This is a genomic window from Arthrobacter arabinosi (genome assembly GCF_054511115.1).
In genome coordinates, this window is sequence record NZ_JBTNDF010000001.1 from 1 (window position 1) to 455018 (window position 455018).

Below are 455018 nucleotides of genomic sequence, written 5' to 3' on the forward strand. Positions count from 1 at the left end.
GGGCTCCGGTGGTGGGGGTGTAGTAGATGTTGCCGCCGGTGAAGGGCTGGTAGCAGCCGCCGCCGTAGAGTCCGCAGGTCACTGGACCCGTCGCCGAACCCATTCCCGACGTCTTCGACGCAGCAGCCGCAAAAATTGGCGCAAGTGCAGAGGAAGACTCGCTGGTGTTCGACGCAAATGCTTGGAGGCTGACAATTGTCCCCGGCCACTGGTTCCAGTCCCCTACGACCGGACCCTTATCCGTGTACTGCCAGAGAGCGTAGGACGCCCACCCGGCAGCAAGGGCTCCTGGTCCGTTGTTGCTGTAGCTGGCAATATGGAGCGGATGATCGCTGAACGCTGTAGAACTGCCGGTGCAGGTGTTCCACCAGTCCGTGGTGGAGTAAATCATTGGGAGGCGGCCCGTGAGGGACTGCATAGTGTTTGAGAAGTCCCGCACCCAGTTGACCATCTGGCTGGGGCTCATGTTGTAGCAGCTATTCCCGAGGGATGAGTAAGGGTTGTACTCGATGTCGAGAAGCGGTGGAAGCGTGGCGCCATCAGCGCTCCATCCGCCCCCGTTGGCGACGAAGAACCGGGCTTGTTCTGCACCGCTTGTCGTGTTGGGTGTCGCGAAGTGGTACGCACCACGAAGCATGCCCTGACCGCCAGCGCCCGAGTACTGCCTGCTAAAGAACTCGTTCTTGTAGTAAGTGCCCTCGGTCGCTTTCACGTAGGCGAACCGCGATCCGTAGGACCACGCACCCGACCAGTTGACGTTCTCACCCTGGTGACTGCTCACGTCGATTCCTAGGGTGCCAGTCGGCTTCCAAAAATTGGTCGCCATCGAAGAGGGGGTAGATGCTTGCTGACTGACGGTCTCGGGCGCAACCGCTGCAGAGTTCACGCTCGGTGCTGAGGCGTCATTTACCTGAGCTGCTGCCTCGTCGATTGTCTTGCCCTCGTCGAGCAGATTCAGGAGTTCAGTCTCCTCCTCCGTCGGCACCTGCGGGTTGTCATGCTCGCGGATGCGTGAGAGGCCCTGCCCGAGGCTTGCTCCTAGTCGTCCCGCCATCTCGGCCTGGCTCGTCGGGCTCGCGACAAGCTGCGCGTAGGGAACGACCTCGCCGCTCGTATTTGCAGGCTCAGGCGAATCTGTCGCGACCGGTCCGGGTCTATCAACGGCAGGGATTTCCCGGGCCGCTGGGGACTTCGTTGACGGCGACGTACTTGGGGAGGGTCCAACCGTGCCGCTGGGAACTGGTTGGATGGAAGGCCGCGGCTCCGCTTCGTCCCGCTCGGGGACTGTTGCCGTCGCCGTCGCGGGCGGTGCTTGGGGTGCGACGAGACCTACGGCGGGAACCGCATTGCCGAGGAGTCCGAAGGACAGCAGAGCCGCGCAGAGGAGCCGGGCGGGGGAGGGCAGGGTCACGGGTTTCTCCAGCAGAATCCGGGCGTCAGCCAGGCGGATGAATTCCTCGGAGACTAACCGCTCTGTTACCAACGTGACCAACGTTTCGGAAGTGAAACCGGAATCTTAGGCAAAAGCTGCGCTTCCGCCCGTATCCGCCTTGGCGTGTCGTTCTTGCGCAGCTGTGACAGCTGTGATTGTCGTCTCGTCCGGACCCGTTGTGCACAAACCCCGCCCGCTCTTCTCGGGCACGCTCCTCTTCAGTAGGGTGAGGACCGCGGAAGCAATTCCGGGCCCGATCGGCACGTCGCTGCCGGCGTGCGGATACATGGGGGACATCAATGGATGCTGTTCGCTTGGTCGAGGACGAGGTGCGGGAACTCATCCGCAGACGCGGCCTCGATCCCGCCCGTCAGGTCGGCGAGGTGCAACTCCTGGTCCACGACGCCGTCGCCGACTACGAGGAGCGCTCGGTGCTCGGAGTCCTTCCGCCGCTCGGACGGCTGGACGCCGCACGCAAGCAGATCTACGACGCCGTCGCCGGATTCGGTGCACTGCAGCCCCTGCTCGATGATCCGACCGTCGAGGAGGTCTGGATCAACGCCCCGTCGGAGATCTACGTCGCCCGGGACGGGGAGTCGGAGCTCACGGCACTCTCGCTGACCGACCAGCAGGTACGGGACCTGGTGGAGAAGATGCTGAAGTCCTCCGGACGGCGCCTCGACCTGTCCTCCCCGTTCGTCGATGCGTCCCTGCCCGACGGTTCCAGGCTGCACGTCGTGATCCCGGATGTGACTCGCAACCACTGGTCCGTGAACATCAGGAAGTTCATCGCGCGTGCCTCGAGGCTCGAGCACCTCGTGGAGCTGGGCACGTTGTCCCCCCAGTCCGCACGGTTCCTCGGGGTGGCCGTCGCGAGCGGCCTGAACATCCTGGTGTCCGGAGCCACCCAGGCCGGCAAGACGACCATGCTCAACTGCCTGGGAGCATCCATCGGCCCGCGGGAGAGGGTCATCACCGTCGAGGAGATCTTCGAACTGCAGTTGCCCCTGCGCGACGTCGTCGGTCTGCAGTGCCGCCAGCCCAACCTCGAGGGCCACGGGGAGATACCCCTGCGGCGCCTCGTCAAGGAGGCCCTCCGCATGCGGCCGGACCGGCTGATCGTGGGCGAGGTGCGCGAGGCCGAGAGCCTCGACATGCTCATCGCCCTCAATAGTGGACTCCCCGGGATGTGCACCGTCCACGCCAACAGTGCGCACGACGCCGTCACGAAGATCTGTACCCTCCCGCTCCTGGCGGGCGAGAACATCTCCAGCAGCTTCGTGGTGCCGACCGTCGCCTCCTGCATCGACCTCGTGGTCCACTGCGCACGACTACCCGGCGGCCGGCGTCGGGTCACGGAGATCCTGGCGCTGGGACGGCGCGTGGAGAACGGGGTCATCGAATCCTCCCCGGTCTTCACGCGGATCGACGGAAGCCTCGAGGTGACGGCCAGTGGCATGCCCGCCGAGGAGAAGTTCGCCGCCGCCGGCGTGGACGTCTCATCCCTCCTGGGCGGGCGGGCGTGACGACCGCGGCGGGGGTCGGCCTCGGCGTGGGCCTGTTCCTGATCTGGTGGTCGTGCTGGGAGCGGCCCGTGAGGGAACGCCCCGTCCACGCACGGCGGCGACCCTTCGACGACCTGCTCCTGCGTGCGGGAGTGGAGCGGGTCTCGGCCCGGGGACTGCTCGCATCCTGCGGGGCAACCGGGCTGGTCGTGCTGCTCATCGGGTTCGTGCTGACCGGTTCGGCGCCCATCGCGCTGTGTTTCGCACTGTTCGGCGGGTTCATGCCGTTCTCGATCGTGAAGTGGCGCGCAGCCAGGCGCACCGCCTCGCTCCGCGAGCTGTGGCCCGACGTCGTGGACCATCTCCGGTCGGCGATCCGTGCCGGGCTGTCGTTGCCCGAGGCCCTGATCCAGCTGGGCGACAAGGGACCCCTCGAGCTGAGGGCCGCCTTCCGGGCCTTCGGGGCAGACTATCGGGCGGGCGGACGGTTCGACGACTCCCTCGACCGGCTCAAGGAACGGCTGGCGGACCCCGTCGCGGATCGCATCGTCGAGGCGCTCCGCATGACGCGGGAGGTGGGCGGATCGGACCTCGGCCGCCTTCTGGGCACACTGTCCGAGTTCCTGCGCGACGCCGCCCGTACACGCAGCGAACTGGAGGCGCGGCAGTCCTGGACGATCAACGCGGCACGCCTGGCCGTCGCGGCACCCTGGTTCGTCCTCATGCTCCTGTCCACGCGTCCGGAGGCAGTGCGCGCCTACAATACGGCGGGCGGCGCGGTGGTCCTGCTGGGCGGGCTCGTCGTGTCCGTCGTCTGCTACCGCGTCATGCTCCGCATCGGCGCCCTGCCCGAGGACGAGCGGGTGCTCCGGTGACGCCGACGGTCGCCCTGGCGATGCTGTGCGGTCTCCTGCTCGGCATGGGCCTGTGGCTGGTCCTCGTCCGGCTCCCGGTGATGCGCGCGATCACGCTGACGCAGCGCATCGCGCCCCAATTGCGTGCCGTGGACGTGCGGTCCAGGCTGCTGGCGGACTCGCCGGGCAACGTGACGCCCTTCGGGCCGCTCGAACGCATCGTCCGGCCCCTGCTCGCCGACGCCGTGGCGTGGTCGCACCGTTTCAACCCGGCGGCCGCCACACTCACCCGCAGGCTCGCCCAGGCCGGGCGGGCGCAGACCGCCGCAGACTTCCGGGCCCAGCAGCTGCTCTGGGCCGCCGGCGGACTCGCCGCATCGACGCTGGTCGCGGTGCTCCTGGCGGCGTCGGGCTCGGTCAACGTGCCGCTCGCGGTCGTGATCATCCTCGTCTGCGCCGTCACCGGCTTCGTCGGCCGCGACTACATGCTCTCGACCGAGATCAGGAGGCGGGAGGCGCGCATGCTCGCCGAGTTCCCGAGCCTCGCGGAGCTCATGGCCCTCGCCGTCTCGGCGGGGGAGAGCACCACGGGCGCGCTCGAGCGCATCTGCAGGACGGCGGCGGGGGAGCTCGCCGGCGAATTCGCCCTCGTGCTCGCCGCGACACGCGCCGGCACGCCGCTCGTGGAGGCACTCCAGGAGTTCTCGCACCGGACACGCCTGGCCCCGCTCGCGCGCTTCGTCGACGGCATCACGGTCGCGGTGCAGCGCGGCACGCCCCTCGCGGACGTCCTGCGCGCCCAGGCGCAGGATGTCCGCGACCTCGCGAAGCGCGAGCTGATGGAGTCCGCCGGCAAGAAGGAGATCGCCATGATGGTGCCGCTGGTGTTCGGCGTCCTGCCGCTGACCGTCCTCTTCGCCGTCTACCCGGGCATCGCCCTGATCAATCTCGGCTTCTGATCCTGCACCCACTACGACGAAGGGAAACACCATGAACATCCCGACCCGCTCCTCGCACCTCATTCAGCTGTTCCTGAACGCCGCGGCGGTCCTGCTGGCCCGGTCCGGCGACCGGGAACGGGGTGATGTCCCCGGCTGGGTGATGATCACGCTGATGTCCGCGGTTCTCGTCGCGGCCCTGCTGGCCATCGCGGGCCCGGCCCTCGAAGGCCTGTTCAACCAGGCGATCGATCAGGTGTCCCGCTAGGTCATGGCCTACGCGGAGCCGGATGCCCGTACCCGCGGCGCACGTCACGAGGATCGGGAGCATGGTGCGGCGGTCGTCGACTTCGCCCTGGTCGGAGGCCTGCTGACGGTCATCTTCATCGCGGTCATCCAGCTGGCCCTCGTCCTCCACGTGCGGAACACGCTCATCGACGCCGCCGCCTCCGGAGCCCGGTACGGCACGCTGGCGGATCGCTCCCCGCAGGACGCCGTAGGACGCGCCGAGGAGCTGATCCGTGGGTCGCTCGCCGACTCCTACGGATCGGACATCTCCGTCGGCGAGAGCACGGTCGGCGGCGTGAGGACCCTCGAGGTGATCGTGCGCGCTCCGCTGCCGGTCATCGGGCTGGTCGGACCCGCAGGGGTCATGGAGGTGCGGGGCCATGCGGCGCTTCCGTCCTGAGGTGACCCCCGAACCGTCCGGCGGCCGTGCCGGCACAGGAGCCGGCGTCCGTCCGGGCCTCCGGCTCCGCCGCGTCCGGGAGGAGCACGGCAGCGCCGTCGTCGAGTTCGTGTTCCTGGGGGTGCTGCTGCTCGTGCCGGTCGTCTACCTCGTCCTGACGGTAGGGCGGCTCCAGGGCGGCTCCTTCGCCGTCGTCGGGGCGGCCGACCAAGCGGCGAAGGTCTACGTGGATGCCACCACGCCGCAGGACGCCGACGCGAGGGCACGCGAGGCCGCCGGCCTCGCGCTGGCCGACTTCGGCTTCAGCCCGGAGGAGGCCGCAGTGGACATCACCTGCAGCGAGGACTGCCTCGGGCCGGGGACGAGCGTGACCGTCGTCGTCCGCCTCGACGTCCCACTCCCGCTGATCCCCGCCATCGCGGGAACCCACCCGTCGGCCGCCACTGTCGGCGCCACGTCGACGCAGATCGTCGAGCGCTTCGGATGAGGCGCGCCGTCCACAGCGCAGGCAGAGCAGGCAGCGCAGGCAGAACAGGCAGCGCAGGCACGCCGGCCGACCGCGCCGAGGAGGGGCAGATCGGTGTCCTGGTCATCGGGTACCTCCTCATCTGCCTCCTGGTCGTGACGGTCGTCCTCGCCGTGTCCGCCGTCTACATCGAGCACAAGAAGCTGCTGTCGGTCGCAGACGGCGCAGCGCTGGCGGCGGCCGACAACTACAGCATCGACGTCGGAGGAGGCGGAGGGAGCCCGACGACGCCCCTTCCGGCCCTGCAGAGCCGCGGTGTGGAGGAGTCGGTGGCAGGCTACCTCGCCGCCACGGGCGCCGCGACCCGCTTCGAGCGGCTGTCCATCGATCCGTCCACCGGCGCGGACGACGGGCGGACCGCGCGGGTCGTCATCACCGCCGTCGTCCGCCCGCCCATCGTCAACTTCCTGGTGCCTGCCGGCATCCCGATCGTCGCCCGGGCGGACGCCCGCGCGGAGCTGGTCCGGTAGGCGGGCGGGAGAGCCCATGACGTAGGCTGGAAGGACCATGGCAACCACTGATTTTCCCGCAGAGATCCGCGCCCTCCGCGCCAAGTACCAGTCCATCGAGCAGGTTTCCGATGTCGAGGGAATACGCAAGGACATCGACGAACTGAGCGAGGAAGCGGGAGCCCCGGACCTCTGGGACGATCCCGCCGCGGCCCAGAAGGTCACCTCGAAGCTGTCGCACCGGCAGTCCGCCCTCGAGCGGCTCCAGACCCTCGAGAGCCGGATCGACGACCTCGAAGTCCTCGTGGGGCTCGCGCAGGACGAGAGCGACGAGGACACCCTCGCCGAAGCCGAGCGGGAGCTCGTCTCGCTCGGCAAGTCCCTCGACACCCTCGAGATCGTCACGCTGCTGGCCGGCGAGTGGGACGAGCGTGAGGCCGTCGTCACCATCCGTTCCGGTGCCGGAGGCGTGGACGCCGCCGACTTCGCCGAGATGCTGCTGCGCATGTACCTCCGATGGGCCGAACGCCACGGCTACCCCACGCAGGTCCTCGACACCTCCTACGCGGAGGAGGCGGGGCTGAAATCCGCGACGTTCGAGGTCAAGGCTCCCTACGCCTTCGGCACGCTGTCGGTGGAGGCCGGGACGCACCGGCTCGTCCGCATCAGCCCCTTCGACAACCAGGGCCGCCGCCAGACCTCGTTCGCCGCGGTCGAGGTCATCCCCCTGATCGAGGGAACGGACGTCATCGAGGTCCCGGACAACGAGATCCGCGTCGACGTCTTCCGGTCCTCGGGCCCGGGCGGGCAGTCGGTCAACACGACGGACTCGGCGGTGCGCCTGACGCACCTGCCCACCGGGGTCGTGGTCTCCATGCAGAACGAGAAGTCGCAGATCCAGAACCGGGCCGCGGCCATGCGCGTGCTCCAGTCCCGGCTCCTGCTGCTGAAGAAGGAGCAGGAGGACGCCGAGAAGAAGGCATTCGCGGGTGACGTCAAGGCATCCTGGGGCGACCAGATGCGCTCCTACGTGCTCAACCCGTACCAGATGGTCAAGGATCTGCGGACCAACCACGAGGTCGGCAACACGTCGTCGGTGTTCGACGGCGAGATCGACGACTTCATCGACGCCGGCATCCGCTGGCGCACCAACAACCGCAACGACGCCACCTAGGGCTACGCGTCTTCCGGCGCAAACCACTTGTTTTCCGATCAGGCTCTTGCCCGCGACACGCCGCAGAGGTAGAGGACGTCCCCCGACGAGTCGTTATAGTCGAGGAGCCGGCGCCCCCTTCCCCCAGCCAATGCCCGTGCCCGGCGATCCACGGGTGCAGAGTGATCATGATCAGATTCGACAGCGTCACGAAGACCTACGACACCACGTCGCAGCCCGCCCTCGATGCCGTCTCCCTCGACATCGACCGCGGTGAGTTCGTCTTCCTCGTCGGCGCATCCGGCTCCGGTAAGTCGACCTTCATCCGCCTGGTCCTCAGGGAGGACCGGGCCTCCAGGGGTGCCGTCTACGTGGCCGGCCAGAACGTCGCGAACATCCCCAGCTGGCGAGTGCCCCGCCTGCGCCGGGGGATCGGCGTCGTCTTCCAGGACTTCCGCCTCCTCCCCAACAAGACCGTCTTCGCGAACGTCGCCTTCGCGATGCAGGTGATCGGCAAGAGCCGTGCCGTCATCCGCGACACCGTGCCCGATGTCCTCGCGACGGTGGGCCTCGAGGGCAAGGACCACCGCATGCCGCACGAACTCTCCGGCGGCGAGCAGCAGCGCGTCGCGATCGCGCGCGCGGTCGTCAACCGCCCCGGCATCCTGCTGGCCGACGAGCCCACCGGCAACCTCGACCCGACGACCTCCATGGGCATCATGAAGATCCTCGACACGATCAACCAGAACGGCACGACGGTCGTCATGGCCACGCACGACGACGACATCGTGAACACGATGCGCAAGCGTGTCGTCGAACTCCGTAGCGGGTCGCTCGTGCGCGACGACGCCCGCGGCATCTACGTCGGCCGGCCCGAAGCCATGGCCGGATGAGGATCGCGTTCATCCTGTCCGAGATCGGCTCGGGAATCCGCCGCAACCTCTCGATGGTCACGTCGGTCATCCTGGTGACCTTCATCTCGCTGACCTTCGTGGGCGCCGCCGGCCTGTTCCAGCTGCAGATCAACCAGATGAAGGGCTACTGGTACGACCGCGTCCAGGTCACGATCTACCTCTGCGTGGACAACTCCTCCGAGACCAGCTGCGCCACCGGACCCGTGACCGATGACCAGCGCGCGGCGATCGAGGCGAAGCTCGAGTCCGAGCAGTTCGCGCCCTACGTGGATACTGTCACCCACGAGTCGCAGGAGGAGGCGCTCGTCCACTTCCGCGACCAGTTCGCGAACTCGCCCATCGTCGACTCCGTGTCCGCGGACCAGCTGCCGGAATCCTTCCGCGTCGGCCTCGTCGACGCCGAGAAGTACGAGGTCATCAGCGAGGCCTTCTCCTCCGAGCCGGGCGTGGACGCGGTGAGCGACCAGCGGGACTTCCTCGAAGCGATCTTCCGCTACATGAACTGGGCGTCCGTCGTCGCGCTCGCGATCGCCGGCATCATGACGTTCTGCGCGATCCTGCTGATCGCGACGACCATCCGCCTCTCGGCCTTCAGCCGGCGCCGGGAGACCGGCATCATGCGCCTCGTCGGCGCGTCCAAGGCCGTCATCCAGCTCCCGTTCGTCCTCGAAGGGGTGATCGCCGCGGTCATCGGGGCGATCCTCGCGTCGGCGACGCTCTGGGGTGCGTCGCGCCTCCTGATCGACGGCTGGCTCGTGAACACCTTCCCCCAGACGGCGTTCATCTCCTCCCAGCAGGTCCTGCTCCTGGCCCCGGCGCTGATCCTGCTCGGCGCCGTCCTCGCAGGGATCTCCTCCCTGCTCACCCTCCGCCGATACGTGAAGGTCTGACGATGATGACGCCCAGCCCCAGCGGACACCAGCGCTCGTCAGGACCATGGTGGGTACGGCAGGATCGGCCGGCCCGCCTCGTCTGCGGCACCGCGGCGACGGCGATCGCGCTGGTCGCGGTGCTCGCCCTCGGCTTCAGTACGCCGGTGGCCGCGGACGAGCTCGAGGACCGCAGGAGCGCACTGGAGAACGAGGTCGCCGAGGTCCAGCAGTCGATGGAATACCTCGACGAGGACATCGCCGAGACCATCGGTGCGCTCAGGACGTACCAGGGCCGGCTCCCCGCAGCACAGCAGTCCCTCGCGGAGGCGCAGGGCCGGGTCGAGACCGCGACGGACGAGGTCGGCGCCCTCGCCGTGCGCGTCGACATCGCGCAGGAGACGAAGACGAAGATCACCGAGGAGCTGCGCGCCGACCGGCAGGAGATGGACGAGACACGCGAGGTCATCGGCCAGATCGCCACCGAGGCGTACAAGAACGGCGGCGTCCCCACCAACGTGTCGCTGCTCCTGGGCGCCGACGGCGTCGAGGACTTCACCCGGTCCATGGACATGGTGGACCACGCGCTGCGCAGCCAGAACGCGGCGATGGAACGACTCTCCGAGCAGAACGCGACGAACGCGAACAGCCAGGCGCGCCTCACCGCGGTCGAGGCCGAGATCACCCGGCTGAAGGAGAAGGCGGATGCCGCCCTCGCCGCCGAGCAGTCCGCGCGCGACGCCGCCGCAGGGGAGAAGGCCAAGGTGGACGAACTCGTGGCCGACACCTCGGCGCTGTCCGCGAAGCTCCAGGAACAGAAACCCGTCATTGAGGCCAGGCTGGCCGGCGTCGAGAAGGCGCAGCAGCAGGTGAACGCGGACATCGCGGAGCGCCAGCGCCTCCAGATCGAGGAGGCGCGCAAGGCGGAGGAGGCCCGGCAGAAGGCCGAGCAGGCCCGCCGGAAGGCGGAACAGGAACGCGTCCGCGCCGAAGCGGAGGCGGCGGCCGCCGCCGAGGAGGCCCGTCGGAGAGCCGACGCCGAAGCCGCTGCAGCCGCCGAGACGGCCCGCCGCGCCGCGGAGGCTGCCGCCGCGAACAAGCCGGCGCCCGCGCCGGTGCAACCACGGGCCGTCGCCCCGGTAGTGCCCGTCGTCCCCGTGGTGCCCGTCGTTCCCGTCGTCCCCGACCCTCCGGTCGCCGCGCCGTCGAGCCCGAGCGGCTTCAACCTGCAGTCCCCGGTCGGCGCCCCGATCTCGTCCGGCTTCGGCTGGCGGCCGACGCCGGTGGGAACCATCGACTTCAACGGCACCGGCGGCTACGTCCACACGGGCGTCGACTACGGGGTGGCCTGCGGGACGCCGCTCTACGCGCCGGCCGCCGGGGAGGTCTGGTACGCGGACTCGGACGCCCTGCTCGGCGCCGGCAACCGGATCGTCCTCAACCACGGGGTGATCGGAGGCGACGCACTCGCGACCAACTTCTACCACCTCACGAGTTCCGTGGTCTCGGTCGGGCAGCGGGTCAGCGCGGGTCAGCTGATCGGCTACGCGGGCTCCACGGGCAACTCCAAGGGCTGCCACCTGCACTTCGAGACGATGCTGAACGGGGAGCTCGTGGACCCGCTGGGTCTGCTCGGGTCGTAGGATGGAAGGCACTGTCCACCCGCGGGCCGCCGTCCGCGACAGTGTCGCTGGAAGGAGAACAGCCGTGCCGAAGGAAAGTGGCCGGAAAGTGGTGGCCACGAATCGGAAGGCCTTCCACGACTACGCCGTGCTCGACACCTACGAGGCAGGCCTCGCCCTGATGGGCACCGAGGTCAAGTCCCTGCGGGCCGGACGCGCATCCCTGGTGGACGGCTACGCGGTCTTCTACAACGACGAGCTCTGGCTCGAAGGCATCCACATCTCCGAGTACTCGCAGGGCAGCTGGACCAATCACGCGGCACGTCGCCGGAGGAAGCTCCTGCTGCACCGGGAGGAACTCACGAAGATCTCGCAGAAGATCCGTGAGTCCGGCTTCACCCTCGTCCCCCTGCAGCTCTATTTCCTGAACGGCAGGGCCAAGGTGGAGATCGCCGTCGCCCGCGGCAAGCGGGACTACGACAAGCGCCAGACCCTGCGGGAGAAGCAGGACAACCGGGAGGCGCTGCGCGCCATGCGAGAGAAGAACCTCGGGGCATGAGCGACATCTTCTGGGAGACCCAGGAGGACGAAGGCCCAGAGCCGTCGGAGTTGAGGTACAGGCGGCCCTGGTGGGTGACGGTCGGCGCCCTCGTGGACCTGATCCTGCTGCTCGTCGTGGTGCCGGTCGGGATCCTGTCGCTGATCCCGTTCGTCTTCCTCGTCTACGTCTTCTTCGCGCAGCTCCTCGTCTGGGTCTCGCCCGTCCTGCTGGTGCTGAACGGGGCCATCTTCTGGTGGGGATTCCGCCGGAAGCAGGCGGCGACCACGGCACTGGCCGCCCTCGGCATCGCGTTCGTCACCCTCGCCTTCGTGGTCGTGCGCCTCTGGCAGTCTCCCGTCGTCATCCTCGGCGTCCCGCTGGGGCAGTAGCCCGGACCTCCCTCCGGCGACGTCCTGCCGGAGGGAGGGCCGGTACGGTACAGTGGAGGAACTGGACGGCCCTGGGCCGGACAGGGCAGGAACCGTTTGATAACTGAACATGGGGATGACAGGTTTCGACGATGTTAGTCGCGACAGGGGAAGCGGGCCGAGGATACAGGGTTATCTCGTAAACGCTCCTTGTAAAACAATAAGTGCCGAACAAAAGCGCACTGACTTCGCTCTCGCTGCCTAAGCAGCCTAGCTAGTCCGTCAGCCCGGGTTTGCTCTCGCCCCGGATACTGGCGTCATTTAGAGGGCCACTGCTCCCGGTCCTCGTTGTAGGGACCGGGGGGACTCTTATACAACTGGGCTTGGCAGCCACTCGTTCGCACGATGGCTGAAGCCGAGAAAAACCGACGCGAACTGCGCCCGGAGAAGCCCTGACTACACTGCATCGGACGCGGGTTCAATTCCCGCCATCTCCACCACTGATGAAGCGCTCCGCCGGTACCCGGCGGGGCGCTTCGTCGTCTCCTGCTGCCGAAGCCTTGTCGCCGCTGTCCGGGGCGCCTACCCTGTGAGCAGGGTCGTCGAGTCCGAGGGGTCATCATGAGGCGCATCGCCGCGTACCTGCTCGCCGTGCTCACCTGCATGTTCCTCCTGGCGGGCACCGTCGTCGCAGCTCCGGCGGCCCAGGCGGTGACGGCGATCGACGCGAAGTACGCTCAACTCGGCGGTGCGTCCGGACGCCTCGGCGCCCCGACGTCCCCGGAGACCTGCGGGCTGCGGGGGGCGGCTGCTACCGGAGCTTCCAGGCCGGTTCCATCCACTGGTCCCCGGCCACCGGAGCCCAGCCGACCTGGGGCGGCATCCGTACAGCCTGGGCCCGGACCGGTTGGGAGAACGGCAAGCTCGGCTATCCCACCGGATCCGAGGTGTGCGGGCTGAAGAACGGCGGGTGCTACCAGAGCTTCCAGGGCGGTTCGGTCCACTGGTCCCCGGCCACCGGCGGACGGGCGACGTGGGGCGCGATCCGTGGGGCGTGGGCGCGCTCGGGGTTCGAGAACGGACGGCTCGGTTACCCGACCACGAACGAGGTCTGCGGGCTGCGCGGCGGCGGCTGCTACCAGAACTACCAGGGCGGCTCGATCATCTGGTCGCCGACGACCGGCGCGAGGATCTCCGTCGGCGCGATCCGCGCGGCCTGGGCCTCCACCAACTTCGAGAACGGTGCCCTCGGCTACCCGGTGACCGACGAATCGTGCACCGGTGGTGCGTGCACGCAGACCTACCAGCGCGGGGTCATCTCCTGGTCCCCGGGAGGCGGAGCGCGGATCGCCCGGCACATCGACGTCGCATCGTCGTCGGTGGTCGTCGTCAACAAGCGCCGGCCGCTGAACCCGGCACGCTACGTCCCCGCGCCGCTCGTGGGCGTCGAGGGACCCCTGCTCCGCAGTGACGCCGCCCAGCAGTTCTCGCGGCTGCTCGCCGCAGCCCGGGCCAGTGGGGTCGGGATGGTCCCTGTCAGCGGCTACCGCTCCTACGACACGCAGGCCTCCCTCTACGCCTCCTACGTCAACCAGTACGGGCAGGCGACGGCGGACCTCATCTCCGCCCGTCCGGGCTACAGCGAACACCAGACGGGCCTCGCCGTCGACATCGGCAACAGCAACGGCGCGTGCGGACTGCAGGAATGCTTCGCGGGTACGCCGGCGGGGGCATGGGCGGCACAGAACGCGTGGCGGTACGGATTCATCATCCGCTACCCGCAGGGCCAGACCCCGGTCACCGGGTACTCGTACGAGCCCTGGCACCTGCGCTACGTCGGCACCACCATCTCCTCCGAGATGCGCGCCCATGGGCTGCCGACGCTCGAGCACTACATGTCCATCCCCGCGGCGCCGTCCTACTGATCGGTCACTCACGGGCGCGGCACCGGGAGCGCGATCTACACTGGGCCCATGAGCTGGACTGACAGGCCGCCGTCGTGGCTCCCTCCACTGCCGCCGCCCCGACGGGGCCGGGGCCTGATCGTGCTCGGCTGGATCCTCGTGGGAGGCACATTCGTGTACATCTTCGTCATGAGCTACGTCGGCGGGACCCACACGCTCTACACCCTGCTCCCGCTCCTGCTCGGCCTCCTGTCCCTGATCGTCGGCCTCCTGCGGCGGGACACCCGCACCCGGTAGTCGTCTTGCCCGGCGGCTTATTTACACGCTAAAAATAAGCAATGACCTCCCAACCCCTCCACCTCTCGCGCGGGGGCACCAGCGTGGTGCTCGATCCGCATCCCCACGGCATGCCGACCATCGCCTACTGGGGTCCGGACCTCGGCGAGGTGGGCCCCGAGGAGCTACGCGCGCTCACCGCCGCGCACCAGCCCCAGCGCGTGTCTGGCGGGATCGACGTCCCGGCCCTCCTGACCCTCCTCCCGCTCGAATCCACGGGGTGGCAGGGGACGCCGGGACTGACCGGCGACCGCGCCGGCGCCCAGCTCTACCCGCGGTTCACGGTGACGTCCATGGAGCGGCAGCCCGACGGCGCGCTCGTCGAGGCGCGTGACGACGACGCCGGGCTCTCCGTGCGCGCCCGGCTGGGTCTCACGGCGTCGGGCCTCTTCACGCAGCGCCTGGAACTCACGAACACGGGCGACGACGACTACGAGGTGCGCGCACTCAATCTCTTCTTCCCGCTGCACCACACGGCGGCCGAGATCCTCGACACCACCGGACGGCACCTCCGCGAACGGTCCCCGCAGCGCCACGACCTGACCACCGGCACCTACACGCGCACGAGCAGGCGCGGCAGGCCGGGCGCCGACGCCACGGTCCTCCTGGCGGCGGGCAGCCGCGGCTTCGGGTTCGAACAGGGCCTCGTCCAGGGCCTCCACCTGGCGTGGAGCGGCAACCAGCAGGTACTGGCCGAGAAGACCCCTGCGGGCTCCGTGTTCCTCGCCGCCGGCGAGGTGCTCTCACCCCGCGAGGTGGTCCTGGCGCCCGGGGAGAGCTACACGACCCCGCCCGCCGTCGGATCCTGGGGGCACGGCCTGAACGAGCTGTCCGGCCGGTTCCACGAGGACCTCCGGGCCCGGTCCTCCCACCCGCAGCGGGCCCGTCCGGTCACGCTCAACACGTGGGAGGCCGTCTACTTCGCGCTGGACCTCCCGCGCCTGCTCGCCCTCGCCGACCGCGCGGCGTCCCTCGGCGTCGAACGGTTCGTGCTCGACGACGGCTGGTTCCGGGGCCGGCGCGACGACACCTCCAGCCTCGGTGACTGGTTCGTGGACGAGACGGTGTGGCCGGACGGGCTGGCGCCGATCATCGACCACGTGCGGAACCTGGGCATGGAATTCGGGCTCTGGTTCGAACCCGAGATGGTCAACACCGACTCGGACCTGGCGCGCGCCCATCCGGAGTGGATCCTGCAGGCGGAAGGCCGCCTGCCCCTGCCCGGCCGCCAGCAGCAGGTGCTGAACCTGGGGAATCCCGACGCCTACGCGTACATCCTCGAACGCCTCGACGACATCCTGTCGAGCAATGACATCGCCTACGTCAAGTGGGACCACAACAGGGACCTGCTCGAGGCCGCGGACGCACGGACGGGCCAGGCCGCCGTCCACCGGCACGTCGAGGCGCTGTACCGGCTGCTCGACGAGCTCCGCCGCCGCCACCCCGGCCTCGAGATCGAGAGCTGCGCCTCGGGCGGCGCGCGGGTGGACCTCGGGATCCTCGCGCGGACGGACCGCATCTGGACGAGCGACTGCATCGACCCGATCGAACGGCTCGTGAACCAGAAGTACACGGGGCTCGTCGTCCCACCGGAACTCATGGGCATGCACATCGGAGGTCCCGTCTCGCATTCGACCGGGCGGGCCCACACGCTGCCGTTCCGGGCCGCCACCGCGATCTTCGGCCACTTCGGCATCGAGTGGGACATCTCCCACCTCACCGAGGGGGAGTACGCGGTCCTCGCCCGCTACGTCGGGCTGCACCGGTCCTGGCGGGACGACCTGCACCGCGGGACCGTGGTGCACGCCGATTCCCCCGATCCGGCGATGGACCTGCGGGGCATCGTGTCCCGGGACCGGCGCCGCGCCCTCTTCGGCTACTCGCTCACCGCGTCGAGTGCGAGCTACCCGCCGGGCCCCCTGACCTTCCCCGGCCTGGACCCCGACGCGCTGTACGAGGTGCGGCCGGCCGTCCCGGAGGAGGGGCACCCCGGGAACGGGCAGTCGCCTCTGGCCTGGCTGCAGCGGGCCCTCGACGGCGCGCCCCTGCGGCTGTCCGGCCGGGCCCTCGCGCAGGCCGGCCTCCAGGCGCCGGTGCTGCTGCCCGAGCAGAGCCTGCTGATCGAGTTCCGCGCTGCTACCCCATGACCGGTCCGAGCCCGCAGGTCGTCTTCGTCACCGGCGCCAGCCGTGGCGTGGGCAAGGGTATCGCCCGGGCGTTCGGCGAGGCGGGAGCCATCGTGTACGTCGGCGGTCGGACGACAGTCGAAGGCACAGCGCCTTCGCGGCTGCCGGGAACCATCCTCGAGACTGCGCGCCTCATCACCGAGGCGGGCGGCACCGGGATCCCCCTCGGACTCGACGTGAACGACGACGGCCGGCTGGAGGCCGCGATCGCCCGGATCGACTCCGAGCAGGGCCGCCTCGATGTGCTGGTCAACAGCGCCTGGGGCGGCTACGAACGGTTCACGGACGGCAGCGATGTCACTCCGGGCCCGTTCTGGCAGCAGCGCCTGTCCCTCTGGGATTCGATGCACCGAACAGGGCTGCGCGCGCACTATGTGGCGTCGTCGTTCGCTGCGCCGCTCCTGGTCAGAACCGGCAAGGGGCTGATCCTCACCCTCTCGTCCTTCGCCGGCCGGGTCTTCGTGCCGCCCGTGCCCTACGGGGTGGCGCACGCCGCCATCGACCGCCTGGCGGCGGACATGGCCGTGGACCTCGAACCGCACGGCGTCGCGTCCGTGTCCCTCTATCCGGGACTGGTCCTCACCGAGAGCGTGCTCGCGAACATCGAGTACTTCGAGCACGAGAGGAATCGCGAGACGCCCCTCTTCGTCGGACGGACCGTCGTTGCACTTGCAGCCGACCCGGACGTGCTGCGTCTCACGGGCCTGCCGCTGGTGGCCGCGGAAGTGGCCCGCGCCTACGGGGTGAAGGACGAGCACGGACAGCAACCGTACTCGAACCGGGCGGCCATCACCGGGGAGCCCACCCCGGCCTTCCCCGATCCCTTCGCAGAGCCCGCCTGAGGCCGCTACGGCTCGAACGTGAGCGTCTGCTGATAAAGGGCCAGCAGCGCCGCGGTGCCGCCGTCGTGCATGGCGCGGCGTTGCCGCTGGGCGCCGGTGCCGCGGTGCGCGACGGTCTCGATGCCCGCCTTCACCCAGTCAGTGTCGCCCTCGGCCTCCAGCGCGGGGCCGATGTACTCGAGGAAGGCTGCGAGGTGCTGTCCCGCAGGCACCGGCTCCCCGGTCGCGAGGTCCACGAGGTGGCGCCCGATCCCGTCGCGGGCTCCCTGCCAGAGGGCGGCGTCCAGCAGCTCCGGGTCCGGGACGAGCGGGGCGGTGTCCGCCTCGGCCGCCTCGAGCTCGGTGACGACGAGCGCACGCGTCAGGGCGCCGAGGAGCACCGAGTCCTGGGCCTCGAGCTGGACGTCGCACGCCCTGAGCTCGAGCGTGGGGTAGTGGTCGGAGAGCCGTGCGACCCAGGTGAGGACGCCGCGGTCGAGGATCGCGCCCGTGGCGCCGAGGCGCGTGATCCTGCGCTCGTAGTCGGCGGCGTCGGCGAAGTACGGGGCCACGCCCTGCACCGCCCAGCGGCGGTAGTGGATGACCCGCCAGCTGTCGAATCCGCTGTCCCGGCCCAGCCAGTACGGGGAGTTCACGCTGAGGGCAGCCAGCAGGGGGATCCACGGCCGGATCCGGTTGAGGGCCTGCACGCCCCGTTCCTGGTCGGGGATGCCCACGTGCACGTGCAGGCCGTTGACGAACTGGTCGCCGACGATTCCGGGTGCACTGGCACGGAGGTCCTCGTAGCGCTGTTTGTCGGTGAGTTCCGGATAGGACTGGGGGATCCAGGGTGCCGTGCCCGTCGCCGCGCCGATGCTCCCCGTGCGGGCCGCCGCATCCGCGAACCTCCTCCTGAAGTTCAGCAGCGACTCCTCCGCCTCCGTCAGCGTGGAGCACACCGGGGTGGCCGTCTCGATCTGGCAGGAGAGCAGTTCGCGCTGGATCTCGTCGGATCCGACCTCGGGATGCGCTTCGAGCAGGTCCTCGACCTCGGCCGCCCGAGGGGTGGGCAGACCCGACGTCGGGTCGAGGAGCAGGTACTCCTCCTCCAGTCCGAGAGTGGTCATCAAGGCTCTCCGTTCAGCTGGCATGGCACAGGCGTTACAGGTCCCGACCAGTGTAGGGGGACGTCAGGCCGCACGCAGGCGCGCCCGCCACGCATGCGTGTAGTAGGGCAGCCGGAGGGAGGCATCCGGGGCGAAGGCGAGGTAGTCGGTGAGGTACCACGTCAGATTCGCCTCCACGCGCGCCCGGAGCGCCGGGGCGGCCCGCTGGTAGTAGCTGCGGGACCGGGCGAGGTCGAGGACGCCGGGGACGTCCAGCTCCTGGGTCCAGTGCACCACGAGGTCCTCGGGCGCCTCGAAGTCCGGCCCGAACGCGGGACGGTAGGAGGGCGAGAACACGTCTCCGGCGTGCATGATCCGGGACAGGCGGTGCACCCACGGCGCCGAGACGTCGAGCTGGTTCCACAGGAGGGCGAGGCGGCCCCCCGGGGTCAGGACCCGGGCGGCCTCCCTGACCGTCGCGCCGTGATCGCACCAGTGCCACGCCTGTGCCAGGGTGAGCAGGTCCACGGAGGCGTCGGGGAGGTGGCAGTGCTCGGCCGTGCCCCGGACGACGGGCACACCGGGCAGCCGGTTCGCGAGGACGGCCAGCATGTCCCCGGAGGGGTCCACCGCCGTCACAGCGAGCCCGCGCCCGACGAGCAGTCCTGTGAAGAGCCCGGTTCCGGCGCCGACGTCGGCGGCGCGGCGGGCCTCCGCGGGGACGATCCAGTCGGCGACGGCGTCGGGGTAGCCCGGGCGTACGCGATCGTAGCGCCCGGCTCCGGTCAGGTACGCGCCGGCCAGGTCCCTGCGGCGCGCCGCCCCGAGGGACGGACCGCCCTTCACCATGGACTGCCTGCCGGGCCGCGCGTGCTGCTAGAGCAGGTCATCCACATCGGGGTTGAGGGTCCGCAGGACCTCGCTGTGCAGGGTGCCGTTGGTCGCGAGGGCGTTGCCGCCGTGAGGTCCGTCCTCGCCGTCGAGGGAGGTGAACCGACCCCCGGCCTCGGTGACGATCGGCACGAGCGCCGCCATGTCGTACAGGTTCAGGTCCGGTTCGCACGCGATGTCCACGGCTCCCTCCGCCACGAGGCAGTAGGACCAGAAGTCTCCGTACGCCCGCGTGCGCCACACCCGGTCCGCGAGGTTCACGAATTCGGCGAGCGTGCCGCGCTCGCGCCAGCCGCCCAGGCTGGAGTAGGAGAGCGATGCGTCCTCGAGGCGGGAGACGTTGGAGACCCGGAGGCGCTGGGCTGCGGCCAGGGACTTCCCGGTGTAGGCACCGGTACCCTGGGCCGCCCACCAGCGTTTGCCCAGCGCGGGGGCGCTGACCAGACCGACGACGGGCTTGCCGTCGTCGATGAGCGAGATGAGCGTGGCCCACACCGGGACGCCGCGCACGAAGTTCTTGGTGCCGTCGATCGGGTCGATCACCCAGCGGCGCGAGCCGGAGCCCGTGCTCCCGAACTCCTCGCCGAGGACGGCGTCCCGGGGCCTGGCCCGGGAGAGCTGACCGCGGATGGCCTCCTCGGCGCTCTTGTCGGCGTCCGTCACCGGGGTCAGGTCCGGCTTGGTCTCCACCCGCAGATCGAGGGCCTTGAAGCGCGACATGGTCTGGTCGTCCACCGAGTCCGCCATGATGTGCGCGAGACGGAGGTCGTCGTTGTAGCCCTGCGTGAAACTCATACCGTTCAACCTATCGTCTCGGCGGGCGCATCCTGCGCCGGGCGGCCCGGCACAGCAGAAAGCCACCGCGGGCTTGCGCCGCACGGTGGCTTTCGGACCCTTACCGCCAGGCGGTGTGGGGGAAGCTAGAGAACGGTGATGTTCTCGGCCTGGGGACCCTTGGGGCCCTGGGTGGTCTCGAAGTTGACCTTCTGGTTCTCTTCGAGGGAACGGTAGCCGTTCGAGTTGATCGCGGAGAAGTGGGCGAACACGTCAGCGCCGCCGTCCTCGGGAGCGATGAAGCCGAAGCCCTTTTCGGCGTTGAACCATTTCACTGTGCCAGTAGCCATTGTGATTTCCTAACCCTGAGAGCGTCCCGACGTTCGGGGGCTCATCGTGCAGTTCGTTACCCGCTTATCAAAAAAGCTGTCGAACTCCGGGTGGAGGGTCAAGGCTTAGAGATGTAATGCGCAAACAACAACAGGATCAACCCTACCAGTGATGGGCCCGATCACTGGTGTCCGAGTTCCTTGGCGTCGTGTGAGCTGCCTCGCGCGTCGGCGATACCGGCGCCGAGCAGGCGCCGCAGGGAGGCGAGCCGGACGGGCCCGGACTCGCCCGCCAGCCCCTCGGCCACGTAGCTGTCCAGTCCGCACCCGACGGCGTCACCGTCGTGCCGGCAGCCCCGCTCGCAGCGCTCGGTCCCGGGCTCGAGGTCGGGGAAGGCGTTGAGGATGCGGTCGGGCTCCACGTGAGCGAGCCCGAAGGACCGGATGCCGGGCGTGTCGATGATCCAGGTGCCGGGCGCGGCGTCGGCGGCCTTCAGCGCGAGCGCGGACGACGACGTGTGCCGTCCCCTGCCCGTCACCGCGTTCACGCCGCCCGTGGCGCGCGTGGAACCCGTCAGGGCGTTGACCATGGTGGACTTGCCGACGCCGGAATGCCCGAGCAGCACGCTCACCTGGCCGTCGAGCTCCTCCCTCAGGGCGTCGACCGCAGCGGAGTACAGGCGCGCGGAGTCGCCGTCGTCGGAGGTGGCCTCGATGCCCACGGCCTCGTCCGTCCGGCTGACGATGACGCGCAGATCCAGGTGCTCGTAGTTGGCGAGCAGGGGTGCGGGGTCGCGCAGGTCGGCCTTGGTGATGCACAGGAGGGGCTCGATGCCGGCGTCGTACGCGGCGACGAGCGCGCGGTCGATGAAGCCCGTCCTCGGTTCGGGATTGGCGGCCGCCACGACGATCACGAGCTGGTCGGCGTTGGCGACGACCACGCGCTCCACAGGGTCGGTGTCGTCGGCGCTCCTGCGCAGGACAGTCGTCCGCTCCTCGATCCGTACGAGGCGCGCGAGGGAGTCGGGGCCGCCCGAGAGATCGCCGACGAGGGCCACGAGGTCGCCGGCGACGACGGCGCTGCGGCGCAGTTCGCGGGCCCGCGCGGCGACGACGGTCCGTTCGTCGGGCGTGTCCTCGTCGACCACCGTGGTGTAGCGCCCGCGGTCGACCGTGACGACGCGCCCCGTCACGGCGTCGTCGTACGCGGGGCGGTTCTTGGTCCGCGGGCGCGTCCCCTTCTTGTTCGGGCGGATGCGCACATCGGACTCGTCCCAGGACCGCGATCCGCGGCGGTTGCCGGCCTCGCTCACGCCCGGGCTCCGGAGGGGGTGGAGGACGGCCGGTCCGCGCTCCGTGCGAGGGCCGCCCACAGGTCGGGGAACTCGGGCATCGTCTTGGCCGTGGTGGCGATGTTCTCGACCTCGACGCCGTCCACGGCGAGGCCGATGATCGCACCCGCGGTCGCCATCCGGTGGTCCTCGTACGTGCTGAACAGGCCCCCGTGGAGGGGGGCGGGCCGGATGACGAGGCCGTCGGCCGTCTCCTCCGCGTCCCCGCCGAGGCCGTTGATCTCGGCGACGAGTGCCGCGAGCCGGTCCGTCTCGTGGCCGCGGAGGTGGGCGATGCCGGTGAGGGTCGACGGCGTGGTCGCCAGGGCGCAGAGCGCAGCGACCGTGGGGGCGAGCTCGGAGGTGTCGGCGAAGGTCCCGCCGGCGATCGACGCCCCGCCGGTGACGGTGAGCACCCCGCCGTCGAGGCTCGCGGTGGCGCCCATCAGTGGCAGGATGCGCCGCCAGGCGTCGCCGACCTGCGTGGTGCCCTCGGGCCAGTTCCGCACGCGGACGGTGCCGCCCGTCACGACGGCGGCGGCGAGGAAGGGACCGGCGTTGGAGAGATCGGGTTCGACGGCGACGTCGAACGCGGCGATCGGGCCGGGGGAGACGCGCCAGTGGTCGGGGACGGAGTCGTCGACGGCGACACCCAGGGCGCGCAGGGCCGCGACGGTCATGCGGATGTGGTCGAGGCTGGGCACGGGTCTGCCGACATGCTCGAGGTGCAGGCCGTCGGCGAAGCGCGCACCGACGAGCAGGAGCGCGGACACGAACTGCGAGGACGCGGAGGCGTCGATGACCAGGTGTCCACCGCGCACGCGGCCCTCACCCTGCACGGAGAAGGGCAGGGACCCGGCCCCGTCGTCGTCGACCGCGATGCCGAGGCCGCGCAGGGCGTCGATGATGCTGCCCATGGGGCGTCGCCGGGCGTGCGGATCGCCGTCGAAGGTGGTGGTGCCGCGGACCAGGCCCGCGAGCGGGGGGACGAAGCGCATGACGGTGCCCGCGAGACCGCAGTCCACCGTTCGGGATCCCTGCCCGCCGGAGGGCAGCGGCGTCACCAGGAGGTCAGGGCCGAAGTCGCCGTCGCCGGGGACCTCCTCGATGAGGGCGCCGAGCGACCGCAGGGCCGCGACCATGAGGGCGGAGTCACGGGAGTGCAGGGGCCGGCGCAGGCGCGACGGGCCGTCGGCGAGGGCGGCGAGCACCAGATAACGGTTGGTGAGGGACTTGGAGCCGGGAACCGAGAGGGCGGCGTCCACGGGACGGGTCAGGCGGGGCGCCCTCCATGCGGTCCGGGGCGCCCCGCCTGATGACACTGCCACGGAGCTTAGGAACCGACGACGTCGGACGCGGTCCTGCGGACGGCCTTGTCTGCCTTCAGCAGCTGCTTCCGGGCGTCCTTGCTGAGGCCCGCGGCGCTCTTCTTCGCACCTGTCGCGAAGTGCTCGGCGCGCCAGGCGATGCCGGGGCGTCCGTTGGTGTCGACGGCTGCGAGCAGGACGGCGCCGATGAGGGAGAGGTTCTTGAGCAGCTGCGAGCGGCGGGCCTTCTTGCCCTCGGGGCTCGAGGCGTCCGCGGACCGGTAGTCGACGAGCGCGTTCACGGTGGTGGTGACGGTCAGCAGGAGTGCCGCCAGCCGGGAGAACCGGCCGATGCCCAGCAGGAGGGCGGCGCCGACCTGGGTGGCGCCGAGGACCTGGCCCACGAGCTTCTCGTTGCCGGTGATGGCGCTGGCCGAGGGGACGACCTTCGCGACGCCCGTGAGGACGGGCTTGAGCTGCGGGGCGGTGGCGCCCGCCGTGCGGAGTCGGTCGATGCCGCTCACGACGAAGCTGCTGGCGATCAGGGGTCGGGCTACTACGCGGACAAGGGTCATGACTGCCTCCTGGTTGCCGGCGGGGTCGCCGGACGTCGGGTTCTCGAGTACGAAGCACGCTGGCTCTAGTTTTGCATGCCGGACCACCGGGGACGATCCGCGCGCGGGCCGGGGTGTGAGGTTGCGGCTGCGGAGGAGGAAACAGCACAGGAATAAGAGGGTGCGCGGAGGGGTTGGAACAGGGGTGACGGACAGCGGAACGGTAGAGGGGATGCGCAGATGACAGGTGCACGGATTGCGACGGTCGAAAGACCGGACTTCCAGTTGTCGACGTCGATCCCGGGCCCCGGCGGCACGGGGCCGCGGCGGCAGGGGCGCGTAGACTTTGGCTCGATGGATACCACAGCCCCCGCAGGCAGCAGCCCGGCAGAAGATGCACAGTTGGACGTGTCGACGGAGTCGGAAGCCGATCGCAAGGCGCGCTTCGAGCGCGATGCCATGCAGTATGTCGACCAGCTCTATTCGGCCGCGATGCGCATGGCACGCAACCCCAGCGATGCGGAGGACCTGGTGCAGGAGGCCTACACCAAGGCGTTCTCGGCCTTCCACCAGTACAAGCCGGGCACCAACCTGAAGGCGTGGCTGTACCGCATCCTGACGAACACCTACATCAACCTGTATCGGAAGAGGCAGCGCGAGCCCCTGCAGTCGCACTCGGACACCATCGAGGACTGGCAGCTCGCCAAGGCCGCCGAGCACACCTCCCTGGGGCTGCGCTCGGCCGAGGTCGAGGCGCTCGACCATCTGCCCGACTCGGACGTCAAGGACGCCCTGCAGGCGATCCCCGAGGAATTCAGGCTTGCCGTGTACTTCTCGGATGTCGAGGGCTTCGCGTACAAGGAGATTTCGGAAATCATGAACACGCCCATCGGGACCGTCATGTCCCGGTTGCACCGCGGCCGCAAGCTGCTCCGCGAACACCTCGCGGAGTATGCGCGCGACCGCGGGCTGGGCGTCAGCACTGGAGCTGGCGCGAAGTCCAAGGTCGCAGCGGGCGCGGAGGGCAAGGAACAGGAGATGGAAAAATGAGCGATTGCGGGAACATGGGCGGCTGCCCTGATGCCAGGATCGAACGGCTGTACGAGTACCTGGACGGTGCGCTGTCCCACCAGGACCTCGTGGAGATCAAGGACCACCTCAACGACTGCCCGCAGTGCGCGGAGGAGCACGATCTCGAGTGCGTCATCCGGTCCGTCGTGAAGCGGTCCTGCACGGAGGTCGCGCCGTCGACCCTCAAGGCGAGCATCCTGGACCGGATCAGCCACCTCAAGACCGTGGACCACTGACACCGCCGGCAAGGACCCAGCCGGATACACGAAGAACCTCCGGTCCCTTCAGGGACCGGAGGTTCTTCGTCTGCATCCCCGGGGGATGCTCCTTACGCCTGGACTCAGGTGTTGGGGCGCTTACCGTGGTTCGCGCCTCCACGCTTCCGGTCGCGACGCTTGCGTGCTCGCTTGCTCATGGCTGCCTCCTTCTTCTTTCAGGCACTGCAGTCGTGCAGAACTGCATCCCAGTCTCCCACACGCGCCGGGCGGCACCTAAACAACCCGCCGCCTAGGATTGGGGGACCATCCGTCACCGAAGGAGCTCATGCATGCGCGCCGTCTATGCCGCAACCCAGTCCGCGGACGCACCCCTCGCCGGCCTCACCGTCGGTGACCTGGACGTGCCCGCCGCACCCGAGGGCTTCGTCCGGGTGAAGGTGGTGGCCTCCTGCCTGAACCACCACGACCTGTGGTCGCTGAAGGGCGTCGGACTGCCCGGGGAGCGGCTGCCGATGGTCCTCGGGTGCGACGCCGCGGGGATCGACGACGACGGCAACGAGGTGATCGTGCACGGCGTCCTCTCCTCGGACGGATGGGGTGGTGACGAGACCCTCGATCCCAGGCGGTCCCTGCTCTCGGAGCGCCACCCCGGCACGATGGCCGATTACGTCTGGGTTCCCGAGCGCAACCTCGTGCCGAAGCCGGCGGAGCTGTCCTTCGAGGAAGCGGCCTGCCTGCCCACGGCGTGGCTGACCGCGTACCGCATGCTGTTCACGGTCTCGCCCGCGGCGCCCGGTTCCACGGTGCTCGTCCAGGGCGCGGGAGGAGGCGTCGCCTCGGCCGTCATCGCGCTCGCCTCGGCCGCGGGCTACCGGGTGTGGGCGACGAGCCGCAGCGGACAGAAGCGGCAGCGGGCCCTCGAGCTGGGCGCCGAGCAGGCATTCGACGCCGGTGCTCGCCTGCCGGAGCGCGTCGACGCCGTCTTCGACTCCGTGGGCGAGGCGACGTGGGCCCACTCCCTGAAGTCCCTCGTGCCGGGCGGCACCGTGGTCACGTGCGGCGCGACGAGCGGGCCGGCCCCTTCGGCGGACCTCAACCGGGTGTTCTTCCTGCAGCTGCGCGTGCTGGGCTCCACCATGGGAACCCGGGACGAACTGGTCCGCCTGACGCGATTCCTGGTCGCCACGGGTGTGCGGCCGGTCATCGACGCCGTCCTCCCCCTGGAGGACGCCGCCGAGGGGTTCGGGCGGATGCTCGACGGCGACGTGTTCGGGAAGATCGTCTTCCGGCACTGAGCGCCCCACGACGACCTCGGGACGACGAAGGACCCCTCCGCACGGAGGGGTCCTTCGTCGTCGTGCAGCCCGTGCCGGCTGGAGCTACTCGGACACGCCTGCCGCCAGGATCGCCGCGCGCTGCTCGCGCCGGAGCGACTGCTCCGCCGGATCGGGCACCGGTGCCGCTGCCAGCAGGCGGCGGGTGTACGGATCGCGCGGGTACTTCAGGATCTGCTCGGTGCTGCCCTGCTCCACGAGCACGCCCTTGTTCAGCACCGCGATGTGGCTCGCGAGGAGCTCGACGACGGCGAGGTCGTGGCTGACGAACAGGCAGGCGAAGCCCCGTTCCCGCTGGAGTTCCTGCAGCAGGTCGAGGACCTTGGCCTGCACGGAGACGTCCAGGGCCGAGGTCGGCTCGTCGGCGACGAGGAGGTCGGGCTGGAGCGACAGCGCACGGGCGATCCCCACGCGCTGGCGCTGGCCCCCCGAGAGCTCGTGCGGGTACCGGTTGCGGAAGGCGACCGGCAGCTGCACGTCCTCCAGCAGCGATGCGACGCGCCTGTCCAGGTCCGCGCGGCCCAGCTTCTCGTGCAGGAACAGCGGCTCGCCGATGCTCTCGCCGATCGACAGGCGCGGGTTGAGGGACGCCGCGGGGTCCTGGAACACGATCGCGAAGCGCTTGCGCAGCGGCATGAGCTGGCGGGCGCTGAGCTCCGTGATGTCGGTGCCGCCGATCCTCACCCTGCCCCCGGATGTCCTGATCAGCCCGGTGACGGCGCGGGCGATCGTCGACTTGCCCGAGCCCGACTCCCCGACCAGGCCCAGGACCTCGCCCGGGTTGATGGTGAGAGAGACACCCGAGACCGCCTTGAAAGGCGGCTGGCGGAAGCGCCCCGGGTACTCGATGTCGACGTCCGTCAGTTCGAGCGCGGGCACGACGCCGGAGGCGGCGTGCGTTTCCTGCGCACGCACGGCGGCTGCGGCGTACTCCTCGTGGATGCTCAGGTGCCCGTCGACCACTTCGACGTCGGTGAGGACGCCGCCGACCTTCGAGCCCAGGTGCGGCACGGACCCCAGGAGCTGCCGGGTGTAGGCCTCGGCCGGTGCCGCGAACAGCTGCGCCGTCGGCGCCGCCTCGACGATCCGGCCGCGTTCCATCACGACGACGTGGTCCGCGAGGTCGGCGACCACTCCCATGTCGTGGGTGATGAGGAGCACGGCACTGTTGAGCCGCTTGTTGAGCTTGCGCAGCAGGTCCAGGACCTCGGCCTGCACGGTGACGTCGAGCGCTGTCGTCGGCTCGTCGGCGATGAGGAGCATGGGATCGTTGGCCAGCGCGATGGCGATCATGGCGCGCTGCCGCTGGCCCCCCGAGAACTGGTGCGGGAAGTTGTCGTAGCGGCGCTCCGGCTCCGGGATCTCCACCATGCGGAGGAGCTCGACGGCTCGCTTCTTCGCCTGCGCGGGGGAGAGTTCGGTGTGCTGCTCGACGGCTTCGCGGATCTGCTCGCCGACGGTCAGCACCGGGTTCAGGGCGGTCATGGGCTCCTGGAAGATCATGGCGATCTCGTTGCCGCGCACGCGCCGGAGCGTGCCCTGCGAGGCGCCGATGAGTTCCTTGCCCAGCATCTTCGCGCTGCCGTGCGAGCGCCCGTTGCGGGGGAGCAGCCCGAGCAGGGCCATCGAGGACATGCTCTTGCCGGAGCCGGATTCTCCGACGATCGCGAGGATCTCGCCGGGGTGGATCTCGTAGGAGACGTCTTCGGCTGCCATGACCCACTCGTTGTCGACGCTGAAGTCGACACCGAGGCCCCGGACCGCGAGGATCGGTCCGTTGGCGGGGGGTGCTTGCTCGTCCGAGATGGTGACGGTGCTGGAACTCATTACTGCTTCACCCTTGTCTGCTTGGGATCGAACGCGTCGCGCAGGCCGTCACCGATGAAGTTGACGGCGAGGGCGATGCCGATGATGAAGGCGCCGGGCCACAGGAACAGCCACGGCCGGACCGTGAGGGCGGAGCGGTTGTCGTTGATGGCCTTGCCGAGGGAGGTGTCCGGCGCCGTGACGCCGAGGCCGAGGTAGCTCAGGGCGGTCTCGAGGAGGATGGCCCCGGAGATGGCGAGGGTCGTCGAGACGATGATCACGCCGACGGTGTTCGGCAGGATGTGGCGGAAGATGATGCGTGCCGAGCTCGCCCCGACCGACTTCGCCGACTCGACGAACTCCTTCTCGCGCAGGGAGAGGAACTCGCCGCGGACCAGGCGTGCCAGGCCGGTCCAGGTGACGAGGCCGAGGAACACCGCGAAGGGGATGATGCCGTGCTTGGCGACGATGCCCGCGACCGCGGCCGCGATGACGACGGTGGGGATGGTGATGACGACGTCGGTGATGCGCATGAGGAATGCCTCGGTCCAGCCGCGGAAGTAGCCGGCCACGGCGCCTACCGTGGTACCGATGACCATGGCCACGATCCCGACGATGAACGCGATGATCAGCGAGGTCTGGATGCCGCGCATGGTCAGTGCGAAGTAGTCGCGGCCCAGCACGTCCTGGCCGAACGGGTGCTCGCCGAGGCTGAACGGCCACAGGGTCAGGGTGGGCTTGCCCTCGTTGAACCGGTCCGCGAGGACGTCGTAGTCCTTGTTCCACCAGCCGGGGATGCCTGCGAAACCGATCGAGGTGAACGCGAGGAGGAAGATCAGCACGAGCAGCGCGATGCCCGCCAGTGCTCCCTTGTGCCGGAAGAAGCGTTCCCGGATGAGGCGTCCCTGGCTCTTCGCCTCGGTCGTGCGGATGCGGTCCGTCTGCTCCCGGGTGGGGATGGCCGTGGCGATGTCCGTGTCCTGGCTCTGCAGGGTCAGCTCGGACAATTCGACCGACGGGCGGGAATCGTCCCGCGGGTTCTGGTGATTGCTCATGATCGGGTCCTAGCTCAGGGTGATGCGCGGGTCGAGGAACGCGTAGGCGATGTCGGCGAGCATGTTGAACAGCACGGCGGCGGTGCCGACGACGAGGAAGAAGGCCATGACCGGCCCGGGATCCACGTGGCCGATGCCGTCCACGAACATCTTGCCCATGCCGTTCCAGCCGAAGACCTGCTCCGTGATGACGGCGCCGCCGAGGACGCCCGCGAAGTCGAACGCCATGAGCGTGGTGATCGGGATCATCGCGTTGCGGAACGCGTGCTTGACGAGGACGGTCCGCTCGCTGAGGCCCTTGGCCCGCGCGGTGCGGATGTAGTCCTGGTTCATGACGTCGAGCTGGCTGGCCCTCGTGTACCGGGTGTACGTGGCGAAGGAGATGAGCGTCAGCGCGATGGTCGGCAGGATCAGGTGCAGCGCGTAGTCGAGGTTGATCTCCCAGAACGTGCCCTCCAGGTTGGCCGACTGCGAGCCGGTGGTGGGGATGGGCCGCCCGCCCGCCTTCGCCGAGAGTGTCGGGTAGGCCTGGAGGAGGCGGTCGAGGACGATCAGGAGGCTCACCGACACAGCGACCACGGCCCCGATCTTCGCGGCCTGGGCGCGGAACGGCCCGCCGACCACGCCGGCGACGACGTAGGCGAGCACCGCGGTGACGGCCACGAGCGCCAGCACGATGAACCAGTTCGGATCATCGAGCAGGAGGAGGGAGGCGAGGTAACCGAGGAAGCCGACGCCGGCGGCAGCGAGGGCCGCGTGCAGGACACGCCGACGGCGGAAGCCTGCGAGGAGGGCCGTCCACAGGACGGCGACGCCCGCGGCGGAGACCAGCATGCCGACGACGCCGAGGCCCGGGCTGACGAACCAGCCGGTGACGAGGAGGAGGAAGAGCGCGACGGCGGTGGTCGTGGCAGCGATGCCGAAGGTGATCAGGCGCCGCCGGCGGTCACCGCCGACGACGATCGCCCAGATGACGCCGGCGATCACCCCTATCAGGGCGATCGTGAGGTAGGAGAACCGAGGATCCGCCAGCCAGGTGTTGAGGTCGATCGCCAGGTACTGCTTGAGCAGGGTGGAGAGCCAGAACAGGGGCAGCGAGAACAGCAGGAACGAGATGAAGGTGACCGAGTAGTCGAAGGTGCTGTACTGGCGGATCGCCGTCACGATCCCGACGATCACGCCGAGCACGAGGGCGAGGACCGTCGCCACGACGACGAGGCGCAGCGTCGAACCCATCGCGTTCTCGAGCTGCGGGAGGACGGCCGCGCCGGAGCGGTCCAGGCCGAGCGTGCAGCTCACGCCGCCGGGGACGAGGCAGTGGCCGACGTCCTGCAGCCAGAGGAAGTAGCGGGGGATGGGTGGGACATCCAGGTTCATCGCCGCCGTGCGGGCGGCGATGGTTGCGGCCTTCTCGGGGCCGCTGGTCTCACCGAGGTCCTCGAAGGGATCGCCCGACGAGATGGTGAGGAAGTACATCAGCGTAGTGGCTGCGAGCATGATGAAGAACGAGATGACCGTTCGTTTGGCGATGAAGTAGAACACGTGGGGCTCCTTGGAGACGGTGCAGACTGAAGCAGTGCCCGGCACAGGGACGGGCAGGCCCGCGGGCCTGCCCGTCCTCATGCGTCAGCTGGAAGCCTGCAATCAGTTCTGCTTCGTCCAGCTGTAGGCGTTCCAGGTGATACCGGTCTGCGTCGGGTTCATCTCGACGCCCTGGAGCTTCGAGGAGGACCCGATGATGTCGGCGTTCGCGTAGAGCACCACGTTGTACTGCGTCTCGGCGAGGCGCTGCTCGAGCTCGGTCTTCAGGGGCACGACCTTCTCCTCGTCGGTGCTCGTGACGATCTCGCTCCAGAGGCGATCGACCTCCTCGTCGGCGTAGCCGCCGAAGTTCTGCTCGCCTCCCGAGACGTAGATCGACTCACCGGAGGCGACCAGGCCCGATCCGGCCCAGCCGAAGAGCACCGCGTCCCAGGCTCCGGGCTCGGAGAGCTTGGAGGACCATTCGGGCTCGGGCTGGGGGATGACCTCGAAGCCGGCCTTGTCGCACGAGTCCTTGATGAGTGCCACCATGTCGGCGCGCAGCTGGCTGGTGGACGCGTACATCAGCGAGACCTTGACGGGCTCGGTCTTGCCGGCGTCGGCGAGGAGTTCCTTGGCGCCGTCGATGTCCGCGGTGCCGTCACCCTGCGCGGCGGGAGCACCGTCGAGCACGGTGTCGTAGTCGGGCTGCCCGGGCTGGTACTCGCGCAGGTTCATGACCGTCCCCTCGGGGTCGATGGGGGTCACGAACTTGTCGACCATGTCGGCACGGGGCGTGCAGGCGTTGAAGGCCTGACGGACCAAGACGTCCTCGAAGACGGCGCCGGGGCGCTGGTCGAGGTCGATGTGCGAGAAGGTCAGCGACGTCCCGGTGTCGACCGTGACGGTCTCGCCGATCTGCTCGAGGGCAGCCTTGGTGTCGACGGTCGGGCTGGAGGGGTCGATGACGTCGACGTCGCCGTTCTCGAGGGCCTGGACGGCCTCCTCGTCGACGATGGTCTTGAAGACGAGCGTGTCGGTCTTGCCCGCGCGCTCCTCGCCCCAGTACTTGTCGTTCTTCACGAGCGTCAGGGTGCCGTTGGTCGCGTTGTCCAGCTTGTACGGGCCGGAGGAGGGCAGGATCGCCGTGTCCGGAAGGGTCGGCAGGTCCACTTCGTAGTCCCAGCCGGTGTTCCAGAACTCGGCCACGGGCTTGAGCGCCGCGGTATCGGTGGCCTTGATGGCGTCGACCAGCTCGGCGCCGTCGCCTTCCGGCGACAGTCCGCCCTGCTCGGCCGCGATGTGCGCGGGCATGAAGACGCCCGGGGTGAGGAGGGCTTCCCAGTCGGCGTAGGGCTCCGTGAAGACGACCTCGAACTCCTTGTCGCCGGGCTCGCCCTCGATCATGTCCATCAGGGCGAAGCCGTTCGTGGAGGCCGCCTGGAAGAGATCGGACTCGGCGCCCGTCTCGGGATCCTTCTCGCCGCTCGGGTGCGTGCCCGACAGGGCGGCCCAGGCCAGCAGGACGTCGTCGTAGTCGATCGGCACGCCGTCGGACCACACGGCATCCTCGTCGATGGTGTATTTGACCGTGAGCGGGTCGTCGCTGACCTTCTCGTACGAGCCGAAGTCGGGGTTCGCCTCGAGCTTGCCCGCGGCCGTGAAGGCGGCGAATCCACCCGAGGTCAGGTTGTCCACATACGTGTTGTAGACGGAGTTCGTGGCGGCCGTGTTGCCGTTGTACCCGGTGGGAGCCTGGCTGATCGCGATATTGATCGTCGAGGCCAGGTTCTCCTCGGCGCTCTCGGAGGCCGGGGTCCCGGCCGTACCGCCCGCTGATCCACAGGCGCTCAGCATGAGCGTCCCGATGGACAGTGCGGCGAGCGTCATTGTGCGCTTATTACGCATTCGATAGTCCTTACTGTGCTTGGCGCGAGGGACGCAGACAGGTCCCACAGGATGGATTGCAGCCGTGACGGCAATCACATCCGGTCAGCATAGCCAAGGATCGTTGCCTCCGGACACTCAGTGAAGCACTGATAACCCATTCGTTACTTCGCCGAAACATAAGGCTGCTGAAGACTGAAAAAGACCCCGTGGACAGCGTGTCCCGGGGCCTTCCAGTTCGCGTGTGCCTTACTCTGGCGCGGGCACTTCCAGCCACTGGAACCAGCCGCGGTGCAGCACCAGCCACGCCATCAGGCCGTACCCGGCCTGGCCCGGCGTCCCGCCGTTCGCGGCGAGGTCGTGGCGCCACTGCTCGTGGGCGAGCAGTGGGGTGAAGGTGTCGACGAAGACGTGCTTGCGGCGCGTGGTGACGTCGCCGAAGGCCGCGGAGAGGTCGGCGAGGCGCCGGTTGCGCTCGGCGTCGAGGCCCGGGGGAGGGCCGACCACCAGCACCTTGACGCTCATCTGCGACGCTCCGTCGAGGATGTTCGCGAGGTTCAGGCGGCTCCTCGCCGTGGACAGTTCGAGGTCGAGGTCGCGGTCGGACAGGCCGATCACGAGGCGGTTGTCGAAGCCGTCGGCGAAGCGGCGTCCCACTTCCTGCAGCCAGCGGTTCGCCAGCGCCTCCGTCCCCTCCCCTGGGGCGGCCAGGCTGTAGGCCTCGACGGACGCGTTGTCGGGCCTGGTCCGCGCCATCACGCGACCGAGCCAGCCGAGCGCCCTCGGATCACCGAGCCCTGCGAGGAGTTCGTCGCCCACTGCTGCTAGCCGGATTCTGCGTTGTTCCACTGGTTCCTCGGTGTGCTCGTCGGATGGGGCGGGGCTGCCGGGCACGCCGGTGGGAGGCCCTTAAAGACATCGGGTGGGGCCTGGACCCCACCTGACATCATACTGATGGCTTACTGTTCCCGGCCGAAGGCCTTCCGGATCAGGAGCTCCTGCTCCTTCGCGTGGTTCTTGGCGGAACCGGTCGCCGTGGAGGCCGACGCGGGGCGGGACGCGAGCCGGAGGGGCCGGTCGAGTTCCTGCGGGAGGTTGAGCCCGATGAAGGGCCACGGCCCCTGGTTGGCCGGCTCGTCCTGCGCCCAGACGATCTCCGCACCGGGGTAGGTGTCCAGGGCGGCCCTGATCTCCTCGAGCGGCAGCGGGTAGAGCTGCTCCACGCGCACGATGGCGGTCCTGCCGTCGTCGAGCTTCTGGCGCGAGGCCAGCAGGTCGTAGTAGAGCCGGCCGGACACGAGGATCACCCGCTCGACGTCCCTCCCGGGCGTCTCGAGCGTGTCGGGGATGACGGGCTGGAAGCTGCCCTGAGTGAAGTCCTCCACCGAGCTCGCCGCCGCCTTGAGGCGGAGGAGCTGCTTGGGGGTGAAGATGACCAGCGGCTTCCTCGGACGCGTGTACGCGTGCCGACGCAGCAGGTGGAAGTGGGAGGCCGCGTTGCTCGGGTTGGCGACGACCATGTTCTCCTCGGCGCACATCTGCAGGAAGCGTTCGATGCGCGCGGACGAGTGGTCGGGGCCCTGGCCCTCGTAGCCGTGGGGCAGCATGAGGACCAGCGACGACCGCTGTCCCCACTTCTGCTCCGCCGAACTGATGAACTCGTCGATGATGGTCTGCGCGCCGTTGACGAAGTCGCCGAACTGCGCTTCCCAGATGACGAGGGCGTCGGGACGCTCCACCGAGTAGCCGTACTCGAAGCCCATGGCCGCATATTCGCTCAGCAGGGAGTCGTAGACCCAGAACTTGGCCTGGCCCTCGCTGAGGTCGTCGAGCGGCAGCCACTCGTGCCCCGTCGCGCGGTCGTGGAAGACGGCGTGCCGCTGCACGAACGTGCCGCGCCGGGAGTCCTGGCCGGCGAGCCGGACGGGGACGCCCTCCATGAGGAGCGATCCGAAGGCCGCGATCTCGCCGAAGCCCCAGTCGATCCCGCCTTCGCGGGACATCTGCTCCCGCTTCTCGAGCAGCGCCTTGAGCTTCGGGTGGACCGTGAAGCTGTCCGGGATCGCCGTGTGGGCGGCCCCGATGTGCGCCAGGGTCTCCGTGCTGATCGCGGTCCGCGGCGCAGCGGCGGCGTCGCTGTCGGACTGCTGCGCATAGGGCCGCTCGAGGTCCGAGACCGCCCGGGGATCCTTGGCGACGACGGGGATCGGCGAGGTCTGGGCCGCGTGGGTCTCGGCGAAGACGCGCTCGAGGCGCTCCTGGTAGTCGCGCAGCGCCTGCTCGGCTTCCTCCTGCGTGATGTCGCCGCGGCCGATCAGCGCCTCGGTGTACAGCTTCCTCACCGACCGCTTGGCCTCGATCAGGTTGTACATCATGGGCTGCGTCATCGACGGATCGTCGCCCTCGTTGTGGCCGCGACGGCGGTAGCAGACCATGTCGATGACGACGTCCTTGTTGAACCGCTGGCGGAACTGGTACGCCATCTGGGCCACGCGGACCACGGCCTCGGGGTCGTCGCCGTTCACGTGGAACACGGGTGCCTGGACCATCTTCGCGACGTCCGTGGAGTACACGGAGGAGCGCGACGACGTCGGGCTCGTGGTGAAGCCGACCTGGTTGTTCACGATCACGTGGATGGTGCCGCCCGTGCGGTAGCCGCGCAGCTGCGAGAGGTTCAGGGTCTCCGCCACGACGCCCTGGCCCGCGAAGGCAGCATCGCCGTGGATGAGGATCGGCAGGACGGGGAAGGTCTCGCCCTGGTCGAGGAGGTCCTGCTTGGCGCGGACGATGCCCTCCAGCACGGGGTCGACGGCCTCGAGGTGGGACGGGTTCGCGGCGAGGTAGACCTTCGTCTCGTTGCCGGCGTCGGACGTGAACGTCCCCTCGGTGCCGAGGTGGTACTTGACGTCGCCGGACCCCTGGACGGAACGCGGATCCTGCGTGCCCTCGAATTCACGGAAGACCTGGGCGTAGGTCTTGCCGGCGATGTTGGTGAGGACGTTGAGGCGGCCGCGGTGCGCCATGCCGATCGCGACCTCGTCGAGGCCGTCGTCGGCCGCACCGGAGATGACGGCGTCGAGCAGCGGGATCAGCGATTCGCCGCCCTCGAGGGAGAAGCGTTTCTGGCCGACGAACTTCGTCTGCAGGAACGTCTCGAAGGCCTCCGCGGAGTTCAGCTTGTGCAGGATGCGCAGCTGCTCCTCGCGGCTGGGCTTGGAGTACGGGTGCTCCAGCTCGTCCTGGAACCACTGGCGCTCACCCGGGTCCTGCAGGTGCATGTACTCGATGCCCGTGGTGCGGCAGTAGGCGTCGCGGAGGACGCCGAGCATGTCGCGGAACTTCAGTGACGGCTGGCCGCCGAAGCCGCCCGTGGGCCACTCGCGGTCCAGGTCCCACAGGGTCAGGCCGTGGGTGCGGATGTCGAGGTCCGCGTGCTTGCGCTGCACGTACTCGAGGGGGTTGGTGTCCGCCATGAGGTGCCCTCGCACGCGGTACGCGTGGATGAGCTGCTGGATCCGGGCGACCTTGTTGATCTGGTCCATCGGGTCGACCTGGATGTCCGCACTCCAGCGCACGGGCTCGTACGGGATGCGCAGCGACTCGAAGATCTCGTCGTAGAAGTTCTGCTCGCCCAGCAGCAGCTGGTGGATGATGCGAAGGAACTCGCCGCTGCCCGCGCCCTGGATCACGCGGTGGTCGTAGGTCGAGGTCAGCGTGATGGTCTTGCTGATGGCGTGCTTGGCGAGCGTCTTCTCGCTGGAGCCCTGGAACTCGGCCGGGTACTCGAGGGCGCCCGCACCGATGATGCAGGCCTGTCCCCTGGACAGCCGCGGCACGGAGTGCACGGTGCCGATGCCGCCGGGGTTGGTCAGGGACACCGTGGTGCCGGCGTAGTCGTCCGCGCCGAGCTTGCCGGCGCGGGCCTTCTTCACGAGGTCCTCGTAGGCGTGCCAGAACTCCGAGAAGTTCATGGTCTCGGCCTTCTTGATGTTCGGCACCACGAGCGAGCGCGTGCCGTCCGGCTTCGGCATGTCGATCGCCAGGCCGAAGTTCACGTGGGCGGGCTGCACGGCGGAGGGCTTGCCGTCGATGACGTCGTAGTAGACGTTCTGTGAGGGGAACTGGGCGAGCGCCCGGATGATCGCGTACCCGATCAGGTGGGTGAAGGACACCTTGCCGCCGCGGGCGCGGGCGAGGTTGCTGTTGATGACGACGCGGTTGTCGATGAGCAGTTTCGCGGGGATGGCGCGGACGCTCGTCGCGGTGGGGACGCTGAGGCTGGCCTCCATGTTCGTGGAGATCGCCTTCGCCGGGCCGCGCAGCACGCTGACCTTGTTCTCGTCCATCTCGGCGCTGCGGTCCGAGGCGGGAAGCTGGGCGGGGATGGGCTTCGCTGCGGGCTTGTCCTCGCGCGAGGACTCCGGCTTCTTCGCCGGCTCGTTGGCGACGGGGGGCCTGCCGCTCTGCTGGGTGCTTGCAGGGGACTCCCCGGAGGCCTTCGGTGCGGCGGCCTCGGTCCGCACGGCCGGCACGTCCGGCGTCCGGGGACTCGTCGCCGCCGGGGCGACCGACGGAGGGCTGGCGGGCGCGGGAGCGGCGGGCTTCGCGGCAGGGGGAGTCGCGGCCGGAGCGTCGGAGGTCCGGCCGGCGCCATTGCCGGACGTGCCCTCGGCGTCGAACGAGTCGAAGAGGTCCCACCACTTGCGGTCGACCGAGTGACGGTCCTTCTGGAACTGCTCGTAGAGCTCGTCAACAAGCCACTCGTTCCCGCCGAATTCATCAGGTAGACGGTGGCTGGTCTGTTCTGGCACTTGGTATACGCCTCTTCCGTAAATTGCCCTGAGCGCGGTGCGGTCGGCAAGATCGGCGCTAAGCCGTGTCTGGACCCTGTCCAAGTGTAGTGACACGACGAAGGAACAATCCAATCAGACGGGCCGGGACCCACTAGACTCCTTGCGGCTGTCTATCAAGGGAGAACCATGCGCTTCATCAACCCGCCCACCACCGACCTCACCTACTCGGACGTGTTCCTCGTGCCCTCCGCGTCCGAGGTCATCTCCCGTTTCGACGTCGACCTGTCCTCGGAGGACGGCACGGGCACCACGATCCCGCTCGTCGTCGCCAACATGACGGCCGTGACGGGGCGGCGCATGGTCGAGACCGTCGCGCGGCGCGGGGGCATCGGGGTCCTGCCCCAGGACGTCCCCGCCGAGGTCATCGCCGAGGTCACCTCGTGGGTGAAGGAGCGCCACCCCGTCTTCGAGACGCCGCTGCGGCTGCATCCCGGCAACACCGTGGTGGACGCGCTGCACCTCATGCACAAGCGGGCGCACGGGGCGGTCCTCGTCACCGACGACGCCGGCGTCTGCGTCGGCGTGGTCGACGCCGACGACTGCGAGGAGGTGGACCGCTTCGCGTCGCTGGAGTCGGTGATGCGCCCCGCACCCGCCGCCTTCGAGGCGTCCATGTTCGACGCCGATCCCGCGGCAGCGCTCCAGAAGGCCTTCGAGGACCTCGACGGCTCCCGCATCTCCCTCGCGCCCGTGGTGCGCGACGGCGCACTGCAGGGCGTCATCACCCGGACGGGGGCGCTCCGCTCCACCATCTACGAGCCCGCCGTGGACACCGCGGGCAGGCTGCGCGTCGCGGCCGCCGTGGGCATCAACGGCGACGTCGAGGCGAAGGCGGGGGCACTGCTCGACGCCGGCGTCGACGTCCTCGTCGTCGACACGGCCCACGGCCACCAGCGGAAGATGCTCGACGCACTCGCCGTCGTGCGCGGCCTGGACCCGACGGTGCCGATCGTGGCGGGGAACGTGGTCAGCGCCGAGGGCGTGCGCGACCTCGTCGCCGCCGGGGCGTCGATCGTCAAGGTGGGCGTGGGCCCCGGCGCCATGTGCACCACGCGCATGATGACGGCCGTCGGCCGCCCGCAGTTCTCCGCCGTCCACGAGTGCGCCCAGGCGGCCGCGGAGCTCGGCGCCCACGTGTGGGCCGACGGCGGCGTCCGGTACCCGCGCGACGTCGCCCTCGCCCTCGCCGCCGGTGCCAGCCAGGTCATGATCGGCTCCTGGTTCGCCGGGACGTACGAGAGCCCGGGCGACCTCCAGACGGACAGCAGCGGACGCCGGTACAAGGAGAGCTTCGGCATGGCCTCCGCCCGCGCCGTGCAGAACCGGACCCGGCGCGACGACGTCTACGCCCGCGCCCGCAAGGGCCTGTTCGAGGAGGGGATCTCCACCTCGAAGATGTACCTCGACCCGGCACGCCCCGGCGTCGAGGACCTGATCGACATGATCACCGCGGGTGTCCGCAGCTCGATGACCTACGCCGGCGCGGCGTCGCTGGCCGAGTTCCGCGACCGCGCGGTGGTCGGCGTGCAGTCCGCCGCGGGCTACGAGGAGGGCCGCCCGCTCCCGCAGAGCTGGTAGGGGTGGCGCCGGCTCGGGCAGGCCGTGCCCGGGCTGCCATTGCGCTGAGAGCGAAGAGGCCGGGAGCGCCGCGCCGATTCCATCTGGCGGACGCGGGTCCAGCCCGTAAACTGGGAGCCTTATGGACAGTCCTTCCAGGGGCCGGCTCGACGCCGGCGCACCCTCTCCTCTCGCCCATCCCGTACCCGGACCCGTTGCCGCAGGACCCGCCGACGCAGGTTCCGGCGAGGGCGGCGCGCCGCCCCTCCCGTCGGACGCCGCGGACCCCCTCAAACGCGGACCGCTGCGCCCCCGACCTGCGCTGATCGGGGAGTGGACGTAGCGGTGGAATGGATCTACCTGGCCGCCGGCCTGCTCCTCATCCTCGGCACGGGCTTCTTCGTGGCCGTGGAATTCGCCCTCGTGGCCCTCGACCAGACCTATGTCCAGCGTGCGGTGGACGAGGGGGACACGAAGGCCGTGCCCCTGCTGCGCTGCCTCAAGTCCCTCTCGACCCAGCTCTCCAGCTGCCAGTTGGGCATCACGCTGACCACGCTGCTGACCGGGTATGTCATGGAACCCTCGGTCGGCAAGCTCCTCGAGACGCCGCTTGCCGCGCTCGGTCTCTCGGAGGCCCTGGTCGCCTCCGCATCGCTGATCATCGCCATGGCCTTCGCGACCCTGCTGTCCATGCTCATCGGCGAGCTGGTCCCCAAGAACCTCTCCATCTCGCTGCCCTTCAGGGTGGGCAGGGCGCTGGCCCGCCCCCAACTGATGTTCACCGCCGTCTTCAAGCCCGCCATCCTCGTGCTGAACGGGTTCTCCAACCGGGTCCTCAACATCTTCGGGCTCGAGGCGAAGGAGGAGATCTCCGGCGCGCGGACGCCGTCGGAACTCTCCTCGCTCGTGCGTCGATCCGCCGAGATGGGCACGCTGGACCAGGGCACCGCGAACTTCCTGGCCCGCACCTTCAGCTTCTCCGAGCGGACGGCGGCCGACGTCATGACCCCGCGCATCCGCATGGAGGTGATCGACTCGGACCAGACCGTGGCCGACGTCGTCGAGGCCGCGCGTCGCACCGGCTTCTCGCGGTTCCCCCTGATCGGCGACTCCGCGGACGACATCCGCGGCGTGGTCCACGTCAAGAAGGCCGTCGCGGTCCCGCGCCACAAGCGCGCCGACCTGCCGGCGGGCACGATCATGACCGACGTCCTGCGCGTCCCCGAGACGGTGCACCTCGACTCCCTCCTCAGCGAACTGCGTGAGGCGAACCTCCAGCTCGCCGTCGTGCTCGACGAATACGGGGGCACCGCCGGCGTCGCCACGCTCGAGGATCTCGTCGAGGAGATCGTCGGCGAGGTCGCGGACGAGCACGACAAGCTGAAACTGGGCGTGCTGCAGAGCGCCGCGGGGGACTGGTACTTCTCCGGTCTCATGCGGCCCGACGAGGTCACCCTGCAGATCCCCGGCCTCGTGGTGCCGGACGAGGCCGGCTACGAGACCGTCGCCGGGTTCGTCCTGGCCGAGCTCGGCCGGGTCGCAGCTCCCGGGGACACCGTCGAGGTCGCCGCCGGTACCCTGACCGTCGAACGCATGGACGGACGGCGCATCGACCGGCTCCAGTTCCGTCCCGCACCCGCACCCGCACCCGCACCCGAGCGCGGTGACGAGAGCGCCGTCGTGCCCGAGCACCAGCCCGTGCCCCGGGGTTCCTCGGGCGCCGAATCGACCACCGGTCACGCCTTCGCCGGCAGCACCGCCTACCGGAAGGACTCCCGATGAGCGACTGGGCGGGAATCGTCTGGCTGATCGTCCTCCTGGCCGGCAACGCCTTCTTCGTCGGCGCGGAATTCGCGATCATGTCCGCGCGCCGCAGCCAGATCGAGCCCCTGGCCGAGACGGGGTCCAAGCGCGCGAAGACCACCATCTGGGCCATGGAGCACGTGTCGCTGATGCTCGCCTGCGCGCAGCTCGGCATCACGGTCTGCTCGCTCCTGATCCTGCAGGTCGCGGAGCCGGCCATCCACCACCTGCTCGTGGTGCCGCTGGAAGCGGTCGGCATCCCCGAGGGCCTCGCAGGCGGCGTCGCGTTCGCCATCGCGCTGCTCCTGGTGACGTTCCTGCACGTGACCTTCGGCGAGATGGTGCCGAAGAACATCTCGGTGTCCGTCGCGGACAAGGCCGCGCTGCTCCTGGCGCCGCCGCTCGTGATGATCGCGCGAGTCGTCCACCCGGTGATCTCGTCGCTGAACTGGGCCGCGAACCACATCCTCCGCGCGCTCCGCGTGGAGCCGAAGGACGAGGTGTCCTCGACCTTCACGCTGGAGGAGGTGCAGTCCATCGTCGAGGAGTCGACGAAGAGCGGGCTCGTGGACGACGAGTCGGGCCTCATCACCGGTGCGCTGGAATTCTCCGGGCAGACGGCCGAGACCACGATGGTGCCCCTGAGCGAACTCGTGACCGTCCGCACCGACGCCACGCCGGAGGACTTCGAGCGCGCCGTCGGCCGCACCGGGTTCTCCCGGTTCGTCATGGTGGACGAGCGCGGCAACCTCACCGGCTACATGCACCTGAAGGACATCATGTCGATGCCGCAGGCCATGTACCGGCGGCCCATCACCGAGAACAAGGTCCGCACGCTCGCCAACCTGTCGCTCCACGACGAGATCGAGGACGCCCTGACCGTGATGCAGCGCACCGGTTCCCACCTGGCCCGCGTCCTCGGGCCGGACGGTTCCACGCGCGGCGTGCTCTTCCTCGAGGACGTGATCGAGCAGCTCATCGGAGAGATCCGCGACGCCACGCAGAACCAGGGCGCGCGGAGGTCGGGCGAGGGCATCGGCGGGCCCGACGCTCCCGTGGCCTCCTGACCGGCCCCGAGGAAATGCGAATGGTTCGCGTCTGGGCTATGCTCGAAGCGCTAACCTGAACAATTCTCAATAGTCACATCGAGGTCCCCTGATGCCCGTCTCCCGCCGTCTCGTGTTCCCAGCCCTGATAGCCGTCTCGGCGCTCGGCCTCGCCGCCTGCGGAGACGGCGGGTCCGACGCCGCGACCGGCCAGGCGGGTTCCTCCGGCGATGCCGCGATCACGGTCGTCACCGCTACCAGCGTGTACGGGGACATCGCTGCCGCGGTGGGCGGCGACGACGTCCGAGTCACCCCGATCGTGGACAGCCTGAGCCAGGACCCGCACTCGTACGAGCCGACGGTGCAGGACAAGCTGTCCGTCTCGGAGGCGGACCTCGTGATCGAGAACGGCGGAGGATACGACGCCTTCCTCGGGCGCCTCGCGGACGAGGCCGGCGTCGGGACGGTGCTCAACGTGGTTGAGCTCTCCGGTCTCGAGGAGCCCGACGGCGCCGGGGACGAGCACGCCGGTGAGGAGGAGCATGCCGATGAGGAGGAGCACGGCCACGGGTCCTTCAACGAGCACGTCTGGTACGACCTGACTGCCATGACGACGCTCGCGCAGGCGGTCGCGGACGAGCTCGCCCGGCTGGACGCGCCCAACGCCGATGCGTACCGCCAGCGCGCGGACGCCTTCGCAGAGGAGCTCCGCCCCGTCCAGGACCGGCTGGACGCACTGGCGTCGGAGCACGGGCCCGACGGCGTGGAGGTCGCGGTGACCGAGCCCGTCCCCGCGTATCTCCTGGAGGCTGCCGGCCTCGGGGACGCGACACCGGAGGGCTTCGTCGACGCGATCGAGGAGGAGTCCGACGTCCCCGTGGCGGCGCTCGACGAGATGAAGAGGCTCGTCGCGGGTGGCAGCCTCGCTTTCCTTGCCTACAATGGCCAGACCGAAGGAGCGCAGACCGAGGCCGTCCGATCCGTCGCCGAGGAGGCAGGCCTGCCCGTCGTCGAGTTCACCGAGACCCTGCCCGACGGCGAGGACTACGTGAGCTGGATGGCGGCGAACACGGACAGCATCGAAGTCGCCCTCCGGTCCTGACCGGCGCACCACCCCTGCATCCTGCCCCACCTCCCGCATCACGACGAACTGGAAGCCGCTCCGCATGACCTCGACAGTGCCCCGCGCGGCGTCCGCCCCCTCCGGGGGAACGGATGCCGGGCCGGTGATCAGCCTGCGCGGCGCGACGCTGTCCTTCGGCAGCCGGACCCTGTGGGAGGGGCTGGACCTCGACATCACGCCCGGCGAGTTCTTCGCCGTCCTCGGGCCCAACGGCTCGGGCAAGACGAGCTTCCTGAAGGTCCTGCTGGGACTGCAGCCGCTCGACTCCGGCACCGCGACCATCGCCGGCGGGCCCATCACCCGCGGCAGCCGGGCGCTCGGGTACATCCCGCAGCAGAAGTCCTTCCCGCCCGAGACCCCGCTGAGGGCCCGCGACCTCGTGGGTCTCGGGGTGGACGGGCACCGCTGGGGTCTCCGCTTCAGGGACCGCGGCTACCGCCGGCACGTGGACGGGCTCCTGCACGACGTCGGGGCCACCTCCTACGCGGACGCGCCCGTCGGCCTCCTCTCGGGGGGCGAGCAGCAGCGCCTCCGGGCCGCGCAGGCGCTCGCCACGGACCCGGCCGTCCTCCTGTGCGACGAGCCCCTGCTCTCGCTGGACCTGAACCATCAGCAGGCCGTGAGTTCGCTCATCAACCGGCAGTGCCACGAGAGGAACAGCGCCGTGGTCTTCGTGACCCACGAGATCAATCCCGTGATCGACTACGTGGACCGCGTGCTGTACCTCGCGGACGGCAGGTTCAGGGTGGGAAGCCCCGCCGAGGTCATGACGAGCGACGTGCTCTCCGATCTCTACGGCAGCCCCGTCGACGTGCTGCACAGCAACGGCAGGATCATCGTCGTCGGAGCGCCCGACGGCGCGGGCCACCATCACGAGGGGTCGTAGGCCGTGGACCTCCGCGACATCGTCGACGCCGTCTTCACGTTCGACAACTACGCCCAGCTGCTGCCCCTGGTCCGGAACTCGCTGATCGCCGGAGCGGTGCTCGGCCTGCTCGGCGGGCTCATCGGCACGTTCGTCGTGATGCGCGATCTCGCCTTCGCGGTCCACGGCATCGCCGAGCTGTCCTTCGCGGGCGCGGCGTTCGCGCTGCTCGTCGGAGCGAACGTGGTGGCCGGCTCGCTCGTCGGCTCCGTCCTCGCCGCGCTCGTCCTCGGGCTCATGGGCATCCGGGCACGCGACCGCAACTCGATCATCGGGGTCGTCATGCCCTTCGGCCTCGGCCTCGGCATCCTGTTCCTCGCCCTCTACGAAGGACGGGCCGCCAACAAGTTCGGGCTCCTGACCGGGCAGATCGTCTCGGTCGACGACGTCCAGCTGAACCTGCTCGTGGGGTGCGCCGTCGTCGTCATGCTCGCCCTCGCCGCGATCTGGCGCCCGCTGACGTTCGCGAGCGCCGATCCGGATCTCGCGGAGGCCCGGGGGGTCCCGGTGCGGGGACTGTCGATCCTGTTCATGGTGCTGCTCGGGATCTCCGTGGCGCTGTCCATCCAGGTGGTCGGGGCCCTGCTCGTCCTGGCCCTGCTGATCACGCCCGCGGCGGCCGCGCTGAAGGTCTCGTCGGCACCCGGCGTCGTCGTGCTGCTCAGCGTGGTGTTCGCGTGCACCTCGGTGGTGGGCGGGATCCTGCTCGCGCTCGGGGGGCGCATCCCGATCAGCCCGTACGTGACGACGATCTCCTTCGCCATCTACCTCGCGTGCCGCCTGATCGGATCACGCCGGTCCGCGCGCCGCACGGGCGGGGGGATCGGTTCGGGGCGAGCCGCGGGCGTCCCTGCCTAGGGGGACGCCGGGGTCCGGCTGTCGCTGCCGTGACCCGGCAGGCGGACGGCGTCCCCGATCGCCTGTTCCATGCTGCGCAGGAAGCGGGTGACCGTCTCGGTCTCCTCGCTCGTGAGGCTCTCGACGGCGGCCAGGACGCCGCGCTTCTCGATGTCGAAGGCGGACCGGAACTCCTCCGTGGCCCGGTCCCCGGGTTCGAGGATCACCGCGCGGCGGTCGACGGGGTGGCGGCGGCGCCGGATGAAGCCGGCCTTCTCGAGCCGGTCGATGACGAGGGTGGTCGATGCGCTCGAGATCCCGAGGGCGAGCGCCAGGTCCTTGGGGCTGGCCCCATCGCCCGTCTGCCACACACCGAGGAGGTAGCGCAGGGCCCCGAGGTCCGTCTCGTTCACGCTGAGCCACTGGCCGAGCCGGCGGCGGACGCCGGTCTCCACGGTCCGGTAGGCCCGGAGCGCGTTCAGGACGTCGACGCCGCTGGCCGCCTGCCGGGCGCTGCCCTCGCCGGCCGGGGGGTACCAGTATCCCGCTCCCTGTCGCGCCTCAGAATGGTCCATGCCTTTATCCTAGATCATCTAGTAGTCAATCTACCTAGGTAATCGTCTGTCCGGCCCGCGGCAGGGCCGGCGCCTCACGGGCAGGGGCGTCCGCTCCCGCCTCCGGGAGATCGAGTCCCGCCATCGCCTGCCCGAGGTCGCCGAGGAAGCGGTGGATGGTGGCGCTGTCCTCCGGTGACAGGGCTGCGGCGATCCGCATCATCCGCTCGTGCATCGTCCCCATGGTCGACCGCACCTCGTGCTCCGCTGTCGGGGTCGGCCAGACCTCGACGGCCCGCCCGTCCGTGGCGCTCCGGCGTCGTTCGGCGTGGCCGCTCTTCTCGAGGCGGTCGATGAGAACCGTCGTGGCAGCCGACGAGATCCCGAGCTCCCTCGCGAGTTCCGCGGCACTGAGCGGGCGTCCGGCCTGGCCGGCGCGCAGCATGAGGCGCAGCGCAGCCATGTCGGTCCTGCCGAGGTGCATGGACTCCCTGCTCTGGCCGCGCATGGACGTCTCGGCATTGCGGTAGCTGCGCAGGGCGTCGACGAGCTCGTGGACGGCAGCGGAGCCGGCCGTGCCAGGTACCGGTACGGCGGGGGCGGAACTGTCGGAGGACATCACCCGGCCAGCCTAGTCGGCCGGACCGACATCACCGGCGGACCGGCGGGCGTTGCGCAGGAAGGATGCCTGTGCGGGGTCGGGCGCGGGCTCAGGACCGAGCCCGCAGCGCCGTGCATTCCGGGCACAGGCCCTGGATCTCGACCGTGTGGGCGGCGTCCGTGAATCCGTGCTCCGCCGCGATGCGGACGGCCCACTGCTCGACGGCCGGTGCCTCGATCTCCACGGCCCGCCCGCAGTTCCTGCAGAGCAGGTGGTGGTGGTGGTGGTCCACGGCGCATCGCCGGTAGACCGCTTCGTTGTCCCCGTTGCGCAGGACGTCCACGAGGCCGTCGTCGGCCATCGACTGGAGGATGCGGTAGGCAGTGGCGAGCGAGACCGACTCGCCGCGCTCATGGAGCACGCGGTGGAGTTCCTGCGTGCTCACGAAGTCGTCCAGCGCGTCGAGGGCGGCGCTCACGGCACGTCGCTGCCGCGTCACGCGCTGCTCGGACCCCCTGCGGGGGGGTGCGGCCGTGCCCGGCCTCGTTCCTGCCTCGGAGGTCGTCTCAGGGGTCATGTCCTGCCCTTCCCGCGGGCTCGCGTGCCCGGGATCAGGGTCAAGATTATCAGCGCGGGCCGGGGTAGTCTGAGTCGATGCTGCTGACCAAGTACTCCCATTCGTGCGTGAGGCTCGAGCAGGACGGGTCGGTCCTGGTGGTCGATCCCGGGACGTTCTCCGAGGTGGAGGAGGCCCTCGCGGGGGCCGGTGCCGTCCTCGTGACGCACGAGCACCCCGACCACATCGCCGTCGACCGCGTCGTCGCGGTCCTCGCGGCGGACCCCTCGGTGGAGGTCTGGGCCCCGCAGGCCGTCGTCGACTCCGTGCGGGAGGGCCTGGGGGACGCCGCCGGGGAGCGGATCCATCCCGTGACCGGGGGCGAGGAGTTCCTCGCGGCCGGGTTCAGGGTGCGGACCTTCGGCGGACAGCACGCCCTGATCCACCCCCTGATCCCCGTGATCGCCAACGTGGGCTACCTCATCGACGAATCCGTCTATCATCCGGGTGACTCGCTGATCGTGCCGGACGGGATCGGCGTCGAGACGCTCCTGGTCCCGGTGCACGCACCGTGGTCGAAACTGGCCGAGGTCGTCGACTTCGTCCTGTCCGTACGCGCCCCCCGCGCGTTCCAGATCCACGACGCGCTCCTCAACGAGGCGGGCCTGGGCCTGGTGGAGGGCCACATCACGCGCCTGGGTGCGCGCTACGGCACCTCCTTCCAGCACCTCGGGGTCCGCGGGAGCGCCGACGTCTGAGCCTGCGCGGACGGCGGCGGGTTCCTTGGTGGGAGGTCCCCGGTGTGGTGGACTGGCCTGCATCAGGACCGGCCGCGGTGAGCCCGCGGCGCGGTCACCGTTCCGACAGGAGATCTCGATGAAGACTCTGATGGATGTGCAGGAGCTGCGGGACCGGATGACCTCCGGTCGGCAGACCATCCTGCTGGATGTGCGCTGGTCCCTGGGCGACCCCCACGGCCACCAGCACTACCGCAAGGCACACATCCCCGGCGCCGTGTACGTGGACCTGGAGACGCAGCTGTGCGCTCCCGGGGGCCCCGGGCTCGGACGCCATCCGCTCCCCGACCCGGAAGCCCTCCAGGAGGCGGCACGCCAGTGGGGGCTCAACGACGGCGACGCCGTCGTCGCGTACGACGACTCGGGGAACCTCGCGGCGGCACGCCTCTGGTGGCTCCTGCGCGACGCCGGCGTCGCGTCGGTCAGCCTCCTCGACGGCGGCCTGGCGGCCTGGCGCGCGGCAGGGTACGACGTCGAGGGCGGGGAGGAGCAGCACTGCGTGGGCAGCGTCCGCCTCTCCTCGGGACACATGCCCGTCGTGTCGATCCCCGACCTGCTCGACCCGGCCCAGGACGACGTCGTCCTCGACGCGCGCGCCGCCGAACGCTTCCGTGGCGAGCACGAGCCGGTCGATCCGAAGGCCGGCCACATCCCCGGCGCCGTCAGCGCACCCACCGTCGACAACCTCGGCGACGACGGCCGCTTCCGGTCCGCGGACGAGCTCCGCCACCGCTTCCACGCCCTGGGTGCCGGCCGCGGACGCATCGCGGTCTACTGCGGCTCCGGCATCACCGCGGCCCACGAGATCGCAGCGCTGGACATCGCCGGTATCGATGCCGCGCTGTTCCCGGGCTCGTGGTCCCAGTGGTCGACGACGGAGGGACTGCCGGTCGCGACAGGTGCCTGAGGGCTGCCGTGCGGCGGTGGCCCTGCCGCACGGCGGCGCGGTAGCGTCGAGGCATGACCCCAGGACGACCCGCACCGCCGCCCCTGCGCGGCGGGATCCCGCTGCCTCCCGGCCGGGCACGTGGTGTCCCGGCAGCGACTCCAGGAGGACCGATGACCACTCTCTTCACCAGGATCATCAACGGCGAGATCCCCGGGCGGTTCGTGTGGCAGGACGACGACGTCGTCGCCTTCCTCACGATCGCCCCGATCACCCCCGGGCACACGCTCGTGGTGCCGCGTCAGGAGATCCCGCACTGGTTGGAGGCCGACCCGGAGACCCTGGCCCGCGTCATGGCGGTCGCCCAGACCATCGGGAAGGCGCAGGAGGCGGCATTCGGCGCGAAGCGGGTGGGAGTCCTGCTCGAGGGCTACGAGGTGCCCCACCTGCACGTACACGTCTGGCCGACGCAGTCGCCGGCTGACTTCGACGTCACACGGGTGGACCACGCGCCGGACCCCGCCGCCATGGACCGCAGCGCCGAGGCGCTGCGCAGTGCGCTGCGCGACGCCGGGCACTCCGGCTCCGTCCCCGCCTGACCGGGCCACAGGACGCTACCGCGAACCGGCCCCCGCTGGTAGGTTGCCGGTGCATGGAGGCGATCGAGAGCATGCTGACAGGCGGCCACCCCCATTCGATGGGGCGCACCGTGGAGGTCGTGGAGCTGGTCGTTGCCGACCGGTCGAGGCTGCAGGAACTGTTCGGATGCTACGGCAGCGAGGATCCGGTGGTGCGGTTGCGCACCTCGAGTGCCCTCAAGCGCGTCGAGGCGGAGCGGCACGAATGGCTGGTGCCGTTCGCCGACCGGCTCATCGACGACGTCGGCCCCCTCGACCAGCCCTCGGCGCAGTGGACGCTGGCAAAGCTGCTCCTGCGCCTGACCCCCGACCTGACGGCGGGACAGCGCGGCCGCGCGACCGCGATCCTCAAGCGCAACCTGGAGCAGCAGCACGACTGGATCGTGCTGATCAACACCATGGAGACGCTCTTCGCGTGGTCCGACGGCGACCCCGCCCTGCGCGCCTGGCTGGACCCCCAGCTCGACCGCCTGGCCCGTGACCGGCGGGTGTCGGTCGCGAAGCGGGCGCGGAGCATCTCCGCCCGGACCGGGGCCGACAGCACCCGGCCCGGTTCGCCGCCGTCGGGCGCCGCCGGCCGGGTCGGAGCTATCGCGTCCCGGCGAGGGCCTCGTTGAGGGCCGTCCTGACGCGCTTCTCGGAGACCGAGTAGGCGGTGCCGAGGTCCTGCGCGAACAGGCTCACCCGCAGCTCCTCGATCATCCAGCGGACCCGCGCCAGAGCTGCGGGGCTGTGCCGTCCGGCGGCGAGAGACGCGACGGCGTCGTCGTACTCGTCTTCGAGCCGCTGGATCACCGCGGTGCCGAGGCCGTCGCGCTGCACGTTGGTCGGCAGCTTCTCGAGCCGCACCTCGATGGCGCGCAGATAGCGGGGGAGGTGCGCCAGCTGGGCGTAGCCGGTGGCAGCGACGAACCCCGGGTGGACGAGGTGCTCCAGCTGGCTCCGGATGTCGTTCAGGGCCGTGATCAGTGCGAGGCTCGTGGTCCCCTTGAGCTGTTTCTGGATCCGCCGGCTGCTGGAGAGCACCTTCTCCACCGTCGCCGTGACGATGAAGACCGTGTCGATGAGCTCCGCGCGGACCTCCTCGTAGAGCCGGTCGAACGCCTCCCCGGTCCAGGGCAGCTGCTCCGGGACGAGCTTGTCGATCGCCGCGAGCGAGCAGTCGCGGATCAGTTCCGCCACGCTGCCGTGCGGATTCTGGCTGAACGTGAGTTTCTCCGTGTTGCTGAGGTGCTCCAGCACGTACTTCGCCGGGCTCGGGATGCGCAGGAACAGGAGCCGGATGATCCCGGCCCGCATCGCCGTCGACTGCTCGCCCGCGGTGGGGAACACCCGCAGGCCCACGGAGGTGCCTTCGTCGACGACGGCGGGGAAGCCGGTGACACGGTGGCCGGCGACCGTGCGGGACACCTCGCGCTCGATGTCTCCGAAGACCCAGGTGCTCTCGCCCGTCCGCTCGGCGACCGCGGGCGCCTCCGCCACGGCGATGGCTCCCCGGGACAGGGAAGTGCCCTGCACGGAGGACTGCCCGTCCGCCGCAGGGGCGTCCGCTGGCTGCGCCCGGCCGGAGCCGCGGCCTGACGGTGCCGTCCCCGTGCTGTTCCGGCCGGCGGGCCCCGCGGACGCCTTCCCGCGGCCCCCGCGCCCCGGTCCGCCTGCCGGCCTTGTGCTGCCCGGCGTCGCGCCGAGGGACTCCGCGATGGCGCGGCTCACCGCCGGCGCCAGGGACTCCGTGAGGGCCTCGAGGTCGCGGGACTCGTCGAGCACGTGCCCGCCGGCGTCGACGATCCGGAACATCATGAGCAGGTGCGGCGGCACGGCCGACCAGTTCCACGACCCCGGCGGGATGACATGTCCGCGCAGCCGGCGCAGCGCCAGTTCGAGGGACGTCTCGAGGTCGTCCCGGGCAGGATCGAAGTCCGCCGCGAGGGCGGCCATCACGGTCCGGGCGACGTCGGGCGCGGGCACGAAGTTCTTCCGCACCTGCTTCGGCAGGGACTTGATGAGCGCGGTGACGAGTTCCACGCGCTGGCCGGGGATCTGCCAGCGGAACGGCTTCGGGTCCAGCTGGTTGAGGAACAGGACCGGGATGGTCACGGTGACGCCGTCGTGCGCGCCGGGTGTGAGGGGCGAGAACTCGTAGGCGAGCGGCAGCTCGAAGCCCGCCTGGTGCCAGGTGCTCGGGAACGCTGTTTCGTCGAGCTCCGCCGCGTCCTCGCTGAGGAGCTGCTCCGGGTCGAAGTCGAGCAGGTCCGGGTGTTCGTGGCGTGCCTTCTTCCACCAGGAGTCGAAGTGCCGCTCGGAGACGACGTCGGCACCGATCCGCTGGTCGTAGAACTCGAACAGGGTCTCGTCGTCCACGCGCAGGTCGCGCCGTCGCAGGCGGTTCTCGAGCTCCTCCACCTCGGCGAGGCGGGCCTGGTTGCGGCTGAAGAAGGTGTGGTGGGTCTTCCAGTCGCCCTCCACGAGGGCGTGCCGGATGAACAGTTCGCGGGCGACCTCCCGGTCGATCCGCCCGTAGTTGATGCAGCGCTGCGGGACGATGGGCACCCCGTAGAGCGTCACCTTCTCGTAGGCCATGACCGAGCCCATCTTCCGGGACCAGTGCGGTTCGCTGTAGGTGCGCTTCACGAGGTGCGGCGCCACCTGCTCGGCCCACAGGGGGTCGATGCGCGCAACGACGCGCGCCCACAGTCGGGAGGTCTCGACGAGTTCGGCGGCCATGACCCAGTCGGGCGACTTCTTGAACAGCGCCGATCCCGGGAACACGGCGAAGCGGGTCCCGCGGGCACCGGAGTACTCGCGCTTGCGCTGGTCGTAGAGGCCGATGTTGCCGAGCAGGCCGGAGAGCAGGCTGATGTGGATCTGCTCGTGCAGGCCCACGGGGTCCACTGGGCCGGCATGCAGGGTGATGCCGAGCGGCTTGGCGAGCTGGCGCAGCTGCTGGAAGAGGTCCTGCCACTCCCGCACACGCAGGTAGTTGATGAACTCCGTGCGGCACAGCTTCCGGAACTGCGTGGACGAGAGCTCGTCCTGCTTCTCCTGCAGGTACCGCCACAGGTTGAGGTAGGCCGTGAAGTCCGAGTTCTCGTCCACGAAGCGCTTGTGCTTCTCGGCCGCCTGCTGCTGCCTGGCCGGCTGGTCCGCGGACGGCCGCTCCCGCGGGTCCTGGATGGTCAGGGCCGCGGCGAGGACCATGACCTCCTTCACGGATCCGCGCGGCCCGGCCTCGACGATCATGCGTCCGAGGCGGGGATCGACGGGGAGCTGGGCGAGCTTCCGGCCGACGGCGGACAGGCCGCCGTCGTCCTTCAGCGCACCGAGCTCGCGGAGTAGGGCGACGCCGTCGTTGATCGCCTTGGTCTCGGGAGGCTCGACGAACGGGAACTCAGCGATGTCCTTGGGACTGCGGGTCACGCCCATCGCGGCCATCTGCAGGATGACGGCGGCGAGGCTGGTCCGCAGGATCTCCGGCTCGGTGAACGGCCGCCGCGAGGCGTAGTCCTCCTCCGAGTAGAGGCGGATGGCGATGCCGTCGGACACACGCCCGCTGCGGCCCGAGCGCTGGTTCGCGGAGGCCTGGGAGACGCGTTCGATCGGCAACCGCTGCACCTTGGTGCGGTGCGAGTAGCGCGAGATACGTGCCGTGCCGGTGTCGACGACGTACTTGATGCCGGGCACGGTGAGGGAGGTCTCCGCGACGTTCGTCGCGAGGATGATCCGGCGGTTGCTGCCGGTGGGGCGGAAGACGCGGTGCTGCTCCTCGAGGGAGAGCCGCGCGAACAGGGGGAGGACCTCCGTGCCGCGCAGGCGCGTGGTGAACTGGATGCGGGCACGGAGGGCGTCGGCGGCGTCGCGGATCTCGCGCTCGCCGGAGAAGAACACGAGGATGTCGCCGGGAGCCTCGAGGGAGAGTTCGTCCACCGCGTCGCAGACGGCGTCGAGCGGATCGCGTTCCTCCTCGAGTTCGCTGTCCGCGTCGCCGTCGCCGTCGTCGAGCCCGCCCGGCGGCTGGTCGAGGGGCCGGTAGCGGATCTCGACGGGATACGTGCGGCCCGAGACCTCGATGATCGGGGCCGGGGAGGTGTTCGCCACGGCGGCATCGGCCGCGAAGTGCGCGGCGAAGCGTTCGGGGTCGATGGTGGCCGACGTGATGATGACCTTGAGATCCGGCCGCTCGGGCAGGATCCGCTTGAGATAGCCGAGGATGAAGTCGATGTTCAGGCTGCGCTCGTGGGCCTCGTCGATGATGATCGTGCTGTACTTGCGCAGCATCCTGTCGTGCTGGATCTCGGCGAGGAGGATGCCGTCCGTCATCAGCTTGATCTTCGTCCTGCGGCCCACCGACCCGGTGAAGCGGACCTGGTAGCCCACCTCCTCGCCGAGCGGGACCTGCAGCTCCTCGGCGATGCGCTCGGCGACGGTGCGTGCCGCGAGGCGCCGCGGCTGGGTGTGGCCGATCAGCCCGTGCTCCGCCAGGCCGAGTTCGAGGCACATCTTCGGGATCTGCGTCGTCTTCCCGGACCCGGTCTCGCCGGCGATGATGGTGACCTGGTTTGCCGCGATGGCGGCCATGATGTCTGCCCGGCGTTCCGAGACGGGAAGGTCCGCGGGGTAGGAGATAGTCAGTGGCATAGTTGCCTGCCAGTCTAGTTCCTCGTCTCGGGCTGCAGGCGGGGTGTTCACCGAGGGCTGGGGTCCGGCGCTCCCTCGCGGACTGCACTATCCTGCCCGGCTCCGGCGCCGGTCGCGCGGCGCAGCCGGTCGGCGACGACGGCGGCTCGCTCCCGCATGACGGTCGGTTCGAGGACCTCGAAGTCGATGTCCCAGCTCGCCAGGTAGGCCAGCGGGAAGTCGAGGGAGTCGAAGCCGGCCCTCAGCAGCGTGTGCTGCTCGCCGTCGGCCTCGAGGGAGCCGGTGCTGGGCGGGACGCGCGCCTCCAGTTCCCGGAGGGGCGCGTGGAACCGGATCACGGCGTCGTAGGAATAGGGCGAGCGCGTGATGGACTCCTGCACGTAGGCCGCGAGGTCCTGCGCGGGCAGCGGCCGGGGCAGGAAGCGGTCCCGCTCCACGGGCACGCTCCGGCACCGGTCCACGCGGAACGTCCGCCAGTCCTCCCGCGAGCGGTCGAAGGCCACCAGGTACCACCGCCTGCCGGTGTCCACGAGCCGGTACGGTTCGACGACGCGCCGGGAGGACTCGCCGTCGTGCCGGTCGTAGCGGAACGCGACGCTGCGGCGCTCGGTGATGGCCGCCGACAGGGCGGTCAGGATCTCCGGGTTCACGGGTGTGCTCACGGCCGCCATGCGCGTCACCGCGGAGCGCATCCCCGCGAACCGGGGCCGCAGCCGGGGCGGGAGGACCTGTTCGAGCTTGGTCAGTGCGCGGACCGAGGCTTCCCCCACGCCGGAGACGGGGCTGGCCGTGACGGCGGTCAGGCCGAGCGCGACGGCGAGCGCTTCGTCGTCGTCGAGGAGGAGGGGCGGGAGCTGGGCGCCGGCCCCGAGCTGGTACCCGCCGGCGACCCCGGGGGAGGCGTTGATGGGGTAGCCGAGGGTGCGCAGCTTGCCGATGTCGCGCCGGACCGTCCGCTCGGTGACCGCCATGCGCTGCGCGAGGGCGGGGCCGGTCCACTCGCGCCGGAGCTGGAGGAGCGAGAGGAGCTGCAGCAGGCGCGCCGAGGTCTCGATCATGGGTCAACGGTACGGCGGAATGCGGACAAGAACTGTCCTTATCAGTTCCGTGGGCGCGGGGGGAACGCAGGATGGACGGCAGCCGGAATGCTCCGCTCGAAACCACCGAGATCGGTGGTGCGAGGACGCCGTCCCGCCGGTCGGTGTCCTGTTGTCCGACCAGCGGGAGGCCATCGCATCGGTGGCGGCCCTCTTGATGAGCCCTGACGGTGCTGCACCGATCGATCAGCTGCGGAATCGGATCGAGGCCCCAGTGTCCGGCGGCGTTCCACGGCAGGCTGTTCCTGGCCCGACGCCCCGCGCAGGGCATCGTGGCGGAGCGCCGTATCACCCTCGGGCGCGTCCCCTCACGAGCCAGGCCGCCCACGTGATCAGCGCAGCCACGCCGATGACGACGAGGGGCAGGCTGGACCCGGCATCGCCCACCAGCAGGGCGAGGACGGCCACCGGCTGCGCCACGGCCTGGATCCTGAGGAGGGATACGGCGAGCCGGCGGAGCGCCGCGGAGCTGATCCATCCGCGCAGTGGCAGGTGAAGGAGCAGGACGTAGAGGGTGAACACGGCGTGCAGCCCGGCCACGAACACGGGAAGCCACAGGGACCCGGCCGGTACGTTCACGGCGTAGGCGACCACGAGCAGCAGCAGGGACAGCGCGACCACGCCGACCGACGGCAGGATCGCCGCGCCCGCGGCCACCACGACGGGCAGGATGATCCATGCCGACTCGTCCCAGACGATGCTGCCGAGGAGGACGGCGAGCACGGCGGTCCCGCAGCGCACCATCCACAGGGGGACGAGGCCGCTCCGGCCCGGGACGGCGGGCGTGCCGGCGGAGCGGGCAGCCTGCGCGGGCCGCGCGTTCCGCCGCGCCCTCATGGCGCACTCCGGCCGGACCCCTGGCCCGCCCGCCGTACTCCCCGGTGCGCCAGGAGCCGGAACCCGGTGTCGAGGTCCGGCCCGTAGGGCGCGCCGAGGGTGGCGGGCGATGCGGGTGCGGGTCGGGCGACGAGCGGGGCTGTGAGCCCTGGGCTCGCGGTCGCGCCTGCAACCACGGGGATCCCGTCGTCCTGCAAGCCCTCGAGCAGCAGGCGGCGTCGCAGGAGCGTGAGTCGCACGGCCCCCGCCTGCGCCGTCGTCGACTCCGTGCGGTCCAGCGGCGGCATGCAGTCGACGCCGGCGGCCACGTGCCCCCGGGCGTGCCAGAGACGCAGCAGGCGTGCCGGCTCCGCGTCCAGGAAAGCGGAGAACACGACGACGACGGAGCCCTGTGGCGGCACGGGGTCCCTCCGGCGTCGCCGGCGCGGCACCACGTCCGTGCCCGCAAGCCGGACCCGGATCTGCTCGAGGTGGCGCGCTCCGGCCGCCGAGCGCAGGGCGCGCCGCGTGCCGGACAGGTCGTCGAGGCCCACGCGGTCACCGACGGCGAGATAGGACGCCGCGACCGTCGCGGCCGCCGTCCTTGCGACGTGCAGCGATCCGGCCGCCAGGCGCGGAGGGGCCACGGCGAACCAGTCGGCCGTCGAGGGCAGCAGGTCGTGTGCCTGGTCGACCACGAGGAAGACCGAGGCCTCGGCGTCCGCGAACGTGCGTCGCACCATGATCCTGTCCTGGTCCGCCGACCGCCGGGCCGTCGCACGCCAGTCGATCCTCCGGAGCGGATCGCCTGCCTGCAGGGGAGCGATCGAACGCAGCTCACCGCCGTCACCCGGCCGTCCCGAGCGGTGCGTCCCCGCGAGGCCCACGAGCCGACGGGAAACCGGTCGCGCGAGCGGGGGACCGATCGGCGGGAGGATGCCCACCCGCACCGGCGGCGCAGGCACGAACGCGGACAGCCGGGTGAGGTCGGACGTGAAGCTCCTGGCACCGTAGGCGAGGATGTCGCGTTCACCCGAGAGCGGCGCGTCCACCAGCAGCGGACACTGCTCGCCGGCCACCAGGACGACGGCGTCCGGGGGGAACCCGGGGGCCGCCAGGATCGTGGCGACCAGACGCTCCGGGGTGCCCGTCTCCCGCGGGGTGAGCAGCACGCGCAGACGCGGGCCGCGCGCGCCGGGACGATCCGGGGTGATGTGCACGGGACACGCGTCGGTAGGCACCGCACCTGCCCGCCCCGCGAGGGCGAGGAAGGCGAACGGGGCTGCGAGGGCCGCGGTGTCCGGGCGGCCGGAGACGAGTCCGGCCACGGCGCACACCAGCAGGAGGATGACGGCGAGCGCCCAGACGGGGGACCGGGTGGCCCCGGCGTTGCTAGCCACGGGGCACGGTCGGTGGGGTGGGTACCTCGGCCAGCACCTCCCGCACCACCCTCTCCGTCGCCACGCCGTGCGCCCAGGACGACGGCGTCAGCGTCAGCCTGTGCGCGAGGACGGCCTCGGCGCCGTCCTTGACGTCCTCGGGCAGGACGAACGTGCGGCCGTCGAGGACCGCGAGCGCCCGGCCCAGCAGGACCAGCGCCTGCGACCCGCGGGGTGAGGCGCCCACCTCGACCGCCGGATGGTGGCGCGTCGCCCCGGTGAGCCGGACCGCGTAGTCGATGACGTCGTCGTCCACGCCCACCGACTCGACGGCGCCCTGCAGGCCCAGCAGCCCCTCCGCCGTGGTCACGTTCGCGACCCGCGTCTCGTCCTGCCGCCGCGCGAGGCGTCGGGCGATGATGTCCTGCTCACCGCCGGGGCCCGGATAACCGAAGCGGAGGCGGACCAGGAAGCGGTCGAGCTGCGCCTCGGGCAGCGGGTAGGTGCCCTCGAACTCGATGGGGTTGGAGGTGGCGAACACGTGGAAGGGCCGCCGCAGCGGCAGGGTGGTCCCCTCGGCGGAGACCTGCGCCTCCGCCATGGCTTCGAGGAGGGCGGACTGGGTCTTCGGGGACGTCCGGTTGATCTCGTCGGCAAGGAACAGGCCGGCGAAGATCGGGCCGGGCCTGAACTCGAACTCCCGGGTGGCCGGATTGAAGACGGACGAGCCGGTGACGTCCGAGGGCAACAGGTCCGGCGTGAACTGCAGGCGCCGGAAGTCGAGGCCCAGAGCCTGGGCGAGGGTCTTGGCCGCGAGGGTCTTCCCGAGGCCGGGCAGGTCCTCGAACAGGACGTGGCCTCCCGCGAGCACGGCCGCGAGGGCCAGGCGCAGGGCTCCCTCGGCGCCGACGACGACGCTCCCCACGCGGGCGAGGACCTCGCGTCCCAGGCGGGCGGCGACGTTCGGGTCCGGGACCGTGCTGTCCGGGCGGTCGGTCCGGACACCGCCGGGTTCCGCGGTGGCCGCCGGTGGTCGGGAGTCGGGGGCGGTCATGGGGCCTCCAGGTGGTGGGTCGATGTCGGCTCGGGCCCGGGCGCGAGGACGATGCGCTCCAGCTCTGCCGCGAGGGCGGTCAGGTCTCGGTGGCTCAGCTCCGGGGGTCGGGTGCCGGTGAGGAAAGCCTCGAGTCCGCTGCTCCGGGGGGCACCGGGCCGTGCCGCCGCCACCGCCAGAGCGAGCGCGTGCACCTCGAGGACCGCGCGCATCCCGGGGTCCGCCGACGCGAGGGAGAACTCGAGTGCCTGCAGGTCGGCGAGGCCGCGCTCCGGCTCGGGAGGGCGGGGGAGGACGATCCGCGGGACGTCGACACCCTCGAGGACGCCGTTCGCGATGCCCGCGGCGCAGGCGGCGCCGATCAGGACGACGGCGTGGCGGGCATCGAGGCCGAAGAACCACGCGGCGCCGACCGCGAGGGCGACGAGGGCGGACGTGACGGCCCACGCCGACCGCTTCACGGCGGGAGCCGCCGCTGGGCAGGCGCTGATGCGAGGGACCGCGCCAGCTCATCGACGCATGCCGCCGCCGCTCGGCGATCGGTGGGACCCAGGGGGTTGGGCGGGCCGTTCCGGCCGGACCGCCCGAAGCGGGCTCGCTGGTACAGGTGGTTCAGGGTGGTCAGTGGGCGGGGAGGAAGATCGAGGACGGTCGCAACGGTGGAAGCGAATTCCGACGTCGTCTGCGCGGCGGTGCGGCCGATGCCCACCTCGGTGCAGGCGCGCTCCAGTTCGAGCCAGCACCGGATGATCGCGTCCGGTGTGTCCGCGCCGCCACCCGCGAGGGCGGCCCGCGACTCCTTCGCCCAGTGCGGCAGGGCGGCGGGCACCCGGGCCTCGGTGCCGGCGTAGTGCGGGTCCGCCTGCTCCGGGGGCACCCCGTCGGGTCCCTGTCGGATGCGGAAGCGCAGCAGGAACCGCGTGAGGAGGGCGAGGGCCAGCATGAGGAGTACCAGGGCGACCGCTGCCAGGGTGCCGCCGTCGACGACGATGCGCTCGCCGTCGGGCAGTGGGGTTGCCGGCACCGACTCGGCCGGCGCGGGCGATTCCGTCCGCCGGCTGGGGGCTTCGGGCGCGTCCATGACGGGGGTGGCGGAGAAGTCGCCGATGAACGCGGCGGCGAGGACGACGAGGAGGAGGACGATCAGGGTCAGGACGGCGGACGCCTGGCGTTCGTGCTGCGGTCCGGCCGTCGTTCCCACGTCTCCCCCGGCGGTAGGTGCTCGTGCGGACCCCGAGGGCCGCGTTCCGTGGAGCCTACCAAAACAGAACCGCCGCCGGCCTGATGGCCGACGGCGGTGTATGTGCCCTCGATAGGATTCGAACCTACGACCTTCTGCTCCGGAGGCAGACGCTCTATCCCCTGAGCTACGAAGGCAGATACGGGAACTCCCGTACCCGTGAGGGACTTATTGAGCTTAGCAGGTGGCGCATCCGGGGGAAAACGCCGGGCGGGGGAGTGCTGAGGGCCACGGGCTCCGTGCTGACACGCTCCGCCCGACCGTGCCGCCACACCGCACGTCCACCCCTGCTCGGGGAGCATGATGGGCTGGAGTCCGCGTTCCATCGATCCTCTTGTTATTTCTATTGATCAACGATAGATTGCTGGTGTGGATCAGGTGGAGGAGGAGACATGGGAAAGCTGAGGGTTGCCGCGTTGCGCGTCGTCCTGGCAATGATGTTCGCAGGGTCGGTCGTCATCCAGATGATCATGCTGTACCTCCTGACCCTGGACGCGAGTACTGCGGATCCGGACTTCGCGATGATCCGCACGCCGATGGTGGTCCTGACCGTCCTGGCTATCCTGGCGGGCCAGGTCGCGGTGGTCTGTGTGTGGGGGCTGCTGACGATGGCGCGGCGGGGGACGGTGTTCTCGACCGAGGCTTTCCGTCTGGTCCATCTGGTGATCGGTGCCTTCGCGGCAGCCTCCCTGTTGACCTTCGGGCTCGGCGTCGCCCTCGCGCCCGGGGAAGCGGTACCTCCCGGAGTCGTTCTGTTGATCGGTGGGGTCGCGGTCATGCTGGCGGCCGTCGCACTGATCGTGCTGGTGCTGAAGGCCCTGCTGGAGCAGGCGGTGGCACGCGATGTCGAAGCGCGTACCCTGCGCACCGAGCTCGACGAGGTGATCTGATGCCGATCGTCGTTCGCATAGACGTGGAGCTCGCCCGGCGGAAGATGAGCGTGGGGGAGTTCGCGGATCGGATAGGTCTGACACCGGCGAACGTCGCCGTCCTGAAGAACGGGCGAGCCAAGGCCGTCCGTTTCAGCACTCTCGAAGCGATGTGCAGGGTGCTGGACTGCCAGCCCGGGGACCTTCTGGAATGGGTCGACGAGGTGGACGGGAACGACCTCCCGGAGTCGGTCCCACGCGCGGACACCAGGACGGAGGAGCGCCCGTGAGGAAACTGGTGCCTGCACTGCTGGTGACGATCGGAGTAGCACTCATGATCATGCAGATCCTGGCAGAGAGTGAACCAGGAGCCCTCCCTGCGGCACTCATCGGGCTTGGCCTGGGTGCGCACGTCATCATGCGCTCAAGGCAGCGGAAGAACCGGGATCAGGTGCGGTGAATCAGCGGAACCCCGCCTCACCGTTCGGTTCCTGGAGTCCGCTCCGCCTCACCTGGTATCAATAGGTGAGTGCACGGCTACCAGGAGGTTCGATGTCGCGGGAACTTGTGTGGACCGGATTCATGACGCTCGACGGCGTCGTCGATTCCCCCGGCGGAACGGTCGAGGGTCACCGCAGCGGTGGCTGGGTGCTCAGCACGGAATTCGTTCCGGAGGCGTTCGCTCTCAAGGACGAGGAACTCGGCGAAACGACGGCGCTGATGTTCGGGCGTCGCAGCTACGAAGCATTCGCGCCGATCTGGCCCGGTTCGGAAGACCATGCCGGGTACAGGGATCTTCCCAAGTACGTCGTGTCGAGCACTCTCGGCCGGGAATCGGTCGTCGAGGGTTGGGGAGCGATCGAGATTCTGCGCACCCTCGACGATGTCGCTGCGCTCAAGCAACGCGACGGGGGTGCGATCTTCATCCATGGCAGTGCGGAACTGGCGCGCCGCCTCGCCGACGCGGACCTTATCGATCGGTACAACCTCCTCGTCTTCCCGGTGCTCCTCGGCGCGGGCAAGAGCCTGTTCAGTGACGCGGACCGGGATCAGCAGAAGCTCGGCCTCAGGGAGTCCACCGCGTATTCCAACGGCGTCGTGAAGGCGGTCTACGACGTCCTGCATTGAGCGCCCCTGGGGGATACGACGAAACACGTGGGGTGTGACCTTCGACGGCGGTGACGAATTCGGAGGACCAGGAGGTGGTCGGCGACTCACAGAGCCGTGGAATCGAGTAGGTCGAGCACGAAAGCGGCGGCCCGCGCGCGTTCCCGGACAACAGTTCCCGAGCCTGGGGCGGGCTGGCCGAAGAGTACCTCGAGCGGCGCCGCGGAGAAGCCGAAGAACACCAGCATCAGGAGTGCATGGGTGCGGCGGAGGGCTTCGAGGGAGACCTGGCATCCTTCGTCGATGAGCCCCTGATGATAGGCGGGCAGGCACACAGCGTCGAGGCGGGACAGCTCGGACGCCGGACGCTCCCCGGTCTGGATCTCCCCGATCAGGAGTTGGGTGAGGTCGAAGGTCAGCGGCGCCTCGCACCAGAACCCGAAGTCGATCAGGACCAGCGTCGTCCGGTCCCCGTTCGGCCGGAGCAGATTGCGGGGGCACGCATCGCCGTGTGCGGTGCCCAGCGGGGCTCCGTCGAGTTCCTCCACGAGGCTCGGCAACGCTTCGGTCGCCTCCTGCAGGCGAAGTCTCAGATCCGGTCCGAATGCCCGCGCCACCAGGGGATGGGCCCACAGCTCCTCGGCACGGAGCGTCGGCAGTACCTGGTGTTCCAGCCGGTTGCGGCTGTAGTTACGCACCACGTCGGTGGCGCCGAGGGTGCGGAGCGGTGAGACAGTCCGGCTCGCGGCCAGCCTGCCGAGCAGGTAGGCGGCGCGCACGAAGGTCTCCACTCCCCATCGGCTCGCGTCGTGCTCGACGAACTGAAGCCACAGGCCGGCCGAGAGATCGTCGATGTCGATCACCGAGTACGCGCGGGGCATCGAAAGACCATCGGGGAGTCGGTCCTGGAGGTCGGACCTGTAGACAGAGGGCTCACTGCGCCAGGGAAGACCGGCCGCGGCCTGCTCCCGGAGCGGCTCGGGAACGTACTGGAACTGGGGTGAGCGCGTCCAGGACTGGACCACCTTGACGAAGAAGGCGTACGGGGTCACGCCTCCTGCGTGTCTCGCCATGCCGTGGACCCGATAGCGCCCGGCGGTGGTGAGGGCGTCGAGGTCGTACTCGGCTACTTCTGCGTGGCACCTCACCAACTCGACGCCACTGATGCCGAGATCTTCTTCGACCATCGCCACAAGTGCGTCGTCGCTGACATCCGCCGCCGCGAGGATCGCCCGATCGACGACCGCGCCTTGCTCCGGTTCACCATCCATTCGAAGCACTCCTATGACCACCGACCATCACTGGAGACCGACACCAGTGGAATGGATAGGGCCAGTGGTGTCAAGGGGTGCAGCGGACGGCCCTCGGAGGGGTCCCCGACCCCGGGTCGACCGGGACGGTCGTGGGCCTGTACGGAACGCCGTGCCGCGGTGTACTACTGGCGCCATGAAGAGTCATCATGTGAGCCGGGTTGTCCAGGCGCCGCCGGAGACCGTCTACGATTTCGCGTCGGACCCCGGCAACCTGCCCAGGTGGGCGGCCGGTCTTGCGCAGGCCGAAGTCGTCCAGGAGGGCGGGGTGCTGTTCGTCGAGTCCCCGATGGGGCGGGTCCGGGTCCGGTTCGTGGAACGGAACCGGTTCGGGGTGCTCGATCACGACGTCACTTTGGCTTCCGGGACGGTCGTCACGAACCCGGTGCGCGTGCTCCCCCATCCGGACGGCGCCGAAGTGGTCTTCACCATTCGCCAGCTCGACCTCAGCGATGAGGAATTCGCCCGTGACATACGGATGGTGGGCGAGGATCTCGACCGTCTTGCGGTGCTGCTGGGCAACCGGACCAGCGACCGCTGAGCAGTCCTTCTGCGTGCACACCGCTCCGCTGAACCTCCGGCGCCCCGCGGGGTCAGAGGCCCCTGCCGGAGGGGGAGGCGAGGATCTTCACGGCCGTCTCGTTCCGGTGGATGAGCGTGTCGAAACCCTCCTCCACGAGTCCGTCCAACCCGATCCGGCCGGTGATGAAGGGAGCCAGGTCGATCTTCCCCGACTCGACGAGTTCGATGGTCGCCGGGTGGGAATTGACGTAGGCGATGGTCCCGCGCAGGTCGATCTCCTTCATCACCAGTTTGTGCATGTCGAAGTCCGACCGCTCGCCCCAGATAGAGACCACGACCAGCACCCCGGTGGGCCGGAGCGCGTCCATCAGGGTATCGAGGACCACCTGCACGCTGGTGCATTCGAACGCCACGTCAGCACCCCGCCCTCCCGTCAGCCTGCGGACTTCGGCAGCGACATCCGTCGCGCGGGGATCCAGGGCATGATCGGCCACTCCGGACTCCAGGGCCTTCTGGCGCCGCAGTGGGCTGAGCTCGGACACCACCACGGTGACGCCCGACGCCTTCAGCACCGCCGCGGTCAGCAGGCCGATCGGTCCTGCCCCGCCCACCAGGGCCACGTCCCCGGTTTTCGCCCCGGAGCGATTCACAGCGTGGTAACCCACGGACAGGGGCTCGATCAGCGCGGCCTGATCCAGGGGCACCGACTCGGCGATGGGGTGCACCCATCGTCGCTGCACGGCGATCTTCTCGCCCAGGCCGCCGCCCCGCCCGGCCAGGCCGATGAAGTTCATGTTCCCGGACAGGTGGTAGTCCGTGCTGTCCGGCCCGGTATCGACGTCGTCGGCGATGATGTACGGCTCGACGACGACGTGCTGGCCGACCCGGAGGTCGTCGACGCCGTCTCCCACCGCATAGACGACGCCGGAGAACTCGTGGCCCAGCGTGATGGGCAGCGTCTCGCCCGAGATCGGGTGAGGGGTGTCGGGGGTCGGGCAGAAGATCGGGCCTTCGAGGTACTCATGCAGGTCGGTGCCGCAGATCCCGCACCAGGCCACGTCGACGCCTACCGTCCCGGGCCCCACTTCGGGCTCGGGTACCTCATCCACACGGATGTCCCCTCGTCCGTAATAGCGTGCTGCTCTCATGGTTCCTCCACACCTCGTTCGCGCGTAGGGGGCCCACGCCCGTACCTCATGGTAGATCTCCTCGGCGTGTTCGTCCCTCGCGCTTTCCCGGTCCTGGTGCATCCGGAACGTCTCCGCAACCCACCACGGGCGTTCACCCGGAACGCGCGATTGACGGGCGACGGCGACCAGGCCTAGCGTCGGGTCGTCGACCGATCGATCGATGGGTCGAGACCGGGGAGGCCCTGATGTCCCATGCTGCGACCGGCAACGCGGTTCCCCAGGGCCGGGATGGCAGGCCCGGCCCTGGTGGGCCCCCCGCCGTCGAGGGGTCTGCGCCGCATCGCCAGGGGACGCGCCCTGATCCTGAGGGGTGTGGACCCCACCATCGGGCAGGGCCGCGTCACCGGGCTGCTCGGACCGTCGGGCAGCGGCAGACCTCGTGAGTCGCGATGTCCATGCCCTGTACCGGGTCCACAGCCGGCCCGGTCCGACCAGTCAGGAGCTCCCATGACCACTCCTTCTCCCCGTAGCAACGCTGGCCGGATGTGGGCAGCGGCGTCGGGAGATCACTCCCGTCAGGCACTCACCTGCGCCGCGGCTGCTGCCCAGGTGCTCCTGCCCACGTTCTACGGTCCACGGTTCCGCGGTGAGGACGCACCACCCGATGTGATCCAGCCGGCCCCCTACGCCTTCACCGTCTGGTTCCCCATCTTCGCCTCGTCCATCGCCTACGCAGTCCACCAGGGGCGCGGTCCCGCCCGTACCCGGGAGGTGTGGCGTGCGGCGGGTTGGCCCCTCGCCGGGGCCTTCGCAGCGACCGGCATCTGGGCGCCGCTGGTACGCTCCGGTCGGTTCTCGAGCGCGCAGGCGGCGCTGGCCGCGATCGCCGTGCTGGCAGAGACGGGACGACGTCGCATCGCCCGCGCCGAGACGAAGGGCGGGTTGAGCGCTGCCGAAGTGGCGGCGGCCGCTCCCGCAGCAGGCATGCTGGCCGCCTGGGGGCAGGCAGCGTGCGGCGTGAACCTGGCCTCCATGCTCGTCGCCAAGGGCCTCGTTCCCGCCGGACCGGCGGCCACCGCCGTCGGCGTGTCCCTCCTCGCGGCGCTCGGCGCCCTGGGGGCTGGAGTGGTGACCGGTCCGGAGCGGGCCAGCGCCTCGTCCCGGTTCTACGCCGGAACGCTCCTCTGGGCGTTCGTCGGGGTGGTGATCGGGCAACGCCGGCGGTCGACGTCCGTCACCGGAACAGCCGGCGGTGCCGCCCTCGCCATGGTGGTCCTCGGAACCCGGAAGCGGTAACCGCCGGCCCGCCGACCATGGCCGCCTGTCGAGCGATGGGGTCAGCGACGCATCAGTGCTGCAGTCAGCGGCAATCCCACCCGTGCCGGCGCCGACCGGCCCAGGACGGCACCGACCCGATTGGCGGTGCCCGAGACGACGACGGGAGGGGTGCGCCGGGCATCGAGTGCCCGCATCGCGGTCCGGACGACCTGCTCGGGGCTCTGATACCGGCCGACCTTCGGATCCTCCGATCCCACGACGTCGAAGAACTCCGTCCTCGCGCCGGGACACAGGGCGGTGACCCGCAGACCCGTGCCGCGGGTCTCCCACGCGACCGCGGCGGTGAAGCTACGTACATAGGCCTTCGTCGCCCCGTACACCGCCATCGAGGGGATCGGCTGGAAACCGGCAGTACTGGCGACGTTGACCAGGGCGCCCCTTCCCTCGTCCAGGAGGTCCGGCAGGTACAACCGTCAGGGCGGTGAGCGCACCGACGTTGAGCCGTACCTCCTCGTCGGTCCGGGCGGGATCGGCCTCGGCGAGGACCCCGTGCGTCGCGAACCCGGCATTGTTCACGAGGGTAGCCACCCGGACGCCCTCCGTGTCGGTGAAGGACTTCACCCGTCCCCACGACGCGGGCTCGCTCAGGTCGGCACCGAGAACCCGTGCGGTGATGCCGTGCCGTGCCTCCAGGTCCCGTGCCAGCGCCTCCAGCCGATCCAGGCGCCGGGCGACCAGCACCAGGTCGGCGCCGCGTGCGGCAAGCACGCGAGCGAACTCGGTGCCGAGGCCGGAGCTTGCGCCCGTGACCAGAGCGGATGTGCCGGCGAACCGGACAGTCATGGGTGGCCTCCTGGGCGGCAGAGAATCGGGTGTTGCCTCGAACAACGACGGGCAGCGACAACAGTGCCGTCGACCCCCGGCGCATCCTGACGCGCATGATCCGTTCCGGGTGGTTCCCGTAGGCAGAGCCGCACGAGGGCTGTCGTGTACGAGCGTTACGGCCGGCCGGGCCTCAGTTGATGATGGCGCCGCGCTCGTCCGAGCCGAGTACCGCCAGGCGGTCCCGCCATGCCTCCAGGGCCTCAGGGGTCAGCCGCGCCCACTCGGTGACTTCGGCGACGATCCGCAGCGGGGCACGACTCCGATAGGACCGGGTGGGATTGCCGGGGAACTTCCTGTCCGTCACGTTCGGGTCGTCCTCGAACGTCCCGGTCGGCTCGACGACGTAGACGTGCGGCTCGCCGTCGCCGGGCGCGAGTTCGGCTGCAAGGCCTGCGCCGTCGGGAACGGCCGTGAAGTAGACATGGTTCATCACGATCTCGGGACGGTAGTTCGACCGGAAGCCCGCGGTGAGGAGATCACCCACCCGGAGCCCGGCTTTCGTGCCGTGGAAGAACGGCCCGTCGTCCGGCGTCCGGATCGTGCTCACGCGTCCGGCTTCGGTTCCATGAGCTGGATGAGGTTGCCGCACGTGTCGTCGAAGATCGCCACGACGGCTGCGCCGATGTCGAGCGGCGGCTGGGTGAAGACCACGCCCAGGCCGGTCAGCCGTGCGTACTCGGCCTCGACGTCACCGACCGCGAACTGGGCCAGCGGGATGCCGTCGTGGGCCAGGGCGTCCCGGTACGGTTTCACCGCCGGATGGCTGGACGGCTCCAGGAGCAGTTCGGGTCCGTCCGGGGCTTCCGGGGACACCACGGTGAGCCAGGAATGCACGCCGAGAGGGATGTCCTGGCGCTTCACGAAACCGAGCACATCGGTGTAGAAGGCAAGTGCCTTCCGCTGGTCGTCGACGAACAGACTCGTCAGGGCTATCCTCATCGCTCTCTCCTCCTCCTGACCGCCAACCGTGTGGCCCAGAGTATGCCCCTGCGTGGGCGCGGAACAGGCCTGAAGTCACCTCACCGACGGCTCAGTAGCCCAGGAAGGCGTCCGTCGTGACGCGCGGGACGCCGGCCGCGCGGAGCTCCCTTCGGAGCCGGCCGATGAACGAGGGGGAACCCGAGATGAAGACCTTCCGCCGGGGAAGGTCCGGCACCGCCGCGAGGAGGCCGTCCGCCGTCGGTTCCGCCCCTGCATGGGTCCATGCCCCGGGAAGCGCCGCGGCGGCCGCGGGTGCCGGCATGAACAGGAGGACGCGCGTGCCGAGCCCGGCCAGTTCGTCGCGGAAAGCGATCTCCTGCTCGCTCCGGACCATGTAGGCGAGGACGACGTCGCGCTCCTCGCCGCGCTCGGCGAGGTCGCGGAGCTGGCTGATGAACGGTGTCACGCCGATGCCGCCCGCGACCAGCAGCAGGGGAGCCGCAGGATCACGGGGGAGCTGGAAGTCGCCCCCGACGAGCGTCCCGGTGATGCGTGCGTCGTCCGGGAGGTCGAGGAGCGCGGTCTTGAAGGAACTGCCGGGCTCCGCGGTCCGCAGGCCGAACGTCACGGCATCGCTGCGCTGCGGCGCGGACGTGATGCTGAAGACCCGGCGCCTTCCGCGGCTGTCGACCCCGCGGTGCGGCACGTCCAGCTCCATGTACTGGCCCGCCCGGAAGCGGACCGGCCGCTCGGGCTCGAAGACCAGCTCCGCGCTGGTGGGAGTCAGCTGCCGCTGCCCGGCGAAGGAGAGCCGGACCGCGCGGCGCTGGCCCATCGCGAAGGCGACGGCGTTGCCGAGGACGAGGGCGAACTCCGGCCCGAGGAAGACCGGCCCGATGGAGGGCTGGAGGGCGACGACGACGCCCACGACGGCGGCGACGAGCCACTGCTGCCACCGCAGCGGCGGAAGGGTCAGCGGCTCGGTCAGCATGAAGCCCACCAGGAACAGGACGGGGTACGAGGTGAGGACGAGCTGGAGTCCGGCCGCAGGCATCATGCCGTCCTGCACCAGGCCGTAGAGGAGGATGCCGACGGTCACCACGAGGAACACGGCCGCCATGGAGAGCTTCCGCGTCCGGTAGAGCAGGAGCGCGCCGCCCAGCACGACGACGGGCAGCATGTAGGCGTTCGCGACCCACCACCCGGCAACCCCCACCCCGAGCAGCGTGGCGACGACCGCGCCCGCCGCCGCCGGGTTGAAGACATGCCGTCCACGCACGGCCAGGAGGAACTTCGAGGCTCCGGCCGCCACACCGGCGGCGAGGATGCCCCCGAGCCCGGCACCGGTGGACGAGGGGAACATGATCAGGAACAGGATCAGCCCGGTGATGAGCGAGGACTCGCCGTGCGGCCGCAACCGGAGGATCAGCGCCATGAGCCGGGTACCGACGACGGTGCCGCCCACGGCGGCCAGCAGGGTCCCGCCGAGCTCGCCGGGTGTGAACGCGAGGAGGCCGGCCAGCGAGAGGATGAGGGCCTCGGCGGCCAGGACCAGGAGCAGCGTGAGCGTCAGCCGGTACATGGTCATACGGCCCAGGAGGCCGTCGAGTGCTGCGGTCATGAGAAGAGGGCTCCTGCGAGGGGTGCGGAACAGCGGGCTCGTCCGTCCGAATACATCAGGACGTAGTCGAACGCGAACGTCCCCGCGAGGTCCGCGGGATCGGTGAGGAACAGGGCCGTGCAGAGGCCGTCGGCCGTCATGGCGTCAGCGGCGAGGGCCCAGGTCGCGACGACGGTGTCCACGCTCCGGCCGGTCCGCGCGTCCAGCACGTGGTGCAGGCCGTCACCCCACGCGCGGCGGTTCGAGGCGGACGCGCAGAGTGCGCCGGTCCCCAGGCCGACCGTCCCGATCGCCGACGAGCGGTCGTAGGGGTGCTCGAGCGCCACGGTGATGGTGCCGGACGCGGAGCGCCGCATGTCGCCGCTGGCGTCGACGATCACGTCCTCGTGACCCTCGGCGAGCAGGTACTCCAGCATGAGGTCGACGAGCTGGCCCTTGCCGGCAGCGCCGACGTCGAGGGTCGCGGGCTCATGCAGCGTGATGCCGTCATCCGTCCACACCAGGGTGTCGTCCCAGGCCCGGGCCGCTGCGGGCACCGTCGGGACGAAGGAGTAGTCGGCGTCGTAGCCCAGCGCGGCCAGAGGGTCGCCCACGAGCGGCGAGACGCTCCCGTCCGTGAGGTCGTAGAGCGAGCGCAGCAGGCGGCCGAGCCCGGCGCCGTGGGGCGGGAGGGGCAATGAACCGCCCGCTGCGGCGAGGGCCGCGACCCCCGAGTCCGCGCGGAACCGCGAGTAGGTCGTGTCGTACTCCTCGGCGATGCGCAGCAGTTCGGCCCGCTGGGCATGCTGCAGCGGGTCACCGGTGTCCACGCGCCAGCCGGTGCCGATCGCCTCGAAGCTGAAGGAGTCCGCCATGACGGCCCGCCTACAACTGGGCTTCGCTCTTGATCTTGCCCAGGGCGTCGTTGAACCCGCCGCTCGTCAGGGACGAACCGGCGACCTTGTCCACGCTGAGTTCGTCCAGCTTCTTGCCGACGACGACGTCCGAGATCCCGCCCGCGAAGCGGCCCTGGTACTGGGTGGTGGTGGGATTCGTGGGCATCGGCTCCACCTCGACGGCGGTGACGACGTCGGCCTCGACCGTGAGGGTCACGCCCACCTCCTCCTGCCCGGCGGGGGACTGGTAGGTGCCCGTCTCGGTGTAGGTGCCGTCCTCGTAGGCCTGCTCGCCGGCAGCGGATCCGCCCGCGGCGGGCGTCGGGGCGGGGGGCGCGGGTGCCCCGGCAGAAGCGTCGGACGCCGGCCGTTCCGATGCGGCCGTTCCGGCGGCAGGTTCGCCGGCATCCGCACCTGCACACCCGGCGGTACCGAGGATCGACACGACGGCGAGCGCGGTGAGGAGCCTCGTGTGGCGGGCGGAACCGGGTGCGCCGGCCGCCGCGTGTGCAGTGGTTCGGGTCGGGCCTGTTCTGGTCACTGGGTGCTCCTGTCGGGGTGCCGCGGCGAGACGGGGCGGGCGTCCGAACCGTCCGGATCCTTGAGCCTGAAACTAACATCTATGGTCGTGCCGAGGATCTACTCCCTCATTCGTTTCCGCGGCGGGACCGGACGGCTCACCCCTTCGGTTCGACGGCCACTTGACCCTCGTCACGAAAATCCGGGCGGCCCGGGCCGCGCGGCTATGCTGGATCAGTGACTCCCGAAGAACTCTCTGCCGCAATCTCCGCATGCCTGAAGGCCGCCGTCGAGGCCGGCGACTTCGCGATCGACCTCCCCTCGGAGGTGCGCGTCGAGCGACCGAAGAACCGGGAGCACGGTGACTGGGCCACGAACATCGCCCTGCAGCTCGGCAAGAAGGCGGGCATGAACCCGCGGGACTTCGCCCAGCTCCTCAGCGAGCGCCTCGCGGGCATCGACGGTGTGAAGAGCGTGGAGATCGCCGGGCCCGGCTTCCTCAACATCACGCTCGACGCCGGAGCGGCCGGAGAACTCGCCCGCACCATCGTGGAGTCGGGCCGCGCCTACGGGGGCAGCGATGCGCTCGCAGGCCAGAAGATCAACCTCGAATTCGTCTCGGCGAACCCCACAGGTCCCATCCACATCGGCGGAACCCGGTGGGCGGCGGTGGGCGACGCACTGGCGCGTGTGCTCCAGTCGCAGGGTGCATCCGTGGTGCGGGAGTACTACTTCAACGACCACGGCGCGCAGATCGACCGGTTCGCTCGCTCCCTCTTCGCGAGCGCCTCCGGGCAGGCCGCTCCGGAGGACGGCTATGGCGGTCAGTACATCGAGGACATCGCCCAGCGCGTCGTCTCCGCGGAGCCGGACATCCTGTCGCTCGATGAGGCCAATGCGGTCGAACGCTTCCGCGTTGTCGGCGTGGACTTCATGTTCACCGACATCAAGAAGTCGCTCCACGACTTCGGGGTCGACTTCGACGTCTACTTCCACGAGCACTCGCTGTTCGAGAACGACTTCGTCGGGGGCCTCCTCGAGCAGCTGAAGGGCTCCGGCAACCTCTTCTACGAGGATGGCGCCTGGTGGCTGAAGTCGACCGACTTCGGCGACGACCGCGACCGCGTGGTCATCAAGTCGGACGGATCGCCCGCCTACATCGCGGGTGACATCGGCTATTTCGTCAACAAGCGCAGGCGCGGCTTCGACCTCAACATCATCATGCTGGGCGCGGACCATCACGGGTACGTCGCTCGCCTGAAGGCTGCCGCCGCCGCCCTCGGCGACGACCCCGACACCGTCGAGGTCCTCATCGGCCAGATGGTGAACCTCATGCAGAACGGCGCGCCCGTCCGGATGTCCAAGCGTGCTGGCACGGTCGTGACCCTCGAGGACCTCGTCGACGCCGTGGGTGTCGACGCCGCCCGGTACACCCTGGCCCGGTTCTCCGCCGACTCCAACATCGACATCGACCTCGACCTGCTCACGCGGCGCACGAACGAGAACCCCGTGTTCTACGTGCAGTACGCGCACGCCCGGACCCACGCCGTCGCCCGCAACGCCGTCTCGGCCGGAGTGGACACCGGCTCCTTCGACGCGGCCTCTCTCAGCCACCCCACGGAGGGCGAGCTGCTCGCCGCCCTCGGCCGGTTCCCCGGCGTCGTCGCGCAGGCCGCGACCTTCCGGGAACCGCACCGCGTCGCCCGCCACCTCGAGGTCATCGCCGGGACGTACCACCGCTGGTACGACGCCTGCCGCATCGCGCCGCTCGGCGATGCACCCGTCGAGGACGTCCACCGCTCACGCCTCTGGCTGAACAACGCCACGCAGCAGGTCCTGGCCAACGGCCTCGACCTCCTCGGCGTCTCCGCACCGGAGAGGATGTGACCGGCATGGCCGCGCCGGACCAGGCGTCCCCGCTCGCGCCCGACTGGCTCTCGCTCCCCGCGGACCAGGCCCGACTAAACGCGAAGCTGTGGGCCGAGGACGTGGAGCGCGGCGCGGACGGCGTCCTGCGCGTCGACGGTGTCTCCGTCACCGAGCTCGCCGCTGAGTACGGCACCCCGCTGTTCGTCGTGTCCGAGCGGGACTTCCGCGCCCGGGCCGCCACCTTCCGCGACGCCTTCGACGACGCCTTCCGCGACCTGTGCGGGGGAGTGGACGTGTTCTACGCGGGCAAGTCCTTCCTGTGCACCGAGGTGGCCCACTGGGTGCGCGAGGAGGGGCTGGGCCTCGACACCTGCTCCGGCGGCGAGCTCGCCGTCGCCCTCCGCGCGGGCATGCCGGGCCACCGGCTCGGACTGCACGGGAACAACAAGTCGGCCGCGGAGATCACGCGCGCCATCGATGCCGACCTCGGCCGGATCGTCGTCGACAGCCTGCAGGAGGTCGCCCTCGTGGGCGACCTCGCCGTGCAGCGCGGCCGCCGCGCCAATGTCATGATCCGCCTGACGCCGGGCGTCCACGCCTCCACCCACGAGTTCATCGCCACGGCGCACGAGGACCAGAAGTTCGGCCTCTCGCTGACCACCGAGCAGGGACCGGGACAGGTCGGGGACGGCGGACAGCACGACGACGGCGCCTCCTCGCCCGCCGCGCGCGCCGTCGCCGACGCCCTCGCCCACCCGGGCATCAACCTCCTCGGCGTGCACTGCCACATCGGCTCGCAGATCTTCGAGCCCGAGGGCTTCGAACTGGCGGCGCAGCGGCTGCTCGGATTCCTCGCCGGGGTCCGGGACCGGCACGGCGTCGAACTCGCCGAACTCGACCTCGGCGGCGGCTACGGCATCGCCTACACCGAGGCGGACGAACCTCGACCGGCGGCCGAGATCGCGCGCGCCATGGCGTCCGTCGTCGGCACGACCTGCCGGGAGCTGGGACTGGAGGTCCCGCGGATCTCGATCGAACCGGGACGCGCCATCGTCGGTCCCACGACCTTCACGCTCTACACCGCCGGGACCACGAAGACCGTGCGCGTGGACGCCGCGGCCAACGGCTCCGAGGTCCTCTCCGATGCCTCCGTTACGCACCCGCGGCGCTATGTGTCGGTGGACGGCGGAATGAGCGACAACGCCCGCCCGGTGCTCTACGGCGCGGATTACTCGGCCGTCCTGGCGTCCCGGACGCCCGTCGCGGACCCGATCCTCTCCCGCGTGGTTGGAAAACACTGCGAGAGCGGTGACATCGTGGTGCGGGACGTCTACCTCCCCGAGGACACCGGAGCCGGTGATCTCCTCGCCGTCCCGGGCACCGGAGCCTACTGCTGGGTGCTCTCGAGCAACTACAACTACCTGACGCGCCCGCCCGTCGTGGCGGTCGCGGACGGCCGTGCCCGGCTGATCGTGCGCGGCGAGACCGAGGAGGACCTGTTCCGGAGGGACGTCCAGCGCGAACCGGCCCCGCACGACCCCGCCTTGCCCGCCCCGGAACCAGGAGCCCCACGGACCGCATGAACACGCCAGCCACACCTTCCCGCCAGCCCCTCCGCGTCGCCCTCCTCGGCTGCGGCAACGTCGGCTCCCAGGTCGCCCGCATCCTGCTCGAGGACGCGGAGAACCTCGGTCGCCGTGCCGGGGCGCCGCTCGAGCTCATCGGTGTCGCCGTCCGCACCCTCGACGCCGAGCGCGAGGTCGACCTGCCCGCCGGGCTCCTGACGCTCGACGCCGGGACGCTCGTCGAGGACGCCGACATCGTGATCGAGCTCATGGGCGGCATCGAACCCGCCAAGTCCCTGATCCTCCGCGCGATCGAGCACGGCGCGACCGTGGTCAGCGGCAACAAGGCACTCCTGGCACAGGACGGCCCCGAGCTCTACGAGCAGGCCGACGCCGCCGGCGTCCAGCTGTCCTACGAGGCCGCCGTCGCCGGGGCGGTCCCCATCCTGCGTCCCATCCGCGACAGCCTCTCCGGGGACCGCATCACCCGCGTGCTCGGCATCGTCAACGGCACCACCAACTACATCCTCGACCAGATGGACACCACGGGCGCCTCCTTCGCCGATGCCCTGAAGGCCGCCCAGGACCTCGGCTACGCGGAAGCCGACCCGACGGCCGACGTCGAGGGCCATGACGCCGCCGCGAAGGCCGCGATCCTCGCCTCCCTGTCCTTCCACACGCGCTTCGCCCTCGAGAACGTGTACTGCGAGGGCATCACCGCGGTCACGGCCGACGACATCGCGGCTGCGGCGGAGGACGGCTACGTCATCAAGCTGCTGGCCATCGCGGAGATCCTCACCGACGACGCCGGCGCGGCCGGGGTCGGCGTCCGCGTCCATCCCACGCTCCTGCCGCGCTCCCACCCGCTGGCCGCCGTCCGGGGGGCCTTCAACGCCGTGTTCGTCCAGGCGGAGAACGCCGGGGAACTCATGTTCTACGGTCAGGGCGCCGGTGGCACCCCCACCGCGTCGGCCGTGCTGGGCGACGTCGTCAGCGCCGCGCGGCGCATGGTGCTCGGCGGCCCGGGCCGCACCGAGACGACGACCGGCCACGTCCCGCCGCTCGGCATCGACACGGTCCGCACGAGCTACTGCATCGGGCTCCAGGTCGCCGACCAGCCCGGCGTCCTCGCGCGGATCGCGCAGATCTTCGCCGAGAACGGTGTGTCCATCGAGACCATGCGCCAGCGTATCCACCAGGGCGGGCCCGACGGCGGCACCACCGCCGAGCTGCGCATCGTCACCCACCGCGCGCCCGAGGCGTTCCTCGCCGCGACCGTCGCGCAGGTCGCCGCGCTCGACGTCATCACCGCCGTCTCATCCGTGCTCCGAGTAGAGGGAATCTAAGTGGCCCACCAGTGGCGCGGAGTCATCCGCGAATACGCCGAACGCCTGCCTGTCACCGACGCCACCGAGGTCATCACCCTCGGCGAGGGCGGTACGCCCCTCGTGCACGCCCGGCACCTCAGCGAGCTGACGGGGTCCGCCGTCTACCTCAAGGTCGAGGGCATGAACCCCACAGGGTCCTTCAAGGACCGCGGCATGACCATGGCGATGACCGCCGCGGTCGCCGCCGGGGCGAAGGCCGTGGTCTGCGCGTCGACGGGCAACACCTCCGCCTCGGCCGCCGCCTACGCCACGCAGGCCGGCATCACGTGCGCCGTGCTCGTCCCGGACGGCAAGATCTCGATGGGCAAGCTGAGCCAGGCGATCGCGCACGGTGCGCAGCTGCTGCAGGTCAACGGCAACTTCGACAACTGTCTCGACGTGGCCCGCAAGCTCGCGGAGGCGTACCCCGTGTTCCTCGTGAACTCGGTGAACCCGGCGCGCCTCGAGGGCCAGAAGACCGCGGCCTTCGAGGTCGTCGACACCCTCGGCGACGCCCCGGACTACCACCTGATGCCGGTCGGCAACGCCGGCAACATCAGCGCGTACTGGAAGGGCTACAAGGAGTACGCGGCGCCCTACGACTCCATGCACCACGGGGAGCTCCCGGCCGTCGCGACCCGCACCCCCATCATGTGGGGTTTCCAGGCGGAGGGCGCCTCGCCGCTCGTCAAGGGGCACCCGGTCACCGAGCCGGACACCATCGCGACAGCCATCCGCATCGGCAACCCGGCGTCGTGGGACTTCGCGATCGCCGCGCGCGACGAGTCCGGCGGGCTCATCGAGGCCGTGACCGACGAGGAGATCCTCGACGCCCACCGCTGGCTGTCCTCCCGTGAGGGCGTCTTCGTGGAGCCCGCATCCGCGGCGGGTGTCGCAGGCCTGCTGAAGAAGCACGCCGAGGGACTCGTCCCGACGGGCAAGACGATCGTCATCACCGTCACGGGCCACGGACTCAAGGACCCCCAGTGGGCGCTCCGTACAGCGGACGGCGCCGACGTCGAACCCACCAAGGTGGAGTTCGACGTCGTGAGCGTGGCCGCCGCGCTGGGACTCGAGGACTGACGTGTCGGGCCTGCACACCGCACTCCTGCCGGAGGACCTGCTCGAGCTCCCGGCCGTCGACGTCGACCAGGACGTCGAGGTCCGGGTGCCCGCCACGAGCGCCAACCTGGGACCGGGCTTCGATTCCCTGGGGCTGGCCCTCTCGCTCCACGACACCGTGCGGGTCCGCACCACGACGTCGGGCACGACGACGGTGCGTCCCACGGGGGAGGGTGCCGGCGACCTGCCGCTCGACGAGCGCCATCTGGTGGCACGCTCCCTCATCAGCACCCTGCACCGCGCGGGACGCCGTGCGCCGGGGCTCGAACTCGACACCGTGAACGTGATCCCGCACGGCAGGGGGCTGGGCTCCTCCGCGTCCGCGATCGTCGCCGGAGTGCTCGCGGGCAATGCGCTGCTGCCGGCGGCCGAGCGCATGGACGCCGCACACCTGCTGCAGTGGGCGGCCTCGATCGAGGGACACCCGGACAACGTGGCCCCCGCCCTCATGGGTGCCCTCGCCATCTCCTGGGAGAGCGGCCGCGTGTTCCACAGCACGCGCGTCGAGGTGCACCCCGACGTGATCCCCGTCCTCGCCGTCCCCGACCTCGCGCTGTCCACGGAGAGCGCCCGGGCACTGCTGCCCGCGTCGGTGCCCCACGCCGGTGCCGCCGCCAACGCGGGGCGGGCAGCGCTCGTCGTGCACGCGCTCGGCACCGATCCGTCCCTGCTGTTCCCCGCCACCCAGGATTCGATCCACCAGGACTACCGCGCGCCGGCCATGCTGCCGAGCGCCACCCTGATGCGGGCACTGCGCGCCGCCGGATTCGCCAGCACCATCTCCGGGGCCGGTCCCAGCGTGCTGACCCTCGCCGCGGGAGAGGCCGATGCCGACGCCGCCGAGGACGCGCTCCGCCGCCTGATCGACGCGGGCGACACGCCGGGGGCCTGGCGTGTCCTCCGGCTGGCAGTAGAGCGGGAAGGTGCTAAAATGAGAGGGCACCAGGGGTAGCGAGGCGTTCACGCCGACCTACTGTGCTTCTCAAGAAGTACCGTGTGTTTCTGTTGAGCCGGCCGTCTTCTCTGGACCGCCGCAACACTGCAGGTCCCATCAGCAGCAGCACATCCTGAAGGTGTAGCCTCCGACCCCATCCCCGAGCGTACGGACACACCGTCCCGCGCGAGGACGGTCTCAGGCTCCCAGCACCACCAGGCCTGCCGGGTAACATCCGGTTCGGCTGATCCCCCGCCCGCTTCATATGCGGCACGGGGCAAACCACCGCGGACCACTGATCATGTGGCCGCCCGACGAGGGGGAAGGATCCTTCGTGACTGAAACCACCGACCTGTTACCAGGTGTGGCCACCCAAGACGCTGAAGCAACCGGCGCAACAACTTCCAAGAGCAGCGGTCTCGCAGGCCTGAAGCTCGCGCAACTGCAGGCGCTTGCCGGCCAGCTCGGCATCACCGGTGGATCGAGGATGCGCAAGAGCGACCTCGTGTCCGCGATCTCCGATCACCAGCGCGGGTCCGCGGTGGCCGATCGCCAGAAGGCTCCCAGTGTCCGCACCGAGCGCAGCGCCGACGCCGAGCGGCCCGCCGCAGCGGCCACCCAGGCCGTCGTCGAGGAGGACCGCGCCCAGGACGCGCCGGCCGCCCCGGCCGAGCGCCAGCCCCGCACCCGCAACCGCAACCGCCGGGCAGGCAGTGACGGCGTCGTCTCCGTCCCGGCAGCCGAGACCGCTCCTGCCGAGCAGGCCGAGGCACCGTCCCGCGACGGCGCGGAGGACAGCCAGGCCGCCGAGCAGCAGGACCGCGGGGACCGCGAGAACGGCGGCCGCAACCAGCGCAACCGCCGCAACCGCCGCGGCGAGGACCGCTCCGACGCCCAGAACGGTTCGCAGGGCGAGTCCCAGAACGGTTCGCAGGGCGAGTCCCCGAACGCCGGACAGGGCGAAAACCAGGCCGACGCCCAGTCCGGGCAGCAGGGCGACACCCGCGGCGAGCGACGCAGCCGCTCCCGCAACGGTCGCGACGACGACCGCGCGGGCAACGGCTCCAACCAGTCGAACGGCCAGTCCAACGGCCAGTCGGCCAATCAGTCGAACGGCCAGTCGGGCAACGGCTTCAGCAACCAGTCCGGCGGCCAGTCGGGCAATGACGGCCAGAACGACACCGGCCGCAACGGCAACGAGCGCAGCGACAACCGCGGCAACGGCGCCAACGACGACGAGGGTCGCGGACGCAACCGCCGCAACCGCGCGAACCGCAACGGGAGCAACGGTCCCGAGGACCGCTCCAGCCGCTTCCGTGACCGCAACGAGCGCAACGACCGCCGTCGGGGCCGGAACCAGAACCCCGAGGTCGACGACGTCGAGGTCACCGAGGATGACGTCCTCCTGCCCGTGGCGGGCATCCTCGACGTCCTCGAGAACTACGCCTTCGTGCGCACCTCCGGCTACCTGCCCGGCCCGAACGACGTCTACGTCTCGCTCGCCCAGGTCAAGAAGCACAACCTGCGCAAGGGCGACGCCGTCGTCGGCGCCATCCGCGCTCCCCGCGAGGGCGAGACGCAGGCCGCCGCCCGCCAGAAGTTCAACGCCCTGGTCCGCGTCACCTCGATCAACGGCAAGCCCGCCGAGGAGCTCAAGGACCGCGTCGAGTTCGCGAAGCTCGTGCCGCTCTACCCCTCGGACCGCCTGCGCCTCGAGACGGACCCGAAGAAGATCGGCCCCCGCGTGATCGACCTCGTGGCCCCGATCGGCAAGGGCCAGCGTGGCCTGATCGTCTCGCCGCCGAAGGCCGGCAAGACCCTCATCCTGCAGGCGATCGCGAACGCCATCACGATCAACAATCCTGAGGTCCACCTCATGATGGTCCTGGTGGACGAGCGTCCCGAAGAAGTCACGGACATGCAGCGCACGGTCAAGGGCGAGGTCATCGCCTCGACGTTCGACCGCCCCGCCGACGACCACACCACGGTCGCCGAACTCTCCATCGAGCGTGCCAAGCGCCTCGTGGAGATGGGCATGGACGTCGTCGTGCTCCTCGACTCCATGACCCGACTGGGCCGCGCGTACAACCTGGCCGCTCCGGCGTCGGGCCGTATCCTCTCCGGTGGCGTCGACTCGGCGGCGCTGTACCCGCCGAAGCGCTTCTTCGGTGCCGCACGGAACATCGAGAACGGCGGCTCGCTCACCATCCTGGCGACCGCCCTCGTGGAGACCGGGTCCAAGATGGACGAGGTCATCTTCGAGGAGTTCAAGGGCACCGGCAACATGGAACTCCGCCTCTCGCGGAACCTCGCCGACAAGCGCATCTTCCCCGCCGTCGACGTCAACGCCTCCGGCACGCGTCGCGAGGAGAACCTGCTCTCGCCCGACGAGGTCAAGATCATGTGGAAGCTGCGCCGCGTGCTGTCGGGTCTCGAGACCCAGCAGGCCCTGGAGCTGCTCACCAACAAGATCCGGGAGACGCAGTCCAACGTCGAGTTCCTGATGCAGGTCCAGAAGACCACGCTGGGCTCCAAGGACTCCGACTAGCGACGGACAGCCGTCCGGGATGAGCGGGCCGATTTCCGGCCGGCACGTCCCGGACGGCTGTGTCCGTTAACCGGCATCCTGCGTCGGGCCGGCGGAGATGACCGGGCGGAGCCCCGCATCGTGGTCGTTTCCGCCGTCCCGGCCTTCGTAGACTGGCTGCACAAGCCGAAAGAGGTACATCCGATGTTTGAGTCCATCCAGGGACTGCTCGACGAACACTCCGAGCTGCAGGACCAGCTCGCCGACCCGGCCGTCCACACGGACCAGGCGCTTGCCCGCAGGCTCGGCCGCCGGTACGCGGAGCTGGGGCGCATCGTCGACGCCCACCACCGGTGGAGCGCGCTCGAGGACGACCTCGAGGCGGCCCGAGGGATGGCTTCCGAGGATCCCGAGTTCGCGGCCGAGGTGCCCGTCCTCGAGGAGCAGCTCGCCACCGCGCAGGAGAAGCTGCGCCGGCTCCTGATCCCGCGCGACCCGAACGACAGCCGCAACGTCATCATCGAGGTCAAGGGCGGCGAGGGCGGCGACGAGGCGGCCCTGTTCGCCGGCGACCTGCTGCGCATGTACACCCGCTACGCGGAGTCCCGCGGCTGGAAGACGGAGCTCATCTCCGCCAACGAATCCGACCTCGGCGGCTACAAGGACGTGCAGATGGCCATCAAGGGGTCCTCGAACGATCCCGCCGAAGGTGTCTACGCACGGCTCAAGTTCGAGGGCGGGGTGCACCGCGTCCAGCGGGTGCCCGTCACCGAGTCGCAGGGCCGCATCCACACGTCGGCCGCCGGCGTGCTCGTGCTCCCCGAGGTCGACGAGCCCGAAGAGGTCGAGATCAGCCAGAACGACCTCAAGATCGACGTGTACCGCTCCTCGGGGCCCGGCGGGCAGTCCGTCAACACGACCGACTCCGCCGTCCGCATCACGCACCTGCCCACGGGCATCGTCGTCGCCATGCAGAACGAGAAGTCCCAGCTGCAGAACCGCGAGGCCGCGATGCGCGTGCTCCGCTCCCGCATCCTCGCCCACGAGCAGGAGAAGATCGACGCGGCGAACTCGGACATCCGGAAGTCGCAGATCCGTACGATGGACCGCTCCGAGCGGATCCGCACGTACAACTACCCGGAGAACCGGGTCGCCGACCACCGGACCGGCTACAAGGCCTACAACCTCGACGCCGTCATGAACGGCGACCTCGAGCCGGTGGTGCAGTCCGCCATCGAGATGGACGAGCAGGCCCGCCTGGACGCCATCGGCGCGGACGAGTAGCCGTGGAGGAAGCCCTGCGGGCCGCCGAACGGCAGCTCCGGGCGGCGGGTGTCCCCAGCCCGCGGGTCGACGCCGAGCTGCTGGCAGCGCACCTGCTCGGGGTCTCCCGCGGCCGGGTACGCGCGCTGGCGCTGACCGGGGCCGCCGTCCCCGAGGGATTCGAGGCCCTCGTCGACGAGCGCGCCCGGCGCGTGCCGCTCCAGCACCTGACCGGCGTGGCGTACTTCCGTCGCATCGAACTGGCGGTGGGCCCCGGCGTCTTCGTGCCGCGGCCCGAGACCGAGACGGTCGCGCAGCTCGTCATCGACCGCGCCGAGGGGCTCGTCGCACCGAGGATCGTGGACCTCGGCACCGGGTCGGGGGCGATCGCCGCGGCCGTCGCGGACGAGGTGCCCGGGGCCGAGGTGCATGCCGTCGAGCTCAGCGACCTCGCGCTGGCCTGGGCGGAGCCCAACCTCGCGCGCTTCGGCGTGCACCTCGTGCAGGGCGACCTCGCCACGGCGCTCCCGGAGCAGGACGGAACCTTCGACATCGTGGTCTCCAACCCGCCCTACATCCCCGCCGGCGCCGTCCCCAACGAACCCGAGGTCGCGGAGCACGACCCGCGGATGGCGCTCTACGGCGGGGGAGCGGACGGCATGGTGCTGCCCCGGGCCGCCGCCGGCTCGGCGGCCCGCCTCCTGCGGCCCGGCGGGTACTTCGTCATGGAGCACGCGGAGGTGCAGGCACCGTGGGTCGCCGCCTTCCTCGAGCAGACCGGCGACTGGACCGCGGTCACCACGCACCAGGATCTCGGCGGCCGCGACCGTGCCACGAGCGCCGTGCTGACCGGCCGTACCACCGACACCCCCCGAGAGGCACACCGATGACGGATCACACCCCACCCGGCGGGTCCGCTACCGCCCCGCAGCTCGCCACGGTCGCCGTCGCCGCGGTCACCTACGACCGGCACGAGGAGCTGGCACAGCTCCTGCGCTCCCTCGCCGCACAGACCACACCGATCCGCACCGTGGCCCTCGTGGACTCGGGGACCAAGCCCGCGACCGACGTCGTCGACGCCGCCACAGCGGCCGGAGGCGCCATCCACTACCTCCGCTCCGAGGCCAACCTGGGCGGGGCCGGCGGCTTCGCCTTCGCCATCCTCGCGGCCATCGCCAGCGGGGCCGAATGGATCTGGCTCATGGACGACGACGGCCACCCCGAGGACGAGCGGTGCCTCGCCGGGCTGCTGGAGGCCGCGCACGAGCACGGACTCGACATCGTGAGCCCGCTCGTCGCCGCGACCTCGGATCCGTCGCGGCTGTCCTTCAACTTCCGCATCAACGGGCTGCTGACGAACGACCGCGCGACCCTCGAACCCATGGGCTACCTGCCCGGTATGGTGCACTTCTTCAACGGCGCGCTGATCCGCGCGGACGTGTTCTCGAAGATCGGCCTGCCGGACATGAAGTACTTCATCCGCGGTGACGAGGTGGACTTCCTGGCGCGCGTGCGGAAGGCCGGCCTGACGTACGGGACGCTCGCGACCGTCGCCGTCCGGCATCCGGCCACCTGGTCGGAGATGAAGCCGATCTTCGGCGGCTTCATCACCCCGGTCATCCCCGACGGCGACTTCAAGCGGTTCTCCTACTTCCGCAACCGTGCGTACAACGCGCGCAAGTACCGCAACCTGCGGTGGTTCGGAGCGGACATCGTCGGCTTCCCCTACTACTTCATCACGCAGCGCGACCTCCGGGGCCTGCGGGCCTGGTTCGCCGCCTACTCCGCGGGGCTCCGCGGCACGGGCTTCGGCCCGCCGCCGTCTCCCTGACGGGCCGGCGCTCCGACCCGATGTGCGCCGCCACCGGTAGCAGTGGAAGGATGATCGGGTGACAACGAGCTACGACTGTTCCGATCCCACCCAGCGAAGCGAAGGGCTGGCGGCCGCCCAGCGCGCGGTCTCCCTCAAGCAGTGCGTCGTCCTGCCGACCGACACCGTCTACGGCATCGGCGCGGACGCCTTCTCGCCGCAGGCCGTGGCCACCCTGCTCGCCTCCAAGGGGCGCGGGCGGAACATGCCGCCGCCCGTCCTCATCCCGCGGATCCAGACCCTCGACGGACTGGCAACCGACGTCCACCCTGACGCCCGCCGCCTGGCCGAGGCGTTCTGGCCCGGTGGCCTGACCCTCATCTGCCACGCCCAGCCGTCTCTCACCTGGGACCTCGGCGACACCCTCGGCACCGTGGCGCTCCGCATGCCCGACGACGACGTCGCCCTCGGGTTGCTGACGCTCACGGGCCCGCTCGCGGTGTCCTCCGCGAACAGGACGGGACGGCCGGCCGCGACGACGGCGGCGGAGGCCGCCGAGCAGCTCGCCGAGTCCGTGGCCGTCTACCTCGACGCCGGGCCCCGGGCCGACGCCGGAGGCACAGGGTCCACCATCGTGGACACGACGGGGGAGACGCTGCGCGTCGTACGGCAGGGCACCCTGACCCTCGAGACGCTCCGCGAGGTGGTGCCCGACCTCGTGGACATCGACGGCGGGACACAGGACGCCGCAGAAGCAGACGCCGCGCAGTAGGTCCCCGGTCCCCGTCAGGCGCCGTCGGACCCCGGTGCGGCGCCGCCCGCCCCGGCGAGGACCTCGCGGACCCTGGCCGCCGGTGCAAGGCCGTGCTCGACGGCCCAGCCGGGCACCTGGTCCTGGCCGAACCACATGAGCTCCACGCGGCGTACATGGCCGTCGAGGCGCCCGCGCACCAGCGAGGACAGCAGGTAGCCGCTCCGAACGGCGGCCCGGCAGAGCGGGGCCGGCAGGGTCCGCGGGTGTCCGCCCGCGGCTTCGAGGACGGTGCGCGCCGTGAGTCCTTCCCAGGGCTGCAGCACCCGCCCCGGAAGGGACCCGGCGTGGGTGCCGAGGGCCAGCACCAGTTCGGCGAGCGTATCCACCGATGTGACGGGCGATCGTGCGTCGCCCGGCGAGGCCACGGACGCGAGCGGCGAGCGGGCGAGACGCGCCAGCGCCGCCGTCGTCGGACGTCCCTCGCCCTGCACCGACGTCGCCCGCACCGTCACGACGGACAGGGACGGCTCCCGCGCCGCCGCCAGGGCCAGGGCCTGCTCGCCGAGCGCCTTGCTCCGCGAATAGGCCGAGAACGGACGCACCGCCCCGGTCTCGTCGAGCAGCGGCGTCCGGCCCTGCACGGCCGCGCTGCTGAGCTGGACGAGGCGCCGCGCTCCGGCCGCGGCCGCGGCACGCGCGACGACGGCGGGCAGCAGGGCGTTCGCGCCGAGCAGGTCCTCGCTGTCCGTGGCGGACGGCGTGGCGAGTCCGGCCGCGTTCACGACGACGTCGTACCCGGCGAGCCCGGCCTCCAGTGCCGCGGTGTCCGCGGCGTCCGCGGCGTCGAGGAGTGCCTCCGGTGTGTCCGCTGCGGTCACGAGCCGGGGTGCGGGCAGGGCCTGGGCGTCGATAGCCGCCGCATGGAGCACCCGCAGGACCGCGGAGCCGACGAAGCCGGAGCCGCCGAGGACCAGCCAGCTCATCGGGACCCGCCCGTCCGCCCGACGGGATCGCGCAGGGGCGGCTCGGGCTGCCAGTCGGGGTCGTGGAGGATCACGCGGGCGGCCCTCCACCCCCGCCACACCTGCGACGCACCGGAGACCGACCGCTCGACGGCGACGAGGCGGACGAGTTCCTTCCCGGCGGACAGCAGCGTGCCGAGGCCGAAACCCAGGCGGTGGTAGCGGCCGTGCGCCTGCAGGTACCGAGCCAGGTGCCCGCGGTTGCGCATGCCGCAGAACCGCGACAGGTCGCTCGATTCGTTGAGGTGCCGGACACCGAGGTCCATCTGCCGTTGCGCGCGCGTCTTGCGGAGGACGAAGGCGTCGACGTACGCCACGGGGTAGCGCTGCGAGACGAGCCACCCGTACGTGAGATCGTCCCCGTTGAGGAAGAACCGGGCGTCGGGCAGGCCGATCTCGCGGACGACGCCGGCCGAGACCAGCATGCCCTCGAAGCAGGCGACATTGGTGTGGAAGACCGGAGAGGTCGCGAAGACGTCGCCCCGGACCGGGAGATGGACGCCGGTGAACTCGTCGAGGATGTGCTGCCAGAAGAACGGCCGGCCCGCGGCGTCGTACCGGCGACCGTGGATGCACGAGTACCGGGTCATCCAGGGCGCGAAGGAAGCGAGGGCGTCGGGGAGGACGACGACGTCGTCGTCCATCAGCCACAGCCAGTCCGCCCCTTCGTCGAGCGCGCGCGCGACGCCGGCCGCGAAACCGCCCGAGCCCCCCATGTTCCGCGGCGGGCGCTCCACGAGGACGGGCATGGGGAGGTGGATGTCGGCGAGGACGTCGGCGGTGGCGTCGGTACTGGCATTGTCGACGACGACGACGCCCGCCGGTGCAGGGTCGAGGGTCGCGATCGAGTCGAGGAGCCCCCGCAGGAGCGCTGCCCGGTTGAACGTCGTGATCACGAGGAATACGCGGGGCGAGCCGGCGTCGGGGACGTGCAACCTGGTCCTTCCGGGCCGCGCCAACGCAGTGCGCAACAGGCCTGGCACAGGCGGGGCAGTTAGTATTCTGGGGTAGGAGCAGTCTATTACACCGTGTTCCAGCCCCGGCGGAACGCGTCCCGGCACCACGGGTGCGGACCTCCCCGGGCGCAGCACGTCCGGTGCGCGGTGGACGCCTACACGACACCGTTAGGAATCATGGGACTCAACGAAGGCCGGGCCTCCGCCCGGACACGCGGCTCGACGGCCGTGGCCTCCTCCGGCGACAAGCCGGCGATCTGGCTGTGGTCGCAGTACCTGCTCGACGCCGTGGCCTGGATCGTGGCCATCCTCCTCGCGCTGATCCTCCGCTACGAGCTCCTCGTCAAGGAGATCAACGTCCCCGGCATCGCCGCGTTCTGCGCGGTGGCCGTCATCGCCCAGCTGGCCGTGGGGCTCAGCTTCGCGCTGTACCGGGGAAGGTACAGCTTCGGGAGCTTCCATGAGGCGAGGCTGCTCGTCATCGTCGCGGTACTCGTCGCCGTCATCCTCGTGCTCGTCAGCGTCGCGTTCTTCACCGTCATCGAGGTCCCGCGCAGCATCGGGATCATCGCCTTCCCCTTCGCCTGCATGTTCCTGGCCGCGACCCGTTACCTCAAGCGCATGTACGTGGAGAGCAAGGCGAAGCCCGGCGAGGACGCGCAGCGCACGCTGATCTACGGGGCGGGGTTCCTCGGCAACTCGCTCGTGGGCCGCATGATGCAGGACCCGGGATCGCCCTATTTCCCCGTGGGGCTGATCGACGACGATCCGGCCAAGAAGCACCTGCGGCTCTCCACCGTGCCGGTCCTCGGGCGGATCGACGACCTGCGGGACGTCGCGACGAGGACACAGGCCTCCGTCCTGGTCATGGCGTTCTCGGAGATCGAGGCAGCACAGGTGCGCCGCGTCTCCGACCTCGTGGCGGGTCTCGGCATCAAGGTGCTCGTCCTCCCGCCGCTGCGGGACATGCTGGGTGCGTCCGGAGCGGGGATGGCGGACTTCCGCGAGGTCGCCGTCGAGGACCTCATCGGGCGTCGCCCCGTGGACATCCACCCCGACGAGGTCGCCGGGTACGTCACCGGCCGACGCGTCCTGGTCACCGGGGCCGGCGGGTCCATCGGCTCGGAACTGTGCCGCCAGCTCGCGACCTTCGCCCCGGCGGAGCTCATCATGCTCGACCGCGACGAGACGGGCCTCCAGTCCACGCAGATCTCCCTCACAGGTCGCGGCCTGCTCACCGGACGCGACACCGTCCTCGCCGACATCCGCGACGCCGATGCGGTCCTGGACATCTTCGAGGACCGCAAGCCGGAGGTCGTCTTCCACGCGGCCGCCCTCAAGCACGTGTCGCTGCTCGAGCAGTACCCGGAGGAGGCCTGGAAGACCAACGTCCAGGGTTCACTGAACGTCCTCCGGGCCTCCGCGGCCGTCGGCGTCACCAACTTCGTCAACATCTCCACGGACAAGGCGGCGGACCCGACGAGCGTCCTCGGCCACTCCAAGCGCGTCGCCGAGAAGCTCACCTCCTGGCACGCGGAGCGCACGGGCCAGCGGTACGTGTCGGTGCGCTTCGGCAATGTGATCGGCAGCCGCGGCTCCATGCTCCCGCTGTTCACCGAGCAGATCCGCAACGGCGGTCCGATCACCGTGACCGACCCCGAGGTGACGCGCTTCTTCATGACCATCCCGGAGGCCTGCCAGCTCGTCGTCCAGGCGGGAGCGATCGGCAGGGGAGGGGAGGTCCTCATCCTCGACATGGGCGAGGCCGTGAAGATCCTCGACGTCGCCCAGCGCATGATCGCGATGTCCGGCAAGGACATCGACATCGTCTTCACGGGCCTGAGGCCCGGCGAGAAGATGCACGAGGACCTGATCGGGGTCGGCGAGAACGACTCCCGTCCCCTCCACCCGAAGATCTCGCACACCTCGGTGGCACCGCTGGATCCCGGACGGCTGAGCCTCCGGCGCTGGAAGAACGAGGGCGGCTTCGGGCAGGCACAGCTCGGCGCCCTCACGGGAGGGTCCGTGGACCGGACGGACACCGCGGACCAGGCGCACACCGGGGACGCGGCGCACGCCGCGCCGTCGACCGCGAGTACTGCAGGGCCGACGTCGTGACCGCGCAGCTGGTGGCCGTGGGGCTCCTCGCACTGGGCCTGTCCCTCGCGCTGCCCGTCGTCGTGAAGCCGCTGCTGAAGCGGTGGGGCGTGGTCGACATCCCCAACAGCCGCTCATCCCACACCACGGTCGTGATCCGGGGGATGGGGATGGCGGTCGCCGCGGCGATCCTCGTCGCTCTCGGCACCTCCCTGGCGCTCGGCCTCGTCGCCGTCGACCGCTCCCTCATCGCCGTGGTCATCGGCATGGTGGGCGCCGCCGCGACCCTCGGCTGGATCGAGGACTTCCGCGGGCTGTCCATCAGGGTCCGGGCCTCGGCCCAGCTGCTGATCGGCGTGATCGGCACGGCCGTCCTCGCGACGACGATCGAGGACAGCAGCTACTGGTGGGTGCCCGTCGGGGCGGTCGCCGTGGCGACGTACATCAACGCCGCCAACTTCATGGACGGCATCAACGGGATCTCGGGCATGCACGGGGTGGTCGTCGGCCTGTTCTACTCGTGGGCCGGCGTCCTCGGCGACCAGTGGTGGCTCACGGTCGCCGGGCTCGTGGTCGCAGCCGCGTTCGCGGGCTTCCTGCCCTGGAACCTCGGCCGGGGCTTCGTGTTCCTGGGCGATGTCGGCAGTTACCTGCTCGGGGCATCGATCGCGGCCATGGCCGTCACCGGGCTGCTCGCCGGCGTCTACCTCGAGTACCTCCTCTCGCCGGTGCTCATCTACCTGGCGGACACGTTCACCACGTTCCTGCGCCGGGCCCGGCGCGGGGAGCGGCTCTACGCCGCGCACCGCCAGCACGTGTACCAGCGGCTCACCGACACGGGGCTCACCCATGTCCAGGTGGCACTGTTCGTCAGCGTCCTCTCGGCGCTCACCGGGGCCGCCGGCTTCGTGCTCGCGACCGCCCCCGCACCGCTCGCGGTGTCCGCCTCGCTGTTCGCCGCGGCGGTCGTCGCGCTGTACCTCTACTCACCGCGGATCTTCCGCGCTCTCGCCCGCCGCCGTGTGGCCGCCGACGCCTGACCCGGGGCGCCGTCCCCGCCGTGGGGTAGAATTTCAGGCGCCGGGCGCGGTGACCTGAGGTCCCGCCTGTCCGGCTCCCGTCCCCCCGACGCCGTCGAGCGGGGACCAGCAGGGCGCCGCCCGGCGCAGCCGACAGAGCGGACAGCACGTGCCACGACCGGAGCAGCCGGCCACAGGAGCCGACGACCCGACGCTCCCGCCGGCGTCGGAACCCACGGCGGGCCCCTGGCTGCGCATCCTCGCCCGCAGTGCCGCCGGGGGAGCGGCCACGGCGGTCCTGCTCGCAGGCGTCGCGGTGTCCGTGGCGTCGCCCGCCGCCGCCCTGAGCGTCCTGTTCGGTGCCGCCCTCGTCATGGTGTTCTTCGGCATCAGCCTGCTGATCGGCCACTTCACCGGCCGGACCAACCCCTCCGGCGCCCTCGGACTCTTCGCCGTCACCTACGCGATCAAGGTCGTCGGGTTCGCCGCCGTCCTGTTCCTGCTCGGCACCCCGGGCTGGCTCGACCGGACCTGGTTCTTCTGGGGCGCCCTTGCCACCGTGATCGTGTGGCAGGTCGCCGAGGTGATCGCGTTCTCGCGCATCCGCACCCCCCTCTACGACGACGAGCCCGTCGTCGGCGCAACCGACCCCGCGGTCCGCCGCCCGGAAGGCCCCTGACATGGCCGGCATCCCCCCACGCCCCGACGGCCCGTCCGGCGAGCCCCCGGCACCGGGCGAGGCACGCTATTCGAACGGCGGTTACAACGCCGGGATCGCGGTCTTCAGCTACATCGTTGGCGGGATCGCAGTGTGGAGTTTGATAGGCTGGGGGCTGGATAATCTCCTCGACACCCACTGGTTGGTGCTGGCGGGAGCGTTCGTAGGTGCAGCAGGGGGTTTCTATCTCTCCCACATGCACAACCTCACCCGGAACCACACACCGAGTCCGCAGCGCGGATCCCGGTCGACGTCCGGTGCCGAGGATGAACCCGAGTGAATCCCCATAACTTCATGAGTCGGACCAGTCACGCTGCGGCCGAACAGATCTTGCCCAACGATGGACACAGCAGAGAGGAAACGCGTTGATCGCGCTTGCGCTCCCGGCCGCAACTACCGAAGAGGGATTCGTAGCCCCGACGATCGAGGACACCCACTACCGGGACATCCTCCCCTGGGGTGACCCCTACGGCGTCTGGTTCGACCCCGGCTTCGGCAAGCAGATGCTCATGGTCATCCTGTCCGTGATCCTCATCGCCGCCTTCTTCCTGGTGGCGTCCCGACGCCGGCAGCTCGTCCCCGGCAAGGTGCAGTTCCTCGGCGAGTCCGCCTACGGCTTCGTCCGCAACTCCATCGGCAAGGACATCATCGGTGGCCGGGACTTCATCAAGTACGTCCCCTGGCTCTTCACCGCCTTCTTCTTCGTGCTGGTGAACAACATCTTCGGGGCCATCCCGTTCCTGCAGCTTCCCAGCTTCTCGCACCCCGGCAGCGCCTACGCCATCGCGGCGATCTTCTACCTCCTGTGGGTCGGCATCGGCATCCAGAAGCACGGCCTGCGCTACTTCAAGCTGGCCGTCGTCCCCTCGGGCGTTCCCTGGTACATCCTGCCGATCGTCGTGCCGATCGAGATCATCTCGAACTTCATCGTCCGTCCGGTCACCCACTCGCTGCGACTCTTCGCGACGATGCTCGCCGGTCACCTGATCGTGACCCTCGCCGGATCCGCCATCGAGTACATGGTCATGACCGGCAACATCCTCCTGCAGGGCACCAGCGTGCTCGTCCTCGTCGGAGCCGTCGCCATGTACATGCTCGAGGCCCTGATCATGATCCTCCAGGCCTACGTCTTCACGCTGCTCGCCGCGATCTACATCGAAGGCGCACTGCACGCCGACGCCCACTGATTCACACACGTCTTCCCCGTCGGGGATGATCCCAAACAACCTGTCGCACCAAGGCGGCATCTTGAAAGGAACACAATGGAAGTACAGGGTAGCCTCAACCTCGTTGGATACGGTCTCTCCGCAATCGGCGGTGGTATCGGTGTCGGTCTCGTCTTCGCGGCCTACATCAATGGCGTAGCTCGCCAGCCTGAGGCACAGCGTGTCCTCCAGCCCATCGCCTTCCTCGGCCTGGCGCTGACCGAAGCCCTCGCGATCCTGGGCCTCGTCTTCGCCTTCGTCATCGGCGCCTGACAAGGCCGCCCTGACCGACCGAAGACAAGCTGAAGAAAGACGGGTGAAAAATGCTTAACGCAGCGATTATGGCGGCGGAGGAGGGCTCGAGCCCGCTCGCACCGAACTGGTGGGAGTTCCTCGTGACCCTCGTCGGGTTCGCCGTGCTGATGTTCATCGTCATCAAGTACGTCATGCCGGCATTCGAGAAGACGTTCGAAGAACGAACGGCAGCCATCGAGGGTGGCATCGCGAAGGCGGAAGCCGCCCAGGCGGAAGCCAACGCGGCGCTGGAGGAGTACAAGCAGCAGCTCGTGGATGCCCGCACGGAGGCCAACCGCATCCGTGAGGAAGCACGCGCCGAAGGCGCGCAGATCCTCGCGGACCTGAAGGAGAAGGCAGCCGCCGAGTCGGCGCGCATCTCCGAGCAGGCCCACGTGCAGATCGAGGCAGAGCGCCAGGCCGCCGTGGTCTCGCTCCGCGCGGAGGTCGGCACGCTCGCGACCGATCTCGCGAGCCGGATCGTCGGGGAGTCCCTCGCCGACGACGCCCGCTCGTCCCGCGTCATCGACCGGTTCCTCGCGGACCTCGAGACGTCCTCACAGAGCGCAGGTGCGGCGAAGTAATGGCAGGAGTATCGAGCCAGTCCCTGGCAACGGTCCGTGAAGGGCTGGAGTCCCGCCTGCAGGGCGCATCCCTGGGCCTCGCGGAGGAGCTGTTCGGTGTGCTGTCGATCCTCGACGGCAACGCCGGCCTGCGCCGTGCACTCACGGACCCGTCCCGGACCGGGCGGGACAAGGCGGTGCTGGTGGACCAGCTCATCGCCGGCCATGTCTCGTCCGATGCCGCCGCCGTGATCAGGGACCTCGTCACCGAGCGGTGGGCGAACGCCCGCGACATCGGGGACGCCCTGGAGACCCTCGCGGCGACCGTGGTCATCGCGGTGGCCGAGCAGGGCAGCGGCGTGGAGGGCCTGGACCGGCTCGAGAACGAGCTGTACTCCTTCACCCAGGTGGTCGCCTCGAACCACGCCCTGCAGAGGGCGCTCTCGGACGCGCAGGCCACCCCCGAGTCGAAGGTCGTCCTCGGCCTGAAGCTCGTGCCCCAGGCCGGACCCGCGGGCAGGCTCCTCATCAGCCAGGCCGTGCGTTCCCCGCGCGGCCTGAAGCCCGCCACCCTCGTCGAACGGTTCCTCGAACTGGTCGCAGCACGCCAGCAGCGCTGGATTGCCAACGTCAGCGTCACCCGTCCGCTGACGGCAAGCCAGCACGAGCGGCTGGAGTCCGGCCTGAACGCGATGTACGGCCGCGAGCTCAAGGTCAACGTCAAGGTAGACCCGGCACTGATCGGCGGAGTCCGCGTCAGTATCGGAGACGAGATGGTCGATTCGACCGTCGTCACGCGGCTGTCCGAACTGCGCCGCAAGCTGGCGGGATAGGGCGCTCGCGCCCCACCCGGCCCGCGCCACACCCACTGAATCACACACCGGTCGCCACGCATCCCATGGTGATCACAACACAGGAGAGCAGGGACTGAGATGGCCGAATTGACCATCAACGCCGAAGACGTCCGTAGTGCGTTGAACGACTTTGCGGCGTCCTACGAGCCCGGAAATGCGGAGCGCGTCGAAGTCGGCCGCGTGAGCACCGCCAGCGACGGCATTGCCCGTGTCGAGGGTCTTCCCTCCGTCATGGCCAATGAGCTGCTGCGGTTCGAGGACGGCACGCTCGGACTCGCCCAGAACCTCGACACCCGCGAAATCGGTGTCGTCGTGCTCGGTGACTACAACGGCATCGAAGAAGGCCAGGAAGTGCACCGCACGGGCGAGATCCTCTCGGTTCCCGTCGGTGACGCCTTCCTCGGCCGCGTCGTCGACCCCCTGGGCCAGCCGATCGACGACCTCGGCGAGATCGTCGCCGAAGGGCGCCGTGCACTCGAGACCCAGGCTCCTGGCGTCACGCAGCGCAAGTCGGTGCACGAGCCCATGCAGACCGGCCTCAAGGCCATCGACGCCATGATCCCGATCGGCCGTGGACAGCGCCAGCTGATCATCGGCGACCGCCAGACCGGCAAGACCGCGATCGCCGTGGACACGATCATCAACCAGAAGGCCAACTGGGCTTCCGGTGACGTGGACAAGCAGGTCCGCTGCATCTACGTCGCGATCGGCCAGAAGGCGTCGACCATCGCCGCCGTCCGCCAGACCCTCGAGGACAAGGGCGCCCTGGAGTACACGACGATCGTCGCGTCTCCCGCCTCCGACCCCGCAGGCTTCAAGTACCTCGCCCCCTACGCCGGTTCCGCCATCGGGCAGCACTGGATGTACGGCGGCAAGCACGTCCTCATCGTGTTCGACGATCTGTCGAAGCAGGCCGAGGCCTACCGTGCGGTCTCGCTCCTCCTGCGGCGCCCGCCGGGACGCGAGGCCTACCCGGGCGACGTCTTCTACCTGCACTCCCGTCTGCTGGAGCGTTGCGCGAAGCTCTCCGACGAGCTCGGCGCCGGGTCCATGACGGGCCTCCCGCTCGTCGAGACGAAGGCGAACGACGTCTCGGCGTACATCCCGACCAACGTCATCTCCATCACCGACGGCCAGATCTTCCTGCAGTCGGACCTCTTCAACGCCAACCAGCGCCCCGCGGTGGACGTCGGCGTGTCGGTGTCCCGCGTGGGCGGTGCCGCGCAGGTGAAGTCGATGAAGAAGGTCTCGGGCACGTTGAAGCTCGATCTCGCCCAGTACCGCGACATGCAGGCGTTCGCCATGTTCGCCTCGGACCTGGATGCGGCGTCCCGCCAGCAGCTGACCCGCGGTGCGCGCCTGATGGAACTGCTCAAGCAGGGCCAGTACTCGCCGATGCCGGTCGAGCAGCAGGTCGTGTCCATCTGGGCCGGTACCAACGGCTACCTCGACGACGTCCCGGTGGAGGACATCAACCGCTTCGAGACGGAGTTCCTGGAGCACCTCGGACACAAGTCGCAGGTCCTCACCACGCTGGCCCAGACGGGCAAGCTGGAGGATTCGACGGCCGAGGAGCTGCAGTCGCAGATCATCGGATTCAAGCAGGGCTTCTTCGGCGCCGGGGCGGACGGCTTCGGTGCAGGTCACGAGGAGTTCCAGGCGATCGACGCGGATTCGGTCGAGCAGGAAAAGATCGTTCGACAGAAGCGCTAGAGGATCTGCACGGCGGGAGGGGCGCAGCCCCTCCCGCCGTCAGGACCCTGGCCTGATCGCTTCCCGTAGCGGGGGCGAAGGAAAGGACAAGAATGGGAGCCCAGATCCGGGTCTACCGCCAGAAGATCGCCTCGACCACGTCGACGCGGAAGATCTTCAAGGCGATGGAGCTGATCGCGACTTCTCGCATCGGCAAGGCACGTTCGCGTGTCGCTGCGGCCCTGCCGTACGCCAACGCGATCACCCGCGCCGTTTCGGCCGTATCGTCGCAGTCTGAAATCGACCACCCGCTGACCACGGAGCACGGCGAGGTCCGTCGCGCCGCCGTCCTGGTGATGACCTCGGACCGCGGTCTCGCCGGGTCGTACTCGGCCAGCGCGCTCAAGCAGGCGGAGGGCCTCTTTGAGACGCTCCGCTCGGAGGGCAAGGAGATCCACGCCTTCCTGCTCGGCCGGAAGGCCCAGGTGTACTTCGACTTCCGCGGCCGCGACTACGAGAAGGTCTGGACGGGTTCCACCGACGCCCCCGAGTTCGACACGGCCCGCGAGGTCGGCAGGGAGCTCCTCGCCGCGTTCCTGAAGGACTACGAGGACGGCGGCGTGGACGAGATCCACGTCGTGTACACGAAGTTCCGTTCCATGGTCGTGCAGGAACCGGCGGTCATGCGGCTGCTCCCGCTCGAGGTCGTGGAGGAGGAAGTGCCGCAGGACGGTGACCTCCTGCCCCTGTACGAGTACGAGCCGGAGCCCGAGCAGGTCCTGGACGCCCTCCTGCCGCGGTACATCGAGTCGCGCATCTTCGCCGCCATGCTGCAGGCGGCAGCCAGCGAGCTCGCCGCACGCCAGCGGGCCATGAAGTCCGCGGGCGACAACGCGACGGAGCTGATCAAGAAGTATACGCGCCTGCGCAACACCGCCCGTCAGGCCGAGATCACGCAGGAGCTCTCGGAGATCGTGGCCGGCGCGGACGCGCTGAACGCCTCCTGACGCACCTCCCCATCCGGGCCCTCGAGGCGCCGGGTGCACAGCTAGACTTAGTTCCACGCCATCTACGTAAATGAAGTGAGAGAGATGACTGCCCAGACTGTTGAACACGGTACGGACTCAGTTGCCCCCGGCGCCACCGGCCGTATTGCACGTGTCATCGGCCCGGTTGTCGACGTCGAGTTCCCGGCCGACGCAATCCCCGCAATGTACAACGCCCTCACCACCGAGGTCACCCTCAACGGTGAGACCCGACTGATCACCTTCGAGGTCTCGCAGCACCTGGGCGACAACCTCGTCCGCGCCATCTCGCTGCAGGCCACCGACGGCCTCGTCCGCGGGACCGTGGTGCAGGACACCGGAACGGCGATCTCCGTACCCGTCGGCGACGGCGTCAAGGGCCACATCTTCAACGTCCTGGGCCAGCCGCTCGACGTCGACGAGTCCGCGCTGGAGATCACCGAGCGCTGGCCGATCCACCGCAAGCCCCCGGCCTTCGCCTCCCTCGAGGGCTCGACGGAGATGCTCGAGACCGGCATCAAGGTCATCGACCTCCTGACCCCCTACATCAAGGGTGGCAAGATCGGCCTGTTCGGTGGCGCCGGTGTCGGCAAGACCGTCCTCATCCAGGAGATGATCACGCGTGTCGCCCGGAACTTCGGTGGCACCTCGGTGTTCGCCGGCGTCGGCGAGCGTACGCGCGAGGGCAACGACCTCTGGGTCGAGATGGAGGAGGCGGGCGTCCTCAAGGACACCGCCCTCGTGTTCGGCCAGATGGACGAGCCGCCGGGAACGCGTCTCCGCGTGGCCCTCTCGGCCCTGACCATGGCCGAGTACTTCCGCGACGTGCAGAACCAGGACGTGCTGCTCTTCATCGACAACATCTTCCGGTTCACCCAGGCGGGCTCCGAGGTGTCGACCCTGCTGGGCCGCATGCCCTCCGCCGTGGGCTACCAGCCGAACCTCGCCGACGAGATGGGCCTCCTCCAGGAGCGCATCACGTCGACCAAGGGCCACTCGATCACGTCGATGCAGGCGATCTACGTGCCCGCCGACGACTACACCGACCCGGCCCCGGCGACCACGTTCGCGCACCTCGATGCGACCACCGAGCTCTCCCGCGAGATCGCGTCCCGTGGCCTCTACCCGGCCGTGGACCCGCTCGCCTCGACCTCGCGCATCCTGGACCCCCAGTACATCGGCCACGACCACTACAACACGGCCGTCCGCGTGAAGCAGATCCTCCAGAAGAACAAGGAACTGCAGGACATCATCGCGATCCTCGGCATCGACGAGCTCAGCGAGGAGGACAAGGTGATCGTGGCGCGTGCACGCCGCATCCAGCAGTTCCTCTCGCAGAACACCTACACCGCCAAGCAGTTCACCGGCGTCGAGGGTTCGACGGTCTCCATCAGGGACACCATCGAGGGCTTCTCGGCGATCTGCAACGGCGACCTCGACCACATCGCGGAGCAGGCGTTCTTCAACGTCGGCGGCCTCGACGACGTCGAGCGCCAGTGGGCCAAGATCCAAGAGCAGACCGGGAAGTAACGCCCATGGCATCACAGGGCGAACTCGAGGTCGAAGTTGTCGCGGCCGACCACTTCGTGTGGTCGGGCGCGGCACGCAAGGTCAACGCACGCACGGCGAACGGCCAGATCGGCATCCTTCCCGGCCATACCCCGATCCTCGCGATCCTCGAGGCGGGCGAGCTCTCCGTGGAGCCGGTCAGCGGCGAACGCCTCGTGGTCGGCGTGGACGGAGGCTTCTTCTCGGTCGACTCCAACCGCGTCGTGATCGTGGCGGACAACGCCAGGGTCGGCGGTTCGGTGAATCCGGAATCCGCCTAGGCCTCCCATGGAGGCACTGGGTGTGACGTTCATCTGCCTTGCGGTCGTCTTCGGCCTGCTCGTGCTCGTGATCGGAGCATTCCTCCTCCGCCGGTACCAGCTGAACCGTGCCCTCGGCACGTTCGACGCCTCCATCTGCCTCCCTCCCCAGGGATGGCGGGTGGGGGTTTGTCGTTATACGGAGAATCACCTGGAATGGCTCAGCCTCCTGTCGCTGAGCCCGATCCCGAAGTTCCGCTTCCTGCGCAGCTCCCTCGAGGTCGAGGGGTGGCGCGCGCCCACGGAAGCGGAGCGGGTGCGCATCCAGCCCGGCGCGATCATCGTCCATCTCGCGTACGAGGGCGAACCGTTCGACCTCGCCATGCGCTTCGACGTCTACGCCGGCCTCTCCTCCTGGATCGAGGCCGGTCCGGTCATCGGGATCGGGACCTGGCGCTGACGCCCTTCCGGCGACCCTGCCCGCGCGGACTCACTCCTCGATCGGCCTGATCCACACCCCGTTGCGCAGCACGCCCTTGAGCCGGAGGTCGGGTGACACCACGATGGCGTCGGCGCGCAATCCGCCGTGCAGGCTGCCCACCTCGTCGGAGAGTCCGAGCACGGCCGCCGGGACGGTGGTGGCCGCCCGCACGGCGTCGACGACGTCGACCCCTGCCCCGACGGTGCACCGGACGACGTCCAGCAGGCTGCCGGCCCCACCGGCCAGGGCTCCCGTGGCCGTGAGGACGGCCGCGCCGTCGACGACGGTGATGGCGTTGCAGCCCAGGCGGAAGGTACCGGACGCGCGCCCGGCCGCCGCAGTGGAGTCGCTCACCAGGCAGATGTTCTCGGAGCCGGCGATCGTGAAGGCCATGCGCACCGTCTCCGGGTGGAGGTGCACGTCGTCCGCGACGAGTTCGACGGCGATCTCGCCGGCGCGCGCCCGCTGCAGCAGCAGGGGGACCGGGCCGGGTGTGCGGTGGTGGATCACGGGCATCGCGTTGAACAGGTGCGTCGCCGTCGGGCGTCCGCTGAAGCCCTCGAAGCCGGTCGAGGCCAGTTCCTCGGCGATGAGGTCCAGCGCGTCCGAGGTCTCCTCCGTGGAGCTGTTCGTGTGCCCGATGGAGGGGATGACCCCGTGCGTGACGAGCTCGTAGACGAGGACGTCGCTGCCGGGCAGTTCGGGTGCGAACGTCATGGAGGCGAGATGCCCCCGGCCGGCGGTGACGAGGCGCGAGACGTCCTCCTGCGTGGGCAGGATCAGGAACTCGGGGTCGTGGGCGCCGCAGCGCTCCTTCGACAGGAACGGGCCCTCCGCATGGATGCCGGCGATCAGCCCGGAGTCCGCAGCAGCGGCGAGCCGGGTGAAGGCGTCCTCGAGCTCGGCCAGGGGCGCCGCGCACGTGCTCGCGAGGACCGTCGTGGACCCGCTGCGATGCAGGTGGGCCACGGCCAGGGCGATGTCGGCGTCCGAACCGGAGGTGAAGTCGCCTCCGCCCGCGCCGTGGCAGTGCAGGTCGATGAGTCCCGGGAGGATGAAGTAGCCCTCCGGCAGTTCTTCGACGGGTGTGCCGCCGCGCGACGTCCCGGCCTCGGTGATACGTGAGCCCTCCCACCGCAGGACGCCGTCGTCGATGATCCCCGCATCGGTCACCATGCGTCCGGACAGGGCAGCGGGCGTTCTGCTGGAGAGAGCCATGGTCCGAGTGTAGGGGCCCGGGGTCGGCGTCCCTAGAAGAGGCGGGACGCGCTGTCGTCGACTCCGCGCATGGCGTCGTAGTCCAGCGTGAGGCAGTCGATGCCGCGGTCCGCGGCCAGGACCCGCGCCTGCGGCTTGATCTGCTGGGCGGCGAACACCCCGCGCACGGGGGACATGAGCGGATCGCGGTTCAGCAGTTCGAGGTAGCGGGTGAGCTGCTCGACGCCGTCGATGTCGCCGCGGCGCTTCAGCTCGATCGCCACCGTGCGGCCCAGGGCGTCGCGGGCGAGGATGTCCACGGGACCGATGGCCGTCATGTACTCGCGCCGGATCAGGGTGGACCCGGCACCGAGCAGTTCGATCTGCTCGGCGAGGAGGCGCTGGAGATCGGCCTCCACGCCGTCCTTCACGAGGCCCGGGTCGACGCCGAGGTCATGGGAGGAGTCGTGCAGGTGCTCGCGGATGGCGATGACGAGCCGATCGTCGCTCTTGGCGTGCTGCACGGTCCACACCTCGGTGATGCCCTCCGCGCGGTCGGCGTCGTCGGGCGCGCTCACCCGCAGTGTCGCGGGCGGGCTCATCCAGTTGAGGGGCTTGTACGAACCGCCGTCGGAGTGCACGAGCACCGAGCCGTCCGACTTCACCATGAGGAGCCGGGTCGCGAGGGGGAGATGCGCCCGGAGGCGGCCGATGTAGTCGACGGAGCAGCGGGCTATGACAAGACGCACGGGTACGACTCTACCGGGCGCGGTACCTCCAGCAGGATTCGCAGTGCTCGACGGCGGGCGGACGGGCACGTCCATCCGCCCGGCCGGATGGCAGACTGGAACGGTGCCCCGATCCAACCGACCCAGCCGTCCCGGTGGTGGCGCGCGGAGCAAGTGGACCCCGCCGCCGGACCTGGACCTCGAGCGTGCCCGGGCCGGCATCCCCGCCCGGGAGAGCGCGCCCGACGGTGAATGGTCCGTGCGCCGCATCACGGAGCGGAACGCCGCCAAGACCTACACCTGCCCGGGCTGCAACTCGTTCATCCTGCCGGGCATCGCCCACCTCGTCGTCTGGCGGGAGGACTCGCTGTTCGGTCCCGAACGGGCTCTCGCAGAGCGACGCCACTGGCACGTGCGGTGCTGGCAGTCGCGCAGCTTCCGTTACTGAGCCGGTCCGTCGCCGACCGGCCCATCCGCGAGGACCGCGCCGCGGGCCGGCCCGGCCGACCTAGACTGGGGGCATGGCGAGCGACACCACCGACTACACCTTCACGACGAGCGACGAGCCGGTCGATATCCGTGCATCCACCGTCCTCCCGGCCGATCGGCAGGACATCGAGCTCCACACCGCCGACGGGCTGACGCTGGTGGGGGAGTTCGCCGCTCCGGCCGGCGGGCGCACCCCGAAGGCAACCCTCGTGACGCTCCACCCGCTGCCCACGCACGGCGGCTTCATGGACTCGCACGTGTACAGGAAGGCGTCCTTCCGCCTGCCTGCCCTCGCGGACATCGCCGTCCTCCGCTTCAACACGCGCGGCACGTGCTCGCCGCGCGGGTGCAGCGACGGCGCGTTCGATGGCGGCGACGCCGAACGCCTGGACCTGCAGGCGGCCGTCGACTGGGTCGTCGCAAAGGGCCTGCACCATATCTGGCTCGTGGGCTGGTCCTTCGGCACCGAGCTGTGCCTGAAGTACGGCGCAGAGGACCCCGTCGCGGAGCTCGTCGAGGGGGCCATCCTGCTGTCGCCGCCGCTGCACCGCGCGGACGACGCCGATCTCGACGCGTGGGCGGCCAGCGGACTGCCCCTGAGGGTGCTGGTGCCGGAGTTCGACGACTACCTGGTGCCCGATGCCGCTGCCACGCGGTTCTCCCGCGTGCCGCAGGCCGACGTCACGGGGATCGACGGGGCGAAGCACCTCTGGGTGGGGGAGAAGTACGCGGCGCGCGCCCTCAACGAGATCGTGGGCGTCGTGAGCCCCGACGTGGAGCTCCCGCTCCCGACGCAGTGGACGGGCCCGGCCGCCGTCGCACCGTCCGCCCTGGCGACCCGCTGACCGCACGTCACCGGAGCCGTCCGCCGGGCTAGTGGCGGTCCTGGCGGGCGATGAAGACCTCCTTGAGCAGCAGCATCACGGCGGCCGCCGTCGGGATGGCGATGAGCGCACCGAGGACGCCGAGGAGGCTGCCACCGGCGATCACCGCGATCACCGCGACCGAGCCGGGCACCGCGACGGCGCGCTGCATGACCCGCGGGGAGATGAAGTACGCCTCGAACTGCAGGTAGGCCACGTACGGGACCGCGAACAGCAGGGCCGTGTGCCAGCCCACCGTGAGGGCGACCAGGGAGACGACGGCGGCCGCGATCGTCCCGCCGATCAGCGGGATGAAGGCGAGGAGCATGACGACGAACGTCAGCAGCACGGAGAACGGCACGTCGACGATCGTCATCACGATGAACGCGAAGGTGCCGTTGAGCAGCGCGACACACGCCTGTCCGATGACGTAGAGGCCGACACTGCGCGTGATCTCCTCGGAGAGCGCCTCGACGCGGGGCCTGCGCGAGCGGGGAGCCAGCCGGTACGCCCACTTCTTCATGCCCGGCATGGATGCGAGGAAGTAGAGGGCGAGGACCAGGATCACCAGCGCGCCGAACAGTCCGTTGACGATCACCGTGCCGACCCCGAGGACACCGCCGAAGATCCCTCCGACGGCCTCGCTGTTCGTGAGGAACTTGTCGATCTCGGAGCTGACGCGCTCACGGACCTGGAACTGCTGGTCCACGCTCGTGAAGAACTCGGAGTTGAGGAAGCTGTCCGCGTAGCCGGGCGCGCGGTCGATGATCTGTGAGGTCTGGCTGACGATGGTCGGGATGAGCAGCGCGAAGAATCCCACCACGGCTCCCACGAGGATCAGGAGGGAGACCGCGATGCCGGCGGGCCTCGGGACGTACTTCGTCTCCAGCCAGCGGACGATCGGGTCCAGGCCGAGCGCGATGAAGAGGGCCGCCCCGATCCAGACGAGGAGCTGGCCGACGTTGGTGATGATGAAGAAGGCGAGCAGCGCGAGCCCGACGCCGACGCTCATCATGAAGCCGAAGTGGATGGGGTGCGAGCGCATGCTCGGGGAGTCGTTGCCGCCGAACTTCAGGCGCTCGTCCGTCAGCGAGACCTCATGGTCCACCACGACCTCGACCGGCTCCACGTCCGGCGGGAATTCGAAGCGCGGGCGGGGCTGGGCGGCCGGCAACGAGCGTCGGGCGAGGGTGAAGAGGGAACGCAGTGCCGACAGCGGCCCCGCGGCCCGGCCCGCGACGGGTTGTCCGACCGGCTGCGCCTGATCGTGGGAATGCCCTGCTCCGTTGCCGTTCGAGACCGGCCGTGGGAGCGGCTGGTCGAGCGGGACGTCCTGGGGGTCTGTCAACGAAGAGCTCTGCTTTCACGTGAACGGCGTCCCGACCGCGGGAGGTCGGACTAGCGAAACCCTAACAGTCGGGCCGTGGTGCGCCGGGTTCTTGACGAACGGCGGCCGGGGTGTGCCCTGCCGGCTGGAGCCGGAGCGGGCCGACGATTGTCGTTACCATTGGAGAACTATTCCTGCGTCGGCCCTCACCGGCATGCGCCGCCGCGCCGGACCGTCGGAGCGGGATCACAGCGGAATGAGAGCGGAAGGGGCCACGTGGTCCGCCGTCACGGACAACGATAGGCAGCCAGTGCGCGTGAAGACAGCAGTACCGATCATCGTGGCAGGACTCCTGCTGATGCTCCTCGGCATCGGCCAGCGGACCGTCTGGGCTCCCGCCGAGACCGTCACCGCAGGCGTCGCCCAGGACGCCCAGGCCGGACCCGTCACGGTGGTCGAGCCCGGCGCGCGGGGGGATGCCGGCGGCCCGGTCGAGGTGACGGTCGAGGCCGACGGCCCCTTCACCCTCGCTGTCGGGCGTGCGTCCGACGTCGAGGCCTGGGTGGGTGACGCCGCGCACCTGAGCGTCACGGGCCTCGGCGAGGAGACCCTGGACTCCGCCTTCTCGGAGGGCGAGGACTCGGTGCCCGACCCGCGGGGCAGCGACCTGTGGATCGCGGAGGAACCCGGCGACGGATCCCTGACCTACCGGTGGAGCGAGCCCACCGAGGGTGACTGGTCCATCCTGCTCGCGGCCGACGGCGAAGCGCCCGCCCCCACCCGTGTGTCCGTCACCACGCCCAACGACCAGTCCACCCCCTTCGCCCTGCCGCTCATCATCGGCGGCGCGCTCGTCGTCGCGCTCGGCATCGCACTGCTTCTGATCAGTCCCCGCCGTCCCGGCACCGGGCGCCGCCCCGAACCCGTCGAGGGGACGCGCGCCTACGCGCGACGGCACGCCCCGACCGGAGCGCAGGGCTCGACCGCTGCGCCCGGGACAGCGTCCCGCATCGCCGCGCCGGGCGCGGTCCTGCTCGTCGTGGGCCTCGTCGGCCTCGTGGGGTCGGCATCGGTCCTCGGCGCCGCCCCCGGACGGGCGGCGACGACGTCCCCGACGCCCACGCCGTCGTCCAGCGCCTCCTCACTTCCCGCGAAGGGCGCACCGTCCGCGGGCAGCGAGGCCAGCGGGCCGCCCGTCGTCCTCGACAGCCAGCTCGAACGCATCCTCGCCTCCGTCGCGTCCACGGTGGCCGACGCCGATGCCGCCTCCGACCCCACGCTCCTCGCGCCCCGCGCGGACGGTGCCGCACTGGACCTCCGCACGGGTGCCTACGCGGTGCGTGCCAAGGACACGAAGACCGAGGCGCCCGCGCCCGTCGCCGCGTCGCCGCTCCTGCTCGACATGGTCCCCACCGGGACCGTGTGGCCCCGGACGGTCGTCGCCCTGACCCAGGGCGCCGACAACCCGGTGCCGCAGGCACTCCTGCTGGTCCAGGAGACGCCGCGCGAGAACTACCGGCTGAGCTCTGCCGTGCAGATGCTGCCGGGCAGCACGTTCCCGTCGCCGCCGGCCCCGGGCGCCACCGGCCCCGTGCCGCTCGACGACGCCGGCTCCCTCGCCGCCGCACCGCAGGCCGCCGTCGCCTCCATCGCCGACTTCCTCACGAAGCCCTCCGGCGCGAACGCGGGGACGTTCGAGGAGAACTCCTTCGCCGAGGCGATCACCGGGTTCCAATCCGGCGTCGTCGCGGATCCGGGCAACAAGGCCGCGAAGATCACGTTCACCCACACGGCCCAGGAGGACCAGACGCAGGCACTCCTGACCGGCGACGGCGGGGGGATGGTCTTCGGCTACTTGACCCACACCTACTCCAGCGTGCCGAAGTCCCGCGGTGACACGATCGACCTCAAGGGCACCGTGTACCAGTCGCTGACCGGGAAAGCGGCGAGCGGGAAGGGCATCGACGTCAACTACGGCGAGGCCGTGATGATGTACGTACCGCCTGCGGCCAGCGAGGATAAGATCCGGGTGATCGGCGCCGCCCAGCAGCTGCTGTCGGCCACCCTCCGCTGACCCGCGGCCCCAGGCTTGACCAGTAGCAGTCACAGAAAGGCAGAGCATTGTCGACACCAGCACAGCGGGGCGGAACCCCGTCGCCGAGCATGAACCTGCGGGGAGCGGTGGACCTCTCTGCCCTCAAGGCACGCGCGGATGCGGCCGCGCGTCCCGCCGCGGCTCGCCAGCCCGCGGCGGGACCGAGCCCGTACATCGTCGAGGTGACGGAGCAGACGTTCCCGCAGCTCGTGCAGCTCTCGGCGCAGGTGCCCGTGGTCGTCAACCTCCGCGCCACCTACAGCGACCAGTCCACGCAGGTCACCGCCGTGCTCGAGGCCGCCGCCGTCGAGCTCGACGGGCGGATGCTGCTCGCCAACGTCGACCTCCAGGCGCAGCCGCAGATCGCGCAGGCCTTCCAGGCCCAGGGCGCGCCGACCGTCGTCGCCGTGGTGAAGGGCCAGCCCGTCCCCCTCTTCGAGGGCGTGCTTCCCGATCCCCAGATCCGCGCCTACCTCGACGAGCTGATGAAGGTCGCCGAGGCCAACGGTGTGACAGGGACGCTGAACGACGGTTCCCAGCCCGGCCCGGCCGGCGCGGAGGAACCGCCCCTGCCGCCCCTGCACCAGGAGGCGTTCGACGCCATCGAGCGCGGCGACTACGGCGCCGCAGCGGCCGCGTACCGCCGTGCGCTGGCCGAGCAGCCCGCCGACGCCGACGCGAAGGCCGGACTCGCGCAGGTGGAACTCATGGAGCGCGTCCAGGACCTCGACGCCGCCGAGGTCCGCCGCCGCGGGGCCGACGAGCCCGACGACGTGGAGGCCCAGCTGGCCGTCGCCGACCTCGACCTCACGGGCGGCCACGTCGAGGACGCGTTCAGCCGCATCATCGCCTTCATCGGGCGCACCGCCGGCGAGGACAGGGAGACCGCGCGCAAGCGCCTGCTGGAACTGTTCGACGTCGTCGGCACCACGGACCCGCGCGTCACCAAGGCACGCGGCGCGCTGGCCCGCGCCCTGTTCTAGGCGTTCCGCTCCCCACCCCTGAAGGACCCCATGACTCCCACAGCTGTCCCCTCCGGCGCGCCCGGCCTGTTCGACCCGATGACGCTCCGCTCCCTCGAACTGCCGCACCGCGGCTGGGTCGCGGCGATGTGCCAGTACTCCTGCGACCCCGTCGCGGCCCCCGGCGTGCCGACCGACTGGCACCTCGTGCATCTCGGGCAGTTCGCGCTCGGCGGGGCGGCCCTCATCATCACCGAGGCTGCGGCCATCAGCCACGAGGGCATGATCAGTCCTCGCGACGCCGGCATCTACACGCGGGAGCAGGCCGAGGCGTGGCGCCGGATCAACGACTTCATCCACGAGTACAGCGCCGTGGGCACGAAGACGGCGGTGCAGCTCGCCCATGCGGGCCGCAAGGCGTCGACGTACTGGCCGTTCAGCGGCAAGCGCGGCTCGGTCCCCGAGGCGGACGGCGGGTGGCAGACCCTCGGTCCCACCGAGGAGGCGTTCGGAGAGTACGCCGCACCGCGGGCGATGACCGAGGACGACATCCGGCAGGTCATCCGCGACTTCGGCGCCTCCGCCGCGCTCGCCGTCGAGGCCGGATTCGACACCCTGGAGATCCACGCCGCGCACGGGTACCTGCTGCACCAGTTCCTCTCGCCCCTGGTCAACACGCGGACCGACGGGTGGGGCGGCTCGGAGGAGGCCAGGTTCCGGCTCACGCTCGCGGTCGTCCGCGAGATCCGCCGGGTCATCCCGGAGGGCATGCCGCTCCTGCTGCGCATCTCGGCGTCGGACTGGACGGAGGGCGGGCTCGACGGCGACACCTCCGCGCGCCTCGCCAAGCGCGCCGCCGAGGAAGGCGTCGACTTCGTCGACGTGTCCTCGGGCGGAGCGGTCCCGGCCGCGACCATCCCGGTGGGGCCCGGCTACCAGGTGGTGCTCGCCGAGGAGGTGCGGTCCTCCGGTGTGCCGACCGGAGCCGTCGGCCTCATCAGCGACGTCCGGCAGGCGGAGGAGATCATCCGCGAAGAGCGGGCCGACGTCGTGCTCATCGCGCGTGCCGCCCTGCGCGACCCGCACTGGTGGATGCGCGCTGCCCACGAGCTGGGCCACGAGCTGGTGCCCGCCCCGCAGTACGAGCGCGCCGGGTCCTACTGACGGGTGCTTCCCTCCGTTCGGTTTTTCCTCCTTTCGGATGACGATCGGCGGAACGGCGCATTGCTAGCGTGATCCCATGAGTTCTCCCGCGCCGTCCGCCGACAGCCACCCCGCGGCGGAGGCCGGCAGTGCAGCCTTGAGCATCCGCGGCCTGGCCAAGCGCTTCGGCGACAAGATCGCCGTGAACGGCGTCAGTCTCGAGGTGCCGCAGGGCTCCTTCTACGGGCTGGTCGGGCCGAACGGTGCCGGCAAGACCACGACGCTCTCGATGGCCACGGGGCTGCTCCGCCCCGACTACGGGCAGGTGCTCGTCCACGGCGTCGACGTGTGGGCCCGGCCGCTCGAAGCCAAGAAGCTCATGGGGATCCTGCCCGACGGCGTCCGGCTGTTCGACCGGCTGACGGGTGAGCAACTCGTCACCTATGCCGGCCTGCTCCGGGGCATGGACCGTGAGACCGTCGCCGATCGGACCCGCGACCTGCTGCGGGCGTTCGACCTCGCGAACGACGCCGGCACGCTCGTGGTCGACTACTCCGCGGGCATGACGAAGAAGATCGCCCTCGCATCCGCCCTCATCCACGCACCCCGGCTGCTCGTCCTCGACGAGCCGTTCGAATCCGTCGACCCGGTCTCGGCGGCGAACATCCGCGACATCCTGGCCGGCTACGTGGAGTCCGGGGGCTCGGTCATCGTCTCCAGCCATGTCATGGACCTCGTGCAGCGCATGTGCGACCACGTCGCCGTCATCGCCGCCGGCACCGTGCTCGCCGCGGGGACGGTCGACGAGGTCCGCGGGAACGCGACGTTGGAGGAGCGCTTCGTGGAGCTCGTCGGCGGACGCAGCACGTCGGAGGGCCTGTCGTGGTTGCGGACCTCCTGAGGCTGAAGCTCCTCCTCCTCCGCAATTCGTTCAGGCGGAGCACCGCGCAGCTCGTCGGCGTGATCCTCGGCGGCCTGTACGGGCTCGGCGTCCTCGGGACGGTCGTCGTCGGGCTCGTGCTCCTCGGCACAGCGGACCTCGAGCTCATCCGGACCATCCTCGTGATCGGTGGGTCCGCCGTCGTGCTCGGCTGGATCGTGATCCCGATCGCCGCGACCGGGATCGACATGACGCTCGACCCCGGCCGGTTCGTCACCTTCGCCATCCCGCACCGGCAACTCCTCGCGGGGCTCGTGCTCGGCGGCCTCGTCGGTATCCCCGGCGTCGTGACCCTCGTCGCCACCCTGGCGCAGGTGCTCACCTGGATCCGGTACCCAGCCGCTGCGCTGACCGCGCTGGTCTGCGGACTGGTGGCCGTCCTGCTGTGCGTGGTCGCGTCACGCCTCGCGACGACGGCGGTCTCCTCGATGACCGGCTCGCGCAGGTTCAAGGACATCAACGGCATCGTCGCCTTCATCCCGCTGATCTTCCTCGGGCCGATCATCGCGGCCGTGACGGCCGGATTCCAGAACTCTCCCGGCTTCGCCCCCTCGCTCGCCGACGTCCTCGCCTGGACGCCGCTGGGTGCGCTCTGGGCCGCTCCCGCCGACGTCGTCGCCGGCACCGCGGGCCTCGCGGTGCTCCGCTTCCTGATCGGCCTCGGGACGCTCGTGCTGTTCCTCGTGCTGTGGAGCCGCAGCCTCAGCCATGCCCTGGTCACCCCTCCGTACAACGCCGTGACCAAGCGTGCCGGAGGGAACCTCGGCTGGCTCGGACGCTTCCCCGCCACACCGGCGGGTGCTGTGGCAGCCCGGGCCCTGACCTACTGGCAGCGCGACCCCCGCTACTTCGCCAGCCTCGTGGCGATCCCGTTCATCGCGGTGGTGCTGTTCTTCTCGAGCGGTGGGGGGAGCGCCGCTCTCGCGTTCCTCGGTCCCATCACAGCGTTCATGCTGGCGTGGTCCATCTCGGCCGACATCTCCTACGACAACACGGCGTTCAGCCTGCACCTCTCGACCGGCGTCAGTGGACGTGACGACCGCCTCGGCCGGGCGCTCGCGCTGCTGGTGTTCGCCCTGCCGTCAACCCTGGTGTTCGGGGTCCTTCCGCTGCTGATCACGGGACGGGTCGAGGACCTGCCCGTGGTCCTCGGCCTCTCGGTCGGCCTCCTGCTCACCGGGACGGGCCTGTCCAGCGTCGTGTCCGCGCGGTACACGTACAACGTGCCGCTGCCCGGTGAGAGCGCCTTCAAGACCCCGCCCGGGACGAACTTCATCATGTTCGCCGTGCAGATCATCGGCTGGCTGGTCATGCTCCTGCTGGTCCTGCCCGAGATCGCCCTGACGATCGCCTACTTCGCGACCGGGAACGCGCTCTTCGGCTGGCTGACCCTGCTGGTCGGGGTGATCCTCGGAGCAGTGCTCCTGGTCGTCGGCATCAGGGTGGGCGGCCGCTGGTACGACCGCAGGGCACCCGAACTCCTCCTGGCGGTCTCGGCGAACCGCTGAGCATGTGGCTGCCTGCCGGCTGGCTTCTGAGCCGGCGGTCCTCTCGCCGCTGCCATGCGGAGCTTAGGCCCAACGGATCGGCCTGACAAGAGTGGCCCGACTCGCGTAGTCGGGGTGCACAATTCGCCTGTGCACAACCTTCAGGACGCTCAATGCTTCGGGCTATGCTGAGGCCCATTCCGGCAGGGTCGGCGAAGTGATGGGGGAGTGGCGTGTTTCCTGTGCGTGCAGAGGGCCATCGACCAGCGGCATCCATTCGTGGACGAGCAGCGCCCTTCCTTGCCGGGGCCGTCGCAGCGCTGGTGCTCCTGACCGGATGCCAGGGCGATGCGGACGCCTCACCCACCCCGGTCTCCGGACGGCCGTCGTCGTCGGCAGCGCCCACCACAGCCGAAGCGTCCACCCCACCGTCAGCCTCTGCCGCGCCTGGACCATCTCCGGCGTCATCGGCCGGTCCGGCCACCAACATCCCGGTGCCCGTGAAGCCGGCGCTGGCGGACGAGAACTCGGCCGAAGGGCTCGAGGCCTTCACGGAGTACTGGCTGGAACTGTTCTCCTACGGCTACGAGACGAATGACTGGGCCCCGTTCGAGGAAGTGACAGATCCCGGCTGTCGCACCTGCACTCAGACACAGCAGGTCGTACAAGATTTTTACGCGCGCGGTGGATGGATGAGCGGAGGCCGCTTCAAACTCCTTGATTTTGGAACTGAATTTCTTACTAATACCTCCGGATCAATTCAAAGCATGGTTAATTATCAGCAGAATGATTTGACTTACTTCGAATCTGACGGAAGCCAGTCGAGGGGCGAAGCTCCCGATGCATCCGTCAACGTAACATTCAGTGTCTACGAAGACGGCTCGTGGTTACTGCTCGACTTTGGAAAGCCTGAAGGTACCTGATGCGTCCTTCGCTAAGTATTGGATCTCTCCTATTGTTGATATTGACTGCCACGGTACCGGTACCTCCCGCATCTGCGCAGAACGGAGCGCCGGGTGCTTTTGTTGATGACAATGAATTCGGGGCTGTGAACTCCGGCACATACCAGCGGCCAGCAATTCCACTTCGTAAGGGCGGAAAAACCGAGGTGCTTCCGGCACAACCTGCCGCTCTTCCCGTCGAGGACGGCATCGACTACACCTATGTCCGGGCCTGCACCGCCGGCGCCGGCAGCGCTTTGAACCCGGCGACCTGCCCTCGCATCGACGCCCAGTGCGATACCCAGGAGGACGGGACCCTCGTCAACTGGATCGAGGTGAACAACAACGTCCAGCCGCCGACGCGCACACCGACCGGCAGGTCCTCGTGCATGTACCCCGGTGAGCCGCCCGCGCCGCCGGTCGCCGGCGCAGAGGCTCCCGAGGAGGCGCCGATCGTCATCACCCTCGAGGAGTTCCAGAAGCAGCCCGTCCTCGCAGCGACCATCGTGTCGCAGCCGTCGAACTTCGGCCTCAGGAACGCGCACTCGAACATCTACGCGCAAGCTCAGGAGCAGGAGTTCACCTTCGAGTTCCGGGACGCCTCGATCGTGCTGAAAGCCCGCCCGGTGTCCTTCCAGTGGAACTACGGGGACGGGACGAGTGCGACGACAACCACTCCGGGGGGCCCGGTGGACGGGCCCGCCTTCGATACTGAGACGGCGACGAGTCATCAGTACGCCCGGACCGGCGAATTCCAACTGACGCTGACCACGTTCTTCGCCGGGGACTACTCGGTGGACGGCGGCCCTTTCCAGCCCGTCGCCGGTGAGGCTGCGGTCGCCTCGGAGCCCCACCTGATGAGCATCTGGCGCACGAAAGGTCACAACGTGAGCGAGAACTGCATCGAGAACCCCCGGGGAATCGGCTGCGAGCCGCCCACGCGCTAGTCGGCCGCGAGTGCCGGCCTCGCCGGCACGGCGCATCAGAAGGGTGGAGGCTCCGGGTCGCAGGCGTAGGAACGCCCTGCGGGAGACGTGGCGACCAGCGTCCCTGGAGTGGGCTGGTCGTAGTGCCACAGGCCTTCGCTCTTGAGCATGTGGTGCTTGCGGCAGAGGTGGGCCAGGTTGTCGTGATCCGTGGGCCCGCCGCGAGCCCAGGGAGTGGTGTGGTCGAGTTCGCACCGGGCGGCGGGGATGCTGCAGCCGGGGTGTCGGCAGGTGCGGTCGCGGACCCTCAACCACTTCTTGAGGTCGGCGGGGACGGCATAGGTATCACGTCCCACACTGAGGACGGCCCCGGTCTCCGGGTGGGTGAGGAGTCGCGTGAACGAGGGGGCGTGCGCGGCGAGCCGACGGGCGATGTCCGAGGGGATGGGCCCGTAGCCCTCGAGATCCGCGGGCGCGTCGTCGACACCGAGCAGGGTCAGGACCGGGACCGTCACGTTGATGTGCGCCCGGATGCGGTAAGCGTGTCCCGCCGCCGAGTGGTCGTCGGGTTCGTGGGCACAGCCCGAGCGCGCCGGACCGTCGAGGAGGAGATCGGTGAGGACGTCCGTGCGCAGCTGTGGCAGGGTCCGGGATTCGGCCGGGATCTGGAGGGCACGGGACGTCTGCGTCAGTCTGGCGTCGATCGCGGCGGCATCGGTGGCGGGCAGATGGACGTGGAGCCAGGCCATGGCATCGTCGGCCGCTTCGACGTCGACGCGGCGCCCCTGGACCGCCGTGCGGGCACGCTTCTCCAGGGCCTCGGGGTGGAGCTCGGTGCGCAGGCGGCGAGCCCGATAGCTCAGTCGGGGAACGGTGGTGTCCGCCGCGATGGGCAGGAGCGCGTCCTCGAGGCGGGCGGCGACATGGTGGGGGAGGCCGGTGCATTCGTGCAGGAGGGTCGTGGCATGTGACCAGGAGATCGTGCCGTCGCGGAGGGCAGTGAGGGTCCGGGGATGATAGTTGACCAGTAACGCCGAGTACTGGACGAGGCGGTGCGCGCTCCGTTCCGAGATGCGCAGCAGGCACGCGATCTCCGTGGCCGTCGTGGTGTCAGCCAGATTGGTGCGGTGGGGGCCGGGCCGGCCCGGCCAGAAATGATCCATCATCCGGGTCTCGAGGACTTTCCTCAATTCCTCGGTGCTCGCGGCGAGCTCGGCGTCGATCCGGGCCTTCTCGGCGCTCAGGGAAGTGATCCGATCGGATATCCGATCGAGTTCCATCGCATGTTCGGCCGACGTCCTCATGAATGTATTCTCCCGCCTGCCACCGACATTATGAGATCGCCGTCGCGGTCTCGAACAGTGAATTGTCGAATCCCGTGGACTGGGTCCGGGAAAGAATGCAGGCAGGATTTCCGCCCCAGGGCCCCCAGGCCCCGGAGGCCCTGACGATAGACTGGGGCCATGACTATGCCTGCTGATCCCTTTGCAAACGATCCCCTCGATCCCGGCACCGGCGGCTCGACGGCGACCATGGAACGAGAAGAGGTCCGCCAGGAGGTGGAGCCCGGCGACGCCGAGCGCTTCGCGCACTACGTGCGCAAGGAGAAGATCATGGAGTCCGCCTTCACCGGCGAGCCCGTGATCGCCCTCTGCGGCAAGGTGTGGACCCCCGGACGCGACCCCGAGAAGTTCCCCGTCTGCCCGGAATGCAAGGAGATCTACAACGGTCTCCGCCCCGGCAACGACAAGCCGAAGGACTGACCGCACCCGCCCGGTCTGCACGCAGAACCGGCGGCGGACCGCGCCCCGACCCGAACCCAAGGTGACATGAGCAAGACTGCGGACACATCCACCGGCGGCGCGATGTCGCCCCAGCTGCGCCCCCTGACCATCGGCATCCTGGCGATCATCACCTGCGCCGCCTTCGAAGCGATGGCCGTGGTGACCGCCATGCCGTCGGTGGCCCGCGAGCTCTCGGGGGAGTCGAGCTACGGCCTGGCCTTCTCGATGTACCTGACCGCGTCCCTGCTGGGCACCGTCGTCGCCGGCTCGTGGTGCGACCGCAGAGGGCCCCGACCTGCCCTCGCCGTCGGACTGGGTCTCATGGTCCTCGGACTGCTCGCGGCGGGTGCCGCACCCGAGTTCTGGCTCGTGACGGTGGGCCGCGCCATCTCGGGGCTGGGCGGCGGATTCATGATCGTCGCGGTCTACGTGGTGATCGGGCGATCGTTCCCCGAGAAGGCACGGCCGGTGGTCTTCGGGTGGCTGGCGGCCGCCTGGGTCCTGCCCGCGCTGATCGGCCCGGTGGTGGCGGGATTCGTGACCGAGCACCTCGGCTGGCGCTGGGTGTTCCTCGGCGTCGTGCCGATCGTGCTCGCAGCAGTCATCATCGTCTGGCCGAAGACGAGGGACCTGGGGCCGGTCGAGGCGCCCGACGCCGGATCGGCGAGGGCCCGCACCCTTCGCGGCCTCGCGCTGGCCTCCGGTGTCCTTGCCGCGCAGTGGTCCATCGTCCATCTCGCCGACACCGAGGACCCCAGCCGGGCCACGGTCGCCGCGCTGATGAGCCTCGCAGCGGGCGGCGTCGTCATCGCCCTCCTCGTGCTCCCGGCGCTGCTGCCGAAGGGCACCCTGGTCCTCGGACGCGGACTGCCGAGCATCATCGCCACCCGCGGGTTCGTCAACGTCGCGTTCTTCGGGACCGAGGCCTTCATCCCGCTCATGCTCGTCAGCTCCCGCGAGATCAGCCCGGGGACGGCCGGCCTGACGCTGAGTGCCGGGGCACTCGGCTGGAGCGCGGGGTCCTTCGTGCAGGCGCGCGTGACGTTCGGCCGCCAATGGCTCCTGGTCGCCGGCTCCTCCATCCTGTCGCTGGCCCTCGGCGGTTTCGCCCTGGCCACCGCGGTCGAGGCCCCGCTCTGGGTGCTTGCCGTGGTGTGGTGCCTCTCGGGCTTCGCCATGGGCATGACGCTCTCCAGCACCTCCGTCCTGGTGCTGAAGCTCTCGGCGCGGAACGAGCAGGGGCGCAACTCGGCTGCCCTGCAGATCTCCGACCAGCTGGGCGGGGTGGTCGGGACGGCGGGCGCGGGTGCCCTGTTCGCCCTCCTGCACGACGACGCCGATCCGGGCCACGTCCCGACCTTCGTTGCGATCTGGCTGGCTCTCTGGGTGTTCACGGCAGCAGGTATAGTTTCGGGTCTGAGAGGGGCCCGGTCACCCGGTGACGGCCCCGGTCTCGCCCCCAGCAAGTCAATGGAAGGTACTGTCCCGGCGTGAGTAGTGACACCCTGTTCGGTGCCGGCGCAGCCCTGCCCCCCGCATACCCGGAACGCGCCGCCTGGGGGACCGCTCCCAAGCTGCGTCAGTGGCAGAGCGAAGCGCTGGCGAAGTATTTCCAGGATTCCCCGAGCGATTTCCTCGCCGTCGCCACGCCCGGCGCCGGCAAGACGACCTTCGCACTCCGCGTCGCGACCGAGCTCGTCGAGCGGGGCATCGTCAACCGGGTCACCGTCGTCGCCCCCACCGATCACCTGAAGCGCCAGTGGGCCGACGCCGCGGCGCGGGTCGGCCTCGCGATCGACCCCAACTTCAAGAACGCCGACGGCCGCCACGGCGGGGCCTTCATCGGCGTCGCCGTGACCTACGCGCAGGTCGCGAGCAAGCCGATGCTGCATCGCGCCAAGACGGAGGCAGCCCGGACCCTCGTCATCCTCGACGAGATCCACCACGGCGGCGACGCCCTCTCCTGGGGCGACGGCATCCGCGAGGCGTTCGAGCCCGCCACCCGGCGCCTCGCCCTCACCGGGACCCCTTTCCGCTCGGACACCGCGGCCATCCCGTTCGTCGAATACGTGGAGGACCGCGACGGCATCCGCCGCTCCCGCGCCGACTACACGTACGGCTACGGGCAGGCCCTCAAGGACCACGTGGTCCGGCCCGTCATGTTCATGGCCTACTCGGGCCAGATGCGCTGGCGCACGAGCGCGGGCGAGGAGATGGCCGCGTCCCTCGGCGAGGCAGCGGTCACGAAGGACATCACCGCCCAGGCCTGGCGGACCGCCCTGAACCCCGCGGGCGAATGGATCCCCGCCGTCCTCGCCGCCGCCGACAAGCGGCTCACCGAGGTGCGGCGCACCGTGCACGACGCCGGTGGGCTCGTGATCGCGACGGACCACGACGACGCCCGTGCCTACGCCGGGCAGCTCAAGCGGATCACGGGGGAGTCCCCGACCGTCATCCTCTCCGACGACGCCAAGGCGTCCTCGAAGATCGAGGCGTTCTCCGAGGGCGACAAGCGCTGGATGGTGGCGGTCCGCATGGTGTCCGAAGGCGTGGACGTGCCGCGTCTCGCGGTCGGCGTCTACGCGACGTCCACGGCGACACCGTTGTTCTTCGCCCAGGCCGTGGGCCGGTACGTCCGGGCCCGACGGCGCGGGGAGACGGCGTCGATCTTCCTGCCCTCGGTCCCGAACCTCATGGCGCTGGCCAACCAGCTGGAACTCGAACGCGACCACGCCCTCGACCGGCCCGAGAAGGACGACGAGGGGTTCGGCCTCGAGGACGCCCTCATGGAGGCGGCGAACCGTGAGGAGAAGGCGTCGGACTCCCTCACGAAGCAGAAGTTCGAGGCGCTCGAGTCGCAGGCGTCCTTCGACCGCGTCCTCTTCGACGGCGGCGAGTTCGGTACCGGTGGCGAGATGGGCAGCGAGGACGAGCAGGATTTCCTCGGCATCCCCGGCCTGCTCGACGCCGACCAGGTGGGCCAGCTCCTGCGGCAGCGCCAGCAGGAGCAGCAGTCACGCCGGAAGTCCCGGCCCGTCGCGGCGGCCGCCGAGCCGCTCGTGGTGGATCACCGCCAGCTCACCGAACTGCGCGGGCAGCTCGCCAAGAACGTCTCGGCGTGGGCCGCCCGCACGGGAATGCCGCACGGCCAGGTCCACACCGAGCTGCGGCGCCAGTGCGGGGGACCGGCGGTGGCGCAGGCCAACGAGGACCAGCTCCAGCGCCGCCTGCAGAAGCTGCAGGACTGGTTCATCGGGAAGAAGTAGGCGGAACCCTTCCCCGGCCCGGCTACCGGACCAGCTCGGCGCCCGCAGCCTCCAGCTCGTCGAGCGCGGCCTCGGACCTGTCCTCGTGCACGCCCCGCGTCAGTTCGGCCAGCACGGTGACGGAGTACCCGGCCTGGAGCGCGTCCAGCGCCGTCGCCCGGACGCAGTAGTCGGTCGCCAGGCCGACGACGACGACGTCGTCCACGTCGTGGTCCCGCAGCCAGTCGTCCAGCGTCAGCGGGTCCTCATCGCCGCTGTCCACGGCCGCGCCGCCGAGCTTCTGGTCGCCGGTCGGCACCTCGTCGTCGGGTGCCTTGACGCCCTCGAACCCCGAGTACGCGGCCTCGAACTGGCCCTTCCGGAACACGGCGTCGATGCTCTCCGTGTCGAGGTCCGGGTGGAAGTCGGAGCCCCTGGTGTCCGCGACGCAGTGGACGGGCCAGGAATCGACGAAGTCGGGCGTCTCCGAGAAGTGGCTCCCCGGGTCGATGTGCCAGTCCTGCGTGGCGACGACGTAGTCGTACCGGGCGGCCTGCTCGTCGATGTGGTCGCTGATGTCGGCGGCGACCTGCGCGCCACCGTCCACGGCGAGCGAGCCGCCCTCACAGAAGTCGTTCTGGACGTCCACGATGATCAGTGCGCGCGTCATGATGCTGCCTCCTCGTAGTCGGTGGGGATGACGGGTTCGCCGCGCTGGAGCCGCCGGACGGCCCCCGGGAGTTCGGCGATGGAGAGCGTGTGCCGCTCGGCGGCACGGGTGACGGCCTGCGGTCCGGTCCAGCCGGGCAGGACGACGCCGTCACCGACGAACTGCTCGACGAGCGGTCGGTCGTTGCCGTCGTCGGCCGGGGTGATGCCGATGCCCACGATCTCGGCCTGCGCCCTGCCGTGCTCGTCGAGGCGGCGCAGTGCGCGCTTGTGCCCGCCGACCGAGGCCTTGTTCTTCGCCGCCTTCGCGACGGACACGAACGTGCCGCTGTCGTCCTGCCGGCTCACCAGTTTGTACACCATGCCCGCCGTCGGAGCCCCGGAGCCGGTGACGAGGGACGTGCCCACGCCGTAGGAGTCGACGGGCGCGGACGCGAGCAGCCCGATCGCGAACTCGTCGAGGTCGGAGGTGACGACGATCTTGGTGTTGTGGTTGCCGAGGTCGTCGAGGAGTTCGCGCACCCAGCGCGCCTGGGCCACGAGGTCGCCGGAATCCAGCCGCACCGCACCCAGCTCCGGACCCGCCACCTCGACGGCCGTGCGCACGCCCTGCTCGACGTCGTACGTGTCCACCAGGAGCGAGGTGCCGCGCCCGAGGGCGGCGACCTGCGCCTCGAAGGCCTCACGCTCGGAGTCGTGCAGGAGCGTGAAGGAGTGGGCGGCCGTGCCGACCGTGGGGACGCCGTACCGGCGGCCGGCCTCGAGGTTGGACGTGCTGGCGAAGCCGCCGATGATCGCCGCGCGGGCGGCGGCGACGGCGGCTTCCTCGTGGGTGCGGCGGGAGCCCATCTCGATGCAGGGGCGCCCGGCCGCGGCGCCCGTCATCCGCGAGGCCGCCGAGGCGATGGCGCTGTCGTGGTTCAGGATGGACAGGATGAGCGTCTCGAGGATGCAGGCCTCCGCGAACGTGGACTCCACCGTCAGGATGGGGGAGTTGGGGAAGTAGGCCTCGCCCTCCGCGTAGCCCGAGATGGACCCGGTGAACCGGAAGTCCGCCAGCCAGGCCAGGGTGGCGTCGTCGACGATCCGGTGGTCGCCGAGGAATCCGAGCTGGACGTCGTCGAACCGGAAGGTGGCCAGTTCCTCCAGCAGCCGCCCGGTGCCCGCCACGACGCCGTACCGGCGGCCGGCGGGGAGGCGCCGCGCGAAGACCTCGAACACCGAGCGGCGATGCGCCGCACCGGAGTGCAGCGACGCCTGCAGCATCGTGAGTTCGTACTGGTCGGTGAAGAGGGCACTGTTCTGTGCGGCCACCGCCGGCTGTGCGGGACCGGCAGCGGCCGGCGGGTTCGAGGTCAGGGCATCGGTCACCCTGAAAACGATAGCCGCGCGTCCGCCGAGAGAGTACCCGGCCACGCGGCGGGGTGAGCCGTCCTAGAATGACGATCATGACAGTAGGCTTTGCAACCGGTACCGACACCCAGGAGAAGGTGGGGACGGCCGAGAGGACCGACCTCGACCAGCCCTGGGTCGTGGTGGTGTGGAACGACCCCGTGAACCTCATGAGCTATGTGAGCTACGTCTTCCAGACCTACTTCGGCTACAGCGAGGCCAAGGCGCGCACGCTCATGCTCGAGGTGCACGAGCAGGGCCGTTCCGCCGTCGTCTCCGGCACCCGCGAGAAGGTGGAGCAGGACACCGTCGCCCTCCACTCCTACGGGCTGTGGGCCACCTTCGAAAAAGCCGGAAGCGAGTAAGCGGACCCCATGGCGAAACCCTTCAAATCCACGCGTCGGGGCATCACCGGAGCGTTGGAGCCCGGTGAGGCGCGCCTCCTGGGCGCCCTGCTCGACGACGTCGTCTCCATGCTCGAGCCCGAGACGGCGCCCAGCGAGGATCCGCTCGCAGCACTCATCGGCATGTCGGGCGCCGACGCCGACGCCACGGCCCCCGACGACTCCGCCGTCCGGCGCCTCCTCCCCGACGCGGTGCGGGGCGACGACGACGAAGCGCTCGCCTTCCGCCGCCTGACGGAGCGCTCCCTGCGGGAGCAGAAGATCGGCGCCCTGCGCAGCAGCGCCCTGCTCATCGAGTCCAGCCCCATGACGCTCACCGGCGAGCAGGCGCGGCTGCTCGCCCAGGCGCTCAACGACGTCCGGCTGGTGCTCGCCGACCGGCTCGCCATCGAGACGGAGGAGGACGCCGAACGGCTCCACGAGATCGCCGACTCGAAGGACGTCGACGACGTCGACTCGTACCTCGCCCTCGTCTACAACTTCATCACCTGGCTCCAGGAATCCCTCGTGCAGGCGATGCTGAAAGCGGCGAAGCTGGAGCGCTGACCCGCGGCACCTCCGAACCGGCAGCGTGCGGCCCCACCGGGGGCCTGTGACCAAACCCACGGATCGGCGAATAGTTTTCGACGGCGGCACATCCTATTGTCGAAGGATCATGAGCCCAGAGCGAGCGAACACGGACCGCAGCGAAGCGCCCATCGGTATCTTCGACTCCGGCGTCGGCGGACTGACGGTCGCCCGAGCGGTCATCGACCAGTTGCCCCACGAGTCCGTCATGTACGTCGGCGACACCGCGAACGGCCCCTACGGCCCCCTGCCGATCGCCCGCGTCCGGGCGCACGCGCTCGGCGTCATGGACGAGCTCGTCGACTCGGGCGTCAAGCTCCTCGTCATCGCCTGCAACTCGGCGTCGGCGGCTGTCCTCCGTGACGCCCGCGAGCGCTACACGGCGCGCTACGGCATCCCCGTCATCGAGGTCATCCAGCCCGCGGTGCGGCGCGCCGTCGCCGCGACCCGCTCGGGCCGGATCGGCGTCATCGGGACGGCGGCGACCGTCGGCTCGCGCGCCTACGACGACACCTTCGCGGCCGCCCCGCATCTCGAGGTCACCTCCGTGGCATGCCCCGCGTTCGTCGAGTTCGTGGAGGCCGGCGTCACCGGCGGCGAGGCCCTCCTGCGGACGGCCGAGGGGTACCTCCAGCCGCTCAAGGCCGCCGGTGTGGACACGCTCGTCCTCGGCTGCACCCACTACCCGCTGCTGACCGGCGTCATCTCCTATGTGATGGGCGACTCCGTCACCCTGGTCTCCAGCGCGGAGGAGACGGCCAAGGACGTCTACCGCGCCCTCGTCTCGCACGGGCTCGAGCGCGAGACCACGGCACCGGGGGAGCACCGCTTCCTCGCGACCGGCGACGCCGCCGGCTTCGAGGTCCTCGCCCGCCGCTTCCTGGGGCCCGAGGTGCTCAGCGTGCAGCACGTGGACCGCGTGGCCGCACAGTACCCCACGGGCAGCCTCGCGCGGATCACGCCCGAGATGATCGCGGCCGCGGGGTTCCCGCCGGCATGAAGCTCACCATCGTCGGGTGCAGCGGCTCCTTCCCCGGTCCCCAGTCCCCGGCCTCCTGCTACCTGCTCAGTGCGGAGTGGGGCGGCCGCTCCTGGCGGATCCTCCTCGATCTCGGCAACGGCTCGCTCGGTGCGCTGCAACGGCACATGGACCTGCGGGAGATCGACGCCGTCTTCCTCTCCCACCTGCACCCCGACCACTGCATGGACCTGTGCGGCCTGCACGTCGCCGTCCACTGGGATCCGTCCGGCTGGGGCCTGCCCCGCATCCCTGTCTGGGGGCCGGCTGCGACGGCGGACAGGATGGCGAGCGCCTACGGGCTCGAGCTCGACCCGGGCATGCACGAGGACTTCGACTTCCAGTCCTGGACCGACCGCGCGCCGGTGACCGTGGGCCCCTTCACGATCACCCCGTACCGTGTCCTCCATCCCATCGAGGAGGCGTACGCCCTCCGGGTGGAGGTCGCCGAGGCCGATGCCGAGGGCGTCGACCGCACCCGCGTGATCACCTACTCCGGTGACACGGACGCGTGCGACGGGCTCGTGGACGCCGCCCGCGACGCCGACATCTTCCTGTGCGAGGCGGCGTTCCACGAGGGCCGCGACGACGCCATCACCGGGGTGCACCTCACGGGGAAGCGGGCCGGCGACGTCGCCACCCGGGCGTCGGCCAAGCGACTGCTCCTGACCCACCTCCCGGTGTGGAACGATGCGAGCGTCGCCGTGAAGGAGGCCCGCGAGAGCTACGACGGGCACCTCGCCGTCGCCGTCGCCGGCGTCTCCTACACGGTCTGAGGCGCGGGTAGGACCGCCCGCGGGCCTGCGCCACCCGGTCCTGCCAGCGTTCTCCCATCAGCTCCCGTCTAGACTGGAAGCCATGACCCCCGCGAATCCGACGCCTGTCCCTGCCCCCACGAGCGCCGCTCCCGTCCTCCGCGCGGACGGCCGGGCACCTGACCAGCTGCGCACCATCAGCATCACGCGCGGCTGGTCGAAGCAGGCCGAGGGGTCGGCCCTGATCGAGTTCGGCAACACACGCGTGCTGTGCACGGCCTCGCTCACGAGCGGTGTGCCGCGGTGGCTGAAGGGGGAGGGCAAGGGCTGGGTGACCGCCGAGTACGCCATGCTTCCCCGCGCCACCAACACCCGTTCCGACCGCGAGTCCGTCAAGGGGAAGATCGGCGGCAGGACGCACGAGATCTCGCGGCTGATCGGCCGGTCGCTGCGCTCGATCATCGACACCAGGGCGCTCGGTGAGAACACCATCGTCCTCGACTGCGACGTCCTGCAGGCCGACGGCGGGACGCGCACCGCCGCGATCACGGGCGCGTACGTGGCGCTCGCCGACGCCATCCGGTACGCCAAGGACACGAAGCTCATCCCCGCCTCCGCCTCCCCGCTCACGGACACCGTGGCCGCCGTGAGCGTCGGCATCATCGACGGCGTCCCGATGCTCGACCTGCCGTACGTCGAGGACGTGCGCGCCGAGACGGACATGAACGTCGTCGTCACCGGGTCGGGCACCTTCGTCGAGGTCCAGGGCACCGCGGAGGGTGCGCCCTTCGACCGCGCGGAGCTCGACGCCCTCCTCGACCTCGCCCTGGTGGGCACCGCACAGCTCGCACAGATCCAGATCGACACCCTCCGGGATTCCCGGGATGCCTGAGCAGCCCGGACCCCGGCTCGTCCTGGCCACCCGGAACCCGGGCAAGCTGCGCGAACTGAGGGAGCTGCTGCGCGGGCAGGTGCCCGGGCTCGACGTCGACACGCAGGTGATCGACGCCGCCTCCGCCGGCGCCCCGGACGTCGTCGAGAGCGGAGTCACCTTCGAGGAGAACGCGCGGCTGAAGGCCGAGCAGACCGCCCGGGCCACCGGCCTGATCGCCGTCGCGGACGATTCGGGCCTGGCCGTGGACGTCCTCGGTGGCGCCCCGGGCATCTTCTCGGCCCGGTGGGCGGGCCGGCACGGCGACGACGCCGCCAACCTCGAGCTCCTCCTGGCGCAGCTCGCCGACATCCCGCAGGAGCGTCGCGGGGCGGCGTTCGTGTGCGCGGCGGCCCTCGCCCACCCGGACGACGCACCGGCCGGGCGCACCGAGCGCGGCGAACTCCGGGGATCGCTCCTGGCGGCCCCGCGCGGTGACGGCGGCTTCGGCTACGACCCCATCCTCGTCCCCGCAGGCCTCGACAGGACGTGCGCGGAGCTCGCGCCGGAGGAGAAGAACGCGATCAGTCACCGCGGCATCGCCTTCAGGGCACTCCTGCCGCACCTCGTCGAGGCGCTGCGGTAGCGGTCCGCCGCAGCACGACCAGCCCGCAGCACCGGCCCGCAGCACCAGCCAGCACCACCAGCCAGCACCACCAGCCAGCACCGCACGCCGGCCGTCCCGCCGGGCGGACCATGAGAGGGACGGATACACCGTGAGCATCACCCAGACAGTCCGGACGATCCACGTCGCAGCGACGACCACGACGTCGGACGGCTCGGCCCTCGGCGCCGTCACGGACTGGGCGGTGAACCTGATGGAGACCATCGGTGCGCCCGGTGCGGGCCTGGCCATCGCCCTCGAGAACCTCTTCCCGCCGCTGCCCAGCGAAGTGATCCTGCCCCTGGCGGGCTTCACCGCCAGTCGCGGCAACTTCTCCCTCTTCGAGGCCATCCTCTGGACCACCATCGGCTCGGTCGTCGGCGCCTACGCGCTGTACGCCCTCGGCGCCTGGCTGGGCCGGGACCGCATGCGGCGGCTCGTGTCCAGGGTGCCGCTCATCGACCTCGAGGACGTCGACCGCGTGGAGGCATGGTTCGACCGGCACGGGTACCGGGCCGTCTTCTTCGGCCGCATGATCCCGCTCTTCCGGAGCCTCGTGTCCATCCCGGCGGGCATCGAGCGCATGCCGATCGGCAAGTTCCTCCTGCTCACCACCGCGGGGAGCCTCATCTGGAACTCGATCTTCGTCCTGGCCGGGTTCTACCTGGGGGAGAACTGGCACATCGTCGAGCAGTACGCGAACACGTTCCAGAAGATCGTGATCCTCGCCGTCGTCCTCTTCGCGATCTACTTCGTCGTCTCCAAGGTGCGCAAGTACCGCGCGAAGAGACGGATCCAGTGACCAGCGGGCCCGGGTCCGCCGCGGACCCCCTGGTCCGCGTCTGGCCGCTGTTCGGGCTCGTCCTCACGACGCCCCGGCTCGTCCTCACCCCGGTGCGCGACGAGCACCTGCCCGAGCTGATCGACGCCGTCCTCGCCGGCATCCACGACCCCGCCGAGATGCCGTTCAGCGTGCCGTGGACGGACGCGCCACGGGAGGTCCTCATCATGGAGACCGCGAAGCACCAATGGCGGCTCCGCGCCGGTGTCTCGGTGGACTCCTGGACCATCAACTTCGCCGTGCTGCACCAGGGACGCGTGATCGGCGTCCAGGACCTGACGGCAGGCTCCTTCCCGCTGCTGCGGCGCGTCGGATCGGGCTCGTGGCTGACCCGGTCCGCCCACGGGCAGGGGCTCGGCACCGAGATGCGGGCGGCCGTGCTGCAGTTCGCGTTCGACCATCTCGGCGCGACGTCGGCGGTGTCCGAGGCCGCCGCGTGGAACGGCGCCTCGCTCGGCGTCTCGGCGCGGCTTGGCTACGCCCCGAACGGGACCTCCCTCGTGGAGGCCCGCCCCGGGGAGGTCGACGTGCAGCAGAACCTCCTGCTGGCCCGGGAGGACTTCGCCCGGCCCGACTGGGTGGCCGGCGTCCAGGGCGTGGAGGCGGTCCGGGACCTGCTCATTCCGGGACCACGGCACTGACCCTGCGTTCCTCCGCCAGCAGGCGGGTGAGGTCCGACGACGCGTCGAACAGCAACCCATGGATGCCCCGGTCCATCGCCGCGGCGATGTTCGCGGGCGAGTCGTCGATGAAGGTCACCAGGCCCGGATCGGCCCGGAGGTCGGCGAGGACGCGGTCGAAGATCGCGGGGGACGGCTTGACGAGCCGCAGCGACGAACTGAAGAAGCTGTGCTCGAAGAGTCTCGTCCAGGGGGCGCCCGCGAAGTGGGCGACCATGGGGGCCGGCATGTTGGACAGGAGCGCCAGGCGTTCGCCCCGCGCCTCCAGGTCCTCGAGGACGTCGAGTGTCTCGAGGTTCAGGTGCGACCACTGGTTCGCGTCCAGGACGTCGTACCAGGCGGCGCGGACGGGACCGACCCGCCTGCCGCCCACGAGCGACCAGTACTCGTCCGGGGTGAGCGCGCCGGCGTCGTAGGCGAACCGGTGGCGCCAGTAACCGGACCCCGGCGCCCGCAGGCCGTCGACGCCGACCGCCTCCGCGAGAAGGTCCCAGTCCTCCGGTGTGGGAGGCGTGGAGATCACGTTCCCGTAGTCGAAGAGGTACCACCGTCGCGGGCTGTCAGTGCGGGCCATGGTCCAGCATAGGAACAGCCCCCGCGAAAAGGAGCCGGTCGCGCCGTGAACATCGGGTGAACGGCGGGCACGGGGCCGGCGGTAAACTGGGGACCGTGGGAATCGCGTTCACGGCCATCGACTTCGAGACGGCCAATGGCTTCCGCGGCTCCCCGTGCGCCGTCGGCCTGACCAAGGTCCGCGACGGCCGGGTCGTCGAGGAGGCCTCCTGGCTCATGCGGCCACCCGTCGGCCACGACCACTTCGACTCCCGCAACATCGCCATCCACGGCATCACCTCCTCCATGGTCGAGCACGCCCCGCGGTTCGGCGAGCTGTTCCCCGAGATCGGCGGCTTCATCGGCTCCGACGTGCTGGTCGCGCACAATGCCGCGTTCGATCTCGGCGTCATCCGCTCGGCGCTCGAGGTGTCCGCGCTGGCCGGTCCGGCATGGGACTACGCCTGCACCGTGGTGCTCTCCCGCAGGAGCTATGCCCTGCCCTCCTACTCCCTGCCGTTCGTGGCGGAGGCGGCGGGGGTGCCCCTGCTCAACCACCACGACGCCGTCGAGGACGCCCGCGCGTGCGCCGGCATCATGATCGACATCGCCCGCCGGCACGACGCGCCGACCGTCGAGGACGTGCTCGGGCGCCACAACCTCCCGCTCTCGCGCGCCGAGTCCTATGCGCCCGGCGTCGACGAACTGTCGAAGGCGACGCGCACGGCCCTCGAACGCGGCACCTCGCCCACGGGCTGGTCCGGCTGGCCGGAGGAGGGGGAGAACCCCCACGCGAACGCCCAGGCGGATCCGCGGCACCCCCTCTACGGGCAGACCGTCGTCTTCACCGGCAACCTCGGCATCCCGCGGCCCCAGGCGAAGGAGCGCGCCGCACGGCTCGGGGCGCAGCCGGCGAGCTCCGTCACCCGGCGCACCACGGTCCTCGTGGTGGGGGACGGCTTCGTGGCCTCCGACCTCCGCAACGGCCGCGTCACCGGGAAGGCACGGCGCGTGCTCGAACTGCACGAGCGCGGCCAGGAGATCGAGGTGCTCTCCGAAGCCGAGTTCCTGCAGATGACCGGCGGACGGTGGCCGGCAGGAGGCCAGTGACCGCGTCCCGCGTCTCCCGGTTCAGAGACGGAGTTCGATGCCGGTCAGTCGGGCCGACAGGTCAATGAGCCGGGCGGCGGCGTTACGCTCCCGCGCCTGCCGTTCCGCCGGGACCACGACGGGCGGCCCCGTCAGCTGGAACCAGCCGCCCGGGCCGCAGTAGGCACCGTTCGGGACGTCGGGGTCGACCGCGGCACGCACGAGCGGCCAGGCGCCGTCGTCCTTGCCCTGCGCCACCGGGTCCATGACGCGCTGCCTCCACCGGGGCGCAGCCCGGTGCGCCGCGACGCCGTGACGCTCCGGGGTGAGCATGCCGAGGGCCAGGCCCGGGTGGGCCACGACGCTGGTCGCGTGGCTCCCGGTGGCGTCGAGGCGCCGGGCGAGCTCGAACCCGAACGCCATGACCGCGAGCTTCGACGTCGCATACGCGCGGGCGCTGCTGTAGGACGACGGCTGCAGGGACGACGGCGTGAGCCGCGCCCAGCGGTGGCTGATGCTGCCGAGATGCACGATCCTCGTGCCCGCCGCGGACAGCGACGGGAGCAGCAGGGCGATCAGCGCGTAATGGCCCAGGTGGTTGGTGCCGAACTGGAGTTCGAACCCGTCCGCCGTCGTCTGCCGCCGCCTGGACCCGACCACCCCGGCGTTCGCGAGCAGGCCGCTCAGCGGAGGCCCGGCCGCGATCGTCCCGGCGGCGGCGCGGACCGAGGCGAGGTCCGCCAGGTCGAGGGGCTGGAAGGAGACCTCCGCGTCGGGGTACCGGCCGCGGATGGCAGCCATGGCCCGTGCGGCCCTGTCGGCGCTCCGCGACGCCAGGACCACGTGGGCGCCCGCCCCGGCCAGCTGCTCACAGGCGAAGTAGCCCAGGCCGGCATTGCCTCCCGTGACGAGGACGCGGCGGCCGGCGAGCGGAGGGAGTTCGGCAGGGTTCCACATGGAGCAAGCCTAGATCGCCGGGCCGTCCCGGGGGGCCCCGGCAGGAACGGGGCGGCCGGGTCAGGAGCCGGTGGTCGCCTTCAGGAGGGACCGGGCCATGGACCGGACGACATCCGCGGTCCCGGGGGCGGTCAGGTACGCGGCGGGAAGCGCGGCCGTGCCGTGCAGCGCCCCCATGATGCCGCCGGCGAGCGAGGCCGCGACCACGGGCGAGGCGTCGGGCCGGCCGGCGCCGGCGGCGTGCGCCAGGGCGGCGGCGAGCTGCTCGCGGGGCGACGGGGCGGCCGCGCCCTCGCGGACCGCCTGGAGGGCCGCCTCCAGGGTCGCCGCGGCCGTCGTCGCGCCCGTCCCGTCGACGGCGGGCCGGACCGCCGTGTCCTCGACGACGGCGCGTGCCGGATCCCTGCCTGCGTCCGCGGCGAGGTGCCGCTCCTCGCCGCGCCCGGACGCGACGGCCTCCTCGAGGGTCAGGCCGTCGACGGCGAGGGACCGGATGATCCCGCTGTACAGGGCCGCGGTGGCCCGGGCCACCGCGGATCCGTGCGTGAGGGCCGCGCCGTCGACGGTCAGGCGCTCGACCATGCTGGCCGGGATACGGGGGACGAGGCCGAAGGGAGCAGAGCGCATGAGCGCACCCGCCCCCTCCGCGACCGGGTTCAGGGGGCGTCCGCGCGTCCCCATGTCGCCGGTGAGGAGGGCTCGGACGGTGTCGGCGTCGGGCTCGTGCACCGGGAGGAGGTCCTCCTGCCGGTCGAGCCACCGTGCGGGCGGAGCCGGCGCCCGGGGCGGCAGGTGCTCCCCCTGGCTGCCGAGCCACCGCAGGTAGGCGAGCCACAGGCAGGCGGTCTCGTCGGCGGCGACGCCGTCGTTCGCCCACTCCAGCGCGTCGGTCAGGCCGTCGACGGTGTAGAGGGTCAGCTGGGTGGCGTCCGTGACGGCCAGGTCCGTCGGGTCCTCCAGCGCAAGCAGCGGATCGTCGCCCGCCACGGACAGGACGCCGTAGGCATCACCGGCCATCGTGCCGAGGAGGCAGCCCAGCACCCGGTCCGCGTAGTCCGCGGCGTCCGCGCCGGGATCCGTAGGGCTGCCGGTGTCCACGGTGTTGTTCGTCATCACCCGTCCAGTCTAGGGAGGCGGGGCGCGCCGCGGGACCGGAGGGCTCCCAGCCGCCGCGCAGGCTAGCATGGAAGGCTTGCCGGCGGCCCGGGCTCCGGGCGCGCCAGACCAGCCCCACCGAAGGATCGAGCCTCCATGACGCACCCGACGACGGCGACCGGAGCGGCGGACTCCACCGCCCCAGCAGCGACCGACTTTCCGCATGCCGGACGGGCCCCCGGACCGGGCGCACGGTCGGTCGCGGAGGGCGTCGGATCGTTCCTCGTCGTCCTCGCGGGGCTGGGGGCGACGATGCTGGCCACCGAGGCGGCACTGCAGCCCTCGCTCGTCGTCGGGTTCGCCGTCGTCGCCGCCATGATCGCCTTCGGGGTCGTCTCCGGCGGCCATTTCAATCCGGCCGTCACGCTCGGTTCGGCGGTGGCGGGCCGGACCGCCTGGACGTCGGCGGCACCCTACGTGGTGGCCCAGGTACTGGGCGCCGTCGCGGCGTCGGGACTCCTGTGGCTGGTCCTCAGTGCCAACCCCCAGCTCAGTGACATCCGCGGGTTCTTCAGTTCCGCGGCCAACGGCTTCGACGAGCACTCACCCGCGCAGTTCCCGCTTTCCGGCGTGTTCCTGCTCGAGGTCATCGCCACGGCACTCCTCGTCGCCGTGTTCCTCGGGGCAGGCTCGGCGCGGGCGCGTCGCGATCTGGCGCCGTTCGCGGTGGGACTGACCTACGCCGGCCTGCTCTCCTTCCTCCTGCCCGTCACCAACGGGGCCCTCAACCCGGTGCGCGCGACCGCGGCCGCGGTCTTCGCCGAATCCTGGGCCCTCCAGCAGCTCTGGCTGTTCTGGGCCGCGCCGATCGTCGGTGCCCTCATCGCGGGGCTCGTCTTCCGCAGCGTCGACACCTGGGCGCCGACCCACCGCTCCCGCCGCAGCAGCACGGGTGCCATGGGCGCGAAGGACGCGACGCCGGTGGCGGCCGCCGAGGACAGGGAGGGCGCCGCGTCCTTCTTCGACACCCCCGCGACCGACGGACCCGACAGCGGTTCACCCGAGATCCGTCCACGGGAGACCGGCCGGCCCGCGGACTGGGCCGCCCACGAGCCGTCGGCCCACGACGGCGATGCCGGCTCCCCGGCGGCCAGGCCCTGAGTCCGGTCCCGGGCCCGCTGCGCGCGGACCCGCTGAATGTCGGCGAGCGGCGGTAGCGTGAAAATCATGAAGATCCTCCATACGTCCGACTGGCATCTCGGCCGGTCGTTCCACGGCACCGGGACCCTCGACGCGCAGCGCATCTTCGTGGACAACCTCGAGAAGACGGTGCGCGAGGAGGGCGTCGACGTCGTCCTGGTCGCGGGGGACGTCTACGACCGCGCCCTGCCCGCCGTGGACGTCGTCGCACTCTTCGACGAGGCGCTGGACCGGCTGACGGTCGCCGGCGCCCAGGTGGTCATCAGCAGCGGCAACCACGACTCCGCGACCCGCCTCGGCTTCGGCGGACGCATCCTCGCCCGCGGAGGCGTCCACCTGCGCACGCGCATCGAGGACATCGCCGTCCCCGTCGTCCGCCCGCTCGACGGGGACGCCGACCTCGCGATCTACGGTGTGCCCTACCTCGAGCCGCGCGTCGTGGCGGAGAGCCTCGAGGCGGAGGCTCCCACGCACACCGCGGTGACCGCCGCGGCGCTGCGCCTCATCCGCGAGGACCTGGCGCAGCGTACGTCCCGCCGCACGGTCTCCATCGTCCTAGCCCACACGTTCGCCGCGGGAGGGACAGGCTCGGACAGCGAACGCGACCTCGCCATCGGCGGCCTGGGGTCCGTGCCGCTCTCGCTCTTCGACGGCTTCGACTACAGCGCCCTGGGACACCTCCACGGCCGGCAGAAGCTCTCCGACACCGTGCGCTACTCGGGATCACCCCTCGCGTACTCCTTCTCCGAAGCCAACCAGGCCAAGGGCGCCTGGCTCCTCGAGGTGACAGCCGACGGGATCGGCCAGATCCGGGCCGTGGAGTGGCCCGCACCCCGCGACCTCGCCGTCCTCAGCGGACGCATCGAGGACCTGCTGGAGCGGGACGACCTCGCCTGGGCCGCGCAGGCCTACTGCCACATCACGCTCACCGACCCCGAACGGCCGGGGCGGGCCATGGAGCGCCTGCGGACCCGTTTCCCGGACACGCTCGTCCTCGCCTTCGCCCCGGAGGGCGGAGAGCAGGACGACACACGCACCTACAGCCAGCGCCTCGCCGAGGCCCGGGACGACGCCGAGATCTGCTGCGGCTTCCTCGAACACGTACGGGGCCGGAAGGCCTCGCCCGAGGAACAGGCCCTCGTCCGCTCGACCGCCGACGCCGCGCTGAGCCTCGCCCACGAACGGTAGGCCACCCATGAGACTGCACCACCTCGAGATCCAGGCCTTCGGGCCCTTCGCCGACCGGCAGGGTGTGGACTTCGACGCCCTCTCCAGCCAGGGCCTGTTCCTGCTCAACGGACCCACCGGGGCCGGCAAGTCGAGCGTGCTCGACGCCGTGTGCTTCGCGCTGTACGGTTCCGTCCCGGGCGCGCGCCAGGCGGCGAAACGGCTCCGCAGCGACCACGCCGCCGAGTCCGTGGCCCCGGAGGTCTCCCTCGAGTTCTCCGTGGCCGACCGCCGCTTCAGGGTGGTCCGCTCACCGGCCTGGGACAGGCCGTCGCGTCGGGGGAGCGGCACCACCACCGAGCAGGCGCGGACCCTGCTCAGCGAGCGGATCGGGACCGACTGGGTCCAGAAGTCGGCGCGCAACGACGAAGCCGGGCTCGAGCTGCAGACCCTGCTCGGGATGGACAAGGAGCAGTTCACGAAGGTGGTGATGCTGCCGCAGGGCGAATTCGCCGCCTTCCTGAGGGCCGACGCGAAATCGCGCCGAGACCTGCTGCAGCGACTGTTCTCGACCACACGCTTCGAGGACCTCGAGAGGCTGTTCGCCGAGGAGGGCCAGCGGACCGCCCGCCGCCTGGCGGAGCAGGAGGGCCGGCAGCGACACCTGTTCCTGCGCGCCATCGACGAGGCGGAACGCCACGATCTCGCGCCGGCGGACGCCGGCGCCGATCCCGAGGCCCCGGAGGCGTGGGCCGCGTCCCTGCAGGCGCTGTCCCTGGCACTGTCCGAGCGCCGCGCCGCGGCGGCCCTCGAAGCCACCGACCTCGCCGAGCGGAGTGCGCTCGCGGACGGCTCGCTGGCGGCGCTCAGGCAGCGACGCCACCGCTTCGGCGTGCTCGCGCAGCTCCGTGCCCAACGCCAGGAGCACCAGGGCCGGGCGGAGGAGATCGCCGGCATGGTGGCGCTCGCAGCACGCCATGACGAGGCACGGGGCCTCGCCGCCCATCTCCGGCTCGACGACGAAGCGGGCCTGCTCGTCGAGCGGGTGCACGCCCGGCACGAGGACGCGCTCGACCGGCTCCGGCGCAACGCCACCGCGGGCGGGTACCTCGACGACCCGGACGAGGGCCCTCCTGCCGCCCTCCCGCGCGACGCCCTGACGCGGGCGTGCACGGCGTCCGCCTCCGAGCTGGCCGTCCTGCGGGCAGCGCTGCCGGATGAACAGCGGCTCCGCGACGTCCGGGCCGCGCTGAAGTCGCTCGAGGGGACGGTCCGCGGTCTCGACGAACGGCTGGACGGCGCCGACCAGGGCATCGCCCGGCTGCAGCGCCGGCGCGCCGACGACGCCGAGAGCCTCGTGCCCCTGCGGGAGGCCGCCAACGGACTCTCCCACCTGCGCACCGACCTCGCCGCCGCGGTGGCGGCCGAGGAGACGGTGGAGCTGTACGGCGCCGCGACGAAGCGCCGGGCGAGCGCGGACGCAGACCACGCGCTGGCCTCGGAACGGTTCCTGGAGCTCAAGGAGGAGTGGCTGGCCAAACTGCAGCTCCGGCTCGAGCAGGCGGCCCAGGAGCTCGCCGAGCGGCTGGAGGACGGCCACGCCTGCCCGGTGTGCGGGAGCACCGAGCACCCGGCGCCGGTACCCCCGCCGGAGGGCGAACGCATCACCCTCGACGAGGAGCAGGCGGCGCGCCGCCGGCAGGCCGAGGCGGAGGCGGCGCTGCACGCGGCGCGCGAGACGCGGGACCGTGCGCGCCTCGAGGTGGCCCAGCTTGCAGCCCGCGGCGGCGACGCGGCACCCGAGGACGCCGCCGCAGCGACACGGGCCGCGCGGGAGACGCTGCAGCGCGCCGAGGCCGCCGACGCCGAGTGCACCGCCGTCGAGGAACGGATACGGCGTGCGGTCGAGGACGAGGAGACGACGGGCAGGGAGCGGGATGCACTGCGCGCGGAGCGTGCCGCCGCCGAGACCCGCCGTTCGTCCCTGACGGACCAGGACGCCGAGCTGTCCGGCCGGCTCGCCGGGCTGCAGGCCGACGCGCCCTCGCTGGCCGCTCGGATCGACGCCGTCCAGCGCGCCCACGACGACCTCGACCGGGTCCGGGACACCCTGGAGGCGCTGGACCGGGCGACGACCAGCCGGCAGGAGAACGCGCAGCACCTGCAGGACGCACTGCGCGGGACGCCGTTCGCCACGGCGGAGGAGGCGCGCGCAGCGCTCCTGCCGGAGGACCGCTCCGCGCACCTCGCGGCGACGGTGAAGGAGTACGAACTGCGCGGGCACCGCCTGGACGCGGCGTGGGACGAGGACGGCATCCGGGAGACCCTCCGCGAGGAGCAGGAAGGGATCGTCCCGCCGACCGACGACGACGAACGTCTCGCCGCCGCCTCGGCCGACGACCTCAGGGGGAGGGCGCACCGGGCGGGCATCAGCGCCGAGGTGCTCGGGCACTCCGTCACGCAGCTGGAGACCTACGCCCGCCAGCTCGAGGACCTGGAGAGGGACATCGTCCCGCTGCGCGAGGAGGCCCGGCTGGCCGCGTCCGTCGCCGAGACGGCGCGCGGTGGCGGGGAGAACCTCTACAAGATGTCCCTGGCCACGTACGTGCTCGCCTCGCGTCTCGAACAGGTGGCCGCAGCAGCAACCGAGCGGTTGCTGCAGATGTCGGACGGGCGGTACCAGCTCGTCCACAGCGACGCCACGGCCGGCAACCGGCGGTCCGGTCTCGGCCTCAACGTGATCGACGGCTGGACCGGGAACCGCCGCGACACGTCGACGCTCTCGGGCGGGGAGTCCTTCATGGCGTCCCTCGCGCTCGCGCTCGGACTGGCCGACGTGGTGCAGCAGGAAGCCGGCGGCCTGGACATCGAGACCCTGTTCGTCGACGAGGGTTTCGGCTCCCTCGACGACCAGGCACTCGAGCAGGTCATGGATGCGCTCGAAGGGCTGCGGAGCGGTGGGCGCGTGGTGGGCCTGGTCAGCCACGTGCCGGAGCTGAAGCAGCGGGTGAGCGCGCAACTGCAGGTCGTGAAGGGCCGGCAGGGCTCGATCCTCCGCTGCGTGGAGCAGCCCGCGAGCGTGTAAAATAGGGCCGTTACCGGGTCGGGCGCATCGGGAGGAGGGACGATGCGCGTTCGATGCACCCCGGAAAGCGCATGTACAAGACTCCCTCACCGGCCACGCCGGCGTCCCCGCCGTCGCACGGCGGCCCTCCCACCCCGACCCCGGCGGATCCGAAGCGATCCCGCCTCGGCAGGTTCGGTGTCCTCCCGCAACTCGCAGGCACCTCCTTCCTGATCCTCGGCCTCTTCGCCAGGCTGCCCCTGGCGATGCTCACCGTCGGGGCCCTGACCCTCGTCACCACCGCGAGCGACTCCTATGCCGCCGGCGGCTTCGCAGCGGGTGCCGTGGGCCTCGGCTCGGCGCTCGGGGCACCCCTGCTCGGTCACCTCGCGGACAAGCGCGGGCAGCGGATCGTGCTGCTCGTCTCGGCGCTGCTCAACACCGTGGCGATCGCCGCCCTCCTGGTCGTGACGCTGACCGCCGCGACCTTCGACGGGGGGCCGCTGGCGCTGGTCCTCGCGACGGCCTTCGCGGTCGGGTTCACGTGTCCCCAGATCGGTCCGCTCGCCAGGGTCCGCTGGATGGCCATGACACGGCAGAGCCCCCGATCAGCCCTCGATACCGCGCTCTCGTACGAGGGGACCGCCGACGAGCTGACCTTCGTCCTCGGACCGGCCCTCGTCGGCCTGCTCGCGAGCCTGATCGCCCCCTGGCTCCCGCTCGCGCTGGCCGCCGCGCTCACCATCACCCTCGTCAGCGCGTTCGCCGTGCACCGGACCGTGGTCCATAGCGATCGCGGGTCCTCCGACGCCCGTGCCGCCGCCGTCGGAAGCGCTGGTTCCGAGGAGGACGGAACCCACCGCTCCGACGGCGACCCCACCCGGTTCGGCCTCGTCCTGTTGCCGGTAGCCGGCATGGTGGCGGTGGGCACGTTCTTCGGGTCCACCCAGACGTTCCTGACCGCCTTCTCCGGCCAGTTCGGCGCCGCAGAGTCGTCGGGCCTGCTCTACGCGGTCATGGGGCTCACCTCGGCGGTCGCGGCACTGTCCGTCGCCTACTGGCCCCAGCGCTTCCGCCACACCGGCCGGTGGATGGCGTCCGCTGCCGCCATGACGCTCGCCGCTGCCGCCCTGGCCCTGCCCGCCTCGATCGGCGCCATGCTCATCGCACTGCTGTTCCTCGGACTCTTCGTCGGTCCCACGATGGTCACCATCTTCTCGATCGGCTCCGCCGTCGCGCCGCCCCACCGCCTCGGCACGGTCATGACGCTCCTCGCCAGCGGCATCGTCGCCGGCACCGCGGTCGGGTCGGGGGTCGCCGGGACGCTCGCCGAGGCCGGGGGAGCATCCGCCGCCGTCGTCGTCCCGGCCGCAGCCGCCGCCGTCCTGCTCGTCCTGGGGGCCGTCTCCGCCGTCGCGCTGCAGAAGGTCCGCCGCGCCTGACCGGCCCCCGAGTGATCAGTAGGCTGACAATCCCTCCGCAGCACGCCTAGGATCGAAGGACACCCGAAATCCAGGAGGACGCATGAGTACCGAAGGCACCGAGCGCGACGACGCCACCGATTCACAGGGCGCCGGCCCCGAGGGCACCATCCCGGCGAGCGCCGACGGCGTGGCCGCCGGCTCCACGGACGAGCCGAGCAACTTCGAGCCCGAGGAAGACGCGGGCGAGGGGCGCTAGCCCGCCTCCCTGGGCGGCGTGCCGCGGGTCAGCTGATGCTGGGGGCGTGGGTGGGCGGATCGGGGATGTGGACGTTCCCCGTGAAGACGCCGCCGGTGATGATGTCGCCGTCGTCCGCGCCGGGACGGTCGCGCGGCGGCGCGCCGGCTGCGGATGCGCCGGGCGCGGGGACCTGCGCACTCATCAGGACCTCCACGTGGCTGCGGAGCTGCAGGGCGACGTCGTGGGCGTGGGGTCGGAGCGAGGGGTCCCTGGCGGTCATCCGCCGCAGGAGCGCGCTCCAGTCGGGGCCGACGGAGTCGGGGACATGCGGGTCGCGCAGGAGCCGGGCGAGCGCGGCCTCGACCACCGGGCCGGGGAACGCCTTCTCGCCGGTCAGGCACTCGAGGAGGACGAGGCCCAGCGAGTAGATGTCGCTCCGCTCGTCCAGGGAGCCGCCCTTCGCCTGCTCGGGGCTCAGGTAGTTCGCCGTGCCGATCGTCGCTCCGACGGCGGTCGCGGAGGTGACCTCGACCATGCGGGCGATGCCGAAGTCCGTCAGTTTCGGGTACAGGCGCGTCCCGTTGTCGCCGCTGCGGAACATGAGGATGTTGGCGGGCTTCACGTCCCGGTGGATGACGCCTTCCGCGTGGATGTACGCCAGGGCGTCGGCGAGGTCGGCCCCGAGTTGCGCGACGTCGTCGGCGGCCAGGGCGCCCCGCTTGAGCAGGTGCCGGAGATCCTCGCCGTCCACGAGCTCCATGACGAGGAAGCCGGCGGTGCGACCCTCCTGGTCCTCATGCATGCCTGCGTCATGGAGGGTCACGAGGCCGGGGTGGTTGAGGGTGGAGAGCAGCATCGTCTCCGTGTGCTGGCGACGGTAGTCGTCGTCGTCGGAGGTGGTGGGGTTGAAGATCTTCACGGCGACGTCGCGCCCGAGGTTGCGGTCGACCGCGCGGTAGACCGATGCCGAGCCGCCGACCCCCAGCAGGTCCGTGGTCTGGTATCGGTCCCCGAGGAGAACAGTCATGCGTGTACTCCCGCTGCTGATGATGGTGGTCGATCGCCGGCGCGCCCCTAAGGGTACTGATCAGTTGTCAGTATAACGCGGAGGATCGGCCGGTCGGCGGCACCGCCACACCTGTTATGGAACCTTGATCGGCAGGGGGTCAGGCCAGGAAGGCGACGGCGGCGTCCTTGAAGAGCCGGGACGTGATGGCGTTGGAGTGGGTCCTGCCCGGCAGGGATGCGACGCGGGCATCGGGGGCCCAGTCGTGGAGGTCGGCGATGCCCTCGGCGTACTCGTCCTGGTCGCCGGCGACCAGGAGCAGGGGCATCTTCGGGACCGCGGACCGCGGGTCGAACGGCTCCGTCTTGATGGCGGAGACCATTGCGAGCAGCGAGGGGAGGTCGTTGTGCGGTCCGGCCTGGGCCATGCGCAGGAGGTCGGCCGTCGTCGGGTCCTCGGAGGGGGCCCCGCCGGCGAGGAAGCGTTCCGCCCCCGCGAGGTCGAAGGTCGCGAGCGGATCGGCCGTGCCCGGCCCCCCGAGCACCATCCTGCGCACCAGTTCGGGCTGGGTGGCGCCGAACTCCCATGCGAGGCGCGACCCGAGGGAGTAGGCGACGACGTCGACGCCGGACCCCGGCACGTCGCTGCGCAGGGGGGTGACCCGCTCGTCGAAGAGCGCCTGCAGGATGTCCGCGCGCATGCGGCTCGGCGCGTAGGACCCGGCGTCCTCCGGTGCGGCACTGTCGCCGTGCGCGGGGAGGTCCACCATGATGACGCTGCGGCCGGCGTCGTTGAGGAAGCGGACCCAGCCCGTGTCCACCCAGTTCTGGCGGGACGACGAGCCGAAGCCGTGGAGCAGCAGGACAGGCGGCAGATCCTGGGGCGCGGCCGCATCGCTGCGGGTGATCGACAGTCGGGGGTCGACGCCTTCGACGGCGTGAACGGCGTGGTGGTCCATGCCTCCCATCGTACGTGCGGCGGCGGCGGGTGCCCCGACGGAGGTGGGCGGGCCGCCTGTGGAATCCACCCGGAAGGAGTTATAGTCTTTCTGACCCTAACTTTGGGAGTCAGCACCGGACGGAGGCCGGCGATGTACAGCTCGGCCAACGTCTCGGAACGCCTGTCGCAGGCGCCGTCGCTCGCCATCTCGACCGTCATCTTCGCGCTCCGCACCGACCCCGGGTCGGGCCGGTCGGAGATCTGGCTGCCGCTCGTGCGCCGCATCCGGCAGCCCCACCTCGGCAAGTGGGCGTTGCCCGGCGGGCCGCTCGGCGCCCGCGAGTCGCTGCAGGACGCGGCGTCGCGGAACCTGCGGGACACGACAGCCCTCGATCCCACCTACCTCGAGCAGCTCTACGCCTTCGGCGGGCTGGACCGCTCCGCGACGCAGCGACTCGTGTCCATCGTCTACTGGGCCCTCGTCCGCCCGGACCAGGCGGACCTGGCCCGCGACTCGGAGAACGTGCGCTGGTTCCGCGCCTCCGACGCCGTGGGACTCGCCTTCGACCACGACGAGATCGTCGCCTACGCCCTCGAACGGCTGCGCGGCAAGATCACCTACGGATCCGTGGCCTACCACTTCCTCGGTGAACGTTTCACCCTCGCGCAGCTGCGGGGCGTCTACGAGGCGGTGCTCGGCAGGCACCTGGACCCGGCCAACTTCCGGCGCCAGCTCCGCTCCGCGAAGGACATCGCCGCGACGGACGAGGTCCTCCACGGCGGACGGAACCGGCCGCCGCGCCTCTACCGCTACACGGGACCGCACTCCGGCACGTCCGGGGCCGATACGTCCCCACCGCCCCCGTAGCCCCCCGCCCTCCAAGTCCGACACCCGCATCCGACACCCGTATCCGCAAGCCACCCCGACCTGCCGACCGCCGCGCCGGCCCACCCCAGGGAGAAGCCCATGTCCGTCACCACCGCCATCCAGCTGATCACCCGCAGCGAGGCCGGCGCCTCCGCGACCACCGGGACGTGCTCGCCCGACCTCGCGCAGGAGCCGTGGGCGTTCGATGCCCTTCCCCTGCCCGACTACGGGCCCGGTGCGTCCATGCACGATCGGGCGCCGTCATCGACCCCCCGCCAGGGGGAGCTGCCCGAGGAGTACAGGACGGCGTCCGCGGAGGAACTCGACCGGCGCATCCGTGCCGCCAGGGAGACCCTCGGCGAGTCCGTCGTCGTCCTCGGCCACTTCTACCAGCGCGACGAGGTGGTGCAGTACGCCGACTTCGTGGGCGACAGCTACCAGCTCGCCCGCGCCGCCACGGAACGCACGGCGGCGGAGGCGATCATCTTCTGCGGCGTGCACTTCATGGCCGAGACGGCGGACATGCTCTCGACGCCGGAGCAGGCCGTCATCCTCCCCAACCTGGCCGCGGGCTGCTCGATGGCGGACATGGCGGACCTCGACTCCGTCTCCGAGTGCTGGGACCAGCTCACCGCGCTCTTCGGGTCCGAACCCGACGCCGACGGGAGGCAGCCCGTCATCCCCGTGACGTACATGAACTCCTCGGCCGCCCTCAAGGGATTCTGCGGGGAGAACGGCGGGATCGTCTGCACGTCGTCGAACGCCGCCGCCGTGCTGGAGTGGGCGTTCGAGCGGGGCCGGCGGGTCCTGTTCTTCCCCGACCAGCACCTCGGCCGGAACACCGCCAAGGCCCTGGGGGTACCGCTCGAGCAGATGCCGATGTGGAACCCGCGCCGGCCCTGGGGCGGCACGGACGAGCAGACCCTCCGCGACTCCCGGGTGATCCTCTGGCACGGCTTCTGCTCCGTGCACCGGCGCTTCACCGTGGCGCAGATCGAGAAGGCCCGCACCGATTTCCCGGATGTGCGCGTGATCGTGCACCCCGAATGCCCCATGGCCGTGGTCGACGCCGCCGACGAGGCCGGATCCACCGACTACATCCGCAAGGCGATCGACGCCGCCGCCCCCGGCAGCACCTTCGCCATCGGCACGGAGATCAACATGGTGAACCGGCTCGCCGCCCAGTACCCGCAGCACACCATCTTCTGCCTCGACCCGGTCATCTGCCCGTGCTCCACGATGTACCGGATCCACCCCGGCTACCTGGCCTGGGTGCTCGAGGGACTCGTGCAGGGCCGGGTGCTCAACCGCATCACGGTGCCCCACGCCGTCGCCGGCCCCGCCCGGATTGCGCTCGACCGGATGCTCGCGGTCCGGCCATGACCGCGGGGACGACGCGGGGCCCGGGCGGCACGCCCACCCGCGTGCAGCGCGTGGTGATCGTCGGCTCGGGCGTCGCCGGCCTGCAGACCGCCCTCGTGCTGCGCAGGCTCGCGCCCCGCTGCTCCGTGGTCCTCGCCTCCAAGACGGCGCTCGCCGAGAGCAACACCCGGTACGCGCAGGGCGGTATCGCCGCCGTCGTGCCGGGTGCTGCCACGGAGACGCCGGACACCGTCGCCGACCACATCGCCGACACGCAGGCAGCAGGGGCGGGACTGGCCGATCCCGAGGCCGTCGCCGTGCTCTGCGAGGGGGCGGCGGACGGGATCGCCGCCCTGCAGGCCGCGGGGGTCGTCTTCGACGCCTCGCCGACCGAGCCGACCGCGCCCGCCCGGGGCCGGGAGGCCGCCCACTCCGCCGCGAGGATCCTGCACCTCGGCGGTGACGCCACCGGGGCGGGACTCGTCGCGGCGCTCACCGCCGCAGTGCGCCGCGACCCCAGCATCGAGGTCCTCGAGGACACCCTCGTGACGCGCGTGCTGCTCGAGGACGTGAACGGCGACGACGACGGCGGGCCTTCCTGCCCTCCCGGTGCCCGGCGCGCGGCCGGCGTCGAGGTGCTCCACCGCGGGGCCGCGCGGATCATCGGCGCGGACGCCGTCGTCCTCGCGACCGGCGGCGCGGGCCAGCTCTTCGAAGCCACGACCAATCCCGGGATCGCCACGGGCGACGGCATCGCCCTGGCCTGGCGCGCAGGAGCCGCGGTGGCGGACCTCGAGTTCTTCCAGTTCCACCCCACCTCCCTCGACGCCCCCGGCAATCCGCTGATCTCGGAGGCGGTCCGGGGCGAGGGCGCCCGTCTGGTCGACGCCGACGGACACCCGTTCATGGCCGACCACCACCCGGACGGGGACCTGGCGCCACGCGACGTCGTCTCCCGCAGCATCGCCCGGCACCTCCTCCGCGCACGGTCCGGCAGCCGCGAGGAAAGCCGGGGTGCCCGGGTGTACCTTGACGCGACGGGCCTCGGCCGCGAGTTCCTGGCCCGGCGCTTCCCCACCCTCACGGCCCTGACCGCACGGTACGGCTACGACTGGTCCTCCACGCCCGTGCCCGTGGTACCGGCGGCCCACTACTGGATGGGCGGCGTCCGGACGGACACCTCGGGGCGGACGACCGTTCCGGGTCTCTTCGCCGTCGGGGAGGTCGCCCGGACCGGTGTGCACGGCGCCAACCGGCTCGCCTCCAACAGCCTGCTCGAGGGAGTGGTCTTCGGTGCCCGGTGCGCCGCAGCGCTCGCCGACGGCGGGGGGAGGGCGCCGTCCTTCGACGTCGGGCACCTGGACCTCGAGGCGGAGGAGACGGCCACGCAGTCCTTCACCCGCCGTGACCTGCAGGCCGTCATGTCCGACCACGCGGGAGTGCTGCGCACCGGCGCCGGACTCGAGCTCGCCCGCAAGCACCTCGCATCCTACCGATCTGACGGCGATCCCGAACTCGCGAACCTGCTGCTGTGCGCACGGCTGCTCGTGCATGCGGCCTCCCGCCGCACCGGGTCCTGCGGCGCCCACCACCGCTCGGACCAGCCCGATGCCACGCCGCAGGACCCCGCCCCGAGCCGCTCCTACGCACGAGCCACCGAAGGATCACGCCCATGACCGAGACCGCAACCACCGCCGCGCGTCCCGCCACCGCAATGCAGCCGGCCGTCGAGCCGGCAGCCGTCGGGCCGGTCCGTCCACCGCAGCACCTGATCGACGCCGTCGTCGCCGCCGCGCTCACCGAGGACGCCCCGTGGGGGGACCTCACCTGCCAGGCCCTGATCGGCCCGGACCAGGAGGCGACGGCGACCATCACGGCCCGCGAGCCAGGCGTCCTCTGCGGGACGGCCGCCGTCGAGGCGGCGATGCGCCTCACCGACCCGCGCATCCGTGTGGTGTTCCCGCTGGCCGACGGGACGGCCTTCGCGGCGGGCGACACCCTTGCCGAGATCTCCGGGCCGGCCGCCGGCATCCTCACCGCCGAACGCACGGCCCTCAACATCGCGCAGCGGCTCAGCGGGATCGCGACCCTGACGCGCGCCTTCGTGGACGCCGCGGCGGGCACGCGCGCGCGGATCGTCGACACCCGCAAGACGACCCCCGGGCTCCGCGTCCTGGAGCGCTGGGCCGTCCGCTGCGGGGGCGGCTCGAACCACCGCGCCGGCCTGTCCGATGCCGTGATGGTCAAGGACAACCACCTGTCGCTCCTCGCCGTCGACGGGCCGGACGCCCTCACCGGCGCCCTCCGGGCCGCGCGGTCGAGGCTCCCGCACACCGTGCACATCGAGGTCGAGGTGGACCGGCTGGACCAGATCGCTCCCGTCCTCGCCGCCGGCGTGGACACCATCATGCTGGACAACTTCGCGCTCGGGGACCTCGCGGAGGGCGTGCGGCGCATCGGCGGCCGTGCGCTCGTGGAGGCCAGCGGCAACGTCCGCCTCGACACGGTGGCGGCGATCGCTGCCACCGGCGTCGACATCATCTCCGCAGGAGCGCTCACGCACAGCGTCCGGTCCCTCGACCTCGGCCTGGATTTCGCCGCGCAGGGGTCCGCGGCCCCCCACCCCGGCGGGCAGCCGTGATCTACCTCGACGCTGCCGCTACCGCGCCGGCCCGGCGGGAGGTCCTCGAGGAGATGTGGCCCCTGCTGACCGCGACCTTCGGCAACCCGTCCAGCCACCACACGTACGGGGAGGCCGCGGCGTCGGACCTCGCCCGGGCCCGGTCCCGCATCGCCGCGGTGCTCGGCTGCCGTCCGGGGGAGATCATCTTCACGTCGGGAGGCACGGAGGCGGACAACCTGGCGCTCAAGGGCATGGCGCTCGCCGCCCCCCGCGGCCGGCACATCGTCACCAGCGCGATCGAGCACCCCGCGGTCCTGGAGGCCCTGTCCTACCTGCGGGAATTCCACGGCTTCCGCATCACGGTGCTGCCCGTGTCCGGCAGCGGCCGCGTCGACCCCCGCGACCTCGCCGCCGTGCTGGAGGACGGGACGACGCTGTGCTCCGTCATGTACGCGAACAACGAGGTGGGGACCGTCCAGGACATCCCCGCCCTCGCGGACACGTGCCGGCGCGCGGGCGTGCCCTTCCACACCGACGCCGTGCAGGCGGCGGGATGGCTTCCGCTGGACGTCGGCCGCCTCGGTGTCACCGCACTCAGCATCTCGGGTCACAAGCTCGGCACGCCGAAGGGGATCGGCCTGCTGTACCTCCGCTCCGGCACGCCGTGCGAACCCGTCCTCCACGGCGGCGGCCAGGAACGCGGTCGTCGGTCGGGCACGGAGAACGTGGCCGGCGCGGTCGGGCTCGCCCGCGCCCTGGACGGCGCGCAGGCGGCCCTGCCCGGTGCCGCGCATCTCTCCGCGGCGTCCCGCGACACCCTGATCTCCGCCGTCCTGAACGGCGTGCCCGGGGCACTGCTCACGGGCGACGCCGGGCACCGGCTGCCGAACCTCGCCTCCTTCTGCTTCCCCGGGGTGAGCGGGGAGGCGATCCTCCTGGAGCTCGAGCGGCGCGGCGTCGTCTGCTCGAGCGGGTCCGCGTGCGCGGCCGGCTCCTCCGAACCGTCCGCGGTCCTGCTGGCGCTCGGCCTGGACGACGCCACGGCGCTGAGCGCCGTGCGGCTCTCGTGGACGCAGGACACCCCGGCGGCGGATCTCGACGAGGCGGCCCGCGCCGTCGTCGCGTCGGTGGCCGCCGTCCGGTCCCTCGGCGCGGCACACGCCGCCAGCCGCGCCGGAGCCTAGACTGGCGGCACCGAGCCACGCCCAGGGAGGACGCCATGGAGCACCGACCGTCCGGAGCGCCCGGCAGGCAGCGCCTGCCCCGCGCCCTCGCCGCTGCCGTCCTCACCCTCGCGCTGCTCACCGCCTGCACGGGCGCGGGGGACGGCGGCGCCACGCCGTCGCCGGCCGGCCCTGCCCTGACCGCGACCGCCGAGCCTGCCGAGCCGGCATCGGCACCCCTGCGGGAGGCACGCGACGGATGGAAGGTCTTCACGGATCCGGGACGCCTGCTGAGCTTCGAACTGCCGGAGGAGTGGGTGGTTCAGTTGCTCGACCCCGAGCCGGGGGTCTATGCCGCCGACTCGCTGCACTACGCCGTCCGCACGCCGGAGGGCGTGATGGCCGCCGAACTGCACACCGGCATCCAGGCGCCCGAGGCACCCTGCCCGGAATGGGAGCGGACGCCGTACTACGTGATCGGCAGCGAACCGCTCGACCTCACCGGCGAGCCGTCGGCGGGCGACGTGGGACCCCGTTTCGTGGTGCGGCTCATCACGGGCTTCCGCTTCTTCGCCGCCTACGGCATCACCGACCGGGTGGGCAGTGAGGACGGCCTGGCCTGTTCGCTGTCCAACACCATCGAGGGCGGCGAGGCCCTCGGGCGGGTCAGCTTCGGCGACCTCGAGGTGCTCGCCCCCAAGGCGCCCGCGAACACCGGACCGCAGACGGTCTCCTTCGGCACGATCGGCGAAGCGGAGGCCTTCTACGACACCCCGGAATTCGCGACCATCCGCGAGATGATCCGTTCCCTCCGGGTCACCCCGGGCACCACCGGCTGACGGTGACGGGCAGGACCGTCAGCCGACGGGCTGCAGGGCCGCGAAGTCCACACCCGTGAGTTCGGCACTGCGGTTCCAGAGCCGCACCGCGACGTCGCGGTCCAGGACGCGGGGCACGGGGGCGACGAGGCGGGGCGCGCCCCGGGTCTCGCCCGGCCCGGACGGTCCGTAGTAGTCGCCGCCTCGGACGTCGGGAGCGGTGGCGGCATAGAGGGAGGGCAGGGCGCCGGCGGCGTCGGACTGGCTCATCAGTCCGATGAAGCCGGAGAAGACGTCGAGCACGGGTGTCCTCATGCCGGCGGTCAGGTTCGTGTTGGCCAGGCCCGGATGCGCGGCCACCGAGGTGAGGTCCCACCCGGCGGCGCGTGCACGCCGGTCGAGCTCGACCATGAAGTACAGGTTGGCGATCTTGCTCTGCCCGTACGCGGCCCACCGGCGGTAGCGGCGCTCCGACTGCAGGTCGTCGAAGTCGATGCGTCCCCGCTTGTGGGCGAGGCTCGACAGCGTGACCACGCGGGAGGACCCGGCCTCGCGCAGGTTCTCCAGCAGCAGGCCCGTCAGGGCGAAGTGGCCGAGGTGGTTGGTGCCGAACTGCAGCTCGAAGCCGTCGGCCGTCGTCGACTTCGGCGTCGCCATCACCCCGGCGTTGTTGACGAGGATGTGCACGGGACCGCCGAGGCCGGCCGCGAACTCGCGGATGGACTGCCGGCTGGCGAGGTCGAGGAGACGCAGCTCCACCGTCGTGCTGCCGGTGATCGAGCGGACCCGCTGTTCGGCGTCGCGCCCCCGCTGCTCGCTGCGGCACGCGAGGACCACCTCGGCGCCCTTCCGCGCGAGCCCCACGGCGGTCTGGAGGCCCAGCCCGCTGTTGGCCCCGGTGACGACGGCCCGCTTGCCCGTGAGATCGCCGATCGCGTCCGCTGTGAAGTCGTTCATCCTGGTCCTTGCCGCTCGTTCGTCCCGGCCGGACCGGGAGATCCCCGTCCGGCACAGACGGTCTCCGTCTCTCGCTCCAGCATAGGGTCGGGGGCGAGCTCCGCGCCTCACAGGTCCGCGGGACCGGACGTCAGGAGCCGAGCCCGGCGTTGATCTTGTCCGTGAGCGCCTTCAGCTGGTCCATCTCCGCGGGGTCGAGGACGGGCGCGAGGACCTCCCGGATGCGGTGCACATGGATCGACCCGATGCGCCGCTGCAAGGCCCTGCCCTCCTCGGTCAGCGCGAGCTCGATGCCGCGATGATCGGTCTCGGCCGGCCGCCGTCGCACGAGGTTCCGGGCCTCGAGCCGATCCACCATGCGGCTGAGGCTCGGCTGGCTGATCAGCAGGTGGTGGTTGAGTTCGTTGAGCCGCGTCCACCCCGTGGGGCAGCGGCTGAGGTTGAACAGGACGTCGTACTCGCGGATGGCGAGGTCCTTGAACACGGGATCCTGGCGGATGCGCCGCATCACGGCGACCTGCGCGCGGAACAGGGACTCCCAGGTCTCCGAGGCCTGGCGGACGGAGGCCGTCGGCCCATCGCCCACGGCACCCGCCGGGTCGTCGGCGGGATCCGGGTCGGGTTCGGCGGCGGGTTCGGCGGCGGGTTCGGCGGCGGTGGGCGATGCGTCAGCCATGGCGGTTCCGGCCTCCTGCCGGCAGCGCCGGCAACTAGATACGTACGCATACAGTATACGGGGTCGGGTCCGTGCCTGTCCGGTCAGGCCGCGGCCTCCCGACGCAGGACCCGCTGCTCGCGGCGCCCCTCGACGAGCCGGTACAGGACCGGGACGAGGACGAGGGTGAGCGCCGTGGAGGAGACGAGCCCGCCGATGACCACCACGGCGAGGGGCTGGGAGATGAACCCGCCCTTGCCCGTCACGCCGAGCGCCAACGGGGTCAGGGCGAAGATGGTGGCCAGGGCCGTCATGAGGATCGGTCGCAGGCGCTGGCGGGCACCCTCGCGGATCGCATCGGCGACCGGCAGCCCCGGCCGCCCGTCGCGGGGGAGGCGGTACTGGTTGATGAGGTCGATGAGCACGATCGCGTTCGTGACCACGATCCCCACCAGCATGAGCATGCCGATCAGGGAGGGCAGCCCGAGCGGGATCCCGGTGATCAGCAGCATGGCGATCGCACCCGTGGCCGCGAACGGTATGGAGACGAGCAGGATCAGGGGCTGGAGGAGGCTCTTGAAGGTCGCCACCATGATCACGTACACGATGGCGACGGCGGCCCACAGCGCGAGGAACAGCTGGTCGAACGATTCCGCCTGCTGGCTGGAGGCACCGCCGACGGTGGCGGTGGCCCCGGGCGGCAGGTCGATGCCGGCGAGGCGTTCGTTCACCGCCCCGGTCAGGCTGCCGAGGTCGTTCCCGGACGGCGTGATCGAGACCCGGGCCGTGCGCTCGCCGTTGGAGCTCGTGACGGACAGCGGCACCTGGACCTCCTCGACCGACGCGATGTCGGTCAGGGGGACGGGTCCGCCCGGCGTGGGGATCCGCAGGGTCCGGAGCTGGTCGAGGCTCGTGATCGTCGTCCCCTCGCCGATCAGCACGGGGAAGTCGTCGGCGTCGAACCGCACCGAGCCGGCGGGGACCGGGCTGATGCTGCCGCCGAGGAGGCCCGCGATCTGGCCCTCGCTCAGGCCCGCTTCCACCGCGGACGTGCGGTCGACGTCGATCTGGACCTGGGGCTGCGCCGCCGCGAGGTTGCTCGTGATCTCGCCCGCGCCCTCCACACCCTGCATCCCCTCGACCACGGCGGCGTCCGCGGTCTCGAGATCCGCGGTGACCGGCGCGGTGATGTCGATGTCGATGGTGCTGGAGGTGCCGAAGCCGCCCTGCTGGCTGGACAGGGAGAAGGTCCCGGCGTCCTCCAGGCCCTCGAGGTCTCCGCGCACCGACGCCTGGAGGGCTTCCTGGTCCGCGTCCTGGTCGGTGATCACGGTGAACGTGGCCACCGAGGCGCCGCCGGAGAACTGGGCGGCGAACGCGCCCTCGGCGTTGCCGACGGTCAGCTGCACGTCGCGGATCCCCGGGGTGTCCATGAGGATCGCCTCCGTCCGCGCCGCGGTGTCGGCCGTGGTGGCGAGGCTGGTCCCCGGGGCGAGGCTCTGCGTGATGGAGAAGCTGTTCTGGCCCGAGGAGCCGAGCAGGTTGGTCGGGAGGAACGGGACCATGGCGGCCGTGGCGCCCAGGACGATCACCCCGCTGACGAGCGTGATGACGGGGTGGCGCTGGGTGCCGGAGAGGATCGGGAGGTAGCCGCGCTGCAGGAGGGACGGCCGGTCGGACGGCTCCCTCCGGGAGGCGGCGCTCGCGCCGGGACCGGCGGACAGGACGGGAACGGCGACTGCCGCCGGGGCTGCGGCGTGGCGGGGATCGCGGGACGCCGCCGGGGTGCGCTTCAGGAACCAGTAGGCGAGCACCGGGATGATCGTCAGGGACACGGCGAGGGAGGCCAGCAGGGCGATGCCGGTCGTGATCGCGAAGGGGCGGAAGAGTTCGCCGGCGAGGCCGCCGACGAACCCGATGGGCGCGAACACGGCCACGGTGGTGAGGGTCGAGGCCGTGATGGCCCCGGCCACCTCGCGGACCGCGGTCAGGATGGCCTCCCGCTTCTCCTCCCCGTACCCGAGGTGCCGCTTGATGTTCTCGATGACGACGATGGAGTCGTCCACCACGCGCCCGACGGCGATCGTCAGGGCGCCCAGGGTGAGCAGGTTGAGGGAGTACCCCGCGGCGTACAGCCCGATGAAGGTGATGAGCAGCGACAGGGGGATCGAGATCGCCGTGACCAGGGTCGAGCGGACCGAGAGCAGGAAGACGAGGATGATCAGCACGGCGAAGCCGAGGCCCAGCAGCCCCTCCGTGGTGAGGTCGTCGATGCTGCGTTCGATGAACGGAGCCTGGTCGAAGACCACCGTGATGTCCGCGGCGTTGCCCAGCTCGGTCTCGAGCTCGGGGACGAGGGCCACGATCTCCTGGGAGATCTCCACGGTGTCGCCGTCGGGCACCTTCGTCACCGTCAGCGCGAGCGTCTCGATCCCGTTGGTGCGCGCGACGGAGGTGGGCTCGTCGTCGGCGAGGCCGACGTCGGCGAGCTCCCCGATCGTGCTGACCGGGCCGGGCGACGGGCCGTCCGAGGAGGAGGGAAGCACGGGCAGCGCCTGGATGTCCTCGAGCGACCCGATGCGGCTGCCCGCCTGGATGGTCAGCGACCGCGGATCGTCCTCCAGGGTCCCGACGGGGAACAGCGCGCCGTTGTCCTCGAGCGTGCTGCTGATGTCCCCGACCGTCAGGCCGGCGGCGGCGAGGGCGCCCTCACGCGGCAGGATCGCGACGTGCTGCGTGGTCCCGCCGGAGATGTCGGCGGTCCGGACGCCGTCGATCTTCTGCAGGCGGGGAACGGTCAGCCGGGCGAGGTCGCCGTTCAGTTCGCTGAGCGACTCGTCGGAGGACACGGCCATGAACACGATCGGCAGGTCGCTGATGCTGCCCGCGAGGGCCTGGGGCTCGACGTCGTCGGGCAGGGTCGGGCGCACCGTCGAGATCGCGCGGTCCACCTGCGCCCGGGCGCGGTCCAGGTTCGTCCCGTACACGAAGACGAGGCTCACGGTCGAGACGCCGGAGCGGGAGGTGGACGACGACGACTCCAGTCCCTCCACGCCGCTCAGTGCCGCTTCCAGCGGCGCGCTGACCTGCTGGTCGAGGTATTCCGGGGACGCCCCGGGCAGCGTGGAGAGCACCGTGATCTGCGGGAACTCGAGGGACGGGATGAGTTCCTGCTTCAGGGAGCCGAGGGTGATGACGCCGAAGACCGACGCGAAGAGGGTGATGAGCGCGATCAGCGCCCTGTTCCCGAGGGAGAGGTGGGCCAGACGGAACAATGGATCTGCCTTCGATGCTGACGGTCGACCGGCCGGCTGGCTCCGTCGGGGTTACTTGAGCTTGAGCACCCGGTCGGTCAGCGACTGCACCTCGGCGGCCAGGGACTCGTTCTCGTTGAGCTTGACGCCGTACCCGGGCAGCATCTCCTTGAGCTTCGGCTCCCAGTCGGACATCTTGCCCGGGAAGCACCGCCTGAGCAGCTCCACCATGATCGGCGCCGCGGTGGATGCTCCGGGAGAAGCGCCGAGCAGCGCCCCGACGGAACCGTCCGAGGACGTGATGACCTCGGTCCCGAACTGCAGGACGCCGCCCTTCCCGGGGGACTTCTTGATGACCTGTACACGCTGGCCCGCGGAGATCAGTTCCCAGCTGCCGCCCTGGGCCAGGGGGAGGAAGTCCGTGAGGGCGTCGTTCTTCGCGTCCCGGTTCTTGAGGACCTCCGTGATGAGGTACTTCGTCAGGGACATGTTGTCCTTGGCGACGGCGAGCATCGGCACGAGGTTCGACGGGCGGATCGACGTCGGCAGGTCGAGGTAGGAGCCGCGCTTCAGGAACTTGGTGGAGAAGCCCGCATACGGGCCGAACAGCAGCGAGCGCTCGCCCTGGACGTAGCGGGTGTCCAGGTGCGGGACGGACATCGGCGGGGCGCCGACGGACGCCTGGCCGTAGACCTTGGCGTTGTGACGGCCCACGAGGTCCGGATCGGTGCAGCGCAGGAACTGGCCCGAGACCGGGAAGCCCGCGAACCCGCGGCCCTCGGGGATGCCGGTGCGCTGCAGCAGGTGGAGCGCTCCGCCGCCGGCGCCGATGAAGACGAACCTCGTGGTGACGGTGCTCTTCTCCCCGGTGGCCTTGTTCTTCACCGTGACGTCCCACCGGCCGTCGCTCGCCCGGGCGACGTCGAGGACGTCGAAGCCGTAGTGCAGGTCGACGCCGGTCCCCTCGAGGTAGGCGGTGAGCTGACGGGTGAGCGCGCCGAAGTCGACGTCGGTGCCGCCCTCCACGCGGGACGCGGCGACGGGCTGGGTGGGGTTGCGGCCCTCCATCACGAGAGGGGTCCACCCGGCGATGGTGTCGTGGTCCTCGCTGTGCTCCATGGTGCTGAACAGCGGCTGCGGGCTGAGCGCGTCGTAGCGCCGGCGCAGGTACTCCGCGTTGGCCTGGCCCCAGACGAAGCTCATGTGCGGCACGGGGTTGATGAACGTGCGGGGGTCGCCGATGTGCCCCTCGGACACCATGTGCGACCAGAACTGCCGCGACACCTGGAACTGCTCGTTGATGGCGACGGCCTTCGCCGGGTCGACGGACCCGTCCTTGCCGGCGGGCGAGTAGTTCAGCTCGCACAGGGCCGAGTGGCCGGTACCTGCGTTGTTCCACGGGTCGGAGCTCTCGAGACCGGCGACGTCGAGCCGTTCGAAGAGGGAGATGTCCCACTCGGGCTGCAGCTGCCGGAGGAAGGCACCGAGGGTGGCGCTCATGATCCCGCCACCGATCAGGACGACGTCGGTGGTCTTGGCGGGCGTGCCCTGATGGATTGTGGTCAACGGAGTCTCCAGTCGCGAGGTCACTAGCAGACAAAGCGTAGCGTCTGCGGGTGACCGAACTTAAATCGCCCGGACGCCGTGGCGCCCGCAGCGACGGTGCAGCGCGCGGCTCAGCCGGACGGCGTCGGTCGGGGCTCGACGCCGGCCAGGTCGATGCGGTTGAAGACCTCGTTCAGGACGGGGCTCACGGGGTAGCTGGTGACGCGTGCGCTCATCGCCAGCGCGGAGATCGGGAAGGCCAGAGGGACGGCCGGGATCCTCGCGGAGATCTGGGAGCTGATGTCGGCGTACGCCGCGGTGCGGTCCTCGCCGGCCGGCAGCCCCCGCGCCCGGTTGATCTTGCTGAACAGCTGCGGGTCCTCGTACGCGAACTCCTCCGAGTACATACCGAAGAGCGCACCCACGAAGTTGTCGGGATCCTGGTAGCTGCCGCTCCACCCGAGCAGGTGGAACGCCCGGTCCCCGGACTGCTGGACCGCCTCGACGTAGCCGCCACCCCATTCGACGGGCACCGGCTTGATGTTGAAGCCGGCCTCGGTCAGCTGCCGGCTCAGCTCGGCGTAGGCCTTCTCGGGGGACGGCAGGTAGGCACGGGAGACGTTGCGCGGGTAGTAGAAGGGCAGCTCGCGGCCGTCGTACCCGGAGCGCTCCAGCAGGTCCTGGGCGAGGTCGGCGTCGTAGCCGTAGTCCTCGACGGTGTCGTTGCTCACGCCGAGCTTCTCGGGGATGAACTGGCGCGCCGGCTTGGTCCCGTTCAGGAAGCGGCCGTCGATGAGCGCGTCCTTGTCGATGGCGTGGGCGACGGCCTCGCGGAACAGGAGGTCGTCCACCCCGGGGAAGCCCTGGTTCAGGCCGAGGTAGAGCACGGAGTAGGGGTCGCGCTGCAGGAACTGGAGCCCGTTCCGGGCGAGGTCGACGGCGCTGTCCACGGAGACGAAGTCGTAGCCGTCGATCCGGCCCGAGGTCAGGGCGCGTGCCCGGGAGTCGGGGTTGGAGATCGTCGTGAACACCACACGCTCCACCTCGCCGCGTTCACCCCAGTACCCGTCGAAGAAGGAGAGCTCGACGTCCCCGTCCGCCCAGGAGTCGAAGCGGAAGGGACCGGTCCCGACGGGCGCCTGGCCGTAGCGCGAGATGGCGGTGCCGTCCCGCGACTCGGCCAGCTCGTCCGCTGCCCCGGCCTCGAGCGCTGCGGGGGAGGACATGCCGAAGGCGGGGGAGGCGAGGGCGGGGATCAGCCCCGTGATCCGTGAGGTGAGCCGGAGGTCCACGGTGGTGGGCGAGGTCGCCGTGCAGTCCTTGTAGAGGCTCACCGCGGGGTCGTCGGAGTAGCCCTTGAACACTGTCTCGAAGGGCAGCCTGCTCGTCCCGGTCCGCGCGCTCTCGGGGAGCGTGTACCAGCGGTCGAAGTTGGTGCACACGGCCGCGGCGTCGAACGGCTCGCCGTCCTGGAAGACGACGTCGTCCCGCAGCGTGAATTCGTAGGATCGCCCGTCGTCGGTCTCCCGCCAAGATTCGGCCAGCAGCGGCGTCGGTTCGGACGTCAGCGGGTCGACGCCGACGAGTCCTTCCAGGACCTGCTGGCTGACGCGGTAGGACTCGGTGTCGTTCGCGAGCGCCGGGTCGAGGGTCCGCGGGTGCGCGGCCGTCCCGAAGGTGAAGGTGGCGGCATCCGTGGCCGGAGGCGCCGTCGTCGGGGCGGGCGCCGGCGGGGGGACCTGGCCGCCGGTGCAGGAGACGAGGGGGGCCGCGGAGACGAGGACGGCCACCACCGCCAGACGTGCCGCGCCGTGGGTCGCCCGTCCGTGGCGGGCGGGGCGCGCGGCAGGGTTCTTCACAGGCGTTGATCTCCGAAGGGCAGGGGTACCGGTCCGTCGTGGTCCGGTGGCTGGAAAGCCCCAGTGTAGGCGATGGTCCTGTCCCTGCCGCCCAGCACCCGCGGTGGCCCGGACACAGGGACGGACCCCCTCACCCTGCGGGTGGGAGGGTCCGTCCGTGATCCCCGGACCACGTTAGAGGAGTGGGCCGGGGAGGTCGGGGGTCCTCAGCCGGCGGGGGGCGTGAGGACGGTGTCGACCAGGTAGACGACGGCGTTCGCGGTCTGGACGCCGCCGCAGATCACGTTGGCACCGTTGACCTGGAGCTCCTGGCCGGAACCGGTGACCTCGACTTCCGCACCCTGGACAGTGGTCTGCATGGTGCCTTCGAGCTCGGACGGCTGGATCTTGCCCGGGACGACGTGGTAGGTCAGGATGTCGCTGAGGCCCTTGGTGTCGGTCTTGAGGCCTTCGACGGTCGCGGCCGGCAGTGCCTTGAAGGCGTCGTCGACCGGCGCGAAGACCGTGAACTCGCCGCCGTTGAGGGTGTCGACGAGGTCGACGTCCGGGTTGATCCCGCCGGAGACGGCAGCGGTCAGCTGGGTCAGGATGGGGTTGTTGCCGGCCGCGGTGGCGACGGGGTCGAGGGCCATGCCGGCCACGGACCCGGCGCCGTCGGGAACCTTCTCGGCGTAGCCGGCACAGCCGGGGCCGACCAGGTTGGCTGCGGGATCCATCGTGGCGTCGGCGGACGCCGAGGGGCTCATGCCGGCTTCCATCGAGGGGGACTCGCTGGCCATGCCGGTCTCCTCGGCCATGCTGGTCTCGTCGGCCATGCTGCTCGGGGCGGCCTCGGACGACGTGTCGGTGCCGCCGCCGCAGGCCGCGAGACCGAACATCGAGACTGCCGCGATCCCGAGGATGGACAGGTTCCGGCGCTTGATGATTTCCATGGGATTTCCTCCGTAGCTTTCGACCCGGTGGATGCCCGGGTCACTGACTGTCGTGTGAAACACATCGTGTCGATGTCTCGGAGGTACTTCGGGCGTGCCCGAGAGGCGGATGGGTGGGATGTGGAAAGAGGATTCGTCCGGCGGCGATCCGGCGACCGGCGCGTGACCTGCGGCGATGGAGCACGGACCAGTCAGGGCACAGGAAAGCCCCGCCGGGGGCTGCCCGGCGGGGCTCCGAGGACCGGTCCGGAACCGGCGTGCATCGCCGGTGCTGATGGTGCTGCCGGTGCGCAAGAGGGGACTTGAACCCCCACGTCCGAAGACACTGGAACCTAAATCCAGCGCGTCTGCCAATTCCGCCACTCGCGCTCGGGATGCCGTCCATGCGGGGGCATGCCCTGTCCTTCACTGTAGTGCCACCCGGCCGCGGCCCAGGGTGGCGAAGGACTTCCTACCGGTCGATCCCGAGGTCGCGGCGCAGCTTCGCGACGTGGCCGGTGGCGCGCACGTTGTACTGGGCCACTGCGACGTTCCCCTCGGCGTCGACGACCACGGTGGAGCGGATGAGGCCCTCGTAGGTCTTCCCGTAGTTCTTCTTCTCGCCCCAGGCGCCGTAGGCCTCCGCGACCGCGTGGTCCTCGTCCGAGAGGAGGGGGAAGGCGAGCGACTCCTGCTCCGAGAAGGCGGCCAGTTTCCGCACCGGGTCCGGGGAGATGCCCAGCACCCGGTAGCCGGCGGCCCCGAGCGAGGCGAGGCTGTCGCGGAAGTCGCAGGCCTCGGTGGTGCACCCCGGGGTGGCGGCGGCGGGATAGAAGTACACCACCACGCTGCTGCCCGTCAGCGAGGACAGGGTCACGTCCTCCCCGGAGGCATCCGTGAGCGTGAAATCGGGGGCACGATCGCCCGGGGCCAGTCGTTGCGCCATGGATACTCCTGACAGGATGGTTGGACGGCGGCAGTGGGGGACCCGTCACGTGACAGGGGCCCCGCCGGCCCGGGTGGAGAGATGGACGGTCCGGCCTAGCTATCATAGGTGGAAGGTCCGACGCCGACGGCGGCCGACGGTCCGCCGAGCGAGAGGAAGTGCACGGTTCTATGCCCGATCTGGAGCAATGGCCCACCGGCCGACTGCTGACGACAGCGGCGCGTCTGGTCGAGCACGCATGGAACGAGCGCCTCGTGGACATCGGCGTGACCCACGCCGGCCTGATCGCCCTCGGCGTCCTCGCGGACCAGGGTGCCATGACGCAGGCCAGCCTCGCCCAGATCGTGCGGGTGCAGGCGCAGACGATGGGCAAGACCCTCGCCCGGCTCGAGTCCAAGGGCCACGTGACGCGCGTGCGGAACGACCTGGACCGGCGCTCGCACATGGTCTCGATCTCGCCCGCCGGCCGCCAGGTCCTCGAGGCGTCCGAGGACATCGAACGAACCCTCGTCCCCGGGGGAGGGCTCGTCTCCGAGGAACTGCGGAACCACCTGCAGGCCGTCATCCGGCAGCTCGGCGCGCCGCGCTGGAACTACACGGCGGCAGGAGCGGTCGACGGCGTCGCCGCCGATGCGACCGACGCCGCCGGGCCCGCCGCGACCGTGCCCAGCTGACCCGAGTCGCTCCGTCGGTCGGCGCTCGGACCAGGGCGTCAGGCCCGCGCTGAGATCTGCTGCACCGCCCAGCCGTTGCCGTCAGGATCGCTGAAGAACACGAAGCCCACGTTGTCGAGCGCCGGCCCGCCCTGCCGCGCCGCATCCGGGTCACCGCCCATCACCTGGATGTCGCCGACGTCGACGCCGCGCTCCACCAGCTGCGCGTGCGCCCGGACCAGGTCCGGGACGACCAGCTGGAGTCCCTGGAGGGAGCCCGGAGTCATCCGGGGCACGACCCCCTCGCCGATCACGATCGAGCACCCGGAGCCTGGCGGCGTGAGCTGGACGAGCCGGTTCCCAGGGCTCAGGGTGGTGTCGTGGTCGACGACGAAGCCCAGTGCGTCCGAATAGAAGTCCTTGGCGCGGTCGATGTCGGCGACCGGCACGATCACGACCTCCAGTGTCCAGTTCATGGACAACCCCCTCTTCACCCGAGTGGAGCGATCCTGCAGTGGTCCTGCAGTGATTTCGCTGTGATCCTCCCAGCACGGACCGGTCGCCGCAACAGGACGACGCGGGTGGAAGGACGATGACGGGGGCCTGCCGATGACGCGCTCCACCGTGCTTTACATCCACGCGGCGGAAATGGGAAGACCCCGGCCGATTCCCCCCTGTCGGTCCGGCCCGTTTGCGTACTAAGCTTGCTGATGTTTTGTTGGGAGTCGTGAGTGTCCAGCGCCCATCGGAGAACAGCATGCAGAGAACCGTCGAAGACCAGCCGACCGCCCTGGTCCGCCCGGGGCGCCCCACCGGCGCGGCTGCGAGGGGCCGACCGGCAGGCCGCGCCGCCCAGGAGGGGCCCCTCAAGGCGGCCCTGCAGGACGATATCGCCCTGCGCCACCTGGACATCGCCGAATCGGTGGCGCGGTCCTTCGCGATGAGCGGCCCCGAGGCGCCGGACATCCGCCAGGTCGCCTACCTGGGACTGATCAAGGCCGTGCAGCGCTTCGATCCGGCGCTCGGTGTCCCGTTCGCCTCCTTCGCTGTCCCGACGATCAGCGGTGAGATCAAGCGCTACCTGCGTGATTCCTGCTGGGTGGTCCGGCCGCCGCGGGATGTGCAGGATCTCCGCACGGAGATCGCCCGGACGGCTCCCGCCATGGCGCAGCGGCTCGGACGCGAGGCCACCGCCCGGGAGCTCGCCCTCGAACTCGGCCGGCCGGAGGCGAAGGTCCTCGAGGCGCAGGTGTCCTCGACGAGCCTCCGGCCGGTCTCGCTGGACGCGCCCCTGGACGGGCGGACGTGGGCCGAGACCCTGGCGGGCGACTCCGGCGGGACGGACCGCAGCGACGACATGATCTCCCTGCGCGGAGCCGTCAACGAACTGGGCAGCGGCGAGAAGGAACTGCTCTACCGCCGGTACTTCATGGAGCAGACCCAGCAGGGCATCGGCGACGAGCTCGGCATGTCCCAGATGCAGGTCTCGCGGGCACTGGCGCGCATCCTCGTGAAGCTGCAGAAGCGCCTCCTCGGTGCCGCCGCCGAGGCCGGGCAGTCCGCGCGGTCGAGTATCGCCTAGGAAAAGATCTCCTAGGAAAAGATCGCCTAGGCGAGTTCCCCTAGGAGATGCCGTGGTCGGCCGCCGCGGCCAGCACCTGATCGACCGTCACGGCCATCAGGGCCGGGTCCGGGGTCGGGGAGAACGTCTCGCCGACCCTCAGCGATTCGTCGGTGAGGACCGTGTGGGGACCGGGAGGGGGCCCCCACTCGGACGCCGGCGCCGGCCCGAACAGCACCACGGAGGGCCGCGCGTAGGCCGAGGCGAGATGGGCGGCCCCCGTGTCGGCCGAGATCACGAGGGACGCTCCCGCGACGAGGCCCGCGAAGGCGTCGAGCGGCAGGGACCCCGCGGCGACCGATTCCGCCGGCAGGCCGGCGGCGTCGGCGACAGCGAGCGCACGCGGGCGCTCCTTCGCGCTGCCGGTGAACACGACCCGGTGCCCGGCGGCGGCGAGGACCCGCGCCACCGCGGCGAACCGTTCCACCGGCCAGAGCCGGCTTCCGTACGCGGCGCCCACATGCACGACGACGGCGCCCGGGGCGGGGTTCCCGACGTCGGGCACGCGCAGCCGGCAGTCCAGCGGATCGGCGGGGACGCCGTGCCAGGTCATGAGCGACGCCCACCGCTCCCGCTCGAGGATGCCGTCGCGCCACGGGGGACCGTCCCAGCCGGGCGAGCGGTGTCCCATCCGGCGTCGTGCGCCGATCTCCTGGAGGCGGCCCCTGCTCTCCCCGCCGCTCCCGTGGAGGTTCACGGCGAGGTCGATCCGCCCGTGCTCGATGGGCAGCGGGTCGTCGAGGCCGTGGGTGGGCAGCAGGTCGTCGACGGCGTCGGTGAGCGGGATGATCGGCCGCAGCCATTCCTGCGCGGCGTAGAGGATGCGGTACTCCGGGAAGGCACGCCGCAGGCCCTTCAGGGCGGGCACCGCCACGAGCAGGTCGCCGAGCTTCAGGGCCCGCAGCGCCAGGATCTCGGGGCGCCCATCCGGTGCCGGCGTCGACGCCGGGACGGACCGCGACGTCTGCCCGGACGGTCGAGCGGACGTGCCTGCGGTGCTGGTGCCCTCGGGTGTCATGCGGACAATCCTGCCAGAGGATCCCTGCCCGCCCTGCAGGGCCCCGGAGAAGAAGTTCGGCGGAAAGTGTTTAGTACTGCTCCTTCCCGGGCACTAAGCCTGTATGCATACATCGGCCGGACCCACGCGGACAGCTCCCCGGGCTGTCCTGTTCGACCGCGACGGGACGATCGTCGTGGACGTCCCCTACAACGGTGACCCCACGCTCGTGCAGCCCATGCCCGGGGCCCGCGGGGTCCTCGACGGCCTGCGCTCCCGCGGTATCCCCGTGGGCGTGGTGACCAACCAGTCGGGGATCGCCCGGGGCCTCGTCACCCGCGAGCAGGTCGACGCCGTCAACGCCCGCGTCGAGGAACTGCTCGGGCCGTTCGACGTCTGGGAGCTCTGCCCCCACGGGGCCGACGACGCCTGCGGGTGCCGGAAGCCCGCCCCGGGGATGGTCCTCGCGGCCAGCGCCCGGCTGGGCCTGGAGCCCGCGGAGGTCGCCGTGATCGGGGACATCGGCGCCGACATGGGGGCCGCGGCCGCAGCCGGTGCCCGCGCCGTCCTCGTCCCCACCGACATCACGCTCGAGGACGAGATCCGCTCGGCGCCCGCCGTCGCCCGTGACCTCGCCGAGGCCGTCGACCTGCTGTGGACGGTCGCCCCGTGAGGCGCCGGGTCCTCGTCGCCCGCCTCGACAGCGCGGGCGACGTCCTCCTCGCCGGCCCGGCCGTCCGGGCCATCGCCGCGGGGGACCACGGGGACTCCCCGAACGACGTCGTCATGCTCTGCGGGCCGCAGGGCGCCGCCGCGGCCCGGCTGCTGCCGGGCGTCGTCGACGTCGTGGTCTGGTCCGCTCCCTGGATCGTGGACCCCGCCCCCCGGCCCACGCCCGAACTGATGGCCGAACTGCACGACTCCGTCGAGGCGGTCGCCGTGGACGAGGCCGTGCTCCTGACCTCCTTCCACCAGTCGCCCCTGCCGCTCGCCCTGCAGCTCCGGCTCGCCGGCGTCCAACGGATCGCCGGCGCGTCCGTCGACTACGCCGGATCGCTCCTCGACGTGCGGCTCAAGCCCGGCGAGGACTTCCCGGAGGACCAGCCGGAAGCGGAACGTGCGCTCGGCATCGCGGAGGCGGCGGGATACGCCCTGCCCCCCGGCGACGACGGCCGGCTGCAGGTCGCGGGCCTCACCGATGCCTCGGACCTCGTGGGCCACGGACCGTACGTCGTCGTCCACCCCGGTGCCTCCGTGCCCGCCCGCGCCTGGCCGCCCCTGCACCATGCGGCGGCCGTCGAGCTCCTCACCGCCTCCGGTTTCCGGGTGGTCGTCACGGGCGGCCCGGACGAGACCGATCTGACGTCCACCGTCGCGGGACCCGAGGCGCTGGACCTCGGCGGCCGGACCGACCTCGCCACGCTGGGATCCGTCCTGGCCGGGGCGTCCGCCGTCATCACCGGCAACACGGGCCCGGCGCACCTGGCGGCCGCGGTCGGCACCCCCGTCGTCTGCCTGTTCTCCCCCGTGGTCCCGGCGGTGCGGTGGGCTCCCTATCGCGTGCCCGTGGAACTGCTCGGGGACCAGGACGCGGCCTGCGCGCTCAGCCGTGCCCGTATCTGCCCCGTCCAGGGGCACCCCTGCCTGTCCGGCGTCTCCCCGGAGGACGTCGTGGATGCCGTCCGCCGGCTCAGCTCCGGGATATCGTCGCTCGGCTCACGCCGCAGCATCGGCCGCACCGAGGGCCGCCGACCAACGAGGGGGCACCGATGAGGATCCTGCTGTGGCACGTCCACGGAGGGTGGACCGACGCGTTCGTGAGGGGAGAGCACACGTACGTGCTGCCGACCACGCCGGACGGCGGGGCCTGGGGCCTGGGACGGGCGGGCCGCGACTGGCCGGACTCCGTCGTCGAGGCCGCACCCTCGGCGCTCGCCGATGCCGGCATCGACGTCGTCGTCCTGCAGCGGGTAGAGGAGATCGCCGAGTGCGAACGGCTCCTGGGGCGCACCCCGGGCCGTGACCTCCCGGCAGTCTTCCTCGAGCACAACACGCCCCGCCGGGACGTCGTCGGCACGGTCCACCCGCTGGCGGGCCAGACGGACATCCCGATCGTCCACGTCACCCACTTCAACGCCCTCTTCTGGGACAACGGCGGTGCGAGCACCACGGTGATCGAGCACGGGATCGTGGACCCCGGCTACCTCTACACCGGCGAACTCGAGCAGCTGGCCGCCGTCATCAACGAGCCCGTGCGCCGCGGGCGCATCACCGGCACGGACCTCCTGCCCCGCTTCGCAGGCGTCGCACCGCTGGAGGTCTTCGGGATGGGGACCGACGGGCTCGCCGACGCCCTCGACCTGGCGCCGGGGGAACTGCGCATCGGCGGTGACCTGCCCATGGCCCAGCTGCACGCACGGCTCGGTCGGTCCCGGGCCTACGTCCACCCGCTGCGCTGGACCTCCCTCGGGCTCTCGCTCCTCGAAGCAATGCACGTCGGGCTCCCGGTGCTCGCCCTCGCGACCACGGAGGCGGCGCGCGCGGTGCCTCCCGAGGCCGGGGCCATCTCGACGAGCGTCGACGACCTCCTCCGCATGGCGGCACACCTCATCGCCGACCCCGACGACGCCCGCGCCCGGGGACTCGCCGCACGGGACGCCGCACTCGCACGATACGGGCTCGCCCGGTTCCTGGCCGACTGGGACGACGTCCTGGAACAGGAACCGACGCGGCACCGTGTCCTGGCGGTAACAGAAAGGAAGGCCCGATGAGGATCTCGATGGTGTCGGAGCACGCCAGTCCGCTCGCCGCCCTGGGGGGTGTCGACGCCGGAGGGCAGAACGTCCACGTCGCCGAGCTGTCCCTCGCCCTGGCCCGCCGGGGACACGAGGTGACGGTCTACACGCGGCGTGACGACCCGGCCCTGCCGGACCGGGTCCGCACCGACCCGCGCCTGGAGGTCGTGCACATCACCGCAGGCCCGGTGCGGAACGTCCCGAAGGACCTGCTGCTGCCGCACATGGGGGAGCTGGCCGAGGGCATCGTGGAGGACTGGGGGCAGGAACCCCCGGACATCGTGCACGGCCACTTCTGGATGTCGGGGCTCGCCGCGCTCGACGCCGCCGGGCGCTCGCGCGCCGCGGGCCGGCCCGTCCAGGTCGTCCAGACCTTCCACGCCCTCGGCACCGTCAAGCGCCGCCACCAGGGAGCCGAGGACACGAGCCCGTCCGAGCGGCTCATGCTCGAGGCGATGGTGGGCCGCAGCGCCGACCGCATCGTGGCGACGTGCTCGGACGAGGTGTTCGAGCTCAAGGCCATGGGCGTCCCGGGCAGCCGCGTGTCGATCGCCCCCTGCGGCGTCGACGTCGAGCTGTTCACGCCGCACGGACCCGTGGAGGACCGCGCACGCGCCCATCGCATCGTGAGCGTGGGACGCCTCGTCCCGCGGAAGGGCATGGACCTCGTCATCCGAGCCCTGCGCGAGCTCGCCGACCTCGGCCGCGCCGACGTCGAACTCCTCATCGTGGGCGGCGCCGCCAGCTCGACCGGGCTCGAGGACGACCCCGAGGCGCAGCGCCTCCGCGCGCTCGCCGCCGACCTCGGTGTCGCCGACCGGGTGGTCCTGCGTGGCCAGGTGTCCCGCGCGGAGATGCCCGCCGTGCTCCGCAGTGCCGACGCCGTGGTCTGCGCCCCCTGGTACGAGCCCTTCGGGATCGTCCCGCTCGAGGCGATGGCGTGCGGCGTCCCCGTGATCGCCGCGGCCGTCGGCGGCCTCGTGGACACCGTCGTGGACGGCACGACCGGACTGCACGTGCCGCCGCAGGACCCGGCGGCCATCGCCGCGGCCGTCGCCGACATCCTCGGCGATCCGGACTGGGCCCGGGAACTCGGCGACGAAGGGTACCGCCGGGTGAAGGCCCGCTACTCGTGGAGCCGCATCGCGGCCGACACGGAGAAGGCCTACCAGGCGGCCCTCGCCGCAGCAGCACCCGCAGGACCGGCCACCGCGCGGCGGAGCGCCGCGCGCCGACTCGAAAGCACAGGAGGCAGGGCACTGTGACCACGCATCTCACGGACATCCAGGCCGACAGCCAGGCCGGCATCCGGCCCGACGTCATGACCGACACCGTGCAGGAGGACTCGCGACGACTCGTCCTGGACCACCTCCGGGCCGTCACGCCGGCCCTCGAATCCCTCGCCCGCAACGCCGGCACCCTAGCCGGCTGGGGCGTGGAGATGGCGGACCGCCTCCTGGCAGGCCAGCGGCTCCTCGCGGCCGGCAACGGCGGTTCCGCCGCCGAGGCCCAGCACCTCACGGCCGAGCTCGTCGGCCGGTTCGACGGCGAACGCGAACCGTTCTCCGCGATCTCGCTCCACGCGGAGAGCTCGGCGGTCACGGCGATCGCCAACGACTACGGGTTCGACCGCATGTTCGCCCGCCAGGTCAGCGCGCACGGCCGGCCCGGGGACATCCTCGTGCTCCTCAGCACCAGCGGCAGGAGCCCCAATCTCCTGCACGCCGTCGACGCCGCCCGCGCGGCCGGTGTCACCACGTGGGCGCTCACCGGTGCCGGGCCCAACCCGCTGACCGACTGCGTGGACGACTTCGTCGCGGTCGACGCGCAGTCCGCCAACGCGCAGGAGGGCCACCTGATCGCCCTGCACGCGATGTGCCGGGCGTTCGACGCCGAGGTGCACCGCCGACGCCAGGAGCAGCGATGAGGATCGTGGTGGTCGGGGACGTCCTGCTCGACACGGACCTCTCCGGCGGCGCCGGACGGCTGTCGCCCGACGCGCCCGTGCCCGTCGTCGACGTCGACACCGTGCTGCGCCGCGCCGGGGGAGCGGGCCTCGTGGCCCGCATGCTGCACACCGACGGGCACGACGCCGTCCTCGTCACCGTCCTCGCGGAGGACGAGGCTTCCGCGCTCCTGCAGGCCGAACTCGACGGCGTGACCGTCGTGGCCGGCCCCTCCGGTGCACCGACGCCCGTCAAGACCAGGGTCCGTGCCTCCGGCCAGCCGGTCGTGCGGTTCGACGAGGGCTGCGCGACACCCCCCGTGCCCGGGGCCACCGACGCGATGCTGGCCGCCCTCGAGGGGGCCGACGCGATCATCGCGGCGGACTACGGCCGCGGCCTGCTCGCCAACGAGCAGCTGCGCGCACGCCTCGAGGCGCTCGCCGCGACGGTCCCCGTGGTCTGGGACCCCCACCCCTCCGGTGCACGGCCCGTCCCCGGCGTCGCCGCGGTCACCCCGAACCTCGGGGAGGCCCTGCGCTTCACCGGGACCGGGGGCTCGGGGACGCAGGCGGCCGCGGCGGCCGCCGACGTCCTGCTCGCGGACTGGCGGAGCAGGTCCGTCATCGTCACCATGGGCGACCACGGGGCCCTCGTCGCCGCGGCGGGCCTCCTGCCCCAGGTGGTGCCCGCACCCCGGATCAGCGCCACCGACCCCTGCGGTGCCGGCGACCGCTTCGCCTCGGCGCTCGCCCTCGGACTCGCCCGGGGCGCGACGATCGACGCCGCCGCTCAGCAGGCCACCGAGGCCGCCGCGCACTTCCTCGCCACCGGCGGGGTCGGCGCGATGGGCCGGCAGCGCGAGGACGCGCCGCAGCAGCTGCCCGTCGACGGGCTCGACGCCCTCGCCGTCGCCCGGCGGACGCGGGAGGCCGGCGGGACCGTCGTCGCGACCGGCGGGTGCTTCGACCTCCTCCACGCCGGACACGCCCGGACCCTCGCGGCGGCACGCCGGCTCGGCGACTGCCTGATCGTCTGCCTCAACTCGGACGAGTCGGTGCGCGGACTCAAGGGGGAGCACCGGCCCATCATCAGGCAGGAGGACCGTGCGGAACTGCTCTCGGCCCTCGGGTGCGTGGACGCCGTCCTGATCTTCTCCGAGTCCACGCCGGAGAACGCCATCTCCCGCCTGCAGCCCGACATCTGGGTCAAGGGCGGAGACTACGCGGCGGAGGACCTCCCCGAAGCCGCGCTCGTGAGCAGCTGGGGCGGACGGACCGTCACCGTCCCCTACATCCCCGCCCGCTCCACCACGAAACTGGCAGCCGCGCTCGCCCGCGTCGGCTGACCCCCCCGGCCCGTCCGGCCGGCCCCGAGCACGCTACGAAAGGAACACGATGACCGAGAACACGACGACCACCCCCGGCAACGGCTTCAACCCGGGACGCGTCCTGGTGACCGGCGGAGGCTCAGGCCTCGGCGCGGCGATCGTCCAGGGCGTCCTCGCCGCCGGCGGCACCCCCGTGGTGCTGGACCGCGACATCAGCCGCGTCACCGGCGTCAAGGCCTTCGAGGTCGACGTCGCCGACCGCGACGCCGTCGAGACCGCGGTCCGCGAGGCCGCGGAGATGATGGACGGGCTCGACGCCGTCGTCACCGCCGCCGGGATCGACCGGTGCGGCGCGCTCGACACCGTGCCCGCCGACGAGTGGGAGAAGGTGATCGGCGTGAACCTGATGGGCACGGCGTCCACCGCCCGCGCCGCCCTCCCGTACCTGAAGAAGACCCACGGCCGCGTGGTCACCATCGCCTCCACGCTCGGCATCAAGGCCGTCGGCGACGCGACGGCCTACTGCGCCTCGAAGTTCGGGGTCATGGGCTTCTCGCAGGCCCTCGCCGCGGAGACCGCCGGGCAGATCGGCGTCACGACGATCATCCCCGGCGGCATGAAGACGCGCTTCTTCGACGACCGCGACGAGCAGTACAAGCCGCAGGACGACTCACGCCTGAACGATCCCGAGCGGGTCGCCGAGGCGATCCTCTTCGCGCTCTCGCAGCCCAGGAGCTGCGAGATCCGCGAGATGGTCATCGCCCACGCAGAAGAAGGCTCGTGGCCCTGAGTTCCGCCACGTCCGCGTAGACGGCGCCGGGCTGGACGGCCGCGACGAGCGAGTCATCGTGCTCGCAGCGTTCTGCCGTCCAGCCCACCTGGGTGACGTCCACGCCGCAGACCGGGCAGTGCGTCACCCAGGAGAAGTGCACGCGGTGGAGGGTGCGGCCCACGGCCCCCGCGTTGATGACGTTGCCGATCCAGTAGACGCCGACCGTGGGTGTCCCGACGGCCTGCGCGAGGTGCCGGGGACCGCTGTCGTTGCCGACCAGGACGGCGCTGCGGTCGAGCACGCCGGCCAGTTCGCCCAGCGACAGCCCGCCCGCGAGCGACCGGACGTCCGCCGTCGGGTCCTGGGCCAGCGCCAGGCGGACGATCTCCTCGGCCGCCGGTACGTCCGTCGCGTCCCCGACCACCACCACCTCGCAGCCGTCGGCCGCGGCCCGCACCGCCACCTTGGCGAACGACGACGCCGGCCATCGGCGGCGCGGGTCCGTGGCGCCGGGGTGCAGGGCGACGACGGCGCCGTCCCCGGTCAGCCGCGCCGCGCGGTCCACCTCGTCCGGGACGACCGTCACCCGCGGTTCCAGGTCCACGGGCACCGCCCCGGCCAGGCCGGCGACCTCCAGGGCACGGAACACCTCGTGCTGGTAGTACACGTACGGGACGGTGCGTTCCAGCGCCACGGCGTCGGGAGTGCGGGTGCCGACCGTGTGGCGGGCACCCAGCCGCAGGAGGAACGGGTTCGAGTTGCGGCCGCCGCCGTGCAGCTGGACGGCGAGGTCGAAGGACCCCGTGATCCCGGCGAAGAAGGCGTCCACGGCTCCCGGGACCTCCTCCCCGGGGCGCACGCCGGGGGAGACGGGCAGTTCCAGGACCTCCGACACCGGGCCCGGCCGGTCGTTCAGCAGCGCCGCGTGGCCGGGCATGCCGAGCAGCGTGATGCCGGCGTCGGGATAGCAGGCGGCGAGGGCGGCGATCGCCGGCATCGCGAACATGAGGTCCCCGAGGCCGCCACCGCGCAGGACCGCGATCCGCCGGACGTCCCGGAACGGCTCGAGCACGGGGCCAACCGATCGCGCCGTGTCCTGCCGCCCGCCGAAGTCCGCCGTCGTCGTCCCGTCCCGCATGGATGTCCTCTCCGTCCGCCTGCCGCTGCCCGTGGGTGCGCTGTCCACTTCTTTCGCGAGGATCGCGAGGGCCACCGCTCCTTCTCCTGCCACCATATGCTAAGCGTGCTGATGACCGCGTGGGCGGGAAATCGGCCCGCCGCCTGTGTGAACGTGCCGGAGGGGGGTACGGGATGAGTAGATCAGCCGGAACGGCATTCGACAGCGAGGAGCACCATGTCCATCAACACCCAGGCACCCGCCCTGCTCCAGGTGCGTGACGACGAGTCCATCACCATCCTCGATCCCCGGGACGGCCGGACCGTCGGCACGCTGCCCTGCGCGACGCGGGAGCAGATCTCCCTGGCCGTCACCCTCGCCCGGACCGTGCAGCCCGAGTGGGCGGCCACGAGCCCCGCCGACCGCGGCGCAGCCCTCCGGCGCGCGGCCGCGGCGCTGCGCGACGGCGCCCGTGAACTGGCCGAGCTCAACACCCGGGAGACGGGCAAGCCCCCCGCGGATGCGCTGGGCGGCATCGAGGCGGCCGTGTCCACGCTCGAGCAGTACGCGGAGCTCGGCCCCGTCCACCGTGGTCTCAGCCTGCGCGGCGCCGTCACCGCCACCGACTACACGGTCGCCGAACCGCGCGGCGTCGCGGCGCTCCTGACGCCCTGGAACGATCCCGTTGCGGTGGCCGCCGGCCTGATCGGGGCGGCGCTCGTCACGGGCAACACGGTCATCCACAAACCCAGTGAACGCTGCCCCCACGTAGGCGCGCTCCTGGGGCGCCTGCTGCAGCCGGCCTTCCCGGACGGCGTGCTCACCACCCTGACGGGCGGCGCCGCAGTGGGGCAGCAACTCACCGCGGAGGCGGACGTCGACGTCCTCGCGCATGTGGGCTCCAGCGCCACGGGCGCGCGGATCGCCCGCGCCGCGGTCCTCACCGGCGCCCACGTGATCCGCGAGAACGGCGGCAACGACCCCCTGATCGTCGACGCCGACGTCGACCCGGTGTGGGCGGCCGGGCAGGCGGCGCTCGGGGCCTTCGCGAACGCCGGGCAGATCTGCACCTCCGTGGAGCGCATCTACGTGTGCAGGCCCATCGCCGAACCGTTCCTCGCGGCGTTGACGGAGGAGGCCCGCGGCAGGAACGCGAGCGGGTCCTTCCCGCCGCTCGTGGACCGCCGCATGCGCGACGCCGTCGCCGGCCAGGTCGCCGAGGCCCTCGAGCAGGGCGCGGTGTGCCTCGAGGGCGGTGCCGTCCCCGAGGGCGCCGGTGCCCAGTACCCGGCCACTGTCCTCACGGACTGCACGGAGGCCATGGGCGTCATGACGGAGGAGACCTTCGGCCCCGTGGCGCCCGTGACCGTCGTCGACAGCTTCGACGACGCCCTCCGCCTCGCCGCCGCCGGGCCCTACGGGCTCGCCGCGTCCGTCCTGACCGGGAGCATCGCCCATGCCCAGCGGGCCATCGCCGGGCTCGCCGTCGGGACCGTCAAGGTCAACGCCGTGTTCGGAGGCGCCCCGGGCGGTTCCGCCCAGCCCCGCGGCATCAGCGGTGCGGGCTTCGGCTACGGTCCCGAACTGCTCGACGAATTCGCCCTCGTGAAGGTCGTGCACCTCAGCGCACCCCCGCGGGAGGCCTGATGGACGACGCCGTACAGCATCACCCCGGTGACATCGCACCGGAGGACCGGGACGCTCCCGGGGACCTCGCGGAGGTCCGGGGCCTCGCGGCCTGGGTGCCCGCCGCCATCGCGGACCGCGCGCCGTCCGTCACGGTGGTCGGGGACGCGATGCTCGACGGCTGGTGGAGCGGCACCATCGAGCGGTTCTGCCGGGAGGCACCCGCGCCGGTCGTCGACGTCACGCACCGCGAGTACGCGGCGGGCGGCGCGGCGAACACGGCCGTGAACCTCGCAGCGCTCGGTGCCCGGGTGAGGATGTGCGCGCTGATCGGGGACGACGACGCCGGCCGCCGCCTGCGCGCCATCCTCGAGGATGCCGGCGTGGACACCACGGACCTCGTCCAGGACCCCCGTGTCGGCACCACCACCAAGTACCGCATCCTCGCCGGCGACCAGGTCATGCTGCGCCTCGACGACACGCACGACGCCCTCCCCGCCGCCTCGACCGCCGCGCTGGCGGCGCGGGTCCCCGCGGCCGTCGCGGGCGCGGACGCCGTCATCGTCTGCGACTACGGCTCCGGGGCACTGCACGGGGACGTCCGCGCCGCCCTCGCTCGCCGGACCACCCTCGATCCCGGCGCGGTCGTCGTGGTCGACGCGCACGACACCGCGGCGTGGTCCGCGCTGCGCCCCGACATCGTCACGCCGAACGCCCAGGAGACCGCCCAGGTCCTCGGCACGCGCCTCGACCCGCGGACGGACCGGGCCGCCGTCGTGGCTGAACACCGCGGCGACCTGCTCGCGGCGACCAACGCCGTGAACGTCGTCGTGACGCTGGACCGCGACGGCACGGTCCTGCTCGGCCAGGACGGCGAGGAGCACCGCACCTACGCCAGGCCCGCCACGGAGAAGCAGGCCTCCGGCGCGGGGGACACGTTCGTCGCGAGTCTCACCGCCGCGCGCGCCGCCGGCCTCCCGCTCACCACGAGCCTGGACCTCGCCCAGGCCGCCGCCGACGTCGTCGTCCACCGCCCGGGCACCTCCGTGTGCACGACGGCGGACCTCACGAGCCACCTGCAGCAGTTCGCCGACACGGCCCTGCCCACCGCCGAGCTGCTGCGCAAGGTGGAGGCCGACCGCGCCGCGGGCAGGCGGATCGTCCTCACGAACGGGTGCTTCGACGTGCTGCACCGTGGCCACACGCGCTACCTCGACCAGGCGAAGCAACTCGGGGACGTCCTCGTGGTCGCCCTGAACGACGACGCCGGCGTGCGCCGGCTCAAGGGCCCCGACCGTCCGATCAACGCCATCGCCGACCGCGCGGGCATCATCGCGTCGCTCAGCTGCGTCGACTACGTGACCGTCTTCTCCACCGACACCCTGGTGCCGCTCATCGAGCAGCTGAAGCCCGATATCTACGCCAAGGGCGGCGACTACACCGCGCAGATGCTGGAGGAGACACCCGCCGTGGAGGCCTGCGGCGGCCGCGTCAGCATCCTCGACTACGTCCCGGAGCGCTCCACGGCGGAGGTCGTCCGCCGGATCCGGGCCACCCCCCTGCCGGGGGAGCTACCGTGACACGGCGCTGGTCGGGCGAGTGGGGTCTGGAGCCCTCCGCCGGGGAGCCCGAGCTCGACGTGCTGATTCCCACGGCCGGCCGTCCCGCGGAACTCGCCGTGACGCTGGCCGGCCTCGCCGCCCAGGACGGCGCCTTCCGCGTCACCGTCAGCGACCAGACGGACGGCGAGGCGGCGTCGTTCGAGCAGCCCGCCGTCCGTGCGATGGTGCGCGTCCTCGAGGCGCAGGGCCGGCCGGTCCGGCTCGGACGGCACGTGCCGCGTCGGGGACTCGCCGAGCACCGGAACCACCTGCTGGGACTGGCCGCGGCGCCGCTCGTTCTCTTCCTGGACGACGACGTCTGGCTCGAACCAGGAACGCTGGACCGCATGAGCCGCGCCCTGCGGGTCGCCGGCTGCGGCTTCGTGGGCTCCGCCGTGCAGGGCCTGTCCTACCTCGACGACCACCGGCCCGACGAACGGAGCGAACTCGCCCTCTGGCCCGACGACGCGGTGCGGCCCGAACGCATCCGCTCCGGCGCGGAGGGCTTCGCACGCTGGCCCCTGCACAACGCGGCCAACCTCGCCCACGCCGCCGCGGACCTCGCGATCCCGCCGGGCGGATGGCGCCTCTACCGCGTGGCCTGGGTGGGCGGCTGCGTCCTGTTCGATCGGGCAGCCCTGGTGGATTGCGGCGGATTCGACTTCTGGGACCAGCTGCCGCCCGGGCATGCGGGGGAGGACGTCGCCGCCCAGTGGCGCGTGATGGAGCGCTACGGCGGAGCGGGCATCATCCCCTCCGGAGCCGTCCACCTCGAGGCGCCCACCACGGTGCCCGACCGCGGCACAGACGCTGCCCGGGAGATCCTGGGCCAGTGACGGTGCCGCCCTACCGGCAGCACCAGCAACCGAATCGAAGCGAAGGAGCACCACATGGCAGATCCCAGCCCGATCGACATCCAGAAGGCCCTCGGCGGCATGGACTACCCGGCGTCGAAGGACGACCTCGTCCGCCACGCGAAGGACAAGGGCGCCGACGACGCGGTGCTCCGCACGCTGGAGAACCTCCCGGACCGCGAGTTCGACTCGCCGACCGACGTGAACAAGGAAGCATCCGCGTAGAACGGACCCGGCGGCGGTGTCCCCGCGGGGGCACCGCCGCCGGTCGCGCCTGCCGCGGGGCCGCTTCCCGGGGCTAACTCCGAGCCGTTTCCCGCGACGACCCGGAGGCCGCCGCCGGTGCGCCGTCGTTCGCCGGTGCGCCGGCGATGTTGACCATCCAGGTGATCCCGAAGCGGTCGACACACATGCCGAAGCTGTCGCCCCAGGGCGACGGCGCGAGGGGGAGCACCTCGCTGCCGCTGCCCGCGAGGGCGTCCCAGTACCCGCGGATCTCGGGCTCGTCGTCGCCGCTGATCGAGAGCGAATGCCCGGCCGGGGCCGTGTACTCCATGCTGTTCGGGGTATCGGCCGCCATGATCACCTGGCCCGACGGCGTCGTCAGCATCGAGTGCATGATCTTGTCCTGCTCGGCCGGGTCCTCGCTCATGCCGAACTCCCCGAAGGTGCTGCGCTCCAGGTCCCCGCCGAACACGGACTGGTAGAAGTCCATGGCCTCCTTCGCGGTGTCCTTGAAGCTGAGGTACGTGTTGATCGTCGCTGCCATGGAATCGCCTCTCGTCGGGTGGCTCGTCGGCCACGCCCTGGTGCCGGACGGAGTGATTATCGTCCTCGGGAGCGGCACTGGGAAGGGCCCGGCGGTTCTCAGGACGCCGGGGGCTCCGGACGCCGGCCGATCGCGCCGGCGACCTTCTCCTCCAGGGAGCTGACCGTGGCGGCAGGCAGCACGATCAGGCCGTCGAGCTCACGGCGGGCGCGCCGGTACGCGGTCTGGCGCTCCGCCGCCGTGGCGGCGTCGTCGACGGCCACGGTCACGAGCCGCCGCGCCGTCTCCAGCCGCTGCCGTTCCTCCCTGCTGAACCCGCTCGCGCGGACCCGCCGGGCCTCGGTCTCGGCGATCTGGAAGGCGACGTCGTAGGAGGTGACCGCCGACCGGTAGGCTGCCAGCTCCTCGGGCGTGATCGACGTCGAGTCCTCCGGCCGCAGCGCGTCGGCCTCCCGTTTGGCCCGCAGGAACGCCACCGTCAGGGGCTCGCGGACGTCGGTCATCATGGGGTAGTCGATGAGTTTCGCGGCGTCGAGCTCGTAGGCCAGCCACCGGCGGTCGACCTCCGCGTGCATGCGCTGCACGTGCTCACGCTGGGTCCTCGTCGGGGAGCGCTGCGCCTCGGGCGGCGCGGGGGCCGGCGCGGAGACGGCTGCCGGATGCTTCAGGCGGTACAGCTCCATCTTCCGCTGGTGCCGCCGCTCCGACGCTTCGGAGAGGGACTTGCCCCAGATGGCGAACACTCCCGAGAGCGGGAAGACGAGCCACCAGTAGCTCCCGGCGAAGGACAGGATATCGTTCACGCGTCCATCGTAGGCCCGGCCGCCGCCGCCCTACGAGGAGCCGGGGGCGGACCCGGAGCCGCGCGTAGACGTACGAAACCCCGCCCCCCAGGCGGCGAGACCTGAAGGACGGGGCTTCGATGTGCACCCCCCGGGACTTGAACCCGGAACCCATTGATTAAGAGTCAATTGCTCTGCCAATTGAGCTAGAGGTGCGTGGCGTCTTCCCGGTGTTCTCGTGCCCTCCGGGTCATCCGCAACAGCATGAAACTCTACCAGCAGTTCGGCCGAAACATGAAACCGGCGCTCCGACCCGCATGCCTCCCTGCCCGTCGTCACCCGGATCCCCTGTCGATCCGCAGGATCCTCGCCCCGCCGGTCTCGTTGGTGGCCACGAGCAGCGAGCCGTCGGCGCCGGCCGCAACGTCGCGCAGGCGCCCGAACTGCCTGTCGAACCGGCTGGCGGGTTCTCCCGCCGTGCCCCCTCGGAGCGGGACCTGCCAGAGCCGCTGCCCCCGCAGGCCGCCGATGTACGCGACATCGTCGAGGATCGCCATGCCGCTCGGCGACGACGCCGCCGTGGACGGCCAGACCACCTGGGCGTCGGTGTACCGGGGATCGCCCGGGGCGCCCGTGACCTCCGGCCACCCGTAGTTCCCGCCGGGCACCACGAGGTTCAGTTCGTCGTCGACCTCCGGGCCGAACTCCGAGGCCCAGAGCCGGCCGGCGGAGTCCCATGCGAGCCCCTGTACGTTCCGGTGGCCGAGGGTGTACACCGGCGAGCCCGGCGTCGGGTTGTCCGCGGGGATGCCGCCGGCGGCCGTGACGCGGAGGATCTTCCCGCCGAGGCTCGCCGGGTCCTGCGCCCGCTCACGGACCCCGGCATCGCCGGTACCGATGTAGAGGTGCCCGTCGGGGCCGACGGCGATCCGCCCGCCGTTGTGGATCTCGGCCTTCGGGATCCCGTCCAGCACCGGCTCCGGGGCGCCGAGCCGCCCGTCGGCCCACGGCAGGCGCACCACGCGGTTGTCGGTGGCCGACGTGTAGTAGGCATACAGGACATCGGGCTCCGCCGGCCCGGTACCCCGTCCCGTCCCGCCGACGGCGAGTCCGAGCAGGCCTCCCTCACCGCCGGCGGACGCAGCCTCCGGGATGCTGCCGATCACCTCGGTGCCGGTGCCGCTGATCCGCAGGATCTCGCCGGTCTCCCGCTCGGAGACGAGGAGGGTGCCGTCGCCCAGCACCACCACGGACCAGGGCAGGCCGAGCCCGGTGGCGGCGTCCCCGGCGTGGGCGAGGCGAGGGAGCGCGGCGGGAGGACCGTCCGGGGAGGCGCCGGATGCGGGGGATGCGGGACCCGCGGACGCGCCGGGCGTGGCGGACGCCCCGGCGTACAGGGGATCCGGTTCGGTGTCCGCGGTGGAGCAGCCGGCCAGCAGGAGCACGGCTGCCGCAGGGAGGGCCCGGGCGAGGAGGCGGGCGGGTCGCCGTCGGGCGGCTGACATGGTCCGACCCTAGGGCGGGCCGCCGGTGGTGTCCACCCCTGCGGTTCGCACGGGCAGGGGGAGCCGGCGGGACGGCGCCGCGCCGATCCCCCTAAGCTGGCGCCATGACGATCCCCGCCGCCGCAGAGCACCCGACCGTCCGCACGCTGAGCGTCCCCTCCGCCGACCTGCGCGACGCCCTGACCGGCGTCTCCGCCGGCGTCGACATCGTGCTGTGGGACTTCCGGGCGCCGCCCGAGGGCTGCGACCCGGCGGCGCTGGACGCCGTCGTCCTGCCGTACACGGGGCGCGCGCACCTCGACGGCGCGCTCGACGCCGCGCCGAACCTCGTGCTCGTCCAGACGCAGTCCACCGGCTACGACGGCGTGGCCGAGCTCGTCGGCCCGGACGTGGCCATCGCCACCGCCGCGGGCGTCCACGCGGCCGCCACCGCCGAACTCGCCGTCGGCCTCGCCCTCGCGTCGCTGCGGGGGATCGACGACGCCGTGCGGCAGCAGGCCGAGGGTCGGTGGCACAGCGCGCGGTACCCGGGCCTCGCGGACCGGCGGGTCCTGCTGGTGGGCGTCGGCGGGATCGGGGAGGAGATCCGACGGCGGCTGGCCACCTTCGAGGCGGAGGTGACCCGCGTGGGCAGCACGGCGCGCGACGACGCCGTCGGCCATGTCCACGGCAGCGACGAGCTCGTCCGGCTCGCACCGGAGCACGACGTCGTCATCGTCATCACGCCCCTCACGGAGGCCACGCGGGGGCTGGTCGGGGCGGAGGTGCTCGCGGCGCTGCCCGACGGCGCGCTGGTCGTCAACGTCGCGCGGGGCGCGGTGGTCGACACCGCGGCGCTCACCCGGGAGGTGGTGGCGGGCCGGCTCCGGGCGGCCCTCGACGTCGTCGATCCGGAGCCGCTGCCCGCGGGGCACCCGCTGTGGAGCGCACCCGGTGCGATCATCACGCCCCACGTGGGCGGCAACACCGACGCGTTCCCGCCCCGCATCCTCGCCCTGCTCCGCCGGCAGGTCGAGCAGCTGGGCCGCGGCGGGGAACCCGTCAATCTCGCGCGGCGCGGGCCATGGGCCTGAGGCTCCCCGTCCGGGGGCAGGGAGCGGCTCAGGCCATCCCGATGAAGGCGTCCATGAACGACGTGAAGTCCGTCACGTCCTCCTCCTGGTCCAGGTGCAGTGCCGTGCCGGGGCCGATGTCGAGGACGGGGGACGCGGCGACACCGAACCGGAAGATCCGCCCGGTGCTGGTGCCCACTTCGAAGGTCCGGTCCTCGTCCCACTGCAGTGCGTGGGCGAGGTTGGTCATGTTGACCTCGACGGGCACCCCGGCCCCCGTGATGCCGGCCAGGTCCACCGGGGCGATCATCAGCTCGGCCGGCTTCCACCGGTAGCCCACCACGTAGGCCGTCCGGGCGTCGGGCGCGGCCGCCTGCGCCGCGAACACGAGGTTGTAGTCGCCGTAGTTCGGGATCTGCGAGTCGAAGACCCGGCGCAGGGCGTTCTTCAGGCCCTGCCCGCCGTCGAGCGGTCGGCTGGGGGAGGGGGGCTCATCGGGGGTCATATCACGGCCGTTGCGGTAGGAGGCAGGAGGACTCGGCCCCTGGCGGGACTGCTCGCGGTGCGCCTGGCGGGCTGTCGAGCGGCCCGCGAAGTCCACACTGTACCGGAGCGTGCACGCCTCGTACGAGGGGACGCGCGCGGGCCGGGCCTGCCCGCCGTCGGGCCCGCCGGAGGCTGTAACAGGCCGGTCACATGGCGAAACGTGCGCGCGGCGCGGGCCTAGACTCTCCCTCATGAGCGCGGACACCACCCCAGACATCAAGCCGAGAAGCCGCATCGTCACGGACGGCATCCACGCGGCGCCGGCGCGTGGCATGTTCCGTGCCGTGGGCATGGGCGACGACGACTTCGCCAAGCCGCAGATCGGCGTCGCGAGCTCGTGGAACGAGATCACGCCGTGCAACCTCTCCCTGAACCGGCTGGCGCAGGGAGCGAAGGAGGGCGTCCACGCCGGCGGCGGGTTCCCCATGCAGTTCGGCACCATCTCCGTCTCCGACGGCATCTCCATGGGCCACGAGGGGATGCATTTCTCCCTCGTCTCGCGGGAGGTCATCGCGGACTCCGTCGAGACCGTCATGGAGGCCGAGCGCATCGACGGCTCGGTGCTCCTCGCGGGCTGCGACAAGTCCCTGCCGGGCATGCTCATGGCTGCCGCCCGCCTCGACCTCGCCTCCGTCTTCCTGTACGCCGGCACGATCATGCCCGGGTTCGCGAAGCTCGAGGACGGCACGGAGAAGGAGGTCACCCTGATCGACGCGTTCGAGGCCGTCGGGGCCTGCGCGGCCGGCAAGATGAGCCTGAAGGACCTCGACAGCATCGAACGCGCCATCTGCCCGGGCGAAGGCGCCTGCGGCGGCATGTACACCGCGAACACCATGGCCTGCATCGGCGAGGCCCTCGGCATGTCCCTGCCCGGCTCGGCCGCCCCGCCGTCCGCCGACCGTCGCCGCGACATGTTCGCCCGCAAGTCCGGCGAGGCCGTCGTCAACCTCCTGCGCCTCGGCATCACGGCCCGGGACATCATGACCAAGAAGGCGTTCGAGAACGCCATCGCGGTCACCATGGCGTTCGGCGGTTCCACCAACGCCGTGCTCCACCTGCTCGCGATCGCCCGTGAGGCGGAGGTGGAGCTGACCCTCGACGACTTCACGCGCATCGGCGAGCGGATCCCGCACCTCGGCGACCTGAAGCCGTTCGGCCGCTACGTCATGTTCGACGTCGACAAGGTGGGCGGTGTCCCCGTGATCATGAAGGCGCTGCTCGACGCCGGCCTCATCCACGGCGACTGCCTCACCGTCACCGGCAGGACCGTCGCCGAGAACCTCGCGGAGATCGACCCGCCGGACCTCGACGGCAAGATCCTGCGCGCGCTCGACAATCCGCTGCACAAGACCGGCGGCATCACGATCCTGCACGGTTCCCTCGCCCCCGGGGGCGCCGTCGTGAAGAGCGCCGGCTTCGACGCCGACGTCTTCGAGGGCACCGCGCGCGTCTTCGAACGCGAGCAGGGCGCCCTCGACGCGCTCGACGCCGGCGGGATCCACGCCGGGGACGTCGTCGTCATCCGCTACGAGGGCCCGAAGGGCGGCCCCGGCATGCGCGAGATGCTCGCCATCACGGGCGCCATCAAGGGGGCCGGGCTCGGCAAGGACGTGCTCCTCCTGACCGACGGACGCTTCTCCGGCGGCACCACGGGCCTGTGCATCGGGCACGTGGCGCCGGAGGCGGTCGACGGCGGCCCCATCGCCTTCGTGCGCGACGGCGACCGCATCCGGGTCGACATCGCCGCGAAGAGCTTCGACCTCCTCGTCGACGAGGCCGAGCTCGAGGAACGGCGGGTGGGCTGGGAGCCGCTCCCCGCCCGCTACACCAAGGGCGTCCTGGCGAAGTACGCCAAGCTCGTCCACTCGGCCTCCGAAGGGGCCTACTGCGGTTGAGGGCCGCCGGGTCCGGCCCGCCGGGCGAGAGGCCCTCTCCCGGCGGGCCCGGGCCCGCGATGTTAATGTCCACTAACTGGACGGTTTGTCCATCATGTGAGACTGGAAGGGGTCCGGTTGACACCCTTTCGCGGGGGCGGGGAAACTACAGGTATGCATCCCGAACCCGTAGTCGTCATCCTTACCCAGCGCGTGGCCTGAAGCCCGTCCGGTAGACGACTGCAGTCACGCGCAACCCCTCGCAGAGCCCGACAAGGCCGAGGGGTTTTTTTGTTGACACAACCCGTCAGCACAAGAGAGTGCGCGGAAGCCCGCAGTCACAGTTGCACCCGTGCAGCGAACGTTCCGAAGGAAGTCTGAGATGTCCAAGGGATCGCCCATCAGCCCAGCGCTGCTGGCAGCAAGGCCAGCACCTCCCCCAGCACCCGCGCGGGACTCCGCGCCCGTCGCCGCGGCGAGCCCCGTCCGCGGCCCCAACCGGGTCGTCGCCCCCACCGGGATGCTCGGATCGGCGGCGATCGTCCGGTCCCTGGAGGAACTCGGCGTCGACGACGTCTTCGGCCTCCCCGGCGGTGCCATCCTCCCCACCTACGACCCCCTCCTGGCCTCCACGAAGCTCCGGCACGTCCTCGTCCGGCACGAGCAGGGAGCGGGACACGCGGCGCAGGGCTACGCCATGGTCACCGGCCGCCCCGGCGTGTGCATCGTGACCTCGGGACCCGGGGCCACGAACCTCGTGACAGCCATCGCCGACGCGCACATGGACTCCGTGCCCATGGTCGCCATCACCGGGCAGGTCTCGAGCGCCTTCATCGGCTCGGACGCCTTCCAGGAGGCGGACATCGTCGGCATCACCATGCCGATCACCAAGCACTCCTACCTCGTCACCGACGCGCAGGACATCCCCCGCGTGCTCGCCGAGGCGTTCCACATCGCGACGACCGGACGCCCGGGCCCCGTGCTCGTGGACATCTCCAAGGACGCGCAGCAGGCGCCCATGACCTTCTCCTGGCCGCCCCGGATCGACATCCCCGGCTACCGGCCCGTGGTGCGTGGCCACGCCAAGCAGGTCCGGGAGGCCGCGCGGCTGATCAGCGGCTCGCAGCGCCCCGTGTTCTACGTGGGCGGCGGCGTGGTCAAGGGACATGCCTCCCAGGAACTGCGTGAACTCGCCGAACTCGTCGGCGCCCCCGTGGTCACCACCCTCATGGCCCGCGGCGTGTTCCCCGACTCCCACCAGCAGCACGTCGGCATGCCGGGCATGCACGGCTCCGTCTCGGCCGTGACCGCGCTCCAGCAGTCGGACCTGCTGATCACGCTCGGCGCGCGCTTCGACGACCGCGTGACCGGCGTGCTCGCCAGCTTCGCCCCGAACGCGAAGGTCATCCACGCGGACATCGACCCGGCCGAGATCTCCAAGAACCGCGCCGCCGACGTCCCGATCGTCGGCTCGGTGAAGGAGATCATCCCCGAACTCACCGCCGCCGTCCGTGAATCGTTCGCAGCGCAGGAACGCCCTGACATCTCCGCCTGGTGGAGGACCATCGACCACCTGCGCGAGACCTACCCGGTGGGCTTCACCCAGCCCGACGACGGCCTGTCGGCCCCGCAGCAGGTCATCAAGCGCATCGGCGAGCTCACGGGCCCCGAGGGTGTGTTCGTCTCCGGCGTGGGCCAGCACCAGATGTGGGCCGCGCAGTTCATCCAGTACGAGCGCCCGCACGCCTGGCTCAACTCCGGCGGCCTCGGCACCATGGGCTACTCCGTCCCCGCCGCGATGGGCGCCAAGGTCGGCAACCCGGACCGCGTGGTCTGGGCCATCGACGGCGACGGCTGCTTCCAGATGACCAACCAGGAACTGGCCACCTGCGTCATCAACAACATCCCCATCAAGGTCGCCGTCATCAACAACTCCTCGCTCGGCATGGTCCGCCAGTGGCAGACCCTCTTCTACGAGGGCCGTTACTCCAACACGGACCTCAACACGGGCCATGACACCGTCCGCGTCCCCGACTTCGTGAAGCTCGCGGACGCCTACGGGTGCGTGGGCCTGCGCTGCGAGCGGGACGAGGACATCGACGCCACCATCCAGCAGGCCCTGGCCATCAACGACCGCCCCGTCGTCATCGACTTCGTGGTTAGCCGCGACTCCATGGTCTGGCCGATGGTGCCCTCGGGCGTCAGCAACGACCTCATCCAGATCGCCCGCAACATGACCCCGACCTGGGAACAGGAGGACTGACCATGGCACGCCATACCCTGTCCGTGCTCGTCGAGGACGTCCCCGGCGTCCTGACCCGCGTCGCCAGCCTGTTCGCACGGCGCGCGTTCAACATCAACTCGCTCGCCGTCGGACCGACGGAGGTGCCGGGCATGTCCCGCATCACCGTCGTGGTGGAGGCCGAGGGTGACCTCCTCGAGCAGGTCACCAAGCAGCTGAACAAGCTCATCAACGTCATCAAGATCGTCGAGCTCACCACCGACCAGTCGGTGCAGCGCGACCACGTCCTGATCAAGGTCAGGGCCGACGCCGCCACGCGCCTCCAGGTGACCCAGGCGGCCGACCTGTTCCGCGCGTCCGTGGTCGACGTCGCGATCGACTCACTGATCATCGAGGCGACCGGCACGGCCGAGAAGCTCTCGGCGCTCCTGTCCGTCCTCGAGCCGTTCGGCATCCGCGAGATCGTGCAGTCGGGCACACTGGCGATCGGCCGCGGCGCGAAGTCGATGAGCGACCGCGCGCTGCGCAGCGCCTGACCCCCGCAGTCCCCAGACCTTTCCAGCAGCACCCACCCAAGGAGAAAACACCCGTGACCGAGATGTTCTACGACGACGACGCCGATCTGTCCATCATCCAGGGACGCACCGTGGCCGTCATCGGCTACGGCAGCCAGGGCCACGCCCACGCCCTCAGCCTGCGCGATTCCGGCGTCGACGTGCGCGTCGGCCTGAAGGAGGGTTCGGCGTCGCGCGCCAAGGCCGAGGCGGAGGGGCTCCGCGTCCTCTCCGTGGCCGAGGCCACCGCCGAAGCCGACCTCATCATGGTGCTCACCCCGGACCAGGTGCAGCGCCACGTGTACAAGGACGAGATCGCACCCAACCTGCAGGCCGGCGACGCGCTGTTCTTCGGGCACGGCTTCAACATCCGCTACGGCTACATCCAGCCTCCGGCCGACGTCGACGTCGCCCTCGTGGCGCCCAAGGGCCCCGGGCACATCGTCCGCCGCGAGTTCGAGGCCGGGCGCGGTGTCCCCGACCTCATCGCCGTCGAGCAGGACGCGTCCGGCAAGGCCCGTGACCTGGCCCTGTCCTACGCGAAGGCCATCGGCGGCACCCGTGCGGGCGTCATCGAGACCACCTTCACCGAGGAGACCGAGACGGACCTCTTCGGCGAGCAGGCCGTGCTGTGCGGCGGCGCCTCCCAGCTCATCCAGTACGGGTTCGAGACGCTGACCGAGGCCGGCTACAAGCCGGAGGTCGCCTACTTCGAGGTGCTCCACGAGCTGAAGCTCATCGTCGACCTCATGGTCGAGGGCGGCATCGCCAAGCAGCGCTGGAGCGTCTCCGACACCGCCGAGTACGGCGACTACGTCTCCGGCCCCCGGGTGATCACGCCCGAGGTGAAGGAGAACATGAAGGCCGTCCTCGCGGACATCCAGAACGGCGCCTTCGCCAAGCGGTTCATCGACGACCAGGACGCCGGGGCACCGGAGTTCACCGCACTCCGCAAGAAGGGCGAGGACCACCCGATCGAGAGCACGGGCCGCGAGCTGCGCAAGCTCTTCTCGTGGATCAAGACGAACGACGACTACACCGAGGGTTCCGTAGCGCGCTAGCGCTGGCACCACCGGTCCCGGCAGGGCGCTCCCACATGTGCCCGACGCTCGACGACGAGCACATGAGCGGAGCGCCCTGCCGGACGTGTGTCCGGCCCCGCCCGTCCCCCTGATCCGCCCGCCTACAGCCCCGAAGGAACCCCCGTGACCACCAAGCCCGTCGTCCTCCTCGCCGAAGAACTTTCGCCCGCCACCGTCGAGGCGCTGGGCCCCGACTTCGAGATCCGCAGCACCGACGGCGCGGACCGCCCGCAGCTGCTCGGCGCACTCGCCGACGTCGAGGCCGTGCTCGTGCGCTCGGCGACGCAGATGGACGCGGAGGCCATCCGGGCGGCACCGAAGCTGAAGGTCATCGCCCGGGCGGGCGTGGGCCTCGACAACGTGGACATCAAGGCCGCGACGCAGGCCGGCGTCATGGTCGTGAACGCCCCGATGTCGAACATCATCTCCGCCGCCGAGCTGACCGTCGGCCACATCCTCAGCCTCGCCCGGAACATCCCGCAGGCCAGCGCGGCGCTCAAGGCGGGGGAGTGGAAGCGCTCGAAGTACTCCGGCACGGAACTGTACGAGAAGAACATCGGGATCATCGGCCTCGGGCGGATCGGCGCCCTCGTCGCGGCCCGCCTGCAGGGCTTCGGTACGCAGATCCTCGCCTACGACCCCTACGTGACCTCGGCCCGCGCCGCCCAGCTCGGGGTACGCCTCGTGACCCTCGAGGAGCTGCTCCGCGAGTCGGACTTCGTCACCATCCACATGCCCAAGACCCCCGAGACCGTCGGGATGCTCGGCGCCGAGGCCTTCGCGCTCATGAAGGACACCGCCTACGTGGTCAACGTGGCGCGGGGCGGGCTGGTCGACGAGGAGGCCCTCCACACCGCGCTGGAGCAGGGGCAGATCGCCGGCGCCGGCGTGGACGTCTTCGTCCGGGAGCCCAGCACCGACCTCCCGTTCTTCGCGCACGACAGCGTCGTGGTGACCCCCCACCTCGGGGCGTCCACGGAGGAGGCCCAGGAGAAGGCGGGCATCTCCGTGGCGAAGTCGGTGCGGCTCGCCCTGGCCGGGGAGCTCGTGCCCGATGCCGTCAACGTCGCCGGCGGCGTGATCGACCCGGCCGTGCGCCCGGGCATCCCGCTCATGGAGAAGCTCGGCCGGATCTTCACGGCCCTCACGCATGCCTCCCTGACGCAGATCGACATCGTCGTGGCGGGCGAGATCGCGTCCCTCGACGTCAAGGCCCTGGAACTGGCCGCGCTCAAGGGCGTCTTCACCGACGTCGTCTCCGAGCAGGTGTCCTACGTCAACGCGCCCGTCCTCGCCGAGCAGCGCGGCATCACCTCGCGCCTGATCACGACGTCCGAGTCCGAGGAGTACCGCAACGTGCTCACCCTGCGCGGGGCGCTCTCCGACGGCAGCCAGATCTCCGTGGCCGGCACGCTCACCGGGCCCAAGCAGGTGGAGAAGCTCGTCGGCGTCAACGGCTACGACCTCGAGATCCCCATCAGCGAGCACCTCCTCGTGCTCCTCTACGCCGACCGCCCCGGCGTGATCGGTGCGCTCGGCCGCCTCCTCGGCGAGCGGGACATCAACATCGCCGGCATGCAGGTGGCCCGGAGCAAGGAGAGCGGCCAGGCGCTCTCCCTCCTCACCGTGGACAGCGCTGTGCCGCAGGACGTCCTGGACGCCATCCGCGTGGAGATCGGCGCCTCCGTGGCGCGTGAAGTGGACCTGCAGGACTGAGCGCCCGCCCGATCGAGAGGGAACCCGTGCCCAGCCATCACCTCCCGGCGACCGAGGCGACCGCCACGCAGGTCCTGTCGCGGGACACCCTGCCCGTCCTGCGGATCGAACCCGGCGACCGCGTCGTCGTCGAGTCCCTCGACGCATCCGGCCACCTCGAACGGCAGGCCACGCCGGGCGCGGTGACGTCCTACCGGTTCCCGGACCGGCGCGGCCACGCGCTCACCGGGCCCATCGACGTCGCGGGGACCGTGCCCGGCGACGTGCTCGCCGTGCGCTTCGACGCGCTGGAGCCCGCGGACTGGGGCTGGACGGTAGCGGGCCGGAGGGACGACGCCTTCGCGCGGAGCCTCAGCCTCGGCGGGACGGAGCCCGCGTGGCTGCTGTGGGACCTCGACCGGGAGACCGGCACGGGCACCAACCAGTACGGTCACGTCGTCCGCCTGGCCCCGTTCCTCGGCGTCGTGGGGCTGCCGCCGGCCGAGCCGGGCGAGCACTCGACCACCCCGCCGCGCGCGGCAGGCGGCGGCAACATCGACTGCCGGGAGCTCACCGCCGGGTCCACGCTGTTCCTGCCCGTGACGGTCCCCGGTGCCCTCCTGCACCTCGGCGACGGACACGCGGCGCAGGGCGACGGCGAGGTGGGCGGCACCGCCATCGAGTGCGGCATGACGACGACGGTCACCGTCGACGTCCTCCGCGACGCCCCGGTGCCGGGCATCCACGCGGTGACGCCGACAGCGCGCGTCACGTTCGGCTTCGACGCCGACCTCAACCGGGCGACCGCGGAGGCTCTCGGCGCCATGCTCACCTGGTTGCAGCAGCTCCACGGGCTCGAACGGAAAGCGGCGCTGGCGCTGGCCAGCTCCGTCGTCGACCTCCGGGTGACGCAGATCGCCAACCAGACGTGGGGCGTCCACGCCGTCCTCGGGCTCGACGCCGTCGGCACCGCCTGACGTCCCGGCTGCGGCCCCGCCGGCGCTGCACGCTTGGGCAAATGCGGGCCGCGCGGGGTAATTTCATAGGGTGACTCCCGCAGCCGACGAGAAGCCCTCGTTCTACATCACCACGGCCATCTCCTACCCCAACGGCGTGCCGCACATCGGCCACGCCTACGAGACGATCGCCGTCGACGCCATGGCACGCTTCAAGCGCCTCGACGGCTACGACGTCATGTACCTGACGGGCACCGACGAGCACGGGCTCAAGATGCAGCAGGCGGCGGACCGCGAGGGCATCCCGGTCCGCGAGCTCGCCACCCGCAACGCGCTGGCGTTCCGGGACATGAACGACGTCGTCGGCACCTCCTACGACCGCTTCATCCGCACCACGGACGAGGACCACTACGCCGCCGCCGCCGAGATCTGGAAGCGGATGGAGGCCAACGGCGACATCTACCTCGACAAGTACGCGGGCTGGTACTCGGTCCGCGACGAGTCGTTCTGGGGCGAGGACGAGACCGAGCTCCGCGAGGACGGGGTGCGGTACGCGAAGGAGACCGACACCGAGGTCACCTGGACGGAGGAGGAGAGCTACTTCTTCCGGCTCTCGGCCTACCAGCAGAAGCTGCTGGACCTGTACGAGGCGCAGCCCGGGTTCGGCGCGCCCCAGTCCCGCTTCAACGAGGTCATCTCCTTCGTGCGCCGCGGCCTCGAGGACCTGTCCATCAGCCGCACCACGTTCGACTGGGGAGTGCCCGTCCCCGGCAACCCGGACCACGTCATGTACGTCTGGGTGGACGCTCTCACCAACTACCTGACCGGCGTCGGCTTCCCCGACACCGCGTCGGAGCGCTTCCGGAAATTCTGGCCCGCGGACGTCCACGTGATCGGCAAGGACATCTCCCGCTTCCACGCCATCTACTGGCCCGCGTTCCTCCTCTCCGCGGGGCTCGAGGTCCCGAAGCGCATCATGGTGCACGGGTTCCTCCACAACAAGGGCGTCAAGATGTCGAAGTCGCTCGGCAACACGGTGGCGCCCGCCGACTGGGTGGACCAGTACGGACTGGACCAGGTGCGCTTCTTCCTCCTCCGGGAGGTCCCGTTCGGGGCCGACGGCTCGTACAGCCACGAGGCCGTGGTGGGGCGCATGAACGCGGACCTCGCCAACAACTTCGGGAACCTCGCGCAGCGGTCGCTGTCCATGGTCGCCAAGAACTGCGGCGGCGCCGTGCCCCGGCCCGGGGAGTTCACCCCCGCCGACACGGAGATCCTCGAGCAGGCCCACGCCCTGCTCGCGACGAGCCGCGCCGCCTACGGGAAGCAGGAGTTCTCCCGCGCGTTGGAGGCCGTCTGGGCAGTCCTGGGCGAGACGAACGCGTACTTCGCGGACCAGCAGCCGTGGGTCCTGCGGAAGACCGACCCGGAACGCATGGCCACCGTGCTGTACGTGACGCTGGAGGTGCTCCGCGTGGTCGCCATCCTCACCCAGCCGGTCATGCCGACCAGCGCGGGGCGCATCCTCACGGCCCTCGGACAGGGGGAGGCGAGCGACGACGCCCGGCGGCTCTTCAGCGCCCTCGGCGAGCGGATCACACCGGGCACGGACCTCCCCGCGCCCACGCCCGTGTTCCCCAAGTACGAGGAGCCGGCGGCCTGACCGGCCGTCCGCCGGGGCTGCCGCAGCAGCGCCCGGGGCGCTACTGGAGGAGGAAGCGGGACGGTGCGGTCTCCGTCATGACGCGGGCCACGGTGTCCTGCTGCGCCTTCGACGCCGCCAGCAGGCGCTCGAGCGCGGTGCGGTCGAAGCCGGGGCGCCCGGCGCCGGCGGTCGCCTGCGGCGGCAGGGCGAGGAGCGTCGCCCACAGGGCCTCCTTGCCCCGGAGGAGCGACTGGAGTGCCTCGAGTTCCAGTTGCGCCCCGGCCGTCGCCTTGCGGCGCAGGGGGTTCAGCGGGTCGAACTCGGCAACGACGGACGCGACGTGCGCGAAGCCCATCTTGATACGGCTCGGGCGGTGTCCCAGGGTCTTGATGAGCTTCTTGAGATAGGTACGCTCCTCGCCGATCTCCTTGCGCAGCCGGAGGAACTCGGCCTCGTGCGGGGTGTTCGACCACGACAGCCGCGCCGCGCTGAAGAGGCGGACCCCATTGGTGGCGCCGGCCAGGTGGAGGTCGAGGTAGGGCAGGAGCGTGTCGAGGTCCAGCCGGGTCCCCGGGATGCCGTTCGTGGCGCGCGTCATGGGCGTTCCTTCCATCGGATGATCAGCACCTCACCCTACGGCAGCGGAATCGAGGAGCGGAAGCGTGATGACGACGGCCGTCCCGACACCGAGGACGGACTCGATCGTGATCCTGCCGTGGTGGGCCTCGACGGTCTTCTTCGCCAGGGACAGCCCGACACCGGCTCCGGGCAGGACCAGATGGGCGTTCGCTCCCCGGTGGAACGAGTCGAAGAGGCGCGGCACGTCATCGGCGGGGATGCCGATGCCGGTGTCCCGTACGACGACGGCGACGCGCCCGTGGTCCGGTTCGTAGGTCAGCCCGATCGACACCGTGCCGTCCTCCTGCGTGAACTTGACCGCGTTGGACAGCACGATCGCCAGGGCCGCCGAGAGCTGCCCTCGGTCACCGGGGACCGTCACCGGATGATCCGGCAGGCTGCACTCGAGGGCGATGCGGCCCGCGGCGGCCTGCAGGACGGTTCGGCCCGAGAGCTCGGACACGAGGTGTACGAGGTCCACGGGCCCGTACTCGGAGGCCCCGGAGTCGTGGGAGGAGAGCGCGGAGATGTCCTCGATCAGCCGGCTCAGCTTGGCCGTGTTGCGTTCGACCGCCTGCAGCATGGTGCTCGCCTCCGCCGGCAGCTCGCCGCCGACGCCGTCGAGGATCATCTCGAGATACCCGGCGATCGAGGCGAGCGGGGTGCGCAGCTCGTGGTTCACGGTGCCGACGAAGTCCATCTTGGCCTGGTTGAGCGTCTGCAGCTCCCGGACCGCCTGCTGCTGGCGGGAGATGAGCTGGGCCTGGATCAGCCCGTGGGCGAGATTCCCCAGGACGTGCTGGGTCAGGGCGCCGGCCACGCCGGACCAGGCCTGGGGCCGGTCCTCGCTCATGATCCACAGGAGTCCGAAGGGAGTGTCTCCCTCGCCGAGGGCCGCGACGACGCCGTGGACGGTGCGTCCGGCGTCGCTCTCCCGCAACCACCCGGGGGCGGGCACGTCCCCGGTGTCGGACGCAGCCCCGGGGCCGGCGCTGAAGCCGGCGGTGGTGCTGTCCTCCCACAGGGTGAGGGCGAGGGGGAGCGCGGCCTCCTGGTGCTCGCGCCGGGGTACGGGCAGGGGCCTCCGCGTGCCCTCCGCGGAGTCGGTCCAGCTGCTGCCGCGCGCGGCGACCCGCTCGTCGTCGAAGACCTGCAGCGCCACGTGGTGGGCGCCGAGGGCGGGCCCGACGCCGGAGAGGAAGGAGTCGACCATCACGGCGGGGTCGTTCGTGGCTCGGATCCGGGCGGAGATGCCCCGCATGTCCTCGCGCAGCACGGCGGCCGACGCACGCTGTGTCCGGCGGCGCCGACGCCGCGCGATCGCTGCGTCGGCGCGATGTACCAGTTCGGCGGGGTTCACGGGCTGGAAGACGACGTCGGAGGCGTGCCGCCCGAGGGCCTCCGGCACTTCTCCCGTCCAGCCCTCGGGGAGCAGGAGGATCACGGGCAGGCTCGCGAGCTCCGGGTGACGGGTGAGGATGCCCCCGAGCGAGTCGGCGGAGGCGAGGGCCGTGGGCAGGTCCACGAGCAGGATGTCCGGGCTCCCGCTGAGGACGGCGTCGAGAACCGACCCTCCGGGGAGGACCGCCTCGACGCGGTACCCGCCCTCCTCGAGCGGCCGGCGCGCGGCCGCGGAGCCCTCGGCGCACACGGAGGCGACGACGGCGAGCGCCCCGCCGTTCCCTGCTGCTGCGTCCTGCCCCACGGTGTCCTCTCCGATCACGACTGCGATGCTCCCAATATAGGTGGCGGGGGAGGAGTCGGAGAGGACGGCGCGACGGGCGTCAGTCGGTTGCCAGCCCGGCGACCGGTGACAGCCGGGCCGCCCGGCGTGCCGGCAGCACGGAGGCCAGCAGGCCAGCTCCGACCGCCACCGCGAGGACCGCCGCGATCTGCCCGACCGGCACCGCGAGGCTGACGGGGGCCAGCCCGCCCAGGGCGGACTGCGCGCCGAGCCAACCGTAGAGGACGCCCAGACCGGTCCCGAGCAGCGCCGCGACACCGGCCATGAGCACGGCCTCGACGGCGAGCATCCCGCGCAGCTGGGCCCGGGTGAGGCCTAGGGCCCGCAGCAGTGAGTTCTCCCGGCGTCGCTCCAGCACGGACAGCGAGAGCGTGTTGGCGACGCCGATCAGCGCGATGAGCACGGCGACGGCCAGCAGCGCCGTCACGATCAGGAGCAGGACGTCGATGACCTGGTTGTACGCCACCCGTTCCAGCGCCGCGCCCGTCACCTGGTATTCGGACACGCCCGTCGCCTCGACGATCCGCGCCTGGATGTCCGTCACCGACTCCGCATCGGCGGCGTCGTCGAGCCTGAGCCAGTACGTCCTGCCCAGATGGTCCTCGAGGGTGGCCCCCGGGACCGGGTCCGCCGCGGCGTCCCCCGTCGTGCCCAGGTAATCGGACGGGGCTCCGTCCGGGGTACCACCGAGGCGTTCCGCCGTGCGGGTGCTGATCAGCGGCTGGAAGTAGACGGCGTCGACGGCCCTGACGGGGAGCGTCGCGGGGCCGTCGCCCCCCTCGAGGGTCACGTCGGTCTGCGTCCACGTCTGCGGGGCGAGGACCACCCCGTCGGTGAGGGCGGCGCCCTCACCGCGCAGGACGCCGCCGAGTTCTGCGGGGTCCACGGCGTAGACCACCTGCGCGCCGTCCCGCGCGCTCGTGAGCATCACGGGCGTGAGCTCGACGGCGGTCCGCACCCCGTCCACCTCCAGCAGCGTCGGGCCGTCGACGCGGGGCGGTTCGTCTCCCGGTGCGGGGGTCGCCGTCGCGGTGCCGGGGACCGCGACCGCGAGGTCGACGGCATAGTTCTCGTCCAGCTCCCGTTCCAGGGACGCCCGGGAGCTCTGGGCTCCGGCCATCATCATGGTGACGAGGGTGACGCCGATCATCAGGGCCGCCGAGGATGCCGTCGTGCGGGCGGGGTTGCGCACCGCGTTCAGCGACGCGAGGGTGCCGGGCACGCCCAGCGGGCGGGCGATCCTGCCGACGGCGGCGACACTGCGGGGCACGAAGAAGGGGGCGAGGAGCATGACGCCGAGGAAGGAGGCGGCGCCGCCCGCGACGGCCGGGACGAGGGCGACGGACACAGCGCCCAGCAGGAGCATGCTCGCGCCCCCGAGGACCGCCACGAGGCCCGCGACCAGGCGGACGCGCCCGCTGCCGCTCCCGAGGGCCGGCGGTTCCACCGGCCGGAGCGCAGCGAGGGGAGCCACGCGCGTGGCGGCGCGCGCCGGGACGAGCGCGGCCAGGAGGGTCATCAGCACGCCCACGGCGATACCGGTCACGACGGCCGACACCGGCACGGCGAGGACCGCGAAGGAGCCGTACTCGGTCTGCCGGGCCAGGGCGACGAGTACGCCCATGACCCCCGCGGCCAGCAGCACGCCGAGCACCGAGGACGCAGCGCCCACGATCGCGGCCTCCGCGAGGACCGAGGCGCGGACCTGGCGCCGCTCGGCGCCGATACAGCGCAGGAGGGCGAGTTCGCGGGTGCGCTGGGCCACCAGGACCGAGAACGTGTTCGAGATGACGAGCCCGGCCACGAGGACCGCCACGGCGGCGAAGGCGAGCAGGACCCCGGTGAGCACATCGCTGCCGTTCGAGAATTCGGCGACCTCCGCGACGGTCTGCTCCGCCGCCGTCCGGACCACCAGCGGGCCATGGTCGTCCGCGGGCAGGGCTTCGACAGCCATGGAGGCAGCGACGCGCACCCCGGCGGGATCGGCCCCGGGCGTCAGGGCGAGCTGCACGGTGCGGAACAGGGTCTGGCCGTCGCTCAGCTCCCGCACCACCGTGGGGGAGGCGAGGACCTGCACCGCGCCGGACAGTGACGGGTCGGTGCTCGGCAGGGTGAGGCCGGTGACGGTCAGCGCATTGCCGGGCGAGGTGGCGGGAGCGCCGGTGTCGAGTGCCACGGTGTCGCCCGGCACGACGTCGAGACGGGCCGCGGAGTCCTCGTCCAGTGCAACGTGGCCGGGTGCCGACGGGTAGGATCCCGAGGTCACGATCGCGGTCTCGAGCCGCGAGGGGGCCGTGGTGGTCAGGACGGCGAGCGAGTCCTGGGAGCCCGTGGTCAGCTGACCATAGGCGCGTTCGAGTCCGTGGACCGCGTCCACGCCGGGGAGGGCGGCGAGGTCCGCTGCCACCCCGGTGGGGACGGAGCCGCCGTCCTGCGCGGCCACCACGAGGTCGGCCCGGGCGTAGGAGGCTCCGATGCTCTCCTGGAGGCTGGCCTTCGTGGTCGCGCCCACCATGAGGGTCGCGGAGAGGAACGCGACGCCGAGCATCACGGCGAGGCCGACGGCGAGGAAGCGCCGGGCATGGACCCGGACCTGGGCGAGGGCTACCTGCAGCATGTCAGGCCCCCAGCGCCGTGAGCGCACCGAGGATCGCGTCGGGTGTGGACTGCTGGAGTTCGCCCATCAGCGCACCGTCCTTCATGAGGACCACGCGGTCGGCGTAGGACGCCGCGACGGGGTCGTGCGTGACCATGATGATGCTCTGGCCCATCTCGCTGCAGCTCCGGCGGAGCAGGGACAGCACCTCGGCCCCCGTCGCCGAGTCGAGGTTGCCGGTGGGTTCGTCACCGAAGATGACATCGGGCCGGGTCAGCAGGGCGCGGGCGACGGCGACCCGCTGCTGCTGGCCGCCGGAGAGCTCGTGCGGGCGGTGGGAGAGCCGGTCACCCAGGCCCAGCGAGGACGAGATCTGCTGGAGCCAGGCGGTGTCCACGGTGCCGCCGGCCAGCGCGACGGGCAGCGTGATGTTCTGCTCGGCGGTGAGGGTCGGGACGAGGTTGAAGGCCTGGAAGACGAAGCCGACGCGTTCGCGGCGGAGGCGCGTCAGGGCGGCGTCGGGGAGCCCGGTGATCTCGGTGCCGCCGATCCAGAGCCGGCCGGTGTCGATGCTGTCCAGGCCGGCCAGGCAGTGCATGAGGGTGGACTTGCCGGAACCGGACGGTCCCATGATGGCGGTGAAGCGTTCCGGCTCGAAGTCGAGCGTGACGTCGCGGAGGGCGTGGACAGCGGTCTCACCCCGGCCGTAGCTCTTGGACACGGCGCGCGCGGCGACGGCGCCGGAGGGGGGCGCCGAGGAGCCCGGGATCGCCCCGGGAAGATTCGTGGATATCGTCATGCTTCCACGCTAGGGACGCCCGCCGTCCGGCGGATCGGCGCCGGGTCGGGGATGACAGGGCCGGAGTCTCCTCCCGTGGGATGAGCCGCACGCCCGCGGTCTCCACCCGGGGGCCCCGGCCGCTCCGCGCCGGTCGTGCGGACCTGCCGGTCACGGCCGGACGATGCCCGTCTCGTAGGCCATGACGACGGCCTGCACGCGGTCCCGTGCCTCGAGCTTGGCGAGGATGTGACCCACGTGCGTCTTCACCGTCGCCTCCGAGAGGTGGAGTTTCGCGGCGATCTCCGGATTCGACAGGCCCTGCGCGATGAGCCCGAACACCTCGCGCTCGCGGACGGTGAGGCGCGCCACGGCCTCCGCGTGGGCGTGCTGCTCGGGGGAGGGCTGCCGCAGCAGCGGCGCCACGTGGTCGAGCAGGCGGCGCGTCGTCGAGGGTGCGATCACGGCGTCCCCGCGGTGCACCGTCCGGATCGCCTCGAGCAGTTCCTCGGGCGGCGCGTCCTTCAGCAGGAACCCGCTGGCCCCGGCGTGGATCGCCGCCAGGGCGTACTCGTCGAGGTCGAACGTGGTCAGCACCACGATGCGGGGGCCGGCCGCGGCACCCCCGGTGGCCCCACCGGCCGACGGGGTGCGGTCGGCGAGGATCCGCCGGGTGGCCTCGATGCCGTCCATACCCGGCATCCGGACGTCCATCATGACGACGTCGGCGCGCGTGGTCGCGAGCGCCCTCACCGCGGTCTCGCCGTTCGCTGCCTCGCTCACCACCCGCAGGTCGGGCTGGGAGTTGATGAGCATGGCGAACCCGCTACGGACGAGGTGCTGGTCGTCGACGATCGCCACGCGGATGGGCTCGGCGGCGTCGGCTGTCCCTGCTGCGAGGTGGTCGCCGGCAGCGGTCCCGGTGATGCTGTCCATGCTCTGTGTGTTCTCCTCTGATCGACGTGCTGGGTGGTGCCGGACTCCGGCCCGGAGCGCATCAGGTCTGCGTGTAGGGGATGAAGGCTTCCACCCGGTAGCCGCCACCGGTGCGGGGAGCAGCAGCGAAGGAGCCGTCGTAGAGCCGCACGCGCTCCGTCATCCCCAGGATCCCCTGGCCCGCACCCGCGGTGGCGGGATCCGCCGCGGCGCCCCGGCCGTCGTCGTCGACCGTGATGCTGAGCCCCCGGGGACCGTGGTCGAGCACCACGTCCGCTGTGGTGGCCACCCCGGCGTGGCGGAGCACGTTGGTGAGCGCCTCCTGGACCACACGGTAGGCGGTCAGCTCCGCGCCGGGCGGCAGGTCGCCGCGCGGCACACCCATGCGGCGGCACGCGACGCGGATCCCGGACCGGCGTACCGACCGGATGAGGGAGTCGACGTCGTTCAGCGTCGGCAGTGGGCGGGTGGATGCACTCTCGTCCCCGCGCAGCACCCCGAGCAGCCGCCGCATCTCGCGGAGAGAGCCCCGCCCGGTGTCGGCGATGGTCCCGAGGGTCTGGACGGCGACCTCCGGAGACTGCGCACTGGCGTACCGGGCGCCGTCGGCCTGCGTGATGATCACGGACAGGGAATGGGCCACGATGTCGTGCATCTCGCGGGCGATGTGGCTGCGTTCGTCCGCCGCCGCGAGGTCCCGTTCCTGCTGCCGCTCCACCTCGAGCCGGCGCGTCCTGTCCTCGAGGGCCTGGTAGGTCAGGCGACGTGAGCGCGAGAGATCACCCAGCGTCCAGGCGAGCAGGACGAGCGATTCCACGAGGAACAGCAGGATCAGGAACAGCGGCACGGTGGTGAGGACCGGCTGGCCCCGGCCGAGCCCGATCAGGTCGGCATACCGCACCAGCCCGATCGACGTGCCGGCGACGGCCAGTGCCAGCCCCCCGAGGCTCGCCCACCGGGGACCGTGGGCGGCGAGGGTGAAGAGCGTGATGAGGATGATGAACTGGGCCGGCACCGGCTCGATCCCCGTGACAAGCTGGACCACGGAGACGCCGGCGACGAGCCCCGCCGAGAGGACGATGCGCGAGCGGCGCCACACCAGCGGGACGGTCAGCGCAGCGGACACGACGACGGTCAGCGTGTACCCCTCGATGCTGTCGGCGGCGAAGGGCAGGACGAACACGAAGAGGATCGCCAGTACCAGGCCGGCATCGACGGTTCGCGGATGCGTGCGGACCCAGCGCGCCAGCCGCAGGTGGATGTCCATGGGGTCCCACTCTAGGCGGGACGCTCGGCGGCACACATCAGACCCAGGGTGGAGTCGTCTCACCCTGCGGACGGATTGTTGCCGCCCGGAGCGCTTTCCTACGCTGGGACCATGACTGACGCAACCCGCCGTATCGACCTCGCCGTCATCCCCGGAGACGGGATCGGGCCCGAAGTGACCGCCGAGGCGGTGAAGGTGCTGCGCGCGGCCGTCGGCGACGACGTCGAGCTCGCCCTCACCGAGTACCCGCTCGGCGCCGAGCACTGGCTCGCCACGGGGGAGACGCTGCCGGACGCGACCCTCGACCGGCTCCGGAGCCATGACGCCATCCTCTTCGGGGCGGTGGGTGCCGCTCCGGGCGACACCCGCATCCCCTCGGGGCTGATCGAGCGCGAACTCCTGCTGAAGCTCCGGTTCTCGCTGGACCACTACGTGAACCTCCGCCCCTCCCGGCTGTTCGCCGGGGTGCCCGGTCCCCTGGCGGACCCCGGGGCGATCGACTTCGTCGTCGTCCGCGAGGGGACCGAGGGCCCCTACACCGGCAACGGCGGGACGCTGCGCGGCGGCACGCCGCACGAGGTGGCCACCGAGGTGTCCCTGAACACGGCGCACGGAGTCGAGCGCGTGGTGCGGGACGCGTTCCGGCGGGCCGCAGCGCGCCGGAGGAAACTCACCCTCGTGCACAAGCACAACGTCCTCGTCTACGCCGGCCACCTGTGGAAGCGCACCGTGGAGGCCGTCGCCGCCGAGTTCCCGGACGTGGCCCACGACTACCTGCACGTCGACGCCGCCATGATCTTCCTCGTGACCGATCCGGCGCGCTTCGACGTGATCGTCACCGACAACCTGTTCGGGGACATCGTGACCGACCTCGCGGCGGCCGTGACCGGTGGCATCGGGCTCGCGGCGTCGGCGAACCTCAACATGGACCGCACCGCCCCGTCCATGTTCGAACCCGTGCACGGCTCGGCGCCGGACATCGCGGGCCGGCAGCTCGCCGACCCGACGGCGGCGATCCTCTCCGCGGCGCTCCTCCTGCAGCACCTCGGCCTCGCAGACCACGCGGTGCGGATCGAGCGGGCCGTCGAGGAGGACATCGCCGCACGCTCGGGTGCGCGGAGCACCTCGGCGATCGGCGATGCTATTGCCGCAGCCGTGTCCTAAGGTGGTTACACATCATTAACCCAGTGCCGGAGCACTGACCACCGACGGACGACGGCGGCCGAGCCGCGCGTGCAGTCCGTTCCAGCGCGGAGGAACCATGACAGCCACCGATACCCATTTCGCCCAGCACCTGTCGACGCAGCGGGCGTCGGCCGAGCAGCGGGAGGCGGTACTGGCGAACCCCGGCTTCGGCAACTTCTTCACCGACCACACGGCGATCGTCGACTTCAGCGTCGACGCGTCGGGTGTCGGCGGCTGGCACGACGCCCGCGTGGAGCCCTACGGGCCGATCGCCCTCGATCCCGCGGCCGCCGTCCTGCACTACGGCCAGGAGATCTTCGAGGGCATGAAGGCCTACCGCCACGCGGACGGATCGGTCTGGACCTTCCGCGCCGACGCCAACGCGGCGCGCCTGAACCGCTCCGCGATCCGGCTCGCCCTGCCCCAGCTGCCCGAGGAACTCTTCCTCGAATCCCTGCGCCAGCTCGTCTCGGTGGACCAGGAGTGGATCCCGTCCGGTGACGGCGAGAGCCTCTATCTCCGGCCCTTCATGATCGCCACCGAGGCGTTCCTCGGCGTCCGGCCGGCCCGCGAGGTGTCCTACCGCGTGATCGCCTCGCCCGCCGGGAACTACTTCGGCGGCGAGGTGAAGCCCGTGGACATCTGGGTGTCCCGGAACTACGCACGCGCCGGGCGCGGGGGCACCGGAGCGGCGAAGGCCGGTGGCAACTACGCCTCCTCGCTCGCGGCCCAGCTCGAGGCGGAGGCGCACGGCTGCAAGCAGGTGCTCTTCCTCGACCAGTTCAACGACAACGCGGTCGAGGAACTGGGCGGCATGAACGTGTTCTTCGTGTTCCGCGACGGCTCGATCGTGACCCCCGCCCTCTCCGGCACCATCCTCGAGGGCGTCACCCGCTCCTCGATCATCCAGCTCGGCCGGGACCGGGGACTGGACGTGAGCGAGCGCAAGATCACGCTGGACGAATGGCGCGACGGCGTCTCGAGCGGCGAGATCGCCGAGGTGTTCGCCTGCGGTACGGCCGCGGTCATCACGCCCATCGGCCGCCTGCGCGACGGTGACGAGTTCATCGGCGCCGAGGGAGCTCCCGCCGGCGAGGTCACCATGTCCATCCGCAGCCAGCTGCTCGGCATCCAGACCGGGGTCGTCGAGGACACCCACGGCTGGCTCACGCGCCTGGTCTGATCCTCGGATCCGTTCCTCGGACACCGACGACGGCGCCCGTCCTCCCCGCGCGGGACGGGCGGGCGCCGCCGTCGTTCCGGGGCCTCACGCGCAGCGGCGCGATCGGGTCTTCGGGGGAGTCAGAGCGACGGCGCCTGCGCGGGCTCCGCGGCGTCGCTGCCCTCGCTCGTCCGGAGGTACCGCGTGGAGGCGAGCAGTGCCGTCGACTCGTTCGCGGGCAGCGGGCGGCTGAAGTAGTAACCCTGACCGCTGGCGCAGCCCATGGAGCGCAGCTGGTCGGCCTGTTCCCGGGTCTCGATGCCCTCGAAGACGGCTTCTAGGCCGGCCGCACGGATGAGCTGCAGGATGGCGGCGACGAAGTCGAGCTGACCGGGCCTCGTGTTCAGCTCGACGAGGAGCGAGCGGTCCACCTTGACCATGCTGACGGGCAGTTCCCGCAGGTAGCTGATGGAGGAGTAGCCCGTGCCGAAGTCGTCGATCTCGATCCCGACGCCGAGCTGCTGCAGGCTCAGCAGCGAGTACATCTCGACCTCCCCGCGCGTCACGATCGCGGTTTCGGTGATCTCCACCACGAGGCTGTGGGCCGGGACCCCGAGCTCCCGGAGCAGCATCCTGACGTGGTCGACGAGATCCAGCTGCTTGAGTTCGACGGCGGAGAGGTTGACCCGCAGCTGGAAGTCGTCGTCGAGCGCGAGCTCCCTGCGCCAGACGGCGAGCTGCCGCAGCGATGAGGACATCACCCACCGGTCGAGGTCGTGGATGACGCCGATCTCCTCGGCGAGGGGGATGAACGTGTCCGGCGGGATCAGCCCGCGGAGGGGGTGCTGCCACCGCACCAGGACCTCGACGCCGAGGATGCGGTTGGTCGCGAGCTCGACGACGGGCTGGTAGTGCAGGACGAGCTGGTCGGAGCTGATGGCGTCCCGTAGCTCGGTGGCCATCTGGCTGCGGAGTTGCCGCGAGTAGAGCATCACGGGTTCGAAGACCTTGATGATGTTGCGGCCCTCACGCTTCGCCGCGTACATCGCTGTGTCGGCGTCGAGGAGGAGATCGTCCGCCGTCTGGTCGGCGGTTCCCAGGCGCACGCCGATGCTCGCCCGTGAATGGATGTACAGGGAGTCGAGATGCATCTGCTGCCCGAGCGCGTCCAGTGCGCGGCGGGCCACCTGCATGGCGATCTCCATGGTGGCCCCGGGGAGCAGGATGGCGAACTCGTCCCCGCCGAGCCGTGCCACCAGGTCGCTCTCGCGGACCACGCCGAGAAGCCGGTTCGCGACTTCCCGCAGCACACGGTCTCCCGCGTCGTGTCCGAAACGGTCGTTGACGTTCTTGAAGCTGTCGAGGTCGAGGAGCAGGAGGGCCGGCGGCTCGGCGCCGTGGGTCGCCACCTGGCTGAGCGCCTCCTCGATGCCATCCATGAGGGCCACACGGTTCGCGAGACCGGTGAGGGCGTCGGACATCGCCATCTTCATCATGTCGAGGTGCGCCTGGCGGAGCATCGCCGTCCGGCTCTCGACACGCTTCTCGAACTGCTCGTAGACCTGCTCGAGTTCTTCGGCCAGCAGGTTCACGCCGGTGATCACGGCGTCGACCTCGTCCCGGGCGCTCGAGGGTTCGATCCGGCTGCTCAGTTCTCCGCGCGACAGCCGGACGATGCTCTCGACGAGCATCGCCAGGCGGGGGTCCTTGTTCTCAGCGCTCATCGCTCCCAGAGTACATTCCGCTGGGCGGCGAATCCGGGGAGGTGCGTGTTCTGGCGGCGCGTTGTGGCCGCTGCCGCAGGACGGCGCTCGTGGAACCCCAGCCGGGGTGGGAGTAATGGGGGAAAACGCCCGACCCGGCCGGGGCATGGCTCTGACATTACGCCCGGAGGCCGACGTCCGTTCGGGTTGATTCGGGCAAGATTCCCCTTGACATCAGCAAGACGGGCGACGTGCGCGGTTCACCCCTGGATGGACTCGATCAACGCGCGGGCGCTGGATGCGCGGTCTTCAGCGCCGGACTGCAGGAACAGGTCCTCACTGGCTTCGAAGTTGGAAACGGCTTCGCGTTCCATGCCTCTCGGAGACGATGCCTGCCCCATGAGGAAGTGTGCCTGTGCGGCCATATGCGTGGCGAGCAGACTCTTCTTCTCGATCACCTCGGCCAGTTGGCCGGCAGCGGCCTCGAACTGCCCCGTGAGGACCAGCCACTGGGCCCGGGTCAGGCGGAGCTCCAGCCGGTCCCGCTCGGTCCCGCCCACGATCGAACTCGCTAGTTCTGCGCGTTCGATACATTCAAGGGTTTCGGGTTCGACGACTCCGGCGGCCAGGCGGAACTGCGCAGATCCTCTGTTGAAGCGCGCCCACAGGTCGAGATCGTTCGAGGGCGACAGTGTTTTCGCGGCTAGACCGTGGTAGTTGACCCCCTCGGAGATGTGTTTGAGGAGGAACGCCACGTTGCCGATGGCCCAGTAGCCCAAGCCCACCGTCTGCGTAGGTGGCTCTGTGGACAGCAGTTGCGCCAGGACCAGGCATTCCTTCCAGGCCTCCTCCAGTTGGTCGCTGTCTGCCAGTGAGGCGATCAAAGCGTTCTGTGCTTCCATCCGAATGCCTTTTTGGCCGGGTTCTTCATCCGCGAAGTCCACTGCCGCACGAGCGGATGCGACGGCGAGAGCGAGATTCCCTGTGCCTTGCAAGGCGAAAGACCTCAGTGTCGCCACCCTGGCGCTCAGGGCATTGGATTGCCTCGTCAAAGCGTGGGTCTCCAGCCGCTCAGCGATGTCAGTGGAGTCCTGCATTCGTCCTTGCTTTCGCAGGGCTTCGGAGACGAGGAATGTGGCGTTCCACCAACCTGCATCGTCTGCGGAGCCGGCAGCGACGCCCGCCGCACGCTCAGCCAACTCCTGCGCCTTCACGTAGTCGCGCTGGTTCCACGCGTCCCTTGCCTGCAGTTCGATCATGAGTTGCTCGCTACGGGAGTCCGGCAGTGCCATGATTGCCTTCCGTTGTTCGAATGACCTGTTCGCTTCCTTCACAGTATTGGTTCCGGCAACGCGTAAGGCATCAAGAACAAAAGTGGCAAAAAAAAAGAGCCAGAGGTGTTACCAAAGTGACTGGAGTGGCTTACGCTGTTTACCGGGCCACTTGTGGTATTGAGTTGCGCTCGCCCACCCTGTCCCCAAGCTCGAAGGATGTCCATTATGAAGCGCCTTGTATCCGCCGTCATGCTGTCCGTTTTTGTCGTCTCAGGAACGGCAGCAGTGGCTAACGCTGCTCCGGCGAAGACCGGGGAAGTCGCTCCCGTCTCTTCCCTCGACCGCGTCAACGGCTGGCCCTACTAAACCTTTCGGCGTGCTCTACGGTTCCGTTAGCAACCTGGAGCTGCGAAAGCTTATTTGAACCAGAACTGATACCGCGGGCACCCTCTCTCTGGGGAGGGAGTGCCCGCGGTATCTCCGCATGACCCCCGGCTGGGCCGCCGACCGCCGGGACGCCCCGTCACGAGGGCTCGCGCTAGGCTTGCGGCATGCGAATTGCACGCTTTGTCGTAAATGATGACCCAATGTTCGGCGTTGTGGAAGGGACCGAGGGCAGCGAGGAAGTCGCCGTCATCCAGGGCGACCCCTTCTACGCCGGCATCCAGCTGACCGGTGCCCGCCACGCCCTGGCGGACGTCCGCCTCCTCGCGCCCGTCATTCCCCGCAGCAAGGTGGTCGGCGTGGGCCGGAACTATGCGGATCACATCCGGGAGATGGGGAGCGAGACGCCGGCCGCGCCGCTCATGTTCCTCAAGCCGAACACATCCGTCGTCGGTCCGGGCGATCCGGTCATGCTGCCGTCCTTCTCGGACGAGATCTCCTACGAAGCAGAACTCGCCGTGGTCATCGGCCGCATCTGCAAGGACGTCCCGCTGGAGCGCGTGGACGACGTCGTCTTCGGCTACACCTGCGCCAACGACCTGACGGCGCGCGATATCCAGCGTACCGACGACCAGTGGGCGCGCGCCAAGGGCTTCGACACGTCCTGCCCGATCGGGCCCTGGATCGAGACGGACCTCGACCCGGAGAACCTCACCATCCGGGGGAGCCTCGACGGCGAACTCCGCCAGGACGGTTCCACGAGCGACATGATCTGGGGTGTCCGCGAGCTCGTGGCCTACGTCTCGCAGGCCTTCACCCTCCTGCCCGGGGACATCATCCTGACGGGGACGCCCGCCGGGGTCGGCACGATCACCGACGGCCAGCGGTACGACGTCGACATCGAGGGCATCGGACGCCTGTCCAACCCGGGCCGCCGCTGACGGCCTGTGCGCCGTCGGGCCTCGCATCCGGGGTCCGACGGCGCACAGGCGCCGCTCCCGGTCCCACCTAGAATGGGACCACCATGACTACTGCCGCTGAGTACCCCACCGTCACCGATGCCACGCCCGTCCGGGTCCGATTCTGCCCGTCGCCGACCGGGACGCCCCACGTCGGGCTGATCAGGACCGCGCTGTTCAACTGGGCGTACGCCCGCCACACGGGCGGCAAGCTGATCTTCCGCATCGAGGACACCGACGCCGCGCGCGACAGCGAGGAGAGCTACCAGCAGCTGCTGGAGGCGATGACCTGGCTCGGCATCGACTGGGACGAGGGCGTCGAGGTGGGCGGCCCGCACGCTCCCTACCGCCAGTCGGAGCGCGGCGAGCTGTACCAGGACGTCATCCACCGCCTCGTCGAAGCCGGCCACCTCTACGAGTCCTTCTCGACGCCCGAGGAGGTCGAGGAGCGCCACCGTGCCGCGGGGCGCGACGTCAAGCTCGGCTACGACAACCACGACCGCACCCTGACCGGGGAGCAGAAGGACGCCTTCCGCGCCGCCGGCCGCCCCGCGGTCCTGCGCCTGCGGATGCCCGACGACGACATCACCTTCACGGACCTCGTGCGCGGGGAGATCACGTTCCGCGCCGGCAGCGTGCCCGACTTCGCCGTCGTCCGGGCCAACGGCGCGCCCCTCTACACGCTCGTGAACCCCGTGGACGATGCCCTGATGGGCATCACGCACGTCCTGCGCGGCGAGGACCTGCTGTCCTCCACACCCCGCCAGGTGGCGCTGTACCGGGCGCTGATCGACATCGGGGTCGCCCAGCACCTGCCGCTGTTCGGACACCTGCCCTATGTCATGGGCCAGGGCAACAAGAAACTGTCCAAGCGGGATCCCGAGTCCAACCTGTTCCTGCACCGCGAGCGCGGGTTTATCCGCGAGGGGCTCCTCAACTACCTGTCACTGCTCGGCTGGAGCCTGTCGGCGGACCAGGACATCTTCTCGGTCGATCAGCTCGTCGAGGAGTTCGACGTCCACGACGTCCTCGCCAACCCCGCCCGGTTCGACCTCAAGAAGGCCGAGGCGATCAACGGCACGCACGTCCGGCTGCTGGATGCGGGTGAGTTCCGTTCCCGCCTCCTGCCGTACCTCGCCGCCGCCGGCCTCATCGGCGCGGACCCCACCGAGCAGGAGCTGCGCATCGTCGCCGAGGCCGCCCCGCTCATCCAGGAGCGCATCACCCTGCTCGGCGAGGCTCCCGAGATGCTGGGGTTCCTGTTCAAGGCCGACGACGCCGTGGACATCGCGGACGACGCCCGGAAGGGACTGCCGGAGAACCTCGGCGAGGTGCTCGACGCCACCCTGGCCGCCCTCGAGGGCTGCCCGGCGTGGGACGCCGAATCACTGCAGGCCGCGCTGCGCGGTGCTCTGGTGGACACGCTCGGCCTGAAGCCGCGGCTCGCCTTCGGTCCGGTGCGGACCGCGATCTCCGGCCGCAGGATCTCCCCGCCACTGTTCGAGTCGATGGTCATCCTCGGCCGGGAGTCCTCGATCGCCCGCGTCCGCGCGCTGCGCGCGTCGGCGGCGTGATGGCGGCCGGCCGGGGCGCCGCCGTGCCGGTCTCGGCCGGCCCCGACGCCGGGGGCTTCCCGGGCGTCGAGGGCGTGCTGTTCGACATCGACGACACCCTCGTGGACCTCGAAGGGGCCATGGGGCACACGCTCCAGGCCATCCCCGATCCTGCCCTGAACCACCTCAGCGACGACGACTGGGCGCGCTACAAGGCGCTGTACACGACCGACCCGCAGCGGCATTACGACCGCTTCCTCGCCGGGGACGTCACCTTCGAGGAGCAGCGGGTGCACAGGGTCAGGCATGCGCGCGCCGCCTTCACCCCCGAGCCCTTCGCGGGGCACGTGGCGGAGGCGTGGGTGCGCGCGTACGAGCGGACCCTGCCCCTGCACTTCAGGGCGTACGACGACGTCGTGCCCGTCCTGGACGAGCTGGACGCGCGTGGCATCCCATACGGAGCAGTCAGCAACAACGTGCACGACTACCAGCGGGCGAAACTGGACCATGCCGGACTGCAGCGCATCGCGACGCTCGTCGGCATCGACACCGTGGGCGTGGCCAAACCGGAACCGGCGATCTACCACGAGGGGGCCCGGCTGCTCGGAACCGCCCCTGCGCGAACGCTCTACGTCGGGGACAACCGGCTGGTCGACGCCGTCGGAGCCCAGGCGGCCGGGCTGATCGGGGTCTGGCTGGACCGTGCGGGCGCGGGCCGGGACGCAGGCACCGACGGCGGGTCGGCGGCCGACGCCGGATGCACGGTGGAGGTCCCGCGGATCGTGGGCCTGACGCCCGTTTTGCAGTTCCTGCCCTCCGTCCGGTAAAGTTGTTTCTCGGCGCGGAGCGGTTACGCGAGCGGAACCCAGCACGATCGGGTCTTCGAGAAGTGCCATTGGGGTATGGTGTAATTGGCAACACACTGGTTTCTGGTACCAACATTCTAGGTTCGAGTCCTGGTACCCCAGCGCGGTTCGGCCCTTCGGGGCGGGATGGCACAAGCACGGTGCAACACATAGTAGGATGGAAAGTACTGGCCCCATCGTATAGCGGCCTAGTACGCTGCCCTCTCACGGCGGTAACGCGGGTTCGAATCCCGCTGGGGTCACATCAGCCCGCAAGGGCACGGTCCGTCAGGACACCGGGAAGTCCCGGACATCACCACGATGTCCGGGACTTCTTGGTATCCGGGGCATCCCTTCATGGGGACGATCCCGAATTTGGGAAGAGGGCGCGAACCTCCCGGCCGCAGGGGAGGGGACTGGCATGATGGATCCATGAGCGCACCCCCCTTGGCCGGCGAAGCCCGCGGGCTCTCCCCGCTGCTCCGCGAAGTGCGCGGAGCACTCGAGAGTCTCGCGTTCCCGCTGGAACTCCCCGGATCGGTCGAGGCACGGCAATCAGCAGTGGCTGCACGCGCGCAGCTCAACGACTACATCCTTCCCCGGCTGGCCAGCCTCGACGCGCCGCTCGTCGCCGTCGTCGGCGGTTCCACAGGGGCCGGGAAGTCCACCCTCGTCAACGCCCTCGTGGGGCAGCCCGTCTCCATCACCGGTGCCGTACGCCCCACCACCCGGCAGCCGCTCCTCCTCCACCACCCCGCCGACGGAGCCTGGTTCGACGACGCACGCGTCCTGCCCACGCTCAGCCGGGTCCGCCTCGCAGCCGACGGCGGTGGAACAGTCGTGTCCGAGGGACCGGACGGCGATGAGGCAGGCTCACCTACCAGCGGCGCGCCTGCGCTGCTCCACCAGGCGGCGGGAGCGGACACCCTGCTCCTGCGCCCGATGCCGACGCTGCCTCCCGGGCTCGCGCTGCTCGATGCCCCTGACGTCGACTCGATCGCGGACGAGAACCGCCGGCTCGCCGGCCAGCTGCTCGCAGCGGCCGACCTGTGGATCTTCGTGACCACGGCCAATCGCTACGCGGACGCCGTCCCGTGGCGCCTGCTCGCGGAGGCGGGACGGCGGGACGTCCTCGTGGCCGTCGTCCTGGACCGCGTGCCCGCCGGGGTCGAGGAGGAGATCCGGAGCGACCTGCTGACGCTGCTGTCGGCCGAGAACCTCGGACACGCCCCGATCTTCGTGGTACCGGAGACGACGCTCGGTCCGTCCCGCATGCTGCCCGCGGACGCCGTCGAACCGATCACCCGCTGGCTGCAGGCACTGGCCGCCGACGCCGACGGGCGGCGGGACATCGCGCGCCGGACGGTGAGCGGCGCGATGCGTGCCCTCGCAGGTCGCATCGACGCCATCGCCGAAGCCGCCGGCCAGGAGCAGTCCGTCGCCGACGCACTGCTCGCAGGAGTGGAGGTCGCCTACGGGGACGCCCTGACTGAGGTCCTCGCCGCGACGGAGGACGGCCTGCTGCTGCGCGGGGAGGTCCTCGCCCGCTGGCAGGACTTCGTCGGCACCGGGGAATTCATGCGCGGCCTCGAGACGAAGATCGGGTGGGCCCGCGACCGGGTCAGCGCGTTCTTCACGGGACGACCGGCTCCCGCGGCGACCGTGGCCGACGCCATCGGCAGCGGGCTGCAGACGGTGATCGTGGAGCAGGCGGCCCGAGCGGACGAGTCGACGCGCCGCCGCTGGCGCGCCGACCACGCCGGCCGGGTCCTGCTGGAGGGCGTCCCGCCCTGGGACGGCACCGCCCTCTCGGCGGAGGTGGCCCGTGAGATCCGGGAGTGGCAGCAGGACATCCTGCTGCTCGTCCAGGCCGAGGGCGCGGACAAGCGGTTCACGGCACGCATGCTCTCCTTCGGTGTCAACGGGATCGCCGTGGCACTGATGGTGGTGGTCTTCGCGTCGACCGGAGGACTCACGGGCGGCGAGATCGGCATCGCCGGGGCGTCGGCGGTCGCCGGGCAGAAGCTCCTGGAGGCGGTCTTCGGCGACGACGCCGTCCGCCGCCTGGCCGCCACGGCCCGGAAGAACCTGTACCAGCGCGTCGACGCGCTGTTCGGCCGCGAACGCGAACCGTATCTCCGGCGCCTCGAGCCCCTCGCGCTGCAGACCCCGGCCGAGGCGCTCACGGTCCTGGCGAGTCGCCTCCGCACCGCGCTGCCGGCCCAGCCCTCCGCGGCGGGGGAGGACGTATGAGCCGTCCCGGGGAGGAGACCCGGACTCGGGCGGCCACGCTGACCGAGGTGCTCACGCACCTGCGGGAGGCGTACGAGCTGGGCGAGGACCGGCTCCCCGAGGAGGAGCTCGACCGGTTGCACCGGATGCTGGAGCGCGCAGGCCGGCGCCGCGCGCTCTCGGCGGACCACACCGTGGTCGGCGTCTTCGGGCCGACCGGCAGCGGCAAGTCCTCGCTCGTGAACGCGCTGAGCGGAACCGTGGCGGCACGGGTCGCCGCGCGGCGCCCGACGACGTCGGAACCGCTCGCCCTGGTCTGGGGGCCCAGCGGCAGCGACGAGCTGCTCGACTGGCTGGAGGTCCGGCAGCGGGTCGCCCTGCCGCAGGGTGCCCCGCTCGTCGGGGGAGGCCCGCTCCCGGCGCCGCTCGTGCTCGAGACGGTCCCATCCGGAGGACCGAGCACCGACGCCGCGCCGGCCGGGCGCGCGCTTTCCGGCCCGCCGGGTCAGCCCCCCGGCGACGGGCAGGACCACCGGGCCGGGCGGGGCGCTCACAGCGCCGGCTCCGGGGGCTCCGCCGACGACGCCGCGGCCGGTCCGGTGGTTGCGGCGACCCGAGCGGCCTCCGACCGCCGGGGGATGCTCCGCCGGTTCTTCAGCGGGCGGCGGAAGGGCGTGACACCGGCTGCCGCACACGAGGCGGCGAGGACGGCGCCGCCCCTGGCGCCCGATACCGCCGGCCTGATCCTGCTGGACCTTCCCGACTTCGATTCCACGGCAGCGGCGCACCGAGAGACCGTCGAGCGCCTCGCCGGCCAGGTCGACGTCCTGCTCTGGGTGGTCGATCCCCAGAAGTACGCCGACGCAGCGCTCCACCACGGCTTCCTCCGCGAGCTCGCGACCCACGAGGCGGTGACGCTCGTCGCGCTCAGCCAGGCCGACCGCCTCGACCCGCAGGACCTCGACGCCGTGCTGTCCTCCCTCGCCGGGATCCTGGCGGGCGAGGGACTGGCGGGGGTCGACGTCGTCCCGGTGTCCGCCCGGACGGGCCAGGGGGTCGGCGACCTCGCCGCAGCCATCCGGGAGCTCGCCGAGGGCCGTGCCGCGTCCACGCGCAGGGTCGCCGCTGACGCCGAGCGGGCGGCCGCTGAGCTGCGTCCCTTCGCCGCGGAGCGGACCGGCGCGCCGACGGCCGCCGCGCGGGCAGCCCTGGCCGGCGAACTCGGCTCCGCCGCGGGCGTGCCCGTGGTGGTGGACGCCGTCCGGAGCGCCTACCGGCGCGATGCGCACGCGGCGACGGGCTGGCCCGTGACCCGCTGGCTCGCCGGGCTCCGCCCGGACCCGCTGCGCCGGTTGAACCTGCGCCAGCAGGATCTCGTCCCGGAGCTGCGGCGGTCCTCGCTCCCCGTCGGGAACCCGGCCCAGCAGGCGCGGGTGGACCACGCCCTGCGGGTCTTCGGGGACGCCGCCACGGGCGGTCTCTCCGAGCCGTGGCGCACATCTGTCCGTGATGCCGCCCGGGAGACCTCCACGGAGCTCACGGACGCCCTCGACGCCGCCGTCACCGGTACCGACCTCGAGACCGGTCGGAGGAGGTGGTGGGGCATCTTCGGTGTCCTCCAGTGGGTCGCCTTCGCGGCCCTCGTGGCCGGACTCGGCTGGCTCGGCCTGCTGGCCGGCCTCGCGTTCCTGCAGCTGCCCGCCCTCGACGTACCCCGGGTGGAGGGCTTCCCGCTGCCCACCCTGCTGATCCTCGGCGGGCTCGCGGCCGGCATCCTGCTCGGCGTCGTCGCGGCGCTCCTGGCCCGATGGGGGGCCGCCAGGCGCGCCGGCCGGGTGCGCCGGAAGCTGCTGGACGCGTGCGCGCGGGTGGCGGACGACGTCGTCCTGCAGCCCGTGGCGGACGAGGTGGAGCGCAGCAACGCCTTCAGCGCCGCCGTGCGCGCGGCGTCCCGGCACGGCTGACGCACTCACCGGCGAGGGGCCGGGCTATCGGGTGAGCCGCTTCGAGGCCGCGAAGAAGGCGACCTTCCCGATCAGCAGCAGCGCGCCGAGGTTCGCCAGCATCTGGACGGCCAGGACCGCCCGGGCCAGATCGGTGCGCGGCGTGATGTCGCCGAAACCCACGGTGGCGAACGTGGTGGTCGTGAAGTAGAGGGCGTCGATCCGGCTGAGCGGCTCACTGAAGGACGCCGGGTCAGCCTCCGACATGGAGATGTAGAGCAGCGCGAAGAGGCACAGCAGGATCAGGATCATCTCGACGACGGCCTCTGCTGCCCGGATCTGGGGGATCTCGGCCGCCATGATCCGCTGCAGTTCGAGGGCCATGGCTGCGAGGAAGACGAGCACGACGACGACCAGTCGGATCCACGCGGCGAGAGGATTCTCCTGGTTGAACCCTCCGACGGGAATCACGGAATACAGGCCGAGGACGATCGTGCAATAGGCGGCGAGCCGCACGATCGACAGGAGGAGGGCGCGACGGCGGCGCGCTCTGTCGAGTTCACGGAAGAACGCTGGGCTGCCTTGCCCGATGCTTTTCGCATCCATGCTTCATGGTAGCGCCGGCCTGCCTGATCCCTCCCGAACGGGCGCCCGAACCCGCCCCGGATCGGCGCCTTCAGGACCTTCGGCCCTTTGCCGTCCCCCGGCCTTTCACGACACTTGGAGTACCCAAGCCGCGCCGGTCCGTCTGTCCTCGCGGCGCTTTAAGCAATTCTGACAGGAGTGGACAGGTGGAATTCTGGGAGAACATATGGAACGTTATCTGGTTATCCTTCTCGATCATGGTGTTCTTCGCCTATTTGATCGTGCTGTTCCAGGTAATCGTCGATCTCTTCCGCGATCGTGAACTATCGGGCGGCTGGAAGGTGCTCTGGGCGATCGGTTTGATCTTCATCCCGCTGATCACCGCCGTGGTCTACCTCCTGGCGCGCGGACGCGGGATGGCGGATCGCGAACTGGCCAGCCGCCAGGCGGCGCAGGAGTCCATGGACAACTACGTCCGGAGCGTGGCCGCGCCGACGTCGGCCGAGGAGATCGCCAAGGCGAAGGAACTGCTCGACGCCGGCACCATCTCGGAGCCCGAGTTCGTCAAGCTGAAGGACCGCGCACTGTCGTCGGTCGGCTGAGCGCACCTGCGATCCCGTCCCGGGCACCAGCCGGGGACGGGATCGCCCGTGTCGGGGGACGGGGGCCCCTGGAACGGCAGGGCTCAGGACGGACGGGCCGGGGTCCTGGCGATCGGGCTGTGACCCGAGCAGACCCACTCCACCGAGCCCGAGCGGATGCGCTCGGCCAGGACCTCGACGCTCCGCGCGGCGAGGGGCCGGTCGTCGATGAGGGGCGCATAGAAGTCCCGGACACTCCCGTCCGCGGCCACCCGTGCCGCGTCGCCCGTGAAGAGGACGCCGCGCCACTGGTACGCATAGTGGCCCGGGGTGTGACCGGGGGTGGGGAAGTACTCGAGCCCCGGGAAGATCTCGCCGGAGCCGGTCAGTTCCCGCGCGCCGTCCGGCAGCCGGACGCGGGCGATCCGCCGCAGGACCCGCCGGAACACGGTCTTCGGCCGGAGCCGACCGCGCAGGACGTCCGCGTCAGCGGAGCCGATCCACACGGTCGCGCCGAGGGCTTCCTGAAGCCGCTGCGCCACCTGGGCGTGGTCGACGTCGTAGTGGGTCAGGAGGATGTCGGTGATCGGACCGGTGGCCGCCCCGTTGTCCCGCAGCTCCGTGATGACGCCGTCGAACCCCGACGCCATTCCGGGGTCGACCACGGCGGCGCGACCCGCACCGACCACCACGAAGCCGTGCGAGCCCTTCTGCTGCTCGAGCTGGTGGCAGTCCTGGGCGATGAGTCGCATGGGTATCCTTCGACAGGGTCGGCGCGGGTGTCCGCTCGGCGTGGTCGAACACTACCAACGGCGGCGAGTCCCCGCTCACGCCTGGAGGCGCAGCACCTTCTCCACGGTTCGGATAGTGCGGGTCGTCGAGTGCGCCGCGTGCCGAGCACGGGCGAGCAGCTTCGCGAGGGGGACGTCGGTCGAACTCCCCTTCGGCGGGAACCACGCGACCGCCGTGCCCCCGGCGAGGGGAACGGGCTCCTCGCCGAGGCCGCGTGCCTCGTCGACGAACGCCGCGCGTTCGGTGGGGCCCGAGAACAGCGTGACGTACGTGTGGGTGTCGGGAGCGTCCGACGCCGGCACCGACGCCGCGATCGCGGCGAGGTCGGCCCGCTCGACGATGATCACCCGTGCCGGATAGCCGTATCGGGCGCGCAGTGCCTCCTCCACGAGGTCCGCGAGGTGCCCGGCGTCGAGCAATGACGAGCAGGTGACGTTGCCGCTGGCGAGGACCGTCGCGACATCGTCCACCGGGAGGCCGGCGAGCAGCCCGCGGAGGTCGGCCATGCGGATGGTGACCCCGCCGACGTTGACGCCGCGCAGGAAGATCGCATACCGGTGCGGGGCGGGCGCGTCGTCGCCCATGTCAGTCCGCCGCCTTCGCCACCGCGAGCGTCAGCTGTCGCGCAGCATCCGAGACGACCTCCGCATGGATCCGCCCGGGCTGGCGGGTGAGGCGCTCCATCGGGCCGGAGATCGACACGGCGGCGATCACGCGGCCCGACGGGCCGCGGACGGGGGCCGAGACCGACGCGACGCCGTTCTCCCGCTCACCGAGGCTCTGCGCCCAGCCGCGGCGGCGCACCCCGGCCAGGACGGTCGGCGTGAAGCGTGCCTCCTGCAGGCCCTTGAGCAGGCGGTCGTGGTCCTCCCACGCCAGGAGGCACTGGGCGGCGGAGCCCGCCTTCATGGACAGCTGGGTCCCGACCGGGATCGTGTCACGCAGGCCCACAGGACGCTCGGCGGACGCCACACACACGCGCCACTCGCCCTGCCGCCGGAAGAGTTGGGCGCTCTCGCCCGTGGCGTCCCGCAGGCCGAGGAGCACGGGTCCGGCCGCAGCGATCAGGCGGTCCTCGCCGGCCGCCGAGGCCAGTTCCACGAGCCGGCTCCCGAGGACGAAGCGGCCCTGCATGTCCCGGCCGACCAGGCGGTGGTGCGCGAGGGCGAGGGCCAGCCGGTGGACGGTGGGCCGGGCCAGTCCCGTGGAGGCGACGAGCTGTGCGAGGGTGGTGGGCCCGGCCTCGAGGGCGTCGAGCACGAGGGCGGCCTTGTCGATCACTCCGACACCGCTAGAATTGTCCATAGGATGATACTGCCGTCTCATAATCTGAGACGCAAGCTGTTTGACTGGCACTCGCCGCCGGGCGCTGGTTGAGTTGACGCACGATGAGTTCCGGCCGCTGCCCTCCACCCGGGGCCTGAACGCCGGAGCGGAAAAGGACGATCGGCATGGGCAAGACACTGGCAGAGAAGGTCTGGGACGCACACGTGGTGCGCAAGGGCGACGTCGTCGGGGCGGAAGCGCAGCCGGACCTCCTGTACATCGACCTCCACCTCGTCCACGAGGTCACCTCGCCGCAGGCCTTCGAGGGCCTCCGCCTCGCCGGCCGTCCCCTGCGCCGGCCGGACCTGACGATCGCCACCGAGGACCACAACACGCCGACGCTGGACATCGACAAGCCCATCGCCGACCTCACCAGCCGCACCCAGATCGAGACCCTGCGCGCGAACTGCAGGGAGTTCGGCGTGCGGCTCCACTCGCTGGGCGACGCCGAACAGGGCATCGTGCACGTCGTCGGGCCGCAGCTCGGCCTCACCCAGCCCGGACTGACCGTCGTCTGCGGCGATTCGCACACCTCCACGCACGGCGCCTTCGGGGCGCTCGCCATGGGGATCGGCACGTCCGAGGTGGAGCACGTGATGGCCACGCAGACGCTGTCGCTCAAGCCGTTCAGGACCATGGGCATCACCGTGGAGGGGACGCTGAAGCCGGGCGTCACCTCGAAGGACATCATCCTCGCCGTGATCGCCAAGATCGGCACCGGCGGCGGGCAGGGCTACGTGCTCGAGTACCGTGGCTCCGCGATCCGGGCGCTGTCCATGGAGGCGCGCATGACCATCTGCAACATGTCCATCGAAGCGGGCGCGCGCGCGGGCATGGTCGCCCCCGACGAGACGACGTTCGCCTACCTGGAAGGCCGCCCGCATGCCCCGCAGGGCGCGGACTGGGACGCCGCGGTCGCCGAGTGGCGTGAACTGCGCACCGACGACGACGCCGTGTTCGACGCCGAGGTCTTCCTCGACGCGAACGAGCTGGAGCCCTTCGTGACCTGGGGGACCAACCCCGGCCAGGGCGTCTCGCTCTCGCAGGCCGTGCCGTCGCCCGACGACTTCGCCGACGAGAACGACAAGGTCGCCTGCAGCCGGGCGCTGGACTACATGGCCCTGCAGCCGGGTACGCCCATGAAGGACATCCGCGTGGACACCGTGTTCCTCGGCTCCTGCACCAACAGCCGCATCGAGGACCTCCGCATCGCCGCCGACATCATCAAGGGGCGGCGGAAGGACCCGGCCGTGCGGATGATGGTGGTCCCCGGATCGGCCCGCGTGCGCCTGCAGGCAGAGGCCGAGGGCCTTGACCGCGTCTTCAAGGATTTCGGCGCTGAATGGCGGTTCGCCGGCTGCTCCATGTGCCTCGGCATGAACCCGGACCAGCTGGCGCCGGGGGAGCGCTGCGCGTCGACGTCGAACCGGAACTTCGAGGGCCGCCAGGGCAAGGGCGGCCGGACCCACCTGGTGTCGCCCGTCGTCGCCGCCGCCACCGCGGTGCGCGGCACGCTCAGTTCGCCGTCGGACCTGGGACCGCTTCCCGGCACGGGCGCGCACGCCGCGCCCTCCGCCGAGCCCACCGTCACCGCTGCCTAGGAGCCCCCCATGGAGAAGATCACCACGCACACCGGCATCGGCGTCCCGCTGCGCCAGAGCAACATCGACACCGACCAGATCATCCCGGCCGTCTACCTCAAGCGGATCACGCGGACGGGGTTCGAGGACGCGCTCTTCGCCGGCTGGCGGAAGGACGAGGACTTCATCCTCAACCGCGAGCCCTACGCCCGGGGCTCCGTCCTGGTCGCCGGGCCCGATTTCGGCACCGGATCCTCGCGGGAGCACGCGGTCTGGGCGCTGAAGGACTACGGCTTCCGAGCCGTCCTGTCGTCCCGGTTCGCGGACATCTTCCGCGGCAACTCCGGCAAGCAGGGGCTCGTGGCAGCGCAGGTGGCGCAGGACGACATCGAGCTCATCTGGAAGGTCCTGGAGAACGAGCCGGGCGCGACGGTCACGGTGGACCTCGAGGCGCGCATGGTGCACTGCGGCTCGGTCAGTGCGCCCTTCCAGCTCGACGACTACACGCGGTGGCGCCTGCTGGAGGGACTGGACGACATCGGTCTCACGCTCCGGCAGGAGCAGCACATCACGGACTTCGAGGCCCGGCGGCCCTCCCACAAGCCGACCACCCTGCCCGTCCGGACCTGACGCCGCGCACGGGAGGCTGCGCCCGGCTGTTGCGTATCTCACGCTGCGCGCCCGGAACCGGGAGGAATGGTGGCGCGTCCCCGGGGGTTCCTGTAGAGGACCAGGGAGTGCACCCAGTACCCTTGTTCTTTGTCTGCCCGATGGTGCTTCTATGCTTGGAGCGTGCATTCTCGGGTTCGCGGGGGGTTCAACGTATGAGGGAAACAGGTATTCATGGGTAGCGTTCTGACCATCCGAGGCGGCATTCCGCTGACGGGCAAGGTCCTCGTCCGCGGGGCAAAGAATCTGGTGCCGAAGGCGATGGTCGCCTCGCTGCTGGGCAACTCGCCGTCCGTCCTCCGCAACGTCCCCGAGATCAAGGACGTCGACGTCGTCACCAGCCTGCTGCAGCTGCACGGCGTGACGGTCACGAAGGACCCCATCACGGGTGACCTCACGATGGACCCGGTCGACGCGAAGGTGGCGATGTCCAAGGACATCGACGCGCACGCCGGGGACTCGCGTATCCCCATCCTCTTCTGCGGCCCACTGATGCACAGCATCGGCGAGGCCTTCATCCCCGACCTCGGTGGGTGCAAGATCGGTGACCGGCCGATCGACTACCACATGGAGGTCCTCCGCAACTTCGGCGCCGTCGTCGACAAGCGCCCGGGCGGCATCTCCATCTCCGCGCCCAAGGGCCTGCACGGTGCCAAGCTCACCCTGCCGTACCCCAGCGTCGGGGCCACGGAGCAGGTTCTCCTCACCGCGGTCCGCGCCGAGGGCATCACCGAACTCTCCGGTGCCGCCGTCGAGCCAGAGATCATGGACCTCATCGCCGTCCTGCAGAAGATGGGCGCGATCATCACCGTGCAGACGGACCGCGTCATCCGCATCGAGGGCGTCCGTGAACTGACCGGCTACAACCACAAGGCCATCTCCGACCGCAACGAGACGGCCTCGTGGGCGTCCGCCGCCCTCGTCACCCAGGGCGACATCTACGTGGAGGGCGCCCGTCAGCTCGACCTCACGGCCTTCCTCAACACGTACCGCAAGGTCGGCGGCGCCTTCGACGTCGACGACGACGGCATCCGCTTCTACCACCCGGGCGGTCCGCTGAAGCCGCTCGTGCTCGAGACGGACGTGCACCCCGGCTTCATGACCGACTGGCAGCAGCCGCTCGTCGTCGCCCTCACGCAGGCCAGCGGGGTCTCGATCGTGCACGAGACCGTGTACGAGAACCGGTTCGGGTTCACCGAGGCCCTCCTGCGCATGGGGGCGAGCATCCAGGTGCACCGCGAGTGCCTCGGCAGCGTCCCGTGCCGTTTCGGGCAGCGGAACTTCCTCCACTCCGCGGTGATCTCCGGGCCCACCCAGCTGCACGGCACCGACATCGACATCCCCGACCTGCGTGGCGGTTTCAGCCACCTCATCGCCGCCCTCGCAGCCGACGGCGTGTCCCGCGTCACCGGGATCGAACTCATCAACCGTGGCTACGAGCGCTTCCAGGACAAGCTCGAGGGCCTCGGCGCGGACTTCGATGTCACGGAGGACGCCCCGGCTGTCGCCGTGGCACTCGCGTAGGCGGCGCGGCGGATGGGGGAGTCACGGGGCTCACGCGCCATGTTCCTGTTCCTCGCCTCCTGGGTGAGGCCGGTCATGAATGTGCTGATGGACAAGGAGTGGCGCGGGCAGGAGAAGCTGCCGCGCGGCACGGGGATGATCGTGTGCCCGAACCACGTCACCGAGATCGACCCCGTGGTCATCTCTCATTTCCTCTACAACCAGGGCGTCATGCCCCACTTCATGGCGAAGGCGTCGCTGTTCAAGGTGCCCGTGATCGGATACATCCTGCGTACCAGCAAGCAGGTGCCGGTCGAGCGGAGCTCCGCGGGGGCGAACCGCTCCCTGGAGGCCGCCCGCGAGGCACTCACCGACAACGGGGCCATCATCATCTATCCCGAAGGCACGCTCACGAGGGACCCGGACATGTGGCCGATGAAGGGTCGGACGGGAGCCGCCCGCCTGGCCCTCCAGACCGGTGCGCCGGTGGTCCCCATCGCGCACTGGGGGGCCCAGGAGGTTTTCCCCCGCTACGCGAAGCGGTTCCACCTGTTCCCGCGCAAGCGTTCCCGGGTCCTCGTGGGCGACCCCGTGGATCTCTCCGAGTTCCGGGACCTGCCGCTGACGCGCACGACCCTGGACGCGGCGACGGACCGCATCATCGACGCCGTGACCGAGCTCGTGGCGGAGCTGCGCGGCGAGCAGCCGCCGGCTGAGCGCTGGGACCCGTCGGAGAAGCAGCAGAAGCTGACCGGCCGCGACTTCGAGGGCGGTTCCGCAGGCGACGACGAGCCCGGACAGGGCGGACCAGTGCCGGGGGAGACCCGATGACAGCCGACGTGCGCGGAGAACGGCCCGCGAAGATCGCCGTCCTCGGCTCGGGCAGCTGGGGGACCACGTTCGCGAAGGTCGTCGCCGACGCCTCCCCGGACACCCCCGTCATGCTGTGGTCCCGCCGCCCCGAAGTGGCCGCCGAGATCACCGCGGGCCACCGCAACTCGCGCTACCTCGGCCAGACCGTGCTCCCGGGGAACATCACCGCCGCCGAGGACGTCGCGGCGGTCCTCTCCGGCAGCGACCTCGTCGTCCTCGCCGTGCCCGCCCAGACGCTGCGAGCCCAGCTACCGGCGTGGCACCCGCTCATCGCCCCCCATGCCGTCGTCGTCTCCCTCATGAAGGGCCTCGAGGTCGGCACCGACGCCAGGATGAGCGAGGTGATCGCCGAGGAGCTCGGGCTGCCCGCGGAGCGGATCGCCGTGCTCTCGGGCCCGAACCTGGCAATGGAGATCGCCCGCGAGGAGCCGACGGCGTCCGTCGTCGCGTGTCCCGACCACGACACCGCCGCCTGGATCGCTGCGGCCTGCACGGCCTCCTACTTCCGCCCGTACACCTCCACGGACGTGATCGGCGTGGAGATCGGCGGCATCGTCAAGAACGTGATCGCCCTCGCCGTCGGCATCTGCGAGGGACGGCGCATGGGCGACAACACCAAGGCCTCCGTCATCACACGCGGCCTCGCCGAGACGACCCGCCTCGCCGTCGCCCTGGGCGGGCGACGGGAGACGATGGCCGGTCTCGCCGGGATGGGGGACCTCATCGCCACGTGCTCGTCGGCGCTGTCCCGGAACCACACCGCGGGGCATCTGCTGGGGCAGGGACTGAGCCTGGACGAGGTGACGTCGAGGATGAACCAGACCGCCGAGGGCATCAAGTCCGCGCAGGCCGTCCTGGACTCCGCCCTGCACCACGGCGTGGACATGCCCATCACCGAGAGCGTGGTGGCCGTCCTCCAGGGCCGGCTGTCCGTCGACGACCTCGGGCCGCGCCTGCTGGCCCGCAACCTCAAGCCGGAAGGCGATCACGCCCAGTGACCACCGTGACCACCGACACCCCCGGGACGCCGGCCCGCTCCGGGAAGCCCCGCGTCCTCGTGCTCTTCGGCGGCCGCTCCAGTGAGCACGCCGTCAGCTGTGTCACCGCCGCCGGCGTCCTCGACGCGATCGACCGCACCCGCTACGACGTCGTGCCCGTCGGCATCACCCGCTCCGGCCAGTGGTCGCTGGTCTCCGCCGACCCGTCCGCGTGGTCCCTGCGCTCCGACGTGCTGCCCGAGGTGACGGCGACCGAGCATGCCGTGGTCATGGGCTCCGCGGTCGACGGCCGCGACGGGCAGGAGCTGCTCATCGCCGCGCCCGGCTCCGTGCCCGAGAGCCTCGGGGGCGTCGACGTCGTGCTGCCGCTGCTGCACGGCCCGTTCGGCGAGGACGGCACCCTCCAGGGCATGCTCGAGATGGCGGACATGCGCTACGTCGGCGCGGGCGTGCTGGCCTCCGCCGTGGGCATGGACAAGCACTACATGAAGGTCGTGTTCGAGGCCGCCGGGCTCGACGTCGGTCCGTACGACGTCGTCACCGACCGCCAGTGGCGCACCGACGCCGACGCCAGCATGCGCCGCGTCGCGGCACTCGGGTTCCCGGTGTTCGTGAAGCCGGCCCGCGCGGGGTCGTCCATGGGGATCACCCGGGTCGAGGACGCCGACGGGCTACGCGCCGCGATCGAGGCCGCGCGCGTGTTCGACCCGAAGGTGATCGTCGAGGCCGGGATCGACGGGCGCGAGATCGAGGTGGCGGTCCTGCAGGGGCGCGGCCTCGACGCCCCGCGCACGTCCCTGCCCGGCGAGATCGCGATGCAGCCCGGCGACCACGCCTGGTACGACTTCGAGGCGAAGTACGTGGACGGTGCGGCCGCCGAGCTGACGTGCCCGGCCGATCTCCCGGCGGACGTCATCGATCGCGTCCGGCTCCTGGCCGCCGACGCGTTCGACGCGATCGGCGGGGAGGGGCTGTCCCGCGTGGACTTCTTCTACACCCCGGACGGGCGCCTCGTCATCAACGAGATCAACACGATGCCCGGTTTCACGCCCATCAGCATGTACCCGCAGATGTGGGCTAAGTCCGGCCTCGGCTACACCGAGCTGATCGACGAGCTCATCGGCCTTGCGCTCGAGCGGGGCACCGGCCTGCGCTGAGGTCCCAGGCCCGGTGCCTGTGCTCGGCGAGGCTGCTTCCTGCGTGTCGCGTCGGTTCTGCCCGCCGACTCGGGGGCGTCGGTGGGCATTGCCAGACATGCTCACCGAGTTCGGTGTGTCGCCGGGCAGAACGGTCTGCCGACGCTGGCAGTCCTGCGGGCGGCCGGTCGGCTGAGGGGTGTCTGCCGACGCAGGTGGTCAGGCCACCAGCAGCACTCCGACGAGCGAGCCGCCCGCGAGCAGCACGGTCGAGAGCGCCCCGACGACAGCGAAACGGCCCCCAGTGCGCAGCAGACGCCGGACATCGATGCCCGCGCCCAGACCGAACATGCCGGCGGCCAGCAGGACGGTCGTGACGGTACGGCCGATCTCCAGTGCAGCCTCGGGCAGGATGCCGAGCGAGCGGACGGCGACCATGACCAGGAACCCGAGCACGAAGAGCGGGACCACGGGTGGGCGGGGACCGGACGACGGGGCGACCGGAAGCCCCTCGCCGGCTCGGCCCGCGCCGGCCCGTGCTGCTGCACGCCGTCGCTCCCCGAGCGATGCCACCGCGGCGACCGGGGCCAGCATCAGCACCCGGCCGAGCTTGACCACCGTCGCGACGGCGAGTGCCGTGACTCCGGCGGTGCCCGCGACGGCCACGACCTGCGCCACCTCGTGGACGGCAAGGCCGGCCCACATCCCGAACCGCTCCTCGTTCAGCCCGAGCAGTCCGCCGAGCACGGGCAGGACGACGATCATGAGGGACCCGTACAGCGTGACCATGGCGACGGCGCCGGCGGTCTCGTCGTCGTCGGCCTTCACGACGCCCTGGAGGCCGGCGATGGCTGAAGCCCCGCAGATCGAGAATCCGGCCGCCATGAGCGTGGCGCCGGCACGCGTGAGGCCGAGCCGCAGGCCCAGCTGGAGGGTGAGGACGTAGCTCAGGGCGACGCACGCGACGATCAGCCCGAGGACCGGGAAGCCGAGCGCCACGATGTCGGGCAGCGCGAGCTGAAGGCCCAGCAGGACGACGCCGGCGCGCAGGAGCTTCTTGGTGCCCGCTGTGACGCCGGGCCGGAGGGCGGGGGTGTACAGGGAGGAGTTGGCTAGCAGAACGCCGAGCACCAGCGCGATCACCAGGGGCCCGAGCACCGATTGCAGCATTCCGAGCCAGACGGCGACGGCGACCCCGGCCGCGGCTACTGCCAGTCCGGGCGCCAGCGACCGCGTTCGCGCCCGGAGGACGGTGGAGTGGGCGGGTGGTGACGGCATGGGAGTGCTTTCGGGTTCCGGGCAGGGGGTTCCCGGCCATTGTTCCACGGGGGAGGGAGCAGTATTCTCGTCCTCCAGCACGGTTCGGCGAGCTTCACGGAGGACGTCATGTCCACTTTCCTCTTCGCCACGCTCGACGCCGGCGGCAACGTCTCCCCGGCCCTCCTGATCGGTGCCGAACTCCGGCGACGGGGACACTCTGTCCGGTTCATGGGTCACGCAGCGCAGGCCGACACCATTGAAGCCACGGGCGCCGGTTTCACCGCCTACCGGTCGGCCCACCCGATGACGCCGACGGCCGAACTCTCTGCCGGGCGTGACATCACCATGCTGCTGTCGGTGTTCACCGATCCCGGGATCGCCCACGACCTGATCTCCGAGGCCCGGCGCGATCCCCCGGATCTGCTGGTCATCGACTGCCTGCTGTTCGGGGCCCTCGGAGCCGCGGACAGGGCGGGGCTCACCTATGTCTCGCTCGTACACAGCCTCTATGCCTTCTTCGACGGACCCTTCAGGCGCAACCCCATCTCGGTGATGGCGCGGCTGAAGGGTGTCGGCCCACGTCAGGTGATCAGAGGCGCGGAACTGGTGCTGGTCAGCGCGGATCCGGACCTCGATCCGGCCGGGCACCGAGACGCCGGAAAGGCGGTCTGGGCCGGAGCCGCTGTGGACGTGGCAGGTCCAGCTACGCCGCCGGACCGCCCCCATGTCCTGGTGAGCCTCAGCACTACCGCGTTCCCCGGGCAACCCGTGGTGCTGCAGAAGATCATCGACGCCGTGGCGGAAATGCCCGTCGACGTGACGGTGACGACAGGGCCGGCCATCGATCCGGACCGGCTGTTCGCGCCGCCGAATATCGCCGTCCACAGGTATGTCCCGCACAACGAGGTGATGCCCGGGTGCTCGATGGTGGTCGGGCATGGCGGGCATGCGACGACGATGCGGTCCCTTGCCCACGGCCTGCCGCTGCTCATTCTGCCGATGCATCCTATGCTCGACCAGCCGATGATCGGGAAGGTCGTGCAGGAGGCGGGGGCCGGGCTGACCCTGAGCCGCAAGTCCTCGAGCGAGCAGATCGCGGATGCGTTGACGACCATCCTCACGGCGGACACCTACGCTGCGGCTGCCGGGGCGATCGGTGACCGGCTCCGGGCGGCGGAGGGTGCACGCAGGGGAGCGGAGTTGCTCGAGGACGTCGTGCATCGCACCGCGGTGTAGCGCTCGTCCGGCGGGCGTCCTGCTCAAGGCACCACGCCGCCGTCGTTCCTGCCGACCACCACCCGGATCGCGCCGGAGGGCGCCCGGCCGCCCGCACCAGGCGCCCGCCGAGCGAGCCGTGTGCCCGCCCGGGGGCGACGGCGCTAGAGGATATGGTCCGTCAGCGCGTTCGGGGTGCCGAATCGGTGCGCCGTGATGCTGATCGCCTGCTCCTGCAGGAACGGCAGCAGCTCGATCCGCCCGGCCTCGGTGACCGGCTGCGCGTACACCGCGAGGTCGGGACGCCCGCCCGTCGCCTCCGCGAGGGCGGACGCCCCGCCGCCGATGAGCCGCACGCGACGCGCCGTGAGCGTCGCCGCGCCGGCCAGCCAGGCGTCGTCGTCCTCCAGGGTGACGTTCTCCGCCCCGACGACGGAGCGGAGGGCGGCTGGAAGTTCCAGGGCGCTCGACACCGTCACCGGTGCGCCGGCAGCGCGGGCCGCGAGCAGCACACGCACGAGATCGGCGAGGGGCGCACCCCCACCGAGGCGGACCGTCACCGGGTGCGCGAGGTAGCGGAACAGGTTCCGCTCCGCCGCGAGGCCCGAGATGTCCTTCACCCGGCCGAACTCGCTCGACCACGCGGCGGCGTCCGACGCCGCTGCGCGGTCGAGGCGCGCGACGTCGGCCTCGGACAGGCCCGCGGTCCGGGCGGCCGCGAGCAGGGGCACGACGGCGGGCAGCGGGCTGCCCTGCGCCCGCGACTCCTCCGGGGCCCAGGCGCCGAGGCCCACGAGGTAGTTGGGGCCGCCGGCCTTGGTGCCCGCGCCGACGGCGGACTTCTTCCACCCGCCGAACGGCTGGCGCTGGACGATCGCGCCGGTGATACCCCGGTTGACGTAGAGGTTGCCGGCCTGGACGCCGTCGAGCCAGGTGGCGATCTCCTGGCTGTCGAGCGAGTGGATACCGGAGGTGAGGCCGTAGTCGATGTCGTTCTGCAGCGCGATGGCGTCCTCGAGCGTCGCGGCGGTCATGACGCCGAGGATCGGGCCGAAATACTCCGTGAGGTGGTACGTGGAGCCGCGCTGCACGCCGGTGCGCACGCCCGGGCTCCACAGGCGTCCCGAGTCGTCGAGTTGCCGCGGCTCGATGAACCAGGACTCGCCCTCGCCGAGCGTGGTGAGCCCGTCGAGGAGCTTGCCGGCGGCGGGCTCGATGACGGGACCCATCTGCGTGCCCGGATCGGCGGGGTAGCCGACGGTCAGGGACGCGACGGCGTCGAGCAGCTGGTTGCGGAAGCGCTGCGAGGTCGCCGCGCTGCCCACGAGGATGACCAGGGACGCGGCCGAGCACTTCTGGCCGGCGTGGCCGAAGGCGGACTGCGCGACGTCCTTCGCCGCGAGGTCGAGGTCCGCGCTGGGCGTGACGATGATGGCGTTCTTGCCCGAGGTCTCGGCGAGCAGCGGAAGATCGGGACGGAAGGATCGGAACAGCTCCGCGGTCTCGTAGCCGCCGGTGAGGATCACCCGGTCCACGCGGGGATCGGCGAGGAGCTGCCGTCCGAGGTCGCCCTCGTCGAGGTGCGCGAGACGCAGGACCTCGCGCGGGACGCCGGCGGCCCAGAGGGCCTCGACCATGACGGAGCCCGAGCGCCGTGCCTGCGGGGCGGGCTTGATGATCACGGAGGAACCGGCGGCGAGGGCGGCGAGGGTCGAGCCCGCGGGGATGGCGACGGGGAAGTTCCACGGCGGCGTCACGACGGTGAGCCGGACGGGGGAGAAGGACGCGCCGTCGACGTCGTCGAGCTCGCGGGCGCGCTCGGCGTAGTAGTGGGCGAAGTCCACGGCCTCGGAGATCTCCGGATCGGCCTGGTCGAGGGTCTTGCCGGTCTCGGCGGCCATGACCTCCATGAGGTCGGCCCGGCGTGCCTCGAGCGCGTCGCCGGCCCGGTGCAGGACCGCGGCGCGCTCGGCGCCCGTGAGGGAGCCCCAGGTCGCCGATGCTGCGACGGCGCCCGCGATGGTTTCCTCGAGCTCCTCGTCGCGCGTGAGCGTCGTGGCGGCGACGACGTCGTTCCCCAGCTCGGAGCCGGCCACCCGCTCGAGGATCGCCCGGCCCCAGGCGCGGTTCGCCGGGAGCGACGGATCGGTGTCAGGTGTGTTCGAGAAGCCGGAGCCGGGGTGGGCCGGGGCGGGGACGGTGCGGTCCTGCCGCCGGTTCGCCCCCGGGACGGTCGTGTCGAGCTCCGCCAGCGAGGCGAGGAAACGGTTCTTCTCCCGCTCGAACAGGGCCTCGTTCTCGGTGAGCTCGAACACCGCGGACATGAAGTTGTCCTGGCTCGCACCCTCCTCGAGGCGGCGGATGAGGTAGGCGATGGCGACGTCGAACTCGCCCGGGTGCACGACGGGCGTGTAGAGGAGCAGAGAACCGACGTCCCGCTTCACGGCCTCCGCCTGCCCCTGCGCCATGCCGAGGAGCATCTCGAACTCGATGCCGTGGCGGACGCCGCGCTCCCCGGCGAGCAGCCAGGCGAAGGCGAGATCGAAGAGGTTGTGGCCGGCGACGCCGATGCGCACGTTCTCGATCCGCCCCGGCTGCAGGGCGTAGTTCAGCACGCGCTTGTAGTGCGTGTCCGAGTCCTGCTTCGAGCCCCAGGTGGCCAGCGGCCAGTCGTGGAGGGACGCCTCCACCTGCTCCATGGGGAGGTTGGCGCCCTTGACGACGCGCACCTTGATGCCGGCACCGCCCCGGGCCCGCCGGGCTGCGGCCCAGTCCTGCAGCCGGATCATGGCGGCGAGGGAGTCGGGGAGGTAGGCCTGCAGGACGATCCCCGCCTCGAGGTGCGTGAACTCGGGCCGGTCGAGGATGTCCATGAACACCGCGATCGTGAGGTCGAGGTCCTTGTACTCCTCCATGTCGAGGTTGATGAACTTCGGGGTCACGGCCTGCGCCGCGAGCGCGTACAGGGGGGCGAGCTTCTCCGCGACGTGCCGGACGGCCTCGTCGAAGGCCCACGCGGGGTGCGGGGCGACGGTCGAGGAGACCTTGATGGAGACGTAGTCGACGTCGGGCCGCTCGAGGAGGCGGACCGTGCCGGCGAGCCGGCGCTCCGCCTCGTGGTCGCCGAGGACGGCCTCGCCGAGCAGGTTGATGTTCAGGCGGATGCCCTCGCGCCTGATCTTTTCGATCGAGCGGCCCAGCCGGGCGTCGGACGCGTCGATGATGAGGTGCCCCACCATCTCGCGCAGCACCCGGCGGGCGATCGGGATGACGACCTGCGGCAGGACGGGGGCGACGGCGGCGCCGACCTTCACGGCGGAGCGCATGTACCAGGGGAGGAAGGTGGGCACTTTCGGCGCGATGGCGGCGAGGTTCCGGGCGGCGACGGCGAGGTCCTCGGGCCGGATCACGCCGTCGACGAAGCCGACCGTGAAGGCCAGCCCGTTCGGGTCCTTGAGGACGCCGGCGAGCTGCTGGGCGGAGGCGTCGACGGGGATCTTCGCCGCCTCGGTCAGCCATCGCCGTACCAGGGCGATCGCCTCGTCCGGCAGCGCTGCCGGGATGTCCGTGGAGCCGCCCGGGCCGGCGGAGAAGGAAGCGGCCTCGACGTCGGCGCTCGGGTCGGAGGCGACGGACGGGTCCGGGGACGCCGGGGTGGTGGCGGTGCCCTCGCGGGGCGGGATCTGGGTTGTCATGGCAACGGCTTTCGGTTGGACGGCTCGCGCCGGGCACAGGATGAAGCAGCTACTTCGCACCCAGTATCCGGCGCATCGTACGATTAGGAAAAGCGATGATTACCGAACGGTAATGATCAGCCGAACCGAAGGAACAGGGAGTCCATGCTCGATCTGCGCAGGCTCCGCCTGCTCCGTGAACTGAAGATCAGGGGGACGCTCGCTGACGTCGCCGCAGCGCTCAGCTACAGCCCGTCCTCTGTCTCGCAGCAGCTGGCCCTGCTCGAGAAGGAGGTGGGCGTCGAGCTGCTGCGGAAGACCGGGCGCCGCGTGGTCCTCACGCCGCAGGCCGAGGTGCTCGTCACGCATACCGCCGCATTGCTGGAGACCCTCGAGCGGGCCGAGGCGGATCTCGCGGCCTCGCTGACGACGGTGTCCGGGACGGTCCGGGTGGCGGTCTTCCAGTCGGCGGCCCTCGCGCTGATGCCGGACGCACTCACCGCCATGGCCCTCGACTACCCGGACGTCCGGGTCGAGATGGTGCAGCGCGAGCCGGAGACCGCCCTCTACGAGACCTTCGCCCGGGAGTTCGACCTCGTGATCGCCGAGCAGTACCCCGGACACGCCGCCCCGCGCCACCCGGAGCTCGACCACGTGCCCCTGACGCAGGACGCCATCCAGCTCGCCGTGCCGTCGGCCGGCCACCGCCATGCCGGCATCTCCTCCGTGGCGGAGGCGGAGGACGCGGCGTGGGTCATGGAACCCCGGGGAGCGGCGTCACGGCACTGGGCGGAGCAGGCGTGCCGGCGGGCAGGCTTCGAGCCCGACGTCCGCTACGAGACGGCGGATCTGCAGGCCCAGATCCGGCTCATCGAATCCGGCAACGCTGTCGCTCTCATGCCGGAGCTGGTGTGGACGGGCCGGAACGTTCCGGTGCAGCTGCTCGACCTCGCCGAGGACGCGCGGCGCTCCATCTTCACCTCGGCACGCCGTGCGGGTGCACGGCGGCCCGCCGTCCTCGCCGTGCGGGAGGTCCTGGGGCGCGCCGCCGCGGGCGTCCGGCGGCCGTCCTCGCAGCAGGAGGAGGACCAGGAGCACCGGCAGGTGCAGCAATAAATCCCCGCCGCCGCCCGTTGACCCACCAGCCCTGTTTTTCGGGCGACACCGCTCCGCTCCTAAGGTTGTCCCATGTCCCTGCAGTCCACGCATCCCGTATCAGCCCCCGTGCCGCCCACGATCGAGAGGGTCGTCGAGACCGTGCTGCCCACCCGCCACGGGACCTTCCGGATGATCGGCTACCGGGACGGCGAAGGCACGGAGCACGTGGCGCTCGCGCAGGGGATCGACGACGCCGTGCACGGCCCGGCCGCGCCGCCCCTCGTCCGCGTCCACAGTGAATGCCTCACCGGGGACTCCTTCGGTTCCTGGCGCTGCGACTGCGGGGAACAGCTCGACGCCGCGCTCGCCGCGATCGCGGAGGAGGGCCGGGGGGTGCTGGTGTACGTACGCGGACACGAGGGCCGGGGCATCGGGCTGCTCGCCAAGCTCAAGGCGTACGCGCTGCAGGACCAGGGGGTGGACACCGTGGACGCGAACACCGAGCTGGGGCTGCCCATCGACGCCCGACGGTACGACCAGGCGGCGGAGATCCTCCAGGACCTCGGCATCCGCGCGGTCCGCCTGCTCTCCGGCAACCCCGCCAAGGAGGAAGCCCTCGAGGGCCTCGGGGTCGAGGTCGTCGAGCGCCGCGGCCTCGCCGTGTCGGAGCGCTCGGAGAACGCGGGCTACCTTGCGACGAAACGCGCCCGCATGCGGCACGACCCGCCGCCGTCCGCCGACGCCTGGGCGTCCCTGCTCGACGGCGCCGTCCCCCCGGCTCCCGCACCGGGCGAGGCGGAGGAACTGACCCACCGGTACGGCTACCTCGCCGGGGCGTCCGGCCGGATCGTCGTCGGCCGGCTGCGGCAGAGCCTCGACGGGTTCATCGCCTCACGCACCGGGGACTCCGGCTTCCACGAGGACCGCGGCGACCACGGGCACCTGCAGCGGCTGCGGGCGCTCGTCGACGCCGTCGTCGTCGGCGCCTCGACCGTCCTGGCCGAGGACTGCTCGCTGGCGGTGCGCGACGTGCCCGGCAGGAGCCCCGTCCGGGTGGTGCTCGATGCGTCGGCGAAGGTGGCTGCGTCCGCGCGGGTGCTGGCCGACGACGGCGTCCCCACCCTCTGGCTCGTCGGCACCGACGCTGTGCTCCCCGACGGCGTCCCGCGCTCCGTCGAGGTGGTGCGCCTGGGCGCGGAGGACTTCGCGCCGGGACGGATCCTCGACATCCTGCAGGCGAGGGGGCTGGAGAAGGTCCTCATCGAGGGAGGCGGCAACACCGTGTCACGCTTCCTCGAGGCCGCGCTGCTGGACCGCCTGTACCTCACCACGGCGCCCGTGCTCGTGGGCGACGGCGTTCCCGGGATCCGCTTCACCGGCGCCGACGCGCTCGCCGAGGCGCGTACTGCACCCGTGCGGCGCTTCGTCTTCGGTCAGGACATCTGCACCGAGTTCAACTTCGCGGGCGCCCGGTAGGTCCGCGGGTCGTCGATCCCGCTCCCCGGACCGATCGGACGGGATGTCCGACAGGCCCGGGAGGCGGGGTCACACCGGATCAGGAGTCGTCGCTGAGCCGTTTGCTCTTGCCCTGCAGCCGGTCGATGTGCTCGGAGGCCTCGGCCTTGTTGATGTCGGCGGGAATTTCCTCGCCGGCCTCGCGGGCCAGCGTGTCGAGGTAGCTCCGCTGCGCTGCGGTCATCGGCTCGTCACCCGTGACCCAGTCGGAGGGATCGCGCTCGAAACCGCCCTCGGGCTCGGAGTTCGGACTTCCCAGTGTGTCTGCCATGTGAGTTCCTGTTCGTCGTGGTCGGCGTGAGCCATCAGTCTACTTACCGTCTCCGACACCGTCCCGGTCCGGTACGGCTAGCCGCGGAACATCGGCAGGGGAGCGCCTCTGACCCCTGTCTCGACGGCGAACAGCGCCCCGGCTTGCGGCTCCGAGCCTTCGGGGATGTTCTCCTGCGTGGTCGTGATGAAGAGCGTCGAGAGGTCCTCCCCGCCGAACGCGCACGCCGTCACGTTGGTGACCGGCAGCGGGATGTGCTCGGAGAGCCTGCCCGAGGCGTCGTACCTGGCCACGGCGCCGCCCCCGTACAGGGCTGTCCAGATACCGCCCTCCGCGTCGATCGCCATGCCGTCCGGCATTCCCAGGGCGGGTTCGACGACGGCGAACGTGCGGCGGTCGGTGAACCGGCCGCCGTCGACGTCGTAGGCGAGGGCATCGATGCGTCCCGTCGGCGTGTCACTGAGGAATGCGGTGTCGCCCGAGGGGGAGAAGTGCAGTCCGTTGGACACCGTGAGGCTTGTCAGGAGCGTGGTCACGGTGTGGTCGGCATCCAGGGAGTAGAGGGCGCCGACGCCGAACCCGCCCTCCCACGCCATGGACCCGCACAGGAAGCGGCCTGCAGGGTCGCAACCGCCGTCGTTCATGCGGATCGTGCTGTCGCTGAACGCCTCGGGGCCCTGCTCGATCGTCGAGAAGGAGTCGTCGGCGAACACGAAGCCCCGCTCGACGCCGATCACGTACCCGCCGGAGGTGCGCCCGCGGACGACGCCGGCGAGGCGCGGGTGGACGCCGTGCCGGTCGAGGCTCCCGTCCGCGTGCCGGACGAGGACGTCGCCCTCCATCATGTCGACGAACAGGAGCTCGCCGCGGCGCGGATCCCAGTACGGTCCCTCCCCGTGGAAGGTGCAGACGTCGGAGATTCGCTCGGCTTTCATGGTGCCTCCTGATGGTCGGTGGGTACGGGGCGGGTCGGGGGCGGTGCGTCAGCCGTCCGTCGGCGCGGGTGTCGCGTCGGCCAGCCCCACGCAGGCGCGGGTCCGCTCGACCCGCGCCACGGCGTCGCCGAGTTCCACGAGGACGGTGCTCGAGGCCACCTCGTCGGGGTCGAAGAGGACCTCGATCGCAGGGTCCCGCCCGTACGTCGTGGCCGTCCACGCCGGGTCCCCTTCGCGGACCACCCAGTCGACGTCGTTCACGGTGACACAGGGGTCCGTGGTGGGCCCCGGCACGTCCACGCCGCACCGCATCACCACCCGGGACGGATCGCCCCAGGCCGAGGTGGCCTGGCTGTTCGTCTCCCGCTGCTCGTTCTCCGCGACCGTGGGGGGCAGGGCGATCATGACGTCCGCGCACCGGGCGTTCGCGGCGTCCCCGGCAGGGTCGACGTCCACCACCGACGAGCATCCGGTCGACCCGGCCAGGAGGGCCGCGGCGGACAGCAGGGAGGTCAGGGCGCGGGGGAGGACAGGCATGATGCCAGCCTAATCGGTGGTCCTGCGCTCATCCTGCGGGAGCGGCCCGCCGGAGGGCACGACACGACGCCGTCAGCCCGCGGGGGAAGCGGGGCGGCGGGAGCCGCCGCCAGTAGGATTCAGGAGCCGGCAGTCGGTCTCAGGCCGCCGGTTCCCCCTACGCACCCGGCGTTGCCCCCAGCCCGCGGGTGCGAGATCGCGAGCCGAGGACGAATGACCGCGCACCACCGCTTCCCCCTGACCTCCCCAGCCCTCAGGACCGTGACCGGCACGGTCGCAGTCCTCCTCGCCGGAGCGGTCCTCGCCCCCGTGGCCGCGTTCGCCGTCGAGTCCGGGCCGTCGGGCGGCCGCCCCGCCGTCGTCGCCCGGCAGCAGCCCGGTGTCGTCGAACAGCCCGGGCCGGACGCCACCTTCGGGGAACCCGCGCCACCCGTCGTCGACCCCCTGGCGACGTCGGGAACCGACCCGGCCACGGGCTTCGCGATCAACGCCCGCACCGGCTTCCTCGTCCATCCGGCGACCGGCCACCTCATCGAACCCGGCACCGGCAATCTCGTGTTCGCCGACACCCTCATCTACACGAACCTCCGGTACGACGCCGCGACGGGCGAGGTCGCGGGAATCGCCGGCGAGGCGCCGGTGCCGGCACCGAGCCCGAGCCCGAGCCCGGCAGGGACGCGGGCGGCGACGGCGTCACCCTCCGCCTCGACCACGGCGACCCCGAGCGCGACCGGCTCGGCGCCCGCTCCGGTCACGTCCGCGCCGCCGCCGCCGATCCCGTCGGCCGCTGCGGTGGACAGCGCTCCGGCGGCGGCCACCGCGAGTGCCACACCGCGTGCCACCCGGTCGGCCACACCGGCTCCGAGCCGCACCGCGGAGGCTGTCGCCGAGGAGGAGCGTACCGCGTCCCTGGCGCCGGTCGCGTGGATCGGTGCGGCCCTGGTCGCCGCCGCGCTCGCCGTCGTCGCGGTCCTCGCCGTCCGCCGTCGCCGGCACTGATCCGGGGTGGTGCAGGACGTGAAGAATCTTCTGGTGACCGGCGGCGCCGGCTTCATCGGGTCCAACTTCGTCCACTACCTGATGGAGCACACGGATGTGTCCGTCACGGTCCTCGACAAGCTGACCTATGCCGGCAACGCCGCGTCCCTCGAGGGGCTGCCGTCGGACCGCTTCGACCTGGTCGTCGGCGACATCGCCGACGCCGCCGTCGTCGACCGGCTGACGCAGCGCGCGGACGCCGTCGTCCATTACGCCGCGGAATCGCACAACGACAACTCGCTGCACGATCCCCGGCCGTTCCTCGACACCAACATCATCGGCACCTACACGCTGCTCGAAGCCGCTCGCCGGCATGGTGCGCGGTTCCACCACATCAGCACGGACGAGGTGTACGGCGACCTGGAGCTCGACGATCCGGAGCGCTTCACCGAGAGCACGCCCTACAACCCGTCGAGCCCGTACTCGTCCACCAAGGCCGGGTCCGACCTCCTCGTCCGCGCCTGGGTGCGCTCCTTCGGCGTCCAGGCGACGATCAGCAACTGCTCCAACAACTACGGGCCCTACCAGCACGTCGAGAAGTTCATCCCGCGGCAGATCACGAACGTGATCGACGGCGTGCGGCCCAAGCTGTACGGCGAAGGCCTGAACGTCCGCGACTGGATCCACGCGAACGACCATTCCTCCGCCGTGTGGACCATCCTCAACACGGGGGAGATCGGGCAGACCTACCTCATCGGCGCGGACGGGGAGCGCAACAACAGGGACGTCGTCGAACTCATCCTCACCGAGATGGGCCGGCCGGCGGACGCCTATGACCACGTGGTGGATCGGGTGGGCCACGACATGCGATACGCGATCGATTCGACGAAGCTGCGCACCGAGCTCGGCTGGACACCGGAGTTCGACCACTTCGAGGAAGGACTGCGCGAGACGATCGCCTGGTACCGCGACAACGAGGACTGGTGGCGACCGCAGAAGGCCGCCACCGAGACCAAGTACACCGAGCAGGGGCAGTGACGCCATGGGACCGACCTTCTCGAAACCGCTCACTGCCCGCGAGACGCCCATCCCCGGTGTCCTGCTGTTCGACCTCCCCGTGCACGGCGACAACCGCGGCTGGTTCAAGGAGAACTGGCAGCGCGCGAAGATGAGCGCCGCCGGGCTCGCCGACTTCGGCCCGGTCCAGAACAACATCTCGTTCAACGAGACCGCCGGCACCACCCGCGGCATCCATGCCGAGCCATGGGACAAGTTCATCTCCGTCGCCACCGGGCGCGTCTTCGGCGCGTGGGTGGACCTGCGCGACGGGCCCTCCTTCGGCGCCGTGTTCACCGTGGAACTCGATCCCTCGACGGCCATCTTCATCCCGCGTGGCGTGGGCAACGCCTTCCAGACGCTCGAGGACGGCACCGCGTACACCTACCTCGTCAACGACCACTGGTCCGCCGATGCCCAGGACCAGTACGTGTTCCTCAACCTCGCCGACGAGACGGCCGCGATCACCTGGCCCATCCCGCTGGCCGACGCCGAACTCTCCGACAAGGACCGCACGCACCCGCGCCTCGCGGACGTCACACCGCTCATCCCGCGGAAGACGCTCGTCGTCGGCGCGGACGGCCAGCTCGGCAGGGCCCTCCGCACGGCACTCGCCGGCCACGCGTCCGTCGAGTTCGCCACACGCGACGATCTCGACCTGCTCGGCGACCTCGACACAGCCCGCCCCTGGACGGCGTACGACACGATCATCAACGCCGCCGCCTACACGGCCGTCGACGCCGCGGAAAGCCCTGACGGCCGCGCCGCCGCCTGGGCCGTCAACGTGGCCGGCGTCGCGGCGCTTGCCCGGGTGGCGAGTACCCACCGCCTGACCCTCGTCCACATCTCCAGCGACTACGTCTTCGACGGCTCCCGCGACCTCCACACGGAGACGGAAGCCTTCACCCCGCTCGGGGTGTACGGGCAGACGAAGGCGGCCGGCGACGCGATCGTCGCCACGGTGCCCCGCCACTACATCCTGCGCACCAGCTGGGTGATCGGCGAGGGCAACAACTTCGTGCGGACCATGGTCGGCCTCGCGGGCCGCGGCATCTCGCCGAGCGTCGTGAATGACCAGATCGGGCGGCTCACCTTCACGGAGGACATCGCCGCCGCCGCCTTGCACCTCCTGGGCACGGGTGCTCCCTTCGGCACCTACAACGTCACGAACGACGGCGAGTCGCAGAGCTGGGCCGACATCGCGGCGGACGTGTACGCCCTCTGCGGCAGGGACCGCCGCGACGTCACCGGCGTCAGCACCGAGGAGTACTTCGCCGGCAAGCAGGCCGCGCCGCGCCCGCTGCAGAGCACGCTCGACCTCGCCAAGCTGAAGGCGACCGGCTTCGTGCCGGCGCCGGCAGGGGAGCGGTTGGGGTCCTATGTGGGGTCTCTGCGCGGGACGCGCCCTGTGTGAATGGCGCGGGTGATTGTGGAGGCCCCCCGGATGGACCATCATCAGGTCATGCGTGGGATTATTCTCGCCGGTGGAACCGGCTCGCGACTGCATCCGATCACCATGGGGATCAGCAAGCAGCTCGTGCCCGTCTATGACAAACCGATGATCTATTATCCGCTGTCGACGCTCATCCTCGCTGGTATCCAGGACATCCTGATCATCACAGCGCCCCACGATGCTGACCAGTTCCGCCGGCTGCTGGGTGACGGCCGTAGATTCGGGGTCAATCTGAGCTATGTCGTACAGCCCTCGCCGGACGGACTCGCCCAGGCCTTCATCCTCGGCAAGGACCACATCGGCAGCGACTCCGTCGCCCTCGTCCTCGGGGACAACATCTTCTACGGCCAGGGACTGGGAACACAGCTTCGTCGCTTCGCCGACGTGGAGGGAGGGGCCATCTTCGGATACCAGGTCGCTGATCCCACCGCATACGGAGTCATCGAGTTCGACGACTCCGGGAAGGCACTGTCACTCGAGGAGAAACCGGTGGTCCCGAAAAGCAGCTTCGCGGTCCCCGGGCTCTACTTCTACGACAATGACGTGATCGGAATTGCGCGTGGCCTGAAGCCTTCCCCCCGCGGCGAACTCGAAATCACGGATATCAACCAGGAGTATCTGGACCGGGGCAGGCTCCACGTCGAGATCCTCCCTCGCGGCACGGCCTGGCTCGACACCGGCACCTTCGAGTCGCTCAGCGATGCGTCGACCTTCATCCGTACGGTGGAGCACCGCCAGGGCCTCAAGATCGGTGCGCCGGAGGAGGTCGCCTGGAGGCAGGGCTTCCTGAGCGACTCCGAACTCGAAGCTGTCGCCGCACCCCTCGTGAAGAGCGGCTACGGAAAGTATCTGCTGTCACTGATCGGTGACCGGTCCTCCTCCTGATGCCGGTCAAGGCCCCTCCCGCTCCGACGCCGCGATCCAGCACGGGCGGTGTCGGCGCTTCGCTGTAGCGTGGGGGCGTGTCGCAGTCGCCCTCTCCCACCTCCACGCACCGGCTCACAGTCGCCGGCCTCTCCGAGGCCGAGCTCCTCGCCCGGATCGTCCCCCGCCTCCCCGTGCCGGAGGGCGTCCTCCTCGGTCCCGGCGACGACGCCGCCCTCCTCGCCGCGAACGACGGCCGGACCGTGCTCAGCATCGACACGCTCGTCGAGGACCACGACTTCCGGCTCCTGCGCCCCAACGGCCACCGCACCACCGGCTACGACGTCGGCTGGAAGTGCGCCGCCCAGAACCTCAGCGACATCAACGCCATGGGGGGCCGGGCCACCGCGCTCGTCGTCAGCCTCACCCTCCCGCCCACCACGCCCGTGGAGTGGGTGGAGGCGCTCGCCGACGGCCTGACCGCCGCCATCCGCGAGCTCGGCGCGGCGGGCTGCGGCGTCGTCGGCGGCGACCTCGGCGCCGGGGCCCAGCTCGTCGTCACGGCAGCCGTGACCGGGACCCTCGACGGCCGCGCCCCCGTCCTGCGCTCCGGCGCGAAAGCCGGACACAGGGTCGCCGTCGCGGGCACGCTGGGCCGGGCCGCCGCAGGCCTCGCCCTGCTCGAGGACGGCCGGCCGCTCGAGGACGTCGGACCGGTGGGGGAGGAGCTCGTCGCCGCGCAGTTGCGGCCGCGTCCGCCCCTGGCCGCCGGCCCCGCGGCCGCCGTCGTCGGCGCGTCCGCGATGCTGGACCTCTCCGACGGCCTCCTCCGCGACGCCGGACGCATCGCGACGGCGAGCGGCGTCGGGCTCGATCTCGACCCGTCCGCCCTGCGGGAGTACGCGGCTCCGCTCGCGGAGACCGCCGCGCTGCTGGGCGTCGACCCGATGGAGTGGGTGCTCGGCGGGGGTGAGGACCACGGGTTGCTCGCCACCTTCCCCGCGGACGGACTGCTGCCGGCCGGGTTCACTGCGGTAGGCTCGGTGGTGCCGGGCAAGCCGCTCGTGACACTGGCGTCACAGGCCGCAGCTCTCAGGGGATGGGATCACTTTGCACACTAAGATCACCGCGAACGCACTCGCGATGAAGCGTTGGTTGAGCAAGGCCGAAGAGTCCCTCGGGAACCACAGCGACCGCCTGAACGCGATCAACATCTTCCCCGTGGCGGACGGCGACACCGGCACCAACCTCTACCTGACCGTCCGCTCCGCCGCACGCGCCGCGCACGACGCCGACGCCGTCGACCTGGGCGAGCTCCTGACCGTCGCCGGCCGCGCCGCCATGGAGGAGGCACTCGGGAACTCCGGCACCCTGTTCGCCGTCTTCCTCGCCGCATTCGCCGAACCATTGCATGGCACCACACGCCTCACCAGCTCGCTGCTCGCCTCCGCCCTCCACCGCGCCCAGATCCGCAGCTGGTCCGCGCTCAGCGACCCCGTCCCGGGCACCATGCTCTCGGTCCTCGAGGCCAGCGCCCGCGGTGCCGCCGAGACCGCTTCCGGACACGCGGGCGACGACAGCAACCAGGCGCTCGCCGTCACCCTCAGGGGTTCGGTGCAGTACGCGCTGCAGGCCGTCGCGGACACCGAGAACCAGCTCGGCGTGCTGACCGAGGCGAAAGTGGTCGACGCCGGCGGCGTCGGCTTCCTCCTCATCCTCGACGCCCTCCGGGCCGCGGCCCTCGGCGAGGAACTGCAGGACGAACTCCTCGACGGCCTGCACGGCTACGACATCCAGGCGCCGCACATCCACCGCGGCGGCGACTCGGAGGGCGTCGAGGTCATGTGCACCATCAACCTCAGCCCGCTGGACGCCGCCACCCTGCGCCTCCACCTCGACGAGATCGGCGACTCGGTGATCATGAGCGCCGTCTCCCCGGTCGGGGACGGCTACCGCTGGCGCGTCCACGTGCACGTCCCGGACCCGGTGCCCGCCCTGGCCCTCATCCACGAGGCGGGGACGCCGATCAACATCACGGTGACCCAGCTCGCCGCCTCACCCGTCGGAGTCGAGGCCGGTGAGTCCTGACGCAGTGCGGCCCGTGACGGGCGTCGTGCGGGTCCTGGCCGGTGCGGACCGGAAGGCGGCCACCTCCGAGCTCGACGCACCGCTCGGGACGCGACTCGGCCCCGTGGCCAAGCACCTTGACAAGTACTTCGGCATCACCACCGTGGGGGAGCTGCTCAACCACTTCCCGCGCACCTACCTCAAGCGCGGCGAGCTGACGCCCATCGCCGACGTCCCCGTGGACGAGGAGGTCACCCTGATCGCCCGCGTGCAGTCCGCCACTTCGCGGCGCATGCACACCCGCAAGGGCACGCTCCTGGAGGTCGTCATCACCGATGACTCCGACGGCAGCCTCGGTGGCATGAACCTCACCTACTTCAACGGGTTCACCGCCGCCCGTGAGCTCAAGCCGGGCGTGCGGGCGATGTTCTCGGGCAAGGTCACGGTCTACCGCGGCAGGCTCTCGCTCACCAATCCGCGCTACTCCCTGCTCGACGAGGGCGACGACGACCCCGCGCGCGCCAAACGCCCCATCCCGGTCTACCCGGCGGTGGAGAAGCTCAGCAGCGATGCGATCGCCAAGGCCGTGGGCGTCGTCCTGGACACCCTGCGCCTCTCCGACCTCGATGACCCCGTCCCGGCGTCGATCGCCCTCCGTGACAAGCTCATGAGCCTCGCGAGCGCGTACGAGCTCGTGCACCGGCCACCGCAGATCGAGGACGCCTACCGGGCCCAGCACCGCCTCCGCTACCAGGAGGCGTTCGTGCTGCAGGCGGCCCTCGCCCGCCGTCGTGCGCTCGCCGCCCGCGAGGAGGCCACGGCGCGCCCGGCCCGCGCCGGGGGACTGCTCGACCAGTTCGACGCCCGGCTGCCCTTCACCCTGACGCAGGGCCAGCGCGACGTCGGCAGAACCCTCGCGGAGGACCTCGCCCGGAACCACCCCATGAACCGGCTGCTGCAGGGCGAGGTCGGCTCGGGCAAGACCCTCGTGGCCCTCCGCGCCATGCTGCAGGTCATCGACGCCGGGGGGCAGGCGGCGCTGCTCGCGCCCACGGAGGTGCTGGCCGCCCAGCACCTGCAGTCCATCACCCGGACCCTCGGTCCCCTGGCCGAGGGCGGCATGCTCGGCGGGGCCATGGACGGCACGCGCGTGGTGCTGCTCACCGGGTCCATGTCCACCGCCCAGCGGAAGAAGTCCCTGCTCGACGCCGCCTCGGGGGACGCCGGGATCGTCATCGGCACGCACGCGCTCCTGTCCGAGAACGTGCAGTTCTTCGACCTCGGACTGATCGTCGTCGACGAGCAGCACCGCTTCGGCGTGGAGCAGCGCGATTCCCTGCGGACCAAGGCCCGCACCTCCCCGCACGTGCTGGTCATGACGGCGACGCCGATCCCGCGGACCGTCGCCATGACCGTCTTCGGGGACCTCGAGACCTCGACGCTGTCCGAACTTCCCGCCGGGCGGTCCCCGATCACCACGCACGAAGTGGGGCTCACGGAGCATCCGGCGTGGATCGACCGCATCTGGTCGCGCGCCCGCGAGGAGATCGACGCCGGGCGCCAGGTCTACGTGGTGTGCCCGAAGATCGGTGACAACGGCAAGGCCGACGACGACGCCCCGGAGGTGCTCTACGGGGAGCCGGCCGCGGAGCGGAAGGCCGGGGGAACGCAGGAGCTCACGAGCGTCGTCGCGCTCTTCGACTCCCTCGGCGGGATCCCGCAGCTCCAGGGCGTCACGAGCGGCATGCTCCACGGGCGCCTCGACCCGCAGGACAAGGCCGACGTCATGGCGCGCTTCGCGGACGGCACCGTGCAGCTGCTCATCGCCACCACGGTCATCGAGGTGGGCGTCGACGTCCCCAACGCCACCCTCATGGTCATCATGGATGCCGACCGCTTCGGCATCTCCCAGCTCCACCAGCTGCGCGGGCGCATCGGCCGCGGCGGGCACGCGGGGACCTGCCTGCTCGTGACCAAGCTGGAGCCCGACCACCCGAGCCGGGAGCGGCTATCCGCCGTCGCCTCCACGACGGACGGTTTCGAGCTCTCGCAGAAGGACCTCGAGCTCCGGCGCGAGGGGGACATCCTCGGGGCATCGCAGTCCGGTGGACGCTCGGCGCTCCGCTTCCTGAAGATCACGCAGCACGGCACGGTCATCGAGAAGGCGCGCACCGATGCGCAGGAGATCGTCGCGGAGGATCCCGACCTGCACGAGTCCCCGGGCCTGGCACTGGCGATCGAGCTGTACCTGAACCCGGAGAAGGAAGCGTTCCTCGAGAAGGGCTGATCGTCCGCGCCTGAGGCGGTAACCTCGTTTTCATGACGCAGATACGGATCGGGGACGCGGCGCGGTTCCTCGCGGTCAGCGACGACACCGTGCGCCGCTGGATCGACGGCGGCCTCCTCGGCAGCACGAAGGACGTCTCGGGCCGAGCCGTGGTGGACTCGCTGGAACTCGCCGGACTCGCCCGCCGCAACGCCGTCCTGCCCGGGGACCCCTCCGACATCGGCCGGTCCGCCCGCAACCGGTTCGTCGGCATCGTCACGGACGTCATCGCCGACACCGTCATGGCCCAGGTGGAACTGCAGTGCGGGCCGCACCGCGTGGTGTCCCTCATGAGCAGCGAGGCCGTCCGCGACCTCGGGCTGGAGAAGGGCTCGATCGCCATCGCCGTCGTGAAGGCCACCACGGTCATCATCGAGACCCCCGGGGGCAAGGCATGAGCCGCGGCCGCGGGCTGCCTGCCCACCACTCGCGTGCGATCGAGGCAGGAGCCGCGGCCGCCGTCGTGCTGACCCTGGCAGGGTGCGGCACCGCCGGCCCGAGCGCCCAGGGCAGCGCCGCAGGTGGCGACGCGGTCGACGGCAGCATCACCGTGTTCGCCGCCGCCTCCCTGACGGCCGCGTTCACGGACCTGGCCGGGCAGTTCGAGGCGGCCTACCCGGGCACCGAGGTCGCCCTGACCTTCGCGGGCTCGTCCGATCTCGCCACGCAGATCACCGAGGGCGCGCCGGCCGACGTCTTCGCCTCCGCCGACGCCGGGACGATGGCGAAGGTCGCCGATCTGCTCGCCGCAGACCCCGTGTACATCGCCGGCAACACGCTCCAGCTCGCGGTGCCGCCGGACAACCCGGCGGGGATCACCTCACTCGCGGACGCGGCGAAGCCGGGCGTCAAGACGGTGGTCTGCGCACCGCAGGTGCCCTGCGGGGCCGCGGCCGCGACGGTCGAGGAGGCTGCAGGCGTGGACCTGGCACCCGTCAGCGAGGAGTCCTCCGTGACGGACGTGCTGGGGAAGGTCACCTCCGGAGAGGCGGATGCCGGCCTGGTCTACGTGACCGACGTGCGCGCGGCCGGTGACGCCGTCCGCGGCATCGACCTGCCGGAGGCCGCGGGCGCGGTCACCACCTATCCGATCGCGGCCCTCGCCGGGAGCAGCGATGCCCGCACCGCGCAGGAGTTCGTGGACTTCGTGGCCGGTCCGTCCGGGCAGTCCGTCCTCGGAGCGGCGGGTTTCGGTGCGCCCTGAGCCGTCCCGCTCCCGGCGGGCGCCGTCGTGACCGCCGCGCGCCTGCCCCGCTGGGTGGTAGCGTTCGCCGTCGTCGGCGGCCTGTTCGTCGTCGTGCCCGTCATCGGGATGGCCGTGCGGATCGACTGGCCGAGGTTCGTCCCTCTCGTCACGTCGGAGAGCGCGAAGGCGGCCCTACTGCTGAGCCTGCGGACCTCGCTCACCGCGACCGCGCTCTGCGTCCTGGCCGGCGTCCCCATGGCGCTCGTCCTCGCGCGGACCTCGTTCCGCGGGCAGCGGTTGGTCCGCTCCCTCGTGCTGCTGCCGCTCGTCCTGCCTCCCGTGGTCGGAGGGATCGCACTGCTCTACACGTTCGGGCGGCGGGGGCTGCTCGGCGGCAGCCTCAGCGCCCTGGGCATCGACATCGCCTTCACTTCCACCGCCGTCGTCCTGTCACAGGCCTTCGTCGCGCTCCCGTTCCTGGTGCTCAGCCTCGAGGGCGCCCTGCGGACGGTCGGCACCCGGTACGAGGCCGTAGGCGCCACCCTCGGCGCCGGGCGCTGGACCGTGCTGCGGCGCATCACCCTGCCCCTCGTGCTGCCGGCCCTCGTCTCGGGCGCGGTGCTCTCCTTCGCCCGGGCCCTCGGGGAGTTCGGCGCCACGCTGACCTTCGCCGGGAGCCTGCAGGGCACCACGCGGACGCTGCCGCTCGAGGTGTACCTGCAGCGGGAGACCGACCCCGACGCCGCCGTCGCCCTCTCCTTCATCCTCGTGCTGGTGGCCATCGCCGTCGTCGGGGTGGCCCACCGCGTCCGGCCCCTCGGAGACCTCGCCGCGCCGCGCTCGCCGTCCCGGGAGGCCGCCCGACCATGAGCCTCACCTTCGCAGCGACGCTGGCCGAACGCGGCTTCCACGTCGCCTTCGAGCTGGCGCCGGGGGAGACCCTCGCCGTCCTCGGCCCCAACGGCGCAGGCAAGTCGACGCTGCTCACCCTCCTCGCCGGGCTGCTGGCACCGTCGACCGGGAGGGCGGAGCTCGACGGGACGGTCCTGTTCGACGTCGGCCCGGACCGGCGCGTGGTCACGGAACCGCGGCACCGCGCGGTGTCGCTCCTCGCGCAGGAGGCGCTGCTGTTCCCGCACCTCACCGTACTGGAGAACGTCGCCTTCGGTCCGCGGAGCCGCGGCGCGGACCGGGCCGACGCCCGGGCGACAGCGCAGGGCTGGCTCGACCGCGTCGATGCCGCCGACCTCGCCGGACGGCGGCCCGGGCAACTCTCGGGCGGTCAGGCGCAGCGCGTCGCCGTCGCCCGCGCGCTGGCCGCCGACCCGCTGCTGCTCCTGCTCGACGAACCGCTCTCCGCCCTCGACGTCACCGTGGCCCCGGCGATCCGCACGCTCCTGCGCGACGTCCTCGCCGACCGTTCCGCCGTCATCGTGACCCACGACCCGCTCGACGCCTTCCTCCTCGCCGACCGCGTGCTCATCCTCGACGGCGGCAGGGTGGTGGAGTCCGGTGCCACCGCGGCCGTGCTGACGAGACCGGTCACGGCGTTCGGCGCTCACCTGGCCGGACTGAACCTGGTGACGGGCCTGCGGACGGCGGACGGCTTCAGGTCGGCGGACGGGTGGACCGTACCGCTGACCGGTACGGCGCCGGAGGGGGCGACCCTCGCGCTCGCGGTCCGGCCGGGCAAGGTGGCCGTGTCCCGGAGCGCCGGCACCACGCCGGGGACGGCGTGCATCGGAGCGGCGGTCGACGACGTCGAGCACCGGGGCGATCTCGTCCGCGTACACGCCGGCGGCCTGGCGGCGGACGTCGCGCCGTCCGACGTCGTCGCCCTGCGGATCGTGCCCGGCAGCCGCCTGTTCCTGGGCTTCCGTCACGAGGACGCCAGCATCTACCCCCTGTGATTCCGGGGGCGTGCCGGGCACCGGACGGGCGATAGAGTCGACGGTATGACGCGCATCATCGCAGGAGCCGCCGGCGGCTCGACCCTCACCAGCGTCGAGGGGAACGGCACCCGGCCCACCACCGACCGCGTGAAGGAAGCCCTCTTCTCGAGCCTGGAGTCCTACGGGGTGGTGCATGGGGCGCATGTGCTGGACCTGTATGCCGGCTCGGGCTCCCTCGGCGTCGAGAGCGCCAGCCGCGGGGCGGCCACCGTGGACCTCGTCGAATCCGCCGACCGGGCGGCCGCCGTGGCGCAGAAGAACGCCGACCTCGTGAACAGGGTGCTGGGCTGGACAGCCGTGCGTGTGCACCGGTCCAAGGTGGAGACGTACCTCGAACGCGTCGCCCCCGAACTGACGTGGGATCTCGTCCTGATGGACCCGCCCTACACCGTCACGGCGGACGGCGTGCTCGCCGTCCTGGGCGCACTGGAGTCGCGGCTGGCCGAGGGCGCCGTGGTCGTCGTCGAGCGGTCATCGCGGTCCCCGGAACCGGAGTGGCCCGCGTGGCTCGAGCGTTTCGCGGACAAGAAGTACGGCGAGACGCGCCTGTGGTTCCTGGAGCCGGCCGTCGACTGACGCCCGGCCGACCGACGCCTGGCGCCTGGGCCGGGCTCCGACGCCCTGAGGGGATCGGAGCCCGGCCCTGTCCGTGGGGCTAGGCCCGGCGCCCGGTGCGAACGAGCGCCGTCACGCCTGCTGCGAGCCCGAGCAGACCGGCAACCAGCCCGGCCCAGCCGACCGCCGACACCGAACCCGTCTCGGTGGCGGCGTCGGTGCTGGACGAGTCCTGCTCGGCGTCGACGGCCTCGTCGGTCGCCTCGCTGTCGGACGTCCCGTGGGTGCCGTGCGCGTCCTCACCCTCGGCGGCCGCGGTGGTCACGAAGGACGGCGCCGGGTTCTCCGGCTCCTCCTGGCCCTCGAGGGTTTCCTCGGTCCACTGCGCCACCTCGCCGTCGGTGTAGGTCTGGGTGGTCGGCAGCAGCACGGTGGACCCCGCCTCGGGCAGGCGTCCCACGGAGATGGAGAACGTCTGGTACTCCTGTTCGGTGATCTCGGAGCCCTCTGCCGCCGTCCAGACGACGGACAGGGGAGCCTCGGTGAGCGTGGCGCCGTCGGCGGTGGTGACGGGTTCGGGCAGGGCGCCGGTGACCACGTCCGCCGTCCAGCCCTCGACCGGCTTGACGCGCACCGAGGTGAACGGCTGGTCGGTGGGGAGTTGCACCTCGATCTTGTTCGTTCCTGCGGTCTCGGATTCGCTGGGCACGCTGAAGGTGAGCTGCGCGTACCCGTCCTCGGTGGTGGACGTAGGAGTGACGCTGACGTGCGCGGCGGCCGCGCCGAGGCCGACGGCCATCAGGCCGGCGGTGGCGAGGGCGGCGGCGGCGCCTGTCGTGAGGACGCGTGATGAGGGGGATGAGGTCATGGGACTGCCTTTCGGGGGTGCGCTCCGGCCCGCGAGGGCGGGGGTCGTGGAGCGGCGGTGAGCTGGGAGGTGGCGCGGGTGGGCGCCACCGGGAGACCCGGCATCCCGTCGTGGGACCCTGGGTCAGACCGGCAGCGCGAGGGCGCGCGGCGGCCCGCGCAGCGTCGGTACGGACGCGTGTACCGGCAGCGGGGCGACCGGCGAGGGGACGTCCTGCACGGGACGGCGTCGGGCAGGAGCCCGCGGGGCGGGCGCCGGGAGGACGAACAGCGGCCGGAGCCAGGCGCGGACCAGCTGCAGGGCGTGGTCGCTGCGGGAGACCGCGAGGGCCAGGACGATCGTCGCGAGCGCGTGCAGCAGCACCATCGCGAGTCCCCCGGAGGGTGCGCCCAGCTGGTCCTGCGTCGCGGGAGAGCAGGCGAGCTCGAACGCCGCATGATGGCCGGGCGCCGCGGAGGAGCTCCGGCAGAGGGCGGGAGCGGAGGTCATGTCGAAGAGGGTGTGCAGCAGCAGCTGGCCCGCGCCCATGGCGACGAGGGACGACCGGAAGGAGAGGGTGCGCCGGGTGAGCAGCGTCGTCGGGACGAGGAGGAGCGCGCCGAGGAGCAGGATCACCCCGAGGTGGGGCAGATGTCCGGCGGCGGCGACATGCGATGCCGAGGACAGCGAGAGGATCAGCGAGACGAGCAGGAGGGACCGGACGTAGCGGAGCGCCGTGCCGGCCATGCGCGTCTCCTCCCCCTGGTGCTGTCCCTCGGTCATCGGGACCGGGACCCGGCCTGCGGATCTGCGCCTGCCCCGACAAGCGTACGGGTACTTCGCGCAGATCCGGCCTCCGGATGGGCTGCGGGCACGGGAGGCCGTCCTGTCGAGGCCGCAGGTGGGGTCGGGGCGTCGATGCCCTCGCCGTGCACGTGCCGAGCCCGGCGCGGCCGCGGACGTGGACCGGCCTATCGGGCGGGAGGCTGCTCGAACCGCGCGAGGTCCGCGCCGGCCAGGACGGCCGCAGGATGGGGTCCCGCGGCGAGCAGTGTCCGCGTCCACGCTGCGGGCCACGGAGCGTGGCGGGCGGCGACGATCACGTTCCCCGCCTGCTCGCCGCCCACCAGGGCGGCCTCGGTCAGGACGGCGGTCGCCGTCGCGAGTGCTGAGAGCTGCCTGCTCTGCGCGCGGGCGAACGCGAGCGGGGGGTCGTCGCCGACGTTCACCAGCACCACGCCGTCCGCGGCGCAGACCCGCAGCAGGTGCGCCGCGAAATCCGGGCCCGTCAGGTGGGCGGGGGCGTCCGCTCCCGCGAAGATGTCCAGCACGACGACGTCGAACGCAGCGTCCGGCTGTTCGAACACAGCATCCGCGGCGTCCTCCGCGATGATCTCGCAGGAGGTGCCCTCGGGCAGCGGCATGGCGTCGAGGACGAAGTCGATCAGTTCCGCCTCCAGGTCCACGGCCACCTGCCGCGAGCCGGGCCGCGTGGCCTGGACGTACCGGACGAGGGTCAGGGCCCCGGCCCCGAGATGCAGGACACGCAGGGGAGCACCGGGAGGCGCCACCAGGTCGACGACGTTCGCGATGCGCTGCAGGTACTCGTAGAAGACGCGACCCGGCCGGAGCATGTCCACGTGGGACTGCTGGGCGCCGCCGATACTGAGGATGAGGGCGCCCTCGATGTGCGCGTCCTCATCGATCTCCGCGTACGCGCCCGTGCCGGGAAGCCAGCGGGTCGGGACCTCGAACTCCTCGTCCCCGCCGTCGTCCGGTGCTGCGCCCGATGTCGGTCCGGTGCTCATACGCGGTCCCGCAGGGTCGCCAGGCGCCGTGCGCCCTCCTCGATCACGTCGAACTTCTTGCAGAACGCGAAGCGCAGCAGGGACCGCGTGTGTTCGGCGCCCTCCGCGTGGCAGAACAGCGCCACGGGGATCGCCGCGACGCCGATCAGGGCGGGCAGGCGGCGCGCGAGGTCGGCGGCGTCCTCGATGCCGAGCGGCGCGGCGTCGACCATGGTGAAGAAGGTGCCCTCGGGTTCGAAGACGTCGAATCCGGCCGCCCGGAGGCCCTCGCCCAGCAGGTCGCGCTTCCTCCGCAGGGTGTCCGCGACGGAGGTGAAGAACCCGTCGGGCAGTGCCAGGCCCCGGGCGACGGCGCCCTGGAACGGTGTGCCCGAGGTGTAGGTGAGGAAGGTCTTGACGGTGCGTACCTGGGCGACGAGCTCGGCCGGTCCGCTGAGCCAGCCGATCTTCCAGCCCGTCACCGAGAACGTCTTGCCCGCCGATGAGATGCTGAGGGTGCGGCCGGCCGCCCCGGGCAGGGACGCGATGGGTATGTGCTTTGCGCCGAAGATGAGGTGCTCGTAGACCTCGTCCGTGACGATGAGCGCGTCGTACCGCTCCGCGAGCCGGACGATCAGCTCCAGTGCCGGGCGGGCGAAGACACTGCCCGTCGGGTTGTGCGGATTGTTGATGACGACGATCCGGGTGCGCTCGCTGAACGCGGCCTCGAGGCTCGCGGCGTCGGGCTGGAAGTCCGGTGCGCGCAGCGGGGCCGTGGTGTGCGTCGCACCGGACAGGCCGATCACCGCACCGTAGGAGTCGTAGAACGGTTCGAAGGTCAGGACCTCGTCGCCGGGGCCGGCGAACGCGAGGATCGCGGCTGCGATGGACTCGGTGGCGCCCGTGCTGACGATCACCTCGGTCCGCGGGTCCACGGTGAGTCCGTAGAAGCGCTCCTGGTGCGCGGCGATCGCCTCGCGCAGCACGGGAAGCCCCTGGCCCGGCGCGTACTGGTTCGCCCCCTCGGCGATGGCTGCCCGGGCGGCGTCCAGGATCTCCCGCGGCCCGTCCTCGTCGGGGAAGCCCTGACCGAGGTTGATCGCCGAATGCTGCTGCGCGAGGGCGGTGACCTCCTCGAAGATGGTGATGCCGAGCCGGCCGTCGTCGCCGAGCAGGTTCGCCCCGCGTGCGGTCCGCGCCCACGGCGCCCTGCCGGTGCCCTGCGGGGCGGGAGTCCGAGCGTCTGTCGTCATCCCACCAGTATTGCCGCTCCTGCCACGGGCGCGGCACTGGGTACCGTGGGGGGATGAACCGCGCCGTCTGCCCCGGATCCTTCGACCCCCTCCACAACGGCCACCTCGAGGTCATCAGCCGCGCCGCGCGGCTGTTCGACGAGGTGATTGTCGCGGTGTCGACGAACTACGCGAAGAAATATCGCTTCGACCTCGAACAGCGCATGGCCTTCTGCACGGAGAGCCTCGCGCACCTCCCCGGGGTGGCGGTGCTCCCCATGGGCGAGGGCCTCCTCGCGGATTTCTGCCGGGAGCAAGGGGCGACGGCCCTCGTGAAGGGCCTGCGTTCCGGCCTGGACTTCGACTACGAGCTGCCCATGGCCACGATGAACCGGCACCTGGCCGACATCGACACCGTGTTCCTTCCGACGGACACCGGGTTCGCGCACGTCTCCTCGACCCTCCTGAAGGAGGTGGCGTCCCTCGGCGGCGACGTCAGCCCCTTCGTGCCGGACGCCGTGGATCGGCACCTGCGCGGGTCCGCCTGATCCCGCGGCACCCGTGGAGTCCTATGCTGGGCCCCCCGCCCGTTTTGGGCCTGCCCGCCTGATCGGGCTAGGATGGTACGTCGGTCATATGTTCTACAGGAGTCACCATTAAAAGCGATCTCAGTTCGCCTTTGATTTTCAGCGTCAAGGATCTCGGGCGCAGTCCGGGAAGCATGCGGACAATCGAAGAACATGCACCGACACCCAAGGATTTCGGCGTCGCGCTGATCGGCGTGCAGGAAGGTTCCGACATGGAACTGGATCTGCGCTTCGAATCGGTGCACGAGGGGATCCTGGTGTCGGGAACGGCCAACGTCGAGGTAACCGGCGAGTGCGGCCGGTGCCTGGAGCCACTGCGGTTCGACCGTGAGGTGGAGATCCAGGAGCTCTTCTTCTACAGCGACTCCGCGTCGCTGTCGGTAGAAGAGGACGAAGAACAGCACAGGGTGGAAAACGATTCGGTCGATCTGGAACCCGTGCTGAGGGATGCAGTGGTTACGTCGCTGCCGTTCCAGCCGGTGTGCCGGGAGGATTGCCAGGGGTTGTGCTCCGAATGCGGAGCCCGGCTCAACGATGATCCCGACCACCACCATGAAGTTTTGGATCCTCGCTGGTCGGCCCTTGCAGGGCTGGCAGGCACCGCCGCCGAGCAGGACGCGGCACCCAAGTCAGAGTTCGACGAGAAGGAAGAGAGTTAGCCGTGGCTGTCCCGAAACGGAAGATGTCCCGCGCGAATACCCGCGCACGCCGGTCCCAGTGGAAGGCAACCGCCCCCAAGCTGGTCAAGACCCTCGAGAACGGCCGGGTCACCTACAGCCTCGCCCACCAGGCCAAGGTTGTCACCGACTCCGCCGGCACCCCGCTGTTCCTCGAGTACAAGGGCCGCAAGGTAGCCGACGTCTGACAGCGGACCCGCGCCCCGACGACAGGCCCCCACGCCTGCCGGGCGCCGGTCCGGTGCTGGATCAGCTGATGCAGTTGTGAAGAATACGGAAGACCTCACGAAGCGTCTCGGTGTCGATATCGACGCCGGGACGCTTCGTCTTGCCCTGACGCACCGTTCCTACGCCTACGAGAAGGGCGGCATCCCGACGAACGAGCGCCTCGAGTTCCTCGGCGACTCCGTGCTCGGACTGGCGGTCACCGACGCGCTGTACCGGGACAACCCGGACCTGTCCGAGGGGGAACTGGCCAAGCGGCGCTCCGCCGTCGTGAGCACGAAGGCCCTCGCCGGGGTCGCCCGCACGCTGGACCTCGGTGGCTACGTGCTGCTGGGCCAGGGGGAGAAGCTCACCAACGGGCGGGACAAGGCCTCGATCCTCGCGGACACCATGGAAGCCGTCATCGGGGCCGCCTATCTCAGCCACGGCATCGAGACGGCCCGCGCGATGGTGATGCGGCTGATCGGCCCGCTGCTGCGTGATTCCGCCGTGCTCGGCGAGGGGACGGACTGGAAGACCCGCATCCAGGAGACGGCCGCTGCGCGAAGGCTCGGGACCATCGACTACCAGGTGGACGGGACAGGGCCGGACCACGCCCGGACGTTCACGGCCCGCCTCGTGATCGGCGGCACCGAGTACGGCTCCGGGTGCGGCCATTCGAAGAAGGAAGCCGAGCAGGCGGCCGCGGCCGAATCCTGGAAGACGCTCTCGGCGGCGCCGGATGCGCCCCTGCCGGACGGCGCCGCCGGCGAGGCCCCAGCCGGCAGGCGCGCCGCCGGATCCGTCGACGGATCCTGAGTGCCCGAACTTCCCGAGGTCGAGGTCGTGCGGCGCGGCCTCGAGCGCTGGGTGGCGGGCCGCGCCGTGGAGTCGGTGGACGTCCTGGACCCCCGGTCCCTCCGCCGGCATGTGGACGGCGTCGAGGATTTCAAGGGCAACGTCGTCGGTGCCCGCGTGGCGGACGTGGTACGCCGGGGGAAGTTCCTGTGGATGATCCTCGAGGACGCCGACCAGCCCGGCAGCCCACCGAACGTCGCGCTCATGGCGCACCTCGGCATGAGCGGGCAGCTCCTGGTCGAACAACCCGACGCACCCCTGGAGAAGCACCTCAAGGTCCGGCTCACCCTCTCCCCGGCGACCGACGGCGAAGGCGCCCCGCTGCCGGCAGAGCTGCGATTCGTCGACCAGAGGATCTTCGGCGGCATGTTCGTCGCGCACCTGGACTCGACGCCGGACGGCCTGCCCGGCGGGCGGGGCACCACGGACCTCCCCCTCATTCCCCACCAGGCGGCGCACATCGCCCGCGATCCCCTCGATCCGGCATTCTCGGCGGACGCCTTCCACCGGCGGCTCCGGGGGCGCCGCACGGGTCTGAAGCGCGCCCTCCTCGACCAGGGGCTCATTTCGGGGATCGGCAACATCTACGCCGACGAGGCGCTCTGGGCGGCACGGTTCCACTACGCGCGGCCCACGGACACCATGCGACGCCCGGACACCCAGCGCATCGTCGACGCCGTCACGTCGGTGATGGAGCGGGCACTGGCGGCCGGCGGCACCAGCTTCGACTCCCTCTACGTCAACGTGAACGGGGCGTCGGGCTACTTCGCCCGCGACCTCGAGGCCTACGGGCGGGAGGGCCGGCCCTGCCGCCGGTGCGCCTCCGAGGGAAGACACACGCTGCTGCGCCGCGAATCGTTCATGAACAGGTCGTCCTATCTGTGCCCGTACTGCCAGCCCAGACCACGCAATGCACGGTTCTGAGATGTCCGGTGAAAAAAAGTGACATTCGCCTCGTGATCTAAATGTGACAACCGGCGTTACCAGCCGGTACGGTAGGTCTCGCGTCCGATCCACAACGGATGGGCGCCCTTCCTCACACTGCCTAACCCTGTCGATGAGGATGGACCGTTCGCACTACACATTCGACAGGGGCGGGGGAACCACTAGCGGACCCGACCACGGGTCCTAGGGGTAAAGACACGCGCAGACCAGCGCTGGGGGCGATGGTCTGCAGGAAACGTGTCCGGATGTCCCATCCGAACCCGACAGCTAACTTCGCAGGCATTGGGAAAGGCATCAACATGTCCAAGCAGAGCCATAACGCGCGCCACCGGGCCGTCCCCACGCGCATCAACCCCTTCATCACGGCGTCACGCGCCGTCTCCGCGAGCGCCTCCGTCGCCGGCAAGCCTGCCGCCGTCGTCGCCGTCGCTTCCGGCATCATGTTCGGGGCATCGCTCCCGGCGAACGCCGCAGGCGAGATCAGCACCCAGCCCGCAGCAGCCTCCACCGCTGCCGCAGGCACCCACACCGTGCAGTCCGGCGACACGCTCGGTTCCATCGCGGCGATGCACGGCCTGAGCCTCGATACCCTGTTCGCGGCCAACGGACTCGGCCACGCGTCGGTCATCTACCCCGGCCAGTCGATCTCCCTCGGCGGTTCCGCTGCTCCTCAGCAGTACTCGGTGCAGTCGGCGTCCGTTGTCGCAGCTCCGGTTGCGGCTCCGGTTGCAGCCCCTGTCGCCGCACCGGCTCCCGCAGCAGCTCCTGCCGCTCCGGCAGCCACCCCCGCCTTCAGCCTCCAGTCCGCAGCGTCGATCACGCCTGCCGGCGGCGGCGGCATCGTCGGAACGGCGATGCAGGGTGTGGGCTCGGGGTACGTCTACGGTGGAACCTCGTTCGGTGCCTGGGACTGCTCGGCCTTCGTGCAGTGGGCCTACGCCCAGAACGGCATCAGCCTGCCCCGCACCACCTGGGCCCAGTTCGCTACCATGACGCCCACCAGCACCCCCCAGCCGGGTGACCTCGTGAGCCAGAACGGCGGCAGCCACGTCGGGATCTACCTCGGCAACGGCCAGATGGTCAGCGCCCTGAACGCCTCGCAGGGCACCCTGGTCCACTCGGTCAACGCCATGTCCGTGGACGGCTACTACACCCGCTAGTCGACGGTGCGGGCTGTACGGCCCGCACCACCAGCACGACGCGGTCAGAAGGACGGGATGCATCACGCATCCCGTCCTTCTGCGTTCCGCAGCCGTCGACGGCGTGGGATGGGTGCTCGGTGTGCCCGTGTGGCGGTCGATCGGCGGCACGACCGGCCGCGGCTGCACCATCGGGCGCAGGAAGGACGAGGCGGAAGCGGGCCTCAGCGGTAGGACGCGGCCAGGCGCTCGAGCCCTTCGTCGACGCCGACGGACGGACGCCAGTCGAGGACGCTGCGCGTGTGCCGCTGGTCGAACCAGTGGGCCGTCGACAGCTGTTCGGCCAGGAAGCGGGTCATCGGCGGCTCGCCCGTCCTGCCGAGCCGGAGCCAGGCCCGCTCGATCACCGATCCCGCGCTCCTCGCCACGGCTCCCGGGACGGACCAGGCGGGTGGCTCCACCCCGCCGGCCCGGCAGATCCCGGCGAGCAGTTCGGCGATCGGCCGGGGTTCGCCGTTGGTGACGACGAGCGCCTGGCCCTGCGCTGCGTCCATGCGCCGCAGGCACGCGACGATGGCCGACGCGGCGTTGTCCACGTACGTCGTGTCGATCAGGGCCGTCCCGCCGTCGAGCAGGGGCAGGCGGCCATGCCGTGCGCGCTCGATCACGCGCTCGACCAGTTGCGTGTCACCGGGTCCCCACACGATGTGCGGACGGATCGCAGCCACCCGGAACGCCGGCGTCGAACGTCCCAGGGCGAGCAGCTCGGCCGCGGCCTTGGTGCGGGCGTAGTCGCCGCGCGCGTGCACCGGGTCAGCCGGGCCCGCCGGGGCGCCGACCAGCGAGGATCCGTCGTGCGCGACGGACGGGGAGGACACGTGCACGACGTCGGTCACCCCGGCTTCCCGGGCGGCGTCCAGCAGGATGCGCGTCCCGTCGATGTTCGTGCTCTCGAACTCGGCGGGAGCCCCGGTGAAGGAGACCTTCGCGGCCAGGTGGATCACGGCGCTGCAGCCCCGCAGGGCGGCGGCGACGGCGGCGGGATCGGTGACCGATCCGAGGACGTCCTCCGCCCCGGACACCGCGGAGGGCCGGCGCTGGAGGCACCGGACGTCCTCGCCGGCGGCGACGAGGTGGTCGGCGACGGCGCGCCCCAGCATACCGCTCGCTCCGGTGACGAGGACGGTCACAGGGACCCCGCGCGGGCGCCCGAGAGGAACCGCCCGGACCACTGCGCGACGCGCGTGCGGTCGATCTTCGCGTTGTGCCGGATGTCCACGGGGAGGGTGGGAACGGCGATCACGGCGGCCAGGTCCACGCCGTGCGTCCCGGCGGCCGCGCGAGCGGTCGCTGCGAGGGGAGCATCGGCAAGGCTCGGGCGTCGTCCTGCGGCGTCGGTCTCGAGGACCGCGACGACGGCCTGGGTGCCGGCAGGGCCGACCCCCACGAGGGCTGCGAGCCGGACGCCGTCGATCGCCTCGAGCGCCTGCTCGAGCGCCACCGGCGTCAGGACCCGGGACGCGGCCGTGATGATGTGGCCCAGCCGGCCCTCGACCCACAGGCGGCCGTCGGCGTCGAAGTGGCCGACGTCGCCGGTGCGGTGCCACGGAGGCGTCCGTGCGGATTCCTGCTGGGTCCTCCACAGGCGGAAGTAGCGGTCCTTGACGTGGGGGGCGTCGACGAGGATCTCACCCGTCCGGCCCGGCGCGGTCGTCGGTTCGCCCGTCGCCGCGCCGTCGGCGTCGAGCGGGCTGACGACGACGCGCGCGCCGTGCACCGGGAGTCCGACGCACACACCGCCGCCGGCACCGTCGAGGCCGCCCTGCGCGTCTGCCGCGGCGCGCCGGATGCCCTCGAGGTCGATGTCGGCGACGAGGAGGGACTCGGTCATCCCGTAGGGCGTGTGGATGGCCGCGGACGGCACGAGGTCCTGCACGGCTTCGAGGAGCGGGACCGGGATCGGCGCACCGGCCGAGAGCAGCAGGGAGATCCGGCCGAGGGCGGCCGTCCCGGCGTCCGTCAGCGCGCCCGCGGTGGCGAGCACGTTGCGCAGGGCGGCCGGCGACGCGAAGACGACGGTCGCATCGATCGCGCGGGCGGCGTCGGCCAGGGCCTGCGCGGTCAGGGTCCGGGGCGCGGTGACGTCCATGGCCGGGGTCACCGACGTCGCACCGAGCGCCGGCCCGAGCAGAGCGAAGGGCGCGAAGCCCGCGACGAGCGAGGCACCCTCTCCCAGTCCGAGGGTCGCCGCGACGGCGTCGCGCATGGCCGAGAGCTGCCGGTGCGAGTAGACGACGCCCTTCGCCGGGCCCGTGGAGCCGGAGGTGAAGAGGATCGCGGCATCGGCATCACCGGCGGGCGCGTCCTCGGCAGACGCCGAGGGAGCGGGCCGGGCGGCGCGGAGGTCGTTCAGCGAGGCGTCGACACGCAGGGCCCGCCGTCTGGCTGCGGGCAGGGGAGCGGCACTGATCCGGCGGCCGGGCCAGCCGAAGGCGCGCGCCGCGACGAGGGCGCGCTCGATCCCGATGACGACGTCCGGGGCCGACCCTTTGACGGCGCGGCTGAGCCCGCGGGCACCGAGGCCGGCGTCGGCGACGACGATCACCGCGCCGATCCGGAGGCATGCATAGATGAGGACGGTCAGGTCCACTCCGGGCGGCACGAGGAGGCTCACGCGGCTGCCGGGGCCGTGACCGAGCGCGGTCAGGCCGGCGGCGACGGCGGTGACGTCTTCGGCGAGTTCCCGCCAGGACAGGGTCCGCGGCGGACCGGAGGGTTTCATCTCGGCGACGGCGGTGTGGTCGGCGTGCGGCCCGGCGGCCAGTTCCGTGAGGCGCCGGCCGAGCGGGACGTAGGGTGTGCCGTCGCGCGGCGGGACGTCCTCGCGGGGTGCGGGGTCCCCGACGAGACGCTCGGCCAGCCACTGCATCGCGGTGGACGCCGTGTCGGCGTCCTCCTGCACGAGGTGGCTCGCACGCTCGAAGCGGTGGATGTCGGCGTGGGGGAGGCGCCGGGCGAGGTCCTCGAGGTAGGGGTCCGAGAAGATCGGGTCGTGCGGACCCCACATCATGAGGACGGGGACGTCCAGGCTGCGGATGCCGTCCGCGGTGGCGGTCAGGGCTTCGTAGCTGGGGTGCGAGGGATCGACGGGGATGTCCGAGACGAAGTTCGCGATGCCCTGGCGGTCGGCGGCGACGCGGTACGGGTCCCGAAAGGCGCGCCGCACGTCCGGGGGGAGGGCCGGCCGGGCGAGGGCGAGGGTCACGTCGAGGAAGGCGCTGGTGGTGCGGGTGCCGAGGCCGTGGACGCCCGGGGTGAGGGCGAGCCGGAGCGGCGCGGGGATAGGACGGTGCGGGTCCTGGTGGATCGCGGTGTTGGTCAGGACGACGCCGGCCAGGTTCTCCCGGTTCCGGTTCGCGTAGCCGAGGCTGACGACGCCTCCCCAGTCGTGCCCCACGGTGACGACGGGACCAGTGATCCCCACGGCGGCGACGAAGTCCTCGAGATCCGTGATGCGGTGTCCGAGGCGCCGGAACACGCCGGTCCGCGCTGAGTAGCCCATGTCGAGCTGGTCCACGGCGATCACGCGCCAGCCCGCCTCACTGCCTGCTGCCAGGTAGGTCCTCCAGAGGTACGACCAGGTGGGGTTGCCGTGGACGCACAGCAGGGTGCCACGGACGGCGCCGTCCTGCAGATCGCCCGCGTTGTCGAGGTAGTGCCAGCGGTGGCTGGTCCCCGGGGCGTCCGCCCCGCTGGTCGAGGGCACGTCGAGGTACGTCGACCAGGACGGGTCGACGCCGGGGAGTGCTACCACGCAATCTCCATCATCGACGTGTTGAGGCCCGACCCCACGCCCAGGCACAGGACGCGGTCGCCGGCGCTCAGCGACTGCGACTCCTGCGCGAGGGTCATGGGCAGCGACGCCGGCCCCACGTTCCCCCAGTGCGGGAACGTGATGGGTACCCGGTCGCGTTCGAGGTCGACGGCCTTGATGATCGCGTTGGTGTAGGAGTTGGAGACCTGATGGGTGACGTAGCGGTCCATGGAGTCCCACGCCCAGCCGTCCGCCTGCGCCTCGTGCCACGCCGTGACCACGAGGTCGAGGCCGCCGTCGAGCAGGCCCTTCGTGTCCGTGTACATGCCGTCGATCCCGCCCACGCAGAGCTCGTGGTGCTGGGTCCCCGCACGGGAGACCCCGCCGAGGATGCGGTGCGAGCCGGGGTGCTGGTCCGCGGGGCCGAGCACCGCGGCAGCGGCACCGGACCCGAGGGTGAGGGTCGCGAACTCGCTCAGGAAGTCCTGGCGCGTCGAGTCCTCCCGGTTGAGCCGCCTGAACGTGGCTTCCTGCGTCTTCTGGGCGTCCTCGCCCGCGACGATCAGCGCGTACTTGATCTGCCCGGAGTCGATCATGTTCGCGGCGATGGTCATGCCGTTGACGAACCCCAGGCAGGCGTTCGCCAGGTCGAAGTTCATGGCCGAGGAGGGCAGGCCCAGCGAATGGTGGATCTTCACGGCGACGGACGGCTCGAGATTGCGTCGCGTCACCGAGGTGTTGATCAGGAGGCCCACGTCACCCGGCTCGATGCCCGCCTCGGCCATCGCCTTGGCGCCCGCCTCGATGGCGGCGTCGTCGAAGTCCGAGCCCGGTGACCACCACCGGCGTTCGGTCACGCCCGCCACGCGCTCGAGGAGTCGCTTGGAGAGGCGCAGCCTCTTCAGGCTGGGGGCAAGCCGTTCGTCGAACTCTGCGGAACTGACGACTACCGGCGCCTCCACACTCGTGACGGCGAGCAAGGCCGTGTTGTCATGTCGGAAGGTCGCGTTACCGGTCAAATTTCCTGCCTCGTCAACTGATCAGCGCCGGTCTGTGGCCGGAAAGGACCCACGGATGGATCGGCCTGGACGCCTTCGGATACTGCTGAAACTTTTGTAAGCCTACTTCGTATTGCGGCCGGCAGCCGTTCCGGAATCATTCGGGGCCACCGTGGTAGGTACCTGCTACCGGGTACCGTCGGTGTCCTCCGGTAGATTAGGGAGGTCCCACCCCATCTGGAGAGCCTGCCACCGTGCATCTGAAGAGTCTAACCGTGCGAGGGTTCAAGTCTTTCGCTTCGGCAACCACCTTCGACTTCGAGCCCGGCGTCACCGCCGTCGTCGGCCCGAACGGGTCCGGCAAGTCGAACGTCGTCGACGCCCTCGCGTGGGTCATGGGGGAGCAGGGCGCGAAGACGCTCCGCGGCGGCAAGATGGAGGACGTCATCTTCGCCGGGACCTCCGGCCGCGCCCCGCTCGGGCGGGCCCAGGTCTCCCTCACCATCGACAACGCCGACGGCGCCCTGCCCATCGAGTACTCCGAGGTCACGATCTCCCGCACGCTCTTCCGCGCGGGCGGCTCCGAGTACGCCATCAACGGCAAGAACTGCCGCCTCCTCGACATCCAGGAACTCCTCTCCGACTCCGGGCTCGGCCGCGAGATGCACGTCATCGTCGGCCAGGGGCAGCTGGACAAGGTGCTGCACGCCACACCGGAGGAACGGCGGGGCTTCATCGAGGAGGCCGCGGGCATCCTCAAGCACCGCCGCCGGCGCGAGAAGACCGTGCGGAAACTCGACGCCATGCAGGTGAACCTCGCACGCCTGTCCGATCTCACGGGGGAGCTGCGCCGGCAGCTCACCCCGCTCGGCAAGCAGGCCGAGGTGGCCCGCCGCGCCCAGCAGGTGCAGTTCGCGGTCCGCGACGCGCGGTCGCGCCTGCTCGCCGACGAGCTCGTGACCCTGCGCGCCGGCTTCGAGCGGGACGTCGCCGCGGAAGCCGCCCTGCAGGCACGCCGCGACGGGATCGGGACGCAGCTCCGCGCCGGGCAGGAGCGGCAGGCAGACCTCGAGCAGGCCGTCGCCGCCACGGTCCCGGCGCTCAACCGCGCACGCGATGCCTGGTACGGGCTCTCCAGCGCCCGGGAGAAGCTCGCCGCCCTCGCCACGCGCGCCGAGGACCGCGGGCATCTCCTCGGGCAGGCACCGGAACCGGACCGGGGCCGCGATCCCGACCACCTGGACCGGCAGGCCGAGCGCGTACGGGCGGAGGTCGCCGGCCTCGAGGAGGAGGTGGCGGTCCTCGGCCGCGCCTTGGAGGATGCCCTTGCCGCCCGGCGTGCCGCCGAAGAGGCCTCGGTGGCCGAGGACGCGAGGCTCGCGCGCCTCCTGCGGGCCGCCGCGGACCGCAGGGAGGGTGACGCCCGGCTCGCCGGCGCCGTGGGGGCGGCACGCTCCCGCGTCGAGTCCGCCGGGGCCGAGCTCGGACGGCTGCGCTCCTCGATCGCCTCCGCCGAGGAACGGCGACGCACGGCCGAGCGCGACTTCCGGGTCCTCGAGGGGCAGGTCGCGGGCGACGAGGAGGGCGAGGAGGGCCTCGACGCGGAGTACGAGGCGGCGTCCGACGTCCTCCGTTCGCTGTCCGAGGAGGCGGCCGCGCTCGTGGAGGAGGAACGTGGCACCGAGCGCGAGCGGGGCGCCCTGGCCGCCCGGCTCGAGGCGCAGCGCGAGGGCCTGCAGCAGCGCGACGGGTCCGCAGCCCTCCTCTCCGCCGGGCTCGACGGCGTCCTGGAGCCGCTCGCGCAGCTCCTCCACGTCGCCCCCGGGTTCGAGCGGGCCGTCGTCGCGGTGCTCGCCGGTTCCGCCGACGCCGTCGCCGTCGAGAGCATCGCCGCGGCCGCGCGGGCGGTCGAGCTCATGAAGCACGACGACGCCGGCCAGGTCTCGCTCGTCGTCGCCTCCGGACACGGTGCCACCACGCGCCCGGAGCATGCCGGCAAAGCACCGGAGCCGGACGCTGCGGCCGTCGTCCCCGCGCTCGCCGTCGTCACCGCTCCGCCCGCCCTGCAGCCGGCCGTGGCCGCGCTGCTCGACGGCGTCGGGGTGGTCGCGGACCTCGATGCAGCGCGCCATGCCGTCGAAGAGGGAACCGCGGCCCTCGCGGTCACGCGCGACGGCGACATCCTGTCCCGCCACACGGCCCGGGGCGGCGCACCGGGAGCGGCCGGCTACCTGGAGCTGAGGGCCGCGGCCGAGGACACGGAGGAGAGACTGGCCCGCGCCGTCGCCGCCGCGGAACGGCTCCGGTTCAGCCTGGCCGCTACGCGTTCCGCCCGGCAGGAGGCGCAGCAGCGCGTCGACGCGGCTCTCGCACGCCTGCACGAATCCGACGCTCGGATGGCCGCTGTCGCCGAGAGGCTCGGGCGGCTGCAGTCCGAGCTCCGTTCCGCCGGTGGGGAGGCCGAGCGGCTGACCGTCCTCGTGCGGGCTGCCGAGGCGAATCTCACGCTGGAGGAGGCCAGGCTGCAGGAGGCCGTGCAGCGGTTGTCGGACCTCCAGGAACAGCCTGTGGAGGAGGAGCCCTCGAGCGATCACCGCGACGCCCTGCGGCGCACCGCGGCGGATGCGCGCCAGGCCGAGGTCGAAGCACGCCTCGCGCTGCGCAGCCGCGAGGAGCAGCTCTCCGCGCTCGCGAGTCGGGCCGCCTCGCTGGAACGCGCCGCCCAGGCCGAACGTCGCGCCCGCGAGCAGGCGGCCGAGAAGGCGAGGATCCGCGAGGTCCAGGCTGCGAGGGCGGCGGCGGTCGCCGCGGCAGCGCGACGGGCGGAGCAGCGCGCGGCGCGGTCCGTGGCCGTCGCCGCGGACCAGCGCGACGCCGCCGAGCGGCTGCGCGGGCAGCAGGACGCCGAGCTGCAGGACGTGCGGGCCTCCAACGCGAACCTCGGTGCGGAACTGGCACGGCTCACCGACTCGGTGCACCGCGACGAGCTCCTCCGCACGCAGCAGCGGTCGAGGATCGAGGCCCTCGAGACCCGCTCCGTCGAGGAGCTCGGCCTCACCCCGGACCACCTCGTGGACGAGTTCGGCCCGCACCTGCCCGTGCCCGGTGACACCGCGTCGGAGGACAAGTGGGCCGCGCTGCGCGCACCGGTCGACGACGACGGGAACCCCGTGCCGCAGGGCGTCCCGTTCGTCCGCGCGGAGCAGGAGAAGCGGCTCCGGCGGGCCGAGCGGGATCTCGCCGCGCTCGGCAGGGTGAACCCCCTCGCGCTGGAGGAGTTCGCGGCGCTCGAGGAGCGGCACCAGTTCCTGAGCACCCAGCTCGCCGACCTCAAGGCGACCCGGAAGGACCTGCTGGACATCATCCGGGAGGTCGACGAGCGCGTCGAGCAGGTCTTCACGGCCGCGTTCCGGGACACCGCCGAGCAGTTCGAACGCGTCTTCGCGACCCTTTTCCCGGGCGGCGAGGGCCGGCTGGTCCTCACGGACCCGGCGGACATGCTCGCCACCGGGATCGAGGTCGAGGCGCGGCCCGCCGGCAAGAAGATCAAGCGGCTGTCACTGCTCTCGGGCGGAGAACGGTCGCTGACCGCCGTCGCCCTGCTCGTCGCGATCTTCAAGGCCCGGCCCTCGCCGTTCTACGTCATGGACGAGGTGGAGGCCGCCCTCGACGACACGAACCTCGGACGGCTGCTCACGATCTTCCAGGAACTGCGGGAGTCGAGCCAGCTGATCATCATCACGCACCAGAAACGCACGATGGAGATCGCCGACGCGCTCTACGGCGTGACGATGCGCGGTGACGGGGTGTCCACCGTCATCAGCCAGCGTCTCGCGGCCGAGCCGGAGGACGCCGTCGGCTAGGGCCCTGTCGGCTAGGGCTCTGTCGGCCGGGACGCGGTCGTGCCCGGGAGCGTCTCCCGGGACAGCGTCCAGGCGCAGGCGGCGAGGGCGGCCAGGACGCCCGTCACGGTGAACGCGAGGGCGAAGGAGCCGAAGGGAAGCTGGTCGATGATGAGGCCGGCGAGGATCGGGCCGAGGATCGCCCCGAAGTCGGAGCTCATCTGGAAGGTCGCGAGGACCTTCCCGCCACTGCGGTCGTTGCCGATGACGTCCGCCACCGCCGCCTGCTGGGCCGGGTTGAGGAGCCCGGTGCCGATGCCCGCGACGACGCACAGGGCGAGGAACACCACCACGCTGCCGGAGAAGCCGAGGGCGACCATCGCGGCCCCGTTCACGAGGAGGCCCGCGATCACGAGCGGCCGCCGGCCCAGGGAGTCCGCGAGCCCGCCCGACACCGTGAGGGCGAGCGCCGTCCCTGCGGCGAAGAAGGCCAGGGAGATACCGGCGATCTCCGTACCCGCTCCCAGCACCGCGTGCGCGAACAACGGAACGAGGGCCATCCGGACGCCGAAGGAGGACCAGCCGTTCGCGAAGCTCGAGGCCAGCGCCGCGCGGTACCCGCTGTCCATCAGCGCCTCACGCACGGCCAGGGCCGGCTTGGCGCCCGCCGCCGTGCGCTCCGAGAGCGAGGTGTCCTTGAGCTGGAAGAAGACGACGGCGGAGGCGACGAGCAGCGCCGCCGCGTAGACGAGGAACGGCACCCGCAGGCCGAACCGGGCGAGCAGGCCGCCCACGATCGGGCCGCCGATGCTCCCGAGCAGGAACGCGGTGGCGTAGGCCCCGGAGACGCGGCCGCGGATGGCCGGCGGGGAGAGCCGCACGATCAGGCCCATCGCGGAGACCGTGAACATGGTGGAGCCGATACCGCCGAGCGCGCGGAAGACGAGGAGCTGCCAGTAGTCCGCAGCGAACGCACAGGCGGCGGTGGACAGGGCGACGATGAGCAGCCCGAGGATGTAGACGGGCCGTTCCCCGAGCCGTTCCACGAGGCGGCCGCCCGCGGGCGCGAAGACGAGGCGCGTGAAGGCGAAGGCGCTCACGATCACCGCCGACGCGGTGACTCCCACGTCGAAACTCTGCGCGAACTGCGGCAGGATCGGCGCCACGAGGCCGAATCCGATGGCGATCACGAACGCGGCCGCGATGAGGACCCGAATCTCGCGCGGGATCCGCTGCCGCTCCGCCGGGGCTGCACCGTCTCCGGCCGGCTGCCCCGGGCGGGAGATCCTGAAGGGGGAGTGCTTGCGCACGCGAGGGAATCCGGCCATGGTCCTCGCATTCTGCCACTGGCCAGGGGCCGATGCTCAATCGTCCGCGCAGACCCGTATGAGAAGGTGGATCGGTGAACGACATCCTCCTGCCTGTCATCTTCGTCATCCTCGCGATCGCCGTGATCGGGTCCGTCGCCGTCCTCCTGGTGCGCGGCGGTCGCACCCCGCGGGGGCTGTACTCCTCGAAGCGGGATCCCGACGACCAGGGGGCGGGCGAGCCGCACGGTGCCACGTCCCTCGACGTCCTGGACCGCCCGGACGGCATGCCCACCACCGTGCTCGTCCCGGACGACCTCAGTGGTCTCGACGACGCGCCGGCCCCGCCCCAGCTGGACCTCGTCGATCCCGTGCAGGGCCGGCTCGCCCGGCTGCGCGCCCGGCTGGTGCGGTCCAACAACGCCCTCGGCAAGGGCCTGCTCGCCCTCCTGTCGCGGGACCGGATCGACGAGGACGTCTGGGACGAGGTGGAGGAGACCCTCCTCATGGCGGACCTCGGCACCGAGCCCACCATGGAACTCGTCGACGCGCTGCGCAAGCGCGTGAAGGTGGCGGGGAGCCGCAGCCCGGCCGAGGTCAAGGACATGCTCCGCGAGGAACTCGTGAAGCTCGTCGACCCCGGGATGGACCGCTCCCTGGCGACCCAGCGTCACGCCGACCGTCCGGCCATCGTCATGGTGGTCGGGGTCAACGGGGTGGGCAAGACCACCACGGTCGGCAAGCTCGCCCGCGTACTCGTCGCCGATGACAAGGACGTGCTCCTCGGCGCGGCGGACACGTTCCGTGCGGCTGCCGCCGAGCAGCTGGCCACCTGGGGTGCCCGGGTCGGGGTGCCGACGGTGAAGTCCGACGTCGACGGCGCCGACCCCGCGTCCGTCGCCTTCGAGGCGGTCAAGGCCGGGATCGAGGAGGAGGTCGATGTCGTCCTCATCGACACCGCCGGGCGCCTGCAGAACAAGGTGGGCCTCATGGACGAGCTCGGCAAGGTCAAGCGCGTCATCGAGAAGCAGGGCACCGTGGACGAGGTGCTCCTCGTGCTCGATGCGACGACGGGCCAGAACGGCCTCAGCCAGGCCCGCGTGTTCGCGGAGGTCGTGAACATCACGGGCATCGTGCTCACCAAGCTGGACGGTACGGCCAAGGGCGGCATCGTCGTCGCCATCCAGCGCAGCCTCGGCGTGCCCGTCAAGCTGATCGGCCTCGGCGAAGGGGCGGACGATCTCGCGCCGTTCGACGCCGAGGGCTTCGTCGACGCCCTCCTCAACTAGCCCCGAAATCTGCCGGAAACACCAGCGACACGGGGTCTTTACCCTGACGTCCAGCCCGTAACCTCCGCGCAACGCGGAGCCCCCGGGACCGAAACACGGCCATCGCATTCTGGAAGGGCGGGAAGTCCCCGCCCCTTTGGAAGGATCGTGTTTGATGGATCTGACAGCAGGCCACGTCTGGGTGATGATCTCAGCCGCCCTCGTACTACTCATGACCCCCGGGCTCGCCTTCTTCTACGGTGGGATGACCCGCGCCAAGTCCGCCCTCAACATGATGATGATGAGTTTCATCGCCGTCGGACTCGTAGGGATCGTGTGGGTCCTCTGGGGCTACTCGATGACGGGCGGCGACGGCGTCGCCCAGCTCTTCGGGAACCCCTTCGCCTCGTTCGGCATGAGCGGACTCATCGGCACCGAGGACCTCATCGGGGCCGGCTACGGCGCCACCTTCGCGATCATCACCGTGGCGCTGATCAGCGGCGCCATCGCCGACCGCGCCAAGTTCGGTGCCTGGACGGTCTTCGTCCCCATCTGGGTCACCCTGGTCTACTGCCCCCTCGCCTTCATGGTGTGGGGCGGAGGGCTCCTGAGCGCCGACGGCGCCGTCGGCGGTGCGGTCGGCGAAGCCATCGACTTCGCGGGCGGCACCGTGGTGCACATCAGCGCCGGCGTCGCGGCCCTCGTGCTCGCCCTGATTCTCGGCAAGCGCCAGGGGTTCGGCAAGGATCCGGCGCAGCGCCCGCACAACATCCCGTTCGTGATGCTCGGCGCCGCACTCCTGTGGTTCGGCTGGTTCGGCTTCAACGGCGGCGCGGCGGGTTCGGCCGAGGAGGCCGGCCTGATCTGGGTCAACACCATGGCCGCCCCCGCGGCCGCGATGGTCGGCTGGCTCATGACCGAGCGCATCCGTGACGGACGCCCCACCTCCCTCGGCGCGGCCTCGGGCATCGTGGCCGGCCTCGTGGCCATCACCCCGGCCTGCGCCAACGTCAGCCCGGTCGGCGCCATCTGCCTCGGCATCGTCTCCGGCGCGGTCTGCGCCCTCGCCGTCGGCATCAAGTACCGCCTCGGCTTCGACGACTCGCTCGACGTCGTCGCCGTCCACCTCGTCGCCGGCATCGTCGGCACGCTGTCCCTCGGCTTCATCATGCTGCCCGTCGAGGGCGAGGGCGGCGGCCTGTTCTACGGCGGCGGCGCGGACCAGCTGGTCGCCCAGGTCGTGGCTGCGGCCATAGCGATCACGCTCTCAGCCGTCATGACCGCCATCATCGGCCTCGCCATCCACAAGACCATCGGCTTCCGCATCAGCCCGGACGACGAGGTGTCCGGCGTGGACCTCACCGAGCACGCCGAGACCGCCTACGAGTTCGGCGGACTGGGCGTCGGGGGATCCTTCCACCCGTTCGCGGAGCAGCTGTTCGCGCAGCGGACCACCCGGCAGGACAGCACGCAGGACACCCGGCAGAAACCCGCTCAGCAGGACGTCACGGAGGGCGCACACTCATGAAACTCGTCACAGCCATCGTCCGGCCCGACAAGCTCGACGGCGTCCGGGGGGCACTGGAGAACTACGGCGTACAGGGGCTCACGGTGAGCCAGGCCAGCGGCTACGGCCGCCAGCGCGGGCACACAGAGGTCTATCGCGGCGCCGAATACACCGTGGACCTCCTGCAGAAGGCCCGCGTGGAGGTGCTCGTCGCCGACGCGTGGGTGACCGACATCGTCGACGTCCTGGTCTCCACCGCCAACACCGGCCGCGCGGGGGACGGCAAGGTGTGGGTCATCCCCGTCGAGGAGGCCGTCCGCGTCCGCACCGGCGAACGCGGCGACGCCGCCCTGTAGGGCGGGCGGACCCAGGAACCAGCGTGTGACGCCCGGCCGGGAGCCCCCGGCCGGGCGTCCTGCGTGCCGGGCGCCCGCGGATCCGCCGTCGGACGCACCTGACCCTCGCGGTCGGGTCGGTCCTCTTCCGCCGACCTGCCCACCCGGGCGGGTCGGTCGTGGGGCATTCCGCTTCATGCCCGGTGAGCCGGGCACATCGGGGGGCCGGGGCGTGCAGCCACCCCGAAAGAGGAGACCGGGCCCTTGCGCCGCACGCCGGCCCGGCCTACTCTTTTACAACCAACAAGTTGATCAACGGATATGTTGATCGATGCTGTGGCCGACTCTCAGGAGTGACCCCGTGACCGACGACGAGCGCCTCGACATCGCCTTCCTGGCGCTGGCCGATCCCGTCCGCCGCCGCATCATCGCCCGGCTCAGCCGGGGCCCGGCCACGGTCAACGAACTGGCGGAACCCTTCGCGATCACCAAGCAGGCGGTCTCGAGGCACATTCAGGTCCTCGAGCAGGCAGGGCTCGTCACGCGCACGCGCGACGCCCAGCGCCGGCCCGTCCACCTGAACCCTGCACGACTGGAGGCGCTCACCGCCTGGATCGACCAGTACCGGCTGATCCACGAGGAGCAGTTCCGCGGCCTCGACGCCGTGCTCCACACCCAGGCCGCGGCACGCGGCCGGCAGGCAAAGGACGCGTCATGAGCAATGCCCTGAATCTCACCGTTCCCGAGGGCCTCCCCTTCATCGATTTCGAGCGCGAGTTCGACCATCCCGTGGCGGACGTCTTCCACGCCTACGAGGACCCCGACCTCGTCGCCCAGTGGCTCGGCCCGCGGCGCCACCGGCTGGGCGTCGAGCAGTACGACTTCCGGACCGGGGGCAGCTATCGCTACACGCACACCGCACCCGACGGCGTGGACCACGTGTTCAGCGGTGTCTTCCACACCGTCCGGGAGAACGATTTCGCAATCCAGACCTTCGAGTACGACGGCTACCCGGACGTCGTCAGCATCGAGTTCCTGACCTTCCAGGACCTGGGTGGCGGCAGGACGCGGCTGAGTGCCCATGCCGTCTATCCGACCATGGAGGCCCGGGACGGCATGGCGCAGTCAGGGATGGAGGGCGGACTGTCCGAAGCCTACGATCAGCTCGACGAGCTGCTGGCACGCGCGACGGTCTGAGCAGCCGGCACTCGGCCGGCGGTCCTGCCCACCCGGTGGGGTGGGCCGGTGGGCATCCCGGGTGATGCCCACCGGCTCGCGGGAGTCGGTGGGCATCACGGTGAAGGAGGCTCTACTGCTTCTGGCCGTGCGACGACGGCCATGCCTCCGGGCCGTCCGAACCGGCGCGGTACTCCTCCAGGGGCACGCGGTTCTCCGACCATGCCTTCAGGACCGGCTCGACGATGCGCCAGCAGTCCTCCGCGGTGTCTCCGCGGACCGAGAGCGTCGGGTCGCCGGCGAGGACACCCTCGATCACCTCGCCGTAGGGGAGCAGATCGGTCTGGTTGAGGTCGGCGCTGAGGGTCGCCCGGTCCAGGGAGAAGATGTCGCCGGGCCCGTTGACGTCGATCTCCAGTTGCAGCGTGTCGGGGCCGAAACCGATACGCAGCTTCGTGGGCGCGTCCTGGCCCGTGAAGCCGACGGGCAGGTGGCTCACCGGCCGGAAGGTGATCACCGCCTCCTTGCGCTTGACGCCGAGCGCCTTGCCGGAGCGGAGCACGAACGGCACGCCGGACCAGCGTTCGTTGTTGATGGACACGGTGATCTCGGCGAGCGTCTCGGTGCCCTTCGCCGCGTCGACCCCGGGCTCGGCCGCGTAGTCCAGGATCTCGCGGTCGCCGATGGTGCCCGCGGAGTAGCGCGCCCGCCGGCTGCTGCCCGGGCTGTCCAGGTCCACCGAGCTGGCCCGGAGGATGGTGCCGATGTGGTCGCGGAGGTCCCTCTCGTGGAGGGTCGCCGGCGCGTTCAGGGCCAGCAGGGCCATGACGTGCAACAGGTGGCTCTGGATCATGTCGCGCAGGGCGCCCGCGCCGTCGTAGTAGCGGGCCCGGTTCTCGAGGGCGAGGTCCTCGTCGAAGATCACCTCGACCTTCTCGATGTGCAGGTTGTTCCAGACGGGCTCGAGGATCCGGTTGGCGAAGCGCAGGCCGAGGATGTTGAACACCGTCGCCTTGCCGAGGAAGTGGTCGACGCGGTGGATGTTCTGCTCGGGCACGAGCCCCGCGAGCTTCTCGTTGAGGCGGTGCGCGCTGTCCTGGTCCGTGCCGAACGGCTTCTCCATCACGAGGCGGGTGCTCTTGGGCAGCGAATCCGGTCCGAGGGCGCTGCACGCCTTCTGGCTGACGGCCGGGGGGAGTGCGAAGTAGATGGCGACCGGCCCCTCGAGGCCCCTGACGAGATCGGCCAGCCCGTCCCTGGTGACGTCCAGGACGTGGTACGAGCTGTCGTCACGCACCTGCTGCAGCGCCGCCCGTCCGGCGTCGTCGGCCTTCTCGCGCGCGACGGCGAAGGAGGCATCCACCCGCTCGCGCCACTGCTCGTCGGTCCAGTCGTCGGACCCCGCACCCACGAGCTTCAGCCCGTCGGCGCGGCCGAGGCGGATGAGCCGCGCGAGCCCCGGCAGGAGGAGACGCCCGGTCAGGTCACCGGAGGCACCGAGGATCAGCAGGGTCCTGACGCGGGTCTCGGCGTCGGCGGGAATGGTGTCGTGCTCAGCGAGCGAGGAAGTATCCACCTCTTCACCTTGCCACTTATCCCCGCGGGTGTCCTCTGCCCGCCAGGCGCGCCGTCGACTGCGCCGGATGATCCGGCGGGGGAGCGCCGACGGTCCGGCGGGGGAGCGCCGACGGGCGGCGGGGAGGACGGGACTCCGGGAGCCCCGGGGCGCCCCAGTTGATACCCTTGGAAGTTGAGTCTCCAAAGTCCCCGATGAAAGTAGTGCACGGCACGTGTTCAATTCACTCTCCGACCGGCTGACTGCGACCTTCAAGAACCTCCGCGGCAAGGGCCGCCTCACCGAGGCGGATATCGATGCCACGGTCCGCGAGATCCGCCGCGCCCTGCTCGACGCCGACGTCGCCGTCCCGGTGGTGCGCGCCTTCACGGCCGCCATCAAGGAGCGAGCCCTCGGCCTCGAGGTCTCCCAGGCCCTGAACCCGGGCCAGCAGATCGTCAAGATCGTCAACGAGGAACTCGTGGGCATCCTCGGCGGCGAGACCCGGCGCATCCGCCTCGCGAAGAACCCGCCCACCGTGATCATGCTCGCCGGCCTCCAGGGTGCGGGCAAGACGACGCTCGCGGGCAAGCTCTCGAAGTGGCTGAAGGGCCAGGGCCACAGCCCGCTGCTGGTCGCGTGCGACCTCCAGCGCCCCAACGCCGTCCGGCAGCTCCAGGTCAACGGCGAGCGGGCCGGCGTGCCCGTCTACGCCCCGCACCCCGGCGTCAGCTCCGAGTTCGAGGCCGCGACGGGTGACCCGGTCGCGGTCGCCCGCCAGGGTATCGCCGAGGCGCGTACCCGGCTGCACGACGTCGTCATCGTGGACACGGCAGGCCGCCTCGGCGTCGACGCCGAGCTGATGCAGCAGGCCGCGGACATCCGTGCGGCCATCGACCCCGACGAGGTGCTCTTCGTCATCGACGCGATGATCGGCCAGGACGCCGTCAACACCGCGCTCGCCTTCAACGAGGGCGTGGACTTCACCGGCGTCGTCCTGACCAAGCTCGACGGCGACGCCCGCGGCGGTGCCGCGCTCTCGGTCGCGTCCGTCACCGGCAAGCCCGTCATGTTCGCCTCGACGGGTGAGGGGCTCGGCGACTTCGAGCTGTTCCACCCGGACCGCATGGCGTCCCGCATCCTCGACATGGGTGACATCCTCACCCTCATCGAGCAGGCGGAGCAGTCCTGGGACAAGGACGAGGCGGCCCGGATGGCGAAGAAGTTCGCCGACCAGGAGGACTTCACCCTCGACGACTTCCTCACGCAGATGCAGCAGATCCGCAACATGGGCTCCATGAAGAAGATGCTCATGATGATGCCGGGTGCCGCCAACATGCGGGAGCAGCTCGAGAACTTCGACGAACGGGAGATCGACCGCGTGGAGGCCATCGTCCGCTCCATGACCCCGCACGAGCGCCTCGCACCCAAGATCATCAACGGCTCCCGCCGCGCGAGGATCGCCCGCGGTTCCGGCGTCCACGTCTCGGAGGTCAACGGCCTGCTGGAGCGCTTCACGCAGGCCCAGAAGATGATGAAGAAGATGGCGTCCGGCGGCGGCATCCCGGGCATGCCGGGGATGGCCGGGCCGGGAGGCTTCGGCGGCCCCCGCAAGAAGGCGGCGGCCGCGAAGGGCAAGAAGAAGCCGCGCTCGGGCAACCCCGCCAAGGCAGCGCAGGAGCTGCAGGAGGCGGAGGCGCGTCGTACGGCGGCCCGGGCCGCTGCGCCCACGGGTGCCGCGTTCGGCGGCCAGCAGGACTTCGACCCGTCGGCGATGAACCTCCCCAAGGGCTTCGAGAAGTTCCTCGGGAAGTAGCGGACCGGTGGCGTCCGTGGATCCGGCCCGTCGGGGTCCGGAGCAGTGATGGGCGCTCAGCGCGTGGTCTTCGTCCACGGCAGCGGCGCCTTCGGGGCGGCCGCGTGGCCCCGGCAGCACGGCCTGTCCATCGACTTCGACTGCCTCTACGTCCGCCGGCACGGCTTCTCCGCCACGGAGGAGCCCGCCGCGACGGACCATCACCGGGACCAGGCGATCATCGCCGACGCCCTGGGCTCCGGGGGTCACGTCGTCGCCCACTCCGAGGGGGCCGCGTCGGCGATGATGCTCGCCGTCGAGCGCCCCGACCTGGTGCGCACGCTGACGCTCGTGGAGCCTGCGTGCTTCTCCCTGACGGTGGACCTCCCCGCGACAGCGGCGCACATCGCTCTCATGATGCCCCTCGTCGCGGAGCGCCTCGCGATGTCCGACGACGAGTTCCTGCGGGCCTTCGTGCGGCGCGTCTCCGACGCCGATGCGCTCGCGCCCTCGACGACCGATGCCCGCCGTGACGCCGCCAGGCTGCGGCTCCAGAGCCCGCCGTGGGAGGCCCCGCTGTCGATCGTCCCCGGTGTTCGGACGCTGGTGCTGACGGGCGGATGGGAGCCCCTGTACGAGGAGGTCGCCGCGTACCTGGCGGGCACGGGTGCCGTCCACCGGGTCACCGCCGGCGGGCACCGGCCGCACGACACCGCCGAGGGTGCGGCCATGATCCGCGCGTTCCTGGCCGCGCGACCTCTGGATGCGGCGGCCTGACCGCCAGGCGGCTGCACCCCATCGGGGAGCGGGGACGAAGTCGTCCCGGAATAACTTGAAGCTTCAATTAGTTGTGCAGGGTGTCATGCTTTCCACCACGAGGAGCACCATGTCCGCCCAGGATCTCCTGCCCGCAGATACCGCCATGGGGCCGCTGACGCTGAAGGTCGGCGACCTGGCGTCCATGTCCACCTACTACGCCGCCGCCCTCGGCCTCGAGGTGCTCGAGGACGGTCCGGACGCCGTCGCCCTCGGCCGCCGGGGGGCGGCGGTCCTCCGCCTCGAGGCCGCCCGCCACCTGAACCTCCCGCAGCGCGGGGAAGCGGGCCTGTTCCACACCGCACTCCTCTTCGCCGATCGGGCCGATCTCGCCGCCGCCGTCGCCTCCGCCGCCCGGCACCCCGGGAGCACCTACGTGGGCTCGGCTGACCACCTCGTCAGCGAGGCGTTCTACTTCAGCGACCCCGAGGGCAACGGCATCGAACTCTACGTCGACCGGCCGCGTGACTCCTGGAGCTGGCGGGAGGACGGCCACGGCAACCGCGAGGTGACGATGGACAGCCTGCCTCTGCCGCCGGGGGAGTACCTCGGGAGGCACCTCACCGAGTCCGCCGCGTCGTCCGCGGAGTCGAGGAGCGCCATCGTGGGACACGTGCATCTGCAGGTGGGAGACGTGGACACCGCGCGCCGCTTCTACGTCGACGTGCTGGGATTCGAGCGCACCGCAGGCTGGCACGATCAGGCCCTCTTCGTGTCCGCCGGCGGATACCACCACCACATGGCCATGAACGTCTGGAACAGCAGGGGGGCCGGCCCGCGCAGGGACACCCTCGGCCTCGGCGAGGTCCTCATCCGCGTCCCGGCCGCCGACGACGTGGCGGCCCTCGCCGATCGCCTCGGCCACGCCGGGATCGGCAGCCACCACACGGGGGCCGAACTCCGCTTCGAGGATCCGTGGCGGAACCGCCTCCGTGTCGCCGTCGGGGACCCGTCCGGCGGACCCGCCTGAGGCAGGGACCCGCACCCCGGCGGCGCTGTCCGGGATGCGGGGTCCGGGCGTCGGCAGGTGTCAGGCCTCGCCCATCATGAGCCCCTCGATGGAGTGCTTCTGCGTGATGGGGGTCAGTATCTCCACCACGGGGCAGCTCAGGTGGTCGCGGACGCGCTGGGGGAGCGTGTCGTAGAACCCGCGGGTGACCGCCATGTCGTGGTGTTCCGCGTTGCCCGCACCGGGGGCGTCGACGCCGAGCACGAGGACGGGCCGGGATTTCTGCGACTCGTTCCGGGTGCCGCGGTGGATGGTCAGGGCCGAACGCGCGGAGATGTCTCCCATCTGCGGGAACTTCCGTTGCGCCAGGGACTCGTAGCGGGGGTACGCGGACTTGGGCGGGAACATCTCGTGCTCGAAGCCCTCGGGGAGGTCCCACTGGGTGGTCGGGGCGACCTCGAACGGACCCATGTCCTCCTCCGTGTCCACCGCCGTCGCGTTGAACGCCAGCGAGGTCAGGCGCCGGTTCGTGCGGGTCTCCTCGGGCATCGGGAAGTCCCGGTGCCACGGCTGGTTGACGGCGCCGGCGCCCGGCACGTCGAAGCCCAGCTCCACGATCTGGTAGTCGGGACCGAGCACGGATTCACAGACCATGCGTACCCACGGGTGATCCACGAGCTCGAGCCAGCCCCTCATCTGCTCCGGATGGATCTCGACGTAGTAGCGCTTCGGGCCCCGCCCGACGGCGCCGTTCGGCCGGGACAGCGCCTCCTCGAAGGCCGCGTCGAGGTCCTCGCGCAGCCGCTCGGCCCACGCGCGGGAGAAGGCCTGCTTCTTCGCGATGATGCCCTCGGTATAGAGGCCGGTCACGGCCGTAGCCGCTTCCTCGTCCGCGCCCTCGGGGATCGGGATCTCGATGTCCTCGAGCGTTCGTGGTGCGTCGGTCATGGTGCGTCCTGTTCCGTTGCTCGGGGGGGGCAGACGCCGGCGTCCGGTGCGCCGCCGTCCCGGCGCCCGCAGCGTTCCGCGACCGCAGACCGCGCGGAGTGCGCCTGAATCGCCTAATGTACGCCTGTCTGGCACAATGGTTCCGTACTCGATCCGTGCAGCCCCTCTCTCTGCACGTGCATTGTGTCCTTTGAACCCTCATGAATGGCCCGCCCCACGGGAGCAGGATGACGGGTTCGCCCCCTTTCATTTACAAGGAGTGACCACACAAGTGGCCGTAAAGATTCGCCTCAAGCGCATGGGCAAGATCCGCGCACCGTTCTACCGCGTCGTCGTCATGGATTCACGCTCCAAGCGTGATGGCCGTGCCCTCGAAGAGATCGGCAAGTACAACCCCACCGAAGAGCCCTCGTTCATCGAGATCGACTCCGACCGTGCGCAGTACTGGCTCGGCGTCGGCGCGCAGCCGACCGAGCAGGTCTCCGTCCTGCTGAAGATCACCGGCGACTGGCAGAAGTTCAAGGGACTCAAGGGCCAGGAAGGCACCCTGAGGACCAAGGCGGCCAAGGAAGCGTTCGTCGCTCCCGAGAAGGGCTCCGTGATCGTCCCCGAGGCCATCACGCCGAAGGCGAAGAAGAACGACGACGCCGCCGCTGCGGAAGCAACCGAGGCAGAGTAACTTGCTGGCCGAAGCTCTCGAGCACCTCGTCCGCGGCATCGTCGACAATCCTGACGACGTCAGGGTCTCCGCGAAGAACAACCGCCGCGGCGAGACGCTCGAGGTCCGCGTCCACCAGGAGGACCTCGGACGGGTGATCGGACGCCAGGGCCGCACCGCCCGCGCGCTGCGCACCGTGGTGTCCGCCCTCGCCGACGGCGAGCCGGTGCGGGTCGACGTCGTGGACACCGACCGCCGCCGGGACTGACCGGCTCCGAGCTTCACGGCACGCATGATGCTGAACGGCCCCACCACCAGGACCTGGTGGTGGGGCCGTTTGCATGCACCACCCCTGTAGGACCCATGAATCAGCCACCCACAGCAGGAGCACCACGATGGACGTACTCGTAGCCAGGATCGGGAAGCCCCACGGCATCCGGGGGGAAGTGACGGTCCAGCTCTTCACCGACGCCCCGGAGGACCGCTTCGAGCCGGGCGGGACCTTCCGCGTCGAGGGCGCGGCCGTCGCCGAGCTGACGGTGGTGAAGGCGCGGTGGAACAAGGACATCCTGATCGTCGCCTTCGAGCAGGTGGCCGACCGCAACCAGGCCGAGACCCTGCGCGGCGCCCAGCTCTTCATCGACACGACGGGCGCCCAGGACGACGACGACGACGCCTGGTACGAACACGAGCTCGTGGGGCTCGAGGCCCGCGTGGACGGTACCTCGGTGGGCAGGATCACCGCCCTGCGGACCATGGCCGTCCAGGACCTCCTCGTCGTCGAACTCGCCGACGGCCACGAGGCGCTGGTGCCGTTCGTCAGCGAGATCGTGCCCGAGGTGGACCCGCAGGGAGGCTTCGTGACGGTCGTCCCGCCGGCCGGCCTGTTCGACCTCAACACGCCCGGCTCCAACCAGGCACCTGACGACGGCGACGACGTCGCGGCCGACTCCGCCGCCGCTCCGACCACCGACGCGCCCGATGCCGCTCTGGGTGGGGCGCGCGACTAGTGCGCATCGACGTCGTCTCCATCTTCCCGGAGTACCTCGCCGCGCTCGACCTGTCCCTCATCGGCAAGGCCCGCCAGGACGGCGTGCTGGACGTGCGCATCCACGACCTGCGGTCGTTCACGACGGACCGGCACAGGACGGTGGACGACACCCCGTACGGCGGCGGCGCCGGGATGGTCATGAAGCCCGAGCCCTGGGCGCAGGCGCTCGAAGCGGTCCGGACGGACGCGCCCGCCGGGCGGCCCACGCTCATCGTGCCGTCCCCGGCCGGTGCGGTGTTCGACCAGGCGATGGCCTACGAGCTCGCAGGGCTGGAGCACCTGGTCTTCGCCTGCGGCCGGTACGAGGGCATCGACGAACGCGCCATCGACTGGGCCCGGGACGGGTTCGACGTGCGGCCTGTTTCGCTCGGCGACTACGTCCTCAACGGCGGGGAAGTGGCGGTGCTCGCGATGGTCGAGGCCGTCGCCCGGCTCATCCCCGGCGTCGTCGGCAACCCGGAGTCCCTCGTGGAGGAGTCCCACTCCGACGGCCTGCTCGAATACCCCGTGTACACCAAACCGTCCTCGTGGCGGGGCCGCGACGTCCCCGAGGTGCTGCTCAGCGGCAACCACGCGAGGATCGCCCAGTGGCGGCGGCTCGAACAGTTCGAGCGCACCGCCGACCGGCGCCCCGACCTGCTCGCGCGGGTCGACGTCGGCGACCTCGGGAAAGCGGACCTGAAGGCCCTGCGCGCGGCGGGTTTCGACGTCGTCGACGGCAGGCTGACGAGACCGCCGCATTAACGGTCGAGGGTGCGGCTGTGGAATAATCATGCCTTGTGTCCACTGGGCCGAACCCTGCCACAGGGGGCGTGCGGCCAACAGTTCCACACACCGGCCACCGAATCATCGGATCGGCCGGAAAACCTGCTTCGGCGGTATTGCCCGGGCCATGTGCCCGGTCCTTCGCCGCCGTGACCAACGTGGATGACCTGTGGCGTCCACCAGGAGCATGAGCATGCACATTCTCGACTCAGTCGACGCAGGATCATTCCGCGACAACGTCCCGGACTTCCGGGCCGGCGACACCGTCAACGTCCACGTCAACATCATCGAAGGCAAGAACACCCGTGTTCAGATCTTCAAGGGCTTCGTGCTGGGCCGCCAGGGCGACGGCATCCGCGAGACCTTCACGGTCCGCAAGGTGAGCTTCGGCGTCGGCGTGGAGCGTACGTTCCCCGTGCACAGCCCGGTCCTCGACAAGATCGAGGTCGTCTCGCGGGGCGATGTGCGCCGCGCCAAGCTGTACTACATGCGTGAACTGCGCGGCAAGGCAGCCAAGATCAAGGAGAAGCGCGACCCGAAGACGGTCAAGTAACTCCTTTTGGCTCCTGTTACACCCGCTTCCCGGTCCCAGGCTGGAGGGCACCCGAAACGCCGGCCCCGCTGTGTGGGCTGGCGTTTCGTGTTCTCCGCCATCGTCCTCGCCGTCCTCGTCACGGGACTCGTGCGCGGACTGCTCGTCGACGTCTACTTCATCCCGTCAGCATCCATGGAGCCCCTGCTCACCGAGGGCGACCGCGTCCTGGTGGACAAGCTCGCGGACCCGGACATCCGGCGGGGCGACGTCGTCGTGTTCGACGGCCGAGGCTCCTTCGACCCGTTCACCGACCCGCGGAGCCTTCCCGAGCGGGTCCTCGCCGGGGCCGGCCAGTGGCTCGGTCTCGCGGGCAGCGACACCACCTACGTCAAGCGCGTGATCGGCGTGGGCGGCGACTCCGTCAGGTGCTGCACTCCGGACGGGTCCCTGGCGGTCAACGGGGAAACCCTCGACGAGCCGTACGTCCAGCCGGGTGACGTCCCGAGCACCACGAGGTTCGACGTCGTCGTGCCCGAGGGGCGGCTGTGGCTCCTCGGCGACCACCGATCGGCGTCGATGGACTCGCGGTCGCTGCTCGGCTCGCCCGGCGGGGGGCTCGTCGCCGAGGACCGGGTCATCGGGCGGGCCTTTCAGCTAGTCTGGCCACTGGACCGGTCCGGCCCGATCGACCGGCACTCCGACTGACGTCCTCCGGCCCCCGGCTCGCCGTACCAGGCCGGTCCCGGCGCCGGTGGTGACCGGGCATCACGATTACAGAGGGAACTGTTCACATGGCACGGAGCTTCCGCAGGAAGTCCTTCTCGCGGGCCGAGGCCCCTGCAGCACCGGCGTCGGAGGCGGACGCACCGCGTGCCGACGGGTCGGCACCCGACGCGCGCAGGTCGCGGCAGCGGGACGCCGGGGACCGCGGTCACGGCTTCGGTGCGTGGCTGAAGGAGATCGGCACGATCATCGTGATCGCGCTGGTGCTCTCGTTCCTCATCAAGACGTTCCTGTTCCGCGCGTTCTTCATCCCCTCCGGCTCCATGGAGGAGACCCTGGAGATCGACGACCGCATCTTCGTCAACCAGCTCGTGCCGCAGCCCTTCGACCTGCAGCGGGGGGACATCGTGGTCTTCCGCGACACGGAGGGCTGGCTCCCCGCCCGGACGGAGGCGCAGATCGGCTGGTTCAAGGAGGCGCTCATCTTCATCGGCCTCGCCCCCGACGAATCGCAGCAGCACCTGGTGAAGCGCGTCATCGGGCTGGCCGGGGATCACGTCATCTGCTGCGACGCCGAGGGTCGCATCACCGTCAACGGCGAGCCGCTCGACGAGCCCTATCTCTACCCGGGCGCGAACCCCTCCGACCTGCCCTTCGACGTCGTCGTGCCCGACGGCAGGCTCTGGGTCATGGGCGACCACCGCAACGCCTCCGCAGACTCCCGCGCCAACCGTGACAAGCCCGGCGAAGGCTTCGTGGAGATCGACGACGTCGAGGGAAAGGCTGCGGTCATCGCCTGGCCGCTGAACCGCATCGACTTCCTCGGGAGCCCCTCCGACGTGTTCGACGGCGTGCCGGATCCCCAGCCGGCCCCCGCGCCCACCCCCGCACCCACCGGACCATGACCGCCCTGCGCAGGCGACGCTCCACCGCCCCGACCCTGAGCATCGAGAAGTCCTTCTCCGCAGCGGGCCACCGCTACGTCGCCGGATGCGACGAGGTCGGCAGGGGAGCACTGGCCGGACCCGTGTCCGTCGGCCTCGTCGTCGTCGATCTCGAGGCGCCTTCTCCGCTGCGCGGCGTGCGCGACAGCAAGCTGCTCCCGCCCGCCGAGCGGGAGGCACTGGTGCCGCGCATCCGCCGCTGGTCCGTCGCTTCCGCCGTCGGCCATGCCTCAGCGGCCGAGATCGATGCGCTGGGACTGATGTCCGCGCTGCGCGCCGCCGGGAGCAGGGCGTGGGCCTCGGTCCTCGAGACCGTCACACCCGACGTCGTCCTCCTCGACGGCAACCACGACTGGCTGTCCCCACGCTCCCAGGGGATGCTCTTCGGGACGGACGAGTCCTCCGCGGAAGGCCCGGCCCCCGCGGTCGGGTGCACGGCCCCCGTGCACACGCGGATCAAGGCGGACCTGAAGTGCCTGAGCGTCGCGGCGGCCAGCGTGCTGGCGAAGGTGGAGCGGGATGCCCTCATGGTGTCACTCTCCGTCGATCACCCGGACTTCGGGTGGGACGTGAACAAGGGGTATGCGACGGAAGGTCACCGCGCGGCCATCGACGCGGGTGGCCCGAGCGCGTACCACCGGAGGACCTGGCGTCTGGGGAGCATGGACCGGCCCGGCGGTGCCCGTATGGAAAGTGGAGGATGATGGTCGAATGAGTGCTGAGGATCTTGAGAACTACGAAACCGACATGGAGCTGCAGCTCTACCGCGAGTACCGGGACGTCGTGGGTCTGTTCAGCTATGTCGTGGAGACGGAGCGCCGGTTCTACCTGGCGAACCACGTGGACCTCCAGGCGCGTTCGGCCGACGGCGAGGTCTACTTCGACCTGACGCTGCAGGACGCCTGGGTGTGGGACGTGTACCGCTCGGCCCGCTTCGTGAAGAACGTCCGTGTGATCACGTTCAAGGACGTCAACGTCGAGGAACTGGCCAAGTCGGACGACATCGCCCTGCCCAAGGACGGCACCCTGGGCAACTGACGCCCTGAGCGTGCAGGACGACTGCGTCAGGGCTCGTCGTCGTCCCCACTCCCATGAGGGAAGGCATCCTCGGCGTCCAGCGGGACGTCCGCGGCCTGCTCCTGGCGGTCCGCCTCCGAGCCTCCCGTCCCTTCGCCGGCGATCCCCACGCCGTCCGGGGCGGCCCCCTCGTCCAGCGGCGTGTCCTGTTCCAGCCGGTCGGCTTCCGAGCCGCCGGTTCCTTCTCCTGTCCCTCCTGTCCCTCCGCGTACGGGAGCCCCTGTCCCACCGGGCATGACATTCCTCTGCTCCGACACCGTGTCCTCCATCCCTCGACGGCGCGGCGCCCGTTCGGCTGCCGCTGCACCCACGGTAGGACGATGCCCGTCCGTCCACCAGAGGCCTGTCCCTCCGAGGAGGCCGCGTCCCCCGGTTGGTCCCATAACCGGCTTCCGCATGCCCGCGTCGCCCTCACCGAGGGATCACGCCCGCGCCGGCTCGACGGCGACGCAGGACCGCCCGGATCCTCCTGACCCCCGAGGCGTCAGCAGTTCTCCCGAACAGCCACCGCCGGCGCGAGGGGAGCCGTCCGGTAGGTAGTTCCTTCTCGGTTCTTGAGTGGTCGGCGGCCGAGCGGATAGTAGTAATTACTTGCTTTTATGGGCCAATTGAGCGAATAACGCGTAGGTGCTGCTCGTGTTATTCCCTTCTCCAATTCGTAGATTGAATGTTGAACGACTGAGCAATTCGCGCGAGGGGACCGCGCCTTCTGCCTTCACTCATGAAGTGTTCGCAGCATTCGCAGACTCTGAATGTGGCGTCGGCCGACCCCTGTCCGGAAGTGATCGGACAGTTCCGGGGTCGGCTTCAGCCTCAATTCATCGAGCGTCGCGATGTGCCGGTGCCACTTCCTATGAATGGAGAAAGAAAGTGAAACGTATTCCCGCTGCCCTCGGGAATCATGGGCCTGCTCCCGCCGGGCTCGACGTCGACGGCGGTCACCGCACCTGCAGAAGAACCTGACGTCTGCCGGTCCGGCGAGTCCGGGCCGGACCCCTTCGTCGCGACCGACAGCGGCGACAACCGACACGGCGACAACCGACAGGGTGACCACAGCCAGGACACGTCGCGCGCACCAGTTTCCCGACCGGCGGGCCGACATCCGGCGCCACCGGCCAGGCAGCAGCACGGATGTACAACCGTCGCGCAGCACCCACCAACCGTGATCGGAACGAGCGACATCTGCCATGCCACCGGACCCGCCCGGACAGCAGTCGTCGAACACGACCTACGACCGATCCACCTCGAACTCAACCACCATGAATTGCAGGCAGATATGAACAAGCGCACGGGGCTCCTCGCCCTCGCCGTCACCGCCGGTCTCAGCACCTTCTCCGTCGCCCCGGCATTCGCAGCAGGCCACAGCGCCGAACCCGTCGAACAGGTGTGCGGCGAAGGCACGAGCGGCAAGCAGGACATCACCGGGGCCGGAGGCCCGGAGGTCACCATTACCGCTCCGCAGGGACAGCTCATTGCGAGCTACTGCGTCAAGGCCGGTTCCTCGAAGCAGGACAACGGGCCCGAGACCGTCGACCTGTCCGTTCCCCAGTCGGAGGTGACGATCAGCCACTCCAGCGGGAAGGACCTTTCCCACTACTCCTATACGTTGGTCCCCGCGCCGGTCGTCGTTCCCACCCCGGAGACCCCGGAGGTGCCTGAGGTTCCCGAGGTTCCGACCCCGGAGGTTCCCGAGGTTCCCGAGGTTCCCGAGGTTCCGGCGCCGGAGACCCCCGCGACTCCGACCCCGGAGGTGCCGGAGGTTCCCGAAACCCCGACCCCGGAGGTGCCGGAGGTTCCCGAAACCCCGACCCCGGAGGTGCCGGAGGTTCCCGAGGTTCCGACCCCGGAGGTTCCCGAGGTGCCGGAGGTTCCCGAGGTTCCGACCCCGGAGACGCCCGCGACCGTGGAGGAGCCGACTCCCGAGCTTCCCGGGGAGGAGACCCCGGTGAAGGAGACTCCTGTCCAGAGCGCTCCTGTCGTCGGCGCACCGGTCGACGTGAAGATCCCCGTGACGGTGGACGTGCCCCTCACACCCGTCGTCGTGGACACCCCCGACAACGTACTCCCGGTGCTCGACCATGCAGCGGCCGGTGTCTACTACGAGAACTGCACCGAGGTTCGAAACGTACTGGGCCGCTCCATCCTCCTCGGTGACGAAGGCTTCCGAGCCGGTCTCGACCGGGACGGCGACGGCATCGGCTGCGAGCTGGATACCGACGGCAAGCGGACCGACGAGGGCACCGAGAGGAACACCGGCAACGGTGCAGTCTCCGTGACCGACGACGAGGCCGCTGACAGCACAGGGCAGCTCGCCTACACGGGCACGGACGAGAGCATGAAGATCGCCGGGGGCATCGGCGCCGGCCTCCTGGCGCTCGGCGCCGGGATGCTCCTGGCGGGCCGCGGCCGTCACCGCTCCGACACGGCCTAGCACGATCCAGTAGCACACGGGGAGGGGCCGGTTGTGACCAACCGGCCCCTCCCCGCCGTCCTGCTCGAGTCTCATCCAGCGATGCCGGGTCGCTCCCTCGGACACCGTGACGATCGCGCCCGGTTGTCCACATAGCCCGCTGCCGCATGCCCGGATCACCCTGCCGGGTCGACGCTGGGGGCGGAGGTGACAGCCATGGTGGCAAAGGATCAGTTGGGGCGTCGCGGGGAAGCGACAGCCGCCGTCTTCCTCGAGCGGGCGGGCCTGAGGATCATCGATCGGAACTGGCGGTGCCCGGCGGGGGAGATCGACCTCGTCGCGGTGGACGGCTCCACGCTGGTGATCGTGGAGGTCAAGACGCGCAGTTCGGACGATTTCGGGCAGCCCCTCGAGGCCATCACGGCCGGCAAGCTGCAGAGGCTCTACCGGCTCGCGTCGCAGTGGGCGCGCGCGCACAACCTGCGGTTCAGTGGTCTCCGCGTCGACGCGGTCGGCGTGCTCGACGACGGCACGGGAGCGCCGCGCATCGAACACGTGCGGGCCGTGATCTGATGGCGCTCGGACGCACCTACGCCGTGTCCCTGGTCGGCATGAACGGGCATGTCGTGGAGGTCGAAGCGGACATCGGGCAGACCCTGCCCGCGTTCGTGCTGCTCGGCCTCCCGGACGCCTCGCTCAACGAGGCCAAGGACCGCATCAGGGCCGCCGCCCGCAACGCCGGCGTGCCGCTCAGCCGCCGCAAGATCACGGTGAACCTCATCCCCGCGTCCCTGCCCAAGCGCGGGTCCTCGTTCGACCTCGCAATCGTCATGTCGGCGCTGGCCGCCGCCGGGGACGTCCGAGGCGTGGGTTCCACGGTCTTCATCGCCGAACTGGGACTGGACGGGCAGCTCCGGCCGGTCCGCGGCGTGCTGCCCGCCGTGATGGCTGCCGTCGACGCCGGGCACCACCGCATCGTCGTCGCTGAGGAGAACGCTCCGGAGGCCGCTCTCGTCCCCACCGCCGACGTCGGCTCCTATCGCACGCTCGCCGAGGTGGCGCTCGCCTACGGGGCGGACGCGGCGCAGGTCGCCCTGCCCGAGCCCGTCCTCCGCAGCGAGCCTGTCGTGCGGGCGGTCCGGCCCACGCCCACGCAGGACCTCTCCGACATCGCGGGGCAGCACGAGGCGAGATTCGCGCTCGAGATCGCCGCCGCCGGGGCGCACCACCTCCTGATGGTCGGACCTCCCGGTGCGGGCAAGACGATGCTCGCGGAGCGACTGCCCGGCATCCTCCCCGATCTCGAGGACGACCACGCGATGGAAGTGACGGCGATCCACAGCCTGTCCGGCGAGCGGCACTGCACCGAGCTGGTACGGAAGCCGCCCTTCGAAAGCCCGCACCACACGGCGACGCCCGCCGCCATCATCGGGGGTGGCAGCGGGATCCCGCGTCCGGGTGCAGCGTCGCGGGCGCACCGGGGCATCCTGTTCCTCGACGAGGCGCCGGAGTACGAGAGGCGGGTCCTCGAGGCGCTCCGGGAGCCGCTGGAGAGCGGCATGCTGGTGCTGCACCGAGCCTCCGGCACGGCGTCCTACCCTGCCCGCTTCCAGCTCGTCCTGGCCCTGAACCCGTGTCCCTGCGGTCTCGCGAACGGCAAGGGCATCGACTGCCTGTGCACGGCCCAACAGCGAAGGAGGTATTTCAACCGTCTCTCCGGTCCGCTGCTGGACCGCGTCGACCTGCAGCTGGCCGTCCAGCGGGTGAGCCTCGTCGACTACGCGGACGCCCGGTCGCCCGAGACCTCCGCCGCCGTGGCCGGTCGGGTCGCCGCGGCTCGGGCGGCCCAGCGCGAACGCCTCCGGCGCTGGAGCTACGCCACCAACTCCGAGGTCCAGGGGCGGATCCTCCGGGGGGAGCTGGCCCTTCCGCGAGCCGTCACAGCCCCCCTCGACCGGGCGCTGGACCGGAACCTCGTCAGCGCGCGCGGCTGGGATCGTGTCCTGCGGGTCGCATGGACCATCGCGGATCTCGCCGGACGCTCCCGTCCGACCACGGACGACGTCGTGACGGCCCTCGGTTTCCGCATGCAGGAGCGCGCCGCATGAGCCGGGAGCAGCAGGACCTCCGTCTCGCCCGGGCCGCCCTGTCACGACTGGTCGAACCCTCCGACGCCGTCGGCCTCGCACTGGTGTCGATCGTCGGCCCCCTGGATGCCCTGCGGATCGCACGGCGGGAGACCGGCGGGGGCCCGGACCTCCATCACCGGCTCTGTGCAGCACTCGATCTCCCCGACGGCCGACGCGTCCCCCTGGAGGACGCACTGGCGCGGTGGGCACCCCGCCTCCGCGACCTCGCACCCGAACGGGACCTCGGGACCCTCGACCGGCTCGGTGGGCGGCTCGTCATCCCCGAGTCCGACGAATGGCCCGCTGCACTGGATGACCTGCAGCAGGCGGCCCCGCTGTGCCTCTGGGTGCGGGGACCGCACGAGATCCCGCCATTCGAGCGCCTCGCCGCACTGGTCGGATCACGGGACAGCACCACCTACGGATCCTCCGTGACCACCGACCTCGCTTCAGGGCTCGCCGGCCGCGGCTACACGGTGGTCTCGGGCGGCGCCTATGGCATCGACGCTCAAGCGCACCGTGCCGCACTCGGCACGACCGGGGGCGGGAGTCCTGCCTCGACCATCGCCGTCCTGGCCTGCGGGATCGACCGGTACTACCCGGCCGGGAACGAGGACCTCCTGCGGACGATCGCCGACCAGGGCCTGCTCATCTCCGAGGTCCCGCCCGGCAGCTCCCCGACGCGGTGGCGTTTCCTCCAGCGCAATCGCCTGATTGCAGCGCTCTGCGCCGTCACGGTCGTGGTCGAGGCGCGCTGGCGCTCCGGCGCGCTCAACACCGCCCATCACGCGGCCGGCCTGGGCCGACCGGTCGGTGCGGTCCCGGGCTCCGTGCAGTCGGTCAACTCCGCCGGGTGCCATCGGCTGCTGAGGGACGGCACGGCGGTGTGCGTCACGGACGCTGCCGACGTCGCCGAACTCGCCGGCCCGTTCGGCTCCGAACCGCTCGGCGACCAGGCCCGGGCCGACGCCGCTCCGGTCCTCGAGCACGACGGCCTGACCATCCCCGACCTGCTGCTGCTGGACGCCCTCCCGGTCCGGGCAGCGACGACCGTCGACAAGCTGTCCATCGTGGCCGGCCTCTCCCCGCGGGACGTCATCGGCGGCCTTGCGCGCCTCGAGCTGGCAGGGCTCGCCGCCAGGGCCGACGGCGGGTGGCGCCGCCGGAGACCGTGAGGCGCCGTCGGACCGGCCAGCACCTACTGCCGCGGCACCACCCCGCCGAGATCCATCCATCGAGACCCGCTACCCAGGAGGACTCCCATGACCAGTACCCACGCCGTCGACCCTGACAACGAGCTGTGGCACCACGAGATCCAGTCCCCGGTGGGTCCTCTGACGATCGTCGCCGGGGCCGATGCGGTCGTCGGCCTGTACCACGAGGGGCACTCCCCGGCGCCGGCACCGGCCCGTCTCGGACACCGCATCGTTTGCAATCACCTGCCCGTGCGGGGCATCCCGCCGGCACCGGGAGGCCGAGCCGCGGCCCCGACAGCCGGGATGGTCGACCCACTCCTCCCGGAAGCCCCGGCCCCTCCCGCCCGAACCGTCGACCTGCTCTTCCGGGCGGCCCGTGAGCTCGGCGAGTACTTCGCCCGGTCACGACACGCCTTCGGCACTCCGATCGAGCTCCACGGCACGGACTTCCAGCGCCTGGTCTGGGCAGAGCTGCGCGCGATTCCCTACGGAGAGAGACGCAGCTACCGCGACATCGCCGCCCGGCTCGGCAACCCCGCGATGGGCCGGGCGATCGGGGCAGCAGTGCGGAGCAATCCCGTGTCGATCCTCGTGCCCGGCCACCGGGTGGTCAGCAGGACCGGCGCCGTGATCGGGTACGCCGCAGGGACCGACGTCAAGAGGGCGCTGCTCGAGCTGGAAGCGGGTAGCGGAGACGGATCCGGCCCCGCACCCGTGCAGGACGTGCAGCCGTGAGCCTGTCCGACAGCGGCATGCGGGCCGCCCCCGGGCAGGCAGGCTTGTGACCCGGCCGCACCCATCCCTCGGATCAGGGCCCGGACCCCGTCCGCGCTGGAGCCGCCAGCCGGAACGGACCGGTGGAGGAGTCGCCTACCGACACTCCGCCGCGATAGTGGTCCGGCCGGACGAAGGGCGCCGTGGATACTGGGAGCGGAGGAACTCATGGCAGACAGCAGTACGGCACTGGCGGACGGGCTCCGTGCGGGCCTCGACGGATTCGGGAACTACCTGACACGGGAGCGCAACCGCTCCGAGCACACGGTGCGCGCGTACCTGAAGGACGTGGAACTCTTCCTGCTGCACGCGGGGGAGTCGGGCGTCACCGCGCTGACACAGCTGGAACTGCGGCATTTCCGTGCCTGGCTGGGTGCGCTCGACGCCGCGGCCCTGGCGCGGTCGACGATCGCCCGCAGGGCCGCGTCGGTCCGCACGTTCATGGACTGGGCCGTCCGCGAGGAGCTGGTCCCCGTCAATCCCGCCCTCCGCCTCCGCGCACCCAAACGCACCAGCACCCTGCCCGCCGTCCTCAGCCAGCCGCAGGCGGCCGCGATGTTCACGGGCGCCGCCGAGCGGACCGCGCCGGGCGACCCCCACGAGCTGCAGCTGCATGCGATGCTCGAACTGCTGTACGGGACGGGCGTCCGCGTCGGCGAGCTTGTGGGACTCGACATCGACGACCTCGACACCGAGCGCCGTACCCTCGTGGTCCTCGGCAAGGGGGCGAAGGAGCGCACCGTCCCCTACGGCGTGCCCGCCGCCCACGCCGTCGACGACTGGCTCCGGATCGGCCGGCCGCAGTGGGCGTCCGACAGGAGCGGACCGGCCCTCTTCCTGGGACGGCGAGGGGGGCGCATCGACCAGAGAGCCGTGCGCACACAGGTCAGGACAATCCTCGACGCGCTGGGCGACACCGCCGCGCGCGGACCGCACGCGCTCCGCCACAGTGCCGCGACCCACCTGCTCGACGGCGGTGCCGATCTCCGCGCGGTCCAGGAGATCCTCGGACACTCCAGCCTCGCCACGACGCAGCTGTACACCCATGTGTCGGTCGACCGGCTCCGCCGCAGCTACGAGCAGGCGCACCCCAGGGCGTGAAGCAATCGATGCCCGGAGCGCCTTGTCCGGCGCCGTTCGTCCGCGGAACGGACGACGGGCCGCCGGAGTGGCGAAATTCACGCGCCTCGTGCAGAATGAGCAGGAGTTAGGCGGTTCCCGCATGGTAGCGGGAGGTCTCGTGAAGCTCTGCCAGGTTCATCGCACTGTCACCATCCGCTGCAGGTCGTTGGGGAAGACGTACCTACAGCTATGGAGGATGGAATGTCTGTTGTGATGGCGCGCGGTGTCTTGTACGTGCACTCGGCCCCTACTGCGTTGTGCCCCCACGTCGAATGGGCGATCGGCTCTGTGCTTGACAAGCGCATCGACATGGAGTGGACAGCGCAGCCTGCCGCGCCCGGAATGCTGCGCGCCGAGCTGTCCTGGATCGGACCCCAGGGCTCGGGTGCGCAGTTGGCTTCCGCCCTCCGCGGCTGGGCGCACCTTCGCTATGAGGTCACAGAGGAGCAGAGCGCCGGCGCCGACGGCGGCCGGTGGTCGCACACCCCGGAACTCGGCATCTTCCACGCCACGACGGACGTCCACGGCAACATCATGGTGACCGAGGACCGCATCCGGTACGCCTATGAGGCGGGAGCCGGTGACCCCGCCGCCGTCTACCACGAGCTCTCCCTCGCGCTCGGTGAATCGTGGGACGAGGAGCTCGAGCCCTTCCGGCATGCGGCCGAGGGCGCTCCCGTGCGCTGGCTGCACCAGGTCGGCTGACCGGCCGCTACGCTCCGACGAGAAAGGCGCCACCCGATCAGGGTGGCGCCTTTCCGCTGTCGTGGGCTCAGGCGTTCCGGAGGACGATGACGGCGTTGTGGCCGCCGAACCCGAAGGAGTTGCTCAGGGCGACGATGTCCCCCGACGGCAGGTCCCGCGGGGCCGTCACGACGTCGAGGGGGATCTCCGGATCCTGGTTGTCGAGGTTGATGGTCACCGGAACCTTACGCTCGTGGATCGCGAGGACCGTCATGACCGCTTCCACGGCACCGGACGCTCCGAGGAGGTGACCGGTCTGGGACTTCGTCGCCGAGACGGCGACGTCCTGCACGTGGCGGCCCAGCGCCGACTTCAGGGCGGTGTACTCGGGCTTGTCACCGACCGGCGTCGACGTGGCGTGCGCATTGACGTGGACCACGTCCTCGGCCTGGGCGCGGGCGTCGAAGAGCGCCGCCTTCAGGGCGCGGGTCGCCCCCAGCCCCTCGGGGTCCGGAGCCGTGATGTGGTAGGCATCCGCGGTCACCGACGTGCCGGCGAGCTCGGCGTAGATGCGTGCGCCGCGGGCGAGGGCGTGCTCCTCGGCCTCGATGACGAGCGCTCCCGCGCCTTCGCCCATGACGAAGCCGTCACGGCCCGTGTCGTAGGGGCGCGACGCGAGCTCGGGCTCGTCGTTCCGGCGGGACAGCGCCTGCATGGCCGCGAACGCGGCGATCGGCATCGGGTGGATCGCGGCCTCGGCGCCGCCGCACATGACGACGTCGGCCTTGCCCGACCGGATCAGGTCGAGGCCCAGATGCAGGGCCTCGGTGCCGGAGGCGCAGGCGGACACCGGGGTGTGGGCGCCGGCGCGGGCGCCCAGGTCCAGGCTGACGGCCGCTGCGGGGCCGTTGGGCATCAGCATCGGCACGGTCATGGGCAGGACCCGCCGGGGGCCCTTCTCCCGCAGCGTGTCCCAGGCGTCGAGCAGCGTCCACACGCCGCCGATGCCGGTGGCGAACGCGACGGCGAGGCGGTCCTTGTCGACCTCCTCGATTCCCGAGTCCCGCCACGCCTCACGGGAGGCGACGACGGCGAACTGCGTGGACGGGTCCATCCGCTTGGCCTCGACCCGCGAGAGGACCTCCGACGCGGGGGTGGCGATCTGGGCGGCGAACGTGACCGGCAGCTCGAACTCCTGCACCCAGTCGGCCTCGATGGTCCGTGCGCCCGACATGCCCTTGAGCGAGTTGGCCCACATGGTCGGGACGTCCCCGCCGATCGGGGTGGTTGCACCGAGTCCGGTGATGACGACTTTGCGTGGCATGGTCACTCTTTCGAAGCTGGGAGGTGCGCCGGCACAACCGGGGCGGGGGGATTACGCGTGCGGCCGCTCACGGCGGGGACGCCGGGAGCGGCCGCAGCGCTCGGACCTGCAGGAACTAGGCCTGCGCGCCCGAGATGAAGTTCACGGCGTCGCCGACGGTCTTCAGGTTCTTGACTTCCTCGTCCGGGATGCGGACCCCGAACTTCTCCTCGGCGTTGACGACGATGGTCATCATCGAGATGGAGTCGATGTCCAGGTCGTCGGTGAAGGACTTGTCCATCTCCACGGACTCGGGGGCGAGACCCGTCTCCTCGTTGACGATTTCTGCCAGTCCGGTCAGGATCTCTTCGTTGCTAGCCATGGTGGCTCCTTTTCTGTTCTTGCCGGTGCACCGGCGGGGATGATCAAACCGCACTCTCGCGGTCTGGGCTTGAAAACTAGGGAAGGACTACGACCTGCGCCCCGAAGACGAGGCCCGCGCCGAAACCGATCTGCAGAGCGAGCTTTCCGCTGAGCGACGGCTGTTCCTTGAGCGTGCGATGCATGGCGAGGGGGATCGAGGCGGCCGAGGTGTTGCCGGCGTCCACGATGTCCCGGGCCACGTAGACGTGCTCGGGGAGTTTCAGCTGCTTCACCATCTCATCGATGATACGGATGTTGGCCTGATGGGGGAGGAACACCTCCAGCTCGTCCGCGGTCACGCCGGCGGCGTCCAGCGCGCTCTGGGCGACCTTCGCCATCTCCCAGACGGCCCACCGGAACACCGTGGGCCCGTCCTGGCGCATGGTGGGCCAGAGGCTCTCGCGCCCGGCCTCGGCGTCCGCCTCGTGCTCGGTGTCGGTGGCGACGGTGCCGAGCGAGTAGTCGCGCACGTCGATGAGGGAACGGTTCATGCGGATGGCCGCGTGCTTGCTGCCGTCCGAGCCCCACACGGACGGGCCGATGCCGGGCGCGTCGCTGGGGCCGATCACGACGGCGCCGCCGCCGTCCCCGAGGAGGAAGGAGATGGTGCGGTCGGAGTTGTCGATGAAGTCCGAGAGCTTCTCGACGCCTACGACGAGGACGTACTCGGCGGCCCCGGCATGCACGAGGGCGTCGGCCTGCGCGATGCCGTAGCAGTAGCCGGCGCATGCTGCGGAGATGTCGTACGCCGGAGCCGGCGTCGCGCCCAGCCGGTCGGTGAGCTGCGCGGCTGCGGACGGCGTGGCGTACGGGTGGGTCACGGTCGAGACCAGGACGGCGCCTAGCTGCGAGGCCTCGATACCCGCGGCGGCCAGCGCCTCGCGGGAGGCGGCCTCCGCCATGTCGATGACGCTGACGTCGCGGGGCGCCCGGTGCCGGGTCACGATGCCGGTCCGCTGCCGGATCCACTCGTCCGAGGAGTCGATCCACTGGCACACGTCGTCGTTGGTGACGATGATCTCCGGCCGGTAGGCGCCGACGCCGAGGATGCGGGTGTGCTCGCGGAGGGGGGCTTGCTTGATGGCGGTGATGCTCACTGGGGTCCTTCTGAGGTAAGGGACGGATCGAGATCCGAGGTCCGCGAGTGCTCCTCGATGAAGCTGCGGGCGGCGTCCAGGTCCTCTGGCGACTTTACTGCGAGAGCCGCCGTACCGCGCATTCCGCGCTTGGCCAGCCCGGTCAGGGTGCCCGCGGGCGACAGTTCGATCATCCCGGTGACACCCATCGCCTGCATGGACTCCATGCAGAGATCCCAGCGCACCGGGCGCGAGACCTGGGCGATCAGGCTGTCCAGGTTGGCCTCGCCACCGGCGACCGGCCGTCCGTCGTGGTTGGACAGCAGGGTTGCGAGCGGGTCGGTGGGGGTGAGGCTCGGGCGCAGGGCCTCGAGAGCCGTCACTGCCGGCGCCATGTGGCTCGTGTGGAAGGCCCCCGCGACCTTCAGCGCGATCACGCGGGCCTTGGCCGGGGGAGCGTCGGCGAGGGCGGCCAGCTGCTCGAGCGTGCCGGCCGCGACGACCTGCCCGCCTCCGTTGGCGTTCGCTGCGGTGAGGCCGAGTCCGGCGAGGACGGCGGCGACCTCGCCGGGATCGCCGCCCAGGACCGCGCTCATGCCGGTGGGCAGGGCGGCGGCGGCTTCGGCCATGGCGTTCGCGCGGACGCGGACGAAGGCGACGGCGTCGTCCTCGGTGAGCGCGCCGGCGACCGCCGACGCGGTCAGTTCGCCCACGGAGTGCCCCGCGACGACGGTGGCCGCGGTGAGCAGGTGGTCCTGGAGGATCAGTCGTGCGGTGACGAGGCCGGCGGCGACGATCAGCGGCTGGGCGACGGCGGTGTCCTTGATGGTCTCCTCGTCGGAGACGGTGCCGTGGCGGACGAGGTCGGTGCCGGCGCGATCGCCGAGCTGCTCCAGGTGGTCCCGGACTCCGGGTAGCTCGAGCCAGGGGCTCAGGAAGCCCGGTGTCTGTGAGCCCTGTCCGGGGCAGGCGATTGCAAGCACTGTTCCAGCTTTCCAAATCGGGGGAGGAATATCGGGTGTTCGGCTGAACTAAGCTGCCTGTGCGTCCTTGTAGGAAGTCTACAAGGAGCCGGCTCGGACGGCGGCTGGGCCCGGACCGGCATCGGCCGGGGTGGCACGCGCCGCGCGCCCCGTGGCGGAGGCCGCTCCGCCGGTGCCGGCGGCGGTCTGCGCCGGCGCGAGACGGCCGACGACCAGCGCCGTCTGGAGGACGTACGCCTCGCGGGGGACGAGCGGATCCCAGCCCGTCACGTCGCAGACGCGGCGCAGGCGGTACCGGACGGTGTTCGCGTGGACGAAGAGGGAGCGCGAGGTGGCCTCGAGGGAGTGCCCGAGGCTGAGGTAGGCGGACAGGGTCTGCTCGAGTCCGTTCGAGGCGGCGAGAAGCGGGCGGTAGATCGTCCTGATGAGGGCTCGCCGGGCGGTGTCGTCCCCTGACATCACCCGTTCGGGCCACAGGTCCTCGGAGGAGACGGGGCGGGGCGCTCCCGGCCAGGCGCGGGCAGCCGTCAGCCCCGCGAAGGCCGCCTGGGCCGAACTGCTCGCCGCGACCAGTGACTCCGCCTCGGGCCCGAAGACGACGGCGCCGTCGCCGAAGAGCTCGCTGATCCTCGGATAGGCCTTGGCGTCGTCCCGGACGCCGCCGAGGACGAGGATGAGCCGCTCGCCCTGGATGCCGACGAGGACGTCCTCGGCCAGGCGCCCGGTGACGCGGCGGAGTTCGTTGAGGAAGCCGGCGTTGGGCTCCCGGGGCGCGCTGCCGACCATCACGGTGATGCAGGCCTGGGACTGCCAGCCGACGGCGGCGATCCGGGAGCGGAGCGCGTCCGAGCTCTCCCCGCGCAGGATGGCGTCCACCACGAGCGCTTCGAGCCGCGTGTCCCACGATCCCCGGGTCTCGGCGGCCCGGGCATAGACGTCGGCCGCGGCGAAGGCGACCTCGCGCGAGTAGCGGAGCACGGCTTCACGCAGGGGCCCCTGGTCGGCGGCCGGCGCGAGGAACGGCACGTGGTCCTCGACGACCTGCACCACCACCCGGATGAGCTGGAGTGCCTTCTGGAGGCTGATGGAGCGGGTGAGCTCCGTCGGGGCCGTCCCGAAGACGTCGCTCAGGACCCAGGCCGGTGAGACCGGCTTCTGGTACCAGTTCACGAAGGACGCGATGCCCTTCTGCGCCACCATCCCGAGGGCGGAGCGTTCGTCGGGGCGCAGCCCGCGGTACCAGGGGAGGTCGGCGTCGAGCTGCCTGAGCGTCGCGGTGGACAGCGACCCGATGGTGGCGCGCAGCTTCTCGACGGTCGCCGGATCCGGGGGAGCGGTGCCCGCGTTGGTCGCACCACCGGTGGTCGGCGCGCTCGCGGGAACATCTTCAGGCTGCGGCATCCTCCGAGCATACGGTCTCCGCCCCGTCGCATCCCAGTTGTGAGAAGGCTACAAAAAGGGCGACGGCGGGAACAGGTTTCGACCTGCTCCCGCCGCCGCCCCTTCCGGGGACGTGCGGCCTAGGCGTCGCCGCCCGTGTTGCCGGTGGTGCCGGCGTTCACGTCGAGGAGGCGGTACTTCTCGATCGCTTCCTTCGGCGCGTTGACGTCGACCTCGCCGCGACGGGCGAGCATCTCGAGCGCGCGGACGACCACCGAGTGGCTGTCGATCTTGAAGAACCGGCGGGCCGCCGCGCGGGTGTCCGAGAAGCCGAAGCCGTCGGCCCCGAGGGTCGCGAACTCGTTCGGCAGGAACTGTCGGATCTGGTCGGGAACCGCCTTCATGAAGTCGGACACCGCGACGATCGGGCCCGTCGCACCTTCGAGCTGCTGCGTGACGAACGGCGTGCGTGCTTCGGCACCCGGGTTGAGGAAGGCCTCCTCCTCGGCGTCGAGGCCGTCGCGGCGCAGTTCGTTCCAGGAGGTCACGGACCAGACATCGGCGGAGACCCCCCACTCGTCCGCGAGGATCTGCTGTGCCTCCAGGGCCCACGGCACGGCCACGCCGGAGGCGAGCAGCTGCGTCCTCGGTCCGTCGACCTTGGCGGGCTTGAGCAGGTAGATGCCCTTGAGCAGACCCTCGACGTCCAGTTCCTCCGGCTCGGCCGGCTGCTGGAACGGCTCGTTGTACACCGTGATGTAGTACATGACATTGCGGAAGGAATCCGGCTTGTCGCCGATGTCCCCGTACATCCGCTTGAGGCCGTCGCGGACGATGAACCCGATCTCGTAACCGAACGCCGGGTCGTAGGTGACGACGGCGGGATTGGTCGAGGCGAGGATCGGGGAGTGGCCGTCGGCGTGCTGCAGGCCTTCGCCGGTCAGCGTGGTCCGTCCGGCGGTGGCCCCGATGATGAAGCCGCGCGCCATCTGGTCAGCGGCTGCCCAGATGGAGTCGCCGGTCCGCTGGAAGCCGAACATCGAGTAGAACACGTAGATGGGGATCAGCGGTTCGCCCTGCGTGGCGTACGCGGAGCCGGCGGCCGTGAAGGCCGCCATCGATCCCGCCTCGTTGATGCCCGCGTGGAGGATCTGCCCCTGGATGGACTCCTTGTAGGCGAGCACGAGGTCGCGGTCCACGGACAGGTAGTTCTGGCCCTTGGGGTTGTAGATCTTGGCTGTCGGGAAGAACGAGTCCATACCGAAGGTGCGCGCCTCGTCGGGGATGATCGGCACGATGCGCTTGCCGAACTCCTTGTCGCGCATCAGGTCCTTGAGGATGCGGACGAACGCCATGGTGGTGGCGGCCATCTGCTTCCCGGAGCCCTTCTTGGCCATCTCGTACGCCTTGTCGCCGGGCAGGACGACGTCGGCGTGACTGGTGCGGCGCTCGGGGACGAAGCCGCCGAGTTCACGCCGGCGCTCGAGCAGGTACTTGATCTCGGGCGCGTCGGCGCCCGGGTGGTAGTACGGCGCGTTGTAGAGATCGGAGTCGATCTGCTCGTCGGTGACGGGGATCCGCAGGTGGTCGCGGAAGGCCTTCAGATCGGCGTTCGTGAGCTTCTTCATCTGGTGGGTCGCGTTGCGGCCCTCGAAGTGCGGGCCCAGGCCGTAGCCCTTCACGGTCTTCGCGAGGATGACGGTCGGCTTGCCCTTGAACTCGGTGGCCGCCTTGTATGCCGCGTACACCTTGCGGTAGTCATGGCCGCCGCGCTTGAGCTTCCAGATCTCGTCGTCGGAGAGGTCCTCGACCATGGCCTTCGTCTCCGCCGACTTGCCGAAGAAGTGGTCCCGGACGAAGCCCCCGGACTCGGCCTTGTAGGTCTGGTAGTCGCCGTCGGGCGTCTGGTTCATGATGTCCACGAGCGCACCGTGCCGGTCCTTGGCGAGCAGCGAGTCCCACTCGCGTCCCCAGACGACCTTGATGACGTTCCAGCCGGCGCCGCGGAAGAAGGCCTCGAGCTCCTGCATGATCTTGCCGTTGCCGCGGACCGGCCCGTCGAGGCGCTGCAGGTTGCAGTTGATGACGAAGTTCAGGTTGTCCAGGTTCTCGTTCGCGGCGAGCTGGAGCAGGCCGCGCGATTCGGGCTCGTCCATCTCGCCGTCACCGAGGAACGCCCACACCTGCTGCTCCGAGGTGTCCTTGAGGCCGCGGTTGTGCAGGTAGCGGTTGGACTGCGCCTGGTAGATCGCGTTCATGGGCCCGATGCCCATCGACACGGTCGGGAATTCCCAGAAGTGCGGCATGAGGCGGGGGTGCGGGTAGGAGGACAGCGCGTGGCCCTCCTTCGACTTCTCCTGGCGGAAGCCGTCGAGGTCCTCCTCGGTGATGCGTCCCTCGAGGTAGGCGCGGGCATACATGCCGGGGGAGGCGTGACCCTGGAAGAAGATCTGGTCGCCGCCGCCCGGGTGGTCCTTGCCCTTGAAGAAGTGGTTGAAGCCGACCTCGTACAGGGTCGCCGCTCCCGCGTACGTCGAGATGTGGCCGCCGACGCCGATCTCCGGGCGCTGGGAGCGGTGCACCATCACGGCCGCGTTCCAGCGGAGCCAGGCGCGGTACTTGCGCTCGATCTCCTCGTCACCGGGGAACTCCGGTTCCTGGTCCGCCGGGATGGTGTTGACGTAGTCCGTCGTCGTGACCATCGGGACGCCCACGGACTGGGCACCCGCACGCTGGAGGAGCGAACGCATGATGTACTGGGCGCGTTCGGTGCCCTGGGTGCGGATCAGCTCGTCGAGGGACTCGATCCACTCGGCGGTCTCCTCGGGATCCCCGTCGGGCTTGCCGGCAGTCAGACCGCTCAGAATATCCGCCGTACCTTGTTCTGCAGCCACGCGATATCTCTCCACTTCCACAGATTCTGTCTGTGTCGCTTTACGCCTGCGCACGGCTCGTGGGCCCGCGCAGAGATGCATGCCCGGTGTGTGCAGCCAGGCCATATAGTGGTTCACTCTATCGCCGTCGTGCGCCGGATGCGTAGCGGGACCGGGGCCGCCGGGCAGATTACGCCGAGGGCTTGTGCGCGGGCGCCGCGGGGGAGACGCGGGCCGGTCCGGCGGCCGTGCCGGCGATTCCGCCCGCTGGCTTGATGCTTTGCCCATAAGGGTGTTGGCTGGTAGCCATGTACATCTACAGCAGGGTCCGTCGGGCGACAGTCCCGTCTTTCCAGGAGGAGACAAGTGAGCGAGGCTGAAGCTGCCACAGCGGTCGACGTGGCAGGCAAGTTGGGTTTGAAGGCAGGGGACCTGGTCCAGGAACTCGGTTACGACGACGACGTCGACTTCGACTTCCGCGAGAACCTCGAGGACGGCCTCGGGTCCGAGCTGCTCACCGAGGACGACCAGGACGTCGTGGACGGTGTCCTCCTGTGGTGGCGGACCGGCGACGGTGACCTCGTCGACGCCCTCGTGGATGCCCTGACCTCCCTGGGCGGCAACGGCGTCGTCTGGCTCCTCACGCCGAAGTCGGGCCGGCCCGGGTACGTACCACCCGCAGATATCCAGGAAGCCGCCCCGACGGCAGGCCTGCACTCCACGTCCTCAGCCGGCGTGTCCAAGGAATGGGCCGCCACCCGGCTCGTCAGCCGCCGGAAGCAGTAGGCCGTGCCTCTCGACGTGGGATCGGTTGCGCCGGGGTTCGCCCTGGCGAACCAGTTCGGCGAGACGGTCACCCGCTCCTCCCTGGTCGGCGGTTCCGTCGTCGTCTTCTTCCCGTTCGCGTTCTCCCGGGTCTGCACGGACGAACTCGGCCAGCTCCGCGACAACCTGGACCTGTTCGACGCCGCCGCGGTGACCCTCGTGGCGGTCTCCGTGGATCACAAGTACACGCTGCGCGCGTTCGCCGACGCCAACGACATCTCCTTCGACCTCCTGGCCGATTTCTGGCCGCACGGGGCGGTCACGCGCGCCTATGGGGCCTTCGACGAGGAGCACGGCTACGCGGACCGGGTCAGCTACGTGCTCGACGGCTCTGGAGTGGTCCGGGCGGTCATCTCCTCCTCCCATGGACAGGGCCGGCCGATCGCCGACTACGCCCGCGCGCTGAGCTCGGTCGAAGCGGTCCTGTGACTGCGCCGGGCGGCGGCATGCGGATGCGTGACGACCTGCCCGGACCGGAGTCCAATCCGGGGCTCGGGCTGACCGGGTTCGTCCGCGAGCCGCCGGCTGCTGTCCTGTCGGACCTGCAGCCGGCGGAGCGCGACCTGCTGGAGCAGGCCGTCGTCCTCCTCGGCGGGCTGCGCCTGGCCATGCTGACCGGTGCAGGGCTGAGCACCGATTCCGGCATCCCGGACTATCGCGGTCCGCAGTCGGTTCCGCGCAATCCGATGACCTACCAGCAGTTCGTCGGCGACGAGGCCCTGCGGCGCCGCTACTGGGCGCGTAACCACCTGGGCTGGCGGCACCTTCGCCGCGCCGACCCCAACGCGGGGCACGCCGCCGTCGCGCGGCTGGAGCAGCGCGGCCTGCTGACGGGGCTCATCACGCAGAACGTCGACAAGCTGCACTCCTCGGCCGGGAGCATCAATGTCATCGACCTGCACGGGACGTTCGACCGCGTGGTGTGCCTCCAATGCGCGTCGACGTTCCCGCGGGGCCGGATCGCGGAGATCCTCGAGGCCCTCAACCCCGGGTACCTGGAGCGGGAGTCCGACGCCGGGGACATCGCACCCGACGCCGACGCCGACGTCGACGACACCGGCGACTTCCTCATGGCGCCGTGCCCCGTCTGCGACGGGATGCTCAAGCCCGACTTCGTGTATTTCGGTGAGAACGTCCCGAAGGGCAGGGTCGCAGGCGCCTATGCCATGGTCGACGCCGCCGCTGCGCTGCTGGTCGCCGGGTCCTCCCTGACCGTGATGAGCGGACTGCGCTTCGTACGACATGCGGTCAAGGGCGGCAAGCCCGTCGTCATCATCAACCGTGGGCCCACGCGCGGGGACGAGTTCGCGTCGCTCAAGATCGAGGCGGGGGTCTCCGAGGCCCTCACCTACCTCGCCGCACGGCTCCCGGACCTCGCGCAGCCGTAGGTACTGTGGTGCGCTTTCCAAGTAGTCAACTAACCGTCCGAGTAGTCGCTACTCTCCCGATGTCGCAGGTACACCCGTAGCGTCGTCCCATCAGGTCTCTCGAGCAGGGTGGAACAATGCAGCACACGACACGGTCTCTCTTGGTAGCTTTCGGATCCGCGGCCGTGCTCGTCGCGGCGCCCCTCGCACTCGACCTGCAGGAGCGGACGGTCGCGGACGACGCCGTGACCGTCCCCAGCCAGGCGCCTGCCTCTCCGACGGATGCGGCTCCGACGGTCGCCGTCCCTGCTGCAGTGCCGGCCGTCCCGGTTCTCCCCGCGACGGCCGATGATCCTTCTGCCGGCGGTGGGCCGGCCGAGCACACTGCCGCCCCCGATCCGGCCCCGACGGCGCCTGCGCCGCTTCCGGCCGGCGCCACCCGGGGCGGCGACCTCCCGCCGGAACTGCTGCCCGTGCCGCCCTACCCGCAGTGCCCGATCACGGAGGACGGCGCCTGGTGGACCGACCCCGCCGACCCCTACACCTGCCTGCGACCGGGGTCCGTGACGTTCTACGAACCCACGCCTCCCGGCATCCCGCCCGAACTCCTGGAGCCGATCTTCGAGGAGCCCGACGCGGCACCGACCCCGGAGAACGACTGCCGGACCTCGGGTGCGCTTCGGTGCACCGTCACGATCATGGGCCAGGAATACGTGGTGACCTTCAGGGAGGGCAAGCCCGTCAGCGTGCTGGAGGCGCAGGGCTAGGGCCCGCCCGTCGCGCCCGCCGATCATACCGGTGACGAAAGCGCTACTTCACGTGGACGGTGGTGGAGGTTTGTGGACCCGTCCGCCGAGGCGTCAGGCTTACCTCGGCATGGACCACTTCTACCGTGGAGGCGCGCTTGGCGACCCTGCGCGCACCAGCACCGAGCGCCACAGCAACCCGATCCGGGGCGATCGACGCCCTGCGCGTCCTCGCTGTCGTCGCCGTCGTCGTCGGTCACGTCTGGTCGGGCCCGCTCGTCGACGCGGGTCTCTACACGTGGCACGTTCCTGCGTTCTTCCTCCTCGCCGGGTACCTCTGGAAGGCCCGGAGGCCGGGTACTCGACGAGCGGTCGCGGCGGAGGCCAAGAAACGCTTCCGGACCATCATGACGCCCTACCTGGCATGGCTGGCCGTGACCCTGACGGTCCACGTCGTCATCCTTCGCCACCGCGACGCGCTGACGAGGGATGCCGTGATCCTGCCTCTCATGGGCGGGTCCCTCAATGCGGGGCCGTTCGGCGCCTACTGGTTCATGACCGCACTGTTCCTTTCGGCCCTCATGTTCCGGGCGCTCGAGCGAGTCCCTCCCGTCCTTCGGGTGGTGATCGTCGTCGGTCTCGCGATCGTCACCCACCTGTTCAGGGAGGTCCTCGCCCCACTGCCCTTGTCCGTCGGCGTGGCCGGTGCCGCGCTCGTCTTCATGCTGGCGGGTCAGGGGCTGATGCACGTCCGCAGTCGGGTGGACCGGCCGGTCCGGGTCGGGGCGGTGTGCCTCGTCGCGGGTGTCGCGCCTGTCGTCGCCGGGGTGTCAGCGCCCCTGGACATGAAGTACGGCGAGCTCGGCACCCCGGTCCTCAGCGTCGTCGTGGCGGTGCTGATCAACGTCGGCCTCCTGCTGGTGCTCGAGGGCGTCTTCCCCCTGCTGCCCGGATTCGTCCGGGTGCTGTCCGGGAGGCTGGCCGCGGGCTGCCTGATGGTGGTGCTCACCCACACGTACGTTCTCTGGCTGCTGGGCGTACCGGACGCGGAGCGGTCCTACGGGGTACTGGCTGCGGCGCTGGTCCTGCCCTGGGCCGTGGCCTCGATCCTTCATCGGACGCCGCTCTCCCCGGTGTCCCTCGGGGTGCCACGCGCCACCTGATCGCGGAGCTGCCCCCTCCCGGGAACTGTCGGACAGCGAAGAACCCCGCCATTCAGGGAGTGTTCCCTCGGAATGGCGGGGTTCTGGGTGGTGGGTCCTACCGGGATCGAACCGATGACATCCACGGTGTAAACGTGGCGCTCTACCAGCTGAGCTAAAGACCCTCATCCCGTGGCGCCGGGCCGGCATCACGAGGTCCGACTATACCGGCTGGCCGATCGCCGGCGCCAATCCCGGGCGGGACTACTCCTCGGCCGCGAGCTGTCCGCACGCGCCGTCGATCTCCTTGCCGCGGGTGTCACGGAGCGTCGTGGGGATGCCGGCGTCCCGGAGCCGGTTGACGAACTCCGTCGAGACGCTCTTCTCCGAGGCCGTCCAGATGGATCCGGGGGTGGGGTTGAGCGGGATCGGGTTGACGTGCACCCAGCCGCGGCCACGCTGGTTGAGCTTCTTCGCGAGCAGGTCCGCCCGCCAGGCGTGGTCGTTCATGTCCTTGATGAGCGCGTACTCGATGCTGACGCGACGCCCGGTGGTCCGGTAGTAGTTGTAGGCGGCGTCCAGCGCCTCGTCGACCTTCCAGCGCGTGTTGACCGGGATGAGCTCGTCGCGGAGCTCGTCGTCGGGCGCGTGGAGGGACAGCGCGAAGGTGACCGGCAGCGATTCGGCGGCGAGCTTGTTGATGGCGGGCACCAGCCCGACGGTGGACACCGTGATGTTCCGCGCGGACATGCCGAGGCCCTCGGGGGAGTCGTCGACGAAGCGGTGGAGGGCGGCCAGGACGCGCTTGTAGTTCGCCAGCGGCTCGCCCATGCCCATGAAGACGATGTTGGTGACGCGGTCGGCGTCGTGCCCGCCGTCCGTGCGCAGGTCACCGAGGGCGCCTTCCGCGAGCGCACGATTCGCCGCGACCACCTGGTCCACGATCTCCGCCGTCGACATGTTGCGTGTCAGCCCCGCCTGGCCTGTCGCGCAGAACGGGCAGTTCATGCCGCAACCGGCCTGCGAGGACACGCAGAGCGTCACGCGGCCCGGGTAGCGCATGAGCACCGACTCGACCAGCGCGCCGTCGAAGAGGCGCCACAGGAACTTGATGGTGTCGCCGTTGTCCGTGGTCAGCCGCTTCACCTCGGTCAGCAGCGGCGGGAACAGGGCGGCGACGAGTTCCTCGCGTCCGGCCTTCGGCAGGTCGCTCATCGCCGCGGGGTCGGTCGTGTAGTGCGAGAAGTAGTGGGTGGAGAGCTGCTTGGCGCGGAACCCCTGGTGCCCCAGCTCCTTCAACCGATCCTGCCGCTCGGCGAGGGTCAGGTCCGCGAGGTGCACGGGAGGCTGGCTGACCCGCGGGGACTTGAACTGCAGCAACGGCCTGCCGTCGCTCGCCACGATGGGCTGGGCACCCTCCACTTCGGGCCGCACCTGGGGGCGCGAGGAAGCGGGGGCGAGGGCTGGAGGGGTAACGGTAACGTCGGACATCCTTATCATTCTTTCACGGATGGCACCAGCGTCCCAGCCGGGCCGTCGCGGCCCGGCTGGGAGCAGTGCGGGACGACGACACATAGCGGCGCCGGCGTCCCTGGATGTGGCGGCGCGCCGCACGGCGGTAATAGTGTGCAAGGGACCGGGAGCGCCGCGCGGGAACGCGCCCGAAGCACCGGCACATGCAGCGCGTTGCATGCAGTTGACCAACGACGGAGAACACATTGAGCGCACAGATCGGCGTCACAGGCCTGGCAGTCATGGGAGCCAACCTTGCCCGCAACCTGGCCCGCAACGGCTACACCGTGGCCCTGCACAACAGGTCCATCGAGAAGACGGACGCCCTGCTGGAGAAGCATGGCGGGGACGGCGAGTTCGTCCGCACGGAGACCCTGCAGGAACTCGTCGATGCGCTGGAGAAGCCGCGCCGGGTGCTGATCATGGTGAAGGCCGGCAAGCCGGTGGATTCGGTGATCGACCAGCTCGTGCCGCTGCTGGAGCCGGGGGACATCGTGATCGACGGCGGCAACTCCCACTACGAGGACACCCGCCGCCGCGAGGCGGCCCTGTCCGCGCACGACCTGCACTTCGTCGGCGTCGGCGTGTCCGGCGGCGAGGAAGGCGCGCTCCTGGGCCCGTCCATCATGCCCGGCGGGTCCCGCGAGTCCTACGACTCCCTGGGCCCGATGCTCGAGAAGATCTCCGCCAAGTACGACGGCGAGCCCTGCTGCCGGTGGATCGGCACGGACGGGGCCGGCCATTTCGTGAAGATGGTCCACAACGGCATCGAGTACGCCGACATGCAGGTCATCGGGGAGGCCTTCGACCTGCTGCGCTCCGGCGCCGGCATCGAACCGGCGGACCAGGCGAGCATCTTCACGGACTGGAACGCGGGCACGCTGTCGTCGTTCCTCATCGAGATCACCGCCGAGGTCCTCGGCCACACGGACGCGCGGACGGGCAGGCCGTTCGTCGACGTCGTCGTCGATGCCGCCGGGCAGAAGGGGACCGGCCGGTGGACCGTGGTCTCCGCGCTGGCACTGGGCAGCCCGACGTCCGGCATCGCCGAGTCCGTGTTCGCCCGTGCCCTGTCCTCCCAGACGGAGCAGCGCGTGCTGGCCCAGGACATCCTGCAGGGCCACGAGGGCACCGTGGAGCTGCCGGACACCTTCGTGGAGGACGTCCGGCTCGCCCTGTACGCCTCGAAACTCGTCAGCTACGCGCAGGGCATCGACATGCTCACCGCCGCGGCGAAGGAATACGGCTGGGAGCTGAAGCTCGACGAGATCGCCTCGCTCTGGCGGGCCGGCTGCATCATCCGGGCCGAACTGCTCGACGACATCATGAAGGCCTACGCCGGCGCCGACCGGCCGGCGAACCTCCTGCTGGCCCCCGCGTTCGCGGAGGCGATCGCCGGGGCCGTCCCGGCCTGGCGCCGCGTGGTGTCCACCGCCGTCCAGCTGGGCATCCCCGTGCCGGTGTTCTCTGCGTCGCTGGCCTACTACGACGGCCTGCGCCGCAAGCGCCTGCCGCAGGCCCTGACGCAGGGCCTGCGCGACCTCTTCGGCGCGCACACCTACAACCGGGTCGACGGCGAGGGGACCTTCCACACGCTGTGGGGCGAGGACAAGTCCGAGATCGAAGCCGTCGACACCCACTGACGGCAGCCGGCACCGACGGCCTGAACGACGGAAGCCCCGGACCGAGGTCCGGGGCTTCCGTCGTGTGCGGCTGCTGCGTCAGATGTAGATCGCGGGGTCGACGTACTCGGCGGGGTCGACGGCCGGTTGCGTCTCGCGGCGCGAGTCCCGGTGGCGGAACGTCGCCGGGATGCCGGTGATGATCGAGTCCGGCGGCGTGTCCTTGACCACGACCGCGTTCGCCCCGACGGCGCTGCCCGCACCGATGGTGATCGGTCCGAGGACCTTCGCGCCCGCGCCGATCGTGACGCGGTCCCCGATCGTGGGGTGGCGCTTGATCTTCTCGAGCGAGCGGCCGCCCAGGGTGACACCCTGGTACAGCATGACGTCGTCGCCGATCTCCGCGGTGCTCCCGATCACGACGCCCATCCCGTGGTCGATGAAGAACCGGCGGCCGATGGTGGCCGCCGGGTGGATCTCCACGCCCGTCACGGCCCGCGCCAGCTGCGCCAGCGCGCGCGCCGGGAACCGCAGCCTCTCCTCGCGCCACATGCGGTGGGTCAGGCGGTGCACCCAGATGGCGTGCAGGCCCGAGTACACGACGGTGGTCTCGAACGGGCCACGCGCAGCCGGATCGTGGGTGCGCGCGGTCTCGAGGTCCTCACGCAGTCGTTCTAGAAAACTCACCGGTTACCTTCTCGTGGAGTGGTCGGGGACGGCCGTCGCGGCCGGTTCAGCCGCGGATGTCGTCGAACAGGACGGTGGAGATGTAGCGCTCACCGAAATCGCACACGATGGCCACGATGAGCTTACCGGCGTTCTCCGGGCGCTTCGCGAGCTCGAGCGCGGCCCACACGATGGCTCCGGACGAGATCCCGCCGAGGATGCCCTCCTGGGTGCCGAGCGCACGGGCGACCCGCACGGAGTCCTCCACCGTGGCGTCGAGCACCTCGTCGTAGATCTCGCGGTCGAGGTTCTCCGGGACGAAGTTGGCGCCGAGCCCCTGGATCTTGTGGGGGCCTGGAGCGCCGCCGTTGAGGATGGGGGAGTCGGCGGGCTCGACGACGACGACCTGCACGCCGGGCTTCCGCTCCTTCAGCACCTGCCCGACGCCCGTGATGGTTCCGCCGGTACCCACACCGGCCACGAAGATGTCGACCTCGCCGTCGGTGTCCTCCCAGATCTCCTCCGCGGTGGTGGTGCGGTGGATCTCGGGGTTCGCCGCATTCGCGAACTGCTGGGCCCAGATGGCGTTCTCGGTCGTCGCGACGATCTCCTTGGCGCGGTCGACGGCACCCCGCATCCCCTCCGAGCCGGGGGTGAGGACGATCTCCGCGCCGTAGGCGCGCAGCATGACGCGGCGCTCCGTGGACATGGTCTCCGGCATGGTCAGCACCACCTTGTACCCGCGGGCGGCTCCCACCATGGCCAGGGCGATCCCCGTGTTGCCGGAGGTCCCTTCCACGATCGTGCCACCGGGGCGCAGCGCGCCCGCCTTCTCTGCGGCGTCGATGATGGCGACGCCGATGCGGTCCTTGACGCTGTTGGCGGGGTTGTAGAACTCGAGCTTGACGGCGACCTGCGCATCGAGTCCCTCGGTCAGCCGGTTGAGGCGGACCAGGGGGGTGCGCCCGACCAGCTGGGTGACGTCGTCGTAGATCTTTGCCATGGGGGCCTGCCTTCTCGGAGGTGGGGAGGGTACGGGGAGTCGTCCGGTGGTGCGGTGCGGGCCTGCGCCGGAAGCGACGGCGGTCAGCCTAACGGGCGGCCACGTCTGCGCCTACGCGGCGAGCCACTGTGCGTAATACTTCCGCGCCTTCGCCAGTTTCGGGTTGATGATCACCTGGCAGTAGCCCTGCTCCGGATGCTTCGCGTAGAAGTTCTGGTGCCAGTCCTCGGCGACGTGGAACTGCGGGAGCCGGCTGACCTCCGTGACGATCGGGTTCTTCCAGTTCTCCTGGTTGCGGCGGATCGCGTCCTCGAAGACCGTCTGCTGCTCTGCGTCCTGGTAGTACATGACGCTGCGGTACTGGGTGCCGACGTCGTAGCCCTGCCGGTTCAGCGTCGTGGGGTCGTGGGACACGAAGAACATGTCCAGGATGACGTCCTCGGGGACCACGGCCTCGTCGAAGGTGACCGCGACGACCTCGGCGTGGCCGGTGATTCCCGAACAGACGCTGTCGTAGTCCGGATGCCTCGTGTGGCCCCCGGTGTAGCCGGAGACGACCTCGGTCACGCCGCGGGTCTTCTGGTAGACGGCATCGAGGCACCAGAAACAGCCCCCTCCAAGCACAAATGTCTTCATGACTGTGTCAATGCGCGCCACGTGCCGATGATTCCCGCGCCCGTTCCGCCGTCGGGGAGCGCGCGGACTTGGCGGGCCCGGCGACGGCGGGTATTACTGGTGTCATGGACCACAACGAGCCCTCCGGGGCCGCCACGGCTGACCTCGGGACCACCGCTCCGACCGTCGGTGACGTGCTCGTCGCCATCGAGGAACTGTGGCCCGAGAGCCTCGCCGAGGACTGGGACGCCGTGGGGCTGGTGGCCGGCCGGTCGGGGAAGCGGGCGGACAGGATCCTCTTCACCGTGGACCCCACCGCCGCCGTCCTCGACGAGGCGCTCGCGTGGGGAGCGACGATGATCGTCTCCCACCACCCGCTGTTCCTCCGGCCCGTCTCCTCCGTCGCGGCGGCGGGCTTCAAGGGGGACGTCGTCCACCGGCTCATCGAGGCGGGCTGCGCCCTCGTCACCGTCCACACCAACGGCGACAGCGCGGTCGGCGGGGTGTCCGACGTCCTGGCGGACGCCCTCGGCCTGCAGGACGTGCAACCGCTCATGCGATCGTCGGGGGGACTGCCCGAGGAGGGGATCGGGCGGGTCGGCGATCTCGAGTCCGCGGTGACGCTCGGCGCCTTCGCTGAAGCGGTCTTCTCGATCCTTCCCGCCGTGGCGGGAGGCGTCCGCGTCGCCGGCGACAAGGACGCCCTGGTCCGACGTGTCGCCGTCTGCGGCGGTGCGGGGGATTCCCTGTTCGACCATGTCAGGGCGAGCCACGCCGACGTCTACGTGACGGCGGACCTGCGGCACCACCCGGCAGCCGAGGTCAGGGAGGCGGCGGACGGCGCCACTCCGTACCTGATCGACGTCTCGCATTTCGGCAGCGAGTGGCTGTGGCTCACGCCGGCCGCCGAGGCCCTCGCCACCGTCCTGTCCGACCACGGCTTCACCACCGACATCCGGGTCAGCGGGGTCAATACCGATCCCTGGGACTTTGTCCTCACGCCCGGCCGCTGACGACCGGGCGGTCGGCGTGGCCTAGGCTGGGACGACGCCCGTGCCCGCTCGTCGTGCCCCGTCCGTCCGATCCCTGGAGGTTTACCGTGGCCAAGGCTGCACCCGAGGAACAACTCCGCCTGCTCGACCTGCAGGCCCTCGACTCGACCCTCAACAAGCTCACCCGCCAGGCGGCCGCCGCGCGCAGCAATCCCGAGATCGGGACCGTCGCCGGCCGCGTGGCGGAGGTGGACGCCGAGCTCGTCCGGGCGAGCACGGAACTCGGGGACCTCGAGCGCGAACTCACCCGCGCCGAGGACGAGGTCCAGTCCGTCGTGAACCGGCTCGAACGCGACGAGAAGCGCCTCAACAGCGGAACCGGGACCTCCAAGGACCTGACCGCCCTGCAGCACGAGGTCGCGACGCTCACCAAGCGGCGGTCCGACCTCGAGGACGTCGAACTCGACGTCATGGAACGGGTGGACGCGGCGCGGGCCGCGGAGGCCGAGGTGCAGGGGCGCACGAACGGCGTCCGCGCGGAGCTGAAGGCCCTCGAGGAGGCCCGGGACGCCGAACTGGCCGAGATCGAGGTGCAGCGCGCCCGGGTGCAGGCGGAGCGGGCGGAGCTCGCCGCCACCTTCGACGCGGGGCTCCTGGCCATCTACGACCGCATCCTGGCCCGCCGCGGCGTGGGCGCGGCACGGCTCTTCCACGGCAAGTCCGAGGGATCGGGCATGCAGCTGAGCCCCGGCGACCTCGCCGACATCGCGGCAGCCGCTCCCGACGACGTCGTCCTCTGCCCCGACTCGGGCTGCATCCTCGTGCGCTCCAGCGACTGGGGGAACCAGCAGCCGTGACGGATCAGCAGCTGTTCGACCCCTACGCGCAGGACCGCGGCGAGCCCCGGGACCAGGACCTGCCCGCCCGGCTCACCGTCGAGGCCGACGGCGGGTCCCGCGGCAACCCGGGGCACGCCGGCTACGGTGCCCTCGTACGGGACCCCGACACCGGACGCATCCTCGTGGAGAAGGCCGCCTACATCGGCAAGGCCTCCAACAACGTCGCCGAGTACTCGGGCCTCGTGTCCGGGCTGGAGCTCGCCCGCGACATCAACCCGCAGGCCGCGGTCCACGTGAAGATGGACTCCAAGCTCGTCGTCGAGCAGATGTCAGGCCGGTGGCAGATCAAGCACGCCGACATGCGGGTCCTGGCGGCCCGGGCGCGGAAGGTCCTCGACCCGCGGCGCGTGACCTACGAATGGATCCCGCGGGAGCGGAACAAGGACGCCGACCGGCTCTCCAACGAGGCGATGGACGCCGGCATGGCGGGCGTCGACTGGAAGCCCCGCGCCATGACCTCCCCGGCGTCCTCCTCGGCGTCGTCGAAAGCGTCGTCGGGTGCGCCGTCGGCCGTGCGTGAAGCCTCCGCGCCGGAGGCACCCCGACGCGCCGGCCGGCTTCACCACGTCGAGGTGTGGACCTCGGACCTGCCTGCGGCGGACGCCAGCCTCGGCTGGCTGCTGGAGCGGCTCGGGTTCCCCCGCAGGGAGGCGTGGACGAGCGGCGTGAGCTTCGGCTCCGACGCGTTCTACGTGGTCCTCGAGAGCGGACCGGATGTCGCGGCGGAGCGCCACGACCGCCGTCGTCCCGGGGTGAACCACCTCGCGTTCCGCGCGGGCTCACGTGCCGACGTCGATCTCCTGGTCCGACGGGCGGCCAGCCATGGCTGGTCGCTGCTGTTCGCTGACCGCCACCCGTTCGCCGGCGGCCCCGAGCACTACGCCGCGTACCTCGAGAACGCCGAGGGGTTCGAGGTGGAGCTGGTCGCCGACTGACGGCCGGACTGCGCGGCATCGCGTCTGGCCACCGAACACCGTGACCCGGTGGGCATCCGTTCCTCCACCCACCGGAGGGGCCGGATCGGTGGGCCACGGCAAGGAAGCGTCCGTCAGTCGAGCACGATCGTGAGCTGCGCGGGCTTCCGGGCAGTGGCCGGCTCGAGTTCGGCCGTCCATTGCTCGCTCGCCGCCCGGAGCAGTGCTTCCGGAGTCGCGGGCGCCGTGCCGCGCCGTCTTAGCAGGTGTCGCGCGAGTTCTCCCCGCGTGTGTTTCGCGAAGTGGGAGACGACCGTCCTCTTCCCGTTCCGGATCTGGACCACGTTGACGGCGGCGCTCTGCTGCGGCGGCGACGCCCACGCTGCGGCGTAGGTGCTCGACCGGCAGTCGACGATCAGGCCGTCCCCCGCATGCTGCACCAGGGGAGCGGCGAGGTGCTCCCTCCAGTAGGTCGCGAGGCGGCCCGTCACGGGGAGGTTCACGGACATCGACAGGCGGTAGGCCGGGATCCGGTCGCCGAAGCCCACGGCGCCCCACAGGGCGGACACCACCACGCACTGCTCCCGCGCCTTGCGCCGCTGCACCGCGGTCATGCCGGCGTAGTCGAGGGCGTCGTACAGGACGCCCGAGTAGACGTCGTGCGCCGGGGCGGCCGGGGCGACGTCGAGCACAAGGTTCCGCGCCACGTCCTCGGCGAGGGACACGCCGACGCCGAGGACGGCATGGGCGTCGCAGGCGGCGCTCGCCGTTCGCAGGGCGGCGAGCACGGCCCTGCGCGCGTCGTTGAGTTCGGGGAAGTGGAGATCGTCCAGGTGGAGCGGAGCGCCCGTACGGGCGGCGGACTTGCCTTCGGACGGGGGGAGCAGGATCAGCACCGATCCACTGTATCCAACGCCGCCTGCGCGGCGCCCGACGGCGTCCCGGTCGCCTAGAATGGTGACCGGATGGGTCGACCAGGCGGCCGCGTTGGACGGTGCGAGAGCATCCGCTCCACCGAGGAACGTCCGGGCTCCGCAGGGCAGGGTGGTGGGTAACGCCCACTCGGGGTAACCCGCAGGCCAGTGCCACAGAAAAGAGACCGCTCCCGCTGCAGGCTTCGGCCGGTGCGGGCAGTAAGGGTGAAAAGGCGGTGTAAGAGACCACCAGCGTGCCGGGTGACCGGCACGGCTCGGTAAACCCCACCCGGAGCAAGGCCAGACAGTGCGCGTCATCAGGGCTGCCCGCCCGAGTGCACGGGTAGGCCGCTGGAGGGCGTCGGCAACGGCGTCCGTAGATGGATGGTCGCCTCTCGCGCGCCGGCGACGACGCGCGATGACAGAACCCGGCGTATCGGTCGACCCATCCCTCGACCCCGCCGCACGCAAGGGCCGGGACGGACGCGCCGCGCCCACGATCCGCAAGAACATGCCGGGCACCGCCTCCGGCGCGTCGCGCGTTGTGGAGAGGCCCCGGGCGTCCTACTGTGTGAACATCGCCGCGGGTCTCATACGCAAGCGCTGCGGTATGAACGGGCTGGCCCACTGCTGGGGCTTCGGGGTCGGCCCGTTCACCTCGACACGTCCCGCGATCACGGGACGGGGTCCCTTTCGGCTGAAGTCCCGGCCGACGTCATGAAACGGTCCCCCTACCCGGTCTCAAGAGGCAAGGGGACCGCACGGCGTCTATAGCCGCCTCGGGAGCTCGTCGACCGCGATACTGCTGGGGGAACGACCGCGGGACTCACTCCCTCCTCCATGGTGCGCTCCGGATCGACCGCCCTGCAATTGCACGGGCCCTGCTACGCCAAGGGAGAAATCGGGAACGGCTGCCCGTAATCCTGTTGCCGAGGCAAACGATTGTCATCGACACCCGGGGCGCCGTCAAGACCCTGCGAAACAGTGCGGGAAAGTGGCCACGGCGATCCGGGCGCCCTAGGAGCTCTGGATTAGGGTGGTCGGATGAGCTCTGGGGGTACGCGAGAACGACACCTGGTGGTGCGCAACAGGAACTTCCGCGCGCTGATGGTGTCCAGTACGTTCGGGGTGCTCGGCAACGCCGTCGCAGCGGTGGCGCTGCCGATCGTCGCAGCCGTGGAACTCGATGCCAGCAACTTCGAGGTGGCGGCCCTCGCGGGAATGACCTTCCTGCCCTGGCTCCTCTTCGGGCTGCTGATCGGCGTGTGGGTCGACCGGCTTCCGCGCAGGCCGGTGATGCTCGCATCCCTCTCGGTGCGCGTCCTGGTCCTCGCCCTCCTGCCGCTCGGCTACTGGCTCGACTTCCTGAGCACACCCCTGCTGTTCGCCGCCGCCTTCGTCTCCGGCGTGGCGGCCGTCTTCTTCCAGCTGGCCGACGCCGCCGTGGTGCAGCAGGCCATCACCGCGGACGAGCTCATGGAGGGCAACGGCCTGATCACGGGCTCGGGAGCTGCCGCGGACGCGGCCGGGCGGTCCGCGGCCGGATGGCTCACGGGTGCCGTCGGTGCCTCCAACACACTGATCGTCCAGCTGACGACGTCGGTCATCGCGCTTCTCGCCATCCAGCGGCTCGACGTGGAGGAGATCATCCGCCCGCAGAGCGACCGCCGGATCATCAGGGAGATGTGGGACGGCCTGCGCTACACCTTCAGCACCGCCCCGCTCCGGGCACTCCTGCTCAACGCGGCCCTCTGGAACCTGGGCGGCAACATCTCGGCCTCGCTGCTGGTGCTGTTGGTGCTGAGGACGCTGGGGGAGTCGGAACTGTGGCTCGGCCTGCTGCTGGCCGCGTCGTCCGTCGGGGGAGCCGTCGGTGGGATCACCGCGAATTCGATGGGGGAACGCTTCGGCTCAGGCCTCCTGTGGCGCTGGTCCATGGTGCCCGGCGTGCTCGGCTACGCCTCCCTGCTGATCCTCTCGCCCGGCGTCGGCATGTTCTGGGGGATCGCCGGCATGTTCGTGATGGGCGCCAGTGTCGCCTGGAACATCGTCGTCGGCTCGAGCTTCCGCCAGCGCGTATGCCCACCGGGCATGATGGGCCGTCTCGGGGCCGCCTCCAGGACGGTGAGCTGGGGCATGCTCGCACTCGCGAGCCTGCTGGCGGGGGTCCTCGCGGAGACCGTCGGCATCCGTGAGGCGGTGCTGATCGGCGTCCTCGTCGCGTGCACCGCCCCGCTCGTGGCCCTGCTCGGGCCGCTGCGGCACGTGAGGCGGCTGGAGGACCTCGTCGAGGCACCCCGGCCCGCCGCCCGGGTCGAGGCCGCGGAGAACGCCTGACCCAGAAGCACCCGGTCCGGTCCGGCTAGTGGCCGAAGGGGTCCGGGTCCACACCGGGCATCCAGGTGAGCCCCGGCGAGCCCCAGCCGTTGTTCTTCATCGCCCTGCTCGCCTTGCGGCCCTGCCGGTTGTTGAGGCGATCCACGTAGAGCTTGCCGTCGAGGTGGTCGTACTCGTGCTGCATGCAGCGGGCGAACCACCCCGTGGCCTCGAACTCGACGGGTGCACCGTCGCCGTCGAACCCGGACACCCGCGCCCAGTCGGCGCGCTTGAGGGGGAAGGACTCACCCGGGACGGACAGGCAGCCCTCCGCCTCGTCCTCCGGGTCGGGATCGGAGCCGGGAACCTTCGAGGTCACGAGCGTCGGGTTGACGAGGACGCCGCGGGGGGCCACGTCGTCGTCGTTCTCCATCCCGTAGACGAAGACGCGCAGGCCCACGCCGATCTGCGGCGCGGCGAGGCCCACGCCGTTGGCGGTGTCCATCGTCTCGAACATGTCGGCGATGAGTGTGCGCAGCTCGTCGTCGAACGCCGCGACGGGCTGGGCGCGCCGGTGCAGGACCGGCTCGCCGGCGATCGTGATGGGGTGGACGGTCATGGGACCTACCTGTTCCGGCCGGGGCGGTCGGCGATCGATCGGCCGATCGATTCGCGCATGATCTCGCTGGTGCCGCCGAAGATCGTCAGCAGCCGAGCGGCGAGGAACGCCTGCGAGACCGGGTATTCGAGGATGTAGCCGTAGCCGCCGTGCAGCTGGAGGCAGCGGTCCGTGACGGACTTCGCCCGTTCGCTGGCCCACAGCTTGGCCTGGGCGGCGGCGGTGGGGGTCAGCGTGCCCTCGTTGAAGGCCAGCACGGCCTGGTCGACGAAGGTCTCGGTCACCTGTACCTCGGTGAGGAGGTCGGCGAGGACGTGGCGGGTGTTCTGGAAGTCGAGGACGCGTTCGCCGAACGCGCTGCGCTCGGTCACGTACCGCAGGGTCTGCTCGTAGGTCGCCCGGGCGACCGCCGCGGAGGCCACGGCGATGCCGAGCCGGCCCTGGGGGATCTGCTCGAGGCTGTAGCGCAGGCCCTGGCCCACCTCGCCCACGAGATCCGCACCGGGGACGCGGACGTTGTCGAAGAAGAGCTCGGCGGTGTCGGACGCGCGGAGTCCCATCTTGTCCAGCTGGCGGCCGGGCGCGTAGCCCTCGCCCTTGCGCACCATGAACAGGGAGAACGCGTCACTCGAGCCACGGCCCGAACTGCCGTCGGTCCGCGCGAGCACCAGTGAGGCGTCACCGCTGATGCCGTTGCCGATGAACACCTTCTGGCCGGTGATCAGCCAGTCGTCGCCGTCGCGCACGGCCCTCGTCCTGATGCCCCGGAGATCACTGCCGGCTCCGGGCTCGGTCCAGGCGCAGGACGTCACGATCTCGCCGGCGACCATACCCGGCAGCCACCGCTCCTTGAGGTCGTCGGAGCCGTAGGCGAGCAGGTGCGGCAACACGAGGTCGTCCTGCAGGTGGAAGGCGAGTCCGACGGCGAGGTGGTTGCTCCGGGCAAACTCCTCGTCCAGAACCGTCCGGAACCGGTAGTCCGGCATACCGGCGCCACCGAACTCCTCGGGGACGGCGAGTCCGAGCAGCCCCTGCTCGCCCGCGGCGGTCCAGACCGAGCGGTCCATCATGTGCCGCCGGTCCCAGTCGGCGTAGTGGGGGGCGACGGCGCGATCGTTGAACTCGCGGGCGACATCGCGGAAGAGCTCGTGATCCTCTTCGAACACTGTGCGTTCCATGCCGGGATTCCTTAGTGTGCTGACAGTCGGTGAAGGCGCGGGCCGGGACGGCCGTCCTTCAGGGCCCGGGCCTGCCGGGGCCGAAAAAACGGATGCCGTCCCGGACGTTCTCCGGGACGGCATACGCGGCCAGGATCGTTCCTGACGACTGAGGGTGAGTAACGGGGGTTGAACCCGCGACCTCCTGGACCACAACCAGGCGCTCTGCCAACTGAGCTATACCCACCACGTGTCTTGCGCCGTGCACCCCGGTGGCCGATGGCCGGCCGGGCTGTCAACGAAAGGCAGCGGATCCAAGTTTACACACATTTCGGGGTGCTACTGACCGCGCCCGCACGACGCCCGGTGGGCCGTCAGGACGCGATCGTGCGCGCGATGCCCTTGCTGGTCGCGGAGTCGGGTCCGGGGGAGGGGACGAAGACGGCCGACCGGTAGTACCGGAGTTCCCTGATCGAGTCCTCGATGTCACCCAGGGCGCGGTGACCGCCGGTCTTGGCGGGAGCCTGGAAGTAGGCGCGCGTGAACCACCGGCGTGCCAGTTCCTTGATGGTGGAGACGTCGATGACCCGGTAGTGCAGGTGGTCGACGACGAGCGGCATGTCCCGGACGAGGAAGTTCCGGTCCGTGCCGACCGAGTTGCCGGCGAGCTGCGCCTTGCGGGGCTCAGGCACCCACGCCCTGATGTACTCGAGGACCTGCTGCTCGGCGTCCTCCATCGTGATGCCGCCGTCGAGCTCCTCCAGCAGGCCCGAGGTCGTATGCATCTCCCGCACGAAGTCGCCCATCTGGGCGACCGACTCGGGCGACGGCTTGATCACGACGTCCACGCCGTCGCCCAGGACGTTGAGCTCGGAGTCCGTCACGAGCACGGCGACCTCGATCAGGGCGTCGTTGGCGAGATCCAGTCCCGTCATCTCGCAGTCGATCCAGACAATGGGGTCATTCGATATGGGCATTCGACCAATGTACCGTCCGGCACCCCCGACCCCGGGTCCGATGCCGCGCGTCCTGACCGGGCGCAGGGCACGATCGCGACCGCTACCGGGAGGCCCTCCGCTGCGCACCGCGACCGGTTCGCCCTCCGGGCCCGATGCTAATATTCGAACAGTTCGCTCAGGGCTGCAGGGAGATCTGGGAACCCCTGTTGCTTCCGGCACAGGGCACCGCTCGCGGCCTGCCCGCCGTCGCGTCGCCCTATGCCGACGGCCCGACCACACGGGCGTTCGACGCCGACTCATGATTGCCGACGATTGGATTTCCCCTATGGCCGCCGAGGTCCCCCTCTCCGAGGTCACCACGCAGCAGGGGCCGAACCGACCGAACATCGCCATCGTGCAGGGGTTCATCGGCTCCCTCCTCATGTGGATGGGATCGCTCGGCGTCGGCTGGCTGTCCCTGGCGTCGGCCGAGCTCAGGCGCACCCCGATCATCATCTGGCTCCGCTTCGAGCCTGCGGGCGCCGTCCTCTCCGTCCTCCTCCTGGCGCTCGGCGGGATGCTCCTCGTCCGGGCCTGGCTGCGGTTGGGGCAGCGGCTGAACGGGTGGTCGGACGACACCCGGCCCTACCTGATGACGGCCATCATCGCGTGGACCATCCCGCTAGCCGCCGCACTGCCCCTCTTCAGTCGCGACGTCTTCGCGTACATCGCGCAGGGCCAGGTCATGGTGGCCAATCTCAACCCTTACGTGGACGGCTACTCGCAGATCTCGAACTACCTCCAGATCGGCGCCGACGACCTCTGGGCGCAGAGCCCCACCCCCTACGGGCCCGTCTTCCTCTGGATCGAGGAAGGCATCGTCAGGATCACCGGTGGCAACCCCGACACGTCGATCATCCTGTTCCGTGTCGTCGCTCTCATCGGGATGGCCCTGTGCATCTACGTCATCCCGAGGCTCGCGGCCCTCCACTCCATCAATCCGAACCGCGCCCTGTGGCTGAGCGTCGCCAATCCGCTGTTCCTCATCAACTTCGTGGCGGCCATCCACAACGACTCGCTCATGATCGGCCTCGCACTGGCCGGCCTGTACCTCACGGCCACGAGGAGGCCCGTGCTCGGGATACTCCTGATCACGCTCTCGGTCGGCATCAAGCCGATCACCCTCATCTTCCTGCCCTTCGTCGGCCTGATGTGGGCGGGCAGGGGTGCCTCCTGGCCGCGGCGGTTCCTGTACTGGTTCCTGACGGCGGGCCTGTCGCTGGGGATCCTCTGGGTCATGGGGTTGGTGAACACCTTCGGCTTCGGCTGGGTCGGTGCCCTCAGCACCCCCGGAAGCGTCTGGATCTGGTATGCGCCGGTCGGCTTCATGGGGCTCGTCATCGCGACGCTCGGCGACGCCGTAGGCCTCCCCGGCTGGGACCTCGCCGGCGTCTTCCACACCCTCGCCCGGCTGGCCTCGCTCGCCATCATCGCGCTGCAGATCTTCCGGGGCGACCACAGCCGCCTCGTCCATCGGCTCGCCATCGCCTTCGCGGCCATCGTGGTGCTGTCGCCGATGATCCAGTCCTGGTACGTCGTCTGGCTGATCCCGCTCTTCGCGGTCACGGGGATCCGCGACGACTGGCAGGTGAAGTTCCTGTACTTCACGGTCGCGTTCTTCATGGTCTACGCGATCACCGACCAGCTGGACATCTTCCCCTACTTCGACTTCAGCCTCATGATGGCGCGCCAGATCGCCGCCGTCGTCGCCCTCGGATTCGCGCTCTACCTCGTGTTCGTCGACCGCAGCACGAGGGTCCTGTTCCTCCGGCGCTACCGGCCGCCGATGCCCGGCGTCCTGCCCTGACCCCGCATCCCGGCATGCGGGAGCGGCCCGGACCGGCAATACTGAACAGATGATTGAAACAGGAACGACGACGTACACGGGCGAGTTCGAGATCACCGGCTGGGATGCCGAAGCGTACTCGGAGCCCGGCAGCACGGGCGAGCTCTCCCGCGTGCGGGCCTCGAAGGTCTTCGAGGGCGAGATCAGCGGGACCAGCACGGCCGAACTGCTGATGGCGGGGAACGACGTCGGCGCCGGCTACGTCGCGTCCGAACAGTTCGTGGGGACCATCGGGGACCGGACGGGCGCGATGACGGTCCAGCACTGGGGAGTCGCAGAAGGCGCGGACGCGGCGAGTTCCGGGCACGTCGTTCCCGGCTCCGGCACGGACGGGCTCCGCGGCATCTCCGGCAAGGCCGTCTACTCGCAGGACCCGGACGGGCAGCACCGCCTGGAACTGCGGGTCAGTTTCCCCGCCATGACCGACTAGGACGGCAGCCCGGGTTCCCCGCGGCGGGGTCGGGGTCCTGGCGGAGTGCCCATAGTAAACTGGACGCACTGCCTCCGTAGCTCAGGGGATAGAGCAGGGGCCTTCTAATCCTCTGGTCGCAGGTTCGAATCCTGCCGGGGGCACAGCATCAGGGCCGGACGCCGACGCGTCCGGCCCTTCGCATGTCCGGCTCCTTCCTCCGCCGGTCGGGGTCGGCCCGAGGCGGTTGTCAACATAGGGCCGGCCGCCTCCGCACGATCAGGTCCCCGGCCGAACACTTGGTGGAGGCCGGCACCCACCGCCGCCCACCAGGAGCTACGGAAGGACAGATCATGACCGACATCATCACCGTGCGGGGCTATGTCGCGACGGACGTGCGGCTCACCTCGGCGCAGAGCGGCCTGGCGGTCGCCGGGTTCCGCATGTGTTCGACGGACCGCCGCTTCGACAGGGAGGCGAATGCCTGGGTGGACGGCCACACGAACTGGTACTCCGTGTCCATGTTCCGGCAACTCGCCACCAACGCCGGAGCGAGCCTGAAGAAGGGCGACCGCGTGATCGTCACCGGCCGGCTGAAGGTGCGCCCGTGGATCAACGCGGACGGCCGGACGGGCACGTCCGTCGACATCGACGCCGACACCGCAGGACACGACCTCATGTGGGGGACGGCGAACTTCAGGCGCACGGCGGCCGATCGCAGCGAGACGCAGCCCGGCACCGGAGCGGAGGAGCCCGCAGGCGGCGTTCCGGCCGGGGACGGCATCCCGGCGGGGGTGGACGCCGCAACGGGGGAGATGTTCGACCCGGCCCCGGACCTCGATGCGGATTCGCCCGACGACGACAGGGGCGCCGATGATGCCCTCTCCGAGGGCGGGGACGGCAGCGACCACGTGGGTACCCACCGGGAGGAGACCGTCCCGTTCTGACCGGCCCGCCGGCGATCGGTGGCAGGATGATCGGGTGACTGCTGCCCGCGCCCGACACCGAGCCCATGGAACCGCCCGGGTGATCGCGCTGCTCGGCGCCGGGCTCACCCTCGGCCTCACATCCTGTACGGCTACGCCCGCCGTGGCACCGGATCCGTCGGGCGCTCTCTCCTCCTCCGGGACGGCGGACCCGGGACCGGCCCTGACCTCGGCTCGGTCCGGCGTCGATGCTCCCGCGACGTTGCCCCCGGCTGCCGCCTCGGCTACCGCGCCGGCCAACCCCGAGCACGATCCGTCGGGCATCGCCGCGGCCGTCGGGGCCGCGCTCACCCGCCTGGCCGGCGGGGGAGACGCCGTGACGAGTGATCGGGTCAGGGCCGCCATCGGGCAGGGCTTCGCCGACGCCGGGGCCACCCCGGAGTCGGTCGAGGTGTCCGCCGACAGCACGCCCACCGGCCTGGACGTCGCTGCGATCCAGGGCGCCGGCCTGATCCGGGGGACCTGTGTCTTCGGGGAGGTGCGGGAGGGCACGGCCACCGTGGTCGTCCTTCCCGCGCTCGCCTCGGGCCGGTGCTTCGTCGGCGACCAGCGCTGAGCCGGGACCAGCGCTGAGCCCAGCGGCAAGGCGGGGCCGGCACGGGCGTGGGCCCGCCCGGAGGCGGCGCCCGGTACGGCTCGGGTGTCCCCTGCCCGGACCGGCCGAGTGGGAGATCGGTGCGGCCACCCACTAGCCTTAGGAGCATGGCGGAATTTATCTACACAATGAGCAAGGCCCGCAAGGCCGTTGGCGACAAAGTAATCCTCGACGACGTCAGCATGTCGTTCTTCCCGGGCGCGAAGATCGGTGTCGTGGGACCGAATGGTGCGGGTAAGTCCACCATCCTGAAGATCATGGCAGGCATGGACACGCCGTCGAACGGCGAGGCGCGCCTCAGCCCCGGCTACACCGTCGGCATCCTGCTGCAGGAGCCGCCGCTGAACGAGGAGAAGACGGTCCTCGGCAACGTGCAGGAGGGCGTCGGTGAGATCTTCGGGAAAATCCAGCGCTTCAACGAGATCTCCGAGGAGATGGCTTCCCCGGACGCCGACTACGACACGCTGCTCGACGAGATGGGCAAGCTGCAGGAGGCCATCGACGCCGCCGACGCATGGGACCTCGACTCCCAGCTCGAGCAGGCCATGGACGCCCTCCGCTGCCCGCCGCCCGAGGCCGACGTCACCGTCCTCTCCGGTGGTGAGCGGCGCCGCGTCGCGCTCTGCAAGCTGCTGCTGCAGAAGCCGGACCTGCTCCTCCTCGACGAGCCCACCAACCACCTCGACGCCGAGAGCGTGCTCTGGCTCGAGCAGCACCTGAAGTCCTACGCCGGCGCCGTGCTCGCCGTCACCCACGACCGGTACTTCCTCGACCACGTCGCCGAATGGATCGCCGAGGTGGATCGCGGCCACCTGTACCCCTACGAGGGCAACTACTCCACGTACCTGGAGAAGAAGCGCGCGCGCCTCGAGGTGCAGGGCAAGAAGGACCAGAAGCTCTCGAAGCGCCTGACCGAGGAGCTCGAGTGGGTCCGGTCGAACGCGAAGGGACGCCAGACGAAGTCCAAGGCGCGCCTGAACCGCTACGAGGAGATGGCCGCCGAGGCGGAGCGCACGCGGAAGCTCGACTTCGAGGAGATCCAGATCCCGCCGGGCCCCAGGCTCGGCAGCCAGGTCATCGAGGCGCACAACCTGCGCAAGGGCTACGACGAGCGCATCCTCATCGACGGCCTGTCCTTCTCGCTGCCGCGCAACGGGATCGTGGGCGTCATCGGCCCGAACGGTGTCGGCAAGACCACGCTGTTCAAGACGATCGTGGGCCTGGAACCCCTCGACGGCGGTGAACTGCGGATCGGCGACTCCGTGAAGATCTCCTACGTCGACCAGTCCCGCGGCGGCATCGACCCCAACAAGAGCCTGTGGGAGGTCGTGTCCGACGGCCTCGACTTCATCCAGGTGGGCCAGGTCGAGATGCCCTCACGCGCCTACGTGTCGGCATTCGGCTTCAAGGGGCCGGACCAGCAGAAGAAGGCAGGCGTGCTCTCCGGCGGTGAGCGCAACCGGCTGAACCTGGCGATGACCCTCAAGCAGGGTGGCAACCTCCTGCTCCTCGACGAACCGACCAACGACCTCGACGTCGAGACGCTCTCGAGCCTCGAGAACGCCCTGCTCGAGTTCCCCGGCTGTGCCGTCGTCGTCTCGCACGACCGGTGGTTCCTCGACCGGGTGGCCACCCACATCCTGTCCTACGAGGGCACGGAGGAGGATCCCGACAACTGGTACTGGTTCGAGGGCAACTTCGACGCCTACGAGCAGAACAAGGTGGAGCGGCTGGGAGCCGACGCCGCGAAGCCGCACCGCGTCACCCACCGCCGCCTCACGCGCGACTGACGCTCACGCGCACCGGCGGAAGAAGATCGAGGAAGGGGCGCGGCGCGGGCCGTGCCCCTTCTCCGTCGGCGGTCCCGGGCGTCAGGCGGACGGGATCCTGACCATGCCCTCCTGGGCCACGCTCGCGACCAGCGCGCCGCTGCGATCGTAGATCCGCCCGGCGGCGAGCCCCCGTGCCCCGGATGCGCTCGGGGAGCTCTGGACGTAGAGCAGCCAGTCGTCCACCCGGACGGGGCGGTGCCACCACATCGCGTGGTCCAGGCTCGCCACGCTCATGCCGGGCTGGATCCAGCTCAGGCCGTGGGGCCGCAGGATCGATTCGAGCAGGGTGTAGTCGCTCGCGTACGCCAGGGCGGCGCGGTGGATGTTCGGGTCGTCCGGCATGGGGCCGAGGCTGCGCATCCAGACGGCGTTCCGGGGCTCCCTCGACCCCTCGTTGGACAGGTACAGCGGAGCATCGACGTGGCGGATGTCGAACGGCCGGTCGAAGGCCCACGCCTGCGCGACGGGGTGGTCGAAGGCGCCGAGCAGTTCGGCCGTCGACGGCAGGCTCTCGGGGTCGGGGATGCCCTCCGGCATCGCGTCCTGGTGGGTGACGCCGTCGTCGGGCTCCTGGAACGACGCGATCATCGACAGGATGGGCACGCCGTTCTGGTACGCGTGCGTGCGGCGGGCCGAGAACGATCGCCCGTCCCGCAGCCGCTGGACGCCGAACGTGATGGGCTGGTCCGCGTCGCCGGCGCGCAGGAAGTACCCGTGCATGGAGTGGACGTCGCGCGTCGCCTCGACCGTCCGCATCGCGGCGATCAGCGACTGCGCGAGCACCTGGCCGCCGAAGACGCGCCGGCTCGGCTGGCGGGCGGAGCTCCCGACGAAGATCTCCTCGTCCGTCTGCGCCCCCTCGGCGCTGCTGAGGTCGAGCAGGTCCAGGAGGGCCCGCGTGGGGTCCTTCGCCGGCGCTCCCTGCGCCGGAGCCTCTGGTGCTGGCGCGTGTTCTGCCATGGTTCGGTGTCTCCTCGTGGGGGCGGGGGCGGTGGAAGCGGTCGCTCCCGGGCACCTACTGACAGTAGACGGCGCCCCGGGCGCACTCAATACGGGCACGCATCCGGGCTGATGGCGTTACTCACACCCGGTCCCGCGTCGCACGGCGAATCGCCCGGCGGCGGCGCGGTTTGAGAGGATGGCGCTATGTCCCCGGTGCACACCTTCCCCCTCCAGCTGCGGTTCGGCGACGAGGATTCCTACGGCCACGTCAACAATGTCCGCTTCCTCCAGTTCCTGGAGGACGCCCGGCTGTCGCTGATGCGCGAGTCCCGGCCCGGTGGTTCGTTCATGGACCTGATCGACCCCGACCACTACACCCTCGTGGGTCGCCAGGAGATCGAGTACCGTGCTCCGTTGACGGTCGGGCCCGCACTGGCCGCCGTCGATCTCTGGATCACCGCGGTGGGCGGCTCGAGCTTCGACGTCGGCTACGCGGTACGGGATCGGGTGGCGGTCGACGGGAGCACCACGAGCGCGATCGCCGCGACCACCATGGTGCTCGTCAGCCGCAGCACCGGTCGTCCGGTACGCCTGTCCGACGCGCAGAAGTCCATCCTCCTGTCCTGGGAGGGCCCGGCGGTCCCCTTCCGCCGTGCACGCCCGAGGGACCGGGGATGACGCCCGGCACGCTGCGCTTCGCGGACCCGCACACCGTCGCGGATCTCCGCACCTTCACGGCCCGCGCCCGCGCCAACGACGACGGCGGCATGAGGCTCGTCGGCGCCGGCCGGGTGCTCGCCGCGTATGTGTGCACGCTCCGACCCACGGTGCTCGGCGAAGCCGTACCGACCGTGCTGGGGCTCAGGACCATGGCCCTCGGGGAGGAGGCCGACGTCGACACCACGGTGGCGCTCGGCTCGGTCCTCGACCGGCTCGCCCGCATGCCCGAGGGCGACGTCGTGTTCCCCGTCCCGACCGTGACGGTCACGGAGAACTGGGCAGGGGTCCTCCCTCCCCGGTCGGGCTGGGAAGCGGCGGGAACGGTGGCCGCCGAGGTGCTGGAGCGGGCGGCGCACCAGGGCATCGCCGAGGTGGCGCGCAGCCTGCCGGAGCGCGCGGGAGCCCCGCTGGTGAGCGGCGCGAGGATCGCGGTGTGGGGCCGCCCCATGGCCGGCGTGCCCGGCGCGGTCCCGGCCGGGGCGGCCTTCGGAGCGTTGAGCCTCGGATTCCTCGAACCCGGAGCGGTGGCGACCATCCACATAAACGGGCGCTGGTCCCGCATCAGCACGGCACGCGGGCACGTCCTCGTCCGCGCCGCGGCCGTCCTCTGACACACCCGCCGCCGCGGCGGACGGGGAGACGTCAGTCCGCGGCGTTGACCATCGAGTGCGCGGCGCGTTCGAGGTAATCCCACAGGGTCGCCTCGTGCAGGGGTGCGAGCCCGAGGGTGTCCACGGCGGCGCGCATGTGCTGCAGCCACCGGTCGCGGGCCAGCGGACCGACCCTGAAGGGCATGTGTCGCATGCGGAGCCTCGGGTGGCCCCGCTGCTCCCCGTAGGTCTTCGGTCCGCCCCAGTACTGCTCGAGGAACAGCAGCAGGCGTTCCTTCGCCGGGCCGAGGTCCTGCTCCGGGTACATGGGGCGCAGCACGTCGTCGCCCGCCACGCCGTCGTAGAACGCGTCGACCAGCCGCACGAACGTGGGGTGGCCGCCCACCGCCTCGTAGAAGTTGTCGGTGTACTGCGGCTGCGTGAAACCCTGCCCTGCAGCGACGAGCCGTTCCACGGGCAGGGCCGTCCGCGCCCCGGGGGAGGACGTGGCTGCGTTCGGCGTCTGCGTCGGGTCCTGCGCGCTCATGACTGCTCCTGCGCGGCGGCGGGTGCGGCGGGTTCGGGTGCCGGCTCCACGTAGTCGCCCTGGGACCGGTTGCCCACCTTCGTGATGTCCCCGTTCCGCACGTACCAGATGGCCCCGTCCGTATCGACCAGGCGCGTGATGCGCAGGCCGAGGGACTGCACGACGCCCACGGTGTCGCCCACCTCGATGGTGTCGCCGATGCCGTACTGGTCCTCGATCGTGATGAAGAAGCCGAGGAAGGCGTCGCGGATCACCTCGCGCGCCCCGAAACCGATTGCTATGCCGACGATACCGACGCTCGCGAGGATGGGACCGATGTTGAAGCCGAGTGTCTCGATGGCCATGAGGCCGGCGATGATCGCGATGCTCACGGCGGCCACGCTCGACAGCAGGCCGCCGATCGTCTCCGCGCGCTGGACGCGGCGGGCGCTGTCGAAGGGGCGCAGCGCAGGCTGGGCCCACTTGAAGTGGGGCTTCTTGAAGACGCTGTAACCGCTCTGGACGCGGGTGACGGACCGGCCGATCAGGTAACGGAGCACGAGCCACAGGATCAGGGCGCCGATCAGGATGATCAGCGCGTTGATGACCTGGCCGCCATAGCCGAGGGATTGCAGGAATGTCATGAAGATCGCTTTCGTGCGGGCATCCGGGAGACCGCCGAGGGGCTCGGGAGGCGCGGGGACGCCTTAACAGGCTACAGCGGTGCTGGAGAGCCCCGGTCGTCAGTCAGTGGCGGCGCCGGAGGAGGGTTCATGGTGGACCGGGAAGTTCAGGGAGCGTGCGATGAAGCATAGGCGGTTCGCCTCGGCGTGCAGCGAATCGGCGAGGCCGGACTGGGCTGTGTCCTGGAGCTCGACGACGGGGTGCAGCACGATCCCGGTGAATGCGCCGCTGCCGTCCCGGTTCAGGCGCATGGTGCCCGTCGCCGTGTCCCGGTACCCCGTGACGACGACACCCGACTGCACGGCGACGTGCAGGTAGGAGAGCATGTGGCACTGCGCGACGGCGGTCAGCAGCAGCTGCTCCGGGTTCCAGCGGTCCTTCGCCCCGTGGAAGGTGGGGTCCGCCGTCCCGAGGAGGAGGCCCGGCCCGTCGACGTCGATCTCGTGGTCGCGGCTGTAGGCGCGGTAGCCGGAGGTCCCGGTGCCCAGGTTCCCGGTCCAGCGGATCCGCGCCGAGTAGGAGTGTTCCTGCAGGTTCATGACACGACCCTAACGCGGGCGTGTGGGGGATGGGCGGGAAGGGCCGTGGTCCTGCCCGCCCATCCCGTGAGCGGCTACCTGTCGGCGGCCTGGGCCTTCAGGGCGCGCACGACGCCGTCCCGGCTTTCCAGCACCAGGCGCCGGAGCGCCGGAGACTCCTCCCCGAGGCCGGCGAGGAAGGCGTCCGTCCGGTCCAGCGTGTCCTGCGTCGTCAGCAGTGACGGGTAGAGGCCCACGATGATCTGCTGCGCGATCTCATACGTGCGCGTGGCCCACACATCCTGGATGGAGGCGAAGTACCGGGACACGAAGGGCTCCAGGAGGGATCGGTCGTGGACGCGCGTGAACCCGCCGATCATGGCCCGCTGCGTGGCGTTGGGCAGGTCGGTGGAGTCGACGAGCGCCGCCCAGGCCGCCTCCTTGGCCTCCGGTGTCGGCAGTGCCGCACGGGCCGCGGCCGCGGCCAGCTCGCCGGTGGCCGTCGAGTCCTTCCCCAGCTCGCCGTCGATCTCCTGCTCACCGGCGCGCCCGCCGACCACCAGGCTGGTGAGCAGCTCCCACCGCAGGTCCTGGTCCACGGTGAGTCCTTCGGGCACGTTCCCACCCGAGAGCAGCGCCTCGACGGCGTCGAGCTGCGCGCCGGTGCGCGCGTGGGTGGAGAACGCCTTCGTGAACTGCAGTTGCGCGTCGGACCCCGCGGCAGCGGCGAGGGCCAGCTCGAGCAGGCTGTCCGCCGCGGCATCGCCCATCGCCTCGCGGTCGTCGGGGTTCACGTAGAACGCGAGCGTCGAGGCGAGCTGCCGGAGCAGCACGAGTACCACCGACGAGTCGGACTCCGCCCCGATGTTCTGCAGGACGAGTTCCACGTAGTCGCGGGCCGGCGTCTCCCCGTCGCGGGCCGCGTCCCAGGCGGACGCGAGGACCAGCGTGCGGGGGAGGGAGTCCCTGAAGTCCTTGACGTGCCTGACGGACGTTCGCAGGGACGCCGGGTCCAGGCGGATCTTCGCATAGGCGAGATCGTCGTCGTTCAGCAGGACCAGGGCGGGCCGCTCCCGTCCCACGAGGTCCGGGACCTCCGTGCGCTCGCCGTCGACGTCGAGTTCGAGCCGGTGCACGCGCACGAGGGCGCCGTCGTCGTCGTGGTCGTAGAAGCCGACCGCGAGGCGGTGGGGCCGGATGGTCGGGAATGCCTCGACGGCGCTCTGGAGGATCGCGAACGAGGTGATCGTGCCGTCCTCGTCCGTGGTGAACTCGGGGCGGAGCGTGTTGACGCCCGCGGTCTCGAGCCAGAGGGCCGACCACGCCTTGAGGTCACGGCCGCTGGCGGCCTCGAGCTCGGAGAGCAGGTCCACCAGTTCGGTGTTCTTCCACGAGTGCTTGGCGAAGTACTGCCGCACGCCCTGCATGAACTCCTCCTGGCCCACCCAGGCCACGAGCTGCTTGAGCACCGAGGCGCCCTTCGCGTAGGTGATTCCGTCGAAGTTGACCTGGACGTCCTCGAGGTCGTTGATCGTCGCGACGATGGGGTGCGTGGAGGGTAGCTGGTCCTGGCGGTACGCCCAGCCCTTCTCGAGGATGGCGAACGTCGTCCACGCCTGCTCGAACTCGGTGGCCTCGGCGGCGGCGAGGGTGGACATGAACTCGGCGAACGACTCGTTGAGCCAGAGGTCGTTCCACCAGCGCATGGTGACGAGGTCGCCGAACCACATGTGGGCCAGTTCGTGGAGGATCGTGATGGCGCGCCGCTCGACGGTCGCGTCGGGGACGCGGCCCCGGAAGACGTAGGTCTCGACGAACGTCACGGCTCCCGCGTTCTCCATGGCGCCCGCGTTGAACTCGGGGACGAACAGCTGGTCGTACTTCCCGAACGGGTAGGGGGCGCCGAACTGCTCCTCGTAGAACGCGAAGCCCTGGCGCGTGAGGTCGAAGATGTTCTCCGCGTCCAGATACTGCATGAGGGATTTGCGGGCGAAGACGCCCAGGGGGATCGTACGGCCGTCCGAACTCGTCACCTCGCTGCGCACCGACTGGTACGGTCCGGCGATCAGCGCCGTCACGTAGGACGACAGGACCGGCGTCGGCTCGAAGTACCAGGTGGAGGCGGCGACGCCGTCGGCGGCGGATCCCGCCGGCACCGGCTCCGGCGTGGTGCTGTTCGAGATGACGTCCCAGTGCGAGGGCGCGGTCACGGAGAAGCGGAACGTCGACTTCAGATCCGGCTGCTCGAACACGGTGAACACGCGGCGGGAGTCCGGGACCTCGAACTGGGTGTACAGGTAGACCTCACCGTCCACGGGGTCCGTGAAGCGGTGCAGGCCCTCGCCCGTGTTCATGTAGAGCATGTCGGCCTCGACGACGAGCACGTTGCTCTCGGCCAGCACGGGGAGCTGGATCCGGACGCCGTCGGCGACCTCCGCGGGGTCCAGCGCGACGCCGTTCAGCTCGACCCGGTGCACCGTGTCCGCGACGGCGTCGATGAACGTCGAGGCGCCGTGCTGCGCGTCGAACGAGACGACCGTCGTCGACCCGAACACGCGCTCGCCGCGCGTCAGGTCCAGGGTGACCTCGTAGGAGTGGACGGTGAGCAGATCGGCGCGCGTGCGTGCTTCGTCGCGCGTCAGGTTCAGACCGGGCAAGGATCGCCTCCAGGGTGGGTTCGGATACGGCGCGTGTGATGGTCGTAACACGGCCGTTCGATTCTCTCATTCCACCCGGCATCGTCGCGCACGTCGACCCCCTGCAGTCCCGAGGACTAGGCTGGAGCCGTCCCGTTCCGCTGCGCGGGCACCTCCCCGCAGCCACCATCGCCTCCTCCCCGGCGCCACCCAGAAGGAACCGATCGTTATGCGCGTCCACCTCGCCACCGACCACGCCGGCATGGAACTGAGCGCCCACCTGCTCACGCGTCTCACCGCGGCGGGATACGACGTCGTCGACCACGGCCCGACGTCCTACGATCCCGAGGACGACTACCCCTCCTTCTGCATCGACGCCGCCCGGGCCGTCGTCGCCGACCAGGCCGCGGGCACCCAGGCCCTCGGGATCGTCCTCGGAGGTTCGGGGAACGGCGAGCAGATCGCCGCGAACAAGGTCCGCGGCGTCCGCGCTGCCCTCGCCTGGAGCCTCGACACCGCGCGCCTCGCCCGCCAGCACAACGATGCCAACGTCGTCGCCGTCGGCGGACGGCAGCACTCGGTCGACGAGGCGACGGCGATCATCGAGGCCTTCCTCGCCGAGCCGTTCAGCGGTGCCGAGCGGCACAGTCGCCGGATCGCGCAGGTGGCGCGGTTCGAGGAAACGGGAAGCGTTGCCTGAGGGCCATTCGGTCCACCGGCTCGCCCGGCAGTTCGGTTCCGTCTTCACGGGGGAGCGGCTCGCCGTGTCCAGCCCGCAGGGCCGGTTCGCGGCGGGCGCCGCCCAGCTCGACGGCGCCACGCTGACCAGCGCACTCGCGCACGGCAAGCAGATGTTCCTCCGCTTCGACAACCACCGCGTCCTGCGCGTGCATCTCGGCCTGTACGGGGCGTGGACCTTCGGCGGTGACACGACCTTCCGGGGTGCCTCGAGCATCGGGGCTCCCCGCCGGGTGGGGGAGTCGGAACAGCCCGGCGATGACGGCGCCCCCTACGCCGGCCCGCCCGCCCCCGTCGGCGCCGTCCGGGTCCGGTTCGTGTCTGCGCACGGCTGGGCTGACCTCAGGGGCCCCACGGCATGCGAGGTCATCATGGGTGCCGAGGAGGACGCGGCACGGGCGAGACTCGGACCCGACCCCCTCCAGCCGGAGACCGACGGCACCGTGTTCGCGCGGAAGCTCATGTCCAGCAGCACGCCCGTCGGCATCCAGCTCATGAACCAGGCGGTCATCGCCGGCATCGGCAACATCTACCGCGCAGAGGTGCTGTTCCTGCAGGGCATCAGCCCGTGGCGGCCCGGGAAGCAGGTCCGCGACGACGAGGCCGCCGGCCTGTGGGCGGATGCGGTACGGCTGATGAACGACGGCGTGCGCGACGGGCGCATCGTCACGACGACGCCGGAAGCGCGGAACGGACGGCCGAGACGCTCGGCACCCCACTACGTCTACAAGCGCACGGGAGAGCCGTGCCGTCGCTGCGGCACCCCCATCCTCACGGCGGTGATGACGGCTCGGAACGTCTTCTGGTGCCCGCAGTGCCAGGGCGCTTAAACAGGGACACCCGGACCGACGGCCCGGGTGGGACGGCCGCAGAGGGCCGGAAGCGGAGGGGATGACGGGAATCGAACCCGCGTAATCAGTTTGGAAGACTGAGGCTTTACCATTAAGCTACATCCCCGCAATGGCGCCTTTCGGGGCCTCGTGGAACGCCTATAACTACATCACAGCTGCCGTGCTATCGCCAAATGTGCGTGGTCGGTGCAAAGGTGCGTAGACTGGCACTCGCACTTACGGGGTGTAGCTCAGCTTGGTAGAGCGCCTGCTTTGGGAGCAGGAAGTCGCAGGTTCAACTCCTGTCACCCCGACTCTGTCGTGTGATGAGGAAAGTGCCTCCGCTGCAGAACCAACCCCAATCATTTCAGGAGTCCTACGCTGTGAAGAGCGCTGTTGAAACCCTTTCCCCCACCCGGGTGAAGCTGAACGTCGAGGTCCCCTTCGAGGAACTGAAGCCCAGCATCGATGAGGCCTACAAGACCATCGCGACCCAGGTGCAGGTTCCAGGCTTCCGCAAGGGCAAGGTTCCGCAGCAGCTCATCGACCAGCGCGTCGGCCGCGGGTACGTCATCGAGACGGCCATCAACGACGGCCTCAACGGCTTCTACCAGAGCGCGGTGCAGGAGGCGGGTATCCGCCCCCTCAGCCGCCCCGAGGTCGAGATCACCGAGGTCCCCGATCCCGCCACGAAGGACGGCCAGCTGACCTTCAGTGTCGAACTGGACGTGCGCCCCGAGATCGAGCTCCCCGACTACAAGGGCATCGAGGTCACCGTCGAGCCCGTCGAGGCGTCCGACGACGACATCCAGAAGGCCATGGACGAGCTGCGCGGGCGCTTCGGCACCCTGAACGCCGTGGACCGTCCTGCCCAGGACGGCGACTTCCTCACCATCGACCTCACCGCGTCCGTCGACGGCGACGAGGTGGACTCCGCCCAGGACCTGTCCTACCAGATCGGCTCCGGCACCATGCTCGAGGGCATGGACGAGGCCGTCACCGGACTCTCCACCGATGAGGACGCCACCTTCGAGACCAAGCTGGCCGGCGGCGAGCACGCCGGCGCCGACGCCCAGGTCAAGGTCATCGTCAAGGCCGTCAAGCAGCGCGAACTCCCCGAGGTGGACGACGAGTTCGCCCAGCTGGCATCCGAGTTCGACACCGCCGAGGAACTGCGCGCCGACCTGGCGAAGCAGGCCGCCGAGTCCAAGCTGATGGACCAGGGCGTCGAGGCCCGCGACAAGGTGCTCGACAAGCTCGTCGAGCTCGTTCCCGTGCCGGTCCCCGAGAGCGTTCTCGAGGAGCAGCTCGAGCAGCACTTCAACGGCGAGAACGCCCACAGCGCGGGCGAGGACCACGACACCGAGGAGCACCGCGCCGAGATCCGCACCAACACGGAACGCGCCTTCCAGAACGAGGTCATCCTCGACGCCGTCGCCGAGAAGGAGGAGGTCGGCGTCAGCCAGGCCGAGCTGATCGACTACATCGTCTCGACGGCCGGCCAGTACGGCATGGAGCCGAACCAGTTCGCCCAGATGCTCGACCAGAGCGGCCAGGTCCCGATGATCGTCGGAGAGGTGCGCCGCCGCAAGGCGCTCGCCAAGGTCCTCGAGTACGCCACGGTCACGGACACCAACGGTGCCGCCGTCGACCTCAGCGAGTTCGTCCGCCCCGCCGGGGACGACGCCGAGACCATCAGCGCGGACGACACCGAGACCGAGCAGCACGTCGTCGAGGATGCGCCCGTCGAGGCGACCGGCGTCGACGCGACGGACGCCGAGGTGGCGGAGGCCCCCGAAGCCGCAGCACCCGAAGCCGCCGAGGAGCCCGAGGCCGCTGAGGCGCCGAAGAAGAAGCGCGCGCCGCGCAAGAAGCCGGCCGCCGAGTAGACAGCCACGCAGACAGCGGTGCCGCAGCCTCCGGGCGGCGGCACCGCTGTCTCGTTAAGCCGTCGGCGGACCCTGTGGTGCCCTCGGCGGACGGCACCCCGACGGCCGCGCCGCGACCGTGCGCCGTCAGCGAACAGTTCGCGGAGCGGGAGCAAATCACCATGCCCGCGGGTTAGTGTCCAGAGAGAGACAAACGGACGGGTCGGCCGAAGAGGCGACGGCCCGCCAGAGTGAGAGGTCAACGTCAATGGCAACCGAACCAAGCACCCCGAGCATGGCCGGCCCCGAGATGGGCGGTCGTGACGACTACATCTACAACAGGCTCCTCAAGGAGCGCATCATCTGGCTCGGTTCCGAGGTCCGCGACGACAACGCGAACGCCATCTGCTCGCAGCTCCTGCTGCTGTCTGCGGAGGATCCCGAGCGCGACATCTACCTCTACATCAACTCGCCCGGTGGTTCGGTGACCGCCGGCATGGCGATCTACGACACCATGCAGTTCATCCCCAACGACGTCGTCACGGTCGCCACCGGGCTCGCCGCCTCCATGGGCCAGTTCCTGCTCTCCTCGGGCACCAAGGGCAAGCGCTACGCCACGCCCCACGCGCGGATCCTCATGCATCAGCCCTCCGGCGGCATCGGCGGAACCGCCACGGACATCCGGATCCAGGCCGAGCTGATCCTGCACATGAAGCGGGTCATGGCGGAGCTGACCGCTGAGCAGACGGGCCAGACGGTCGAGAAGATCCTGAAGGACAACGACCGCGACAAGTGGTTCACGGCCCAGGAGGCCCTGGAATACGGCTTCTTCGACCACATCTCCGCGCACTCCGGATCCGTGGCCGGCGGCGGCGGAACCGACCAGACCGCCTAGTCTGCGCCCAGCCCCTTTCTTCACCAGTCGTCCTACAGGAGACACCATGAACCACGAATTCCGAGCAGCAGCGGGCTCCACGGCGCAGAACCTGCCGACCAGCCGCTACATCCTTCCCCAGTTCGAAGAGCGCACGCCCTACGGGTTCAAGCGCCAGGACCCGTACACCAAGCTGTTCGAGGACCGCATCATCTTCCTCGGCACCCAGGTGGACGACGCCTCCGCCGACGACGTCATGGCCCAGCTGCTCGTCCTCGAGTCCACGGACCCCGAGCGCGACATCACGCTGTACATCAATTCGCCCGGCGGCTCCTTCACGGCCATGACGGCGATCTACGACACCATGCAGTTCATCCGCCCCGAGGTGCAGACCGTGTGCCTCGGCCAGGCTGCCAGCGCCGCCGCCGTCCTGCTCGCCGCGGGAGCACCCGGCAAGCGCCTTGCACTGCCGAACGCGCGCGTGCTGATCCATCAGCCGGCGCTCTCCGGCGGCCAGGGCGGGCAGGCCTCCGACCTGGAGATCCAGGCCAATGAGGTCATGCGCATGCGCACCTGGCTCGAGGACACGCTGGCCCTCCACTCGGGCCGCAGCTCCGAGCAGGTCAACCTCGACATCGAACGCGACAAGATCCTCACCGCCGCCGACGCCGTCGCATACGGCCTGGTCGACGAGGTCCTGACGTCGCGGAAGATCACTCCGCCGAAGATCAACACCCCGTAGCAGGGACGGCGGATCCGTCGGTCGAACAGGCCTCGGGATCCGCCGCCCTGCCCGTTCCTCGCCCGTGGTGCCGCATGGCACCACGGGCATTTTGATACCGGCTCCCACGGTCGGGTGGCCTACAGTGGTTCTAGCAATCGCGACATACCTAAGGGGACTGAACCATGGCTCGCATTGGTGAGAGCACGGATCTGCTCAAGTGCTCCTTCTGCGGAAAGAGCCAGAAACAGGTCCGCAAGCTGATTGCCGGTCCAGGCGTGTACATCTGCGACGAGTGCATCGACCTGTGCAACGAGATCATCGAGGAGGAGCTGTCCGAGGTCGCCGACCTCGGGACGTTCGAGCTGCCCAAGCCCCGCGAGATCTTCGACTTCCTCCAGGAGTACGTCGTAGGCCAGGAGCCGGCGAAGCGCTCGCTCGCCGTCGCCGTCTACAACCACTACAAGCGCATCCAGTCCGGTAGCGGCCCCCGCGCCGCCGGCACGCTCGCCGACGCCGCCGAGACCGAAGACGTCGAGATCGCGAAGTCCAACATCCTGCTCATCGGCCCGACCGGCTGCGGCAAGACCTATCTCGCTCAGACCCTCGCCCGCCGCCTGAACGTGCCGTTCGCCGTCGCGGACGCCACAGCCCTCACCGAAGCGGGCTATGTCGGCGAGGACGTCGAGAACATCCTGCTGAAGCTGATCCAGGCTGCCGACTACGACGTCAAGAAGGCCGAGCAGGGCATCATCTACATCGACGAGATCGACAAGATCTCCCGGAAGAGCGAGAACCCTTCGATCACGCGCGACGTGTCGGGCGAAGGCGTGCAGCAGGCGCTCCTGAAGATCCTCGAGGGTACCGTCGCCTCGGTGCCCCCGCAGGGCGGGCGCAAGCACCCGCATCAGGAGTTCATCCAGATCGATACCACGAACGTGCTCTTCATCGTCGCCGGCGCGTTCGCCGGCCTCGAGGAGATCATCGGCTCCCGTGCGGGCCGCAAGGGCATCGGGTTCGGCGCGCCGCTGAGCTCCCTCAAGAACGAGGAGGCGAGCTACGGTGACGTGATGCCGGAGGACCTGCTCAAGTTCGGCCTGATCCCCGAGTTCATCGGCCGGCTGCCCGTCATCACCACCGTCACGCACCTCGACCGCCCGGCGCTCATGCAGATCCTCACGGCGCCCAAGAACGCCCTGCTGAAGCAGTACCAGAAGATGTTCCTGCTCGACGGCGTCGAACTCGTCCTCGAACCGAAGGCGCTCGAGGCGATCGCCGACCTCGCGCTGGACCGGGGGACCGGCGCGCGAGGCCTCCGCGCGATCATGGAGGAAGTCCTCCTGCCCGTCATGTTCGACCTCCCCAGCCGCGAGGACATCGCCACGGTCGTCATCACCGAGGACGTCGTGGGCAAGCGCGCCGAACCGACGCTCATCTCGCACGAGGTGGCCGCCAAGCGCCGCAACAAGTCGGCGTGATACTGCGCTGACGAAGAAGGCAGGCCGACGGGCCGCGATGAACGAGCTCGAGGTCAGGCGCCTGGCCCAGGCCGATGTCGCCGCGGCGAAGGTCATGTTCGAGATGATGGCGCGGGTCTTCGAGGAGGACTATGAGCCCCTCGGTGAGGACTACGTTGGTGACCTTCTCGGCCGAGAGGACTTCTGGGTGTTCGCTGCCCTGGTCGGCTCGGATATCGTTGCCGGCCTGACTGCTCACAGGTTGCCGATGACCCGCTCACAGTCGTCCGAACTGTTCATCTACGATCTCGCCGTACGGCAGGATCATCGGAGGAAGGGCATTGCGAGCCGACTCGTGCTCGAACTGCGTGCCAGCGCCGCAGTGGAGGGCATCCGCGAGATCTTCGTTCCAGCGGACAACGAGGATGGGCACGCCCTGGAGTTCTATCGAGCGATCGGAGCGACCGGTTCGCCGGTCACGATCTTCACCTTCAAGGACTGAGTCGTCAGGTGCACCGGCGAAGAGCGTCGTATCGAGGTCGCGCCGCTGCGCTCCCAGGGTCGAGGAGACGGGCAGGCATACGGCCACCCAGGTATTCTGCGCGAGCCGCTGGACGGATCTGTCGGCGACCAGCCGGACAATTCACGAACCCACCCACGACACCCCGATGCGTCGGCAGCACGGCGGCAACGAGGAGGGTGCGGGGTCAGGCATTCGCCACCACCGCGGCGTCCGTCTCGGCCGCGGGATACGACGGCGGATGCACCGCCGCCATCTCCTCCATGACCCGCATGACCTGGCAGCTGTACCCGAACTCGTTGTCGTACCAGACGTACAGGACGAGGTAGGTGCCGTCGGCGATGGTCGCGAGGCCGTCGACGATTCCCGCCCGCCGGGAACCGACGAAGTCCGTGGAGACGACCTCCGGGCTGTCGATGTAGTCGACCTGCTTGCGCATGCCGGAATGCAGCGACATCTCGCGCAGGTAGGTGTTGACCTCCTCCTTCGTGGTGCCGGTCTCGAGGGTCAGGTTGAGGATGGCGATGGAGACATCCGGGGTCGGCACGCGGATGGAGCTCCCGGTCAGCTTGCCGGCCAGCTCGGGCAGTGCCTTGGCCACCGCCGTCGCCGCGCCCGTCTCGGTGAGGACCATGTTGAGCGCCGCGGAGCGACCGCGCCGATCGCCGCGGTGGAAATTGTCGATCAGGTTCTGGTCGTTCGTGAAGGAGTGGACCGTCTCCACGTGCCCGTGGATCACACCGAAGCGGTCGTTGACGGCCTTGAGGACCGGGGTGATCGCGTTGGTCGTGCAGGACGCCGCGGTGATGATGCGGTCCGTGGCCTCGATGGTGCCGTGGTTGATGCCGTGCACGATGTTCTTGAGGCTGCCCTTGCCGGGGGCGGTGAGCAGGACCTTGGCCACCCCGCGGCTCGTCAGATGCTGGGACAGGCCGCCCTCGTCGCGCCAGCGGCCCGTGTTGTCCACCACGATGGCGTCATGGATGCCGTACGCCGTGTAGTCGACGGACGCGGGGTCGTCGGAGTAGATGACCTGGATGCGGATCCCGTTGGCGGTGATCGTGTTCGAGGCCTCGTCCACCTGGATGGTCCCTTCGAAGGAACCATGCACCGAGTCGCGGCGCAGCAGGCTCGCTCGTTTGGCGAGGTCGTTGTCCGAGCCGCGGCGGACGACGACGGCCCGGAGCCGCAGCCCGTGCCCGCCGCCGGCCTTCTCGATCAGCAGCCGGGCGACGAGGCGCCCGATCCGGCCGAAACCGTACAGGACGACGTCGGTGCTCGTGCGCTCGTCGCGCCCGCCGTGACCGACGATGTCGGAGAGCTCCGCGCGGACGAACTCCTCCAGGGTGCGCCCGTCCCCGGCCCGGTCGTAGGCGAGGCGGAGTCGTCCGATGTCGATCGCGGCCGCCCCGAGATCCAGATCGGTGAGGATCTGCAGCAGGGGAGCGGTGTCCTCGAGCCGCAGCTCCTCGGTGGTGATGCGGCGGGCGAAGCGGTGCGCCTTGAGGATGTTCATCGTCGACTTGTTGATCAGGCTGCGCCCGTGGATGCTGGTCACCACGTTGTTGTCGCGGTACAGGCGCCCGATGAGCGGGATCATGGCTTCGGCGAGGGCCTCGCGTTCGAGCCAGGTGTCGTGGGCCTCGGTCCGGTGGTGCTGCACGGCGGCGTCCTTCCGGCACCGGGGTCGCCGGTGCAGGCTCATCCAGCCCGATGGCGACGCAGGGATAGCGCCAGGCATCCTCGGCTGGTCGTGTCCTCCCATTACACCGCTTCCGCCGGGCTCGTTCCAATTCCTCCGGAATAGTGGGCCGCCGGGCCGGGTTGCACCGGGAAAGGCCCCGGCCTCACCAACCCTCCGAGGAGCACCCGTATGAGCGAGTCCACGACCGTCGAGAAGGCCGACTTCTGGTTCGACCCCCTGTGTCCCTTCGCCTGGATCACGTCGCGCTGGATCGGCGAGGTGGAGCAGGTCCGCGACATCTCCGTCGACTGGCACGTCATGAGCCTGTCCGTCCTGAACGAGGGACGCGACCTCCCCGAGGACTACCAGGCCATGATGCTGCAGGGCTGGGGTCCGGTCCGCGTGATCATCGCCGCGGCCGAGCTGCACGGGGACGAGTACATCAAGAAGCTGTACGACGCCATGGGCACCCGCATCCACATCGGCCAGAACCGGGACTTCGACGTCGTGATCCGCGAGTCCCTGGACGAGGTCGGCCTGCCGGCCGAGCTCGCGCAGCACGCACACACCGACGAGTACGATGCCCAGCTGCGTGCCTCCCACAAGGACGGCATCGACCGCGTGGGCGACGAGGTCGGCACGCCGGTCGTGGCCTTCAACGGGACCGCGTTCTTCGGCCCGGTCCTCACCCGGATCCCCCGCGGCGAGGAGGCCGGCCGGATCTTCGACGGCGCCGTCCTGATGTCCGAGTTCCCCGGGTTCTTCGAACTGAAGCGCTCCCGCACGGAGAGCCCGCGCTTCGACTAGCCACGGGACAGGACGCAGGAGGGGACCCGCCAGCGGCGGGTCCCCTCCTGCGTCCTGACCGCTACTCCGCGGGCTGCGGGACCAGTTCGACGTCGGAGACGCTCAGCGCGCCGTCGCCCTCGGCGAGCCGCAGGTCCCGGGCGTTGCCGGCCGCGAGGAGGTCGGCCAGGCCCGCGCGGATCTGCGCCACCTGGCCGGCGGGCGCGGTGACGACGGCGTGCTCCACCTCGGTGCGCTGCTTGACCTTCGCCTCCGATTTGGCCTTGCGGATGCCCCCGAGAGCCAGGGCCACGGTCGTGAGGACCCCGGCGTCGGCGGTGTCGGGCAGCGTCGCGAGCGCGTCCGCGCCGGGCCAGGCCGCCTGGTGGACTGATCCCTCGCGCCACCAGCTCCAGACCTCCTCGGTGGCGAACGGCAGGAACGGCGCGAACAGGCGCAGCAGGGCATCCAGCGTCGTCGCCAGGGCGGTCTGGACGGACTGCGTGCCGGCGTCGGACGCGTCGCCGTAGGCGCGGTCCTTGACGAGTTCCACGTAGTCGTCCGTGAAGGTCCAGAAGAAGGACTCCGTGAGCTGGAGGGCCCGCGCGTAGTCGTACTTCTCGAAGGCGGCCGTCGCCTGCTCGGTCACCGTGCGGAGCTGGGCGAGCAGGGCGGTGTCCAGAGCGTTCGTGACGCGGTCCAGGGACCCGGAGCCGATCGACGCCTCGGTGACGCCCAGGTTCAGGACGAACTTCGACGCGTTGAGCAGCTTGATGGCCAGGCGCCGGCCGATCTTCATCTGGTTCACCTCGTACGCGGTGTCCGCGCCGAGCTTCGCCGACGCCGCCCAGTAGCGCACGGCGTCCGCACCGAACTGCTCCAGCACATCCGTCGGCACGACCACGTTGCCCTTGGACTTCGACATCTTCTTGCGGTCGGGGTCGAGGATCCAGCCCGAGAGCGCTGCGTGCTTCCACGGCACCGAGTCCTGGAGGGCGTCCGCGCGGACCGCCGTCGAGAACAGCCAGGTGCGGATGATGTCGTGGCCCTGCGGGCGCAGGTCGAACGGGAACACCTTCCCGAACAGGTCCTCGTCCCGCGCCCAGCCGCCCACGATCTGCGGGGTCAGGGACGACGTCGCCCAGGTGTCCAGCACGTCGCTGTCACCGATGAAGCCGCCCGGCTGGTTGCGGGCGGATTCCTCGAACCCCGGGGCCGGGTCGGCGGCGGGGTCGACGGGCAGGGACTCCAGGGCCGGGCTGATCGGGTCCTCGTACTCCGGCTCGCCGTCGGCGTCCAGGCGGTACCAGACGGGGACCGGGACGCCGAAGAAGCGCTGGCGCGAGACGAGCCAGTCGCCGTTCAGTCCTTCGATCCAGTTCTCGTAGCGCGAGCGCATGAAGGAGGGGTGGAAGTCGATCTCTCGGCCCCGCTGGATGAGGGCGTCCCGCTTGGCGGCGTCGCGGCCGCCGTTGCGGATGTACCACTGGCGGCTGGTGACGACCTCGAGGGGCTTGTCACCCTTCTCGTAGAAGTTGACCGGGTGCATGATCTTCGTGGGCTCGCCCTCGAGGTCCCCGCTGTCGCGGAGCAGGGCGACGACGGCTTCCTTGGCGCTGAAGATGGTCTTCCCGGCCAGGGTGGCGTAGTTCTCGCGGGCCCTGTCGGTCGCGATCCATTCGGGCACCTCGGCCCGGATCCGGCCGTCGCGGCCGACGACGGCGCGGGTCGGCAGCTGCAGTTCACGCCACCAGGTGACGTCGGTCAGGTCGCCGAACGTGCAGATCATGGCGATACCGCTGCCCTTGTCGGGCTTCGCCAGGGGATGCGCCTTGATCTCGACCTCGACGTCGAACAGCGGGCTGGTCACGGTGGTGCCGAAGAGCGGCTTGTAGCGCTCGTCGTCGGGGTGCGCGACGAGGGCGACGCACGCGGGCAGGAGCTCGGGGCGCGTGGTCTCGATGTGGATCCGCGAGCCGTCGGGGGCGTGGAACGCGACGCGGTGGTAGGCGCCGGGCTGCTCGCGGTCCTCGAGCTCGGCCTGCGCGACGGCGGTGCGGAACGTGACGTCCCATAGGGTGGGCGCTTCGGCGAGGTAGGCGTCCCCGGCCTTCAGGTTCTCGAGGAAGGCGCGCTGCGAGACGGCACGTGAGGTGTCGTCGATGGTCCGGTAGGTCAGATCCCAGTCGACCGAGAGGCCGAGGGTGCTGAAGAGGTTCTCGAACACCAGCTCGTCCTCGACAGCCAGCTCCTCGCAGAGTTCGATGAAGTTCTTCCGCGACACCGCGTCGAAGTCCCGCTGGTTCTTCGCCGGCTCGGCGGGAGGCCGGTAGGCGGCGTCGTAGGCGACGGACGGGTCGCAGCGGACGCCGTAGTAGTTCTGGACGCGCCGCTCGGTCGGCAGCCCGTTGTCGTCCCAACCCATGGGGTAGAAGACGTTCGCGCCGCGCATGCGCTTGAACCGCGCCATGACGTCGGTCTGCGTGTAGGAGAACATGTGGCCCACGTGGAGCGATCCCGACGCCGTGGGCGGGGGAGTGTCGATCGAGTAGACGTCCTCGCGCGTCGTGTCTCGGTTGAAGGCGTAGGTGCCGTCCTCACGCCACTGGCGGGACAGTCTCTCCTCGAGGCCCTCGAGCGCGGGCTTGTCGGGAACGGAAACGGGCTGGGGTGAGGGCGTGTCTGTGCCCTGGGTCGTGTCGGCCATGCCTCCATTGTTCCCTACCGCCCGCGCACTCCCGCACGACGGTGGGTTCCGCGCCGGACGTACGCCGGCCGATCCCGGCGCAGCCGGTCAGTGGCCGGCGCCGAGCTTCCCGCCCAGGCGTTCACGCATCATCGTGGAGGCCTCGTTGAGTCCCACGATCGTCACCTCGGTGCCGTGTGTGCGGTACTTCTCGGTGACGGCGTCGAGGGCGGCGACGGTCGAGGCGTCCCAGAGGTGTGATCCGTGGAGATCGATCGTGACCCGGTGGGGATCCGTGGCGTACTCGAACTGCGTGTAGAGGTCGTTCGAGGATGCGAAGAACAGTTCACCGTCGACGGTGTAGGTGGCGTGCCGGTCTCCGTCCATGGTGGTCTCGGTCCGTTCGACGGTGACGAAGTGCGCAACCCGGCGGGCGAACGCGACCATGGCCACGAGGACGCCGACGCCGACGCCGATGGCGAGGTTGTGGGTCCACACGGTGACGACGACGGTCGCGAGCATGACGGTGGTCTCGCTCCCGGGCATCCGCGTCAGGGTGGAGGGCCGGATGCTGTGCCAGTCGAAGGTGGCGATGGCGACGAAGATCATGACCGCGACGAGGGCGGCCATGGGGATCAGGGCGACGACGCCGCCGAGGGCGACGACGAGGACGAGCAGGAAGATCCCGGCGAGGAACGTACTGATCCGGGTGCGTGCACCGGATGCCTTCACATTGATCATGGTCTGGCCGATCATCGCGCAACCGCCCATGCCGCCGAAGAACCCGGTGATGATGTTCGCGGCTCCCTGGCCCCAGGACTCACGGGTCTTGTCGGAGCGGGTGTCGGTGATGTCGTCGACGAGCTTGGCGGTCATGAGCGACTCGAGGAGCCCGACGGCGGCCAGCGCCAGGGAGAACGGGGCGATGATCCGGAGGGTCTCGAGGGTCAGCGGCACGTTCGGGACGAACAGCGACGGCAGGCTCTCGGGCAGTTCGCCCTTATCCCCGACCGTCGGCACGAGCACGTCGGCGAGGACCGCGAAGACGGTCAGGACCACGATGGCGACCAGAGGTGCCGGCACCGCTCGGGTGAGGCGGGGCAGTCCGAAGACGATCAGCAGTCCGACGGCGACCATCGGGTACACGAGGAAGGGCACGTCGACGAGCTCGGCGACCTGGGACAGGAAGATCAGGATGGCGAGGGCGTTGACGAAGCCCACCATGACCGAACGGGGGATGAACCGCATGAGCCGGGCGACGCCGGTGATGCCGAGGACCACCTGGAAGATGCCGCCGAGGATCACGGCGGCGATGAAGTAGTCGACGCCGTGGCTGGCCACCAGCGGGGCGATGACCAGGGCGACCGCGCCGGTCGCCGCGGAGATCATCGCCGGGCGCCCGCCGAGGAAGGCGATCGACACCGCCATCGTGAACGAGGCGAACAGGCCCAACCGCGGGTCGACGCCGGCGATGATCGAGAAGGCGATCGCCTCAGGGATCAGGGCGAGGGCGACGACGAGGCCGGCGAGGACCTCGGTCTTCAGGAGGCGAGGGTTCCGGAGGGTCCTGGCGACCGACTGGCGTTCGACTGGAGTGGGTTCGTTGGTCGCGGTAGGCGCGGCTGCTGACATGGTCGGTTCCTTCGGGCGGTCGTGCGGTATGGCGAGATGCAGGATGAAACGGGGATGGTGCACGCCGCTGTGCAGTGCCGGTCCGAGCTCAACCCTAACGTAAGGGTAGGGTTGTGGTGAAAGAGAGGGGGACCATGACCGAGGCAGGCTCCGTGGAGCCCCGGACCATGCACATCGGCGAACTCGCCGAACGCACCGGGCTGTCGCTCCGCACCATCCGCCACTACGACGACGTCGGCATCCTCCCCGCCACCGCCCGCACCGACGGCGGGTTCCGCGTCTACTCGGAGGAGGACCTCGAGCGGTTGCTGGTCATCCGCCGGATGAAGCCGCTCGGCTTCACGCTCGAGGAGATGAAGGACCTCCTGGCCGTCGTGGACGCGCTGCAGCGGGAGGAGGACGACGCGGCCGCCGACGCACTGCGCGTTCGCCTGGCTGCCTTCCGCGGCATCGCCCACGAGCGGCGCGCGAAGCTGGTCGAGACCCTCGCCCGCGCCGACGAGTTCATCGATGTGCTCGCTCGCTACTAGCTGCCCACGGCCACCGCCGATGACCCGTGCAGGATCAAGGTTGTGCCGCTGAGGAGGCCGGTCAGCTGGTGGGCGCCTTCTCGCGGGCCCTCGTCTGCTGCCAGGTGGTCCAGGCGGTGTAGCTGCCGTCGAGTTCGACGACGTCATGGCCTGCCCGGCGGAGGGCGCTGGCGGCGACGGAGTTCCGGAGTCCGCTCTGGCAGTAGCTGACGATGGTGCCGTCGGTGGGGAGTTCGTCGAGGTGCCACATGACGCGGCCGCCGTTGAGCTGGTGGGCTCCGGGGATGTGACCTGCCGAGTGTTCGGTGCGGTTGCGGACATCCAACACCATGGCGGCGTCGAAACCCTCGAGCTCGGCGGGCTGGATCAGTGCCGGCGTGGTGGTGGGCAGTCCGTCCAGGCTGGTGACGAACCCGGCGACCTCATCGATGCCCACCCGGACCAGGTGGTCCCACAGCTCCTGGGCCTGGTCCTGACCCGAGGCGAGCAGCACCAGCGGGTTCGTGTCCGTTTCCGGGTCGATCACCCAGGCTCCGTGTGTGGCCGGTGTGGGGCGTGCGGGGATGTTGAGGGACCGCTCGACGGTTCCGGCGTGCACCTCGTCGGCCGTGCGGGTGTCGATGAACGTGACCGTGTCCGCGGCGAGGCCGGCGGCGACCTGCTCGGGGTCGAGTTCGGTCAGCGGTGCCCGTTCGCCCAGGATGGCGGGGCCGTCGCGGTTCTCGCGCTTCATCCGGCCGAAATAGGCGTGGGCGTCGGGCTGGCCGTCGAGGAGTTCGTCGATGAAGCCCCGCTCGTCGTCCGCCGCGAGGTACGGGCCCCACCAGGAGTAGAGCCGCTCGTAGCCGACGGTCGTGGACGGGATCGCACCGAGGGCCTTGCCGCAGGCGCTGCCGGCGCCGTGGGCGGGGTGGACCTGCACGTGGTCGGGCAGGGTCAGGAATTTCTCCTGCAGGCTCCGGAACAGCTGCTTCGCGCCCTCGAGCCGGGTGTCGACGCCGCCTGCTGCCTCGTCGAGGAGGTCGGGGCGGCCGAGGTCGCCGGAGAACACGAAGTCCCCCGAGAGCAGGTAGCCGGGCGTGTCGCTGAACGCGCCGTCGGTGACGAGGAAGGACAGGTGTTCAGGGGTGTGCCCGGGGGTGTGGACGGCCTGGAGGCTGATGTTGCCGACGGTGATGGTGTCTCCGTCGGAGAGGCGGGTGGCGTCGAAGGCGTACTGCCAGTCCGGTCCGCCCTCGCCGGAGACGTAGATCGCCGCGCCGGTCGCCGCGGCGAGCTCGCGGGTGCCGGAGAGGTAGTCCGCGTGGATATGGGTCTCGGTGACGGCCACGATCCTCATGTCGTTCTTCGCGGCGAGGTCCAGGTAGACCGCGATGTCGCGCCGGCCGTCGACGACGACGGCCGTCCCGTTCGCCTGGCAGCCGATCAGGTAGCCGGCCTGCGCGAGGTCCTCGTCGTAGATACGTTCGATCAGCATCTGGTGCTCTCCTTCTTCGATTCGGGAATCCGACGACCGTGAATGATCCTTCTCGATACCCCTGGGGGTATGTCCCACCTCCATCGTAATACCCCTAGGGGTATACGGCAAGACGGGCCGGATTGCGGCCGGACGGCCACCCGGCACGGGGCGGAGGGATGCGTGCCCGGACCCGGAACGGGGCGGGTCCGGACAGGCACCCGGTTCGGGGGGCTTGGTCAGGTGCGGATCAGGGTGGCGACGGCACTCAGGGTGACCCAGGCGGCCACGGCGAAGACGAGGACGGCGAACGAGACCCGGATGCGGCGATCATCGAGCCGGCGTGCGAAGCGGGCTGCCACAAGGGAGCCGAGGATGGCGGGGACCGCGAAGGCGAGGACGATCGGCCAGTCGATGGCGAACCCGGCCGCGTGGGCGCTGAAGCCGGCCGCGGAGTTGAGGGCGATGATCGCCAGGGAGGACCCGACGGCCTGCTTCATCCGCAGACCCAGGAAGAGTGTCAGGGCCGGGGTGAGGAGGAACCCGCCACCGACCCCCAGGAGTCCGGTGAGGAACCCGACCAGCAGGCCCACGGCGACGGCCTTCGGGGCACACGTGCGGAAGGATCGGCCGCGTCCGCTTCCGCAGGACCCGTCGGCTTCGGTGGCGTGGCCCAGCATCCGGATGCCGGCGATGATCATGATCGCGGCGAAGGCGAGCATCAGGACCTCCTGGTCCACCAGTCGACCCACTGCCGCCCCCGCCCATGCGGACGGGACGCCTGCGACGCCGACGAGGAGGATCACGGGCCAGTTCACACCGTCCCTGACCCGCGGGATCAGTGCGGCCAGGGAGGAGGCGCCCACGACCAGCAACGATGTGGGGATCGCTTCTGCCGGGCTCATGCCCACCCCGTACACCAGGGCGGGTACGGCGACGATGGAACCGCCCCCGCCCACCACCCCGAGTACGACCCCCACGACGAGCCCGAGGACCAGGGCGGGGATCACGCCGCGGCTACCTGGCCGGAAGGCTCTCCCGCGGAGGGGAACTGCAGGATCGCGGATTCGCGGGTGGGCTCCCGCGCTGCCCTGTTCCAGGGCATCGCCGCCAGGGCCCGGCCCATCGCGCACGTGTTCGTCGCCGCCGAGAACGTCAGGCCGGTCCCGACGGCGCCAGCCAGCATCCGGACCTTCGGCGAGACGAACCGCCCACCCGCCAGGCCGACCAGCACGAGCGACCCAGCGGTGAGGCGGACCTGCCGCTCGAGGTCCCAGCGGGCCCTGCCGCGCACCACGTCGCCGCCGGCCACTGCGAACCCGGGCACCCCGCCGGTCAGGACGTGGGCTGCGCTGATGCCGGAAGCAGCCAGGCGCTGGCGGGCCTGCTCGGCGCGGACGCCGGACTGGCACACGAGGACCACCCTGCTGCCCAGTCGGGCCGCGAGCTCGTCCGTGTGCTCCGAGAGCAACGGCAGCGGAACGTTGTAGGAGCCGCGGATATGGAGGGACTCGAACTCCGCAGCCGACCGCACATCGATCACGGCGACGTCGTCATGTTCGCTGATCCAACCGTGCAGGGTCTCAGGCGCCACCGCCGCCACCGCGGAAGGAGCAGCGGAGAGGGAGGGAGCGGCCGAAGCGGGGGACGTGACGGGGGTGGGGGTGCTCATGGGAACCTCTCGGTCGGATCGGAAGTGAATACCCCCAGGAGTATTCCGTATACCCCCCGGGGTAGTCAAAATACCCTTAGGGGTATACGCTGGGAGGAGTAACCGCGATCCTGGGAGAACACCATGCAACTCGACCCGACCGAACTGACCCCCGTCATCAACCGCCTCAAGCGCGCCCAGGGGCAGCTCACTGCGGTCACCCGGATGCTCGAGGAGGGCAGGGACTGCAAGGACGTCGTCACGCAGCTGGCTGCGGTGTCCAAGGCACTGGATCGGGCCGGATTCGCGATCATCGCCAGCGGCCTCGAGCAGTGCATCGTCCGCGAGGACACGAGCCTGGACAAGAAGGAACTCGAGAAACTGTTCCTCACTCTCGCCTAGTCGGGTCGACCGTGGGTCCCATCAGGGCCAGCCCTTCCGTCCGTGATGTCGCCGACGATGCCGAGGCTTGTCTGCGCAGGGCGCTCCCACGCCTCGGTGGCGGAGAACACGGACCGCGTCGGATCCGCCGGCCTGGGACGGTCGCTCCGGCGACCGGATCGCCTACTCGGTGCTCCCGTCGTGCACCTGCACCGGTACCTCCCGGCATCCGACGGACGGACCGGTGCCTGCCCGTCCGTTCCCCGCAGGCAGGGTCAGGCGCCGACGACGGTGAGCCATCCCGCAAGGGCGAGCAGGGTGATGAGAAGCACCGGGAGGGTGAGGACGATGCCGGTGCGGAAGTACTGGCCCCACCCGATGTGGATGCCCTTGCGGTCCAGGACGTGGAGCCACAGGAGGGTCGCGAGGCTGCCGATCGGCGTGATCTTCGGGCCGAGGTCGGATCCGATGACGTTGGCGTAGATCATGGCCTCCTGGGTCAGGCCGGTAGCACCGGCGGACCCGATCGCGAGGGATGCGATGAGGACGGTGGGCAAGTTGTTCATGAGGGACGCGAGGACCGCGACGATGACACCGACGCCCAGGGCGGTGATCAGGACGCCGTGGGAGCCGACGGCCGAGAAGATGCCGGCGAGCTCGTCGGTGAGGCCCTGGTTCCGCAGCCCGTACACGACGAGGTACATGCCGATGGAGAACAGCACGATCTGCCAGGGCGCCTCCTTCAGGATGCGTGGGACCGAGATCGGGGCGGCCGGGGCCGAGGGGCTCGCTCCTCCACCCCTCCGGAGCCGCGGGTCCCTGCTCGGACTGGAAACGCCGTCCCGTGCAGCCGCAGCGGCCGACGACGAGGCTGGGGTGCGGTGGCCGACCGCCGCGGACTCGTAATCGGGATGCGCGGCCCGATCCATGGCGTCCGTCGGTCCCGGCGCCGCGCGCTGTAGGTCCGCGGCGCCGGCGAGCACAGCGGGACGCGGGAAGAGGAAGGAGGGCCGCCGGGAGGCGACGAGCATGAGGACGACGGCACCGAGGCCCGCGACGGCGGACAGCGGGACGTGCAGGGGTTCCGCGGCGAAGTAGCCGATCAGCAGGACGCCGAGGATCACCCAGCCCGTCCTGAACGTCAGCGGATCGGCGATGGCCGACCTCGGGGTGCCGAGGACGGCGACGTCGTAGTGGCGGGGGATGGACGTGCGGAAGAACAGGAGCAGGACCACGAGGCTGGCGGCGACGGACACGAGTCCGACGGGGACCATGACGATCGCGTAGCGGGCGAAACCGATGTCGAAGAAGTCGGCGGTGACGATGTTGACGAGGTTCGAGACGACCAGGGGAAGGCTGCCGGCGTCGGCGATGAACCCGCAGGCGATGACGAACGCGAGGGAGGCCCTGGCCGGGAATTCCAGGGCGAGCAGCATCTGGATCACGATCGGGGTGAGGATCAGCGCCGCCCCGTCGTTGGCGAACACCGCGGCGATGGCTGCCCCGAGCAGCACGACGAGGGTGAACAGCAGGCGGCCGTTGCCCCGGCCCCAGCGAGCCACGTGCAGGGCGGCCCACGTGAAGAACCCGGACTCGTCGAGGATCAGCGAGATGACCACGATCGCCACGAAGGCGAAGGTCGCATTCCAGACGATGTCCCATACGACGGGGACGTCGGACAGGCTCACGACGGTGGTGAGCAGCGCGACGGCGGCCCCTCCGAGGGCGGACCAGCCGATACCGAGGCCCCTGGGCTGCCAGATGACGAGGGTCAGGGTGGCGAGGAAGATCAGGATGGCGACCACGGTCATTGCAGCAGGACTCCTTGCAGGAGGAACACACGAGAGGACAAGGGCGGGGGAGGGCAGGGGAACGAGCGGGAGAGTGGTGCGCGGCCGAGGAGCCCTACGGAGTGGTGAGGGAAGCGTGCAGGGTGGTGACGCGGGCGAGGATGTCGTCGCGGACCAGGCGCATGCGTTCGATGCCCTCGATGCCGCGCTCGCTGGGCTCGTCCGTTTCCCAGCGTTCGTAGAGGGTCCCCGGGATCTCGTCGACCTGGGCCTCGGCACCCAGGATCACGACGACGTCCGCGCGTTCCTGGTCCTCGACGCTGATGCGGCGGGGAATGTTCCGACTGATGTCCACTCCCACTTCGGCGAGCACGGCGGCGGAGAGGGCGTTGACCGCGGAGCCCGGCTTCGACCCTGCCGACGCGGTGCCCACCGCGTCGCCGGCGACCTTGTGCATGAGGCCGGCGGCCATCTGCGATTTGCCGCCGTTCTTGACACAGACGAACAGGACGGAGGGCTTGTCGGCCTTGGAACTCACCGGGGTCTCGTTTCTTCAGGTGCGGAGGCCGGGGCAGGTATCACTGCGCCTCGGTGAGGACGCCCGCGAGGAAGTTCAGGGCTCCGGGCACGAGGGAGTAGTACGCCCAGACGCCGCGCTTGTCGCGGCGAAGGATGCCTGCGTCGACGAGGATCTTCAGGTGGTGGGACACCGTCGGCTGGCCGAGGTTCAACGGCTCGGTGAGGTCGCACACGCATGCCTCGTTCTCGGGGCTCGCGGAGATGAGCGAGACCAGGCGCAGGCGGTTCGGGTCGGCGATGGCCTTGAACTGCCTGGCGAGCTCCTCGGCCCGATCCGCGCTCATCGCGGGAGTCCCCGACGGCACACAGCACCGGCCCTCGTCGGCAGTGCCGGCACGCGGCGCCGGAGCCGTCACGGTTGCCGGGATGCCCACTGTCCCGGGCTCGGAGATCGTCGTCATGCGCTCAGCATACCCTTCCATTGACAATCATCGATATGCCGCCGCATACTCGACATCGAAGCCAGTCGATCTCTGATGGGATGCCCACCCGCGAGGCGTCGGATCCGGGATCGACCCATCCCCTCCGCCTGTTACTCCGGGACGAGGCGAAGAACGAAGGATCACCATGAGCACCGAAACAGCAGCAGCGACGACAGCCGCCGGGGAGAGGAAGCCCTCGGTCCTGTTCGTCTGCGTGCACAACGCCGGCCGGTCCCAGATGGCTGCCGCGTACCTGAACCACCTGTCCGCGGGGCGCATAGAGGTCCTTTCTGCCGGCTCGCAGCCCGCAGACCGGGTCAATCCCGCAGCGGTCGAGGCCATGAAGGAGGAAGGCATCGATATCACTGCCGAGACGCCGAAGATCCTCACCACCGACGCCGTGAGGGCATCCGACGTCGTCGTGACCATGGGCTGCGGGGACGAGTGCCCGTACTTCCCCGGCAAGCGGTACGAGGACTGGGTCCTCGAGGACCCCGCAGGCAAGGGCGTCGAGTCCGTCCGGCCGATCCGCGACGAGATCAAGGGCCGTGTCCAGCAGCTCATCACCGAACTCCTGCCCCACCGCACCACTGCGTCATGACGGTGGACATCGTGTCGGACACGGCCGCCACCCGGACCGACGCGGCCCATCGATCCGTACCCCCCGACGCCCGGCGAACCGGCCTCCCCGTGGCTGTCATCGGAGCGGGCCCGATCGGCCTGTCCGCGGCCGCGAATCTCCTCGAGCATGGCCTGACCCCGATCGTGTTCGAGCAGGGTGAGGATGTCGGGGCCGCGATCCGGCAGTGGGCGCACATCCGCCTGTTCTCGCCCTGGCAGTACGACATCGACCCCGCGGCCCGACGCCTCCTCGAGCCCACCGGGTGGGTGGAGCCACGCCGGACAGCCCTGCCGTACGGGCGCGAGCTCGTGGAGGCCTACCTCCAACCCCTGGCAGCGATCCCGGCGATCGCGGAGACCCTGCACTTCAAGAGCACGGTCACCGCCGTCACCCGCCTCGGCATGGACAAGACCCGCACCAGGAACCGGGACACGACGCCGTTCCTCGTCCGCGTCACCGGTCCGGAGGGCACCACCGATCACCCCGTCCGCGCCGTCATCGACGCCTCCGGCACCTGGGGACAGCCCAACCCCGTCGGTCAGGCAGGTCTGCGGGCAGCCGGTGAGGACGCCGTCACCAGGTACCTCACCACCGCGCTGCCCGACGTCGTCGGAGCGGAACGGGAACGCTTCGCCGGGAGGACGGTCATGGTCGTCGGAGCCGGTCACTCGGCGGCGAACACCCTGATCAACCTCGGTCAGGTCGCCAGGAACGAACCCGGCACCACAATCCTCTGGGCCGTGCGTGGCAGCGGATCAGCACAGCGTCTCTACGGGGGCGGGGACCTCGACGGCCTGCCCGCCCGGGGCGCCCTCGGCAGCCGGTTGAAGTCGCTCGTCGGCGACGGCGTCGTCGAACTGGTCACGATCTTCACCATCACCCGTCTCGAGAGCACCGACGAGCGCCTCGCGGTGACGGCGTCGACACCGGACGGCCCCCGCACGATCACGGTCGACGTCCTCGTACCGGCCACCGGATTCAGGCCCGACCTCGACATGCTGCGCGAGCTGCGTCTCGACCTCGACGCCGCCGTGGAGGCCCCCCGGGCGCTCGGGCCCCTGATCGACCCGGAGTTCCACTCCTGCGGGACGGTCCCCGCCCACGGAGTGGACGTCCTGGCGCACCCGGAGAAGGACTTCTACCTCGTCGGCATGAAGTCCTACGGACGGGCACCCACGTTCCTGCTGGCCACGGGGTACGAGCAGGTCCGCTCCGTCACCGCCGCGATCGCCGGCGATACCGAGGCCGCCTCCCGGCTCCAACTCGAACTCCCCGAGACAGGTGTCTGCAGCACCGACCTCGCCGGCTCCTGCGACGCCCCTGCGGCGTCGGCCGACCTTCAGGGCGCGGCACCGACGTGCACGACCGCCTCGACTGCCGGTCCTGATGCTGCCGCCGGCGGCGGATGCTGCGGCGGGCCGGAACTCGTCACCATCGGCGTCCCCACCGGGACTGCCCACGGGTACTCCGGGGACCCGACCTACTGATCACCGACGTGCTGGTACCGGGTACCACCCTGATCGAAGGAGGCCTGGTGAACGATCCACCTGCCGCTGACGACGGCGCGCTTCTGCGTGGGCACATGCTCGATCGCATCTCGGCCGAGCTCTCCTCGGCCTTCGACGGCGTCTTCGGTCCGGAGATGGTCGACCGCCACGTCATGGAGTCCTGCACGGCCCTCCGCAGGACGGCGAGGTTCACCACGTACCCGCCGGTCATCACGCGCCGTTTCGCCCTCGATCGCCTCACCGCCCTGGCACATGCCCAGGGCAAGCAGCCCAGCGGCGTCCCGGAGGTGCTCTTCGTCTGCGTGCAGAACGCCGGACGCTCCCGGATGGCCGCGGCCCTGCTCAAGGACCTCACCCGAGGAGCCGTGAATGTGCGCTCTGCCGGGTCGATGCCTGCCGAGCACCTCGACGCGAACGTCGTGGAGGCGATGCGGGAGATCGGGCTCGATCTCGGCGAGGAGTTCCCCAAACCCCTCACGGACGACGTCGTGCGGGCAGCGGACGTCGTCATCACGATGGGGTGCGGGGACACCTGTCCCATCTACCCGGGGAAGGAGTACGAGGACTGGCAGATCTCCGATCCGGCGACCATGGACCCGGAGGGCGTGCGCACCGTCCGCGAGGTGTTGTCGACGCGCGTCCGGAACCCCGCCTCCACCCTGATCTCCGTGCCCTGACCTGCCCCGGCCGGACCGGCACCGACTGCGTCGTCCCAGGTGCGCCGGCAGTGGGGCCGGCAGCCACTGGCTACAGTGGGCCCATGACCCAGACCTCCCGGACGCCCCTCGGCGCCCCCGCTGACCCAGCCCCTTCTGCCCTGCGCGTGATCGTCACCGGCGCCAGTTCAGGGATCGGTGCCGCCACCGTCCGCGCACTCCGGCGGGACGGCTGGGACGTCGTCGCGGCTGCCCGCCGGCTCGACCGCCTGCAGGCGCTCGCGGAGGAGACCGGAGCCACGCCGATGGTGCTCGACGTCACAGATCAGGCATCCGTGGACGCCTTCACAGCCCAGGTCACGGCGTCCGGCCCGGTCCACGCGCTGGTCAACAACGCCGGAGGGGCCTTCGGGACGGAGCGGGTGGCCGAGGCCAGAACCGAGGACTGGCAGTGGATGTACGACGTGAACGTGCTCGGCTCGATGCGCATGACGCGCGCCCTGCTGCCCGCGCTCCGCACCGGCGGCCAGGGCAGCGTCCTGTTCCTGACCTCCACGGCGGCGCTCGCGCCCTACGAGGGCGGCGCCGGGTACTGCGGTGTGAAGGCGGCACAGGAGTCGATGGCCCGTTCGCTCCGGTTGGAGGAGGCCGAGAACAACGTCCGCGTCATCGAGGTATCCCCGGGCATGGTGCACACGGAGGAGTTCTCCCTCAACCGGCTCGGCGGTGACCAGGGGGCCGCCGACAAGGTCTACGAGGGCGTCGCGCACCCCCTGACGGCCGACGACGTCGCTGCCGCCGTCGCTTTCACCCTCAACGCGCCGCACCACCTGAACATCGACCACCTCGTCCTGCGCCCCCTCGCCCAGGCCGCCAACCACAAGGTCCTGCGGGGCTGACAGCCCCCGGGGCGACAGTCCGGTGAGCGGAGCGTCACTCCTGCGGAGAGGCAGAAGAGGCCGCGAGGAACTAGGGCGCGGTCAGCGGGTGGAACGTCATTCCGTTGTCGCTGGAGACCTCGACCCCCTGACCGGTCGCCACCCAGATCCGGAGAGTTCCGTCACCGGTGGGGGCTGCGGCGATCGCTGCAGGGTCGCCCTCCATGGTTCCCCGTTGTGCCCAGGTGAGTCCGGCGTCGGCGCTGGTATGGATCGTCCCGTCAGGTGTCACACCGACGGCGGAGTCGCCGGCGAAGGTCGTGAGAACCAGGAGGGGCGCGCCCGGGACCATGGTCCAGGTCGCTCCGCTGTCCTCGGACCGGTACAGGCCCTCCTCGGTGGTCGCCAGAACGCTTCCGTTGCTCGCTCCGGCCAGGTTGTACGCGGGCACGTCGTCGGCGGTGACGGTCCAGTGCTGCCCGTCGGCGCTGGTGACGATTCGCCCTTCATGGCCGATGAGCCCGGTACTGGTTGCAGCGAGGGCGTGGAAGTCGGTCTCACCCTGGCGGGAGACGGGCTCCCACGAGTGGCCGCCGTCCGTGCTGGTGATCAGGCCGACCGGGTCAGGCAGGTCGGTGCCGGGGCCGGGGTGCCCGGAGGCGTAGAGAGTTCCGTCGCTGGTGCTGGTGAATCCCATCAGGTCGATCACGGGGCCGATCTGCTGGGCGGGGGACCGGGTGACATCGAAGAGGCCGTCATGGGTGGCAAGCAGGACCCGGTGGGTGGCAGGGTCGACGCTCATCCCATGGACATGCCCTGACGGATACCCTGCCGAGGCCGCCGGAGCGGTGGGCGGGGCCTGGCTCGTGGACGTCGGGGCAGCGCAGGCGCCGAGCAGCACCGCGGCAGCGGCTGTCAGGCTCAGGCGAGCGGCACGGGACAGGGTCGAGGTCAACGGGGGATCCTTCGGACATCGATCGCGGAACGGGGTGGTCACGCCCGGGAGGAAACGCCCAGCCGGACTCTGTAATTGTCCATGGTCCCCGGCAGCGGGCGGGCGGGGTCGAGCGCCTGCCCCTCCTCCACCCGGAAGCCGTGGCCCGCCACCAGTTCCGCCAGGGCCGCGCTGGTCACGAGCAGCACCAGCTGCTTGCCCGGACAGACCACCGGTCCGTCACTGAACGGCACCAGCGGCCACCCGTCGTCCTCCCTGGTCAACCAGCGCCCGGGCGAGAAGTTGTGGGCGCTGCGCAGGGACCGCTCGTCGCGATGGAAGTACGGCGTGTACACGAGGACACCGCAGTCGGCCGGCATGAGTCCGTGCTGCCACTGCACGGGCTGTGTGGTCTGGCGCAGGATCATCGGCGTCGTGGGCCACAGGCGCAGGGACTCCAGGATGGCGGCGCGCAGGTAGGGGAGGACGCGACGGCCCGACGTGTCACCGTCGACCTCCCGGCGGGCCGAGGCCATCGCCTCCGGGTGGGTGGCGAGCACGGTCAGGGCGCGGAACGTCGCCATGCCGGCGGGGTCGAAGGCGAAGAGCCACTGCGGCACCTGGTCGGCAGGCTCGGCGCCCTCGCCCTTGGGCGCGGAGGCCATCACGGCGGCGAGGCTCCCGGCCTCGGCGTTCGCGAGTTCCTCGCCGATCCGCGCCAGGAAGCGCCGGCGGGTCCTCTTCCGCACCGGCTTCAGGAACGCCCAGTTCCCGTCCTTGCGCAGGCGGATCACCATGTCCGTCAACTCGGTCTCGTCGCGGGCGTGGTCGCCGAACACCACGCGCCGCACCACCCTGTACCACGCGTCGAGGAAGTCGTCCCAGGGCAGCGACCCGCTGCCCATCGCGTCCGTCAACAGCTGCTGCATCTCCTCCTCCACCACGGGGACGAAGCGGTCCGCGAGGTGGTGCACGGGGTGGTCCGTGTCGAGGACCTGCTCCTGCAGTGCGCGACGCACGGTCCGGAGGGGACCGCGGGTGATGAGCACGTTGGCGGGCTGGAAGTGGGAGAGCGCAGCCTTCTTCTCGTTGCTGGCCGCGGAGAACGGCTCGGGGGACTGCGCCAGGACGGTATTGGCGTCGCCCGGGGCCAGCACGATCGCCTGCCTGCGGGCCGGCAGCTTCAGCATCAGCGGACCGTCCGGGTACTTCGCGTGGATCGTCTTCACGATCCCCACCGCCCGGGTGTCCAGGTCCAGTCGCGCCGCGAGCCCCACAGCCCAGGGCCGCCGGATGATGGGGCCCTTCACGAGGGTCGGAAGGAGGACGCCCAGGAGCAGGCGGGCGGTGTCCGGCGCGGACGCGGTGGGCAGGGCATGGGGTGTCATCCTTCCACCCTCCCAAGCAGCGGGGGAGGCCACAACGCATTTCGGTGTGCGCCCCGGAGACCGTCGGCGTGCTTGACACTTTCGACAACGAATTCGGGGCCGGGATAGACTGGAAGGACAAGCGTCGACCCGGCCATCACCGGTGAGCTTCCGGAAGAAAGGCCCGCCTCCTGTGAGGCGGCCCGTAGACCCGGACGGGGAGGCCCGTCACAGCCTGGAAACGAGCGGCAGCCCCGCCCGGTGTGCCCGCGAGGAGCGGCACGGCGGACGACGGCGGCAAGTGAGGTGGTACCGCGGGTCCAGGACCTTCGCGGCCGGTCAGGCAACCGGCGGTGGATGGAATGGGTGCCCGTCCTCACGGCAGGACTCCTGCACCTTCCGACGCCGCCGTACACAGGATGAGACCCATGCCGCAGATCTACCCCAAAGCAGTGTCGCCCGACGACGACGGCGCGACCCCCGTCTCCGGCGCCGGCGCGTCCCCGCGTTTCCCCGAACTCGAGGAGCGCGTCCTCCGCTACTGGCAGCAGGACGGCACCTTCCAGGCGTCCATCGACAACCGGGAGGCCGGCGTCGACGGCTCCAACGAGTTCGTGTTCTACGACGGACCCCCGTTCGCCAACGGACTGCCGCACTACGGACACCTCCTCACCGGCTACGCCAAGGACCTCGTGGGCCGGTACCAGACCCAGCGCGGGCGCCGCGTGGAGCGTCGCTTCGGCTGGGACACGCACGGCCTGCCCGCCGAACTCGAGGCGATGAAGCAGCTCGGCATGACCGACAAGCAGCAGATCCTCGCCATGGGCATCGACAAGTTCAACGAGGCCTCCCGCGCCTCCGTCATGAAGTACGCGGGGGAGTGGCGCGACTACGTGACCCGCCAGGCGCGGTGGGTCGACTTCGACAACGACTACAAGACGCTCAACCCCGAATACATGGAGTCCGTCCTCTGGGCCTTCAAGACCCTGCACCAGAAGGGCCTCACGTACAACGGGTACCGCGTGCTGCCGTACTGCTGGAACGACGAGACGCCGCTGTCCAACCACGAGCTGCGCATGGACGAGGACGTCTACCAGGACCGCCAGGACCAGACCGTCACCGTCACGTTCCCGATCCTCGGCGGGGCCACGGAACTCGCGAAGGACCTCGCCGGTGTGCAGGCCCTCGCCTGGACCACCACGCCGTGGACGCTGCCCACCAACGCGGCGCTCGCCGTCGGGCCGGACATCAGCTACGTCGTCGTCGGCGGCGAGCGTGACGGGGAAGCCGGACGCTATCTCCTCGCCGAGGAGCTCCTCGGCAACTACGCCAAGGACCTCGGCTTCGCCGACGCCGCCGCCGCACGCGCTGCCGTCACGTCGCGCCACACCGGTACGGAGCTGGAGGGCCTCACCTACGAGCCCCTGTGGGACTACCTCGCCGATCCGGAGGAGGGCGGCTACCGCAACGCCTTCCGCATCCTCGTCGCCGACTACGTCACGACGACGGACGGCACCGGCCTCGTCCATCAGGCACCCGCCTACGGCGAGGAGGACCAGAAGGTCTGCGAGGACGCCGGCATCCAGGTGATCCTCTCCGTGGACGAGGGCGCGAAGTTCCTCCCCCTGTTCGGGAAGGGACCGCTCGCGGAGATCGTGGGCCTGCAGGTCTTCGAGGCCAACCGGCACATCACGCGCGTCCTGAGGTCCGAGGGGCGCCTCGTGCGCCAGTCCAGCTACGTGCACAGCTACCCGCACTGCTGGCGCTGCCGCAACCCGCTCATCTACCGTGCCGTCTCCTCCTGGTACGTCGAGGTGACCAAGATCCGCGACCGCATGGTGGAACTGAACCAGGACATCACCTGGATCCCGGGCAACGTCAAGGACGGCCAGTTCGGCAAGTGGCTCTCCAACGCGCGCGACTGGTCGATCAGCCGCAACCGCTTCTGGGGCAGCCCCATCCCCGTCTGGCAGTCGGACAACCCCGAGTACCCGCGCACCGACGTCTACGGCTCGCTCGCCGAACTCCAGGCGGACTTCGGACGCCTGCCCCTCAACACGCAGGGCGAGGTGGACCTCCACCGCCCCTTCATCGACGAGCTCACGCGGCCCAACCCGGACGACCCGACCGGGCAGTCCACCATGCGCCGGGTCGAGGACGTCCTGGACGTCTGGTTCGACTCAGGGTCCATGCCCTACGGGCAGGTGCACTACCCGTTCGAGAACGAGCAGTGGTTCGACACCCACAACCCGGCGGACTTCATCGTGGAGTACATCGGGCAGACCCGCGGCTGGTTCTACATGCTGCACATCCTGTCCACCGCGCTGTTCGACCGGCCGGCGTTCCGCAACGTCATCAGCCACGGCATCGTCCTGGGCTCCGACGGGCAGAAGATGTCCAAGAGCCTGCGCAACTACCCGGACGTCTCCGAGGTCTTCGACCGCGACGGCTCCGACGCCATGCGCTGGTTCCTCATGGCCTCCCCGATCCTCAGGGGCGGCAACCTCGTGGTCACGGAGCAGGGCATCCGCGACGGCGTCCGCCAGGTCATCCTGCCGCTGTGGAACGTCTGGCACTTCTTCAGCCTCTACACCAATGCAGCGAACGGCGGCGCGGGCTACGACGCCAGGACGGTGACGCCCGAGGCGGCCGCGCTCCTGAGCGAGCCGATCGACCGTTACATCCTCGCCAATACGGGGAACCTCGTCCGCGATCTCACGACGGCGCTCGACGCCTTCACGATCAGCGACGCCTGCGAATCCCTGCGCCGCTACCTCGACACCCTCACCAACTGGTACGTGCGCCGCAGCCGTCAGCGCTTCTTCGACGAGGACACCGACGCGTTCGACGTCCTCTACACGTGCCTCGAAGCCGTGTGCCGGGTCGCGGCCCCGCTGCTGCCCCTCGTCACGGAGGAGATCTGGCGGGGACTCACGGGCGGCCGGTCCGTCCATCTCACGGACTGGCCCGAGGCGACGGCGTTCCCCGCCGCCCCCGACCTCGTGGATCAGATGGACCGTACCCGCCAGGTGTGCTCCGTCGGATCCAGCCTGCGCAAGGCCGCGAATCTCCGGGTGAGGCTGCCGCTCCGCGAACTGACCATCGTCGCACCCGGTGCCGCGGATCTTGCCGGGCAGTATGCCGCGATCATCGCCGACGAGCTGAACCTCAAGGACGTCCGCCTGATCGACTCGGCCGACGCCGAACCCGCCGAGTTCGGCATCACCCAGCGGCTCGTGGTCAACGCCCGCGCGGCGGGACCGCGCCTGGGCAAGAACGTCCAGGCCGTGATCAAGGCATCGAAGTCGGGCGACTGGCAGGTCGGCGACGACGGCGGCGTCACCGCCGGCGGCCTCGCCCTCGAGCCGCACGAGTACACGCTCGACACCGTGGTGGAGGGCAACGACGCCGCGTCGAAGGCCGTGACCGTCCTGCCGGGCGGCGGGTTCCTCGTCCTGGACACCGAGGTGACGGCTGAGCTCGCAGCGGAAGGCACGGCCCGCGACGCCATCCGTGCCATCCAGCAGGCGCGCCGCGACGCCGACCTCGACATCAGCGACCGCATCCGGACCACCGTCGGCGTCGCCTCCGAGCAGGTCGGGGCGCTCGAGGCGAACGCCGAGCTGATCCGGGCCGAGACGCTGACCCTCGAGCTGCGCATCGAGGCCGTCCCTGGCGGGGGCTCCGATTTCACCATCACCGTCGAGAAGCAGGAGCAGCAGCATGGATGACATGGTCGGCACGGACGGCGGCGACGGCACCGGAAGCGGTGCCGGACTCGACGCCTTCTCGGTCGAGAGCGTGTACGCCGAGCTCCTCAGCCGTGCCCCGGAGAACAGGATGGAGCCGCGCATGGCGCCGCTCCACCGGGCGATGGAGATCCTCGGCGAGCCCAACAGGGCGTTCCCGATCATCCACATCACGGGCACCAACGGGAAGACCTCGACCGCACGGATGATCGAGAGCATCCTGCTGGCGCACGACCTGCGCACCGGGCGCTTCACCAGCCCGCACCTCTCGCGGGTCACGGAGCGCATCAGCATCGACGGGGAGCCCGTCCGGGACGAGACGTTCGTCAGGGTCTGGGACGAGATCAAGCCCTACCTCGACATCGTCGACGGCGAACTCCTCGTCTCCGGGGAGCCACGGCTGACCTACTTCGAGTGCGTCACGATCCTCGCGTTCGCGATCTTCGCGGACGAGCCGATCGACGTCGGCGTGATCGAGGTGGGGCTCGGCGGGATCACCGACGCCACGAACGTGGGCGACGGACAGGTGGCTGTCGTCACGCCGATCTCCCTCGACCACACGGAGCTGCTGGGTGACACCGTCGAGGACATCGCCCTCGAGAAGGCCGGCATCATCAAGCCCGGGAGCGTCCTCATCAGCGCGATCCAGCCCCGCGACGCCGCGCAGGTCCTCCTCGAGCGGGCCCGCGAGGTCGGGGCGGAATTCCGCTTCGAAGGCGTCGAGTTCGGCGTCGAGTCCCGCACGGTCGCCGTCGGCGGGCAGGTGGTGTCCATCACGGGGCTCGCCGGCCGCTACGGCGAACTGCTGGTCCCGCTGCACGGCGAGCACCAGGCCGAGAACGCGGCCGTCGCCGTCGCCGCCGTCGAGGCGTTCCTCGGGGGCGGTGAGCGCGAGCTGGAGACCGAACTCGTGCGCAACGGACTGAGGGCCGTCACCTCGCCCGGTCGCCTCGAGGTGGTCCGGACCGCGCCGAGCATCATCGTGGACGCGGCCCACAACCCGGCCGGGGCGCGCGCCGCGGCCAGGGGTGTCAACGAGGCGTTCGACTTCAGCCGTCTCGTCCTCGTCATCGGGGTCCTCGAGGACAAGGACGCCGCCGGTATCCTGGCGGAGCTCCACGAGGAGCTGGGCGGCATCCTCGAGGACGTCTGCCTGACGCAGTCGACGTCGCCCCGTTCCGTTCCCGCCGCCGACCTGCTGCAGGCAGCCCTCTCGGCGGGGTTCGCGGAGGAGAACATCACCATCCTCCCGGGCCTCGACGACGCCCTCGAGTGGGCGGTCATGAAGGCCGAGGAGAACAACGACCTCGCCGGGGGCGTCCTCGTGACCGGGTCCATCACCGTGGTCGGGGAAACCCGCACCCTCCTGGGGAAGTAGGCCGGCGTATGGCACGACGCATGACCAGGGCGCAGCGCGAGTGGCGGCCCGGGATGCCGAAGAAGCGGCGCTCCACGAAGGTCCTGTTCGCTTCGACGATCCTCGTCCTCGAGGCGTTCGTGGTGTTCTTCGCGACGCTCGCGGTCTTCGGCCTGCGCCGCGACGAGATCTCCCCGGCCCTCATCCTGACCTCCGGTCTCCTCCTCAGCGTGGTGCTGGTGCTCACCTGCGCCGTCCTGACGAAGAAGTGGGGCATCGCCCTCGGCTGGATCCTCCAGCTCGTCCTCATCGCCGGGGGCTTCCTCGAACCCGTCATGTTCGCCGTCGGCCTCGCGTTCGCCCTGACCTGGCTCTACGGGATTCGCCAGGGGACGCGCGTGGACCGCGAGAACGTGGAGCGGGACCGCCTGCAGGCCGAGTGGGAGAAGGCGAACCCCGACGAGCAGGGCCTTTAGTAGAGTCGAACCCGGAACCAGTTGTCCCATCCGCGCCGTCCGCGACGGCGCATGCACCCCCAGGAGACCCCATGAGCGTTGAGCGCACCCTCGTCCTCGTCAAGCCCGACGGCGTATCCCGCGGCCTGACGGGCACCATCCTGTCCCGTATCGAGGCGAAGGGCTACACCATCGCCGAACTGAAGCGCGTGCACGCCACCCGTGACCTGCTCGAGGCGCACTATGCCGAGCATGTGGGCAAGCCGTTCTACGAGCCGCTCGTCGAGTTCATGCTGAGCGGCGCGATCGTCGCCGCCGTCTTCGAGGGCGAGCGCGTCATCGAGGGGTTCCGCTCCCTCGCCGGAACCACGGACCCGACGACGGCGGCCCCCGGCACGATCCGTGGCGACTTCGGCCGCGACTGGGGCCTGAAGGTCCAGCAGAACCTCGTGCACGGCTCCGACTCCGCTGAGTCCGCCGAGCGGGAGATCGGGATCTGGTTCGCCTGATCGCACCAGCAGTTGCCCCGGGTCGAGTGCCCGGGGCAACTGCTTTGGTAGGTTAGGGCCATGATGACCTATCGCAGACTGGGTTCCTCGGGACTCAGCGTTTCCACCGTCGGGCTCGGCTGCAACAACCTGGGCCGGGCCGGCACCACCTCCGAGTCACAGGAGGGCACCGACGCCGTCGTCCACGCGGCGATCGACGCCGGGATCACCCTGTTCGACGTCGCCGACATGTACGGCAGGGCGCCCGGCGTCAGCGAGGTGCAGCTGGGCAAGGCCCTCGGCTCCCGGCGCGACGACGTCGTCCTGGCCACGAAGTTCGGCCTCGACATGGAGGGCGTCAACGGGCCCGACTGGGGCGCCCGTGGCTCCCGCCGCTACATCATCCGGGCGGTCGAGGCCTCGCTCCGGCGCCTCGGCACCGAGTGGATCGACCTGTACCAGTACCACGCCCCTGACCCGCAGACGCCGATCGAGGAGACCCTCGCGGCCCTCGACGACCTCGTCACCAGCGGGAAGGTCCGCTACGTCGGGCACTCCAATTTCGCCGGCTGGCAGATCGCCGAGGCCGAGTTCACGGCCCGCAGCGGCGGGTACACGCCCTTCATCTCCGCGCAGAACCCCTACAGCCTGCTGGACCGCCGCCTCGAACGGGAGGTGGTCCCCGCCGTCGAGGCCTACGGCTTGGGTGTCCTGCCGTACTTCCCCCTCGCCAACGGACTGCTCACGGGCAAGTATCGCCGGGACGAAACCCCTGCCGGCAGCAGGCTCACCCACTCACGCAGGAACGTGCTGGAGACCGCCGACTGGGACCAGCTCGAAGCCTTCAGCGCGTTCGCGGCCGAGCGGGATCTCACCGAGGTCCAGGTTGCCTTCTCCTGGCTCGCGGCCCAGCCGGCGGTCGGGTCCGTGATCGCCGGCGCCACGTCCCCCGAGCAGGTGCGGCAGAACGCGGCAGCGGCCGAGTGGACGCCGTCGGACGATGACCTCGCGGAACTCGACGGGATCTTCCCGCGACCGGCGGCCTGAGCTGGACCGACCCGGGGATCGGTGCTGTCTGTGCGGCTACGCCTGCCGTTGCTCCGAAGCCGGGACCCCGACGCCGCTCGGGCATGGAACGCGTCCACGGCGATCGACAGGATGATCCCGTCCTCAGCGAGGGCGATGGGAGGCATGCAGCACCACTGCAGGAAGCAGGACGCCGCCCGGCGCCGCTCGGGACCACTCGTCGAGTAGGGGGCCCATCTGGTTCGGTCGCCTCAATTACTGGTGATCTCTTCCCTCGGCGTCGAATGCGGGCGACCTCGAAATGTCGGTGGCGGCGGGGAGAATTCAGTATGGACAGCAGCAGGGATGTTCCGCTCGAAATGACCGTTACCGGTGGTGTTTCGCGGCGGGGCGGAGGTCCGTCCCCGGCTGTCTCGACTGACTCCGTGCAGGTTCTGATGAGCGCGGTGGCATCCCATCTGGAGGGGCCCGGGAGCGCTGAACTGATCGTGCAGCTGCGGGGTCTCATCGAGCCGACCACCCTGTCCGGCGCCGCTGTACGGCAGGTTACCGTGCCGTCTGATGCAGCCTCGTCTGCCACCATCTCCTCGGTCCCTGCCTCGTCTGGTGCCGTCGCCATCGACGGCGTCGCACCGGGTGCTGTACCGGCTGGTTTCGTGCGCGTTGGGTGTGTGCGGGATCTGATCGGTGCGATGGCTTCCATCCCGCCTAGTGCCGGTGGCGCCGAGTCCATCGACGAGATCAGGGATTGTGAGGAGCTGAAGTCCTTGATCGCCGGCCGGCAGGCCCGGGCCGCGGTGGCCTTCGACCTGTCCGAGCGCCGGGCCCAGGCGGCGGCCGGTGTCCCGGTGGCGGAGCTGGGGAAGGGGGTAGCCGCGCAGATCGCCCTGGCCCGGCGGGAGTCCCCGGCGCGGGGTGGGCGCCTGCTGGGGTTGGCGCGGGCTCTGGTGACGGAGATGCCGCACACCAGGGCGGCCCTCGAGGCGGGGTCGCTGAACGAGTGGCGGGCGACCCTGCTGGTCCGGGAGACGGCGTGCCTGTCCGCTGCGGATCGGTGCGCGGTCGATGAGGAGTTGGCCGCCGATACGGGCACCTTCGCTGGGGCCGGGGACCGGCAGATCGTCGCCGCGGTCCGGGCGGCGGCGTACCGGCGGGACCCCCGCTCGGTGACCCAGCGGGCCAGCCACGCCGCGAACGACCGGCATGTGAGCCTGCGGCCGGCTCCGGACACCATGACGTATCTGACGGCCCTGCTGCCGGTGGCCGAGGGGGTGGCGGTGCACGCGGAGCTGACCCGGCACGCCGATGCCGAACGCGCCACAGGGGATCAGCGCAGCCGGGGCCAGTTGATGGCGGACGCCCTGGTGGAGCGGACCACGGGCACCCCGGGCGGGTTCTCCCGGGTCGAGGTGCAGCTGATCATGACCGACCGCACCCTCTTCCAGGGCGACAGCGAACCGGCCCGGCTCCCCGGCTACGGGATCGTCCCCGCCGGCTGGGCACGAGATCTTCTCACCAGCCGGAAGCCTTCGGGCCGGGCAGCCGACAAGCCCATCGGGCAGGCGAGTGGGCAGGCGTTCCAGCGCGCATCAGGGCCGGGCACTGCGAAACCTGTCGGGCACGCCGCCGGCTCCGTAGCAGGGAACACGCCCGATTCCGCATCCGGCCGTGACGTCGAGGTATGGCTCCGCCGCCTGTACACCGCCCCCGGGAGTGGGGACCTCATCGCGGCCGACTCCAGAGCGAGACTCTTCACGGCCGGACAGCGCCGGTTCATCGAGGCCCGGGACCATCTGTGCCGGACCCCGTACTGTGATGCCCCGATCCGCCACTACGACCACATCGTCCCCTGGCACTCCGACGGGCCCACGAACCTCTCCAACGGTGCCGGGCTCTGCGAAGCGTGCAACCACATCAAGGAACTCCCCGGCTGGGAAGCAACAGCGCCTCCCAGTCCTGGTCCCGGAGCCCGACACACCATCGGGATCAGTACACCCACCGGCCACACCTACCACTCCACGGCGCCACCTCTGCCTGGGAGCGGGCAGAGCGAACGCGGGCAGAACGATCTCAGACAGAGCGAACGCGAGCAGCGAACCTGCGGACACCCTCGCCCGCCCAGGCACCCAGACCGTCCACCAGGAAATCACGTCGCACCAACTCCCCGCTACTCCCGGCGGGTCGACCTGGTCTTCGCCTGATGCACCACGCAGATCGGCGGTCGGGGTAGCCCGTCGACCTCGGGATCCCCATTCCGCCCGCCGTCCGGTCTCGGACGCCCGCAGTCCACAGAAGCGCGGACGCGACGACACGAGGACACAACGAGCACAGGGAGGGCCCCGATCGATGGATCGGGGCCTCTCCTGTCCGTCAGGCGCTGTCTCAGCCCTGGTGGAATCGCTTCCCGTTCACGCGCTCGGACGCCCCGACGCGGTCCAGGTACGGGGTGATGCCGCCCAGGTGCATGGGCCAGCCGGCGCCCATGATCATGCACAGGTCGATGTCCTCCGGGGCCGCCACGACGCCCTCGTCGAGCATGCGCCCGATCTCGTCCGCCAGGGCGTCCTGCGTGCGGTGCAGGACCTCGTCGGAGGACGACGGGCTGTCCCCGCGGTCCATCAACGCCAGCGTCTGCTCGGGGACCAGGAAGGAACCGTCCTCCTGCTTCTCCCACAGGCCCTTCACCCCGGCGTCGATCAGCTTCTGCTGGTTCGCCGAGACGTGGAAGCGGTCACCGAACGCGGTGTGCAGCGACTCCTGCACGTGCTGCCCGACGGGCAGGCCCACCAGGGCGAGCAACCGGAACGGGGTCATGGGCAGGCCCATGGGTCGGAGGGCGTTATCCGCAGTCTCGGCATCCGTCCCCTCGTCGAAGACCGCGGTGATCTCGCCGAACATCCGGCCGAGGATCCGGTTCACCACGAACGCCGGCGCGTCCTGCACGAGGACGGCGTTCTTCTTCAAGCCCTTCGCGAGGACGAAGGCGGTGGAGAGCACGGTGTCGTCGGTCTTCGGTGCGCGGACGACCTCGAGCAGCGGCATGGCCGCCACGGGGTTGAAGAAGTGGAACCCGACCACGCGTTCCGGGTGCACCAGGTCCGCGGCCATCTCGGCCACGGACAGGGAGGACGTGTTGGTCGCCAGGATGCACTCGGGCGAGACGACAGCCTCCACCTCCGCGAACACCTGCTTCTTGACCGACAGCTCTTCGAAGACGGCCTCGATCACGAAGTCGGCGTCCGCGAAGACGTCCTTGGACACGGAGCCGGAGACGAGCGCCTTCGTGCGGTTCGCGGCGTCCTGCGACAGGCGCTTCCGCCCGAGCATCTTGTCGACCTCGGCGTGGACGTACGCCACACCCTTGTCCACCCGCGCCTGGTCGATGTCCGTCAGGACCACCGGCACCTTGAGCTGCCGGGCGAACAGGAGGGCGAGCTGGCTCGCCATGAGACCGGCACCGACGACGCCGATCTTCGTGACCGGGCGGGCGAGTTTCCTGTCGGGCGCCCCTGCGGGTCGCTTCCCGCGCTTCTGCACGAGGTCCAGGAAAGCATAGACCGTGGCATGGAACTCGGGCGTCTGCATGAGTTCGGCCAGCGCCGTGCACTCGGCCGCTGCCGATTCCTTCTGCGAAGAGGCCAGGCCTCCCTCGAGGAGGTCGAGCACGCGTGCCGGAGCCGGTGCGGCGTTGCTCGTCTTCGCCTCGACGAACCGTCGACCGGCGGCGACGGCACCGGTCCAGGCGTCGTCGTCGTACCGGGCGAGTCCCGCACGGCGCTGCTCGACGGCGGCCGCGGCCTTGCCGCCGTTGATCACCCCGGCCGCCCAGAGCAGGGACTGCTCGATGTAGTCTGCGGGCTCGAAGAGGGCGTCCGCGATGCCGAGCTCATAGGCGGCCCTGCCGTCGAGGCTCCGGTTGTTGCTGAGCGGGTTCTCGATCATGACCTTCACCGCGTTGGCGGGGCCGATCAGGCGGGGCAGGCGGTAGACGCCGCCCCAGCCCGGGACGAGCCCGATGAAGGCCTCGGGCAGGCCGATGCCGTTGGCGCCCGAGGACACCGTGCGGTAGTTCGCGGCCAGGGCGATCTCCAGGCCGCCGCCGAGGGCGACGCCGTTGATGAACGCGAAGCTCGGCACTCCCATGTCGGCAAGGAGGTCGTACGCCTCGTGCCCGAGCTCCGCCATGAGGCGGCCGAGGTGTTCGGACCGAACGCTCTTGACGGTGCTGAGGTCGGCGCCCGCGACGAGGAAGTAGGGCTTCCCGGTCACGGCGACGGCGGAGATCTCCCCGCGCGCCGCGCGGTCCTTCAGGCCTTCGAGCGTGCGGCCGAACTCGATCAGCGTATTGGGCCCGAGGGTCGTGGGCTTCGAGTGGTCGAGGCCGTTGTCGAGGGTGATGAGCGCGAGAACCCCGGCACCCTCGGGGAGTGTGACGTCCTGGACGTAGGAGTGGGTGACGATCTCGGTGGGAACCAGCGCGGCCAGTTCGTCGTAGCGGTCGAAGCTCATGCTGCATCCTGTCCGTAGTGCTCGTGGTGAGGGTTCTCCCAGATGACGGTGGCGCCCATGCCGAGGCCGATGCACATGGTGGTCATCCCGTAGCGAACCGCAGGGTCCTCCTCGAACTGGCGGGCGAGCTGGTTCATGAGGCGGACACCGGAGGAGGCGAGCGGGTGCCCGACGGCGATGGCGCCGCCGTAGCGGTTCACGCGCGGGTCGTCGTCATCGATCCCGAAGTGGTCGAGGAAGCTCAGCACCTGGACGGCGAAGGCCTCGTTGATCTCGAAGAGCCCGATGTCGCCGATGTCCAGACCTGCCTGGCGCAGGGCCTTCTCCGTGGCGGGCACGGGCCCGATGCCCATGACCTCCGGTTCGACGCCGGCGAAGGCGTAGGCGACCAGGCGCATGCGGACCGGGAGCCCCAGTTCCGCGGCGGCGTCCGCCGACGCGAGGAGGGCCGCGGTGGCGCCGTCGTTCAGTCCCGCGGCATTGCCTGCGGTCACGCGGCCGTGGGCCCGGAACGGGGTGCGCAGCGCCGCGAGGTCCTCGACGGTGGTGCCGGGGCGCGGGGGTTCGTCGACGCTGTTCAGGGTCCAGCCCGCGCCGGGCTTCTTCCCGGCGACCGGGACGAGACCCGGCTGGATGCGCCCTTCCTCGTAGGCCGCCGCGAGCTTCTGCTGGCTGCGCACGGCGTAGGCGTCGGCGCGGTCCTTCGTGATGGCGGGGAAGCGGTCGTGCAGGTTCTCCGCGGTGTTGCCCATGTTCAGGGCCGCGGGGTCGACGATGCGCTCGGACTGGAACCGCGGATTGGGATCAGCGCCGGCACCCATCGGATGGTTGCCCATGTGCTCGACGCCGCCGGCGATGACGACGTCGTACGCGCCGAAGGCGATCCCGGACGCCGTGGTGGTCACGGCGGTCATGGCGCCGGCGCACATGCGGTCGATCGCGAAGCCCGGAACGGTGCGCGGGAGCCCCGCCAGGAGGGCGGCTGTACGGCCGATCGTGAGGCCCTGGTCGCCGGTCTGGGTGGTGGCGGCGATGGCGACGTCGTCGATGCGCTCGGGCGGCAAGGAGGGGTTGCGGCGCAGCAGGTCGCGGATGCACTTCACGACGAGGTCGTCGGCGCGCATCCCGGCGTAGATGCCCTTGTCACCCGCCTTGCCGAAGGGGGTCCGTACTCCGTCGACGAAGACGACGTCGCGGACGGCGCGTGATGCGCGCGACGTCCGGCCTGTGGGTGTGGTCCCGGTTTCTAGGCTCACCTGGTGCTCCTCTTTGAGATGTTGATCCGCCAATATGTTACTGGCCAGTAACATGGCGTGCAAGCGGCAGCCCGGGTGAGGCTCGGTCAGCCGGCGGCCGCGTCCTGGGTGCCCGGGCCGCCCTTGACGGGCAGCGGGTCCGGGTCGAGGAATGCGACGGTGATGATCGCCGCGACCTGCTCGATCTGCCAGGCACGCGCGCCGAGGTCCGCGAGGGCCGCGGAGACGGACTCGAGCGAGATCTCGGCGGGAGGACGCCAGGCGATGCGGCGCAGATAGTCCGGAGTCAGCAGATTCTCCACGGGCATCCCGAGTGTCTCGGCCCGCTGCCCCACCCGGGGCCGCGCCGTCTGCAGCCGGGCCGCGGCCTCGGGGTCCTTCTCCGCCCAGACGCGCGGCGGCGGAGGAGCGTTCGAGGAGACGTGCAGGGGCGGGAGGTCGGTCAGTTTCTGCGCCTCGGCGATGCACCGGATCCAGCGCGGCGCCTCCTTCTGCGCGGCCCGGCCGTGGAACCCCTTGGTGGCCAGCAGCTGGGGGACCGTGGACGGCATGGCCCTGGCCGCGGCGACGATGGACGAGTCCGGGATGAGCCGGCCGGGAGCGACGTCACGGCGCTGCGCGAGGTCCTCCCGCTCGAGCCACATCTGCCGTACGGCAGCGAGCTGTCGGCGGTCGCGCAGCTGGTGCAGACCGGAGGTGCGGCGCCAGGGGTCGACGCGCGGCTCGGCCGGGGGAGTGCTGCGGATGTGCTCGAACTCCTCCTCGGCGATGCCGAGCTTGCCGTCCTGCGCGAGGAGCGCGGCCAGCTTGTCCCGCAGTTCGGTGAGGACCTCGACGTCGAGTGCCGCATAGCGGAGCCACGGCTCGGGCAGGGGCCGCTTCGACCAGTCCGCCGCGGAGTGTTCCTTGGCGAGGGTGAAACCGAGCTGCGACTCGATCACGGCGGCGAGGCCCACCCGGGGGAGCCCGGCCAGCCGCGCGGCGAGCTCGGTGTCGAAGAGCCGGTCCGGCCACATGCCGAGCTCCGAGAGGCAGGGCAGGTCCTGGCTGGCGGCGTGCAGGATCCACTCGACGCCGTCGAGGGCGTCGTCGATGATGCGGAGGTCGCGGAACGGTTCCGGGTCGATGAGCCAGGTCCCCGCTCCCTCACGGCGGATCTGCACGAGGAAGGCGCGCTGCCCGTACCGGAAGCCCGACGCCCGCTCGGCGTCGACGCCGGCCGGTCCCGTCCCGGCGGCGAGGGCGGCGGCGGCGCGTTCGAGGCCTGCCTGCGTGTCGATGACGAGGGGCACGCCGTCGCGCGGTTCGGTGAGGAGGGGGAGTGCTTCGGTGGTGCCGGTGTCGGCGGGATCGGACGCTTCGACGCTGTCCGTCTGTTCGGAGATGTGGGAACTCATGGTGTTTTCAGTCTATCCCGGAGCCTCCAGCAGCCGGACGGCGTTCCCGTCCCGTGGCAGGGTGGCGTCACGACCGGCGGTGCGGGAGGTGGGCCACGCCGTCGGGCAGCGACGGGAGGCCGGCGAAGGTACACACCATGTCCGTCCAGGCCTCGAGGTGGCGCCGTACATCGGAGGTGGCGGGCGTCCAGGAGGCCCGGAGTTCGATGTCGATGGTGTCGGCGCGGTCCTCGAGCGTGCCGTAGCTCTCGGACAGGATCCTCGTGGCGGTCCCGCCCGCGCTGTGGTGGCGGGCACCGTGGTTCTGCAGGGCCTCCACGAGCCACGTCCATGCCACGGAACCGAGGAGGGCGTCGTTGCCCATGTCCGCCTCGAGCTGGGCACGGATGTACGTCACGATCCGGAACCTGCCGTTCCAGACCTCGGAGCCGGCCGGGTCGTGGAGGAGGATGAAGCGGCCCGTCGCCAGTTCCTGCGGGTCGGACGGGAGGACGAAGGACCGCACCGGCCCGTGGACGGGGGTCGGGGCCGGCGTCGTTCCGAACACCTCGGCGCCGAGGGCGACGGCGAACGGCGCCAGGCGGGAGGGGGCGGGGATCTCGTCGAGGCGGATCTCGCTGCGGCGCGCCGCCCTCCGGAGACCCGCGAGGGCGTCGAGGAACTCGTCGGGAAGCTGCGGCACGCCACCGGTTGCACTCACTCCCGCAGGCTATGCCCCGCGGAACCGCTCGCAGGGGCGGCGCGCCGGAGCCCTCAGGCGGACACGTCCCGGCGGATCGCCTCGATGAAGGCGTCGACGTCCTCTTCGGTGGTGTCGAACGAGCACATCCAGCGGACCTCGCCGGTGGCCTGGTCCCAGTCGTAGAACCGGAAGCTCTCGCGGATGCGGTCAGCCGCCCCGGGGGGCAGGATGGCGAAGACCGCGTTCGCGGTGGTCTCCTGCGTCAGCGTCACACCCGGGATCCTCCGGACGCCCTCGGTCAGGCGGGCCGCCATGGCATTGGCATGGGTCGCCGAGCGGAGCCACAGGTCGCCCTCGAGCAGCGCGATGAGCTGGGCGGAGACGAATCGCATCTTCGACGCGAGCTGCATGTTGAGCTTGCGGAGGTACTCGAGTCCCGTGGAGGCCTCCTGGTTCAGGACGACGACGCACTCGCCGAACATGAGCCCGTTCTTGGTCCCGCCGAAAGACAGGATGTCCACGCCGGCGTCCCGCGTGAAGGCGCGGAGGGGCTGGCCGAGCGCCGCCGCCGCGTTCGCGAGCCGCGCGCCGTCCATGTGCAGGCGCATCCCGCGGGCATGGCAGTGGTCGGCGATGGCCTTGATCTCGGCGACCGTGTAGAGAGTGCCGAGCTCGGTGGTCTGCGTGATGGAGACGGCCAGGGGCTGCGCCCGGTGCTGGTCGCCCCAGCCCCACGCCTCGCGGTCGATCAGCTCGGGCGTCAGCTTGCCGTCCGGCGTGGGCACGGCCAGGAGCTTGATGCCGCCCACGCGCTCGGGTGCCGCGTTCTCGTCGACGTTGATATGGGCGGTCTGCGGGCAGATGACGGCTCCCCAGCGCGGCAGGATCGACTGCAGTGAGAGGACGTTCGCGCCGGTTCCGTTGAAGACCGGGTAGATGGAGATGCCGTCGCCGAAGTGGTGCTCCATCACCTCCAGCAGGCGCGCCGTGTACTGGTCCTCGCCGTAGGCGACCTGGTGCCCCTCGTTCGCGGCGGCGATGGCGGTGAGGACCTCGGGGTGCACCCCCGAGTAGTTGTCGGACGCGAAGCTGCGCTGGGTGCGGTCGTGGAGGGAGGCGGGCGGGGCCACGGGGTTCAGGGTGTCGGTCACGGCCCTATTATCCCCGAACCGCGTCGATGCGGGTCCCGTTGATCTCCGCGGCGGGCAGCCCGGGCAGGCCGGCGAGGATCGCCGCGAGGTCGTCGACGTGCGTGTAGCCCGGGAACGACCGCTCGGGGTGCTGCTCCCGCATCGCGTCATCCACGAGGGCCTTGACGACGACGGCGGTCGCGGCCGCCGTCGTGCCGTCCCGGGTGAAGCCGTCGGCGACGGCCTGCAGCCAGGCGTCGACGGAGGCCTTCACCGCGGCGTAGGACGCGTTCGGCGCGGTGGGCGCCGCGACGGCCGTGGCGGAGACGGCGGCGAGCCGGCCGCCGCGTCCGGCCAGCTGGTCGTAGAAGGCCCGGCTGGTGTTGAACAGTGTCACGAAGACCGAGCGGTGGAGGAAGGCGTGGTCCTCCGAGGTCTGCGTGGTGATGCCCTTGCCGCCGCGCCATCCGCCCACGAGGTGGAACAGGGCGTCGGTGCCGCCGTGGTCGGCGCGCACCCGGTCGGCGAGGTCCCCGACCGCAGCCTCGTCCGCGAGGTCGCACGCCTGGCGGTCGACGCCGTCGAGGTCCGCGAACGCCGCGTCGAGGCGGCCCGCGTGGGAGCCCACGGCGACGACCGTCAGTCCGTCGGCGACCAGTCGCCGGGTCAGGGCGATGCCGGAGGCGCTGGTGGCGCCGGCGACGACGGCGGTCCGGCCGCCGGCGCCGCCGCTCATGCCGCGTCCGCCGTGATGCCGGCGGTGGATTCGATGACGGGCTTCATCTTGCGGTCCAGCGCCTCGAAGAACATGGACAGGGGGAACTCGTCGTCGAGCACGGCATCGGTGAGGGCGCGCGGTGGGCCCATCAGCTCGAGCGCGTCCGGTCCCTTCGCCCAGACGGAGGCTGGATGCGGCGTGACCGTGCCGGCGACCAGCTCGTAGGCGGCGAGCCAGTGAGCGATCTTGGGGCGGTCGATGGACCGCCAGTAGAGCTGCTCGATCTGCTCACCGAGCGCGACGACGACGTCGGCCGCCTCGTCCCAGTCGATGGTCAGCTTGGTGTCCGTCCAGTGGAGGACCCGGTGCTGGTGCATCCAGGCGAAGAGGAGCTGGCCGCCGAGGCCGTCGTAGTTGCGCACGCGGCTGCCCGTGATGCTGAAGCGGAAGATGCGATCGAAGATCACGGCGTACTGCACGAGCCGCGCATGCCGGCGTGCCTCGGGCGAGGCGTCGTCGTCCTTGGCGATGCGCACGGATTCGCGGAAGGCCGTCAGGTCGCAGCGCAGTTCCTCGAGGGAGTAGAGGAAGTAGGGCATGCGCTGCTTGATCATGAACGGATCGAAGGGCAGGTCGCCGCGCATGTGGGTGCGGTCGTGGATGAGGTCCCACATCACGAAGGTCTCCTCCGCGAGCTTCTGGTCCTCCAGCAGCTCGAGCGCCTCGGCGGGGAGGTCCAGCCGCGTGATGTCGGCGGCCGCGCGGACCACCCGGCGGAATCGTGCGGCCTCCCGGTCGGCGAAGATGGCGCCCCAGGTGAAGGTCGGGGTCCGGCTCACGGCGACGGTCTCGGGGAAGAGCACCGCGGAGTTCGTGCTGTATCCCTCGGTGAAGTCGAGGAACCTGATGGGGACGAAGAGGGCGTTGGAGTAGTCGCCGGCCTCCAGTTCGGCGATGAACTCGGGCCACAGCACCTCGATGAGCACGGCCTCGACGAGCCGGCTGGTGCTGCCGTTCTGGGTGTACATGGGGAAGACGACGAGGTGCCGGAGGCCGTCCGTGCGGTCCAGCTGGGGCTGGAAGGCCAAAAGCGGTTCGAGGAAGTCCGGTACGGCGAAGCCGCTGGAGCGCCACGCCTCGAAGGCCGTCACGGTGCGCGCGAGGTAGTCGGCGTCGTGGGGGAAGAGGGGAGCCAGCGCCTCCACCGCGGCGATGATCCGCCCGGTGTGTTCCGTCGCCGCGGCGTGGTGCTCGGCGTCGGGGATGGAACCGTCCTTGACCTGCAGGAGTTGCAGCGCATGGGCCGCGGCCTTGAGGCTCTTCCACGCTGCGGTGTCCTGGGGTGTGCTGTGGGCAGGTGCGAGGGGGGTGACGGTCATGGCTGCTGCTCTCTCTCGTCGGGATGGTTGCTGGTCCGTTGCGGCGAGCCTAGCAATGAGAACAGCAACTCTTACACCCAGCGCCCTCGAGCAGCAGATACTCTTATGCTCGGCATGGGGCGCGGACGAGGGAAGGATCAGCCGGCCTTCACAGCACCCGTGGAAGCACCGGAGGCCGGCCCTTCGGGGCCGGCCTCCGGTGCGGTCCTCCCGGCGCCGTCACGGAGGGAGCGCCTACTCGGCTGCGACCAGCTTCATGGAGATGGAGTTGATGCAGAAGCGCTGGTCGGTCGGTGTGTCGAAGCCCTCGCCCTTGAAAAGGTGCCCGAGGTGGGAGTCGCACCGCGCGCACCGCACCTCGATGCGCTCCATGCCGAGCGACCGGTCATGCAGGTAGCGGACCTTGTCCTCAGCGAGTGGCGCCCAGAACGAGGGCCAGCCGCAGTGCGAGTCGAACTTCTCGTTGCTGGTGAACAGTTCCGCGCCGCACGCCCGGCACTCGTAGGTGCCCGCGGTCTTGGCGTCGTAGTACTCGCCCGTGTACGGGCGTTCCGTGCCGGCTTTCCGCAGGACCTGGAACTCCTGGGGGGTCAACTCCTGCCGCCACTCGTCGTCGGACTTGTCGATCTCTGGCCGGTAGCTCTCTCGTTCGGTGGTCATGGTTCCTGCAACGCCTACGAGTCACCAATAAATCCCGAGCCCGAGTACAGGTGCAGGACGGCGATGCCGAGCTTGGCCTGTGCCTTGCTGGCCCAGTCCGTGTGGAACGTGTCCGCCAGGGCGTGGGGCCGGGTGATGACCACCGCCTGCGCGGCCCCGCTGGCGGCTGCCTCCTGGATCATGGCCTCCACGGGGTTCTCCCTCGTCGTCCGCCCGCGGGCCGCGAAGCCGTCGTCCATGAGGAGCTGCAGCGAGGTCTTGAGGGCGGCCCGGGCGGCGGCCTCGTCGTGACGGCGGTCGTCGGCCGAGAAGGTCCGGAACGCCTCGCCCACCTCGAGCAGGCTCAGGTGACGGAAGAACTCGCCCAGCACGGACTCGCTGGCGTCCTCGGGAATCAGGACGACGACCTCCACCAGCTCCTCCTCTCCCCGGAGCGTGCGCAGGTTGCGGAGGTCCGGGCCGGTCAGTGCTTCTTCGCTCAGGACGAGGATTGTTTGCGTCATGGCGCCACTGTACTGCCGGGCCCCGCGGCCCGTCCCGGTCGACCCCGACGCACCGGCGACGGGCCCCGAATCGACGGCCCTCGGCGCCGCAGGGTAGAAATGGACCATGACATCGATGACGTCACCGGATGCAGGGCAACAGGGCACTGCACCCTGGCTCAAGTGGACAGCGCTCGGCGTGGGGGCGGGGGCCGCGCTCGCATCCTCGGCGGCCGGCGCCGTCTCCGGACTCGCGGTGTACTTCGCTCGGCAAGTCGTGACGCCGGCGCGCGTCCGCGACGAGAACCTCGACATCCTCGCCGTCGTCGGCTCCGCGGGCAGCCAGACGGTCATCCTCCCCGCCAACGACGACACGACCGTCGAGGGCACCTACAGCCTGCACTTCGCCGGAGGGGCGGGCCAGGCGCGCATCGGCGCCATCCGCTCCTACGTCCCCCGCGAGGGCACCGTGGAACGCGTGGTCGAGAGGGTCGACGCCGGGGACCTCGCTGCCGCGACCCGCGGCTGGTGGGGCGGCGCCGTGTACCTCTCGCCGTCCGCCATGGGCTTCGCCGACGAGGAGGTGCTCATCCCCGTCGAGGGCGGCGCGGCCCCCGCCTGGCTGGTCCGCGCCGAGGCGCCGACGGGCACCTGGGCGATTATGGTGCACGGACGCGGCGCGTCCCGCGCCGAGGCGCTGCGCGCCCTCACCCCGGCCCGGCGCCTCGGGCTGACCAGCCTGGTCATCTCCTACCGGAACGACGGCGAGGCACCCGCCGCACCGGACGGGCGCTACGGCCTCGGCATGACGGAGTGGCACGACGTCGACGCCGCCATCGACTTCGCGATGACGCACGGCGCCCGCGACGTGGTGCTGTTCGGCTGGTCCATGGGCGGCGCGATCGTGCTGCAGGCGGCGGACCTCTCCCGGCACCGGAGTCGCATCACCGCGCTCGTCCTGGACGGGCCGGTGATCGACTGGATGGAGGTGCTCGCGCACCACGCCGAACTGAACCGGATCCCCGCGCCCGTCGGCCGGCTCGGACAGTACCTCCTGGCGAGCCAGCGCGCGCGGAGGATCACCGGGCTCGCCGCCCCGCTGGACCTCAAGAGCATGGATTGGATCGCGCGTGCGGAGCAGCTGACCCTGCCCACCCTGGTCCTCCACAGCGAGGACGACGAGTTCGTCCCCATCGGCCCCTCTGCCGAACTGGCCGCGAAGAACCCGACGTTCGTCACGCTCGAGCGGTTCCACCGGGCCCGGCACACGAAGGAGTGGAACGTGGACCCGGAGCGGTGGGAGTCCGTCGTCGAACGCTGGCTCGACGGCCGCCTGTTCGGCCGGATCCTCCCGGGCGGGAAGATGCGCGGCCCGGCGGCTACTGCGCGGCCCTGATCGTCCGCTTGATCCGTCCCAGCATCGCGGACATGCCCCGCATCCGCAGGGGGGTGATCGCGCGCGTGAGGCCGAGGCGGTCAGGGACGTCGTCCGGGACCGCGAGGACCTCCGCGGCCGGCAGGCCGTCGAGCCCCTCGAGGAGAACGCCCGCGAACCCCCGCGTCGTCGGGGCCTCGCGCGGCGCCGAGAAGAAGAGGTGAACCGGCCGGCCCGGACCGTCGCCGATCTCCAGGGTAAGGAAGAGGGGGCTCTGGCACTCCACGACCTGCTCGAGCAGTTCCGGATGCTCGCTGTACCGCTCGGGCAGCGCAGGAAGCCCGTTCGAGAACTCGAGGAGGAGCTGCAGGCGGTCCGGTTCGGTCAGGTCCTGGAAGTCGTCGATGATCTCGGCGAGTTTCGCCGGGACGGTCTCCGTGGTCATCGCGACCGTCCCTGCACTGCTGCCGGCGCCTCGCCGGGCTCCGTGCCGCGGACGATGGGCACGCGGACCGCGTTGCCCCACTCCGTCCACGAGCCGTCGTAGTTGCGGACCCTGTCGAAGCCCAGCAGGTACGTGAGGACGAACCACGTGTGGCTCGAGCGCTCACCGATCCGGCAGTACGCGACGACGTCGTCGCCGTCCTGCAGTCCAGCCTCGCCACGATAGATGGAGTCGAGTTCGGCGCGGGTACGGAAGGTCCCGTCCGGAGCGGCGGCACGGGCCCACGGCACGGAGCGGGCGGTGGGGATGTGGCCGCCGCGCAGCGCGCCCTCCTCCGGGTACGCCGGCATGGTGGTGCGGGCGCCCGTGTACTCGTCGCCTGAGCGGACGTCGATGAGCGGCTCGCCCAGGTGACCGAGGACGTCGCTGAGGAAGGCGCGGATGGGCGCGTCCTCGCGCTCGACGACCGGGTAGTCGCTGGCGGCGACGTCGGGCCTGTCCGTGGTCAGCGCCCGGTCCTCGGCGACCCACTTGTCCCGGCCGCCGTCGAGCAGGCGCACGTCGCCGTGGCCGAAGAGCGTGAAGACCCACAGGGCGTACGCGGCCCACCAGTTGCTCTTGTCGCCGTAGATGACCACGGTGGAGTCGCGCGTGATGCCCTTCGCCGCCATGAGGCGCGCGAAGCCCTCACCGTCGATGTAGTCCCGCGTCACCTCGTCGTTGAGCTCCGTGTGCCAGTCGATCTTCACGGCACCGGGGATGTGGCCCGTCTCGTACAGCAGGACGTCCTCGTCGGATTCGACGACGACGAGCCCTTCGGTGCCGAGGTGCGCGGCGAGCCAGTCGGTCGAGACCAGCCGCTCGGGATGGGCGTACTCGGCGAACTTGTCCTGCGGATCTGGAGCCAGGGTCATTGCGGCCTTTCACGTAGCTGTCAGCTGTCCGGACACGACCGCGTGACGTCCCTCGGACAGGCGGTCGTGGTTCCTCCTAGCCTAACGACGCGGCAGGGCAATTGCTTCCGGCGTCCCGGGACGCGGCAGGGTGCGCGGGCAGGCGTCAAGGGGGTACCGGGGCCGGCGGCCGGGCGCCCCGCGCGGGTGGGCGTGCCGTAGTCTTGCGTAGCGGAACAGCCGCCCGCGGGCCGCTGCCGCCACCACCAGCCGGAGAGAGAAAGCGGTCCAGATCCGTGCCAGCCATCGAACACCTCACAGAGCGCACCCCCAGGGTCTCCGTCGATGAGTTGCTGAGCGGGTTCCACCCGTCACCCCGCTTCGGGGAGGTGTCCTTCGACACCTACCGTCCGGATCCGCAGCAGCCGTCGCAGTCGGCGGCGGTCTCGAAGCTCCGCGACTTCGCGGCCTCCGTGGACGAGCCGCAGCCGTCGGGGCTCCGCAGGTTCTTCGGCGGCGGGAAGAAGCCCGAGACGCGTGCCGGCGTCTACCTCGACGGCGGTTTCGGCGTCGGCAAGACCCACCTCCTGGCCTCCCTGTGGCACGCGTCCTCCGGGCCGAAGGCGTTCGGGACGTTCGTCGAGTACACGAACCTGGTGGGAGCCCTCACGTTCCGGAAGACCGTCGACGCGCTGAGCGGCTACAGCCTCGTCTGCATCGACGAGTTCGAACTCGACGACCCGGGCGACACCGTCCTGATGTCACGCCTCATGCGCGAACTCGCCGACGCCGGGGTCAAACTCGCCGCGACGTCCAACACCCTCCCGGGATCCCTGGGGGACGGGCGGTTCGCCGCCGAGGACTTCCAGCGGGAGATCCAGGTGCTGGCGGACCAGTTCGAGGTGGCCCGGATCGACGGCGAGGACTACCGTCACCGCGGCCTCCCGCAGGCCCCCGAGGCCATGGACGACGCCGGCCTGCGGGAGAGGATCGCGTCCTATGCCGGCGGGGTCCTCGCCGAGGACGAGTTCGGGGACCTCCTGCGACACCTGTCCGACGTGCACCCGAGCCGGTACCGCCAGTTGCTGGACGGCGTGGACGCGGTGGCCTGGCACAACGTGCAGACGATCACGGAACAGGCCGTCGCGCTGCGCTTCGTGGTCCTCGCGGACCGCCTGTACGACCGGGACGTGCCCATCATGGCGAGCGGCACGACCTTCGACCATCTCTTCACGGACGAGATGATGCACGGCGGCTACATGAAGAAGTACTACCGGGCGGTCTCCCGCCTCACGGCCCTCGCCCGGCAGGGCAGCGACGTGGCGTCCTAGCCCCTGGTCGGCGCAGCAGGGCCCTCGCACGCAAGAAGCGCCGGTACCGCCTCTCGGCGGGACCGGCGCTTCCTTATTGCCAGGCTGGGTGCTACACGGCCGGCGGGGAGGTAGGGCCGACGTCGCCCTTGCCGTCCTTCTTGTCGACCTTGTCGACCATCGCCGAAGCCTTCGTCTGCACTCCGTCGATGTGGCGCGAATACTTGCCATGGGTCCTGCTGTCGACGAAGTCGCCAGCCTTCCCGATGCCGTTCTTCACCGTGGCGGAATTGCTGCCGATGAGTTCGGTCGCCTTACCTGCGAGGGTGCCGGCCTTGCCCTTGAGCCCGTCCAATAAACCCACGGACACCTCCTTTCGGTCGTGGAGACGCAGTCCGTCTCCGCTGCACCAAGCATAGGTCAGGGCGGGGAGGTGCAGTCGGGGGAGGGGGTGCAGTTCGCCGTCGGCGGAGCACAAAAAATGCCCGGTCCTCGCCAGGACCGGGCAACGGCCGACAACCGGCCTGAGAGCGGACGACGGGATTCGAACCCGCGACATCCACCTTGGCAAGGTGGTGCTCTAGCCAGCTGAGCTACGTCCGCAAAAAAGCGCCCCCGAGGGGGCGCCTTCGTGGGCGATACTGGGATCGAACCAGTGACCTCTTCCGTGTCAGGGAAGCGCGCTACCGCTGCGCCAATCGCCCAAGTCCATGGGGTACTCGTGCTCGCCATGTAACGAGGTGGGGACGGGATTCGAACCCGCGTATACGGCTTTGCAGGCCGCTGCCTCGCCTCTCGGCCACCCCACCATGACCGGACTGCTCCGGTCACCGGACGGATCCGGCCATACAGTGACTTGCGAGCGGACGACGGGATTCGAACCCGCGACATCCACCTTGGCAAGGTGGTGCTCTAGCCAGCTGAGCTACGTCCGCAGAAGAAAAAGGGCTTGAAACTCCCGTTCGATGCTGTGCATTTCATGGTGTTTCTTCGTTTTCCAACGAGAGAAAACTCTATAGGACGTTCGCGGGTTCGTCCAATCGGTGCCGGCGCCCGCTGTCGGAGGCACCTGAGAGACTGGACCCATGACAGCCCCGCTCCTCGCGCACGCGACACCGCACGGCCGGATGTACGCCCGCTCCACGACGGAGCAGCCCGCCGTCCCCTCCATCACCACCGTCATCTCGCAGCTCCCCTCGTCCCTCGGCGGCTGGTTCGGCCACATGGCGGCCAGCGCCCTGGCGCGGGACCCGCGCCTCCCGGGAGCCCTGGGGAATCCGTCCGAGCTGCGCACCGCCGTCCGCGAGGCCGCGTCGGCCGCCGAGCGCTACCGCGACGAGGCGGCCCTGCGCGGGACGCGCGTGCACCACTACTGCGAACAGGTGGCGCTGCGGGCGCTCGGCCGCCCGGACGAGCTCGACGCGGCGCGGCTCGACCTCGAGGAGAACGGCGAGGGCGGCTTCGGCCAGCGGTTCGACGAATGGTGGGACCTCTACGACGTCCGCCCCGTGGAACCCGAACTGACGGTCTGGAACACGGAACTCGGCTACGCGGGCACCCTGGACCTCGTCGCCACGATCGGTGGGCGTACCTGCCTGATCGACTACAAGACGAAGAACACCGACCGCGACGGCTTCGTGAAGGCACTGGACGACAAGGTGGTCATGCAGCTCGTCGCGGGCATGAAGGCCGAGGAATCGCTGGTCGACCCGCAGACGGGCGAGTGGAGGCCGTGGGCGCACGGGGACCAGCCGCTGCTGCTCGGCGTGGCGGTCGGGCAGACCGAGGTCCGGGCCATGAGGGCCAATCCCTCGGTGCTGAGGAACCACTGGCTGCGGTTCTGCGCCTTGCGGCGTGCGTGGGAGGCGGGACTCGACGCCGACGGGGCGGGCCGGGCACTCCTGCCCCTCGGCCCCCCGCCGAGCCGGCAGATCCCTGCCGAACCCGCGCTGCCCGCCTGAGGCACGGCCGGATCCTGCCCGGGACCCCGCGGCACTAGGATTGACGGGAACTCCGAAGCATCCGACGTGAACGAAGCGAGGAACAGAGCACCGATGGCCGTCCTGAGTATCCGCATGATCGGCGATCCGATCCTCCGCACCCCCGCCGCGGAGGTCACCGAGTTCGGGCCCGAACTCGCCCGGCTCATCGGGGACATGACCGAGACCATGATCGACGTGCAGGGGGCCGGCCTCGCCGCGCCGCAGGTCGGGGTGGGACTCCGGGTGTTCACCTACCGGGTCGACGGCGCCGAGGGGCACGTGGTGAACCCGGTGCTCGAGGTCGGCGGCGCCTCCCAGGGGGAGTCCGACATCGAGGGCTGCCTGTCCGTCCCCGGCCTGGGAAGCTTCGTCGACCGGTCCGACTGGGCGCGCGTCACGGGCAAGGACCTCTCCGGTCAGGACATCGCGGTGGAGGGCACCGGCATGCTGGCCCGAGCGCTCCAGCACGAGACGGACCACCTCCGGGGGACGCTGTACATCGACCGGCTCGCGGGCGAGGACCGGAAGAACGCGCTCAGGGCCATCCGGAGCGCCGATTACAACCGCGTCACCTCCCGCACTGCCGCTGAACGCTCGCGGTCCCTCGGGTCGAGCTTCACCCCGGGCGCCGGAACGCCGGAGCCCGGCCGGCGCGCCGGCGCCTTCGGCCGGTCCGCCCGATGAGGGTCCTCTTCGCAGGAACGCCCGAGGTCGCCGTCCCGTCGCTGCGCGCGCTGGTGGACGCCGGCTTCGACGTCGCCGCCGTCCTCACGCGCGTCGACGCTCCCGTGGGACGCCGGAAGGTCCTGACGCCGAGCCCCGTCGCCGCCGTCGCGGAGGAGCTCGGACTGCCCGTCCTCAAGGCGAACCGCTTCACGCCGGACCTCGTCGCCCACCTGGGGACCCTCGATCTCGACGCCGCCGCGATCGTCGCGTACGGCGGCATCGTCCCGCCGGCCGGACTCGAGATCCCGAAGCACGGCTGGATCAACCTGCACTTCTCGGTCCTGCCGGCCTGGCGGGGCGCCGCCCCCGTGCAGCACGCGGTCCTCGCGGGGGACGACGTCACGGGCGCGACCACGTTCCTCCTGGAGGAGGGGCTCGACACAGGACCCGTCTTCGGCGTGATGACGGAGACGCTCGAACCGGATGCCACGAGCGGGGCCGTCCTCGAGCGCCTGTCCCACGGCGGGGCGGTCCTGCTCGTGCAGACACTCTCGGGCCTCGAGGCGGGCCGGGTGGAGGCGACGCCGCAGACGGGCGAGGTGAGCCTCGCCCCGAAACTCACCATCGACGACGCGCGCATCGACTGGTCGCAGCCGGCCGTCGCCGTGCGCCGCCGCATCAACGCGGTGACCCCCGAACCCGGAGCGTGGACCACGCTGGACGGACAGCGGGTGAAACTCGGGCCCGTCGCGCCGATCGGCAGCGGCGAGGACACGCGCGGCGGCGGCGGCCCGCAGGACGCCCACCTGCTGCCCGGCAGGATCGACGTCGCCGGTCGGCAGGTCCTGGTGGGGACCGCCACGGACGCCGTGGTCCTCGGGGACCTGCAACCGGCCGGGAAGAAGATGATGAAGGCCCTCGACTGGGCACGGGGCGCGGCGACGCGCGGGAAGCTGGTGTTCGAATGAGCGCGACCGGAGGAACGAACGGAGGCTCGGGCGGGCGCGACGGACGCCGGTCGGGCGCGGGCAAGGCCGGCGGTCAGGGTCATGGTCGGGGTCATGGCCAGGGAGGGGGCACACGGCGCCGTGACGACCAGGGCCGTGAACGGAACCGCGGCGGCGAGCGCCAGTTCTCCCAGGCTGCGCCATCGCAGCGCACCCGACGCGCCGATCCGGCCCGCCTCGTCGCGTTCGAGGTCCTGCGAGCCGTCGCCGCCGAGGACGCCTACGCGAACCTCGTCCTGCCCGCGAGCATCCGCAAGCACCGCCTCGACCGCCGGGACGCCGGCTTCGCGACGGAACTCACCTACGGCGCGCTGCGGGGGCAGGGCACGTACGACGCCGTCCTGGCCCGCTGCGTCGACCGCCCCCTGGACCAGCTCGACCCCGCCGTCCTCGACGCCCTGAGACTCGGCGTGCACCAGCTCCTGGCGATGCGCGTTCCCGCCCACGCGGCGCTGGACCAGACCGTGGGCCTCGTGCGCGCCGTGATCGGCGCCGGGCCCTCCTCGCTCGTCAACGCGGTGCTCCGCAAGGTCAGCGCGAAGGACCTGGACGGCTGGGTCGCCGACCTCGTCGCCGGCCTCACCGACCCGACCGCCGTCGCCGCCCTGACCTACAGCCATCCCGAGTGGATCGTCCGCGCCATGCGCCAGGCGCTCGTCGCGCACGGCCGGGATGTCAGCGAGATCGACGCCCTCCTGGCGGCGGACAACGCCGCGCCGGTGGTCCACCTCGTCGCCCTGCCGGGATTCGCCACGCTCGACGACGTCCTCGCGGAGGGCGCCGAGCCCGGCCGCCTCGCCCCGGGGTCGGCCTACTACTCGGGCGGCGACATCAGCAGGATTCCCGGCGTCGCCACGGGCACCGTCCGCGTGCAGGACACCGGTTCGCAGCTCGTCGCGCGGGCCCTGGCCGCCGTAGAGCTCCCCGGACGCCCGGCGGGCGGACCCGAGCAGTGGCTCGACCTCTGCGCGGGCCCCGGCGGCAAGACCGCCCTGCTCGCCGCGATCGGGCAGGACGCCGGCGTGCACCTGACCGCGAACGAGCCGGTCCCGCACCGGGCCCAGCTGGTCCGGCAGGCGCTGCGGCCCCTCCCCGAGGACTCCTGGACCGTGCGCGTCGGCGACGGGCGTGACGTCGGGCAGGAACAGCCGGACCACTTCGACCGCGTGCTCGTCGACGCACCCTGCACGGGACTCGGCGCCCTGCGCCGCCGCCCCGAGTCACGCTGGCGCCGGCAGCCCTCCGACCTGGTGGGACTGGCACCCCTGCAGCGGGAGCTCCTCGCCTCCGCGCTCGACGCCGTCGCGCCCGGCGGCGTCGTGGCCTACGTGACCTGCTCGCCGCACCACGCGGAGACGGACGCCGTCGTGGACGACTGCCTGCGCAAGCGCCCCGGCTTCGAGCGGCTCGACGCGGGAGCCGCGCTCGACGCCGTGAGCATCGGCGGGGCGCTCGACGCCGGACACGGGACGAGCGCGCAGCTCTGGCCCCACGTGCACGGCACGGACGCGATGTACCTCGCGCTCATCCGGAAGAATGCCTGAGGACGGCAGGACACCCTCGGTCCCGTGGCAGTGGCACGAACGGCAGTGGCACGAACGGCAAGCACACGAACGGCAGTGTCTCGAACGGCAAGCACACGAACGGCAGTGAAAGGAACGGCAGTGACGCATCTGCGTATCAACCCGAGCATCCTCTCGGCGGACTTCGTGAACCTGGAGGCCGAGCTGCAGCGCATCGCGTCGGCGGACGCCGTGCACGTGGACGTCATGGACAACCACTTCGTGCCGAACCTCACCCTCGGGCTCCCGATCGTCCGGAGGATCCAGCAGGTCAGCCCGCTGCCGCTCGACGTCCACCTCATGATCGAGGACGCCGATCGCTGGGCGCCCGCCTACGCCGAGGCCGGTGCGGCGTCCGTGACGTTCCACGCGGAAGCCGCCGCGGCCCCGGTCAAGCTGGCCCGCGAGCTGCGGGATGCCGGCGCGACGGCCGGTATGGCGCTGCGGCCGGCCACGCCCGTGGAGCCGTACCTGGACATGCTGGGGGAGCTCGACCTGCTGCTCGTCATGACGGTGGAGCCGGGATTCGGCGGTCAGTCCTTCCTCGACCTGACCCTGCCGAAGATCCGCCGCGCCGCCGACGCCGTCCGGGGAGCCGGCCTCCCCCTCGTGATCCAGGTGGATGGCGGCATCACGGAGGAGACCATCCTGCGTGCCGCCGACGCCGGTGCGACGGTCTTCGTCGCCGGCTCCTCGGTCTACGGGGCGGACGACGCCGCCGCGGCGATCACCGCCCTCCGCGCGGCAGCCGGAAAGGACTGACCGGCGCCCTCACGCGTTCTCGGCGGGCGGATCCGTCACCGTGATCCTGATGGCCAGCGCCGTCCGGGCAGCCTCCTTGAGTACCGCGAAGCGCGGATCCGGCACCGTGAGGAACGGGACCTGCGGCAGCCCCCCGAACCGTGCGAGCACCGGCTCGCCGAGGACGCCCGTCGCCAGTGCCCTGTCGCCGCCGAGCTGCAGGCACGACGGCGGGTCCGCCGTGAAGAGCGCGGCGGCGCGGGCCGCCGTCTCCTCGACGAGGGCGTCGGCCTGATTGGCACGCCGCCGCGCGAAGCGCTGCTGCGACCAGCCGCCCGCCGCCGTCCTGCCCTGGACGTACCGGGTGCCCGTCTTCGAGGACACCACGGCGCCCTCGCGTGCGACGCCCACCGAGTAGCCGCCCCGCCGGATGAGCAGCAGCCCCACCGGGATCGACGGGTCCACCGCCGTCAGCAGGTCCCCGACGGGCCCCGTGACCGCCTGCGTGCGGGCCGTTACCCCGGCCGATTCCCTTCCTGCACCTCCGACGACGGTGTCCGGCGGCAGGGGCGGGGTCAGCACCGCGACGCAGCCGTTCGCGGCGGTGGCGATGAGGGAGCCGTCGGCGCGCCCCGGGTCGGCCTGCGTGTGGAAGGGTCCGTTGCGGGCTTCGAAGCGACTCAGCCACCCCTCGAGGCGCCCGGCCTCGACGAGGACGGACCTGCTGGGGGTCATGGGGTTCCTCCTCGTCGGCGTGCACGAGCGGCCGCCGTCCGGCGTCGCGCGCCGCCCCGGGGCCGCGGGGGTCAGTGGCCCACAGTAACGTTGGGGCCGTGAATGATCTATTCAGCGCCGCGGCCGACGACGACGAGTCGGACGATGCGCCCGCCGGTGGTGCGCGGGGCGCGGCGGGCCTGCGCCCCCGCAGCCCGCTCGCCGTGAGGATGCGGCCGCGCAGCCTCGACGAGGTCGTCGGCCAGCAGCACCTGCTCGGCCGGGGATCGCCGCTGCGCACCCTCGCGGGCGAGCACGACCCCGGTGCGCACGCAGCGCCGTCGTCCGTGATCCTGTGGGGGCCGCCCGGCACGGGCAAGACGACCCTCGCCCACGTGATCGCGCGCGGCCAGGGCCGGAAGTTCGTGGAACTGTCCGCCATCACCGCGGGCGTGAAGGACGTGCGCCGCGTCATGGACGACGCCCTGACCTCGCGCGACCTGTACCGGCAGACCACGGTCCTGTTCCTGGACGAGATCCACCGCTTCAACAAGGCCCAGCAGGACGCCCTGCTGCCCGGCGTGGAGAACGGCTGGGTGGTCCTCATCGCGGCCACGACGGAGAACCCGTCCTTCTCCGTCGTGTCGCCGCTGCTCTCGCGATCGCTCCTGCAGACCCTCCGTCCGCTCGACGAGGCGGACATCCGCGGCCTGCTCCAGCGCGCCGTCGACGACGACCGCGGGCTCGCCGGGACGGTCCAGGTGTCCGAGGACGCCCTCGAGCACCTGGTCCGGCTCGCGGCGGGCGACGCGCGGCGCGGACTGACCGCGCTCGAGGCCGCCGCCGGCGTCGCGCAGTCCGAGAGGGAGAGTCCGGCGAACCCGGGCGCGGCGCACTGCACCGAGGACGCGGACGAAGCCGAGCAGGAGGGGCAGGAGGTCCTGCCGGTGCTGGTCACGCTGCAGCACGCGGAGAAGGCGGTCGACGTCGCCGCCCTGCGCTACGACCGCGCGGGTGACCAGCACTACGACGTCGCGAGTGCGTTCATCAAGTCCCTGCGCGGCTCCGACGTCGATGCCGCCCTGCACTACGTCGCGAAGATGCTCGAGGCCGGCGAGGACCCGCGGTTCATCGCGCGCAGACTCATGATCTCCGCGTCGGAGGACGTGGGCATGGCGGACCCGACCGCGCTGCAGACGGCCGTCGCCGCGGCCCAGGCCGTCCAGCTCGTCGGCATGCCGGAGGCCCGGATCATCCTCGCCGAGGCCGTCGTGCACATCGCGACCGCCCCGAAGTCGAACGCCGCCTACAACGGCATCAACGCCGCCATCGCCGACGTCCGGGCGGGCCGCGGGCAGGGCATCCCCCCGCACCTGCGCGACGCCCACTACCCGGGAGCCTCCCAGCTCGGCCACGGGAAGGGCTACGTCTACTCCCACGACGAACCGCACGGGATCGCGCTGCAGCAGTACGCACCGGACGACCTCGTGGGCCGTGACTACTACGAGCCGACGGACCGCGGAGCGGAACGGGACATCGGTTCCCGCCTGTCCCGGCTGCGGAGGATCATCCGCGGGAAGTAGGGGAGTCCTCGGCGGCGGCCGCCGGGATTCGGCCCACCGGCCTCCTCGCTGCTAGCATTGACCGCTGACTGGCAAGTCGTCGTGTACCAGCCCCCGCGCCCCGCAGCATCCCGTTGCTGCGGACGGGCGGCCAGGGTCGCGGCGGACTGTAGTACCGGGAAGCGGCCAATCCCGGCTCTCCGCAAGTGGAGGCCAGCGACACCGGAAGTGCGGACGCCCCCGTGGCACCAGTCCGCTTCTTCGCCGCAAAAAAACATCGAAAGGTTGACGTGGCTAACAACACACGTGCCCGCCGGAAGGTCCGCATCTCGCGAGCCCTCGGCATCGCCCTGACCCCCAAGGCCGAGAAGTACCTCGAGCGCCGGCCGTACGCGCCGGGCCAGCACGGCCGTGCGCGTCGCAAGCAGGACAGCGACTACGCCGTGCGTCTGCGCGAGAAGCAGCGTCTGCGTGCCCAGTACAACATCCGCGAGGCACAGATGGCCCGTGTCTTCGAGGAAGCCCGCCGCACCGCCGGCCTGACCGGTGAGAACCTGATCGAGCTGCTCGAGATGCGCCTCGACGCCCTCGTGCTTCGTGCCGGGTTCGCCCGCACCAGCGCCCAGGCCCGCCAGCTGATCGTCCACCGCCACATCATGGTCGACGGCGCGCGCGTCGATCGCCCGTCGTTCCGCGTGGCGGAGGGCCAGCTCATCCACGTGCACAGCCGCAGCGAGACCATGGTCCCACTGCAGGTCGCCGCCGCCGGCGCGCACCGCGACGTCCTTCCCGCCGTCCCCGGCTACCTGGACGTCCAGCTCGACAAGCTCCAGGCGCGCCTCGTGCGCCGCCCGAAGCGCTCCGAGGTCCCCGTGACCTGCGAAGAGCAGCTCGTCGTCGAGTACTACGCACGCTAGGCGCGCGCGGGTTCCTCCCGCAGCACTGAGCGAGAAGGCCGAAGAGCCCGCGGCACCCGCCGCGGGCTCTTCGTTCTGTAAGGTACTAAGAGCACGAAATTCCCCCGCCCGCCTCTTCCGGCGTGCACCCATGCGTAAAGGAGACCGCCCATGTCAGGTGGAGATATTGCAGGCCTGATAGCTGCGGGCGTGTTCGCCGTCCTGGTACTGCTGCTGGCAGTCCCGATCTGGAAGCTCGGCCGCGTGTTCGACGAGCTCCGGAAGGCCATCCGCACCGTCACCGACGAGACGACGCCGCTCATCGAAGAGGTCACGAGCACCGTGAGCACCACGCACCAGCAGCTGAAGACGGTCGACGGCATCACGACCAACGTCTCCGACGCCTCGGCGAACATCTCGGCGCTGTCCTCGCTGATCGCCGCCACCATCGGCTCCCCGCTCATCAAGGTCTCGGCGTTCTCCTACGGTGTCCGCTCCGCCTTCGCCGGCCGGACCTCGCCCGCGCGCCGCCGCCGCAGCCGCTAGCCCCCACAACGAACCGGAGAGAACGATGATCAGACGAGCATTCTGGCTGGCAGCCGGCATCACCATCGGCGTGGTCGCCGTGCGCAAGGTGACCCAGGCCAAGTCCACCCTCGGTCCCGAGGGCCTGAACCGCGCCGTCGGGCAGATCAGCGACAGCATCGCCGATTTCGCCGACGCCCTGCGGTCGGCCATGAGCGAGCGGGAAGACGATCTCCGGACCGCGCTCGGCGTCCCGGCGCCGACCGCTGCGGCGAAGGATCCCGGCGCGGACGCGGCTCCCGCGACCCGCCGCTCCCTCCGCTAGGCGGAGCACGGCCCGCGCCGTGGGCCCCGCCGCCGTCGCGGGCCGGTCGTGCGCCTGACCGGCGGGCATCCCGCCGTCGTCCCCGACCGTGTGACCACGCCGGGTCCCACCTCCCCGTCCGGCAGCGTCCGGACCACCCACCGAAGGATTGCCCCCATGAAGTCCCACGAGATCGCCAGCCGCTGGCTGAGCTACTTCGAGAAGAACGGGCACACGGTCGTGCCGTCGGCGTCGCTGGTCTCCTCCGACCCGTCCCTCCTGTTCACCGTGGCCGGGATGGTGCCGTTCATCCCGTACCTGACCGCGCGGGAGACGGCACCCTACAGCCGTGCGACGAGCGTCCAGAAGTGCATCCGCACCGGGGACATCGAGGAGGTGGGCAAGACCGCCCGCCACGGCACCTTCTTCCAGATGTGCGGCAACTTCTCGTTCGGCGACTACTTCAAGGCCGACGCCATCCGCATGGCCTGGGAGCTGCTGACCAGTGACGTCGCCGACGGCGGGTACGGCCTGCCGGCGGACCGGCTGTGGATCACCGTGTACCACGAGGACGACGAGGCGCTGGAGATCTGGCGCGACGTCGTCGGCGTCCCCGCCGGGCGCATCCAGAGGATGGGCAAGAAGGACAACTACTGGTCCACCGGCCAGCCCGGCCCCGCCGGCCCCTGCTCGGAGATCTTCTACGACCGCGGGCCCGCCTACGGTGTCGACGGCGGTCCCGAGGCCGACGACAACCGGTACGTGGAGATCTGGAACCTCGTCTTCATGCAGTACCAGCGCGGCGAGGGCACCGGCAAGGACGACTTCGAGATCCTCGGCGAACTGCCGAAGAAGAACATCGACACGGGCCTCGGCCTCGAGCGCCTCGCGATGATCCTCCAGGGCGTCGAGAACATGTACGAGACGGACCAGGTGCGGCCCGTCCTCGACCGCGCCGCGGAGCTCAGCGGGAAGGCCTACACCAGCGCCGAATCCCCGCAGGACCCGCACCACACCGACGACGTCCGCATGCGCGTGGTCGCCGACCACATCCGCTCCTCGCTCATGCTCATCGCCGACGGCGTCACCCCCTCCAACGAGGGCCGGGGCTACGTGCTGCGCCGGCTCATCCGCCGGGCCGTCCGCGCGATGCGCCTCCTCGGCGTCGAGAAGGCCTGCCTGCCCGAGCTGCTGCCGGCATCCAGGGACGCCATGAAGGGGGTCTACCCCGAGGTCGAGGCCGACTTCGAGCGGATCAGCCGGATCGCCTACGCGGAGGAGAAGGCGTTCCTGCGCACCATCGCCTCCGGTACCGCGCGCCTCGAGGAAGCCGTGCGGGAGTCCCTCTCCGAGCAGCGGCCGCTCTCGGGCCAGGACGCCTTCACGCTCCACGACACCTACGGCTTCCCGATCGACCTGACGCTCGAGATGGCCGAGGAGGCCGGGCTCGCCGTCGACGCCGAGGGCTTCCGCTCGCTCATGCTCGAGCAGCGCCGGCGCGCCCAGGCGGACGCCCGCGGGAAGAAGGCCGGGCACGCCGACCTCTCCGTGTTCACCGAACTGCTCGGCCGCGGCCAGACCGTCTTCACGGGCTACGACGAACTGACCTCGGAGGCCCGGATCATCGCCGTCCTCGATCAGGGACAGTCCCTCCCCAGCGCCCTCCAGGGCAGCGAGATCGAACTCGTCCTCGACCAGACCCCCTTCTACGCCGAGGCGGGCGGCCAGGCCGCGGACGTCGGACTCATCACCGGGGACGGCTTCGTCGTCGAGGTCCTCGACGTGCAGCGCCCCGTCAAGGGCCTGAGCGTCCACCGCGCCGTGGTGCGCGAGGGCGAGGTGGTCCAGGGCGCCGTCGTCACGGCCGCCGTCGACCGCCAGCGCCGCCACGCGGGGGAGCAGGCCCACTCGGGCACGCACATCGTCCACGCCGCACTCCACGAGATCCTCGGCCCCGAGGCGCTGCAGCGCGGCTCCTTCAACAAGGCCGGCTACCTGCGCTTCGACTTCTCCTGGGGCGAGGGCATCAGCGCCGCGGCCCGCTCGGAGATCGAGGAGGTCTCGAACATCGCGATCCGCAACAACTACGAGGTCGAGACGAAGATCATGTCCCTCGCGGACGCCAAGGCCCTCGGCGCCACGGCGCTGTTCGGCGAGGCCTACGGCGAGACCGTGCGCGTCGTCGAGATGAACGCCGAGTTCTCCCGCGAACTCTGCGGCGGCACGCACGTGCCCTCGACGTCGCTCATCGGCAGCCTGACGCTGCTCGGCGAGCAGTCCGTCGGCTCGGGCAACCGGCGCATCGAGGCCCTCGTCGGGCTGGACGCCTTCCGCCACCTGGCCGCCGAACGGGCGCTCGTCACCGAACTCTCCGACATGCTGAAGGTGCCGTCCGCGCAGCTGCCCGAACGCCTGTCGGCCACCCTGAACAAGCTCAAGGCCGCCGAGAAGGAACTGGACCGTCTGCGGCGCGAGCAGCTCGCCCTGGCTGCGGGGTCGCTCGTCGACACCGCGGTGGACATCGACGGCGTGCGGCTGATCGCACACGACGCCGGGGAGATCGGCAGCGCCGACGAGCTGCGGACCCTCGTGCTGGACCTGCGCGGCCGTCTCGGCTCCGAACCCGCCGTCGTCGCCGCGACCGGCGTCGCGCAGAACCGCCCGCTCGTCCTGGTCGCGACCAACGAGGCGGCGCGGGCCGCCGGCGTCAAGGCCGGTGCGCTGGTCCGGACCGCCGCGAAGATCCTCGGCGGCGGCGGTGGAGGCAAGGACGACGTCGCGCAGGGCGGCGGCGCCGACGCGACGCGCGTCCCCGACGCGCTGTCGGCGATCCGTGCCGCGGTCGCGGAGCGCTGACGGTCCCGTGGCGGGAATCGGCGGGGGAGCGGTGTCCGACACGCCCGACGGCGCTCCCTATCCCCTCGGGCCGAAACTCGGCGTCGACGTGGGGCAGGTCCGGGTGGGCCTTGCCGGCTGCGACCGGGACGGCCTGCTCGCCACGCCGATCCGCACGCTGAAGCGGGATGCGCGGAAGAACAGCGATCTGCGGATCCTGGCACGCGAGGCCGTCGAGCGCGGTGCGGTGCAGATCATCGTGGGACTGCCGAAGAACCTGAGCGGCAGGGAGGGCGCGTCCGCGGACATGGCACGGGAGTACGCCCGGCTGCTCGCGGAGGAGCTTTCCCGGCAGTCGCATCCGGTACCGGTACGCTTGGTGGACGAGAGACTGAGCACCGTCTCGGCTCACCGATCTCTGCACGCCGCTGGTCTCAGCAGCCGCGACCATCGTAAGGTGGTGGATCAGGCGGCTGCCGTGGAAATACTCCAGCATGCCATCGATATGCAACGTTCACGTGGACGGGATGTGGGGGATCCGGTTCCTGTGCGAGCAGCGGCGGATTCTCAGGGCCCGCTGCTGACCCCTACAGAGGAGCCAGTCATCAAACACAGTTCGCCCAGCAGGAGGGAGTCCGAGTCGTGAGCGACCGTACCCGCCACTCTGCAGACGCCGCGGCCGACCACCCCGCAGACCACCCCGCAGACCTTGCCGCCGATCATCCCGCAGACGCTCCGGTGGACGCCCTCGGGGATCCCGCGGTCGTCGAGCCCGGTGACGGGCACGGCGGCGACACCCCTTACGACGAGACCCACGTCGACGAGAGGTACGACGACCGGGTGCACGGCGACGATTACGCGCATCCTGAGCCGGTCGAGGAGTTCTTCGTGGCACAGGACGTCCCGCGCCGCGGCCGGAAGCGCCCGCCCTCGAAGGCGAAGCGCCGCCGTCGCCTCCGACGGACCGTCGTCATGCTCGTCGTCCTCGCCCTCTTCGCCGGCACCGTGTACGGCGTAGCCCTCATGCTGCGCGACTTCCTCGGCCTGAACGACGTCAAGGACTACGCAGGCCCCGGCGGTGAGGAGACGGTGTTCACCGTCCCGGAGGGCGCGGGAGCCCTGGCCATCGGGACCGGACTGGAGACCGCCGACATCGTCGCCGACTCCGGGACGTTCGTCGAGGCGCTCGGAGCGATCGCCGAGGGCCGGGAGGTCCAGCCCGGCGAGTACGAGATGCGCCTGCAGATGTCCTCCGCCGACGCCGCGGAGGCACTCCTCGGTGAGGACCCGACGCTCGTCTCCTACGCCGCCGTCGCCCGCGACCTGCGGCAGGGCGAGGTCTTCGACATCCTGAGCAAGTCCACGGGCATCCCCCGCGCCGAATTCGACGCCCTGGCCGAGGACCCCACGCAGTTCGGGCTTCCCGCCCAGGCGCTCTCACTCGAGGGCTACCTGCACCCCGGCGAGTACCGCTTCGACATCGAGGCCACCGCCACGGACATCATCACCGAGATGGTCACGGCCACCCTGGACCGGCTCGCGCAGGACGGCGTGACCGACCCGAAGAAGCAGTACGAGATCCTCACCGTCGCGAGCATCGTGCAGGCCGAGGCGCAGGAGGGCGACTACCCGACCGTCGCCGGGTCCATCTACAACAGGCTGAAGCCGGGCAATACGGAGACCAACGGACTGATCCAGTCCGACGCTTCGGTCACCTACGGGCTGGGGACACGCACGTACCAGCTGACGGAGGAGGAGAAGAACGACACCTCCAACCCCTACAACACGTACGCCAACCCGGGGCTCCCGAAGGGACCGATCGGCTCCCCGAGCGACGAGGCGATCGACGCGGCCGTCAAGCCCGCGGACGTGCCGTTCTACTTCTGGGTGACGGTCGACCTCGACACCGGGGAGACCAAGTTCTCGGAGACGTACGCGGAGCACCTGCGCTACGTCGCCGAGTACGACGCCTGGTGTGGCGACAATCCCGGACGGTGCCAGTAGGTGGTGCCGGCAGGGACCACGGCGGCCCGGGGACTCCGGGCCGCCGTGATCGGTTCGCCGATCGCGCACTCGAAGTCGCCGGTGCTGCACGCGGCGGCCTATCGGGCGCTCGGCGTCGACTGCTCCTACACCGCGATCGACGTCGCCGAGGCTGAGGTCGCGGGATTCGTGGACGGCGTTCGCGCCGGGGAGGGGTGGCGTGGACTGTCCGTGACCATGCCCCTCAAGGGCGCCGTCGCCCGGCTGGTCGACGGCACGACGGCGACGGCCGCCGTCCTCGGCGTCGTCAACACCGTCGTCGTCGATGGGCGGGCCCCGCATCCTACGCTCACCGGACACAACACCGACGTCGCCGGCGTGGCCCATGCCCTGGCGGCGGCCGGCGTCGGGACCCCCGCGCGCGCCGTCGTGCTGGGCGGCGGGGGAACAGCCGCCGCCGCTCTGGCCGGACTCGCCCGGCTCGGAGCCCGTACGGTGCGCGTCCTCGTGCGCCGGCCTGCCGCCGCGGCGGACCTCGAGCGCATCGGCGGCGCCCTCGGCCTCGAGGTCTCCCTCGTGCCGTGGGCCCTCGCGGCCGAGACCGTGCCGGCGTCGGACGTCGTCGTCTCGACCCTGCCCCCGCGCGCTGCCGACCCGCTCGCCCGGGAACTCGCGACCCGTGCGGGCTTCCGCACCCACGGGACGCTGCTCGACGTCGCCTACGATCCCTGGCCCAGCCTGCTCGCCGCGACCTGGCAGCAGGCGGGAGGGAGCATCGTCCCGGGCCTCGACATGCTGATCCACCAGGCCGTCGAGCAGGTCGCGCTGTTCTTCCCCGAGGCCGCCCAGGACCGCGCCGCCGTCCTCGACGTGATGTATGACGCAGTGGGAGCCCCCCGGCACTGAGGTGGAGTGCCCCGCATGGCAGTATGGAAGCCATGTTGCGTTGGTTGACGGCAGGAGAATCGCACGGCCCCGCCGTGGTCGGCATCATCGAGGGTATGCCCGCGGGGGTGGGCATCACGAGCGCCGACATCCAGGACGCGCTGGCACGCCGCCGGCTCGGGTACGGGCGCGGCGCGCGCATGAAGTTCGAACGCGACGAGGTGCGCATCCTGGGTGGCGTCCGGCACGGGCTGACACAGGGCGGCCCCGTCGTCATCGAGGTGGCGAACACGGAATGGCCCAAGTGGGAGAAGATCATGTCCGCCGACCCCCTGGGCGAGCAGGACGCCGCGGACCTCGCCGATTCCGCCCGCAACGCCCCCCTCACCCGCCCCCGCCCCGGCCACGCCGACTTCACGGGCATGCAGAAGTACGGCTTCAACGAGGCGCGTCCCGTCCTGGAGCGGGCCAGCGCCCGCGAGACAGCGACGCGCGTGGCGCTCGGCGCCGTCGCTGTGAAGTTCCTCGAGGGCCTCGGGATCCGGCTGGTCAGCCACACCGTCGCCGTCGGGTACGTCTCCGTGCCGGAGGACGCCGTCCTGCCGACGCCGGATGACGTGATCGCCCTCGACACCGATCCGCTGCGCTGCTTCCACCGGGACACCTCGGACGCGATGGTGGCGGAGGTCGACGCCGCCCACAAGGAGGGCGAGACGCTCGGCGGGGTCGTCGAGGTGGTCGCGTACGGTCTCCCACCCGGCCTCGGCAGCTACGTGCACTGGGACCGCCGGCTCGACTCCCGGCTCGCCGCAGCGCTCATGGGCATCCAGGCCATCAAGGGCGTGGAGGTCGGTGACGGCTTTGAGACGGCCGCGCGGCGCGGCACCGCAGCCCACGACGAGATCGTCCGCAACGCGGAAGGCAAGATCATCCGCGCCAGCAACCGGGCCGGCGGGATCGAGGGCGGCATGAGCATCGGCGACACGCTGCGGGTCCGTGCCGCGATGAAGCCCATCGCCACGGTGCCCCGGGCCCTGCGCACCGTCGACATCAGCACCGGCGCCGCGGCGCGCGCGCACCACCAGCGCTCCGACGTGTGCGCCGTCCCGGCGGCCGGCGTCGTCGCGGAGGCAATGACGGCCCTCGTGCTGGCGGAAGCCGTCACCGAGAAGTTCGGCGGCGATTCGCTGGCGGAGACCGCCCGCAATCTGCGCGGGTACCTCGAGAACATCCCGGGGTTCCTGGACTCCGCCGGAGCCTGATGCCGCGGAACCTCCCCGTCGTCCTCGTCGGCCCCATGGCGGTCGGCAAGTCGGCCGTGGGCAGGCTGCTCGCCGAGCGGACCGGTGCGCGGTTCATCGACACCGACCGCGTGATCGCCGAGCGGCACGGCAGCATCGCCGGGATCTTCGCACGGCAGGGCGAGGACGCCTTCCGGGCCATCGAGGCCGACGTCGTCCGTGACGCCCTCGCCGAGGACGCCGTCGTCTCCCTGGGCGGCGGGGCCGTTCTCCACCCGCGGACGCGGGAACTGCTGCAGGACAGCACGGTCGTCTTCCTCGACACCGACCTCGCGGCCGTCCTGCCGCGCATCGGCGCCGACTCCGGTCGGCCGCTGCTGGCCGGGCGCCCGGCGGAACGGTGGCAGGAACTGTACGACGCACGCCGGCCCGTGTACGCGGCGCTGGCCACGATCACCGTCGACACCCGCGGCCTCCCGGTGCGGGAGGTCACCGCGGCGGTGCGCCGGGGCCTGGCGGCCCTCGACGGCGGCAACACCCCGGTACCGCCGCACACCTCGACGCACCCTACGACACACCACGCGACACACCGGAACCACGAGAGCGGGACGACACCCCATGGCCCCTGACACCCCCACCACCATCCCGGTCACCGGGAGCACGCCCGCGGACTCCTACGACGTCGTCATCGGGCACGGACTCCTCGGGCGCCTGCCCGCGATCCTCGGAGAGCGCGTACGACGCGTCCTGGTGATCCATCCGCGGGCGCTGCGGGCCACCGGCGACACCGTCCGAGCCGAACTCGCCGACGCCGGCTTCACCGCCGTGACCGCGGAGGTCCCCGACGCCGAGGAGGGCAAGCACATCCAGGTGGCGTCCTTCTGCTGGCAGGTCCTCGGCCAGAACGACTTCACGCGCTCCGACGCCGTGGTCACCGTCGGCGGGGGAGCGGTGACCGACCTGGGCGGTTTCGTCGCGGCGACCTGGCTGCGCGGCGTGCGGGTGGTGCACCTGCCCACGAGCCTGCTCGGCATGGTGGACGCCGCCGTGGGAGGGAAGACCGGCATCAACACCGCCGAGGGCAAGAACCTCGTGGGCGCCTTCCACCCGCCGGCCGCCGTCCTCGTCGACCTCGACGCCCTCCAGACCCTGCCGAAGAACGAACTCGTGACGGGACTCGCCGAGGTGGTGAAGTGCGGGTTCATCGCGGACCCCGTGATCCTCGACCTGATCGAGCAGGACCGGGCAGGGGCGACGGACGCCGGGTCCGCCGTGCTGCGGGACCTCGTGGAACGGGCCATCCGCGTGAAGGCGGACATCGTCTCGGAGGACCTCAGGGAATCGGGCCGCCGCGAGTACCTCAACTACGGCCACACCCTGGCCCACGCCATCGAACTCGCCGAACGGTACTCGTGGCGGCACGGCGCGGCGGTCTCGGTGGGACTGGTGTTCGCCGCGGAACTCTCGCGCATGGTCGGACGGCTCGGTGACACCGACGCGGACCGCCACAAGAGCATCCTGGAATCCCTCGGCCTGCCGGTCACCTACCGCCGCGACCGGTGGGCCTCGCTGCTGGACGGGATGCGCCGGGACAAGAAGTCCCGCGGGGACCTCCTCCGCTTCGTGGTGCTGGACGGCATCGGCCGGCCGGGCATGCTCGAGGTCCCCGACACGTCGCTCCTCTTCGCCGCCTACCAGGAGATCGCCTCCTGATCGCCTCCCGTGCCGCCTGCCGGCCGCCGCCGCCGGGCCCCCGTGCGGCACGGGGTAGACTGGGGTCTGGACTTTTGGCGCGCCTCCGCGCCCGCTGAGCCTCGGCCGGCCCATCCATCCGCGAAACCGACGAAAGTGAATCTGTGGCGACCACGAACGACATCAAGAACGGCACCGTCCTGAAGCTCGAAGGCAACCTCTGGAACGTCCTCGAGTTCCAGCACGTCAAGCCCGGCAAGGGTGGCGCCTTCGTCCGCACCAAGCTCCGCAACATCCTCTCCGGCAAGGTGGTCGACAAGACCTTCAACGCCGGCCTCAAGATCGAGACGGCCACCGTGGACCGCCGCGACTACCAGTACCTGTACAAGGACGGCGAGGACTTCGTGTTCATGGACACGTCGGACTACGACCAGCTCACGGTGCCGGGCAAGACCGTCGGCAACGCCGCGAACTTCATGCTCGAGAGCCAGATGGCGACCATCGCGCTGCACGAGGGCTCCCCGCTGTACGTCGAACTCCCCGCCTCCGTCACGCTGGAGATCACGTACACCGAGCCGGGCCTCCAGGGCGACCGCTCCACCGGCGGCACCAAGCCCGCCACCGTCGAGACCGGCCACGAGATCCAGGTCCCGCTGTTCCTGGGCACCGGCACCAAGGTCAAGGTCGACACCCGCACGGGCGAGTACCTGGGACGCGTCAACGAGTGAGTGCCCGCAGTAAGGCCCGACGCCGGGCCCTGGACATCCTCTTCGAATCGGCGCAGCGCGACATGCCTGCCCTGGAGGTCATCCGCGCGCGCCGCGAGAAGACGGACATGGTCATCGCCGACTACACGGTCGACGTCGTCGAAGGGGTCCTGGAGCACCAGGAGCAGATCGACGAGTTCCTGAGCACCTACTCGCAGGGCTGGACGCTCGACCGGATGCCCGCCGTGGACCTCATGATCCTGCGGATCGGCAGCTGGGAGCTGCTCTACAACGACGACGTCCCCGACGGCGTCGCGGTCAGCGAGGCCGTCGAGCTCGCGAAGATGCTCTCCACCGACGAGTCGCCGAAGTTCATCAACGGCCTTCTCGGCCGGCTGCAGCAGCTGAAGCCGACCCTGCTCGCCTGAACGTCCTGCCGCAACACCCCGGAAGCCCCCGAAGACCGTCGACGGTCCTCGGGGGCTTCCGGGTTCCGGGCGGTCACCGCCGCTCAGCGCGCCGCCGAGGCCAGCTGGAAGATCCGGACCCTGCGCTGCGTCGCCTCCGCGAGCAGCGTGCGCTCCTCGGCCGCGTAGTCGCCGTCCCGCCGTCCGCCCAGCATCCGCTGGCGCGTGAACGCGATACGGGAACCCGTCCTGATGAACTCCCGCATGTCGTCCTTCGCCCCCACGGACTGCGCCCACGCCAGTGCCTGGGACCGCCCGGGCCGGGTGGCGAGCATGCGCACCTCCTCGGACGTGAACCACCCTTCCCGCGCGTAGTCGCCGAGGCGCGCCTCCGTGAGGCGCCGCTCCGCTCCCCGGAGGACGACGACGGCGATCACGGCGGCGACGAACAGCGGCACCTGGACCACGAGGTAGAAGAGGAAGAAGTTGTCGAACAGGAGGATCGTGCCGCCGTTCCACAGCATGTGCCCGGCGATCGCCGGCAGGAGCCCGAGGACGAAGGCGCCGAGGATCCTCGCGTTCCCGCCGCCGCGGTTGAGCGCGTAGCCCAGCACGAATCCGAGGGACGCGGTGAACATGACGTGGGCGAACGGGGAGAACAGTCCGCGCAGGACGAACACCCCCACGAGGGCGCCGGCGTTGCCGGAGTCCATGACGGCGGAGCCGAAGTAGAGGATGTTCTCGGTGAACGCGAAGCCCGCCGCGACCGTCCCCGCGTAGACGATGCCGTCCACGGGCCCGTCGAAGTGGCTGCGGCGCGTGTACACGAGGATCAGCACGCCGAGGCCCTTCGCGAACTCCTCCACGAGCGGCGCCTGCAGCACCGGCGCGATCACCTCGGGCGACGTCGTGGTGAGCGTGTTCCCCAGCAGTTCCACCACGTAGGTCCCGAGCAGCAGGGTCACGACGACGGACGCCCCGGCGCCCCAGAGGAACGCGAAGAGCAGGGCGCCGCGGGGTTCCGGGTCCCACCGGTCGATCCAGCGCAGCCCGAGCAGGCAGATGGCCAGCGGTACGAGGGCGAGGATGCCGCACAGGACGAACGCCGACGGGCCCAGGGACAGCGAGAGGACCAGGAGGACGCCCGCGACCACGAGGGCCGCGACGAGCACCAGGAGGACGTTGAGCACGCGTCGATGCCGCGGCGGGCGGTTCCACACGGGGTGGAACGGATCGCCGGGGCGCGAGGGAGCCGGCCGGTGGTGCCGCACCGTGGTCTCGCTCCACCACCCCTGGGTGTTCGTTCCGTGGTTGTTCGTCGACATGCTCCAACCCTAGGGGCAAGCGCCGCTGTGGTAGTTTTGACTGCGCAACCACCCTTTAAGTTCCGTCCAGTGAGGCGGGGAAGGAGGAAGCGTGTTATGACCGTGCCTGCTTCTGAATCCGGCATCACCAAGCGCGTTGTTCTCGCAGCAGCAGACATAGACCGCGCTCTCACGCGTATCGCCCACGAGATCCTCGAGGCGAACCGGGGCTCCCGTGACCTCGTGCTCCTCGGCATCCCCCGCAGGGGCTTCCCGCTGGCCCAGCGCCTGGCCCAGAAGATCGCATCCGTCGACTCCTCCGTGGACCCGGACCTCATCACCGGCCAGCTCGACGTCACCATGTACCGTGACGACCTCCGCCGGAACCCCACGCGCTCGCCCCTCGCGACCCAGCTGCCGCCGTCGGGCATCGACGACAAGGTCGTGGTCCTCGTCGACGACGTCCTCTACTCGGGGCGCACCATCCGGGCGGCCCTCGACGCCCTCGCCGACCTCGGCAGGCCCCGCGCCGTCCGCCTCGCGGTCCTCGTGGACCGGGGGCACCGTGAACTGCCCATCCGCGCCGACCACGTGGGCAAGAACCTGCCGACGTCGTCCCGGGAGCGCGTGCGCGTCCACCTCGCCGAGACCGACCTGATCGGCGGCTCCGCCGTGAACGAGGTCGTCATCGAGGACCGCGCGTGAAGCACCTGCTCAGCACGCAGGACCTCTCCGCCAGGAACGCCCTGCGCCTGCTGGACGTCGCCGAGGAGATGGCGGCGGTGGGGGAACGGGAGATCAAGAAGCTCCCCGCCCTGCGCGGCCGGACCGTGGTGAACCTCTTCTTCGAGGACTCCACCCGCACCCGCATCTCCTTCGAGGCCGCCGCGAAGCGCCTCTCCGCCGACGTCATCAACTTCGCGGCCAAGGGCTCCTCGGTGTCCAAGGGCGAGTCGCTCAAGGACACCGCGCAGACCCTCGAGGCGATGAGCGCGGACGCCGTGGTCATCCGCCACCCCGCGTCCGGCGCACCGGCCCGGCTCGCGGCGTCGGGCTGGATCGACGCCGCCGTCGTCAACGCCGGGGACGGGACGCACGAGCACCCGACCCAGGCCCTCCTGGACGCCTTCACGCTGCGCCGGCACTGGGCTCGGATCGGGGGCACGCCCTCCACCGGTGCCACCCTCGCCGGGATGAAGGTCCTGATCGTCGGCGACGTCCTCCACTCGCGGGTGGCGCGCTCCAACGTCTGGCTGCTGACCACGCTCGGAGCGGAGGTCCTCCTCGCCGGTCCGCCCACCCTCCTGCCCGTCGGCGTCGGGTCCTGGCCCTGCACGGTCCACTACAACCTCGACGACGCCCTCGCGCAGCGCCCCGACGCCGTCATGATGCTCCGCCTGCAGGCGGAGCGCATGAACGCGGCGTTCTTCCCCTCGACGCGGGAGTACTCGCGGCGCTGGGGGTTCGACGACGGACGGCTCGCGCTGCTCGACACCATGGGACTGGACGACACCGTGATCATGCACCCCGGTCCCATGAACCGGGGCCTGGAGATCTCCTCCGCCGCCGCGGACTCACCCCGCTCCACCGTCCTCGCCCAGGTCCGCAACGGGGTGTCCGTCCGCATGGCCGCGCTGTACCTGCTGCTCGCGGGGGGCCAGCACGGTGACCACCACGACGAGCACGACGACTCCACCGCCCCGATCCCGGAAGGCCGCACCCCGTGACGACCCGCACCAGCACACCCGGCCCCACCCCGACGGCGTACCTCGTCCGGGGAGCGTCGATCCTCGGGGGTGACGCCCAGGACATCCTCGTCCGCGACGGGATCATCGCCGCCGTCGGTGCGGAGGCGGCAGCCGAGGCCCCGGCGGACGCCGGGACCGTCGACGCCGACGGCCTGATCGCCCTGCCCGGCATGGTCGACCTCCACACGCACCTCCGCGAGCCCGGCCGGGAGGACGCCGAGACGGTCGAGACCGGGTCACGTGCCGCCGCGCTGGGAGGGTTCACCGCCGTGCACGCCATGGCCAACAGCTCGCCCGTCGCGGACACGGCCGGCGTCGTCGAGCAGGTGTACCGCCTCGGACTGGCCTCCGGCTGGGTGGAGGTGCGCCCGGTGGGGGCCGTGACCGTGGGCCTGGGCGGCGAGCGCCTTGCCGAGCTCGGGGCCATGGCCGAATCCCGGGCAGCCGTCCGCGTCTTCTCCGACGACGGCATCTGCGTCTCGGACCCCGTCCTCATGCGCCGCGCGCTCGAGTACGTCAAGGCCTTCGACGGCGTCATCGCCCAGCACGCGCAGGAACCGCGCCTCACCGAGGGCGCCCAGATGAACGAGGGCGAGGTTTCAGCGGTGCTCGGCCTGGCCGGCTGGCCGGCCGTCGCGGAGGAGAGCATCATCGCCCGCGACGTCCTCCTCGCCCAGCACGTCGGGTCGCGCCTGCACGTCTGCCACGTCTCCACGGCCGGGTCGGTGGAGATCATCCGGTGGGCCAAGGCCCGCGGGATCCGTGTCACCGCCGAGGTCACCCCGCACCACCTCCTCCTCACCGACGACCTCGTCCGCAGCTACGATCCCGTGTACAAGGTCAACCCGCCGCTCCGCACCTCCGACGACGTCTCCGCCCTGCGCGCGGCCCTCGCCGACGGCACGATCGACGTCGTCGGCACCGACCACGCCCCGCACCCGAGCGAGCACAAGGAGTGCGAATGGGCGCAGGCCGCCATGGGCATGACCGGCCTCGAGACCGCCCTGTCCGTGGTGCAGCACACCATGGTGGAGACCGGCCTGCTCGACTGGGAGGGCTTCGCCCGCGTCACCTCGGTCAGCCCGGCGCGGATCGGCCGGCTCGTCCACCAGGGCCGCCCCCTCGCCGCGGGGGAGCCCGCGAACCTGATCCTCGTCGATCCGGCAGCGCGCTGGACCGTGGACCCTTCCACGATGGCCACGAAGGGCCGCAACAGCCCGTTCCGCGGCCTCGATTTGCCCGGCAGCGTGCGGGCCACCTTCTACGCCGGGCACCCCACCGTCCTCGACGGCCGCCTCGCCACACCCCGCCCGGCGTCCGCGACGCCCGCCGCCGGAAGGGCAGCCGCATGGAATCTCTAGGCTGGGTCGTCCTGACCCTCGGCATCATCGCCCTGGTGGTCGGGCTCATGGCGCTCGGTTGGCGCAACCGGCTGCGCCGCCAGTCGGACGTCCCCGAGCCGCCCGGGCCGCCCGCGGACCCGGGACCCGTCCTCTACGAAGCCGAGGGACAGTACGTGGCGACGACGACGGCGGGGGACTGGCTCGACCGCATCGCCGTCCACGGGCTGGGCCATCGCGGCAACGCCGTCGCATCCGTCCACCCGGACGGTGTCCTGATCACGCGCACCGGGGCCCGTACCGTCTTCATCCCCCGCGAGGACCTGACCTCTGTGCAGCTCGCGAGCGGCATGACGGGCAAGTTCGTCGAGAAGGAAGGCCTCGTGATCCTCACCTGGCGCCTGGGAGCCCAGGGTGTCGACACCGGGTTCCGCACCCGCCACGCTGCGCACAAGGCCCAGCTCCTGGCTGCCGTCGCAGCGCTCGTCCCGCCCCGCACCGGGCACCATGGCACCGCCCCCACCACCGACACCGCCCCCACCACCGACACCGCCCCCACCACCGACACCGCCCCCACCACCGACACCGCTCCCACCACCGGCACCGACAGCACCGCCGGCACCGCCAACCGCACTCCACCGACCCCCGAAGGCAGGGAACACCTGTGAGCCACGCTCCATCACCGGTCCGCCGACACGCACCCGCGGTGCTCGTCCTCGAGGACGGCCGCACCTTCCGAGGACGCGCCTACGGCGCCGAAGGCACCACGCTCGGCGAGGCCGTCTTCGCCACCGGGATGACCGGGTACCAGGAGACCATCACGGACCCGTCCTACGCCCGCCAGCTCGTCGTCCAGACCGCGCCGCACATCGGCAACACCGGGGTGAACGCCGCCGACGCCGAGTCGCGCCGCATCTGGGTGGCCGGGTACATCATCCGCGATGCGGCACGCCGTCCGTCCAACTGGCGCTCCGAGCAGAGCCTCGACGACCAGCTGCGCGAGCAGGGGATCGTCGGCATCGAGGGCGTCGACACGCGCGCCGTCACCCGGCACCTCCGCGAGCGCGGCGCCATGCGCGCCGGGATCTTCTCCGGGGCCGACGCCGAGCTGCCCGGGGAGCGGCTCGTCGAGCTGGTCGTCGCCCAGCCGTCGATGGTGGGGTCGCGGCTCGCCGAGGAGGTCAGCGTCGACGAGGCGTACGTCGTCGAACCCGCGGACCACGGCTGGACCGGCGACACCGTGGCCACCGTCGCGGCCCTGGACCTCGGCATCAAGGCGATGACGCCGAGGCACTTCGCCCAGCGTGGCGTCCGCACCGTCGTCCTGCCCGCCGGGGCCTCGTTCGAGGACGTCCTGGCCGCCGGCCCGGACGGCGTCTTCATGTCCAACGGGCCCGGCGACCCCGCCACCGCCGACGCCCAGGTGGAGCTCCTCCGCCGCGTCCTCGACGCCCGCGTGCCGTTCTTCGGCATCTGCTTCGGCAACCAGATCCTGGGCCGAGCGCTCGGGTTCGGCACCTACAAGCTCCGGTACGGCCACCGGGGGATCAACCAGCCGGTGATGGACCGCCGGACCGGCAAGGTCGAGATCACCTCGCAGAACCACGGGTTCGCCGTCGACGCCCCGCTGGACGGCCCCGTCGAGGCACCCGCAGGCGGCTTCGGCCGCGTCGAGGTGAGCCACGTGTCCCTCAACGACGACGTCGTCGAAGGTCTGGCGTGCCTGGACCTCCCGGCCTTCTCCGTCCAGTACCACCCCGAGGCGGCGGCCGGACCGCACGACTCCGCATACCTCTTCGACCGCTTCATCGACCTGATGCGGGCCGAGAAGGACCGCGCGGGCGCCCTGCCCGGCTCTGACAGCACGACCCAGGAAGAGAACTGATGCCCCGCAGAACCGACCTCAAGAGCGTGCTCGTGATCGGCTCCGGGCCGATCGTCATCGGGCAGGCCGCCGAATTCGACTACTCGGGCACGCAGGCGCTGCGCGTCCTGCGGGAGGAGGGCCTGCGCGTCATCCTCGTGAACTCCAACCCGGCCACGATCATGACCGACCCCGAGTTCGCCGACGCCACGTACGTGGAGCCGATCACCCCCGACGTCGTCGAGAAGATCATCGCGAAGGAACGCCCCGACGCCCTGCTGCCCACCCTCGGCGGCCAGACGGCGCTGAACACCGCGATCGCCCTCGACAAGAACGGCGTCCTCGACAGGTACGGCGTCGAGCTCATCGGCGCGAACATCGCTGCCATCGAGCTCGGTGAGGACCGCGAGAAGTTCAAGGGCGTCGTCGCGCGCTGCGGTGCCGAATCCGCCAGGTCGTCGATCATCCACACGATCGACGAGGCCCTGGCCGCCGCCGAGGACCTCGGCTACCCGATGGTGGTGCGGCCGTCCTTCACGATGGGCGGCCTCGGCTCCGGCCTCGCGTACACCGAGCAGGACCTCCGCCGGATCGTCGGCCAGGGCCTGCAGTACAGCCCCACGAGCGAGGTCCTCCTCGAGGAGAGCATCCTCGGGTGGAAGGAGTACGAGCTCGAGATGATGCGCGACCGGAACGACAACGTCGTGGTCGTGTGCTCCATCGAGAACGTCGATCCCGTGGGCGTGCACACCGGCGACTCCATCACCGTGGCTCCCGCCCTGACGCTCACCGACCGCGAGTACCAGCGCCTGCGGGACATCTCGATCGCCGTCATCCGCGAGGTCGGCGTCGACACGGGCGGCTGCAACATCCAGTTCGCCATCGAACCCGACACCGGCCGCGTCGTCGTCATCGAGATGAACCCGCGCGTCTCGCGGTCCTCCGCCCTCGCGTCGAAGGCCACCGGGTTCGCCATCGCCAAGATCGCGACGAAGCTCTCCCTCGGCTACACGCTCGACGAGATCCCCAACGACATCACGCTGAAGACCCCGGCGTCCTTCGAACCGACCCTCGACTACGTGGTGGTCAAGGTGCCCCGGTTCGCGTTCGAGAAGTTCCCCGCCGCGGACCCCACGCTCACCACCACCATGAAGTCCGTGGGCGAGGCCATGGCGATGGGCCGCAACTTCACGGAGGCCCTGCAGAAGGCGCTCCGCTCCCTCGAGCAGAAGGGCTCCCAGTTCTCCTTCGCGCCGGTCCCCGCCGGGGACGTCGACGCCCTCGTCGACGCGGCCGGGCGGCCCACCACCGAGCGCCTCTCGCAGGTGCAGCGCGCCCTGCTCGGCGGCGCCACGGTGGAGCGGCTGTACGAGGCCACGGGCATCGACCCGTGGTTCCTCGACCAGCTCGTGCTCCTGACCGAGATCGCGGAGGAGGTGCGGTCGGCACCGGACCTGACGGAGGACGTACTGCGGCACGCCAAACGCCACGGGTTCTCCGACGAGCAGATCGGTTCGCTCACCTCCACGCCCGAGGCCGTCGTGCGCGGGGTCCGGCACGCGCTCGGCATCCGACCCGTCTTCAAGACCGTGGACACGTGCGCGGCCGAGTTCGCGGCCTACACGCCCTATCACTACTCGTCCTACGACGAGGAGGACGAGGTGGCGCAGCACGAGAAGCCGTCGGTGATCATCCTCGGCTCCGGGCCCAACCGGATCGGCCAGGGCATCGAGTTCGACTACTCGTGCGTCCACGCCACGATGGTGCTGCGGGAGGCCGGCTACGAGACGGTCATGATCAACTGCAACCCCGAGACGGTCTCCACGGACTACGACATCTCCACGCGCCTGTACTTCGAGCCGCTGACCCTCGAGGACGTCCTCGAGGTCATCGCCGCCGAGCGGCGCACCGGCGGGGTGCTCGGCGTCTTCGTCCAGCTCGGCGGCCAGACGCCGCTGAAGCTCGCCCAGGAACTCGCCGACGCCGGGATCCCCATCCTCGGCACCTCGCCGGAGGCCATCGATCTCGCCGAGCACCGCGGGGCGTTCAGCCGCGTGCTCGACGCCGGCGGGCTCATCGCCCCGAAGAACGGCACCGCCGTGTCCTTCGAGGACGCGAAGAGGATCGCCGACGCCATCGGGTACCCCGTGCTGGTCCGCCCGTCCTACGTCCTCGGCGGCCGCGGCATGGAGATCGTCTACGACGAGGCGAACCTGTCCCGCTACATCACCAACGCCACGGAGATCACCGAGGCGCACCCCGTGCTGATCGACCGTTTCCTCGAGGACGCCATCGAGATCGACGTCGACGCCCTGTACGACGGCACGGAGATGTACCTCGGCGGGATCATGGAGCACATCGAGGAGGCCGGCATCCACTCCGGCGACTCCGCGTGCGTCCTGCCCCCCATCACGCTCGGCGCCGATGTCCTGCAGCGCGTGCGTGAGGCGACGCTCGCCATCGCCGAGGGCGTCGGCGTGCGGGGACTGATCAACATCCAGTTCGCGCTGGCCTCCGACGTCCTGTACGTCCTCGAGGCGAACCCGCGCGCGTCGAGGACCGTCCCGTTCGTCTCCAAGGCCACCGGCGTGCAGCTGGCCAAGGGCGCCGCCCTGATCGGCACCGGGGTCACCGTCCCCGAACTGCGCGAGCGCGGGCTGCTGCCGGCGCAGGGCGACGGCGGCTCCCTGCCGCTGGACGCGCCGGTCTCCGTCAAGGAGGCCGTGCTGCCCTTCAGCCGCTTCCGCACGCCGGAGGGCACGGTGGTCGACTCCCTGCTCGGCCCCGAGATGCGCTCCACCGGCGAGGTGATGGGCATCGACAAGTACTTCGACACGGCCTTCGCCAAGAGCCAGGCCGCGGCGAACGCCGCCCTGCCGGTGCAGGGCAAGGTCTTCGTGTCCGTCGCCAACCGCGACAAGCGCGCCATCGTCATGCCCGTCAAGCGGCTCGTGGACCTCGGCTTCGAGATCGTGTCCACGGGCGGCACGGCGGACGTCCTGCGGCGCAACGGCATCACGGCGACCACGGTCCGCAAGGTCGCCGAAGGTGCCGGAGCCCACGGCGAGGGCACCGTCGTCGACCTCATCACCGAGGGCGGCATCGACATGATCATCAACACGCCGTCGGGCGGGCAGGCGCGCGGTGACGGCTACGAGATCCGCGCCGCCGCCACGTCCTACGGACTCCCGGTCATCACGACGATCCCCGAGGTGGGGGCGGCCGTGCAGGCGATCGAGGCCATGCGCTCCTACGAGTGGTCGGTGACGAGCCTGCAGGAGCACGCGGCGAACCTCCGGGCGTCGACCGCGGCCCGCGATGCCTCCTGAGGCGGGCGCCGCTGCGGCCCGTGCGCCCTTCGGGGAGCGGCTCGCGGCGGCCCGGGCGGCCCGGGGAAGCCTCTGTGTCGGCATCGACCCGCATCCCGGGCTGCTGGGCGCGTGGGGACTGGAGGACTCCCCGGCGGGCCTCGAGCGGTTCTCCCTCACGGTGCTCGACGCCGTCGGGCCGGTCGCCGCGGCCCTCAAGCCGCAGGTAGCGCTCTACGAGCGGCACGGCTCCCGCGGGCTCGCGGTCCTCGAGACGCTGCTGGCCCGCGCCGCCGACGCCGGGGTCCTGACCATCGCGGACGCGAAACGCGGGGACATCGGGTCCACCATGCAGGCCTACGCCGAGGCGTGGCTGGGGGAGGGCCGGCCGCTGGCCGCGGACGCCGTCACCCTGAATCCGTATCTCGGGTACGAGTCCCTCCGGCCCGCCCTCGACCTGGCCGCCGCAACGGGCCGGGGGGTGTTCGTCCTCGCGCTGACGTCCAATCCCGAAGGCCGCTCGGTGCAGCACGCGGGCGGGGACGCGTCGGTCGCGCGATCGATCGCCCACGCCGCCGCCGCGGAGAACGCGGGCCCCCGACCGGGCCACGTGGGGCTGGTGGTCGGAGCGACCATCGGCGACGCCGCACAGCGGCTCGGCCTCGACCTGCCCTCCCTCAACGGGCCCGTCCTCGCCCCCGGGGTGGGGGCCCAGGGCGCCGGGCGCCGCGAGCTGCAGGCCGCGTTCGGCGCGGCCCTGCCGTTCGTCCTGCCGACCTCCAGTCGGGCCGTCCTCGCCGCGGGACCGGACGCCGCGGCGCTGCGGGCGGAAGCGGAGCGGACGCGCGACGGCCTCGCCTGAGCGCTGACCCGCATTGATTTCGGGGGCGGGCGCCCGGTAGGTTCGTTCCACCGGACCTCCCGGCCGGCCCCACGGGCCGCGATGACGCGGACGCGTGTCCGTCGACCCACCGGACCCAGCCGCACGACGAGCGGTCGCCGCCACCCGTGGTGCCGCCCAGCGTAGGGAGCAGCAATGAGCCTGAAGCCATTGACGGATGCCGAACGGACGCAGGCACGCGAGAAGGCGACGGCGGCGCGCGCGGTGCGGGCGGACATCAAGGCCCGGCTGAGGACCGGTAAGCTTTCGGTGGCCGACGTGATCGGGAATCCCGCCGGCGACGACGCCGTGGGCCGCCTCAAGGTCCTCGACCTCCTCAAGGCCCTGCCCGGCGTCGGAGACGTGCGGGCGGCCGCCATCATGGCGGAGGTGGGCATCGCGGGGACGCGCCGCGTGCGCGGTCTCGGCATCCACCAGCGCAAGGCCCTCGTCACGTATCTCGAACAACACCAGTCTGGCTCGGCCAGAAAGTAAGGAAGCGGTAGTGTCACAGCCCCGGTTGACAGTCCTGGCCGGCCCGACGGCGGTCGGCAAGGGAACAGTCTCGACCTACATCCGCGACAACTACCCCGAGGTGTGGCTCTCCGTGTCGGCGACCACGCGGCCGCCGCGGCCGGGGGAGGTCGACGGCGTGCACTACTTCTTCGTCTCCCCGGACGAGTTCGACCGGCTCGTCGCCGACGAGCAGCTGCTGGAATGGGCCGTGGTCCACGGCCGCAACCGCTACGGCACGCTCCGGCGCACCGTCCAGGCCGCCATGGACGAGGGCAGGACCGTACTCCTGGAGATCGACCTGCAGGGCGCGCGCAAGGTGAAGGAGTCCATGCCGGAGGCGAACTTCGTGTTCCTCGCGCCTCCCAGCTGGGACGAAATGGTGCGCCGGCTCGTGGGGCGCGGCACCGAAACGCCCGAGGAACAGCAGCAGCGGCTGGAAACCGCTAAACTGGAACTTGCCGCCGAGCCGGAATTCAACCACACCGTCGTCAACGACACCGTGGAGCATGCGGCAGACGAGCTCGTATCACTGATGGGACTGCGTCCGCTGCAGCGCTGAGGAGCGCCTCCCCGGCCGGTCCCGCCTTATCTTTTTTGGAGAATTCTGTGTCAACTCAGCCCGAAGGCATCATCAACCCGCCGATCGATTCTCTGCTGGAGGCCTCGGACTCGAAGTACGCCCTCGTGATCTACGGCGCCAAGCGCGCCCGCCAGATCAACGCGTACTACTCGCAGCTCCACGAGGGCCTCTTCGAGTACGTCGGTCCGCTCGTCGACACCCGCCTGAACGAGAAGCCGCTCTCCATCGCCCTGCGCGAGATCAACGAGGGCATGCTCGTCTCATCGCCCATGGAACAGTCCGAGTAGTCCCGGCCGCCCGGAGCACGGACAGCCAGTGCGCGTCGTCCTCGGTGTCGGAGGAGGGATCGCGGCCTACAAGGCCGCATCCCTCCTCCGTCTTTTCACGGAGTCGGGCCATGACGTCACGGTCATCCCCACCGACGCCGCCACCCGCTTCGTCGGGACCGCCACCTGGGAAGCGCTCTCCGGCCACCCCGTGAGCAACAGCGTCTGGGACGACGTCGACAGGGTCAACCACGTGCGCCTCGGCCACGAGGCCGACCTCGTCGTCGTCGCGCCGGCCACCGCCGACGTCCTCGCGCGGGCCGCAGCCGGGCTCGCGAACGATCTCCTGACCGGCACCCTGCTGATGGCGCGCGGTCCCGTGGTCATGGCGCCCGCGATGCACACCGAGATGTGGCAGCACGCCGCGACCCGCGCGAACGTCGAGACGCTCCGCTCCCGCGGCGTCACCGTCATCGAGCCCGCGTCCGGTCGCCTCACCGGCGCCGATTCCGGGCCCGGCAGGCTCCCCGAGCCGGCCGACATCCTCGCGGCGGCCCTGGCCGTCGTCGCGGGATCCGGGGACGGCGGCAGCCTGCAGGGCAGGCACGTCACCATCTCCGCCGGCGGCACGCGCGAAGCCCTCGACCCCGTCCGGTTCCTGGGGAACCGGTCCTCGGGCAAGCAGGGCATGGCCCTGGCCGAGGCGGCCCTCGCCCAGGGTGCGCACGTGACCCTCGTCCTCGCCCACGCCGACGTCGCCCCGCCCGCGGGGTGCGACGTCGTGCGCGTCGAGTCCGCGCTCGAGCTGCGCGACGCCGTCCTCGAGGCGCTCCCCACCACGGACCTGCTGGTCATGGCCGCAGCCGTCGCCGACTTCCGGCCCGCGGAGCAGGCCACCGCCAAGATCAAGAAGGGCGACGACGGGACGGACCCCGTCATCACCCTCGTCCGCACCCCGGACGTGCTCCGCGAGGCCGTGCTCGCCCGCGATGCCCGTGCGCAGCCGGTCGTCATCGCCGGCTTCGCGGCCGAGACGGGCGACGCCACGGCCGACCCCCTCACCCACGCCCGCGCGAAGCTCGCCCGGAAGGGCTGCGACTTCCTGGTGCTCAACGTCGTCGGCTCCGACCGCGTGTTCGGCCAGGACTCGAACGAGGTGACCATCCTCGACGCGGACGGCGGCGAATCCGCGGCGATCCGCGGCTCCAAGCGGGCCGTCGCCGACGCCGTGATCGGCCATGCCGCGCGGCTGCTGTCCGGCCGACGCCACTGATCCCCTCGAGCGGGACTGTCCCTCCGACCAAGTAGAGTGAGCACGTGAATTCTCCCAGCATCGATTCCCCCCTGCGCCTCTTCACGTCGGAATCGGTGACCGAGGGCCATCCGGACAAGATCTGCGACCAGATCAGCGACGCCATCCTCGACGGACTGCTCGAGCAGGACCCGGATTCACGCGTGGCCGTCGAGACCCTGGTGACCACGGGCCTCGTGCACGTCGCCGGCGAGGTCACCACCGAGGCCTACGTCGAGATCCCCGAGATCGTCCGCACCACCATCCTCGGCATCGGCTACGACTCCTCCGCCAACGGCTTCGACGGCGCCCGCTGCGGCGTGTCCGTGTCGATCGGGCAGCAGAGCGCCGAGATCGCCTCCGGTGTGTTCACCTCGCTCGAGAAGCGGGAGGGGACGAGCGTCGACCCCTACGACGCCCAGGGCGCGGGGGACCAGGGCATCATGTTCGGCTATGCGAGCGACGAGACCTCCGTCTTCATGCCCGCCCCCATCTGGCTCTCGCACCGCCTGTCCGAGCGCCTGACGGCCGTGCGCAAGGACGGCACCCTCCCGTACCTCCGCCCGGACGGCAAGACCCAGGTCACCGTCGGGTACGACGGCGACCGCCCCGTCTCGATCGACTCCGTGGTCATCTCCTCCCAGCACTCCGCCGAGGTGTCCCTCGACGACCTGCGGGCCGACCTCGTCGAGCACGTGGTCACGCCGGTCCTGGCCGACTCCGACCTCGACGCGTCCTCTGTCCGCCACATCCTCAACCCCGGCGGCGCCTTCGTCATCGGAGGCCCCGTGGGGGACGCCGGGCTGACCGGCCGCAAGATCATCGTCGACACCTACGGCGGCATGGCCCGCCACGGCGGCGGGGCGTTCAGCGGCAAGGACCCCTCGAAGGTGGACCGCTCCGCGGCCTACGCGATGCGCTGGGTCGCGAAGAACGTGGTCGCGGCCGGCCTCGCCCGCCGGGCCGAGATCCAGATCGCCTACGCCATCGGCATGGCGCAGCCCGTGGGCATCTACGTCGAGACCTTCGGCACCGAGACCGTGGACCCGCTGAGGATCGGCGCCGCCATCCGCGAGATCTTCGACCTGCGGCCTCTCGGCATCATCAACGCGCTCGACCTCAAGCGCCCGATCTACCAGCGCACCGCCGCGCACGGTCACTTCGGCCGCGAGGAGGACGACTTCACCTGGGAGCGCCTCGACCGCGTGGACAAGCTCAGGAGTTACTTCAACGTCTGACGGGAGGGGGCGGCCGCCGACGCGGCCGGAGCACCATGACGCACACCCGCCTGCCTGACGTCACGGACGGCCAGCTGTCGCTGCTGCACGGTTTCGGAGCCGCCAGACTGCCGCACGCCGATCCGGAGCGCGCATCGTCGCTGCCCATCGCCCGGGTGATCCTGGACGCTCAGCTCCCTCACCTCGACCGGTTCTTCGACTATGTGGTCCCCGCCGACATGGACGCCGAGGCGCAGCCCGGCGTGCGCGTGAAGGTGCGGTTCGCCGGGCGCGAGCATGCGGGCTTCCTCGCCGAGCGGGTGGCGGAGGCCAGCACGACGGCGTCGCTCCTGCCGCTCGCGAAGGTCGTCTCCCCCCAGCAGGTCCTCACCCCCGAGGTGCTCGCCCTCGCGACGGCGGTCGCCGCGCGGTCGGTCGGCACCGTCAGCGACGTCCTGCGCTCGGCCGTCCCCCCGCGCATGGCACGGGTCGAGGACGAGTTCGGCGTACCGTCCGCTGCCGGGGAGGCCGTCCCGGAGTCCTCCGAGGCCATCGCCGGCGGGGCCGACCCCGGTGCCCCGGCGGGCATGCTGCCGGTCGCCGTGGGACGGCCGTCCTCCGGCGGCTTCCGGCGCTACCCGAACGGCCTCTCCTACCTGCAGCACCTCCGCTCCGGCGAGTCGCCCCGCGCCGTCCTGACGAGCCTCGGCGGGTACGGTCCCGCGGCGTGGCAGGAGGAGATCGCCGACGCCGTCGCCGCTGCCGTGTCCTCGGGCAGGGGAGCGGTCGTCGTCGTCCCCGACCAGCGGGACCTCGCCCGTGTGGAGGCGGCCCTCGTGGCCCGGCTCGGCGCCCCGGCGGTGGCCCGGCTGACGGGCGAGGACGGCGCCACGCCGCGGTACCGAAACTTCCTCCGCGTCCTCCGCGGGGCCGCGACCGTGGCCGTGGGCACGCGCTCCGCCGCCTACGCGCCCGTCCGGAACCTCGGGCTCGTCTGCCTCTGGGACGACGGCGACGACCAGCACGTCGAGCAGCGCGCGCCGTACCAGCACGTCCGCGACGTCCTGCTGCTGCGTGCCGAGCAGGAAGGGACGGCGATGCTGCTCTCCTCCTTCGCCCGCTCCACCGAGGCCCAGCGCCTCGTCGACACGGGCTGGGCGCACGCCATCCAGGCGGACCGCACCGAGGTGCGGCGCTCGACGCCCCGCGTCCTCCACGCCGCCGATGCGTACCAGATGGAGCGGGACCCGCTGGCCGCCCAGGCCCGGATCCCCCACGCCGCCTGGGCCGCGGCTCAGGCGGGCCTGAGGACCGGCCCCGTCCTCCTGCAGGTCGCCCGCACGGGCTTCTCCCCGGCCCTGGCCTGCGACCGCTGCCGCCACGCCGCTCGCTGCACGGCGTGCGCCGGTCCGCTGGCGCAACCCGGGCGGCACGCACCACCGGCCTGCCGGTGGTGCGGGCGCCCCGACAACCACTGGGCCTGCCCGGAATGCGGCGGCACCCGGATGCGAGCCACCGTCGCGGGCGCCACCCGGACGGCCGAGGAACTCGGACGGGCGTTCCCCGGCGTGCCGGTCATCTCCTCCGCCGGCGAGCACATCGTCGACGCCGTCCGTGACGTCCCCGCCGTCGTCGTCGCCACCCCGGGCGCCGAGCCGGTGGCCGCAGGAGGATACGCCGCCGTCGTCCTCCTCGACGGCAACGCCCTGCTCAGCCGGGAGTCCCTGCGCGCCGGGGAGGACGCCCTCCGCCGCTGGTTCTCCGCGGCCATCCTCGCGCGTCCCTCCACCGCGGGAGGGACGGTCGTGATCACGGGCGACGACGACGTCGCGGTGGGCCACCTCGTCCGGTGGGATCCCACGGGGGCCGCGTCCCGCGAGCTGGCCGAGCGGCACGAACTCGGGCTTCCGCCCGCCGTCCGGTACGCCGTGCTCACCGGCACCCGCGAAGCGCTCACCCACTTCCTCGACGGACTCGAGCTCGAGGGCGCCACCCGCGTCGTCGGTCCCGCGCCGGTGCCGCCGGACGTCCGCCGCGACGCCGTGCTCGCCGCCCGTGCCCTCGCCGATCCGAAGCGCGGCGCCGACCGCTCCCCGCCCCCGCCGGATGCGCTGGCGGGCCAGGGGAGCCATCGCGTCCTGCTGTTCTTCTCCTACCGTGCGGCCGCCGGCATCACGCGGCAGCTGCGCGCCCGCCGGGCGGTGCTGTCCGCCAAGCGGACCGGCGAGCCGGTCCACCTCCGGCTCGACGCATTCGACGTCCTCTAGCGGGGAAACCGTGACACCCCGAGGCGCGGCGGAGCGCCCGCGGGCCGGCGGGCAGCCCGGGACCGTCCTCGCCGCCGGATGACGACCTCCGCCACGCCCAGGTTGATCGCCCAGCCGGCACCCATCAGCAGGGCCCTCGGTGTCACGCCGGGCGGACTGCCGAGGAGCTCCGGGACGATGAGGATCAGGGCCTGGGTCCCCGCCCCGGCGCCGATCGCGTAGGCGCGGGTCATCCACGCACCATGGGCGCCGATGTCGCCGCGCAGCACGGCGCGGACGCCCAGGAGGAGGCTGACGGCCATACCGATCCCGAAGAGGAGCCGGAAGGCGAGCAGGAGCCCGCCGTCACTCGGCGGGAGTTCGTAGAACAGGGCCATCCACAGGCCCGACAGGGCCGCCGCGAGCCCGGCGGGAAACAGGATCCTGCCGGCCATCCTGTGCCAGGTCCGACGGCCGCGCCGCAGGGACGGGAGGAACTGGAAGGCTCCCAGCACCGTGTAGAGCGTGGCGCCGAGGATGTGCAGGACCACGGGGACGGGGACCGCCACGAAGCGCGCATTGCGCGCCGTGACCTCTGCCCCGCCGCCCAGTTCCGTGAGACGCGCGGCGCCGGCGAGGACGGGAATGAGGCTGAGCAGGATCAGGCCGACCGGTACCAGCCAGGACGGCCGGCCCGGGAGCCGGCGCCGTCGCGGAGTCACGGTCTTCGGCGAAGGGGGAGTCGTCGTCACAGCCGTCCTGCCTTCCTCTGCTGTCGCGGGCCCGGTGCCGGGGGAAGCGGCGCCGGACGGGCGTAGAGTGTACGGCGTACACTTCTTGCGCCTCACCATAGGTGTACGGCGTACACCCGTCAAGGGGTGGCGTCGGGGAACCGGGAAGGGAGTCACCCGTGGCAGCACGCGGAGCAGCGCCGCGGACGCGGTTGGACAGGGGGGCGGTGCTCACCGCCGCCGTGGCCCTGGCGGACAGGCAGGGCGTGGGCCGGCTGAGCATGCGGACGCTCGCCGAGGACCTGGGGGTGGTCCCGATGGCGCTCTACAAGCACGTCGCCGGCAAGGAGGACCTGCTCGACGGCATGGTGGACGTGATCGTGGCCGAGATCGACGCACCGATCGAGGGCCGGGAGTGGAAGCCCGTGGTCCGGAGCCGGGTACTCTCGGCCCGGACCGTGCTCCGGCGCCACCGGTGGGCCCGCCAGGTCCTCGAGACGCGGACCACCAGGACGCCGGCCGTCCTCGCGTACACCGACTCGTTCATCGGCATGTTCCTCGAGCGGGGGTTCTCCGTCGACCTGACGCACCACGTCATGCACGCCCTGGGCAGCCGGATGTGGGGCTTCACCCAGGAACTCTTCGACGCCCCGGACTCCGGAGCGGGTGCGGCCGGTTCCGCCGGTGCCGTCCGGCCCGGGACCGCTCTGGCTGCACCCGCGTCGCCCGGGCCGGCGGAGCTCGAGGAACTGGGCCGACGGTTCCCGAACGTCCTCCGGATCGCGATGGCCTCGGCACATGACGACGACGGCGTCGTCGGGGGCGGCTGCGACGACCAGTTCGAGTTCGAGTTCGCCCTCGACCTGCTGCTGGACGGCATAGGGGAGCTCCACGCCCGCGGGTGGACCTCCGTGCGGCCGTAGCCGGCCGGCATCCGGCCCGCATCCGGCCCGCCCCACCCGGCCCGCTCATCCGGCCCGCTTTGTCCGGCCCGTCGGTCAGGGTGCCGGACGCCACCCCTCCGAGTCGATGACCACCACGAGCGGCGGCCCGCCCCGCAGTCCCCACCCGCGGAGGGCGAGTGCGATGGCCTCCAAGGGCGCCGTGACGGCGAACGTCTCGCCCCGGAACCCGTCGGCGGTCTCGTCCACGACGGCCGTGACGTCGCAGGGATCGGTCAGGTCGACGGTGGCGGCGATCCTGTGGCGCGCCAGCCAGGCGGGTGGTTCGGCCCCTGCGGCAAGGAGGATCGCCGTGGCCGGGCACTGGAGATCGGTCATGGGCCCATCCTTCCGGCACGTCCCGCGACGGCACCGTCGCGGGCGCAACGACTCATGCGTGCTCTCATGCGCCGGACCGCAGGCGCGCCCTCGTGCGCGACAGCCGCGACGTCCGCCGTCGCCCGAATTCCTCGACGGCGCGGCGGCAGGCGTCCCGGAGCTGGTCGGCGGAATCCGTCCACGAGTACGCGGCCGCGCGCTCGAGCCCTGCCTGCGAGGCCTCCGCCCAGCGCCCTGCGTCATCGAGGGACCGGACGGCTGCCGCGAGCGCTACCGGGTCGTCAGGATCCACGAACAGGGCCGCTGCGCCGGCGACCTCGCGGAAGATCGGGATGTCGCTGGCGATGACGGGCGTGCCGGCAGCCATCGCCTCGATGAGCGGCAGGCCGTACCCCTCGGCCCTGGAGAGGGTCACGAGCGCCGTGGAGTCGCCGAGCAGGTCCTCGTACTCGGCGTCCGTGACGCCGTCGTGGAACACCACGCGCCCTGCCGGTGGCGCGAGGGCCCCGAGCTCCGAGCGACGGGCGGGGGAGATCCTGCTCAGCAGGTGCAGAGTGTGCGCGGGGAGGTGCTCCATGGCGCGGACGATCGTCTCGACGTTCTTGTACGGCATGAAGGAGCCCATGTAGAGCAGCGACGCCGACCGGGGGGCGACGGGGTCGCGGTGACGCCGCGCCGGCTGGGGGGCATTGCCGACGATCATCACGGGCCGGTGGGTCAGCCGGTGGCGGCGCATCAGGTCCGCCGTCGTCGTGGAGATCGTGGCGACGACGTCGGCGCGGTCCAGCAGGAGCCGCTGCGGCCAGTACGCGAGGTGGTAGAGCCGCCACAGCGCCCTGACCGGCAACGGCAGGAAGGACGGCGGGGTGGGGTTCTGGTAGTAGATGAGGTCGTGCAGCGTGAGCACCAGCGGGTATCTGCGGCCCCAGGAGCCCATGGTCTGCATCGGGCAGACGACGACGTCGGGTTCCAGCCGGTTGAGGCGTGCGGCGATGAACACCTCGGCGGGAGAGAGCGGGCTGGTGACCAGCACGTGCGGGACCTTCGGCAGGAGGGCGAGCTGTCGGGTGTCGCTGACGAGCATCACGACGTCGTCGGTCCCGGCGAGCGCGGCGATGAGGCTCGCTCCGTACCGGCTGATGCCGTCGTGATGGTCGATGCGGGTGAAGCGGGCGTCGAACAGGATCCTCATGCGGGCACGGTCTCCAGGAAGGTCTCGATCAGGAGCGCCGCCTCGCGCGGCTTCTCGTAGTGGACGAGGTGGCCGACGGCGGGCAGGATCTCGAGGGTCGCCGACGGGATGAGGGCCGCGAGCTCCCGCTGGCTCTGGACCGAGCCGATGTCGTCCTTCTCGGCGGCGACGAGCAGCACGGGCATCCGCAGCCCGCGGGCGCGGTCCCGGACGGTCCCGGAGATGGAGGCGCGGAACGCCTCGAGCACCACCCGCCGACTGGCGAAGGAGCTGAAGTAGGCGCGGTGCTGGTCGTGGATCCAGCGGCGGAGCCCGCGGTCCGTCGTCTTGGCCATGAAGATGCTCATGCAGCGGACGATCGCGGGATGCGAGAGGAGCGCGCGACCCGCGGCCTCGGGCAGCCGGTCCGCCGCCAGGTAGTAGGCCTCCGCGACACGGGAGGCGGCGCGGCTCGGGCCCTTGAGGGCGGGAGCGCTGATGGGATTGACCAGCACCAGGGCTGCCGCGAGGTCCGGGGCGAGAGCTGCGGCCTCGGCGGCGATGATCGAGCCGAACGAGTGCCCGAGGAGCACCCGGGGCCCGGGGGCGAGGTGTCGTGCGACGTCGGTGATGAACCGGGCATAGGTGCCGACGTCGTGCGTGCCGGGCAGTTCCTCGCCCTGCCCGAACCCGGGCAGGTCCGGCAGGAGGATCCGGTGCGCGGGGAGTTCCTCCGCGAGGCGCAGCAGGCCGTGGTGGTCGCCGCGGAAACCGTGGACCATGACGATCGGCGGGCCCGGCGGGGCGCCGGCCGTTTCGACCGCAGGCAGGTCCCAGACGCGCTGGAGGGTGCCCTCCCAGGGTAGGGAGCGGACGATCGCCTGCCGCATCAGGCCACCCGGTCCGGGTGGGAACCGAAGCGCTGGTCGCGGTCCAGCCCGTCGAGTGCGGCGACCTGTCCGTCGTCGAGCAGGAATCCGAAGATGTCCAGGTTGGAGCTGATCCGCTCGCGCGAACTGGCCTTCGGGATGGTCGCGATGCCGTGCTGCAGGTGCCACCGCAGGATCACCTGCGCGGGCGTCCGTCCCATGTCCGCGGCGATCCGCCCGATCACCGGATCCGTGAGGACATTGCCGCGCCCGAGGGGACTCCAGGCCTGCGTCACGATGCCGTGCACCTCGTGGAAGGAGCGCAGCGCGCGCTGCTGCAGGTACGGGTGGAGCTCCACCTGGTTGAGGACCGGGACGACCCCCGTTTCGGCGATCAGGCGCTCGAGGTGGTCCTGCTGGAAGTTGGAGACACCGATGGACCGGACGCGCCCGTCGGCCCGCAGCCGCTCGAGGGCCCGCCAGGAGTCGACGTAGAGGCCCCGGGAGGGGCAGGGCCAATGGATGAGGTACAGCTCGAGGTACTCCAGCCCCAGCAGCTCCAGGCTCGCGTCGAAGGCGCGCAGGGTGGCGTCGTACCCGTGGTCGTCGTTCCACACCTTCGAGGTGATGAAGAGGTCCTCGCGCCCGCCGTCCTCCAGGTAGGTTCGCGCGGCGGCCCCGACGCCCGCCTCGTTGGCGTACAGCGCAGCCGTGTCGAGGAGTCGGTACCCGACGTCGAGGGCCGTCGAGCAGAGGCCCTCGGTGTCCTCCGGCGGCACCTTGTAGACGCCGTAGCCGATCACGTCGATCGACCGGCCGTCGGCGAGCGGCACGCGGGGAACGGAGGAGTTCATGGGGGAACTCTACCGAGTCCGCGCTCGCGGGAGCCGCCGGGGCACCGGATCATGCCAGGTCCGACGGCTGCGCCGCAGGGGCGCGTCCTCCGCGCTTCAGGCGTGGAGCAGCCGGCGCGCGGAGCCCTCGTCGAGGATGAGGTCCGTGGCGAGCCGGGCGGCGAGGGCCCCCCGCAGCCCGGCGATCTTCGACTCGCCCGAGACCACGCAGATGCGCCGCCGGACCCGGCTCAGCGCGTCGAGGTCCGGTCCCGTGCTGCGCCCGTTCAGGAGGATGTCCCGGTGGCTGCCGTCGGCGCGGAAGAACATGGTGGCCACGTCCCCGACCACCTCGTCCCGCTCCAGGGTGTCGAGGTCCTCGCGGTCCAGGTACCCGCCGCTGTACACGTGGCTGGGCACCCCCGCAGCGATGGAGCCGACGCCGAAGATCGCCATGGTCATGCGGCGCTGCAGATCGAGGATGCGGCGCACACTGCGCTCGTCCCACATCGCCGTCTTCGTCGCCGCGTGGTCGAAGAAGGCGGGCACGGGGAACTGCTCCACGCGCGCCCCGTAGGCCTGCCCGAACCGGCGCAGGATCTCGCTCGCGTACGTGATGCCGGTGGTCTGGGTGTTCCCTGCCCCGTTGAGCTGGACGATCGTGCTGTCGTCGGTCTGCTTGCGCGTGAGATGGTGGCTGACCGCGCTGAGCGTGGATCCCCACGCGACGCCGATGATCGCGTTGGAGTCCACGAGCGGCCCGATGGTCCTCGCGGCCTGGATCGCCACGCGGTCGAGCACCTGGGTGTCGCTCACCGAATCCGCTATGGGGACCACGTGTGCCTCGACCCCGAACCGGCGGCGGATCTGCTGCTCCAGGGCGGGCGCCCGGTCGGCCGGATTGTTGACCTGGATCTGCACCAGCCCCCTCTCCCGCGCCATGGACAGCAGCCGCGAGACGGTGGAGCGCGACGTGCGCAGTTCCCGGGCGATCGCATTCATGGTCAGGTCCTGGAGGTAGTACATCTGCGCAGCCCGCAGGGCGTCCCGGGCCCGCGATCCCTGCGACCGCTCCGACGCGTCCTCCGGCTCGACGCTGCCTCTCGTCGTCGTCATCCGGCCAGTGTGCGGCAGGCTGCACGTTTGTGCAATCCGGTTGACTGCTATTCCCACTCCTCGAACAATGAGAAGTGCAGTAACCAATCCCGACATTGACGTTACGGAGTAGTACCTTGAGCATTCCAGCCGACCGGATCAACGGTGAAGGCACGACGACATCGACCCGCAACGTGGTACAGGAGCTCAGGGACAACCCCCGGGCCAAAGTGCTGATCATCGGCGGCGGCATCAACGGGGTGGGAACCTTCCGCGACCTCGCGCTCCAGGGGATCGACGTCGCACTCGTCGAACGCGGCGACTACTGCCAGGGCGCCTCCGGCGCGTCCTCGCACATGATCCACGGCGGCATCCGCTACCTCGAGAACGGCGAGTTCCGCCTGGTCCGGGAGTCCGTCGTCGAGCGCAACGCCCTCATGCGCATCGCCCCTCACTACGTGAAGCCCCTGCAGACCACCATCCCGATCTACACGACGTTCTCGGGGATCCTCTCCGCCCCGATGCGCTTCCTCACCCACCGCCAGGGCAAGCAGGTCGAGCGGGGCGCCGTGCTCATCAAGGCCGGCCTCACCATGTACGACTTCTTCTCGCGTGACGGCGGCAACGTACCCCGCCACTCGTTCGTGGGCCGCAAGAAGGCCCTTGCGGCCATGCCCGATCTCCGCAAGGACATCAAGTACGCGGCAACCTACTTCGACGCCTCGGTGCACAACCCCGAGCGTCTGACCCTCGACGTCCTGCGTGACGGCAAGCTCGCCAATCCGGCGGCCCGAGCGGCCAACTACGTCAGCGCCATCGGTGCGGGCGAGGACGGCGTCCTGCTCCGCGACGAGCTCACGGGTGGGACCTTCACCTTCCAGGCCGACGTCGTCGTCAACGCCACCGGTGCGTGGACCGACGGGACCAACGCCACGCTCGGCACCGAGACCCGCTTCATGGGCGGCACCAAGGGCTCGCACATCGTGCTGGACCACCCCGAGCTGCTCCGGGCCTGCAACGGTACCGAGATCTTCTTCGAGCACGTCGACGGCCGGATCGTCCTGATCTACCCCATGGGTGACCGCGTCCTGGTCGGTACCACGGACATCGACGTCGACGTCAACGAGCAGGCGGTGTGCACCGACGAGGAGATCGATTACTTCTTCGAACTGATCGGCCACGTCTTCCCGGACATCAGGGTCTCGCAGGACGACATCGTGTACAGCTTCTCCGGAGTCCGGCCCCTGCCGCGGCACGACGAGACCCAGCCCGGCTTCGTCTCGCGGGACTACCGCATCGAGAAGCGCGAGGAGACGCTCGGCGGCCGCACGGTGACGACGCTGAGCCTCGTCGGCGGCAAGTGGACCACCTTCCGCGCCCTGTCCGAGCACCTCACGGACGAGACACTGGCGGCCCTCGGTGCGCCCCGCAAGGCCTCGACCGCGGGTGTCGCGATCGGTGGCGGCAAGGACTTCCCGACCGACGAGGCCGCGGAGCGCGCCTGGATCAGGAACGCCGTGCGCCCCGGCGTCGACGAGGCGCGTGTCGGGGTGCTCCTGACCCGCTACGGGACACGCGCGACGGATGTCATCGAATACCTGACGGAAGGCCCCGACAGGGTGTTCAATTCCACGCAGGAGCTGAGCACGCGCGAACTCGCCTACATGGTGGAGAACGAGCAGGTCGGCCACCTGATCGACGTCCTGATCCGCCGTACCTCGCTCGCCTTCCGGGGACTCGTCACCGGGGAGCTGCTCGCAGAACTCGCCGACACCCTGGCGCCCCTGCTCGGGTGGGATGCCGCGCGATCCGCGGCGGAGATCACGCTCGCCGAGACGGTCCTCGCCGAGGCGCACCGCGTGCACCTCAAGAACCTGACGCCGTAGCGGTACCCGCCGCATCGGGGTCGAACCGCTGCTCACCGCAGCGGTGCAGTGCCAACGGCAGTGGTTGCCGGGGGGAAGCGAACGGGTGCCGTCGAGGCGGCGGCATCCGTCGATAAGTGAATAGACAAAGGAGTCAAAGATGTCTCTGGACGTGTTTGTTGCCGAAGCATTCGGCACATTCATGCTGTTGCTGCTCGGTACCGGTGTGGTCGCGAATGTCGCGCTCGCCAAGACCAAGGGCAATAACGGCGGTTTTCTCATGGTCAACTTCGGGTGGGGGATCGCCGTCTTCGCCGGGGTCTACGTGGCCGCGCTGTCCGGCGCCCACCTGAACTTCGCCGTCACGATGGGTCTCTGGGTGAACGGCGATGTCGCCGAGTTCGCCCCCGGCGTCGACAAGAACTTCATCAACGCCATGGCCTACCTCGCAGCGCAGATGCTCGGCTCCATCCTCGGCGCCGTGTTCTGCTGGCTCGCCTACAAGCAGCACTTCGACGACGAACCGGAGCCCGCGAACAAGCTCGGCGTCTTCTCGACCGGACCGGCCATCCGTTCCTACGGCTGGAACGTCGTCACCGAGATCATCGGCACCTTCGTGCTCGTGTTCGTGATCCTGTCCTTCGGCAGCACCCCGTCCGGTCTCGGCCCGCTCGCCGTCGCCCTCCTGGTCGTCGGTATCGGTGCCTCGCTGGGCGGTCCCACCGGGTACGCCATCAACCCGAACCGTGACCTCGGCCCCCGTATCGCCCACGCCATCCTCCCCATCCGGGGCAAGGGCGGCAGCGACTGGGGGTACGCGTGGGTCCCGGTCGTCGGCCCGATCATCGGTGGTGTCCTCGCCGGCATCGTCATCCAGTTCGTGTCGTTCCCCCCGGCAGCCTAGGGACTACCGCATTGGGCGGCCCTCGGGCCGCCCGCTTCTCCACGACGTCATCCAATGAAGGAGTAAGACATGTCGCAGCAGTACGTCATCGCCATCGACCAGGGCACCACTTCCAGCCGGGCCATCGTGTTCGACCACAAGGGCGATATCGTGTCCTCCGGCCAGAAGGAGCACGAGCAGATCTTCCCCAAGGCCGGCTGGGTGGAGCACGACCCCGCCGAGATCTGGGCCAACACCCGCGAGGTCATCGGCAACGCGCTGTCCAAGGCGAACCTCACGCGCCACGACATCGCCGCCGTCGGCATCACCAACCAGCGCGAGACCGCCGTCGTCTGGGACAGGACCACCGGCCAGGCCGTGTACAACGCCATCGTCTGGCAGGACACCCGCACGCAGAACATCGTCGACGAGCTCGCCAAGGACGGCGGCGTCGAGCGCTACAAGGAGAAGGTCGGCCTCCCGCTGGCCACCTACTTCTCCGGCACCAAGATCAAGTGGATCCTCGACAACGTCGAGGGCGCCCGTGCCAAGGCCGAGGCGGGCGACCTCCTGTTCGGCAACACGGACTCCTGGGTCACCTGGAACCTGACCGGCGGCACCGACGGCGGCGTGCACATCACCGATGTCACCAACGCCTCCCGCACGCTGTTCATGGACCTCGAGACCCTGTCGTGGGACGAGTCGATCCTCGCCGACTTCGGCGTCCCGATCTCCATGATGCCCGCGATCAAGTCCTCCTCGGAGGTCTACGGCACCGTCCACACCTCGCAGCTCCTCCGCGAGGTGCCGGTCGCCGGTATCCTCGGCGACCAGCAGGCAGCCACCTTCGGTCAGGCGGCGTTCGAGAAGGGCGGTGCGAAGAACACCTACGGCACCGGCAACTTCATGATCGTCAACACCGGCGAGGAGATCGTCCACTCCAAGAACGGCCTGCTCACCACGGTCTGCTACAAGCTCGGGGACGCCAAGCCGGTCTATGCGCTCGAAGGCTCCATCGCAGTGACCGGCTCGCTCATCCAGTGGCTCCGGGACAACCTGGGGATCATCAAGAGCGCGCCCGAGGTGGAGCAGCTCGCACGGACGGTCGACGACAACGGCGGCGTGTACATCGTCCCGGCGTTCTCCGGCCTCTTCGCACCGTACTGGCGTTCCGACGCCCGCGGCGCGATCGTCGGGCTGACCCGCTTCGTGAACAAGGGGCACATCGCCCGCGCGGCGCTGGAGGCCACGGCCTTCCAGACCCGCGAGGTGCTGGACGCGGCCAACGCCGACTCCGGCGTGAACATGGAGGACCTCAGGGTGGACGGCGGCATGGTCGCCAACGACGCCCTGATGCAGTTCCAGGCCGACATCCTCGGCATCCCGGTCATCCGCCCGAAGGTCACGGAGACCACCGCACTCGGCGCTGCCTACGCCGCGGGGCTCGCCGTCGGCTTCTGGAAGGACACCGACGAGCTGTCCTCCAACTGGGCGGAGGACAAGCGCTGGAACCCGTCCATGGACGACGCCGAGCGCGAGCGTCAGCTCCGCATGTGGAAGAAGGCCGTCACGAAGACCTTCGACTGGATCGACGAGGACGTCCGCTAGCACCGGTACATCGAAGGCAACCCCGGTCCGTCGCGCTGACGGGCCGGGGTCGGCCCTTCCCGGCACCCCGGGCCGGGCACCCGTGCGTGCGCACTGCTAAAGTAGGTGCATGCCGCACGCCCTGCCCCTTACATAGCCGCACGGTCCCCGCCGTGCGGCCAGCCCCTCCCGTCTGCGAGGGGCTTTTGTGTGTCCGGGGCAGGGCGGCCGTGCGTGATCACCCGGTCAGGCAGCGGCCCGCGGTGCCGGGCAGGCAGCGAAGCACCACCGCAGAACCACGTTCCACCGACAGGACAGGTCAACATACTGTGAGCATCAACCCCGAGGTCGCTCCGCCGGACGACACCACCTACGATTTCTCGGCCATCGAGGCGAAGTGGCCGGCGGTCTGGGACAGGCTCCAGGCATTCGCTCCGGCCGACGACGGGTCGCGTGAGCGGCGCTACGTGCTGGACATGTTCCCCTACCCGTCGGGCGACCTCCACATGGGCCATGCCGAGGCGTTCGCCATGGGCGACGTCGCCGCGCGCTTCTACCGGCAGAAGGGCTTCGACGTCCTGCACCCCATCGGCTGGGACTCGTTCGGACTACCCGCCGAGAACGCGGCGATCAAGCGCAACGCGCATCCTGCGGAGTGGACGTACGCGAACATCGAGACGCAGGCGAACTCCTTCCGCCGCTACGCGATCAGCGCCGACTGGAGCCGCAGGCTGCACACCTCGGATCCCGAGTACTACCGCTGGACGCAGTGGCTGTTCGTGCGGTTCTTCCGGAAGGGCCTGGCGTATCGCCGGGACTCGCCGGTGAACTGGTGCCCGAAGGACCAGACGGTACTGGCGAACGAGCAGGTCATCAACGGCGCCTGCGACCGCTGCGGGACTCTGGTCACCAAGAAGAGCCTGAACCAGTGGTACTTCAAGATCACGGACTACGCGGACCGCCTGCTCGATGACATGGAACAGCTCAGGGGCCACTGGCCGGAGCGCGTCCTCGCCATGCAGCGCAACTGGATCGGCAGGTCCGAGGGAGCCCACGTCCGCTTCCGGATCGAGGCGGACGGCGACCTGCCGGACACCGACGTCACCGTCTTCACGACGCGCCCGGACACCCTGTACGGAGCGACCTTCTTCGTCGTCGCCGCGGATGCGGAGCTGGCACTCGACCTGGTCACCCCGGAGCACCGCGTGGCCCTCGAGGCGTACCGCGAGCAGGTCAAGGGACTGTCGGAGATCGAGCGGCAGGCCACCGAGCGCGAGAAGACCGGCGTCTTCACGGGCCGGTACGCCGTCAACCCCCTCAACGGCGAGAAACTGCCCGTGTGGGCTGCGGACTACGTGCTGGCCGACTACGGCACCGGCGCGATCATGGCCGTACCCGCGCACGACCAGCGCGACCTCGACTTCGCGCGCACGTTCGGGCTGCCGGTCCGCACCGTCGTCGACACCGGCGCCGAGGACGCGGCCGTCTCCGGGATCGCGACGACGGGAGAAGGAACCCTCGTCAACTCCGGGGAGCTGACGGGCCTCGACAAGCCGACCGCCGTCCGCCGCGCCGTCGAGCTGATCGAGGAGCAGGGCACCGGCGAGCACACCATCAACTACCGCCTGCGCGACTGGCTGCTGTCGCGTCAGCGGTTCTGGGGGACGCCGATCCCGATCATCCACTGCCCGGCCTGCGGAGAGGTGCCGGTCCCCGACGACCAGCTGCCCGTCACGCTGCCGGAGGGCCTCCGCGGGGAGTCACTCGCGCCCAAGGGGACCTCGCCGCTGGCCGCCGTCGAGGAGTGGGTCAACGTGGCGTGCCCGTCCTGCGGGGGCGCGGCGACCCGCGACACCGACACCATGGACACCTTCGTGGACTCGTCCTGGTACTACCTGCGGTTCATCGACCCGGACCTGGAGACCGCCCCCTTCGACACCGAGGCGGTCAACCGCTGGCTGCCGGTGGGACAGTACGTAGGCGGCGTCGAGCACGCCATCCTCCACCTGCTCTACAGCCGCTTCTTCACCAAGGTGCTGTTCGACCTCGGCATGGTGGGCTTCACCGAGCCCTTCAGCGCCCTGCTCAACCAGGGCCAGGTGCTCAACGGCGGCAAGGCCATGAGTAAATCCCTCGGTAACGGCGTGGACCTCGGCGAGCAGCTGGACCGCTTCGGCGTCGACGCCGTCCGTCTCACCATGGTGTTCGCATCGCCCCCCGAGGACGACGTCGACTGGGCGGATGTCTCGCCGTCGGGCTCCGCGAAGTTCCTGGCCCGTGCGTGGCGGCTCGGCGGGGACGTGACGAGCGGGGTCGGCACGGACCCGTCGGCGGGGGACCGGGCGCTGCGCTCGGTGACCCACCGGACCGTCGCGGACGCCTCCGAACTGATGGAGGCGAACAAGTTCAACGTCGTCATCGCCAAGCTCATGGAACTCGTCAACGCGACGCGGAAGGCGATCGACTCCGGGGTGGGCGGTGCGGATCCGGCCGTCCGCGAGGCCGCAGAGGCCGTGGCCGTCATCCTGAGCCTGTTCGCGCCCTACACGGCCGAGGACCTGTGGGAGCGGCTCGGACACGAGGCGACCGTGGCCACGGCGGGCTGGCCCTCCGTCGACCCGGGGCTGCTGACCCAGGACAGCGTGGTCGCCGTGGTGCAGGTGCAGGGCAAGGTGCGCGACCGCCTGACGGTCTCCCCGGACATCGACGAGGCCGCCCTCCGCGAGCTGGCACTGGCCAGCGAGCAGGTGCAGCGCGTCCTCGACGGTCGCGACGTGCGGACGGTCATCGTGCGCGCGCCCAAACTGGTCAACATCGTCCCCGCCTGATGAGGTGCCGATGAGCCGGGCGGCGGCAGGCCCAGGAACCGGGATCGCGTGATGCGTGTAGCCGTGGTCACCGACTCCGCCGCGGGCTTCCCGCCCGGCTGGGGGCTGCCCGGGGCGCCCGCCGAGGGGATCGAGGTGGTCCCTATGCCCGTGCTCGTCGGCGACGACATCCTCACCGGCGAACACGACGACGTCACGGCGCCGCTGATGCTGGCCCTCGCCGCGGGCGCGGACGTGCGCACGTCCCGGCCGTCGCCCGGCCAGTTCGACGGGCTGTACGGCCGGCTCGAGCGCGACGGATTCGACGGCATCGTGTCCGTGCACCTCTCGGGCCTGCTGTCCGGGACGGCGGACGCGGCGCGCCTCGCGGCCTCCCGGGCGACGCTCCCCGTCGAGGTCATCGACACGCGGACGGCCGGCATGGCGCAGGGCCGGGCCGCCCTCGCCGCCCTCGGGACCGCACGCAGCGGCGGAGACCTGCAGGCCTCAGCGGCAGCCGCGGCGATCGCAGCACGCGGCTCGGCGCTCTACTTCTACGTCCCCAGCCTCGACCAGCTGCGGCGCGGGGGACGGGTCTCGGGCGCCGCTGGGTGGCTCGGGACCCTGCTGTCCGTGCGGGTCATCCTCCATGTGCAGGGCGGACGCCTGGTGCCGCTGGAACGGATGCGGTCGGCGGCGAAGGGGCTTCAGCGGCTCCAGGAACTGGCCGAGGCGGACGTCGCGCGCCGCAGCGGGGGGTCCCTGCTGACGGTGCACCACTTCGGCAACGAGGACGAGGCTGCGGCCCTCGGCGAGCGGCTCGCGTCGAGCGTCGGAGCCGGACGGGTCTCCCTGGCGCCCTGCCCCGCGGTCCTCGCCGCACACGCCGGCCTCGGCGTCGTCGCCGTCACCGTCAGCGCGGAGCAGCCCGGCCTCCCCTGAGGGCGCGCGAGCCGACCGGAGATGTCCACATAGCGGTTCCGGTGCCCGGGCGCGTGACGCCCTCTTCCTAGGGTGGCCGCATGGGAAAGCACCGATGGCCGACAGCCGGGGACGCCCGGGCTCCGCAGCCCTCCGCTCCTCCACCGCCCTCCACTCCTTCGCCGCCCTCCACTCCTTCGCCGCCCTCCACTCCTTCGTCGCGCGGGCTCGCCGGGCTCCGCGGCCGTCGGGGAGACCGCGGTCCCGCCGGGTGGGATGCCAAGCCCCTCCCCGACCGGGAGGACCACGCGCCGGCGGACCAGGGGGGCGTCTTCCTACCCACCGTTACCCGGTACGACGACGATCCTGCCGACCAGGACGGCGACGGCGAGCTGCCCCGTGCCGGGGCCCTCCAGTGGCGTGTCGCGCGCTCGGCAGCGCTGGTGTTCCTCGGCGTCGCCCTGGCCGTCGGAGCAGCGCTGTTCCTCGTCCGCAGCTCGGAGCCGTCTGCAGCCGCGGTGTCGGTGCAGCTCGACGCCGGCCCCCCGGGTCGCACGGATGGCGGCTCCGATCCGGCGGACGCCGGCTCCGGTTCGAGTTCCGCCGAAGGTGGTCAGGGCGCCGCCGGTCGGACCGCTGCGGAGGAGGATCCGGGCGGGGCCGAGGACTCCTCGTCGGAGGGGAGCCCGCCTCGAGGGGCCCGGGCGGGCTACGCCCCAGCGCCCGGTGCCGACGCAGGGGACGGACCGGTGATCGTGTACGTGACCGGGGCGGTGGCGGCACCCGGCGTCGTGACGATTCCCGCGGGCACGCGCCTCGTCGACGTCATCGAGCGCGCGGGCGGCGCCCTCCCGGAGGCCGACCTCGAAGGAATCAATCTCGCCGGCATCCCCACGGACGGCCAGCACATCCACGTGCTCGAAATCGGGGAGGAGCCGCGCCCGGCGGGAGCGGAACCGCCGGTGCCCGCACCCGCAGTCCAGGGCCGGGGCACCGACGGGGTTGCCGACAGCTCCCGTGATGGCGCCGCACCTCCGGGGATCATCGACATCAACACCGCCACGCTGGCCGAGATCGAATCACTGCCCCGGGTCGGACCGGTGCTCGGGCAGCGCATCATCGACTGGCGCGACGAGCACGGGCCGTTCGGCCAGGCCTCCGACGTCGATGCCGTGCCCGGTATCGGCCCCGCGCTGCTCGAGGGGATCCTGCCCCTCATCGAGGTCCGGTGAGCGGAAGCGCGGGAGCGGGCGGCGCCTCGGCTCCCGCGCCAGGGCGAGGGGACCGGCAGTCCGGGGCGGGCCCGCACGGTCGGCGACCCCCACGATGGGGAGGCGACCTCCGGCTCGTGCCAGCCGCGGCGGCCGCGTGGGTCGCCTCGGTCATCGCCATCCACGGCGGAGCGCCGGGCGCGACGGCGGGAGGCCTCCTCGCGTGCGCCGCGGGTCTCCTCCTCGGGTGCCTGCTCCTCCTCGCCCCGGGCGGGCGCGCGCCGACGTGGATGGTGGTGCCGGCGCAGGCCCTCCCGCCGACTGCTGCACTGGCCCTCGTCCTGCTGGCCGCCGGCGGCAGCCTCGCCCGGGCCGAGGCCGGACCGGTCGACCGCGCGGTGGAGGCCGGGGTACCCTTCACGGCGATCCTGCGGATCTCGGGCGAGCCGACCCTCCTGCCGCCCGGCGCTTTCGGCGGCGGCAACCGCTATCTGGTGGACGCCGACGTCCTGGGGGGCGTCCTGCGGGGGCAGCAGTTCGCCTCGACGACGCCGGTCGTCGTGCTCGCCCCGGAACAGTGGGCCGGCGTCGGGACCGGAGAGACGGTGCGCGTGCTGGGGACCGCGAGACCGTCCGACCGCCTGGGCCGGGCGACGGCTGTCTTCCTGCCCGCCGGCGCACCAGCGGTCGACGAGGCCGACGGCTGGCTGCGTTACACCGATGACCTGAGGTCCTCCTTCCGCGAGCTGTCGCGGCGCGACGGCCGCGACGGAGGACTGCTCCCGGGTATGGTGCTCGGTGACAGGACGGGTCTGGATCCCGGCCTGGCGGAGGCCATGAAGACGACCGGCCTGACGCACCTGACGGCCGTGAGCGGTGCGAACTGCTCCTATGTCGTCGCCTTCGCGTTCCTGGCGCTGCGTCTCGCGCGCACGCCGCGACTGCCGGCGGCCGTCGGTGCTGTTCTGGCCCTCGTGGGGTTCGTGATGCTGGTCCGGCCCGAGCCGAGTGTCCTCCGTGCCGCGGTGATGGGCGCCATCGGCGTTGCGGCCGTCCTGTCAGGGCGGGGCAGGGTGTCACTGACCCTCCTGCTGGTGTCCGTCATCATCCTGCTCGCCACGGATCCCTGGCTGTCCGTGTCCTATGCATTCCTGCTCTCCGTCGCAGCGACACTCGGGCTCATCACCGCCGGTCCGCGCGTATCGGAGACCCTCCAGCGGGTGATGCCGCGCGTCGTCGCGCAGCTGCTGGCGATCCCGCTGACGGCGCAGCTGTTCTGCACGCCGATCCTCGTGCTGATCCAGCCCACGCTGCCGCTGTACTCGCTGCCCGCGAACGTCCTCGCTGCGCCGGCCGTCCCCGCGATCACCCTGCTGGGCATGCTCGCGGTCCTGGCGCTCGTCGGCGTGCCGGCCCTGGCCCCGCCGCTGATCGGCGCCGGCCAGTGGGGGACGCGGTGGGTGGCAGGGGTGGCCGATGCACTGTCCACCGGTCCGGGTGCAGCGCTGCCGTGGATCCCGGGGGCGCCTGGAGCGGGAGCGGCGGCGCTGGTGTCGCTGACCACCCTCCTGGTCCTGGCACGGCGGGTGCCTCCTGCCGCCCGGGGTGGCCCGTCCGGCCGTCGCCGGCCTCCCATCGGGACCGGACCGTCACCCGACGGCGCCCGGACCCGTCACAGGCTCCCGGTCGTCCTCGCCGTCATGGTCCTGCTCCTCGTCGTCGCCGTCGTGGTCCGCAAGGGGACTGCGCCGGCGGCCGGGGCGTGGGACCTCGCGATGTGCGACGTCGGGCAGGGCGACGGCCTGGTGCTGCAGACGACGCCCGGGCACGCGCTCGTCGTGGACGCGGGGCCGGACCCGGACGCCATGGACCGCTGCCTCGACGCCCTGCAGGTGGAGGTGATCGACGCCCTCGTGCTCACGCACCTGCACGACGACCACTACGGCGGCATCGAGGGCACCCTCCGCGGCCGAACCCTCTCCACCCTCTACTACTCCACCGGTGAGGACGGCCTCCCGGGGGTGGTGGCCGCGACCGCCGGGGCGAGCGGGGTGGAACCCCATCGGCTGGACAGCTCCACCAGCCTCGACCTCGCCCCGCTGCAGATCGACGTCCTCTGGCCGACCGACGGGCCCGACCGTGCGGAGGAGAACAACGCGAGCGCGGTCCTCGACGTCGTGGTGCCGTCCGCCGGCCGCCCGCTCAGGATCCTCCTGACCGGAGACCTGGAGGAGGACGCCGCCGCGGCGCTGCTCCGCTCGGAGCCGGGTCTGGCGGACCGGGGGGTCGACGTCCTCAAGATCGCCCACCACGGAGCCAGCAACGGGGGCACGGAGCTGATCGAGGCGGTCGGCCCTCGCCTTGCGCTCATTTCCGCGGGCGAGGGCAACGACTACGGCCACCCCCACCAGAGCATCCTCGACGCGCTCGCCCGCGCCGGGATCGCCACGGTGCGCACGGACCAACTGGGGTCCTTCACGGTCGACGTCGTCGGCACGACCGTCGAGGTCCGGCCGCTCCGATGACGCCGCCCGGACCGGACGGTGGACGACTTTGAGGCGCGTCGGCGCCGTGCGACAGTAGGAGGTGTTTCGAAGGAAGGAACTCCGCCACGTGGCAACGAGATCATCGACCGGCCGGACCAGCGGCGCCCCCCAGCAGGCGGCCTCCTGGCGTGACGTCCGGCCGGCGGGCGTCGTGCTGCTCGCGGGCCCGGAGGACTACCTCGCGTCCAAGGCAGCCGAGTCGATCCGGCAGCAGGTCAGGACCGCGCAGCCGGACGCCGAACTCGTGCGCTTCGACGCGGCATCCTACGAAGCCGGTCACCTCGCGATGCAGGCGAGCCCGTCGCTCTTCGGGGAGTGGAAGATCATCGAGGTGGCCGGGCTGGCGCAGATGAGCGACGCCTTCCTGGTCGATGCGCTGGCCTATCTCGAGGACCCGGCGCCCGATGTGGTGCTGGTGCTGCGCCATTCGGGGGGCAACCGCGGCAAGAAGCTGCTCGATGCCGTCAAGGCGGCCCGTGCCACCGTCGTCGACTGCCAGCCGCTGAAGAAGGACACCGAGAAGGCCGAGTTCGTCACCACCGAATTCCGGCTCGCGCGCCGACGCATCGAGCCGGAGGCCGTCCGGGCCCTCGTCGCGGCCGTCGGGTCGCAGCTGCCGGAACTCGCGGCCGCCTGCCAGCAGCTCATGGCCGACCACGCCGGCGAGGTCTCCGTCGGGACCGTGGAGCAGTACTACGCGGGACGCATCGAGGCGACGGGCTTCAAGGTGGCCGACGCCGCCCTGGCCGGACGCACCGCGCAGGCGCTGTCGATGCTCCGCCACGCCCTGGCGACGGGTGCCGATCCGGTGCCCATCGTCGCGGCCCTCGCGATGAAGGTGCGGGCCGTGGCCAAGGTCCACGGCGTCCGGGGCTCCTCGATACAGCTCGCCAAGGAACTGGGCATGGCCCCGTGGCAGGTGGACCAGGCGCGGAAGGAAGCGCAGCGATTCAGCTCCGATGCCCTCGCCCGCTGCGTCCGCGCCCTCGCGGAAGCCGACGCCCAGGTGAAGGGGGAGTCCCGCGACCCCGTCTATGCGGTGGAACGCGCCGTCACGGTCATCGCCCTCGCCGAGGGCTGAGCGGCAGCCCCGTGGAGGGCCGGTCATCGCCCTCGCCGAGGGCTGAGCGGCAGCCCCCGGCCCGTCGCCGCCCGGCTTAACGCTGAAGGGCCGGCCCCGTCAGGAGCCGGCCCTTCAGCAGAGGTTCCGCAGCTTAGAGCGCGTTGACCTTCTTGGAGATCGCGGACTTGCGGTTCGCTGCGTTGTTCTTGTGCAGCACACCCTTGGTGACAGCCTTGTCGAGCTTGCGGCTTGCAGCCTGCAGCGCCGTAGCGGCAGCATCCTTGTCCGCACCCTCGACGGCCGTGTTCACGGCGCGGATGGCGGTCTTGAGCTCGGACTTCACCGAGTTGTTACGCTGCCTCGCCTTTTCGCTGGTGAGGATGCGCTTCTTCTGGGACTTGATATTTGCCACGTATGAGAACTTTCTTTGTATTGCGGACTGGTCGTGAGGGTAGTTCGGCCAACCGAAGACTGAGCGGCGTGGGGATACCGTGTGGCGATCGGCCAAAGTGCCCGAAGACCTGCGCGGACACACAGCTATACAGGTTAGCAGAAACCCGCCCGCAACCCGAGCGGCCGGGCGTCGGCCGGCGGTCCCGGTCACGGCGCGAACGCTGTCCCGGGGCGCCCTGAGGTCAGCCCAGCAGGTGCTCGGGGATCGCGGCGACCACCCGCTCGAAGCGGGGGCGGGGCAGGACGGCGCCCTCCCGCCTGATGGTGCCGGGCTGGATGCGGAGCAGACGGTCCACCTTCACCTCGCTCGGGCGCGCCTGCCGATCCCACGCACCGGCCCCGATGTCGACGTAGCGACCGTCGTGGCCGGCACTGTTGGTGCGGTCCCGGCTCGTGAGCATCAGCCCGAGCAGGGCGCCACCCTCCCGGCCGACCAGCAGCACCGGGCGATCCTTGCCCCGGGACGGGTCGTCCTCGAACGGCACCCACGTCCACACGATCTCCCCCGGATCGGGCTTGCCGTCCGCGGTGGGGGAGTACGCGAGCAGGGCCGTCCGGCGACGGTCCGCGGCGGTGCCGGACTGGGTGGTGCGTCCTCCGCCGGGGCGGCGCAGGGACGGGGCGTCCTGCCGCTCGGTGCCCGCGCTGGGTCGGGACACGGCCCGGACGACGCGGCTCGCCAGGGACAGGAGCGACTGCACGGTGATACCCATGCTGAGATCCTAGCGACCACGCCCTGACGCGCCCCGGCCGGGGTGAGCGCCGGACAGCAGCGGCCGGCGTGAGCGGCAGCGGGCCGGACTGTCGGCGGGTCGACCAGCGGACGGCGCGCGGGATTGCCGGAGCCGAGCGGCGTCGTGGGACACTGGGGGAGGCTGCCGCGGACCGGCGCCCCGCACCCGCGGTCCGCGCCCCGCCGTCGTACCTGTTCCGCAAGAGTGAGGAAGCTACGTGTCACCCATGGCCCGCACCGCTCCGGTGCCTGCCGCCACCGATCCGGCGATCATCAGGAATTTCTGCATCATCGCCCACATCGATCACGGGAAGTCCACGCTCGCCGACCGCATGCTCCAGCTCACCGGTGCCGTCGAGCAGCGGGACATGAAGGCGCAGTACCTCGACCGGATGGACATCGAACGCGAGCGCGGCATCACCATCAAGTCCCAGGCGGTCCGCCTGCCCTGGGAGGTCGACGGCACCGCCTACGCGCTGAACATGATCGACACCCCCGGACACGTCGACTTCACCTACGAGGTGTCCCGCTCGCTCGCGGCCTGCGAGGGTGCGATCCTGCTCGTCGACGCGGCGCAGGGCATCGAGGCACAGACCCTCGCGAATCTCTATCTCGCCATGGAGAACAACCTCACGATCATCCCGGTCCTCAACAAGATCGACCTCCCGGCCGCCCAGCCCGAGAAGTACGCGGCGGAACTCGCGAGCCTGATCGGAGGAGAGCCGGAGGACGTGCTGAGGGTCTCCGGCAAGACCGGCATGGGGGTCGAGGTGCTCATGGACAAGATCGTCCGTGACCTCCCGGCGCCCACCGGCAACCCGGATGCACCCGCCCGCGCCATGATCTTCGACTCGGTGTACGACACGTACCGGGGCGTCGTCACGTACGTGCGGGTGGTCGACGGCAAGCTGAGCCCGCGCGAGCGCATCCAGATGATGTCCACCCGGGCCAGCCACGAGCTGCTCGAGATCGGCGTCAGCTCGCCCGAGCCGACGCCGTCCAAGGGCCTCGGCGTAGGCGAGGTGGGCTACCTCATCACCGGGGTGAAGGACGTCCGCCAGTCGAAGGTGGGCGACACCGTCACCAACCTCGCCAAACCGGCCGCGGAGTCGCTCGGGGGCTACCAGGACCCCAAGCCCATGGTGTTCTCCGGCCTCTACCCGCTCGACGGCACGGACTATCCCGTGCTGCGCGACGCCCTCGACAAATTCACCCTGAACGATGCCGCCCTCGTCTACGAGCCCGAGACGTCCGCAGCGCTGGGCTTCGGCTTCCGTGTCGGCTTCCTCGGACTGCTGCACCTCGAGATCACGCGCGAGCGCCTCGAGCGGGAGTACAACCTCGACCTCATCTCCACCGCGCCGAACGTGGAGTACGAGGTCACCCTCGAGGACAAGCGCGCCGTCAAGGTCACCAATCCCAGCGAGTACCCCGTGGGCAAGATCGCCGAGGTGCGCGAACCCATGGTGTCCGCCACCATCCTCGCGCCGTCGGAGTTCATCGGCGCCATCATGGAGCTGTGCCAGCAGCGCCGCGGCGTGCTCGGAGGCATGGACTACCTGTCCGAGGACCGCGTCGAGATCCGCTACCGGCTGCCGCTGGCGGAGATCGTCTTCGACTTCTTCGACCTCCTGAAGTCCAAGACCCGCGGGTACGGGTCCCTCGACTGGAAGGCCGACGGCGACCAGGTGGCCGACCTCGTCAAGGTGGACATCCTCCTGCAGGGCGAGCAGGTCGACGCCTTCAGCGCCATCACCCACCGCGACAAGGCCTACGCCTACGGCGTGATGATGACGGGCAAGCTGCGCGAGCTGATCCCGCGCCAGCAGTTCGAGGTGCCCATCCAGGCGGCGATCGGGGCCCGCATCATCGCCCGCGAGAGCATCCGCGCCATCCGCAAGGACGTCCTGGCGAAGTGCTACGGCGGTGACATCACGCGCAAGCGCAAGCTGCTCGAGAAGCAGAAGGAAGGCAAGAAGCGCATGAAGATGGTGGGGCGCGTGGAAGTCCCGCAGGAAGCATTCATCGCGGCCCTGTCCTCCGACGAGTCCAAGGACAAAGCCAAGAAGTGATGAGCCTCGGGTCGGCGCGGACGGCGCCTCATGCCTAGCGCACTGCCGCTCGGCCTGCCGGCGCCGGAGGACGGCGTCCTGCCGTCCTCCGCGGCCGAGGGTGCCCAGGACCGCGCGTTCTGCCTCTACGTCCACATCCCGTTCTGCGCCGTCCGGTGCGGGTACTGCGACTTCAACACGTACACGGCCACCGAGCTCGGCGGCGGCGCCTCCCAGGACGCGTACGCCGGTTCGGTCCTCGCCGAACTCGCCCTCGGGGCGCAGGCGCTGGAGGCGTCCGGGGTGCCCGCCCGGCCGCTGGAGACGGTCTTCTTCGGAGGCGGCACGCCCACGCTCCTGCCCGCGGAGGACCTCGCGTCCATCCTGACGGCCGCCCGCGACCAGTGGGGCCTGGCGCCCGACGCCGAGGTGACCACCGAGGCGAACCCGGACTCGGTCACACCGGAGTCGCTGCGCATCCTCAGGGCGGCCGGCTTCACGCGGGTCTCCTTCGGCATGCAGTCCGCCGTGCCCCACGTCCTGGCCGTGCTCGATCGCACCCATGCACCGGACCGCGTCCCGCAGGCCGTGGAGTGGGCCCGGGAGGCCGGGTTGAAGGTCAGCCTCGACCTGATCTACGGCACGCCGGGGGAGTCGCTGGAGGACTGGCGGGTCTCCCTGGCCACGGCGCTGTCCTACGGGCCTGACCACATCTCCGCCTACGCCCTCATCATCGAGGACGGGACACGCCTGGCAGCACGGATCCGCCGGGGCCAGGTGCCGCCGATCGACGACGACGACCACGCCGACAAGTACGCCCTCGCGGACGAGCTGCTCACCGAGGGCGGCCTGCAGTGGTACGAGGTCAGCAACTGGGCGCGCACCCCCGAGGACGCCTGCCGGCACAACCTGGCCTACTGGCGCGGTAGCGACTGGTGGGGAGCGGGCCCGGGTGCCCACTCGCACGTCGGGGGGACCCGCTGGTGGAACGTGAAGCACCCCCGCCCCTACGCCGACGCCCTCGCCGCCGGTCGGTCCCCGGCCGCGGGCCGGGAGATCCTGTCGGACGGGGACCGCTACGTCGAGGACGTGATGCTGCGGGTGCGCCTGCGGGAGGGCCTCGCCACCGAGACCCTCACTGCGGGGGGACGCCGTGCGGTCGCCGGGCTGATCGCCGACGGACTCGTGGAGCCTGCCGCGGCCTTCGCGGGCCGCGTGATCCTGACCTTCAGGGGCCGACTGCTCGCCGACGCCGTCGTGCGCAGGCTGCTGCCCGACTGACGCGTCGGGCGCGGGTCGGGCGGACCGGCCGGGAGGGGCTCAGCGGATGAGACGCAGGTTCAGCGCGTAGCGGTAGGGGCGCCCGCGATTGACCTGGATCCCGGCATTGACCGAGAAGATGGTGATCGTCACCCAGATCAGGGCGTTCAGCACCGCGAACACCGCGCCGACGACCGGCAGGAGCGACAGCAGCCAGGCCAGCAGGGCGAGGATTGTGGGAGGGAGCGTGAAGTTCAGCGCCTCCTTGGACTCCTGGGCCGTGAAGGGGCCGCGATCCTTGAAGATCAGGAAGATCAGCAGGGACGGGATGAAGCCGAGGATCCCCCCGAAGTGGGCCAGCGTGGCGAACTGGCGGTCTTCCGATGCCGTCAGCGGAAGCGCGTTCGCCGGAGTGCCTTCGAACGCGGGCTGCGACTCGCCCCGTCCGTGGTGCTGTTGGTCGGCGGTGTTGAACAACGTCAAGTCCTTTGCTGGCTGTCGAGAATGTTCCCCCGGAGTGTGCTCCAAGGATACGGGGTGGCAGGCTCCGGTCGGCTCAGGGGCTGCCGGGAGTCGCGGTGAGGAAGTCGATCACTTCCTCGACCCGCCCCAGCAGCGAGGGCTCGAGATCCGCGTAGCTGCTGACCCGGCCGAGGATGCGCTTCCATCCGTTGGCCACGGCGGCCTTGTCGTGGTGGGGCCAGCCGAGACCGGCCAGGATGCCCGTCTTCCAGTCCTGGTGGCGGGGGACGACGGGCCAGTCCGCCAGGCCCAGCGCGGCCGGCTTGACCGCCTGCCAGACGTCCACGTAGGGGTGGCCGACGATCAGCACGTTGCCCCGGGCCCCGGGGGCGGTCATCGCCTGCTGCGCGATCCGGTACTCCTTGGTGCCCGGGAGCAGGTGGTCCACGAGGATCCCGAGCCTGCGCTGCGGGCCCGGTCCGAAGGCGCGGATGGCGCCTTCGAGGTCGTCGACGCCGTGCAACGGTTCGACGACGATTCCCTCCAGGCGGAGGTCGTCGCCCCACACCTTCTCGACGAGTTCGGCGTCGTGCTGGCCCTCCACCCAGATCCTGCTGGCTCGGGCGGTCCTGGCCCGCGCGTTCTCCACCCGCACGGAGCCGGAGGCGGTGCGGGCGGCAGGAGCGGCGGTGCGGGACCCGCCGGGGACGGGCGCGACGACGTGCACGGGCCGGCCCTCGAGGAGGAAGCCGTGGCCGAGCCTGAACGTCCGGGTCTTGCCGCGGCGGTCCTCGAGCACCATCACGTGCAGCCCGCCGGACTTCTCCACCCGGACCACCGCGCCGACGAACCCGCTCTGGACGTCCTCGAGCACCATGTCCTTCTCGACGGGGACATCGGCGAGTCCTACCCGCTTCGGAGCCGCCAGGTCGCGGGCTCCCCAGCCGTGGTCCATCCCGGGTCCGTCCTTCCCACAGGGGCTCCGGCGGTCTGCCGCAGCCCGGGATCCCAATGCTAACAATCGCAGCGGACGTACTAGACTTGGCACTTGCGCGTGTCGAGTGCTAACGACCGGGAACCAGCCGCCGCACGTACCCGTGGGAAGAGGAACAGATCCGGAGGTGACACAGGAATGAGTGAACCGCGACGCCTTGAGGTGCTCCGGGCCATCGTCGAGGACTACGTCCACTCCAGGGAGCCCGTAGGGTCCAAGGCCCTGGTGGACCGCCACCGGCTCGGCGTCTCCTCCGCCACCATCCGCAACGACATGGCGGTCCTCGAGGAGGAGGGCCTGATCACCGCCCCGCACACGAGCTCCGGGCGCATCCCCACCGACAAGGGGTACCGCCTGTTCGTGGACCGCATCTCCGAGGTGAAACCGCTGTCCGCGCCGGAGAAGAAGGCCATCCAGACCCTGCTCGAGGGCGCCGAGGACCTCGACGACGTCATGGACCGCACGGTGAGGCTGCTCGCGCAGCTCACCAACCAGGTGGCGGTGGTCCAGTTCCCGCGCGTCGGCGGAGCCGCGGTGCGGCACATCGAATTCGTCCAGCTGGCTCCGCAGCAGATCCTCGCGGTCCTGATCGCCACGAACGGCACCGTGCAGCAGCGCATCGTCCGGACGCCGGCGGAGATCGAGGAGTCGGAGCTCGCGGAGCTCAAGCAGCGCATCCTGTCCGCCGTGTCCGGCGTGAAGCTCACGGCGCTCCCCGGCGAGCTCGGCGTCGCCCTCTCCAAGCTCCCCCCGGGGCTGCGCGCCCACGGGGGTACGATCGTCAGGGCCCTCGAGCAGCTTGCCGGGCTCGGGCGGGAGGACCGCATCCTGCTCGCCGGGACGGCCAACCTGGCCCGCTCTACCGGGGACTTCCCGCTGAGCATCGGCCCCGTCCTGGAGGCGCTCGAGGAGCAGGTGGTCATGCTGCGGCTGCTGTCGGAGATGGAATACGACGCGCGCGGCATCTCGGTGCGGATCGGGAGCGAGAATCCCTACGGGGGGCTGTCGGAGGCCTCCGTGGTGGCCACAGGATACGGCCCGGATGCCGGAGCGAAGCTCGGGATCCTCGGCCCCACCCGGATGGACTATCCGACGACGATGGCGGCGGTGCGCGCCGTCGCCCGCTACCTCTCGAGGATCCTCGAGGAATAGCGGGGCAGCGGTCCGGGGTTGTCGATAGCGGCGCCGAAACCGTCCATGGCCTTTCCGCCGGTGCAGCCGGCGAGCAGATGACAGACGTCCAACAGGAAGTGATGTGCACGAGTGAGTAATCACTATGAGGTCCTCGGTGTAGCGCAGGGTGCGACCGGGGAGGAAATCAAGAAGGCGTACCGCAAGCTCGCCCGGAAGCTCCACCCCGACGTGAACGAGGGGCCGGACGCGTCGGAGGAGTTCAAGCGTGTCAGCCACGCCTACGAGGTGCTGTCCGATCCGCAGAAGCGGCGGGTGTACGACACCACAGGCAACGAGAACGGGACGGACAGCGGCTACGGCGCGGGGTACTCGGGCTCGGGTTTCGCCTTCCAGGACATCTTCGAGACCTTCTTCGGCGGGGGCGGCGGTCAGCAGTCCGCGGCTCCGTCGCGGACGCGTCGTGGTCAGGATGCGCTCATCAACGTGCGCATCGACCTGAAGGACGCGGTGTTCGGCGTCAACAAGAAGATCGAGGTGGACACCGCCGAGGTGTGCCCCACGTGCGACGGCAGCTGCTGCCAGCCCGGCACCTCCCCGCGCACCTGCGACATCTGCGGCGGTTCGGGTCAGGTCCAGCGCGCCGTGCGGTCGATCCTCGGCCAGGTCATGACGAGCGCCCCCTGCGGCACCTGCCAGGGCTTCGGCACCGTCATCCCCAGCCCCTGCCACGAGTGCAGCGGCGAGGGCCGCGTGCGTGCCCGCCGCACCCTGACCATCAAGGTACCGGCAGGTGTGAGCACCGGCACGCGCATCCAGTTGGCCGGCCAGGGTGAGGCCGGAACGGCCGGCGGACCGCAGGGCGACCTGTATGTCGAGATCCGCGTCGCCACCGACTCCACCTTCCTCCGCGACGGCGACGACCTGCACGTGACCCTGAGCGTGCCGATGACCGCCGCGGCGCTCGGTACCACGGTGCACCTGGACACCTACGACGGCGACCAGGAGCTGGACATCAAGCCCGGCACCCAGCCCGGCGAGATCCTGACCCTGCGGGGCCTCGGCGTCACGCACCTGCGGAGCCAGGGCAGGGGAGACCTCCGGGTCCACCTCAACGTCGAGACACCGCGCAACGTGGACCCGCAGCAGGAGGAGCTCCTGCGCAGGCTCGCGGAACTGCGCAACGAGGAGTACACCGACGGACAGCTCGCCAGCAGCGGCTCCGGCGTCTTCGCCCGCCTGCGGGAGCGGCTCGGAAACCGCTGACCATGACGCGTCCCCTGTTCTTCGGGCCGGCCGAGGCGGTCCGCGCCGCGGCCCCGGGCGGCGTCTTCGTGCTCGGCGGGGACGAGGGGCGCCATGCCGCCACCGTCCGCCGCCTCGGCGAGGGTGAGCGCCTCGACGTCTCCGACGGTGCGGGCTACCGGATCGGCGGCGTGATCACCGCCGTGGGGAACGGGACCGTCGAGGTCGCGGTGGAGACGGCCGGCCAGGAGCCCGCTCCGCAGCATCGGCTGGTCCTCGTCCAGGCCCTCGCCAAGGGCGGTCGCGACGAGCAGGCCGTGGAGGCGGCGACCGAACTCGGAGTCGACGCGGTCGTGCCCTGGCACGCCGAGCGGAGCATCGTCCGCTGGCGTGGCGACAGGGCCGAGAAGGGCCGGCAGAAGTGGGTCTCGCTCGTCCGGGCCGCGTCCAAACAGTCGCGTCGCTCGTTCGTGCCTGAGGTCCACGCGGTGCTGGACACGTCGGGGCTGGCCGCGTGGGCGGGGGCGGTCGACCGCATGATCGTCCTGCACGAGGACGCCGACCTCCCGCTCGCCGACCAGGTCTCCGATCTTCTCGCGGCCGGATCGGGGGGACCGACCTCGACCGCCGTCGTCGTCGGACCGGAGGGTGGGATCAGTGCTGCGGAATTGGGGACGCTGCGCGCCGCCGGGGCCGGGGTCGCGCGCCTGGGCCCGCACGTCCTGCGCTCCTCGACGGCCGGCCCGGCGGCCGTGGTGCTGCTGAACCACCTGCTCGGGCGCTGGTAGCCCGCACGCTGCTAGCGGACGACGACGGTCTTCGAGTCCCCGGAGGCTCCCTCGGTCGAGGGGACCGACACGGTGACCTCGTACCGGCCCGGGGGCAGGGTCACGGCGAACGAGTAGGCGCCCGGCGCCCCGTCCTCGGGGGAGATGTCCACGGAGCCGTCCCGGAAGAGTTCGGTGCCGCCCTTCGCGGAGCCATCCGTGCTGCGGTCGATGCGCCAGGCCAGCGCGTCCTCCGAGGCCGGGCCGACCCCGTGGACGGTGAGGTTCCCGGAGTCCACCTGCACGCCGTCCTGCGGGTCGATGATCCACAGCGGCGCGATGCTCTCGGCGTCCCGCGTCCATTCGCCGCCCAGATCGACGGCGCCGAACGCTCGTTGGTCGGCCGCGCCGTCGACGAGGACGACGACGGAGCTGGCCTCGCCGCCCGCGATGAGCCCTGCATGCGAGGCGGCAGCCGTCGCCGTGTACACCAGTTGCTGCAGCGCGAGCCGTGCCTGCCCCTCGTCCAGGCGCGGTGACACGGCGTCGGAGGAGAGGTCGAGGGTGATGACGTTCTTCGTCGAGACGGACGAGCTGACCCGGGACGCCGCGCGCCAGGACGAGTGGTAGTCGGGATCGAGCGGCCGCCCGGCGGCCATGATCCGGACGGCGTCCGCGATCGGGTCGCCCGTCGAATCCTCGGGCGTCGGGAGGTACTCGCGGAAGAGCCGCTCGGCGCCGTCGTCGGCCCCGAGCCAGTAGACGGGCACCAGCGGCTGCACGGCCTCCGAGGGACCCGCGCTCGGTCCCGTCATGGCCTCCGGCGAGGGGGTCGGCTCAGCGTCGGCAGCCGCCGTCGCGGCGGGATCCGGAAGGGGAGCCAGCTGCGCATTGCCCGAGCGCGGCCCGAGGTCGGGCAGGAGCAGGGCGCCGCTGCCGACCAGCACGCTCCCGGACACCAGGAGGATGCCGCCGAGCCCCAGCCGGTTCTTCTTCAGGGGGTCCTGGTGGTTCATGCCTGCCTCCTTCCGTCGGGCGCGCGCGGGTCGATGCTGGTGCGGATCGTGCGGGTCTCGAGTCCGCCGCAGCATCGCCGGCGGTGCCGGCCGGGGGTCGCCCACGGCGGCGCGCGCCGGTGGCGGACCTGTTTCAGCTTGGCACAGCGCGGGAGCGCTTCCCGGTCGAATCCGGACGCACGCGACGACTGAAACCTGATCGATACGAAGCCGTGGCCGATTCGCGACGGAAGCGCGGAATCGACACGGGAGCAGGGGCGGACCCCGAGAAACCGCTTGCATTCCGGCGGATCCGGGGGAATCAAGCGGGCCCGGCACGTGTTGGACAGAGGGCCGGCACAGGCGCGACACAGGTGCGACGGGGTACGATGGATGTCCCTGCCTTCCGCGCGGGACAGGACCACCAGCACGACACTCCGGGTACCATACCCCGGACACCACACCCCGGACACCACGCTCCGGACACCACGATTCACGCAAGGGGCGATCAAAGGCCGGACGGCCGGGATATGAGCGATTCTTCACCAGGCATCAATGCGGCAGGACTCGACACCAGGATGTTCCTCTTCGACTCGACGGAGCAGATGGTGCAGGCGCTGGGCTCCAACGACGAGGCGCTCCGGCTGATCGAGGACTCGTTCCCCGGCGTCGGCCTCCACGCCCGCGGGAACGAGCTGACCATCACGGGTCCCTCGGCCGATGTGCTGCGGACCGAACGGCTCGTCGACGAGATCCGGTCGATGGCCGCCAACAACGCCCCGGTCTCGCCCCAGGTCCTCGAGCAGCTGGTCACCATGCTGAAGACCCAGAGCGCGGCCCGCCCGGCGGAGGTCCTGTCCGTCAACATCCTCTCCTCCCGGGGCAGGACGATCCGGCCCAAGACGCTGAACCAGAGCACCTACGTCGACGCGATCGACCGCAACACCATCGTGTTCGGCATCGGTCCGGCGGGCACCGGCAAGACCTACCTCGCGATGGCCAAGGCCGTCCAGGCGCTGCAGCACAAGGAGGTCAACCGGATCATCCTGACGCGACCCGCCGTGGAGGCGGGGGAGCGCCTCGGGTTCCTGCCGGGCACGCTCAACGACAAGATCGACCCCTACCTGCGTCCCCTGTACGACGCGCTCCACGACATGATGGACCCCGATTCCATCCCGCGGCTGATGGCGGCGGGGACCATCGAGGTCGCCCCGCTCGCCTACATGCGCGGGCGTACGCTCAATGACGCGTTCATCATCCTCGACGAGGCCCAGAACACCACGCCGGAGCAGATGAAGATGTTCCTGACGCGCCTGGGGTTCGGCTCGAAGATGGTCGTCACGGGCGACATCACGCAGGTCGACCTGCCCGGCGGCACGAGCTCGGGGCTGCGCGTCGTCAGCGACATCCTGCGCGACGTCGACGACGTGTACTTCAGCGAACTGGACGCGTCCGACGTCGTCCGGCACCGGCTCGTCGGGGACATCGTGAGCGCCTACGGCGCGTGGGACGAGGACCAGCGCGCCGCCCAGGCACGGTCCAGCCGCCCGACGGCCGTCCGATGAGCGTCGAGGTCAACAACGAGTCCGGGCACGACGCCGACGAGGCGTCCCTCGTGCGCCTGGCCAACTTCCTGTTCGAATCGCTCTTCATCCACCCCGAGGCGGAACTCTCGATCATCCTCGTGGACACGGCGGCGATGGAGAAGCTGCACCTCGAGTGGATGGACGAGCCGGGTCCCACCGACGTGCTCTCCTTCCCCATGGACGAACTGCGGCCGGGGACGCCCGGCCGGGTGACCCCCGCCGGGCTCCTCGGCGACATCGTCCTGTGCCCGGAGGTCGCAGCGTCCCAGGGCGCGGCAGCAGGACACAGCACCAACGACGAGCTGCTGCTGCTGACCACGCACGGGGTCCTGCACCTCCTCGGCTACGACCACGCGGAACCCGAGGAGGAGAAGGAGATGTTCGGCCTGCAGCGCCAGCTCCTGTCCGACTTCCTCGGCGGCGACGCACCCCGGGAGACACGCGCTTGACGGTCTGGCTCCTCGCGCTGATGGGGTTGTTCTTCGCGCTCATCGCTGCCCTCGTCACGGCCGCGGAGGCAGCGTTCAGCTACCTCCCGCGCCAGGAGGGCGAGGCACTCGTCCAGGAATCGCGGACGCATTCGATCCGACGGATCCTCGACGCCCCCGTCGCCCACATGCACGCCCTCCGCTTCTGGCGGGTGTGGTTCGAGATGGCCGGTGCCGTCGCCGTCGCCATCCTCTTCCACGACCTGCTCGACAACATCTGGCTGGCAGGCCTCCTCGCCACCGCGGTGATGGCCTGCATCGGCTTCGTGATCGTCGGCGTGTCCCCCCGGCAGCTCGGCCGCTCCCACGCCCCCGCCGTCGTCCGCCTGACTGCCGGGCTCGTGTCCTTCCTCTGCGCGATCCTCGGACCGATCCCGCGCTGGCTCGTGCGCATCGGCAGCTCCATCACGCCGGGTGCCGACCGCGAGGAAGCCGCGTTCTTCACGCAGGAGGAGTTCCGCGAGCTCCTCTCCCGTGCGTCCGACGCCGAGATGATCGAGGACAACGAGGCGGAGCTCATCCACTCGGTGTTCGAACTCGGCGACACCAAGGTCCGCTCCGTCATGGTCCCGCGCACCGACATGGTCACGATCGAGTCCGGCTCCACGCTCAGCCAGGCCATGTCCCTCTTCCTCCGCTCCGGCTACTCCCGCATCCCGGTGATCGGGGAGAGTTCGGACGACATCCGGGGGCTGCTGTACCTGAAGGACGTCGTCGCCAACCTCCACGGCCGGCCGGCGTCGAACCTGTCCCGGCCCGTCGACGTCGAATGCCGGCCCGCGCGCTACGTCCCCGAGTCCAAGCCCGTCGGGGACCTGCTGCGCGAACTCCAGCGCGAATCGACGCACGTCGCCGTCGTCATCGACGAATACGGCGGTACCGCGGGCCTGGTCACCCTCGAGGACCTCATCGAGGAGATCGTGGGCGAGATCGTCGACGAGTACGACTCCGAGGTGCCCGAACAGGAACAGCTCGACGGCGGCGAGTACCGGGTGAGCGCGCGCATGGGTATCGACGACCTCGGCGAGCTGTTCGGTCTCGACCTCGACGACGAAGAGGTGGACACCGTCGGCGGCCTGCTGGCCAAGACGCTGGGCAGGGTGCCGATCGTCGGATCAGAGGTCACAATTGACGGTATCGGTCTGCGGGCCGAGCGCATGGAGGGCCGGCGCAACAGGGTCTCCCACGTGATCGCCCACCGCCTACCCCCCGAGCACGCAGAGCAGGACGAACGAGAGACGATTGAGGCTGACAATGAGCGACGCTGAGCACAGGGCAGGATTCGTCTCGCTCGTCGGACGACCGAACGCGGGCAAGTCGACCCTCACGAATGCCCTCGTGGGGCAGAAGGTTGCGATCACGTCGGCGAAGCCGCAGACCACCCGCCACACCATCCGGGGGATCGTGAACCGCGAGGACTCGCAGATCGTCCTCGTCGACACACCCGGGCTCCACCGCCCCCGCACCCTGCTGGGGCAGCGGCTCAACGACCTCGTCGCCGACACCCTCTCCGAGGTGGACGCCGTCGGATTCTGCCTGCCCGCCAACGAGAAGATCGGCCCCGGCGACCGCTTCATCGCCGAGCAGCTCGCCCGGCTCAACCGCAAGCCGCTGATCGCCGTCGTCACCAAGACGGACCTCGTGGACCGGCGGGCCCTCACCGACCAGCTCCTGGCCGTCGCGAAGCTCGGCACGGACGTCGCGGGCCCCGACGGATGGGCGGACATCGTGCCCGTCTCCGCCGCGGACGGGTTCCAGGTGGACACCGTCGCGGAGGTCTTCAGCAGGCACATGCCCGCATCGCCCGTGCTCTACCCGGACGGCGAGCTGACGGACGAACCGGAGGCCGTCATGGTGGCCGAACTGGTCCGCGAGGCCGCCCTCGAGGGTGTCCGGGACGAACTCCCGCACTCCCTCGCCGTCGTCGTGGAGGAGATGATCCCCAGGGAGGGGCGCAGCGAGGACAACCCCATGCTCGACGTCCACGTGAACCTCTACGTCGAACGCCCGTCCCAGAAGGCGATCATCATCGGCAAGGGGGGCGCGCGGCTCAGGGAAGTCGGCACGAACGCACGCCGGGGGATCGAGGCCCTCCTCGGGACGCGGATCTACCTCGACCTGCATGTCAAGGTGGCGAAGGACTGGCAGCGGGATCCCAAGCAGCTGGTCAAGCTGGGGTTCTAGCGGGCACGCCTTCCCCGGTCCGTTCGTTGGACCGCCGGAACGGGCCCAGCGGCCGTCCCGCGCCGGTCGGCCGACGTCGGTCCCCGCGGACCCGCCGTGGCGGCGGTCGACGGCGGCACGACCGCCGTCCGACCATCGCAACCGTCCAACCATCCGAACCGTCCAACCATCCGAAGGAGCCCGGGCATGACCCGCCGACCATCCAGTGATGACGCGCGTAGCGCCGGCGACGCCCCCGAGGCGATCCCCGCCGGTGCCGCCGGCGACGCTGGCCCGGCAGGACGGCACCTCGGTCGCGGCCGGCGCAACCGCGGGCTCAGGACCGCGGCCATGGTCATGGCGGCCGTGCTCCTCGCCTCCGTGGCATTCGTCGCGGTCCAGGTGTTCCGCCTGCAGTCGAACGTCACGACCTCCCCGCTGAACCTGGGCGAGAACGGGGAGTCCGCGCTTCCCGTCGACTCCAGCACCGACCCCCTCCAGATCCTCATCCTCGGCACCGACACGCGCACCGGCAATTCGGGGAAGTTCTTCGGCAGCGAGGACGATTCCTCGGGCGAGGGCAACTCCGACGTCATGATGCTGCTCACGCTCTCCGCCGACCGCGAGAACGTCACCGTCGTCTCGTTCCCCCGCGACCTGCTGGTCCCCCTGCCCAGCTGCGTGAACCCCGAGACCGGGGAGAGGTCCCAGGCGATGGACCTCGGCCAGCTGAACGGCGCGCTCGGCGAGGGCGGACCCGGCTGCACGGTCGCCGCCCTCAACAATCTCACCGACCTGTCGATCGACCACTTCATGATGGCCGACTTCAACGCGGTGAAGGAGCTCTCCTCCACCCTGGGCGGCGTCGAGGTGTGCGTCGAGGAACCCGTGGACGACGAGTACTCCGGGCTGTCCCTGCCCGCGGGGACCAGCGAGGTGGAGGGAGACCAGGCGCTGGCCTTCCTGCGGACGCGTCACAGCTTCGGCGACGGCGGCGACACGGGACGCATCGCGGCGCAGCAGTCGTTCCTCGCGTCCATGGCCCGCAAGGTCCGCGCCGAGGGGACCCTGACCAACCTCCCCAGGCTCTACTCGATCGCGGAGACGATCACTCGCAACCTGACGGTGGACGAGGACCTGTCGAAGCCGACCGAGCTGCTGAAGATCGCCGACCGCACCAAGGACGTCGACCTCGGCAACATCGCCTTCGTGACGGTTCCCACCGAGCCCTGGGCCGAGGACCCGAACCGCCTGGTCCTCGACGAGGACGCGGCCGCGCCGCTCTTCGACGCCCTGCGGGAGGACAGGGGCCTCACCGACGGCGCCCCCGAACCCTCCACGGCGGCGACGACGGGCCCGGCGACCACGGCCCCGGCGACCACGGCGCCCGCCACCCCGGCACCCGCCACCCCGACGGCTCCGGCGGTCGATCCCGGAGCGGTCCCCGTCCTCGTCGTGAATGCCACCGAGAACCCCGACCGGGGCGCCGAGGTGCAGGAACTGCTCCTCGCCGCCGGCTACACCCAGGCCACGCCCTACGCGTCCGTGCCCGCAGAGCTGACGCAGGTCTACTTCAGCACCGGCTACGAGGATGCCGCCGCCGATCTCGCCGCCCGCTTCGGCGTCCCGCAGAGCCAGGTCTCGCTCGACGAGTCCGCCGCCGGCGTCCAGTTGCTCGTCGGGGCAGACCTGGCGACGGGCTCGAAGGTCGTGGTACCGCCGCTCGGCAGCGGGCTGCAGGGCCAGACGGCCGACCAGGTGACCTGCCAGGCGTCCTCGGGTCTGTAGGGCGGCACCCGGGCGAGGACGGGCCCCCGTGCCCTGACGGGCGCGCGGGCCCTCCCGCCGGTGGGGACTACCAGATGCGCACGCGGTCCTCGGGCTCCAGCCACAGCCGGTCCTCCGGGCCGAGACCGAACGCCGTGTGGAACTCGTCGAGGTTCCTGACCACCTGGTTGCAGCGGAACTCGTTGGGGGAGTGGGGGTCCACGGTCAGGCGGCGCTTGGCCTCCTCCGGCCGGATCTTCTGCTGCCAGCACGTGGCCCACGAGAGGAAGAAGCGCTGCGTCCCCGTCAGGCCGTCGATCACCGGCGCCTCCGCGTCCCCGAGGCTCAGGAGGTACGCGCGGTAGCTGATGCCGAGCCCGCCGAGGTCCCCGATGTTCTCGCCGAGGGTGAGTTCACCGTTGACGGTCTGCCCCGCGACCTCGGACGGTTTGAGTGACGCGTACTGGGCGACGAGGCGTCCGGTCAGGGCGTCGAACGCCGTCCTGTCCGCCTCGCTCCACCAGTTGCGCAGGCGGCCGGTGCCGTCGAACTGCGATCCCTTGTCGTCGAAGCCGTGGCCGATCTCGTGGCCGATGACGGCGCCGATCGCCCCGTAGTTGACGGCGTCGTCGGCCTCGATGTCGAAGAACGGGGGCTGGAGGATGGCTGCCGGGAAGACGATCTCGTTCATCGTGGGCATGTAGTAGGCGTTGACGGTCTGCGGTGTCATGAGCCACGTGCCGCGGTCGATCGGGCCGCCCAGCTTGTCGAGCTGCCGGCGGTGCTCGAACTCGGCAGCTCTCAGCACGTTCCCGTAGAGGTCGGACGCCTGCACCTCGAGCGGCCCGTAGTCGATCCACTGCTCCGGGTAGCCGATCTTCGTGGTGAACTGCGAGAGCTTCTCGAGGGCCCGGTCGCGGGTCTCGCCCGTCATCCAGGCCAGCGACGAGATGCTCGCCTCGTAGGAGGCGATGAGGTTGCCGACCAGCTGGAGCATGGCGGCCTTGTGCGTCGCCGGGAAATGCCGTTCGACGTACCGCCGGCCGATCGCCTCGCCCATCGCCCCCTCCACGAGGGCGACGCCGCGCTTCCAGCGGTCCTTGATACGGGGGGTGCCGGCCAGGTGCGTGCCGTAGAACGCGAAGGCAGCGTCCACGAATCTCTCGTCGAGGTAGTCGGCGGCGTGCAGCAGGACACGGCTCGTGAGCCACTCCCGCCAGGTGCCGAGGTCCTCGGAGCGCAGGGCGCCGTCGAGTCCACGCACGAAGTCGGGCTGGTTGACCACGAGCTCCACGGCCTGCCCGGCGCTGTCGGTGACGATGCGCAGCCACGGGACGAGGTGGGGCGACAGCCCGGCGACGTCATCGTGCCGGACGAGGTTGTAGGTCTTCTGCGGGTCCCGGCGCTCCACGGACCCCATCGACGACGCCGCCAGGCGCGTCTCGAGCTCGACGACGCGCGTCGCGGCGCCGGCCGGATCGGCGGTCCCGGCGAGCTCGAAGAGCCGCTCGAGCAGTTCCCGGTACCTGTCTCGCGTCTCGGCGAAGCCTTCCTCCCGGTAGTAGGACTCGTCCGGCAGGCCGAGCCCCGACTGGTACACGTGCAGCAGGTAGCGCTCCGGGTTGCCGGCATCGTTGCTCACGTACGGTGCCACGAAGCCCTGGACACCCGAGCGGGTCAGGCCGGCGCTGAGGTCCACGAGCTCCTCGACCGTGGACACCGCCTCGATACGCTCCAGCAGTGGCCGGATCGGGGCGGATCCCTCGGCCTCGATGCGTGCCGTGTCCATGAAGTCCGCGTACAGGGTGCCGAGCTTGGCGTCGATCCCGTCGGTTGATCCGGCAGCCGCCTGCGCCGCAGCCTCCTCGATGATGGTGCGGACGGCGAGCTCGGAGGCGTCGCGCAGGGCGGTGAAGGAGCCGGTGAGCGGGCGGTCGTCGGGGATGGCCGTGTCCTTCAGCCAGACGCCGTTCGCGTGCCGGAAGAGGTCGTCCTGCGGCCGGACCGTCGTGTCGAGCGTGGCCGGGTCGAAGGTGCTGATCGTCATAGTCGGTTCCTGATTCCTCGTGGTACTTCCGGGGCGTGCACTCGTCCGAGCGCCCCGGAGGCCATCCTATGTGCCGTGCTATCGTGGCAGGGTGCGCGCACAGAGAACTCTTCTTCGGTGCCGCGGCGGGGCCCTCTAGGACTCGGAGCCACTGGCCACCCTCGCCGCGGAGTCCGCGTTGCCCGGCCGACAGCACATCCAGTCCCCACAGACAAGGCCGTCCCCCATGCGAAACGCACAGAAGACCTCCGGTATGCCGTTCGGCAAGTACCGGCCCTTCCAGGACCAGATCACCGTCGAACTCCCCGACCGCACCTGGCCGGACCGCGTGATCACGAAGGCACCCCGCTGGTGCGCCGTCGACCTCCGTGACGGCAACCAGGCCCTCATCGACCCGATGAACCCCGAACGCAAGCACAAGATGTTCGACCTCCTCGTCCGGATGGGCTTCAAGGAGATCGAGGTCGGCTTCCCGTCGGCGTCGCAGACGGACTTCGACTTCGTCCGCCAGCTCGTCGAGGGGGACCGCATCCCCGACGACGTCACCATCCAGGTCCTGACGCAGTCCCGTGAGCACCTGATCGAGCGGACCTACGCGTCCCTCGAGGGAGCCGACCGGGCGATCGTGCACCTCTACAACTCGACGTCCGTGCTGCAGCGGCGCGTGGTGTTCAACCAGGACCAGGACGGCATCATCGACCTCGCCCTCCAGGGGGCCCGGTTGTGCCGCAAGTTCGAGGAGAACATGGGGGACACCGCGATCACGTACGAGTACTCCCCGGAGTCCTTCACGGGCACGGAGCTCGATTTCGCGGCCCGTATCAGCAACGAGGTGTCGGCGGTGTTCGAGGCCTCGGCGGACCGCCAGATGATCCTCAACCTGCCGGCGACCGTCGAGATGGCGACGCCGAACGTGTATGCCGACTCCATCGAATGGATGAGCCGCAACCTCGCGGACAGGGACGGCATCATCCTGTCGCTGCACCCCCACAACGACCGCGGCACCGGCGTGGCGGCCGCGGAACTCGGTTACCTGGCCGGCGCGGACCGCATCGAGGGATGCCTGTTCGGCAACGGCGAGCGGACCGGCAACGTGGACCTGGTGACGCTCGGGATGAACCTGTTCAGCCAGGGCATCGACCCCCAGCTCGACTTCTCCGACATGGACTCGATCCGCCGGACCGCGGAATACTGCAACCAGCTCAGCGTGCCGGAGCGGTCCCCGTACGGTGGCGATCTCGTCTTCACCGCCTTCTCCGGCTCCCACCAGGACGCCATCAAGAAGGGCTTCGAGAGCATGGAGCGCGACGCCGCGGCAGCCGGCGTCGGCGTCGACGAGCTCCCGTGGGCCGTCCCGTACCTGCCGATCGACCCGAAGGACATCGGCCGGTCCTACGAGGCCGTCATCCGGGTCAACTCGCAGTCCGGGAAGGGTGGTGTGGCGTACCTGCTCAAGAACGAGCACAGCCTGGACCTGCCGCGCCGCGCGCAGATCGAGTTCTCCGGCGTCATCCAGCGCCGAACGGAGACCCAGGGCGGCGAGGTCAGCGGCAGCCAGCTGTGGTCGGTGTTCCAGGACGAATACCTGCCGACCCGCGCCGACGGCGGATCCGAGGCCTGGGGCCATTACGAGCTCACCTCGGTGAACACGGACACGGCCGAGGACGGCTCGTTCAAGCTGGTCGCGACGCTCCTGGTCGACGGCGTGCAGCAGCGGAAGGCGTCCCAGGGCAACGGCCCGATCGATGCGCTGCTCACCATCCTCGGTCAGGACGGGGTGGACGTCCGCGTCCTCGACTACACCGAGCATGCCCTGTCCTCCGGCGGCAACGCCCGCGCCGCAGCGTACGTCGAATGCGCTGTCGGCGAGCGGGTGCTGTGGGGCGTCGGCATCGACGCGAACACCACGATGGCCGCGCTGAAGGCCGTCATCTCGGCGGTCAACCGGGCCATCCGCGACGCCGCCTGACCGGAAACCGGCCGCGACGTCCCACCCCCGCCGCCCCGTGCCGGGCAGGCCGGCGGGGGTGGCAGGTGGGAGAATGATCCAGTGCCTTCCTCGTCAGCATCACGCACCTACCGCACCGAAGGCGTCGTGCTGCGCACCTACAAACTCGGTGAGGCGGACCGCATCATCGTCCTGTTGACCCGCGAGCACGGGCAGGTCCGCGCCGTCGCCAAGGGCGTCCGGCGGACCAGCAGCAAGTTCGGTTCCCGCCTCGAGCCGTTCATGTCCGTGGACCTCCTCCTCGCACACGGGCGCAGCCTCGACGTCGTCACGCAGGCGCAGACCAAGGGCGCCTACGGCCACGGCATCGCGTCGGACTACGCGCGGTACACCGCGGCGACCGCCATCGCCGAGACCGCCGAACGCCTCACGGACATCGGCGAGTCCGGGGGAGCGCAGTACGCGCTCGTCGCCGGGGCGTTCTCCGCCCTCAGCCGGAACCTGCACCCCTCGGAACTCATCCTCGACTCGTACCTGCTGCGCGCCCTCGCGACTGCGGGGTGGGCTCCGAGCTTCACGGCGTGCGCCCGCTGCGGCGCCCCGGGTCCGCACTCCGCCTTCTCCGCACCGCTCGGCGGCGCGGTATGCCCCGCCTGCCGGCCGCCCGGCTCGGCGTCGCCGTCGCCCGCGACCATGGACCTGCTCGGGGCGCTGCTCACGGGCGACTGGGCGACCGCGGACGCGTCGGAGAACAGCGCGCGGCGCGAGGCCGCGGGCCTCGTCGCCGCCTACCTGCAATGGCACCTCGAACGCGGGGTCGCCTCCCTCAAACATGTGGAGCGTGCATGAAGAACCCCGCCCGACCCGTGGCACCCTGGCCCCACCCGAGCGGTGAGCAGGCACCCGTCATCCCGCGCCAGTTCGTCCCCCGGCACGTGGCGATCGTGATGGACGGCAACGGCCGGTGGGCCAACGAGCGGGGCCTGCCCCGCACCGAAGGGCACAAGGCGGGTGAGGCGGCGCTGCTGGACGTCATGGCCGGGGCGATCGAGATCGGCGTCGAACACGTCTCCGTCTACGCGTTCAGCACGGAGAACTGGAAGCGGTCGCCCGAGGAGGTGCGGTTCCTGATGGGGTTCAACAAGGACGTGCTGAGGCGCCAGCGGGACCAGCTCGACCGGTGGGGGGTCCGGATCCGGTGGTCGGGCCGCCGGCCGAAGCTGTGGCAGTCGGTCATCCGGGAGCTGGAGGAAGCCGAGCAGTACACCCGCGGCAACACCACCTGCACCCTGACCATGTGCGTGAACTACGGCGGACGGGCCGAGATCGCCGACGCCGCGCGTGCCATCGCCGAGGACGTCGCTGCCGGGACCCTGAAGGCGTCCTCGGTCGGCGAGAAGACCGTGCAGCGCTACCTCGACGAACCCGATCTCCCCGACGTCGACCTGTTCCTGCGCACCTCCGGCGAGCAGCGGCTGTCCAACTTCATGCTCTGGCAGTCCGCGTACGCGGAGATGGTCTTCATGAACACGCTGTGGCCCGACGTGGACCGCCGCACCCTGTGGCGCGCCATCGAGGAATACGCCTCGCGTGACCGCCGGTACGGGGGAGCGGTCGACCAGGCCGCGCAACGGGCGTCCTCCTAGCGCGTCAGGCGGGGAGGGGACCGGTCGGGCGTCCGCCTAGCGCGTCAGGCGGGGAGGGGACCGGTCGGGCGTCCGCGAGGCGGGTGTTTGCGCGGTGCGTGCCCGTGCGTCGGCGGGGACGTGGGCGTCCAGCCACCCCGCGGTGATCATGACGGCGGCGCGGCGCACCTCCGGCCGGGACAGGAAGACGTCGTGCAGGGCGCCGGGCAGGCGCCGGATGGTGACGTCGTGCCCGAGCTCCGCCGCGCGGCGCACCATCGGCCCCACGTCGAGGATGATGTCGGACTCCAGCATCGACGCGTTCCAGGTGGCGCTGATCGTGGAGGCCGTGGAGCACAGCACGAGGACGGGCACCGGGACCGTCACACCGCGGGCCAGGGCGGCATGGCCGGCGAGGACTGCCGCGAGCCACCCGGCGCGGACAGGGAATCCCGCCTCGGGTCGCCAGGCCGGGGCCACCGGCCATTCGCCGTCGAGGGTGTCGCTGATGCTCCTGAAGTAGAACCCGGGCTCGGGGAGGCGCAGCCGCGCCTTCGGCCGGCGGCGCGAGACCGTGTCGAGGACGCCCTGCGCGGCGCTGCGCAGCAGCGCGCTGCCCCGGGTGTCGAGCCAGGGGCTGTTGAGGACGAGCGCCGCGACCCGCCCCGGGTTGCGTGCCGCCCAGAGCGTCGCGGTGAGTCCTCCCGTCGAGTGCGCCATCAGCACCACCTCCACGGCCGCACCGCTCCCTGTGCCTGCACGGGCGGCCAGCCGCGCGCGCAGCGCCGCCAGGGCGGCGTCGAGGTCGGCGTCGTACTCGTCCAGGGAGCGCGCGAAACCGGGTGTCTGGCCGGGCAGCAGGCTGCGCCCGTACTTGTGCAGGTCCAGGGCGAAGAACGCCCACCCGTGCCCGGAGAGCGCCCCGGCGAGCTCCGTGTGGAAGAAGTAGTCGCTGAACCCGTGGAGGTAGAGCACGGCCCGGGTGGGTGCCGGCGCCCCGCCGTCCGCCCGGGAGGGTACGTCCGGCTCGTAGGCGACGAGGGTCGCCACCCGGGGGCCCTCGTCGTCGGGCTCGAGAGGGAGGGTCAGCGCGCGGAAGGGATCGCCCAGGATGTCCTCCGACCAGCCGTCGTCCATGCCTCCGACCCTACCGGCGCGCACCGTCGGAAGCCTCCGGGTGGTGCCCGCGGATTGGTGCGTGCCGCAGGGGCGTGGAAGTCTTGGGGCATGCGTTTCTACCCGACCTTCTTCAGGATCGCCTTCTCCGGCATGGATGCGGAGAGGGCCCACCGGATCGGGTTCGCCCTCATCCGCGCCGTCGACCTCACGCCGGCCGGCTGGGTGCTGCGCCGGCTCTGCGCTCCCGACCCGAGCCTCGCCACCACCGCCTTCGGCGTGGAGTTCCCGTCGCCGTTCGGGCTGGCCGCCGGCTTCGACAAGGGCGGCACGGGAGTGCTCGCCCTGACCGCACTCGGGTTCGGCCACGTCGAGATCGGTACCATCACCGGCCAGGCGCAGCCGGGCAACCCCGCTCCGCGCCTGTTCCGGCTCGTCGAGGATCGGGCGGTCATCAACCGGATGGGCTTCAACAACGACGGCGCGGCCGCCGTCGCGCCCCGCCTCCGGTCGGCGCGCGAGCGGCTGGCCCGCCGCTACCGGTCGCGGCCACGCCCCGTGGTCGGCGCCAACATCGGCAAGACGAAGCGCGTGGACCTCGCCGACGCAATCGCCGACTACCTCGTCAGCGCCGAACAGTTGGCTCCGGTGGCGGACTATCTGGTGGTCAACGTGTCCTCCCCGAACACCCCGGGCCTGCGACTGCTCCAGGGCGTCGACTCGCTCCGCCCGCTGCTCGAGGCCGTCCGCCGCACCGCGGACGAAGCGGCGGGACGCCACGTGCCGCTCCTGGTCAAGATCGCCCCGGACCTCACGGACCAGGACATCGACGACGTCGGGGCCCTCGCCCTGGCCCTGGGCCTCGACGGCATCGTCGCGACGAACACCACCATCACGCGGGAGAACCTGGTCACAGATGCCGACACCGTCATGGCGAAGGGCGTCGGAGGGCTGAGCGGGGCGCCGCTGAAGGCCCGGTCACTGCAGGTCCTCGAGCGTCTGCGGTCGGCGGTCGGGGACCGGCTGGCCATCGTCGCCGTCGGGGGCGTGGAGACGCCCGAGGACGTCCTGGAGCGGCTCGAGGCCGGCGCAACCCTCGTCCAGGGCTACACAGGGTTCCTCTACGAGGGACCGTTCTGGGCGCACCGCATCAACCGCGGGCTCCTGCGCGCACGGCGCGGCACAGCGGCCTGACCCGGATCGACGCGACAAGAGCCGGGCCCGAGGGCCCGGCTCTTGTCGTCGATGGACGGGAGGAGGATGCGGAGCGGCCTGCGCCGAAGGTCAGGAGGGGTACTGTCCCCGGCTGACCTGCGGCTTCGGCAGGCGGAGGCGCCGGAGCTGCAGGGCGCGGGTCACGCCGTACCAGAGGTCGCCCTGATGGGGGGCCCCGAACTTGTCGGTCAGCTTCTTCTTGAGCTTGCGACGCAGCAGCACGCAGTCCACGATCACCGCGACGATCAGGACCCAGAACGCCATCAGCACGGCGCTCTGTACGGCGAGGGACTGGAAGAAGCTGAGGATCACGAACACCAGGGCGGCGATCATCAGGAACTCGCCGATGTTCACCCGGGCGTCGACGAACTGGCGGATGTACCGGCGGTTCGGGCCCTTGTCGCGCAAGGGGAGGTAGCGTTCGTCGTCGGTGTCGAGCGCCCGCCGCATCTTCGCCCGCTCGTCCCGCACGGTGGTGCGGCTCTGCTCGCGCGCCGCCTTGCGGTCATCGGGCACGAGGGGCCGCTTGCGCGCCGCCTGCTGCACGCTGCGCCTGGGCGTGGGTGCGCCCTTTCCCTGCGGGCGCTGCGCCTCGGGGATGCTTGAAGCGCTGTCAACGACTTCCTGGGCAGAGGGGGCTTCTTTGTTTCGTCCGAACACCCCTTCAGGATACCGGGTCCGGGGCGGCCGGAGGTCGGGCCCGGACCCGGTATCCTGCGGGGCGCCGGCCCCCGGCCTCCGGGGTGCGGCGTGTGTAGGGTTCTGGCATGACTTCCACGAACACCTCGCCCGACCACCCGCACGATCGCTCGCGTGTCGGCGACCGGCTCCGCGCCAGCGTCGACGCGTCCTTCCCCCGCATCGTCGAGCACCTCTCGAGCCTCGTCTCCATCCAGGGCATCGCCTGGGACGCCTTCGACGCCCGTGAGCTCGACCGCAGCGCCGAGGCGGTCGCGGACCTGATCCGCGGCGTGGGGATCGACGACGTCCGCATCCTGCGCGTCGACAACGACGGCACACCCGGCGGTCCCGCCGTCGTTGCCCGCCGTGCCGCGGCCGAGGGCCGGCCGACCGTCCTCCTGTACGCCCACCACGACGTCCAGCCGCCCGGGGACCCCTCGCTCTGGGAGACCGAGCCCTTCGTCGCGACGGAACGCAACGGTCGGCTGTACGGCCGGGGTGCGGCCGACGACAAGGCGGGCATCATGGCGCACATCGGAGCGTTCGGCGCACTCACCGAGGTCCTCGGCGACGCCTTCGGTGTCGGCGTGACCCTGTTCATCGAGGGCGAGGAGGAAGCCGGGTCGCCGACGTTCCGCTCCTTCCTCGAGACCTACCGGGACGACCTCGAAGCCGACGTCATCGTCGTCGCCGACTCCAGCAACTGGAGGGTGGGCGTGCCCGCCCTGACCACGAGCCTGCGCGGACTGGTGGACGGCACCATCGAGGTGCAGGTCCTCGACCACGCCGTGCACTCGGGCATGTTCGGCGGGCCCGTGCTGGACGCCCCGACGCTCCTGGCCCGGCTCATCGCGACACTGCACGACGACGCCGGCGACGTCGCCATCGCGGGCCTGCACGGCGGGGACCACGCGAGCGTGGACTACGACGAGGACGACTTCCGCGCCGACGCATCGGTGCTCGACGGCGTACGCCTCGCCGGTACGGGGACCATCGCCTCGCGCCTGTGGCACAAGCCGGCCCTGTCCATCATCGGCATGGACATCCCGTCCGTGGCGCTGTCCTCCAATACGCTGCTTCCGCGGGCCCGCGCCAAGTTCAGCCTCCGCCTCGCCCCCGGCCAGGACCCCGAGGCCGCGATGGACGCCGTCCGCGCCCACGTCGAGACCCATGCCCCGTTCGGCGCCCGGGTGACGTTCACGGCGGGGGAGACGGGCAGCCCCTTCCGGACGGACACCACGGAACCGGCGTCCAGGCTCGCCCTGTCCGCTCTCGGGGAGGCGTGGGGTGTCGAGCCCGTGGAGGCGGGCATGGGCGGCTCGATCCCCTTCATCGCGGACCTGACGGAGCTCTTCCCGGCCGCGCAGATCCTCATCACCGGCGTGGAGGATCCTGACTCCCGCGCGCACAGCGCGAACGAGTCGCTGCATCTCGACGAGTTCCGGAAGGCGGTCCTGGCGGAGGCGATCCTACTCGCCCGGATCAACGACGGCGGGCTCTCCGCAGAATGAACGGCCGACGGCGGGGCGGAAATGTTTCTGCCCCGCCGTCCGTTATGCCTTCTGCGGGTCCGGCGTACGATGAAACGACAGCCGTGCGCGCGACACCGCGGACGGCACTGAGAGCGGACACACCAGGGTGGGGTCCGAGCGAGGAGAAACACCATGAGCACATCGACCACCGACACCGGGTCCCTCCAGGGATCCACGGAACCGGCCGCGCACGAGGTCAGCCTGTCCGACGTCGCAGCGGGCAAGGTGCGGAGCCTCCTCGAGCAGGAAGGCCGCACCGACCTCCGTCTGCGTGTCGCTGTCCAGCCCGGCGGCTGCTCCGGCCTGATCTACCAGCTGTACTTCGACGAGCGCGTCCTCGACGGTGACGCCGTCCGCGACTTCGACGGCGTCGAGGTGATCGTGGACAAGATGAGCGTCCCCTACCTGTCCGGAGCGTCGATCGATTTCGAGGACACCATCTCGAAGCAGGGGTTCACCATCGACAACCCGAATGCAGGCGGATCCTGCGCCTGTGGGGACTCCTTCCACTAGCACGCAGACAAGGCCCGGAACGTCACCGACGAGGTGTGTTCCGGGCCTTTCGCATGTCACCGGATCGCAGGTCTTCCGGGTAAGCTCTACAGTGAGTAGTAAAACTGGATGTGCACCCCGGGCCGCTTCACGGGCGGGTGGCAACGCACGTAGAAAAGGAAGGTCCGTCTGTGAGTTCGCAGGACCGAACCGGTAGCAAGCGCGTCAGGATCGCGAAGATCTCCAGCATCTCGCTGGCCGGCGCCCTCCTACTGACCGGCTGTTCGGCTGAAGCCCAACGGGGCTGGCTTCCGGCAGACCGGGACAACACCAACCACACCGGGGCCATCACCGATCTGTGGGTCAACTCGTGGATCGCGGCCATGGTCGTCGGCATCATCACGTGGGGCCTGATCATCTGGTGCATGGTCGCGTACCGTCGCCGCAAGAACGACACCGGGTACCCGCGGCAGATCAGCTACAACCTGCCGCTCGAGATCTTCTATTTGACGATCCCCCTCTTCATGGTCCTCGTGTTCTTCTACTTCACGGAGCGGGACATCAACACGATCGACGCCCGCGTCGAGGATCCGGACGTCATCGTGGATGTCCGCGGCAAGCAGTGGTCGTGGGACTTCAACTACGTCAAGGAAGACAAGTACTCCACGGGCGTCCAGGGCAGCCTGAACGGTGAGGAGGGAGTGCCTGAGAACCTTCCCACCCTCTACCTGCCGGTGAACAAGAGCGTCGAGTTCCAGCTCAATGCCCGCGATGTGCAGCACTCGTTCTTCGTCCCCGGATTCCTGATGAAGCGCGACCTCTACCCGGGCCGTACCAACTACATCAACCTCACGCCCACCAAGGAGGGCACCTTCGAGGGCAAGTGCGCAGAACTGTGCGGCCAGTACCACTCGGAGATGCTCTTCATGGTGAAGGTCGTCTCCCAGGAGGAGTTCGACACGCAGATGGCGCAGCTGGAGGACGGTCAGCTCGGCGATGAGTACGACCGCGACTCCTACCCTGAGGATGATCCCGACACCGATCCAGCCAGGAGCAGCAGCTGATGTCCACCTTCGAATACACCCTTGAGGAAGCCGGCACCGTTGCGGCTCCCCGTGTCGTTCCGAGGTCCAAGGGACGCATCGTCGTCAACTGGATCACCTCGACCGACCACAAGACGATCGGGTTCATGTACCTGATCTCCTCGTTCGTGTTCTTCTGCTTCGCCGGTGTCATGGCCCTCATCATCCGGGCCGAGCTGTTCGAGCCCGGCATGCAGATCCTGCAGACCAAGGAGCAGTACAACCAGCTGTTCACGATGCACGGCACCGTGATGCTCCTGATGTTCGCGACTCCGCTGTTCGCGGGCTTCGCGAACGTCATCATGCCGCTCCAGATCGGCGCGCCCGACGTCGCCTTCCCGCGGTTGAACGCGCTGGCCTTCTGGTTCTTCCTGTTCGGCAGCACGATCGCCGTGTCCGGCTTCATCACCCCCCAGGGCGCCGCCTCGTTCGGCTGGTTCGCGTACGCGCCGCTGTCGAGTACGACGTTCTCGCCGGGTGTGGGCGGAGACCTGTGGGTGTTCGGACTCGCGCTCTCCGGCTTCGGCACCATCCTGGGTGCCGTCAACTTCATCACCACGATCATCTGCATGCGCGCCCCGGGCATGACCATGTGGCGCATGCCCATCTTCACCTGGAACACGCTGATCACGGCGATCCTCGTCCTGATGGCCTTCCCGCCGCTGGCCGCCGCGCTCTTCGCCCTCGGCGCCGATCGCCGTTTCGGGGCCCACATCTTCGATCCCGAAGCGGGCGGAGCCATCCTCTGGCAGCACCTCTTCTGGTTCTTCGGGCACCCCGAGGTGTACATCATCGCCCTGCCGTTCTTCGGCATCGTCTCCGAGATCTTCCCGGTCTTCAGCCGCAAGCCGATCTTCGGGTACAAGGGCATCGTCTACGCGACGATCGCGATCGCCGCCCTCTCGGTGACCGTGTGGGCACACCACATGTACGTCACGGGCGCCGTGCTGCTGCCCTTCTTCGCCTTCATGACCATGCTCATCGCGGTCCCGACCGGCGTGAAGTTCTTCAACTGGATCGGCACGATGTGGCGCGGATCGATCACGTTCGAGACCCCGATGCTGTGGAGCATCGGCTTCCTCGTCACCTTCCTCTTCGGTGGCCTGACGGGCATCATTCTCGCCTCACCCCCGCTCGACTTCCACGTCTCGGACACCTACTTCGTGGTCGCTCACTTCCACTACGTGGTCTTCGGAACCGTGGTCTTCGCGATGTTCGCCGGGTTCTACTTCTGGTGGCCGAAATTCACGGGGAAGATGCTCAACGAGCGCCTCGGCAAGATCCACTTCTGGATGCTGTTCCTCGGCTTCCACGCCACGTTCCTCATCCAGCACTGGCTCGGCGTCGAGGGCATGCCCCGCCGCTACGCGGACTACCTGCCCGAGGACGGCTTCACGGCCATGAACCAGTTCTCCACCATCGGGTCCTTCGTGCTCGGAGCCTCGCTGATCCCGTTCTTCTGGAACGTGTACGTCACCTGGCGTACCGGCAAGAAGGTCGAGGTGGACGACCCCTGGGGGTTCGGCGCCTCACTGGAGTGGGCGACGTCCTGCCCGCCGCCGCGCCACAACTTCACCTCGCTGCCGCGCATCCGCTCCGAGCGCCCGGCGCTCGACCTGCACCACCCGGAGCTCCAGCAGACCCACACCCCCGATGAGAGTGCTGCCAGCTTCATGGGCGCCGCTGACCGAAAGGACGCCAACGCATGAGGGTCGAGACGAAACTCTTCACCTACCTGACGCCGTTCTTCCTGCTCGTCGGTACGGTGTACGGGTTCCTGGTCGAGTGGTCGGAGCCGGTCGGCTTCCTCGCCCTCTACCTCACCGCCGGGCTGTCCGGGATGATCGGGTTCTACCTCAACTTCACGGGAAGGCGAGTAGGGGACCGTCCGGAGGACCGCCTCGACGCCGAGATCCACGAGGGATCGGGTGAGCAGGGGCACTTCAGTCCCTGGAGCTGGTGGCCCCTCGTGCTCGGACTGGCCGCCGCCACCGGTTTCGCGGGACTGGCGATCGGCTTCTGGATCCTGTACATCGGCATGGGGCTCGCCGCGATCGCCCTGGTCGGCTGGGTCTTCGAGTACAGCCGCGGGTACCACGCCCACTGACCGATCCGCTCGACCATGAAAGGGGAGTCCGCCGAGCGCGGGCTCCCCTTTCGTCTGCCCGCCGTCGTACAGTCGTCCTGACCGCCCACGTCCGGTACCCGATCGCAGGAGATGGAATCCATGGTTGTGCTGCCGCGACGTTTCGACGCAGAACCGCTCGACGACGCCTCGGCAGTACCCAAGCATGTGCAGGTGCGCGAGAGCCTGCGGCACTACATCCGACAGTTCGGTGAGCCCGGGGAAGGCGTCCCCTCCGAGCGGGCTCTGAGCAACTATTACGGGGTCGCGCGGATGACCGTGCGCCATGCGATCGACGCCCTCGTCGCCGAAGAGGTCCTGGAGCGCATCGTGGGGCTCGGGACCTTCGTCGCCCGCAGCAAGATGGACCTGCACATGAAGATGACGTCCTACACGGAGGAGATGATCCGCCGCGGCATGGTCCCCGACGCACGGGTCCTCAGCTTCGAACAGCAGGGCGCGTCGCCCCTCGTGGCGAGGGAACTGCAGATCGACATCGGCCAGCCCGTCGTGCGGTTCCGACGCCAGTTGCTCGCCGACGGTGAGCCCATGAGCGTGGACGAGAACTTCATCCCGGCGCACTGCGTCGCCGGCATTCTCGACGATCCACCTCCCACGTCCCTGTACAACGTCCTGAGCGAGAAGTACGGGCTGGTCATGGAGTGGGGCGAGGACACCATCGAGGCGACCGCCGCCTCCCCGTCGATCGCGCGCCTGCTCAACGTCGAGATGAACGCGCCCCTGCTGAAGATCCAGCGGCACGCCTACGTGGCGCGCACCATGGTCGACTATTCGGTCTCCTACTACCGGGCCGACCGGTACAAGCTGTGGGTGCCCCTGCAGCGCCCGGGTGTGCGCACCCCGCGGGCGTACAGCGCCAAGCGTCTCGGTTAGGCGGGGTCAGCGGCCCGCGGTCACCGCGAGGCCGACGCCGATCAGGTGCCGGCGACATGACCCGCCGGCACCTGCGCCGGCGCGTGGGTGCGCCGACCGATGCGTGTCCGGCCGCCGGCATGGGCAGGAGCATGGGGGCGGCCGGGCCGGCGACGGCGGCCGCCCCGGCGGTTCCGAGTTCGGCGGTTCCGAACACGCCGGTCACGGAACTCGGCGATGGTGGAGTGGGCGGGAAGGTTCCCCCAGGGGTCACGACGAGCACCAGGACGATGCCCGTGACAGTGCACCCGAGGTGCGGGTGCGCCCGGAACCTGCCGGGGATGCAGGAGGGGCCCGGACAGTGTGTCCGGGCCCCTCGATCAGCTGTTCGGGAGATGGTCCCTAGTGGCTGGCGATGGACTCGCGATCCTTCGCTCCGGCGATCTCACCGTGGTGGTCGCCGTGCGAGGCTTCGAGTTCCCGCGGTGTGACCGGTGCCACGCGATCCTCGAAGAAGAAGTGCGACACGCGCCCGTGGACCTTGTCGAGCAGGCTGACCTTGCCGTTCTCGTCGGCCCTGGGGACCGTGACCTCGGGGGACTCGAAGGCGGTCAGCTTGTACCGCTTGTAGTCGTCGACCGGCTCGTGGACCTCGATGAACTCCCCGTGCGGGAGGCGCACGATGCGCCCGGTCTCGCGGCCGTGGAGCGCGATCTCGCGGTCCTTGCGCTGCAGGGCCAGCGAGATGCGCCGCGAGATCATGAAGGCGAGGATCGGACCGACGACCACCAGGAAGCGCAGCCAGTACGTCACGTCGTTCAGCGACACCATGAAGTGCGTGGCGATGAGGTCCGAGCTGGCCGCGGCCCACAGGACGCAGTAGAAGGTGACGCCTGCCACGCCGATCGCGGTGCGGGTCGGAGCGTTGCGGGGGCGGTTGAGCAGGTGGTGCTCCCGCTTGTCCTTCGTGACCCACGCTTCGATCCAGGGCCACGCGAACATCAGGGTGAAGACGATCATGGCCGGGACGAGGGCGGGCACCAGGACGTTCAGCGACAGCGTGTTGACGCCCCAGGGGAAGGGGATGTTGAACTCGAAGTCGAAGTTGTCTCCCAACGTCCCGGGCATGAGGCGCAGCGCGCCGTCGACCCAGCCGATGTACCAGTCGGGCTGGGTACCGGCGGACACGGGGGACGGGTCGTACGGGCCGTAGTTCCAGATCGGGTTGATGGTGAACGCGGCTGCGATCGCTGCAAGGACACCGAACACGATGAAGAAGAATCCGCCGGCTTTGGCGGCGTACACAGGGCCCACGGGGTAGCCGACGACGTTCGTGTTCGTCCGGCCGGGGCCGGGGAACTGGGAGTG

At 70.8% G+C, this 455018-nt stretch carries 419 protein-coding genes, 14 tRNA genes, 2 other RNA genes and 1 riboswitch (1 of these 436 running past the window's edge); of the genes, 277 read left to right on the forward strand and 158 right to left on the reverse strand.

Features of this window, described 5'->3' with window-relative positions:
* On the reverse strand, positions 1-1054 hold a 1054-nt coding region (locus tag ACX80P_RS00005; RefSeq protein WP_459275967.1), incomplete at its 3' end, for a GH25 family lysozyme.
* A gap of 677 nt (positions 1055-1731) precedes the next feature.
* On the opposite strand from ACX80P_RS00005, the gene ACX80P_RS00010 reads away from it, so the two are divergent.
* From ACX80P_RS00010 to ACX80P_RS00095, 18 genes are all read left to right on the forward strand, one after another.
* Positions 1732-2958: a TadA family conjugal transfer-associated ATPase gene (locus ACX80P_RS00010; RefSeq protein WP_459275968.1), complete on the forward strand. Its 1227-nt coding sequence runs from the start codon at positions 1732-1734 to the stop codon at positions 2956-2958.
* Entirely contained in the window at positions 2955-3812 is an 858-nt protein-coding gene (locus tag ACX80P_RS00015; protein WP_459275970.1) for a type II secretion system F family protein, read from the forward strand. Before ACX80P_RS00010 ends, ACX80P_RS00015 begins: the two co-directional genes overlap by 4 nt.
* The gene (locus tag ACX80P_RS00020) at positions 3809-4750 is read left to right on the forward strand and encodes a type II secretion system F family protein (RefSeq protein WP_459275971.1); all 942 of its coding nucleotides are present in this window, start codon (positions 3809-3811) and stop codon (positions 4748-4750) included. Before ACX80P_RS00015 ends, ACX80P_RS00020 begins: the two co-directional genes overlap by 4 nt.
* A gap of 31 nt (positions 4751-4781) precedes the next feature.
* The gene (locus ACX80P_RS00025; RefSeq protein WP_459275972.1) at positions 4782-4997 is read left to right on the forward strand and encodes a hypothetical protein; all 216 of its coding nucleotides are present in this window, start codon (positions 4782-4784) and stop codon (positions 4995-4997) included.
* Positions 4998-5000: 3 nt separating this feature from the next.
* Positions 5001-5417 carry a TadE family protein gene (locus tag ACX80P_RS00030; RefSeq protein WP_459275973.1) on the forward strand — a complete coding sequence of 139 codons (417 nt, stop codon included), beginning with the start codon at positions 5001-5003 and terminating at the stop codon, positions 5415-5417.
* Position 5418: 1 nt separating this feature from the next.
* Entirely contained in the window at positions 5419-5904 is a 486-nt protein-coding gene (locus ACX80P_RS00035) for a hypothetical protein (RefSeq protein ID WP_459275974.1), read from the forward strand.
* Positions 5901-6413 (forward strand): pilus assembly protein TadG-related protein, encoded by a 513-nt coding sequence (locus ACX80P_RS00040; protein WP_459275975.1) that lies wholly within the window; start codon positions 5901-5903, stop codon positions 6411-6413. The genes ACX80P_RS00035 and ACX80P_RS00040 overlap by 4 nt, the downstream gene beginning before the upstream one ends.
* A gap of 37 nt (positions 6414-6450) precedes the next feature.
* The gene (prfB, locus tag ACX80P_RS00045) at positions 6451-7566 is read left to right on the forward strand and encodes a peptide chain release factor 2 (protein WP_459275976.1); all 1116 of its coding nucleotides are present in this window, start codon (positions 6451-6453) and stop codon (positions 7564-7566) included.
* A 167-nt stretch (positions 7567-7733) separates the two neighbouring features.
* Positions 7734-8438, forward strand: coding sequence for a cell division ATP-binding protein FtsE (ftsE, locus tag ACX80P_RS00050; protein WP_459275978.1), 705 nt, complete (start codon positions 7734-7736; stop codon positions 8436-8438).
* Positions 8435-9349: a permease-like cell division protein FtsX gene (gene ftsX, locus ACX80P_RS00055; RefSeq protein ID WP_459275979.1), complete on the forward strand. Its 915-nt coding sequence runs from the start codon at positions 8435-8437 to the stop codon at positions 9347-9349. Before ftsE ends, ftsX begins: the two co-directional genes overlap by 4 nt.
* A gap of 2 nt (positions 9350-9351) precedes the next feature.
* Positions 9352-10971: a M23 family metallopeptidase gene (locus ACX80P_RS00060; protein WP_459275980.1), complete on the forward strand. Its 1620-nt coding sequence runs from the start codon at positions 9352-9354 to the stop codon at positions 10969-10971.
* A gap of 64 nt (positions 10972-11035) precedes the next feature.
* Complete coding sequence (smpB, locus tag ACX80P_RS00065; protein ID WP_043446231.1) at positions 11036-11509, forward strand: SsrA-binding protein SmpB; 474 nt, start codon at positions 11036-11038, stop codon at positions 11507-11509.
* A complete protein-coding gene (locus ACX80P_RS00070) occupies positions 11506-11880 on the forward strand; it encodes a hypothetical protein (protein ID WP_459275982.1) in 375 nt (124 codons plus the stop codon). Before smpB ends, ACX80P_RS00070 begins: the two co-directional genes overlap by 4 nt.
* Before the next feature lie 111 nt (positions 11881-11991).
* Positions 11992-12359, forward strand: a transfer-messenger RNA (tmRNA) gene (gene ssrA, locus ACX80P_RS00075).
* 447 nt (positions 12360-12806) lie between these two features.
* The gene (locus ACX80P_RS00080; RefSeq protein WP_459275983.1) at positions 12807-13784 is read left to right on the forward strand and encodes a D-alanyl-D-alanine carboxypeptidase family protein; all 978 of its coding nucleotides are present in this window, start codon (positions 12807-12809) and stop codon (positions 13782-13784) included.
* Positions 13785-13832: 48 nt separating this feature from the next.
* Positions 13833-14060, forward strand: coding sequence for a hypothetical protein (locus ACX80P_RS00085; protein WP_459275984.1), 228 nt, complete (start codon positions 13833-13835; stop codon positions 14058-14060).
* A 41-nt stretch (positions 14061-14101) separates the two neighbouring features.
* A complete protein-coding gene (locus tag ACX80P_RS00090; protein WP_459275985.1) occupies positions 14102-16246 on the forward strand; it encodes an alpha-galactosidase in 2145 nt (714 codons plus the stop codon).
* Positions 16243-17127 carry an SDR family NAD(P)-dependent oxidoreductase gene (locus ACX80P_RS00095; RefSeq protein ID WP_459275986.1) on the forward strand — a complete coding sequence of 295 codons (885 nt, stop codon included), beginning with the start codon at positions 16243-16245 and terminating at the stop codon, positions 17125-17127. Before ACX80P_RS00090 ends, ACX80P_RS00095 begins: the two co-directional genes overlap by 4 nt.
* A 5-nt stretch (positions 17128-17132) precedes the next feature.
* Here ACX80P_RS00095 and ACX80P_RS00100 read toward each other — a convergent pair whose 3' ends face one another.
* From ACX80P_RS00100 to ACX80P_RS00130, 7 genes are all read right to left on the reverse strand, one after another.
* Entirely contained in the window at positions 17133-18233 is a 1101-nt protein-coding gene (locus ACX80P_RS00100; protein ID WP_459275988.1) for a carboxylate-amine ligase, read from the reverse strand.
* Between the two features lie 63 nt (positions 18234-18296).
* The gene (locus ACX80P_RS00105; RefSeq protein ID WP_459275989.1) at positions 18297-19061 is read right to left on the reverse strand and encodes a class I SAM-dependent methyltransferase; all 765 of its coding nucleotides are present in this window, start codon (positions 19059-19061) and stop codon (positions 18297-18299) included.
* A 27-nt stretch (positions 19062-19088) separates the two neighbouring features.
* Positions 19089-19898, reverse strand: coding sequence for a histidinol-phosphatase (gene hisN / locus ACX80P_RS00110; RefSeq protein WP_459275991.1), 810 nt, complete (start codon positions 19896-19898; stop codon positions 19089-19091).
* A 125-nt stretch (positions 19899-20023) separates the two neighbouring features.
* The gene (locus ACX80P_RS00115; RefSeq protein ID WP_043446208.1) at positions 20024-20227 is read right to left on the reverse strand and encodes a cold-shock protein; all 204 of its coding nucleotides are present in this window, start codon (positions 20225-20227) and stop codon (positions 20024-20026) included.
* A gap of 161 nt (positions 20228-20388) precedes the next feature.
* Positions 20389-21519, reverse strand: a complete 1131-nt coding sequence (gene rsgA, locus ACX80P_RS00120; protein WP_459275993.1) for a ribosome small subunit-dependent GTPase A — start codon at positions 21517-21519, stop codon at positions 20389-20391.
* Positions 21516-22859 (reverse strand): 3-phosphoshikimate 1-carboxyvinyltransferase, encoded by a 1344-nt coding sequence (gene aroA, locus ACX80P_RS00125; protein WP_459275995.1) that lies wholly within the window; start codon positions 22857-22859, stop codon positions 21516-21518. Before aroA ends, rsgA begins: the two co-directional genes overlap by 4 nt.
* Before the next feature lie 11 nt (positions 22860-22870).
* Positions 22871-23419 carry a DoxX family protein gene (locus ACX80P_RS00130; RefSeq protein WP_459275997.1) on the reverse strand — a complete coding sequence of 183 codons (549 nt, stop codon included), beginning with the start codon at positions 23417-23419 and terminating at the stop codon, positions 22871-22873.
* A gap of 333 nt (positions 23420-23752) precedes the next feature.
* Here ACX80P_RS00130 and ACX80P_RS00135 point away from each other — a divergent pair, with 333 nt between their 5' ends.
* Both ACX80P_RS00135 and rsrA read left to right on the forward strand, forming a co-directional pair.
* On the forward strand, positions 23753-24448 hold the full coding sequence (locus tag ACX80P_RS00135; RefSeq protein ID WP_459275999.1) for a sigma-70 family RNA polymerase sigma factor: 696 nt from the start codon (positions 23753-23755) through the stop codon (positions 24446-24448).
* Positions 24445-24705, forward strand: coding sequence for a mycothiol system anti-sigma-R factor (gene rsrA, locus ACX80P_RS00140; RefSeq protein ID WP_459276001.1), 261 nt, complete (start codon positions 24445-24447; stop codon positions 24703-24705). Before ACX80P_RS00135 ends, rsrA begins: the two co-directional genes overlap by 4 nt.
* Before the next feature lie 104 nt (positions 24706-24809).
* Here rsrA and ACX80P_RS00145 read toward each other — a convergent pair whose 3' ends face one another.
* Positions 24810-24884, reverse strand: coding sequence for a 50S ribosomal protein bL37 (locus ACX80P_RS00145; protein ID WP_369299106.1), 75 nt, complete (start codon positions 24882-24884; stop codon positions 24810-24812).
* A gap of 132 nt (positions 24885-25016) precedes the next feature.
* Here ACX80P_RS00145 and ACX80P_RS00150 point away from each other — a divergent pair, with 132 nt between their 5' ends.
* Complete coding sequence (locus ACX80P_RS00150) at positions 25017-25982, forward strand: zinc-binding dehydrogenase (protein WP_459276003.1); 966 nt, start codon at positions 25017-25019, stop codon at positions 25980-25982.
* Between the two features lie 84 nt (positions 25983-26066).
* On the opposite strand, the gene ACX80P_RS00155 is transcribed toward ACX80P_RS00150, so the two are convergent.
* The 6 genes from ACX80P_RS00155 to ACX80P_RS00180 form a co-directional block, all read right to left on the reverse strand.
* Positions 26067-27848, reverse strand: a complete 1782-nt coding sequence (locus ACX80P_RS00155) for an ABC transporter ATP-binding protein (RefSeq protein WP_459276005.1) — start codon at positions 27846-27848, stop codon at positions 26067-26069.
* Positions 27848-28882, reverse strand: a complete 1035-nt coding sequence (locus tag ACX80P_RS00160) for an ABC transporter permease (RefSeq protein WP_459276007.1) — start codon at positions 28880-28882, stop codon at positions 27848-27850. The genes ACX80P_RS00155 and ACX80P_RS00160 overlap by 1 nt, the downstream gene beginning before the upstream one ends.
* A 9-nt stretch (positions 28883-28891) precedes the next feature.
* On the reverse strand, positions 28892-30424 hold the full coding sequence (locus tag ACX80P_RS00165; RefSeq protein ID WP_459276009.1) for an ABC transporter permease: 1533 nt from the start codon (positions 30422-30424) through the stop codon (positions 28892-28894).
* 102 nt (positions 30425-30526) lie between these two features.
* Entirely contained in the window at positions 30527-32311 is a 1785-nt protein-coding gene (locus ACX80P_RS00170) for an ABC transporter family substrate-binding protein (RefSeq protein ID WP_459276011.1), read from the reverse strand.
* Between the two features lie 228 nt (positions 32312-32539).
* Positions 32540-33139 carry a GDSL-type esterase/lipase family protein gene (locus tag ACX80P_RS00175; protein ID WP_459276012.1) on the reverse strand — a complete coding sequence of 200 codons (600 nt, stop codon included), beginning with the start codon at positions 33137-33139 and terminating at the stop codon, positions 32540-32542.
* A gap of 110 nt (positions 33140-33249) precedes the next feature.
* A complete protein-coding gene (locus ACX80P_RS00180; RefSeq protein WP_459276013.1) occupies positions 33250-37101 on the reverse strand; it encodes a multifunctional oxoglutarate decarboxylase/oxoglutarate dehydrogenase thiamine pyrophosphate-binding subunit/dihydrolipoyllysine-residue succinyltransferase subunit in 3852 nt (1283 codons plus the stop codon).
* Positions 37102-37269: 168 nt separating this feature from the next.
* Here ACX80P_RS00180 and guaB1 point away from each other — a divergent pair, with 168 nt between their 5' ends.
* The 6 genes from guaB1 to ACX80P_RS00210 all read left to right on the forward strand — a co-directional run bounded on the left by guaB1 (position 37270) and on the right by ACX80P_RS00210 (position 44455).
* Positions 37270-38721, forward strand: coding sequence for a GMP reductase (gene guaB1 / locus ACX80P_RS00185; protein ID WP_459276015.1), 1452 nt, complete (start codon positions 37270-37272; stop codon positions 38719-38721).
* A 324-nt stretch (positions 38722-39045) separates the two neighbouring features.
* Positions 39046-40482 (forward strand): hemolysin family protein, encoded by a 1437-nt coding sequence (locus tag ACX80P_RS00190; RefSeq protein WP_459276016.1) that lies wholly within the window; start codon positions 39046-39048, stop codon positions 40480-40482.
* A complete protein-coding gene (locus ACX80P_RS00195; RefSeq protein ID WP_459276017.1) occupies positions 40479-41570 on the forward strand; it encodes a hemolysin family protein in 1092 nt (363 codons plus the stop codon). Before ACX80P_RS00190 ends, ACX80P_RS00195 begins: the two co-directional genes overlap by 4 nt.
* Positions 41571-41661: 91 nt before the next feature.
* Positions 41662-42651 (forward strand): metal ABC transporter solute-binding protein, Zn/Mn family, encoded by a 990-nt coding sequence (locus ACX80P_RS00200; RefSeq protein WP_459276018.1) that lies wholly within the window; start codon positions 41662-41664, stop codon positions 42649-42651.
* A gap of 64 nt (positions 42652-42715) precedes the next feature.
* Positions 42716-43558 (forward strand): metal ABC transporter ATP-binding protein, encoded by an 843-nt coding sequence (locus ACX80P_RS00205; RefSeq protein WP_459276019.1) that lies wholly within the window; start codon positions 42716-42718, stop codon positions 43556-43558.
* A 3-nt stretch (positions 43559-43561) separates the two neighbouring features.
* Positions 43562-44455, forward strand: coding sequence for a metal ABC transporter permease (locus ACX80P_RS00210; RefSeq protein WP_459276020.1), 894 nt, complete (start codon positions 43562-43564; stop codon positions 44453-44455).
* Here ACX80P_RS00210 and ACX80P_RS00215 read toward each other — a convergent pair.
* The 3 genes from ACX80P_RS00215 to ACX80P_RS00225 form a co-directional block, all read right to left on the reverse strand.
* Positions 44452-45009: a MarR family winged helix-turn-helix transcriptional regulator gene (locus tag ACX80P_RS00215; protein WP_459276021.1), complete on the reverse strand. Its 558-nt coding sequence runs from the start codon at positions 45007-45009 to the stop codon at positions 44452-44454. The two genes, ACX80P_RS00210 and ACX80P_RS00215, sit on opposite strands and share 4 nt — an antisense overlap.
* A 34-nt stretch (positions 45010-45043) precedes the next feature.
* The gene (locus ACX80P_RS00220) at positions 45044-45607 is read right to left on the reverse strand and encodes a MarR family winged helix-turn-helix transcriptional regulator (RefSeq protein WP_459276022.1); all 564 of its coding nucleotides are present in this window, start codon (positions 45605-45607) and stop codon (positions 45044-45046) included.
* Positions 45608-45698: 91 nt separating this feature from the next.
* On the reverse strand, positions 45699-46166 hold the full coding sequence (locus ACX80P_RS00225; RefSeq protein ID WP_459276023.1) for a Fur family transcriptional regulator: 468 nt from the start codon (positions 46164-46166) through the stop codon (positions 45699-45701).
* Between the two features lie 77 nt (positions 46167-46243).
* Between ACX80P_RS00225 and ACX80P_RS00230 the strand changes: the two genes are divergently transcribed.
* The 4 genes from ACX80P_RS00230 (at position 46244) to ACX80P_RS00245 (ending at position 49083) form a co-directional block, all read left to right on the forward strand.
* Positions 46244-46903, forward strand: coding sequence for an MBL fold metallo-hydrolase (locus ACX80P_RS00230; protein WP_459276024.1), 660 nt, complete (start codon positions 46244-46246; stop codon positions 46901-46903).
* A gap of 118 nt (positions 46904-47021) precedes the next feature.
* Positions 47022-47849 carry a sulfurtransferase gene (locus ACX80P_RS00235; RefSeq protein WP_459276025.1) on the forward strand — a complete coding sequence of 276 codons (828 nt, stop codon included), beginning with the start codon at positions 47022-47024 and terminating at the stop codon, positions 47847-47849.
* A 152-nt stretch (positions 47850-48001) separates the two neighbouring features.
* Entirely contained in the window at positions 48002-48427 is a 426-nt protein-coding gene (locus ACX80P_RS00240; RefSeq protein WP_459276026.1) for an HIT family protein, read from the forward strand.
* Positions 48428-48480: 53 nt separating this feature from the next.
* The gene (locus tag ACX80P_RS00245) at positions 48481-49083 is read left to right on the forward strand and encodes a hypothetical protein (protein WP_459276027.1); all 603 of its coding nucleotides are present in this window, start codon (positions 48481-48483) and stop codon (positions 49081-49083) included.
* On the opposite strand, the gene hrpA is transcribed toward ACX80P_RS00245, so the two are convergent.
* From hrpA to ACX80P_RS00285, 8 genes are all read right to left on the reverse strand, one after another.
* Entirely contained in the window at positions 49055-53101 is a 4047-nt protein-coding gene (hrpA, locus tag ACX80P_RS00250) for an ATP-dependent RNA helicase HrpA (RefSeq protein WP_459276028.1), read from the reverse strand. The two genes, ACX80P_RS00245 and hrpA, sit on opposite strands and share 29 nt — an antisense overlap.
* A gap of 47 nt (positions 53102-53148) precedes the next feature.
* Positions 53149-54159, reverse strand: a complete 1011-nt coding sequence (locus tag ACX80P_RS00255; protein ID WP_459276029.1) for a helix-turn-helix transcriptional regulator — start codon at positions 54157-54159, stop codon at positions 53149-53151.
* A gap of 327 nt (positions 54160-54486) precedes the next feature.
* Complete coding sequence (locus tag ACX80P_RS00260) at positions 54487-55035, reverse strand: hypothetical protein (protein WP_459276030.1); 549 nt, start codon at positions 55033-55035, stop codon at positions 54487-54489.
* Entirely contained in the window at positions 55032-56414 is a 1383-nt protein-coding gene (locus ACX80P_RS00265; RefSeq protein WP_459276031.1) for a DUF58 domain-containing protein, read from the reverse strand. Before ACX80P_RS00265 ends, ACX80P_RS00260 begins: the two co-directional genes overlap by 4 nt.
* Positions 56407-57447: an AAA family ATPase gene (locus ACX80P_RS00270; RefSeq protein WP_459276032.1), complete on the reverse strand. Its 1041-nt coding sequence runs from the start codon at positions 57445-57447 to the stop codon at positions 56407-56409. Before ACX80P_RS00270 ends, ACX80P_RS00265 begins: the two co-directional genes overlap by 8 nt.
* Positions 57444-57908, reverse strand: coding sequence for a hypothetical protein (locus tag ACX80P_RS00275; protein ID WP_459276033.1), 465 nt, complete (start codon positions 57906-57908; stop codon positions 57444-57446). The genes ACX80P_RS00270 and ACX80P_RS00275 overlap by 4 nt, the downstream gene beginning before the upstream one ends.
* The gene (locus ACX80P_RS00280) at positions 57905-58648 is read right to left on the reverse strand and encodes a DUF4129 domain-containing protein (protein WP_459276034.1); all 744 of its coding nucleotides are present in this window, start codon (positions 58646-58648) and stop codon (positions 57905-57907) included. Before ACX80P_RS00280 ends, ACX80P_RS00275 begins: the two co-directional genes overlap by 4 nt.
* 103 nt (positions 58649-58751) lie before the next feature.
* A tRNA-Arg gene (locus ACX80P_RS00285) sits at positions 58752-58824 on the reverse strand.
* Positions 58825-59079: 255 nt separating this feature from the next.
* On the opposite strand from ACX80P_RS00285, the gene ACX80P_RS00290 reads away from it, so the two are divergent.
* The 4 genes from ACX80P_RS00290 to ACX80P_RS00305 all read left to right on the forward strand — a co-directional run bounded on the left by ACX80P_RS00290 (position 59080) and on the right by ACX80P_RS00305 (position 60684).
* Complete coding sequence (locus ACX80P_RS00290; RefSeq protein ID WP_459276035.1) at positions 59080-59577, forward strand: DUF2975 domain-containing protein; 498 nt, start codon at positions 59080-59082, stop codon at positions 59575-59577.
* On the forward strand, positions 59577-59846 hold the full coding sequence (locus ACX80P_RS00295) for a helix-turn-helix domain-containing protein (protein WP_459276036.1): 270 nt from the start codon (positions 59577-59579) through the stop codon (positions 59844-59846). The genes ACX80P_RS00290 and ACX80P_RS00295 overlap by 1 nt, the downstream gene beginning before the upstream one ends.
* Complete coding sequence (locus ACX80P_RS00300) at positions 59843-60016, forward strand: hypothetical protein (RefSeq protein WP_459276037.1); 174 nt, start codon at positions 59843-59845, stop codon at positions 60014-60016. The genes ACX80P_RS00295 and ACX80P_RS00300 overlap by 4 nt, the downstream gene beginning before the upstream one ends.
* Before the next feature lie 92 nt (positions 60017-60108).
* On the forward strand, positions 60109-60684 hold the full coding sequence (locus ACX80P_RS00305) for a dihydrofolate reductase family protein (protein WP_459276038.1): 576 nt from the start codon (positions 60109-60111) through the stop codon (positions 60682-60684).
* Between the two features lie 86 nt (positions 60685-60770).
* On the opposite strand, the gene ACX80P_RS00310 is transcribed toward ACX80P_RS00305, so the two are convergent.
* A complete protein-coding gene (locus ACX80P_RS00310; RefSeq protein ID WP_459276039.1) occupies positions 60771-61934 on the reverse strand; it encodes a phosphotransferase in 1164 nt (387 codons plus the stop codon).
* A 190-nt stretch (positions 61935-62124) separates the two neighbouring features.
* Here ACX80P_RS00310 and ACX80P_RS00315 point away from each other — a divergent pair, with 190 nt between their 5' ends.
* Entirely contained in the window at positions 62125-62514 is a 390-nt protein-coding gene (locus tag ACX80P_RS00315) for an SRPBCC family protein (protein WP_459276040.1), read from the forward strand.
* 52 nt (positions 62515-62566) lie between these two features.
* Here ACX80P_RS00315 and ACX80P_RS00320 read toward each other — a convergent pair whose 3' ends face one another.
* Complete coding sequence (locus ACX80P_RS00320; protein WP_459276041.1) at positions 62567-63643, reverse strand: 2,3-butanediol dehydrogenase; 1077 nt, start codon at positions 63641-63643, stop codon at positions 62567-62569.
* A gap of 489 nt (positions 63644-64132) precedes the next feature.
* On the opposite strand from ACX80P_RS00320, the gene ACX80P_RS00325 reads away from it, so the two are divergent.
* Complete coding sequence (locus ACX80P_RS00325; RefSeq protein ID WP_459276042.1) at positions 64133-64921, forward strand: TspO-related membrane protein; 789 nt, start codon at positions 64133-64135, stop codon at positions 64919-64921.
* A gap of 41 nt (positions 64922-64962) precedes the next feature.
* Here ACX80P_RS00325 and ACX80P_RS00330 read toward each other — a convergent pair whose 3' ends face one another.
* The 7 genes from ACX80P_RS00330 to ACX80P_RS00360 all read right to left on the reverse strand — a co-directional run bounded on the left by ACX80P_RS00330 (position 64963) and on the right by ACX80P_RS00360 (position 69746).
* Positions 64963-65367 (reverse strand): SDR family NAD(P)-dependent oxidoreductase, encoded by a 405-nt coding sequence (locus tag ACX80P_RS00330; protein ID WP_459276766.1) that lies wholly within the window; start codon positions 65365-65367, stop codon positions 64963-64965.
* Positions 65252-65746 carry an SDR family NAD(P)-dependent oxidoreductase gene (locus ACX80P_RS00335; protein ID WP_459276043.1) on the reverse strand — a complete coding sequence of 165 codons (495 nt, stop codon included), beginning with the start codon at positions 65744-65746 and terminating at the stop codon, positions 65252-65254. Before ACX80P_RS00335 ends, ACX80P_RS00330 begins: the two co-directional genes overlap by 116 nt.
* A 172-nt stretch (positions 65747-65918) precedes the next feature.
* Positions 65919-66335, reverse strand: coding sequence for an NAD(+)--rifampin ADP-ribosyltransferase (arr, locus tag ACX80P_RS00340; protein WP_459276044.1), 417 nt, complete (start codon positions 66333-66335; stop codon positions 65919-65921).
* Positions 66332-66727, reverse strand: a complete 396-nt coding sequence (locus tag ACX80P_RS00345; protein ID WP_459276045.1) for a VOC family protein — start codon at positions 66725-66727, stop codon at positions 66332-66334. The genes arr and ACX80P_RS00345 overlap by 4 nt, the downstream gene beginning before the upstream one ends.
* A 91-nt stretch (positions 66728-66818) precedes the next feature.
* Positions 66819-68330, reverse strand: coding sequence for an FAD-dependent oxidoreductase (locus ACX80P_RS00350; RefSeq protein ID WP_459276046.1), 1512 nt, complete (start codon positions 68328-68330; stop codon positions 66819-66821).
* On the reverse strand, positions 68327-69184 hold the full coding sequence (locus tag ACX80P_RS00355; RefSeq protein ID WP_459276047.1) for an FAD:protein FMN transferase: 858 nt from the start codon (positions 69182-69184) through the stop codon (positions 68327-68329). The genes ACX80P_RS00350 and ACX80P_RS00355 overlap by 4 nt, the downstream gene beginning before the upstream one ends.
* Before the next feature lie 10 nt (positions 69185-69194).
* Positions 69195-69746 carry an FMN-binding protein gene (locus tag ACX80P_RS00360; RefSeq protein ID WP_459276048.1) on the reverse strand — a complete coding sequence of 184 codons (552 nt, stop codon included), beginning with the start codon at positions 69744-69746 and terminating at the stop codon, positions 69195-69197.
* Positions 69747-69961: 215 nt separating this feature from the next.
* On the opposite strand from ACX80P_RS00360, the gene argS reads away from it, so the two are divergent.
* The 10 genes from argS to ACX80P_RS00410 all read left to right on the forward strand — a co-directional run bounded on the left by argS (position 69962) and on the right by ACX80P_RS00410 (position 82953).
* The gene (argS, locus tag ACX80P_RS00365; RefSeq protein WP_459276049.1) at positions 69962-71611 is read left to right on the forward strand and encodes an arginine--tRNA ligase; all 1650 of its coding nucleotides are present in this window, start codon (positions 69962-69964) and stop codon (positions 71609-71611) included.
* Positions 71612-71616: 5 nt separating this feature from the next.
* Positions 71617-73176: a diaminopimelate decarboxylase gene (gene lysA, locus ACX80P_RS00370; RefSeq protein WP_459276050.1), complete on the forward strand. Its 1560-nt coding sequence runs from the start codon at positions 71617-71619 to the stop codon at positions 73174-73176.
* Complete coding sequence (locus ACX80P_RS00375; protein WP_459276051.1) at positions 73173-74504, forward strand: homoserine dehydrogenase; 1332 nt, start codon at positions 73173-73175, stop codon at positions 74502-74504. Before lysA ends, ACX80P_RS00375 begins: the two co-directional genes overlap by 4 nt.
* On the forward strand, positions 74505-75608 hold the full coding sequence (gene thrC, locus ACX80P_RS00380; RefSeq protein ID WP_459276052.1) for a threonine synthase: 1104 nt from the start codon (positions 74505-74507) through the stop codon (positions 75606-75608). It begins immediately after the preceding gene.
* A 1-nt stretch (position 75609) separates the two neighbouring features.
* Positions 75610-76599, forward strand: coding sequence for a homoserine kinase (gene thrB, locus ACX80P_RS00385; protein ID WP_459276053.1), 990 nt, complete (start codon positions 75610-75612; stop codon positions 76597-76599).
* Between the two features lie 316 nt (positions 76600-76915).
* The gene (gene rho, locus ACX80P_RS00390; RefSeq protein ID WP_459276054.1) at positions 76916-79129 is read left to right on the forward strand and encodes a transcription termination factor Rho; all 2214 of its coding nucleotides are present in this window, start codon (positions 76916-76918) and stop codon (positions 79127-79129) included.
* Positions 79130-79312: 183 nt separating this feature from the next.
* Positions 79313-80392, forward strand: coding sequence for a peptide chain release factor 1 (gene prfA, locus ACX80P_RS00395; protein ID WP_459276055.1), 1080 nt, complete (start codon positions 79313-79315; stop codon positions 80390-80392).
* A 2-nt stretch (positions 80393-80394) separates the two neighbouring features.
* Positions 80395-81261, forward strand: a complete 867-nt coding sequence (gene prmC, locus ACX80P_RS00400; protein WP_459276056.1) for a peptide chain release factor N(5)-glutamine methyltransferase — start codon at positions 80395-80397, stop codon at positions 81259-81261.
* On the forward strand, positions 81258-82202 hold the full coding sequence (locus ACX80P_RS00405) for a glycosyltransferase (protein ID WP_459276057.1): 945 nt from the start codon (positions 81258-81260) through the stop codon (positions 82200-82202). The genes prmC and ACX80P_RS00405 overlap by 4 nt, the downstream gene beginning before the upstream one ends.
* Before the next feature lie 58 nt (positions 82203-82260).
* Positions 82261-82953 (forward strand): L-threonylcarbamoyladenylate synthase, encoded by a 693-nt coding sequence (locus tag ACX80P_RS00410; protein ID WP_459276058.1) that lies wholly within the window; start codon positions 82261-82263, stop codon positions 82951-82953.
* A 14-nt stretch (positions 82954-82967) separates the two neighbouring features.
* Here ACX80P_RS00410 and ACX80P_RS00415 read toward each other — a convergent pair whose 3' ends face one another.
* Both ACX80P_RS00415 and ACX80P_RS00420 read right to left on the reverse strand, forming a co-directional pair.
* Entirely contained in the window at positions 82968-83918 is a 951-nt protein-coding gene (locus ACX80P_RS00415) for an NAD-dependent epimerase/dehydratase family protein (protein ID WP_459276059.1), read from the reverse strand.
* Positions 83915-84892 carry a glycosyltransferase gene (locus ACX80P_RS00420; RefSeq protein WP_459276060.1) on the reverse strand — a complete coding sequence of 326 codons (978 nt, stop codon included), beginning with the start codon at positions 84890-84892 and terminating at the stop codon, positions 83915-83917. Before ACX80P_RS00420 ends, ACX80P_RS00415 begins: the two co-directional genes overlap by 4 nt.
* A 198-nt stretch (positions 84893-85090) precedes the next feature.
* On the opposite strand from ACX80P_RS00420, the gene ACX80P_RS00425 reads away from it, so the two are divergent.
* The 13 genes from ACX80P_RS00425 (at position 85091) to ACX80P_RS00485 (ending at position 96648) form a co-directional block, all read left to right on the forward strand.
* A complete protein-coding gene (locus ACX80P_RS00425) occupies positions 85091-87031 on the forward strand; it encodes a polysaccharide biosynthesis protein (protein WP_459276061.1) in 1941 nt (646 codons plus the stop codon).
* Entirely contained in the window at positions 87028-88050 is a 1023-nt protein-coding gene (locus tag ACX80P_RS00430; protein WP_459276063.1) for an MraY family glycosyltransferase, read from the forward strand. The genes ACX80P_RS00425 and ACX80P_RS00430 overlap by 4 nt, the downstream gene beginning before the upstream one ends.
* A 148-nt stretch (positions 88051-88198) precedes the next feature.
* Positions 88199-88708: a Cg1360 family ATP-synthase-associated protein gene (locus ACX80P_RS00435; RefSeq protein ID WP_459276064.1), complete on the forward strand. Its 510-nt coding sequence runs from the start codon at positions 88199-88201 to the stop codon at positions 88706-88708.
* Position 88709: 1 nt separating this feature from the next.
* A complete protein-coding gene (locus tag ACX80P_RS00440; RefSeq protein ID WP_459276065.1) occupies positions 88710-89027 on the forward strand; it encodes a hypothetical protein in 318 nt (105 codons plus the stop codon).
* A gap of 85 nt (positions 89028-89112) precedes the next feature.
* On the forward strand, positions 89113-89934 hold the full coding sequence (gene atpB / locus ACX80P_RS00445; protein ID WP_459276066.1) for a F0F1 ATP synthase subunit A: 822 nt from the start codon (positions 89113-89115) through the stop codon (positions 89932-89934).
* A 75-nt stretch (positions 89935-90009) separates the two neighbouring features.
* On the forward strand, positions 90010-90225 hold the full coding sequence (locus ACX80P_RS00450) for an ATP synthase F0 subunit c (RefSeq protein WP_019481292.1): 216 nt from the start codon (positions 90010-90012) through the stop codon (positions 90223-90225).
* A gap of 50 nt (positions 90226-90275) precedes the next feature.
* Positions 90276-90830 carry a F0F1 ATP synthase subunit B gene (locus ACX80P_RS00455; RefSeq protein WP_459276067.1) on the forward strand — a complete coding sequence of 185 codons (555 nt, stop codon included), beginning with the start codon at positions 90276-90278 and terminating at the stop codon, positions 90828-90830.
* Positions 90830-91642 carry a F0F1 ATP synthase subunit delta gene (locus ACX80P_RS00460; RefSeq protein ID WP_459276068.1) on the forward strand — a complete coding sequence of 271 codons (813 nt, stop codon included), beginning with the start codon at positions 90830-90832 and terminating at the stop codon, positions 91640-91642. The genes ACX80P_RS00455 and ACX80P_RS00460 overlap by 1 nt, the downstream gene beginning before the upstream one ends.
* Before the next feature lie 99 nt (positions 91643-91741).
* The gene (gene atpA, locus ACX80P_RS00465; RefSeq protein ID WP_459276069.1) at positions 91742-93376 is read left to right on the forward strand and encodes a F0F1 ATP synthase subunit alpha; all 1635 of its coding nucleotides are present in this window, start codon (positions 91742-91744) and stop codon (positions 93374-93376) included.
* 92 nt (positions 93377-93468) lie between these two features.
* Positions 93469-94362: a F0F1 ATP synthase subunit gamma gene (locus ACX80P_RS00470; RefSeq protein WP_459276070.1), complete on the forward strand. Its 894-nt coding sequence runs from the start codon at positions 93469-93471 to the stop codon at positions 94360-94362.
* An 84-nt stretch (positions 94363-94446) separates the two neighbouring features.
* A complete protein-coding gene (gene atpD, locus ACX80P_RS00475) occupies positions 94447-95910 on the forward strand; it encodes a F0F1 ATP synthase subunit beta (protein WP_459276071.1) in 1464 nt (487 codons plus the stop codon).
* Between the two features lie 5 nt (positions 95911-95915).
* Positions 95916-96209: a F0F1 ATP synthase subunit epsilon gene (locus ACX80P_RS00480; RefSeq protein ID WP_459276072.1), complete on the forward strand. Its 294-nt coding sequence runs from the start codon at positions 95916-95918 to the stop codon at positions 96207-96209.
* 7 nt (positions 96210-96216) lie between these two features.
* Positions 96217-96648 (forward strand): DUF2550 domain-containing protein, encoded by a 432-nt coding sequence (locus ACX80P_RS00485; protein WP_459276073.1) that lies wholly within the window; start codon positions 96217-96219, stop codon positions 96646-96648.
* Between the two features lie 30 nt (positions 96649-96678).
* Here the strand turns inward: ACX80P_RS00485 and ACX80P_RS00490 are convergent, their stop codons facing one another.
* The gene (locus ACX80P_RS00490; protein ID WP_459276074.1) at positions 96679-97887 is read right to left on the reverse strand and encodes an N-acetylglucosamine-6-phosphate deacetylase; all 1209 of its coding nucleotides are present in this window, start codon (positions 97885-97887) and stop codon (positions 96679-96681) included.
* Between the two features lie 32 nt (positions 97888-97919).
* Positions 97920-98615 (reverse strand): endonuclease NucS, encoded by a 696-nt coding sequence (gene nucS, locus ACX80P_RS00495; RefSeq protein ID WP_459276075.1) that lies wholly within the window; start codon positions 98613-98615, stop codon positions 97920-97922.
* Positions 98616-98718: 103 nt separating this feature from the next.
* Here nucS and ACX80P_RS00500 point away from each other — a divergent pair, with 103 nt between their 5' ends.
* A complete protein-coding gene (locus tag ACX80P_RS00500; protein ID WP_459276076.1) occupies positions 98719-99042 on the forward strand; it encodes an Rv1322 family protein in 324 nt (107 codons plus the stop codon).
* 73 nt (positions 99043-99115) lie between these two features.
* Entirely contained in the window at positions 99116-99928 is an 813-nt protein-coding gene (locus ACX80P_RS00505) for an alpha/beta hydrolase (protein WP_459276077.1), read from the forward strand.
* 28 nt (positions 99929-99956) lie between these two features.
* Here the strand turns inward: ACX80P_RS00505 and ACX80P_RS00510 are convergent, their stop codons facing one another.
* Positions 99957-101294: an AI-2E family transporter gene (locus tag ACX80P_RS00510; RefSeq protein WP_459276078.1), complete on the reverse strand. Its 1338-nt coding sequence runs from the start codon at positions 101292-101294 to the stop codon at positions 99957-99959.
* Positions 101295-101589: 295 nt separating this feature from the next.
* On the opposite strand from ACX80P_RS00510, the gene ACX80P_RS00515 reads away from it, so the two are divergent.
* From ACX80P_RS00515 to ACX80P_RS00545, 7 genes are all read left to right on the forward strand, one after another.
* The gene (locus tag ACX80P_RS00515) at positions 101590-103347 is read left to right on the forward strand and encodes a DUF8094 domain-containing protein (protein WP_459276079.1); all 1758 of its coding nucleotides are present in this window, start codon (positions 101590-101592) and stop codon (positions 103345-103347) included.
* Between the two features lie 47 nt (positions 103348-103394).
* On the forward strand, positions 103395-104351 hold the full coding sequence (locus ACX80P_RS00520) for a tetratricopeptide repeat protein (RefSeq protein ID WP_459276080.1): 957 nt from the start codon (positions 103395-103397) through the stop codon (positions 104349-104351).
* A gap of 30 nt (positions 104352-104381) precedes the next feature.
* The gene (locus tag ACX80P_RS00525) at positions 104382-105494 is read left to right on the forward strand and encodes an NADH:flavin oxidoreductase/NADH oxidase (RefSeq protein WP_459276081.1); all 1113 of its coding nucleotides are present in this window, start codon (positions 104382-104384) and stop codon (positions 105492-105494) included.
* Positions 105495-105570: 76 nt separating this feature from the next.
* A complete protein-coding gene (locus ACX80P_RS00530; protein ID WP_459276082.1) occupies positions 105571-106374 on the forward strand; it encodes an ABC transporter ATP-binding protein in 804 nt (267 codons plus the stop codon).
* Positions 106356-107921 carry a transporter gene (locus ACX80P_RS00535; RefSeq protein ID WP_459276083.1) on the forward strand — a complete coding sequence of 522 codons (1566 nt, stop codon included), beginning with the start codon at positions 106356-106358 and terminating at the stop codon, positions 107919-107921. Before ACX80P_RS00530 ends, ACX80P_RS00535 begins: the two co-directional genes overlap by 19 nt.
* Positions 107922-108223: 302 nt before the next feature.
* Positions 108224-108823, forward strand: coding sequence for a DUF6318 family protein (locus ACX80P_RS00540; protein WP_459276084.1), 600 nt, complete (start codon positions 108224-108226; stop codon positions 108821-108823).
* 185 nt (positions 108824-109008) lie between these two features.
* Complete coding sequence (locus ACX80P_RS00545; RefSeq protein WP_459276085.1) at positions 109009-109788, forward strand: PKD domain-containing protein; 780 nt, start codon at positions 109009-109011, stop codon at positions 109786-109788.
* Between the two features lie 35 nt (positions 109789-109823).
* Here the strand turns inward: ACX80P_RS00545 and ACX80P_RS00550 are convergent, their stop codons facing one another.
* Positions 109824-111071 carry an HNH endonuclease gene (locus tag ACX80P_RS00550; RefSeq protein ID WP_459276086.1) on the reverse strand — a complete coding sequence of 416 codons (1248 nt, stop codon included), beginning with the start codon at positions 111069-111071 and terminating at the stop codon, positions 109824-109826.
* A 159-nt stretch (positions 111072-111230) separates the two neighbouring features.
* On the opposite strand from ACX80P_RS00550, the gene ACX80P_RS00555 reads away from it, so the two are divergent.
* The 3 genes from ACX80P_RS00555 to ACX80P_RS00565 all read left to right on the forward strand — a co-directional run bounded on the left by ACX80P_RS00555 (position 111231) and on the right by ACX80P_RS00565 (position 114817).
* Positions 111231-111530 carry a DUF3039 domain-containing protein gene (locus ACX80P_RS00555; RefSeq protein WP_459276087.1) on the forward strand — a complete coding sequence of 100 codons (300 nt, stop codon included), beginning with the start codon at positions 111231-111233 and terminating at the stop codon, positions 111528-111530.
* 66 nt (positions 111531-111596) lie between these two features.
* Positions 111597-113045 carry an MFS transporter gene (locus ACX80P_RS00560; protein WP_459276088.1) on the forward strand — a complete coding sequence of 483 codons (1449 nt, stop codon included), beginning with the start codon at positions 111597-111599 and terminating at the stop codon, positions 113043-113045.
* Complete coding sequence (locus tag ACX80P_RS00565; protein WP_459276089.1) at positions 113042-114817, forward strand: DEAD/DEAH box helicase; 1776 nt, start codon at positions 113042-113044, stop codon at positions 114815-114817. The genes ACX80P_RS00560 and ACX80P_RS00565 overlap by 4 nt, the downstream gene beginning before the upstream one ends.
* 22 nt (positions 114818-114839) lie before the next feature.
* Here the strand turns inward: ACX80P_RS00565 and ACX80P_RS00570 are convergent, their stop codons facing one another.
* Positions 114840-115466, reverse strand: a complete 627-nt coding sequence (locus tag ACX80P_RS00570; protein ID WP_459276090.1) for an isochorismatase family protein — start codon at positions 115464-115466, stop codon at positions 114840-114842.
* Complete coding sequence (locus tag ACX80P_RS00575) at positions 115463-116779, reverse strand: nicotinate phosphoribosyltransferase (protein ID WP_459276767.1); 1317 nt, start codon at positions 116777-116779, stop codon at positions 115463-115465. Before ACX80P_RS00575 ends, ACX80P_RS00570 begins: the two co-directional genes overlap by 4 nt.
* A gap of 134 nt (positions 116780-116913) precedes the next feature.
* On the opposite strand from ACX80P_RS00575, the gene clpS reads away from it, so the two are divergent.
* The 8 genes from clpS (at position 116914) to ACX80P_RS00615 (ending at position 122618) form a co-directional block, all read left to right on the forward strand.
* A complete protein-coding gene (clpS, locus tag ACX80P_RS00580) occupies positions 116914-117222 on the forward strand; it encodes an ATP-dependent Clp protease adapter ClpS (RefSeq protein ID WP_459276091.1) in 309 nt (102 codons plus the stop codon).
* Between the two features lie 9 nt (positions 117223-117231).
* Positions 117232-117807: a DUF2017 domain-containing protein gene (locus ACX80P_RS00585; protein ID WP_459276092.1), complete on the forward strand. Its 576-nt coding sequence runs from the start codon at positions 117232-117234 to the stop codon at positions 117805-117807.
* A gap of 109 nt (positions 117808-117916) precedes the next feature.
* Positions 117917-118828 carry a glutamate racemase gene (gene murI / locus ACX80P_RS00590; protein ID WP_459276093.1) on the forward strand — a complete coding sequence of 304 codons (912 nt, stop codon included), beginning with the start codon at positions 117917-117919 and terminating at the stop codon, positions 118826-118828.
* Positions 118825-119622 (forward strand): MBL fold metallo-hydrolase, encoded by a 798-nt coding sequence (locus tag ACX80P_RS00595; RefSeq protein ID WP_459276094.1) that lies wholly within the window; start codon positions 118825-118827, stop codon positions 119620-119622. The genes murI and ACX80P_RS00595 overlap by 4 nt, the downstream gene beginning before the upstream one ends.
* 82 nt (positions 119623-119704) lie before the next feature.
* Positions 119705-120493, forward strand: a complete 789-nt coding sequence (gene rph, locus ACX80P_RS00600; protein ID WP_459276095.1) for a ribonuclease PH — start codon at positions 119705-119707, stop codon at positions 120491-120493.
* The gene (rdgB, locus tag ACX80P_RS00605) at positions 120486-121118 is read left to right on the forward strand and encodes an RdgB/HAM1 family non-canonical purine NTP pyrophosphatase (protein WP_459276096.1); all 633 of its coding nucleotides are present in this window, start codon (positions 120486-120488) and stop codon (positions 121116-121118) included. The genes rph and rdgB overlap by 8 nt, the downstream gene beginning before the upstream one ends.
* A gap of 232 nt (positions 121119-121350) precedes the next feature.
* Positions 121351-121938: a DedA family protein gene (locus tag ACX80P_RS00610; RefSeq protein ID WP_459276768.1), complete on the forward strand. Its 588-nt coding sequence runs from the start codon at positions 121351-121353 to the stop codon at positions 121936-121938.
* Positions 121935-122618 (forward strand): GNAT family N-acetyltransferase, encoded by a 684-nt coding sequence (locus tag ACX80P_RS00615; protein WP_459276098.1) that lies wholly within the window; start codon positions 121935-121937, stop codon positions 122616-122618. The genes ACX80P_RS00610 and ACX80P_RS00615 overlap by 4 nt, the downstream gene beginning before the upstream one ends.
* Here the strand turns inward: ACX80P_RS00615 and ACX80P_RS00620 are convergent.
* Positions 122596-123231, reverse strand: a complete 636-nt coding sequence (locus tag ACX80P_RS00620; protein ID WP_459276099.1) for an HAD family hydrolase — start codon at positions 123229-123231, stop codon at positions 122596-122598. The two genes, ACX80P_RS00615 and ACX80P_RS00620, sit on opposite strands and share 23 nt — an antisense overlap.
* 95 nt (positions 123232-123326) lie before the next feature.
* On the opposite strand from ACX80P_RS00620, the gene ACX80P_RS00625 reads away from it, so the two are divergent.
* Entirely contained in the window at positions 123327-124319 is a 993-nt protein-coding gene (locus tag ACX80P_RS00625) for an exonuclease domain-containing protein (protein ID WP_459276100.1), read from the forward strand.
* Between the two features lie 21 nt (positions 124320-124340).
* Here the strand turns inward: ACX80P_RS00625 and ACX80P_RS00630 are convergent, their stop codons facing one another.
* Both ACX80P_RS00630 and ACX80P_RS00635 read right to left on the reverse strand, forming a co-directional pair.
* Complete coding sequence (locus ACX80P_RS00630; protein WP_459276101.1) at positions 124341-125255, reverse strand: SDR family NAD(P)-dependent oxidoreductase; 915 nt, start codon at positions 125253-125255, stop codon at positions 124341-124343.
* Between the two features lie 60 nt (positions 125256-125315).
* Positions 125316-126368, reverse strand: a complete 1053-nt coding sequence (locus ACX80P_RS00635; RefSeq protein ID WP_459276769.1) for an ADP-ribosylglycohydrolase family protein — start codon at positions 126366-126368, stop codon at positions 125316-125318.
* Between the two features lie 138 nt (positions 126369-126506).
* Here ACX80P_RS00635 and ACX80P_RS00640 point away from each other — a divergent pair, with 138 nt between their 5' ends.
* From ACX80P_RS00640 to ACX80P_RS00660, 5 genes are all read left to right on the forward strand, one after another.
* Positions 126507-127511 (forward strand): aquaporin, encoded by a 1005-nt coding sequence (locus tag ACX80P_RS00640; RefSeq protein ID WP_459276102.1) that lies wholly within the window; start codon positions 126507-126509, stop codon positions 127509-127511.
* Positions 127512-127577: 66 nt separating this feature from the next.
* Complete coding sequence (locus ACX80P_RS00645; protein WP_459276103.1) at positions 127578-128738, forward strand: exonuclease SbcCD subunit D; 1161 nt, start codon at positions 127578-127580, stop codon at positions 128736-128738.
* Positions 128739-128745: 7 nt separating this feature from the next.
* Entirely contained in the window at positions 128746-131802 is a 3057-nt protein-coding gene (locus ACX80P_RS00650) for an AAA family ATPase (RefSeq protein ID WP_459276104.1), read from the forward strand.
* A 71-nt stretch (positions 131803-131873) separates the two neighbouring features.
* The gene (locus ACX80P_RS00655; RefSeq protein ID WP_459276105.1) at positions 131874-133223 is read left to right on the forward strand and encodes an MFS transporter; all 1350 of its coding nucleotides are present in this window, start codon (positions 131874-131876) and stop codon (positions 133221-133223) included.
* Positions 133224-133305: 82 nt separating this feature from the next.
* Positions 133306-133461, forward strand: coding sequence for a hypothetical protein (locus ACX80P_RS00660; protein WP_459276106.1), 156 nt, complete (start codon positions 133306-133308; stop codon positions 133459-133461).
* Positions 133462-133489: 28 nt separating this feature from the next.
* Here the strand turns inward: ACX80P_RS00660 and ACX80P_RS00665 are convergent, their stop codons facing one another.
* Both ACX80P_RS00665 and ACX80P_RS00670 read right to left on the reverse strand, forming a co-directional pair.
* Positions 133490-134470, reverse strand: coding sequence for a serine/threonine-protein kinase (locus ACX80P_RS00665; protein WP_459276107.1), 981 nt, complete (start codon positions 134468-134470; stop codon positions 133490-133492).
* A 139-nt stretch (positions 134471-134609) separates the two neighbouring features.
* Positions 134610-135407, reverse strand: a complete 798-nt coding sequence (locus ACX80P_RS00670) for an alpha/beta fold hydrolase (protein ID WP_459276108.1) — start codon at positions 135405-135407, stop codon at positions 134610-134612.
* A 132-nt stretch (positions 135408-135539) separates the two neighbouring features.
* Here ACX80P_RS00670 and ACX80P_RS00675 point away from each other — a divergent pair, with 132 nt between their 5' ends.
* The 6 genes from ACX80P_RS00675 (at position 135540) to ACX80P_RS00700 (ending at position 142243) form a co-directional block, all read left to right on the forward strand.
* Complete coding sequence (locus tag ACX80P_RS00675; RefSeq protein WP_459276109.1) at positions 135540-136256, forward strand: NUDIX hydrolase; 717 nt, start codon at positions 135540-135542, stop codon at positions 136254-136256.
* 99 nt (positions 136257-136355) lie between these two features.
* Positions 136356-137639, forward strand: coding sequence for a quinolinate synthase NadA (gene nadA / locus ACX80P_RS00680; protein ID WP_459276110.1), 1284 nt, complete (start codon positions 136356-136358; stop codon positions 137637-137639).
* Complete coding sequence (nadB, locus tag ACX80P_RS00685) at positions 137636-139294, forward strand: L-aspartate oxidase (RefSeq protein WP_459276111.1); 1659 nt, start codon at positions 137636-137638, stop codon at positions 139292-139294. The genes nadA and nadB overlap by 4 nt, the downstream gene beginning before the upstream one ends.
* A 38-nt stretch (positions 139295-139332) precedes the next feature.
* Positions 139333-140259, forward strand: a complete 927-nt coding sequence (gene nadC, locus ACX80P_RS00690) for a carboxylating nicotinate-nucleotide diphosphorylase (RefSeq protein ID WP_459276770.1) — start codon at positions 139333-139335, stop codon at positions 140257-140259.
* A complete protein-coding gene (locus ACX80P_RS00695) occupies positions 140256-141425 on the forward strand; it encodes a cysteine desulfurase family protein (protein WP_459276112.1) in 1170 nt (389 codons plus the stop codon). The genes nadC and ACX80P_RS00695 overlap by 4 nt, the downstream gene beginning before the upstream one ends.
* 35 nt (positions 141426-141460) lie before the next feature.
* A complete protein-coding gene (locus ACX80P_RS00700; protein ID WP_459276113.1) occupies positions 141461-142243 on the forward strand; it encodes a hypothetical protein in 783 nt (260 codons plus the stop codon).
* A gap of 18 nt (positions 142244-142261) precedes the next feature.
* Here ACX80P_RS00700 and ACX80P_RS00705 read toward each other — a convergent pair whose 3' ends face one another.
* The 8 genes from ACX80P_RS00705 to bcp all read right to left on the reverse strand — a co-directional run bounded on the left by ACX80P_RS00705 (position 142262) and on the right by bcp (position 152349).
* A complete protein-coding gene (locus ACX80P_RS00705) occupies positions 142262-143179 on the reverse strand; it encodes an oxidoreductase (RefSeq protein ID WP_459276114.1) in 918 nt (305 codons plus the stop codon).
* 130 nt (positions 143180-143309) lie between these two features.
* Entirely contained in the window at positions 143310-143855 is a 546-nt protein-coding gene (locus ACX80P_RS00710; RefSeq protein ID WP_459276115.1) for a MarR family winged helix-turn-helix transcriptional regulator, read from the reverse strand.
* An 83-nt stretch (positions 143856-143938) separates the two neighbouring features.
* Entirely contained in the window at positions 143939-147109 is a 3171-nt protein-coding gene (locus tag ACX80P_RS00715; RefSeq protein ID WP_459276116.1) for an efflux RND transporter permease subunit, read from the reverse strand.
* Between the two features lie 51 nt (positions 147110-147160).
* Positions 147161-148645: a malate:quinone oxidoreductase gene (locus ACX80P_RS00720; protein WP_459276771.1), complete on the reverse strand. Its 1485-nt coding sequence runs from the start codon at positions 148643-148645 to the stop codon at positions 147161-147163.
* Positions 148646-148764: 119 nt separating this feature from the next.
* Positions 148765-150492 carry an ABC transporter substrate-binding protein gene (locus tag ACX80P_RS00725; RefSeq protein ID WP_459276117.1) on the reverse strand — a complete coding sequence of 576 codons (1728 nt, stop codon included), beginning with the start codon at positions 150490-150492 and terminating at the stop codon, positions 148765-148767.
* 206 nt (positions 150493-150698) lie between these two features.
* On the reverse strand, positions 150699-151424 hold the full coding sequence (locus ACX80P_RS00730; RefSeq protein ID WP_459276118.1) for a fasciclin domain-containing protein: 726 nt from the start codon (positions 151422-151424) through the stop codon (positions 150699-150701).
* Positions 151425-151711: 287 nt separating this feature from the next.
* Positions 151712-151793, reverse strand: a tRNA-Leu gene (locus ACX80P_RS00735).
* A gap of 82 nt (positions 151794-151875) precedes the next feature.
* Positions 151876-152349, reverse strand: coding sequence for a thioredoxin-dependent thiol peroxidase (gene bcp, locus ACX80P_RS00740; protein WP_459276119.1), 474 nt, complete (start codon positions 152347-152349; stop codon positions 151876-151878).
* 170 nt (positions 152350-152519) lie between these two features.
* Here bcp and ACX80P_RS00745 point away from each other — a divergent pair, with 170 nt between their 5' ends.
* The gene (locus ACX80P_RS00745; RefSeq protein WP_459276120.1) at positions 152520-153023 is read left to right on the forward strand and encodes a MarR family winged helix-turn-helix transcriptional regulator; all 504 of its coding nucleotides are present in this window, start codon (positions 152520-152522) and stop codon (positions 153021-153023) included.
* Positions 153024-153061: 38 nt separating this feature from the next.
* Here the strand turns inward: ACX80P_RS00745 and ACX80P_RS00750 are convergent, their stop codons facing one another.
* Positions 153062-153478, reverse strand: coding sequence for a VOC family protein (locus ACX80P_RS00750; protein ID WP_459276121.1), 417 nt, complete (start codon positions 153476-153478; stop codon positions 153062-153064).
* Positions 153479-153759: 281 nt separating this feature from the next.
* On the opposite strand from ACX80P_RS00750, the gene ACX80P_RS00755 reads away from it, so the two are divergent.
* The gene (locus ACX80P_RS00755) at positions 153760-154584 is read left to right on the forward strand and encodes a sigma-70 family RNA polymerase sigma factor (protein WP_459276122.1); all 825 of its coding nucleotides are present in this window, start codon (positions 153760-153762) and stop codon (positions 154582-154584) included.
* 40 nt (positions 154585-154624) lie between these two features.
* Here the strand turns inward: ACX80P_RS00755 and ACX80P_RS00760 are convergent, their stop codons facing one another.
* Positions 154625-155641, reverse strand: coding sequence for a glycosyltransferase family 9 protein (locus ACX80P_RS00760; protein ID WP_459276123.1), 1017 nt, complete (start codon positions 155639-155641; stop codon positions 154625-154627).
* A 103-nt stretch (positions 155642-155744) separates the two neighbouring features.
* On the opposite strand from ACX80P_RS00760, the gene ACX80P_RS00765 reads away from it, so the two are divergent.
* From ACX80P_RS00765 to ACX80P_RS00795, 7 genes are read left to right on the forward strand one after another with little or no spacing between them, the layout of a single operon-like run.
* Entirely contained in the window at positions 155745-156293 is a 549-nt protein-coding gene (locus ACX80P_RS00765; protein ID WP_459276124.1) for a D-glycero-alpha-D-manno-heptose-1,7-bisphosphate 7-phosphatase, read from the forward strand.
* Positions 156290-157393 (forward strand): glycosyltransferase family 9 protein, encoded by a 1104-nt coding sequence (locus ACX80P_RS00770; protein WP_459276125.1) that lies wholly within the window; start codon positions 156290-156292, stop codon positions 157391-157393. The genes ACX80P_RS00765 and ACX80P_RS00770 overlap by 4 nt, the downstream gene beginning before the upstream one ends.
* Positions 157390-158391 (forward strand): glycosyltransferase, encoded by a 1002-nt coding sequence (locus ACX80P_RS00775; RefSeq protein WP_459276126.1) that lies wholly within the window; start codon positions 157390-157392, stop codon positions 158389-158391. Before ACX80P_RS00770 ends, ACX80P_RS00775 begins: the two co-directional genes overlap by 4 nt.
* Positions 158388-159680 (forward strand): glycosyltransferase, encoded by a 1293-nt coding sequence (locus ACX80P_RS00780; RefSeq protein WP_459276127.1) that lies wholly within the window; start codon positions 158388-158390, stop codon positions 159678-159680. The genes ACX80P_RS00775 and ACX80P_RS00780 overlap by 4 nt, the downstream gene beginning before the upstream one ends.
* A gap of 56 nt (positions 159681-159736) precedes the next feature.
* On the forward strand, positions 159737-160342 hold the full coding sequence (locus ACX80P_RS00785; RefSeq protein ID WP_459276772.1) for a D-sedoheptulose-7-phosphate isomerase: 606 nt from the start codon (positions 159737-159739) through the stop codon (positions 160340-160342).
* Positions 160339-161706, forward strand: a complete 1368-nt coding sequence (locus tag ACX80P_RS00790; protein ID WP_459276128.1) for a PfkB family carbohydrate kinase — start codon at positions 160339-160341, stop codon at positions 161704-161706. The genes ACX80P_RS00785 and ACX80P_RS00790 overlap by 4 nt, the downstream gene beginning before the upstream one ends.
* A 49-nt stretch (positions 161707-161755) precedes the next feature.
* Positions 161756-162478 (forward strand): SDR family oxidoreductase, encoded by a 723-nt coding sequence (locus tag ACX80P_RS00795; RefSeq protein ID WP_459276129.1) that lies wholly within the window; start codon positions 161756-161758, stop codon positions 162476-162478.
* Here ACX80P_RS00795 and ACX80P_RS00800 read toward each other — a convergent pair.
* On the reverse strand, positions 162444-163598 hold the full coding sequence (locus ACX80P_RS00800) for a glycosyltransferase family 9 protein (RefSeq protein ID WP_459276773.1): 1155 nt from the start codon (positions 163596-163598) through the stop codon (positions 162444-162446). The genes ACX80P_RS00795 and ACX80P_RS00800 overlap by 35 nt on opposite strands.
* A 216-nt stretch (positions 163599-163814) precedes the next feature.
* Between ACX80P_RS00800 and ACX80P_RS00805 the strand changes: the two genes are divergently transcribed.
* Genes ACX80P_RS00805 through ACX80P_RS00820 form a run of 4 tightly spaced genes read left to right on the forward strand, consistent with a single transcriptional unit; the run spans position 163815 to position 167883 of the window.
* Positions 163815-165224: an aldehyde dehydrogenase family protein gene (locus tag ACX80P_RS00805; RefSeq protein WP_459276130.1), complete on the forward strand. Its 1410-nt coding sequence runs from the start codon at positions 163815-163817 to the stop codon at positions 165222-165224.
* Positions 165224-166783 (forward strand): PfkB family carbohydrate kinase, encoded by a 1560-nt coding sequence (locus ACX80P_RS00810; RefSeq protein ID WP_459276131.1) that lies wholly within the window; start codon positions 165224-165226, stop codon positions 166781-166783. Before ACX80P_RS00805 ends, ACX80P_RS00810 begins: the two co-directional genes overlap by 1 nt.
* A complete protein-coding gene (locus ACX80P_RS00815; protein ID WP_459276132.1) occupies positions 166780-167640 on the forward strand; it encodes a glycosyltransferase family A protein in 861 nt (286 codons plus the stop codon). The genes ACX80P_RS00810 and ACX80P_RS00815 overlap by 4 nt, the downstream gene beginning before the upstream one ends.
* Positions 167641-167694: 54 nt before the next feature.
* Positions 167695-167883, forward strand: a complete 189-nt coding sequence (locus ACX80P_RS00820; RefSeq protein WP_459276133.1) for a DUF2795 domain-containing protein — start codon at positions 167695-167697, stop codon at positions 167881-167883.
* 73 nt (positions 167884-167956) lie between these two features.
* Here the strand turns inward: ACX80P_RS00820 and ACX80P_RS00825 are convergent, their stop codons facing one another.
* The 4 genes from ACX80P_RS00825 to ACX80P_RS00840 form a co-directional block, all read right to left on the reverse strand.
* Complete coding sequence (locus ACX80P_RS00825; protein WP_459276134.1) at positions 167957-168427, reverse strand: VOC family protein; 471 nt, start codon at positions 168425-168427, stop codon at positions 167957-167959.
* 98 nt (positions 168428-168525) lie between these two features.
* Positions 168526-169230: a hypothetical protein gene (locus ACX80P_RS00830; RefSeq protein WP_459276135.1), complete on the reverse strand. Its 705-nt coding sequence runs from the start codon at positions 169228-169230 to the stop codon at positions 168526-168528.
* Positions 169231-169352: 122 nt separating this feature from the next.
* A tRNA-Lys gene (locus ACX80P_RS00835) sits at positions 169353-169425 on the reverse strand.
* Positions 169426-169544: 119 nt separating this feature from the next.
* Positions 169545-170714 carry a PQQ-dependent sugar dehydrogenase gene (locus ACX80P_RS00840; protein WP_459276136.1) on the reverse strand — a complete coding sequence of 390 codons (1170 nt, stop codon included), beginning with the start codon at positions 170712-170714 and terminating at the stop codon, positions 169545-169547.
* 104 nt (positions 170715-170818) lie between these two features.
* Between ACX80P_RS00840 and ACX80P_RS00845 the strand changes: the two genes are divergently transcribed.
* Positions 170819-171787, forward strand: a complete 969-nt coding sequence (locus tag ACX80P_RS00845; protein ID WP_459276137.1) for a 2-hydroxyacid dehydrogenase — start codon at positions 170819-170821, stop codon at positions 171785-171787.
* A gap of 28 nt (positions 171788-171815) precedes the next feature.
* Here the strand turns inward: ACX80P_RS00845 and ACX80P_RS00850 are convergent, their stop codons facing one another.
* Entirely contained in the window at positions 171816-172271 is a 456-nt protein-coding gene (locus ACX80P_RS00850) for a hypothetical protein (protein WP_459276138.1), read from the reverse strand.
* A gap of 232 nt (positions 172272-172503) precedes the next feature.
* On the opposite strand from ACX80P_RS00850, the gene ilvD reads away from it, so the two are divergent.
* From ilvD to metG, 7 genes are all read left to right on the forward strand, one after another.
* Positions 172504-174207 carry a dihydroxy-acid dehydratase gene (gene ilvD / locus ACX80P_RS00855; RefSeq protein WP_459276139.1) on the forward strand — a complete coding sequence of 568 codons (1704 nt, stop codon included), beginning with the start codon at positions 172504-172506 and terminating at the stop codon, positions 174205-174207.
* Positions 174208-174568: 361 nt separating this feature from the next.
* Positions 174569-176449, forward strand: a complete 1881-nt coding sequence (locus ACX80P_RS00860; protein ID WP_459276140.1) for an acetolactate synthase large subunit — start codon at positions 174569-174571, stop codon at positions 176447-176449.
* 2 nt (positions 176450-176451) lie between these two features.
* Positions 176452-176964, forward strand: coding sequence for an acetolactate synthase small subunit (gene ilvN, locus ACX80P_RS00865; protein WP_459276141.1), 513 nt, complete (start codon positions 176452-176454; stop codon positions 176962-176964).
* 53 nt (positions 176965-177017) lie between these two features.
* Positions 177018-178043, forward strand: a complete 1026-nt coding sequence (gene ilvC, locus ACX80P_RS00870; RefSeq protein ID WP_104165528.1) for a ketol-acid reductoisomerase — start codon at positions 177018-177020, stop codon at positions 178041-178043.
* A 144-nt stretch (positions 178044-178187) separates the two neighbouring features.
* A complete protein-coding gene (gene serA / locus ACX80P_RS00875) occupies positions 178188-179780 on the forward strand; it encodes a phosphoglycerate dehydrogenase (protein WP_459276142.1) in 1593 nt (530 codons plus the stop codon).
* Positions 179781-179806: 26 nt separating this feature from the next.
* Positions 179807-180736 (forward strand): acetamidase/formamidase family protein, encoded by a 930-nt coding sequence (locus tag ACX80P_RS00880; RefSeq protein ID WP_459276143.1) that lies wholly within the window; start codon positions 179807-179809, stop codon positions 180734-180736.
* Between the two features lie 70 nt (positions 180737-180806).
* Complete coding sequence (metG, locus tag ACX80P_RS00885; RefSeq protein ID WP_459276144.1) at positions 180807-182378, forward strand: methionine--tRNA ligase; 1572 nt, start codon at positions 180807-180809, stop codon at positions 182376-182378.
* 40 nt (positions 182379-182418) lie between these two features.
* On the opposite strand, the gene ACX80P_RS00890 is transcribed toward metG, so the two are convergent.
* From ACX80P_RS00890 to ACX80P_RS00915, 6 genes are all read right to left on the reverse strand, one after another.
* Entirely contained in the window at positions 182419-182958 is a 540-nt protein-coding gene (locus ACX80P_RS00890; RefSeq protein ID WP_459276145.1) for a hypothetical protein, read from the reverse strand.
* Between the two features lie 30 nt (positions 182959-182988).
* Entirely contained in the window at positions 182989-184701 is a 1713-nt protein-coding gene (locus ACX80P_RS00895) for an ATP-binding protein (protein WP_459276146.1), read from the reverse strand.
* Positions 184702-184762: 61 nt separating this feature from the next.
* Complete coding sequence (locus tag ACX80P_RS00900; RefSeq protein WP_459276147.1) at positions 184763-187339, reverse strand: ABC transporter permease; 2577 nt, start codon at positions 187337-187339, stop codon at positions 184763-184765.
* Position 187340: 1 nt separating this feature from the next.
* Entirely contained in the window at positions 187341-188117 is a 777-nt protein-coding gene (locus ACX80P_RS00905) for an ABC transporter ATP-binding protein (RefSeq protein WP_459276148.1), read from the reverse strand.
* 150 nt (positions 188118-188267) lie between these two features.
* Positions 188268-188957 carry a response regulator gene (locus ACX80P_RS00910; protein WP_459276774.1) on the reverse strand — a complete coding sequence of 230 codons (690 nt, stop codon included), beginning with the start codon at positions 188955-188957 and terminating at the stop codon, positions 188268-188270.
* 136 nt (positions 188958-189093) lie between these two features.
* The gene (locus ACX80P_RS00915) at positions 189094-190299 is read right to left on the reverse strand and encodes a sensor histidine kinase (RefSeq protein ID WP_459276149.1); all 1206 of its coding nucleotides are present in this window, start codon (positions 190297-190299) and stop codon (positions 189094-189096) included.
* Between the two features lie 111 nt (positions 190300-190410).
* Between ACX80P_RS00915 and ACX80P_RS00920 the strand changes: the two genes are divergently transcribed.
* The gene (locus ACX80P_RS00920) at positions 190411-191463 is read left to right on the forward strand and encodes a 3-isopropylmalate dehydrogenase (protein WP_459276150.1); all 1053 of its coding nucleotides are present in this window, start codon (positions 190411-190413) and stop codon (positions 191461-191463) included.
* Positions 191464-191560: 97 nt separating this feature from the next.
* Complete coding sequence (locus tag ACX80P_RS00925; protein WP_459276151.1) at positions 191561-192667, forward strand: branched-chain amino acid aminotransferase; 1107 nt, start codon at positions 191561-191563, stop codon at positions 192665-192667.
* A 119-nt stretch (positions 192668-192786) separates the two neighbouring features.
* Here the strand turns inward: ACX80P_RS00925 and ACX80P_RS00930 are convergent, their stop codons facing one another.
* Together ACX80P_RS00930 and ACX80P_RS00935 are read right to left on the reverse strand one after the other, a co-directional pair.
* A complete protein-coding gene (locus ACX80P_RS00930; RefSeq protein WP_459276152.1) occupies positions 192787-194370 on the reverse strand; it encodes a putative bifunctional diguanylate cyclase/phosphodiesterase in 1584 nt (527 codons plus the stop codon).
* Positions 194371-194609: 239 nt separating this feature from the next.
* The gene (locus tag ACX80P_RS00935; RefSeq protein ID WP_459276153.1) at positions 194610-195608 is read right to left on the reverse strand and encodes a hypothetical protein; all 999 of its coding nucleotides are present in this window, start codon (positions 195606-195608) and stop codon (positions 194610-194612) included.
* A gap of 566 nt (positions 195609-196174) precedes the next feature.
* On the opposite strand from ACX80P_RS00935, the gene ACX80P_RS00940 reads away from it, so the two are divergent.
* The 7 genes from ACX80P_RS00940 to ACX80P_RS00970 all read left to right on the forward strand — a co-directional run bounded on the left by ACX80P_RS00940 (position 196175) and on the right by ACX80P_RS00970 (position 203560).
* Complete coding sequence (locus ACX80P_RS00940; RefSeq protein ID WP_459276154.1) at positions 196175-196948, forward strand: fumarylacetoacetate hydrolase family protein; 774 nt, start codon at positions 196175-196177, stop codon at positions 196946-196948.
* A gap of 83 nt (positions 196949-197031) precedes the next feature.
* Positions 197032-198540, forward strand: coding sequence for a glutamate--tRNA ligase (gene gltX / locus ACX80P_RS00945; protein WP_459276155.1), 1509 nt, complete (start codon positions 197032-197034; stop codon positions 198538-198540).
* A complete protein-coding gene (locus ACX80P_RS00950) occupies positions 198540-199346 on the forward strand; it encodes an HAD family hydrolase (RefSeq protein ID WP_459276156.1) in 807 nt (268 codons plus the stop codon). Before gltX ends, ACX80P_RS00950 begins: the two co-directional genes overlap by 1 nt.
* A gap of 69 nt (positions 199347-199415) precedes the next feature.
* Positions 199416-199487, forward strand: a tRNA-Gln gene (locus tag ACX80P_RS00955).
* A gap of 67 nt (positions 199488-199554) precedes the next feature.
* Positions 199555-199627 (forward strand) — tRNA-Glu (locus ACX80P_RS00960).
* Positions 199628-199796: 169 nt separating this feature from the next.
* Positions 199797-201617 (forward strand): dynamin family protein, encoded by a 1821-nt coding sequence (locus tag ACX80P_RS00965; RefSeq protein WP_459276157.1) that lies wholly within the window; start codon positions 199797-199799, stop codon positions 201615-201617.
* Positions 201614-203560, forward strand: a complete 1947-nt coding sequence (locus ACX80P_RS00970; RefSeq protein ID WP_459276158.1) for a GTPase — start codon at positions 201614-201616, stop codon at positions 203558-203560. The genes ACX80P_RS00965 and ACX80P_RS00970 overlap by 4 nt, the downstream gene beginning before the upstream one ends.
* A gap of 24 nt (positions 203561-203584) precedes the next feature.
* Here the strand turns inward: ACX80P_RS00970 and ACX80P_RS00975 are convergent, their stop codons facing one another.
* The gene (locus ACX80P_RS00975; protein WP_459276159.1) at positions 203585-204145 is read right to left on the reverse strand and encodes a potassium channel family protein; all 561 of its coding nucleotides are present in this window, start codon (positions 204143-204145) and stop codon (positions 203585-203587) included.
* Between the two features lie 236 nt (positions 204146-204381).
* Between ACX80P_RS00975 and ACX80P_RS00980 the strand changes: the two genes are divergently transcribed.
* Complete coding sequence (locus ACX80P_RS00980) at positions 204382-204726, forward strand: SHOCT domain-containing protein (protein WP_459276160.1); 345 nt, start codon at positions 204382-204384, stop codon at positions 204724-204726.
* 83 nt (positions 204727-204809) lie between these two features.
* Here the strand turns inward: ACX80P_RS00980 and ACX80P_RS00985 are convergent, their stop codons facing one another.
* The 3 genes from ACX80P_RS00985 to ACX80P_RS00995 form a co-directional block, all read right to left on the reverse strand.
* Complete coding sequence (locus ACX80P_RS00985) at positions 204810-205457, reverse strand: MBL fold metallo-hydrolase (RefSeq protein ID WP_459276161.1); 648 nt, start codon at positions 205455-205457, stop codon at positions 204810-204812.
* 75 nt (positions 205458-205532) lie between these two features.
* Positions 205533-206081 carry a DUF1697 domain-containing protein gene (locus ACX80P_RS00990; protein ID WP_459276162.1) on the reverse strand — a complete coding sequence of 183 codons (549 nt, stop codon included), beginning with the start codon at positions 206079-206081 and terminating at the stop codon, positions 205533-205535.
* Between the two features lies 1 nt (position 206082).
* On the reverse strand, positions 206083-206802 hold the full coding sequence (locus ACX80P_RS00995) for an IclR family transcriptional regulator (protein ID WP_459276163.1): 720 nt from the start codon (positions 206800-206802) through the stop codon (positions 206083-206085).
* Positions 206803-206948: 146 nt separating this feature from the next.
* Between ACX80P_RS00995 and leuC the strand changes: the two genes are divergently transcribed.
* The 6 genes from leuC (at position 206949) to ACX80P_RS01025 (ending at position 213603) form a co-directional block, all read left to right on the forward strand.
* Positions 206949-208424 carry a 3-isopropylmalate dehydratase large subunit gene (gene leuC, locus ACX80P_RS01000; protein WP_459276164.1) on the forward strand — a complete coding sequence of 492 codons (1476 nt, stop codon included), beginning with the start codon at positions 206949-206951 and terminating at the stop codon, positions 208422-208424.
* 9 nt (positions 208425-208433) lie between these two features.
* Positions 208434-209033 carry a 3-isopropylmalate dehydratase small subunit gene (gene leuD, locus ACX80P_RS01005; protein WP_459276165.1) on the forward strand — a complete coding sequence of 200 codons (600 nt, stop codon included), beginning with the start codon at positions 208434-208436 and terminating at the stop codon, positions 209031-209033.
* A gap of 213 nt (positions 209034-209246) precedes the next feature.
* Positions 209247-210596 (forward strand): UDP-N-acetylglucosamine 1-carboxyvinyltransferase, encoded by a 1350-nt coding sequence (gene murA / locus ACX80P_RS01010; RefSeq protein ID WP_459276166.1) that lies wholly within the window; start codon positions 209247-209249, stop codon positions 210594-210596.
* A gap of 12 nt (positions 210597-210608) precedes the next feature.
* Positions 210609-211406 carry a lysophospholipid acyltransferase family protein gene (locus ACX80P_RS01015; protein WP_459276167.1) on the forward strand — a complete coding sequence of 266 codons (798 nt, stop codon included), beginning with the start codon at positions 210609-210611 and terminating at the stop codon, positions 211404-211406.
* Positions 211403-212446, forward strand: a complete 1044-nt coding sequence (locus ACX80P_RS01020; protein WP_459276168.1) for an NAD(P)H-dependent glycerol-3-phosphate dehydrogenase — start codon at positions 211403-211405, stop codon at positions 212444-212446. Before ACX80P_RS01015 ends, ACX80P_RS01020 begins: the two co-directional genes overlap by 4 nt.
* A gap of 5 nt (positions 212447-212451) precedes the next feature.
* A complete protein-coding gene (locus tag ACX80P_RS01025; RefSeq protein WP_459276775.1) occupies positions 212452-213603 on the forward strand; it encodes a D-alanine--D-alanine ligase family protein in 1152 nt (383 codons plus the stop codon).
* 198 nt (positions 213604-213801) lie between these two features.
* On the opposite strand, the gene ACX80P_RS01030 is transcribed toward ACX80P_RS01025, so the two are convergent.
* Positions 213802-214860, reverse strand: a complete 1059-nt coding sequence (locus ACX80P_RS01030) for a YeiH family protein (protein WP_459276169.1) — start codon at positions 214858-214860, stop codon at positions 213802-213804.
* 108 nt (positions 214861-214968) lie between these two features.
* On the opposite strand from ACX80P_RS01030, the gene ACX80P_RS01035 reads away from it, so the two are divergent.
* Positions 214969-216078: a glycosyltransferase gene (locus tag ACX80P_RS01035; protein WP_459276170.1), complete on the forward strand. Its 1110-nt coding sequence runs from the start codon at positions 214969-214971 to the stop codon at positions 216076-216078.
* Between the two features lie 143 nt (positions 216079-216221).
* On the opposite strand, the gene ACX80P_RS01040 is transcribed toward ACX80P_RS01035, so the two are convergent.
* A complete protein-coding gene (locus ACX80P_RS01040) occupies positions 216222-219752 on the reverse strand; it encodes a bifunctional proline dehydrogenase/L-glutamate gamma-semialdehyde dehydrogenase (protein ID WP_459276171.1) in 3531 nt (1176 codons plus the stop codon).
* 144 nt (positions 219753-219896) lie between these two features.
* On the opposite strand from ACX80P_RS01040, the gene ACX80P_RS01045 reads away from it, so the two are divergent.
* Entirely contained in the window at positions 219897-220847 is a 951-nt protein-coding gene (locus ACX80P_RS01045; RefSeq protein ID WP_459276172.1) for a LysR substrate-binding domain-containing protein, read from the forward strand.
* 72 nt (positions 220848-220919) lie between these two features.
* On the forward strand, positions 220920-222305 hold the full coding sequence (ribA, locus tag ACX80P_RS01050; protein WP_459276173.1) for a GTP cyclohydrolase II: 1386 nt from the start codon (positions 220920-220922) through the stop codon (positions 222303-222305).
* 79 nt (positions 222306-222384) lie between these two features.
* On the opposite strand, the gene ACX80P_RS01055 is transcribed toward ribA, so the two are convergent.
* The 3 genes from ACX80P_RS01055 to ACX80P_RS01065 form a co-directional block, all read right to left on the reverse strand.
* Positions 222385-222615, reverse strand: coding sequence for a DUF3072 domain-containing protein (locus tag ACX80P_RS01055; protein WP_105030877.1), 231 nt, complete (start codon positions 222613-222615; stop codon positions 222385-222387).
* A 77-nt stretch (positions 222616-222692) separates the two neighbouring features.
* A complete protein-coding gene (locus ACX80P_RS01060; protein ID WP_459276174.1) occupies positions 222693-223550 on the reverse strand; it encodes an SMP-30/gluconolactonase/LRE family protein in 858 nt (285 codons plus the stop codon).
* Positions 223551-223598: 48 nt separating this feature from the next.
* Positions 223599-224087, reverse strand: a complete 489-nt coding sequence (locus ACX80P_RS01065; RefSeq protein WP_459276175.1) for a DUF3515 family protein — start codon at positions 224085-224087, stop codon at positions 223599-223601.
* A gap of 213 nt (positions 224088-224300) precedes the next feature.
* Here ACX80P_RS01065 and ACX80P_RS01070 point away from each other — a divergent pair, with 213 nt between their 5' ends.
* The 12 genes from ACX80P_RS01070 (at position 224301) to rsmD (ending at position 236545) form a co-directional block, all read left to right on the forward strand.
* A complete protein-coding gene (locus ACX80P_RS01070; RefSeq protein WP_459276176.1) occupies positions 224301-225086 on the forward strand; it encodes a hypothetical protein in 786 nt (261 codons plus the stop codon).
* A gap of 18 nt (positions 225087-225104) precedes the next feature.
* Positions 225105-226103 carry a dTDP-glucose 4,6-dehydratase gene (gene rfbB, locus ACX80P_RS01075; protein ID WP_459276177.1) on the forward strand — a complete coding sequence of 333 codons (999 nt, stop codon included), beginning with the start codon at positions 225105-225107 and terminating at the stop codon, positions 226101-226103.
* A 4-nt stretch (positions 226104-226107) separates the two neighbouring features.
* Positions 226108-227535, forward strand: a complete 1428-nt coding sequence (locus tag ACX80P_RS01080; protein WP_459276178.1) for a sugar nucleotide-binding protein — start codon at positions 226108-226110, stop codon at positions 227533-227535.
* Between the two features lie 48 nt (positions 227536-227583).
* Positions 227584-228459 carry a glucose-1-phosphate thymidylyltransferase RfbA gene (rfbA, locus tag ACX80P_RS01085; RefSeq protein ID WP_459276179.1) on the forward strand — a complete coding sequence of 292 codons (876 nt, stop codon included), beginning with the start codon at positions 227584-227586 and terminating at the stop codon, positions 228457-228459.
* Positions 228460-228536: 77 nt separating this feature from the next.
* Complete coding sequence (locus ACX80P_RS01090) at positions 228537-229559, forward strand: thiamine-phosphate kinase (protein ID WP_459276180.1); 1023 nt, start codon at positions 228537-228539, stop codon at positions 229557-229559.
* A 22-nt stretch (positions 229560-229581) separates the two neighbouring features.
* Positions 229582-230526: a DAK2 domain-containing protein gene (locus ACX80P_RS01095; protein WP_459276181.1), complete on the forward strand. Its 945-nt coding sequence runs from the start codon at positions 229582-229584 to the stop codon at positions 230524-230526.
* A 25-nt stretch (positions 230527-230551) separates the two neighbouring features.
* Complete coding sequence (locus tag ACX80P_RS01100; RefSeq protein ID WP_459276776.1) at positions 230552-232792, forward strand: ATP-dependent DNA helicase RecG; 2241 nt, start codon at positions 230552-230554, stop codon at positions 232790-232792.
* Between the two features lie 32 nt (positions 232793-232824).
* A complete protein-coding gene (locus ACX80P_RS01105) occupies positions 232825-233229 on the forward strand; it encodes a TOBE domain-containing protein (RefSeq protein WP_459276182.1) in 405 nt (134 codons plus the stop codon).
* On the forward strand, positions 233226-234035 hold the full coding sequence (modA, locus tag ACX80P_RS01110; protein ID WP_459276183.1) for a molybdate ABC transporter substrate-binding protein: 810 nt from the start codon (positions 233226-233228) through the stop codon (positions 234033-234035). The genes ACX80P_RS01105 and modA overlap by 4 nt, the downstream gene beginning before the upstream one ends.
* 27 nt (positions 234036-234062) lie before the next feature.
* Entirely contained in the window at positions 234063-234887 is an 825-nt protein-coding gene (locus ACX80P_RS01115; RefSeq protein WP_459276184.1) for an ABC transporter permease, read from the forward strand.
* Positions 234884-235927 (forward strand): sulfate/molybdate ABC transporter ATP-binding protein, encoded by a 1044-nt coding sequence (locus ACX80P_RS01120; RefSeq protein ID WP_459276185.1) that lies wholly within the window; start codon positions 234884-234886, stop codon positions 235925-235927. The genes ACX80P_RS01115 and ACX80P_RS01120 overlap by 4 nt, the downstream gene beginning before the upstream one ends.
* Before the next feature lie 45 nt (positions 235928-235972).
* Positions 235973-236545: a 16S rRNA (guanine(966)-N(2))-methyltransferase RsmD gene (gene rsmD, locus ACX80P_RS01125; RefSeq protein WP_459276186.1), complete on the forward strand. Its 573-nt coding sequence runs from the start codon at positions 235973-235975 to the stop codon at positions 236543-236545.
* A gap of 79 nt (positions 236546-236624) precedes the next feature.
* Here rsmD and ACX80P_RS01130 read toward each other — a convergent pair whose 3' ends face one another.
* The 4 genes from ACX80P_RS01130 to ACX80P_RS01145 all read right to left on the reverse strand — a co-directional run bounded on the left by ACX80P_RS01130 (position 236625) and on the right by ACX80P_RS01145 (position 240411).
* Positions 236625-237392: a YcnI family copper-binding membrane protein gene (locus ACX80P_RS01130; protein WP_459276187.1), complete on the reverse strand. Its 768-nt coding sequence runs from the start codon at positions 237390-237392 to the stop codon at positions 236625-236627.
* Between the two features lie 123 nt (positions 237393-237515).
* Positions 237516-238118: a hypothetical protein gene (locus ACX80P_RS01135; protein WP_459276188.1), complete on the reverse strand. Its 603-nt coding sequence runs from the start codon at positions 238116-238118 to the stop codon at positions 237516-237518.
* A gap of 224 nt (positions 238119-238342) precedes the next feature.
* A complete protein-coding gene (locus tag ACX80P_RS01140) occupies positions 238343-239179 on the reverse strand; it encodes a spermidine synthase (protein ID WP_459276189.1) in 837 nt (278 codons plus the stop codon).
* Positions 239176-240411: an aminotransferase class I/II-fold pyridoxal phosphate-dependent enzyme gene (locus ACX80P_RS01145; RefSeq protein WP_459276190.1), complete on the reverse strand. Its 1236-nt coding sequence runs from the start codon at positions 240409-240411 to the stop codon at positions 239176-239178. The genes ACX80P_RS01140 and ACX80P_RS01145 overlap by 4 nt, the downstream gene beginning before the upstream one ends.
* Before the next feature lie 53 nt (positions 240412-240464).
* Here ACX80P_RS01145 and coaD point away from each other — a divergent pair, with 53 nt between their 5' ends.
* The 6 genes from coaD (at position 240465) to ACX80P_RS01175 (ending at position 244821) form a co-directional block, all read left to right on the forward strand.
* Complete coding sequence (gene coaD, locus ACX80P_RS01150; protein ID WP_459276191.1) at positions 240465-240938, forward strand: pantetheine-phosphate adenylyltransferase; 474 nt, start codon at positions 240465-240467, stop codon at positions 240936-240938.
* 131 nt (positions 240939-241069) lie between these two features.
* Positions 241070-241636 (forward strand): YceD family protein, encoded by a 567-nt coding sequence (locus ACX80P_RS01155; protein ID WP_459276192.1) that lies wholly within the window; start codon positions 241070-241072, stop codon positions 241634-241636.
* Positions 241637-241638: 2 nt separating this feature from the next.
* Positions 241639-241842, forward strand: coding sequence for a 50S ribosomal protein L32 (rpmF, locus tag ACX80P_RS01160; protein WP_043445822.1), 204 nt, complete (start codon positions 241639-241641; stop codon positions 241840-241842).
* A gap of 76 nt (positions 241843-241918) precedes the next feature.
* Positions 241919-242677 carry a ribonuclease III gene (rnc, locus tag ACX80P_RS01165; protein WP_459276193.1) on the forward strand — a complete coding sequence of 253 codons (759 nt, stop codon included), beginning with the start codon at positions 241919-241921 and terminating at the stop codon, positions 242675-242677.
* Positions 242678-243640: a bifunctional DNA-formamidopyrimidine glycosylase/DNA-(apurinic or apyrimidinic site) lyase gene (gene mutM, locus ACX80P_RS01170; protein WP_459276194.1), complete on the forward strand. Its 963-nt coding sequence runs from the start codon at positions 242678-242680 to the stop codon at positions 243638-243640.
* Between the two features lie 118 nt (positions 243641-243758).
* A riboswitch (cyclic di-AMP (ydaO/yuaA leader) is annotated at positions 243759-243953 on the forward strand.
* A gap of 7 nt (positions 243954-243960) precedes the next feature.
* Positions 243961-244821: a C40 family peptidase gene (locus tag ACX80P_RS01175; protein WP_459276195.1), complete on the forward strand. Its 861-nt coding sequence runs from the start codon at positions 243961-243963 to the stop codon at positions 244819-244821.
* A gap of 203 nt (positions 244822-245024) precedes the next feature.
* On the opposite strand, the gene ACX80P_RS01180 is transcribed toward ACX80P_RS01175, so the two are convergent.
* Genes ACX80P_RS01180 through ACX80P_RS01190 form a run of 3 tightly spaced genes read right to left on the reverse strand, consistent with a single transcriptional unit; the run spans position 245025 to position 249633 of the window.
* On the reverse strand, positions 245025-245990 hold the full coding sequence (locus ACX80P_RS01180; protein ID WP_459276196.1) for an NAD-dependent epimerase/dehydratase family protein: 966 nt from the start codon (positions 245988-245990) through the stop codon (positions 245025-245027).
* Positions 245987-248614, reverse strand: coding sequence for an alpha/beta fold hydrolase (locus ACX80P_RS01185; RefSeq protein ID WP_459276197.1), 2628 nt, complete (start codon positions 248612-248614; stop codon positions 245987-245989). Before ACX80P_RS01185 ends, ACX80P_RS01180 begins: the two co-directional genes overlap by 4 nt.
* On the reverse strand, positions 248608-249633 hold the full coding sequence (locus ACX80P_RS01190) for a 3-oxoacyl-ACP synthase III (protein WP_459276198.1): 1026 nt from the start codon (positions 249631-249633) through the stop codon (positions 248608-248610). The genes ACX80P_RS01185 and ACX80P_RS01190 overlap by 7 nt, the downstream gene beginning before the upstream one ends.
* A gap of 233 nt (positions 249634-249866) precedes the next feature.
* On the opposite strand from ACX80P_RS01190, the gene smc reads away from it, so the two are divergent.
* Complete coding sequence (gene smc / locus ACX80P_RS01195; RefSeq protein ID WP_459276199.1) at positions 249867-253475, forward strand: chromosome segregation protein SMC; 3609 nt, start codon at positions 249867-249869, stop codon at positions 253473-253475.
* Between the two features lie 11 nt (positions 253476-253486).
* Here smc and ACX80P_RS01200 read toward each other — a convergent pair whose 3' ends face one another.
* Positions 253487-254782 carry an MFS transporter gene (locus ACX80P_RS01200; RefSeq protein ID WP_459276200.1) on the reverse strand — a complete coding sequence of 432 codons (1296 nt, stop codon included), beginning with the start codon at positions 254780-254782 and terminating at the stop codon, positions 253487-253489.
* A 74-nt stretch (positions 254783-254856) separates the two neighbouring features.
* Here ACX80P_RS01200 and ftsY point away from each other — a divergent pair, with 74 nt between their 5' ends.
* The 5 genes from ftsY (at position 254857) to ACX80P_RS01225 (ending at position 259068) form a co-directional block, all read left to right on the forward strand.
* Entirely contained in the window at positions 254857-256050 is a 1194-nt protein-coding gene (gene ftsY, locus ACX80P_RS01205) for a signal recognition particle-docking protein FtsY (protein WP_459276201.1), read from the forward strand.
* Positions 256051-256204: 154 nt separating this feature from the next.
* On the forward strand, positions 256205-257557 hold the full coding sequence (locus tag ACX80P_RS01210; RefSeq protein WP_459276202.1) for an ammonium transporter: 1353 nt from the start codon (positions 256205-256207) through the stop codon (positions 257555-257557).
* A complete protein-coding gene (locus ACX80P_RS01215) occupies positions 257554-257892 on the forward strand; it encodes a P-II family nitrogen regulator (RefSeq protein WP_055773303.1) in 339 nt (112 codons plus the stop codon). Before ACX80P_RS01210 ends, ACX80P_RS01215 begins: the two co-directional genes overlap by 4 nt.
* A gap of 340 nt (positions 257893-258232) precedes the next feature.
* Positions 258233-258589, forward strand: coding sequence for an ArsR/SmtB family transcription factor (locus ACX80P_RS01220; protein WP_459276203.1), 357 nt, complete (start codon positions 258233-258235; stop codon positions 258587-258589).
* On the forward strand, positions 258586-259068 hold the full coding sequence (locus ACX80P_RS01225) for an SRPBCC family protein (RefSeq protein WP_459276204.1): 483 nt from the start codon (positions 258586-258588) through the stop codon (positions 259066-259068). The genes ACX80P_RS01220 and ACX80P_RS01225 overlap by 4 nt, the downstream gene beginning before the upstream one ends.
* Positions 259069-259180: 112 nt before the next feature.
* Here the strand turns inward: ACX80P_RS01225 and ACX80P_RS01230 are convergent, their stop codons facing one another.
* The gene (locus ACX80P_RS01230) at positions 259181-260623 is read right to left on the reverse strand and encodes a glucose-6-phosphate dehydrogenase (RefSeq protein WP_459276205.1); all 1443 of its coding nucleotides are present in this window, start codon (positions 260621-260623) and stop codon (positions 259181-259183) included.
* Positions 260624-260837: 214 nt separating this feature from the next.
* Between ACX80P_RS01230 and ffh the strand changes: the two genes are divergently transcribed.
* The 3 genes from ffh (at position 260838) to ACX80P_RS01245 (ending at position 264183) form a co-directional block, all read left to right on the forward strand.
* Positions 260838-262418 carry a signal recognition particle protein gene (gene ffh / locus ACX80P_RS01235; protein WP_459276206.1) on the forward strand — a complete coding sequence of 527 codons (1581 nt, stop codon included), beginning with the start codon at positions 260838-260840 and terminating at the stop codon, positions 262416-262418.
* A gap of 48 nt (positions 262419-262466) precedes the next feature.
* Positions 262467-263174, forward strand: a complete 708-nt coding sequence (locus ACX80P_RS01240) for an alpha/beta fold hydrolase (protein WP_459276208.1) — start codon at positions 262467-262469, stop codon at positions 263172-263174.
* Positions 263175-263283: 109 nt separating this feature from the next.
* Complete coding sequence (locus ACX80P_RS01245; RefSeq protein ID WP_459276209.1) at positions 263284-264183, forward strand: VOC family protein; 900 nt, start codon at positions 263284-263286, stop codon at positions 264181-264183.
* Positions 264184-264243: 60 nt separating this feature from the next.
* On the opposite strand, the gene ACX80P_RS01250 is transcribed toward ACX80P_RS01245, so the two are convergent.
* The gene (locus tag ACX80P_RS01250; protein WP_459276210.1) at positions 264244-265110 is read right to left on the reverse strand and encodes a phytanoyl-CoA dioxygenase family protein; all 867 of its coding nucleotides are present in this window, start codon (positions 265108-265110) and stop codon (positions 264244-264246) included.
* Between the two features lie 271 nt (positions 265111-265381).
* Here ACX80P_RS01250 and rpsP point away from each other — a divergent pair, with 271 nt between their 5' ends.
* The 9 genes from rpsP (at position 265382) to ACX80P_RS01295 (ending at position 270824) form a co-directional block, all read left to right on the forward strand.
* Positions 265382-265789: a 30S ribosomal protein S16 gene (gene rpsP / locus ACX80P_RS01255; RefSeq protein WP_459276211.1), complete on the forward strand. Its 408-nt coding sequence runs from the start codon at positions 265382-265384 to the stop codon at positions 265787-265789.
* Position 265790: 1 nt separating this feature from the next.
* Positions 265791-266036 carry an RNA-binding protein gene (locus ACX80P_RS01260; protein ID WP_199278262.1) on the forward strand — a complete coding sequence of 82 codons (246 nt, stop codon included), beginning with the start codon at positions 265791-265793 and terminating at the stop codon, positions 266034-266036.
* Positions 266037-266163: 127 nt separating this feature from the next.
* Entirely contained in the window at positions 266164-266778 is a 615-nt protein-coding gene (rimM, locus tag ACX80P_RS01265; protein WP_459276212.1) for a ribosome maturation factor RimM, read from the forward strand.
* Positions 266778-267563: a tRNA (guanosine(37)-N1)-methyltransferase TrmD gene (trmD, locus tag ACX80P_RS01270; RefSeq protein WP_459276213.1), complete on the forward strand. Its 786-nt coding sequence runs from the start codon at positions 266778-266780 to the stop codon at positions 267561-267563. The genes rimM and trmD overlap by 1 nt, the downstream gene beginning before the upstream one ends.
* 214 nt (positions 267564-267777) lie before the next feature.
* A complete protein-coding gene (gene rplS, locus ACX80P_RS01275) occupies positions 267778-268137 on the forward strand; it encodes a 50S ribosomal protein L19 (RefSeq protein ID WP_459276777.1) in 360 nt (119 codons plus the stop codon).
* Between the two features lie 87 nt (positions 268138-268224).
* On the forward strand, positions 268225-268824 hold the full coding sequence (gene lepB, locus ACX80P_RS01280) for a signal peptidase I (protein WP_459276214.1): 600 nt from the start codon (positions 268225-268227) through the stop codon (positions 268822-268824).
* An 86-nt stretch (positions 268825-268910) separates the two neighbouring features.
* Positions 268911-269747: a signal peptidase I gene (gene lepB, locus ACX80P_RS01285; RefSeq protein ID WP_459276215.1), complete on the forward strand. Its 837-nt coding sequence runs from the start codon at positions 268911-268913 to the stop codon at positions 269745-269747.
* Positions 269744-270490: a ribonuclease HII gene (gene rnhB, locus ACX80P_RS01290; protein ID WP_459276216.1), complete on the forward strand. Its 747-nt coding sequence runs from the start codon at positions 269744-269746 to the stop codon at positions 270488-270490. Before lepB (ACX80P_RS01285) ends, rnhB begins: the two co-directional genes overlap by 4 nt.
* Before the next feature lie 7 nt (positions 270491-270497).
* Positions 270498-270824, forward strand: coding sequence for a DUF2469 domain-containing protein (locus ACX80P_RS01295; protein ID WP_043445771.1), 327 nt, complete (start codon positions 270498-270500; stop codon positions 270822-270824).
* 26 nt (positions 270825-270850) lie between these two features.
* Here ACX80P_RS01295 and ACX80P_RS01300 read toward each other — a convergent pair whose 3' ends face one another.
* On the reverse strand, positions 270851-271099 hold the full coding sequence (locus ACX80P_RS01300; protein WP_459276217.1) for an Rv3202a family protein: 249 nt from the start codon (positions 271097-271099) through the stop codon (positions 270851-270853).
* Between the two features lie 926 nt (positions 271100-272025).
* Here ACX80P_RS01300 and ACX80P_RS01305 point away from each other — a divergent pair.
* From ACX80P_RS01305 to ACX80P_RS01335, 7 genes are all read left to right on the forward strand, one after another.
* On the forward strand, positions 272026-273294 hold the full coding sequence (locus ACX80P_RS01305; RefSeq protein ID WP_459276219.1) for an excalibur calcium-binding domain-containing protein: 1269 nt from the start codon (positions 272026-272028) through the stop codon (positions 273292-273294).
* Positions 273295-273480: 186 nt separating this feature from the next.
* The gene (locus ACX80P_RS01310; protein WP_459276220.1) at positions 273481-273846 is read left to right on the forward strand and encodes a YraN family protein; all 366 of its coding nucleotides are present in this window, start codon (positions 273481-273483) and stop codon (positions 273844-273846) included.
* Positions 273846-275381: a YifB family Mg chelatase-like AAA ATPase gene (locus tag ACX80P_RS01315; protein WP_459276221.1), complete on the forward strand. Its 1536-nt coding sequence runs from the start codon at positions 273846-273848 to the stop codon at positions 275379-275381. Before ACX80P_RS01310 ends, ACX80P_RS01315 begins: the two co-directional genes overlap by 1 nt.
* Complete coding sequence (gene dprA / locus ACX80P_RS01320; RefSeq protein ID WP_459276222.1) at positions 275378-276577, forward strand: DNA-processing protein DprA; 1200 nt, start codon at positions 275378-275380, stop codon at positions 276575-276577. Before ACX80P_RS01315 ends, dprA begins: the two co-directional genes overlap by 4 nt.
* A gap of 87 nt (positions 276578-276664) precedes the next feature.
* A complete protein-coding gene (locus tag ACX80P_RS01325) occupies positions 276665-277333 on the forward strand; it encodes a methylated-DNA--[protein]-cysteine S-methyltransferase (RefSeq protein ID WP_459276223.1) in 669 nt (222 codons plus the stop codon).
* A gap of 207 nt (positions 277334-277540) precedes the next feature.
* Positions 277541-278473, forward strand: a complete 933-nt coding sequence (locus tag ACX80P_RS01330) for a tyrosine recombinase XerC (RefSeq protein WP_459276224.1) — start codon at positions 277541-277543, stop codon at positions 278471-278473.
* A 222-nt stretch (positions 278474-278695) separates the two neighbouring features.
* Complete coding sequence (locus tag ACX80P_RS01335; RefSeq protein ID WP_459276225.1) at positions 278696-279199, forward strand: DUF3145 domain-containing protein; 504 nt, start codon at positions 278696-278698, stop codon at positions 279197-279199.
* Positions 279200-279266: 67 nt separating this feature from the next.
* On the opposite strand, the gene fabF is transcribed toward ACX80P_RS01335, so the two are convergent.
* From fabF to aceE, 6 genes are all read right to left on the reverse strand, one after another.
* Positions 279267-280502, reverse strand: a complete 1236-nt coding sequence (fabF, locus tag ACX80P_RS01340) for a beta-ketoacyl-ACP synthase II (protein ID WP_459276226.1) — start codon at positions 280500-280502, stop codon at positions 279267-279269.
* A 115-nt stretch (positions 280503-280617) separates the two neighbouring features.
* Positions 280618-280863, reverse strand: coding sequence for an acyl carrier protein (locus tag ACX80P_RS01345; RefSeq protein WP_043445747.1), 246 nt, complete (start codon positions 280861-280863; stop codon positions 280618-280620).
* A gap of 76 nt (positions 280864-280939) precedes the next feature.
* Entirely contained in the window at positions 280940-282001 is a 1062-nt protein-coding gene (locus tag ACX80P_RS01350; protein ID WP_459276227.1) for a beta-ketoacyl-ACP synthase III, read from the reverse strand.
* Entirely contained in the window at positions 281998-282963 is a 966-nt protein-coding gene (locus ACX80P_RS01355; RefSeq protein WP_459276228.1) for an ACP S-malonyltransferase, read from the reverse strand. The genes ACX80P_RS01350 and ACX80P_RS01355 overlap by 4 nt, the downstream gene beginning before the upstream one ends.
* A 78-nt stretch (positions 282964-283041) precedes the next feature.
* Complete coding sequence (locus ACX80P_RS01360) at positions 283042-284364, reverse strand: PucR family transcriptional regulator (RefSeq protein ID WP_459276229.1); 1323 nt, start codon at positions 284362-284364, stop codon at positions 283042-283044.
* A gap of 119 nt (positions 284365-284483) precedes the next feature.
* Positions 284484-287237 (reverse strand): pyruvate dehydrogenase (acetyl-transferring), homodimeric type, encoded by a 2754-nt coding sequence (aceE, locus tag ACX80P_RS01365; RefSeq protein ID WP_459276230.1) that lies wholly within the window; start codon positions 287235-287237, stop codon positions 284484-284486.
* Positions 287238-287582: 345 nt separating this feature from the next.
* On the opposite strand from aceE, the gene ACX80P_RS01370 reads away from it, so the two are divergent.
* The 5 genes from ACX80P_RS01370 to ACX80P_RS01390 all read left to right on the forward strand — a co-directional run bounded on the left by ACX80P_RS01370 (position 287583) and on the right by ACX80P_RS01390 (position 291317).
* Positions 287583-288002, forward strand: coding sequence for a DUF3052 domain-containing protein (locus ACX80P_RS01370; protein ID WP_459276231.1), 420 nt, complete (start codon positions 287583-287585; stop codon positions 288000-288002).
* A 3-nt stretch (positions 288003-288005) separates the two neighbouring features.
* Positions 288006-288470: a redoxin domain-containing protein gene (locus ACX80P_RS01375; RefSeq protein ID WP_459276232.1), complete on the forward strand. Its 465-nt coding sequence runs from the start codon at positions 288006-288008 to the stop codon at positions 288468-288470.
* Positions 288471-288493: 23 nt separating this feature from the next.
* Positions 288494-289429: an NAD-dependent protein deacetylase gene (locus ACX80P_RS01380; protein ID WP_459276778.1), complete on the forward strand. Its 936-nt coding sequence runs from the start codon at positions 288494-288496 to the stop codon at positions 289427-289429.
* Positions 289430-289545: 116 nt separating this feature from the next.
* Positions 289546-290175: a hypothetical protein gene (locus ACX80P_RS01385; protein WP_459276234.1), complete on the forward strand. Its 630-nt coding sequence runs from the start codon at positions 289546-289548 to the stop codon at positions 290173-290175.
* A gap of 125 nt (positions 290176-290300) precedes the next feature.
* Complete coding sequence (locus ACX80P_RS01390) at positions 290301-291317, forward strand: acyltransferase family protein (RefSeq protein ID WP_459276235.1); 1017 nt, start codon at positions 290301-290303, stop codon at positions 291315-291317.
* Between the two features lie 88 nt (positions 291318-291405).
* Here ACX80P_RS01390 and ACX80P_RS01395 read toward each other — a convergent pair.
* Both ACX80P_RS01395 and rlmN read right to left on the reverse strand, forming a co-directional pair.
* A tRNA-Val gene (locus ACX80P_RS01395) sits at positions 291406-291481 on the reverse strand.
* 79 nt (positions 291482-291560) lie between these two features.
* Positions 291561-292787: a dual-specificity RNA methyltransferase RlmN gene (gene rlmN / locus ACX80P_RS01400; protein WP_459276236.1), complete on the reverse strand. Its 1227-nt coding sequence runs from the start codon at positions 292785-292787 to the stop codon at positions 291561-291563.
* Positions 292788-293014: 227 nt separating this feature from the next.
* Here rlmN and gnd point away from each other — a divergent pair, with 227 nt between their 5' ends.
* Positions 293015-294451 (forward strand): NADP-dependent phosphogluconate dehydrogenase, encoded by a 1437-nt coding sequence (gene gnd, locus ACX80P_RS01405; RefSeq protein WP_459276237.1) that lies wholly within the window; start codon positions 293015-293017, stop codon positions 294449-294451.
* Between the two features lie 78 nt (positions 294452-294529).
* Here gnd and epsC read toward each other — a convergent pair whose 3' ends face one another.
* The 3 genes from epsC to msrA form a co-directional block, all read right to left on the reverse strand.
* A complete protein-coding gene (gene epsC, locus ACX80P_RS01410) occupies positions 294530-295117 on the reverse strand; it encodes a serine O-acetyltransferase EpsC (protein WP_459276238.1) in 588 nt (195 codons plus the stop codon).
* 46 nt (positions 295118-295163) lie between these two features.
* Complete coding sequence (gene cysK, locus ACX80P_RS01415) at positions 295164-296099, reverse strand: cysteine synthase A (RefSeq protein ID WP_459276239.1); 936 nt, start codon at positions 296097-296099, stop codon at positions 295164-295166.
* Between the two features lie 111 nt (positions 296100-296210).
* Positions 296211-296735: a peptide-methionine (S)-S-oxide reductase MsrA gene (gene msrA, locus ACX80P_RS01420; protein WP_459276240.1), complete on the reverse strand. Its 525-nt coding sequence runs from the start codon at positions 296733-296735 to the stop codon at positions 296211-296213.
* 104 nt (positions 296736-296839) lie between these two features.
* Between msrA and ACX80P_RS01425 the strand changes: the two genes are divergently transcribed.
* The 3 genes from ACX80P_RS01425 (at position 296840) to ACX80P_RS01435 (ending at position 299540) form a co-directional block, all read left to right on the forward strand.
* The gene (locus ACX80P_RS01425) at positions 296840-297727 is read left to right on the forward strand and encodes a Nif3-like dinuclear metal center hexameric protein (RefSeq protein ID WP_459276241.1); all 888 of its coding nucleotides are present in this window, start codon (positions 296840-296842) and stop codon (positions 297725-297727) included.
* 86 nt (positions 297728-297813) lie between these two features.
* The gene (locus ACX80P_RS01430; protein WP_459276243.1) at positions 297814-298563 is read left to right on the forward strand and encodes a zinc ribbon domain-containing protein; all 750 of its coding nucleotides are present in this window, start codon (positions 297814-297816) and stop codon (positions 298561-298563) included.
* A complete protein-coding gene (locus tag ACX80P_RS01435) occupies positions 298560-299540 on the forward strand; it encodes a reverse transcriptase-like protein (RefSeq protein WP_459276244.1) in 981 nt (326 codons plus the stop codon). The genes ACX80P_RS01430 and ACX80P_RS01435 overlap by 4 nt, the downstream gene beginning before the upstream one ends.
* 113 nt (positions 299541-299653) lie before the next feature.
* Here ACX80P_RS01435 and ACX80P_RS01440 read toward each other — a convergent pair whose 3' ends face one another.
* Complete coding sequence (locus ACX80P_RS01440; RefSeq protein WP_459276245.1) at positions 299654-300415, reverse strand: YaaA family protein; 762 nt, start codon at positions 300413-300415, stop codon at positions 299654-299656.
* Between the two features lie 70 nt (positions 300416-300485).
* Here ACX80P_RS01440 and rnpB point away from each other — a divergent pair.
* Positions 300486-300885, forward strand: an RNA gene (gene rnpB, locus ACX80P_RS01445) — RNase P RNA component class A.
* Between the two features lie 592 nt (positions 300886-301477).
* Positions 301478-302770: an MFS transporter gene (locus ACX80P_RS01450; RefSeq protein ID WP_459276246.1), complete on the forward strand. Its 1293-nt coding sequence runs from the start codon at positions 301478-301480 to the stop codon at positions 302768-302770.
* Positions 302771-302795: 25 nt separating this feature from the next.
* Here ACX80P_RS01450 and def (ACX80P_RS01455) read toward each other — a convergent pair whose 3' ends face one another.
* The 4 genes from def (ACX80P_RS01455) to orn form a co-directional block, all read right to left on the reverse strand.
* Positions 302796-303368, reverse strand: a complete 573-nt coding sequence (gene def, locus ACX80P_RS01455; RefSeq protein ID WP_459276247.1) for a peptide deformylase — start codon at positions 303366-303368, stop codon at positions 302796-302798.
* A gap of 5 nt (positions 303369-303373) precedes the next feature.
* Positions 303374-304546 carry an acyl-CoA dehydrogenase family protein gene (locus tag ACX80P_RS01460; RefSeq protein WP_459276248.1) on the reverse strand — a complete coding sequence of 391 codons (1173 nt, stop codon included), beginning with the start codon at positions 304544-304546 and terminating at the stop codon, positions 303374-303376.
* A gap of 153 nt (positions 304547-304699) precedes the next feature.
* A tRNA-His gene (locus ACX80P_RS01465) sits at positions 304700-304772 on the reverse strand.
* A 127-nt stretch (positions 304773-304899) separates the two neighbouring features.
* Entirely contained in the window at positions 304900-305502 is a 603-nt protein-coding gene (gene orn / locus ACX80P_RS01470) for an oligoribonuclease (RefSeq protein ID WP_459276249.1), read from the reverse strand.
* Between the two features lie 307 nt (positions 305503-305809).
* Here orn and mptB point away from each other — a divergent pair, with 307 nt between their 5' ends.
* The 6 genes from mptB to ettA all read left to right on the forward strand — a co-directional run bounded on the left by mptB (position 305810) and on the right by ettA (position 311149).
* Positions 305810-307330: a polyprenol phosphomannose-dependent alpha 1,6 mannosyltransferase MptB gene (mptB, locus tag ACX80P_RS01475; protein ID WP_459276250.1), complete on the forward strand. Its 1521-nt coding sequence runs from the start codon at positions 305810-305812 to the stop codon at positions 307328-307330.
* Between the two features lie 49 nt (positions 307331-307379).
* Positions 307380-307799: a DUF3224 domain-containing protein gene (locus ACX80P_RS01480; RefSeq protein ID WP_459276251.1), complete on the forward strand. Its 420-nt coding sequence runs from the start codon at positions 307380-307382 to the stop codon at positions 307797-307799.
* A gap of 70 nt (positions 307800-307869) precedes the next feature.
* Positions 307870-307942: transfer RNA gene (locus ACX80P_RS01485), tRNA-Arg, on the forward strand.
* 189 nt (positions 307943-308131) lie between these two features.
* On the forward strand, positions 308132-308725 hold the full coding sequence (locus tag ACX80P_RS01490; RefSeq protein ID WP_459276252.1) for a single-stranded DNA-binding protein: 594 nt from the start codon (positions 308132-308134) through the stop codon (positions 308723-308725).
* A gap of 34 nt (positions 308726-308759) precedes the next feature.
* The gene (locus ACX80P_RS01495; protein WP_459276253.1) at positions 308760-309320 is read left to right on the forward strand and encodes a DUF6993 domain-containing protein; all 561 of its coding nucleotides are present in this window, start codon (positions 308760-308762) and stop codon (positions 309318-309320) included.
* A gap of 146 nt (positions 309321-309466) precedes the next feature.
* On the forward strand, positions 309467-311149 hold the full coding sequence (gene ettA, locus ACX80P_RS01500) for an energy-dependent translational throttle protein EttA (RefSeq protein ID WP_459276254.1): 1683 nt from the start codon (positions 309467-309469) through the stop codon (positions 311147-311149).
* Positions 311150-311230: 81 nt separating this feature from the next.
* On the opposite strand, the gene tesB is transcribed toward ettA, so the two are convergent.
* Positions 311231-312151: an acyl-CoA thioesterase II gene (tesB, locus tag ACX80P_RS01505; RefSeq protein ID WP_459276255.1), complete on the reverse strand. Its 921-nt coding sequence runs from the start codon at positions 312149-312151 to the stop codon at positions 311231-311233.
* Positions 312152-312337: 186 nt separating this feature from the next.
* On the opposite strand from tesB, the gene ACX80P_RS01510 reads away from it, so the two are divergent.
* A complete protein-coding gene (locus ACX80P_RS01510) occupies positions 312338-312811 on the forward strand; it encodes an acyl-CoA thioesterase (protein WP_459276256.1) in 474 nt (157 codons plus the stop codon).
* Positions 312808-313464 (forward strand): DUF8185 domain-containing protein, encoded by a 657-nt coding sequence (locus ACX80P_RS01515; RefSeq protein ID WP_459276257.1) that lies wholly within the window; start codon positions 312808-312810, stop codon positions 313462-313464. Before ACX80P_RS01510 ends, ACX80P_RS01515 begins: the two co-directional genes overlap by 4 nt.
* Positions 313465-313495: 31 nt before the next feature.
* Here ACX80P_RS01515 and ACX80P_RS01520 read toward each other — a convergent pair whose 3' ends face one another.
* The 4 genes from ACX80P_RS01520 to pepN form a co-directional block, all read right to left on the reverse strand.
* Positions 313496-313990, reverse strand: a complete 495-nt coding sequence (locus tag ACX80P_RS01520; RefSeq protein WP_459276258.1) for a globin — start codon at positions 313988-313990, stop codon at positions 313496-313498.
* Positions 313987-314613: a mechanosensitive ion channel family protein gene (locus ACX80P_RS01525; protein ID WP_459276259.1), complete on the reverse strand. Its 627-nt coding sequence runs from the start codon at positions 314611-314613 to the stop codon at positions 313987-313989. The genes ACX80P_RS01520 and ACX80P_RS01525 overlap by 4 nt, the downstream gene beginning before the upstream one ends.
* 99 nt (positions 314614-314712) lie before the next feature.
* Positions 314713-315192, reverse strand: coding sequence for an OsmC family protein (locus ACX80P_RS01530; RefSeq protein ID WP_459276260.1), 480 nt, complete (start codon positions 315190-315192; stop codon positions 314713-314715).
* A gap of 74 nt (positions 315193-315266) precedes the next feature.
* Positions 315267-317819, reverse strand: a complete 2553-nt coding sequence (gene pepN / locus ACX80P_RS01535; protein WP_459276779.1) for an aminopeptidase N — start codon at positions 317817-317819, stop codon at positions 315267-315269.
* A gap of 217 nt (positions 317820-318036) precedes the next feature.
* On the opposite strand from pepN, the gene ACX80P_RS01540 reads away from it, so the two are divergent.
* Together ACX80P_RS01540 and ACX80P_RS01545 are read left to right on the forward strand one after the other, a co-directional pair.
* Positions 318037-318507 (forward strand): ribose-5-phosphate isomerase, encoded by a 471-nt coding sequence (locus ACX80P_RS01540; protein WP_459276261.1) that lies wholly within the window; start codon positions 318037-318039, stop codon positions 318505-318507.
* Complete coding sequence (locus ACX80P_RS01545; protein WP_459276262.1) at positions 318500-319375, forward strand: Fpg/Nei family DNA glycosylase; 876 nt, start codon at positions 318500-318502, stop codon at positions 319373-319375. Before ACX80P_RS01540 ends, ACX80P_RS01545 begins: the two co-directional genes overlap by 8 nt.
* Before the next feature lie 56 nt (positions 319376-319431).
* On the opposite strand, the gene ACX80P_RS01550 is transcribed toward ACX80P_RS01545, so the two are convergent.
* Positions 319432-319502: transfer RNA gene (locus tag ACX80P_RS01550), tRNA-Gly, on the reverse strand.
* A gap of 113 nt (positions 319503-319615) precedes the next feature.
* Here ACX80P_RS01550 and ACX80P_RS01555 point away from each other — a divergent pair.
* The 6 genes from ACX80P_RS01555 (at position 319616) to ACX80P_RS01580 (ending at position 324797) form a co-directional block, all read left to right on the forward strand.
* Positions 319616-319689, forward strand: a tRNA-Pro gene (locus tag ACX80P_RS01555).
* Between the two features lie 69 nt (positions 319690-319758).
* Positions 319759-321264: a trigger factor gene (gene tig / locus ACX80P_RS01560; protein ID WP_459276263.1), complete on the forward strand. Its 1506-nt coding sequence runs from the start codon at positions 319759-319761 to the stop codon at positions 321262-321264.
* A 247-nt stretch (positions 321265-321511) separates the two neighbouring features.
* Entirely contained in the window at positions 321512-322138 is a 627-nt protein-coding gene (locus ACX80P_RS01565) for an ATP-dependent Clp protease proteolytic subunit (protein ID WP_459276264.1), read from the forward strand.
* 46 nt (positions 322139-322184) lie between these two features.
* Positions 322185-322859 (forward strand): ATP-dependent Clp protease proteolytic subunit, encoded by a 675-nt coding sequence (locus tag ACX80P_RS01570; RefSeq protein ID WP_459276265.1) that lies wholly within the window; start codon positions 322185-322187, stop codon positions 322857-322859.
* Between the two features lie 164 nt (positions 322860-323023).
* Positions 323024-324316 (forward strand): ATP-dependent Clp protease ATP-binding subunit ClpX, encoded by a 1293-nt coding sequence (clpX, locus tag ACX80P_RS01575; protein ID WP_459276266.1) that lies wholly within the window; start codon positions 323024-323026, stop codon positions 324314-324316.
* A 37-nt stretch (positions 324317-324353) separates the two neighbouring features.
* Positions 324354-324797 carry a GNAT family N-acetyltransferase gene (locus tag ACX80P_RS01580; protein ID WP_459276267.1) on the forward strand — a complete coding sequence of 148 codons (444 nt, stop codon included), beginning with the start codon at positions 324354-324356 and terminating at the stop codon, positions 324795-324797.
* 205 nt (positions 324798-325002) lie between these two features.
* Here the strand turns inward: ACX80P_RS01580 and ACX80P_RS01585 are convergent, their stop codons facing one another.
* Positions 325003-326520 (reverse strand): glyceraldehyde-3-phosphate dehydrogenase, encoded by a 1518-nt coding sequence (locus tag ACX80P_RS01585; RefSeq protein WP_459276268.1) that lies wholly within the window; start codon positions 326518-326520, stop codon positions 325003-325005.
* Between the two features lie 168 nt (positions 326521-326688).
* Between ACX80P_RS01585 and ACX80P_RS01590 the strand changes: the two genes are divergently transcribed.
* Complete coding sequence (locus ACX80P_RS01590; protein ID WP_459276269.1) at positions 326689-327306, forward strand: mycothiol-dependent nitroreductase Rv2466c family protein; 618 nt, start codon at positions 326689-326691, stop codon at positions 327304-327306.
* A 61-nt stretch (positions 327307-327367) separates the two neighbouring features.
* Here ACX80P_RS01590 and valS read toward each other — a convergent pair whose 3' ends face one another.
* Both valS and ACX80P_RS01600 read right to left on the reverse strand, forming a co-directional pair.
* A complete protein-coding gene (valS, locus tag ACX80P_RS01595; protein ID WP_459276270.1) occupies positions 327368-329992 on the reverse strand; it encodes a valine--tRNA ligase in 2625 nt (874 codons plus the stop codon).
* 87 nt (positions 329993-330079) lie between these two features.
* Complete coding sequence (locus ACX80P_RS01600; RefSeq protein WP_459276271.1) at positions 330080-331603, reverse strand: SulP family inorganic anion transporter; 1524 nt, start codon at positions 331601-331603, stop codon at positions 330080-330082.
* Between the two features lie 134 nt (positions 331604-331737).
* Here ACX80P_RS01600 and ACX80P_RS01605 point away from each other — a divergent pair, with 134 nt between their 5' ends.
* Positions 331738-332133: a MerR family transcriptional regulator gene (locus tag ACX80P_RS01605; protein ID WP_459276272.1), complete on the forward strand. Its 396-nt coding sequence runs from the start codon at positions 331738-331740 to the stop codon at positions 332131-332133.
* Positions 332134-332194: 61 nt separating this feature from the next.
* Here ACX80P_RS01605 and ACX80P_RS01610 read toward each other — a convergent pair whose 3' ends face one another.
* The 3 genes from ACX80P_RS01610 to ACX80P_RS01620 all read right to left on the reverse strand — a co-directional run bounded on the left by ACX80P_RS01610 (position 332195) and on the right by ACX80P_RS01620 (position 335261).
* Positions 332195-333610 (reverse strand): MBL fold metallo-hydrolase, encoded by a 1416-nt coding sequence (locus tag ACX80P_RS01610; protein WP_459276273.1) that lies wholly within the window; start codon positions 333608-333610, stop codon positions 332195-332197.
* A 218-nt stretch (positions 333611-333828) separates the two neighbouring features.
* Positions 333829-334599 carry a sulfite exporter TauE/SafE family protein gene (locus ACX80P_RS01615; RefSeq protein WP_459276274.1) on the reverse strand — a complete coding sequence of 257 codons (771 nt, stop codon included), beginning with the start codon at positions 334597-334599 and terminating at the stop codon, positions 333829-333831.
* Complete coding sequence (locus ACX80P_RS01620; protein ID WP_459276275.1) at positions 334596-335261, reverse strand: rhodanese-like domain-containing protein; 666 nt, start codon at positions 335259-335261, stop codon at positions 334596-334598. Before ACX80P_RS01620 ends, ACX80P_RS01615 begins: the two co-directional genes overlap by 4 nt.
* A 123-nt stretch (positions 335262-335384) precedes the next feature.
* Between ACX80P_RS01620 and ACX80P_RS01625 the strand changes: the two genes are divergently transcribed.
* Positions 335385-335642: a metal-sensitive transcriptional regulator gene (locus ACX80P_RS01625; RefSeq protein WP_459276276.1), complete on the forward strand. Its 258-nt coding sequence runs from the start codon at positions 335385-335387 to the stop codon at positions 335640-335642.
* Positions 335643-335896: 254 nt separating this feature from the next.
* Here ACX80P_RS01625 and ACX80P_RS01630 read toward each other — a convergent pair whose 3' ends face one another.
* The 3 genes from ACX80P_RS01630 to ACX80P_RS01640 form a co-directional block, all read right to left on the reverse strand.
* Complete coding sequence (locus ACX80P_RS01630; protein WP_459276277.1) at positions 335897-337432, reverse strand: arsenic transporter; 1536 nt, start codon at positions 337430-337432, stop codon at positions 335897-335899.
* A gap of 94 nt (positions 337433-337526) precedes the next feature.
* Positions 337527-337949 carry an arsenate-mycothiol transferase ArsC gene (locus ACX80P_RS01635; RefSeq protein WP_459276278.1) on the reverse strand — a complete coding sequence of 141 codons (423 nt, stop codon included), beginning with the start codon at positions 337947-337949 and terminating at the stop codon, positions 337527-337529.
* 40 nt (positions 337950-337989) lie between these two features.
* A complete protein-coding gene (locus ACX80P_RS01640) occupies positions 337990-338391 on the reverse strand; it encodes an ArsR/SmtB family transcription factor (RefSeq protein WP_459276279.1) in 402 nt (133 codons plus the stop codon).
* Positions 338392-338557: 166 nt separating this feature from the next.
* Between ACX80P_RS01640 and ACX80P_RS01645 the strand changes: the two genes are divergently transcribed.
* The 4 genes from ACX80P_RS01645 to ACX80P_RS01660 all read left to right on the forward strand — a co-directional run bounded on the left by ACX80P_RS01645 (position 338558) and on the right by ACX80P_RS01660 (position 342097).
* The gene (locus tag ACX80P_RS01645) at positions 338558-339013 is read left to right on the forward strand and encodes an arsenate reductase ArsC (protein WP_459276280.1); all 456 of its coding nucleotides are present in this window, start codon (positions 338558-338560) and stop codon (positions 339011-339013) included.
* A complete protein-coding gene (locus tag ACX80P_RS01650) occupies positions 339010-340521 on the forward strand; it encodes an NAD(P)-binding protein (RefSeq protein ID WP_459276281.1) in 1512 nt (503 codons plus the stop codon). Before ACX80P_RS01645 ends, ACX80P_RS01650 begins: the two co-directional genes overlap by 4 nt.
* A gap of 47 nt (positions 340522-340568) precedes the next feature.
* Positions 340569-341219: an arsenate-mycothiol transferase ArsC gene (locus ACX80P_RS01655; RefSeq protein ID WP_459276282.1), complete on the forward strand. Its 651-nt coding sequence runs from the start codon at positions 340569-340571 to the stop codon at positions 341217-341219.
* A gap of 83 nt (positions 341220-341302) precedes the next feature.
* On the forward strand, positions 341303-342097 hold the full coding sequence (locus ACX80P_RS01660; RefSeq protein WP_459276283.1) for an SDR family oxidoreductase: 795 nt from the start codon (positions 341303-341305) through the stop codon (positions 342095-342097).
* Positions 342098-342167: 70 nt separating this feature from the next.
* On the opposite strand, the gene ACX80P_RS01665 is transcribed toward ACX80P_RS01660, so the two are convergent.
* Positions 342168-343031, reverse strand: coding sequence for a F510_1955 family glycosylhydrolase (locus ACX80P_RS01665; RefSeq protein WP_459276284.1), 864 nt, complete (start codon positions 343029-343031; stop codon positions 342168-342170).
* A gap of 38 nt (positions 343032-343069) precedes the next feature.
* Positions 343070-344398, reverse strand: coding sequence for a cytochrome P450 (locus ACX80P_RS01670; RefSeq protein ID WP_459276285.1), 1329 nt, complete (start codon positions 344396-344398; stop codon positions 343070-343072).
* A 407-nt stretch (positions 344399-344805) separates the two neighbouring features.
* Between ACX80P_RS01670 and ileS the strand changes: the two genes are divergently transcribed.
* The 6 genes from ileS to ACX80P_RS01700 all read left to right on the forward strand — a co-directional run bounded on the left by ileS (position 344806) and on the right by ACX80P_RS01700 (position 353653).
* Positions 344806-348108 (forward strand): isoleucine--tRNA ligase, encoded by a 3303-nt coding sequence (gene ileS, locus ACX80P_RS01675; RefSeq protein WP_459276287.1) that lies wholly within the window; start codon positions 344806-344808, stop codon positions 348106-348108.
* Positions 348101-349504 (forward strand): bifunctional folylpolyglutamate synthase/dihydrofolate synthase, encoded by a 1404-nt coding sequence (locus ACX80P_RS01680; RefSeq protein WP_459276288.1) that lies wholly within the window; start codon positions 348101-348103, stop codon positions 349502-349504. Before ileS ends, ACX80P_RS01680 begins: the two co-directional genes overlap by 8 nt.
* Before the next feature lie 20 nt (positions 349505-349524).
* Positions 349525-349959, forward strand: coding sequence for a DUF4233 domain-containing protein (locus tag ACX80P_RS01685; protein WP_459276289.1), 435 nt, complete (start codon positions 349525-349527; stop codon positions 349957-349959).
* Between the two features lie 71 nt (positions 349960-350030).
* The gene (ndk, locus tag ACX80P_RS01690; RefSeq protein WP_459276290.1) at positions 350031-350447 is read left to right on the forward strand and encodes a nucleoside-diphosphate kinase; all 417 of its coding nucleotides are present in this window, start codon (positions 350031-350033) and stop codon (positions 350445-350447) included.
* 60 nt (positions 350448-350507) lie between these two features.
* Complete coding sequence (locus ACX80P_RS01695; protein ID WP_459276291.1) at positions 350508-351473, forward strand: aldo/keto reductase; 966 nt, start codon at positions 350508-350510, stop codon at positions 351471-351473.
* Between the two features lie 671 nt (positions 351474-352144).
* Positions 352145-353653 (forward strand): HNH endonuclease, encoded by a 1509-nt coding sequence (locus tag ACX80P_RS01700; protein ID WP_459276780.1) that lies wholly within the window; start codon positions 352145-352147, stop codon positions 353651-353653.
* A 181-nt stretch (positions 353654-353834) separates the two neighbouring features.
* Here ACX80P_RS01700 and ACX80P_RS01705 read toward each other — a convergent pair whose 3' ends face one another.
* The 9 genes from ACX80P_RS01705 to ACX80P_RS01745 form a co-directional block, all read right to left on the reverse strand.
* Positions 353835-355961, reverse strand: coding sequence for a 3-hydroxyacyl-CoA dehydrogenase NAD-binding domain-containing protein (locus tag ACX80P_RS01705; protein WP_459276292.1), 2127 nt, complete (start codon positions 355959-355961; stop codon positions 353835-353837).
* Positions 355958-357217: a thiolase family protein gene (locus ACX80P_RS01710; protein ID WP_459276293.1), complete on the reverse strand. Its 1260-nt coding sequence runs from the start codon at positions 357215-357217 to the stop codon at positions 355958-355960. The genes ACX80P_RS01705 and ACX80P_RS01710 overlap by 4 nt, the downstream gene beginning before the upstream one ends.
* A gap of 86 nt (positions 357218-357303) precedes the next feature.
* Complete coding sequence (locus ACX80P_RS01715; RefSeq protein ID WP_459276294.1) at positions 357304-358614, reverse strand: HRDC domain-containing protein; 1311 nt, start codon at positions 358612-358614, stop codon at positions 357304-357306.
* Between the two features lie 67 nt (positions 358615-358681).
* Positions 358682-359314 (reverse strand): DUF3000 domain-containing protein, encoded by a 633-nt coding sequence (locus ACX80P_RS01720; RefSeq protein WP_459276295.1) that lies wholly within the window; start codon positions 359312-359314, stop codon positions 358682-358684.
* A gap of 53 nt (positions 359315-359367) precedes the next feature.
* The gene (locus ACX80P_RS01725) at positions 359368-360447 is read right to left on the reverse strand and encodes a threonine aldolase family protein (RefSeq protein WP_459276296.1); all 1080 of its coding nucleotides are present in this window, start codon (positions 360445-360447) and stop codon (positions 359368-359370) included.
* Positions 360448-360454: 7 nt separating this feature from the next.
* Complete coding sequence (locus ACX80P_RS01730) at positions 360455-361162, reverse strand: SDR family NAD(P)-dependent oxidoreductase (RefSeq protein ID WP_459276297.1); 708 nt, start codon at positions 361160-361162, stop codon at positions 360455-360457.
* Complete coding sequence (locus ACX80P_RS01735) at positions 361159-362523, reverse strand: DUF6421 family protein (RefSeq protein WP_459276298.1); 1365 nt, start codon at positions 362521-362523, stop codon at positions 361159-361161. Before ACX80P_RS01735 ends, ACX80P_RS01730 begins: the two co-directional genes overlap by 4 nt.
* Before the next feature lie 234 nt (positions 362524-362757).
* On the reverse strand, positions 362758-363183 hold the full coding sequence (gene msrB / locus ACX80P_RS01740) for a peptide-methionine (R)-S-oxide reductase MsrB (RefSeq protein ID WP_459276299.1): 426 nt from the start codon (positions 363181-363183) through the stop codon (positions 362758-362760).
* A 14-nt stretch (positions 363184-363197) separates the two neighbouring features.
* Complete coding sequence (locus ACX80P_RS01745) at positions 363198-363686, reverse strand: hypothetical protein (protein WP_459276300.1); 489 nt, start codon at positions 363684-363686, stop codon at positions 363198-363200.
* Positions 363687-363801: 115 nt separating this feature from the next.
* Here ACX80P_RS01745 and ACX80P_RS01750 point away from each other — a divergent pair, with 115 nt between their 5' ends.
* Positions 363802-365061 carry an alpha/beta hydrolase family protein gene (locus ACX80P_RS01750; protein WP_459276781.1) on the forward strand — a complete coding sequence of 420 codons (1260 nt, stop codon included), beginning with the start codon at positions 363802-363804 and terminating at the stop codon, positions 365059-365061.
* Here ACX80P_RS01750 and ACX80P_RS01755 read toward each other — a convergent pair.
* A complete protein-coding gene (locus ACX80P_RS01755; RefSeq protein WP_459276301.1) occupies positions 365045-365485 on the reverse strand; it encodes a SufE family protein in 441 nt (146 codons plus the stop codon). The genes ACX80P_RS01750 and ACX80P_RS01755 overlap by 17 nt on opposite strands.
* On the reverse strand, positions 365482-366399 hold the full coding sequence (locus ACX80P_RS01760) for a sulfurtransferase (RefSeq protein WP_459276302.1): 918 nt from the start codon (positions 366397-366399) through the stop codon (positions 365482-365484). Before ACX80P_RS01760 ends, ACX80P_RS01755 begins: the two co-directional genes overlap by 4 nt.
* Positions 366400-366674: 275 nt before the next feature.
* Between ACX80P_RS01760 and zapE the strand changes: the two genes are divergently transcribed.
* A complete protein-coding gene (zapE, locus tag ACX80P_RS01765) occupies positions 366675-367709 on the forward strand; it encodes a cell division protein ZapE (RefSeq protein ID WP_459276304.1) in 1035 nt (344 codons plus the stop codon).
* A 91-nt stretch (positions 367710-367800) separates the two neighbouring features.
* Here the strand turns inward: zapE and ACX80P_RS01770 are convergent, their stop codons facing one another.
* The 5 genes from ACX80P_RS01770 to ACX80P_RS01790 form a co-directional block, all read right to left on the reverse strand.
* The gene (locus tag ACX80P_RS01770; protein WP_459276305.1) at positions 367801-368052 is read right to left on the reverse strand and encodes an antitoxin; all 252 of its coding nucleotides are present in this window, start codon (positions 368050-368052) and stop codon (positions 367801-367803) included.
* A gap of 165 nt (positions 368053-368217) precedes the next feature.
* A tRNA-Gly gene (locus ACX80P_RS01775) sits at positions 368218-368291 on the reverse strand.
* A 29-nt stretch (positions 368292-368320) separates the two neighbouring features.
* A tRNA-Val gene (locus tag ACX80P_RS01780) sits at positions 368321-368392 on the reverse strand.
* 34 nt (positions 368393-368426) lie between these two features.
* Positions 368427-368497 (reverse strand) — tRNA-Cys (locus tag ACX80P_RS01785).
* Positions 368498-368549: 52 nt separating this feature from the next.
* Positions 368550-368623, reverse strand: a tRNA-Gly gene (locus ACX80P_RS01790).
* A gap of 150 nt (positions 368624-368773) precedes the next feature.
* Here ACX80P_RS01790 and ACX80P_RS01795 point away from each other — a divergent pair.
* The 5 genes from ACX80P_RS01795 (at position 368774) to rpe (ending at position 373667) form a co-directional block, all read left to right on the forward strand.
* A complete protein-coding gene (locus ACX80P_RS01795; RefSeq protein WP_459276306.1) occupies positions 368774-369649 on the forward strand; it encodes a cytochrome in 876 nt (291 codons plus the stop codon).
* A 93-nt stretch (positions 369650-369742) separates the two neighbouring features.
* Complete coding sequence (gene def / locus ACX80P_RS01800; RefSeq protein ID WP_459276307.1) at positions 369743-370354, forward strand: peptide deformylase; 612 nt, start codon at positions 369743-369745, stop codon at positions 370352-370354.
* Positions 370351-371304: a methionyl-tRNA formyltransferase gene (gene fmt, locus ACX80P_RS01805; protein WP_459276308.1), complete on the forward strand. Its 954-nt coding sequence runs from the start codon at positions 370351-370353 to the stop codon at positions 371302-371304. Before def (ACX80P_RS01800) ends, fmt begins: the two co-directional genes overlap by 4 nt.
* Positions 371301-372887: an RsmB/NOP family class I SAM-dependent RNA methyltransferase gene (locus ACX80P_RS01810; RefSeq protein WP_459276309.1), complete on the forward strand. Its 1587-nt coding sequence runs from the start codon at positions 371301-371303 to the stop codon at positions 372885-372887. The genes fmt and ACX80P_RS01810 overlap by 4 nt, the downstream gene beginning before the upstream one ends.
* A gap of 120 nt (positions 372888-373007) precedes the next feature.
* Positions 373008-373667, forward strand: coding sequence for a ribulose-phosphate 3-epimerase (rpe, locus tag ACX80P_RS01815; RefSeq protein ID WP_459276310.1), 660 nt, complete (start codon positions 373008-373010; stop codon positions 373665-373667).
* A gap of 9 nt (positions 373668-373676) precedes the next feature.
* Here rpe and ACX80P_RS01820 read toward each other — a convergent pair whose 3' ends face one another.
* Positions 373677-374381, reverse strand: a complete 705-nt coding sequence (locus ACX80P_RS01820) for an acVLRF1 family peptidyl-tRNA hydrolase (protein ID WP_459276311.1) — start codon at positions 374379-374381, stop codon at positions 373677-373679.
* Positions 374382-374479: 98 nt separating this feature from the next.
* On the opposite strand from ACX80P_RS01820, the gene ACX80P_RS01825 reads away from it, so the two are divergent.
* The 13 genes from ACX80P_RS01825 (at position 374480) to nusB (ending at position 387418) form a co-directional block, all read left to right on the forward strand.
* Positions 374480-375943, forward strand: a complete 1464-nt coding sequence (locus ACX80P_RS01825) for a replication-associated recombination protein A (RefSeq protein ID WP_459276312.1) — start codon at positions 374480-374482, stop codon at positions 375941-375943.
* Between the two features lie 269 nt (positions 375944-376212).
* Positions 376213-376839 (forward strand): 30S ribosomal protein S4, encoded by a 627-nt coding sequence (rpsD, locus tag ACX80P_RS01830; RefSeq protein ID WP_104181758.1) that lies wholly within the window; start codon positions 376213-376215, stop codon positions 376837-376839.
* Positions 376840-376989: 150 nt separating this feature from the next.
* Positions 376990-377364, forward strand: a complete 375-nt coding sequence (locus ACX80P_RS01835; protein ID WP_459276313.1) for a DUF948 domain-containing protein — start codon at positions 376990-376992, stop codon at positions 377362-377364.
* 25 nt (positions 377365-377389) lie between these two features.
* The gene (locus ACX80P_RS01840) at positions 377390-377668 is read left to right on the forward strand and encodes a hypothetical protein (RefSeq protein ID WP_459276314.1); all 279 of its coding nucleotides are present in this window, start codon (positions 377390-377392) and stop codon (positions 377666-377668) included.
* A gap of 156 nt (positions 377669-377824) precedes the next feature.
* Positions 377825-380503: an alanine--tRNA ligase gene (gene alaS / locus ACX80P_RS01845; RefSeq protein ID WP_459276316.1), complete on the forward strand. Its 2679-nt coding sequence runs from the start codon at positions 377825-377827 to the stop codon at positions 380501-380503.
* A gap of 31 nt (positions 380504-380534) precedes the next feature.
* Entirely contained in the window at positions 380535-381128 is a 594-nt protein-coding gene (gene ruvX, locus ACX80P_RS01850; protein WP_459276317.1) for a Holliday junction resolvase RuvX, read from the forward strand.
* Positions 381125-382486 (forward strand): endolytic transglycosylase MltG, encoded by a 1362-nt coding sequence (gene mltG, locus ACX80P_RS01855; protein WP_459276318.1) that lies wholly within the window; start codon positions 381125-381127, stop codon positions 382484-382486. Before ruvX ends, mltG begins: the two co-directional genes overlap by 4 nt.
* 3 nt (positions 382487-382489) lie before the next feature.
* The gene (locus tag ACX80P_RS01860) at positions 382490-383371 is read left to right on the forward strand and encodes a shikimate dehydrogenase (RefSeq protein WP_459276319.1); all 882 of its coding nucleotides are present in this window, start codon (positions 382490-382492) and stop codon (positions 383369-383371) included.
* Positions 383372-383403: 32 nt separating this feature from the next.
* Entirely contained in the window at positions 383404-384612 is a 1209-nt protein-coding gene (gene aroC, locus ACX80P_RS01865; RefSeq protein ID WP_459276320.1) for a chorismate synthase, read from the forward strand.
* Positions 384612-385220: a shikimate kinase gene (locus ACX80P_RS01870; RefSeq protein WP_459276321.1), complete on the forward strand. Its 609-nt coding sequence runs from the start codon at positions 384612-384614 to the stop codon at positions 385218-385220. The genes aroC and ACX80P_RS01870 overlap by 1 nt, the downstream gene beginning before the upstream one ends.
* Complete coding sequence (gene aroB, locus ACX80P_RS01875; RefSeq protein ID WP_459276322.1) at positions 385210-386304, forward strand: 3-dehydroquinate synthase; 1095 nt, start codon at positions 385210-385212, stop codon at positions 386302-386304. Before ACX80P_RS01870 ends, aroB begins: the two co-directional genes overlap by 11 nt.
* Before the next feature lie 143 nt (positions 386305-386447).
* The gene (efp, locus tag ACX80P_RS01880) at positions 386448-387011 is read left to right on the forward strand and encodes an elongation factor P (protein WP_459276323.1); all 564 of its coding nucleotides are present in this window, start codon (positions 386448-386450) and stop codon (positions 387009-387011) included.
* The gene (nusB, locus tag ACX80P_RS01885; protein WP_459276324.1) at positions 387008-387418 is read left to right on the forward strand and encodes a transcription antitermination factor NusB; all 411 of its coding nucleotides are present in this window, start codon (positions 387008-387010) and stop codon (positions 387416-387418) included. The genes efp and nusB overlap by 4 nt, the downstream gene beginning before the upstream one ends.
* Before the next feature lie 83 nt (positions 387419-387501).
* On the opposite strand, the gene ACX80P_RS01890 is transcribed toward nusB, so the two are convergent.
* Positions 387502-388722 (reverse strand): PrsW family intramembrane metalloprotease, encoded by a 1221-nt coding sequence (locus ACX80P_RS01890; RefSeq protein ID WP_459276325.1) that lies wholly within the window; start codon positions 388720-388722, stop codon positions 387502-387504.
* Between the two features lie 96 nt (positions 388723-388818).
* Here ACX80P_RS01890 and pyrR point away from each other — a divergent pair, with 96 nt between their 5' ends.
* The 13 genes from pyrR (at position 388819) to ACX80P_RS01955 (ending at position 403978) form a co-directional block, all read left to right on the forward strand.
* Positions 388819-389406: a bifunctional pyr operon transcriptional regulator/uracil phosphoribosyltransferase PyrR gene (gene pyrR, locus ACX80P_RS01895; protein WP_459276326.1), complete on the forward strand. Its 588-nt coding sequence runs from the start codon at positions 388819-388821 to the stop codon at positions 389404-389406.
* Positions 389403-390428, forward strand: coding sequence for an aspartate carbamoyltransferase catalytic subunit (locus ACX80P_RS01900; protein WP_459276327.1), 1026 nt, complete (start codon positions 389403-389405; stop codon positions 390426-390428). Before pyrR ends, ACX80P_RS01900 begins: the two co-directional genes overlap by 4 nt.
* A complete protein-coding gene (locus ACX80P_RS01905) occupies positions 390425-391810 on the forward strand; it encodes a dihydroorotase (protein ID WP_459276328.1) in 1386 nt (461 codons plus the stop codon). Before ACX80P_RS01900 ends, ACX80P_RS01905 begins: the two co-directional genes overlap by 4 nt.
* Positions 391798-392457 carry a PH-like domain-containing protein gene (locus ACX80P_RS01910; RefSeq protein ID WP_459276329.1) on the forward strand — a complete coding sequence of 220 codons (660 nt, stop codon included), beginning with the start codon at positions 391798-391800 and terminating at the stop codon, positions 392455-392457. The genes ACX80P_RS01905 and ACX80P_RS01910 overlap by 13 nt, the downstream gene beginning before the upstream one ends.
* Complete coding sequence (gene carA, locus ACX80P_RS01915) at positions 392454-393674, forward strand: glutamine-hydrolyzing carbamoyl-phosphate synthase small subunit (RefSeq protein WP_459276330.1); 1221 nt, start codon at positions 392454-392456, stop codon at positions 393672-393674. Before ACX80P_RS01910 ends, carA begins: the two co-directional genes overlap by 4 nt.
* Entirely contained in the window at positions 393674-396982 is a 3309-nt protein-coding gene (gene carB, locus ACX80P_RS01920) for a carbamoyl-phosphate synthase large subunit (RefSeq protein WP_459276331.1), read from the forward strand. The genes carA and carB overlap by 1 nt, the downstream gene beginning before the upstream one ends.
* Positions 396972-397823 (forward strand): orotidine-5'-phosphate decarboxylase, encoded by an 852-nt coding sequence (gene pyrF / locus ACX80P_RS01925; RefSeq protein ID WP_459276332.1) that lies wholly within the window; start codon positions 396972-396974, stop codon positions 397821-397823. The genes carB and pyrF overlap by 11 nt, the downstream gene beginning before the upstream one ends.
* Before the next feature lie 174 nt (positions 397824-397997).
* Positions 397998-398336, forward strand: coding sequence for an integration host factor, actinobacterial type (gene mihF / locus ACX80P_RS01930; protein WP_459276333.1), 339 nt, complete (start codon positions 397998-398000; stop codon positions 398334-398336).
* Between the two features lie 10 nt (positions 398337-398346).
* Positions 398347-398916: a guanylate kinase gene (gmk, locus tag ACX80P_RS01935; RefSeq protein WP_459276334.1), complete on the forward strand. Its 570-nt coding sequence runs from the start codon at positions 398347-398349 to the stop codon at positions 398914-398916.
* A 47-nt stretch (positions 398917-398963) separates the two neighbouring features.
* On the forward strand, positions 398964-399224 hold the full coding sequence (gene rpoZ / locus ACX80P_RS01940) for a DNA-directed RNA polymerase subunit omega (protein WP_043445516.1): 261 nt from the start codon (positions 398964-398966) through the stop codon (positions 399222-399224).
* 28 nt (positions 399225-399252) lie between these two features.
* Positions 399253-400476: a bifunctional phosphopantothenoylcysteine decarboxylase/phosphopantothenate--cysteine ligase CoaBC gene (coaBC, locus tag ACX80P_RS01945; protein WP_459276335.1), complete on the forward strand. Its 1224-nt coding sequence runs from the start codon at positions 399253-399255 to the stop codon at positions 400474-400476.
* Positions 400477-400520: 44 nt separating this feature from the next.
* Positions 400521-401732 carry a methionine adenosyltransferase gene (metK, locus tag ACX80P_RS01950; RefSeq protein ID WP_459276336.1) on the forward strand — a complete coding sequence of 404 codons (1212 nt, stop codon included), beginning with the start codon at positions 400521-400523 and terminating at the stop codon, positions 401730-401732.
* Positions 401733-401767: 35 nt separating this feature from the next.
* Entirely contained in the window at positions 401768-403978 is a 2211-nt protein-coding gene (locus tag ACX80P_RS01955) for a primosomal protein N' (RefSeq protein ID WP_459276337.1), read from the forward strand.
* Here the strand turns inward: ACX80P_RS01955 and ACX80P_RS01960 are convergent.
* Positions 403975-404709, reverse strand: a complete 735-nt coding sequence (locus ACX80P_RS01960; protein WP_459276338.1) for a DUF2306 domain-containing protein — start codon at positions 404707-404709, stop codon at positions 403975-403977. The two genes, ACX80P_RS01955 and ACX80P_RS01960, sit on opposite strands and share 4 nt — an antisense overlap.
* 158 nt (positions 404710-404867) lie before the next feature.
* Between ACX80P_RS01960 and ACX80P_RS01965 the strand changes: the two genes are divergently transcribed.
* Entirely contained in the window at positions 404868-405611 is a 744-nt protein-coding gene (locus ACX80P_RS01965; protein WP_459276340.1) for a TetR/AcrR family transcriptional regulator, read from the forward strand.
* A gap of 75 nt (positions 405612-405686) precedes the next feature.
* On the opposite strand, the gene ACX80P_RS01970 is transcribed toward ACX80P_RS01965, so the two are convergent.
* From ACX80P_RS01970 to ACX80P_RS01990, 5 genes are all read right to left on the reverse strand, one after another.
* Positions 405687-405968: a hypothetical protein gene (locus ACX80P_RS01970; RefSeq protein ID WP_459276341.1), complete on the reverse strand. Its 282-nt coding sequence runs from the start codon at positions 405966-405968 to the stop codon at positions 405687-405689.
* A gap of 64 nt (positions 405969-406032) precedes the next feature.
* Positions 406033-407160 (reverse strand): glycosyltransferase family 4 protein, encoded by a 1128-nt coding sequence (locus ACX80P_RS01975; protein WP_459276342.1) that lies wholly within the window; start codon positions 407158-407160, stop codon positions 406033-406035.
* Entirely contained in the window at positions 407157-408029 is an 873-nt protein-coding gene (locus ACX80P_RS01980) for an alpha/beta fold hydrolase (protein WP_459276343.1), read from the reverse strand. The genes ACX80P_RS01975 and ACX80P_RS01980 overlap by 4 nt, the downstream gene beginning before the upstream one ends.
* The gene (locus ACX80P_RS01985; RefSeq protein ID WP_459276345.1) at positions 408029-408862 is read right to left on the reverse strand and encodes an aldo/keto reductase; all 834 of its coding nucleotides are present in this window, start codon (positions 408860-408862) and stop codon (positions 408029-408031) included. The genes ACX80P_RS01980 and ACX80P_RS01985 overlap by 1 nt, the downstream gene beginning before the upstream one ends.
* A gap of 96 nt (positions 408863-408958) precedes the next feature.
* Entirely contained in the window at positions 408959-409957 is a 999-nt protein-coding gene (locus ACX80P_RS01990) for a sugar-binding transcriptional regulator (RefSeq protein ID WP_459276346.1), read from the reverse strand.
* A 116-nt stretch (positions 409958-410073) separates the two neighbouring features.
* Here ACX80P_RS01990 and ACX80P_RS01995 point away from each other — a divergent pair, with 116 nt between their 5' ends.
* The 8 genes from ACX80P_RS01995 to holA all read left to right on the forward strand — a co-directional run bounded on the left by ACX80P_RS01995 (position 410074) and on the right by holA (position 422837).
* Positions 410074-411822 carry a glycerol-3-phosphate dehydrogenase/oxidase gene (locus tag ACX80P_RS01995; protein ID WP_459276347.1) on the forward strand — a complete coding sequence of 583 codons (1749 nt, stop codon included), beginning with the start codon at positions 410074-410076 and terminating at the stop codon, positions 411820-411822.
* 139 nt (positions 411823-411961) lie between these two features.
* Positions 411962-412705, forward strand: a complete 744-nt coding sequence (locus ACX80P_RS02000; protein WP_459276348.1) for an MIP/aquaporin family protein — start codon at positions 411962-411964, stop codon at positions 412703-412705.
* Between the two features lie 69 nt (positions 412706-412774).
* A complete protein-coding gene (gene glpK / locus ACX80P_RS02005; protein ID WP_459276349.1) occupies positions 412775-414292 on the forward strand; it encodes a glycerol kinase GlpK in 1518 nt (505 codons plus the stop codon).
* A gap of 308 nt (positions 414293-414600) precedes the next feature.
* Entirely contained in the window at positions 414601-417099 is a 2499-nt protein-coding gene (gene leuS, locus ACX80P_RS02010; protein WP_459276350.1) for a leucine--tRNA ligase, read from the forward strand.
* Between the two features lie 51 nt (positions 417100-417150).
* On the forward strand, positions 417151-418020 hold the full coding sequence (locus tag ACX80P_RS02015) for a DegV family protein (protein WP_459276782.1): 870 nt from the start codon (positions 417151-417153) through the stop codon (positions 418018-418020).
* An 80-nt stretch (positions 418021-418100) separates the two neighbouring features.
* Positions 418101-419231, forward strand: a complete 1131-nt coding sequence (locus ACX80P_RS02020; RefSeq protein WP_459276351.1) for a ComEA family DNA-binding protein — start codon at positions 418101-418103, stop codon at positions 419229-419231.
* Positions 419232-419347: 116 nt separating this feature from the next.
* Positions 419348-421735 (forward strand): ComEC/Rec2 family competence protein, encoded by a 2388-nt coding sequence (locus tag ACX80P_RS02025; RefSeq protein WP_459276352.1) that lies wholly within the window; start codon positions 419348-419350, stop codon positions 421733-421735.
* An 88-nt stretch (positions 421736-421823) separates the two neighbouring features.
* Positions 421824-422837: a DNA polymerase III subunit delta gene (gene holA / locus ACX80P_RS02030; protein WP_459276353.1), complete on the forward strand. Its 1014-nt coding sequence runs from the start codon at positions 421824-421826 to the stop codon at positions 422835-422837.
* Between the two features lie 133 nt (positions 422838-422970).
* On the opposite strand, the gene rpsT is transcribed toward holA, so the two are convergent.
* Both rpsT and ACX80P_RS02040 read right to left on the reverse strand, forming a co-directional pair.
* Positions 422971-423231: a 30S ribosomal protein S20 gene (rpsT, locus tag ACX80P_RS02035; protein WP_459276354.1), complete on the reverse strand. Its 261-nt coding sequence runs from the start codon at positions 423229-423231 to the stop codon at positions 422971-422973.
* A 223-nt stretch (positions 423232-423454) separates the two neighbouring features.
* On the reverse strand, positions 423455-423985 hold the full coding sequence (locus ACX80P_RS02040; protein ID WP_459276355.1) for a type II toxin-antitoxin system PemK/MazF family toxin: 531 nt from the start codon (positions 423983-423985) through the stop codon (positions 423455-423457).
* Positions 423986-424223: 238 nt separating this feature from the next.
* Between ACX80P_RS02040 and lepA the strand changes: the two genes are divergently transcribed.
* Positions 424224-426077: a translation elongation factor 4 gene (lepA, locus tag ACX80P_RS02045; RefSeq protein ID WP_459276356.1), complete on the forward strand. Its 1854-nt coding sequence runs from the start codon at positions 424224-424226 to the stop codon at positions 426075-426077.
* A gap of 30 nt (positions 426078-426107) precedes the next feature.
* The gene (hemW, locus tag ACX80P_RS02050) at positions 426108-427337 is read left to right on the forward strand and encodes a radical SAM family heme chaperone HemW (protein ID WP_459276357.1); all 1230 of its coding nucleotides are present in this window, start codon (positions 426108-426110) and stop codon (positions 427335-427337) included.
* Positions 427338-427376: 39 nt separating this feature from the next.
* Here hemW and ACX80P_RS02055 read toward each other — a convergent pair whose 3' ends face one another.
* Together ACX80P_RS02055 and ACX80P_RS02060 are read right to left on the reverse strand one after the other, a co-directional pair.
* Positions 427377-427793, reverse strand: a complete 417-nt coding sequence (locus ACX80P_RS02055; RefSeq protein ID WP_459276358.1) for a DUF4870 domain-containing protein — start codon at positions 427791-427793, stop codon at positions 427377-427379.
* A gap of 79 nt (positions 427794-427872) precedes the next feature.
* Positions 427873-428733, reverse strand: coding sequence for a DUF3097 family protein (locus ACX80P_RS02060; RefSeq protein WP_459276359.1), 861 nt, complete (start codon positions 428731-428733; stop codon positions 427873-427875).
* Positions 428734-428910: 177 nt separating this feature from the next.
* On the opposite strand from ACX80P_RS02060, the gene hrcA reads away from it, so the two are divergent.
* The 3 genes from hrcA to ACX80P_RS02075 all read left to right on the forward strand — a co-directional run bounded on the left by hrcA (position 428911) and on the right by ACX80P_RS02075 (position 431936).
* The gene (gene hrcA / locus ACX80P_RS02065; protein ID WP_459276360.1) at positions 428911-429924 is read left to right on the forward strand and encodes a heat-inducible transcriptional repressor HrcA; all 1014 of its coding nucleotides are present in this window, start codon (positions 428911-428913) and stop codon (positions 429922-429924) included.
* Positions 429925-430035: 111 nt separating this feature from the next.
* Entirely contained in the window at positions 430036-431169 is a 1134-nt protein-coding gene (gene dnaJ, locus ACX80P_RS02070; protein ID WP_459276361.1) for a molecular chaperone DnaJ, read from the forward strand.
* A 2-nt stretch (positions 431170-431171) separates the two neighbouring features.
* Positions 431172-431936 (forward strand): 16S rRNA (uracil(1498)-N(3))-methyltransferase, encoded by a 765-nt coding sequence (locus ACX80P_RS02075; RefSeq protein WP_459276362.1) that lies wholly within the window; start codon positions 431172-431174, stop codon positions 431934-431936.
* 11 nt (positions 431937-431947) lie between these two features.
* Here the strand turns inward: ACX80P_RS02075 and ACX80P_RS02080 are convergent, their stop codons facing one another.
* The gene (locus ACX80P_RS02080) at positions 431948-432931 is read right to left on the reverse strand and encodes a GerMN domain-containing protein (RefSeq protein WP_459276363.1); all 984 of its coding nucleotides are present in this window, start codon (positions 432929-432931) and stop codon (positions 431948-431950) included.
* Positions 432932-433440: 509 nt separating this feature from the next.
* On the opposite strand from ACX80P_RS02080, the gene ACX80P_RS02085 reads away from it, so the two are divergent.
* The 5 genes from ACX80P_RS02085 (at position 433441) to ACX80P_RS02105 (ending at position 438935) form a co-directional block, all read left to right on the forward strand.
* Positions 433441-434475 (forward strand): PhoH family protein, encoded by a 1035-nt coding sequence (locus tag ACX80P_RS02085; protein WP_459276364.1) that lies wholly within the window; start codon positions 433441-433443, stop codon positions 434473-434475.
* Complete coding sequence (ybeY, locus tag ACX80P_RS02090) at positions 434472-434945, forward strand: rRNA maturation RNase YbeY (RefSeq protein WP_459276365.1); 474 nt, start codon at positions 434472-434474, stop codon at positions 434943-434945. The genes ACX80P_RS02085 and ybeY overlap by 4 nt, the downstream gene beginning before the upstream one ends.
* Positions 434942-436252, forward strand: coding sequence for a hemolysin family protein (locus ACX80P_RS02095; protein WP_459276366.1), 1311 nt, complete (start codon positions 434942-434944; stop codon positions 436250-436252). Before ybeY ends, ACX80P_RS02095 begins: the two co-directional genes overlap by 4 nt.
* On the forward strand, positions 436239-437168 hold the full coding sequence (era, locus tag ACX80P_RS02100) for a GTPase Era (protein ID WP_459276367.1): 930 nt from the start codon (positions 436239-436241) through the stop codon (positions 437166-437168). Before ACX80P_RS02095 ends, era begins: the two co-directional genes overlap by 14 nt.
* Before the next feature lie 186 nt (positions 437169-437354).
* The gene (locus ACX80P_RS02105; protein WP_459276368.1) at positions 437355-438935 is read left to right on the forward strand and encodes an LCP family protein; all 1581 of its coding nucleotides are present in this window, start codon (positions 437355-437357) and stop codon (positions 438933-438935) included.
* Positions 438936-439002: 67 nt separating this feature from the next.
* On the opposite strand, the gene ACX80P_RS02110 is transcribed toward ACX80P_RS02105, so the two are convergent.
* The gene (locus tag ACX80P_RS02110; RefSeq protein WP_459276369.1) at positions 439003-440961 is read right to left on the reverse strand and encodes a M13 family metallopeptidase; all 1959 of its coding nucleotides are present in this window, start codon (positions 440959-440961) and stop codon (positions 439003-439005) included.
* 226 nt (positions 440962-441187) lie between these two features.
* On the opposite strand from ACX80P_RS02110, the gene leuA reads away from it, so the two are divergent.
* The 3 genes from leuA (at position 441188) to ACX80P_RS02125 (ending at position 444555) form a co-directional block, all read left to right on the forward strand.
* Positions 441188-442930: a 2-isopropylmalate synthase gene (leuA, locus tag ACX80P_RS02115; protein WP_459276370.1), complete on the forward strand. Its 1743-nt coding sequence runs from the start codon at positions 441188-441190 to the stop codon at positions 442928-442930.
* An 81-nt stretch (positions 442931-443011) separates the two neighbouring features.
* Positions 443012-443758: a DNA repair protein RecO gene (recO, locus tag ACX80P_RS02120; protein ID WP_459276371.1), complete on the forward strand. Its 747-nt coding sequence runs from the start codon at positions 443012-443014 to the stop codon at positions 443756-443758.
* Positions 443755-444555, forward strand: a complete 801-nt coding sequence (locus ACX80P_RS02125; protein ID WP_459276372.1) for an isoprenyl transferase — start codon at positions 443755-443757, stop codon at positions 444553-444555. The genes recO and ACX80P_RS02125 overlap by 4 nt, the downstream gene beginning before the upstream one ends.
* A gap of 36 nt (positions 444556-444591) precedes the next feature.
* Here the strand turns inward: ACX80P_RS02125 and ACX80P_RS02130 are convergent, their stop codons facing one another.
* A complete protein-coding gene (locus tag ACX80P_RS02130; RefSeq protein ID WP_459276373.1) occupies positions 444592-445671 on the reverse strand; it encodes an alpha/beta hydrolase in 1080 nt (359 codons plus the stop codon).
* A 90-nt stretch (positions 445672-445761) separates the two neighbouring features.
* Between ACX80P_RS02130 and ACX80P_RS02135 the strand changes: the two genes are divergently transcribed.
* Positions 445762-446844: a quinone-dependent dihydroorotate dehydrogenase gene (locus ACX80P_RS02135; RefSeq protein WP_459276374.1), complete on the forward strand. Its 1083-nt coding sequence runs from the start codon at positions 445762-445764 to the stop codon at positions 446842-446844.
* 90 nt (positions 446845-446934) lie between these two features.
* Here ACX80P_RS02135 and ACX80P_RS02140 read toward each other — a convergent pair whose 3' ends face one another.
* Positions 446935-447525: a DUF3043 domain-containing protein gene (locus tag ACX80P_RS02140; protein ID WP_459276375.1), complete on the reverse strand. Its 591-nt coding sequence runs from the start codon at positions 447523-447525 to the stop codon at positions 446935-446937.
* A 107-nt stretch (positions 447526-447632) separates the two neighbouring features.
* On the opposite strand from ACX80P_RS02140, the gene ACX80P_RS02145 reads away from it, so the two are divergent.
* From ACX80P_RS02145 to ACX80P_RS02170, 6 genes are all read left to right on the forward strand, one after another.
* A complete protein-coding gene (locus ACX80P_RS02145; RefSeq protein ID WP_459276376.1) occupies positions 447633-449057 on the forward strand; it encodes a dipeptidase in 1425 nt (474 codons plus the stop codon).
* 153 nt (positions 449058-449210) lie between these two features.
* On the forward strand, positions 449211-449591 hold the full coding sequence (locus tag ACX80P_RS02150; RefSeq protein WP_459276377.1) for a HesB/IscA family protein: 381 nt from the start codon (positions 449211-449213) through the stop codon (positions 449589-449591).
* 170 nt (positions 449592-449761) lie between these two features.
* On the forward strand, positions 449762-450634 hold the full coding sequence (gene ctaC, locus ACX80P_RS02155; protein WP_459276378.1) for an aa3-type cytochrome oxidase subunit II: 873 nt from the start codon (positions 449762-449764) through the stop codon (positions 450632-450634).
* Positions 450634-452361, forward strand: a complete 1728-nt coding sequence (gene ctaD, locus ACX80P_RS02160; protein WP_459276379.1) for an aa3-type cytochrome oxidase subunit I — start codon at positions 450634-450636, stop codon at positions 452359-452361. Before ctaC ends, ctaD begins: the two co-directional genes overlap by 1 nt.
* Positions 452358-452759 (forward strand): cytochrome c oxidase subunit 4, encoded by a 402-nt coding sequence (gene ctaF, locus ACX80P_RS02165; protein WP_459276380.1) that lies wholly within the window; start codon positions 452358-452360, stop codon positions 452757-452759. The genes ctaD and ctaF overlap by 4 nt, the downstream gene beginning before the upstream one ends.
* 120 nt (positions 452760-452879) lie before the next feature.
* Positions 452880-453671: a GntR family transcriptional regulator gene (locus ACX80P_RS02170; protein WP_459276783.1), complete on the forward strand. Its 792-nt coding sequence runs from the start codon at positions 452880-452882 to the stop codon at positions 453669-453671.
* Positions 453672-454052: 381 nt separating this feature from the next.
* Here the strand turns inward: ACX80P_RS02170 and qcrB are convergent, their stop codons facing one another.
* Positions 454053-455018, reverse strand: partial view of a cytochrome bc1 complex cytochrome b subunit gene (gene qcrB, locus ACX80P_RS02175; protein ID WP_459276381.1) — the 3' portion only. The gene runs 720 nt beyond the window's last position; the window shows 966 of its 1686 coding nt (coding positions 721-1686); the start codon falls outside the window, past its right edge; the stop codon is at positions 454053-454055.

Bases quoted from the DNA above. Each gene is read 5' to 3' on its own strand.
- era (WP_459276367.1), top strand. From the start codon at position 436,239: ATGAGCGACGCTGAGCACAGGGCAGGATTCGTCTCGCTCGTCGGACGA.
- ACX80P_RS02110 (WP_459276369.1), bottom strand. From the start codon at position 440,961: ATGACGATCAGCACCTTCGACCCGGCCACGCTCGACACGACGGTCCGG.
- ACX80P_RS00840 (WP_459276136.1), bottom strand. From the start codon at position 170,714: ATGTCAGCCGCCCGACGGCGACCCGCCCGCCTCCTCGCCCGGGCCCTC.
- ACX80P_RS00710 (WP_459276115.1), bottom strand. From the start codon at position 143,855: ATGGCTGACGCATCGCCCACCGCCGCCGAACCCGCCGCCGAACCCGCC.
- ACX80P_RS00040 (WP_459275975.1), top strand. From the start codon at position 5,901: ATGAGGCGCGCCGTCCACAGCGCAGGCAGAGCAGGCAGCGCAGGCAGA.
- ACX80P_RS01360 (WP_459276229.1), bottom strand. From the start codon at position 284,364: ATGCCGCAGCCTGAAGATGTTCCCGCGAGCGCGCCGACCACCGGTGGT.
- ACX80P_RS00990 (WP_459276162.1), bottom strand. From the start codon at position 206,081: ATGGGCGACGACGCGCCCGCCCCGCACCGGTATGCGATCTTCCTGCGC.
- ACX80P_RS01620 (WP_459276275.1), bottom strand. From the start codon at position 335,261: ATGAGCACCCCCACCCCCGTCACGTCCCCCGCTTCGGCCGCTCCCTCC.
- ACX80P_RS00655 (WP_459276105.1), top strand. From the start codon at position 131,874: ATGTACAAGACTCCCTCACCGGCCACGCCGGCGTCCCCGCCGTCGCAC.
- ACX80P_RS01335 (WP_459276225.1), top strand. From the start codon at position 278,696: ATGTCTGTTGTGATGGCGCGCGGTGTCTTGTACGTGCACTCGGCCCCT.
- ACX80P_RS01600 (WP_459276271.1), bottom strand. From the start codon at position 331,603: ATGTCAGCAGCCGCGCCTACCGCGACCAACGAACCCACTCCAGTCGAA.
- ACX80P_RS01175 (WP_459276195.1), top strand. From the start codon at position 243,961: ATGTCCAAGCAGAGCCATAACGCGCGCCACCGGGCCGTCCCCACGCGC.
- ACX80P_RS00785 (WP_459276772.1), top strand. From the start codon at position 159,737: ATGACCGACACCGTGCAGGAGGACTCGCGACGACTCGTCCTGGACCAC.
- ACX80P_RS00700 (WP_459276113.1), top strand. From the start codon at position 141,461: ATGGAGCACCGACCGTCCGGAGCGCCCGGCAGGCAGCGCCTGCCCCGC.
- rlmN (WP_459276236.1), bottom strand. From the start codon at position 292,787: ATGTCCGACGTTACCGTTACCCCTCCAGCCCTCGCCCCCGCTTCCTCG.
- ACX80P_RS01460 (WP_459276248.1), bottom strand. From the start codon at position 304,546: ATGGAACGCACAGTGTTCGAAGAGGATCACGAGCTCTTCCGCGATGTC.
- rnhB (WP_459276216.1), top strand. From the start codon at position 269,744: ATGACCGCCCTGCGCAGGCGACGCTCCACCGCCCCGACCCTGAGCATC.
- ACX80P_RS01510 (WP_459276256.1), top strand. From the start codon at position 312,338: ATGTCCCCGGTGCACACCTTCCCCCTCCAGCTGCGGTTCGGCGACGAG.
- orn (WP_459276249.1), bottom strand. From the start codon at position 305,502: ATGCCCATATCGAATGACCCCATTGTCTGGATCGACTGCGAGATGACG.
- ACX80P_RS00255 (WP_459276029.1), bottom strand. From the start codon at position 54,159: ATGATCGAGACCTCGGCGCGCCTGCTGCAGCTCCTCTCGCTCCTCCAG.
- aroB (WP_459276322.1), top strand. From the start codon at position 385,210: ATGGCCCCTGACACCCCCACCACCATCCCGGTCACCGGGAGCACGCCC.
- ACX80P_RS00425 (WP_459276061.1), top strand. From the start codon at position 85,091: ATGGGACTCAACGAAGGCCGGGCCTCCGCCCGGACACGCGGCTCGACG.
- ACX80P_RS01680 (WP_459276288.1), top strand. From the start codon at position 348,101: ATGGATGACATGGTCGGCACGGACGGCGGCGACGGCACCGGAAGCGGT.
- nadA (WP_459276110.1), top strand. From the start codon at position 136,356: ATGTCCGTCACCACCGCCATCCAGCTGATCACCCGCAGCGAGGCCGGC.
- ACX80P_RS01695 (WP_459276291.1), top strand. From the start codon at position 350,508: ATGATGACCTATCGCAGACTGGGTTCCTCGGGACTCAGCGTTTCCACC.
- prfB (WP_459275976.1), top strand. From the start codon at position 6,451: ATGGCAACCACTGATTTTCCCGCAGAGATCCGCGCCCTCCGCGCCAAG.
- ACX80P_RS01520 (WP_459276258.1), bottom strand. From the start codon at position 313,990: ATGAGCGCGCAGGACCCGACGCAGACGCCGAACGCAGCCACGTCCTCC.
- ACX80P_RS02150 (WP_459276377.1), top strand. From the start codon at position 449,211: ATGAGCACATCGACCACCGACACCGGGTCCCTCCAGGGATCCACGGAA.
- ACX80P_RS00800 (WP_459276773.1), bottom strand. From the start codon at position 163,598: ATGCGGGACGGGACGACGACGGCGGACTTCGGCGGGCGGCAGGACACG.
- ACX80P_RS00555 (WP_459276087.1), top strand. From the start codon at position 111,231: ATGACTATGCCTGCTGATCCCTTTGCAAACGATCCCCTCGATCCCGGC.
- ACX80P_RS01715 (WP_459276294.1), bottom strand. From the start codon at position 358,614: ATGAGTTCCCACATCTCCGAACAGACGGACAGCGTCGAAGCGTCCGAT.
- ACX80P_RS00025 (WP_459275972.1), top strand. From the start codon at position 4,782: ATGAACATCCCGACCCGCTCCTCGCACCTCATTCAGCTGTTCCTGAAC.
- ACX80P_RS00985 (WP_459276161.1), bottom strand. From the start codon at position 205,457: ATGCGACTCATCGCCCAGGACTGCCACCAGCTCGAGCAGCAGAAGGGC.
- ileS (WP_459276287.1), top strand. From the start codon at position 344,806: ATGCCGCAGATCTACCCCAAAGCAGTGTCGCCCGACGACGACGGCGCG.
- ACX80P_RS01070 (WP_459276176.1), top strand. From the start codon at position 224,301: ATGACCGCGCACCACCGCTTCCCCCTGACCTCCCCAGCCCTCAGGACC.
- ACX80P_RS01490 (WP_459276252.1), top strand. From the start codon at position 308,132: ATGACCGACATCATCACCGTGCGGGGCTATGTCGCGACGGACGTGCGG.
- guaB1 (WP_459276015.1), top strand. From the start codon at position 37,270: ATGCGCTTCATCAACCCGCCCACCACCGACCTCACCTACTCGGACGTG.
- ACX80P_RS01385 (WP_459276234.1), top strand. From the start codon at position 289,546: ATGCAGCACACGACACGGTCTCTCTTGGTAGCTTTCGGATCCGCGGCC.
- hemW (WP_459276357.1), top strand. From the start codon at position 426,108: ATGCCTAGCGCACTGCCGCTCGGCCTGCCGGCGCCGGAGGACGGCGTC.
- ACX80P_RS00905 (WP_459276148.1), bottom strand. From the start codon at position 188,117: ATGACGATATCCACGAATCTTCCCGGGGCGATCCCGGGCTCCTCGGCG.
- ACX80P_RS00730 (WP_459276118.1), bottom strand. From the start codon at position 151,424: ATGGAAATCATCAAGCGCCGGAACCTGTCCATCCTCGGGATCGCGGCA.
- murA (WP_459276166.1), top strand. From the start codon at position 209,247: ATGGGTAGCGTTCTGACCATCCGAGGCGGCATTCCGCTGACGGGCAAG.
- ACX80P_RS01135 (WP_459276188.1), bottom strand. From the start codon at position 238,118: ATGGCCGGCACGGCGCTCCGCTACGTCCGGTCCCTCCTGCTCGTCTCG.
- alaS (WP_459276316.1), top strand. From the start codon at position 377,825: ATGAAGTCCCACGAGATCGCCAGCCGCTGGCTGAGCTACTTCGAGAAG.
- ACX80P_RS00900 (WP_459276147.1), bottom strand. From the start codon at position 187,339: ATGCTGCAGGTAGCCCTCGCCCAGGTCCGGGTCCATGCCCGGCGCTTC.
- rdgB (WP_459276096.1), top strand. From the start codon at position 120,486: ATGCCTGAGCAGCCCGGACCCCGGCTCGTCCTGGCCACCCGGAACCCG.
- ACX80P_RS00095 (WP_459275986.1), top strand. From the start codon at position 16,243: ATGACCGGTCCGAGCCCGCAGGTCGTCTTCGTCACCGGCGCCAGCCGT.
- ACX80P_RS01515 (WP_459276257.1), top strand. From the start codon at position 312,808: ATGACGCCCGGCACGCTGCGCTTCGCGGACCCGCACACCGTCGCGGAT.
- nadC (WP_459276770.1), top strand. From the start codon at position 139,333: ATGCAGCCGGCCGTCGAGCCGGCAGCCGTCGGGCCGGTCCGTCCACCG.
- ACX80P_RS01035 (WP_459276170.1), top strand. From the start codon at position 214,969: ATGTCCACTTTCCTCTTCGCCACGCTCGACGCCGGCGGCAACGTCTCC.
- ACX80P_RS00170 (WP_459276011.1), bottom strand. From the start codon at position 32,311: ATGCGTAATAAGCGCACAATGACGCTCGCCGCACTGTCCATCGGGACG.
- rimM (WP_459276212.1), top strand. From the start codon at position 266,164: ATGGACGTACTCGTAGCCAGGATCGGGAAGCCCCACGGCATCCGGGGG.
- fmt (WP_459276308.1), top strand. From the start codon at position 370,351: ATGAGGGTCCTCTTCGCAGGAACGCCCGAGGTCGCCGTCCCGTCGCTG.
- ACX80P_RS01480 (WP_459276251.1), top strand. From the start codon at position 307,380: ATGATTGAAACAGGAACGACGACGTACACGGGCGAGTTCGAGATCACC.
- ACX80P_RS00525 (WP_459276081.1), top strand. From the start codon at position 104,382: ATGACTCCCACAGCTGTCCCCTCCGGCGCGCCCGGCCTGTTCGACCCG.
- ftsE (WP_459275978.1), top strand. From the start codon at position 7,734: ATGATCAGATTCGACAGCGTCACGAAGACCTACGACACCACGTCGCAG.
- ACX80P_RS00460 (WP_459276068.1), top strand. From the start codon at position 90,830: ATGGCAGGAGTATCGAGCCAGTCCCTGGCAACGGTCCGTGAAGGGCTG.
- hrcA (WP_459276360.1), top strand. From the start codon at position 428,911: ATGAGTGAACCGCGACGCCTTGAGGTGCTCCGGGCCATCGTCGAGGAC.
- ACX80P_RS01590 (WP_459276269.1), top strand. From the start codon at position 326,689: ATGAGCGAGTCCACGACCGTCGAGAAGGCCGACTTCTGGTTCGACCCC.
- ACX80P_RS01240 (WP_459276208.1), top strand. From the start codon at position 262,467: ATGGGCGCTCAGCGCGTGGTCTTCGTCCACGGCAGCGGCGCCTTCGGG.
- modA (WP_459276183.1), top strand. From the start codon at position 233,226: ATGAGCCGCGGCCGCGGGCTGCCTGCCCACCACTCGCGTGCGATCGAG.
- hrpA (WP_459276028.1), bottom strand. From the start codon at position 53,101: ATGCCACTGACTATCTCCTACCCCGCGGACCTTCCCGTCTCGGAACGC.
- ACX80P_RS02080 (WP_459276363.1), bottom strand. From the start codon at position 432,931: ATGAACCACCAGGACCCCCTGAAGAAGAACCGGCTGGGGCTCGGCGGC.
- ACX80P_RS00665 (WP_459276107.1), bottom strand. From the start codon at position 134,470: ATGACTGTTCTCCTCGGGGACCGATACCAGACCACGGACCTGCTGGGG.
- ACX80P_RS01910 (WP_459276329.1), top strand. From the start codon at position 391,798: ATGGAATCTCTAGGCTGGGTCGTCCTGACCCTCGGCATCATCGCCCTG.
- ACX80P_RS00105 (WP_459275989.1), bottom strand. From the start codon at position 19,061: ATGGTGAAGGGCGGTCCGTCCCTCGGGGCGGCGCGCCGCAGGGACCTG.
- ACX80P_RS01670 (WP_459276285.1), bottom strand. From the start codon at position 344,398: ATGACACCCCATGCCCTGCCCACCGCGTCCGCGCCGGACACCGCCCGC.
- ACX80P_RS00150 (WP_459276003.1), top strand. From the start codon at position 25,017: ATGCGCGCCGTCTATGCCGCAACCCAGTCCGCGGACGCACCCCTCGCC.
- ACX80P_RS01250 (WP_459276210.1), bottom strand. From the start codon at position 265,110: ATGACCGACGCACCACGAACGCTCGAGGACATCGAGATCCCGATCCCC.
- pyrR (WP_459276326.1), top strand. From the start codon at position 388,819: ATGACCGTGCCTGCTTCTGAATCCGGCATCACCAAGCGCGTTGTTCTC.
- rfbA (WP_459276179.1), top strand. From the start codon at position 227,584: ATGCGTGGGATTATTCTCGCCGGTGGAACCGGCTCGCGACTGCATCCG.
- ybeY (WP_459276365.1), top strand. From the start codon at position 434,472: ATGAGCGTCGAGGTCAACAACGAGTCCGGGCACGACGCCGACGAGGCG.
- ACX80P_RS00845 (WP_459276137.1), top strand. From the start codon at position 170,819: ATGACGATCCCCGCCGCCGCAGAGCACCCGACCGTCCGCACGCTGAGC.
- ACX80P_RS00705 (WP_459276114.1), bottom strand. From the start codon at position 143,179: ATGAACGACTTCACAGCGGACGCGATCGGCGATCTCACGGGCAAGCGG.
- clpS (WP_459276091.1), top strand. From the start codon at position 116,914: ATGACAGTAGGCTTTGCAACCGGTACCGACACCCAGGAGAAGGTGGGG.
- ACX80P_RS01745 (WP_459276300.1), bottom strand. From the start codon at position 363,686: ATGACGCAAACAATCCTCGTCCTGAGCGAAGAAGCACTGACCGGCCCG.
- ACX80P_RS01735 (WP_459276298.1), bottom strand. From the start codon at position 362,523: ATGACCGTCACCCCCCTCGCACCTGCCCACAGCACACCCCAGGACACC.
- leuC (WP_459276164.1), top strand. From the start codon at position 206,949: ATGGGCAAGACACTGGCAGAGAAGGTCTGGGACGCACACGTGGTGCGC.
- ACX80P_RS00375 (WP_459276051.1), top strand. From the start codon at position 73,173: ATGAACACGCCAGCCACACCTTCCCGCCAGCCCCTCCGCGTCGCCCTC.
- ACX80P_RS00245 (WP_459276027.1), top strand. From the start codon at position 48,481: ATGGAGGCGATCGAGAGCATGCTGACAGGCGGCCACCCCCATTCGATG.
- ACX80P_RS00135 (WP_459275999.1), top strand. From the start codon at position 23,753: ATGGATACCACAGCCCCCGCAGGCAGCAGCCCGGCAGAAGATGCACAG.
- ACX80P_RS00560 (WP_459276088.1), top strand. From the start codon at position 111,597: ATGAGCAAGACTGCGGACACATCCACCGGCGGCGCGATGTCGCCCCAG.
- ACX80P_RS01660 (WP_459276283.1), top strand. From the start codon at position 341,303: ATGACCCAGACCTCCCGGACGCCCCTCGGCGCCCCCGCTGACCCAGCC.
- ACX80P_RS00350 (WP_459276046.1), bottom strand. From the start codon at position 68,330: ATGACCGCAGCACTCGACGGCCTCCTGGGCCGTATGACCATGTACCGG.
- ACX80P_RS00240 (WP_459276026.1), top strand. From the start codon at position 48,002: ATGACCACTCTCTTCACCAGGATCATCAACGGCGAGATCCCCGGGCGG.
- valS (WP_459276270.1), bottom strand. From the start codon at position 329,992: ATGGCCGACACGACCCAGGGCACAGACACGCCCTCACCCCAGCCCGTT.
- ACX80P_RS02020 (WP_459276351.1), top strand. From the start codon at position 418,101: ATGGGAAAGCACCGATGGCCGACAGCCGGGGACGCCCGGGCTCCGCAG.
- ACX80P_RS00305 (WP_459276038.1), top strand. From the start codon at position 60,109: ATGTCGCGGGAACTTGTGTGGACCGGATTCATGACGCTCGACGGCGTC.
- ACX80P_RS01795 (WP_459276306.1), top strand. From the start codon at position 368,774: ATGACAGCCCCGCTCCTCGCGCACGCGACACCGCACGGCCGGATGTAC.
- ACX80P_RS00765 (WP_459276124.1), top strand. From the start codon at position 155,745: ATGCATACATCGGCCGGACCCACGCGGACAGCTCCCCGGGCTGTCCTG.
- ACX80P_RS01585 (WP_459276268.1), bottom strand. From the start codon at position 326,520: ATGAGCCTGCACCGGCGACCCCGGTGCCGGAAGGACGCCGCCGTGCAG.
- ACX80P_RS01215 (WP_055773303.1), top strand. From the start codon at position 257,554: ATGAAACTCGTCACAGCCATCGTCCGGCCCGACAAGCTCGACGGCGTC.
- ACX80P_RS00915 (WP_459276149.1), bottom strand. From the start codon at position 190,299: ATGGACATCCACCTGCGGCTGGCGCGCTGGGTCCGCACGCATCCGCGA.
- prfA (WP_459276055.1), top strand. From the start codon at position 79,313: ATGTTTGAGTCCATCCAGGGACTGCTCGACGAACACTCCGAGCTGCAG.
- ACX80P_RS01450 (WP_459276246.1), top strand. From the start codon at position 301,478: ATGAGCTCTGGGGGTACGCGAGAACGACACCTGGTGGTGCGCAACAGG.
- ACX80P_RS02060 (WP_459276359.1), bottom strand. From the start codon at position 428,733: ATGGACCACGGCTGGGGAGCCCGCGACCTGGCGGCTCCGAAGCGGGTA.
- ACX80P_RS00090 (WP_459275985.1), top strand. From the start codon at position 14,102: ATGACCTCCCAACCCCTCCACCTCTCGCGCGGGGGCACCAGCGTGGTG.
- gltX (WP_459276155.1), top strand. From the start codon at position 197,032: ATGACTACTGCCGCTGAGTACCCCACCGTCACCGATGCCACGCCCGTC.
- ACX80P_RS00950 (WP_459276156.1), top strand. From the start codon at position 198,540: ATGGCGGCCGGCCGGGGCGCCGCCGTGCCGGTCTCGGCCGGCCCCGAC.
- ACX80P_RS00550 (WP_459276086.1), bottom strand. From the start codon at position 111,071: ATGAGGACGTCGGCCGAACATGCGATGGAACTCGATCGGATATCCGAT.
- ACX80P_RS00675 (WP_459276109.1), top strand. From the start codon at position 135,540: ATGTACAGCTCGGCCAACGTCTCGGAACGCCTGTCGCAGGCGCCGTCG.
- ACX80P_RS00130 (WP_459275997.1), bottom strand. From the start codon at position 23,419: ATGACCCTTGTCCGCGTAGTAGCCCGACCCCTGATCGCCAGCAGCTTC.
- ACX80P_RS01315 (WP_459276221.1), top strand. From the start codon at position 273,846: ATGGCGCTCGGACGCACCTACGCCGTGTCCCTGGTCGGCATGAACGGG.
- nadB (WP_459276111.1), top strand. From the start codon at position 137,636: ATGACCGCGGGGACGACGCGGGGCCCGGGCGGCACGCCCACCCGCGTG.
- ACX80P_RS01380 (WP_459276778.1), top strand. From the start codon at position 288,494: ATGCGTGACGACCTGCCCGGACCGGAGTCCAATCCGGGGCTCGGGCTG.
- ACX80P_RS01990 (WP_459276346.1), bottom strand. From the start codon at position 409,957: ATGACGACGACGAGAGGCAGCGTCGAGCCGGAGGACGCGTCGGAGCGG.
- ACX80P_RS01425 (WP_459276241.1), top strand. From the start codon at position 296,840: ATGGACCACAACGAGCCCTCCGGGGCCGCCACGGCTGACCTCGGGACC.
- ACX80P_RS02135 (WP_459276374.1), top strand. From the start codon at position 445,762: ATGCGTTTCTACCCGACCTTCTTCAGGATCGCCTTCTCCGGCATGGAT.
- ACX80P_RS00750 (WP_459276121.1), bottom strand. From the start codon at position 153,478: ATGAACTGGACACTGGAGGTCGTGATCGTGCCGGTCGCCGACATCGAC.
- ACX80P_RS01095 (WP_459276181.1), top strand. From the start codon at position 229,582: ATGAAGCGTTGGTTGAGCAAGGCCGAAGAGTCCCTCGGGAACCACAGC.
- ACX80P_RS00225 (WP_459276023.1), bottom strand. From the start codon at position 46,166: ATGACCCCTGAGACGACCTCCGAGGCAGGAACGAGGCCGGGCACGGCC.
- ACX80P_RS00890 (WP_459276145.1), bottom strand. From the start codon at position 182,958: ATGACGCGCGCCACGAACGGCATCCCGGGGACCCGGCTGGACCTCGAC.
- ACX80P_RS00825 (WP_459276134.1), bottom strand. From the start codon at position 168,427: ATGGCAGCGACGATCAACACGTACCTCAGCTTCAAGGACACCGCGAAG.
- ACX80P_RS00995 (WP_459276163.1), bottom strand. From the start codon at position 206,802: ATGGACAATTCTAGCGGTGTCGGAGTGATCGACAAGGCCGCCCTCGTG.
- ACX80P_RS01120 (WP_459276185.1), top strand. From the start codon at position 234,884: ATGAGCCTCACCTTCGCAGCGACGCTGGCCGAACGCGGCTTCCACGTC.
- ACX80P_RS01685 (WP_459276289.1), top strand. From the start codon at position 349,525: ATGACCAGGGCGCAGCGCGAGTGGCGGCCCGGGATGCCGAAGAAGCGG.
- ACX80P_RS01730 (WP_459276297.1), bottom strand. From the start codon at position 361,162: ATGAGCGGCGGCGCCGGCGGCCGGACCGCCGTCGTCGCCGGCGCCACC.
- ACX80P_RS00975 (WP_459276159.1), bottom strand. From the start codon at position 204,145: ATGGATGCGAAAAGCATCGGGCAAGGCAGCCCAGCGTTCTTCCGTGAA.
- ACX80P_RS00620 (WP_459276099.1), bottom strand. From the start codon at position 123,231: ATGGCCCGCACTGACAGCCCGCGACGGTGGTACCTCTTCGACTACGGG.
- mihF (WP_459276333.1), top strand. From the start codon at position 397,998: ATGAGCCTGAAGCCATTGACGGATGCCGAACGGACGCAGGCACGCGAG.
- ACX80P_RS00645 (WP_459276103.1), top strand. From the start codon at position 127,578: ATGAAGATCCTCCATACGTCCGACTGGCATCTCGGCCGGTCGTTCCAC.
- ACX80P_RS02000 (WP_459276348.1), top strand. From the start codon at position 411,962: ATGTCTCTGGACGTGTTTGTTGCCGAAGCATTCGGCACATTCATGCTG.
- ACX80P_RS01700 (WP_459276780.1), top strand. From the start codon at position 352,145: ATGGCTTCCATCCCGCCTAGTGCCGGTGGCGCCGAGTCCATCGACGAG.
- leuA (WP_459276370.1), top strand. From the start codon at position 441,188: ATGCGAAACGCACAGAAGACCTCCGGTATGCCGTTCGGCAAGTACCGG.
- ndk (WP_459276290.1), top strand. From the start codon at position 350,031: ATGAGCGTTGAGCGCACCCTCGTCCTCGTCAAGCCCGACGGCGTATCC.
- ACX80P_RS00310 (WP_459276039.1), bottom strand. From the start codon at position 61,934: ATGGATGGTGAACCGGAGCAAGGCGCGGTCGTCGATCGGGCGATCCTC.
- ACX80P_RS00215 (WP_459276021.1), bottom strand. From the start codon at position 45,009: ATGGACCATTCTGAGGCGCGACAGGGAGCGGGATACTGGTACCCCCCG.
- ACX80P_RS00820 (WP_459276133.1), top strand. From the start codon at position 167,695: ATGGCAGATCCCAGCCCGATCGACATCCAGAAGGCCCTCGGCGGCATG.
- ACX80P_RS01300 (WP_459276217.1), bottom strand. From the start codon at position 271,099: ATGCCCGGTGGGACAGGGGCTCCCGTACGCGGAGGGACAGGAGGGACA.
- ACX80P_RS01040 (WP_459276171.1), bottom strand. From the start codon at position 219,752: ATGACAACCCAGATCCCGCCCCGCGAGGGCACCGCCACCACCCCGGCG.
- def (WP_459276307.1), top strand. From the start codon at position 369,743: ATGGCCGTCCTGAGTATCCGCATGATCGGCGATCCGATCCTCCGCACC.
- ACX80P_RS02085 (WP_459276364.1), top strand. From the start codon at position 433,441: ATGAGCGATTCTTCACCAGGCATCAATGCGGCAGGACTCGACACCAGG.
- ACX80P_RS00320 (WP_459276041.1), bottom strand. From the start codon at position 63,643: ATGAGAGCAGCACGCTATTACGGACGAGGGGACATCCGTGTGGATGAG.
- msrB (WP_459276299.1), bottom strand. From the start codon at position 363,183: ATGACCACCGAACGAGAGAGCTACCGGCCAGAGATCGACAAGTCCGAC.
- ACX80P_RS01145 (WP_459276190.1), bottom strand. From the start codon at position 240,411: ATGACGACAGACGCTCGGACTCCCGCCCCGCAGGGCACCGGCAGGGCG.
- ACX80P_RS01295 (WP_043445771.1), top strand. From the start codon at position 270,498: ATGAGTGCTGAGGATCTTGAGAACTACGAAACCGACATGGAGCTGCAG.
- ACX80P_RS00660 (WP_459276106.1), top strand. From the start codon at position 133,306: ATGAGTACCGAAGGCACCGAGCGCGACGACGCCACCGATTCACAGGGC.
- ACX80P_RS00480 (WP_459276072.1), top strand. From the start codon at position 95,916: ATGGCATCACAGGGCGAACTCGAGGTCGAAGTTGTCGCGGCCGACCAC.
- ACX80P_RS00530 (WP_459276082.1), top strand. From the start codon at position 105,571: ATGAGTTCTCCCGCGCCGTCCGCCGACAGCCACCCCGCGGCGGAGGCC.
- cysK (WP_459276239.1), bottom strand. From the start codon at position 296,099: ATGGCAAAGATCTACGACGACGTCACCCAGCTGGTCGGGCGCACCCCC.
- ACX80P_RS00635 (WP_459276769.1), bottom strand. From the start codon at position 126,368: ATGACGAACAACACCGTGGACACCGGCAGCCCTACGGATCCCGGCGCG.
- carB (WP_459276331.1), top strand. From the start codon at position 393,674: ATGCCCCGCAGAACCGACCTCAAGAGCGTGCTCGTGATCGGCTCCGGG.
- ACX80P_RS00585 (WP_459276092.1), top strand. From the start codon at position 117,232: ATGGCGAAACCCTTCAAATCCACGCGTCGGGGCATCACCGGAGCGTTG.
- tesB (WP_459276255.1), bottom strand. From the start codon at position 312,151: ATGGCAGAACACGCGCCAGCACCAGAGGCTCCGGCGCAGGGAGCGCCG.
- lepB (WP_459276215.1), top strand. From the start codon at position 268,911: ATGGCACGGAGCTTCCGCAGGAAGTCCTTCTCGCGGGCCGAGGCCCCT.
- ACX80P_RS00610 (WP_459276768.1), top strand. From the start codon at position 121,351: ATGGAGACCATCGGTGCGCCCGGTGCGGGCCTGGCCATCGCCCTCGAG.
- murI (WP_459276093.1), top strand. From the start codon at position 117,917: ATGAGCCCAGAGCGAGCGAACACGGACCGCAGCGAAGCGCCCATCGGT.
- ACX80P_RS02075 (WP_459276362.1), top strand. From the start codon at position 431,172: ATGACGCGTCCCCTGTTCTTCGGGCCGGCCGAGGCGGTCCGCGCCGCG.
- ACX80P_RS00155 (WP_459276005.1), bottom strand. From the start codon at position 27,848: ATGAGTTCCAGCACCGTCACCATCTCGGACGAGCAAGCACCCCCCGCC.
- ACX80P_RS00810 (WP_459276131.1), top strand. From the start codon at position 165,224: ATGGACGACGCCGTACAGCATCACCCCGGTGACATCGCACCGGAGGAC.
- ACX80P_RS00200 (WP_459276018.1), top strand. From the start codon at position 41,662: ATGCCCGTCTCCCGCCGTCTCGTGTTCCCAGCCCTGATAGCCGTCTCG.
- ACX80P_RS01065 (WP_459276175.1), bottom strand. From the start codon at position 224,087: ATGCCTGTCCTCCCCCGCGCCCTGACCTCCCTGCTGTCCGCCGCGGCC.
- ACX80P_RS00925 (WP_459276151.1), top strand. From the start codon at position 191,561: ATGACAGCCACCGATACCCATTTCGCCCAGCACCTGTCGACGCAGCGG.
- glpK (WP_459276349.1), top strand. From the start codon at position 412,775: ATGTCGCAGCAGTACGTCATCGCCATCGACCAGGGCACCACTTCCAGC.
- leuD (WP_459276165.1), top strand. From the start codon at position 208,434: ATGGAGAAGATCACCACGCACACCGGCATCGGCGTCCCGCTGCGCCAG.
- ACX80P_RS01750 (WP_459276781.1), top strand. From the start codon at position 363,802: ATGACGTCACCGGATGCAGGGCAACAGGGCACTGCACCCTGGCTCAAG.
- ACX80P_RS01055 (WP_105030877.1), bottom strand. From the start codon at position 222,615: ATGGCAGACACACTGGGAAGTCCGAACTCCGAGCCCGAGGGCGGTTTC.
- ACX80P_RS01755 (WP_459276301.1), bottom strand. From the start codon at position 365,485: ATGACCACGGAGACCGTCCCGGCGAAACTCGCCGAGATCATCGACGAC.
- ACX80P_RS01330 (WP_459276224.1), top strand. From the start codon at position 277,541: ATGGCAGACAGCAGTACGGCACTGGCGGACGGGCTCCGTGCGGGCCTC.
- ACX80P_RS01890 (WP_459276325.1), bottom strand. From the start codon at position 388,722: ATGTCGACGAACAACCACGGAACGAACACCCAGGGGTGGTGGAGCGAG.
- ACX80P_RS00220 (WP_459276022.1), bottom strand. From the start codon at position 45,607: ATGTCCTCCGACAGTTCCGCCCCCGCCGTACCGGTACCTGGCACGGCC.
- ACX80P_RS01080 (WP_459276178.1), top strand. From the start codon at position 226,108: ATGGGACCGACCTTCTCGAAACCGCTCACTGCCCGCGAGACGCCCATC.
- ACX80P_RS00935 (WP_459276153.1), bottom strand. From the start codon at position 195,608: ATGATCGAACTGCAGGCAAGGGACGCGTGGAACCAGCGCGACTACGTG.
- rsmD (WP_459276186.1), top strand. From the start codon at position 235,973: ATGACGCGCATCATCGCAGGAGCCGCCGGCGGCTCGACCCTCACCAGC.
- ACX80P_RS01225 (WP_459276204.1), top strand. From the start codon at position 258,586: ATGAGCAATGCCCTGAATCTCACCGTTCCCGAGGGCCTCCCCTTCATC.
- ACX80P_RS01610 (WP_459276273.1), bottom strand. From the start codon at position 333,610: ATGCTGATCGAACGTATCTACGACGAGGACCTCGCGCAGGCCGGCTAC.
- ACX80P_RS01630 (WP_459276277.1), bottom strand. From the start codon at position 337,432: ATGACCGTGGTCGCCATCCTGATCTTCCTCGCCACCCTGACCCTCGTC.
- ACX80P_RS01345 (WP_043445747.1), bottom strand. From the start codon at position 280,863: ATGGCTAGCAACGAAGAGATCCTGACCGGACTGGCAGAAATCGTCAAC.
- ACX80P_RS00335 (WP_459276043.1), bottom strand. From the start codon at position 65,746: ATGACTGTCCGGTTCGCCGGCACATCCGCTCTGGTCACGGGCGCAAGC.
- ACX80P_RS00235 (WP_459276025.1), top strand. From the start codon at position 47,022: ATGAAGACTCTGATGGATGTGCAGGAGCTGCGGGACCGGATGACCTCC.
- ACX80P_RS01985 (WP_459276345.1), bottom strand. From the start codon at position 408,862: ATGAACTCCTCCGTTCCCCGCGTGCCGCTCGCCGACGGCCGGTCGATC.
- ACX80P_RS01530 (WP_459276260.1), bottom strand. From the start codon at position 315,192: ATGAACCTGCAGGAACACTCCTACTCGGCGCGGATCCGCTGGACCGGG.
- fabF (WP_459276226.1), bottom strand. From the start codon at position 280,502: ATGCCACGCAAAGTCGTCATCACCGGACTCGGTGCAACCACCCCGATC.
- ACX80P_RS00930 (WP_459276152.1), bottom strand. From the start codon at position 194,370: ATGAGCGCTGAGAACAAGGACCCCCGCCTGGCGATGCTCGTCGAGAGC.
- ACX80P_RS00440 (WP_459276065.1), top strand. From the start codon at position 88,710: ATGGCCGGCATCCCCCCACGCCCCGACGGCCCGTCCGGCGAGCCCCCG.
- ACX80P_RS02105 (WP_459276368.1), top strand. From the start codon at position 437,355: ATGACCCGCCGACCATCCAGTGATGACGCGCGTAGCGCCGGCGACGCC.
- ACX80P_RS00295 (WP_459276036.1), top strand. From the start codon at position 59,577: ATGCCGATCGTCGTTCGCATAGACGTGGAGCTCGCCCGGCGGAAGATG.
- ACX80P_RS00760 (WP_459276123.1), bottom strand. From the start codon at position 155,641: ATGACACCCGAGGGCACCAGCACCGCAGGCACGTCCGCTCGACCGTCC.
- ACX80P_RS01975 (WP_459276342.1), bottom strand. From the start codon at position 407,160: ATGAGGATCCTGTTCGACGCCCGCTTCACCCGCATCGACCATCACGAC.
- ACX80P_RS00260 (WP_459276030.1), bottom strand. From the start codon at position 55,035: ATGAGGGCGCGGCGGAACGCGCGGCCCGCGCAGGCTGCCCGCTCCGCC.
- ACX80P_RS01810 (WP_459276309.1), top strand. From the start codon at position 371,301: ATGAGCGCGACCGGAGGAACGAACGGAGGCTCGGGCGGGCGCGACGGA.
- ACX80P_RS02040 (WP_459276355.1), bottom strand. From the start codon at position 423,985: ATGGGTATCACCGTGCAGTCGCTCCTGTCCCTGGCGAGCCGCGTCGTC.
- ACX80P_RS00790 (WP_459276128.1), top strand. From the start codon at position 160,339: ATGAGGATCGTGGTGGTCGGGGACGTCCTGCTCGACACGGACCTCTCC.
- ACX80P_RS00060 (WP_459275980.1), top strand. From the start codon at position 9,352: ATGATGACGCCCAGCCCCAGCGGACACCAGCGCTCGTCAGGACCATGG.
- ACX80P_RS01705 (WP_459276292.1), bottom strand. From the start codon at position 355,961: ATGAGCTTCGACCGCTACGACGAACTGGCCGCGCTGGTTCCCACCGAG.
- ACX80P_RS01525 (WP_459276259.1), bottom strand. From the start codon at position 314,613: ATGACATTCCTGCAATCCCTCGGCTATGGCGGCCAGGTCATCAACGCG.
- rsrA (WP_459276001.1), top strand. From the start codon at position 24,445: ATGAGCGATTGCGGGAACATGGGCGGCTGCCCTGATGCCAGGATCGAA.
- aroC (WP_459276320.1), top strand. From the start codon at position 383,404: ATGTTGCGTTGGTTGACGGCAGGAGAATCGCACGGCCCCGCCGTGGTC.
- ACX80P_RS01200 (WP_459276200.1), bottom strand. From the start codon at position 254,782: ATGGCCGGATTCCCTCGCGTGCGCAAGCACTCCCCCTTCAGGATCTCC.
- ACX80P_RS01980 (WP_459276343.1), bottom strand. From the start codon at position 408,029: ATGCGGCAGGCGATCGTCCGCTCCCTACCCTGGGAGGGCACCCTCCAG.
- ACX80P_RS01540 (WP_459276261.1), top strand. From the start codon at position 318,037: ATGCGCGTCCACCTCGCCACCGACCACGCCGGCATGGAACTGAGCGCC.
- pyrF (WP_459276332.1), top strand. From the start codon at position 396,972: ATGCCTCCTGAGGCGGGCGCCGCTGCGGCCCGTGCGCCCTTCGGGGAG.
- ACX80P_RS01645 (WP_459276280.1), top strand. From the start codon at position 338,558: ATGAGCACCGAAACAGCAGCAGCGACGACAGCCGCCGGGGAGAGGAAG.
- ilvD (WP_459276139.1), top strand. From the start codon at position 172,504: ATGAGCGCGGACACCACCCCAGACATCAAGCCGAGAAGCCGCATCGTC.
- ACX80P_RS00940 (WP_459276154.1), top strand. From the start codon at position 196,175: ATGCGAATTGCACGCTTTGTCGTAAATGATGACCCAATGTTCGGCGTT.
- ACX80P_RS00470 (WP_459276070.1), top strand. From the start codon at position 93,469: ATGGGAGCCCAGATCCGGGTCTACCGCCAGAAGATCGCCTCGACCACG.
- ACX80P_RS00345 (WP_459276045.1), bottom strand. From the start codon at position 66,727: ATGAGGATAGCCCTGACGAGTCTGTTCGTCGACGACCAGCGGAAGGCA.
- ACX80P_RS01625 (WP_459276276.1), top strand. From the start codon at position 335,385: ATGCAACTCGACCCGACCGAACTGACCCCCGTCATCAACCGCCTCAAG.
- ACX80P_RS00405 (WP_459276057.1), top strand. From the start codon at position 81,258: ATGACGGATCACACCCCACCCGGCGGGTCCGCTACCGCCCCGCAGCTC.
- hisN (WP_459275991.1), bottom strand. From the start codon at position 19,898: ATGAGTTTCACGCAGGGCTACAACGACGACCTCCGTCTCGCGCACATC.
- ACX80P_RS01650 (WP_459276281.1), top strand. From the start codon at position 339,010: ATGACGGTGGACATCGTGTCGGACACGGCCGCCACCCGGACCGACGCG.
- ACX80P_RS00230 (WP_459276024.1), top strand. From the start codon at position 46,244: ATGCTGCTGACCAAGTACTCCCATTCGTGCGTGAGGCTCGAGCAGGAC.
- ACX80P_RS00970 (WP_459276158.1), top strand. From the start codon at position 201,614: ATGAGCCGTCCCGGGGAGGAGACCCGGACTCGGGCGGCCACGCTGACC.
- ACX80P_RS01060 (WP_459276174.1), bottom strand. From the start codon at position 223,550: ATGAAAGCCGAGCGAATCTCCGACGTCTGCACCTTCCACGGGGAGGGA.
- ACX80P_RS00670 (WP_459276108.1), bottom strand. From the start codon at position 135,407: ATGGACCACCACGCCGTTCACGCCGTCGAAGGCGTCGACCCCCGACTG.
- ACX80P_RS01130 (WP_459276187.1), bottom strand. From the start codon at position 237,392: ATGACCTCATCCCCCTCATCACGCGTCCTCACGACAGGCGCCGCCGCC.
- ACX80P_RS00505 (WP_459276077.1), top strand. From the start codon at position 99,116: ATGGCGAGCGACACCACCGACTACACCTTCACGACGAGCGACGAGCCG.
- ACX80P_RS02015 (WP_459276782.1), top strand. From the start codon at position 417,151: ATGCGTGTAGCCGTGGTCACCGACTCCGCCGCGGGCTTCCCGCCCGGC.
- ACX80P_RS01140 (WP_459276189.1), bottom strand. From the start codon at position 239,179: ATGAGCACCGGACCGACATCGGGCGCAGCACCGGACGACGGCGGGGAC.
- ACX80P_RS00490 (WP_459276074.1), bottom strand. From the start codon at position 97,887: ATGGCTCTCTCCAGCAGAACGCCCGCTGCCCTGTCCGGACGCATGGTG.
- ACX80P_RS01640 (WP_459276279.1), bottom strand. From the start codon at position 338,391: ATGACGACGATCTCCGAGCCCGGGACAGTGGGCATCCCGGCAACCGTG.
- ACX80P_RS00160 (WP_459276007.1), bottom strand. From the start codon at position 28,882: ATGAGCAATCACCAGAACCCGCGGGACGATTCCCGCCCGTCGGTCGAA.
- ACX80P_RS01105 (WP_459276182.1), top strand. From the start codon at position 232,825: ATGACGCAGATACGGATCGGGGACGCGGCGCGGTTCCTCGCGGTCAGC.
- ACX80P_RS00795 (WP_459276129.1), top strand. From the start codon at position 161,756: ATGACCGAGAACACGACGACCACCCCCGGCAACGGCTTCAACCCGGGA.
- ACX80P_RS00640 (WP_459276102.1), top strand. From the start codon at position 126,507: ATGACGCACCCGACGACGGCGACCGGAGCGGCGGACTCCACCGCCCCA.
- ACX80P_RS00805 (WP_459276130.1), top strand. From the start codon at position 163,815: ATGTCCATCAACACCCAGGCACCCGCCCTGCTCCAGGTGCGTGACGAC.
- ACX80P_RS01015 (WP_459276167.1), top strand. From the start codon at position 210,609: ATGGGGGAGTCACGGGGCTCACGCGCCATGTTCCTGTTCCTCGCCTCC.
- ACX80P_RS00030 (WP_459275973.1), top strand. From the start codon at position 5,001: ATGGCCTACGCGGAGCCGGATGCCCGTACCCGCGGCGCACGTCACGAG.
- ACX80P_RS00980 (WP_459276160.1), top strand. From the start codon at position 204,382: ATGGTGTTCTTCGCCTATTTGATCGTGCTGTTCCAGGTAATCGTCGAT.
- atpD (WP_459276071.1), top strand. From the start codon at position 94,447: ATGACTGCCCAGACTGTTGAACACGGTACGGACTCAGTTGCCCCCGGC.
- ACX80P_RS01210 (WP_459276202.1), top strand. From the start codon at position 256,205: ATGGATCTGACAGCAGGCCACGTCTGGGTGATGATCTCAGCCGCCCTC.
- ACX80P_RS01605 (WP_459276272.1), top strand. From the start codon at position 331,738: ATGACCGAGGCAGGCTCCGTGGAGCCCCGGACCATGCACATCGGCGAA.
- ACX80P_RS01030 (WP_459276169.1), bottom strand. From the start codon at position 214,860: ATGCCGTCACCACCCGCCCACTCCACCGTCCTCCGGGCGCGAACGCGG.
- ACX80P_RS01955 (WP_459276337.1), top strand. From the start codon at position 401,768: ATGACGCACACCCGCCTGCCTGACGTCACGGACGGCCAGCTGTCGCTG.
- ACX80P_RS00455 (WP_459276067.1), top strand. From the start codon at position 90,276: ATGCTTAACGCAGCGATTATGGCGGCGGAGGAGGGCTCGAGCCCGCTC.
- rph (WP_459276095.1), top strand. From the start codon at position 119,705: ATGACCCCCGCGAATCCGACGCCTGTCCCTGCCCCCACGAGCGCCGCT.
- mptB (WP_459276250.1), top strand. From the start codon at position 305,810: ATGGCCGCCGAGGTCCCCCTCTCCGAGGTCACCACGCAGCAGGGGCCG.
- ctaD (WP_459276379.1), top strand. From the start codon at position 450,634: ATGTCCACCTTCGAATACACCCTTGAGGAAGCCGGCACCGTTGCGGCT.
- ACX80P_RS00570 (WP_459276090.1), bottom strand. From the start codon at position 115,466: ATGACGCGCGCACTGATCATCGTGGACGTCCAGAACGACTTCTGTGAG.
- ACX80P_RS02125 (WP_459276372.1), top strand. From the start codon at position 443,755: ATGAAGAACCCCGCCCGACCCGTGGCACCCTGGCCCCACCCGAGCGGT.
- ACX80P_RS01325 (WP_459276223.1), top strand. From the start codon at position 276,665: ATGACCAGTACCCACGCCGTCGACCCTGACAACGAGCTGTGGCACCAC.
- dprA (WP_459276222.1), top strand. From the start codon at position 275,378: ATGAGCCGGGAGCAGCAGGACCTCCGTCTCGCCCGGGCCGCCCTGTCA.
- ACX80P_RS00355 (WP_459276047.1), bottom strand. From the start codon at position 69,184: ATGGCGGACTCCTTCAGCTTCGAGGCGATCGGCACCGGCTGGCGCGTG.
- ACX80P_RS00920 (WP_459276150.1), top strand. From the start codon at position 190,411: ATGACTGACGCAACCCGCCGTATCGACCTCGCCGTCATCCCCGGAGAC.
- msrA (WP_459276240.1), bottom strand. From the start codon at position 296,735: ATGAAGACATTTGTGCTTGGAGGGGGCTGTTTCTGGTGCCTCGATGCC.
- ribA (WP_459276173.1), top strand. From the start codon at position 220,920: ATGTCCCTGCAGTCCACGCATCCCGTATCAGCCCCCGTGCCGCCCACG.
- ACX80P_RS00115 (WP_043446208.1), bottom strand. From the start codon at position 20,227: ATGGCTACTGGCACAGTGAAATGGTTCAACGCCGAAAAGGGCTTCGGC.
- ACX80P_RS02170 (WP_459276783.1), top strand. From the start codon at position 452,880: ATGGTTGTGCTGCCGCGACGTTTCGACGCAGAACCGCTCGACGACGCC.
- ACX80P_RS01970 (WP_459276341.1), bottom strand. From the start codon at position 405,968: ATGACCGATCTCCAGTGCCCGGCCACGGCGATCCTCCTTGCCGCAGGG.
- ACX80P_RS00775 (WP_459276126.1), top strand. From the start codon at position 157,390: ATGAGGATCCTGCTGTGGCACGTCCACGGAGGGTGGACCGACGCGTTC.
- ACX80P_RS00085 (WP_459275984.1), top strand. From the start codon at position 13,833: ATGAGCTGGACTGACAGGCCGCCGTCGTGGCTCCCTCCACTGCCGCCG.
- ACX80P_RS00325 (WP_459276042.1), top strand. From the start codon at position 64,133: ATGACCACTCCTTCTCCCCGTAGCAACGCTGGCCGGATGTGGGCAGCG.
- ACX80P_RS00485 (WP_459276073.1), top strand. From the start codon at position 96,217: ATGGAGGCACTGGGTGTGACGTTCATCTGCCTTGCGGTCGTCTTCGGC.
- clpX (WP_459276266.1), top strand. From the start codon at position 323,024: ATGGCTCGCATTGGTGAGAGCACGGATCTGCTCAAGTGCTCCTTCTGC.
- ACX80P_RS00270 (WP_459276032.1), bottom strand. From the start codon at position 57,447: ATGACCGCCCCCGACTCCCGACCACCGGCGGCCACCGCGGAACCCGGC.
- ACX80P_RS01570 (WP_459276265.1), top strand. From the start codon at position 322,185: ATGAACCACGAATTCCGAGCAGCAGCGGGCTCCACGGCGCAGAACCTG.
- ACX80P_RS01835 (WP_459276313.1), top strand. From the start codon at position 376,990: ATGTCAGGTGGAGATATTGCAGGCCTGATAGCTGCGGGCGTGTTCGCC.
- ACX80P_RS00860 (WP_459276140.1), top strand. From the start codon at position 174,569: ATGTCCAAGGGATCGCCCATCAGCCCAGCGCTGCTGGCAGCAAGGCCA.
- ACX80P_RS00070 (WP_459275982.1), top strand. From the start codon at position 11,506: ATGAGCGACATCTTCTGGGAGACCCAGGAGGACGAAGGCCCAGAGCCG.
- def (WP_459276247.1), bottom strand. From the start codon at position 303,368: ATGACCGTCCACCCCATCACGATCGCCGGCGAGCCGGTCCTGCACCGG.
- ACX80P_RS00415 (WP_459276059.1), bottom strand. From the start codon at position 83,918: ATGAGCTGGCTGGTCCTCGGCGGCTCCGGCTTCGTCGGCTCCGCGGTC.
- ACX80P_RS00850 (WP_459276138.1), bottom strand. From the start codon at position 172,271: ATGACCCCCGATGAGCCCCCCTCCCCCAGCCGACCGCTCGACGGCGGG.
- ctaF (WP_459276380.1), top strand. From the start codon at position 452,358: ATGAGGGTCGAGACGAAACTCTTCACCTACCTGACGCCGTTCTTCCTG.
- ACX80P_RS01870 (WP_459276321.1), top strand. From the start codon at position 384,612: ATGCCGCGGAACCTCCCCGTCGTCCTCGTCGGCCCCATGGCGGTCGGC.
- ACX80P_RS00755 (WP_459276122.1), top strand. From the start codon at position 153,760: ATGCAGAGAACCGTCGAAGACCAGCCGACCGCCCTGGTCCGCCCGGGG.
- ACX80P_RS00100 (WP_459275988.1), bottom strand. From the start codon at position 18,233: ATGACCACTCTCGGACTGGAGGAGGAGTACCTGCTCCTCGACCCGACG.
- ACX80P_RS00630 (WP_459276101.1), bottom strand. From the start codon at position 125,255: ATGTGGAACCCTGCCGAACTCCCTCCGCTCGCCGGCCGCCGCGTCCTC.
- ACX80P_RS00595 (WP_459276094.1), top strand. From the start codon at position 118,825: ATGAAGCTCACCATCGTCGGGTGCAGCGGCTCCTTCCCCGGTCCCCAG.
- ftsX (WP_459275979.1), top strand. From the start codon at position 8,435: ATGAGGATCGCGTTCATCCTGTCCGAGATCGGCTCGGGAATCCGCCGC.
- ACX80P_RS00650 (WP_459276104.1), top strand. From the start codon at position 128,746: ATGAGACTGCACCACCTCGAGATCCAGGCCTTCGGGCCCTTCGCCGAC.
- lysA (WP_459276050.1), top strand. From the start codon at position 71,617: ATGGCCGCGCCGGACCAGGCGTCCCCGCTCGCGCCCGACTGGCTCTCG.
- ACX80P_RS00965 (WP_459276157.1), top strand. From the start codon at position 199,797: ATGAGCGCACCCCCCTTGGCCGGCGAAGCCCGCGGGCTCTCCCCGCTG.
- ACX80P_RS00010 (WP_459275968.1), top strand. From the start codon at position 1,732: ATGGATGCTGTTCGCTTGGTCGAGGACGAGGTGCGGGAACTCATCCGC.
- ilvN (WP_459276141.1), top strand. From the start codon at position 176,452: ATGGCACGCCATACCCTGTCCGTGCTCGTCGAGGACGTCCCCGGCGTC.
- ACX80P_RS00290 (WP_459276035.1), top strand. From the start codon at position 59,080: ATGGGAAAGCTGAGGGTTGCCGCGTTGCGCGTCGTCCTGGCAATGATG.
- ACX80P_RS00205 (WP_459276019.1), top strand. From the start codon at position 42,716: ATGACCTCGACAGTGCCCCGCGCGGCGTCCGCCCCCTCCGGGGGAACG.
- ACX80P_RS01840 (WP_459276314.1), top strand. From the start codon at position 377,390: ATGATCAGACGAGCATTCTGGCTGGCAGCCGGCATCACCATCGGCGTG.
- ACX80P_RS01565 (WP_459276264.1), top strand. From the start codon at position 321,512: ATGGCAACCGAACCAAGCACCCCGAGCATGGCCGGCCCCGAGATGGGC.
- ACX80P_RS01245 (WP_459276209.1), top strand. From the start codon at position 263,284: ATGTCCGCCCAGGATCTCCTGCCCGCAGATACCGCCATGGGGCCGCTG.
- ACX80P_RS01020 (WP_459276168.1), top strand. From the start codon at position 211,403: ATGACAGCCGACGTGCGCGGAGAACGGCCCGCGAAGATCGCCGTCCTC.
- ACX80P_RS02145 (WP_459276376.1), top strand. From the start codon at position 447,633: ATGACTTCCACGAACACCTCGCCCGACCACCCGCACGATCGCTCGCGT.
- ACX80P_RS00195 (WP_459276017.1), top strand. From the start codon at position 40,479: ATGAGCGACTGGGCGGGAATCGTCTGGCTGATCGTCCTCCTGGCCGGC.
- atpA (WP_459276069.1), top strand. From the start codon at position 91,742: ATGGCCGAATTGACCATCAACGCCGAAGACGTCCGTAGTGCGTTGAAC.
- coaD (WP_459276191.1), top strand. From the start codon at position 240,465: ATGAACCGCGCCGTCTGCCCCGGATCCTTCGACCCCCTCCACAACGGC.
- ACX80P_RS00745 (WP_459276120.1), top strand. From the start codon at position 152,520: ATGCCCGATCTGGAGCAATGGCCCACCGGCCGACTGCTGACGACAGCG.
- bcp (WP_459276119.1), bottom strand. From the start codon at position 152,349: ATGGCGCAACGACTGGCCCCGGGCGATCGTGCCCCCGATTTCACGCTC.
- ettA (WP_459276254.1), top strand. From the start codon at position 309,467: ATGGCGGAATTTATCTACACAATGAGCAAGGCCCGCAAGGCCGTTGGC.
- ACX80P_RS00450 (WP_019481292.1), top strand. From the start codon at position 90,010: ATGGAAGTACAGGGTAGCCTCAACCTCGTTGGATACGGTCTCTCCGCA.
- ACX80P_RS02130 (WP_459276373.1), bottom strand. From the start codon at position 445,671: ATGGACGACGGCTGGTCGGAGGACATCCTGGGCGATCCCTTCCGCGCG.
- ACX80P_RS01045 (WP_459276172.1), top strand. From the start codon at position 219,897: ATGCTCGATCTGCGCAGGCTCCGCCTGCTCCGTGAACTGAAGATCAGG.
- ACX80P_RS01580 (WP_459276267.1), top strand. From the start codon at position 324,354: ATGAACGAGCTCGAGGTCAGGCGCCTGGCCCAGGCCGATGTCGCCGCG.
- ACX80P_RS01820 (WP_459276311.1), bottom strand. From the start codon at position 374,381: ATGACCCCCAGCAGGTCCGTCCTCGTCGAGGCCGGGCGCCTCGAGGGG.
- rplS (WP_459276777.1), top strand. From the start codon at position 267,778: ATGCACATTCTCGACTCAGTCGACGCAGGATCATTCCGCGACAACGTC.
- ACX80P_RS01760 (WP_459276302.1), bottom strand. From the start codon at position 366,399: ATGACCCTGGCTCCAGATCCGCAGGACAAGTTCGCCGAGTACGCCCAT.
- ACX80P_RS00780 (WP_459276127.1), top strand. From the start codon at position 158,388: ATGAGGATCTCGATGGTGTCGGAGCACGCCAGTCCGCTCGCCGCCCTG.